Origin of the sequence: Mixta intestinalis (genome assembly GCF_009914055.1) — a bacterium.
GTDB classification, from domain to species: domain Bacteria; phylum Pseudomonadota; class Gammaproteobacteria; order Enterobacterales; family Enterobacteriaceae; genus Mixta; species Mixta intestinalis.
In genome coordinates this window covers 3,556,650-4,018,022 of record NZ_CP028271.1, presented here as the reverse complement: position 1 = coordinate 4,018,022, position 461,373 = coordinate 3,556,650, and the positions used below count along the sequence as shown (strand labels likewise).

General features: G+C 53.0%; 422 protein-coding genes, 3 tRNA genes, 3 rRNA genes, 11 pseudogenes, 1 CRISPR repeat array and 1 riboswitch (1 of these 441 cut by a window edge). Of the genes and pseudogenes, 220 read left to right on the top strand and 219 right to left on the bottom strand.

Annotation, left to right across the window (positions count from 1 at the left end; translation table 11 throughout):
* Positions 1-16 precede the first annotated feature (16 nt).
* From kdpD to C7M51_RS18560, 7 genes are all read right to left on the bottom strand, one after another.
* Complete coding sequence (kdpD, locus tag C7M51_RS18590; RefSeq protein ID WP_160623019.1) at positions 17-2,689, bottom strand: two-component system sensor histidine kinase KdpD; 2,673 nt, start codon at positions 2,687-2,689, stop codon at positions 17-19.
* A 49-nt stretch (positions 2,690-2,738) separates the two neighbouring features.
* Positions 2,739-3,317 carry a potassium-transporting ATPase subunit KdpC gene (gene kdpC, locus C7M51_RS18585; protein ID WP_160623707.1) on the bottom strand — a complete coding sequence of 193 codons (579 nt, stop codon included), beginning with the start codon at positions 3,315-3,317 and terminating at the stop codon, positions 2,739-2,741.
* Positions 3,318-3,327: 10 nt separating this feature from the next.
* Positions 3,328-5,376, bottom strand: a complete 2,049-nt coding sequence (kdpB, locus tag C7M51_RS18580; protein WP_160623018.1) for a potassium-transporting ATPase subunit KdpB — start codon at positions 5,374-5,376, stop codon at positions 3,328-3,330.
* A gap of 15 nt (positions 5,377-5,391) precedes the next feature.
* Positions 5,392-7,071 carry a potassium-transporting ATPase subunit KdpA gene (gene kdpA, locus C7M51_RS18575; RefSeq protein WP_160623017.1) on the bottom strand — a complete coding sequence of 560 codons (1,680 nt, stop codon included), beginning with the start codon at positions 7,069-7,071 and terminating at the stop codon, positions 5,392-5,394.
* Positions 7,071-7,160 carry a K(+)-transporting ATPase subunit F gene (gene kdpF / locus C7M51_RS18570; protein WP_160623016.1) on the bottom strand — a complete coding sequence of 30 codons (90 nt, stop codon included), beginning with the start codon at positions 7,158-7,160 and terminating at the stop codon, positions 7,071-7,073. The genes kdpA and kdpF overlap by 1 nt, the downstream gene beginning before the upstream one ends.
* Before the next feature lie 168 nt (positions 7,161-7,328).
* Positions 7,329-7,772, bottom strand: a complete 444-nt coding sequence (locus tag C7M51_RS18565; protein WP_160623015.1) for a type VI secretion system amidase immunity protein Tai4 — start codon at positions 7,770-7,772, stop codon at positions 7,329-7,331.
* Complete coding sequence (locus tag C7M51_RS18560) at positions 7,769-8,266, bottom strand: type VI secretion system amidase effector protein Tae4 (protein ID WP_208852108.1); 498 nt, start codon at positions 8,264-8,266, stop codon at positions 7,769-7,771. Before C7M51_RS18560 ends, C7M51_RS18565 begins: the two co-directional genes overlap by 4 nt.
* A gap of 251 nt (positions 8,267-8,517) precedes the next feature.
* Between C7M51_RS18560 and C7M51_RS18555 the strand changes: the two genes are divergently transcribed.
* The 3 genes from C7M51_RS18555 (at position 8,518) to C7M51_RS18545 (ending at position 10,677) form a co-directional block, all read left to right on the top strand.
* Entirely contained in the window at positions 8,518-8,715 is a 198-nt protein-coding gene (locus C7M51_RS18555) for a hypothetical protein (protein WP_160623014.1), read from the top strand.
* A gap of 1 nt (position 8,716) precedes the next feature.
* A complete protein-coding gene (locus tag C7M51_RS18550; RefSeq protein ID WP_160623013.1) occupies positions 8,717-9,478 on the top strand; it encodes a hypothetical protein in 762 nt (253 codons plus the stop codon).
* A gap of 71 nt (positions 9,479-9,549) precedes the next feature.
* Positions 9,550-10,677, top strand: a complete 1,128-nt coding sequence (locus C7M51_RS18545) for a GNAT family N-acetyltransferase (protein WP_160623012.1) — start codon at positions 9,550-9,552, stop codon at positions 10,675-10,677.
* On the opposite strand, the gene C7M51_RS18540 is transcribed toward C7M51_RS18545, so the two are convergent.
* Positions 10,674-12,506 carry an ABC transporter ATP-binding protein gene (locus C7M51_RS18540; protein ID WP_160623705.1) on the bottom strand — a complete coding sequence of 611 codons (1,833 nt, stop codon included), beginning with the start codon at positions 12,504-12,506 and terminating at the stop codon, positions 10,674-10,676. The genes C7M51_RS18545 and C7M51_RS18540 overlap by 4 nt on opposite strands.
* 225 nt (positions 12,507-12,731) lie before the next feature.
* Here C7M51_RS18540 and C7M51_RS18535 point away from each other — a divergent pair, with 225 nt between their 5' ends.
* Positions 12,732-13,346: an alpha/beta hydrolase gene (locus tag C7M51_RS18535; RefSeq protein WP_160623011.1), complete on the top strand. Its 615-nt coding sequence runs from the start codon at positions 12,732-12,734 to the stop codon at positions 13,344-13,346.
* Here the strand turns inward: C7M51_RS18535 and C7M51_RS18530 are convergent.
* Both C7M51_RS18530 and crcB read right to left on the bottom strand, forming a co-directional pair.
* Positions 13,341-14,159 carry a sugar phosphate isomerase/epimerase family protein gene (locus C7M51_RS18530; RefSeq protein ID WP_160623010.1) on the bottom strand — a complete coding sequence of 273 codons (819 nt, stop codon included), beginning with the start codon at positions 14,157-14,159 and terminating at the stop codon, positions 13,341-13,343. The genes C7M51_RS18535 and C7M51_RS18530 overlap by 6 nt on opposite strands.
* A gap of 57 nt (positions 14,160-14,216) precedes the next feature.
* On the bottom strand, positions 14,217-14,594 hold the full coding sequence (gene crcB, locus C7M51_RS18525; protein ID WP_160623704.1) for a fluoride efflux transporter CrcB: 378 nt from the start codon (positions 14,592-14,594) through the stop codon (positions 14,217-14,219).
* A gap of 91 nt (positions 14,595-14,685) precedes the next feature.
* Positions 14,686-14,757: riboswitch (Fluoride riboswitch) on the bottom strand.
* A 137-nt stretch (positions 14,758-14,894) separates the two neighbouring features.
* Between crcB and C7M51_RS18520 the strand changes: the two are divergent.
* Positions 14,895-15,059, top strand: a pseudogene (locus tag C7M51_RS18520) (nucleoside hydrolase); the annotation flags it as partial.
* Positions 15,060-15,184: 125 nt separating this feature from the next.
* Here C7M51_RS18520 and C7M51_RS18515 read toward each other — a convergent pair.
* Positions 15,185-16,540, bottom strand: a complete 1,356-nt coding sequence (locus C7M51_RS18515) for an SGNH/GDSL hydrolase family protein (protein ID WP_160623009.1) — start codon at positions 16,538-16,540, stop codon at positions 15,185-15,187.
* A gap of 832 nt (positions 16,541-17,372) precedes the next feature.
* Here C7M51_RS18515 and C7M51_RS18510 point away from each other — a divergent pair.
* Together C7M51_RS18510 and C7M51_RS18505 are read left to right on the top strand one after the other, a co-directional pair.
* Positions 17,373-17,537, top strand: coding sequence for a con-10 family general stress protein (locus C7M51_RS18510; protein WP_160623008.1), 165 nt, complete (start codon positions 17,373-17,375; stop codon positions 17,535-17,537).
* A gap of 293 nt (positions 17,538-17,830) precedes the next feature.
* Complete coding sequence (locus tag C7M51_RS18505) at positions 17,831-18,307, top strand: YciE/YciF ferroxidase family protein (RefSeq protein ID WP_160623007.1); 477 nt, start codon at positions 17,831-17,833, stop codon at positions 18,305-18,307.
* Between the two features lie 78 nt (positions 18,308-18,385).
* Here C7M51_RS18505 and C7M51_RS18500 read toward each other — a convergent pair whose 3' ends face one another.
* On the bottom strand, positions 18,386-19,777 hold the full coding sequence (locus C7M51_RS18500) for a hypothetical protein (protein WP_160623006.1): 1,392 nt from the start codon (positions 19,775-19,777) through the stop codon (positions 18,386-18,388).
* Complete coding sequence (locus C7M51_RS18495; RefSeq protein ID WP_160623005.1) at positions 19,770-20,693, bottom strand: alpha/beta fold hydrolase; 924 nt, start codon at positions 20,691-20,693, stop codon at positions 19,770-19,772. Before C7M51_RS18495 ends, C7M51_RS18500 begins: the two co-directional genes overlap by 8 nt.
* Before the next feature lie 801 nt (positions 20,694-21,494).
* Here C7M51_RS18495 and C7M51_RS18490 point away from each other — a divergent pair.
* From C7M51_RS18490 to C7M51_RS18410, 18 genes and pseudogenes are all read left to right on the top strand, one after another.
* Positions 21,495-21,737, top strand: a complete 243-nt coding sequence (locus C7M51_RS18490) for a DUF1158 family protein (RefSeq protein ID WP_160623004.1) — start codon at positions 21,495-21,497, stop codon at positions 21,735-21,737.
* Between the two features lie 177 nt (positions 21,738-21,914).
* Positions 21,915-22,310, top strand: a complete 396-nt coding sequence (locus C7M51_RS18485) for a YgiW/YdeI family stress tolerance OB fold protein (protein WP_160623003.1) — start codon at positions 21,915-21,917, stop codon at positions 22,308-22,310.
* Between the two features lie 48 nt (positions 22,311-22,358).
* Entirely contained in the window at positions 22,359-22,754 is a 396-nt protein-coding gene (locus C7M51_RS18480; protein ID WP_160623002.1) for a YgiW/YdeI family stress tolerance OB fold protein, read from the top strand.
* A gap of 357 nt (positions 22,755-23,111) precedes the next feature.
* The gene (gene mqo, locus C7M51_RS18475) at positions 23,112-24,728 is read left to right on the top strand and encodes a malate dehydrogenase (quinone) (RefSeq protein WP_160623001.1); all 1,617 of its coding nucleotides are present in this window, start codon (positions 23,112-23,114) and stop codon (positions 24,726-24,728) included.
* 204 nt (positions 24,729-24,932) lie between these two features.
* Complete coding sequence (locus C7M51_RS18470; RefSeq protein WP_160623000.1) at positions 24,933-27,332, top strand: phosphoketolase family protein; 2,400 nt, start codon at positions 24,933-24,935, stop codon at positions 27,330-27,332.
* Positions 27,333-27,696: 364 nt separating this feature from the next.
* Complete coding sequence (locus C7M51_RS18465; RefSeq protein WP_160622999.1) at positions 27,697-28,596, top strand: LysR family transcriptional regulator; 900 nt, start codon at positions 27,697-27,699, stop codon at positions 28,594-28,596.
* Positions 28,597-28,651: 55 nt separating this feature from the next.
* Positions 28,652-29,659, top strand: coding sequence for an inner membrane protein YhjD (yhjD, locus tag C7M51_RS18460; RefSeq protein WP_160622998.1), 1,008 nt, complete (start codon positions 28,652-28,654; stop codon positions 29,657-29,659).
* Between the two features lie 285 nt (positions 29,660-29,944).
* Positions 29,945-31,276: an MFS transporter gene (locus C7M51_RS18455; RefSeq protein ID WP_160622997.1), complete on the top strand. Its 1,332-nt coding sequence runs from the start codon at positions 29,945-29,947 to the stop codon at positions 31,274-31,276.
* A 267-nt stretch (positions 31,277-31,543) separates the two neighbouring features.
* Positions 31,544-33,838 carry a type VI secretion system Vgr family protein gene (locus tag C7M51_RS18450; protein ID WP_160622996.1) on the top strand — a complete coding sequence of 765 codons (2,295 nt, stop codon included), beginning with the start codon at positions 31,544-31,546 and terminating at the stop codon, positions 33,836-33,838.
* A gap of 33 nt (positions 33,839-33,871) precedes the next feature.
* On the top strand, positions 33,872-35,464 hold the full coding sequence (locus C7M51_RS18445) for a hypothetical protein (protein WP_160622995.1): 1,593 nt from the start codon (positions 33,872-33,874) through the stop codon (positions 35,462-35,464).
* A gap of 11 nt (positions 35,465-35,475) precedes the next feature.
* A complete protein-coding gene (locus tag C7M51_RS22615) occupies positions 35,476-35,604 on the top strand; it encodes a hypothetical protein (protein WP_280116103.1) in 129 nt (42 codons plus the stop codon).
* Between the two features lie 601 nt (positions 35,605-36,205).
* Complete coding sequence (locus C7M51_RS18440; protein WP_160622994.1) at positions 36,206-39,814, top strand: RHS repeat-associated core domain-containing protein; 3,609 nt, start codon at positions 36,206-36,208, stop codon at positions 39,812-39,814.
* Entirely contained in the window at positions 39,811-40,215 is a 405-nt protein-coding gene (locus C7M51_RS18435; RefSeq protein ID WP_160622993.1) for a hypothetical protein, read from the top strand. The genes C7M51_RS18440 and C7M51_RS18435 overlap by 4 nt, the downstream gene beginning before the upstream one ends.
* Before the next feature lie 366 nt (positions 40,216-40,581).
* Entirely contained in the window at positions 40,582-41,982 is a 1,401-nt protein-coding gene (locus C7M51_RS18430) for an RHS repeat-associated core domain-containing protein (RefSeq protein ID WP_160622992.1), read from the top strand.
* Positions 41,979-42,608, top strand: coding sequence for an imm11 family protein (locus C7M51_RS18425; protein WP_160622991.1), 630 nt, complete (start codon positions 41,979-41,981; stop codon positions 42,606-42,608). The genes C7M51_RS18430 and C7M51_RS18425 overlap by 4 nt, the downstream gene beginning before the upstream one ends.
* A gap of 160 nt (positions 42,609-42,768) precedes the next feature.
* Positions 42,769-42,900 (top strand): annotated as a pseudogene (locus C7M51_RS22810) (sugar-binding protein); the annotation flags it as partial.
* 68 nt (positions 42,901-42,968) lie between these two features.
* Positions 42,969-43,121 carry an RHS repeat-associated core domain-containing protein gene (locus C7M51_RS22805; RefSeq protein ID WP_160622990.1) on the top strand — a complete coding sequence of 51 codons (153 nt, stop codon included), beginning with the start codon at positions 42,969-42,971 and terminating at the stop codon, positions 43,119-43,121.
* Positions 43,122-43,268: 147 nt separating this feature from the next.
* Positions 43,269-43,565, top strand: a complete 297-nt coding sequence (locus C7M51_RS18410; RefSeq protein WP_160622989.1) for a DUF1963 domain-containing protein — start codon at positions 43,269-43,271, stop codon at positions 43,563-43,565.
* 104 nt (positions 43,566-43,669) lie between these two features.
* Here C7M51_RS18410 and C7M51_RS18405 read toward each other — a convergent pair whose 3' ends face one another.
* Positions 43,670-45,727, bottom strand: a complete 2,058-nt coding sequence (locus C7M51_RS18405) for an AsmA family protein (protein ID WP_160622988.1) — start codon at positions 45,725-45,727, stop codon at positions 43,670-43,672.
* A gap of 59 nt (positions 45,728-45,786) precedes the next feature.
* A complete protein-coding gene (pdeH, locus tag C7M51_RS18400; protein WP_160622987.1) occupies positions 45,787-46,560 on the bottom strand; it encodes a cyclic-guanylate-specific phosphodiesterase in 774 nt (257 codons plus the stop codon).
* 264 nt (positions 46,561-46,824) lie between these two features.
* Here pdeH and kdgK point away from each other — a divergent pair, with 264 nt between their 5' ends.
* The 3 genes from kdgK to C7M51_RS18385 all read left to right on the top strand — a co-directional run bounded on the left by kdgK (position 46,825) and on the right by C7M51_RS18385 (position 49,694).
* The gene (kdgK, locus tag C7M51_RS18395) at positions 46,825-47,760 is read left to right on the top strand and encodes a 2-dehydro-3-deoxygluconokinase (protein ID WP_160623703.1); all 936 of its coding nucleotides are present in this window, start codon (positions 46,825-46,827) and stop codon (positions 47,758-47,760) included.
* Between the two features lie 46 nt (positions 47,761-47,806).
* A complete protein-coding gene (locus C7M51_RS18390; RefSeq protein WP_160622986.1) occupies positions 47,807-48,451 on the top strand; it encodes a glutathione S-transferase family protein in 645 nt (214 codons plus the stop codon).
* Positions 48,452-48,803: 352 nt separating this feature from the next.
* The gene (locus C7M51_RS18385) at positions 48,804-49,694 is read left to right on the top strand and encodes an alpha/beta hydrolase (RefSeq protein WP_160622985.1); all 891 of its coding nucleotides are present in this window, start codon (positions 48,804-48,806) and stop codon (positions 49,692-49,694) included.
* A 37-nt stretch (positions 49,695-49,731) separates the two neighbouring features.
* Here C7M51_RS18385 and C7M51_RS18380 read toward each other — a convergent pair whose 3' ends face one another.
* From C7M51_RS18380 to bcsR, 9 genes and pseudogenes are all read right to left on the bottom strand, one after another.
* Positions 49,732-51,294 carry a M16 family metallopeptidase gene (locus C7M51_RS18380; RefSeq protein ID WP_160622984.1) on the bottom strand — a complete coding sequence of 521 codons (1,563 nt, stop codon included), beginning with the start codon at positions 51,292-51,294 and terminating at the stop codon, positions 49,732-49,734.
* Positions 51,295-51,787: 493 nt separating this feature from the next.
* The gene (locus tag C7M51_RS18375) at positions 51,788-53,074 is read right to left on the bottom strand and encodes a dicarboxylate/amino acid:cation symporter (protein ID WP_160622983.1); all 1,287 of its coding nucleotides are present in this window, start codon (positions 53,072-53,074) and stop codon (positions 51,788-51,790) included.
* Between the two features lie 334 nt (positions 53,075-53,408).
* Complete coding sequence (gene hmsP, locus C7M51_RS18370; protein WP_208852107.1) at positions 53,409-55,424, bottom strand: biofilm formation regulator HmsP; 2,016 nt, start codon at positions 55,422-55,424, stop codon at positions 53,409-53,411.
* Between the two features lie 113 nt (positions 55,425-55,537).
* Positions 55,538-59,032, bottom strand: a complete 3,495-nt coding sequence (bcsC, locus tag C7M51_RS18365) for a cellulose synthase complex outer membrane protein BcsC (RefSeq protein WP_160622981.1) — start codon at positions 59,030-59,032, stop codon at positions 55,538-55,540.
* A complete protein-coding gene (bcsZ, locus tag C7M51_RS18360) occupies positions 59,020-60,105 on the bottom strand; it encodes a cellulose synthase complex periplasmic endoglucanase BcsZ (protein WP_160623702.1) in 1,086 nt (361 codons plus the stop codon). The genes bcsC and bcsZ overlap by 13 nt, the downstream gene beginning before the upstream one ends.
* A 23-nt stretch (positions 60,106-60,128) precedes the next feature.
* Positions 60,129-62,390, bottom strand: a complete 2,262-nt coding sequence (bcsB, locus tag C7M51_RS18355) for a cellulose biosynthesis cyclic di-GMP-binding regulatory protein BcsB (RefSeq protein ID WP_425281023.1) — start codon at positions 62,388-62,390, stop codon at positions 60,129-60,131.
* A 64-nt stretch (positions 62,391-62,454) separates the two neighbouring features.
* Positions 62,455-65,062 (bottom strand): annotated as a pseudogene (gene bcsA / locus C7M51_RS18350) (UDP-forming cellulose synthase catalytic subunit).
* Positions 65,059-65,790 carry a cellulose biosynthesis protein BcsQ gene (gene bcsQ, locus C7M51_RS18345; protein ID WP_160622979.1) on the bottom strand — a complete coding sequence of 244 codons (732 nt, stop codon included), beginning with the start codon at positions 65,788-65,790 and terminating at the stop codon, positions 65,059-65,061. The pseudogene bcsA and the gene bcsQ overlap by 4 nt, the downstream one beginning before the upstream one ends.
* Positions 65,778-65,987, bottom strand: a complete 210-nt coding sequence (gene bcsR / locus C7M51_RS18340; protein ID WP_160622978.1) for a cellulose biosynthesis protein BcsR — start codon at positions 65,985-65,987, stop codon at positions 65,778-65,780. The genes bcsQ and bcsR overlap by 13 nt, the downstream gene beginning before the upstream one ends.
* A 172-nt stretch (positions 65,988-66,159) precedes the next feature.
* Here bcsR and bcsE point away from each other — a divergent pair, with 172 nt between their 5' ends.
* The 3 genes from bcsE to bcsG are packed head-to-tail and all read left to right on the top strand — an operon-like array spanning position 66,160 to position 69,562.
* Entirely contained in the window at positions 66,160-67,716 is a 1,557-nt protein-coding gene (gene bcsE, locus C7M51_RS18335; RefSeq protein ID WP_160622977.1) for a cellulose biosynthesis protein BcsE, read from the top strand.
* A gap of 5 nt (positions 67,717-67,721) precedes the next feature.
* Positions 67,722-67,901, top strand: coding sequence for a cellulose biosynthesis protein BcsF (locus C7M51_RS18330; protein ID WP_425280983.1), 180 nt, complete (start codon positions 67,722-67,724; stop codon positions 67,899-67,901).
* Positions 67,901-69,562 carry a cellulose biosynthesis protein BcsG gene (gene bcsG, locus C7M51_RS18325; RefSeq protein ID WP_160622975.1) on the top strand — a complete coding sequence of 554 codons (1,662 nt, stop codon included), beginning with the start codon at positions 67,901-67,903 and terminating at the stop codon, positions 69,560-69,562. Before C7M51_RS18330 ends, bcsG begins: the two co-directional genes overlap by 1 nt.
* A gap of 61 nt (positions 69,563-69,623) precedes the next feature.
* Here the strand turns inward: bcsG and C7M51_RS18320 are convergent, their stop codons facing one another.
* The 10 genes from C7M51_RS18320 to C7M51_RS18275 form a co-directional block, all read right to left on the bottom strand.
* Positions 69,624-70,589 carry a methyl-accepting chemotaxis protein gene (locus C7M51_RS18320; RefSeq protein ID WP_244323765.1) on the bottom strand — a complete coding sequence of 322 codons (966 nt, stop codon included), beginning with the start codon at positions 70,587-70,589 and terminating at the stop codon, positions 69,624-69,626.
* 402 nt (positions 70,590-70,991) lie between these two features.
* Complete coding sequence (gene dppF, locus C7M51_RS18315; RefSeq protein ID WP_160622973.1) at positions 70,992-71,993, bottom strand: dipeptide ABC transporter ATP-binding subunit DppF; 1,002 nt, start codon at positions 71,991-71,993, stop codon at positions 70,992-70,994.
* Entirely contained in the window at positions 71,983-72,969 is a 987-nt protein-coding gene (dppD, locus tag C7M51_RS18310) for a dipeptide ABC transporter ATP-binding protein (RefSeq protein WP_160622972.1), read from the bottom strand. The genes dppF and dppD overlap by 11 nt, the downstream gene beginning before the upstream one ends.
* Positions 72,970-72,981: 12 nt before the next feature.
* Positions 72,982-73,884: a dipeptide ABC transporter permease DppC gene (gene dppC / locus C7M51_RS18305; RefSeq protein ID WP_160622971.1), complete on the bottom strand. Its 903-nt coding sequence runs from the start codon at positions 73,882-73,884 to the stop codon at positions 72,982-72,984.
* Between the two features lie 11 nt (positions 73,885-73,895).
* The gene (dppB, locus tag C7M51_RS18300; RefSeq protein ID WP_160622970.1) at positions 73,896-74,915 is read right to left on the bottom strand and encodes a dipeptide ABC transporter permease DppB; all 1,020 of its coding nucleotides are present in this window, start codon (positions 74,913-74,915) and stop codon (positions 73,896-73,898) included.
* A 235-nt stretch (positions 74,916-75,150) separates the two neighbouring features.
* A complete protein-coding gene (gene dppA, locus C7M51_RS18295; protein ID WP_160622969.1) occupies positions 75,151-76,761 on the bottom strand; it encodes a dipeptide ABC transporter periplasmic-binding protein DppA in 1,611 nt (536 codons plus the stop codon).
* Positions 76,762-77,492: 731 nt separating this feature from the next.
* Positions 77,493-77,569: transfer RNA gene (locus C7M51_RS18290), tRNA-Pro, on the bottom strand.
* 108 nt (positions 77,570-77,677) lie between these two features.
* Positions 77,678-79,369, bottom strand: coding sequence for a kdo(2)-lipid A phosphoethanolamine 7''-transferase (gene eptB / locus C7M51_RS18285; protein ID WP_160622968.1), 1,692 nt, complete (start codon positions 79,367-79,369; stop codon positions 77,678-77,680).
* 280 nt (positions 79,370-79,649) lie between these two features.
* Complete coding sequence (locus C7M51_RS18280; protein ID WP_160622967.1) at positions 79,650-80,078, bottom strand: organic hydroperoxide resistance protein; 429 nt, start codon at positions 80,076-80,078, stop codon at positions 79,650-79,652.
* Positions 80,079-80,192: 114 nt separating this feature from the next.
* Positions 80,193-80,648 (bottom strand): MarR family winged helix-turn-helix transcriptional regulator, encoded by a 456-nt coding sequence (locus C7M51_RS18275; RefSeq protein WP_160622966.1) that lies wholly within the window; start codon positions 80,646-80,648, stop codon positions 80,193-80,195.
* Between the two features lie 63 nt (positions 80,649-80,711).
* Here C7M51_RS18275 and C7M51_RS18270 point away from each other — a divergent pair, with 63 nt between their 5' ends.
* Positions 80,712-81,299, top strand: coding sequence for an HD domain-containing protein (locus tag C7M51_RS18270; protein WP_160623701.1), 588 nt, complete (start codon positions 80,712-80,714; stop codon positions 81,297-81,299).
* A gap of 106 nt (positions 81,300-81,405) precedes the next feature.
* On the opposite strand, the gene C7M51_RS18265 is transcribed toward C7M51_RS18270, so the two are convergent.
* Positions 81,406-81,702 (bottom strand): HTH-type transcriptional regulator, encoded by a 297-nt coding sequence (locus C7M51_RS18265; protein WP_160622965.1) that lies wholly within the window; start codon positions 81,700-81,702, stop codon positions 81,406-81,408.
* A gap of 411 nt (positions 81,703-82,113) precedes the next feature.
* Between C7M51_RS18265 and C7M51_RS18260 the strand changes: the two genes are divergently transcribed.
* The 5 genes from C7M51_RS18260 (at position 82,114) to C7M51_RS18240 (ending at position 87,512) form a co-directional block, all read left to right on the top strand.
* The gene (locus C7M51_RS18260; protein ID WP_160622964.1) at positions 82,114-82,830 is read left to right on the top strand and encodes a DUF3053 domain-containing protein; all 717 of its coding nucleotides are present in this window, start codon (positions 82,114-82,116) and stop codon (positions 82,828-82,830) included.
* Positions 82,831-83,312: 482 nt separating this feature from the next.
* Positions 83,313-85,235, top strand: a complete 1,923-nt coding sequence (locus C7M51_RS18255; protein WP_160622963.1) for a PTS mannitol transporter subunit IICBA — start codon at positions 83,313-83,315, stop codon at positions 85,233-85,235.
* Between the two features lie 89 nt (positions 85,236-85,324).
* Entirely contained in the window at positions 85,325-86,473 is a 1,149-nt protein-coding gene (gene mtlD / locus C7M51_RS18250) for a mannitol-1-phosphate 5-dehydrogenase (protein WP_160622962.1), read from the top strand.
* 68 nt (positions 86,474-86,541) lie between these two features.
* Positions 86,542-87,087 carry a mannitol operon repressor MtlR gene (mtlR, locus tag C7M51_RS18245; RefSeq protein WP_425281022.1) on the top strand — a complete coding sequence of 182 codons (546 nt, stop codon included), beginning with the start codon at positions 86,542-86,544 and terminating at the stop codon, positions 87,085-87,087.
* A 62-nt stretch (positions 87,088-87,149) separates the two neighbouring features.
* Positions 87,150-87,512: a YibL family ribosome-associated protein gene (locus C7M51_RS18240; protein ID WP_160622961.1), complete on the top strand. Its 363-nt coding sequence runs from the start codon at positions 87,150-87,152 to the stop codon at positions 87,510-87,512.
* A 19-nt stretch (positions 87,513-87,531) separates the two neighbouring features.
* Here the strand turns inward: C7M51_RS18240 and C7M51_RS18235 are convergent, their stop codons facing one another.
* The 5 genes from C7M51_RS18235 to fdhD all read right to left on the bottom strand — a co-directional run bounded on the left by C7M51_RS18235 (position 87,532) and on the right by fdhD (position 92,152).
* The gene (locus tag C7M51_RS18235; protein ID WP_160622960.1) at positions 87,532-88,482 is read right to left on the bottom strand and encodes a VirK/YbjX family protein; all 951 of its coding nucleotides are present in this window, start codon (positions 88,480-88,482) and stop codon (positions 87,532-87,534) included.
* Positions 88,483-88,706: 224 nt separating this feature from the next.
* Positions 88,707-89,324: a superoxide dismutase [Mn] gene (gene sodA / locus C7M51_RS18230; RefSeq protein ID WP_160622959.1), complete on the bottom strand. Its 618-nt coding sequence runs from the start codon at positions 89,322-89,324 to the stop codon at positions 88,707-88,709.
* A 620-nt stretch (positions 89,325-89,944) separates the two neighbouring features.
* Complete coding sequence (locus tag C7M51_RS22325) at positions 89,945-90,229, bottom strand: hypothetical protein (RefSeq protein WP_208852106.1); 285 nt, start codon at positions 90,227-90,229, stop codon at positions 89,945-89,947.
* 441 nt (positions 90,230-90,670) lie between these two features.
* Positions 90,671-90,946 (bottom strand): hypothetical protein, encoded by a 276-nt coding sequence (locus tag C7M51_RS18220; RefSeq protein WP_160622958.1) that lies wholly within the window; start codon positions 90,944-90,946, stop codon positions 90,671-90,673.
* 369 nt (positions 90,947-91,315) lie between these two features.
* Positions 91,316-92,152: a formate dehydrogenase accessory sulfurtransferase FdhD gene (fdhD, locus tag C7M51_RS18215; protein WP_160622957.1), complete on the bottom strand. Its 837-nt coding sequence runs from the start codon at positions 92,150-92,152 to the stop codon at positions 91,316-91,318.
* Positions 92,153-92,538: 386 nt separating this feature from the next.
* On the opposite strand from fdhD, the gene fdnG reads away from it, so the two are divergent.
* From fdnG to selB, 7 genes are all read left to right on the top strand, one after another.
* Entirely contained in the window at positions 92,539-95,589 is a 3,051-nt protein-coding gene (gene fdnG, locus C7M51_RS18210; protein ID WP_160622956.1) for a formate dehydrogenase-N subunit alpha, read from the top strand.
* Positions 95,590-95,601: 12 nt separating this feature from the next.
* A complete protein-coding gene (fdxH, locus tag C7M51_RS18205) occupies positions 95,602-96,507 on the top strand; it encodes a formate dehydrogenase subunit beta (protein ID WP_160622955.1) in 906 nt (301 codons plus the stop codon).
* The gene (gene fdoI, locus C7M51_RS18200; RefSeq protein ID WP_160622954.1) at positions 96,504-97,154 is read left to right on the top strand and encodes a formate dehydrogenase cytochrome b556 subunit; all 651 of its coding nucleotides are present in this window, start codon (positions 96,504-96,506) and stop codon (positions 97,152-97,154) included. The genes fdxH and fdoI overlap by 4 nt, the downstream gene beginning before the upstream one ends.
* On the top strand, positions 97,154-98,083 hold the full coding sequence (gene fdhE / locus C7M51_RS18195) for a formate dehydrogenase accessory protein FdhE (RefSeq protein WP_160622953.1): 930 nt from the start codon (positions 97,154-97,156) through the stop codon (positions 98,081-98,083). The genes fdoI and fdhE overlap by 1 nt, the downstream gene beginning before the upstream one ends.
* A 63-nt stretch (positions 98,084-98,146) precedes the next feature.
* Entirely contained in the window at positions 98,147-98,758 is a 612-nt protein-coding gene (locus C7M51_RS18190; protein ID WP_160622952.1) for a glutathione S-transferase, read from the top strand.
* A 12-nt stretch (positions 98,759-98,770) separates the two neighbouring features.
* Positions 98,771-100,150 carry an L-seryl-tRNA(Sec) selenium transferase gene (selA, locus tag C7M51_RS18185; protein ID WP_160622951.1) on the top strand — a complete coding sequence of 460 codons (1,380 nt, stop codon included), beginning with the start codon at positions 98,771-98,773 and terminating at the stop codon, positions 100,148-100,150.
* Complete coding sequence (selB, locus tag C7M51_RS18180) at positions 100,147-102,012, top strand: selenocysteine-specific translation elongation factor (protein ID WP_160622950.1); 1,866 nt, start codon at positions 100,147-100,149, stop codon at positions 102,010-102,012. Before selA ends, selB begins: the two co-directional genes overlap by 4 nt.
* A 78-nt stretch (positions 102,013-102,090) precedes the next feature.
* Here the strand turns inward: selB and glyS are convergent, their stop codons facing one another.
* Together glyS and glyQ are read right to left on the bottom strand one after the other, a co-directional pair.
* Complete coding sequence (gene glyS / locus C7M51_RS18175) at positions 102,091-104,160, bottom strand: glycine--tRNA ligase subunit beta (protein WP_160622949.1); 2,070 nt, start codon at positions 104,158-104,160, stop codon at positions 102,091-102,093.
* 9 nt (positions 104,161-104,169) lie between these two features.
* A complete protein-coding gene (gene glyQ / locus C7M51_RS18170) occupies positions 104,170-105,081 on the bottom strand; it encodes a glycine--tRNA ligase subunit alpha (RefSeq protein WP_160622948.1) in 912 nt (303 codons plus the stop codon).
* A 225-nt stretch (positions 105,082-105,306) separates the two neighbouring features.
* Here glyQ and C7M51_RS18165 point away from each other — a divergent pair, with 225 nt between their 5' ends.
* Positions 105,307-106,305 (top strand): acyltransferase, encoded by a 999-nt coding sequence (locus tag C7M51_RS18165; protein ID WP_160622947.1) that lies wholly within the window; start codon positions 105,307-105,309, stop codon positions 106,303-106,305.
* 95 nt (positions 106,306-106,400) lie between these two features.
* Here C7M51_RS18165 and xylB read toward each other — a convergent pair whose 3' ends face one another.
* Together xylB and xylA are read right to left on the bottom strand one after the other, a co-directional pair.
* Positions 106,401-107,867: a xylulokinase gene (gene xylB / locus C7M51_RS18160; RefSeq protein ID WP_160622946.1), complete on the bottom strand. Its 1,467-nt coding sequence runs from the start codon at positions 107,865-107,867 to the stop codon at positions 106,401-106,403.
* An 18-nt stretch (positions 107,868-107,885) separates the two neighbouring features.
* Complete coding sequence (xylA, locus tag C7M51_RS18155) at positions 107,886-109,208, bottom strand: xylose isomerase (protein ID WP_160622945.1); 1,323 nt, start codon at positions 109,206-109,208, stop codon at positions 107,886-107,888.
* Positions 109,209-109,569: 361 nt separating this feature from the next.
* Here xylA and xylF point away from each other — a divergent pair, with 361 nt between their 5' ends.
* From xylF to C7M51_RS18125, 6 genes and pseudogenes are all read left to right on the top strand, one after another.
* Positions 109,570-110,562, top strand: coding sequence for a D-xylose ABC transporter substrate-binding protein (gene xylF / locus C7M51_RS18150; RefSeq protein WP_160623699.1), 993 nt, complete (start codon positions 109,570-109,572; stop codon positions 110,560-110,562).
* Positions 110,563-110,692: 130 nt separating this feature from the next.
* The gene (locus tag C7M51_RS18145) at positions 110,693-112,225 is read left to right on the top strand and encodes a xylose ABC transporter ATP-binding protein (RefSeq protein WP_160622944.1); all 1,533 of its coding nucleotides are present in this window, start codon (positions 110,693-110,695) and stop codon (positions 112,223-112,225) included.
* Entirely contained in the window at positions 112,218-113,393 is a 1,176-nt protein-coding gene (xylH, locus tag C7M51_RS18140; protein ID WP_160622943.1) for a xylose ABC transporter permease XylH, read from the top strand. The genes C7M51_RS18145 and xylH overlap by 8 nt, the downstream gene beginning before the upstream one ends.
* A 91-nt stretch (positions 113,394-113,484) precedes the next feature.
* Positions 113,485-114,660, top strand: coding sequence for a D-xylose utilization transcriptional activator XylR (xylR, locus tag C7M51_RS18135; protein WP_160622942.1), 1,176 nt, complete (start codon positions 113,485-113,487; stop codon positions 114,658-114,660).
* Positions 114,661-114,833: 173 nt separating this feature from the next.
* A tRNA-Sec gene (locus tag C7M51_RS18130) sits at positions 114,834-114,928 on the top strand.
* A gap of 163 nt (positions 114,929-115,091) precedes the next feature.
* Positions 115,092-115,289: pseudogene (locus C7M51_RS18125) on the top strand (Arm DNA-binding domain-containing protein); the annotation flags it as partial.
* Positions 115,290-115,312: 23 nt separating this feature from the next.
* On the opposite strand, the pseudogene C7M51_RS22280 reads toward C7M51_RS18125, so the two are convergent.
* Positions 115,313-115,588, bottom strand: a pseudogene (locus C7M51_RS22280) (hemolysin); the annotation flags it as partial.
* Between the two features lie 15 nt (positions 115,589-115,603).
* Between C7M51_RS22280 and C7M51_RS18120 the strand changes: the two are divergent.
* On the top strand, positions 115,604-115,810 hold the full coding sequence (locus C7M51_RS18120; protein WP_244323764.1) for a SymE family type I addiction module toxin: 207 nt from the start codon (positions 115,604-115,606) through the stop codon (positions 115,808-115,810).
* A 48-nt stretch (positions 115,811-115,858) separates the two neighbouring features.
* Here C7M51_RS18120 and C7M51_RS18115 read toward each other — a convergent pair whose 3' ends face one another.
* From C7M51_RS18115 to C7M51_RS18035, 18 genes are all read right to left on the bottom strand, one after another.
* Entirely contained in the window at positions 115,859-116,191 is a 333-nt protein-coding gene (locus C7M51_RS18115; protein WP_160623698.1) for a hypothetical protein, read from the bottom strand.
* The gene (locus C7M51_RS22880) at positions 116,191-118,887 is read right to left on the bottom strand and encodes a hemagglutinin repeat-containing protein (RefSeq protein WP_244323763.1); all 2,697 of its coding nucleotides are present in this window, start codon (positions 118,885-118,887) and stop codon (positions 116,191-116,193) included. Before C7M51_RS22880 ends, C7M51_RS18115 begins: the two co-directional genes overlap by 1 nt.
* The gene (locus C7M51_RS18110) at positions 118,830-124,721 is read right to left on the bottom strand and encodes a two-partner secretion domain-containing protein (RefSeq protein WP_167522375.1); all 5,892 of its coding nucleotides are present in this window, start codon (positions 124,719-124,721) and stop codon (positions 118,830-118,832) included. The genes C7M51_RS22880 and C7M51_RS18110 overlap by 58 nt, the downstream gene beginning before the upstream one ends.
* 90 nt (positions 124,722-124,811) lie before the next feature.
* Positions 124,812-125,372 carry an Ail/Lom family outer membrane beta-barrel protein gene (locus C7M51_RS18105; RefSeq protein WP_244323762.1) on the bottom strand — a complete coding sequence of 187 codons (561 nt, stop codon included), beginning with the start codon at positions 125,370-125,372 and terminating at the stop codon, positions 124,812-124,814.
* A gap of 97 nt (positions 125,373-125,469) precedes the next feature.
* Positions 125,470-125,997: a toxin-activating lysine-acyltransferase gene (locus tag C7M51_RS18100; protein WP_160622939.1), complete on the bottom strand. Its 528-nt coding sequence runs from the start codon at positions 125,995-125,997 to the stop codon at positions 125,470-125,472.
* Complete coding sequence (locus C7M51_RS18095) at positions 125,997-127,622, bottom strand: ShlB/FhaC/HecB family hemolysin secretion/activation protein (protein WP_244323850.1); 1,626 nt, start codon at positions 127,620-127,622, stop codon at positions 125,997-125,999. The genes C7M51_RS18100 and C7M51_RS18095 overlap by 1 nt, the downstream gene beginning before the upstream one ends.
* A 743-nt stretch (positions 127,623-128,365) precedes the next feature.
* Positions 128,366-129,682 carry a putrescine-ornithine antiporter gene (gene potE, locus C7M51_RS18090; protein WP_160622937.1) on the bottom strand — a complete coding sequence of 439 codons (1,317 nt, stop codon included), beginning with the start codon at positions 129,680-129,682 and terminating at the stop codon, positions 128,366-128,368.
* A complete protein-coding gene (speF, locus tag C7M51_RS18085; RefSeq protein ID WP_160622936.1) occupies positions 129,679-131,877 on the bottom strand; it encodes an ornithine decarboxylase SpeF in 2,199 nt (732 codons plus the stop codon). Before speF ends, potE begins: the two co-directional genes overlap by 4 nt.
* A gap of 257 nt (positions 131,878-132,134) precedes the next feature.
* Positions 132,135-132,239 carry a leader peptide SpeFL gene (gene speFL, locus C7M51_RS18080; protein ID WP_106875989.1) on the bottom strand — a complete coding sequence of 35 codons (105 nt, stop codon included), beginning with the start codon at positions 132,237-132,239 and terminating at the stop codon, positions 132,135-132,137.
* A 563-nt stretch (positions 132,240-132,802) separates the two neighbouring features.
* On the bottom strand, positions 132,803-133,396 hold the full coding sequence (locus tag C7M51_RS18075; RefSeq protein WP_160622935.1) for a hypothetical protein: 594 nt from the start codon (positions 133,394-133,396) through the stop codon (positions 132,803-132,805).
* 85 nt (positions 133,397-133,481) lie between these two features.
* Entirely contained in the window at positions 133,482-133,934 is a 453-nt protein-coding gene (locus C7M51_RS18070; RefSeq protein ID WP_160622934.1) for a hypothetical protein, read from the bottom strand.
* Positions 133,935-133,974: 40 nt separating this feature from the next.
* Positions 133,975-137,337: an AAA family ATPase gene (locus C7M51_RS18065; RefSeq protein ID WP_208852105.1), complete on the bottom strand. Its 3,363-nt coding sequence runs from the start codon at positions 137,335-137,337 to the stop codon at positions 133,975-133,977.
* A gap of 527 nt (positions 137,338-137,864) precedes the next feature.
* Complete coding sequence (locus C7M51_RS18060; protein WP_160622932.1) at positions 137,865-139,244, bottom strand: sugar porter family MFS transporter; 1,380 nt, start codon at positions 139,242-139,244, stop codon at positions 137,865-137,867.
* Positions 139,245-139,258: 14 nt separating this feature from the next.
* Positions 139,259-139,759, bottom strand: coding sequence for an RbsD/FucU domain-containing protein (locus C7M51_RS18055; RefSeq protein ID WP_244323761.1), 501 nt, complete (start codon positions 139,757-139,759; stop codon positions 139,259-139,261).
* A gap of 87 nt (positions 139,760-139,846) precedes the next feature.
* Positions 139,847-141,229 (bottom strand): sugar porter family MFS transporter, encoded by a 1,383-nt coding sequence (locus C7M51_RS18050; protein WP_244323760.1) that lies wholly within the window; start codon positions 141,227-141,229, stop codon positions 139,847-139,849.
* Positions 141,230-141,243: 14 nt separating this feature from the next.
* Entirely contained in the window at positions 141,244-142,209 is a 966-nt protein-coding gene (locus C7M51_RS22525; RefSeq protein ID WP_160622930.1) for a 1-phosphofructokinase family hexose kinase, read from the bottom strand.
* On the bottom strand, positions 142,206-143,549 hold the full coding sequence (locus C7M51_RS18040; RefSeq protein ID WP_160622929.1) for an FGGY-family carbohydrate kinase: 1,344 nt from the start codon (positions 143,547-143,549) through the stop codon (positions 142,206-142,208). The genes C7M51_RS22525 and C7M51_RS18040 overlap by 4 nt, the downstream gene beginning before the upstream one ends.
* Before the next feature lie 23 nt (positions 143,550-143,572).
* On the bottom strand, positions 143,573-144,970 hold the full coding sequence (locus C7M51_RS18035) for an FAD-binding oxidoreductase (protein WP_160622928.1): 1,398 nt from the start codon (positions 144,968-144,970) through the stop codon (positions 143,573-143,575).
* 167 nt (positions 144,971-145,137) lie between these two features.
* Between C7M51_RS18035 and C7M51_RS18030 the strand changes: the two genes are divergently transcribed.
* Together C7M51_RS18030 and C7M51_RS18025 are read left to right on the top strand one after the other, a co-directional pair.
* Positions 145,138-145,989 (top strand): class I fructose-bisphosphate aldolase, encoded by an 852-nt coding sequence (locus C7M51_RS18030; protein WP_160622927.1) that lies wholly within the window; start codon positions 145,138-145,140, stop codon positions 145,987-145,989.
* Between the two features lie 15 nt (positions 145,990-146,004).
* On the top strand, positions 146,005-146,967 hold the full coding sequence (locus tag C7M51_RS18025) for a YhfZ family protein (RefSeq protein WP_160622926.1): 963 nt from the start codon (positions 146,005-146,007) through the stop codon (positions 146,965-146,967).
* Here the strand turns inward: C7M51_RS18025 and C7M51_RS18020 are convergent.
* Complete coding sequence (locus C7M51_RS18020; RefSeq protein WP_160622925.1) at positions 146,964-148,160, bottom strand: ROK family transcriptional regulator; 1,197 nt, start codon at positions 148,158-148,160, stop codon at positions 146,964-146,966. The genes C7M51_RS18025 and C7M51_RS18020 overlap by 4 nt on opposite strands.
* A gap of 115 nt (positions 148,161-148,275) precedes the next feature.
* On the opposite strand from C7M51_RS18020, the gene C7M51_RS18015 reads away from it, so the two are divergent.
* The 6 genes from C7M51_RS18015 to C7M51_RS17990 all read left to right on the top strand — a co-directional run bounded on the left by C7M51_RS18015 (position 148,276) and on the right by C7M51_RS17990 (position 157,145).
* Positions 148,276-151,551, top strand: a complete 3,276-nt coding sequence (locus tag C7M51_RS18015; RefSeq protein ID WP_160622924.1) for a DUF5107 domain-containing protein — start codon at positions 148,276-148,278, stop codon at positions 151,549-151,551.
* A gap of 72 nt (positions 151,552-151,623) precedes the next feature.
* Complete coding sequence (locus C7M51_RS18010; protein WP_160622923.1) at positions 151,624-153,063, top strand: sugar porter family MFS transporter; 1,440 nt, start codon at positions 151,624-151,626, stop codon at positions 153,061-153,063.
* Positions 153,063-153,884 carry an aldose 1-epimerase gene (locus C7M51_RS18005; RefSeq protein WP_160622922.1) on the top strand — a complete coding sequence of 274 codons (822 nt, stop codon included), beginning with the start codon at positions 153,063-153,065 and terminating at the stop codon, positions 153,882-153,884. Before C7M51_RS18010 ends, C7M51_RS18005 begins: the two co-directional genes overlap by 1 nt.
* A gap of 289 nt (positions 153,885-154,173) precedes the next feature.
* The gene (locus C7M51_RS18000; RefSeq protein WP_160622921.1) at positions 154,174-155,331 is read left to right on the top strand and encodes a mandelate racemase/muconate lactonizing enzyme family protein; all 1,158 of its coding nucleotides are present in this window, start codon (positions 154,174-154,176) and stop codon (positions 155,329-155,331) included.
* Positions 155,324-156,613, top strand: coding sequence for an MFS transporter (locus C7M51_RS17995; RefSeq protein WP_160622920.1), 1,290 nt, complete (start codon positions 155,324-155,326; stop codon positions 156,611-156,613). The genes C7M51_RS18000 and C7M51_RS17995 overlap by 8 nt, the downstream gene beginning before the upstream one ends.
* A gap of 337 nt (positions 156,614-156,950) precedes the next feature.
* The gene (locus C7M51_RS17990) at positions 156,951-157,145 is read left to right on the top strand and encodes a hypothetical protein (RefSeq protein ID WP_160622919.1); all 195 of its coding nucleotides are present in this window, start codon (positions 156,951-156,953) and stop codon (positions 157,143-157,145) included.
* Between the two features lie 165 nt (positions 157,146-157,310).
* On the opposite strand, the gene C7M51_RS17985 is transcribed toward C7M51_RS17990, so the two are convergent.
* Positions 157,311-157,523, bottom strand: coding sequence for a hypothetical protein (locus C7M51_RS17985; RefSeq protein WP_160622918.1), 213 nt, complete (start codon positions 157,521-157,523; stop codon positions 157,311-157,313).
* Between the two features lie 462 nt (positions 157,524-157,985).
* Positions 157,986-159,112: direct repeats of the CRISPR family, unit length 29 nt; unit sequence CGGTTTATCCCCGCTCACGCGGGGAACAC.
* Between the two features lie 258 nt (positions 159,113-159,370).
* Between C7M51_RS17985 and C7M51_RS17980 the strand changes: the two genes are divergently transcribed.
* From C7M51_RS17980 to C7M51_RS17940, 9 genes are all read left to right on the top strand, one after another.
* On the top strand, positions 159,371-160,453 hold the full coding sequence (locus C7M51_RS17980) for a LacI family DNA-binding transcriptional regulator (protein WP_160622917.1): 1,083 nt from the start codon (positions 159,371-159,373) through the stop codon (positions 160,451-160,453).
* A 124-nt stretch (positions 160,454-160,577) separates the two neighbouring features.
* On the top strand, positions 160,578-163,676 hold the full coding sequence (locus C7M51_RS17975; protein WP_280116102.1) for a beta-galactosidase: 3,099 nt from the start codon (positions 160,578-160,580) through the stop codon (positions 163,674-163,676).
* Between the two features lie 68 nt (positions 163,677-163,744).
* Positions 163,745-165,007: an MFS transporter gene (locus tag C7M51_RS17970; protein WP_160622916.1), complete on the top strand. Its 1,263-nt coding sequence runs from the start codon at positions 163,745-163,747 to the stop codon at positions 165,005-165,007.
* A gap of 357 nt (positions 165,008-165,364) precedes the next feature.
* Entirely contained in the window at positions 165,365-166,540 is a 1,176-nt protein-coding gene (locus C7M51_RS17965; RefSeq protein WP_160622915.1) for an S-type pyocin domain-containing protein, read from the top strand.
* Between the two features lie 266 nt (positions 166,541-166,806).
* Positions 166,807-167,157 (top strand): DUF596 domain-containing protein, encoded by a 351-nt coding sequence (locus C7M51_RS17960; protein ID WP_160622914.1) that lies wholly within the window; start codon positions 166,807-166,809, stop codon positions 167,155-167,157.
* Positions 167,158-167,442: 285 nt separating this feature from the next.
* Positions 167,443-167,700 (top strand): bacteriocin immunity protein, encoded by a 258-nt coding sequence (locus tag C7M51_RS17955; RefSeq protein ID WP_160622913.1) that lies wholly within the window; start codon positions 167,443-167,445, stop codon positions 167,698-167,700.
* Positions 167,701-167,994: 294 nt separating this feature from the next.
* Positions 167,995-168,252 (top strand): bacteriocin immunity protein, encoded by a 258-nt coding sequence (locus C7M51_RS17950; RefSeq protein ID WP_160622912.1) that lies wholly within the window; start codon positions 167,995-167,997, stop codon positions 168,250-168,252.
* A gap of 290 nt (positions 168,253-168,542) precedes the next feature.
* The gene (locus tag C7M51_RS17945) at positions 168,543-168,800 is read left to right on the top strand and encodes a bacteriocin immunity protein (RefSeq protein ID WP_160622911.1); all 258 of its coding nucleotides are present in this window, start codon (positions 168,543-168,545) and stop codon (positions 168,798-168,800) included.
* Positions 168,801-168,893: 93 nt separating this feature from the next.
* Positions 168,894-169,133 (top strand): hypothetical protein, encoded by a 240-nt coding sequence (locus C7M51_RS17940; protein WP_160622910.1) that lies wholly within the window; start codon positions 168,894-168,896, stop codon positions 169,131-169,133.
* A 39-nt stretch (positions 169,134-169,172) separates the two neighbouring features.
* On the opposite strand, the gene fliR is transcribed toward C7M51_RS17940, so the two are convergent.
* The 13 genes from fliR to fliF form a co-directional block, all read right to left on the bottom strand.
* Complete coding sequence (fliR, locus tag C7M51_RS17935) at positions 169,173-169,952, bottom strand: flagellar biosynthetic protein FliR (RefSeq protein ID WP_160622909.1); 780 nt, start codon at positions 169,950-169,952, stop codon at positions 169,173-169,175.
* A 4-nt stretch (positions 169,953-169,956) separates the two neighbouring features.
* Positions 169,957-170,226, bottom strand: coding sequence for a flagellar biosynthesis protein FliQ (gene fliQ, locus C7M51_RS17930; protein ID WP_160622908.1), 270 nt, complete (start codon positions 170,224-170,226; stop codon positions 169,957-169,959).
* 15 nt (positions 170,227-170,241) lie between these two features.
* Positions 170,242-170,994, bottom strand: coding sequence for a flagellar type III secretion system pore protein FliP (gene fliP / locus C7M51_RS17925; RefSeq protein WP_160622907.1), 753 nt, complete (start codon positions 170,992-170,994; stop codon positions 170,242-170,244).
* Between the two features lie 5 nt (positions 170,995-170,999).
* On the bottom strand, positions 171,000-171,356 hold the full coding sequence (gene fliO, locus C7M51_RS17920; RefSeq protein WP_160622906.1) for a flagellar biosynthetic protein FliO: 357 nt from the start codon (positions 171,354-171,356) through the stop codon (positions 171,000-171,002).
* Positions 171,357-171,395: 39 nt separating this feature from the next.
* The gene (gene fliN, locus C7M51_RS17915; protein WP_160622905.1) at positions 171,396-171,797 is read right to left on the bottom strand and encodes a flagellar motor switch protein FliN; all 402 of its coding nucleotides are present in this window, start codon (positions 171,795-171,797) and stop codon (positions 171,396-171,398) included.
* Entirely contained in the window at positions 171,790-172,803 is a 1,014-nt protein-coding gene (gene fliM / locus C7M51_RS17910) for a flagellar motor switch protein FliM (RefSeq protein ID WP_160622904.1), read from the bottom strand. The genes fliN and fliM overlap by 8 nt, the downstream gene beginning before the upstream one ends.
* A gap of 5 nt (positions 172,804-172,808) precedes the next feature.
* Positions 172,809-173,315, bottom strand: a complete 507-nt coding sequence (gene fliL, locus C7M51_RS17905; RefSeq protein ID WP_160622903.1) for a flagellar basal body-associated protein FliL — start codon at positions 173,313-173,315, stop codon at positions 172,809-172,811.
* Positions 173,316-173,456: 141 nt separating this feature from the next.
* A complete protein-coding gene (locus C7M51_RS17900; RefSeq protein WP_160622902.1) occupies positions 173,457-174,566 on the bottom strand; it encodes a flagellar hook-length control protein FliK in 1,110 nt (369 codons plus the stop codon).
* A complete protein-coding gene (fliJ, locus tag C7M51_RS17895) occupies positions 174,563-175,012 on the bottom strand; it encodes a flagellar export protein FliJ (RefSeq protein ID WP_160622901.1) in 450 nt (149 codons plus the stop codon). The genes C7M51_RS17900 and fliJ overlap by 4 nt, the downstream gene beginning before the upstream one ends.
* A 13-nt stretch (positions 175,013-175,025) precedes the next feature.
* A complete protein-coding gene (gene fliI, locus C7M51_RS17890; RefSeq protein WP_160622900.1) occupies positions 175,026-176,396 on the bottom strand; it encodes a flagellar protein export ATPase FliI in 1,371 nt (456 codons plus the stop codon).
* Positions 176,393-177,094 (bottom strand): flagellar assembly protein FliH, encoded by a 702-nt coding sequence (locus tag C7M51_RS17885; protein ID WP_160622899.1) that lies wholly within the window; start codon positions 177,092-177,094, stop codon positions 176,393-176,395. The genes fliI and C7M51_RS17885 overlap by 4 nt, the downstream gene beginning before the upstream one ends.
* Positions 177,087-178,073 carry a flagellar motor switch protein FliG gene (fliG, locus tag C7M51_RS17880; protein ID WP_160622898.1) on the bottom strand — a complete coding sequence of 329 codons (987 nt, stop codon included), beginning with the start codon at positions 178,071-178,073 and terminating at the stop codon, positions 177,087-177,089. The genes C7M51_RS17885 and fliG overlap by 8 nt, the downstream gene beginning before the upstream one ends.
* Complete coding sequence (gene fliF / locus C7M51_RS17875; RefSeq protein WP_160622897.1) at positions 178,070-179,728, bottom strand: flagellar basal-body MS-ring/collar protein FliF; 1,659 nt, start codon at positions 179,726-179,728, stop codon at positions 178,070-178,072. Before fliF ends, fliG begins: the two co-directional genes overlap by 4 nt.
* A 291-nt stretch (positions 179,729-180,019) precedes the next feature.
* Here fliF and fliE point away from each other — a divergent pair, with 291 nt between their 5' ends.
* From fliE to C7M51_RS17835, 8 genes are all read left to right on the top strand, one after another.
* Positions 180,020-180,352 carry a flagellar hook-basal body complex protein FliE gene (gene fliE / locus C7M51_RS17870; protein ID WP_160622896.1) on the top strand — a complete coding sequence of 111 codons (333 nt, stop codon included), beginning with the start codon at positions 180,020-180,022 and terminating at the stop codon, positions 180,350-180,352.
* A 200-nt stretch (positions 180,353-180,552) separates the two neighbouring features.
* Positions 180,553-181,398 carry a CheR family methyltransferase gene (locus C7M51_RS17865; protein ID WP_244323759.1) on the top strand — a complete coding sequence of 282 codons (846 nt, stop codon included), beginning with the start codon at positions 180,553-180,555 and terminating at the stop codon, positions 181,396-181,398.
* Positions 181,398-182,447 carry a protein-glutamate methylesterase/protein-glutamine glutaminase gene (locus C7M51_RS17860; RefSeq protein WP_160622895.1) on the top strand — a complete coding sequence of 350 codons (1,050 nt, stop codon included), beginning with the start codon at positions 181,398-181,400 and terminating at the stop codon, positions 182,445-182,447. The genes C7M51_RS17865 and C7M51_RS17860 overlap by 1 nt, the downstream gene beginning before the upstream one ends.
* 58 nt (positions 182,448-182,505) lie before the next feature.
* Positions 182,506-182,895, top strand: a complete 390-nt coding sequence (cheY, locus tag C7M51_RS17855) for a chemotaxis response regulator CheY (protein WP_160622894.1) — start codon at positions 182,506-182,508, stop codon at positions 182,893-182,895.
* Positions 182,889-183,542, top strand: coding sequence for a protein phosphatase CheZ (gene cheZ / locus C7M51_RS17850; protein ID WP_160622893.1), 654 nt, complete (start codon positions 182,889-182,891; stop codon positions 183,540-183,542). Before cheY ends, cheZ begins: the two co-directional genes overlap by 7 nt.
* A gap of 24 nt (positions 183,543-183,566) precedes the next feature.
* Complete coding sequence (gene flhB, locus C7M51_RS17845) at positions 183,567-184,706, top strand: flagellar biosynthesis protein FlhB (protein ID WP_160622892.1); 1,140 nt, start codon at positions 183,567-183,569, stop codon at positions 184,704-184,706.
* 5 nt (positions 184,707-184,711) lie between these two features.
* Complete coding sequence (flhA, locus tag C7M51_RS17840; RefSeq protein WP_160622891.1) at positions 184,712-186,820, top strand: flagellar biosynthesis protein FlhA; 2,109 nt, start codon at positions 184,712-184,714, stop codon at positions 186,818-186,820.
* On the top strand, positions 186,817-187,227 hold the full coding sequence (locus C7M51_RS17835) for a flagellar protein FlhE (RefSeq protein WP_244323757.1): 411 nt from the start codon (positions 186,817-186,819) through the stop codon (positions 187,225-187,227). Before flhA ends, C7M51_RS17835 begins: the two co-directional genes overlap by 4 nt.
* A 68-nt stretch (positions 187,228-187,295) precedes the next feature.
* Here the strand turns inward: C7M51_RS17835 and C7M51_RS17830 are convergent, their stop codons facing one another.
* The 3 genes from C7M51_RS17830 to fliD are packed head-to-tail and all read right to left on the bottom strand — an operon-like array spanning position 187,296 to position 189,551.
* Positions 187,296-187,634 (bottom strand): flagellar protein FliT, encoded by a 339-nt coding sequence (locus tag C7M51_RS17830; RefSeq protein WP_244323756.1) that lies wholly within the window; start codon positions 187,632-187,634, stop codon positions 187,296-187,298.
* A 12-nt stretch (positions 187,635-187,646) separates the two neighbouring features.
* Positions 187,647-188,033 carry a flagellar export chaperone FliS gene (gene fliS / locus C7M51_RS17825; RefSeq protein WP_160622890.1) on the bottom strand — a complete coding sequence of 129 codons (387 nt, stop codon included), beginning with the start codon at positions 188,031-188,033 and terminating at the stop codon, positions 187,647-187,649.
* Positions 188,034-188,090: 57 nt separating this feature from the next.
* A complete protein-coding gene (gene fliD / locus C7M51_RS17820; protein WP_160622889.1) occupies positions 188,091-189,551 on the bottom strand; it encodes a flagellar filament capping protein FliD in 1,461 nt (486 codons plus the stop codon).
* 518 nt (positions 189,552-190,069) lie between these two features.
* On the opposite strand from fliD, the gene C7M51_RS17815 reads away from it, so the two are divergent.
* The gene (locus C7M51_RS17815; RefSeq protein ID WP_160622888.1) at positions 190,070-191,155 is read left to right on the top strand and encodes a FliC/FljB family flagellin; all 1,086 of its coding nucleotides are present in this window, start codon (positions 190,070-190,072) and stop codon (positions 191,153-191,155) included.
* A 221-nt stretch (positions 191,156-191,376) separates the two neighbouring features.
* Here the strand turns inward: C7M51_RS17815 and C7M51_RS17810 are convergent, their stop codons facing one another.
* The 19 genes from C7M51_RS17810 to flgB form a co-directional block, all read right to left on the bottom strand.
* Positions 191,377-191,880: a chemotaxis protein CheW gene (locus tag C7M51_RS17810; RefSeq protein WP_141177388.1), complete on the bottom strand. Its 504-nt coding sequence runs from the start codon at positions 191,878-191,880 to the stop codon at positions 191,377-191,379.
* An 11-nt stretch (positions 191,881-191,891) separates the two neighbouring features.
* A complete protein-coding gene (gene cheA / locus C7M51_RS17805) occupies positions 191,892-193,907 on the bottom strand; it encodes a chemotaxis protein CheA (RefSeq protein WP_160622887.1) in 2,016 nt (671 codons plus the stop codon).
* A 21-nt stretch (positions 193,908-193,928) separates the two neighbouring features.
* A complete protein-coding gene (gene motB, locus C7M51_RS17800; protein WP_160622886.1) occupies positions 193,929-194,861 on the bottom strand; it encodes a flagellar motor protein MotB in 933 nt (310 codons plus the stop codon).
* The gene (gene motA / locus C7M51_RS17795) at positions 194,858-195,748 is read right to left on the bottom strand and encodes a flagellar motor stator protein MotA (RefSeq protein ID WP_160622885.1); all 891 of its coding nucleotides are present in this window, start codon (positions 195,746-195,748) and stop codon (positions 194,858-194,860) included. The genes motB and motA overlap by 4 nt, the downstream gene beginning before the upstream one ends.
* 145 nt (positions 195,749-195,893) lie before the next feature.
* Positions 195,894-196,430 carry a flagellar transcriptional regulator FlhC gene (gene flhC, locus C7M51_RS17790; protein WP_160622884.1) on the bottom strand — a complete coding sequence of 179 codons (537 nt, stop codon included), beginning with the start codon at positions 196,428-196,430 and terminating at the stop codon, positions 195,894-195,896.
* 13 nt (positions 196,431-196,443) lie between these two features.
* Positions 196,444-196,791: a flagellar transcriptional regulator FlhD gene (gene flhD / locus C7M51_RS17785; RefSeq protein ID WP_141177393.1), complete on the bottom strand. Its 348-nt coding sequence runs from the start codon at positions 196,789-196,791 to the stop codon at positions 196,444-196,446.
* Between the two features lie 454 nt (positions 196,792-197,245).
* Positions 197,246-197,998, bottom strand: coding sequence for an RNA polymerase sigma factor FliA (locus C7M51_RS17780; RefSeq protein WP_160622883.1), 753 nt, complete (start codon positions 197,996-197,998; stop codon positions 197,246-197,248).
* Positions 197,999-198,165: 167 nt separating this feature from the next.
* A complete protein-coding gene (locus C7M51_RS17775; RefSeq protein ID WP_160622882.1) occupies positions 198,166-199,824 on the bottom strand; it encodes a methyl-accepting chemotaxis protein in 1,659 nt (552 codons plus the stop codon).
* A gap of 80 nt (positions 199,825-199,904) precedes the next feature.
* Complete coding sequence (gene flgL / locus C7M51_RS17770) at positions 199,905-200,828, bottom strand: flagellar hook-associated protein FlgL (protein WP_160622881.1); 924 nt, start codon at positions 200,826-200,828, stop codon at positions 199,905-199,907.
* A gap of 54 nt (positions 200,829-200,882) precedes the next feature.
* Positions 200,883-202,544: a flagellar hook-associated protein FlgK gene (gene flgK / locus C7M51_RS17765; RefSeq protein ID WP_160622880.1), complete on the bottom strand. Its 1,662-nt coding sequence runs from the start codon at positions 202,542-202,544 to the stop codon at positions 200,883-200,885.
* A gap of 103 nt (positions 202,545-202,647) precedes the next feature.
* Positions 202,648-203,571: a flagellar assembly peptidoglycan hydrolase FlgJ gene (gene flgJ, locus C7M51_RS17760; protein ID WP_244323755.1), complete on the bottom strand. Its 924-nt coding sequence runs from the start codon at positions 203,569-203,571 to the stop codon at positions 202,648-202,650.
* Positions 203,571-204,692, bottom strand: a complete 1,122-nt coding sequence (locus tag C7M51_RS17755) for a flagellar basal body P-ring protein FlgI (RefSeq protein WP_425280982.1) — start codon at positions 204,690-204,692, stop codon at positions 203,571-203,573. Before C7M51_RS17755 ends, flgJ begins: the two co-directional genes overlap by 1 nt.
* A 10-nt stretch (positions 204,693-204,702) precedes the next feature.
* Complete coding sequence (locus C7M51_RS17750; RefSeq protein ID WP_244323754.1) at positions 204,703-205,362, bottom strand: flagellar basal body L-ring protein FlgH; 660 nt, start codon at positions 205,360-205,362, stop codon at positions 204,703-204,705.
* Positions 205,363-205,525: 163 nt separating this feature from the next.
* Positions 205,526-206,308: a flagellar basal-body rod protein FlgG gene (flgG, locus tag C7M51_RS17745; RefSeq protein ID WP_160622878.1), complete on the bottom strand. Its 783-nt coding sequence runs from the start codon at positions 206,306-206,308 to the stop codon at positions 205,526-205,528.
* 23 nt (positions 206,309-206,331) lie between these two features.
* A complete protein-coding gene (locus C7M51_RS17740; RefSeq protein ID WP_160622877.1) occupies positions 206,332-207,081 on the bottom strand; it encodes a flagellar basal body rod protein FlgF in 750 nt (249 codons plus the stop codon).
* A 12-nt stretch (positions 207,082-207,093) separates the two neighbouring features.
* Positions 207,094-208,317 carry a flagellar hook protein FlgE gene (gene flgE / locus C7M51_RS17735; RefSeq protein WP_160622876.1) on the bottom strand — a complete coding sequence of 408 codons (1,224 nt, stop codon included), beginning with the start codon at positions 208,315-208,317 and terminating at the stop codon, positions 207,094-207,096.
* A gap of 43 nt (positions 208,318-208,360) precedes the next feature.
* Positions 208,361-209,032, bottom strand: a complete 672-nt coding sequence (locus tag C7M51_RS17730; RefSeq protein ID WP_160622875.1) for a flagellar hook assembly protein FlgD — start codon at positions 209,030-209,032, stop codon at positions 208,361-208,363.
* Positions 209,033-209,043: 11 nt separating this feature from the next.
* Complete coding sequence (gene flgC / locus C7M51_RS17725; protein ID WP_160622874.1) at positions 209,044-209,448, bottom strand: flagellar basal body rod protein FlgC; 405 nt, start codon at positions 209,446-209,448, stop codon at positions 209,044-209,046.
* 5 nt (positions 209,449-209,453) lie between these two features.
* A complete protein-coding gene (flgB, locus tag C7M51_RS17720) occupies positions 209,454-209,867 on the bottom strand; it encodes a flagellar basal body rod protein FlgB (RefSeq protein WP_160622873.1) in 414 nt (137 codons plus the stop codon).
* Positions 209,868-210,122: 255 nt separating this feature from the next.
* Here flgB and flgA point away from each other — a divergent pair, with 255 nt between their 5' ends.
* From flgA to lldD, 6 genes are all read left to right on the top strand, one after another.
* A complete protein-coding gene (gene flgA / locus C7M51_RS17715; RefSeq protein WP_160622872.1) occupies positions 210,123-210,812 on the top strand; it encodes a flagellar basal body P-ring formation chaperone FlgA in 690 nt (229 codons plus the stop codon).
* Between the two features lie 81 nt (positions 210,813-210,893).
* Positions 210,894-211,187 (top strand): flagellar biosynthesis anti-sigma factor FlgM, encoded by a 294-nt coding sequence (gene flgM, locus C7M51_RS17710; RefSeq protein WP_160622871.1) that lies wholly within the window; start codon positions 210,894-210,896, stop codon positions 211,185-211,187.
* 16 nt (positions 211,188-211,203) lie between these two features.
* Positions 211,204-211,650, top strand: a complete 447-nt coding sequence (locus C7M51_RS17705) for a flagella synthesis protein FlgN (protein ID WP_160622870.1) — start codon at positions 211,204-211,206, stop codon at positions 211,648-211,650.
* A gap of 330 nt (positions 211,651-211,980) precedes the next feature.
* The gene (lldP, locus tag C7M51_RS17700) at positions 211,981-213,633 is read left to right on the top strand and encodes an L-lactate permease (protein ID WP_160622869.1); all 1,653 of its coding nucleotides are present in this window, start codon (positions 211,981-211,983) and stop codon (positions 213,631-213,633) included.
* Complete coding sequence (gene lldR, locus C7M51_RS17695) at positions 213,633-214,394, top strand: transcriptional regulator LldR (protein ID WP_160623691.1); 762 nt, start codon at positions 213,633-213,635, stop codon at positions 214,392-214,394. Before lldP ends, lldR begins: the two co-directional genes overlap by 1 nt.
* Positions 214,395-214,407: 13 nt before the next feature.
* A complete protein-coding gene (gene lldD / locus C7M51_RS17690) occupies positions 214,408-215,592 on the top strand; it encodes an FMN-dependent L-lactate dehydrogenase LldD (protein WP_160622868.1) in 1,185 nt (394 codons plus the stop codon).
* Positions 215,593-215,662: 70 nt separating this feature from the next.
* Here lldD and dnaC read toward each other — a convergent pair whose 3' ends face one another.
* From dnaC to C7M51_RS17675, 3 genes are all read right to left on the bottom strand, one after another.
* Positions 215,663-216,403 carry a replicative helicase loader DnaC gene (gene dnaC, locus C7M51_RS17685; protein WP_160622867.1) on the bottom strand — a complete coding sequence of 247 codons (741 nt, stop codon included), beginning with the start codon at positions 216,401-216,403 and terminating at the stop codon, positions 215,663-215,665.
* Complete coding sequence (dnaT, locus tag C7M51_RS17680) at positions 216,403-216,951, bottom strand: primosomal protein DnaT (protein WP_160622866.1); 549 nt, start codon at positions 216,949-216,951, stop codon at positions 216,403-216,405. Before dnaT ends, dnaC begins: the two co-directional genes overlap by 1 nt.
* Positions 216,952-217,052: 101 nt before the next feature.
* A complete protein-coding gene (locus C7M51_RS17675; protein ID WP_160622865.1) occupies positions 217,053-217,703 on the bottom strand; it encodes a hypothetical protein in 651 nt (216 codons plus the stop codon).
* Between the two features lie 245 nt (positions 217,704-217,948).
* Here C7M51_RS17675 and C7M51_RS17670 point away from each other — a divergent pair, with 245 nt between their 5' ends.
* Positions 217,949-218,515, top strand: a complete 567-nt coding sequence (locus C7M51_RS17670) for a DNA-3-methyladenine glycosylase I (RefSeq protein WP_160622864.1) — start codon at positions 217,949-217,951, stop codon at positions 218,513-218,515.
* Positions 218,516-218,623: 108 nt separating this feature from the next.
* Entirely contained in the window at positions 218,624-219,286 is a 663-nt protein-coding gene (locus C7M51_RS17665) for an OmpA family lipoprotein (protein ID WP_160622863.1), read from the top strand.
* Between the two features lie 73 nt (positions 219,287-219,359).
* On the opposite strand, the gene C7M51_RS17660 is transcribed toward C7M51_RS17665, so the two are convergent.
* Positions 219,360-220,583 carry an MFS transporter gene (locus C7M51_RS17660; protein ID WP_160622862.1) on the bottom strand — a complete coding sequence of 408 codons (1,224 nt, stop codon included), beginning with the start codon at positions 220,581-220,583 and terminating at the stop codon, positions 219,360-219,362.
* A gap of 366 nt (positions 220,584-220,949) precedes the next feature.
* Between C7M51_RS17660 and C7M51_RS17655 the strand changes: the two genes are divergently transcribed.
* The 7 genes from C7M51_RS17655 (at position 220,950) to C7M51_RS17625 (ending at position 228,788) form a co-directional block, all read left to right on the top strand.
* Complete coding sequence (locus C7M51_RS17655) at positions 220,950-221,975, top strand: LacI family DNA-binding transcriptional regulator (protein ID WP_160622861.1); 1,026 nt, start codon at positions 220,950-220,952, stop codon at positions 221,973-221,975.
* A gap of 208 nt (positions 221,976-222,183) precedes the next feature.
* Entirely contained in the window at positions 222,184-222,924 is a 741-nt protein-coding gene (locus C7M51_RS17650) for a sugar phosphate isomerase/epimerase family protein (protein WP_160622860.1), read from the top strand.
* Positions 222,925-222,927: 3 nt separating this feature from the next.
* Entirely contained in the window at positions 222,928-223,887 is a 960-nt protein-coding gene (locus C7M51_RS17645) for a sugar kinase (RefSeq protein ID WP_160622859.1), read from the top strand.
* Positions 223,888-223,969: 82 nt separating this feature from the next.
* Positions 223,970-225,256 (top strand): MFS transporter, encoded by a 1,287-nt coding sequence (locus C7M51_RS17640; RefSeq protein WP_160622858.1) that lies wholly within the window; start codon positions 223,970-223,972, stop codon positions 225,254-225,256.
* A gap of 142 nt (positions 225,257-225,398) precedes the next feature.
* Positions 225,399-226,373, top strand: a complete 975-nt coding sequence (gene ghrB / locus C7M51_RS17635) for a glyoxylate/hydroxypyruvate reductase GhrB (RefSeq protein WP_160622857.1) — start codon at positions 225,399-225,401, stop codon at positions 226,371-226,373.
* Between the two features lie 140 nt (positions 226,374-226,513).
* The gene (locus tag C7M51_RS17630; protein WP_160622856.1) at positions 226,514-227,770 is read left to right on the top strand and encodes a valine--pyruvate transaminase; all 1,257 of its coding nucleotides are present in this window, start codon (positions 226,514-226,516) and stop codon (positions 227,768-227,770) included.
* Between the two features lie 115 nt (positions 227,771-227,885).
* Positions 227,886-228,788 carry an EamA family transporter gene (locus tag C7M51_RS17625; RefSeq protein ID WP_160622855.1) on the top strand — a complete coding sequence of 301 codons (903 nt, stop codon included), beginning with the start codon at positions 227,886-227,888 and terminating at the stop codon, positions 228,786-228,788.
* Positions 228,789-228,837: 49 nt separating this feature from the next.
* Here the strand turns inward: C7M51_RS17625 and ibpA are convergent, their stop codons facing one another.
* Positions 228,838-229,254 carry a small heat shock chaperone IbpA gene (gene ibpA, locus C7M51_RS17620; protein WP_160622854.1) on the bottom strand — a complete coding sequence of 139 codons (417 nt, stop codon included), beginning with the start codon at positions 229,252-229,254 and terminating at the stop codon, positions 228,838-228,840.
* 309 nt (positions 229,255-229,563) lie between these two features.
* Here ibpA and C7M51_RS17615 point away from each other — a divergent pair, with 309 nt between their 5' ends.
* Positions 229,564-229,920 carry a YceK/YidQ family lipoprotein gene (locus C7M51_RS17615; protein ID WP_160622853.1) on the top strand — a complete coding sequence of 119 codons (357 nt, stop codon included), beginning with the start codon at positions 229,564-229,566 and terminating at the stop codon, positions 229,918-229,920.
* On the opposite strand, the gene C7M51_RS17610 is transcribed toward C7M51_RS17615, so the two are convergent.
* The 13 genes and pseudogenes from C7M51_RS17610 to dnaA all read right to left on the bottom strand — a co-directional run bounded on the left by C7M51_RS17610 (position 229,917) and on the right by dnaA (position 244,799).
* Entirely contained in the window at positions 229,917-231,179 is a 1,263-nt protein-coding gene (locus tag C7M51_RS17610; protein ID WP_160622852.1) for a YidR family protein, read from the bottom strand. The two genes, C7M51_RS17615 and C7M51_RS17610, sit on opposite strands and share 4 nt — an antisense overlap.
* A gap of 141 nt (positions 231,180-231,320) precedes the next feature.
* Positions 231,321-231,899: pseudogene (locus tag C7M51_RS22650) on the bottom strand (hypothetical protein); the annotation flags it as partial.
* 142 nt (positions 231,900-232,041) lie between these two features.
* Positions 232,042-233,378: pseudogene (locus C7M51_RS17600) on the bottom strand (MFS transporter).
* A 63-nt stretch (positions 233,379-233,441) separates the two neighbouring features.
* Positions 233,442-234,590 carry a galactonate dehydratase gene (gene dgoD, locus C7M51_RS17595; protein WP_160622850.1) on the bottom strand — a complete coding sequence of 383 codons (1,149 nt, stop codon included), beginning with the start codon at positions 234,588-234,590 and terminating at the stop codon, positions 233,442-233,444.
* Positions 234,587-235,204: a 2-dehydro-3-deoxy-6-phosphogalactonate aldolase gene (locus tag C7M51_RS17590; protein ID WP_160622849.1), complete on the bottom strand. Its 618-nt coding sequence runs from the start codon at positions 235,202-235,204 to the stop codon at positions 234,587-234,589. Before C7M51_RS17590 ends, dgoD begins: the two co-directional genes overlap by 4 nt.
* Complete coding sequence (locus C7M51_RS17585) at positions 235,188-236,072, bottom strand: 2-dehydro-3-deoxygalactonokinase (RefSeq protein WP_160622848.1); 885 nt, start codon at positions 236,070-236,072, stop codon at positions 235,188-235,190. The genes C7M51_RS17590 and C7M51_RS17585 overlap by 17 nt, the downstream gene beginning before the upstream one ends.
* Positions 236,069-236,758, bottom strand: a complete 690-nt coding sequence (gene dgoR, locus C7M51_RS17580) for a D-galactonate utilization transcriptional regulator DgoR (RefSeq protein WP_160622847.1) — start codon at positions 236,756-236,758, stop codon at positions 236,069-236,071. Before dgoR ends, C7M51_RS17585 begins: the two co-directional genes overlap by 4 nt.
* Before the next feature lie 292 nt (positions 236,759-237,050).
* Positions 237,051-237,863 carry a sugar-phosphatase gene (gene yidA, locus C7M51_RS17575; RefSeq protein ID WP_160622846.1) on the bottom strand — a complete coding sequence of 271 codons (813 nt, stop codon included), beginning with the start codon at positions 237,861-237,863 and terminating at the stop codon, positions 237,051-237,053.
* Between the two features lie 189 nt (positions 237,864-238,052).
* The gene (locus C7M51_RS17570) at positions 238,053-238,451 is read right to left on the bottom strand and encodes a YidB family protein (protein WP_160622845.1); all 399 of its coding nucleotides are present in this window, start codon (positions 238,449-238,451) and stop codon (positions 238,053-238,055) included.
* 92 nt (positions 238,452-238,543) lie between these two features.
* The gene (gyrB, locus tag C7M51_RS17565) at positions 238,544-240,952 is read right to left on the bottom strand and encodes a DNA topoisomerase (ATP-hydrolyzing) subunit B (protein WP_160622844.1); all 2,409 of its coding nucleotides are present in this window, start codon (positions 240,950-240,952) and stop codon (positions 238,544-238,546) included.
* A 17-nt stretch (positions 240,953-240,969) separates the two neighbouring features.
* Positions 240,970-242,055 (bottom strand): DNA replication/repair protein RecF, encoded by a 1,086-nt coding sequence (gene recF, locus C7M51_RS17560; protein WP_160622843.1) that lies wholly within the window; start codon positions 242,053-242,055, stop codon positions 240,970-240,972.
* Positions 242,056-242,299: 244 nt separating this feature from the next.
* Positions 242,300-243,400, bottom strand: a complete 1,101-nt coding sequence (gene dnaN, locus C7M51_RS17555; protein WP_160622842.1) for a DNA polymerase III subunit beta — start codon at positions 243,398-243,400, stop codon at positions 242,300-242,302.
* 4 nt (positions 243,401-243,404) lie between these two features.
* A complete protein-coding gene (gene dnaA / locus C7M51_RS17550; RefSeq protein ID WP_160622841.1) occupies positions 243,405-244,799 on the bottom strand; it encodes a chromosomal replication initiator protein DnaA in 1,395 nt (464 codons plus the stop codon).
* A 596-nt stretch (positions 244,800-245,395) separates the two neighbouring features.
* On the opposite strand from dnaA, the gene rpmH reads away from it, so the two are divergent.
* From rpmH to mnmE, 5 genes are all read left to right on the top strand, one after another.
* On the top strand, positions 245,396-245,536 hold the full coding sequence (gene rpmH / locus C7M51_RS17545; RefSeq protein ID WP_000831330.1) for a 50S ribosomal protein L34: 141 nt from the start codon (positions 245,396-245,398) through the stop codon (positions 245,534-245,536).
* A 17-nt stretch (positions 245,537-245,553) separates the two neighbouring features.
* Positions 245,554-245,913 carry a ribonuclease P protein component gene (gene rnpA / locus C7M51_RS17540; RefSeq protein WP_160622840.1) on the top strand — a complete coding sequence of 120 codons (360 nt, stop codon included), beginning with the start codon at positions 245,554-245,556 and terminating at the stop codon, positions 245,911-245,913.
* A complete protein-coding gene (gene yidD, locus C7M51_RS17535; protein ID WP_141177434.1) occupies positions 245,877-246,134 on the top strand; it encodes a membrane protein insertion efficiency factor YidD in 258 nt (85 codons plus the stop codon). The genes rnpA and yidD overlap by 37 nt, the downstream gene beginning before the upstream one ends.
* 2 nt (positions 246,135-246,136) lie before the next feature.
* Positions 246,137-247,780 (top strand): membrane protein insertase YidC, encoded by a 1,644-nt coding sequence (gene yidC / locus C7M51_RS17530; RefSeq protein ID WP_160622839.1) that lies wholly within the window; start codon positions 246,137-246,139, stop codon positions 247,778-247,780.
* A gap of 200 nt (positions 247,781-247,980) precedes the next feature.
* Positions 247,981-249,345: a tRNA uridine-5-carboxymethylaminomethyl(34) synthesis GTPase MnmE gene (mnmE, locus tag C7M51_RS17525; RefSeq protein WP_160622838.1), complete on the top strand. Its 1,365-nt coding sequence runs from the start codon at positions 247,981-247,983 to the stop codon at positions 249,343-249,345.
* 81 nt (positions 249,346-249,426) lie between these two features.
* On the opposite strand, the pseudogene C7M51_RS22875 reads toward mnmE, so the two are convergent.
* From C7M51_RS22875 to C7M51_RS17470, 11 genes and pseudogenes are all read right to left on the bottom strand, one after another.
* Positions 249,427-250,830, bottom strand: a pseudogene (locus C7M51_RS22875) (autotransporter family protein); the annotation flags it as partial.
* Between the two features lie 1,893 nt (positions 250,831-252,723).
* Positions 252,724-253,779 carry a fimbrial protein gene (locus C7M51_RS17515; RefSeq protein ID WP_160622836.1) on the bottom strand — a complete coding sequence of 352 codons (1,056 nt, stop codon included), beginning with the start codon at positions 253,777-253,779 and terminating at the stop codon, positions 252,724-252,726.
* A gap of 62 nt (positions 253,780-253,841) precedes the next feature.
* Complete coding sequence (locus tag C7M51_RS17510; RefSeq protein WP_160622835.1) at positions 253,842-256,364, bottom strand: fimbria/pilus outer membrane usher protein; 2,523 nt, start codon at positions 256,362-256,364, stop codon at positions 253,842-253,844.
* 36 nt (positions 256,365-256,400) lie between these two features.
* On the bottom strand, positions 256,401-257,123 hold the full coding sequence (locus C7M51_RS17505; RefSeq protein WP_160622834.1) for a fimbria/pilus periplasmic chaperone: 723 nt from the start codon (positions 257,121-257,123) through the stop codon (positions 256,401-256,403).
* 72 nt (positions 257,124-257,195) lie between these two features.
* Entirely contained in the window at positions 257,196-257,735 is a 540-nt protein-coding gene (locus tag C7M51_RS17500) for a fimbrial protein (RefSeq protein ID WP_160622833.1), read from the bottom strand.
* Positions 257,736-257,874: 139 nt separating this feature from the next.
* Positions 257,875-258,156 (bottom strand): hypothetical protein, encoded by a 282-nt coding sequence (locus C7M51_RS17495; RefSeq protein ID WP_160622832.1) that lies wholly within the window; start codon positions 258,154-258,156, stop codon positions 257,875-257,877.
* An 83-nt stretch (positions 258,157-258,239) separates the two neighbouring features.
* Positions 258,240-258,557, bottom strand: coding sequence for a hypothetical protein (locus C7M51_RS17490; protein WP_160622831.1), 318 nt, complete (start codon positions 258,555-258,557; stop codon positions 258,240-258,242).
* A gap of 268 nt (positions 258,558-258,825) precedes the next feature.
* On the bottom strand, positions 258,826-260,982 hold the full coding sequence (locus C7M51_RS17485) for a peptidase domain-containing ABC transporter (protein WP_160622830.1): 2,157 nt from the start codon (positions 260,980-260,982) through the stop codon (positions 258,826-258,828).
* Between the two features lie 136 nt (positions 260,983-261,118).
* Positions 261,119-262,285: an HlyD family secretion protein gene (locus C7M51_RS17480; RefSeq protein ID WP_280116101.1), complete on the bottom strand. Its 1,167-nt coding sequence runs from the start codon at positions 262,283-262,285 to the stop codon at positions 261,119-261,121.
* Between the two features lie 4 nt (positions 262,286-262,289).
* Positions 262,290-263,657 carry a TolC family outer membrane protein gene (locus tag C7M51_RS17475; RefSeq protein ID WP_160622829.1) on the bottom strand — a complete coding sequence of 456 codons (1,368 nt, stop codon included), beginning with the start codon at positions 263,655-263,657 and terminating at the stop codon, positions 262,290-262,292.
* A gap of 32 nt (positions 263,658-263,689) precedes the next feature.
* Positions 263,690-264,331 carry a LuxR C-terminal-related transcriptional regulator gene (locus C7M51_RS17470; protein ID WP_141177446.1) on the bottom strand — a complete coding sequence of 214 codons (642 nt, stop codon included), beginning with the start codon at positions 264,329-264,331 and terminating at the stop codon, positions 263,690-263,692.
* A gap of 1,559 nt (positions 264,332-265,890) precedes the next feature.
* Here C7M51_RS17470 and C7M51_RS17465 point away from each other — a divergent pair.
* Entirely contained in the window at positions 265,891-266,646 is a 756-nt protein-coding gene (locus C7M51_RS17465) for a 4'-phosphopantetheinyl transferase family protein (RefSeq protein WP_160622828.1), read from the top strand.
* 2 nt (positions 266,647-266,648) lie between these two features.
* Here the strand turns inward: C7M51_RS17465 and C7M51_RS17460 are convergent, their stop codons facing one another.
* On the bottom strand, positions 266,649-267,962 hold the full coding sequence (locus tag C7M51_RS17460) for an NCS2 family permease (RefSeq protein ID WP_160622827.1): 1,314 nt from the start codon (positions 267,960-267,962) through the stop codon (positions 266,649-266,651).
* Positions 267,963-268,133: 171 nt separating this feature from the next.
* Here C7M51_RS17460 and yieH point away from each other — a divergent pair, with 171 nt between their 5' ends.
* A complete protein-coding gene (yieH, locus tag C7M51_RS17455) occupies positions 268,134-268,796 on the top strand; it encodes a 6-phosphogluconate phosphatase (RefSeq protein WP_160622826.1) in 663 nt (220 codons plus the stop codon).
* A 69-nt stretch (positions 268,797-268,865) separates the two neighbouring features.
* Here yieH and phoU read toward each other — a convergent pair whose 3' ends face one another.
* The 5 genes from phoU to pstS form a co-directional block, all read right to left on the bottom strand.
* Positions 268,866-269,600, bottom strand: coding sequence for a phosphate signaling complex protein PhoU (gene phoU, locus C7M51_RS17450; protein ID WP_160622825.1), 735 nt, complete (start codon positions 269,598-269,600; stop codon positions 268,866-268,868).
* A 15-nt stretch (positions 269,601-269,615) separates the two neighbouring features.
* On the bottom strand, positions 269,616-270,383 hold the full coding sequence (gene pstB / locus C7M51_RS17445) for a phosphate ABC transporter ATP-binding protein PstB (RefSeq protein ID WP_160622824.1): 768 nt from the start codon (positions 270,381-270,383) through the stop codon (positions 269,616-269,618).
* Between the two features lie 47 nt (positions 270,384-270,430).
* Positions 270,431-271,318, bottom strand: coding sequence for a phosphate ABC transporter permease PstA (gene pstA / locus C7M51_RS17440; RefSeq protein WP_160622823.1), 888 nt, complete (start codon positions 271,316-271,318; stop codon positions 270,431-270,433).
* Positions 271,315-272,277 carry a phosphate ABC transporter permease PstC gene (gene pstC, locus C7M51_RS17435; protein WP_160622822.1) on the bottom strand — a complete coding sequence of 321 codons (963 nt, stop codon included), beginning with the start codon at positions 272,275-272,277 and terminating at the stop codon, positions 271,315-271,317. Before pstC ends, pstA begins: the two co-directional genes overlap by 4 nt.
* An 89-nt stretch (positions 272,278-272,366) precedes the next feature.
* Positions 272,367-273,410 carry a phosphate ABC transporter substrate-binding protein PstS gene (gene pstS, locus C7M51_RS17430; RefSeq protein ID WP_160622821.1) on the bottom strand — a complete coding sequence of 348 codons (1,044 nt, stop codon included), beginning with the start codon at positions 273,408-273,410 and terminating at the stop codon, positions 272,367-272,369.
* A gap of 190 nt (positions 273,411-273,600) precedes the next feature.
* On the opposite strand from pstS, the gene C7M51_RS17425 reads away from it, so the two are divergent.
* Positions 273,601-274,023 carry a hypothetical protein gene (locus C7M51_RS17425; protein ID WP_160622820.1) on the top strand — a complete coding sequence of 141 codons (423 nt, stop codon included), beginning with the start codon at positions 273,601-273,603 and terminating at the stop codon, positions 274,021-274,023.
* A gap of 155 nt (positions 274,024-274,178) precedes the next feature.
* Here the strand turns inward: C7M51_RS17425 and glmS are convergent, their stop codons facing one another.
* The 17 genes from glmS to ravA all read right to left on the bottom strand — a co-directional run bounded on the left by glmS (position 274,179) and on the right by ravA (position 292,832).
* Entirely contained in the window at positions 274,179-276,008 is a 1,830-nt protein-coding gene (gene glmS / locus C7M51_RS17420; RefSeq protein WP_160622819.1) for a glutamine--fructose-6-phosphate transaminase (isomerizing), read from the bottom strand.
* 105 nt (positions 276,009-276,113) lie between these two features.
* A complete protein-coding gene (gene glmU, locus C7M51_RS17415) occupies positions 276,114-277,484 on the bottom strand; it encodes a bifunctional UDP-N-acetylglucosamine diphosphorylase/glucosamine-1-phosphate N-acetyltransferase GlmU (protein ID WP_160622818.1) in 1,371 nt (456 codons plus the stop codon).
* Between the two features lie 259 nt (positions 277,485-277,743).
* Positions 277,744-278,163 (bottom strand): F0F1 ATP synthase subunit epsilon, encoded by a 420-nt coding sequence (locus tag C7M51_RS17410; RefSeq protein ID WP_160622817.1) that lies wholly within the window; start codon positions 278,161-278,163, stop codon positions 277,744-277,746.
* Positions 278,164-278,290: 127 nt separating this feature from the next.
* On the bottom strand, positions 278,291-279,688 hold the full coding sequence (gene atpD / locus C7M51_RS17405) for a F0F1 ATP synthase subunit beta (RefSeq protein ID WP_160622816.1): 1,398 nt from the start codon (positions 279,686-279,688) through the stop codon (positions 278,291-278,293).
* 120 nt (positions 279,689-279,808) lie between these two features.
* The gene (atpG, locus tag C7M51_RS17400) at positions 279,809-280,675 is read right to left on the bottom strand and encodes a F0F1 ATP synthase subunit gamma (RefSeq protein WP_160622815.1); all 867 of its coding nucleotides are present in this window, start codon (positions 280,673-280,675) and stop codon (positions 279,809-279,811) included.
* A 52-nt stretch (positions 280,676-280,727) separates the two neighbouring features.
* Positions 280,728-282,269 carry a F0F1 ATP synthase subunit alpha gene (gene atpA / locus C7M51_RS17395; protein ID WP_160622814.1) on the bottom strand — a complete coding sequence of 514 codons (1,542 nt, stop codon included), beginning with the start codon at positions 282,267-282,269 and terminating at the stop codon, positions 280,728-280,730.
* A gap of 14 nt (positions 282,270-282,283) precedes the next feature.
* On the bottom strand, positions 282,284-282,817 hold the full coding sequence (atpH, locus tag C7M51_RS17390; protein WP_160622813.1) for a F0F1 ATP synthase subunit delta: 534 nt from the start codon (positions 282,815-282,817) through the stop codon (positions 282,284-282,286).
* Positions 282,818-282,831: 14 nt separating this feature from the next.
* Positions 282,832-283,302, bottom strand: a complete 471-nt coding sequence (gene atpF / locus C7M51_RS17385; RefSeq protein WP_103060313.1) for a F0F1 ATP synthase subunit B — start codon at positions 283,300-283,302, stop codon at positions 282,832-282,834.
* Between the two features lie 112 nt (positions 283,303-283,414).
* Entirely contained in the window at positions 283,415-283,657 is a 243-nt protein-coding gene (gene atpE / locus C7M51_RS17380) for a F0F1 ATP synthase subunit C (RefSeq protein WP_108900914.1), read from the bottom strand.
* Positions 283,658-283,706: 49 nt separating this feature from the next.
* Positions 283,707-284,525: a F0F1 ATP synthase subunit A gene (gene atpB, locus C7M51_RS17375; RefSeq protein WP_160622812.1), complete on the bottom strand. Its 819-nt coding sequence runs from the start codon at positions 284,523-284,525 to the stop codon at positions 283,707-283,709.
* A gap of 8 nt (positions 284,526-284,533) precedes the next feature.
* Positions 284,534-284,917, bottom strand: coding sequence for a F0F1 ATP synthase subunit I (gene atpI / locus C7M51_RS17370; RefSeq protein ID WP_160622811.1), 384 nt, complete (start codon positions 284,915-284,917; stop codon positions 284,534-284,536).
* 712 nt (positions 284,918-285,629) lie between these two features.
* Entirely contained in the window at positions 285,630-286,247 is a 618-nt protein-coding gene (rsmG, locus tag C7M51_RS17365; RefSeq protein WP_160622810.1) for a 16S rRNA (guanine(527)-N(7))-methyltransferase RsmG, read from the bottom strand.
* A gap of 121 nt (positions 286,248-286,368) precedes the next feature.
* A complete protein-coding gene (gene mnmG / locus C7M51_RS17360) occupies positions 286,369-288,258 on the bottom strand; it encodes a tRNA uridine-5-carboxymethylaminomethyl(34) synthesis enzyme MnmG (protein ID WP_160622809.1) in 1,890 nt (629 codons plus the stop codon).
* A 444-nt stretch (positions 288,259-288,702) separates the two neighbouring features.
* Positions 288,703-289,143, bottom strand: coding sequence for an FMN-binding protein MioC (gene mioC, locus C7M51_RS17355; RefSeq protein ID WP_160622808.1), 441 nt, complete (start codon positions 289,141-289,143; stop codon positions 288,703-288,705).
* Between the two features lie 156 nt (positions 289,144-289,299).
* Positions 289,300-289,761 carry a transcriptional regulator AsnC gene (gene asnC / locus C7M51_RS17350; RefSeq protein WP_160622807.1) on the bottom strand — a complete coding sequence of 154 codons (462 nt, stop codon included), beginning with the start codon at positions 289,759-289,761 and terminating at the stop codon, positions 289,300-289,302.
* A 120-nt stretch (positions 289,762-289,881) separates the two neighbouring features.
* Positions 289,882-291,339 (bottom strand): ATPase RavA stimulator ViaA, encoded by a 1,458-nt coding sequence (gene viaA, locus C7M51_RS17345; RefSeq protein ID WP_160622806.1) that lies wholly within the window; start codon positions 291,337-291,339, stop codon positions 289,882-289,884.
* Entirely contained in the window at positions 291,336-292,832 is a 1,497-nt protein-coding gene (gene ravA / locus C7M51_RS17340; RefSeq protein WP_160622805.1) for an ATPase RavA, read from the bottom strand. Before ravA ends, viaA begins: the two co-directional genes overlap by 4 nt.
* Before the next feature lie 267 nt (positions 292,833-293,099).
* Between ravA and kup the strand changes: the two genes are divergently transcribed.
* A complete protein-coding gene (gene kup, locus C7M51_RS17335; protein WP_160622804.1) occupies positions 293,100-294,968 on the top strand; it encodes a low affinity potassium transporter Kup in 1,869 nt (622 codons plus the stop codon).
* Between the two features lie 126 nt (positions 294,969-295,094).
* Complete coding sequence (locus C7M51_RS17330; protein WP_160623690.1) at positions 295,095-295,490, top strand: YgiW/YdeI family stress tolerance OB fold protein; 396 nt, start codon at positions 295,095-295,097, stop codon at positions 295,488-295,490.
* Here the strand turns inward: C7M51_RS17330 and C7M51_RS17325 are convergent.
* Positions 295,487-296,398 (bottom strand): LysR family transcriptional regulator, encoded by a 912-nt coding sequence (locus C7M51_RS17325; protein WP_160622803.1) that lies wholly within the window; start codon positions 296,396-296,398, stop codon positions 295,487-295,489. The genes C7M51_RS17330 and C7M51_RS17325 overlap by 4 nt on opposite strands.
* 104 nt (positions 296,399-296,502) lie before the next feature.
* Here C7M51_RS17325 and budA point away from each other — a divergent pair, with 104 nt between their 5' ends.
* The 9 genes from budA to rbsR all read left to right on the top strand — a co-directional run bounded on the left by budA (position 296,503) and on the right by rbsR (position 305,759).
* On the top strand, positions 296,503-297,285 hold the full coding sequence (budA, locus tag C7M51_RS17320) for an acetolactate decarboxylase (protein ID WP_160622802.1): 783 nt from the start codon (positions 296,503-296,505) through the stop codon (positions 297,283-297,285).
* A gap of 20 nt (positions 297,286-297,305) precedes the next feature.
* Positions 297,306-298,982, top strand: a complete 1,677-nt coding sequence (gene alsS, locus C7M51_RS17315) for an acetolactate synthase AlsS (protein ID WP_160622801.1) — start codon at positions 297,306-297,308, stop codon at positions 298,980-298,982.
* Positions 298,983-299,012: 30 nt separating this feature from the next.
* Positions 299,013-299,786 carry a (S)-acetoin forming diacetyl reductase gene (locus C7M51_RS17310; RefSeq protein ID WP_160622800.1) on the top strand — a complete coding sequence of 258 codons (774 nt, stop codon included), beginning with the start codon at positions 299,013-299,015 and terminating at the stop codon, positions 299,784-299,786.
* Between the two features lie 167 nt (positions 299,787-299,953).
* Positions 299,954-300,373 (top strand): D-ribose pyranase, encoded by a 420-nt coding sequence (rbsD, locus tag C7M51_RS17305; RefSeq protein ID WP_160622799.1) that lies wholly within the window; start codon positions 299,954-299,956, stop codon positions 300,371-300,373.
* Positions 300,374-300,380: 7 nt separating this feature from the next.
* A complete protein-coding gene (rbsA, locus tag C7M51_RS17300; protein ID WP_160622798.1) occupies positions 300,381-301,892 on the top strand; it encodes a ribose ABC transporter ATP-binding protein RbsA in 1,512 nt (503 codons plus the stop codon).
* A complete protein-coding gene (gene rbsC, locus C7M51_RS17295) occupies positions 301,889-302,860 on the top strand; it encodes a ribose ABC transporter permease (RefSeq protein WP_160622797.1) in 972 nt (323 codons plus the stop codon). Before rbsA ends, rbsC begins: the two co-directional genes overlap by 4 nt.
* Before the next feature lie 23 nt (positions 302,861-302,883).
* Entirely contained in the window at positions 302,884-303,765 is an 882-nt protein-coding gene (gene rbsB, locus C7M51_RS17290) for a ribose ABC transporter substrate-binding protein RbsB (RefSeq protein ID WP_425280981.1), read from the top strand.
* Between the two features lie 60 nt (positions 303,766-303,825).
* Positions 303,826-304,755: a ribokinase gene (rbsK, locus tag C7M51_RS17285; RefSeq protein ID WP_160622796.1), complete on the top strand. Its 930-nt coding sequence runs from the start codon at positions 303,826-303,828 to the stop codon at positions 304,753-304,755.
* A 5-nt stretch (positions 304,756-304,760) separates the two neighbouring features.
* Positions 304,761-305,759: a ribose operon transcriptional repressor RbsR gene (rbsR, locus tag C7M51_RS17280; protein ID WP_425280980.1), complete on the top strand. Its 999-nt coding sequence runs from the start codon at positions 304,761-304,763 to the stop codon at positions 305,757-305,759.
* Here the strand turns inward: rbsR and mdtD are convergent.
* On the bottom strand, positions 305,756-307,159 hold the full coding sequence (gene mdtD, locus C7M51_RS17275; RefSeq protein WP_160622795.1) for a multidrug transporter subunit MdtD: 1,404 nt from the start codon (positions 307,157-307,159) through the stop codon (positions 305,756-305,758). The two genes, rbsR and mdtD, sit on opposite strands and share 4 nt — an antisense overlap.
* A gap of 516 nt (positions 307,160-307,675) precedes the next feature.
* Between mdtD and C7M51_RS17270 the strand changes: the two genes are divergently transcribed.
* The 4 genes from C7M51_RS17270 to rrf all read left to right on the top strand — a co-directional run bounded on the left by C7M51_RS17270 (position 307,676) and on the right by rrf (position 312,703).
* Positions 307,676-309,215: ribosomal RNA gene (locus C7M51_RS17270) — 16S ribosomal RNA — on the top strand.
* A gap of 83 nt (positions 309,216-309,298) precedes the next feature.
* Positions 309,299-309,374 (top strand) — tRNA-Glu (locus tag C7M51_RS17265).
* Between the two features lie 195 nt (positions 309,375-309,569).
* Positions 309,570-312,473, top strand: a 23S ribosomal RNA gene (locus C7M51_RS17260).
* A gap of 114 nt (positions 312,474-312,587) precedes the next feature.
* A 5S ribosomal RNA gene (gene rrf / locus C7M51_RS17255) occupies positions 312,588-312,703 on the top strand.
* The 16S, 23S and 5S rRNA genes sit together here with 1 tRNA gene alongside, the layout of an rRNA operon.
* 168 nt (positions 312,704-312,871) lie before the next feature.
* Here the strand turns inward: rrf and mobB are convergent.
* Entirely contained in the window at positions 312,872-313,417 is a 546-nt protein-coding gene (gene mobB, locus C7M51_RS17250; RefSeq protein WP_160622794.1) for a molybdopterin-guanine dinucleotide biosynthesis protein MobB, read from the bottom strand.
* A complete protein-coding gene (mobA, locus tag C7M51_RS17245; protein WP_244323751.1) occupies positions 313,417-313,944 on the bottom strand; it encodes a molybdenum cofactor guanylyltransferase MobA in 528 nt (175 codons plus the stop codon). Before mobA ends, mobB begins: the two co-directional genes overlap by 1 nt.
* 134 nt (positions 313,945-314,078) lie before the next feature.
* Here mobA and C7M51_RS17240 point away from each other — a divergent pair, with 134 nt between their 5' ends.
* The 5 genes from C7M51_RS17240 to spfP all read left to right on the top strand — a co-directional run bounded on the left by C7M51_RS17240 (position 314,079) and on the right by spfP (position 319,579).
* Entirely contained in the window at positions 314,079-314,348 is a 270-nt protein-coding gene (locus C7M51_RS17240; RefSeq protein ID WP_141177600.1) for a YihD family protein, read from the top strand.
* Between the two features lie 74 nt (positions 314,349-314,422).
* The gene (locus C7M51_RS17235) at positions 314,423-315,409 is read left to right on the top strand and encodes a serine/threonine protein kinase (RefSeq protein ID WP_160622792.1); all 987 of its coding nucleotides are present in this window, start codon (positions 314,423-314,425) and stop codon (positions 315,407-315,409) included.
* Positions 315,410-315,435: 26 nt separating this feature from the next.
* Entirely contained in the window at positions 315,436-316,065 is a 630-nt protein-coding gene (gene dsbA, locus C7M51_RS17230; RefSeq protein WP_160622791.1) for a thiol:disulfide interchange protein DsbA, read from the top strand.
* A 430-nt stretch (positions 316,066-316,495) separates the two neighbouring features.
* The gene (polA, locus tag C7M51_RS17225) at positions 316,496-319,282 is read left to right on the top strand and encodes a DNA polymerase I (RefSeq protein WP_160622790.1); all 2,787 of its coding nucleotides are present in this window, start codon (positions 316,496-316,498) and stop codon (positions 319,280-319,282) included.
* A 249-nt stretch (positions 319,283-319,531) separates the two neighbouring features.
* A complete protein-coding gene (spfP, locus tag C7M51_RS22870) occupies positions 319,532-319,579 on the top strand; it encodes a small protein SpfP (RefSeq protein ID WP_071892919.1) in 48 nt (15 codons plus the stop codon).
* A gap of 95 nt (positions 319,580-319,674) precedes the next feature.
* On the opposite strand, the gene yihA is transcribed toward spfP, so the two are convergent.
* Positions 319,675-320,295, bottom strand: a complete 621-nt coding sequence (yihA, locus tag C7M51_RS17220; RefSeq protein WP_160622789.1) for a ribosome biogenesis GTP-binding protein YihA/YsxC — start codon at positions 320,293-320,295, stop codon at positions 319,675-319,677.
* Positions 320,296-320,849: 554 nt separating this feature from the next.
* Here yihA and yihI point away from each other — a divergent pair.
* Positions 320,850-321,362 carry a Der GTPase-activating protein YihI gene (gene yihI, locus C7M51_RS17215; protein WP_160622788.1) on the top strand — a complete coding sequence of 171 codons (513 nt, stop codon included), beginning with the start codon at positions 320,850-320,852 and terminating at the stop codon, positions 321,360-321,362.
* 245 nt (positions 321,363-321,607) lie between these two features.
* Positions 321,608-322,981, top strand: a complete 1,374-nt coding sequence (hemN, locus tag C7M51_RS17210) for an oxygen-independent coproporphyrinogen III oxidase (protein WP_160622787.1) — start codon at positions 321,608-321,610, stop codon at positions 322,979-322,981.
* A 39-nt stretch (positions 322,982-323,020) separates the two neighbouring features.
* On the opposite strand, the gene C7M51_RS17205 is transcribed toward hemN, so the two are convergent.
* The 4 genes from C7M51_RS17205 to glnA form a co-directional block, all read right to left on the bottom strand.
* On the bottom strand, positions 323,021-323,143 hold the full coding sequence (locus C7M51_RS17205) for a YshB family small membrane protein (protein WP_160622786.1): 123 nt from the start codon (positions 323,141-323,143) through the stop codon (positions 323,021-323,023).
* Between the two features lie 107 nt (positions 323,144-323,250).
* On the bottom strand, positions 323,251-324,660 hold the full coding sequence (glnG, locus tag C7M51_RS17200; RefSeq protein WP_160622785.1) for a nitrogen regulation protein NR(I): 1,410 nt from the start codon (positions 324,658-324,660) through the stop codon (positions 323,251-323,253).
* Between the two features lie 7 nt (positions 324,661-324,667).
* A complete protein-coding gene (gene glnL, locus C7M51_RS17195; protein WP_160622784.1) occupies positions 324,668-325,717 on the bottom strand; it encodes a nitrogen regulation protein NR(II) in 1,050 nt (349 codons plus the stop codon).
* A 138-nt stretch (positions 325,718-325,855) separates the two neighbouring features.
* The gene (gene glnA, locus C7M51_RS17190) at positions 325,856-327,265 is read right to left on the bottom strand and encodes a glutamate--ammonia ligase (protein ID WP_160622783.1); all 1,410 of its coding nucleotides are present in this window, start codon (positions 327,263-327,265) and stop codon (positions 325,856-325,858) included.
* 435 nt (positions 327,266-327,700) lie between these two features.
* On the opposite strand from glnA, the gene typA reads away from it, so the two are divergent.
* The 5 genes from typA to fabY all read left to right on the top strand — a co-directional run bounded on the left by typA (position 327,701) and on the right by fabY (position 332,602).
* Positions 327,701-329,524, top strand: coding sequence for a ribosome-dependent GTPase TypA (gene typA, locus C7M51_RS17185; RefSeq protein WP_160622782.1), 1,824 nt, complete (start codon positions 327,701-327,703; stop codon positions 329,522-329,524).
* 193 nt (positions 329,525-329,717) lie between these two features.
* Positions 329,718-330,317 carry a glucose-1-phosphatase gene (gene yihX / locus C7M51_RS17180; protein WP_160622781.1) on the top strand — a complete coding sequence of 200 codons (600 nt, stop codon included), beginning with the start codon at positions 329,718-329,720 and terminating at the stop codon, positions 330,315-330,317.
* Positions 330,317-331,180, top strand: a complete 864-nt coding sequence (locus C7M51_RS17175) for a virulence factor BrkB family protein (RefSeq protein ID WP_160622780.1) — start codon at positions 330,317-330,319, stop codon at positions 331,178-331,180. Before yihX ends, C7M51_RS17175 begins: the two co-directional genes overlap by 1 nt.
* Positions 331,177-331,614, top strand: coding sequence for a D-aminoacyl-tRNA deacylase (gene dtd / locus C7M51_RS17170; protein ID WP_160622779.1), 438 nt, complete (start codon positions 331,177-331,179; stop codon positions 331,612-331,614). Before C7M51_RS17175 ends, dtd begins: the two co-directional genes overlap by 4 nt.
* A gap of 58 nt (positions 331,615-331,672) precedes the next feature.
* Positions 331,673-332,602, top strand: a complete 930-nt coding sequence (fabY, locus tag C7M51_RS17165) for a fatty acid biosynthesis protein FabY (RefSeq protein WP_160622778.1) — start codon at positions 331,673-331,675, stop codon at positions 332,600-332,602.
* Here the strand turns inward: fabY and C7M51_RS17160 are convergent.
* The 7 genes from C7M51_RS17160 to gmk form a co-directional block, all read right to left on the bottom strand.
* Positions 332,593-334,275 (bottom strand): AsmA family protein, encoded by a 1,683-nt coding sequence (locus C7M51_RS17160; protein WP_160622777.1) that lies wholly within the window; start codon positions 334,273-334,275, stop codon positions 332,593-332,595. The two genes, fabY and C7M51_RS17160, sit on opposite strands and share 10 nt — an antisense overlap.
* A gap of 131 nt (positions 334,276-334,406) precedes the next feature.
* Complete coding sequence (locus C7M51_RS17155; protein WP_160622776.1) at positions 334,407-335,792, bottom strand: nucleobase:cation symporter-2 family protein; 1,386 nt, start codon at positions 335,790-335,792, stop codon at positions 334,407-334,409.
* Positions 335,793-335,923: 131 nt separating this feature from the next.
* Complete coding sequence (gene recG / locus C7M51_RS17150; RefSeq protein WP_160623687.1) at positions 335,924-338,005, bottom strand: ATP-dependent DNA helicase RecG; 2,082 nt, start codon at positions 338,003-338,005, stop codon at positions 335,924-335,926.
* Positions 338,002-338,697, bottom strand: a complete 696-nt coding sequence (gene trmH / locus C7M51_RS17145; protein ID WP_160622775.1) for a tRNA (guanosine(18)-2'-O)-methyltransferase TrmH — start codon at positions 338,695-338,697, stop codon at positions 338,002-338,004. Before trmH ends, recG begins: the two co-directional genes overlap by 4 nt.
* A gap of 3 nt (positions 338,698-338,700) precedes the next feature.
* Entirely contained in the window at positions 338,701-340,812 is a 2,112-nt protein-coding gene (gene spoT, locus C7M51_RS17140) for a bifunctional GTP diphosphokinase/guanosine-3',5'-bis pyrophosphate 3'-pyrophosphohydrolase (protein ID WP_160622774.1), read from the bottom strand.
* 19 nt (positions 340,813-340,831) lie between these two features.
* The gene (gene rpoZ, locus C7M51_RS17135) at positions 340,832-341,107 is read right to left on the bottom strand and encodes a DNA-directed RNA polymerase subunit omega (RefSeq protein ID WP_141177577.1); all 276 of its coding nucleotides are present in this window, start codon (positions 341,105-341,107) and stop codon (positions 340,832-340,834) included.
* A gap of 54 nt (positions 341,108-341,161) precedes the next feature.
* Positions 341,162-341,785, bottom strand: coding sequence for a guanylate kinase (gene gmk / locus C7M51_RS17130; protein WP_160622773.1), 624 nt, complete (start codon positions 341,783-341,785; stop codon positions 341,162-341,164).
* 251 nt (positions 341,786-342,036) lie between these two features.
* On the opposite strand from gmk, the gene ligB reads away from it, so the two are divergent.
* Positions 342,037-343,788: an NAD-dependent DNA ligase LigB gene (gene ligB, locus C7M51_RS17125; protein WP_160622772.1), complete on the top strand. Its 1,752-nt coding sequence runs from the start codon at positions 342,037-342,039 to the stop codon at positions 343,786-343,788.
* On the opposite strand, the gene C7M51_RS17120 is transcribed toward ligB, so the two are convergent.
* The 3 genes from C7M51_RS17120 to C7M51_RS17110 form a co-directional block, all read right to left on the bottom strand.
* Positions 343,763-344,380, bottom strand: a complete 618-nt coding sequence (locus C7M51_RS17120; RefSeq protein ID WP_160622771.1) for a trimeric intracellular cation channel family protein — start codon at positions 344,378-344,380, stop codon at positions 343,763-343,765. The genes ligB and C7M51_RS17120 overlap by 26 nt on opposite strands.
* A gap of 199 nt (positions 344,381-344,579) precedes the next feature.
* Positions 344,580-346,070 carry an MOP flippase family protein gene (locus tag C7M51_RS17115; RefSeq protein ID WP_160622770.1) on the bottom strand — a complete coding sequence of 497 codons (1,491 nt, stop codon included), beginning with the start codon at positions 346,068-346,070 and terminating at the stop codon, positions 344,580-344,582.
* A 55-nt stretch (positions 346,071-346,125) separates the two neighbouring features.
* Positions 346,126-346,401 carry a bacteriocin immunity protein gene (locus tag C7M51_RS17110; RefSeq protein ID WP_160622769.1) on the bottom strand — a complete coding sequence of 92 codons (276 nt, stop codon included), beginning with the start codon at positions 346,399-346,401 and terminating at the stop codon, positions 346,126-346,128.
* Positions 346,402-347,493: 1,092 nt separating this feature from the next.
* Here C7M51_RS17110 and C7M51_RS17105 point away from each other — a divergent pair.
* From C7M51_RS17105 to C7M51_RS17095, 3 genes are all read left to right on the top strand, one after another.
* Positions 347,494-348,381 (top strand): LysR family transcriptional regulator, encoded by an 888-nt coding sequence (locus tag C7M51_RS17105; protein WP_160622768.1) that lies wholly within the window; start codon positions 347,494-347,496, stop codon positions 348,379-348,381.
* Between the two features lie 78 nt (positions 348,382-348,459).
* Positions 348,460-348,882 (top strand): hypothetical protein, encoded by a 423-nt coding sequence (locus tag C7M51_RS17100; RefSeq protein ID WP_160622767.1) that lies wholly within the window; start codon positions 348,460-348,462, stop codon positions 348,880-348,882.
* Between the two features lie 56 nt (positions 348,883-348,938).
* Positions 348,939-349,790, top strand: a complete 852-nt coding sequence (locus C7M51_RS17095) for a bestrophin family protein (protein WP_244323750.1) — start codon at positions 348,939-348,941, stop codon at positions 349,788-349,790.
* Between the two features lie 230 nt (positions 349,791-350,020).
* Here the strand turns inward: C7M51_RS17095 and C7M51_RS17090 are convergent, their stop codons facing one another.
* A complete protein-coding gene (locus C7M51_RS17090) occupies positions 350,021-350,884 on the bottom strand; it encodes a YicC/YloC family endoribonuclease (protein ID WP_160622765.1) in 864 nt (287 codons plus the stop codon).
* Positions 350,885-351,520: 636 nt separating this feature from the next.
* Between C7M51_RS17090 and C7M51_RS17085 the strand changes: the two genes are divergently transcribed.
* From C7M51_RS17085 to pyrE, 6 genes are all read left to right on the top strand, one after another.
* On the top strand, positions 351,521-353,206 hold the full coding sequence (locus tag C7M51_RS17085) for a lysophospholipid acyltransferase family protein (RefSeq protein ID WP_160622764.1): 1,686 nt from the start codon (positions 351,521-351,523) through the stop codon (positions 353,204-353,206).
* A gap of 165 nt (positions 353,207-353,371) precedes the next feature.
* A complete protein-coding gene (locus C7M51_RS17080; RefSeq protein WP_244323749.1) occupies positions 353,372-354,289 on the top strand; it encodes an HlyD family secretion protein in 918 nt (305 codons plus the stop codon).
* The gene (locus C7M51_RS17075) at positions 354,282-355,205 is read left to right on the top strand and encodes an ABC transporter ATP-binding protein (protein ID WP_160622762.1); all 924 of its coding nucleotides are present in this window, start codon (positions 354,282-354,284) and stop codon (positions 355,203-355,205) included. Before C7M51_RS17080 ends, C7M51_RS17075 begins: the two co-directional genes overlap by 8 nt.
* Positions 355,195-356,325, top strand: coding sequence for an ABC transporter permease (locus tag C7M51_RS17070; protein ID WP_167522391.1), 1,131 nt, complete (start codon positions 355,195-355,197; stop codon positions 356,323-356,325). Before C7M51_RS17075 ends, C7M51_RS17070 begins: the two co-directional genes overlap by 11 nt.
* A gap of 110 nt (positions 356,326-356,435) precedes the next feature.
* A complete protein-coding gene (rph, locus tag C7M51_RS17065) occupies positions 356,436-357,152 on the top strand; it encodes a ribonuclease PH (RefSeq protein ID WP_160622760.1) in 717 nt (238 codons plus the stop codon).
* Between the two features lie 57 nt (positions 357,153-357,209).
* Entirely contained in the window at positions 357,210-357,851 is a 642-nt protein-coding gene (pyrE, locus tag C7M51_RS17060; protein WP_160622759.1) for an orotate phosphoribosyltransferase, read from the top strand.
* 38 nt (positions 357,852-357,889) lie between these two features.
* Here pyrE and slmA read toward each other — a convergent pair whose 3' ends face one another.
* From slmA to coaBC, 3 genes and pseudogenes are all read right to left on the bottom strand, one after another.
* Positions 357,890-358,486, bottom strand: coding sequence for a nucleoid occlusion factor SlmA (gene slmA / locus C7M51_RS17055; protein ID WP_160622758.1), 597 nt, complete (start codon positions 358,484-358,486; stop codon positions 357,890-357,892).
* 122 nt (positions 358,487-358,608) lie between these two features.
* Positions 358,609-359,067 (bottom strand): dUTP diphosphatase, encoded by a 459-nt coding sequence (dut, locus tag C7M51_RS17050; protein WP_167522374.1) that lies wholly within the window; start codon positions 359,065-359,067, stop codon positions 358,609-358,611.
* Positions 359,045-360,260: pseudogene (gene coaBC / locus C7M51_RS17045) on the bottom strand (bifunctional phosphopantothenoylcysteine decarboxylase/phosphopantothenate--cysteine ligase CoaBC). The gene dut and the pseudogene coaBC overlap by 23 nt, the downstream one beginning before the upstream one ends.
* Before the next feature lie 201 nt (positions 360,261-360,461).
* Here coaBC and radC point away from each other — a divergent pair.
* The 4 genes from radC (at position 360,462) to mutM (ending at position 362,658) form a co-directional block, all read left to right on the top strand.
* Positions 360,462-361,118, top strand: coding sequence for a RadC family protein (gene radC, locus C7M51_RS17040; RefSeq protein ID WP_160622757.1), 657 nt, complete (start codon positions 360,462-360,464; stop codon positions 361,116-361,118).
* 239 nt (positions 361,119-361,357) lie between these two features.
* Positions 361,358-361,594 carry a 50S ribosomal protein L28 gene (rpmB, locus tag C7M51_RS17035; protein WP_038629143.1) on the top strand — a complete coding sequence of 79 codons (237 nt, stop codon included), beginning with the start codon at positions 361,358-361,360 and terminating at the stop codon, positions 361,592-361,594.
* 11 nt (positions 361,595-361,605) lie between these two features.
* Entirely contained in the window at positions 361,606-361,773 is a 168-nt protein-coding gene (gene rpmG / locus C7M51_RS17030) for a 50S ribosomal protein L33 (protein WP_013094893.1), read from the top strand.
* Between the two features lie 75 nt (positions 361,774-361,848).
* A complete protein-coding gene (mutM, locus tag C7M51_RS17025) occupies positions 361,849-362,658 on the top strand; it encodes a bifunctional DNA-formamidopyrimidine glycosylase/DNA-(apurinic or apyrimidinic site) lyase (RefSeq protein ID WP_160622756.1) in 810 nt (269 codons plus the stop codon).
* A gap of 108 nt (positions 362,659-362,766) precedes the next feature.
* Here mutM and C7M51_RS17020 read toward each other — a convergent pair whose 3' ends face one another.
* From C7M51_RS17020 to C7M51_RS16980, 9 genes and pseudogenes are all read right to left on the bottom strand, one after another.
* Entirely contained in the window at positions 362,767-363,585 is an 819-nt protein-coding gene (locus tag C7M51_RS17020) for a class I SAM-dependent methyltransferase (protein WP_160622755.1), read from the bottom strand.
* Between the two features lie 221 nt (positions 363,586-363,806).
* Positions 363,807-364,286, bottom strand: a complete 480-nt coding sequence (coaD, locus tag C7M51_RS17015; RefSeq protein WP_160622754.1) for a pantetheine-phosphate adenylyltransferase — start codon at positions 364,284-364,286, stop codon at positions 363,807-363,809.
* Positions 364,283-365,062, bottom strand: a complete 780-nt coding sequence (locus C7M51_RS17010) for a glycosyltransferase family 2 protein (protein ID WP_160622753.1) — start codon at positions 365,060-365,062, stop codon at positions 364,283-364,285. Before C7M51_RS17010 ends, coaD begins: the two co-directional genes overlap by 4 nt.
* Positions 365,063-366,337: a lipid IV(A) 3-deoxy-D-manno-octulosonic acid transferase gene (waaA, locus tag C7M51_RS17005; RefSeq protein WP_160622752.1), complete on the bottom strand. Its 1,275-nt coding sequence runs from the start codon at positions 366,335-366,337 to the stop codon at positions 365,063-365,065.
* Between the two features lie 79 nt (positions 366,338-366,416).
* A pseudogene (locus C7M51_RS17000) lies at positions 366,417-367,563 on the bottom strand (glycosyltransferase family 4 protein).
* Positions 367,556-368,629, bottom strand: a complete 1,074-nt coding sequence (gene rfaQ / locus C7M51_RS16995; protein ID WP_160622751.1) for a putative lipopolysaccharide heptosyltransferase III — start codon at positions 368,627-368,629, stop codon at positions 367,556-367,558. Before rfaQ ends, C7M51_RS17000 begins: the two are co-directional and overlap by 8 nt.
* A gap of 95 nt (positions 368,630-368,724) precedes the next feature.
* Positions 368,725-369,675 (bottom strand): glycosyltransferase, encoded by a 951-nt coding sequence (locus C7M51_RS16990; RefSeq protein ID WP_244323849.1) that lies wholly within the window; start codon positions 369,673-369,675, stop codon positions 368,725-368,727.
* A gap of 53 nt (positions 369,676-369,728) precedes the next feature.
* On the bottom strand, positions 369,729-370,829 hold the full coding sequence (locus C7M51_RS16985) for a glycosyltransferase family 9 protein (RefSeq protein ID WP_160622749.1): 1,101 nt from the start codon (positions 370,827-370,829) through the stop codon (positions 369,729-369,731).
* A gap of 67 nt (positions 370,830-370,896) precedes the next feature.
* Positions 370,897-371,991 carry a glycosyltransferase gene (locus tag C7M51_RS16980; RefSeq protein WP_160622748.1) on the bottom strand — a complete coding sequence of 365 codons (1,095 nt, stop codon included), beginning with the start codon at positions 371,989-371,991 and terminating at the stop codon, positions 370,897-370,899.
* Between the two features lie 357 nt (positions 371,992-372,348).
* Here C7M51_RS16980 and C7M51_RS16975 point away from each other — a divergent pair, with 357 nt between their 5' ends.
* Both C7M51_RS16975 and C7M51_RS16970 read left to right on the top strand, forming a co-directional pair.
* Positions 372,349-373,317, top strand: coding sequence for a polysaccharide deacetylase family protein (locus tag C7M51_RS16975; protein ID WP_160622747.1), 969 nt, complete (start codon positions 372,349-372,351; stop codon positions 373,315-373,317).
* Positions 373,310-374,584 (top strand): O-antigen ligase family protein, encoded by a 1,275-nt coding sequence (locus C7M51_RS16970; protein ID WP_160622746.1) that lies wholly within the window; start codon positions 373,310-373,312, stop codon positions 374,582-374,584. Before C7M51_RS16975 ends, C7M51_RS16970 begins: the two co-directional genes overlap by 8 nt.
* A 19-nt stretch (positions 374,585-374,603) precedes the next feature.
* Here the strand turns inward: C7M51_RS16970 and C7M51_RS16965 are convergent, their stop codons facing one another.
* From C7M51_RS16965 to rfaD, 4 genes are read right to left on the bottom strand one after another with little or no spacing between them, the layout of a single operon-like run.
* A complete protein-coding gene (locus tag C7M51_RS16965) occupies positions 374,604-375,524 on the bottom strand; it encodes a glycosyltransferase family 2 protein (protein ID WP_160622745.1) in 921 nt (306 codons plus the stop codon).
* A complete protein-coding gene (gene rfaC / locus C7M51_RS16960) occupies positions 375,521-376,501 on the bottom strand; it encodes a lipopolysaccharide heptosyltransferase RfaC (protein WP_160622744.1) in 981 nt (326 codons plus the stop codon). The genes C7M51_RS16965 and rfaC overlap by 4 nt, the downstream gene beginning before the upstream one ends.
* A complete protein-coding gene (rfaF, locus tag C7M51_RS16955; protein ID WP_160622743.1) occupies positions 376,498-377,547 on the bottom strand; it encodes an ADP-heptose--LPS heptosyltransferase RfaF in 1,050 nt (349 codons plus the stop codon). The genes rfaC and rfaF overlap by 4 nt, the downstream gene beginning before the upstream one ends.
* Before the next feature lie 21 nt (positions 377,548-377,568).
* A complete protein-coding gene (rfaD, locus tag C7M51_RS16950) occupies positions 377,569-378,501 on the bottom strand; it encodes an ADP-glyceromanno-heptose 6-epimerase (protein WP_160622742.1) in 933 nt (310 codons plus the stop codon).
* Positions 378,502-378,727: 226 nt separating this feature from the next.
* Here rfaD and kbl point away from each other — a divergent pair, with 226 nt between their 5' ends.
* Both kbl and tdh read left to right on the top strand, forming a co-directional pair.
* A complete protein-coding gene (kbl, locus tag C7M51_RS16945; RefSeq protein ID WP_160622741.1) occupies positions 378,728-379,924 on the top strand; it encodes a glycine C-acetyltransferase in 1,197 nt (398 codons plus the stop codon).
* Between the two features lie 11 nt (positions 379,925-379,935).
* Positions 379,936-380,964 (top strand): L-threonine 3-dehydrogenase, encoded by a 1,029-nt coding sequence (tdh, locus tag C7M51_RS16940; RefSeq protein ID WP_160622740.1) that lies wholly within the window; start codon positions 379,936-379,938, stop codon positions 380,962-380,964.
* Between the two features lie 44 nt (positions 380,965-381,008).
* On the opposite strand, the gene C7M51_RS16935 is transcribed toward tdh, so the two are convergent.
* The 4 genes from C7M51_RS16935 to envC all read right to left on the bottom strand — a co-directional run bounded on the left by C7M51_RS16935 (position 381,009) and on the right by envC (position 385,408).
* A complete protein-coding gene (locus C7M51_RS16935) occupies positions 381,009-381,917 on the bottom strand; it encodes a hypothetical protein (protein WP_160622739.1) in 909 nt (302 codons plus the stop codon).
* On the bottom strand, positions 381,910-383,142 hold the full coding sequence (locus C7M51_RS16930) for a glycosyltransferase (protein ID WP_160622738.1): 1,233 nt from the start codon (positions 383,140-383,142) through the stop codon (positions 381,910-381,912). The genes C7M51_RS16935 and C7M51_RS16930 overlap by 8 nt, the downstream gene beginning before the upstream one ends.
* A gap of 85 nt (positions 383,143-383,227) precedes the next feature.
* Positions 383,228-384,145 carry a divergent polysaccharide deacetylase family protein gene (locus C7M51_RS16925; protein ID WP_160623685.1) on the bottom strand — a complete coding sequence of 306 codons (918 nt, stop codon included), beginning with the start codon at positions 384,143-384,145 and terminating at the stop codon, positions 383,228-383,230.
* Between the two features lie 3 nt (positions 384,146-384,148).
* Positions 384,149-385,408 (bottom strand): murein hydrolase activator EnvC, encoded by a 1,260-nt coding sequence (gene envC, locus C7M51_RS16920; protein WP_425280979.1) that lies wholly within the window; start codon positions 385,406-385,408, stop codon positions 384,149-384,151.
* Between the two features lie 381 nt (positions 385,409-385,789).
* Between envC and C7M51_RS16915 the strand changes: the two genes are divergently transcribed.
* The 5 genes from C7M51_RS16915 (at position 385,790) to cysE (ending at position 388,914) form a co-directional block, all read left to right on the top strand.
* The gene (locus tag C7M51_RS16915) at positions 385,790-386,221 is read left to right on the top strand and encodes a rhodanese-like domain-containing protein (protein ID WP_160622736.1); all 432 of its coding nucleotides are present in this window, start codon (positions 385,790-385,792) and stop codon (positions 386,219-386,221) included.
* Positions 386,222-386,238: 17 nt separating this feature from the next.
* Positions 386,239-386,490 carry a glutaredoxin 3 gene (gene grxC, locus C7M51_RS16910; protein WP_160622735.1) on the top strand — a complete coding sequence of 84 codons (252 nt, stop codon included), beginning with the start codon at positions 386,239-386,241 and terminating at the stop codon, positions 386,488-386,490.
* A 50-nt stretch (positions 386,491-386,540) separates the two neighbouring features.
* Positions 386,541-387,002, top strand: a complete 462-nt coding sequence (secB, locus tag C7M51_RS16905; protein ID WP_160622734.1) for a protein-export chaperone SecB — start codon at positions 386,541-386,543, stop codon at positions 387,000-387,002.
* Positions 387,002-388,021, top strand: a complete 1,020-nt coding sequence (gpsA, locus tag C7M51_RS16900) for an NAD(P)H-dependent glycerol-3-phosphate dehydrogenase (protein ID WP_160622733.1) — start codon at positions 387,002-387,004, stop codon at positions 388,019-388,021. Before secB ends, gpsA begins: the two co-directional genes overlap by 1 nt.
* 71 nt (positions 388,022-388,092) lie before the next feature.
* Positions 388,093-388,914 (top strand): serine O-acetyltransferase, encoded by an 822-nt coding sequence (cysE, locus tag C7M51_RS16895; protein WP_160622732.1) that lies wholly within the window; start codon positions 388,093-388,095, stop codon positions 388,912-388,914.
* A 20-nt stretch (positions 388,915-388,934) separates the two neighbouring features.
* On the opposite strand, the gene trmL is transcribed toward cysE, so the two are convergent.
* The 3 genes from trmL to cpxR are packed head-to-tail and all read right to left on the bottom strand — an operon-like array spanning position 388,935 to position 391,512.
* On the bottom strand, positions 388,935-389,408 hold the full coding sequence (gene trmL / locus C7M51_RS16890; protein WP_160622731.1) for a tRNA (uridine(34)/cytosine(34)/5-carboxymethylaminomethyluridine(34)-2'-O)-methyltransferase TrmL: 474 nt from the start codon (positions 389,406-389,408) through the stop codon (positions 388,935-388,937).
* 35 nt (positions 389,409-389,443) lie between these two features.
* The gene (cpxA, locus tag C7M51_RS16885) at positions 389,444-390,817 is read right to left on the bottom strand and encodes an envelope stress sensor histidine kinase CpxA (protein WP_160622730.1); all 1,374 of its coding nucleotides are present in this window, start codon (positions 390,815-390,817) and stop codon (positions 389,444-389,446) included.
* Complete coding sequence (gene cpxR, locus C7M51_RS16880; protein ID WP_160622729.1) at positions 390,814-391,512, bottom strand: envelope stress response regulator transcription factor CpxR; 699 nt, start codon at positions 391,510-391,512, stop codon at positions 390,814-390,816. The genes cpxA and cpxR overlap by 4 nt, the downstream gene beginning before the upstream one ends.
* Before the next feature lie 151 nt (positions 391,513-391,663).
* Between cpxR and cpxP the strand changes: the two genes are divergently transcribed.
* Entirely contained in the window at positions 391,664-392,179 is a 516-nt protein-coding gene (gene cpxP / locus C7M51_RS16875; protein ID WP_160622728.1) for a cell-envelope stress modulator CpxP, read from the top strand.
* Between the two features lie 172 nt (positions 392,180-392,351).
* Here cpxP and C7M51_RS16870 read toward each other — a convergent pair whose 3' ends face one another.
* Positions 392,352-393,332 carry a phage integrase gene (locus C7M51_RS16870; protein ID WP_160622727.1) on the bottom strand — a complete coding sequence of 327 codons (981 nt, stop codon included), beginning with the start codon at positions 393,330-393,332 and terminating at the stop codon, positions 392,352-392,354.
* A 66-nt stretch (positions 393,333-393,398) separates the two neighbouring features.
* Positions 393,399-393,692 carry a helix-turn-helix domain-containing protein gene (locus C7M51_RS16865; RefSeq protein WP_160622726.1) on the bottom strand — a complete coding sequence of 98 codons (294 nt, stop codon included), beginning with the start codon at positions 393,690-393,692 and terminating at the stop codon, positions 393,399-393,401.
* Positions 393,693-393,826: 134 nt separating this feature from the next.
* Between C7M51_RS16865 and C7M51_RS16860 the strand changes: the two genes are divergently transcribed.
* From C7M51_RS16860 to C7M51_RS16805, 13 genes are all read left to right on the top strand, one after another.
* Positions 393,827-394,108, top strand: coding sequence for a Cox family DNA-binding protein (locus tag C7M51_RS16860; RefSeq protein ID WP_160622725.1), 282 nt, complete (start codon positions 393,827-393,829; stop codon positions 394,106-394,108).
* Positions 394,109-394,120: 12 nt separating this feature from the next.
* Complete coding sequence (locus C7M51_RS16855; RefSeq protein ID WP_001514707.1) at positions 394,121-394,324, top strand: DUF4761 family protein; 204 nt, start codon at positions 394,121-394,123, stop codon at positions 394,322-394,324.
* Positions 394,314-394,487: a hypothetical protein gene (locus C7M51_RS22270; RefSeq protein WP_165322214.1), complete on the top strand. Its 174-nt coding sequence runs from the start codon at positions 394,314-394,316 to the stop codon at positions 394,485-394,487. The genes C7M51_RS16855 and C7M51_RS22270 overlap by 11 nt, the downstream gene beginning before the upstream one ends.
* A 12-nt stretch (positions 394,488-394,499) precedes the next feature.
* Positions 394,500-394,727 (top strand): phage filamentation protein Fil family protein, encoded by a 228-nt coding sequence (locus C7M51_RS16850; RefSeq protein WP_129345702.1) that lies wholly within the window; start codon positions 394,500-394,502, stop codon positions 394,725-394,727.
* 85 nt (positions 394,728-394,812) lie between these two features.
* Positions 394,813-395,244 (top strand): tellurite resistance TerB family protein, encoded by a 432-nt coding sequence (locus C7M51_RS16845; protein ID WP_160622724.1) that lies wholly within the window; start codon positions 394,813-394,815, stop codon positions 395,242-395,244.
* Entirely contained in the window at positions 395,244-395,426 is a 183-nt protein-coding gene (locus tag C7M51_RS16840) for a DUF3927 family protein (RefSeq protein ID WP_160622723.1), read from the top strand. Before C7M51_RS16845 ends, C7M51_RS16840 begins: the two co-directional genes overlap by 1 nt.
* Positions 395,427-395,511: 85 nt before the next feature.
* Complete coding sequence (locus C7M51_RS16835; protein WP_063922348.1) at positions 395,512-395,904, top strand: hypothetical protein; 393 nt, start codon at positions 395,512-395,514, stop codon at positions 395,902-395,904.
* 69 nt (positions 395,905-395,973) lie between these two features.
* Positions 395,974-396,546, top strand: coding sequence for a 3'-5' exonuclease (locus tag C7M51_RS16830; RefSeq protein WP_137273409.1), 573 nt, complete (start codon positions 395,974-395,976; stop codon positions 396,544-396,546).
* Entirely contained in the window at positions 396,543-397,433 is an 891-nt protein-coding gene (locus C7M51_RS16825; RefSeq protein WP_160622722.1) for a DNA adenine methylase, read from the top strand. Before C7M51_RS16830 ends, C7M51_RS16825 begins: the two co-directional genes overlap by 4 nt.
* Positions 397,434-397,435: 2 nt before the next feature.
* Entirely contained in the window at positions 397,436-398,269 is an 834-nt protein-coding gene (locus tag C7M51_RS16820; RefSeq protein ID WP_425280978.1) for a DNA cytosine methyltransferase, read from the top strand.
* A 528-nt stretch (positions 398,270-398,797) separates the two neighbouring features.
* A complete protein-coding gene (locus C7M51_RS16815; protein WP_244323747.1) occupies positions 398,798-401,122 on the top strand; it encodes a replication endonuclease in 2,325 nt (774 codons plus the stop codon).
* Positions 401,123-401,132: 10 nt separating this feature from the next.
* Positions 401,133-401,318 carry a hypothetical protein gene (locus C7M51_RS16810; RefSeq protein ID WP_078001919.1) on the top strand — a complete coding sequence of 62 codons (186 nt, stop codon included), beginning with the start codon at positions 401,133-401,135 and terminating at the stop codon, positions 401,316-401,318.
* Between the two features lie 187 nt (positions 401,319-401,505).
* The gene (locus C7M51_RS16805; RefSeq protein WP_160622721.1) at positions 401,506-402,204 is read left to right on the top strand and encodes a DNA adenine methylase; all 699 of its coding nucleotides are present in this window, start codon (positions 401,506-401,508) and stop codon (positions 402,202-402,204) included.
* A gap of 40 nt (positions 402,205-402,244) precedes the next feature.
* Here C7M51_RS16805 and C7M51_RS16800 read toward each other — a convergent pair whose 3' ends face one another.
* From C7M51_RS16800 to C7M51_RS16790, 3 genes are all read right to left on the bottom strand, one after another.
* On the bottom strand, positions 402,245-402,748 hold the full coding sequence (locus C7M51_RS16800; RefSeq protein ID WP_063857869.1) for a DUF4760 domain-containing protein: 504 nt from the start codon (positions 402,746-402,748) through the stop codon (positions 402,245-402,247).
* Between the two features lie 594 nt (positions 402,749-403,342).
* Positions 403,343-404,401 (bottom strand): phage portal protein, encoded by a 1,059-nt coding sequence (locus tag C7M51_RS16795; protein WP_160622720.1) that lies wholly within the window; start codon positions 404,399-404,401, stop codon positions 403,343-403,345.
* The gene (locus tag C7M51_RS16790) at positions 404,401-406,131 is read right to left on the bottom strand and encodes a terminase large subunit domain-containing protein (RefSeq protein ID WP_097755674.1); all 1,731 of its coding nucleotides are present in this window, start codon (positions 406,129-406,131) and stop codon (positions 404,401-404,403) included. The genes C7M51_RS16795 and C7M51_RS16790 overlap by 1 nt, the downstream gene beginning before the upstream one ends.
* A 159-nt stretch (positions 406,132-406,290) precedes the next feature.
* Here C7M51_RS16790 and C7M51_RS16785 point away from each other — a divergent pair, with 159 nt between their 5' ends.
* The 17 genes from C7M51_RS16785 (at position 406,291) to C7M51_RS16705 (ending at position 416,553) form a co-directional block, all read left to right on the top strand.
* Positions 406,291-407,127 (top strand): GPO family capsid scaffolding protein, encoded by an 837-nt coding sequence (locus C7M51_RS16785; protein WP_058687129.1) that lies wholly within the window; start codon positions 406,291-406,293, stop codon positions 407,125-407,127.
* A 23-nt stretch (positions 407,128-407,150) separates the two neighbouring features.
* Positions 407,151-408,200 carry a phage major capsid protein, P2 family gene (locus C7M51_RS16780; RefSeq protein ID WP_160622719.1) on the top strand — a complete coding sequence of 350 codons (1,050 nt, stop codon included), beginning with the start codon at positions 407,151-407,153 and terminating at the stop codon, positions 408,198-408,200.
* A gap of 45 nt (positions 408,201-408,245) precedes the next feature.
* Positions 408,246-409,103 carry a phage terminase small subunit gene (gene gpM / locus C7M51_RS16775; RefSeq protein ID WP_160622718.1) on the top strand — a complete coding sequence of 286 codons (858 nt, stop codon included), beginning with the start codon at positions 408,246-408,248 and terminating at the stop codon, positions 409,101-409,103.
* A gap of 98 nt (positions 409,104-409,201) precedes the next feature.
* Positions 409,202-409,726 carry a head completion/stabilization protein gene (locus C7M51_RS16770; protein ID WP_160622717.1) on the top strand — a complete coding sequence of 175 codons (525 nt, stop codon included), beginning with the start codon at positions 409,202-409,204 and terminating at the stop codon, positions 409,724-409,726.
* Positions 409,726-409,926, top strand: coding sequence for a tail protein X (locus C7M51_RS16765; protein WP_047364058.1), 201 nt, complete (start codon positions 409,726-409,728; stop codon positions 409,924-409,926). Before C7M51_RS16770 ends, C7M51_RS16765 begins: the two co-directional genes overlap by 1 nt.
* A complete protein-coding gene (locus C7M51_RS16760; RefSeq protein WP_045292875.1) occupies positions 409,917-410,219 on the top strand; it encodes a hypothetical protein in 303 nt (100 codons plus the stop codon). Before C7M51_RS16765 ends, C7M51_RS16760 begins: the two co-directional genes overlap by 10 nt.
* Positions 410,203-410,748, top strand: a complete 546-nt coding sequence (locus C7M51_RS16755) for a lysozyme (RefSeq protein ID WP_045292877.1) — start codon at positions 410,203-410,205, stop codon at positions 410,746-410,748. Before C7M51_RS16760 ends, C7M51_RS16755 begins: the two co-directional genes overlap by 17 nt.
* Positions 410,745-411,182, top strand: a complete 438-nt coding sequence (locus tag C7M51_RS16750) for a DUF2570 domain-containing protein (protein WP_160622716.1) — start codon at positions 410,745-410,747, stop codon at positions 411,180-411,182. The genes C7M51_RS16755 and C7M51_RS16750 overlap by 4 nt, the downstream gene beginning before the upstream one ends.
* Positions 411,079-411,291, top strand: coding sequence for an Rz1-like lysis system protein LysC (gene lysC, locus C7M51_RS16745; protein WP_072189927.1), 213 nt, complete (start codon positions 411,079-411,081; stop codon positions 411,289-411,291). The genes C7M51_RS16750 and lysC overlap by 104 nt, the downstream gene beginning before the upstream one ends.
* 101 nt (positions 411,292-411,392) lie before the next feature.
* Positions 411,393-411,863: a phage tail protein gene (locus C7M51_RS16740; RefSeq protein ID WP_160622715.1), complete on the top strand. Its 471-nt coding sequence runs from the start codon at positions 411,393-411,395 to the stop codon at positions 411,861-411,863.
* Positions 411,856-412,494 (top strand): phage virion morphogenesis protein, encoded by a 639-nt coding sequence (locus C7M51_RS16735; protein WP_160622714.1) that lies wholly within the window; start codon positions 411,856-411,858, stop codon positions 412,492-412,494. The genes C7M51_RS16740 and C7M51_RS16735 overlap by 8 nt, the downstream gene beginning before the upstream one ends.
* Positions 412,491-413,072 carry a phage baseplate assembly protein V gene (locus C7M51_RS16730; RefSeq protein ID WP_160622713.1) on the top strand — a complete coding sequence of 194 codons (582 nt, stop codon included), beginning with the start codon at positions 412,491-412,493 and terminating at the stop codon, positions 413,070-413,072. The genes C7M51_RS16735 and C7M51_RS16730 overlap by 4 nt, the downstream gene beginning before the upstream one ends.
* Positions 413,069-413,437, top strand: coding sequence for a GPW/gp25 family protein (locus C7M51_RS16725; protein WP_160622712.1), 369 nt, complete (start codon positions 413,069-413,071; stop codon positions 413,435-413,437). The genes C7M51_RS16730 and C7M51_RS16725 overlap by 4 nt, the downstream gene beginning before the upstream one ends.
* A complete protein-coding gene (locus tag C7M51_RS16720; RefSeq protein ID WP_160622711.1) occupies positions 413,424-414,320 on the top strand; it encodes a baseplate assembly protein in 897 nt (298 codons plus the stop codon). The genes C7M51_RS16725 and C7M51_RS16720 overlap by 14 nt, the downstream gene beginning before the upstream one ends.
* On the top strand, positions 414,313-414,927 hold the full coding sequence (locus C7M51_RS16715) for a phage tail protein I (RefSeq protein ID WP_160622710.1): 615 nt from the start codon (positions 414,313-414,315) through the stop codon (positions 414,925-414,927). Before C7M51_RS16720 ends, C7M51_RS16715 begins: the two co-directional genes overlap by 8 nt.
* A complete protein-coding gene (locus tag C7M51_RS16710; protein WP_160622709.1) occupies positions 414,917-415,957 on the top strand; it encodes a phage tail protein in 1,041 nt (346 codons plus the stop codon). The genes C7M51_RS16715 and C7M51_RS16710 overlap by 11 nt, the downstream gene beginning before the upstream one ends.
* Entirely contained in the window at positions 415,957-416,553 is a 597-nt protein-coding gene (locus C7M51_RS16705) for a tail fiber assembly protein (protein WP_160622708.1), read from the top strand. The genes C7M51_RS16710 and C7M51_RS16705 overlap by 1 nt, the downstream gene beginning before the upstream one ends.
* Before the next feature lie 154 nt (positions 416,554-416,707).
* On the opposite strand, the gene C7M51_RS16700 is transcribed toward C7M51_RS16705, so the two are convergent.
* The 6 genes and pseudogenes from C7M51_RS16700 to C7M51_RS16675 form a co-directional block, all read right to left on the bottom strand.
* Positions 416,708-417,196, bottom strand: coding sequence for a phage tail protein (locus tag C7M51_RS16700; protein WP_014072465.1), 489 nt, complete (start codon positions 417,194-417,196; stop codon positions 416,708-416,710).
* Positions 417,197-417,210: 14 nt separating this feature from the next.
* A pseudogene (locus C7M51_RS16695) lies at positions 417,211-420,178 on the bottom strand (phage tail tape measure protein).
* On the bottom strand, positions 420,165-420,320 hold the full coding sequence (locus C7M51_RS16690; protein WP_032424037.1) for a GpE family phage tail protein: 156 nt from the start codon (positions 420,318-420,320) through the stop codon (positions 420,165-420,167). The pseudogene C7M51_RS16695 and the gene C7M51_RS16690 overlap by 14 nt, the downstream one beginning before the upstream one ends.
* A gap of 5 nt (positions 420,321-420,325) precedes the next feature.
* Positions 420,326-420,643 (bottom strand): phage tail assembly protein, encoded by a 318-nt coding sequence (locus tag C7M51_RS16685; protein WP_160622707.1) that lies wholly within the window; start codon positions 420,641-420,643, stop codon positions 420,326-420,328.
* 48 nt (positions 420,644-420,691) lie between these two features.
* Positions 420,692-421,207 (bottom strand): phage major tail tube protein, encoded by a 516-nt coding sequence (locus C7M51_RS16680; protein WP_047364084.1) that lies wholly within the window; start codon positions 421,205-421,207, stop codon positions 420,692-420,694.
* Complete coding sequence (locus tag C7M51_RS16675) at positions 421,208-422,389, bottom strand: phage tail sheath subtilisin-like domain-containing protein (RefSeq protein WP_160622706.1); 1,182 nt, start codon at positions 422,387-422,389, stop codon at positions 421,208-421,210.
* Positions 422,390-422,542: 153 nt separating this feature from the next.
* Here C7M51_RS16675 and C7M51_RS16670 point away from each other — a divergent pair, with 153 nt between their 5' ends.
* Positions 422,543-423,679, top strand: a complete 1,137-nt coding sequence (locus tag C7M51_RS16670; RefSeq protein ID WP_160623683.1) for a phage late control D family protein — start codon at positions 422,543-422,545, stop codon at positions 423,677-423,679.
* Between the two features lie 39 nt (positions 423,680-423,718).
* On the top strand, positions 423,719-423,967 hold the full coding sequence (locus tag C7M51_RS16665; RefSeq protein WP_078002107.1) for an ogr/Delta-like zinc finger family protein: 249 nt from the start codon (positions 423,719-423,721) through the stop codon (positions 423,965-423,967).
* Positions 423,968-423,998: 31 nt separating this feature from the next.
* Here the strand turns inward: C7M51_RS16665 and C7M51_RS16660 are convergent, their stop codons facing one another.
* The 3 genes from C7M51_RS16660 to C7M51_RS16650 form a co-directional block, all read right to left on the bottom strand.
* Positions 423,999-424,691, bottom strand: a complete 693-nt coding sequence (locus C7M51_RS16660; RefSeq protein ID WP_160622705.1) for a hypothetical protein — start codon at positions 424,689-424,691, stop codon at positions 423,999-424,001.
* 325 nt (positions 424,692-425,016) lie between these two features.
* Positions 425,017-425,997, bottom strand: a complete 981-nt coding sequence (locus C7M51_RS16655; RefSeq protein ID WP_160251133.1) for a phage integrase — start codon at positions 425,995-425,997, stop codon at positions 425,017-425,019.
* Positions 425,998-426,109: 112 nt separating this feature from the next.
* Positions 426,110-426,403, bottom strand: coding sequence for a helix-turn-helix domain-containing protein (locus tag C7M51_RS16650; RefSeq protein ID WP_160251134.1), 294 nt, complete (start codon positions 426,401-426,403; stop codon positions 426,110-426,112).
* Positions 426,404-426,560: 157 nt separating this feature from the next.
* Here C7M51_RS16650 and C7M51_RS16645 point away from each other — a divergent pair, with 157 nt between their 5' ends.
* From C7M51_RS16645 to C7M51_RS16610, 8 genes are all read left to right on the top strand, one after another.
* Complete coding sequence (locus C7M51_RS16645; protein WP_160251135.1) at positions 426,561-426,833, top strand: Cox family DNA-binding protein; 273 nt, start codon at positions 426,561-426,563, stop codon at positions 426,831-426,833.
* A 10-nt stretch (positions 426,834-426,843) separates the two neighbouring features.
* Positions 426,844-427,065 carry a phage filamentation protein Fil family protein gene (locus tag C7M51_RS16640; RefSeq protein ID WP_160251136.1) on the top strand — a complete coding sequence of 74 codons (222 nt, stop codon included), beginning with the start codon at positions 426,844-426,846 and terminating at the stop codon, positions 427,063-427,065.
* Between the two features lie 15 nt (positions 427,066-427,080).
* Positions 427,081-427,479: a hypothetical protein gene (locus C7M51_RS16635; protein WP_160251137.1), complete on the top strand. Its 399-nt coding sequence runs from the start codon at positions 427,081-427,083 to the stop codon at positions 427,477-427,479.
* Between the two features lie 75 nt (positions 427,480-427,554).
* Complete coding sequence (locus C7M51_RS16630) at positions 427,555-427,785, top strand: DUF2732 family protein (protein ID WP_160251138.1); 231 nt, start codon at positions 427,555-427,557, stop codon at positions 427,783-427,785.
* Entirely contained in the window at positions 427,785-428,018 is a 234-nt protein-coding gene (locus C7M51_RS16625; RefSeq protein ID WP_160251139.1) for a TraR/DksA family transcriptional regulator, read from the top strand. The genes C7M51_RS16630 and C7M51_RS16625 overlap by 1 nt, the downstream gene beginning before the upstream one ends.
* Positions 428,015-428,341 (top strand): DUF3850 domain-containing protein, encoded by a 327-nt coding sequence (locus C7M51_RS16620; protein WP_160251140.1) that lies wholly within the window; start codon positions 428,015-428,017, stop codon positions 428,339-428,341. The genes C7M51_RS16625 and C7M51_RS16620 overlap by 4 nt, the downstream gene beginning before the upstream one ends.
* Positions 428,326-429,180 carry a DNA adenine methylase gene (locus C7M51_RS16615; protein WP_160251141.1) on the top strand — a complete coding sequence of 285 codons (855 nt, stop codon included), beginning with the start codon at positions 428,326-428,328 and terminating at the stop codon, positions 429,178-429,180. Before C7M51_RS16620 ends, C7M51_RS16615 begins: the two co-directional genes overlap by 16 nt.
* On the top strand, positions 429,177-431,597 hold the full coding sequence (locus C7M51_RS16610; RefSeq protein WP_244316895.1) for a replication endonuclease: 2,421 nt from the start codon (positions 429,177-429,179) through the stop codon (positions 431,595-431,597). The genes C7M51_RS16615 and C7M51_RS16610 overlap by 4 nt, the downstream gene beginning before the upstream one ends.
* A 109-nt stretch (positions 431,598-431,706) precedes the next feature.
* On the opposite strand, the gene C7M51_RS16605 is transcribed toward C7M51_RS16610, so the two are convergent.
* From C7M51_RS16605 to C7M51_RS16580, 6 genes are all read right to left on the bottom strand, one after another.
* On the bottom strand, positions 431,707-431,970 hold the full coding sequence (locus C7M51_RS16605) for a hypothetical protein (protein ID WP_160251142.1): 264 nt from the start codon (positions 431,968-431,970) through the stop codon (positions 431,707-431,709).
* Positions 431,951-432,460, bottom strand: coding sequence for a DUF2778 domain-containing protein (locus C7M51_RS16600; RefSeq protein ID WP_160251143.1), 510 nt, complete (start codon positions 432,458-432,460; stop codon positions 431,951-431,953). Before C7M51_RS16600 ends, C7M51_RS16605 begins: the two co-directional genes overlap by 20 nt.
* 63 nt (positions 432,461-432,523) lie before the next feature.
* Positions 432,524-433,006, bottom strand: a complete 483-nt coding sequence (locus C7M51_RS16595; RefSeq protein ID WP_160251144.1) for an Hcp family type VI secretion system effector — start codon at positions 433,004-433,006, stop codon at positions 432,524-432,526.
* A gap of 202 nt (positions 433,007-433,208) precedes the next feature.
* Entirely contained in the window at positions 433,209-433,475 is a 267-nt protein-coding gene (locus tag C7M51_RS16590) for an Ogr/Delta-like zinc finger protein (RefSeq protein ID WP_160251145.1), read from the bottom strand.
* 56 nt (positions 433,476-433,531) lie between these two features.
* On the bottom strand, positions 433,532-434,596 hold the full coding sequence (locus tag C7M51_RS16585) for a phage portal protein (RefSeq protein ID WP_425280977.1): 1,065 nt from the start codon (positions 434,594-434,596) through the stop codon (positions 433,532-433,534).
* The gene (locus C7M51_RS16580) at positions 434,593-436,407 is read right to left on the bottom strand and encodes a terminase large subunit domain-containing protein (RefSeq protein ID WP_160251146.1); all 1,815 of its coding nucleotides are present in this window, start codon (positions 436,405-436,407) and stop codon (positions 434,593-434,595) included. Before C7M51_RS16580 ends, C7M51_RS16585 begins: the two co-directional genes overlap by 4 nt.
* Positions 436,408-436,581: 174 nt before the next feature.
* On the opposite strand from C7M51_RS16580, the gene C7M51_RS16575 reads away from it, so the two are divergent.
* From C7M51_RS16575 to C7M51_RS16470, 22 genes are all read left to right on the top strand, one after another.
* A complete protein-coding gene (locus C7M51_RS16575) occupies positions 436,582-437,640 on the top strand; it encodes a GPO family capsid scaffolding protein (protein ID WP_160251147.1) in 1,059 nt (352 codons plus the stop codon).
* Positions 437,641-437,664: 24 nt separating this feature from the next.
* On the top strand, positions 437,665-438,693 hold the full coding sequence (locus tag C7M51_RS16570; protein ID WP_160251148.1) for a phage major capsid protein, P2 family: 1,029 nt from the start codon (positions 437,665-437,667) through the stop codon (positions 438,691-438,693).
* A gap of 3 nt (positions 438,694-438,696) precedes the next feature.
* The gene (gene gpM, locus C7M51_RS16565; protein ID WP_160251149.1) at positions 438,697-439,401 is read left to right on the top strand and encodes a phage terminase small subunit; all 705 of its coding nucleotides are present in this window, start codon (positions 438,697-438,699) and stop codon (positions 439,399-439,401) included.
* A gap of 103 nt (positions 439,402-439,504) precedes the next feature.
* Positions 439,505-439,978, top strand: a complete 474-nt coding sequence (locus tag C7M51_RS16560; protein WP_160251150.1) for a head completion/stabilization protein — start codon at positions 439,505-439,507, stop codon at positions 439,976-439,978.
* Entirely contained in the window at positions 439,975-440,451 is a 477-nt protein-coding gene (locus C7M51_RS16555; protein WP_160251151.1) for a phage tail protein, read from the top strand. The genes C7M51_RS16560 and C7M51_RS16555 overlap by 4 nt, the downstream gene beginning before the upstream one ends.
* Before the next feature lie 35 nt (positions 440,452-440,486).
* Complete coding sequence (locus tag C7M51_RS16550; protein ID WP_160251152.1) at positions 440,487-441,143, top strand: hypothetical protein; 657 nt, start codon at positions 440,487-440,489, stop codon at positions 441,141-441,143.
* A gap of 2 nt (positions 441,144-441,145) precedes the next feature.
* Entirely contained in the window at positions 441,146-442,288 is a 1,143-nt protein-coding gene (locus tag C7M51_RS16545) for a DUF2586 domain-containing protein (RefSeq protein WP_160251153.1), read from the top strand.
* Positions 442,289-442,290: 2 nt separating this feature from the next.
* Entirely contained in the window at positions 442,291-442,746 is a 456-nt protein-coding gene (locus C7M51_RS16540) for a phage protein (RefSeq protein ID WP_160251154.1), read from the top strand.
* 3 nt (positions 442,747-442,749) lie between these two features.
* Positions 442,750-443,052 carry a phage holin family protein gene (locus tag C7M51_RS16535; protein WP_160251155.1) on the top strand — a complete coding sequence of 101 codons (303 nt, stop codon included), beginning with the start codon at positions 442,750-442,752 and terminating at the stop codon, positions 443,050-443,052.
* Positions 443,049-443,390, top strand: a complete 342-nt coding sequence (locus C7M51_RS16530) for a M15 family metallopeptidase (protein ID WP_160251156.1) — start codon at positions 443,049-443,051, stop codon at positions 443,388-443,390. Before C7M51_RS16535 ends, C7M51_RS16530 begins: the two co-directional genes overlap by 4 nt.
* Entirely contained in the window at positions 443,390-443,770 is a 381-nt protein-coding gene (locus tag C7M51_RS16525) for a hypothetical protein (protein ID WP_160251157.1), read from the top strand. The genes C7M51_RS16530 and C7M51_RS16525 overlap by 1 nt, the downstream gene beginning before the upstream one ends.
* 105 nt (positions 443,771-443,875) lie before the next feature.
* Complete coding sequence (locus C7M51_RS16520; protein ID WP_160251158.1) at positions 443,876-444,145, top strand: putative phage tail assembly chaperone; 270 nt, start codon at positions 443,876-443,878, stop codon at positions 444,143-444,145.
* Positions 444,146-444,153: 8 nt separating this feature from the next.
* Entirely contained in the window at positions 444,154-444,333 is a 180-nt protein-coding gene (locus C7M51_RS16515) for a DUF6890 family protein (RefSeq protein ID WP_160251159.1), read from the top strand.
* Position 444,334: 1 nt separating this feature from the next.
* Complete coding sequence (locus C7M51_RS16510; RefSeq protein WP_160251160.1) at positions 444,335-446,320, top strand: phage tail tape measure protein; 1,986 nt, start codon at positions 444,335-444,337, stop codon at positions 446,318-446,320.
* Positions 446,317-446,652 (top strand): DUF2590 family protein, encoded by a 336-nt coding sequence (locus C7M51_RS16505; protein WP_160251161.1) that lies wholly within the window; start codon positions 446,317-446,319, stop codon positions 446,650-446,652. Before C7M51_RS16510 ends, C7M51_RS16505 begins: the two co-directional genes overlap by 4 nt.
* Complete coding sequence (locus tag C7M51_RS16500; RefSeq protein WP_160251162.1) at positions 446,645-447,829, top strand: baseplate J/gp47 family protein; 1,185 nt, start codon at positions 446,645-446,647, stop codon at positions 447,827-447,829. Before C7M51_RS16505 ends, C7M51_RS16500 begins: the two co-directional genes overlap by 8 nt.
* Entirely contained in the window at positions 447,822-448,406 is a 585-nt protein-coding gene (locus tag C7M51_RS16495; RefSeq protein WP_160251163.1) for a phage tail protein, read from the top strand. Before C7M51_RS16500 ends, C7M51_RS16495 begins: the two co-directional genes overlap by 8 nt.
* Before the next feature lie 9 nt (positions 448,407-448,415).
* Positions 448,416-450,173: a phage tail-collar fiber domain-containing protein gene (locus C7M51_RS16490; protein WP_160251164.1), complete on the top strand. Its 1,758-nt coding sequence runs from the start codon at positions 448,416-448,418 to the stop codon at positions 450,171-450,173.
* Positions 450,174-450,182: 9 nt separating this feature from the next.
* On the top strand, positions 450,183-450,710 hold the full coding sequence (locus tag C7M51_RS16485; protein ID WP_160251165.1) for a tail fiber assembly protein: 528 nt from the start codon (positions 450,183-450,185) through the stop codon (positions 450,708-450,710).
* Positions 450,710-451,432 carry a hypothetical protein gene (locus C7M51_RS16480; RefSeq protein WP_160251166.1) on the top strand — a complete coding sequence of 241 codons (723 nt, stop codon included), beginning with the start codon at positions 450,710-450,712 and terminating at the stop codon, positions 451,430-451,432. The genes C7M51_RS16485 and C7M51_RS16480 overlap by 1 nt, the downstream gene beginning before the upstream one ends.
* The gene (locus tag C7M51_RS16475; protein ID WP_160251167.1) at positions 451,404-451,937 is read left to right on the top strand and encodes a baseplate complex protein; all 534 of its coding nucleotides are present in this window, start codon (positions 451,404-451,406) and stop codon (positions 451,935-451,937) included. Before C7M51_RS16480 ends, C7M51_RS16475 begins: the two co-directional genes overlap by 29 nt.
* 7 nt (positions 451,938-451,944) lie before the next feature.
* A complete protein-coding gene (locus tag C7M51_RS16470) occupies positions 451,945-453,669 on the top strand; it encodes a type VI secretion system Vgr family protein (RefSeq protein ID WP_160251168.1) in 1,725 nt (574 codons plus the stop codon).
* A gap of 101 nt (positions 453,670-453,770) precedes the next feature.
* Here C7M51_RS16470 and C7M51_RS16465 read toward each other — a convergent pair whose 3' ends face one another.
* Entirely contained in the window at positions 453,771-454,136 is a 366-nt protein-coding gene (locus C7M51_RS16465) for a hypothetical protein (protein WP_160251169.1), read from the bottom strand.
* Between the two features lie 396 nt (positions 454,137-454,532).
* Between C7M51_RS16465 and fieF the strand changes: the two genes are divergently transcribed.
* The 4 genes from fieF to C7M51_RS16445 all read left to right on the top strand — a co-directional run bounded on the left by fieF (position 454,533) and on the right by C7M51_RS16445 (position 458,604).
* Positions 454,533-455,429 (top strand): CDF family cation-efflux transporter FieF, encoded by an 897-nt coding sequence (gene fieF, locus C7M51_RS16460; protein WP_160622704.1) that lies wholly within the window; start codon positions 454,533-454,535, stop codon positions 455,427-455,429.
* Between the two features lie 213 nt (positions 455,430-455,642).
* Entirely contained in the window at positions 455,643-456,605 is a 963-nt protein-coding gene (gene pfkA, locus C7M51_RS16455) for a 6-phosphofructokinase (protein ID WP_160622703.1), read from the top strand.
* Positions 456,606-456,745: 140 nt separating this feature from the next.
* Complete coding sequence (locus C7M51_RS16450; protein WP_160622702.1) at positions 456,746-457,735, top strand: sulfate ABC transporter substrate-binding protein; 990 nt, start codon at positions 456,746-456,748, stop codon at positions 457,733-457,735.
* 77 nt (positions 457,736-457,812) lie between these two features.
* On the top strand, positions 457,813-458,604 hold the full coding sequence (locus C7M51_RS16445) for a CDP-diacylglycerol diphosphatase (RefSeq protein ID WP_160622701.1): 792 nt from the start codon (positions 457,813-457,815) through the stop codon (positions 458,602-458,604).
* A 4-nt stretch (positions 458,605-458,608) separates the two neighbouring features.
* Here C7M51_RS16445 and tpiA read toward each other — a convergent pair whose 3' ends face one another.
* Together tpiA and C7M51_RS16435 are read right to left on the bottom strand one after the other, a co-directional pair.
* Positions 458,609-459,373 carry a triose-phosphate isomerase gene (gene tpiA / locus C7M51_RS16440; RefSeq protein ID WP_160623682.1) on the bottom strand — a complete coding sequence of 255 codons (765 nt, stop codon included), beginning with the start codon at positions 459,371-459,373 and terminating at the stop codon, positions 458,609-458,611.
* A 123-nt stretch (positions 459,374-459,496) separates the two neighbouring features.
* Positions 459,497-460,042 carry a DUF1454 family protein gene (locus C7M51_RS16435; RefSeq protein ID WP_244323848.1) on the bottom strand — a complete coding sequence of 182 codons (546 nt, stop codon included), beginning with the start codon at positions 460,040-460,042 and terminating at the stop codon, positions 459,497-459,499.
* A gap of 161 nt (positions 460,043-460,203) precedes the next feature.
* Here C7M51_RS16435 and C7M51_RS16430 point away from each other — a divergent pair, with 161 nt between their 5' ends.
* Positions 460,204-460,638 (top strand): DUF805 domain-containing protein, encoded by a 435-nt coding sequence (locus C7M51_RS16430; RefSeq protein ID WP_160622700.1) that lies wholly within the window; start codon positions 460,204-460,206, stop codon positions 460,636-460,638.
* Positions 460,639-460,644: 6 nt separating this feature from the next.
* On the opposite strand, the gene fpr is transcribed toward C7M51_RS16430, so the two are convergent.
* On the bottom strand, positions 460,645-461,373 hold the 3' portion of the coding sequence (gene fpr / locus C7M51_RS16425; RefSeq protein WP_160622699.1) for a ferredoxin--NADP(+) reductase. 18 nt of this gene lie beyond the right edge of the window; the window shows 729 of its 747 coding nt (coding positions 19-747); the start codon falls outside the window, past its right edge; the stop codon is at positions 460,645-460,647.

Here is a 461,373-nt window from a genome sequence, read left to right as displayed (position 1 = left end):
CCGATGCGTTAACAACTTATGCCACTTCCTCGCTCTCCGGTAACACAGGCGGTACAGCCTGCGGCAGCGTAATAATGAAGCTTACGCCACCTGACGGACGCGGACTCGCTTCAATCTGCCCACCGTGGGTTTCGATAATCGCTTTGCAGATCGCCAGCCCCAGCCCGACGCCCGGCACAGTAGATTCCTTATCGCCACGGGAAAACTTATCGAAAATTTTCTCCTCCTGCCCGGCTGGAATGCCAGGCCCGCTGTCCCATACCTCAATGTGCAGCTTGCCGTCATGCTCCTGTGCGCGAATACCGCGCGGCGTCTGTGCACCAGCGTATTTCACGCTGTTTTCCAGCAGATTGATAAAGACACGCTCCAGCAGCGTACTGTCGCCGTGTAGCCAGATCAGCCGCTCCGGAAGCGCCAGCTGCACGCTTTCACCCGGTAAAATCGCCGCCAGCTGCGTTAGTGCACTACCGATCAGCTCCTCCAGCAGCAGCCACTCCTGACGCAGGTTCAGCCCGCCGGACTGGATACGCGCCATATCCAGCATATTGCTCACCAGCCGGATAGTGCTGAGCGTCTGCTCGCGGATCTGCCCCGCCTGCGGCGCAAATTTTGAATTTTCTCCGGCGAGATCGAGCATCAGCATCTCCGCCTGGCCGAACAGCACCGTTAGCGGCGTGCGCAGATCGTGCGACAGAGCGGAGAGCAGCGCATTGCGTAACTGTTCGCGCTCCGCCGCCAGCCGTGAAGCCGCCTCGCTGCGCGCCAGCGCGATACGCTCAAGCGCGTTAGCCAGCAGCACGCAGTAGGTTTCCAGCAGCCGCTGCTGTTCCGGGATCATCAACTGGCGCAGGTTTTCCGGCTCCACCACCAGCAATCCCCAGGTTTTCTCATGAGTCTTCAGCGCCAGCATCTGCCAGGGCATCGCCGGTAGCGTATCCGTTCCGGCACCGGCTGGCTGCCCTTTACCAAAGCTCCAGCGGGCAATAGCACCATCGGGCGGCAGCGTCAGGTTGCTGTCGCCGGTAACATGCAGCTCACCGCGCTCATCGGGCAGCAACAGCGCGCTACGCGCCTGCAAGGTAGCGAAAAGGCTGCGCTGGCTGGTGGCAGCGATATCCTCATGGCGCAACGCGCTGCTAAGCGAGCGGGCCATTTCATAGAGATAACGCGCCCGCTGCTCGCGATAGCGCGCGACCCGCGCCTGATAGCGCACGCCCGCCGTCAGGTTGCCGACAATCACGCCAACCGCCAGCATGACGCCAAAAGTCACCAGATATTGCAAATCGGAAACCGCCACCGTTCCGGTGGGCGCAATGAAAAAGAGATCAAACGCGAGGATGTTCATCACCGTCGCCACTACCGACGGCCAGCGCCCGTAACGCAGCGCGATAATCACCACGCCGAGCAGGTAAATCATTACGCCGTTGGCGGGATCGAAACCGGGCAGCCAGTATAGTCCACCGAGAGTAATCAGCGCGCACAGCAACAGCGCCGCCGCCATGCCACGCAGCTGAGTTGCCCATTTTTCGCTGAAGCTGCGCGTATCGTGAAGCTGTCCGGGTATATCACGCGCCGCATCCTCCAGCGCCACCACCACCAGATCGAGATCCGGCCCCAGCAGACCGAGACGGGCGGCAAAGCTGTCGCGCCGCCAGCGCCGCGTCGGACGGCGGCCAATAACGATTTTGCCCAGATTATGCTGCCGTGCGTAGCGCAACACCGCCTGCGCCTCATCCGCCTCCGCCAGGGTAGCGGTTTCCGCACCCAGCTCCTGCGCCAGCCGCAGCGTACGTAAAATGGCGCGCCGTCGCGTCTCTGGCAGCCGGTAAAGCCGGGGCGTTTCCACATACACCGCGTGCCAGACGCTGCCGAGACGTGAAGCCAGTCGGGCAGCGGTGCGCACCAGCTTTTCGCTGCCGGTCTGGTCGCCGATGCAGAGCAGGATGGCATCGCGGGTATGCCAGACTTTCTCCCGGCCCTGTATGTCACGCCAGGCGCGCATCTGATCGTCTACCCGATCGGCGGTTCGCCGCAGCGCCAGCTCGCGCAGGGCAAACAGATTGCCCTTGCGGAAGAAGTTTTCAATCGCCCGCTCGGCGCGATCGCCCACGTAAACCTTGCCCTCTTTCAGCCGCTGGCGCAGATCGTCCGGCGGCAAATCCACCAGAACCACTTCATCGGCGCGGTCAAAAAAAGGATCGGGCACCGTCTCGCGTACCTGAATGCCGGTAATGCCACCCACCACATCGTTCAGGCTTTCCAGATGCTGAACGTTCACCGTGGTCATCACATCGATGCCCGCCTCCAGCAGCTCATCGATATCCTGCCAGCGCTTTGGATGGCGCGAGCCGGGCACATTGCTGTGTGCCAGTTCATCAATCAGGATCGCCGCCGGACGCCGCGCCAGCGCTGCATCCAGATCGAACTCTTCATAGCGTGAGCGCCCGCTTGCGCGACGCGGCAATATGCTTAGCCCTTCCAGCAGGCTCGCCGTCTCCTGGCGTCCGTGGGTTTCCACTACGCCAACCAGCACATCCAGCCCCTGCGCGCGCAGCCGCCGCGCCTCCTGGAGCATGGCGTAGGTTTTTCCGACGCCGGCACAGGCACCAAAGTAGATTTTCAGCTTGCCGCGATGGCTGCCGTGTTGCAGCAGCGCATCAGGATCGGGGCGGGCTATCTCATCGTTCATCGCGGTCCTTAAAGGTGAAGCGGTTTTTCCAGGCGGCGGCGACAGGCTGTCAGCGCGCTGCCGTCAGCGCATCCAGCGCCATATTCAGTTTCACCACATTCACCCCCGGCTCGCCAAGAAATTTCAGCAGCGGACGGTCACTATTTTCGTCAATCAGCCGCTGTACGGTTTCCAGCGGCAACCGACGCGCCGCCGCAACTCTGGGTGCCTGCCACTGCGCCGCCGTCGGAGAGATATGCGGATCGAGGCCGCTGCCGGAAGTGGTAACCAGATCGACCGGCACCTGGCGGCTGGCCTGCGGATTGGCGGCACGCAGCTGTGCGATGCGTTCGCTTACCGCCTGGTCCAGCGCCGGATTACTGGCGGCGAGGTTACTGCCCGACGAGGCCGCGCCGTTGTAAGGCGTTTCCGCCGTCGCGGAGGGACGCCCCCAAAAATAATCGGTACGGCTAAACGCCTGACCGATCAGCGCCGAGCCGCGCGCCGCCTCGTTTTCCCGCAGCAGCGAGCCGTTGGCCTGCGCCGGAAACAGCCACTGTGCCAGTTGGGTTGTCAGCAGCGGATAGAGGCCGCCGGTCAGCAGCGTCAGGATAATTAACAGGATGAAGGCAGGACGTAATGCGTACATCATTCTCTCCTCAGGCCCAGCCCAACAGGGTGAGCACAATATCAATCAGCTTGATGCCAGCGAAAGGCACCAACAGGCCGCCAACGCCGTACAGCCACAGGTTACGGCGCAGCAGCGCTGCCGCCGCAAGCGGACGATAGCTGACGCCCTTCAGCGCCAGTGGAATAAGAAACACAATCACCAGCGCGTTGAAGATTACCGCCGATAAAATCGCCGAGCTGGGCGAATGCAGATGCATCACGTTCAGTAAATTAAGCTGCGGGTACGTCACCGCAAAGGCAGCCGGAATGATGGCGAAATATTTCGCCACATCATTGGCGATGCTGAAGGTGGTCAGCGAGCCGCGCGTCATCAGCATCTGCTTGCCGATATGCACTACTTCCAGCAGCTTGGTCGGGTTGGAATCGAGATCGACCATATTGCCCGCCTCTTTTGCCGCCTGGGTGCCGGAGTTCATTGCCACCGCTACATCGGCCTGCGCCAGCGCCGGAGCATCGTTGGTGCCGTCACCGGTCATCGCCACCAGCCGCCCTTCCGCCTGATACTGACGGATCAGCGCCAGCTTGGCTTCCGGCGTTGCCTCGGAGAGAAAATCATCGACGCCCGCTTCGGCAGCAATCGCGGCGGCGGTCAGCGGGTTATCGCCGGTGATCATGACCGTTTTGATGCCCATTTTGCGCAGTTCGGCAAAGCGCTCGCGGATACCGCCCTTCACAATATCTTTCAGCGCCACCACACCCAGCACGCGCTCATTCTCTGCCACCACCAGCGGCGTACCGCCAGCGCGTGCCACCTCTTCTACCAGCGCATCCACCTCAGCGGGGAAAGCGCCGTGATTGGCGGCAATATGTTTACGTACCGCATCTACCGCCCCCTTGCGGATGCTGCGCTGCGGCACGTTAACACCGCTCATACGCGTTTGCGCTGAGAAAGGGATAAAGGTGGCGTCCATGCTTTGTAGATCGCGCTCGCGCAGGTTGTATTTTTGCTTCGCCAACACCACGATGCTACGCCCTTCCGGGGTTTCATCCGCCAGCGAAGCGAGCTGCGCCGCGTCTGCCAGCTGCTGTTCACTGACGCCCGGCGCGGGCATAAAGCGCGTCGCCTGGCGGTTGCCGAGGGTAATGGTGCCGGTTTTATCCAGCAGCAGTACATCCACGTCGCCCGCCGCTTCGACCGCCCGTCCGCTGGTGGCAATCACATTGGCCCCCAGCATCCGGCTCATGCCCGCCACGCCAATCGCAGAGAGCAGGCCGCCGATGGTGGTCGGGATCAGGCAGACCAGCAGCGCCACCAGCACGGTAACGCTTACCGCATGACCGCCCCAGGCGGAGAAGGGCCAGAGCGTGGCGGTCGCCAGCAGAAAGACAATGGTCAGCGAGATCAGCAGAATCGTCAGGGCAATTTCATTGGGCGTTTTGCGCCGCTTCGCCCCTTCCACCATCGCAATCATGCGGTCAAGGAAGGTTTCGCCCGGATTAACGCTGCACTGAATCACCAGCCAGTCGGAGAGGATGCGCGTGCCGCCGGTTACCGAGGCGAAATCACCGCCTGACTCGCGGATGACCGGCGCAGATTCACCGGTAATGGCGCTCTCATCTACCGACGCGCCGCCCTCCACCACTTCACCGTCGCAGGGGATAATATCGCCCGCCTCTGCCAGCACCCAGTCGCCTTTACGCAGCGTCTCTGCCGCCGTCTGCTGCCAGCCCGCATCGTAACGCGGCGCGCTAAGCTTTTTCGCGAAGCTGGTTTTCTTCACGCCTTTCAGGCTGCTGGCCTGCGCCTTGCTGCGCCCTTCCGCCAGCGCCTCGGCAAAATTGGCGAACAGTACGGTAAACCAGAGCCACAGCGCAATCGCACCGGTAAAGCCCGCGTCCCCCGCCGTCTGCCCGGTTACCATCGCCAGTGCCAGCAGCGTGGTTAATGCGCTGCCGAGATAAACCAGAAACATCACCGGATTGCGGAACTGTACGCGTGGATCCAGCTTTTTAAACGCATCGATGATGGCGGTACGCGTCAGCGCACCATCAAACAGCGCCTGTTGTTGACGACTCATAAGCTTGCCCGTCCGTTAACGCGAAATCAGTTGGAGATGTTCTGCCACCGGCCCCAGCGCCAGCGCAGGAATAAAGGTCAGCGCGCCGACCAGCAGCACGGTGCCGATCAGCAGGCAGATGAACAGCGCGCCGTGGGTAGGCAAGGTACCGCTGCTTACCGGCTGCGCCTTTTTCACCGCCAGCGAACCGGCAATCGCCATCACCGGAACGATGATGCCGAAGCGACCAACCAGCATGCAGAACGCCAGCAGCAGGTTCCAGAACGGCGTATTGGCGCTTAGTCCGGCAAACGCGCTACCGTTGTTGTTGGCCGCCGACGAGACGGCATACAGCACCTCGCTGAAACCGTGAGTGCCTGGGTTCGCCATCCCGGCGCGCCCCGCTTCGGTCATCATCGCCAGCGCGCTACCGAGCAGAACCAGCGTCGGCGTCACCAAAATTGCCAGCGCGGTCAGTTTCATTTCACGCACGTCGATTTTTTTACCGAGATATTCCGGCGTGCGTCCGATCATCAGCCCGGCGATAAATACCGCCAGTACCACGAACAGCAGCATTCCGTACAGGCCCGCACCGACGCCGCCGAACACCACTTCACCCAGCTGCATCAGCCACATCGGGATCATGCCGCCCAGCGCGGTAAAGGAGTCGTGCATGGCGTTTACCGCCCCGCAGGAGGCGGCGGTGGTGATCACCGCGAACAGGCTGGAGTTGAGAATGCCGAAGCGCGTCTCTTTACCTTCCATATTAATCGCGCTGTCGGCACCAAGCGTCAGGAAATGTGGGTTGCCGCGCAGCTCGGCCCACATCACAACCGCTACCGCCGCGATAAACATTATGCTCATCGCCCAGAGCAGCGCGTAGCCCTGGCGACGATCGCTGACCACTTCGCCGAAGGTGAAGCAGAGCGCGGCAGGGATCAGGAATATCGCCAGCATTTCAATAAAATTGCTGAGTGCGGTAGGGTTTTCAAACGGATGTGCCGAGTTGACGTTGAAGAAGCCGCCGCCGTTGGTGCCCAGCATTTTGATCGCTTCCTGTGAGGCTACCGGCCCTAACGATAGCGTCTGCTTCGCGCCTTCCAGCGTCTGTACGTCAACGCTGGCGCTCAACGTCTGCACCACGCCCTGACTGACCAGCAGCAACGCAATAATCAGGCTGATGGGCAGCAGAACGTAGAGAGTAATGCGCGTTATATCACGCCAGGCGTTACCGAGCGTGGCCAGCGATTTATTGGCGAAGCCGCGCATCAGCGCAAAGGCCACGGCGATGCCGGTCGCTGCCGACAGGAAGTTCTGTACTGCCAGCCCAGCCATCTGGCTCAGCGGACTGAGCGTGCTTTCACCGGCATAGGATTGCCAGTTGGTATTGGTAACGAAGCTGACGGCGGTATTCAGCGCCAGATGCCAGCTCAGATTCGGCAGCCGTAATGGATTAAGCGGCAGCGCCTGCTGCATCATCAGTATCGCCAGCAGCAGCAGTAGTCCCAGGCCGTTAAACAGCAGCAGCGCCAGCAGGTAGTGTTGCCAGCTCATGCTCTGTTTTTCCGCACCGCACAGCCGCCACAGCATCTTTTCCAGCCGGGGCAACAGCGGCCTGTCGTGCACGATCCCCGTCATCGCCCGTCCCAGCGGATGGGCCAGCACCAGCAATACGGCCATATAGCTGACCAACAGTAAAAATGCAGAGGTGACCATTAAAAGGCCTCCGCGTTGATCAGGGCATATATCAGATAGCCCAGCAGTAAAAACAGCAGCACGATACCCGCCGCAATTCCGATACTCACAGTCACCTCCAGGGCGCATTACAGTTAGCGCAGAGGATAAAAACTGGCGTATAAAATTGGCGTTAAATTAAGGCGGCGGGATGTAAAAAAAGTATAAAAATTGAAGGACTCCAGCCAGATGCCGGAATGAGAAACGGAAAAATTCACCTGCGATGAAGTTGCGGCAGGTTAGGGATTATCCTGCCGATAAGTGCGTTCAGGATTAATAACCAGCTGTCGGGCCTGTTTTTCCAGCGCCTCGCTGTGATACAGATCGAAGCACTTGAGCAGCTCAAAGCGAACGCCGCTGACTTCCGGCTCAACCAGCGGATTATGATAATCGCGTGCCAGATAGTTCTCTACCAGTCTGTTTATCGCGCCTGGCGCTTTTTCCATATCGTAATAAGTCCAGTCGCGCAGTGCGCTAACGCTACTACCCGCATCCTGTGTCGCACGCGGCTCATCACGGTAAGCACTAGCGACGCACTCTGCCAGCACCATATCTTTATAGTTTTGCTTATAGGTACGCATCGCTGCCTGCGGAGAAGTGATTCGAATTTTTTCCGTGCCTCTTGCCAGCAGGCTGACGGATAACATAAACAGGAGAAACAGGGAGGATAAAATAAACTTCATTGTAAACTCCAGAAGTTTGCTCTTTCAGTATGATATCTCGCCTCAGGCTCATTAAAATAACAACGATCATAACATCTCACGCCGTTAAATAATGTAGCATGTCCGTTAGCATCAGACCATCCGGTAACTTGAAACAGGATAACACCCTGTCTTCCAGACAGTTTCCCTGCGTCTGCTGGTGGATAACTCACTATTTCTGGTGCTCCCCATTTATATTTAAGGAACTGAATCAGGTCGTTGACGCGAAAGAAATATTGACGTTTATCACCGCCAGTAACCGTCTGCCCTCTTAGGGCGGGTATACGCATTCCAGAGTAATTAAGAATATAACTCATACGTACCGCACAGGTGTTAGTCCAGCGTTTTTTCGCATCGGGGTTATTAATATTTACTTTAACGTATCCGCCAATGGTTTCGGCCACTTTAGCCGCTGAATTACTGGGGTGATAAATACGTAACGCTGCTGACCAGGCAGCAGAAAAAGTAGGACGCATGATATTTTCCCCTTAATTAACATATTTAAAATAGCATAATATTTTTAATTATTTAATAAAGCGCTGCGTGATTAATAAAATAATAAATGTCAGTCATAATGAATTCTACATAATGGCCGGGGCATTTTAGCAACGCTCCACGACGTATCGCCTTTGTTCCTCTGCCGTTCCCGTTTTTTACCGCTTCGTTGCAGTTTCAGACACCAAAGCCGCTATCCCTTCCTACACTTGATGTTAAAGGAGGAAAAGTAATGCTTAAGCTGATTCGTTCATTATTTACCAGCCCGGAAAAACTGCTTCAGGTGATGTCTCAGGATGATGTACAGGACTCGATTGAAGACGGCGATCGCATCATAATCGATGAAAATGGCAGCGCGATGGTCAACATTCACAGCAAGGAGGTGCAGAAAGATTTTGCCCGCCACGTTGCAGCGTTAAAGAGGGCATAGTATGGGAACGGCGATATTTATGGTGCTGATGGTCTGTGGTTACTGGTACAGCAGCCGCGATCTCTCTACCCGCTTCAAATTTAAGCGCACCTTTGGCTGGGACGTCTATTTCCTGGTGGCGCTTTACGGCTGCATTTTCGTTATCCAGGGCGTGATTGCCACCGCAATAATCTGGCTGCTGCTGCTGGCGACCTCCGCTGCGATGAACGCGCTGCCGCAATATTTCGGTAGCGAATATCATTACTATCATATCGAGTTTATGAACTGGAGCTTTCTCGGCATCCAGGCCCCGGTAGTGATTATGCTCACCTTCGCCGTGCTGTTTTGCCTTTATCGCTCCAACTGGGCGGGTAGCGCGCGCCTTGACGGACGCGGTCGGCGTGAACTTTACAATATGCTGTCTCGCTCCAACGGCGTGGAACATCTGCTTTATCAGTGTATGGAGCAGGGCGAGCTGGCATGGATTACCCTGACCTCGCACCGTATCTATATCGGCATGATTCATACTTCTTCCTTTGACAGCGCCGATGCCAACAACGTGGTGCTGATCCCGATGCTGAGCGGCTACCGTGACAGTAAAACGCTCGATCTGATTGTCGAACATAACTACAGCGCCTGGTACGCCAGACATGACATCACCCTGACCTCAGAGCCGCAGTCGGCGCTGGCGTTCCGCAAGGTCATCCTGCTGGATCAGATTGAGAGCCTGTCGCTGTTCGATCCCGCCAGCGCGCTGGCGCTGAATATGCGCGAAGATAGCTAACAGGCAAACTATGCTAAGGTGATACTTCCCTTTCGGGTGGGCCGACGCCCGCCCTTTGCCGGAGTCTGTTGATGTCGCTCTCCTTTCTTGCCTCTCTTACCGCCGTCTCTCCCGCCGAGTGGGATGCGCTGCTGCCGGATAACAACCCGTTTTTACGCCACGCCTTTCTCAGCACGCTGGAAGAGAGCGGCAGCGTAAACGCACGCAGCGGCTGGCAACCGGCGCATCTGGTCTGGACGGAGCAGGGCCGACTGCGCGCCGCCCTGCCCGGCTACGGCAAAAGCCATTCGTGGGGAGAATACGTTTTCGATCATAGCTGGGCCGATGCCTGCCAGCGCGCCGGTATCCGCTATTACCCCAAGTGGCTCGGCGCGGTGCCGTTCAGCCCGGTGAGCGGGCCGCGCCTGCTGGGAGAAAACGCCGCGCTGACGACGCTGCTGGCGGAACTGCCTGAAGCGCTGGCCCGTTACGGCTTCTCCGGCGCGCATATCAATTTTACCGATGCCCGCAGCGATACGCTGCTGGCCGCCGGATCGGGCTGGCTGGAGCGCCTCGGCTGCCAGTATCACTGGCATAACCCCGGCTACCGCGATTTTCAGGATTTCCTGGATACGCTGATGTCACGCAAGCGCAAGCAGATCCGTAAAGAACGCGAGCAGGTCGCCGCCAGCGGCATCACTTTCCACTGGCAGAGCGGTGGCGAACTGAGCGAGACGCAGTGGGATTTCGTCTATGACTGCTACGCCAATACCTATGCGGTGCGCGGTCAACAGCCCTATCTGACGCGTGATTTTTTTAGCCTGCTGGCTGAACGGATGCCGGAGGCAATCCGCGTGGTGTTCGCTCTGCACGCCGCGCAGCCGGTGGCGATGGCCTTCAGCCTGCTCGACGATAACACTTTCTATGGACGCTACTGGGGCTGCCTGGCGGAGTTTGACCGGCTGCACTTTGAAACCTGCTTCTGGCAAGGCATTGATTACGCCATCACCCACGGGCTACGCCGTTTCGATGCGGGCGCGCAGGGCGAACATAAGCTGATGCGCGGGTTTGAGCCTGTTCTGACGCGCTCATGGCATCGGCTGCGCCACGAAGGATTGCAGCAGGCGGTGGCCGAATTTTTACCGCAGGAGCGGGAAGCGGTGCGCGCCTGGTCAGAAGAGGCGCGGCAGGCGTTACCCTACCGCCGCGACGCCTCTTAATCATCGCCGACAAAGTTGCCCGTCTGATGACGCCACAGGCGGGCATACAGACCATTTTGCGCCAGCAGCTGATGATGATTACCCATTTCGATAATCCTGCCATGCTGTAGCACCACCAGCCGATCCAGCCGGGCGATCGTTGAGAGGCGGTGAGCGATGGCGATCACCGTTTTCCCTTCCATCAGCATATCCAGGCTCTCCTGAATCGCCGCTTCTACCTCAGAATCGAGCGCCGACGTCGCCTCATCCATAATCAGAATCGGCGCATCTTTCAGCAACACGCGGGCAATGGCGATCCGCTGGCGCTGACCGCCGGAGAGCTTCACGCCGCGCTCGCCGAGATGCGCATCCAGCCCGGTACGTCCCTGATTATCAGAAAGCAGCGGGATAAACTCATCCGCCCGTGCCCGACGAATCGCCGTCCAGAGTTCCTCTTCGCTAGCGTCAGGCCGCCCGTAAAGTAAATTATCGCGAATCGAACGATGCAGCAGCGAGGTATCCTGCGTAATCATTCCGATCTGCGCCCGCAGGCTGGTTTGGGTAACCTGAGTGATATCCTGACCATCGATACTGATGCGCCCGTCGTTGAGGTCATACAGCCGCAGCAGCAGGTTCACCAGCGTCGATTTCCCGGCACCCGATGGCCCGATCAGGCCAATTTTTTCTCCCGGCTGAATAGTAAGGTTGAGGCTGTTAATCACATGACGTCCGCCGCCATAGTCAAAGCGTACGTTATCGAAACGGATCGCGCCCTGCCAGACACGCAGCGGCTTCGCCTCCGGCGCATCGGTCACGCTCAGCGGCTGAGAGATGGTGCTCAGCCCATCCTGCACCGTACCGATATTGTCGAAGATGCCGTTCACTACCCACATAATCCAGCCGGACATGTTCACAATACGGATCACCAGGCCGGTAACCAGCGCGATAGCGCCTACGGTAATCAGTGATTCGCTCCACAGCCAGAGCGCCAGCCCGCAGGTACAGCCGATCAGCAGGCCGTTAAGGGTGGAGAGAGTGATATCCATGCCGGTGAGCATCCGGCTGGCGTGCTGGGTTTTCTCCGTCTGCTCACCAATCGCTTCCTGTGCATAGCGCTGTTCCAGATCGGTATGGGCGAACAGCTTAAGGGTGGTGATATTGGTATAGCCATCAACGATACAGCCCATCAGCTTCGAGCGCGCTTCAGAGGAGACAACCGAACGCGCCTTGATGCGCGGCACAAAATAGCGCAGCACGCTGGCGTAGGCGATCATCCAGATAATCAGCGGCAGCATCAGCCGCCAGTCTGCCCCGGCGAACAGCACCAGCGAAGTGATAGCGTAAATCGAGACATGCCAGATAGCATCAACAATCTGCACCGCCGAATCACGCAGCGCGTTGCCGGTTTGCATAATGCGCTGCGCGATACGTCCGGAAAAATCGTTCTGGAAGAACTTCAGACTCTGGCGCAGCACGTAGCTGTGGTTTTGCCAGAGGATCAGGCTGCCGAGGCTTGGCCCGATGCTTTGATGGATTAACAGATCGTGCAGGCCGATAAACAGCGGACGCAGTACCAGCGCTACCGCCGCCATCCACAGCAGCGCTCCCCAGTGTTCCTGAAAAAACGTGGTGGGCGAGGAGGCGTTAACCATATCAATCAGCTGGCTCAGGTAGCGATAGAGCGCCACTTCAATCAACGCGGTGATCAGACCCACAGTCAGCAGCGCCGCAAAACTACGCCAGACCTGGCGCAAAAAATAGCGGTAAAACGCGCCAACCTTGTCGGGCGGCGCATCGCCTGGCGCATCCTGGAAGATATTGATATAACGTTCGAAACGGCGGAACAGCATAGTCACGCTCACTTTTTAAACGACAAGACTCTGAGCTTAGTGCATATTGCCACGGAGATTGAATGCCGCCGCTTAAAGCACACCGCGAGGAAATTCCTCCCCGCGCTGCGCCTGGCGCGGCTTTCCTTGTTTCTCCCAACCACTTACCAACGTAAGCGGCAGGCATTTTGCCGCGCTTACAGAGCGCAAATTATTTCCTGAAAAGCGCGTTTGACGGAGGCGAAGATGACAAAAAAACGGGTGATATTTCTGCATGGGGTCGGCAGCAACGGCGATGATTTAGCCGGGCTCGGACTACATTGGGCACCCCACTTGCCGGGCGTCACTTTTGCCGCCCCTGACGCTCCTTTTCGCTTCGATCATGGCCCCGGTTATCAGTGGTTCAGTCTCGACGGCGTTACGCCGCAAAACCGCGTCGACAGGTTAATCGCCGCCCGTTCCGCCTTCGACGACACGCTGCGCGGTCTGCTAAACGCGCATCAGATCGATCGGCCAGAAAAGGTACTGCTGGTCGGTTTTTCGCAGGGCGCAATGATGGCGCTGGACGCGCTGGCATCGGGGCGCTGGTCGCTGGCGGGCGTGGTGGCTTTTTCCGGTCGGCTGGCAACGCCCGAGCCGCTGATACCGCTACGCCATACGCCAGTGCTGCTGGCGCATGGCCGGGTTGATGCGGTGATCCCCTGGGAAGAGAGCGAATCTGCCGCGCTGCGGCTGAAGGCTGCGGGTTTGCCGGTGGAGACACTGTTTGAAAACGGCATCGGTCACACCATTTCCGGGGCGGGCGCGCAGCGAGCGGTCAGCTTTATTGCCCGCTGCTTCGATATTACCGACGCGTTATGACCAGCAGCGGCGTAGCGCGGCGAACGCCTGCTGGGCTGCACGCTGTGGCGGCTGCTGTTGAAGCCGATCGTTGAACACTTCAATGCCTACCGGACCGCGGTAGCCCTTGCGTTTCAGCGCATCAACAAACTCCGCCACCGGTAAATTACCGTCACCAGGCAGCAGCCGACGATGGCGCGCCGTCTCGATCAGCCGATCCATTTCTCCCGGCGTAACCGCCTCTACCGTATCGCACAGCTGCACCTCATAAATCTGTTCTGGCGGGATAGTATCCAGCACACGGGCATCATCGCCGCGCGCGGTAATATGGAACAGATCCACTACCAGCCCAACATTGGGTAGCGCCAGGCGTTCCAGTCGTTGCCAGGTCGCTTCCAGCCGGTTATCAATAGTGCTCCAGGCCATCGGCTCATACATAATACGTAGCTGATGACGCGCCGCTTCAGCGGAGAGCCAGCGTAAATCTTCATCGATCAGATCGGCCTGGCAATCAGCGCGGGTACAGGCGGGGGCCTGTACCGTATCGCAACCAATCGCCTGCGCCAGCTGGAAAAACTGCTGCGCCTGTCGGCGTTTTTCGTTGCGGATGTCCAGCGGAGCGCCAGCAAAATCGCTCAGCACCTGACAGTTGATAAAGCCCAGCCCCAGCTGCTGCGCCTGCTCGCGTACCGCCGCCGCGCCGCCCTCGGCGGACTCAATGTTGTTCTGCCAAATTTCTACCCGATCAAAACCAGCCTGCTTAGCTGCCTGTAGCTGCGCATGGGTTTCGCCGGAAAGCAGCACTAAATTAAGAAATGTAGGGTTGTTGCTCATCGATCCTCCTTGTTGAACGGGACTGCCGCCCTGTTTAACTGTAGAAGGTAATCGCCGTTAGCTGAGCAGCGTGACCAGCAGAAAACCGGCAAAGGTCATCAGCAGCGAACCGATAACGTGGATCAGCATATGCCCCATCGCCCAGAGATATTTCCCGCTCTGCATCAACGTCATCATCTCTACCGAGAAGGTGGAAAAGGTGGTCAGGCCGCCGCACAGCCCGGTGACGATCAGCAGCTTCCACTCCGGCGAAAGCTGTGGATGCTTCATAAACCAGGCGGTCGCCATACCGATTATCAGCCCGCCCGCCAGGTTAACCAGCAGCGTGCCGGGAGGAAGGTTAGGAAACAGCGCATTAAAGCGTAAAGAGATTAACCAGCGCAGCGTACAGCCTGCGGCGCCGCCAAACATCACGGCCAGCATCGATTTCAGCATCATCGTCACAATCCAAAGCAGATGATTATTTAACAGGGTACGCCGCGCGGTGGAAACGACAGACCTCCTGACGCGCGCCACACCTTCATGTGTCGTGTCAGGCGTCATCAGCCCCGAAAACCGGAGCGGTTGGGAAAGGTGGAACGCCATCACCTTAGGTGACGTAGTGTAGCGATGGCGGGCCTGGCAGACAATAGTCGGGAAGTAGAGAAATGCCTGCTAAAAAACCGTATTTCTTGCCGTCAGTTGTCGGATGGTTGATGCTGAATTCACAACAGTTACTCCGTGGAGGATAACGCGGTGCACGACATTATTCTGGATACCGATATCGGCGTCGATGACGCCTTTGCGCTGGCCTACGCCGCGAACACCCAGCGTCTGCTGGGCATTACCACCGTATTCGGCAACGTTGCGGTGGAGCAGGCGGTAAAAAACGCCCGCCTGTTTTGCCATAAAACGGAAATCGGCCCGCTGACCGATATATCGCCAGCGCTATCAACCAGGCGTCGGAAGTCGGAATATGCTGGCAAAAATATATTTAAACCGTCGGGCCGCTTTGGTCCGACGGTTTAAATGAAGTAAACAGCGAATTATTCTGCCGCTTGCGCTTGCAGCTTAGTCACCAGTTCATCGAACAGCATTTCGGACAGCTGAGAATAAGTGTAGGTTGTTGGATGCATTGGATCCCAGTAGATATATTTTCCAGCGCTATTTTTACAAGCCTCTCGTGGCGAGTAATAGTAGGCATAAACCGCTTTGTCACCTTTGATATCGAGGCAGGTTTCAGTGGTGTTGACGAAGCCCAGTTCAGCTGCATGAGTATGCAGATGCGAGAAGGCTTTATCCAGCGAAAGCGTAACAAAACGAGTATCAGAATAAGTGGCCTGTAATTCCTTAACTAACGCTTCCAGTTTTATATTAAACAGAGCGGATTTCTCTTTTAATGCTTGCTTATCAGCCGCACTCCAGTTTCGCACTGCGGGAATACCAGAGAAATCGGGCAGGTTCAGTATAGCAACTTGTCCGGCTCCCATTTGTGCCAGTCTTCCAAGATTGTTGCGATAAGCGTTGATAATATCATCCGGAACCTTATTACCGGTAATAAAATCGTTGCCGCCAAAAAGTACGATAAATAATGTTTTCTTTATATCATAACCATCAGCATGGGTTATATAGTTTTTAAAGTTATCCAGTTGTTCGGTAAAGCCGGGAAACAGAGGCTTGAAATTACTTTCTGCATTAGCGGTTGCCCAAACATAACCGGGAATATGTAACTTATCCTTTGTCCAGTACTCATGCCATAACAGACCATTGGAAAAACGCCCGTAAAACCAGGTCATGTTTTGAGGGATAACGCCACGGGTGGCATTATAGACATTGATGTTATCTGAAAGGCTATCACCGAATATTACCATTCTGTCCAGTTTAATTCCCGCCAGATCCGCTTCCGGTAGATTACTGCCCTGGCTCCAGAAATTATAATAGTATGAGAAAAAAGAGTCGCCGGCATAAGGTAAGGTAAAATCACTGTTAACTCCCGCCTGACGTAAGGTGAATTTACAGATTTCCTCCAGATGCTGAGCAGAAGCTTTAGTGTAGAACATATTGGTGGACATTTGGTTATCGCGCCAATAGCCATATACTATTGCATAGCTGTCAGGCTGAGGCGGGTATTTAGCCCACATCCATGACGAGCCTGGATTGGTAGGATCGTTATCAAGCCGGTAAGTACATTTTATATATGTGCTATTTTGAGTTGAACTTAACGTTCTGGAGGTAACTTTTTTATTTAATTCGCTGTCATCAAATGATGGTTCCGTTTTGGTGCTACCTATCATCTTATCTAATTTTACAACAGATATGGCGGAGTCAGATTGCTCTGCTGGAAGAGCATAACTGTTCATCGTAAACACGCTCAAAAATAGAGCAATTGTTATTCTTTGCATGAAAACTCCTTTTTATTTTTAGCAACAAGCGCACAGAACAATGGTGAAAATTAAATCCTCACAATTTTAATAGATATGTAAAATTTACCGACGTAAATTTAAAAAACCTCCGACATTGATATTAATTTAGTTGTTGAAAATAACAATTTACTTCTGCTAATAAATGCCTGCAATTCAGAAACGATGCAAAAAAATTTTTCGCTACACTCAACAAGTTAATTATCAAGCGATAAAACTGTCAGATAATCAAAATATCATTATACCTCACCGCTGAAATAGCCACGATTTCACGCTTTCATTGCAACATCAAAGCGTCTTTCCATCGTTTTTTTGGGATTGTTAACAATAGCGTCGGGAAGTTGATTATGCATCGGGGCCTTTCTGCCAAGCCGCTTAGTGACGTTTCGTAATTATCCAGGTCTGGTTATGCACATTAATAGTTGCTATCGGTATGATATCAATAACAAGGAAACCACAGGCCTGTTCTCCTGTTATGTAACATTTACTGCTATATATCAAAAGCAGCCGCACAGGACAGCATAATTGCCTTACAGGTGTGTTCCGCAACAAAAACATGCAATCTGGCCTCAACAGCTAACAAGCGAAACGCCTTGTCGCTACCAAAGCTCTTAGTAATAAAAAAATACATTTTATTTTTCTTGTTTTAACTTACGCACTTATATGTTTTTCTCTATCATAAACAAAATTTTTTCCGGACTGAAACTTGCTTCATTTTAAGGAAAAGCTAGATTTAAAAGCGTTGGATGCGCATATATTTATCTCCCCACTGATAAATATATGCATTCTGTTAACTCATACGAGGAGAAATAATATGACTCAGCATCGTGGTGGTTCAGGTAACTTTGCAGAAGATCGTCAGAAAGCGTCTGAAGCAGGTAAAAAAGGCGGCCAGCATAGCGGCGGCAATTTCAAAAATGACCGTGAAAAAGCCTCTGAAGCAGGCAAGAAAGGCGGTCAGAACAGCCGTCGTAGCTAATCTTATCGCGGGTAACCACCTGTAAAGATTAGTCTGACCCGCAGTGTGAATATCGCACTGCGGGAATCTTTATTTTTTTCCGTCGCTTTTTCCCCTTACTTAGTTTCAATCTTCATAGATAATTCTGTTGCCGGAAAATATGTATAACAACCGAAGCGATAAAAGCAGGATGAGTCTTAAAGCTGCTTTTGACACGTTGCATCTAATTATTTTTGTCTATACTTGAATTAACAGGGTGCCTTACCCTGACATATTTAATTAATAAATTAATCCCTTTGGTTATGGAGTCAATTATGAGTATTAAGACGCTGGAAGACCTGTTTATCCACGATCTCTCTGATGTTTACAGCGCTGAGAAACAAATCAGCCGTGCCCTGCCGAAAATGGCCCGCGCTGCTACCGATGAAAAACTTATCGAAGCGTTCAAAACTCATCTGGAAGAAACGCAGGGTCAAATCGAGCGCCTCGACCAGCTGGTTGAAGCTACACCTGAAGTTCGTATCAAACGTATGAAATGCCATGCGCTGGAAGGCCTGGTAGAAGAAGCGCAGGAAATTATTGATTCTGTTGAGAAAGGCGTAGTACGTGATGCGGGCCTGATCGGTGCAGCACAGAAAGTAGAACACTACGAAATTGCCGCTTACGGCACGCTGCGTGCGCTGGCTGTTAAGCTGGGCTATAAAGAAGCGGCACGTCTGCTGGAAGAAACGCTGCAAGAAGAGAAAGCAACCGATGAAAAACTGACCCTCATCGCTGAAAAAACGCAGTAATGGTTTTCAGGTCAGGTCACATGGCCTGACCTCCCTTCCCGCCTTGCCTTTATTACTTTCTCTCCCATCGCTCAGCGCTTAGTTGTGCTGTAAACACTCCACTTGAAACTTATCACCATAACGCTGTACGCCTGCCAGAAACGCCTCGGTAGTGAGCGCATCGGGCGGTGGCAGCAGTGGCGCACGCTGCTGTAGCTCACGATCGAAACGGGTTAGCGAAGCAAAGTCGCGAGGAAAACGTTCCGGATCGACACCGACAAAGTTGCCCTCATCGCTGGCGTAGTTCAGCAGTTGCCGCCAGCGCTCGATGGGTGCCATGCCGATGCTCTCGGTTCCGTGCGAAAAGAGCATCAGATCGATATTGCGGAACGGCGGCTGGCGATCGAGATAACGCTGGAGCGAACTGGCGGAAGGTTCAGTGCAGAACGAAAGCCAGAAAGGAATCGCGTACTGCTGCATGGTGGTCCAGGGATCCATTAGCAGGAAATTATCGACCACCAGCCGCGAAGCGATGACGCCCGCCGACATATACCAGTCGCGATAAATTTCTGCGGTGACAAAGCTCAGCGCCTCAGGGTTCTCATAGCGCAGTTCTACCAGCTTCCAGCCCTGGGTATTGGCCAGCTTTTTCAGTTCCGCCATCAGGTGCGCGTCAAACCCCCACTCCGCTTCGGGCACGATCACGTCGGGCGTTGGCGGCGTCCATTTTTCTTCTTCACGTCCGTAGCGCGCCAGGTGCTCCATAACCCGTGGCCCGCCCTGAAAATATTCCTGTTCGGTTGCGCCACCTGAAGCGCCGAACTGATAAAACGAGCGATCGCTGGTGCGGGTAGCAGGCCACTGCAATGTACAGTGGTTGATAACTAATGTGCCGCCCGGCGGCAGCGCACTTAATAAAAACTCGCTGTACTCCAGCGGCAGCTTGCGATGCTTAAGACGAAAATAGCCAATTTGCTCAAGCATCAGACGATCCTGATTCGGGTCCTGCATCTGATGCACGGCGATATGTGGCGACGTTGCTAACAGCGCATCGGTCGCGGGTTTGCCGTTTGTTATCCCTTCCTGTGCATCATCAGGATCGTTATGCAGCGAACGTACCGGGCAGAGGAAAGTTTGCGGTAGCCAGGGCACGCCCATCGCCGCCGCCAGATGCACCATCGCGCCGTTAGAAGAGCCGACGAACACCGCCGGATACTGCTGCTGCGGATACTGGGCGGCAATCCAGCGGGCAATACCTTCGATATCCAGCTGTTGTACCTGGCTCAGAGTGATGCCTTCCGTCATGCCGCCCACCGCGTAGCTCCATTCACGCATTCGATCGGGTAGCAGATTCAGCGCGGGCAGAACGCGATCCAGCGTCGGTGACTGACTGGGGCTGTTGAACGGGCGCTGATGCAGAGCGTTGCTTAACGCCGTAACCATTGCCGCCGCCGAATCATAGCGGGCGATACCGCGAGGAGGTTTACTCATGGTTTTCCTGCTCCTTCTGCACACGGGCAATAAAGGGACGAATCGCGCGGCTATAGCTCCACGGATAAACATAGTGCAGCATATGGGTGCCCTGCGGCAGCGTCATCATCTCCCCGCGCGGCAGCAGGGCAACGATCTCCTCTACCCAGCGCGCAGGCGAAACCACATCAAACGAGCCGCGTACCACCAGCGTTGGCGCTTTGATATAGGGCAGACGCTGTTCAATGCGATCGCGCATCATGGCACGCATGGTGGCAAAAGCGCGCCAGATGCCCGCTTTAGCGTAATCAACGCGGCTGAGCGCGGCGGAAGAACGATGTGCCTCACGACGTCCGTTACGCCATTCACGCCACAGCTGATGCGACAGCGAACGGCAGCGACGATCGACGGTCGGACCCTGTAATACCAGTCCGGCAACCGCCTCAGGATGCGCTACTGCCAGCGCCGCCAATACCTGACAGCCAAATGAGTTACCGACAAATATCGCCCGCGACAGCTGGTTTTGCTGCATCCACATCCAGAGCGCCTCCGCCAGCCGATCGACATCCAGTACCGGCTGCGAGGAAGGAAAAGCGCTACCGCCGAAGCCTGGCAGATCGGGCACCAGCACGCGATATTCCCAGCCGAGCGCCAGCGCTAAATCTTCCATTGCCCGCCCGGAGAGCACCAGGCCGTGTAACAGCACAACCGGTAAACCAGGGCGCGTTTCCGGTGTGGTGCGGGTAAACATGCGCCACGGGCCAATTTGCTGATAGTAACCCGCCAGGCCTGCCTGGTGGCTGTGAATGCCGACCGGCGGCGTCTGCTGCCATTTACGCCATTGCCTGACAAACAGAGCGGTTCCGGCTGCGGCGGCAGCCATACCGAGAAGAAGTGCGCGGTGATCTGGCCCGCGTCGCCGGGATATTCTCTTCATCAGCTGCCCTCAGAGTAACGATATCCGCTAAGTTTAGGTGCTAAATGACGCTTCGCCTTGTCTGCCAGGGCATCGGGGGAGCAGAGTGACAAAACTGTGCGGCGACTATCAACAATCGCTATTTAGGAGAAAAGGAGAGTGACAGCGCAGGCAGCCTGGCCCATCTGTTTTGGCAGCGTGTAGGACAAGTGGTTAACAACGGCACGCCAGCAGCCGCGCACATATACTTTGGACGATCGCTCGCATCTGAGATAAAAATCAGCGCTGGAAAGAAAAAAAGAGAAGGTAAAGAAGGCGAATAACAGAGAATTTGATAACCATCGGTCGTTCCCTGGCCGCGGTTATCGAGGGTTCGATGGCGGCAACGCCGTTAGTTCAGCGCGCCCGGCGGGACATGCTTAAAAGCTTCAACATAAGCATGAAACACATACTGGAAAAACTTTTTCATAACCTGTGACCTGCTAAAATTTTGTTGAAAATTACAACAAAAATTATAACGAGCAGGCGTTGGAGCGGCAATATTTTCTTGAAGCAGATCACAAAATTTCGCACTATTATGCAAATTTACTCTTAAATAAGAGTTAAACACAAATGCTTTTTGACGGCATTCACAACATAAGAAATCTGTTTAATTTATTGATTTTTAATCAATTAAAATAATCAGAATTTAGCCATAATGGCAATAACTCCTTAATCCAGTGGAAAAACTTCACCTTTATGTTCTTGCTGGCGTTAAGCGTTGAACCGGCATGCCAATTGCCGGAGAATAGCCCTCCGCTTTGTTACCATTTTTTAACCATTATGAAATCTACTTTTGAAAACTGGCTGGCACCGTTAAGCATTTTACTGCTGGGCTTTTTCTCCGCGTTGCTGCTGCCTGCACCCGCGCTCGGCCCGCAGCTTTCGGCTCGCCTGATGTCGCTGTTTCATTTCAGTGATTTGGGCCAGCTTTATACCATCGTCCTTTGCCTGTGGTTTTTGCTGCTGGGCAGCATTGAGTTCTTTATCATCCGCTTCCTCTGGCGGCGCTTCGCTCAGGTGTAACGCCTGCCTGAATCGTCTTTTGATGTTTTGCCTGGCTCGCTGTCGCCCACCCTGTCGATGCTGGATAAGCCGCGCCGTTTTACGTCGAATCCTCACAACTTAATGAGACTGTGCCAGGCTTATTAGCGGATAAGGCCTGTTTTACTGGCCCGAAAGGACAATCATTAAGGAGAAGCTATGGGTAAAAAATTCACTGTTGCCGCGCTGATCGCGCTGTTTGCTCTGCCCGTTTTCGCCGAAGACGCAGGCGGCTATAAGAGCGGTGAAACGCCGCCGCGTACCCAAGACAGCGGCTATAAAGGCACCGAAGACACTACTTCACCGCCGATTAGCCAGGTAAAAACCATGCGCGACGGTGCCTGGGTCACGCTGGAGGGCTATATCGTCAAGCAAAAAGGCGAGCAGAGTTATCAGCTGCGCGATCGCGCGAAAGATAATATCGACCTGGTGATCCCGAAAAAGGTGTTTGACGGCAAAACCTACGATGCCGAAGATCAGGTTCGCCTGAATGGACGCCTGCGCCACGATGGTAAACGCCGCTGGATCGATGTTGAACAGCTGGGCGTACCCTAAGTAAGCACCGGCTCTCCGTAAAACTAACGGAGAGCAGGGGAGGCGAAGATGAATAAAATCTTGACGCTGGCTCTGGCGGTCCTGCTGACCGCCCCTGTGCTGGCCGCTGACGGCGGTTTTAATCCGCACGGCACCGCACCGCCGCCTGAAGATCAAAAAGAGGGTTATCGCGCCGTTACCGATAACCAGCAGATCACCGCCGCTAAACAGCTTCCCCGGCTTTCCAGCGGCGATACGGTTACGTTACAGGGCAATATTATCCGTCAGAGCGGTAATAAGACCTGGCAGCTGCGCGATCGCTCAGGCACGGCGCAGCTACAGATCGATGATGATGTCTGGCAGGGCCAGGAGGTCAAACCAGACGATTTAATTTCGGTAAACGGCACCGTGCAACATCATGGCAACCGCGTGCTGGTGAAAGTCGAAAAACTGTATCTGCTTTAATTCCCCCACTTATTTACCGTTCCCTTAGATTTCAAAGTAAGGGAACGCTTACCTGCTATTCCTTATCTGAAGCGCCTGATATGTTCTTAACATCTTTAACAAAGGCCTTGTGAGCCACATCCCAATATACTGATTAAAACTTAATCACCTTTTAAATTTTAAACAATTTATTCAATTTTATTGCGAAAATGTTATATTTCCTTCGGTACATATAACGTGCAGTTAACCTGCATTTTTAGTATGGTTATACTGGGATGATTTCAGAAGTTTATGGAAAGAGGTTAACCCGCCTGAAAGAAGACGGTCTCTTTCACCTGCAATTACCGTTGATTCATCAACGGACGGAGATGTCGCCTCATGCGTAAATCAGCATTACCTTCAACGCTGTCTATGAATGCTTCGGGACTCAGCAAGAATGCAGCCGCAGAAGGGGAAAAGGACGTCGATGTACTGCTCATCGGCGGAGGGATCATGAGTGCTACTTTAGGCACTTATCTCCAGGAGCTGGAGCCGGACTGGACTATCGAGATGGTAGAGCGCCAGGGGAAAGTGGCGGAAGAAAGCTCAAACGGCTGGAACAATGCCGGTACTGGTCACTCCGCGCTGGCAGAAATGAACTATACGCCGGAAAAAAACGGCACCATCGATATCAGCAAAGCGATAGAGATCAACGAATCCTTCCAGATTTCCCGCCGGTTCTGGGCGTCTCTGGTGCAGAAAGGCATCCTGCGTAATCCGCGCAGCTTTATCAATACCACTCCGCATATGAGCTTCGTCTGGGGTGACGACAACATCAATTTCCTGCGCAGGCGCTATGAAGCGCTGCAAAAAAGCACCCTGTTCCGCGGCATGGAGTATTCAGAAGATCGCGCGCAGATTGCTAAATGGGTGCCTGCGATGATGGCCGGACGCGATCCGCAACAGCGGGTTGCCGCTACGCGTATCAATATCGGTACTGACGTAAACTTCGGTGAAATTACGCGTCAGCTGGTAGCGTCACTGAGTAAACACGCCAGCTTTACGCTGCGCACCGGTCACGAAGTGCGTGATGTTGAGCGCAACGCAAACGGTAGCTGGAAAGTCACGCTGGCCGATCTGACGAACAGTAGCAAGCTCAAAACGATTAACGTGAAATACCTGTTTATCGGCGCAGGCGGCGCGGCGCTGCCGCTACTGCAAAAAACCGGTATTCCGGAAGCAAAAAACTATGCCGGTTTCCCGGTTGGCGGCTCTTTCCTGGTAGCGGAAAACCCGGAAGTGGTAAAACGCCATCTGGCGAAAGTATATGGTAAAGCCTCGGTTGGCGCGCCGCCGATGTCAGTACCGCATCTGGATACGCGCGTGCTGGATGGCAAGCAGGTGCTGCTGTTTGGGCCATTTGCCACCTTCTCAACCAAATTCCTTAAGCAGGGTTCGCTGTGGGATATGTTTGGATCGATTACCCCCACCAACCTGTTGCCGATGATGTGCGTGGGTAAAGACAATTTCAATCTGGTGAAATACCTCGTCAGCCAGCTGATGCTCAGCGAAAACGATCGCTATACGGCGCTGAAGGCCTATTTCCCGGAAGCGAAAAAAGAGGACTGGCGTCTGGTGCAGGCGGGTCAGCGCGTACAGATTATTAAGAAAGATGCGAAAAAAGGTGGCGTATTGCAGCTGGGTACGGAAGTGATCGTCTCGCAGGACGGCACCGTCTCCGCGCTGCTGGGTGCTTCACCGGGCGCGTCCACCTCCGCGCCAATTATGCTGACGCTGCTGCAAAAAGTGTTTAAGGAAAAAGCGGCGACACCGGAATGGCAGGCGAAGCTGAAGGAGCTGATTCCTTCCCTTGGTCAGAAGCTGAACGGCAATATCAGCGCAACCGAGCGTGAACTGGCAGAAACCAGCCGGATTTTGCAGCTGGACTACAAACCGTCAACGCCGGCTGCCGCCAACGACGAGCCAGCGCATACCGCCGCCGTCATGGGCAAGTAACCCACTTCAAAATACCCCATCAGAGCGGCAGCAATGCCGCTTTTTTTATCGGCGCAAAGCATCATCCACCGATATTTTCAGGTAAAAATCCCTAAAATTGCCGGTTTTTTGGCTGATAAGGCATTCTTCTATTAGGTTTAAGGAGTAGTGAATTCCGTTGCGGGCTGGCCCCGTAGTTGTGATTGTTGTCACAGGAGGGAAAACATGACGCTCCCAACGTCAAAACCGAATGCCGCCGAAGAACTTACCCTGCTCGATCGCTACTGGCGTGCCGCCAATTATCTGTCGGTCGGGCAAATTTATCTGATGGATAACCCGCTGCTGCGCGAGCCGTTAAAAGCAGAACATATCAAGCCGCGTCTGCTGGGGCACTGGGGCACCACGCCGGGGCTCAATTTTATCTATGCGCACCTCAACCGTATTATCCGCCAGCGCGATCTGGATATGATCTATATCTGCGGCCCCGGACACGGCGGGCCGGGAATGGTGGCTAATACCTGGCTGGAAGGCAGCTACAGCGAAATCTATCCCGATATCAGCGAAGATGCGCAGGGAATGCAGCGGCTGTTTAAACAGTTCTCTTTTCCCGGCGGCATACCCAGCCACGCCGCGCCGGAAACCCCAGGCTCGATTAACGAAGGTGGCGAACTGGGCTATTCGCTGTCGCACGCTTTCGGCGCGGTATTTGACTATCCCGATCTGATCGCCGCCTGCGTTATCGGCGACGGCGAGGCGGAAACCGGCCCGCTCGCCTCCAGCTGGCACGGCACCAAATTTCTCAATGCGGCACGCGACGGCGCAGTGCTGCCAATCCTGCACCTCAACGGCTATAAAATCGCTAACCCGACGCTGTTGGGGCGCAGCAGCGATGAGGATTTACATCAGCTGTTTAGCGGCTACGGCTATGAGCCGCTGTTCGTTTGCGGCCACGAGCCGGAGAAAATGCATCAGCTGATGGCCGAGACGCTGGATAAGGCTTTCGATAAAATTCGCGACTATCAGCAGCGCGCGCGGCGCGGCGAAACGTCAGAAGCCATTCCGCGCTGGCCGATGATTATTCTGCGCAGCCCGAAAGGCTGGACCGGCCCACAAACGGTGGATGGCAAAAAGGTGGAAGATTTCTGGCGTGCGCATCAGGTGCCGGTCTCTTCCTGCCGTGAAAACGATGAGCATCGTCAGATTCTGGAAAACTGGATGCGCAGCTATCAGCCGGAAGATCTGTTTGACGAACAGGGGCGGCTGAAGCCGGAGCTGCGTGCGCTGGCACCGCAGGGCGATAAACGTATGGGTTCAACACCCTACGCTAACGGTGGACGGCTGCGGCGCGAACTGGAAACGCCCGATATCCGCGATTTTGCCGTTGATGTCACCACGCCGGGCGAAAAACAGGTACAGTCCACGGAAGTGCTGGGGCAGTATCTGAGCGCCATTTTCCAGCGTAATAAAGATAACTTTCGTCTGTTCGGCCCGGATGAAACGGCTTCTAACCGCCTCAGTAAGGTCTTTGACGTTACCAGCCGCACCTGGATGGAAGAGGTACGCGACTATGACGAACAGCTGGCACCCGATGGCAGAGTGATGGAAATCCTTAGTGAACATCAGTGTCAGGGCTGGCTGGAAGGCTATCTGCTTACCGGGCGTCACGGCCTGTTTAACTGCTACGAAGCCTTTATCCATATCATTGATTCGATGTTTAATCAGCACGCGAAATGGCTGAAAGTGACGCGCAAGCTGCCGTGGCGCGAACCGGTTTCCTCGCTGAACTACCTGCTCTCCTCACACGTCTGGCGTCAGGACCACAACGGCTACAGCCATCAGGACCCCGGCTTTATCGATCACGTCGCGAATAAGAAGTCAGATATTGTGCGTATCTATCTGCCGCCGGATGCCAATACGCTGCTGTGGGTGGGCGATCACTGCCTGAAAACCTGGGATCGGATTAACGTTATCGTCGCCGGTAAACAGCCGGAGCCGCAGTGGCTCACGATGGACCAGGCCATTCAACACTGTGAAGCGGGCATGGGCATCTGGACGTGGGCAGGTAACGAACAGCCGGGCCGACAGCCCGATGTGGTAATGGCCTGTGCGGGCGATGTGCCCACGATGGAAACGCTGGCAGCGGTCGACCTGCTGCGTGAATATCTGCCCGATCTGAGTGTGCGCGTAGTCAACGTGGTCGATCTGATGGCGCTGCAAACCAAAGATGAGCATCCACACGGCATGGAAGATGAGGCATTTGACCAGCTGTTTACCACCGACAAGCCCGTCGTGTTCGCCTTCCACGGCTACCCCAGCCTGATCCACCGGCTGACCTACCGGCGCAATAACTACCGCAACTTCCACGTGCGCGGTTTTATGGAAGAAGGCACCACCACCACACCGTTCGATATGACAGTGATGAACGAGCTGGATCGCTACCATCTGGCGCAGGAGGCGCTTCTGCGCGTGCCTGCGCTACAGGGTAAAGCAGACGCGATACTCGACGATCTTGCAGAGAGAATTGCTGAACATCATCGCTATGTACGTGAATATGGTGAAGATGTGCCAGAAGTGCGTAACTGGAAGTGGCCGTCGCAACAGGGCAGCAGCGACGTGCCGGAATAAACCTCAGGCGGCCTGCTCCGGGAGGCCGCCTGGTGCTTCAACAGGCTGGCGGTGACGTATACCGCAGCGCCAGCAGCGTTGCATAACGCTCCCCGGCTTGCCCTGACGCCAGTCTCTTTGTCTTTGCAATATTTTCCTCTGTCCATACCCGCTAAAACAACCAACAGCCCCGTTTTATGACCGATTCTGTACGCAATAACCCCCTAAAAGGGTGCTACCCCATCAATTAACGTGATTTTATTAACTTTTTTCCTATCACAGCCTTGCCTAAGAGTAAAAAATGAGCATATTGAATCGTTTCCTATGGCTAAAGCAGACAGATAACGCTTCATTGTTTCATTTACGACAACAAACGGGTTTTAAGATGGATAAAATTCATGCAATGAAGGTTTTCGTTACTGTCGCAGAAATGGAAAGCTTTACCCGTGCGGCAGAAAGTCTTGGTCAGCCAAAGGGCAGCGTCTCACGGCAAGTTCAGGCCCTGGAAGAGCGTATGGGCGCGCGTCTGCTGCACCGCACGACGCGGCGTGTTCAGCTGACTCAGGATGGGCTGATCTACTATGAACGCTGCCGCGACGTACTGGCCACGCTGGATGAGATGGATGCACTGTTTCAGAGTGAGCCAGCGACGCTCAGCGGGCGGCTACGGGTGGATATGCCGGTGGCGCTGGCAACCGATATTATTATTCCCCGTCTGCCCGACTTTTTGCAGCACTACCCCGGCCTGGAACTGGAGCTAAGCAGCAGCGATCGCCAGGTAGACGCCATCCGTGAAGGATTTGACTGTGTAGTGCGCATCGGGCAACTACAAGATCCCAGCCTGATGAGCCGTACGCTGGGCCAGCTGGCAATGATCAATTGTGCCAGCCCCGACTATCTGATGCGCTTCGGGATGCCGCTCAGGCTGGAGGATTTATCGCAGCATGCGATGGTGCATTACAGCCAACAGCTGGGCGCAGCGCCCGCAGGCTTTGAGTATTACGATGGACAGCGCAGCCACTTTATCCAGACCGGCGGCGCGCTGACCGTCAACTCGACGCCCGCTTATCGCCATGCCTGCCAGGCCGGGCTGGGTATTATTCAGGCACCGCATTACGGCGTGCAGCCGCTGCTGGAGAATCAGCAACTGGTGGAAGTTTTGCCCCATTTCCGTGCTCGTCCGATACCGCTGTTGTTGCTCTGGCCGCACCGCCGCAACCTGACGCAGCGTGTCAGAGTGTTTATGGAATGGCTGGCGCAGGTAATGAAAGAGTACGTCGCGTGACGGCGCGGCTATAATGAGAATTTGACGCAATAAAACAGAAGGATGAGTCCGGTTCATGACGGAAAAACATGCGCAGCCACCCGAACAGCGGCAGGAAGAAAATAAGCCGCTGATTAATATTAAAACCGGCAATCATACTGTCGATCGTTCTCTCACTCGCGTTTCACGCTTTGTCAGCTGGTTTCAGGCGATTCCGGCAGTGGCACATTTTATTCGCGCCGGAGAGCGCTTTACCGATCGCCTCGGCAGCCAGTTTGGTGCGGCGATTACCTATTTCTCTTTTCTGTCACTCATCCCCATTTTGATGGTGTCATTCGCTGCGGTGGGTTTCGTGCTGGCCTCACACCCGACGCTGCTGAACGAACTGATTGAGCGCATCGTCAACAGCATCAGCGATCCTACGCTGGCCAGCACGCTGAAAAATACGGTACATACCGCCGTTGAACAGCGCACCACGGTAGGTATTACCGGTTTGCTGGTAGCGCTCTATTCCGGCATTAGCTGGATGGGCAACCTGCGTGAAGCGATTCGCGCCCAGTCACGCGACGTCTGGGAACGCGGCGCGCAGGATAAAGAGAAGATCTATTTCAAATATACCCGCGACTTTATTTCCCTGACCGGGCTGGTGCTGGCGCTGATTATTACCCTGTCTCTGACCTCTATTGCCGGTGCGGCACAGGCGGCGATCGTGCGGGCGCTGGGGCTGGAGGATATAGAATGGCTGCGTCCGGCAATGACGTTAATCGCTCTGTCGATCTCTATTTTTGCCAACTACCTGCTGTTTTTATGGATCTTCTGGATTCTGCCGCGCCATCGCCCGCATAAGAAAGCGCTGCTGCGCGGCACGCTGCTGGCGGCGATCGGCTTTGAAGCGATCAAGTTCATTATGACCCTGACGCTGCCCAAGCTCGCCTCGTCGCCCTCCGGTGCCGCCTTCGGCTCCGTACTGGGGCTGATGGCCTTCTTCTACTTCTTTGCCCGCCTGACGCTGTTCTGCGCCGCCTGGATCGCGACCGCCGATTATGAAAACGATCCACCGCTTAACCTGCGGCGGAAAAAATAAGCTGAGCACCAGTGACGCGGCACAGCAGAGGAAAATGCCGCGTCCTGGGCAAAATTTGCGCAATAGCCAGCATGAATAACTAACCCCTCACTTTTATTTTCCCGTTTTGCAGTGGTTCCCGCCAGAAAACCGGCCGTTTCCCTTGCCATCCGCCAGTAAAGCTTTTTTGTTAAAAATTATCCTCTTTTCCGGCCTTCAGCCCAGCGTTGACGCGGCTTTTCACCATTGAACCTGCCGGAAGCTGTGCGTAAGATTCTTTGTTCGGTTTACAAATAAGAAACAATTATGCAAGCAACCATCGCAACAACAATCGACACTGAAACCGCCGCCGCGCCGGTTAATTCGCGCGGTAAAGTGGTCATCGCTTCGCTGGTCGGCACCGCGATCGAATTTTTCGATTTTTATATCTACGCCACCGCCGCCGTGATCGTCTTCCCGCATATTTTCTTTCCGCAGGGCGATGCGACCGTTGCCACGCTACAGTCGCTGGCAACCTTCGCCATCGCCTTTGTTGCCCGCCCTATCGGCTCCGCGCTTTTCGGGCATTTCGGCGATCGCGTTGGACGTAAAGCAACGCTGGTTGCGTCATTACTGACGATGGGTATTTCAACGGTGGTTATCGGCCTGCTGCCGGGCTATGACTCTATTGGCGTTTTTGCTCCGCTGCTGCTGGCGCTGGCGCGTTTCGGTCAGGGGCTGGGTCTCGGCGGTGAATGGGGCGGCGCGGCGCTGCTGGCAACGGAAAACGCTCCGGCGAAGAAACGCGCGCTGTATGGCTCGTTCCCACAGCTTGGCGCACCAATCGGCTTCTTCTTCGCTAACGGCACGTTTTTGCTGCTCTCCTGGCTGCTGACCGACGCGCAGTTTATGAGCTGGGGCTGGCGCGTACCTTTTATCCTCTCCGCCGTGCTGGTGATTATCGGCCTCTACGTGCGCGTTTCGCTGCATGAAAGCCCAGTCTTCGCTAAGGTACAGAAAGAGAAAAAGCAGGTACGCGTACCGATCGGCACCCTGCTGAGCAAGCATCTGGGCGCAACGATTCTCGGCACCTTTATTATGCTGGCGACCTACACGCTATTCTACATTATGACCGTCTACTCGATGAGCTATGGCACCGCGCCTGTCCCTGCCGGGCTGGGCTTCTCACGCAACAGCCTGCTGTGGATGTTGATGGTCGCGGTGATTGGCTTTGGCGCAATGGTGCCAGTGGCCGGTCTGCTGGCCGATCGTTTCGGACGCCGTAAGACGATGATTGTGATCACGCTGGGGATTATGCTGTTTGCGCTGCTGTTTCCGGCGCTGATGGCCTCCGGCAGCCAGACGATGATGATGCTGTTCCTGCTGATCGGCCTGAGCATTATGGGGCTGACCTTCGGCCCGATGGGTGCGCTGCTGCCGGAACTGTTTCCGACAGAGGTGCGCTATACCGGCGCGTCGTTCTCCTACAATCTGTCGTCGATCCTCGGCGCTTCGGTCGCGCCCTATATCGCGGCCTGGCTTAACGCACACTATGGGCTGTTCGCCGTGGGGCTTTATCTGGCCACGATGGCATTACTCACGCTGCTGGCACTGCTCGCCTGTAAAGAGACCCGCCATCAGACGCTGTATGAAGCCTGATGCGCTGACATAATTAGAGCGCCGCGAATAAAGTCGCTGGCACGGATGCCATCTGGCGCTTTATTACAGCCAAGTTGTTACACGCGCGACGGATAATATCCGCATCCAGGGGTGCCTCTATGGCACCTTTTTTCGCATCGGGAAAAATTTTGTGCGTTTTCCGTAAATCTATTGTTTAACATTGCTTAATTGACCCTTATTCCTTCCGGCGGTACTAATCGAAAAAATATACAGAAAATGCTGTGCGTTGCTCATGGATGATAAATTATGCTCAACCGAATTATCGCCCGTTCTCCGGCAGAAGAGTTACTGTTCTGGAAGTTATCCGGTCGCGAAGCGCTGTCTGAACCCTTTAGCCTCAACGTTACGTTACTTAGTCCTCATCCGCGCATCGACAGCGCTACGCTGCTGGGGCAGCCGCTTACTCTTCAAATCCCGCTGCAACACACCGCATCATTCCGCTGGCTGAACGGTAAAATTACCCGCGTCGTGGTGGGCTCGCAGGAGCTGGACGGCACCCGTTACACCTCTTACGCCCTGACGCTGGAATCAGATCTGTGGCCGATGAAACGCGATCGCAACCTGCGCATCTTCCAGGAAACCACCGTACCGCTTATTGTCAAAACCCTGCTGAGCGAGTATCAGGTTAACGTAGAAGATCGCTTAACCGGCAACTACCGCAACTGGGAATATTGCGTGCAGTACCAGGAAAGCAGCCTGGATTTTATCAGCCGCCTGATGGAGCTGGAGGGCATCAGCTATTTTTTCCGCCATGAAGATGGCAACCATACGCTGGTATTAACTGACAGCCCGGATGCGCATAAGCCCTTCCCCACTTACGAAGCGATCCCCTATTATCAGACCGCCACCGGCGGCGTGGCCGATGCGGAAGGCATCGCCCGATGGCAGCCGGAAATGCGCGTCACGCCGGGCCTCTACAGCGTTGACGATTATGATTTTCGTAAGCCGCATGCCTGGCTGTTGCAGGCCAGGCAGAACCCCACATCACCCAGGCCAGGTAATATCGACGTTTACGACTGGCCAGGACGTTATGTAGAGCACGGGCACGGCGAGTTTTATGCCCGCATCCGCCAGCAGCGCTGGGCGGTCGATCATATGCAGATTCACGCCACCGCCACGGCTATCGGTATCTGTCCCGGTTACACCTTTACGCTGATTAACGCGCCGGTGCCCAGTGATAACCGTGACTATCTGATTACCGCCGTTGACTACCAGTTTGAAGAGAACCCCTATGCCAGCGGCAGCGCGGGCACCTCAATACATCAGCTTGATTTCACCGTGCTGCCTGCGGATATGCCGTTTCGTCCCGAAGCGAAAACGCGCTGGCCGCGTACCTACGGCCCGCAAACGGCGAGAGTGGTGGGGCCAGCTGGGGAATCAATCTGGACCGATCGTTTTGGCCGGGTAAAGGTGAAATTCCACTGGGATCGCGAGGCTAAAGGGGATGACAGTAGCTCCTGCTGGATACGCGTTTCCAGCGCCTGGGCCGGTCAGGGCTACGGCGGCGTGCAGATCCCGCGCGTAGGCGATGAGGTAATCGTCGATTTTATTAACGGCGATCCGGATCGTCCGATCATCACCGGGCGCGTTTATAACGAAGCCAGTATGCCTCCCTGGTCATTGCCCGCAGCGGCAACGCAAATGGGATTTATGAGCCGCACCAAAGACGGTACCCCAGGTAACGCCAATATGCTGCGCTTTGAAGACAAAGCGGGAGCCGAGCAGGTATTCATTCAGGCCGAACGCAATATGGATACCAACGTTAAAAACGATGAATCCCATAGCGTCGGCAGCAACCGCACAAAAAACGTCGCGGGGAATGAAACCTCTACCATTGAGCAGGATCGCACCGAAACCGTTAACGGCAACGAAACCATTACCATCGCCGGTAACCGCAGCGAAAAGGTTGCCGGTAACGAAACGCTGGAAATTAGCGGTAACCGTAACGAGCAGGTCAGCGGCAAAGAGACTATCGCCATCAAACAAGACCGGAAAGCGACGGTGGAAGGCGATGAAACCATCACCGTACAAAAGAACCGCACGCGCAACGTGAAGATTGATGACCGGTTAAAGGTGGATGGTAAACGCGAAGTGACGGTGAAAGGTAACCAGGAGATTACGGTAAAAGGTAATCAGGAGACCACCGTAGTCATTAACAGGACGGCCAATGTTAAAGGCGAGGAAAAGCTGGACGTTACCGGCAAGCGCACCAAGATAGTTCACGGCGAGGAAGAGACTACCGTTGACCAGCGGGTAAAGGAAACCTTTAAAGCCAGGCATGAGCTGACGGTGCTTGGCCTGGAAAAAGTAGAACTAAAAGGCGGGCGCGATTTAACGGTTAACGGAGACGATATACGTACCATCAACGGTAAAATTGACGAAAAGGCTTCGAATGGAATTTTATTTGGTATAGGTGAAGGAAAAAGTGATTTTATTTCCATTACTACGGGTGAAATAACCATTAGGGCTGGCGGCGCAAAAATTATTATAAATAAAGAAGGTATAGCGCTGGAAGGTGCTGTAATAAAACTTAATGCGTAAGGAAAATATTTCTATGTCTCAGGAAAATTTTTTATGATCGCGTTAGAAAGAAATCCCGTCGAACAGCGAATGGCGATATTAAAACACCTGTGGCTGGAGCAGAGCGATTGTAATGCCCGTATTTTCCTCTGGGAAGTAGAGGACGACGCGAAATCGCTTATTTACGCTTTTACGGCACTGCAACAGCGAGAATCGGATTACGAACTTCCCGATCTGTTTATCACTTTTCGCGCGCCGTTTGATACGCTGTTTGGCTACAGCCGCGCGCTACGCCATGAGCTGCTGGAAAGCTATCAAAACAGCAGAGAAGCGCTGGCCCAGCAACAGCTGGCGACAGAGTGGTATACTCCGCCGCTGGCGGAATGCGACTCGGTTGATGGCTTTATGGCCGCGCTATCCTCCTTCGCACACTACTATCAGGCACAGTTTCGTTACCTTGTGGTTGTCCTCTCGCCCGATACCGTCAGCCTGCATAGCTCCTGGCAACAGTGGATTGAGCTGGCGCTCCAGAGCGCCTGGCCCGCCAACCTGCGCTTTATGCTGCTCCACAGCCACAGCAATCCATGCTGGCGACCGCTGGAAAAAGCCTGGCCGCACGATGTACAGAAGCTAACCCCCGATCTCCAGCAGCATACACTGATAAAAGAGATTGCCAGCCGGAGCACCGAGGATAACGAGACTTTTCTTTATCGCCGCTATATGTCCGACAGTATGGTACTGCTGCAACATGGCACCGCGCAGCAGGTAACCGATCGAGCGCAGCGTGCGCTGGAACTGGCACAACAAAAAGGGTGGCCTGAGCAACAGGTAGTTATGCACAGCATTATCGCGGGTGCATGGCTGAAAGCGCAGGATATTCCTAAAGCGGTACAGGCTTACCGGCTGGCAGCGGATCGGGCAGCGCGGATTGAACAGCCGGCGATTAAATATCAGCTGATTACGCAAAGTTTATTTGGCGAAGCGGGTGCCTGGTTTACCGCCAGACGCTATGAGCAGGCCGCTGAGGTTTACGCGCGCGCCGCCGTTGAAGCGCAACATATACCACATCCGCTATATGCAACCGAAGGTTACCGCATGGCGGGCTTTTGCTATCAGCGCAGCGGCCATACCACGCTGGCGACAAAGTTCTATACCGAAGCGGTACGGGCGGCGACGCAGCTCCCGCTGGCGGAGCGTAAGTTCTCCTCGCTGGGCATTACGCTGCATGCGCTGCTGACCATGCAGGATAAAGCCAGGGCTGAGGCGCTGGAGAAAAAAGCCCAAGTGTACTGCAACCAGCTGACGGACATACAGCGTAAGGCTGAAAAAGAGGCGCTGGCGCTGGGCAAATATCCGGCACCGGAAAAAACCGCCCAGCTACAGCAACGGATGGAGCAGGCGATGGAACAGGCGTTTCTGCACTGCTGCCAGCAGCGCGAAAAGCTGATACGTCAGGCCAGCATTCCGTTTCAGCGCATTATCTTTGCCGGACGTGAACTACTGACGCCGAACTGGAGCGGCAGTCCTGATATTGCTCATCCGCTGGATAAAGAGCCAGCTGAATGGGATGCGCCACTGTCATTTATGGTGCCGGAACCAAAATCAACGGAACAGCTGCTACAGGCAGAAGTGTCGACCAGCGGATGAAAGGAAGCCTTATGACAAAGAAGCGATGTCTGATTATCGGCGGTGCCATTGTCATCATGATGATTCTGGTGATCGGCATGGGTGAAGGATATGGCAACGAAGCCAGATCGTTTTTAAATGCGCTGAGAAAAATTATCTGAGCCACTATTCAGGGAAGAAAAGATGCCTCACTCAACCTGCTATACCGATCCGCAATTGGGCGTTGATATTCATTCTTATCAAAATTTCCCTTTTCCGTTACCTACACCTGTTATTTCCCAAGTTTACGACCCCTTTGAGTTGCTTTTCAAATCTACTACAGTAACCATTAATAACTTGAATCGTAGTGTAGCAGGGACTGTCGGTTTCTCTATACATATTCCTATAGGCGGTTTATGGCTTCCTCCCTTAGAAATGGCTTCAGGCCCAGAATATCTTGACGAAATTTTTATGGGTAGTAGCACTGTTATTGCTAACGGCGCACCAATGTCAAGTTTTAAAGTTCCTGTATTAAGCTGTAATTTGTTTGGTTTACCTCGCCCATTTCGTCCTGAAAATGCAATAAAGCCAACGTTCTTATCCCCTCATTTGCCTCTTATGATTAATCTGGCTCTTTATAACAATGTAAAAGTAGGCGGGGCTCTCACTATTAATCTGCAAGCCATCATTGCTAACGCAATAATAAAGGGAGCAGCTAATATTTTTATAAAAGGCGCTTCGAAAATAATAGATAAAGCGATTGATACCCCCTGGGCAAAGGAATTGCGCGAAAAAGTAATTAACTCTCAATGGCGCCAAAAACTGTCGGAAAAATTAGGTAAATACGCAATAAAAGCAAAGCAAGCCGGAAAGAAAATATATGATTTACTTTTCGGCGATCCGGTAGATGTTAGTGACGGCAGCGTAGTCATTGAACATCAGGACTTCCATTTACCAGGCCGGCTGCCGCTGGACTGGACGCGCTATTACCGCTCAGCACCTTTTCCCATTGCGTTGCTCGCCCCGTCATGTGGTGAAGGCTGGCAAACGCCGGCGGATATACAGCTTAGCTATGATGCGCAGCTGGATGCGCTTTTCTTTTGCGAGGCACTGACCATCACCGTATTTCCCGGCTTTCCTGCCGCGCCAGGTCGTGAATATGCCGTGATGGAGCTGGTGGACGGCGCGGTGGTCTGGCAAATTGAAGATGTAGACAGCAACCAGCTGGTGGTGGAAACCAAAGAAGGAAAACGTTATTACTTTCGCTATCCCGCCACACAGCCGCTGCCGCAAAAGCCGATGCTGCTGGAGGCGATAAGCGATCTGGTTGGTAACCGCTGGCAGTTTGTACGCCGCAATGGAGAACTACAGCAGCTGGTAGAGTGGGATGCCGCAGGCCAGCGGGGACGTACGCTACAGGCAGAGTGGCACGATCATCGCCTGACGGCGCTGACCTTCTGTGATGAAGACAGCCAGTCCAGCCTGCCCCTGACGCGCTATCATTATGACGATCGCGGCCAGCTGACCGCCGAAGAGGATGCAGCTGGCCTATGCCGCCGCTACGGCTGGCAGCAGGGAAAAATGATCAGCCATAGCCTGCGCAGCGGCCTGACCTTTCACTATCAGTATGATGAACAGGACAGGGTCTGCCATTCCTGGGGCGATGACGGATTGTATGATTACCACTTCATTTATAACGATCTGCTCAACGAAGTTGAAATTACCGACTCGCTGGGCAACCGTACACAAATCCAGTTTGATATGGATCGGCTGCCGATCTGTGAAATCGATCCCGAAGGAAACGCCACGCGCTATCGCTACGACGAAGTCGGGCGTCCCGTCAGCCAGGTCGACGCCGCACGCCGCGAAACCCGTTTTGAGTGGGACGATGCCGGTAACCTCTGTACCCTGACCCATCCCGATCGCAGCAAACGCCTTTACGTCTGGCTTGATAACCGCCTGATAAAAGAGACCGATGAGGAAGGTGCCGTCAGGCAGTACGACTGGAGCCGGGACGGCCAGCTCATCAGCCAGACCGATGAGCTGGGGCAAATCACCCTCTACCGCTATAACGACTTTGGCGATCTTATCTTCAGCATGGATCCCGCCGGTGGCGAAACGCAGCTGGAATACGATCGTTACGGCTTCTTACGCAGCCACACCGACGGCGAAGGCACACGCACCACGTTCCACCACGACAGCCGCGGCCTGCTGCGCCAGCGTACCGACGCCACGGGCCGCCACCGCCGCTGGGATTACGATGTCAAAGGACGACTGATCCGCTGGCAGGCGGAGGACGGCAGCGTGCAGACGCTGGGCTGGGACGCCTGCGATAATCCCAACCGCCACGTTGACGGGCTGAACGGCGAAACCCGGTTCAGCTACAGCGGCATGGGCGTGCTGACCAGCCGCACCACGCCGGACGGCAAAACGGTGCGCTGTGAATATGACAGCGAGGAGCAGCTGACGGCGGTGGTGAACGAACTGGGCCAGCGTTACCGGCTGCGGCGCGACGGGGCGGGCAGAATAATACAAACCGAAGATTATTACGGTCAGCAGACCCACTACCGCTACGATGAGGCGGGCAATCTGGTTGCACGCACCGACGCGCTGGGACAGCTCACCGAATACCGCCATGACCGCATGGGCAGGCTGACGGAGAAACGCTACCGGGACGGAGAACAGACGCTGGAGGAACGTTTTCGCTATGACCGCTGCGGGCGCGTGACGGCGCTGCTTAATCCCTGGCGCGAAGTCACACGTAAATATGATGCCGCAGGCCGTCTCACGGAGGAGCATCAGGACGGGCTGGGCATCTACTGGCGTTACGATGCCGCAGGCAACTGCATCAGCCGGCACAGCGACGCCGGTCACCGGACGGAGTGGCACTATAACCGCTGCGGGCAGCCCGTCGCCGTCACGCTGGACGGCGAAACCAGCCGTTTTGCCTATGACGCCTGCGGCAGGCTACAGGACGAGACGCTGGGCGAAACGCTGAGCTGCCGCTACCGCCACGACATGCGCGACCGGCTGGTTTCCCGGACGGTCAGCCGTCACGACAGCGGACTGTTCAGTACCGGCTACCGTTACGACCGCAACGGCAACCCCGAAGCGCGCAGCGACAGCCGCCTGGGACACGAATACTTCAGCTATGACCCGGTGGGACGGCTGCTGGCCCATACCTGCCCGGAAGGGCGCGTCACCCGGTTTATTCAGGACGCCGCCGGCAATCAGCTGCTGACGCAGATACGGGCGCAGGATGACTCCCCGCAGGGCTGGTGGCGCGAAGGCGAACTGCACGGCGTGCGCTACCTGTTTGACCGCGCGGGCAACCTGCGCCGCCAGAGCGACCGTCAGGGCAACCATCGCCAGCTGCGCTGGGACGGCAACCACCGCCTGCGCGGCACGCGCGACAGGCAGCACACCACCGAATATGGCTATGATGCCGCCGGGCGGCGGGTGTTCAAACGCAACGCGCAGGAAACCACCTGGTTCTGGTGGGACGGCGACGCCCTGCTCGGCGAGGTGACCCGCCCCAACAGCACGCCCGGCCTGCCGGACACCGCCGCCGCTGACCCTGACGACGCCGGCGCCGCCGCACGGCGCAAACAGGCGGCGCGCACACTCTGGCCCGCCATCCAGGAGTACGTTTACCGGCCCGGCAGCTTTATCCCCTTCGCCCTGCTGCCCGACCGTACGCAGCCGGACGCGCGCATCCACTATTATCACAACGACCTCAACGGCTGCCCGCTGCGCCTGACCGACAGCGACGGCAACATCACCTGGGAAGCGCAATACCATGCCTGGGGCGGAGTAAAACGCCTGACGCAGCAGGTGCACAACCCGCTGCGCTTTCAGGGGCAGTATTATGATAAAGAGACCGGTTTGCACTACAACCGCCACCGGTACTACAATCCACACAGCGGCAGCTTTATCAGCCAGGACCCGATAGGGCTGTTGGGGGGCATTAATTTTTATGCGTATGCGCCGAATCCGTTAAATTTGATCGATCCGCTGGGACTTGATACCTGTTCTGTTAATACGTTAAGAAATGCAAGAAAGAATAACTATGCCATTTCACCTTCTCAGCGACAAGAAATTATTGACTCTATAGATAACATCAAGCTTAAAGGTATTTTCTCTGAACTATATCGTCCCGGAGCAAATATTCCTGATGGAGGAACTGCGGCATCTATACTGTATACGAAAACCACAGGGCAATTAGTCGGTGGTTCTGATCATATAGCTAAGGGAACAAGCTATCTGGAAGCACTTAAAAGACTTACCAGTGGCACAGGGAAATATAAAGGAGAGGTGCTCAGTGGTTCTGATAGAAGTTTGGCCAGCTATTTGATGAGCGATCTAAAAGAAGCTCTAGGGTTTATTCCATGACAATAGATACTGCTGTTCATAAATTAAAGGCATGTTTTCCTATGTTTGATAGAACATATGATGGTGAAGATGATGTCTATCTGACATATGGTGCTTTTGGATCATTTATTTTAGATTTAATCAACATATACATGTCTGATGTTAAGTCTTCTCAAAATTATTTTTATTCTAATCTGAAACAAATTTATAAAAATAGAGATTATGTTGAGCGTGAAATATATAAAATATTTTCATTTATTGATGAGATATTTTTGGGGGATGATAAATCCATGAGAGATGTGTTAAATACATGTATTTTTGAAGCATTGATGGGAAATGATTATAGTTATAATTTATCTCGTAAATATTTTAGCAAAGAAACATACAATCACTACTTAGAAGTAACTAAAAGAGTTATTTAACACTGTAGCCGTAAAAATAGCCAGGAAAGATATACCACGACCTTCCCGGCTATTTTTACTTACCAGTAGGTTACGATTCTAAACCTTCATTCCCCGGAGCGCCATTTTAGTAGCGTTCTGGATCTCCCGGTTAGCCTGCTTAATCTCCCGCAACTGCTGGCGCAGGCGCTCCCGCTGTGCTTCAGCGCGTTCACTTCATCGCTGTCCAGAACCAGCACAATACAGCCGTCCGATATTTTAACGGTGAGATGTGCGCGCGTCTCACGACTTTGGCGATCTTATCTTCAGCATGGATCCCGCCGGAGGCGAAATGACGCCTGCGGCAGGCTACAGGACGAGACGCTGGGCTGCCGCTACCGCCATGACGTGCGAGACCGGCTGGTTTCCCGGACGGTCAGCCGTCACGACAGCGGACTGTTCAGTACCGGCTACCGTTACGACCGCAACGGCAACCCCGAAGCGCGCAGCGACAGCCGCCTGGGACACGAATACTTCAGCTATGACCCGGTGGGACGGCTGCTGGCCCATACCTGCCCGGAAGGGCGCGTCACCCGGTTTATTCAGGACGCCGCCGGCAATCAGCTGCTGACGCAGATACGGGCGCAGGATGACTCCCCGCAGGGCTGGTGGCGCGAAGGCGAACTGCACGGCGTGCGCTACCTGTTTGACCGCGCGGGCAACCTGCGCCGCCAGAGCGACCGTCAGGGCAACCATCGCCAGCTGCGCTGGGACGGCAACCACCGCCTGCGCGGCACGCGCGACAGGCAGCACACCACCGAATATGGCTATGATGCCGCCGGGCGGCGGGTGTTCAAACGCAACGCGCAGGAAACCACCTGGTTCTGGTGGGACGGCGACGCCCTGCTCGGCGAGGTGACCCGCCCCAACAGCACGCCCGGCCTGCCGGACACCGCCGCCGCTGACCCTGACGACGCCGGCGCCGCCGCACGGCGCAAACAGGCGGCGCGCACACTCTGGCCCGCCATCCAGGAGTACGTTTACCGGCCCGGCAGCTTTATCCCCTTCGCCCTGCTGCCCGACCGTACGCAGCCGGACGCGCGCATCCACTATTATCACAACGACCTCAACGGCTGCCCGCTGCGCCTGACCGACAGCGACGGCAATATCACCTGGGAAGCGCAATACCATGCCTGGGGCGGGGTAAAACGCCTGACGCAGCAGGTACACAACCCGCTGCGCTTTCAGGGGCAGTATTATGATAAAGAGACCGGTTTGCACTACAACCGCTACCGGTACTACAATCCACACAGCGGCAGCTTTATCAGCCAGGACCCGATAGGGCTGTTGGATGGGTTGAACCTCTACAGTTATGTACCTAATCCGCTGGGATGGATTGATCCACTGGGGCTTGATAGTTGTGCTTTAGGAAAAAATATGGGAGCCAGAAAAGGTGATGGAATGGCTAATCATCATCTTATTCCTGAAGAACTAATAAAAGATAGAAATTTTAAAGGACTATTTGACCGACTTAAGAAATTTGGGTGGGATGGCGATGGTGCATCTAATGGTATGTTCTTGCCTGGCTCAAAAGCTCTCTCTGATAAAATAGGTTTGCCAGGGCATTGGTCTAATCATAATCAATATACAGGAGCAATAAGAAATAAATTAACTCAACTTGCAAGTCAAGCAAATAGATTAAGTGATACTCAATTAGCATTAGGTATAAAAAACATACAAAACTGGGCTAAAGAAGGGCTTGAGAACGGAGTGTTTAGGGTTGATTCTAATACCGGGAGGTTAATATGAATAAAATCAATAGTGATTTTTATATTATTCAATATGCTCCTAATGACGAAGGTATTCCTCATTTTATGGATAAAGAATGGATACCAGAGTTACCTGATTATGATATTTATGTAAGGCCACCTTGTGCAAAAAACTTTGAAAAAAAATATACTTTAAAAATCAAATCATACCAACTCGATGGAGACTATTTTATTAATGATAATTTGGTATCCTATGATTTTTTAGAGTTATGTGAAGATCTTAATGTAAATTTTATTCATATTCCAACAGATATAAAACTATTTAGAAACAAAACACCAGCTAAAAAATATTATACTTTCTTCGTTTTGGACTATTTATCTATTTTGGATAAGAACAAATCAATCTTCACTATATCTGAAGATATAGATAGTGGCAAACTTAATACTCCTGAAGATAGAGGATTAGATAAAACATATTATGATAAAATAGATAGATTCTGTATTGTAGATGATGTGTTTAGTCACTTGTTTTTTTGTCAAGATATATCTCAGTTCGTATGCTCTGGTGTGTTTAAAGAGAAATTTGAATCTCTTAGATTAAAAGGTATTACGTTTAAGCCAATAGATAATGAATATAAATACGATGCTTGGGAAGGATGGTTGTAATGGATATATCTTACAGTATTGCTGGGAATTTTTATTATTTCCGGTTTTTTATTTATTAGCCTACTAAACAAGTACGTCCTTAACCATCTGCTGACCCTGACGACGCCAGCGCCGCCGCACGGCGCAAACAGGCGGCGCGCGCTCTCCTCTCTGGCCCGCCATACAAGAGTACGTTTACCGGCCCGGCAGCTTTATCCCCTTCGCCCTGCTGCCCGACCGCACGCAGCCCGATACGCGCATCCACTATTATCACAACGACCTCAACGGCTGCCCGCTGCGCCTGACCGACGGAGACGGCAATATCACCTGGGAAGCGCACTACTATCCCTGGGGCGCAATAAAACTGCCTGACGCAGCAGCGTGCATAACCCGCCGCGCTTTCAGAAGCAGTATTATGATAAAGGGGCCGGTTTACACTACAACCGCCACCGGTACTACAATCCACAGATCGGCAGCTTTATCAGCCAGGACTCAACAGATTGCCCGACAGAGTCCGTCTGTATCCAGTTATGACAAATTTCGCTTGAACAAACTGCCCCGTTGCCATTAATAATAGTTTTGTAGTAGCCGTGCGACAGAAGCTAGCTTTTTGCTTTTACAGAAATAAATGGATAACTCAGGATTTAGTTAGGCAGATATATCTACACAGGAAGTAAATTAATGAAAAAAATTCCACCTTTCCAGCTTATACCTCATCCTCTGACTAAAAAGGCTGAAGCCTTACCTAAATTTAAAAAGGCACCTGAACCTATCGGCTCTCGTCATAAATTAGGTGGCAGCCCCGATTTTATTCAGGGCGGCGTCTGGCCTGACTGTCCAGAGTGTGGTGAACAAATGAGTTTTTATGCACAGTTAGATTCAATCAATGATAACTACTGTATTGCAGATTGCGGCATGATTTATGTATTCGTCTGTTTCGATTGCATTGAAGTTAAGTCATTTATCGAATTTTATTAATCATGCTTCAAACAGCAGACATGTAAAAATAACGTCTCCCAATATTATCACGACTGCCACAGCCGCCTGCGTTACAGGCGGCTGTATTTCCTGCTATTTCGCTATTACTTTTTCATCTGTTGCAGCACGTTAATGCACTGATTATCCTCATTATCGCTGGGTGAGATTAGCGCCAACAACGCGGCGGCTGGCGTCACTACCGCACCCAGCGCTACGGCAGCTGCGCCGCGAGCCAGTAGCGGCCCGGTTTTCACCCCGGCGTCCGGATTTTTAAAAGTGCCGCGCACGTAAAGCGGCGATCGCAGAGTGATAATACGTATCCCCTTGCTCTCCGGATTAATATTAAGATCCATTCGCTCATTGGCGAAGTTAACGTTGCCGGAAAGGTTGATCACCGCATTGGTGGTATCAAACACAAACAGCCGCGAGGTCGCCAGCCCGTTGCGCAAGTCCAGATTCGCCGCCGCACAGTTGATACGCACCTCATCATCACCGAACAGTTTGCCAACCACGTAGTTGCCGACGTTCAGGCCAACAATCTCCATCAGGCTACGGCTGATAACGCCATCGTTCATCAACAGTTTCACTTCACCGTTGCTGGTCGCCAGCAGATCCGCCACCGAGTTACCGTTGCCGTTCAGCGAAGCATCGCCGTTGAGCTGCCCCAGGCTGTTCTGCATCGCCTCGACGCCGGGGAAAAGCTGGCGCAGATGCAGCTTACGCGCATGAAGATCGGCGCGGCCACGCATCGGTGTGCGGCTTCCTTCCAGACGGACGGTGGCGTTGAGATTGCCGCCCGCCACGCCAAAACGCAGCGGATCGAGCAACAGATCGCCGTTTTTCAGCTCCAGATGGGTGTAGAGATCGCTTAACGGCAGCGAATCGCTGTGTTCGATACGCTTACCGCTAAACTTCACATCGGCATCCATTACGTCCCAGCTTTTGGTATCAAAGCGATCGTGCGGCAGCACGCGATCGGCGGGCTGCGTAGAGGTATCGCCGCGCTGCGCTTTTGCCTTCGCGGTTTTCTCGCTGCCTTTACCGGTATTCACACCAATCAGCGGGCCAAGATCCGCCATACGCAGCTGGCGCGACTCAACCTCTCCGCTCAGCTTCGGACGCGGTTTGCCCTGCGTATAGGTCAGCGAACCGTGGATATCGCTGTCACCGATATGACCATTAAAATTTTGATAGTGGAAAACGGCACCGTCCTTGTCGCGGAATTTGACCCGCAGATGACCATCCGTTTCATACGGCGGCGTATCGGGCAGCAGTACGCCGGTCAGCTCATACAAATTAGCCAGCGTATCGCCGGAAAAACGCACGCGCAGATCCAGGCCGCCCAGGTTCATTGGATCCTGTAAGCTGCCGGTAATATTAACGCGCGTGGTGCCGTTGCGTACTTCGGCCTGCACCGGGAACGGCGTGGTTTTACTGCGTAGCGACAGCATACCGCCCAGCTTGCCGCTGCCCTGTAGCTGCTGATCGTTGTAGGTGCCGCTGGCGCGCCAGCCAAACACAAAGTCCGCCGCGCCCTTCTGCTTATCATCGCCGCCAGCAACCTGTCCGTAAGGCACCGGTTTGCCCAGCGGATCGACATCCATTTTGACATTAGCCTTATTCACCGCATCGCGGTAGGTAATATGACCGCGATCGAACAGAATATTATCCAGCCGAAACGACCAGGCGGACGGCGTCTGTTTCTGCTCCTCTTCCTCGCCGCTGTTAGCAAGGTTAAAGGTCCAGTTGTTCTTTTTATCCGCCGTCTGGATCAGACGAGCATCAGGCCGCTGTAGCTTAATCCAGGGTATGAAGATCTCTTTATGCAACAGCGCCAGCGGCGAAATAGTGGCATCGGCGCGTTGCAGATGCACCATGGTTACGTCGGGGATATCCGGCGGGTTACCCAGCATGATATCTTCAGCGTGAATCTGCGGCCAGGGTACCCAACGACGCCAGCCTGGTTCATCACGATTGCGCACCCAGTTAACGCCCAGGTCGCCGCGAATGGCGAAGGGACGGTTTAATTCTGTCGATACTTTTTGGTTAATGGTGGGTTTCAGGCGATTCCAGTCGAAGGTAGCGATGACAATAATAATCACTACAATCAACAAACATAAAATCCCGATAATCCAGCTGGCAATTTTTCCTGCGCGTGACATCTCCGTCTCCTTACCTGCAATCTGTCTGGTAAAGATAGTAGAGAGCAGCGGAAACGGCATCAGGGAAGCAGAAGCGGCAGATCGCTGAGCTGATGAAAAGGCGCGGGGCGTGAGAAAAAATAACCCTGCGCGGCAAAGGCGGTTGACTGGCGAACCTGCTCCCACTCTTCGGCGGTTTCAACACCTTCAACAATCACGCCCTTGCAGTAGCGGTTGATCAGCGCCAGCAGCATGGTGAACAGGCTGCGTCCTTCTTCACTGCCGCGTAGCAGGACAAACAGCTCGCGTGCCAACTTGATATAATCGTAATTTAGCTCGGTCAGCGCGGAAAAATTTGCCATTCCCGAACCAAAATCATCCAGCCATAGCGCGCCCAGCTCCGGCATCTGCGCCACAATTTCTTCCTGCGGTAAAACATGATGCTCAACCAGTTCGAAACGAACCCACGGCAGGCGGGCGATTAACGCCCGCAGCGGCGCATGATGCTGTACCGCGAGCAGCGTCGGGCCATCGATATTAACAGAAGCAACGCGATCGGAACCGAGGAAAAAATGTTCCCGGCTACCCAGCAGCTCCAGCTGTTCATAGATAATCGCTAAGCGTTGCCCGATGCTCAGCGCGGCAAAATAACGCTCCGGTGAAATCCGCTGCTCCGGCGCGGAGGGATGCGATACGGCGGTCAGCAACTCAATTGCCATCAGACGCCCCGTCACCTGGTAAATCGGTTGAAAGGTGTAAGAGCGCTGGCATGTCAGCCAGTAATGCTGCGGTTCCTGATGTTGTTGCGAGGCAATTGAAGAAGGAAACCGATAGCTGATTTTCTTCATCCTCATGATTTTTTTCCCGGTTAGCAGGCTATGTCCTCAGCCGAGGGCAGCACGTGGCGCAGCTTCACTGGCTTACGCCACGTTGAGGCCGCCCACTTTATCAGGCATAACAACTTCCAATCGTAACAATAACGTTGTGATTTACGGTTTGATCGCCGCTTATATCAGCAGGTTAGCCACTTAAGTTAAATTAAAACACCGTTTTAAAATATTGACTCACCGCGGTCCCCGATAGAGACTAGGACAAATTTTCATGACGGGGTAACCATGATGGCAGCGAAAAAAATAGCGGTAATCGGCGAGTGCATGATTGAACTTTCACAACAGGGCGATGCGTTGAAGCGTGGCTTCGGCGGCGATACCCTGAACACAGCCGTTTATATTGCGCGTCAGGCAGATGCAGCGCAGCTGACGGTGGAATATGTCACCGCGCTCGGTAACGACAGCTTCAGCGGTGAGATGTTGGCCGCCTGGCAACAGGAAGGGGTAAATACACACCTGGTGCAGCGCATGGAAAATCGCCTGCCCGGCCTGTATGTAATTGAAACGGATGCGCATGGCGAACGTACTTTCAGCTACTGGCGCAACGAGGCCGCCGCACGTTTCTGGCTGCAAAGTCCCCAGGCGGAGGAGATTTGCCAGCAGCTGTTGCAGTTTGACTATTTCTATCTCAGCGGCATTAGCCTGGCGATCCTGCCCGCAGAAGATCGACAAAAACTGATGACGCTGCTGGCCGCCTGCCGTCGCAACGGCGGTAAAGTTATCTTTGATAACAACTATCGCCCGCGCCTGTGGCCGAGCCGTGAAGCCGCGCAGCAGGCTTATCAGGCGATGCTCGACTGCACCGATATCGCTTTCCTGACGCTGGATGATGAAATCGCCCTGTGGGGCGAAGCGTCAGAGGAGCAGGTTATCGCCCGCACCCGCGCCGCTGGCGTGAGTGAAATTGTGATTAAACGCGGTGCAGATGCCTGCCTGGTTGCGCTGGAAGATGCGCCGCTGTTGGAAGTCCCGGCAATACGGCTGGAAAAAGAGAAGATTATTGATACGACCGCCGCGGGTGACTCCTTCAGCGCCGGTTATCTGGCGGTACGTCTGTGTGGCGGCAGCGCTCAGCAGGCAGCCGAGCGCGGACACCTGACCGCCAGCACGGTAATTCAACATCGCGGCGCAATAATTCCGTTGAGCGCTATGCCGCAATCCTGACGGCGCGTATGCTGTTACTTTCCGCCATCGCACAGGAGAGTAAGAGATGCTTAAGGTTTGGGGGCGTAAAACCTCGTCGAATGTACAGGCAGTGATGTGGTGCATCGGTGAACTGGCGCTACCGTATCAGCGCGTTGATATCGGGCACAAGTATGGCGGCAATCATACGCCGGAATTTCTGGCGATGAATCCGAACGGGCTGGTGCCGGTACTGCGCGATAGCGAAAGCCAGCCGCTGTTTGAGTCTGCGGCGATAGTTCGTTACCTGGCCAGCCGCTACGGCAACGAAGAATTTTGGCCCCATGAACCGCTGGCGCGCGCGGAGGTAGATATCTGGGCGGAATGGGCAAAATCCAGCGTCTACGTGGCCTTTATCCGTCCCATCTTCTGGCCAATGGTGATGCAAAAAGAAGAGCGTGATATTCAGGCGGTGAAGCTGGCGATAGATAATCTGGCGAAATTGCTGAAGATTGCCGACGATCGGCTGGCACAGCACGATTATCTGGCAGGCGACAGCCTGACGGTAGCGGATATTATGTTCGGCACGCTGCTTTATCGCTACTACACGCTGGATATTACCCGTCCGATATTGCCTGCGCTGGAAAACTATTATCAGCGCTTAACACAGCGTCCGGCTTATCAGGAACACGTTATGATCTCCTGGGATGAACTCCGCAGCGGACTACACTAAGTTAGTAAACATTCACATCATCTCTACAGGGCGGACGCTTTAGGGCGTACCGCCTTATTAATCTTACTGTTTCTCTTATTTATCTTATTAACCATAAAATGTTCTGGTTTTCCCACTGTTGCTGGTACTAAGCCTGACTGTTTCTTACGATAAAAATCAACAACAATGCTGATGTTTATCTCCTAATTCAAATCGCTTTTTTTGCCGCCAGGCTAAATCTGAAATGCTTTTTTGCCACCAGGAAACGCTGGACGCGCAGCGCCATCACCGCCAATGATAAATAAAGGCCGCCTGGTTTTTATCCTTTTGCGGCGGCGCTGGCCTTTAACCATCACGTTTATCAGGACAGGTTATGAAAGCAGATATTTTCAATCTATGGCCGCACGGCGATGCGCCTGGCGCCAGCCAGTCTTCCGCCAGGCCGCAAATTATCGACTTAGCAAAAGAGTTCGAACCTTATAACCGCGCGGCCTCAGGCGTTCGCTGCCCTGAACTCGCCGTCTGGTATCCGGAAGAATCGAACGGCACCACGCTGCTGGTAGCACCGGGCGGCAGCTTTACGCGCATTATGATCGATAAAGAAGGGAGTTCGCTGGCAACCTTTTTTACCGCCATGGGCTACACCTTAGCGGTGATGACCTACCGCCTGCCCGCTGACGGCCATCATGAGGGGGCCGATGCGCCGCTGGCAGATGCCCAGCGTGCGGTGCGCCTGTTGCGCGAGCGCGCTGCTCGCGGACTTAACGGTAAACGCGTTGTAATGCTTGGCTTTTCCGCTGGCGGTTACGTAGCGGCCAGCCTCGGCACACGTTTTACGGAAAAGCTTTATCCACCGCAGGATGATATCGACAACCTGTCACCGCGCCCCGATGCGCTGGTGCTGGTCTATCCGGTGATCACCATGCGCGACGGTATGGCGCACGCAACATCACGCCAGCGGTTACTGGGCGACTGGCCAGATAATAAGACCGTTGAGGCTTATTCACTGGAAACGCGCGTCAGCCCACAAACGCCGCCAGTGCTGTTGATTCATGCGGTAGACGATGAAAGCGTGCCGGTAACCCACAGCATGGCCTTCTTCAGCGCGCTGCGTGAGCAGAAAGTACCGGTAGAGCTGCACTTCTATGAACGTGGCGGTCACGGCTTCGGCATGCGCAACCTGGCTGACTCCCCGCTGGCGAGCTGGCCGATGTTGGTAACCGAATGGCTGCGAGCGCAGAAAACCGCTATCCCCGCAGGTTAATTATGCTGACAGCCACAGCAATGCAGTAAGTGTGCGCTTACATCGGTAAGAAAAGCACCGGACAGGAGCGGGTCAGAGCGATAATGTTTTCTCTGACCCGCCCCATTTCAGGACTGCGGCGCAGGAATATCAGAAACCTCGGTTTGCCCTCTTCCGGCGTAGCCACTACCGGCGCAGGCAGCGGTGCCATAATTTTTTGCCAGCTGTCATGCAGTGCCTGGATATTTGCTTCCGGCTCGCCCTGCGGCTGCATTAATACCATAGTCAGCTCCTGTGAAAGCTGCTGACGCAGTTCCTGATTCAGCGCCGTTAGCGTCAGGCTATTGAGGAAATCCTGCCGGAATTTTTGATACTGCTCCGGCGCGATATCCACTACCGCATTCTGCTGCGAACGCAGACGCTGGCTCATCAGCACATCGGTATCGGTGCGTGCATAGGTGGCGAACAGTTTGTTCAGCTCGGTGGTTTTCTGCGCCATCAGCGCATCAAATTCCATCTGTGGCAGGCCGTTATCACGCACGTTTGCCAGCTCACGCGCAATCAACAGCATATTCTTTTCCAGCGTTTCCGCGCTCGAATCCACGCTGATCGCGCACTGCGCGCGCTGATAGAGCACGCGACAGTCGAAGCCTACCTGAACGCCCTGCGCCTTGCTGTCGGACAGCGCGCGCTGCACATGCCAGAACAGCGCTTCACGCGCCAGGTCACTCTGCCAGTAACGGATCAGATGTTGTGATTCACGGATCGGTTGCCAGGGCGTATCCCATATCAGCGACAGGCGATCCTGCTTCAGCGCCGGATTGACCAGCACCACCGGCTGCGTGGACAACGGCGTCAGAGTGGGAACGGGCGCAGGGGTTTCACGCCGTCCTTCCAGCGGTGAAAATGCTTTATTAATCTGTTCGCTGAGCGCGCGGCTGTCGATATTGCCCACGACAAACAGCGTCATCGCATCCGGCGTATACCATTGCTTATAGAAACTGTCGAGCTGCTTAACATCTACCGGTGCCTTCGGCGCTTCAGCTGGATCGTGCCCCAGCAGCGTTGAGCCTTTTAGACGATAGCGCCACCAGACATCGTGAGGATTAGGTGGCCAGCTGGCCCCTGGATCGTAAGAGTTCAGCGCGGTGTTAACGACCTGCTCATTAATGGTCATTTTGCCCGCCGTGGCGGCGAGCCAGGCCAGCGCATCCTTTAACAGATCGGGGCGGTTATTCGGCAGGCTAAGGTTGTATTGCGTAAATTCATAGGAGGTGATGGCGGGCGGCAACGGGCGGCCTGGGTCCATCGCCTGCTGCCAGAGCGCACGCTGCTGCGCCGGATCCAGCTCGGTGTTATGCACCATTGCCAGGCGAGGAAGCAGGTGGCTAAAGCCGGTCTGTTGGGCGTTTTCCATCAGCGAACCGGTATTCACCATCAGGCGGATTTCCACGCGATCGCTGGGACGCTGTGGCGTACTGAGCACCTGCCACTTAAAGCCGTTATCTAATTTTCCCTGCTGCCAGGCGGGATCGGGTTGGAGTGTTTCAGCCTGCAACGTGCCGCTAACGGCCGCCAGCAGCAGCCCACCAACTAAAAGTCGAATTCTGGTGCCCTGCATGTGAACCCCTAAATTACCCACTTAGTCTTATTGATGACGCGCGATAGTCAGGCGTTATCGTCCTGATGATAACGCACGGCGGGCGTACCGCAGTTAGACCACGCAAAAACAAGGTTGTCACCCAACGAAGTGAAATATCATATAAAAAGAAATTTAACCGTGTTTTTGCCTGCGCACGTGGCAGCTTGTGACCTTACACAGTCTTTGTGGGCTTTATTATGCAAATGCCTGGAGGAAGGGCAAGCAACGGCAAGCGCAGATAACGTTTTTTTGCAAAGTTTTATAATTTTAACGAATTTTCCCATCAGAAACTGGTTATAACACGTGCAAATCGACAAAAAGGAGAGCCGGGATATTTTTATCAGCTTCAGGCTCGCCCGAAATCTGACAATAAAGAAAGGAATTTTGGTCAGAAGGCATAACGTGAAAAAGCGTCGTCTGTTTTCAGACGACGCCTCGTTAAAGGGCAAAATCTACTGCGGCCATCATGCTATCAGCGAGTGGTCTCCGATAGCTTTTTCGCTTTTTTGGCTGGAGAGAGCGTATCGTTCAGCTGCTGTTCATCCAGCTGACCAACCCGCTTCGCAACAACAATCGTCGCTACGCCATTACCTACAAGGTTAGTCAGTGCTCGCGCTTCCGACATAAAACGGTCAATGCCAAGAATCAGTGCCAGCCCGGCTACCGGCAGATGGCCTACCGCCGATAGCGAGGCTGCCAGCACGATAAAACCGCTGCCGGTAACGCCCGCCGCACCTTTTGAGGAGAGCAACAGCACTACCAGTAGCGTTATCTGATGCACAATATCCATATGGCTGTTGGTGGCCTGCGCGATAAATACCGCCGCCATCGTCAGGTAGATAGAGGTGCCGTCAAGGTTGAAGGAATAGCCGGTCGGAATCACCAGGCCTACCACCGATTTTTTACAACCCAGCTTTTCCATCTTATCCAGCATACGCGGCAGCGCAGACTCAGAAGACGAAGTGCCAAGCACAATCAACAGCTCTTCTTTGATGTAGGCGATAAATTTAAAGATATTGAAGCCGGTAACGCGGGCAATCGTGCCCAATACCACCACCACAAACAGAATACAGGTGATATAGAAGCAGATAATTAGCTGGCCCAACTGCACCAGCGAACCGACACCATATTTACCGATAGTAAAAGCCATCGCGCCAAAAGCGCCGATGGGAGCAAGGCGCATAATCATATTGATGATACCGAAAATGACCTTTGCGAAATTTTCAATGACGTTGAAAATTAACGTGCCTTTATCGCCCAGACGATGCAGCGCGAAGCCAAACAGTATGGCAAACAGCAGTACCTGCAAGATATTGCCGCTGGCAAAAGCGCCGATGACACTACCGGGGATAATATCCATCAGAAAAGCCACTACCCCCTGCTGCTCCGCCTGCTGGGCATACACGGCCACGGCTTTGGCATCCAGCGTATTAGGGTCGACGTTCATTCCCGCGCCTGGCTGAAGAACGTTAACGACGATCAGCCCGATAATGAGGGCAATAGTACTGACAACCTCAAAATAGAGCAGCGCGACCGCACCGGTGCGCCCTACCGCCTTCATGCTTTCCATACCGGCGATACCGGTCACCACCGTACAGAAAATTACCGGGGCGATAATCATTTTAATCAGCTTTACAAAGGCATCGCCCAGCGGCTTCATCTGAGCGCCCAGTTCCGGATAAAAGTGACCAAGCAGAATGCCGATAGCGATTGCAGTAATCACTTGAAAATAAAGACTTTTGAACAACGAGGTTTTCATAGAATCGTATCCGTTGACGGCGTAGGGTCCAGCGATAGCTATTATCATCAACAAAAGGTTGCACAAAAATAACACTGCATTAACAAGATTGATATAATCCATTTCTGTTTCTGCGGGGCATAAGCACAATTTATGAACTGAAACGCTTCAGTGCCTTTAACCATAACTAAAACTCAAGATAAGACGCTGACTGCAAAGATTTTCATTATCAAAACAGGGGGAAATACGGGAAAGTTAACGCTACAGAAGCGCGATAACGCGCTGCTGAAATCATCAGATGGTAGGGCAGAAAAAGGCGTACAGATCGTCAGATCTGACGCCATACATAGGGTTTTCAGAGGTCAGATGAGCAGGGAATGGTTGCCAGCCACTTCTCGAAATCGGCCAGGGAAAGCGGGCCATCGAACAGGTAGCCCTGGCCGATAGTAATACCGCGCGCCAGCAGCCAGTCGCGTTGCGCTTCGGTTTCCACGCCTTCGGCAATCACGCCCAGATCAGTAATTTCCGCAATTGCCGCCACGATCCTGACCATGGAGTCATCATCGGGCAGCATTGAAACAAAGCTGCGATCCATCTTTAGCTTGCTGATCGGCAGCGATCGGAACTGATGCAGGTAGCTGAGGTTGGCGTAGCCGGTGCCGAAATCATCCAGTGCCACCGCCACGCCCGCTTCCTGTAGCGCGCCAAGCAGGCTTTTTGCCTGAGCGGCATCGCCAATCTGCGCGGTTTCCGTCAGCTCCAGTACCAGACTGCCGGGACGAATTCGATGACGCTCCAGCAACTCCTGTAAATGCCAGACGGTGCCCGACTCGCGCAGCTGTAAAGCGGAGATATTAACGTTCAGCGGTAACAGGATGCCGCGCTTCTGCCAGCCCGCCAGCACGCGGCACGCCTCTTCCAGCGCCCAGCGCCCCAGCGCGCTAATCACGCCGATCTCTTCCGCGTTGGCGATCAGCTCCTCCGGCAGGCTGTAGCTGCCATCGGGTTGACGCATACGCAACAGCGCTTCCGCACCAACCAGCTCGCCGCTGGCCATATTAATTTGTGGCTGGAGAAATAGCGCAAACTGCTCCTGTTCCAGCCCCTGCAGAATATCGTGCTCCTGCGTCAGGCGGCGCTGCGCCCGCTCGGTAAGCTGCGGATCGAAGAACAGAATCTGGTTTTTTCCCTGATGCCGTGCCGACATCATGGCAGAAACCGCCCGCCCCAGCAGCTCCGGCGCGCTCAACTCCATGGCATCACGTTGGGCGATGCCAATGCTGAGCGTCGGGCGCAACTGCACCTGTTGCAGGCTGACCGGCTGATTCAGGCGATTCATCAGATTACGTGCCAGCCGATAGGCGCGGAACGGATTGTTGGCTTTCTTCACCAGCAGCGCGAAATCGCTGACGCCCAGCTGACCGACCACGGTACGTTCTTCAATCACTGCGCGTATTTTTTCCAGCAGCGTCAGGGTCAGCGTATCGCGCTGCTCCTCCGTCAGCACGCCGTTCGCCTCTAATAGTGTTTCAATACGTACCACGATCACGCTGAACGGCCCGCTGTGAGCGGCGGCTTTCAGATGCTGTTCCAGCAGCGCCAGAAACAATGTGCGGTTGGGCAGATCGGTCAGGGCGTAATGAGTCGTCAGGCGGCTCATCTCATCATGCACCGATTCCAGCACCTGCTGGTTACGGTTATAACTGCGGATCAGCATGCCGATCTCATCGTCATGATGCAGCTTCGGCAGCGGCAGCTTATGGGTCAGGATATCCTGCGGCGGCAGATCCTGTAACGTACCGGCGATATCACGCAGCGGATGGATCACCAGACGGTTGATGCACCAGCTGATGGCGACGGAAAGGATCAGTGCCAACAGCAAATAGGTTGTCAGCATAGTGGAGATGGTGCTGAGGATAAACTGATAGACGCGCCAGGAGTCCGCCTGCAATACCAGATAGGCCAGCGGCTTGGGCGAGGCGGCGCTCTGCACTGAATAGAGCGGCACGGTAATCTGTACCGGTAGCTCAAACAGCCGGGCAATCAGCCGCGGCACCGGCCTTTCGTTATCAAAATCGGTATGCAACGCCTGGAAAGCATTCGGCAGGACCACGTCAGCGCGCGTCAGGATCCCGGCGGGTTTTAAAGCATTGAGGATGCGTTCGGCCTCAGGAATATCGGCGCGTAGTACCGCCTCGGAGAGCGGCTGGCGTACCGTATGCGCAATATTCTCCATCTGCTGGGCGTAGTCCGTTCTGCGCTGCTGCACAAAGTGGAAGAGCTGGATGACGATAAAAATACAGATGGTCACCACCGCAACGCCAGAAACCGTTGCCATCTGCTTGATCGTAAGTGACCGACTAACGCGCAAAGCTATTCTCCAGACCCCGGAAAGCGGGCAATAACGATAAAAGCAACCAGGAGTATATCTCATGGTTGCTGATTTTTAAGTAAAGATAGTGTCGGTGGTAAACCGATTGATCGTTATTTGAAGTCGGCGTAAGGCACCAGCGGCTGCGGCGGCAGGTTAAGATCGCCTTCCCAGCCTGCCAGCGAGTAGCGGGCATAAATCAGACCATGGCTGGGGGTATAATCCTTCGCCTGCTGAATATCGACCGCCGCACCCAGTGTCCAGTGAGCGGTGAGACGGCGTTCCACTGCGGCGCGAAGCGTATAGCCAAAGCCGCTGCCAGAGCTGTCTGCGGAAGAATCGCTCGGACCAGTTTGGTAGCCAGGCCAGACCGGGTAACGCTGCTGCGCGCGCGTTTTGGAACGCGACCAGGAAACAGATCCACCAACGTCGAAAGACCAGTTTTCCGTGCGCTGCCGATAGTTCAGCGGCACCGCCAGCGAGAAATATTGCTGCGGGCTGTAATAGCCGCCCTGCCCAAAAGCGTAGTCGCTGAGATCTTTCTGGTAATGCCACAGCATGCTGTTTACGCCGATGGTGGCACGCCGATTATCTTCATTGATCCACTTATAATAATAGCCCGCCATCAGACGCTCGCGACTATTATCCGCGACGTTTTTGCCGGTGATCTGATGGGCGCTGAGATCGGCCCAGACGCCGTGTGCGCCGCCGCGATCGTAGCTCAGCCCAACCGAGCCGCCAGTTGCTACCACGCCGCCCCAGCTGCGTTCGCCCTGCGGGCTGGGATCGCGCGCGCCAGCATAGGCCAACAGCGAGCTGGAGATCGGACGCCGGGAGGCGGTAAACGTCAGGCCAATATCTTTTACATCGGTGTTCCAGCTAAGCCCGCCCACCCAGTTAACCACCTCAAAGCCCATCGGTGATGTACCGAAATCCGCCGACCAGCGCTCGTTCTGCCAGCCAATGCCAGGCGCAATCCCTTCCTGGCGCTGCTTCACATCGCGGTCACAGCCGGTGCCATTGTCGGCGCAGGTGCCGAACACCTCGCTATACCTGCCGTTCACGGTGGAGAAAGTGCCTGCCGAAACCTCAACGCGATCGACGCGTACAAAACTTTTGCCGGAGGCGAGCGGCGTCTCCAGCTGAAGCATAGTGGTGTGTGCCGTCAGATCGGAGATGCCACCGGTGCCCTTATTGCGCGAATAATCCTGCTCCAGCATCAGTGTGGTTTCCTGTCGCTGATACAGATCGGCGGCGTCGCTGCGGATACCACGCTTCAGCCAGTCATCATCGGGCTGATTGCGCATCAGACGGGTAAAAAGCAGGTTATTTTTCGGCAGCGCAGGCGTAATGCCGCTGGATACCATTGCCTGACGATAGTCCATCAGCGCCAGAGCGGGCTGCTGTTGTGCCTCCAGCCGGGCGGCGTCACGAAATACCAGCGCGCTGGTCTGCGAGGGCGATTCCTGCTGTGCGCGCGGCTTCAGCTGTTGATAAAGCTGGCGCGCATGGGCCGTTTCATCAACGCTCTGCCAGGCAAGCGCCTGCCGACGCCCGACGTTCAGACTCGCCTCGCCGCTGCCCGTGGGTAATGCGTTAAGCGCATTACGTGCTTCCGCCTTGCGGTTCAGCGCCACCAACGCTTCAATCTGCCCCAGCGCCGCATCCTGATTCTGCCGATCCTGTACCAGCAGGCGTTGATAGCCTTCCAGGGCCTGCTGCGGATATCCCTCCGCCAGCGCCCAGTCGGCCAGCGTCAAATCGCGACGCGGCGAGGCGGGTAGCTGATTCAGCAGCGCCGTCGCCGCACTGGTGTTACCAGCCTGACGCAACGCATCGGCCTGCGCATAGACTTTATCCTGCTGTAAACGATCGGCCAGTTCGCGCATATTCTGATTCCAGCGCGCCTGCGGCAGGCGGTTTAGCTGACGCAGCGCTTCATCGGCGCGGTCGCTGCCGGAGAGCCAGAGACTGTAAGCGTACACCTGCGCCGGATCGTCCGGCAGACGGCGCGCCATCGCAGCCATCAGCGCATCAGCCTGCTGCGGCTCGCCGGCGTTACGTAGCGCACCGGCTAACCGGTAATTAAGCCAGACATCATCCGGGGCATCCTGCTGCGCCTGGCGATATTTTTCCACCGCCTGCGCCCATTTTCCCTGCTGCGCCAGCACATCCGCTTCGGCGTGCAGAACATCACCACGCAGGCTGCTGAGCGTGCTGCCCAGCGCCCGCTGTTGTTCACCGTTCAGGCCATTGATAAAAGCGAGCGCCTTCTGCGGCGACTGCTGTTGATACAGCCCCACCAGCCGCCTGACCGCTGTGCTATTGGTGCGATCCAGCTGCCACGCCCGACGGAACAGCTGCTCCGCTCCGGCCCGATCTTTGCGCGCCTGCGCCACGTCGCCCAAGCCGATCAGCGCATAGCTGTCGCTGTTGTCCAGCGCACGCGCCTGCTGGTAGTGCTGCTCAGCACCAGTAACATCGCCTTTCGCCAGCGCTTTATCGCCGCTCTCGATCGCCAGCCAGTAACGGTTGGTCTGTAACAGACTTTGCCATTTGCCGACGCTGGTGCTCTGCTGTCCTGCCTGAATCGCCTGCTCCAGATAGCGCACCGCCCCGGCGCGGTTATTCGCTCGTGCCTGCGCCTGGCCCATTGCGCCCAGCAGATCGGCATCGCCTGGATTCAGCTTCAGCGCCGCCTGTAAAGCCGGGATCGCCGTCGCGCCATCGCCGTTATCCACCAGCGCCAGACCGCGCAACCGCGTCTGATAAGCGGGATCGGCCAGCATTTTCTGCTGACGCGCCAGCTCCTGCTCGCCGTTGCTGCGCGCATCGCCGCTGGTAAAGGTATCGAGATAGTCCCGCAGCTGCGCCACGCTTTGCGGCGTCACCGGCTGCGCCTGAATATTGCTCAACCACAGCTCGGCGGCACGATCGCGCCCGGCGGGATTATCCGCCAGCGTTTTCAACTCATCCGTCGCCAGGGAAGGGTTATCGTTCTGATACTGTAGCCGCGCCAGCTGCATCCTGACGCCGACGTTGCCGGGATAACGCCGATCCAGCGCCTGCAAATTAGCCAGCGCCGCCGGACGCTGCCCGTCGATACGCGCTACCAGGCTCCAGTATTCCAGCGCAATATCCACGCTGGGAAAATTACCGTTAAACAGCTTATCCCATGCGGCGCGCGCTTCCGGCACATGCCCGGAGGTCGCCAGCAGGCGCGCCTGCTGTAGCTGCTGACGCCCTTCTGGGCTAACCAACAGCAGCGCAGCCTGCGCTTCCCGCGTCGCCGGTGCATCGGGCGCGGTCTGTTTCAGCCGCGCCATAAACTGCTGTGCTTTTGCCTGGTCGCCCTGATGCAGCGCCAGGCGCAACTGTGCGGCAATCACCTCCGGGTTATCGGGGGCAATCTTCTCCAGCCGGTAGATCGCCTGAGTGACCAGATCATATTTATTGGTCGCCTCACCAACGCGCACCTGTTCCAGCAGCCAGGCCACCGGCGCTACCTCACGCGGCGCAGCCGTCTCTTCCGCCGCCAAAGCGGTACTGCCCAGACTCATCAGGCCCGGCAGCAACAGGCTCAGGCAGCGTAATCTCAGTTTTTGCATGGTTGCTCCCAGAGCGGCAGCAGATCGCCCTGCGCACTGAAACGAAAACGTTTCTCCTGCCAGCCGGTGCCAAACAGGGCCAGCACGCTACTGTAATAGGCATCGTTGCCGGGAGGCTGTTGCTGTACGCGCTGCTGTTGCGCCGTCAGAGCGAAAGAACCTTGCAGGAAAGGTAACAGCGCGGCGGAAAAGCCAACATTGCCCTGATTGGTCGTCGCGCCGGTCAGCACATTTACCCGCTCTGGCGGATTGCCCTGCTCTTCCGTCAGGCGCGCCATCGGCGCAAAGTGGTTCAACAGCGTGGCCTTACGCGGATCGTCATCGCTAAGCATGCCAGCCCATAAATAAACGCGGATCGCGTCATAGCTGCCCAGCGGCCCCTTCGACTTATCGGGACGCCAGCCGCTACCGCGCTGCCAGCGATACCAGTCGGGTGCCAGGCCTTTCGGCGCGCTCTGCTGTAGCAGTCGCAATGCGTTGCGATTAATCTCCGCCCACGGCCCCGGCAGATGGGCAACGCCCGCCAGCAGCTGTAAAGGCAGGTAGCTGGGGTTAATCATCCAGCTGTCATCATCAATAAAGCCATATTTGCCCGGCATCAGCATCAGGCCGAAGCCCTTGAGATCGGCGACTTCCTCTTTTGCCACCCGGCTCAGCAATAATGTTCCTGTGACCTGATAGCTTCGGCTGTGCCACAGACGGCTCGCCTGTAGCAGCGTCCAGCCGATCCAGAGATCGGCATCGGAGGCGGGATTGTTATCCAGCACCTGCCATTTCTGGCTGGCGCTCTCCTGCCCCCAAAGCCAGGCGGGCAGGCGCTGCGTCAGATCGCCCGCCGCCAGATTGTTCTCCGTCCAGTTCAACAGCAGATCGAACATCTGGCGGTCGTTCGCCGCCAGCGCGAAAAACAGCGCATAGCTCTGTCCTTCGGAAGTAGTGATATTTTTGCCGTCGCTGGGATCGATTACTCGCCCCTCTTCGCTAATGTAGTCGCGTTTGAACTGTTCCCAGTCGGGCCAGTTAGCGCAATCGGCGCTGGCGCTTACCGCCGTGACCAGCAGCATCAGCGCCATTGCCAACCGTAACGTCAGGCGTTTCAATCATCATCTCCAAGACGACGACGGGCAACCAGACGCATCAGACGCCAGACCATCATCGCAACAATGACCACAACGATCACTGCGAACAGCGCCAGCAGAGCCGGATGTGTCGCCAGCGCATGCCACAGCCGCTCCCACCACGGCAGATGACCAACAAAATAGGTTTCCCCCACACGCAGGCTGTTAACGCCCGATTCACGAATAACAGCGGCGGAGCCATAGATGGCGGCGCGCTTGCCGCTATCGAGCAGCGCATTGTTGAGCAGCTGATAGGCTCGAGGACTATCCGCCAGCAGCGCTACCACGCTGCGCTGATTGTGAAACGGCGACTGAAAGCCGATGATTGCCGCCATCGGGCCGTCAGAGACAATGGTGGTCTGGCTGGCGGCGGTGCGATCGCCTGCGGGCGCAGTCATGTTATCCAGCGGTGGCTGGCGTACCGGCATTTTTACCCAGCTTTTTGCTGCATCTACCAGCAGGTTAATACGGCTATCTTCACGTAGATCGGGAGGAATTGCGCCGATCATCAGTAAATCGGCATCGGTTGATTTGGCTTTTGACCAGTCGTCGGTAATCTGCACGTTAAGCGCCGGAAAACCGGTCTGCGCGCCGATATTGCCCAACGCATTCAGCAGTGCGCTAACCTGATCGGCTCGCGGCTGCGCGTTGACCAGCACCAGGGTTTGTGACAAATCGGCGAGGCGACTGAAGGGGAAACCCGCGTTCGCGAAGGCGCGTAGTGACGGCATCTCGATATAGTGGCGGTAGCCGGAAAAATCGATGGTGGAGTTACCGTCCACGACAACGTGGTTGGTCACCGGCGTCACCGTTTCACAGCGCGTTTCGTTGCCGCCGCCGATAACGGTCGCCGCGTAGTCAAAATCGAAGCGCAGCTGATTTACCACACCCAGGCGCAGCGCCGGAATCGTCAGCGACGTGCTGTTATCCTGCAATCCCTGAATCAGCGGAATATGCAGCAGCTGCTTGCCGCTGGCGCTTTTTACCAGTAGCGGATAGTCCTGCATAAACTGGTTGTTAAGATGGATCGCCAGCCGCGAGCCATCGTTTTGCCGCGGCGAGGTATAACGATAGGCGATATCCATATTGATACCGCGCGCGCGCACCAGGAAGAGATCCGGCGGCAGATTCAGCGTCAGGCTAATCGGCCAGGGCTGAATGCCATCACCCTGAAGCTGGTTCTCATACTGTTGCAGCTCGGAGAATTTGGTGGCGCGATCGGTGCGCACCCAGTTAGGCGCATCATAAGGCTGGCGCGGTGCCAGCTCTTTTACCGCCTCCACGGTAGAAGACTGCCCGCGCAGCAGCAGCTCGCCCTGCGCGATGCCTTTCGCCGCCGTTAGCAGATCTTCATCATTGCGCCCCAGCACCAGTAACATCTTCTGATAAGGATTATCGGGCTGGCTGATAAGCTCCACGGTGGGCCTGTCCACCGGCGGATAATCCTTCAGAAAATCGGGCCGCTGCGCATTGGTGGCGAATACCACCGCATGCTGCTGTTGCGGCAGCTGATTATAGAGCGCCGGGAATGACTGGCCGCGCCACTGCGCCTGTACGCCGAACCAGGAAGCCAGCAGCGCTGCGGCATGCTGCTGCACCTGCCCCGGCGCGGCAGCAAACACCATCGGCAGCTGTAGCGGACGGTTATCGCGGCTGTCGAAAAACGGCTCCGGGAAATCAGAGAGATCGTTTTTCAGCGGCAGCTTCTGCAAAGTGAGATCGAGGCGGCTCTCTTTACCGATATCTACCCAAATAGCGCTGTTCGCCGGGTTTTCACAGATATTGGTGTAGTGGCCCACCAGCTCAAAGCGCACGCGGTTAAAATCGCCGATAAAGCGCGGATCGAGGTTTAACGTCGCCTGGCTCTCTTTCCCCAGCTGTTCCGGCGTAATGGTTACCAGCCCTACCAGCTCATCATTCAGGTAGACCTTAAAATGTGACAGCGTCGGCAGCAGCGCGGGCGAAGGACGATAGCTGAGATGCAGTACCGCCTGAGTAACCAGCTCATCGCTACGCACGCCAAATTCAATCTGTCCGTCCGGGCGCGTGCCCTGTAGCTTAAAGCTACCCGGCGCAGGGGCAACGTTGCTGAACAGCAGCGCGTTATTGCGTACCGGCGCTGCCGGATCGACGGGCGCGGCGGCGAGCACGGGCGAAACGGCAGTCTGCGGCGCATCTATCGGCTGCGCCATATCGTTCGGCGTCGGATGGGATTCAGGAGCGCCGTAAGCCAGCGGCATCAGGCCCATCAGCACAGCGGTAAACCAGCTTATTTTTCTCGTCATTGTCGCATCATCAGTTGAGTCATTGTTTTACACCGGCAACGCCTGCCGGTGCGCTTCCCACGCCTTTGGGAAAAAATGACGCCAGCCAGGAGAGGAAGGCGGTCATCATGCGAAACAGGCGGCGCAAGCGGGCTGGCCCATACTCCGCCAGCCGGATATAGCCTTTAAAGCCCAGAATCATAATGTCGGTCAGGCTCTGCACCGGTTTATCTTCCGGGAAGCCGTCCTGCCACAGCGCCCAGGTATCGGCACGTGCGAAGGTGCACTGAATAAAATCGATATGCTGTTCCGTTGTGAGGTGGCTCAGGCGGATACCGGCCCGACGCCCAAAAACGCGCTGCACCGTGGCGGGAAAGCTAAATTCCTGCTGACCGCGTCGCAGCAACAGGTGGATCTCTTCGCCGTCGCGGAGCGCATCCGGCTCACGCAGCTCAACGCCGACGCCACCGTCCGAATAGTCGCGCAGCGTACAGGGCAGCATATGACCATCCTTACGGGCGATAGCGGCGGGCATCGCCATCTCCACGCGATGCGCCTCGCGGATCTGACGCGCCTCCACCGATACCGCCACTGCGCCACCGAGGATAATCATGTTGTAGAACACCCACAGCAGGCTCACCAGCACCGTTAATACTTCATTTTGCGGGCCATAAAAGACGCGCCAGCCCGCCATGATCACACCCGCCAGGTTAAGCAGCACCAGAATCATATAGGGTTTGGTGATCACCCAGTCGAGATGCTGTTCCTCTACCAGGCCGCCCTTCGCCGTGACGTTAAACTTGCCCTTGTGCGGGTTAAACAGCGCCACCGTAGTAGGCCGTGCGATATACCAGGCCAGCACCGTTTCATAGACCTCGCTCCAGAAAGAGTGGCGATAACGCCCCTGGATACGCGAGTTGGTCAGGCTGGTATGCAGCATATGCGGCAGCACGTAAATGGCGATCGCCAGCGCCGGTGCGAAGATGATATAGGCGTGAAACAGCAGGAAAGCGAGCGGTGCCAGCAGGAAAATCAGACGCGGAATGCCGGAGAGAAAGTGCAGCATGGCGTTGGCATAGCAGAGCCGCTGCACCAGTTTCAGGCCGCGCCCCAGCAGCGGATTATCGAGACGGAAAATCTGCACCATGCCGCGCGCCCAGCGGATACGCTGCCCGATATGCGCCGACAGGCTCTCCGTCGCCAACCCCGCCGCCTGCGGAATGCGAATATAGGCCGAGGTGTGACCACGCCGGTGCAGGCGCAGCGAGGTGTGCGCATCTTCCGTTACCGTCTCGACCGCGATACCGCCAATTTCATCCAGCGCGCTACGGCGCAGCACCGCACAGGAGCCGCAGAAAAAGGTGGCGTCCCAGGTATCGTTGCCGTCCTGCACCAGGCCATAAAACAGCGTGCCCTCGTTCGGCGTGCGGCGGAAACGACCGAGGTTGCGCTCAAAGGGATCGGGCGAGAAGAAGTGATGCGGCGTTTGCAGCATCGCCAGCTTGTTATCCTTAATAAACCAGCCCAGCGTCATTTGCAGGAAAGAGCGCGTCGGCACATGGTCACAGTCGAAAATGGTGACAAATTCGCTTTTGCACTCGGTGCGCAGCGCATTGTTGATATTGCCCGCCTTCGCATGTTCATGGGTCGGGCGCGCCACATACCTGACCCCGACGCTGGCGGCGAACTCGCGAAACGCCTGACGGTTGCCGTCGTCGAGGATGTAGATCGTTACCTTATCTTTCGGCCAGTCGATGCCCAGCGCGGCGTAGATCGTTGGTTTTTACCACGCTCATCGGCTCGTTATAGGTCGGCACCAGCAGATCGACGCTGGGCCAGAGGCGCGTATCTTCCGGCAGCGAGACCGGCTGGCGGTGCAGCGGCCACAGCGTCTGAAAATAGCCCAGCACCAGCACCACCCAGGCATAGGTTTCCGCCACGATCAGCAGCAGGCCGAAGGTCAGACTTACCGGATCGTCCCAGTTGAGCGTCGAAGTATAGCGCCACCACAAATAGCGACAGGAAACCGTGAGCGACAGGACGATCAGCATCATGGTCGCCAGCCGTCCCGGCACGCGCCTTACCACCATCGCCAGTGCCCAAAGCATCAGCACAAAGATAAACTGCGTGAAGAGATCGAACGGCTGTGAAATACAGAGCAGCGCCAGCGCAGCAGCAATCAGGCTGCCGCAAATAAACAGCAGTTTACGCAGCCCTGGCGACAGGCGATTAAGCTTCTCCTCCAGCCGCTCGCCCCGGTGAATATGCTGCGGCAGGCGATCGAGCCAGAGATACGCCTGCTGGCGCCAGCCAAACAAACGATGAAAGGCGTTGAACCTTTTGCGCTGGCTGCGGGTGCTGCCATCCTGCGGCAGAAACAGCAGCAGCCAGATACTCTGCGAGAGAAAGCGCAGGATATCGAGCGGTCGCGGGCGTTCCGGCGAAATATGCGGCCAGAGCGTGCGGCGCTGGGCGATAATGCGCTGCCAGCCTGGGGCTTCAAAGCGCAACAGCGACCAGCCCAGCACCAGCCAGAAACAGTGAATGCCCGCCGCCAGCGCGGAGCTCCCCGCCAGACGGTAGCCGTCGTAACGCGTACTTAGCGTCTGCCAGGCCGGTGCGGCAATCAACCAGCGTAACGGATTCATGTCCCCTCCCCGCCGGTATGCATAATCAGCCAGTTCGCCAGAGTCACAATCTCTTCACTGGCGAGCGCATGCGGACGATACTCGCCCAGTGGCTGCTTGTTCAGCAGCGCTTCAGAAAGCGCCTCATCACGATGGATCAGCAGCGGAATCAGATTGCGCAACGTGCCAATCCACAGCTGATGCAGATCCTGCTGAACCTTGCTGTTGGCGTTAAACAGATTGAGCAGATAAAGCGGCGGCACGGCAGCGGCGGACTGGTGCAGCCGCGTATGGCAGTTGCCATCGGCCACCAGCAGCTGAATCAGACGATCGACCTGCGCGTACACCGGCTGTAGCCAGGGATGTTCATCGCCGGGAAGATCGAGCAATACCCAGCGGTACTGACTTTTCAGCGTCGTCAGATGATGCAGCCACGGCGTAACGAAGGGTGCGGGATCGGAATAAAAGCGCCTGCGTTCTTCAGCGTTAAGCTGACCAAAGGGAATAAAATCGGGGCCGCCCGGATAGCGCAACGCCACCTGTGTTTGCGCCTCGCCATCCAGCGCCGCTCGCACCCAGCCGCGCGCCTCGCGCTGCGGCGTATTGAAATGCAGTCGCAGCTGGTTTGCGGGTGACCAGTCCATCGCGATCGCCGTTTCGCCCAGCTGCTGCAATGCCCAGGCCAGCGCCGCCGTAATCGAGGTCGCTCCCGTGCCACCACGTATACCCTGTAGAGCTAAAACCGGCATAGGCTTTCCTTTTCCTGCTGCGCAGCGGAAAGCTCATGCAGTAACGGCCAGCGAGCCAGAATCGCCGTCAGCCTTTCCTCACGTGCAATATCGACATAGCGAAATGCAGAAAACGAAAATGCCTCACCGAGGGTACTGATATCATCCGGCATTCCGGTATTATCGGGCATTGCAGAAATTTCTTGCGGTTGCTTCATTTATCTTGCCATCAAAGAGGACGCTGAATAGCGTTAATTTTTTCAGACCTGCGGTAAAAGCACAGGCGATACGTATGGCCTGTTTTTTATTATATTCAGTAAAATTATCCAGGCGAAATAAATCGCTGTCTATAATAAAATAGCTTCGGTTGAACCAATTTGCGAAACTTCTATGGCAATCTCTTTTACGCTCGGTATTGAGCAGGTTCAGAATGAATTAATCGATATGCAGCCGCCCGGCTGCTATTGGCTTACCGTTAACCGGCCTGAGGATGCGCGCAGGCTGGCACGTCAGGTTATGTCTGCACAAAAGGCGGTAACGCTGATTAGCGCGGGAGAAAAACCGCAGTCGTTACTGGAACCGGTTCTTTCTCCTGGGCCAGATCGTATTCCATGCTATTCGCTGGCAGAAAAACGCCGGGCGTTATTGGATTTGCCGGAAGATTTAGCGCGAATCCTTTCAGCAAAGCCACGGCTGATTTTATTTTTTAATGATTTTTCTTTCATTGAAAAACTATCACCTGCGGAATTAATTGCCTGGTTAAAAAAGATTAATCACATACTTTCCGTATGTAATTGCTGCCTGTTAATTATTACATCCGGTTCAGGTGTAAATAATTTACGACTGTCATTACTTAATACTTTTCGCCAGCTAAATGGGCTGGCGCATCTGGAATATCAACAGGACAGCTGGAATTATCGCGTGAACTGGTGGTGCCATGACAGCCGTCTGATGGCGGATCGCGCATTACGTCTGTCATATCAGCCATCCGGCGGCTTTGCAGCGATTCATGAAAAAACGCAGAACACACCGTTGACGCTCAACGATGAAGCGATCTGTATTGCGGAAAAACAGGTGCTGGAAGGCGCGCCGCCGCTCTCCAGTTACTGGCAGCTGTTTGACAGCAACGCGCTGACCGCTTCACGGGCACAGCAGGCCGATTCCGCCACGGTGATTTTCTCGCTGAGCCATAACGAGCAAATTCGTGAACTGGCGCAAGAGATACACAGCCTGCGGCTGTCACGCGGCGCGGGGTTAAAAATCGTAATACGTGAAATGCAAACCAGCCTGCGCTACAGCGATGAGCGCCTGCTGCTGGCCTGCGGCGTTAACACCATCGTGCCGTTTGGCGCACCGATGTCGCGCTTTTTAACCACGCTGGAGAGTTTACAGGGCCAGCGCTATAACCGTCACGTGCCCGCTAATCTGGATGCGCTGCTGCAATCGCTTCAGCCTCTACAGCTGCGCGGTTTTCTGCCGCTGGATAAATTTTGCCAGGCGGTAACGCAGCTGGTGGATAACACGCTGCTGCCGGAGAACGGCAAGGGGCTGCTGGTGGCGTTGCGTCCGGTCCCGGAGCTGAGGCCGGAGCAGGCGCTGACGCTCTGCAAACCGCGGCGTTACGGCGATCTGGTAACGCTGCTGGGCGATCGCCTCTATCTGTTTCTCTCTTCATGCCGCTATAGCGATCTCGATACCGCGCTGAAGTTTATTTTCCGCCTGCCGCACGATGAGCTGTTTTCCAACCGGCTGGTGTGGTTTGAGGATCTGCAAATTCTTTCCGAAGTCCGGCAGATGAAGGCGCTGGTGCCGGGGGCCTGGAAAGATATGCCGCCAAAACTCAACGTCGCCGTTGCCGAAAGCGCGCCGCCGCCGGTTCCGACGCTACGCCAGACGCCACAGCCGGTTACGCTCAGCATTCAATTAACCGAGACACCACGCGAATGACATTAATGGATGGAGTGCAGATCCTGATTCTGCTGCTGCTGATCGCGCTGCTGGCGAAACCGTTCTATACCCGCTGGCTGCCCGCACGCTGGCGTGGCCTGACACAACGGCTACTGCCGCCACGCTCGTTAAAATATGAAGGCACCTGGCAACGCCAGACTACCAAAACGGATAAAGATAAATAATGAATGATGGTAAAAAGACGCCGCCTTCAGGGACGGCTTTCTGGCGCAGCTGGCACGGGCTGGGTGGCTGGAACTTCTATTTCCTGATCAAATTTGCCCTGCTGTGGTTCGGCTACCTTAACTTTCATGCGCTGGCGAACCTGGTTTTTCTCGCCTGGCTGCTGTTACCGTTGCCGTCAATGCGCCTGCATCGCCTGCGCAACTGGATCTCGCTGCCGATCGCTATTGGCCTGTTCTGGCACGATACCTGGCTGCCTGGCCCGCAGAGCATACTGAGCCAGGGCGGTCAGGTTGCCGGTTTCTCCGGGGCTTACCTGCTCGATCTCTTTAACCGTTTTATTAACTGGCAGATGGTGGGTGCCGCCTTCGTGATGCTGGTGCTTTATCTGTTTATCTCGCAGTGGGTGCGCATCACCGTGCTGGTTTCGCTGATGCTGATCTGGATAAATATGATTAATATCGCCGGACCGTCAATCTCCCTGCTGCCGACGCGGGCCGCCACGCCGGAAGTGGTACTCAACAGTAAAACGTCAGCCGATAACGCCGCAGCAGATAAAAACGCGCTCGATGAATCCGCGCCGCCTACCAGCGCCAACCTGACCGCTTATCTGAACCGCTTTTACGAGACGGAGAAGCAGCGCGTCACCCATTTTCCCGCGTCGTTATCGCCTGATTCCCAGCCGTTCGATATTTTGATTATCAATATCTGCTCGCTTGCCTGGTCAGATATCGATGCGGCGCAGCTGCGCGAGCATCCGTTGTGGAAGCATTTTGATATTCTGCTTAACAACTATAACTCCGCCACTAGCTACAGCGGCCCGGCGGGGATACGCCTGTTGCGCGCCAGCTGCGGTCAGACCTCGCACAGCGATCTCTATAAGCCGACGCAGCAGCAGTGCTATCTGTTTGATAATCTGGCGCAGCTGGGCTTTAAAGAACAGCTGATGATGGACCATACCGGCGTGTTCGGTAACTACCTGAAAGAGCTGCGTGAAGATGGCGATTTGCAGGCGCCGCTGATGTCGCAAGAGGGGATCGCACCGGAGCTGACCTCGTTTGACGGCTCGCCGGTGTTCAACGATGCGCAGCTGATGCAGCGCTGGCTGGACGATCGCACCAAAAGCAGCGATGCCCGTACCGCCACCTTCTATAACCTGATCCCGCTGCATGACGGCACGCGAGAGCCTGGCAGCACCGGCACCGCCCCCTGGAAGCCGCGCGCGCAGGTGCTGTTCGATCAGCTTGACGCTTTCCTGACTAACCTGGAAAAATCGGGCCGTCGGGTTATGGTGCTGGTAGTGCCGGAGCATGGCGCGGCGGTCGTGGGTGATAAAATGCAGATGTCCGGGCTGCGCGATATTCCCAGCCCCAGCATTACCCATGTGCCGGTGGGCATTCGCTTTGTCGGTATGAAAGCGCCGCATCAGGGTCAGCCGCTGAGCATCGAGACACCAACCAGCCTGCTGGCGGTGTCTGAACTGCTGGCACGCGTGGTAGATGGCCAGGTGTTTAACGCGCCAAACGTTAACATGTCGGTGCTGACGGAAAACCTGCCGCAAACGCCGGTAGTGTCAGAAAATGATAATGCGGTGGTAGTGATGTATCAGGGCAAACCCTGGATTCGTCTGAACGGTGGCGACTGGGTACCTTATCCGCAGTAGAACGTGCAACAAACAGTAAAGCCCGCGCCTGCGGGCTTTTTTACGCCTTCACCGCCTGCATTCAGGCAATCTGTTCCGGCGTAATACATTCAATTAGCCGATCGAGAATAATGATCACCCGATCGCTGGCCTGCTCCATATGCGCCAGCGCGTCAGAAAGCGCTTTGGTATCGCCTTTCGCAAAAGCCGCCAGCGCCGCTCGCCCGCTGTTGTGAACGCTGGCGTGCGGTTGCTCAAGCTGGCGAAAATGGGTGTTATCGCTGAACAACGCTCGCCCTTCACCGCCGTAATACCACTTACCGAGACGGCATTCCTGATGGCTGTTGACGCTGGAGCGCATATCCTGATTGAACAACAGGGTATATACCTGTTGCTTCCAGATGATGTGATCGAGCTTAACGGTATTAAGAAACTGCTGACGGGAGATAAACTGGATAATGGCCTGCATACGCGTGGAGCGGGTAATGACCTCTTCCAGCGCCTCACAGGCCAGCGTCACGTCTCTTTTGATGGTAGCCAGCGCGCTCATGACGCCCGCCGCGTTTTCACAGACCTGACTGGCCAGATGATGAATATTGCCGGTTAAGATTTCTATTTTACCCGACTGATGTTTTACCTCTTCCGCCAGCGTTTTTACCTCACGCGAAAGCACCGAAAAACCGCGCCCCTGACTCCCTACTCTGGCAGCTTCAATTGCGGAATTAATCGCCAGCAGGTTAGTTTGATTCGCCAGCCGATCGATATCATTGACGCAGTCGTTTATTTCACCCACCGCCAGCTGTAAATCCTGGCTGACCGCATTTTCATTGTTCGCCCGTTCTTCAAACTGGCTAACCTGATTCATTAGCGCCTGAATAGCATTTTGCGCATAAAGGTTTTTTTCATTCAGCGCTTCAATTATCTCCTGCTCTTTTTTCAGCTGTTCACTGGAATTAAGCAGAGAATTTCGAATGATTTCTATACTGCCCATGCCGGAAAGTAAATTCTGACATATAATCCGCTCATAAATCGTATCTTTTTGAACCACAACGCTTTCCTGCGGTATGATTACGGGCTCTGGTCGTTTTTTCTTTCCGAAATGAAATAAACTAAAAGTATTGTCCATTTTACATTCGCTTATTTACTATAGCATTTTTACATTTAGCTACCACGCCAAGCCTGAGACGAATTAATCGCCGTTTTCCTGAAAAAGCTCGCGCTTCGCCACCCAACGTGCCTTAATTCTTTAAATAGCGAGAATATATTTATTCGCTTATAGCGAAAAGCATTAAAGCGCCGAGCTTCTTTCTTTAAGTGTTTTCTGGCAATAGACAATTTTATTAATCGGGGTTATTGACGCTGGTAATAAGCCATTTACGGGAAGTCGTGCGGAAAAAGTAATAACAGAACGTCATCGCACCGTGAAATTAATGCGATGACGTTTGATTTTTTAACCAGCCTGCTGCTGTTCGTCCTGATCGACGGCAAAACAGGCGATCTGCTGATCGCCATAATATTTAAGCTGCGGCTGTAGCTGAACGCAGGTGCCGAAACGACGGCGGCAGCGGGCGTTAAAGGCGCAGCCAGGCGGCGGGCTAAGCGGGCTCGGCAGCTCACCGGTCAACTTGATGCGCTCGCGCCGGTCGTCCGGGTTGAGGCGCGGCGTGGCGGAAAGCAGCGCCTGGGTGTAAGGATGGCGCGGATTGCTAAAGATCGCCTCTTTGCTGCCTTTCTCCACGCAGCGCCCCAGATACATAACCATCACCTCATCGGCAATATGCTCCACCACCGACAGATCGTGCGAGATAAAGACGTAGGAGAGCCCCATCTCCTGCTGCAAATCCATCATCAGGTTCAATACCTGCGCACGCACCGAAACATCAAGCGCCGACACCGGCTCATCGGCAATCAGCACGTCAGGATCGAGCATCAGACCACGTGCGATGGCGATGCGCTGGCGCTGTCCGCCGGAGAACATATGCGGATAGCGATCGTAATGTTCGGTTTTCAGCCCGACTTTCGCCATCATCTCCAGGGTTTTTCCCCGCCGCTCCGCTTTGCTGAGCGAGGTATTAATCAGCAGCGGCTCTTCCAGGATCTGGCTGACCTTTTTGCGCGGGTTCAGTGAGCCATAAGGGTTCTGGAACACAATCTGGATTTTCTGACGGCGCAGTTTTTGCGCCTGCGGATCGTGCTGAAGCAGATCCTGGCCGTGCCAGAACAGCTGTCCTTCGGTCGGCGTTTCGATCATCGTCAGCAGGCGGCCCAGCGTCGATTTACCGCAGCCCGATTCGCCGACTACCGCCAGCGTTTTACCGCGCTCCAGGTTAAACGAAACGCCATCCAGCGCCTTCACCAGTCGCGGCTGTCCGAATATCCCCTTTTTCACCGGATAGTGCTTTTTCAGGTCAATCGCCTGTAGCAGATACTGTTGTTGTGTTTCAGGATGCATAAGTTGGCCTCCCGGCATCATCCAGCGGATAGTGGCACTTGGACTGACGCCCCGGAATATCACGAAGTTCAGGTTCTTCCACACGGCAACGGTCGGTGGCGTAAGGGCAGCGCGGGTTAAGCAGGCAGCCAGCAGGACGGTCATATTTGCCCGGCACCACGCCCGGCAGCGAGGCCAGCCGCGCTTTATCCGCCGCAAATTCCGGCAGGGCGCGCAGCAGCGCCTGAGTATAGGGATGGCGCGGCGCTTTGAAGATATCACCCGCCTTACCGGTTTCCACCACCTGCCCGGCATACATCACGATGATGTGCTGCGCGGCCTCGGCCACCAGCGCCAGATCGTGCGTAATCAGGATCAGCGCCATGTTCTCCTGTTTTTGCAGCTCCAGCAGCAGCTCAATAATCTGCGCCTGAATCGTCACGTCGAGCGCGGTAGTCGGTTCATCAGCAATCAGCAGGCGCGGGCGGCAGGCTATCGCCATCGCGATCATCACGCGCTGGCTCATCCCGCCGGAGAGCTGGTGCGGATAGACATCCAGCCGCGATTCCGGATCGGGAATCCCGACCTGATTCAGCAGATCGATAGCGCGCTGGCGTCGGGTACGGCGGTTGCCGCCCTGATGCACCTTAATCGCTTCCATAATCTGATAGCCAACGGTGTAGCAAGGATTAAGGCTGGTCATCGGGTCCTGGAAAATCATCGCCACTTCCGAGCCAACCAGCTGGCGACGCTCTTTTTCGGAGATGCGCTTCAGGTCGCGCTGGTTAAATTCCAGCTTATCCGCCATGACGCGGCCTGGATAATCAATCAGCCCCATGATTGCCAGCGAGCTGACCGATTTGCCGGAGCCGGACTCGCCGACGATGCCGACAACCTGCCCCTGCTCTACCTGATAGCTGATGCGGTCAACCGCGCGGAACGGTGCTTTTTCATCGCCGAAATGCACCGACAGTTTTTCTATATTTAATAACGCCATCTCGGTGCCTCTTTACTGCTTGAGTTTCGGGTCGAGCGCATCACGCAAACCATCGCCCATCAGGTTAAACGCCAGTACCGTCAACAGGATCACTACGCCTGGGAAGGTGACCACCCACCAGGCGCTTTGCGCATATTGCAGCACGTCGGAGAGCATGGTGCCCCACTCCGGCGTCGGCGGCTGCGCGCCCATACCGAGAAAGCCCAGCGCGGCCATATCCAGGATTGCGTTGGAGAAACCAAGCGACGCCTGCACAATCAGCGGCGCGAGACAGTTAGGCAGAATATTGACAAACATCTGACGCAGCGCGCCTGCACCCGCCACGCTGGAAGCGGTGACGTAATCGCGGTTAACCTCCACCAGCACCGCCGCACGTGTCAGACGGATGTAGTGCGGCAATGCCACGAAGGTCAAGGCCAGCGAGGCGTTGACGATCGATGGTCCAAAAATCGCTACCAGCACCAGCGCCAGCAGCAGGCTCGGCAGCGCCAGCATAATATCGACCAGGCGCATAATGGTGGCATCCAGCGCACCGCCAACGTAGCCCGCCAGCAGCCCTAAAATCACGCCGAGAATCAGCGACAGTAACACCACCATGCAGCCCACCAGCAGCGACAGCCGCGCGCCATACATCAGGCGCGACAGCACATCGCGGCCCACGTCATCGGTGCCAAGGATATATTGCCAGCTACCGCCCTCCTGCCAGACCGGCGGGCGCAGCAAGGCATCGCGGAACTGTTCCGCCGGACCGTGCGGTGCCAGCAGGCTGGCGAAGATCGCGATCAGCACCATGATGATGATATAAACCAGCCCGGTTACCGCGCCCTTGTTGCGTTTAAAGTAGTGCCAGAATTCCTGTAACGGGGTCATCGGCTTGGGTGCAGCATTTACGCTGCCAGAATCAACCACAGACATGTCGCGGCCCCCTATTTTTTATGTCGAATGCGCGGATTCACCACGCCGTAGAGCAGATCAACCAGCAGGTTAACCAGGATGATGAGCGTCGCCACCATCAGCACGCCGCCCTGCACCACCGGATAATCGCGCCGCTGTAAAGCTTCAATCAGCCAGCGCCCCAGTCCAGGCCACGAGAAGATGGTTTCGGTGAGGATCGCCCCGGCCAGCAGCGTACCGATTTGCAGGCCGATCACGGTGACCACCGGCAGCATGGCGTTGCGCAGCGCGTGAACCACTATAACGCGCATCCGCGTCAGCCCTTTGGCGCGCGCGGTGCGGATATAATCCTCACCCAGCACTTCCAGCATCGAAGAGCGCGTCATACGCACAATCACCGCCAGCGGAATGGTGCCCAGCACAATCGCAGGCAGGATCATATGCATTACCGCATCCTTAAAATCGCCCGCTTCGCCCCAGATTAAGGTATCGATCAGCACAAAGCCGGTCAGCGGTTGCGTATCATCAAGGAAGACCGCGTCACCCAGACGCCCGGAAACCGGCGTCAGGTTAAGCTGTACCGAAACCAGCATGATCAGCATGATGCCCCACCAGAAGATGGGCATGGAGTAGCCAGTCAGCGAGATGCCTACCGCGGTATGGTCGAAAATCGAGCCGCGTTTTACCGCCGCCAGCACGCCAACCGGGATGCCGACGATCATCGCAAACAGCATGGCGCAGATGCCCAGTTCCAGCGTGGCTTTAAAACGCGGGACAAACTCATCCCATACCGGCGTGCGGCTTTTCAGCGAGATGCCGAGATCGCCATGCAGAACGCCATTAATGTAGGTGAAGTACTGTTTCCACATCGGCTGATCCAGACCAAGCTGGGCCATCAGCTGCGCGTGGCGTTCCGGGGAGATCCCGCGTTCGCCCGCCATGATCAGCACCGGATCGCCTGGGATCAGATGCACAAAGGCAAAGGTTAAAAGGGTAATACCGATAAACGTTGGGATAACCAAGCCCAAACGTCGGAATATGAACTGCAGCATAATCCGGTTTCTCTGTTTTTATCCCGCCACACTGGGCGAGTTTTGCTCACATGCCTGCGTTAGCGTGAAGCTAACCGCGACGCGGTGTATTGCGCCTTAGCCATTTTTTCGTCCGGGAAAGGGGATGAAGCCACTTCAGCCCACAGCTATCGCCGTCGGGCCACCGCTGCCCATAATGAATATGGACAGCGGCGGCTCAGGGTTATATCAGGCCAGGCGAAGCTGGCCTCGTTGATTATTCAGCGATATCGACGTTAGCGAAGAAATGACCGCCCAACGGATCCACCACGTAGTTAGAGACTTTCTTACTGACCGGCTCATATACCGTGGAGTGGGCGATAATCAGCGCGGGTGCCTGATCATGCATCACTACCTGAGCCTGCTTGTAAAGTTCGATACGTTTCTGGTGGTCTTCGGTGGCGCGTGCTGGCTGGATCAGATTCTCAAACGATTTATCGCACCAGCGCGAGTAGTTGGAGCCATCTTTCGCCGCAGCGCAGCTGAACAGCGTGCCGAAGAAGTTATCCGGATCCCCGTTGTCGCCGGTCCAGCCCATCATCACCGTCTGATGCTCGCCATCTTTGGCGCGCTTGAGATATTCGCCCCACTCGTAAGTGACGATTTTTGCCTTCACGCCGATTTTCGCCCAGTCAGCCTGAATCATCTCCGCCATGCGGCGGGCGTTCGGGTTGTAAGGACGCTGTACCGGCATCGCCCAGAGATCGATGGAGAACCCATCGGCCATACCTGCCTCTTTCAGCAGCGCTTTGGCTTTTTCAGGATCGTAAGCGTAATCCTGCACCGCATCGTTATAGCCCCACATGGTCGGCGGAATCAGGTTTTTCGCCTGCTGGCCCGCGCCCTGATAGACGGCGTCGATAATCGCCTTTTTGTTCACCGCCATGGTCAGCGCCTGGCGTACTTTGACGTTATCCAGCGGTTTTTTCTCGACGTTGTAGGAGAGATAGCCGACGTTCAGCCCAGGCTGCTCCATCAAATTGATGTTTTTATCCTGCTTCATGCGGGCGATATCCGCCGGGTTCGGATAGGGCATAACCTGGCATTCGCCTTTTTGCAGCTTGGCGTAACGCACTGACGCATCAGGCGTAATAGAGAAGACCAGCCGATCGATTTTCGGTCTGGTGCCCCAGTAATCGGCGTTAGCTTTATAAAGGATGCGTGAATCTTTTTGATATTGCAGCAGCTGGAACGGGCCGGTACCCACCGGGTTGAGGTCAACTTTTTCCGGCGTACCCGCTTTCAGCATCTTGTCAGCATATTCTGCGGACAGGATAGAGGCGAAATCCATCCCCAAATCGGCAAGGAACGGCGCTTCCGGGCGCGTCAGAGTAAAACGCACGGTGTAATCGTCCACTTTCTCGACTTTCGCCAGCAGGTTTGGCATGTCCATGCCTTCGAAGTATTCGTAATTACCGCCGGAAACGCCGTGGTATTTGTTGTTTTTATCGAGCTGGCGCTCAAAAGTGAATACCACGTCATCGGCATTAAAGTCGCGGGTAGGTTTGAAATCTTTGGTGGTGTGCCACTTCACCCCTTTACGCAGATGGAAAGTATAGGTTTTGCCATCTTCACTGACGTCCCACTTCTCAGCCAGCGCCGGATGCAGCTCGGTGGTGCCGATAGTGAACTCCACCAGACGGTTATAAATCTGGCGCGAACTGGCGTCATAAGTGGTGCCCGAGGTAAACAGCTGCGGGTTAAAACCTTCCGGCGATCCTTCTGAACAGTAAACCAGAGTTTTAGCCTGAACGCTGGCGGCCACGGTCATTGCAATCAGGCTCAGGCCAACCTTTAGCACCCCTGATTTAACCAAGGAAATACTCATGCTTATGCTCCAATGTGATGTGTGTTTGCGCGTATGCCCGACCTGTGTTTTTTTTGTGCGGCCGGTGCGAATGCCCGAAGGCGTCTGGAGTGAAGTGGTGGCATTGATGGCTCTGACAGCGCGAAATCTATCAGAAGAATCCGCTTCCCTTACCCCGGTGAAACATCAATTTGTCAACAGATCGCAAAGACGTCAATACAGATGTCAGGTATTTACACAGAGTGTGAGAAACAGCAAGCAAACATAAAAAAAACCTTCCACTAACAAATCCAGATGAAAAATTCATTGTTTTACGGATTAACCGCATAAAGATCGGGTGAAAAGCGCACAGCACAGTGCGTTCAGCGGCAAAAAAACCTTTAAATTTTATCGTTGGATGCTGAATAACTGAACGATTGAACGTCCGTTTCGGCGGGAAAACAGCAAAAAATGCTGCCGCTTTGTACTTTACCCTGGCGCAACCGGGCCAATGGACGGCAATAGGGATGTGCTACGAAATAAGAAGAGAATGCAGGCAAAATGCGGTCTGTGCTGTAGCAACTGTGAATAATAACGGTTAACCGTCTTTAACACGGCGAGCACGCTAAAAGCAGAGGTTATGACCGCACAAAAAGCGATAACGTTTGGCTATGTCAGAGCAAAGAGGAATACCAGGGAAAAGGTGAAGTGAGGAGAAATAGCCAGTGCAGAAAAGCAAAAACCCCAGTCATTACTGACTGGGGCCTGGGATTTGGTCGGCGAGAGAGGATTTGAACCTCCGACCCACACGTCCCGAACGTGTTGCGCTACCAGGCTGCGCTACTCGCCGATGGGGGCGCATCTTACTCAGGTCGCTGCCGGGCGTCAATGACTTTTTCACGCCATACGCATTAACCGGACGAAAAGCATTCACGCCGACGGCGCGCCGGAACTGGCGTTAGCTTTTTCCCATCGCGCTGGCATCGGGTGCCTGACACCAGTTATTCGCCGCCTTGATGCCGCCATTTGGCGAACTGTAGCCAAGACAACCGAGGATGGTATCGAACAGTTCAACATGGCGATGGGTTTTCCCTACGCGCTGCTGTGCCTGTAAACGCTCAAACGCCTGACGGTTATTATTATCCGCCAGCCAGCCATCGGAAGCCCAGACGATCATCGGCACACGGAACTGTTCCGGCGGTGCCATATCACGCGGCGTGCCGTGCAGGTGCATGTTATCGCTGATCGATTCCCCGTGATCCGCCGCATAGAACACTATCGCCTTTTTATCACGTAGCCGATCGTAGACGCTGTCCAGCACGCTGTCGGTGTAAAGCACGGAGTTATCGAAGGCGTTAATCAACTGCGCTTTGCTGCACTTCTCATCTACGCCCATACATTCCGGGGTATAGCGTGCATAGCTGCGTGGATAGCGCTGGGAATAAAGATAGTGCGAACCTTTGGTATGCAGCACCACCAGATGTTTACCGTTCGGATGGCGATCGAGCGATGCCTGGAGTTCCGGGATCAGCAGCATATCATCAACCGGCTTGCCATGATTGCGCTGCTCAGAGCCAATCTGCTCACGGAAGGCAAAGTTATCCGCATGGCTGTTGTCGTAAAACCAGACTTCGCTCTGCATGGCAAACAGCTCAGAGCTAAAGCCAAGCGATTTCAATACGGAGAAGATGTTCTCTTCCTTCAGCGTACGTCCTGGGTTATCCATAGTGCCGCCTTCGCGCACAAACATGCAGCGCAGCGAAAGCTTGGTGGCGGTATCGCAGGATTCGCCGCGGAACGCGACAAGGTTCTTTTCATGAGACAACTTCGGCGTCGTGTCACGCTGGTAGCCCAGCAGCCCCATATGATCCCAGCGGGTGGTTTCGCCAATCACGAACACCACATAGGTATCGTCAATGCCCGGCGGCGCTACGTAGGTAAACTGTTTCGCCGGATCGAGCAGCTCCTCACCGTCTACCGCCTCATCAATACGCGTCCAGGTAAACAGCCCCAGCGCCGACAGCCAGTTAGAGGGCAGATAAGAGTGCGCCACGACGCCGCCGTAGCTCGGCAGATCGATATTAGTGATTTCTTCATTGGCTTTTTGCAGCTTATCGAAATAGCGAATCGGCAGCCAAACTAGCGCCACCGCCAACAGCATAATACCCATCGGTTTCAGACGCTGGCCCGGTGTTTTTAGCTGCTCAATCAGCGTCAGACGCAGGCGATTACGCCAGATCATCAACAGCGGCAAGGCGCTGAGCAGCACCATCCACAGCGCGAACTGGTAGCCCACCACTTCTTTAGAGAGATCAATATCGGTGGTCATCACCGAAGCGACGATGCCGTAGCCAATCACCACGTTGAAAAACGCCATATAGTAGGCGGCGGCGACCGAAATCAGTACCAGCAGCGTGGCAAGGATGCGGTATACCAGCCTGCCACCCAGCGATAGCAAACGCATCAGAAAGAAGGTGAGCAGAACAATCGCCATCACTTCCGCCGCCGCAGAGAGCCAGTTGGTGAAAGTGGATTTACTGAGAAAAGGATCGAACCGACGGTAAAAAATAGGTAAGTTCAGCAAGATGCCGATATAGAGCGACAGCAAAAGAGAAAGCTTTTGCTGGGTAAGCGATTTAATGTAATTCATTCAACCTTCTTTGATTCCCGGCGCAACAAGTGTTTCACAAACGATAATCAGACCGCTTGGCTGCGCCAGAGTTCTTGCAGGGAAACGCAATATTCTCACGGCATGGTGAACCAGAGGATTCTGAACGGAAAAAGGAGCCTTTTCCGGTGAAGCGCGACCAGTTAATCACAACCAACCGCCGGGATCAGCGAAATTTCGCCATCGTGACGAGAAAATGCACAATTTGTCAGGTGATGAAAAAGACGCGGCGGACGCCTGGCATACACGTCCGCCTGAAGAATTAGCTGATGATGTTCAGGGTGACGTCAATATTGTTGCGGGTGGCGTTAGAGTAAGGGCAAACAATATGCGCAGCCTCTACCAGCTTCTGCGCCTCTGCCCGATCCATGCCCGGCAGATTGATGTTCAGCGTGGCTTCAATACCGAAACCGGTCGGTAGCGGACCGATACCCACTTCACCTTCAATGAAAGCTTCTTTTGGCATCGCAATTTTATCGCGCGCGGCAACGAACTTCATCGCCCCAAGGAAGCAGGCAGAATAACCAGCGGCAAACAGCTGTTCCGGGTTGGTCGCTTCACCACCTGCCCCGCCCATCTCTTTCGGTACGCCGAGTTTTACGTCCAGCACGCCGTCAGAAGAGGTGGCGCGGCCATCACGTCCACCCGTAACTTTAGCTTTTGCACGATAGATAACTTTTTCCAGTGACATGGTAAACCCCTTCCTGTTGTGTGTTCACGATTAAATCGCGGGCTATTTAATAAACCCGCCATTATGAATTCCGTTGTGTTAAGCCGCCTTTACCAGCGGCTGGCCTGTAAAACGTTAGCGGATAAGATTGTCGCGCAGCCGATCCAACTGTGCTTTCAGCGCCTGTAACGCATCCAGATCGCAGTCAACGGCGCAAAGTACCGATTCAGGAATGCTTAACGCTTTTTCCCGCAAGCTACGCCCCTCTGCGGTTAATGTCACCACCACCTGCCGCTCATCCAGACGTGAACGCTGGCGTGATACCAGACCTGCCGCCTCCAGGCGCTTCAGCAGCGGCGTCAGCGTGGCGGAATCGAGAAACAGCCGTTCGCCAATATCGGAAACCGTAACGTCGTCGCGCTCCCATAGCACCAGCATGACCAGATATTGTGGATAGGTGAGATCGAGCTGCGTTAACAACTGACGATAGAGCTTGTGCATCGCCAGGTTCGCCGAATAAAGGGCAAAGCAGAGCTGATTATCCAGCAGCAGCGGCGCACTTAAGGTTTTTTTATCATCTTGCGGTTTCATGCGTGACAATATAGGTAGCGCACTACATAATTGCAAGCAATATATTGTCAACGCGAAGGAGCCATCATGCAGTCACTGGAAGAACAGGCAAGACGCTACGCCACTGAGGTGCATGCCGCCGCCGGACAGCGCCGCAAATATACCGACGAGCCCTATATTGTCCATCCGGCGGCTGTCGTGGAGCTGGTACGCAGCGTGACCGACAACGAGGCAATGCTCGCCGCCGCCTGGCTGCATGATACCGTCGAGGACACCGGCACCACGCTGGACGATATCACGCACCAGTTTGGCGCAGACGTCGCGGCGCTGGTCGCGATGCTTACCGATGACAAGCAGCCGCAGGCAAAAAATCGTGCGGCGCGTAAGGTGGCACATTTTCGTCATACCGCGGAGGCTTCACCGCAGGCGCAAACCATCAAGCTGGCGGATATTATCGATAATACCCGCGCTATCGTGCAGTACGATCCTCACTTCGCCCGTATCTACCTGGTAGAAAAGCAGGTGCAGATCGCCCTGTTGCAGCGCGGGGATAGCACACTCTGGCAGCAGGCGCAGGCCACTATCGCCCAGGGTATCGCGCAGCTACGCCAGCGCCCTTATAACGTGCCGGAGGCCTGGTTTCAGCGTCAGGCGACAAAGTATGCGCTGTGAAGGGCGGCCTTAAAGAAGGGATAAAGCAGGCATTGCTTCGCTCTGGGGGTGACTATGACCAGTAAAAAACCCGCCAGATGGCGGGTTTCTTTCGCTGGCAATACAATCAGTCAAGCAGCTGGCGGCCCAGGTAAGGATTTGAATGCAGTAGCTGCATAAGCTTTTGTGCGCTGCCTGATGGGCGGGTGCGTCTCGCTTCCCAGCTTTTCACCGAAGAGACGCTCACGCCCATCACGCGGGCAAATTCATCAATTTTCATACCGGTCATTTCGCGCAGGCGCTGTGGTTCGGGTAGTGAAACCGTTTTTTCTTGGCGCGCAGTTAACGTACCACCAACATTCCGTGTTAATACAATTTGCTCAAGACTGCTGAGTAACTCAACCATGGGATCTTTTACTTCCATAGCAAACTCCTAAAACTCACTATGAACAACGTGAAAGAGAACAGAGACAAGAACCTGAGACTCAGGCTCAGAATGCCGGTTTGTTGCAAAGGTAAGCAGGTCAGGACAGTGCAACATAAATCGGAATTTAAGTATTAGACGATCGCAGGCGTTTTGCCGCCCAATTTGAGACTATTTTTCGATCTTGCTTCCGCCTTTACTTTTCTTCATTTAGCCTGGCTTTTTCTGGCCCGATTCCTGCTTCGAACCTGCCTCTCGCTCCCTGCCGCGTCACGCGTTCAGTTAATTCTCATTAATTGAACGATAGTGATATTCAGCCTAATCGCATTGATCTATGCTTTAGGCACCTCAGGGCGGCAGCTACGCCGCTTAATCAAATAGATAGTTCGTTAATTTACAGGAGTAAACGCTATGGCGACCGGAGTTTCTCGCGTCTGGATGCGTCTGTGGCTACCTTTAGCCGCACTGCTGATTGTTATGCAGCTTACCGGCTGTGGCGATAAAGAAGGTGAACAGCGCAAGGCCTTTAGTGACTTTTTACAGAATACCGTGATGCGTAGCGGCGAACATCTGCCTGCGCTCAGTGAAGATCAGAAACAACGCTTCGGCAATTACACCAACGATTACGCCATTATTTATAACTTTTCCCAGCAGGTGAATAAGGCGGTCGATCAGGGTCTGCGTCCGGTAGTGGATGAGCTTTCTGCGATTCGCGTACCCCAGGATTATCTGACCCATCGCGATACGCTGCGCCAAACCAGCGGCACGCTGAACGTGCTAGCACAGCAGATCCAGAACGCGAAAAATCAGGCGGACAGCAGCAAAGCGGCCCTGAAACAGCCCGATGACTTAAAAGCGGTTTACGATCGTATTTATGCCAAAGTGGTTACGCAGCCTGCCGCTTCGTTGATGCCGCTGATGCCAGCGCTACAGTCGCTGAGTCAGGATGTGGTGCAGGCGGGCGATTTCCTGCAGCAGCAGGGCGCGCGCGTGAGCTTTAACGATAATGGCGTACAGTTCCCCACGTCACAGCAGGCGAGCCAGTATAATACGCTGATGAGCAACGTCGCAGCGAAAGCACAGGCGCTGACGCAGGCACAAAGTGCTGTACAAGGCGGTTTCCAGTAACAATTGAGGCGTCGGGCGCTAATACCGACGCCCTCTCTGTCCTTTTTGCTCTAATCTACCGTCCCGTTCTGCCTAAACTCTATATCCCTGTACATTTTACGCCGTTCTTTTTCCATGCCAGGATAAAGTGTGATCCGACGTATTTTTGAACAAAAGTTTATTGTGATAAAAATCACATTTTTGACATAAACCCATCAGATAAAAATGTGATCTTTATCACGATTAAAAACCACTTTTTGCTGCCGAACTTAGCCAAAAGGTTTTCTTTCCGTGCTTTTCTGTGATCATAGTCACTAAAAACACCCATTCTCTCTACCTCTTATTGTGATCTTAATCACTCTGGCGGGTTCACTACGCAGCTTGCTAAACGCGTGCTAGAGTCCGCCTGCATACAGTAATCCAACGGCCCCTCGCCGTAACGTCTTAACAAAAATCACGCGCTCTCTTATTTCCCGGCGCGTAACAATAAGAGGTGTGTTTTTATGTCCTCATCAGTCAAGGTCAAAGTACAAAGCTTTGGTCGCTTTCTGAGTAACATGGTGATGCCCAATATCGGCGCGTTCATCGCCTGGGGTATCATCACCGCGCTGTTTATTCCAACCGGCTGGTTGCCTAACGAAACGCTGGCGAAACTGGTTGGGCCGATGATTTCCTATCTGCTGCCGCTGCTGATTGGTTATACCGGCGGTCGTCTGGTTGGCGGCGATCGCGGCGGCGTAGTCGGCGCGATCACCACAATGGGCGTGATCGTAGGCGCGGATATGCCGATGTTCCTCGGCTCAATGATTGCAGGCCCGCTGGGCGGCTGGGCAATCCGTTCCTTTGACCGGGTAATCGACGGCAAAATCAAAAGCGGCTTTGAGATGCTGGTTAACAACTTCTCAGCCGGTATTATCGGTATGCTGCTCGCCATTGTGGCGTTTCTCGCTATCGGCCCGCTGGTAGAAGGTCTCTCCCATATTCTCGCTACCGGCGTAAATATTATGGTGCAGCACAACCTGCTGCCGCTGACCTCTATCTTTGTTGAACCGGCGAAAATCCTGTTCCTGAATAACGCCATCAACCACGGCATCTTCTCGCCGCTCGGTATTCAGCAGGCCAGCGAAGCCGGTAAATCCCTCTTCTTCCTGATTGAAGCTAACCCTGGTCCGGGTATGGGCGTGCTGGTTGCCTATATGTTCTTTGGCCGCGGCAACGCAAAACAGTCAGCGGGTGGCGCGGCGATTATTCATTTCCTCGGCGGCATCCATGAAATCTACTTCCCGTATGTGTTGATGGCTCCGCGTCTGCTGATCGCGGTTATCCTGGGCGGCATGACCGGCGTCTTTACCCTGACGCTGCTGAACGGCGGCCTGGTTTCTCCGGCGTCTCCGGGCTCCATCCTGGCGGTGCTGGCAATGACGCCAAAAGGCGCTTACTTCGCGAATATCGCCGCTATCGTCGCTGCTTTTGTAGTCTCCTTCGTGGTTTCCGCAGTACTGCTGAAAACCAGCAAGGCGAAAGACGAAGACGATATCGAAGCGGCAACGCGCCGTATGCAGGATATGAAAGCGCAGTCTAAAGGCCAGCCGGGTTCCGCTGTGGCAAACACCGCTGCAAACGGCGATTTGAGCCACGTGCGTAAAATTATCGTCGCCTGCGATGCAGGTATGGGTTCCAGCGCCATGGGCGCAGGCGTGCTGCGTAAGAAAGTACAGGATGCCGGGCTGAGCCAGATTTCGGTTACCAATACCGCAATCAATGCGCTGCCGGGCGATGTTGACCTGGTTATTACCCACCGCGACCTGACCGAACGCGCAATGCGTCAGGCTCCGCACGCGCAGCATATCTCACTGAATAACTTCCTTGATAGCGGCCTGTACAGCGACCTGACCGCGCGTCTGGTAGAAGCGCAGCGCAGCGCCGAACATCGCGAAAAAGTTAACGCCACGCTGAGCGACAGCTATGACAGCGGCGAAAATAACCTGTTCAAACTGGGCGAAAGCAATATTTTCCTCGGTCAGCACGCTGCCAATAAAGAAGAGGCGATTCGCTTCGCCGGTGCGCAGCTGGTGAAAGGTGGCTACGTCGAACCGGAATATGTGGATGCGATGCTGGCGCGTGAAAAACTGACGCCAACCTATCTTGGCGAATCCATTGCGGTGCCGCACGGTACGGTAGAAGCAAAAGATCGCGTGCTGAAAACTGGCGTAGTGTTCTGCCAATATCCGCAGGGCGTACGCTTTGGTGAAGAAGAGGATGATATCGCGCGTCTGGTGATCGGCATCGCCGCCCGTAATAACGAGCATATCCAGGTGATTACCAGCCTGACTAATGCGCTGGATGATGACAGCGTGATTGAACGCCTGGCGAATACCACCAGCGTACAGGAAGTGTTAGATCTGCTGACCGGCAAACCGGCCTAAGCTGACCATACGTTGAGGGGCCGCTCTGCCCGGCCCCTTATCCGGGCAAGGCAGACTTGCCCCTCTCTTTTTTAAAGGTTATGACAACGATGAAAGCATTACATTTCGGCGCGGGTAATATCGGTCGTGGTTTTATCGGCAAGCTGCTGGCGGATGCCGGTATTGAACTGGTTTTTGCAGACGTCAATCAGGCGGTGCTGGATGCGTTGAACGCCCGTCATCAGTATCCGGTACACGTGGTTGGCGAGCAGGCACAGGTAGAAACCGTAACCGGCGTCAGCGCAGTTAACAGTACCAGTGATGAGATAGTTACGTTGATTGCTGAGGTTGATATCGTTACCACAGCGGTTGGCCCACAGATTCTGGCGCGCATCGCTGACGGCATCGCACGCGGTCTGGCCAGGCGCAGTGATAACGCTAATACCCGTCCGCTGAACATTATTGCCTGTGAAAATATGGTGCGCGGCACCAGCCAGCTGAAACAGCACGTACTGGCCGCGCTGCCGGAAAGCTACCACGCATGGGTAGAAGAACATGTCGGCTTTGTCGATTCCGCCGTTGACCGTATCGTGCCGCCGAGCGCTGCGGGCAGCAACGATCCGCTGGAAGTCACCGTGGAAACCTTCAGTGAATGGATCGTCGATAAAACGCAGTTCAAAGGCGCGCTGCCGACGATTCCCGGCATGGAACTGACCGATAATCTGATGGCGTTCGTTGAGCGTAAGCTGTTTACCCTGAATACCGGCCATGCCATTACCGCTTATCTTGGCCAGCTGGCAGGCCACCAGACCATTCGTGACGCCATTCTCGATCCGGCGGTACGTGCGGTAGTGAAAGGCGCAATGCAGGAGAGCGGTGCGGTGCTGATCAAACGCTACGGCTTTGATGCGGAAAAACATGCTGCCTATATAGAAAAAATCCTCGGACGCTTCGAAAACCCTTACCTGAAGGATGACGTTGAACGCGTAGGTCGTCAGCCGCTGCGTAAACTGAGCGCAGGCGATCGCTTAATCAAGCCAACGCTGGGCACGCTGGAGTATCAGCTGCCGCACGATAACCTGGTGAAAGGAATTGCCGCCGCGATGCACTATCGTAGCGAACAGGACCCACAGGCGCAGGAACTGGCGGCGCTGCTGGAAAAATCAGGCCCGCAGGCGGCACTGGCGCAGGTTTCTGGTCTGGATATTAACAGCGAAGTGGTTGCCGCAGTGGTTAAGGCCTATGACGCAATGCCATAATGCGCACGCTCCCGATGACGCTTAACGGTGAGCAACAAGGGCACAGCCTGGCTGTGCCCCCGCGCAGAATGATAAATGTACAGGCAACAATGGAAGAGAAGCAGGCTTTTGAGAATCAGGTGCTGGAGCGCCTGAATGCCGGACACTCGGTAAGAGGCTTCCTGATTGCCGCCGTAGAGCTATTGGCCGAGGCGGTCAATCTGCTGGTGATTCAGGTGTTTCGCAAGGATGATTATGCGGTGAAATATGCCGTCGAGCCGCTGCTGCTGGGCGATGGCCCACTGGGTGAGCTTTCGGTACGGCTGAAGCTGATTTATGGTCTGGGCGTGATTAGTCGTCAGGAATATGAAGACTGCGAATTGCTGATGGCGCTGCGTGAAGAGCTGAACCATGACGGCAACGAATACCGCTTCAGCGACGATGAGATATTAGGTCCGTTCGGTGAGCTGCATTGCGTCAGCGCCTGGCCGCCCCGCCCCGATTTCTCAGACGATGATGCGCAGCTACGCGCAATGCAGCAGCAGCGTTATCAGCAGGTGCTACGTTCCACGATGGTGCTTTCCCTGACGGAATTGATTTCCCGCATCAGCCTGAAGCAGGCCTTCAAAAAGTAAGCCCCGCGCCTGCCCGCTTTTCGTGTATCATATCGGTTAATCATTAGTACAGGTAACAACGCATGAAAGAGCAGGAAAAAGCCGAAATCAAGCGCCTCAGCGATCAGCTGGATGCGCTTAATCGTAAAGAACCAGCGTTGCTGGAATCGGGCGATGCGGAAAAGCTTGGCGCGCTGCTGAAAGAGAAAGAAACGCTTACTACCGAGATTGAACGCTTACGCAATGTTCGCGTGCAGAAGCTCAGCAAAGAAGCGCAGAAGCTGGAAAAGCTGCCGTTTAATCGCGTCATCACCAAAAAAGAACAGGCAAATATGGGCGCGCTGAAGAAAAGCGTGCGCGGCCTGATCGTGGTACACCCGATGACCGCGCTGGGTAAAGAGATGGATCTAAAAGAAATGACCGGCTTTGCGCCAAAACCCTTCTGATTTGCTGGCCGGGTGAGGATTACGCCCGGCCTGCGTTCTCTGTCACTACTTCCGACAGCTGCCGTTGCAGCGCATCCATAAATTCATAGCGGCGGCGATATTCGGCGCGTTTCTTACTGGCAATCTCCTCCAGCGGCTTACGCGGCATCGCCAGCGGTAGCTGATAAAGGCCGTTTGCCAACGCCTGCCCGTTTAACGATAGCCAGAATTCGCTGTAGCTGGCGTGGAACACCTCTTTCTTACTGTGACGATAGCGCAGGCTACGAAACACGTGCGTGTCATCGCCCACCGCCTGAATCCATGTCACCTGGCAGGATGCAGCAAGGTAAAACAGCGTTTCCATCAGCAGGCGTTTTGGAAAAATGCCGTGGCCCGCTTTGGTCGCCTCGCGAATAACTGTGGCGTCCACCGTTTTACGCGGCCCCTGCAATCCGCCAATTAACAGCCCCAGCTGCCCTGCCTGCTGAAGAAAAGAGAAAGAGAGTGAGGCGATAACCGTACCGTTATACGTTAAAACCAGCGAGACTTCGCCTTCACGATCGAAGCGCCCGGTACTACAGGTAATATCGAAACGTTCCTCATTTTTACCCTGCAAATATGCCACTGGCTGATTGACCGGCGATAAAAATAGCTGACGGAGCGGCTGTGGCAGCTGCTGCACGGTGCCGTAATGATCCAGCAACGCCTGTGCACGTTGCTTAACGCTAAAGTTGGCGCACAGATAAGGGCGGTGGATTTTAGCAGGCAGCAATCCCTGGATATGAAGCGCCTGCCGCATGGCAGGTAGCTGCGACATCTGCTCCATATAGGAGAAGGTAGTGATTGGCCAGGCCAGAGAGCGTAACAAAAACTTGGTACGAAAACGCCGACACGCCCAAATTTTATTTGGCTTAAATGTGCCGCGAGCTAACTGGAAAAAGAGCGATCCGGTAGAGATTGCTGGTGCTGAGCTGTCAGTAATAGTAGACATTATTATTAATTAATATTAAGAGAACATGAGCCAATAATAGAACGAGGAATATCAACAGAAAGTTAATATTCTGCTAATAAATCCGCATTAAGAAATTGTTCAATTTTGCAAGCCACAGTTCACAATTATATTAAACGGCAGCTCAATGAATAGACATTTTAAAATAAAAAAACCGGCAGGATGAAAATCCTGCCGGTCGATTAATCATGCTTTAACTGGCGATATTATTTGGCGTTAGCAAAACGTGCAGCCGCTTCATCCCAGTTAACCACGTTCCAGAACGCTTTGATGTAGTCAGGACGTTTGTTCTGGTACTTCAGATAGTAAGCGTGTTCCCATACGTCCAGGCCAAGAATAGGGTAGCCAGACGCGCCAGAGATCGCTTCGCCCATCAGCGGGCTGTCCTGGTTAGCAGTAGAAACAACGGCGAGCTTGTCGCCCTTCTTCACCAGCCATGCCCAGCCGGAGCCGAAACGGGTCGCAGCCGCTTTTTCAAACTCTTCTTTAAATTTCTCAACGCTGCCGAAATCTTTCTCGATAGCAGCTTTCAGTTCACCCTGCAGGGTGGTGCCAGTTTTCAGGCCCTTCCAGAACAGGCTGTGGTTGTAGTGGCCACCTGCGTTATTGCGCAGTACCGTTTTTTTCTCTGCGGGCACCTGATCCAGTTTGGTGATCAGCTCGTCTACCGGCAGGTTAGCGAATTCGGTGCCTTCCAGCGCCGCGTTGGCGTTGTTGACATAGGTCTGGTGGTGTTTAGTGTGATGGATCTCCATCGTCTGCTTGTCGAAATGCGGTTCCAGTGCGTCGTATGCGTAAGGCAGGGATGGCAGTGAATAACTCATGTTCATCATCTCCATTTATTGTAGGGCGGCACTTTTCTGTTGTAAGCACCGCGTAAGCAGTTGGATCATTATAGTTAAATTAGTGATCGAAAAAAGGGGTATCATCACCCTTCTGGTTATAAGGTTATACCAAATACGGTGTCTTCATGCGTTATTTGCAAAAGATGAACAACAAAAAGCGCAACCGCCGTAAAATCATCGTAACTGATTGATAAATAAAAATCGATTCGCCTTTCTTTTATGTTTTTTTAAGCGGTAGCGGTTATCCAAAAAATCGCAGTAGTACAGGCATAGCCGGGCCTTGTGTCTGCGCGCTCCAGCGGCCTGTTATCAGCCCTGACGTTCAGCTAATCGGCGCAATTAACAGCAATTTCTCCCGCTGTTAGCGCCTTTTGCCATGAAGGTGCGGTGCACTTTATGAAGGCGATTTTTATTGCTCAGGCCCAGCGGAAATTCCCCGTTTTTTAACGATGTAAAACGCACGGATCGACAAACCGTCTTGCGCCGCTTTTGTCGATAAATGCTAAAAATCCCGCGCTTTGCTTTAACCGGTTCATCAGGCACGAAAAAATAGCCCCATATCACCGGGGCTATCTACGCTTACGCTTATAGTAAAAGAATTAGCCTAACGGCGGCTCCGGATCAGGCGTAGGACAAGGGCACGGAGATGGGTTCGGCAGGTTATTAACGATATTGATGATAACGTTGGAAACCACGTTAATAATGCTCACCGCCGCATTAACGCTAACGTTGACAATGTTAAAAACCATATTAAAGATAGAATCCAGTGAAACGGAAATATTACAACCGCCACCATAGCCGCCGCCGTAATAGCCACCACCATAACCGCCGCCGTAGCAGCCTCCAGTCACCGCGCTCACTTCAACCGCATTTAATTCCTTCATAAGAACTCCTTTTAATTAATCCCAGTACTATTCATATTTATACTATTTACTTGCTTTTTTATGAGCACCGCACTAACAAAAAAGTAAATAAGCGACAGGGTGCTCAAATCGCTTATTTACAAATAAAACTTTTATTAGAACAACTATTATGATGACTGCCGCTATAAATGAATCTAAAAAAATTGCCATTTTTTAATTAACTATTTTAATTTTTTAGGTTGGCGCATCATCGCTTTACCAGCAGTAGAAGAATTTCCATCGAAAGCGAATATCACTGCGAAGCAACTTTGTAACCAGGTGAACAATAAGCTTTAAAATAAAAGCTATGTTCAGGTATTGCCGTTTTACGCTTATCGCTAATTAAAGAACATAGTTAATTTACTAAAAAAAATAGCTCCTTTATATCGGAGCTATTGGTATTAACAGAGTGACTAAAAAACCTTAGCCAATCGGGGTCGGTTCCGGATTCGGTTCCGGATCAGGGTTGTTGCAATCTATAATCTTAACGATGATAGCTGCGCCACCCAGGATGATACCCAGACACCAGTGCAGCGGGCAATACGGTACTAACGCAATAGATGCGATAGCAGCGCCAGCCAGGATCGCAGAAGTATCTCCATCACCCATTGCGTTACCAATTGATGCGCCGATAAACGGCGCGGAGAAATAAAATCCACCAGAAACTGATTTAATTTCAGTTGCGGTAAGCTCTTTCATATTAATTCCTTTTATTTAAAAGTCTTGAATGTAATGACTTATGCGCCACCCCGAAACAAATCCATGCTGGGGTATTGCACCAGGCAATAATAAACTAAAAAAAACAGCTGAGGCAACCTGTAAATATCTTAAAAGAATATATAGCTATTTTATAATCATTAACTACCTATTTAATTACAATCATCAATTTATTTCTTAAATATAATTAATTTTTTTCTCGCTTCAACCGGAAATAGTTTTATTACTATTTTTTGGCCGTAAAATGGCGTGATTAATCAATATTAATTCTGACAGGGCCTGGATTTAAAAAATGAAGCAGAGGGAGAAAATTAATTTCCTCCCTATCGTTCTGGCAATATAATAAATGCCTTAACGCAAAGTATTAATTAACCGCTGTGGATGCGTATAAACGGTGGCACGCCCTGGTTTACTGAAGCCCACCAGCGTCAGATTACTGCGTTCTGCTACCTCAACCGCCAGCCGCGTTGCCGCAGAAACGGCAAACAGTATCTGTACGCCGCACATGGCCGATTTCTGCACCATCTCATAGCTGGCGCGGCTGGATACCAGCGCCGCGCCGCGCGCCCACCCTTTACGGCTGCGGTAACCGAGTAGTTTATCCAACGCAACGTGACGACCTACATCTTCGCAGCCGCCGGTCAGCTGTCCTGCTTCGCTAATCCATGCCGCCGCATGGGTACAACCGGTAAGCTGCCCCACCGGCTGATAGTCTTTCAGCTGCCGCAGCGCATTATCCAGCAGATTCAAATCAAAAGTCTGACTGAACGGCAGAGGCTCAATCGGCTTGCCGATATCATTAAGCTGTTCAACGCCGCAAACGCCACAGCCGGTACGCCCGGCCATCGCCCGACGATGCTCTTTCAGTGCCATAAAGCGGCGGCTGGAAAGTTCGATCTGCACTTCAATGCCGTTACAGCCCGGAACCACATCAATACCGTAAATCTCTTCCGGCGCGACGATAATCCCTTCCGACAGCGAAAACCCCAGCGCAAACGCCTTCAAATCTTTGGGGGTGCTCATCATGACGACATGGGATATGCCATTGTAGACCAGCGCTACCGGCACCTCGTCGGCCAGCCAGTCGCTACGGGATTCAGTCAGCGCGTCTCGCTGCCAAACCAGCGCTTTACTCGCGCCGGTGAAACTGCTCACAGCTTCGTAGTTTTGTTGATCTTCAGAGTTCAATTTACGTCTACCTGGTTATAACAGCCACACAAATTCGATGGTAATCTTAATCCGCTTATTCATTCAGCGTTTGCCTGGCAATTCTGAACCTTCAACCTGTGCTTCGCAAAGAAATCGCGGTACAAAAAATGCGAAACGCTCTCTGGCGGGACAGGGTTTGCTTTGCAAGTTGAAAGCGCCAATTACATTAATATAAATAAACGGTAAAAAGATACACCTTAACTATTTAATGGCTCAAATTATTAAATTTCCTGAATGTACCCCTTAAGTATTAATTACTTAATATTTATAACAAAACAATTACTTTTTGATTACGGTCAAAAAAATAACCCCTGAGACTGTTATTTTTCATGGTTCTGGCAATGCTTTGAGCAAAAATAAATATTATGCATATTAATAGACGCAGTTTTTTCAAAATCTGTGCGGGCGGCATGGCTGGTACAACCTTGAGTTTATTAGGTTTTGCTCCCACGGCTGCTCTTGCGAACATCAGAAAATATAAACTTTTACGGGCTAAAGAAACCCGTAATAATTGCACCTATTGTTCAGTAGGCTGTGGCATGTTGATTTATAGCCGTGGCGATGGTGCAAAAAATGCTGTCTCCTCTATTTATCATATTGAAGGCGATCCCGATCATCCGGTTAGTCGTGGCTCACTTTGCCCTAAAGGCGCGGGCGTGCTGGATTACATCCACAGCGAGCAGCGGCTGAAATATCCTGAATATCGTGCTCCTGGTTCAAATGAATGGAAGCGAATTAGCTGGGAAGAGGCATTTGATCGCATTGCCCGCTTAATGAAAGAAGACCGTGACGCCAACTTCCAGCAGAAAAATGCGCAAGGCGTAACGGTAAACCGCTGGCCCACCACCGGTATGCTTTGTTCTTCGGCCGCCAGTAATGAAACCGGCCTGCTCGATCATAAATTCGCCCGCGCTTTAGGTATCGTCGCCCTGGAAAACCAGGCTCGACTCTGTCACGGTCCAACGGTTTCCGCGTTAGCGCCCAGTTTCGGACGCGGCGCAATGACCAATAACTGGAACGATATTAAAAACGCTGACGTCGTAATGATTATGGGCGGTAATCCGGCAGAGGCACATCCCGTTGGATTCAAATGGGTTATCGAAGCGAAAACCCACAATAAAGCTAAAGTAATTGTGGTCGATCCGCGATTCAACCGCTCGGCGGCCGTTGCCGATATTTACGCTCCGCTGCGTGCCGGTAGCGACGTCGCCTTTTTAATGGGCCTGACCAACTACCTGTTACAGCACGACCGTATCCAGCACGAATATGTCAAACATTACACTAACGCGTCGCTGATCGTCAGCAAAGGTTTCAGCTTCGAAGAGGGGCTGTTCAGCGGCTACGATGAAGCAACGCAGAAATATGATAAATCCAGCTGGCACTACGAGCTGGATGAAAACGGCGAGGCAAAACGTGACACAACGCTGACGCACCCGCGCTGTGTATTTAACCTGCTGAAAAAACACGCCAGCCGCTATACGCCGGAAATGGTCAGTCGTCTGTGCGGCACCGCAAAAGATGATTTCCTGACCATCTGCGAAACGATAGCCAGCACCAGCGTTCCTAATCGCACCGCCACCTTCCTGTATGCGCTTGGCTGGACGCACCATACCAACGGCGCGCAAATTATCCGTACTGCGGCAATCGTCCAGCTGCTGCTGGGTAACATCGGTATGCCTGGCGGCGGCATCAATGCCCTGCGCGGCCACTCAAATGTTCAGGGCTATACCGATCTCGGCCTGCTGGCGCAGAGCCTGCCGGGTTACCTGCCGTTGCCTTCAGAAAAACAGACCTCGCTTACCAGCTATCTGCAACAGGCAACGCCGACTTCGCCGCTGCCTGGTCAGGTCAATTACTGGCAGAACACCGATAAATTCTTTGTCAGCCTGATGAAGAGCTTCTACGGTGATAACGCAACGGCGGAAAACCAGTGGGGCTACGACTGGCTGCCGAAATGGGATAAGAGCTACGACTGTCTGGCGCTGGCTGACATGATGGAGCAGGGGCAGTTTAACGGCTTCATTATTCAGGGCTTTAACCCACTGGCGGCTTTCCCAAACAAAAATAAAGCGTTCCGGGCTTTCTCCCGCCTGAAATATATGGTGGTTATCGATCCGCTGAGCACCGAGACCGCCAGCTTCTGGCAGCATCATGGCGAATTTAACGATGTCGATCCGGCGCAGATTCAAACGGAAGTCTTCCGCCTGCCCTCTTCCTGCTTCGCTGAGGAAAACGGTTCGGTAGCTAACTCTTCGCGATGGTTGCAATGGCACTGGGCGGCGGCGGAACCGCCGGGAGAAGCGCTGCATGACGGCAAGATTCTCGGCAACATCTTCCTGCGCCTGCGCGAACGTTATCGTCAGGAAGGCGGCACCGCGCCAGAACCGTTGATGGCGATGAGCTGGAACTATACCGATCCGAGTAATCCGGAACCGGAAGAGGTCGCGCGTGAAAGCAACGGCTGGGCGCTGACCGATGTCTACGACGATAACGGCAAGCTGCTGTTGAAGAAAGGGCAGCAAATCAGTTCCTTCTCCGAGCTGCGTAATGATGGCTCCACCGCCAGCGGCTGCTGGATATACGCCGGTAGCTGGACGCAGGAAGGCAACCAGATGGCGCGTCGCGATAACGCCGATCCCTCAGGCCTCGGTGCCATTTCCGGCTGGGCCTGGGCGTGGCCGGCTAACCGCCGCATTCTTTATAACCGTGCATCTGCCGATCCACAGGGCAAAGCCTGGGACCCGCAACGTAAATTAATTGAGTGGGATGGCAAGCGTTGGCAGGGCTATGACGTACCGGACTACCCGTTAACCGCCGCGCCGGAAAAACAGATCGGCCCCTTTATTATGCTGCCTGACGGCATGGGCCATCTGTTCGCACTGGATAAACTGGCCGACGGTCCTTTCCCGGAACACTATGAGCCGATGGAAAGTCCGACTGCCACTAACCCCCTGCATCCTGAACAGGTGCACAGCCCGGTAGTGCGTATTTTCCCGCACGATGTCGAGACGCTGGGCAAGGCCGATGCCTTCCCGTATGTCGCCACGACGTACTCCATCACGGAGCTGTTCCGTCACTGGACCAAACATGCCCTGTTGAACGCCATTGCTCAGCCGGAACAGTTTGTTGAAATCAGCACCGAGCTGGCGGCAGATAAAGGCATTAATGCGGGTGATAGCGTCAAGGTAAGCTCGCAGCGCGGCTATATCAAAGCCAAAGCGGTGGTCACCAAACGCTTACGCCGCCTGACTATCGATGGCAAACAGGTCGATACCATCGGCGTTCCCTGCCACTGGGGCTTCGAAGGCGCAACGCAAAAAGGCTTTTTAGCCAACACGCTGTCGCCGTCTGTCGGAGACGCTAACTCACAAACTCCTGAATATAAAGCATTCTTAGTGAACGTGGAAAAGGTGTAACGGAGAACGATTATGGCTTATCAGTCGCAAGACATTATTCGTCGCTCCGCGACAAACGGCTTAACGCCGCCGCCGCAGGCGCGTGACCATCAGCAAGAAGTTGCCAAGCTGATTGACGTGACCACCTGTATCGGCTGTAAAGCCTGTCAGGTTGCCTGTTCAGAATGGAACGACATCCGTGATGAGGTGGGATATAACGTTGGGGTATATGACAACCCTACCGATTTGTCCGCGAAGTCCTGGACGGTCATGCGCTTCTCTGAAGTGGAAGAGAACGGCAGGCTGGAGTGGCTCATCCGCAAGGATGGCTGCATGCACTGTGCCGATCCGGGCTGCCTGAAGGCGTGTCCGGCAGAAGGCGCAATTATTCAGTACGCCAACGGCATTGTCGATTTTCAGTCAGAGCACTGCATCGGCTGCGGCTACTGTATCGCGGGCTGTCCGTTCAACATTCCGCGTATGAATCAGGAAGACAACCGCGTCTATAAATGTACGCTGTGCGTGGATCGCGTCAGCGTCGGTCAGGAACCCGCCTGCGTGAAAACCTGTCCGACCGGCGCTATTCATTTCGGCAGCAAAGCGGATATGCATCAGCTGGCCGCAGAACGTGTGGAAGAGCTGAAAACGCGCGGCTACGAGAACGCTGGCCTCTACGATCCGTCTGGCGTCGGCGGGACGCATGTTATGTACGTGCTGCATCACGCCAACAAACCGCAGCTTTATCACGGCCTGCCGGACAATCCGTCCATCAGCCCAACGGTCACTTTCTGGAAAGGCATCTGGAAACCGCTGGCGGCAATCGGCTTCGCGGCAACCTTCGCTGCTTCGGTCTTCCACTATGTGGGCATCGGACCGAACCGCGTTAGCGAGCACGAGCATGAGGATGAAGAGCAGGAAAAAGAGGAGCATAAATCATGAAGAAGCGCGACCTGATCACGCGCTACAGCGCGCTGGAACGCATCAATCACTGGGTTGTGGCGTTTTGCTTCGCCTTCGCCGCCCTCAGCGGCCTGGGGTTCTTTTTCCCGTCGTTTAACTGGCTGATGAACGTGCTGGGTACGCCGCAGCTGGCGCGTATCCTGCACCCGTTTGTTGGTGTGGCGATGTTTTTCGCTTTCCTGATAATGTTTTTCCGCTACTGGAAACACAATCTGCTGGAGTGGGAAGATGTGCGCTGGGCGCGCAATATCCACAAAATTATCAGGAATGAAGAGTTCGGCGACACGGGCCGCTACAATTTGGGACAGAAGTGTGTATTCTGGGCTGCTATCATCAGCTTATTGCTGCTGCTGGCGAGTGGCATTGTTATCTGGCGTCCTTATTTCGCCAGTGCCTTTCCCATTCCGCTGATTCGGCTGGCATTACTGGTGCATTCCGTCGCGGCGATTGGCCTGATCCTGGTGATTATGGTGCATATCTACGCGGCGCTATGGATAAAAGGTACTATTACCGCCATGGTAGAGGGTTGGGTCACACCGCTCTGGGCGAAGGCGCACCATCCGCGCTGGTATCGCGCTGTTCGTGAACAGCAGAGCCAATCGACACAACAGGATAAACATCCCTGATGACTATTCGCATCATCCCGCAAGAACAGCTGGAGAAAAGCGACAAAACAACGGCGGATATGATTCCGCCGTTACTTTTCCCACGGCTGAAAAATCTGTACAGCCGCCGCGCCGCGCGTTTGCGTCAGCTGGCGGCAAAAAATCCGCTGGGCGACTACCTGCGTTTCGTCGCCTTTATTACGGAAGCACAGGAAATTATCCTCTACGATCATCCGCTGAACATGGATCTCCATGCGCGTCTGACCGAGGCCGCCGCCAGCGGTAAGCCGCCACTGGATATCCACACGCTGCCGCGAGATGCGCACTGGCAGCGTCTGCTGCATTCGCTGATTGCCGAGCTGAAGCCGGAAATGAGCGGTCAGGCGCTGGCGGTGCTGGAAAATCTGGAAAAAACCTCTGCGCCGGAGCTGGAAGAGCTGGCCTCCGCGCTGCTGGCACACGATTTCGCGAAAGTTAGCAGTGATAAAGCGCCCTTTATCTGGGCGGCCCTGTCAGTTTACTGGGCGCAAATGGCGGCGCTGATTCCCGGCAAGGCACGCGCTGAATATGGCGACCAGCGCCAGTTTTGTCCGGTTTGTAATAGCGTGCCGGTGAGCAGCGTGATACATATGGGAACCGAAAGCGGCGGCCTGCGCTATCTGCACTGCAATCTGTGCGAAAGCGAATGGCACGTGGTGCGCGCAAAATGTTCCAACTGCGAACAGACACGCGATCTACACTATTGGTCACTGGACAGTGAACAGTCTGCTGTTAAGGCGGAGAGCTGCGGCGACTGCGGCACCTACCTCAAAATGCTCTGGCAGGAGAAAGATCCCGCCGTCGATCCGGTGGCTGACGATCTGGCTTCGCTGATGCTGGATGCGCGTATGGAACAGGAAGGTTTCGCTCGCAGCAGCCTGAATCCGTTCCTGTTTCCTGGCAACGAGTGATTGCTGGCGATCGGGTCGATTCCCGGCCCGACGCCTGCTCCAACCATCAGCGGGAGAGGCGTAATGAAACTTATCGGTAACTATACCAGTCCCTATGTGCGTAAGATTTCCGTAATCTTGCTGGAAAAAGGCATTACGTTTGAGTTCAGTAATGAATCTCCCTGGTCTGAAGAGAGCCACGTTCCGCAATACAATCCTTTAGGCAAAGTCCCCGCGCTGGTCGATGATAACGGCATCAGTTGGTATGACTCGTCGATTATCGCTGCCTGGCTGGAAACCCTGCCGCACACGCCAAAGCTGCTGCCTGATGATGCACTGGCTGCGGTTAATATTCGTCAGCTGGAGGCGCTGGCCGACGGCATCTGTGACGCGGCGCTGTTTATCGTACGCGAGCAGATGCGCCCAACAGAACAGCAATCGCCGGAAGAGATGCTGCGTCAGCGGCATAAGATCGAGCGCGGTCTCGATGCGCTGGAACGCGCAGCAGCCAGCGGTACCTGGCTCAACGGCGACAGCCTAAATCTTGCCGGTATCGCGGCGGCCTGCGCTATCGGTTATCTTAATTTTCGGCGCGTGACACCTAACTGGTGCGTTAATCGCCCTGCGCTGGTTAAGCTGGTAGAGAAACATTTTCAGCGCGAGAGCTTTGCCCGTACGGTGCCGCCAGCCGCCTGAGACAAGGATGCTATGAGCACACTTTACAATCAGCTTCCGGCTATCGATCGCCTGTTACGCGAGCCTGCGCTACAGGCGCTTAGCGCGCAATATGGCGCGTCTTTTCTGACCCAAATCCTGCGCGCCATGCAACAACAGGCGCGCGACACCATCCGACAACAGCAACAGCTTCCTCACTGGCATAGCAACTGGGCGCAGGAGGCTGCGTCACGGCTGGCACAGCGCAGCCGCAGCGCGCTGCGTCCGGTGTTTAACCTGACCGGCACCGTGCTGCATACCAATCTGGGCCGGGCACGGCTGGCTGAGCAGGCAATAGAAGCGGTCAGCCAGACTGCGCGCCATGCGGTCACGCTGGAATATGCGCTGGATGAGGCGGAACGCGGTCATCGCGATCGGGCGCTGGCGGATCTGCTGTGCGAGCTCACCGGCGCGGAAGATGCCTGCATCGTCAACAACAATGCGGCGGCGGTGCTGTTGATGCTGTCTGCGCTGGCACCCGGCAAAGAGGTGATCGTTTCGCGCGGCGAGCTGGTGGAGATCGGCGGCGCATTTCGTATGCCTGACGTAATGCGTCAGGCGGGCTGCCTGCTGCATGAAGTTGGTGCCACTAACCGCACTCACCTGAAAGATTACCGCAGCGCGGTAAATGAACAGACCGCACTGCTGATGAAAGTCCATACCAGTAACTACCAAATCCAGGGCTTTACCAAAGCGGTTGACGAGGCTGAGCTGGTCACGCTGGGCGATGAGCTGGGCCTGCCGGTTATTACCGATCTCGGTAGCGGTTCGCTCATCGATCTCAGCCGCTATGGGCTACCCGCCGAGCCGATGCCACAGCAACTGATCGCCAGCGGCGTCAGCCTGGTGAGTTTTTCCGGCGATAAACTGCTGGGCGGGCCGCAGGCGGGCATTATCGTCGGCAAAAAAGATCTGATTGCCCGGCTACAACAGCATCCGTTAAAACGCGCGCTGCGGGTGGATAAGCTGACGCTGGCGGCGCTGGAGGCCACGCTGCGCCTGTACCGCCAGCCGGAGCAACTGCATGAAAGTCTGCCAACGCTGCGCCTGCTGACGCGTACCCAGGAATCCCTGCAACAGCAGGCGGAACGGCTACTGCCACCGCTACAGGCGCGATGGGGTGATGTTTACCATCTGGCGATAGCGCCCTGTTTTTCTCAGATTGGCAGCGGTTCGTTGCCGGTAGATCGGCTGCCAGGCTATGCCATTACCTTTGCACCTAAAGACGGGCGCGGCAGCAGCCTGGAAGCGCTGGCGCAGCGCTGGCGTAAGCTCTCTATTCCGGTCATTGGGCGTTTACAGGAGGGCCGACTGTGGCTCGACCTGCGCTGTCTTGAAGATGAATCACTGTTTTTACGGACGCTAACCTCATGATTATCGCCACCGCAGGCCATGTCGATCATGGCAAAACCGCCCTGCTACAGGCGTTAACCGGCATCGATGCCGATCGTCTGCCGGAGGAGAAAAAGCGCGGTATGACGATCGATCTGGGTTACGCCTACTGGCCGCAGCCGGACGGTCGCGTCCTGGGCTTTATCGACGTGCCCGGTCATGAAAAATTTCTCGCCAATATGTTGAGCGGTATTGGCGGCATCGGTCATGCACTGCTGGTTGTCGCCTGCGATGATGGCGTTATGCCGCAGACCCGCGAGCACCTGACGCTGCTGAAGCTGGCCGGACAGCCGCCGCTTACCGTCGCGCTGACCAAAAGCGACCGCGTGACAACGGCGCGTATCAACGAGGTTGCCCATCAGGTCGCCGCCTTAACGCAGCAGCTGGGCTGGGCGCAGTGCGCCCGGTTTCCCACCAGCGTACTGACCGGCGACGGGCTGAACGCGCTGCGTCAACATCTCAGCACCCTGCCTGCTACCCAGACGGCGCAGGCACGTCCGTTTCGTCTGGCGATCGATCGCGCTTTTACTATTAAGGGCGCGGGGCTGGTTGTCACCGGCACGGCACTGGCGGGTCAGGTGCGTATCGGCGATCGGCTATGGCTGACCGGCGTTAACCAGCCGGTGCGGGTACGCAGCCTGCACGCACAGAATCAGCCTACGGAACAGGCATACGGCGGCCGGCGCATCGCTTTGAATATCAGCGGCGAAGTGGAAAAAGATCAAATCAGCCGCGGCGACTGGCTGCTCGAAACCGAGCGTCCGGAAGGCAGCCATCGTTTGATTGTGGCGCTTGAGGCGCTACAGCCGCTGGAGCAATGGCAACCGGTACATATCTATCATGCAGCCAGCCATATAACCGGGCGCGTTTCGCTGCTGGAAGGCAATCTGGCGGAACTGGTATTGGATGCCCCGCTCTGGCTGGCGGATAACGATCGGCTCATTTTACGCGATATCAGCGCCCGACAAACGCTGGCGGCGGCACGCGTGGTACTGCTGGACAGCAAACGACGCGGCAAGCGTCAGCCACGCTATTTAAGCTGGCTGCATCAGCTGGCTAACGCCAGCGATGACAGTGAAGCGATACGCTGCTATCTGCAACAACAGCCCTGCCTGCCTGCTACGCTCGGCTGGGTACGCCAGCTGCAACCGCAGGCGCTGCAACAGCTAATGGCTACGTTACAGCCGGTAGAAGCTGGCGGCTGGCTACTTGGTACCGACATGGCGCAGCGATGGCAGGAGATGCTGCTGGTCGCGCTGGCGCATTTTCATCAGCAGCACAGCGATCAGCCAGGTGTCGGGCGCGATCGGCTACGCCGGATGGCGTTACCGGATGTTGCGCAGGAAATTGCCTGCGCCCTTATTGAAACGCTGATTGCACGCGGCGCGCTGGTAAATCACCAGGGCTGGCTGCATTTGCCTGCGTTTAAACCAACGTTTAATGCAGAGGAAGCGGAACTCTGGCAGCGCGTGGCACCGCTGTTTGCCGACGATCCGCTCTGGGTGCGCGATATCGCCCAACAGTTGGGCGAGGAAGAAGAAACCATTCGCCGGCTGCTGTTGACCGCCGCGCAGCTTGGACACGTTACGGCGATCGTGCGCGATCGCTACTATCGCAGCGACAGGATGCGGATCTTTGCCGATCTGGTTCGCCAACAGGCCGCCGCTAACGGGGCTGCCAGCGCCGCCGATTTTCGTAACCAGCTTGGTACCGGTCGTAAAATCGCGATTCAGCTACTGGAATTCTTTGACCGCAGCGGCTTTACCCGCCGACGCGGTAACGAACATATTCTGCGCGATGAGGCGCTGTTTAACGGCCCGCAGGCAGAGCAGGAGAAATCGTGACGAAAAAACGGCACCGAACCATCTGGATAGTTCGGTGCCGTCGAGACTGTATGGCAGACGTCATGCCCGCCTCAGAAATTATTGCAGTAACGAAATATCCGCTACCTGCAGGAACAGATCGCGCAGTTTTGCCAGCAGCGTCAGGCGGTTAATACGCACTTCCCGATCATCGGCATTTACCATTACCTTATCGAAGAAGTTATCTACCGTTTCACGCAGCTGCGCCAGTTCAATCAGCGCATCCTGATAGCGCCCTTCGGCAAACCACGGCTGTAATTTACTTTCCAGCGCGGTAACGAAGGTAGCCAGCTTGATCTCTTCATTCTCTTTCAGCAACGCTGCCTGCACGCGATCGTTCAGCGGCTCGGTCGCTTTTGCCAGAATGTTAGAAACACGTTTGTTGGCGGCGGCCAGCGCAGCAGCTTCATCCAGCGTACGGAAGTGCGAAACCGCCTTCATGCGCGCATCAAAATCTGCCGGACGGGTCGGACGACGCGCCAGTACCGCCTGAATGGTGTCAACGCTGTGGCCTTCTTCCTGATACCAGGCGCGGAAACGCCCCAGCATAAAGTCGATAACCTCATCCACCACTTTCTCGTTGGTCAGCTTGCTGCCGTAGAGACGTACCGCTTCTTCAGTCAGGGTTTGCAGATCGAGAGGCAGCTGCTTCTCAACGATGATACGCAGCACGCCCAGCGCGGCACGACGCAGCGCGAACGGGTCTTTATCCCCTTTCGGATGCTGACCGATACCGAAGATGCCCGCCAGGGTATCCATTTTATCGGCAATTGCCAGCGCGCAGGCAACCGGGCTGGACGGCAGATCGTCACCGGCAAAGCGCGGCTGATACTGCTCATTCAGCGCTACCGCCACCTCTTCCGCTTCACCGTCATGGCGGGCGTAGTGCATCCCCATTACGCCCTGGGTGTCGGTAAACTCAAACACCATATTGGTCATCAGGTCGCATTTAGAGAGCAGGCCCGCACGGGTTGCCATGTTCACATCTGCGCCGATTTGAGCGGCAATCCAGCCCGCCAGCGCCTGGATGCGATCGGTTTTATCACGCAGCGTGCCCAGCTGCTGCTGGAACAGCACGGTTTCCAGACGCGGCAGGTTATCTTCCAGACGTTTTTTGCGGTCGGTATTGAAGAAGAATTCGGCATCGGCGAGACGCGGGCGAACGACCTTTTCATTGCCGGCAATAATCTGCTGCGGATCGCGGGATTCAATATTGGCAACAAAGATAAAGTGCGGCAGCAGCTGACCATCATTGCCGTAAACCGGAAAATATTTCTGGTCACCTTTCATGGTGTAAACCAGCGCTTCGGCAGGCACCGCGAGGAATTTTTCCTCAAAGGTGGCCGTCAGTACCACCGGCCACTCCACCAGCGAGGCGACTTCTTCCAGCAGGCTGTCGCTGAGATCGGCATTGCCGCCAATCTGACGCGCCGCCGCTTCAGCATCGGCCTTGATTTTGGCTTTACGCGCTTCGTAATCCGCCATCACGTTACCGCGCGTTTCCAGAATTTCTGGATACTGGTCGGCGTGATCGATAGTGAATTCCGGCTCGCCCATAAAGCGATGACCACGCAGGGTACGCCCCGATTCAATGCCCAGAATAGTCGCTGGGATCAGCTCATCGCCCAGCAGCAGCGTCACGGTATGTACCGGACGCACAAACTGCACGTCGCTGTTACCCCAACGCATCAGTTTCGGTACTGGCAGCTTGCTAAGGGCCGTCGCGATCATGCCTGGCAACAGCTTCTGCGCGCTTTCACCCTGCACCTGAGCACGGTACATCAGCCATTCGCCCTTGTCGGTTTTCAGACGTTCCGCCTGATCGACAGTAATTCCGCAGCCGCGCGCCCAGCCTTCAGCGGCTTTGGTCGGCGCGCCACTGGCGTCAAAGGCAGCGGCAATCGCCGGACCGCGTTTCTCAATTTCACGATCCGGCTGCGCCGCGCTCAGACTGGCGACTTTCAGCGCCAGGCGACGTGGTGCGGCGTACCACTTGACCTCGCCATGCGCAAGGCCGGCGTTGTCCAGTTCAGCGGTAACCTGAGCAGCGAAAGATTCCGCCAGGTTACGTAATGCTTTTGGCGGCAGCTCTTCGGTGCCGATTTCCACCAGAAAAGTTTTATCAGTCATGGCTGCCTCTTATTTGTTGTTATTGCACATCGGGAAGCCCAGCGCCTCGCGAGAGGCGTAGTAAGCTTCCGCCACGGCTTTGGTCAGGGTGCGAATACGCAGGATATAGCGCTGGCGCTCGGTTACGGAGATCGCCTTGCGTGCGTCCAGCAGGTTAAAGCTGTGCGCCGCTTTCAGAATGCGCTCGTAAGCTGGCAGCGGCAGCGGTTTTTCCAGTGCCAGCAGCTTCTGCGCTTCTTTTTCATACTGCTCAAAGCAGGTGAAAAGGAAATCAACGTCGGCATATTCGAAGTTATAGGTAGACTGCTCAACTTCGTTCTGGTGAAAAACGTCACCATAGGTCGTTTTACCCAGCGGACCATCGCTCCAGACCAAATCGTACACGCTGTCAACGCCCTGGATATACATCGCCAGGCGCTCCAGGCCGTAAGTGATCTCGCCAGTAACCGGTTTGCATTCCAGGCCGCCTACCTGCTGGAAGTAGGTAAACTGCGTGACTTCCATACCGTTCAGCCAGACTTCCCAGCCGAGCCCCCAGGCACCCAGCGTCGGGTTTTCCCAGTTATCTTCCACAAAGCGGATATCGTGTACGCCAGGATCGATACCCAGCTCTTTCAGCGAACCAAGGTAAAGCTCCTGAATATTATCCGGCGACGGCTTAATAATGGTCTGAAACTGGTAATAGTGCTGTAAGCGGTTCGGGTTTTCCCCGTAGCGTCCGTCGGTAGGACGACGTGAAGGCTGCACGTAAGCAGCGGCGATTGGCTCCGGGCCAAGCGCCCGCAGGCAGGTCATCGGGTGAGAAGTGCCAGCGCCTACTTCCATGTCCAGCGGTTGAACGATGGTGCAGCCCTGACGCGCCCAGTAATCCTGCAAGGTCAGGATCAGGCCCTGAAAGGTCTTAGTATCAAACTTTTGCATGTTGAATTCGCACGCGATACGGGTGGATTAAAAAGTGTGGGTCAGTATACCCTTTGACCGGCGGTTATGCAGCCCGAGATCGCGCTCCAACGCGCGCTTTGTTTTGCCAGGGTTGAAGTCACCTGGCCTGAAGCCAATAAATTCATTTGCTGGCAACCTGAGGTTGTTGAAGCGCAACCGCCTGGCTACCCTCATAAACGTAAGTGCCAGCGATATGAGGAAAAAATGTCTGCGCAAAAAATTGGCTGGATAGATAATTTACGCGCCGTTGCCTGCCTGATGGTGATTATGATTCATACCACCACCTGGTATATCACCAACAGCGATCGGATCGCGGAATCGGCCTGGGATATGGCAAACCTGCTTAACTCCACTTCACGCGTCTGTGTACCGCTGTTTTTTATGATCTCCGGCTACCTGTTTTTTGGCGAACGCAGTGCGCAACCGCGTCATTTTCTGCGTATCGTGCTCTGCCTCCTGTTTTACAGCGGCGTAGCGCTGCTTTACATCACCTGGCTGACGCCGATCAGCCAGAAACTGTCGCTGCTTTATTTGCTACAAAAACCGGTGTTTTATCACCTGTGGTTTTTCTTCGCTATCATCACGGTTTATCTGTTTTCACCGCTGATTCAGGTTAAGTCAGCAACGGCGCGCTACGTGGCTATTCTGGTACTGGTCGTTGCGGTGCTGGCTAATCCCAATACTGTCGATCAGTCGGCGGGGCGATTTCACTGGCTGCCGATTAACCTGATGATTAGCGGCGAAAGTATCTATTACCTGCTCTACGCTCTGCTGGGCCGTGCTATCGGCACTATGCAGACCGACAAGCGTGGCATCAGCTGGCTGGCGGCGCTGTTGTTTATTGCCTGCGTAGCGGGGATTTCGCTTGGCACCAAACAGGAGCTGCATATTAACGGTGCCTTTTCCGATCTGTGGTATCTCTACTGCGGACCGCTGGTGTTTATTGGCGCGCTAAGCCTGTTCGTCTGGTTTAAAAACTGCCTGAACCAGCGCCCTCTGCCAGGACTGGCGCTGATTTCACGCAACTCGCTACCAATTTACGGTTTTCACGCGCTGTTTATCCACTTTATGCGCACCCACCATCTCGATCACACCCAGTGGCCGCTGCTGGATATCGCGCTGATTTTTAGCCTGACTTTAGCGGGTAGCCTGCTACTGGCGCTGGGCCTGCGCCGCCTCGATCGGCATCGACTGGTCAGTTAAATGGCTACCGTGCAATCAATGACTCCGTCGAACTGGCATTGTTCGCTTTATCAACCGCCTCGTCAGCATAGCTAATTAATTCATCTGACGAGGCGTTACAGCGATGAGGTATTCATTAGCGGTGCCAGCTGTTGATAAAGCCTGGCGAACAGCTCGCGCCGCGGCTGATAGCGGCGGTGACGTTGCAGATCCGGCTGATGCCGCTGTTCCAGTGGTAAACCCGGCAATAGCGTTTCAGGAGGCGTATCCGGGTACAGCGCCAGCCGTGCCAGCCGCGCCGCGCCCAGCGCCGGACCAACGTCGCCGCCGCGACAGTAATCCAACGTCTGTCCGCTGATATCCGCCAGCATCTGCCGCCAGAAAGGGCTGCGTGCGCCGCCACCGATCAGCATTACACTGGTGGGCTTGATGCCGCAGGCGTGTACCGCATCTATCCCTTGCGCCAACGCATAACCAACCCCTTCCAGCACCGCTAATGCCAACTCAGGCCGACTATGCTGATAAGTCAGGCCAAAGAAGGTGCCCTTCGCCTGCGGGTTATTGTACGGTGTACGCTCGCCAGAAAGATAAGGAAGAAAGAACAGTGGTGGAACATCAGGCCGCGCCTGTTCCGCCTCCGCCAGCAGCATCGGCACATCGGCGCAGCCGGTCAGCGCTGCCGCCCAGTCCAGGCAGGCTGCGGCGCTAAGCATTACCGACATCAGATGCCAGCGATGCGGCAACGCATGGCAGAAGCTGTGCACCGCGCTTTCTGGATTAGCCAGGAAGCCATCACTTACGACGAAATAGACGCCGGACGTTCCAAGCGACAACATTGCCTGCCCGGCGTTAATCATTCCTGTGCCCACCGCACCCGCAGCATTATCGCCGCCACCAGCAATGACCGGCACGCTCGTCATGCCCCAGCGCTGCGCCAGCTCCGGCAGCAGATAGCCCGTAATCTGATTGCCCTCAAACAGCTGCGGCATTTGCGCCTGCGTCAGACCACAGGCGCTGAGCAGTGGATCGCTCCAGCGACGATTAGCAACATCAAGCCACATAGTGCCTGCGGCATCAGACATGTCGCTGGCAAAGGTGCCGGTCATGCGCCAGCGTAGGTAATCTTTCGGCAGCAACACCTTCGCGATGCGTGAGAAAATCTCTGGCTCATGCTGCCTGACCCACAGCAGCTTCGGCGCGGTGAATCCCGGCATCATCAGGTTGCCGGTAATCTGCCGCGACTGCGGCACCCTTTCTTCCAGCTGGCGACACTGCTCCAGGCTACGACCATCGTTCCATAATATAGCCGGACGCAGCGGCTGATGCTGCGCATCCAGCAGCGTGGCACCATGCATTTGTCCGCTCAGCCCAATGGCCCTGACATGATGCAGATCGTGCTGCTGACGCAGCGCCTGTAACGCCCTGTCTGCGGCCTGCCACCAGTCAGACGCGTTCTGCTCACTCCACAGCGGCTGTGGACGGGAGACCGCAAGCTTTTCTGTCTGGCTGGCGATAATCTCGCCCGCCGCGTTCAGCAACACCACCTTGACGCCAGAGGTCCCTAAATCAATGCCGATAACCATGTTCCGGCTCCCATTGTTTTATACGCGATATAGCCAGCCGTTAACCAGGTTCTCCAGCTGTTCCTGACGCCCGCTCTGATGCTGGGGATTAAATTGCTGCGCAGCAGCATGGGAAGCCAGCGCCGCCAGCGACACCTCCCCTTGCAAAATTTGCTGCCCCAGCTCGCCGTTCCAGCCGCTGTAACGCTGCGCAACACGCCGATCCAGCTCGCCCGCTTCAATCATGCGTACCGCCAGCTTCAGCGCCAGCGCCATGGTATCCATCGCACCGATGTGCCCGTAAAAGAGATCGTATTTATCGGTGCTCTGGCGTCGTACTTTGGCATCAAAATTGAGCCCGCCGGTGGTAAACCCGCCCGCCTTAATGATTTCATACATAACCAACGCGTTCTCTTCTACGCTGTTTGGGAACTGATCGGTATCCCAGCCCAGCTGCGGATCGCCACGGTTAGCGTCCACCGAGCCAAAAATGCCCAGCGCAATCGCCATCGCAATTTCATGATGAAAGCTGTGACCAGCCAGCGTAGCGTGGTTCGCCTCAACGTTAACTTTCACCTCTTTTTCAAGGCCATACTGATGCAGGAAACCGTAAACCGTAGCAACATCATAATCATACTGATGTTTAGTCGGCTCCTGCGGCTTAGGCTCAATCAGCAACGTGCCCTGGAAGCCGGTTTTATGCTTATGCTCCACCACCATCTGCATAAAGCGCCCCAGCTGCGCGCGTTCCTGACGCAGATCGGTATTTAACAACGTTTCATAACCTTCACGCCCGCCCCACAGGACGTAGTTTTCGCCGCCGAGCTGATGCGTGGCCTGCATGGCGCTGCAAACCTGGCTCGCCGCCCAGGCAAAGACTTCCGGATCGGGGTTGGTTGCTGCCCCGGCGCCGTAGCGCGGATGGGTAAAGCAGTTGGCGGTGCCCCACAGCAGTTTTACGCCAGTCTGCTGCTGTTTTTCATGCAACACTTCAGTCATCAGTGCCAGATTATGCTGATAGCTTTGCAGCGATCCCCCTTCCGGCGCGACATCCACATCGTGGAAACAGTAAAAAGGCACGTTCAGCTTGTAGAAGAATTCAAAAGCAACATCTGCTTTACGCTTCGCCATCTCCAGCGCATCGCCCGCTTTTTGCCATGGCCGGTCAAACGCGCTGACACCAAACATATCCACGCCGGTCCAGCAGAAGGTGTGCCAGTAACAGGCGGCAAAGCGCAGATGATCCGCCATACGTTTGCCCAGCAGGATTTCATCAGGATTATAGTGGCGAAACGCCAGCGGATCGCTGCTGTCTGGCCCCTGATAGCTAATGCGTTCAATCTGATCAAAATAAGCCTGCATCGTTTTACTCCTTAACAAGTGACCGGAAATGGTCAGCGAAGATAGCGTTATTCTGATCGTCACCTCAGCAATACTCAATTACGTTATTTCACACCGCAATTAAGATAATTAATATCTGTGCGATACCTCGCAAATTAACCTAATCAATCATCCAATTCTCGTTATGACACGCAAAAAACATGACAGAAAAATTCGCGACTCATAAAAAAATAGACCGCCATCATAAAATCAGAAATAAACCAAAAAACGTAACCCCTGGATAAAAATCTGTAATTGATAAACCTGGCTATCAGGTTAAGAATTCATCAGCCCATTCAGGATCGCCTTAATAAAAATGACCTCAACCTACAGGGTAATGATGATGAAAATGAAACCTACGTTACTGGCTCTCTTCGCTGCGCTGGCCCTGTTTAGCCAAACCGGGCAGGCAAAAGAGGTAAAAATCGGCATGGCGATTGATGACCTGCGCCTTGAACGCTGGCAAAAAGATCGCGATATTTTCGTGAAAAAAGCCGAAGCACTGGGTGCCAGCGTGTTTGTTCAGTCTGCCAACGGTAATGAAGAAACGCAGATGTCGCAGATTGAAAATATGATCAATCGCGGCGTAGACGTACTGGTTATTATTCCCTACAACGGCCAGGTATTAAGCAACGTGATTGCCGAGGCGAAGCAGGAAGGCATTAAAGTACTGGCCTACGATCGCATGATAAATAATGCTGATATCGATTTTTATATCTCTTTTGATAATGAAAAAGTCGGTGAGCTTCAGGCTGAAAGTATGGTGAAGCAGGTGCCGAAGGGAAATTATTTTTTGATGGGTGGTTCACCGGTGGATAATAATGCCCGGTTATTCCGCGCTGGCCAGATGAAGGTGCTTAAACCGTTAATCGATCAGGGAAAAATTAAGGTAGTGGGCGATCAGTGGGTGGATGCCTGGTTACCGGAAAACGCACTGAAAATAATGGAAAACGCCCTGACCGCTAATAATAACCATATTGATGCGGTCGTCGCCTCGAATGATGCCACCGCTGGCGGCGCGATTCAGGCACTTTCTGCTCAGGGGTTAGCCGGCAAGGTCGCCATCTCCGGTCAGGATGCCGATCTGGCGGCGATCAAACGTATCGAAAACGGCACGCAAACTATGACGGTCTATAAGCCGATCAGCAAGCTGGCGGATGCAGCAGCCAGAATCGCCGTTGAACTCGGCGAGGGCAAGCAGCCGAAATCTAACACCACACTCAATAACGGTAAAAAAGAGGTGCCAGCCTGGCTGTTGACGCCGATTCCGGTTGATAAGAGCAATATTGACAGCACCGTGGTTGCCGATGGCTTTCATAAAAAAAGCGATCTCTGAATTTCAGTTTTCTTAAGCGCCGGGCCGCAAACGAGATTTTCACTGCCCGCTGAGCGAGGCTCTGATTGTCAGGGCTGCGGCGTTTGCTTCCCGTTGCTCTTTTTCGGCCAGTGAACAGATGGAGTAAGTCATGACGACGCTACTGGAAATGAAAAATATTACCAAGCGCTTCGGCAACGTAAAGGCGGTCGATAATATTTCACTGCGCCTGGAAGCGGGTGAAATCTTATCGCTGTGCGGTGAAAACGGCTCCGGTAAATCGACGCTGATGAAGGTGTTGTGCGGCCTTTATCCCAGCGGCGATTATGAAGGTGAAATCCTGTTCGCTGGCGAACCACTACGCGCGGCGACCATCCGCGATACGGAGCGCAAAGGCATCGTAATTATCCATCAGGAGCTGGCACTGGTGCGGCAGCTAACGGTGCTGGAAAATATCTTTCTTGGCAGCGAGATTACCCGTGGCGGCGTAGTGGATGACGAAACGATGGCGCTGCGCTGTCAGCGTCTGCTCAAACAGGTCAAGCTGGACATTTCTCCCTGGACACGCGTCGGCGAACTGGGGATCGGCCAGCAGCAGCTGGTGGAAATTGCCAGGGCATTGAATAAACAGGTGCGGCTGTTGATTCTGGATGAACCTACCTCCTCCCTTACCGAACAGGAAACCGGCGTGCTGCTGGACATCGTCAACGATCTGCGCGATCACGGCATCGCCTGCGTATATATCTCCCACAAATTGAACGAGGTTAAAGCAATCTCCGATACCATTTGCGTGATTCGCGACGGTCAGCATATCGCTACCTGCCCAGCTGCGGGCCTGAGCGAAGATGACATCATCAACATGATGGTCGGACGTGAGTTGACCGCGCTCTATCCACGCGAGCCGCACGTACAGGGTGAGGAGATACTGAGCGTGACGAATCTGACCGCCTGGCATCCGGTAAACCGCCATCTGCGCCGGGTAAATAACGTCTCTTTCACGCTGCGGCGCGGCGAGATTCTCGGCATTGCAGGACTGGTAGGCGCAGGACGTACCGAAACCGTGCAGTGTCTTACCGGTCTGTGGCCGGGACGCTGGGAAGGTGATGTCGTGATACAGGGCCACCGGGTTGAACCGCGCCGCTGGAGCTGTCAGCAGGCGATTCGCCACGGTATCGCCATGGTGCCGGAAGATCGCAAAAAGGACGGTATCGTTCCGCTGCTGGGCGTGGGGAAAAATATTACCCTGGCAGCGCTCAGCCAGTTTAGCGGCCCGCTCTCAACGCTGGATGACGCACGTGAACAGATCGCCATTAACGGTGCCATTCAACAGCTGCGAATTAAAACCGCATCGCCGGAGTTAGCGGTAGGCCGTCTCAGCGGCGGTAATCAGCAAAAGGCGGTCATTGCTAAATGTCTGCTGCTTAACCCACAGGTGCTGATTCTGGACGAACCGACGCGTGGCATCGATATCGGTGCCCGCGTAGAAATCTACAAGTTGATTCATCAACTGGTGCAACAGGGTATCGCCATTATCGTGATCTCTTCTGAGCTACCGGAAGTATTAGGGCTAAGCGATCGCGTGTTAGTGATGCACGAAGGCCAAATCAAAGCTGATCTGCCGAACCATAACCTGACGCAGGAACAGGTTATGGAAGCGGCGCTGCGGAGTGAACATTATGCTTAAAACCAATACCGCAATGCTACCCGCCAGCGGAGGCGGTGCGCCGGGCAAGCTACGCCTGCTTAACCTACAGGTGCTGGTTATGCTGGCCGCCATCGTATTGATTGTGCTGTTTTTTACCTGGATGACCGAGGGTGCTTACCTCAGCGCACGCAACGTCTCCAACCTGCTACGTCAGACGGCCATCACCGGCATTCTGGCAGTGGGAATGGTTTTCGTAATTATCGCCGCCGAGATCGATCTCTCAGTAGGATCAATGATGGGGCTACTGGGTGGCGCGGCGGCTATTTTTGACGTCTGGCTGGGCTGGCCGCTGCCGTTGACTATTGTGGTTACGCTGGCACTTGGTCTGCTACTGGGAGCTTGGAATGGTTGGTGGGTAGCCTACCGTAAAGTGCCCTCTTTTATTGTCACGCTGGCGGGGATGCTTGCCTTTCGCGGCGTGCTGGTAGGCATCACCAACGGCACCACCGTTGCCCCTACCAGTCCGGCAATGTCGCAGATTGGGCAAAGCTATCTTTCAGATGGAATTGGCTTCGGCTTTGGTGTGATCGGCCTTGGCCTGTTTATCGCCTGGCAGTGGCGGTTGCGGATGCGCCGTCAGGAAATGGATCTGCCACAGCCAACCGGACGCAGTGCGGTGACGCGTCAGGCTATTACCGCACTACTGGTGCTGGGCGCTATCTGGCTGTTGAACGACTATCGCGGCGTGCCGACGCCGGTACTGATTCTGGTACTGCTGCTGCTGGCGGGCATGTTTATGGCAACGCGTACTGCTTTTGGCCGCCGTATCTACGCCATTGGCGGTAATTTAGATGCAGCCCGGCTTTCCGGTATTAATGTGGCGCGAACCAAGCTGGCGGTCTTTGCTATTAATGGCCTGCTGGTTGCTATTGCCGGATTGATACTCAGCTCTCGTCTCGGCGCAGGTTCGCCCTCCGCCGGAAACATCGCTGAGCTGGACGCTATTGCCGCCTGCGTTATCGGCGGCACCAGTCTCGCCGGCGGTATAGGCTCGGTTGCGGGCGCGGTGATGGGCGCTTTTATTATGGCTTCGCTGGATAACGGCATGAGCATGATGGACGTGCCTACGTTCTGGCAGTACATCGTTAAAGGTGCCATTCTGCTACTGGCGGTCTGGATGGATTCCGCTACCCGGCGGCGGGTGTAATCGTCGAAGCAGATCACAAGGCTCACCAATTTTTTTCTGCTGTCAGTTTAGCTGTGGTAATCAGAATGCAGAATAAAAAACGGGAGTGATCATGTTTGAAAAACGTTTCCGTATCAGCCTGCTGTTTAACGCCAATAAAGTCTACGATCGTCAGGTAGTAGAAGGTGTTGGCGAATACTTACAAGCATCGCAAACCGACTGGGATATTTTTATTGAGGAAGATTTTCGCTGCCGTATTGAAAATATTCGTGAATGTTTGGGTGACGGTGTGATCGCCGATTACGATGATACGGCGATCGAGGCGCTGTTACGCAACGTGGAAGTCCCCATCGTGGGCGTTGGCGGTTCTTACCATCGCCCTGAAGATTATCCGCCAGTTCACTATATTGCTACCGATAACGCCGCGCTGGTAGAGAGCGCCTTTCTGCACCTTAAAGGAAAGGGAATCAATCGTTTCGCTTTTTACGGCCTGCCCGCCTCCAGCGGCAAGCGTTGGGCGCAGGAGCGAGAATATGCCTTTCGTCAGCAGGTAGCAAAAGAGCGTTACCAGGGCGTTATTTATCAGGGAATGGAAACGGCGCCTGCCCACTGGCAACATGCACAAAATCGACTCGCTGACTGGCTACAAACGTTGCCACCGCAGACTGGGATTATTGCAGTAACTGATGCCCGCGCCCGCCACCTGTTACAGGTATGCGAGCATTTAAAAATCCCGGTGCCGGAAAAGCTGTGCGTGATCGGCATTGATAATGAAGAACTGACACGCTATCTGTCGCGCGTTGCGCTGTCATCAGTCGCGCAGGGCACTCACCAGATGGGTTATCAGGCGGCCAAGCTGCTGCATCGTCTGTTGGAGCGGCAACCGCTGCCGCTACAACGTATTTTGATACCACCGGTTAAAGTAGTGGCCCGCCGTTCTACCGACTACCGTTCACTACACGATCCGGCGGTGATTCAGGCAATGCACTATATTCGCGGCAACGCATGCAAAGGTATTAAGGTTGAGCAGGTACTGGACGCTGTTGGCATGTCGCGCTCTAATCTGGAAAAACGCTTTAAAGATGAAACCGGGGAAACTATTCATACCATTATTCATAGTGAAAAGCTGGAGCGGGCACGCACCCTATTAATTTCCTCTTCGCTGCCAATCAACGAGATTTCGCAGATGTGTGGTTATCCATCGTTACAGTATTTCTATTCGGTATTTAAGAAAAGCTACGCCACAACACCTAAAGAGTATCGCCAACAGAGCAGCGAGATATTCTAGTCAGGTATTATTATCAGCATTTATAAGCAATAAACGGGATAACAGCATAGACATAAAAGGAACAAGGATGACTGCATAAACGCAAAATTAACCAGTCATTAAGCTGCTTACGACCCGTTGAGAAGAGCTGTATCCTGGCGGCTCCGGTGTTATACTCGCAGCCATCATCTGATGGAAGATCGTCGTCTCCGGTGAGGCGGCCGGACTTCAAATCCGGTTGGGGCCGCCAGCGGTCCTGGGCAGGTTCGACTCCTGTGATCTTCCGCCAGTTTGCTTCTACTGAAAACCACTGTAATCAGTAAATCCCTTATACTACCTGCCCTGGCAATCAGTTATGTTCTCCTGAGGTCAACTTATGTCTACCAGGACCAAGTACATTATGGGGGCACAATGGGGGGCATGATTTATAGCCCCATTTTGAGATGCCCCCAATGAAGCTAACAGTCAGACAAATCGACACAGCCAAGCCCAAAGAGAAGCCGTACAAGCTACCTGATGGTGGAGGCCTCTACCTTGAGGTAGCGACCAGCGGTTCATGTTACTGGCGTTCGAAGTACCGTTACGCAGGTAAAGAAAAACGCCTGGCCTTTGGTGTATATCCAGAGGTCTCCTTGGCTGAAGCGCGTGATAGCTCACCGACTTTTTTACCCGGATACAGCTGGCCGCTGATATCTTCAGCCGTCGCCATCCTGTCCGGATGGGCTTTCTCCCACTCCGCTTTCGCCGCCGCCCTCTCCGCCTCTGTCGCTGACGCCAGCCTTTCGTTTGCTTCCTTCGTCGCCGCGATGTTCTCCTGCGTTCGCGCGATATCTGCCGCCTGGCTGCCGATTTCACCGATGAGCTGCGCTTCCTTCAGCCGCTGCTGCTCTTTCTCCCTGTCGAAGATTTGCTCCAGCGCCTGATTCGCGTTCTCCGTATCACGGCTCAGTCCGATACATGGAGTATGGTTGCGCAACATCATAAGCCAGAGGCGCCCACAACCCGGTATTGCACCGTGGGCCATATCCGGGATCAGCGCAAGTTTGAGGCATCGCCCTCCATTACCCTTAAAGGCCGCTGGATGGCGGCGCTGGGGTTTGAGACCGGCCAGAAGATCGAGGTGATCACCGGGCCGGGCCAGCTGATCATCCGGCTGGCCGGGGAAAAGTAGCTGACGGGTTTAAAGTAAAATCCCGCCGGTAAAGGGCGGGATTTCTCACTAATTATATTTAAAATCAATATTAATTTTTAAGGTTTCCACATTCACCGTTACTTCACAACCATGCCAGAATGGCTTCTCTTGAGACTTAAAGTTATCTATAAAATAATTCCTTAACTCAACAAGTAAATCAAATAAATCACCGTTCGCTTGTGCCCCAGCCGAAAACCAATCTGTAGCACCGGAGTCGGTATTTATATAGTCAAATTCACATCTACAATGATCATTCTCAGGAGATAGTTCTGCTCTCATGATAACTTTGGACGCATTTTCAGGTGCAACGGATAACAGTATTGAACCGATGTCATTATAAATTTCTTGATCTGTCCGCATCATTTACCTCCTGGCGCATTTTTAAATGTTTCAGCTATTGGCCTTCCGCCGTTTATAGAGTATTCAACATAAAATTTGTCCGGCCTTACGTTGTTACCAGTATAAGATGGTTGAATGTTAACCTTAACTTCTTTACCTTCACTCAATGCCTTCGCCCAAGTGTTTTCCATCTGTTTCCACGCACCTTTATTCAGGTTTCCATCCATCGGTAGCAGGTTCAATTTTTCACCAGGACCGTTAAAGATACTGGCGATTAAATGTCCCCCTTCATCTCCAGGATTACCACATTTACCGGCCTTACATTGTTGATAACCATTGCGATCTTTTACATTAGCTTTAAGAGTTGCTTCAACCTGGGTTGGTCTGGCCAGGTTGTCAGTATGATAACTCTTATCACCATCAACCTTATAAACCGTATTCGGTTCTGGCTTATTCAGTGCTTTGTTCCAGGCCCCTTTCTTGCCTGAGTCCACAATAACAATGTTTTTACCGGCTTCCGGTTTACCGCCTTTGCTCATTCCACCAGTAACCGCACCTAACGCCGCCGCCGCCAATATATCAGCCTGCTGACCGTCTATCCCGTATCGGGTTTTAAGCTCATTCGCAAACCTGGTACTGGATACAACGCCTTCCGCCTCAAGCTGCTGCGCCAGTAATGAAGACATATCATTCTTCATTTTTGATGGCACATCATCACCCAGCACACGATCTATCGCTTCACGTACCAGCATTCCGTTAGCAGGAATATCGCCGTATTTTTCCTTACAGGCAGCCGGACTGGTGGCGCAGACCGCGATCATTTCCTGCTGCTGCTTCAGGCTCAGCTCTTCCATTTCTTTCACGACTTTTCCGCAGTCGCCACGGACTTCACAGCCTTTCGCCTTCGCCGCAAAATCGTCAATCTGTTCAGCGTGCAGGAAGTTATTCTCAACCGCATTCTTCCCGGTCTGCGCCCCGGCCACCGCGCTGGCCGTATTTCCTCCTGCCAGCCCGCCTGCCAGCCCCGCCGCCAGCGTACCCAGCGCGCTTATCGTCTGCTTCTCCGCTTCCGTCAGCTCACCGGCTTTCTTTCCCGGATACAGCTGCTTCATCACCAGCTGTCCCATCACTTCGCCGCTCACCGCGCCCGCTGCGCCCGCCGCCGCGTCGTTACCCGCCGCCCAGGACGTGACCGCTCCCACCACCGCGTGCGCCATCGCACGGCTCGCCTCGTCCGGCGCAAGCCTGTGTATCTGCTCCGCCAGATACGGCCCCGCCGCGCCGCTTACCGCCTGCGCCAGGTTGCCGCCCGCCAGTCCCTGCATCGCCGCCGTTACCGCCTGTATCGCCTGCTGCACCCTGCCGCCCGTGCCCTGCCCGTTTTCCCTGTACGCCTGGTCATAGTAGTCCTGATACAGCTGGCCGCTGATATCTTCAGCCGTCGCCGTCCTGTCCGGATGGGCTTTCTCCCACTCCGCTTTCGCCGCCACCCTCTCCGCCTCTGTCGCTGACGCCAGCCTTTCGTTTGCTTCCTTCGTCGCCGCGATGTTCTCCTGCGTTCGCGCGATATCTGCCGCCTGGCTGCCGATTTCACCGATGAGCTGCGCTTCCTTCAGCCGCTGCTGCTCTTTCTCCCTGTCGAAGATTTGCTCCAGCGCCTGATTGGCGTTCTCCGTATCACGGCTCAGTCCGGCAGTATCCTGCCGCTGCTGCCCTGCGTCACGGACGGTGATGCTGCCCGCGCTGATGGCCGACTGCGTCACCGAACCGGCGCTGTCGCCGCCCTTCACCCCGCTCAGCAGGCTGTTCGCCATGTTCCCCACAAACTGTTCCCCGAGGCCGCCGCCGCCGCTGCTCAGCCCCGCACTCTGCTGCTCCGCCTCATACTCCGCCCGGTTACGGATGGCGCTCCACCCCAGCGTGCCCGTGCTGAGGCTGTTTTTGTCTGCTTCCGCCGCTGACGCTATCACCGCCCCGTCCAGCTGCGTGTGGCGGCCCGCGCTAATCTCAAAACCGCCCTTACCGGCGGCTATCCCCGTCTGCTCACGCACCGACGCATATTCTGAATTCATCTTCTCCCGGCTCATGCTGATGCCACCCGAGCCGCTGCCGCCCAGGACCGCCACGCTGCCGCCGGCGCTCACGCTCTGCTGTTTACTCTCGTAGCTTTCCCTGTCCTGTTCGCTGCGCAGCAGCAGGTCGCGGCCCGCGTTCACCTTCACCGACCCGCCGCTGACCTGCGCTCCCGTCAGCTGCGTGTCCCGCCCGCTGGCGAGCGTCACGTTATTTCCCGCCGTGAGCCGGCTTTCGCTGTGCGTGAGCCCGCTGCCGCTTTCATGACCCCGCCCCTGGCTGACGCCCGCCGATACCTGAAGCCCCCAGCCGCCCGTGCCCACGCCGATCCCCACGCCCGCCGTACTGCCGTGGCTCTCGTTTCTGCCCGTCAGCGCCGAGGTGTTCTCCCCTGACTTCAGGATGAGGTCCCGGCTGGCGTCCAGCTGCGCGTTGTTGCCCGCCCGGAGCTGGCTTCCCTCAATGCTGATGTCCCCCTCCGTCGAACGGATGGTCAGATCGCGCCCCGCCAACACGCCGCTGCCCCGTGAGGCGCTGCTGCTCTGCCGCTGCTCTGACACCGACTTCTGGCTGCCGTAGGAGAGCGTCACCCCGACGGTATTGTTATTTTGCGGAGCGGCTCCCTGCGCACCGTCCAGCGCCACCGCCTGTGCCGCGCCACCCCCGTCAGCGCGGCCCTGACGCCCTGCAGCGCCGCCAACCGATCATTACCTTCACGCTTCGCTTCCCGGACGGTGCTCACCGCGGTGTTGAGCGCGCTGCCTGCCGTACCCGACAGCGCCAGCGTCAGCCCGGAGGTTTTCTGCTCCACCGTATGCGTCTGCGTGCTGCTGTCCCGCGTGGTTTCAATAACCACGTTTTTCCCCGTCAGCAGCATATCCTGCCCGGCGACCAGCTCTGAACCCTGTACCTTCAGGTCGCCGCCCGCCCGGATGCTGAGGCTGCCCTGCACGCTGCCCACCGTGCTGCCCCGGTGCGTCGTCGCCGCAAGCGTGTCGGTGACCTTCACGTCCTGCGTGCCATAGCTGAACCCGATGCCGCCGGTGCCGGACAGGCCGGATTTTTTCTGCTGCGTCAGGTGCAGCTCCTGATGACTCTCTTCCGCCCCGGTTATCGTCACCGCCCGTCCGCCGCGCAGGGCAACGTCCTGCGTTCCCGCCACGTCACTGCCCCTGAGCAATAAATCGCGTCCGGCGTCTATCGTCACGCTGTTGCCGCCGAGCTGGCTGGCCTGCGCGGTGTCGCGGCTCCACGCGTCGCGGGTGGTGACGGTGGTTTTTGAAAACAGGCCGCTGTTGCCCGTTTCTTTATGTCGTTCATCCAGCTCGCTGTGGTTTTCGCCGCTGACGATGCGGATATCGCGGCCTGCCGAAAGGGCAAGCGCATTGTTCGCGTTGAGGCTGGCAGCACGAGCGTTAATATCCTGGCCCGCCGCCAGCGATACGCTGCCGTTACCGGCGATATCAACGCCTCTCTCTGTGCGCTGCGCCTGGTGCAGCGTATTGTCGCTATTCCATGCCACATCGTCCCGACCGGCGGTGGTGACCGTGTTCAGATTCACATCCCGCCGGGCAGCTATCAGCGTCTGGCTGTTATTTCCTTCGTTTACCACCTGCGCCGCCGTCAGGTTCACATCACGCCCGGCGTTAAGCAGCAGCGTACCACCTTCGTTAACCACCGACACGCTCGCTACCTTATCCAGCGTGGTCCGGCTGAACCGGCTGGATACATTTTCACTCTCGGCGCGGCGGGTGGTGGTAGTGATAGTAATATCCCGCCCGGCGTTAGCCACCAGCGAATCCAGCCCCTGTAGGCTACCGCCGATACTGATGAGATCGTTACGTGCCGTCAGGTTGACCCCCGTTCCCTGAATGCTGCCAGCGTTATTTAAAATATTCTCGGCGGTAATCACCGTGGCCTGATGACCACCCAGCACGCCACTGTTGGCAAGATCGCCGGTCAGATTCATAACCAGGTTACCGCCGGAAATCAGCGCCCCGCTGGCGTTCAGATCGCCTGCTTTAACCGGGGCATAGACTTGCGGTACCAGCACCGTCTGCTGACGACCGTCCGGTAGCGTCACGGTACTGCTCACCAGCCACACCAGCGGCTTCGTCAGCTTCGCCATCTGCTCCGCGCTCAGCGCCACGCCGGGCCGCAGGTTATACTGTTTTGAAAAAGCCACGCCGTTATCCATCAGCGCCTTGTACTCTTCTTCGTCGTTACTGAATCCTTCCAGATAGCGCCTGCCCGTCAGGGCAATAATCTGTTCACGCACCAGCCGTTGCTCATAGTAGCCATCTCCCAGCCGCTTCATCGTTTGGTCAATACCGAGCTGCTCCTGCATATAATCACTGGCAAGCCACTGCCGGTTGCTGGTAAAGCGCGCGTCCGTTTCAATCAGATAGCTGCTGTTATCATCTGTTTTCACATTAAACAGGCTATTGTCCGGCAGCCGGGTATCCGGCGTGACGGTGCGGATTACCGTTCCTTCATCGCCGTTTTCCGCCACTACGTCAAACTGCGTGCCGGGCCGTGGCAGCTCCGGCGATTTATCGCTGCCGTTAACCTGTGTATCCACACCTCCGCCACCGCCAGCGCTGATATCGGCAGTAAGGTTGCCCTGCGCGTCGATCGTTTTATTACTGCCGTTAAACTGGCTGTTATCATCCATCCGTCCGGGATTGAGCGAGATGGTCTGTATCGTGGCGGGCGGCGTGTAGTCAGAGGTATCAATCCCCGGCGAATCACCGCCCTTATGACGCTTACGGTAATAATGTTTCAGCGTTCCCTCATCGGTGATGATCCGCTGACCTTCCGCCTGACGGTTTTCTACGCTGGCAGCGTTAACGGCCAGCGTACCGCCTGCCACGATTTCACTGTTTTCGTTATAAACCCTGTTGCCGTTAATGGTCAGATTACCGCCCGCCAGCAGCTTTGCCGGATCGCTCTCTTTGACCTGCGTCTCCTGGATGGTTTCGGTATAGCGATACTCGTTAAATTTATCCCCGCTGCCGGAGTCATGACAGGTCACACCTTTGATGCAAATGATCCATGTCTCATCTTTATCAAGGGAGATGTTGTAATCAGCCGTGTCGTAGATGACGCCTTTCCACTGGTACAGCAGCTTATCGATAACCGATACCGTTACCAGCTCCGTGGCAAAGCGATCGTTGACGTTATTCAGTCGGTCGACATTCAGCTGCATATCACCAGCAGATTCAATGGTGGCGCTGTGGTTGTTTATTTCGCCAACCTGTCCGGCAACGCTGCCGTCACTGGTTAACCTTCCGCCTGTCGCCAGCGTACCGTCACTGTATATCAGCGCATGCGTATAGTTATTAATAGTGCGCGCGCCAATATTGACCTGAGCGCGCCCGGCCAGCACAGGCGCAACACCATCGGCGGCCATATTGTTGAAGGTAGTGACATTGACACCAACGCTATCACCGTAGATGCGCCCCGTGCCGGTATTATTGAGCGTGTTAGCCTCGAGCCACGTCAGGCCACCGTCAATCAGCCCGGTGTTGGACAGCGTACCAGAGAGGATAAGCCGGTTAGTCCCGGCATTGATTTCGCCGTTCTGCAAATTAGAGAGATGGTTACCGCTCAGGGAGAGCGTGTTCCCCGCCAGAACCTGCCCACGGTTAACCACATCGCCCCTGACGTCCAGCGTCAGATCCCGGTTAGCAATCAGGCTGCCCTGATTGTTGAACGCCTGGCGGCTGGCGATTGCCATATTCCCTGATGACAACAGCCGCCCGTCGCCGGTCAGGCTGTCCGCATTTAACGTCAGCTGTGAACCGGCGCTGGCGATCCCTTCAGTGTTAGTGAGCCGCAGCCCGCTGCCTTTCATCAGCAGCGCCTGGCTGGCGGATATCACGCCCCGCACGTTGTTAAGTAGCCCGTTAGCGATGATGGTCAGGCTATGGTTTGCCAGCAGGCTGCCGTTCTGGTTATGCAAGCTGTCGCTGGTAACGGTCAGCGTTTGCCCTTCAATACCCTGGTTTTCCCTCTGTGTGCCGCTGTTATCGATCTTCTGAGCTGTTACCGTCGCAACAGCGCCACTGCGGATCAGGCCTTCATGGTTGTTCAGCAGCCCGCTCAGGTTCAGCCGCAGATCGCCTGCGCTCTGGATCTGCCCCTGCTGATTTTGCAGCGACTGAACGGTCACGCTGGCGGCGCGTTCGGACACAATGCGCCCACCATTACGGTTATCCAGCGTGTGGGCAACAAGCGTGCCGTTGCCCTTTGCCCCGACGGTTCCCCCCTGATTATCCAGCCCGGCACTGTCTAGCGTTAGCGCCGCCAGGCTATAAAGCGTGCCACCCCGGTTATTCAACGCATGGCCCTGTGTATCAAGCGCAATACCGCTCGCCTGAATCAGCCCCTGCTGATTGTTTAAATCCCCAACGGTTGAGAGATTAAGCGCCTGCTGGCTGACGATCTGCCCGCTCTGGTTGTTCAGCAACGTATTAAGCAGCGTCAGGCTCTTACCCGCCAGCAACAGGCCAGCACTATTATCCAGCGATGAAGTCACCAGCGTGAGTTCACCACCGCTGCTGATACCACCGGTATTCACCGTGCCGGTGTTGATGATATTTTTAACGGTAAGTGACATATCGCCGCCGCTGGCCAGCGCCCCCTGGTGATTATTCAGGCTGGCCGCGTTTAACGCTAACCCTTGCACGGCGATAAGCTGACCTTCTGCGTTGTTAAAGGCCGCAGAATGTGAAGTAATATGCCCTGCGCTCTGTATCGTGCCCTTACCATTATCAAGTTCCTGGGCGGCAGATAGGTACAAATCACCTTTTCCGGCGTGGGTAATTTCCCCGGCGCGGTTATCAAGCGTGAACGCGCTCAGCGTCATATTCTTGCCGTTACTGCGAATATGGCCGCCGTAGTTGTCCAGCTTGCCTGTCGGCGTCAGGCTGAGATCGTCTTCCCCAAGCTGGGCGAGCGTACCTGACCGGTTGCTTAGCTGTTGAGAAGAGAGCGTGAGTTTATTCGCCGTCAGTGAGCCGCCGTCGTTGTTCAGGGTAGTGGTCGTTCTGGCCACCAGCGTTTTCTCTGCATCAACGGTAGCATCGCGGGTAGAGAGCGCACCATTTTGCGCGTCAAGCGATATGGATGTTGCCGCCGTCTGGCTGGCGCTAATATCAACGCCCTGTCCTTTTGCCTGAATAAGCCCGCCGGCCAGATTTTGCCCGTGGGCGCTGAGCTGTCCTGACGCCGTCAGGGTGAGATCGCCTGGCTGCGTCAGCTTACCGGCGCTGTCCACGCCCGCCGCCAGCAGGCTGTTGCGGGTGCTGTTGAGAGAACTGGCTTTTGCCACCAGTGAGCCGCCGCTCACCAGTGAACCGCTGTTACTGAGAGTGCCGTCGCTGCTCAGCGTTAGCTGCTGCTGGCTGTGCATGCCGCCGCTGTTGCTGATATCGGCATGGCTGATAATCTGGGCGTTGCCCGTGCTGCTGATGTGTCCGTTGTTTTCAATCCGTCCGTCGGCGGTCAGCACCACGTTTCCCGCCGTAGCACCAATCTCACCGGCGTTATGTACGCCGACGCCTTTTTCCGTTCCCGTCAGGCGGATTTTTCCGGCATACATCCCGCCAAGCGCCGAAACATCCAGCGCCACGTCTGGCTTTTTACTGCCGTCATCCGCAAGCGCCGTAATCAACTGATGCGCTGCATCTACCTGATTACGCCCGGTGGTAATCTTCAGATCGCGGGCGCGAATGCCCGCATTAACCTTCACGCTGCGGGCAATAATATCGGTATAGTCCTGAGCGGAACTGTCGAGCCCCTTTCCGGTAAGAGTGATGTTACCGTCGTTCACCCGATAGCCGGTAAGATTGCCATCGCTGAGCTGTGGCGTACCGGTCGTTAGCGTCGCCCGGTTGGCATTAATAAAACCACAGCCATCACATTGAATACCTGAAGGATTAGCAATGACCACCTGGGCCTTTTGCCCCGCGACTTCAATATAGCCATTAAGCTGGCTCGGGTTACGGGAGTTAACCTCATTGAGGATGATCTTCGCTTCCCCTTTCGCCAGGTTCGGGTTCGCCGCCACCATCCCGGCAAGGTTTGTCTGCACGTTGCGGTGGCTGTTGTTGAGAATCACTCCACGCCGATCGACATCAAACTGGCTGTAGGTATTGCGCGATACTCCGGCAGCGCTCGGGGTCTGGATATTGATCTGAGTAATACCGCTGGCGCTGTTGATGATTTGCGGCTGCTGTTTGCCCGGTGCGTTTTTGTCTGCAACAACGCCAGCCAGCGCTGGCGCACACCATGCAAACGTCAAAAGCAGGCCAAAGGCCAGCGTTGTGAGCCGTGCGGTCAGGGTCACTTTTGCTTTTCTATCACTCCCGGATGCAGGAGAAACGCCCGCGCGATGAGAACGGGTAATTTCCGCAACCACCATCAGCATTCCACGGGCTTTGTTAAAAATAATCCGATAAAAAAGTTTATTCATTGTCGTTTACTCACTGATATCCCTGTGACGTAATACAGGCAAAAGCTCATCCTGAAATAACGCATAGCCTGAGGCGCGCAACGCTAAAAATCAGAAGCGCCAGCCAATGCCAACGTTGAAGCCATTGAGAGATTTTTTGCTGCCATAAAAGTCGACGCTTGCGCCTTCATAGCCGAGGTTAATTGACAGGTTATTTATCGGATTGATTGCCACGCCCGCCGCATAGGCGAAGCTGGCGGTGTGCCTGGAAGTATGGATATTTAAATGACCGTCAGGCTCGTCTGCCCCTACGCTGTTACGCCATTGATAGCTGCCGTTTATTTTGCTGTAGGCAACACCAAGCAGGCCGTAGAGACTGAGATAGTCATTGAGGCGGTAAGCCGGTCCCGCCAGTAACGAGTAATATTTAGCATCAGCGCTGATTTTATAGGCATCTCCCCATGCATCATGGTACGCCACGCTTTTATCGCCTTTCATATAGCTGAAAGAGCCGATAATACTCAGCGGAGAATCCCATTCGTAGCGGTACTGCAGGTTAATCCCCTGGTATTGCACGTTAATGCCGTTAAGTCCCGCGATATCATTGAGCCTGGCGTAAGCATATCCCATGCTGACCGTCTGTTGCTGAGCCGTCACGACGGGACTCAACACAACGCTTCCTGTAATAACCAGAGCGGTAACTATCATCTTAATTTTCATTATTTTTCCCTTTTTTAGTTAAGAGCCGCGATACGCGGCCCGGCAATAATTAACATTCCTGGACGACCGCACTTAAAGGATGCGCTGTCTGCCAGGCGCGTATTTGTGGCAGTGAAACCCGCCGCCCACGGAAATGCTTCACCCGTTTTCCCCGCTCTGCCCCCCGATGCCAGAGCGAACGAAAGCAGCTGTCCGGAAAGAGTTCGCTCAGCACCAGGCTAACCATCTGCCGGGTATGCCCAAAGGGGGCGATCCAGTCGGTCACCCACATCCGATCGCCGCAGCGCCAGCTATTCTCCGGAACCAGCAGCGGCAGTCGGGTGAGATAACGTTGCTCGGCGTCTTCATCAAGCCAGGCCCAGCTCATAAAGAACACCGGCTTCCCCTCCTGAAACGCCAGCACATACTGTTGTTCCTTGATCGCGGGAAGCAGCAGTGCAGGTAACGCTTCCAGCAGGGCTTCTTTATGCCACGCAGAATGCATCCACAGCCAGACGCTGGCCCCCAGGACTTCCGCTTCGTTCACGCTACCGCCCAGCACTAACGGGCACTGTACGGTAAATCCGTTCCACTCCATCAGTAACTCCAGCTGAGACTGAACCCAACCGTGGTTGGGTCGGTTTTAAAACCATCCGGTTTTGATAATGGAATCCCGGCAAACAGGTCGTAACTGGCCCGCAGATAGCGGCCCCGCCAACCCATAACGCCACCGGCCAGATGTTTCCCCGCCAGCTTTTCACTGCCGGAGCCGCCCACCTCGCCATAGTCCGTCCCCAGGTAAATTTCCTGCGCCGGGAGCGGTGTCACCCATGCGATATCATTGCGCACGTACCAGCCGTGGCTGGCAGTAAGCGTTCTTTCTCCATCAAAACCGCGTACCGTCCAGCGGTTACCCACGGACATCATGTCCGGCGAGGTTAGCGGGGTGTTGCTCATCTGGCGCTGGTAAAGAGTGCTGAAGCGAAAGTGTTGTCCGGCGATGGAGAAAGGCAGATTAAGCTGCGTATTAAAACGAAGGATTTTGCTGAGCGCCGTGCCATAGCGGCCATACTCTTCTGGCGCGGGCTGCGCACCAAACCAGCGCGTCCCCCGCTGATAGCTGATGCCTGCATCCAGGATGGCGTTACCAATATAGTGTCGATGCTGTAGCCCCAGCTTCCAGGATGCAGTCTGGCGGCGCTGAACATCAATCTCAGTATCGTTAATAAAGTTACGCTGTTCGCGGGCCATTACATCAGCGGCTAGCGTGGTTTTCTGGCTACCACTGCGATGCAATACCCGGCTGAGCTGGAAGCTGATGTTTTTACTTTTACCGCTGTAGCGATAATCACCGTTACTGCCAGCCACCGTCTGCACATAATCGTATTCGCTGGCCGTAACGCCCGCCAGCCAGTAGCCAAACGGCACCGAATAATGCGCGGTCAGCCCTTTCGACGATTTTCCACCGCCGTTGCCATCAAGATTGTGAGAGCCGGAGAGATAAAATAAATCGCTTAGTGAGAGAGGATTATCCAGCGACAACGTCAGGTTGCCCTGATATTCGCCGGTTGATTCCGAACCGGAATCATCCAGAGAGGCATCCACACGCCACATGCGGGACTGCTGGCGCTTAATGACGATATCGCTTTCACCGGGCTTATCGCCGGGAACAATATCCATGCTGGCGTTAACCGTGGGCAGACGCTGAAGATTTTCCAGCCCCTGCTCAACATCCCGAAGATCGAGAATATTGCCCCGATGAGCAGGAAAAGAGGTGTACAACGTGGCCCAGGTATTACTGTCCGGCGTCAGTCGAACGTCCCGGGTGTAACCGGCCATCACGATTAGGCGCAGAGTACCTGACTTTAAATCCTGCGCCGGTGCCAGTACGCGCGTAGTGACGTAGCCATGTCCCACCAGCTTATTTTGCAGGCGGCTCATCAACAGGTTAATGCCTTTGGCTCCCAGGCAATGACCAACGGCCTGGTTAGCCTGCCGCTGCAAGGGTAGCCAGTGGGGCAGAGCCTGTGTGCCGCTCAGCACAACCTGTGAAACTGCGAAACAGGGCGTTTCTGTCGGAAATCCCTGTTCAGGGAGTGGCTGCTGCACCGAAGAGAGATTCACATCTGGCGCAACAGGGGTAATTTGTTGTTCAAGTGCCTGCTGACGCTGCTGCTGATTAAGGAACTGTTGTGCCGACTGCACGCGTTCGGAGGCTGCCATAGTTGAAAAAGAAAGCGCTAAAACTGGCGCAAAGAAAACCCAAAACTTGCTGTTCACTAAAGATTTCATCCTGAATCTGTTTTAATTATTTACCGGAGCAGGCGATGAGGCTTACGGTAAGCAACGCTAATTTTTACCAAACAAATTTCCAATATCGGCATCGACACATCACAGCAATAATTAATTACCATAAACACTGCAAATACACACTCAAATTTTATTTCTTAGTTTATTTACTAATAAAATCCCTCTTTCACAAGGCGTGTAACGCCGTTAGTGAACAACCTAAACGCTCACGAAAATTAGCGCTCCTGCCGTTCCCGGAAATCGCTGACAGCAGACGCTATCGGATTAACAGATCACACACCGTTGTATAGCGGGCAGCCATAGTAAAAATAGCTGAGCATCGCGAAGCTCTAATTAATATTTCATCCACCTCATAACTTAATATTTAATTGCTGCCCCACTTTACATTGAATATTTCATTTACTTCAGTATCAGATAAGCAGCAATTAACACAGCACGTTTCAGCCTCTGGAATGACAGATCTTAACGGTGAAAGATTGATACGCTGGCTTCTCAGATAAAGAAACAAGCATCACTGCTTTGATAAGCAAACAGATAAAACAGCATCGAAGCGATGTGGCGGAGATATTTCAGAAGCGCTGAAACCAAAAGGCAGGAAACGGTGTGGATAAAAGTAAAAAGCCGGCGGTACGGGGCATCGTACCGCCGGAAAACGCTTAGCTGACTTTATTTTTCAGCTCAAAGCGTGGGGAAACAAAGCCGTACAGCGTCCATCCCAGGAAAGTCACGATGGCACCGTAGAGCATGGCTTCTTCACCGGAAGAGTAAAGGGCATAGAAGCTATACATGGCACCGATAAATGCGATGACATTCGCCGGGCGCGCTTTTGCCGAATTAATATTCGCCATTTTCTGAATAATCACCAGCGCCGCCATGGAGAGGATGTAAGGAATAATATTCGTTACAACCGCCAGGTTCACCAGTACGTTAAACTGATTATTCAGCGATGGGCTAATGGTCATCAGCGACAGACCAGTTTGCAGAATAACAATCGTCAGCATCCCTTTTACCGGCGCACCGGCAGAAGACAGGCGTGAGAAGATTTTCGGGAAATATCCTTCATCTGCGGATGATTTAAATACCTGTGCGATGGTGAACTGCCAGCCCAGCAGCGAACCACAGCAGGACATAATCATCAGAGCCATGATGACTTTACCCACAACAGGCGTAAACATGTGGGCAAAGGCCAGACCAAACGGTGCCGTAGAGTTTGCCAGATCCATATTCGGCACGATACCGGCAATCACATTGGTAGAGACGATGTAGATTATCGCCGCACCCAGAGTACCGCCCAGTACCGCGATAGGCACGTTGCGCTCAGGATTTTCTACCACATCGGTGTTGGCACAGGCGGATTCCAGCCCCAGGAAAGCCCACAGCGTCATGGCGATGGAGGATCCCACCGCGCTAAAGAACGGCGCATGATGCGGGTTCCAGGATTCGGCATACATCGTCGGGCTAAACCAGAACCAGCCGATAACGCACAGGCCAACCACCGGAATGATGACGCCCCATACGGTAACGCTACTGATTTGCCCGGTGATGCGCGCACCACCGAAGTTAGCAACGGTACATATCCACAGCACACAGATGGTCGCCAGACCAATCTGAACTGGCGACAGATGGGCACCGAATAACTCGGTGCCGTAACCTACGGCTGAAATAGCGATAGCGACGTTAGCGATCAGCAGCGATACGCCATAGGTATAGTTGGCCATAAAGTTGCCTGACTTACCAAAAGCGTACTCGGCGTAACCGCCCATCCCACCGGATTTGCGGCTGAACATCCCGCATTTTGCGAATGCCCAGGCCAGCGCCATAGAGCCCACCGCTGTCACCAACCAGGAGATGATGGAGATTGTCCCCACCTCTGCAAGCTTGGTAGGTAACATGATGATGCCGGAGCCCATCATGTTGACCATAGTCAGGATGGTGAGCTGAACAACGCCCATCTTGTTGTTCGACTTGCTCATATGTTTTCCTCTTTCAGCAGAGCGCCTGATTGTTCACCAGACGCGATCACATAGCACCACACCTGTTTGCGACCGTCGTGTTCCTGGATGTAAACCCCCTGCAGTTCCGGTGCAAAGCCCGGCAGCAGGTTGATACCTTCTTCAAGCGCGGTGAAGTAATGCAGAACCGCGCCGCCCCAGACTTCACCCGGAACAACACACAGCACTCCCGGCGGGTAAGGAAGCGCACCTTCAGCGGCAATACGGCCTTCCGCTTCCGGCAGCGGCACCAGATCCACTTCACCACGCAGGTAGGCATAGTTCGCTTCCTGCGGATTCATACGAACATCCGGGAAGTGCGCTCTGCGGAACATCTCTTTCTGCAACTGTTTCACATTGTGGCGGGCATAGAGATCGTGCATTTCCTGGCACAGCTGGCGCAGGGTATAACCGGCATAACGTTCTTCATGCTGACGATAGATAGAAGGCAGAACATCTTTCAGCGGCGCATCGTTTTCAAGCAGGGTTTCGAACTGCGCTAACAGGGCAACCAGCTGCTGCAACTTAGCCATATCTTCCGCTGGTGTTAGCAGGAACAGAATCGAGTTGAGATCGCATTTTTCCGGGACGACGCCGTTTTCACGCAGGTAGTTAGCGAGAATGGTCGCCGGTACGCCGAACGCTTCATACTCACCGGTTGCGGTGTTGATGCCCGGCGTGGTGAGCAGCAATTTGCAAGGATCGACAAAGTACTGATGTTCAGCATAGCCTTCAAACGCATGCCAGCGTTCGCCTGGGCCAAATGCGAAGAAGCGCAGGTCAACGGCGATTTGCGCGGTTTCATAAGACTGCCACGGTTTACCATCCACCATGTGCGGTACAAACGGACGGATATGTTTGCAGCTTTCAAGGATCAGCTTACGCGCCTTGATACCGTTCATTACGCAATCCATCCACATATTGCGTCCGCTTTCGCCTTCATGCATTTTGGCGTTGATGTCCAGCGCAGCAAACAGCGGGTAGAACGGACTGGTGGAAGCGTGCATCATAAAGGCGTTGTTGAGGCGTTTATGCGGAACATAGCGCTTCTGACCTTTGATGTGGCTGTCTTTTTTATGGATTTGCGACGTCTGAGAGAAACCAGCCTGCTGTTTATGCACGGACTGGGTCACCAGGATACCCGGATCGTTTTCATTCAGCTCCAGCAGCAGCGGAGAACAGTCAGCCATCATCGGAATAAACTGTTCATAACCGACCCACGCGGAGTCAAACAGGATGTAGTCGCACAGGTGACCGATTTTATCGACAACCTGACGGGCGTTATAAATAGTACCGTCATAGGTGCCTAACTGAATAACTGCCAGACGGAACGGACGTGCGTCTTTTGCCCGGCGCGGTGCAGCTTCAGCAATAAGTTCACGCAGGTAGCTTTCTTCGAAGCAGTGGGCATCGATACCACCGATGAAGCCGTACGGGTTACGCGCGGTTTCCAGATAAATCGGCGTAGCCCCAGCCTGTAGCAGCGCACCGTGGTGGTTAGATTTATGGTTGTTACGATCGAACAGCACCAGATCGCCTGGGGTCAGCAGAGCGTTCAGCACCACTTTATTTGATGAGGATGTACCGTTAAGTACGAAGTAGGTTTTATCCGCATTAAATACTTTTGCCGCATGCTGTTGCGCTATGCACGGCGCGCCTTCATGTATCAGCAGATCACCCATAGCAACGTCGGCGTTGCACAGGTCTGAACGGAACAGCGTTTCGCCAAAGTATTCAACGAACTGATTACCTGCGGGATGACGACGGAAGAACTCACCACCCTGATGTCCGGGGCAGTCAAATGCGCTGTTGCCCTGCTTAACATAATCTACCAGCGCGCTGAAAAACGGCGGGCGCAGCTGAGTTTCATATTTATGTGCAGCGGCTTCCAGTTGACGACCGTAGAATTCATTGCGCGTTTCATCGTGCTCAAACACGCCCTGAATCAGCGGCATATATTCAGACGGTACAATCTCGTCTTTATTAATAGCGATAAAGACCGGGATGTTGTAACCGGTGGCACTAATCTCGTCGAGCTTACCGTTTTCAACGTCTTTCATTGTCAATACAACGGCGGCAACATCTACAAAATTAGTCTCACCGGTATTCACAATACTGCGCTGCGTGGAAAAACAGTTCGGACATGTATTACTAACGGCAATCTTTAAATCAGTCATTTTCATCTCTTTATTTTCAGATAATAGCAGGCCCTCAATTTCTTAAATAAGAAATTGATTACTCCGGAATGAAAGCAATAGTTTGCCGCTGATAAATAAATATCAGTAATTTGCTTTCAGGAAATAGAAAACCCTAACAGTCCGGAAACTGCTAAATTAAGGTTTCATTGGGAGTGAGCGCGGTTAGTTACAAGCAGAGACCTGTAATAACTAAGATTCAGGAAGACCTGTATGCTGAAGCGCCCATAGTCGAAAGACTACCGGGCATTAAAGAAATGAAAGTCGAAGCTATTGCGGTGGGCAAACATCATTATATGAGTTGTCCGCCTGATATGTGGCATCAGTCGGTTATTGTTTTCCATCATACGTACCTTCAAAGGGTTAACTGAAAGTAGCGTTATTCTAACGCCGACAAGGGCCAAAACTGTGACGGAGATCACTATTATGCATGCAATATGAAATTAATAACCACGATGAAAGCATGTATTAGCATATTGTTTTAATATAATCGATCATGTTGGTTTTTTGTATTACTGTTGCACCACATAGAGCAATGTGCGCGATAAGTTAAATACTAAATAAATAAAAGTTAAACATAGGTTAATCTCAATTTTCAATACAAGAAACGTCGTAACGTTATTTATCGCTTTGGCACTTTATTCCAACACAAATTGCCCGTTTTTCCCCCACGGGGAATATAACCATAAAATAAAAATGGTTATTTTTTTGCTCAGGAACAGGTGAAATAGTGGAATCTGCTGACTATAACAATAGCTCCTGATGCTACGTTATTATATTAGAAAGTTCCGAACTCGATAAAAAGCAAGCGAATATAGAATAAAGACTAAAAAAGGTCAAAGGGATACGGAACAATAATGCACTTCGTTATATATCCCTTTTTAAAAAGTGGTTATTCTTCTGGTGGTTAAGGGATTAGCGTAATGGTATAGGCATTACTGCCCGCGACAGGTGCGCGATTGTAATAGGTCGCATGATGCTGCTTATACTGAAACATTGCCGCATACGTAATACCGCCGCCGCCATCTTTAATTCCTTTGATCTGTAGCGTAACCGGCACGCCTGGCGTTACGTTGAGATGAAAGGCCTGTGGCGAATGCTTTATCATAAAGGCATCGCCAAAGGCATTACCGTTATAAAAGACTTGTATATAGTCACCGTCAACCGCTGCGTAATCCCACACCAGAAGTTCAATGGTCCGCTTTTCCTGTCCATCGCTGGCATCACTCTCACTACGAAACGTTACGTTATAATCTCCAACCGGAAGCTGCGTACTGTCGTTTTCCAGCAGGCGCACGCCTGCGCCAAGCTTATCAGACATGCCGGTATTTAGCGCATCGACGGCCTCCTGGCCAGTTGCCACGCGGGGAAGAGGGTCTGACAGGTAATTAGCAACGACTATAACAGCAAGGGCGATAAACCCTAACGCTCTTAGCGGATTCTTTTTCTTCGTAGCCTTTTCCTCTGTCTGCTCTTCAGTACGGGTATTTTTACTCTGCAACCACCATTCCTGAGGCTTTTGTTGCGTGTCCTTATGCTGCGCTTCTGATGGCGCTGACTTGTTTTTCTTAAAAAAATTCATTTGATTAACTCAATGGCTTTAGCGGTCTGAAATAAAAATAAGCGCACATTGCCAGGCGCGAAATAATGATCTGTACGATGGCAAGAACGATAAAAATGATCTGTCGGCCTCCATTGATCACTTCGAACCCCTTAAACAGTAACCCGGCACCTGCGGCGAAAATAAGCACGTTTAGCGAACCGATAATCACCAAGGGCAGCAGCCATGGGAGAAACCAGTAGAGACTTCGCAGGCGGGAAAAGAAGAATGACGGTAGTAATGTAATGAAAAAAGTCTGAACCGTGGCGGAAGGAACCCCCACACTTGACGCCGGAATCCAACCGCTGCTGATGGTAGTAAAAATATCCATCATAAATCCCAGCGGGGTAATAACCAGAAACAGCGTTAGTGGCCCGAGAAAAAACATCAAATAGAGCCTGGCGATGATGCCTGGTGCAGGGCGCTCTTGATAATGCATTGGCTACCTTATTTATAAAAATTGTTTTACAGGGAGAAAGCTAGCGCACGCTAATATCGCTGGCTTCAATCGTAATCAGCTCTTCCCGCGTCAGATCCGGATCGGTGCTTAACCGTAGCGCCTGCTGATTCAATGATTTTTCAAAAACGTTACGTACGTAGCGCCCGTTGCCGAACGCCGTTTCGCTGACCGCCTGCGTAAACAGCGCGCGCATCTTCTGCCGCGCCGCCTCTTCCAGCACGTAGCCACGTTTCTGATAAAGCTGGTCGGCAATGCGCATCAACTCGTCCACGCGGTAATCATCGAACTGGATAATATTAGGGAAACGCGATTTAAGGCCGGGGTTCATTTCCAGGAACTCATCCATGTTTTGACTGTAACCGGCCAGGATCACTACCAGCCGATCGCGATTATCATCCATCAGCTTAACCAGCGTATCGATCGCCTCGCGGCCAAAATCATTGGCACCGCCCTGAGCCAGGGCATAGGCTTCATCGATAAACAGCACGCCATCCATCGCCTCCCTGACTTTCTCCGTGGTTTTTATCGCCGTCTGACCTACATAACCCGCTACCAGACCCGCCCGGTCCGTTTCAACCAGGTTATTCGTCTGAATAACATTAATATGCGCAAGCACGTCGGCGATAATACGCGCCATCATCGTTTTACCGGTGCCGGGGTTGCCTTTGAAAATCATGTGCAAAGTCTGACTGGCATCTACAGGCAGCCCCATTTTGCGCCGCTCGCTCAGTACCCGCAGTCGGGCATAGAGGCTACGGATATAGGTTTTAACCTCGCTCAGCCCGATAATATCGTTAAGCACCGCCTCCAGATCGTAGGTTTTCCCGCCCGGGCGCGCTTCGCCAATATCCTCCGGGAGAATGGTGGTTAGCTCGGCAGCCGCCACTTCAGTGGTCGCAATACGCGCTGACTGTTTGCGTAAAATGTTCTCCAGCATATTACGTACCATACGCCCGTTGCCGGAATGCGCTGAGGCGGTTCGGCTCGCCGCCGCTACTGATTCATGCAGCCTGGCCTGCGCCTGCCCGGTAAGCCGGAAGCCTTTATTGGTCACCTGTAACAGCGCGATTTTATACAGCTCCTCTACCGTATAGTCCGGGAAATGAATAACCAGCGGAAAACGTGATTCCAGCCCGGAATTATTCTTCATGAAGTCAGCCATTTCTTTTTTATACCCGGCCAGGATGACGACAAGCTCACCGCGATAATCCTCAATAAGCTTAACCAGCGTATCGATAGCTTCTTTATCATTAGGGCTGTTGGCAGAGAGCGAATAGGCTTCATCGATAAACAGCACGCCACCCAGCGCACTTTTGATCATGGCTTCAGTCTTCTCTGCCGTTTTACCGTAATACTCGGAGACCAGACCACTACGGTCGGTTTCAATGAGCTGGCCCTGCTTTAGCAGCCCCATATTTTTAAACATGGCAGCCATCACGCGGGCAATCGTCGTTTTTCCGGTGCCGGGATTACCGGTAAAGATAATGTTGAGTGATTGTCGGATATCAACCACCACATCCGCCTTACGCCGTTTCTCATCGGCCAGCAGCATGGTGTGCTGAGCGCGAATCGCTTCTTTAACGTTCTCCAGGCCGACTATCGACGCCAGCGCGCTTTCTAAATCAAAATCCTGATGACGGTCAAACCTGAAATCTTCCGCCATCAACAGCCCCATATCGGCCTTCGGATCGCGCGCCAGGCGCCTGGACTGCTCAACGATGGCGCTTTCGATAATATTCCTGACCAGACGTCCGTTGCCGCTGTCGTTGCGCCCTTTAATCTGGCTTTTTTCAAACTGCCGGATAAGCGACTCGTTGCAGGCTTCGTCAATCACATAGCCTTTGGATCGCGCCGTGATACCGGCAATTTTTAACATCTCATCGGCACTGTAGTCATCGAAATGGATTAGGTTCGGGAAGCGTGATTTCAGACCGCTGTTGGCCTGCAGGAAGGTTTGCATCTCATCGCTATAGCCAGCCAGAATAACCACCAGATTATCGCGATGGTCTTCTATTCCTTTTACCAGCGCATCGACAGCTTCAATACCAAAAACATCATGGCGATCGCGACACAGCGCGTAGGCTTCATCGATAAACAGTACGCCGCCCAACGCGGACTGGATAACCTCATTCGTTAGTCGGGCCGTATGTCCGACATACTTCCCTACCAGGTCGGCTCGGGTAACTTCCTTCAGCTGGCCTCCCGTCAGAACGCCAATGGCTTTCAAATACCTGGCAACGATACGCGCCATCATGGTTTTACCGGTGCCGGGGTTGCCGGTGAAAATCATATGCATCGAAACAGGGGAGAATTTATAGCCCGCTTTCTCTCTCCGCTTCTGTACTCTGGCATTATTCTCCAGCCCCAGTACATACTCTTTCACGCTTTGTAGCCCAATTACCGATTCCAGCTCCTGCTGAACCGCCAGTAAATTGTCATTTTGTCGATTGGGAAGCAGCGTATTCAGGTAAACAGGATTCGCCGCAGGAGACTCTGGTTTTAACACCAGCGCATCGTCAATAACCTCAAAATAGAGTTTGCCGCCGCTGGAAGCGTTATCCTGCAAACGATACTCGACCAGCGCTTTATAGATGACCTCGTGCAGGTAATGCTGAATGGCCATCAGCCCCTGCTTCTTGTTGTATCTGGCGGTACAGTACTGCACAACCGCATCATCATAATAGAGCGTAAAGTGCAGGTTTTTCTGACTACGCTGCTCCAGGCCGCTGAGAAAGCGCAACGTCAGCTGCTTAATTTCGTCTGGCGTATAGTCATCCACATGAATGATATCGTTCACCGCCTGCATAAACGAAGCGCCAAACCTCTCGGACACGTCGCTTTCGCGTACGCTGCTGATAAATACCAGGTACTTACCGCTTGCTGTCAGAAGGCTGGTTGCGTCTCCGGCGGGCATATATTGATATTGTCCGCTGGTAACCAGCTGTGCCACAGGCCACAAATAGCTGTCTGCACACCGCTCGAAATTTTCGAAGACAATGACTTCAGCCCGGTCGCGCAGCGAATTGCCTAATTCCTGAATAAAGTTCTGTTCATCACCGGCGCTGGCATAACGCGCCAGATCTAAACGGTTTACGCGATCCTCCTGGATCAGCGCCCGCTCTGCCAGCTGCTTAACGATCTGGACGATCAGCGTATGTCTGCCGGAACTTTCGCCGCCCAACAGAAAAAGAGTATTCGCTGGCATCAGCCTGTCACGTCCCGCCACAAACGGGCGCTTAAAAGCGCGCAGCAGATTGGCCTGGCACTGTAATTGCCCGACAATATGCTGCGTGAGATCTTTCCCGATAGCGCTAAATTTGCGGTTCAGCTCATCATTTTTGATTTTTTTAGAAGCCCGTGACCAGGCGGAGGCAGTCTTCACGCGATCGACGCTGCCAGATTTTTTTGTCCGCTGAGCGGCGGCAGCCGTTTGCGCTGAGGCTCTGGTCTGCTGATACCGTAACGGTGAATCAGACTGTACCGGCTGTGCTTTGGCCGTAAGGCCGTGTTTTCTGTAAATCGAAAAAATTTGCCATTCAGGGAATAAAAATTTTAGCAGTTCTTTAAACGTCACCGCGTGATCCGCCTTTTGGGAAAGGTTTCGCCATAAAACAGGCAATATTTTAACGCAGAATTTTACCCACGTGACGGATTAATAGCCAGACAGAAAGTTACCTTCGATAACGTTATAAAGTGAGGAAGAACAAGCGTGAGGTTTATCTCTACTGCGGTTGATAAAATGGGTACAGGTATATTGTTGGTTGTTATTTTTTTGATGTAAAAATGATAATAAGAAACGATAATTTTATTTAACTCTCGCTTATTACGCTGTCGCGTAAATATACCGTTAATTAATGCGCTGATATAACCGGCCTGTGGCCTGGCTGACCGGTTTTATCGATAAGCTTCTCAGGCTTTACTCATTTCCGCGCTGATTTGCTCCAGTGATTTATCCTTAGTTTCCGTCACAAAGAAAACATTCAGCAGGAACCACAGCAGGCAGCAGAACCCATACATAAAGAACGGGAAGCTACCGTTAAACAGCCGGTTAAGCAGTTCGCTGTTGGTAAGCATCGGGAAAGTTTGCGAAACGATAAAGCTACCGGTCCAGATCAGCAGCGTGGCCCAGGACATCAGCTTGTCACGTATCAGGTTCGGCGCCAGCTCCGGAATAATGATCCACAGGATAGGGCCAACGGTGCCGCCGAAGAACAGAATATAGATAATCATGATCGCCAGCATAAACAGACTGGAAATCCCCATCCAGATTAATATACCCAGCAGCGTAATGGATAAGAAGCAGACAAAAGAGCCAACGATCAGCAGCTTACGCCGTCCATATTTTTCCACACGATAAACGGCCCAGACCGCTGCGGCAAAGAAAGCGACACCGATAACGATCTGTTGATAGTACGCGGTTTTTTCGCTGGCGATACCGATGTTTTCAAACAGCACATTGCCGTAATAGAGCACGGCGTTAATGCCGCACAGGTTTGCCAGCAGCGCCATCGTCAGGATAATAATCGACACCCGGCGATATTTTTTCGACAGAATGCTTTCGCTTTTATCAGAAGGGTTCTTATTCTGGAAAGAGCGTTTGATCTCGGCGATAGCCGCCCCGCTATCGTACTCCTGTCCGTTAACATATTTAATAATCGTACTGGCTTCTTCTTCGCGGTTTTTGTTAATCAACCAGCGGGGGGATTCCGGTAAAAAGAAAGCGAGAATCATAAACAGGCAGCCGGGTAACGCCATCGCTCCCAGCATAAAACGCCAGGAGTATTGGGTAGCCCATTCAGGATCGGTCGTCCAGCTGGCAACCAGCGCGTTAACCATATACACCGCCAGTATGCCGAAGGCGATCATCATCTGATAAAAGCCCAGCGTTTTCCCGCGAATCTTCTGCGCTGAGATTTCACCAATGTAGACCGGCGCAGTAGCAGAACCCAGCCCCACGCCGATCCCACCAATAATTCTGAAAATAATGAACAGCGTAAAGTTGTAGGGAAAGGCGGTGAAAATGCCGGATAAAAAGACCAGCAGCCCGGTGATGATCAACGCTTTTTTCCTGCCTAACGCATTGGTAATAAATTGCCCGCTGAACGCGCCGATCATAAAGCCGAGCACCACTGAAGAAACCGCCCATCCGGTTCCCATTGCATCGAGAGAGAAATATCTGCTCAGATGCGATATCGCGCCCGCAATAACGGCGGAGTCGAACCCGTACAACAAACCGGCTAATGACGCAATAAGGGACAACCTATAGCTCATACGATATGTTGTTTTCATATGTTTACCCGTAATTATTTTTTAATTCTGGGAACGGCGTTATTTTTAATGCGTGCCGATCTCTCTTTATATTCAGGGATCATTTTCATTGAATCATCAAACCAGGCATCCGGATCGGTACTGGCAACCAGTCCGAAATTACCCCACGGCATTAATGAGCCGGAACGGATAACAACCCTTGCCGACGTGTAAATATCCGCCACTAACTTTTTATGGGGAATTAAAGTAAAGTCTGCGCCCGAACCGGTAAATATTTCCGTTACGTCGCGGAAAAGTTTAGGGTTACTTTCCGGCACTTCATCAGCGAAGATGACATCTTCGATAAATATTTCCTGACGTAACACACGTAATATTTCAAGTAAATCAACCGTACCCGCGCAGAAAGCCAGATCGATTCGATTGGCCTCAGCCGGAATAGGCGCGCCCGCATCGGTAACCAGAATAATATCGCCGTGGCCTAAGCTGGCCAGCGCTGAGGCGATCTGTGGGTGTAGGATTTTCCCAGGTCTCATCATGTTCTCCGGTATTATTTTCAATTAGTAAATGGCGTGAGATTTAAGGTATTGAGTCGTTTTCCATCCTTTGATTTAAAATTTAATTTATTATTTTCCGTGCATTTCCAGCTCAATTTCTTCCAGCGTTTTACCTTTTGTTTCGGGAACCATTGCCAGGACAAATAATAATGCGATAACGGAAATCCCTGCGAAAATAAAGAAGGTGTTGGCCGCACTGATATTTTCCACCAGCACCGGAAAAAAGCGGGAAACAAAAAAGTTGCCGCCCCATAAGGCGAAAGTGGCAATGGATACGGCAACGCCGCGCACATGAATGGGGAAAATTTCCGCAATAATGACCCAGGCAACCGTGCCATACGAAACCGCAAACACCGCAACGTAGGCCAGAATACAGATCAGCAGCCAGGTAGTATGCGTTTCGCTGGCGCGGAACAGCATACCGGTGCAACCAAGCGCGATAGCCATGCCCACCGAGCCAAAAATCAGCAGCGTGCGCCGCCCAACTTTATCGATAATCCACATCGAAACCAGCGTTGATGCCACCAGCGTCAGGCCAATCAATACGGTAAAGGACATCGCACCGCTGACATTTACGCCTGCGGTTTTAAAGATTTCCGGCGCGTAATAGAAAATGGCGTTGATACCGGTAATCTGCTGGAAAAGCGCCACGCAGAAGCCGATTGCCAGCGCCTTACGTAACCGGGGAGCGAACAGATCCCTCAGGCGCGCCGAGTGCTCATTAAGCAACGCAGCTTTAATCGCCTTAAGCTGTTCTCTGGCGGCTTCTTCGTCCGGGTTAATCTTGCGCAGAATATCCAGCCCCTGCTCATCGCGTCCCTTCCGTACCAGCCAGCGCGGGCTTTCCGGCACCCAGGCCAGCAGCAGCAGGAAAACAATTGCCGGAACGATACCGGTGGCGAAAATCACCCGCCAGCCGTGCTCTATATTCCACGCTTCGCTGGCCTGGCTGGCAATAATTGCCGCGATGGCGAACACCGCCAGGTTACCGATGCAGTTAAAGAGCTGGTTAAGCGAAACCAGCCGTCCACGAATATGCGCCGGAGAAACTTCAGCGATATACAGCGGCGCAACCGTAGTTTCCAGACCAATACCGATGCCAACCAGGATACGAAACCACACCAGCATTTCCGGCGAGGAAGCCAACGCTTCACCCAGCACGCCAAAGATGAAAATCAGCGCCGTCAGCAGCAGAACTTTCTTCCTCCCTGCCGCATCAGAAAGCGGGCCAGCCATGGCCACGCCGATAATACAGCCGACAATAATGGATGAGGTTACCCATCCGATACCATCAGCATCCAGCGCGAACTTGTCCTGTAAAAAACCAACGGAACCGGAAATACTGCCGTTATCAAAACCAAACAGGAACCCGCCTACGGCGGTAACCAGCGAGATTAACAGGACGTTGCGCATCCAGGTGGTTTGTGCTGAAACATGTGCATGACTGACCATAAAACTCTCCGTTATCAGGCGGGTGAGCGTGGTGATGTCGATATCGCGCGAATGACGCAGGCCTGCTGTAGCGCCGACAGGCTGACGTTGGACGCCAGTCCAGCGGTGGGGCTGGCAGCATTGGCTGCGCCGCAGGCCGCCGCCAGCGTCAGATGCGCGGTCCATCCCTTCTGAGGTTGAGCCAGCAGGCTGGCGATCAGCCCGGCGCAATAGGCATCGCCGGAGCCTACCGCACTCACGGTAGCCACGGTGGGCGAGGTAATTTCAAAATCGCCATCCGGCGTCAGCGCCAGCGTTGGCCGCTGTCCATCGGTGATGATGACGCAGCGAACGCCCCGCGCCAGCCAGCTTTCCGGCAGGTTTTCCCCGGCTGCTTCTTTTACCTGGCGCAGCTCATCGCGGTTGATTTTGATGATATCGGGCAGCATGGCGGCGGACTGTAACAGCGCCGGGCCGTGCGTATCGAGCAGCGACAGCACGCTATGCTTGCGCGCCAGCGTTATCCAGCGTCCGTATTCATCCGGCGTCAGGTTCTTCGCCAGTGAACCAGTGCAGATTACCGCGCTGGCGTGCGGCATTTCCTTTGCCAACATGGCATGTAGCTGCTGATGTTCTTCAGGCTGAATTGCCGGGCCAGCGGCGTTGTAGACGCTGGCCTTTTCCGGTGCCTGTTTCTCCGTCACCACTTCGCAAATGCGCGTGCTGTCGGAGATAACGCACCAGCGCCCCTCCAGCTGCTCCTGCTCCAGCAGCTCACGGCAGAGGCGGCCCGTGGCACCACCAAGAAAACCGAGCAGCAGCGGTTCAGGCGCGCCGGGCAACTGCGGCTGTAGCTGACGCAGCACGCGCGCCACGTTAACCCCCTTGCCGCCCGCCAGGGTTTTATCATCCAGCAGGCGATGCACTTCGCCCGGACGTTGCTCCTCCACCAGCAGCAGACGTTCGATAGCGGTATTCAGTGAGGCGATAATGACATTCACAGCCGATCCTCCCGGTGATGAGCAATAAGCCAGCTTTCGCGGGCAATCATGGCCGCGCCGGTGGCAACCGGCTCAGCCAGTTCGCTAACGTAAAGCGGCATCTTCCAGCGGCGCTTACGATGCTCCAGCATCTCCGGACGCTGGAACAGAGAGCCCATCAACACCGCATCCTGCGGACGAATCGCGCCGGTTTCGCACATGTGGGTCAGCAGCATAAAAGCGCGATCGGCAATATGATTCAGCGTCGCCTGTACAATATCCGCAGGCCGTACGCCCGCATTCAGATGGTGCAGCGAGAACAGCCCCTGCGCTTCGTCTTCATTGACGGAAACGGCAAGGCCGGGCGCGCCCTGTCCTTCCAGCAGATCGCTAAACAATCGGTCGTAATCGCTCTGATAGAGCAGCTCCGCCAGCGTTTGAATGATCTTGCCGGAAGGGGTAGCGCATCCCATGACGAACTCTCCCGCCTGCCAGGTGCGTTCGATATCCACGCCAAGCTGCCAGGCTACAGGCGTATCAGGGAAGTGAGGCGTTAGCACCATCAGGTATTCTGAGGTGCCGATGGAATCAAAAACGTGGGTCGGCTGATAGTTTTGCACCGCCCAGGCCCCCACAATCTGATCGTGTCCGCCGACAAAAACGCAGGCGTGCGGGCTGAGCGCCACGCCCGGCAGCGCCTGCGGGCGAATCTCTCCGCAGCACTCGCCAGTGTCCGCCATCGCTGAAAACAGTTCAGGGCGCAGGTCCAGCCGTTCCAGCGTTGGCTCATGTAGCTGCATGGTTTGTAAATCGACGCACTGTGAATGCGTAATTTGCGAGGTGGGCGCACGCCATTCCCCGGTGAGACGCCACATAACGTAGCTGCCGAAATCCACCCAGCGATCGATTTGCTGCCAGATATCGGCGTGATGCTGACGGATCCAGCTTAACCGTTCGGGGCTTTGATTAGGGCGCGAGCGCATGCCGGAAACCCGATAATGCGCCTGGCTATCGAGCCAGCAATGCGTATCGCTCTCCAGCGCGGCGGTGGGATAGTTTTCCCACCACGCCAGCGAAGGGTAAACCATCTCACCCTGGCGGTTAACGGCAACGGACTCCTCCTGTCCAAAAGTGCCGATGGACACCGCCGCCAGCGGGCCGCAGGCGCGGGCCTCACTGTTGGCGTAATCAATAATCAGCGCTGACAGAAGCTGCCATACCGCCTGCACATCGTGAAAGGTGAGCCCGTTATGCTGCGTAACGGGCGTGCGGCACTTTTTCACCGGCAATAGCGCACCTTCCTCGCTAATGCCGATAACTTTTATATGCGTGGTGCCAATATCAATGCCGAGAAACCACATCGTGATTACCCTCAATTATCAAGTTACAGCCCCAGCTTGCCTGGGTTCAGAACGCCGTTCGGATCGAGCGCATGTTTCAGGCGGCGCAGCAGTAAATGCGCGGAACCGAGCGATTCGCGGGCATAGGGTGAACGCACCAGGCCGCCGCCATGATGATGCGAAAGCTCGGCATTGTGCTCCAGACAGACGCGCATTGTCTCGCGCCAGATAGTACGTAGCTTCTCCACCGCTTCGGCGTCGGTTTTTTCCTGGCCCAGCAGGATCATGTACATTGAGGTGCCCTGCGGATAGACATGCGAAAAGTGCGACAGCACTTCGCCCGCCAGCGGCGTCAGCATTTTATTCAGGTCGTGATAAAGACCCGCAATACCGTCCCAGGTGTGCGCAATTTCAATGGTTTCCGCAAAGCCGCCGGTGGTATCCAGCAGGTTTTCCACGGTGGAGAAATCAAAGCGACGATCCATCCACTTCAGCACCCCTTCCGGGCCAACAGATTTACCGCCGTGACGCTCAACGATAGCCATAAACGCGTCCATCTCAGCACGCGCCACCGCTTCAACGCCCTGGGTGCCCAGGAACATTACCGGTTTGTCCTGCGCCGGATTCTGCATGGCATGACGCGCTTCGGCGGTATCGTAAAGACGCAGCAGGAACGGACGCAGCCCGGCCATCGCCTGTTCACGCATGATTTTCAGGCCCGCATCAACGGAAGGCAGCTCCAGCGAATCAAACAGGCGCGTCTGCGGCAGCGGGAAGATTTTTAGCTGTACTGAGGTGACGATACCCAGCGTGCCTTCAGCGCCGATAAACAGCTGGCGCAGATCCGGCCCCATCGCCGCGCGCGGTGAGGCTTTCAGACGGATTTTTTCACCGGTAGCGAGAATAACGGTATAGGCGGTGATCAGATCCTCAATGCCGCCGTAGTAGGAAGAGAACTGGCCGGTCGCCAGCGTGGAAAGCCAGCCGCCGACGGTAGACTGATATAAAGACTGCGGTGAATGGCCGAGCGTCCATCCCATCGCCTGAAGCTCATCTTCCAGCTTGCCGCCGTTGTAACCGGCAGAGACTTCTACCGTCAGGTTGGTGGTGTTTACGTCGCGCTCATTTTTCATATCGGTTAAATCAAGCACGATGCCGCCACGCGTCGGCAGCGGCTGCCCGGTCACAGAGGAGGCCAGCGCACGCGGGGTAACCGGCGTATCATGGGCCGTCGCCAGCGCCAGAACCTGCTGAATTTGCTCATCATTGATGACCTTAACCACAACATCCGCCTGATAATCGTGGCATCCTAAGCGCCGCAGTTTGGTAGAAAGCGGCCAGGTATCATGACTTGACGCCCGAAGTGTATCGCTGTCGGTTAATACCTGAGATTCAGGTAAGACGTTTTTTAATGCGGAAACAAGGTGGGAAATGTCAGACATACAAACTCCTGCATTCACAATTTAGAAAAAGATTCTGGCGCCTCTGAAGGGTTGAAACGCACAGGGCATATTTCATTGACATCGGATTGACGGCTAATATACGATCAATTTGCAGAAAGCTGCAAATTGCGTTTTGCCAACATCTCAACTTTGTGAAGGGGATCAAAATGGATTCAAGAACCGGAAAGGCTGTTCGTTTAGGTCGTATCCTGCGCCCGGAAACCGGACGCGCAGTGGTGGTCGCCGCCTCCCACGGCGTCATGGCCGGGCCGCCGTCAGGGCTGAAAACACGCAACGAAATTGAAACTGTCTTTTCCCAGCTGCGCAGAGCTGACGGCGTGATGGTATCGCCGGGGATGATTCCGCTGGTGGAAAACACCTTCATCGGTCGCGATCGTCCGGGCTTCGTGCTGCATCTTGACTGGAAAAACCATGCACGTTCCATCTATACGCCGGGTAAAGATGGACGTAGCGAAGGGGTACTGGCCCAGCTGGCTGAGATTGGCGATGTGGCGGCCTGCGGTATTGATGCAGTGATGACTTACATGTATCTGGGACAGAAAGATACGGCGCTGGAGCAGGCGGAAATCGTGCGCAACACCCATATCGTGCGCGAATGTGAACGTCACGGCATCGCGGTAATTATCGAACCGCGCTCCGCGCTGGAAGGTATCGATCCTGACGCGCTCAGCGCCAAAGTGATGAGCATGTATTGCCGCATCGCGGCGGATATCGGGGCCGACCTGGTGAAAGCGCTGTGGCCCGGCTCCGTGGAGGATTTTGCCGCTGTAACAAGCACCTGTTATACTCCGGTACTGCTTGCAGGTGGTGCCGGTGGCGAAGATCCGCACTCCACATTGCAGCTGGCGGCGGACGCTATGCAGGCAGGCGCCAGCGGAGTGATGTTTGGACGACGTATCTTCCGCGCACAGCATCCCGCCGGGGTTCTTCGTGCACTTAACGCTGTCGTGCATGAAAAACAGAGCGTTGAGCAGGCACTGCGGTTTCTGGAACAGTAAGAGTCGACGGAAACAATGACGGTTATTGCACAAGATGCAAAGCAGCTTTCTCCGGTAGCGTTTATTGCGCGGACTATCCTTTCGCTGGGATTGTCCGGTCGTCTGCCGACCACCTCCTGGTTTCAGGATGTTCTGGAGATAGGCTCCGGCACGGTGCAAAAAGCGCTACAGGAACTGAAAAAATCGGGCGCGGTCAGCCTGGTTTCTCGCGGTCATCAGGGGACCTTCGTGGTCTCCTGGAATTTTCCTCTGTTGTGGGACGCCGCACGTATGCCGCCGGTGCATATGCTGCTGCCGCCACGCGGCTCGCGTGAGGCTACGCAGGTCGCTTCGGCATTTGTGCAGCAATGCAGCCAGTGGAGCGTAGTAACGACTGTCGGTTACCTGCGCGGCGCGCGTTCACGTCTGGCCGCCTTCCAGCAGGGCGAAGCGGATATCATGCTTATCTCTTCCGGCTCCGCGCAAAAACTGATGTCGGACGCTGCCGAGCAGGGTTTCGAACTGTTTGAGGTAGGCAACGGCAGCTATTACCGCCCGGACAGTCTGGTGGTGGTGGAGAAAACCAACGCCGCGCCCGCAAAACGCCTGCGCGTAGGCATCGATTTTCACTCCAGCGACCATCAGCGCTTAACCAGAGCGCAGTTCCCCGAGCAAACCTGTGATTATATCGAAGTCGATTTTACGCTGCTGCCGCGCTCCGTTTTCCTCGGTGAGATTGATACCGGTGTCTGGCATCAGGAACCTTCACTGATCCCGCTGGAAAAAGTGGGCTTAACCATCAAACCACTGGATAATCCCCAGGCGTTATCGCTGGCGGAAACGCTGTCCAGCGCGGTGTTAGTGGTGCGGGCAGCTTCGCCTGTTGCCCAACTGCTGCGTCAGATCGATTTCACCACCCTTAAAGCCCAGGCGATGCAGCCGCTGAACGATGCCGATCCCTGGTTTGACAGCGTCCCGGATATCCTGCGCTTTCGCTAATTTTCGCCTTCCAGCGCCGCTTCAGCATAGAGATAGCCAATCCCCATTACCTGCTGTGACCGGGTTAACTGTCCGAAGTTAATTTGCGTCGCGTTGCGGTTAACGCCATCGCTGTGATCGAACGGATTAAAGCCGATACGCTGCTTAATAGCCTCCAGCCAGCGGCTGCCGAAGCCGCAGCTGCGACCATAAAGCCAAATCTGGTTAATGTTCAGAATATTCAGGAAGCTATCCAGGCTAAAACCGATGGCGTTGGCGGCATCTTCTACCCAGCGGATAACCTGTTCATCACCACGATGCCACGCCTCGATAAGCTGCGCGGAAGTGATGCTGTCAGGATCTTGCCCGCTCTGGGGCTGTGATTTCAACCAGATACGCGCCTGCTTTTTCAGGGCGCTGAGCGAGGCAACGGTTTCCAGACAGCCGTAACGCCCACAGTCACAGGGCAGCCCATCCGGGTTGATAATGGTATGCCCAATCTGACCGCTACCGTTCAGGCTACCGCGATAGATCTGACCGTTAATCACAAACGACGATCCCACGCCATAATCGACGTTGATCACGCAGAAATCCTTGCGGTTAAAAGGATTTTGCCACTTCTCCGCCAGCGCCAGCATCACGCAGTCGTTATCCACTTTGACCTTAATGCCGAGCTTCTCTTCCAGCAGATATTTAATCTCTACCGGCTCCCGCCACGGTGCCTGCGGCATGGTTTGCGACACGCCGGTGCCGGGATCTACCTGTCCATGCACGCCCAGCGCCAGATGGAGAGTTTTACGCGGCCAGCGTTGTCGCTGCCGATGCCAGACAGCTTCTATCGCCGCCAGCAACGCTTTTGGCGTCGGTGCCTCAATGGGCTGGCGCTCAAAATCGCCCAGCGCGGAAAGCTGCGCATCGCAGAGCTGGCTTTCGATGCTGCGCGGCGTCACGTTCATGCAGAGGATATAGTCGCCCTGAGGCGGGATCTGATAGCTGCCGCTGTTCATACCCCGGCTGCTGAGATTTTCACTGGAATGGCTCAACTTTCCCTCTTCCACCAGCTCCTGGAGGATTTTGCTGACCGCCGGAATCGACAATCCGGTGTGCTGGGAAAACTGCGACTTGCTTAAGCGCTTGTAGCGCCATACCAGCCGAAGCAACGCCTGTCGATTTAGCTGACGCACCCGCTGATTATTCAGACCTCTCTCAAGCATTTCACTAAATCCTGTTAACTGTATTGCGTGAGCATCCAGCGATTAAAGCAAAAAGTTACGCTCCATACTGCCACAACACCAAGATTAACTGTTTTTTGTTTACAGGGGAGTGGCTATGTACGGCGCGGTTAAAATCTGGCAGGAAACAATTTCTCTTCCAACCTGGACGACCGGAGCGGAAGATCCCAACCCGATGTTTCTTGAGCATCGTGTTTACCAGGGCTCCTCTGGTGCCGTCTATCCCTATGGCGTTATTGATACGCTGACCGGCAAGCGGGAGATGCGCGACTATCAGGCCGTCTGGCTGGAAAATGATTTTATTCGGGTGATGCTGCTGCCGGAACTGGGCGGGCGTATCCAGCGCGCCTATGACAAAGTGATGCAGCGCGATTTCGTCTATTACAACGAGGTGGTGAAACCGGCGCTGGTGGGGCTGGTGGGGCCGTGGATCTCCGGCGGCATTGAATTTAACTGGCCGCAGCATCATCGCCCCACCACCTTTATGCCGGTGGACGTCACCTTTCAACAGCATGAAAACGGGGCACAAACGGTCTGGCTGGGCGAAACCGAGCCGATGCGCGGCTTGCAGGTGATGGCAGGCTTTACGCTCTACCCGGAGCGGGCGCTGATAGAGATCACCGGCAAAGTGTTTAACGGCAACGTCACGCCGCGCCACTTCCTCTGGTGGGCAAATCCAGCGGTCAAAGGGGGCGACGATCATCAAAGCGTCTTCCCGCCGGACGTGACCGCCGTCTTCGACCACGGCAAACGCGATGTCTCCGCCTTCCCCGTGGCGCACGGCACCTATTACAAGGTGGATTACTCGGCGGGCGTCGATATCTCGCGCTATAAAAATATCCCGGTGCCGACTTCCTATATGGCGGATAAATCAGATTACGATTTTGTCGGCGCTTACCATCACGGTGAACAGGGCGGCCTGCTGCATATTGCCGATCACCATATCTCGCCGGGCAAAAAACAGTGGACGTGGGGCAACTGCGATTTCGGCCTCGCCTGGGATCGCAATCTGACCGACAACAATGGGCCTTATATCGAGCTGATGACCGGCGTGTACACCGATAACCAGCCAGATTTTACCTGGATTGCGCCGTTTGAAGAGAAAGTGTTCGTGCAGCACTTCCTGCCTTACAGCAAGCTGGGAACATTGCAAAACGCCAATACCCAGGCAGCGCTGAAGCTGGAGCGCAGCGGCGAACAGCTGGAACTGGGCATTTACGCTATCGCGCCGCTGGAAGGCGCGAGCCTGCGCCTCAGCGATGGCAACACCACGCTCTGGCAAACGCCGCTATCGTTAAAACCGGCGGAAGTCTGGCAGCAGCGCCTCGACGATCGCTGGCCGCAGCGCCTGACGCTGTCGCTGGTAGACCGCCAGGGCGTGACGCTGCTGAGCTACTGCGAACATATCGCCGAAGCGCTGCCGTTGCCGCAGGCCGCCACCGCACCGGCACAGCCGCAGCATATCAACAACTGCGACGAACTCTATTTTATCGGCCAGCACCTTGAGCAGTATCACCACGCCAGCCGCTCCGCGTTCGATTACTACCAGCGGGCGCTGGATATCGATCCGCTGGATTATCGCTGCAACGTGGCGCTCGGCATGCTTGAGTTTAACCGCGGCGACTGGGAAAAAGCGCGCAACCTGGCGGATAACGCGCTGAAACGTGCGCATCGCTTTAATAAAAATCCGCAAAACGGCGATGCCAGCCATCTGCGCGGCGCGGCAAAAGAGCGTCTTGGTGATTATACCGGCGCTTATGATGACTATTATAAAGCCAGCTGGAGCGGCAACTGCCGTGACGCTGCGTTTTATGCACTGGCACGGCTGGCGCTACGCAAAGGCGATGCTGCCCAGGCGCTGAATTTCGCCGAACAGTGTTTGCAGTTCAACGCCGCTAACTACCTCGCTATGGGTCTGAAGGCGCTGGCGATGCAGCAAAACGGCGAGCCGGAGCAGGCGCTAAGCTGGATAGCGCAACAGCTGGAAAGCTGGCCGCTCAATTACGCGCTGCACTATGCCCGCTGGGCGATCACGCGCAGCGAACAGGACAGAAACGAGTTGTTGCGCGTTACCGGTCAGCGCGGCACCAACGCCAGTATGCTTGCCGGATGGCTGCTGAGCTTCGGCGCAGAAGAGGCGGCCCGTGATCTCCTTCAGCAACTGGAGGTGAAAGAAGCGATGCCGTTACTCTGGCTGGCGGCGCTGGCCCGCGATGCGCAGGAACAGCAGCGCTACCTCGCCCTCGCCCGTGACTATTTTACTGCCCGCGTGCGTTTCCCCAATACGCTTGATGAAGTGGCGATGCTGCAACGTCTGCCGCAGGATGGCTTCGCCCGTTATCTGCTTGGCTGTTTCTGGTACAGCAAACGTCGCTACGCGGAAGCGGTAACCTGCTGGGCATTCACCGCCAGCCAGATGCCTGATTTCGCTGGCGTACAGCGCGTGCTCGGCATCCACGCCTGGAATAAACAGCACGACGCGCAGCGCGCCGAAAGCTACCTGCAACGCGCCGTTGAGCTGGAGCCGGACAATGCCCGCTTCCTGTTCGAGCTCGATTATCTGCGTAAATTGAATGCCCGTTCGGTCAGTGAACGCCTCTCGCTGCTTGCCGCCCGCCGTGAAATCGTACTTAAGCGTGACGATCTGACCGCCGAATTGTTGAGCCTGTGGCATATCGCCGGAGAAAACAGCGCCGCAGCACAGGTGCTGGCGACACGTAAATTCCATCCCTGGGAAGGGGGTGAAGGTAAAGTCACCGGTCAGTATCTGATCAACCAGCAGCGCCGGGCGCTGGCGCATATCGCTAACGGTGAACTGGCGCAGGCAGAAGCACTGTTAACCCAGGCGCTGCACTACCCGGAAAACCTTGGCGAAGGACGGCTGCCGGGGCAAAGCGACAACGATATCTGGTATCTGCTGGGCTGGTGTGCGCAGCAACAGCAACGTGGTGCGCGAGCGCAGGCGTGCTGGCAACAGGCGCTACAGGGCGGATCGTCACTGGAGGCGGGACGTTATTACAACGATCAGCCGGTTGATTATCTCTTCTACCAGGCGATGTCGCAGGCCGCGACCGGCGATACCGCCTCGGCGCAGCAGCAGTTCCAGCGTTTCATCAAGTGGGCGCAGAACCACCGCGACGATGTTATCGAACCCGATTTCTTTGCGGTTTCTCTGCCTGACCTGATTGCGCTGGACGGCGACGCCCGCAGCATCCAACGCCAGCACTGCCTGTTCGTTGAGGCGCTGGGCCACCTCGGTCTTGGTGATATCGCCGCCTTTACCCGGCTGACCGATGAGCTGCTGGCGCTTAACCCGGCGCATGACAAAGCGCACCTGCTGCGTCTGGCGCAACAAACACGCGTCTTTGCCTGAAGATCCTCAAAAAAGCGGGCGTTACAGAATGCCCGCACCGCTTACCCGACAAAAGTATAATGAGGAATAACCATGGAACGTATGCAAACGCAGTTACGCATGGGATATGTCTGGACTATCTGCCTGGTTGCCGCCTGCGGCGGGCTGCTGTTCGGCTATGACTGGGTAGTTATCGGCGGGGCCAAGCCCTTCTATGAAGCTTACTTCTCTATTACCGATCCCGGCCAGTCCGGCTGGGCGATGAGTTCTGCGCTGGTTGGCTGCGTCTTTGGTGCGATCGTTTCCGGCTGGTGCGCCGACCGCTTTGGCCGCAAACTACCGCTGATTCTCTCAGCGATTCTGTTCAGCCTTTCTGCCTGGGGCACCGCCGTTGCCACCAGCTTCGATCTGTTTGTGATTTATCGCATCGTTGGCGGCGTCGGTATCGGTCTCGCCTCCGCGTTGAGTCCGATGTATATCGCGGAAGTCAGCCCGGCAGAAAAACGCGGCAAGTTCGTCGCTATTAATCAGCTGACCATCGTAATTGGCGTACTCGCCGCCCAGCTAATTAACCTGCTGATTGCCGAGCCGGTAGCCAGCAACGCCGCAATGCAGGAGATCGCCCAAAGCTGGAACGGACAAACCGGCTGGCGCTGGATGTTTGGCGCAGAGCTGGTGCCTGCCCTCGCCTTTTTAGTGCTGATGTTTCTCGTGCCGGAATCGCCGCGCTGGCTGGCACGCATGGGGAAAAACGAACGCGCCCACCAGATGCTGCAACGTATCGGTAATCAGCGCTATGCCGATGAAACACTGCATGATATCCAGCTGACGCTGAATAAAGATACGCATAAAGTTGCCTGGTCAGCGCTGTGGGAACCGAAAGTCAGGCCGGTGATTATCATGGGCATGGTGCTGGCGGTGTTCCAGCAGTGGTGCGGAATTAACGTGATTTTTAACTACGCGCAGGAGATTTTTGCCTCCGCCGGGTTTGATATCAACAGCACGCTGAAATCTATCGTCGCCACCGGCCTGATCAATCTGGTATTTACCATCGCGGCGCTGCCGCTGGTGGACAAAATTGGACGCCGTAAGTTAATGCTGTTTGGCGCAACGGGCCTGACCATCATTTATGCACTGATCGGCGCGGCCTATGGCATGGGCTTTATGGGCCTGCCGGTACTGCTGCTGGTGCTGGCGGCGATCGCAATTTACGCCCTGACGCTGGCACCGGTTACCTGGGTGCTGCTCTCTGAAATCTTCCCGAACCGGGTGCGCGGGCTGGCGATGTCGCTGGGAACGCTGGCGCTGTGGATCGCCTGCTTCCTGCTGACCTATACCTTCCCGCTGCTGAACGCCTGGCTGGGGGCCGCAGGCAGCTTCCTGCTCTACGGCGTCATCTGCGCCGCTGGCTTTATCTATATTCGCCAGTATGTACCGGAAACTAAAGGCGTCAGCCTGGAAGCACTGGAGCAGCGTATCGCAGCGCAGTATGGCGCGGCAGCCCAGACGCGTGCCGCTAAGCGAGCCAGTTAATGGACGCGCTAACGCTCAACAATGGCGTTTTGCGCCTGGCCGTCGCCCCGCAGGGGGCGTCGGTTCTCCACCTCGAATCGCTTAAGCACAACCGTCCGATTCTGTATGGCGCGCAGCAGGCGCTGTTTCCGATGCTGCCGCTGGCTAACCGCGTGGCGGGTAACGCTTTCACACTGCACGGCGAGAAGATTGCGCTACCATCCAGCCCGGTGGATGAGCGCTTTTTTCTGCACGGCGACGGCTGGCTGCAACGCTGGACGGTGGAACAGCAGAGCGGAGAGGCGATTACGCTAAGCTGCGCTTCCCGCTACGACTGTGGATTTGATTATGCCGCCCGGCTGCATTACCGGCTGGTGGATAATGCCCTGCACGCTGAGCTGGCATTAACGCATCATGGACGAAAGATGATGGTTTACGGGCTGGGTTTCCATCCCTTCTTTCAGCTTCAACCCGATAGTCGGGTGCAGTTTTCCGCCTCTGGCTACTGGCCGGAAGGCGAACATCATTTGCCACTGGCATGGCAGGATACCTTGCCGTCAGCGGTTGATTTCACCACGCCGGTTAAGCCAGCCGATACCTGGCTGAACGTTGGTTATTCCGGCTGGAGCGGCTGCGCCCTGATTGAAGATGCGCAAATGCAGGTGAAATTGACCAGCGAAGCGCCCTGGCTAATGGTATTTCGTCAGCCCGGCAAGCCGTTTATTTGTCTGGAGCCGCAAACCCATCCGGTTAATGCGCATAATCTAACCGGCATGCCGGGGTTAAGGGCTTTACAGCAGGGCGAAGCGACCACGCTGAAGATGGTAATCCAGGTTAACTGAGGCAAAGTAAACAGTATTAAAAGCTTATTTCGATAGTCCCCAAACTTCGCCGCCAGGCAAAACCTTACCAACAATATGACTAATTGCCTGATATTAGCGGTTCTGTGATCGACCGCGCGCCGCTATGTTAACGCGACTAAAACTTCGTCAATTACCCGCTTTAAACCTGTGCTAATGCACGATGTTGCGTCTGTTGCGGTTTCCTATACTCGCTCATAGTTTAAGCACCTTACCTTTCTACCGGCTTTTCTAATAATTACGTGCCGGGTAACACCTTACAGGGAACCGCATGAAAATAACCGCTATCGAAATTGTACGTATCGCCGTGCCATTTAGCGCACACCGGCGTCCACCATCGCAGCAGGAAATCACTTTTAATGCCGCCTCGCCATCACTCAGCCGTATGGAATCGCTGTTGGTAAAAGTAGAAACCGACAGCGGGCTGTGTGGCTGGGGAGAAGCATTTGGGCATCTGGCCAATCCGGTCAGCGAGCAGGCGATTTGCACGCTGGTTGCTCCCTTCTTCCTGAATCGTCCACTACCACAAAGCCAGCAGGCGATCGCGGCGCTGATGCAGGAAGCGGAAAAGGCGCTGCACGGCTTTGGACGCACCGGACCGGTACGCTACGCGCTTTCCGCGCTGGATATTGCGCTTTGGGATCTGCTGGGTCATTTACAACAGCAACCGTTGTGGCAGCTGCTGGGGGCAAAACGTCAGCGCATCGAGCGGTACGCCAGCCTTGTCAGCTACGACAACGATCCGGAAGAGGTGGCAATGCAGGTGCTGCGCGCCCATCGTCAGGGCTATACCACTCTTAAGCTGCACGAAACCGAAGCGAATGCCATCCGTGCCGCGCGTCAGGCGTTGCCCGACGATGTACAGCTGATGGTCGATGTTAACTGTCCGTGGACGCGTGAACAGGCCGAGGAACAGGCGCAGCTGTTGCGCCCGCTACAGCTCGGCTGGCTGGAAGAACCCATCTGGCCACCGGATGATTATCAGGGGCTGGCGCGGCTACGACGCAGCGGCGTACCGCTGGCGGCAGGCGAAAACGTCGATGGTGATATGGGCTTTCATAATCTGCTGGCAAGCGGCGCGGTGGACGTGTTGCAACCGAGCGTGGCAAAGGTCGGCGGTATCAGCGCGGCGCTACGCGTGTTCGCCCTGGCACAGCAGTATCAGGCGCGCGTCGTACCACACTGCTTCTACTACGGTGCCGGTATGCTGGCCACGGCGCATCTGGTCGCCGCCCTGCCCGACAGCGTGAAGATGGAAGTGCCTTATATCGAGTTCGAAGCCGAACTTTACCCGACACTGCCTCAGAGCGTGAGCTTTACGCTGTCAGACGAACCGGGCCTGGGCTATCAGCCCGCTCCTGATGTGCTACAGCGTTACTGTCTGTCTGACCTGCGTATCGATGCTCAAGGAGTCCAGCGCCATGTTTAAAAATTACCGTGTGGTTGTTGCCCTGCTGCTGTTCTGCGCAGGTATGTTGAACTATCTCGATCGCGCCGCGCTGTCGGTTATGGCGCCGCTGGTCAAAAAAGATTTAGATATTAACGATGCGCAGATGGGCATTCTGTTCAGCTGCTTCTTTATCGGATACTGCGCTTTCTGCTTTATCGGCGGCTGGGCTGCCGATCGCTTCGGCCCGCGCCGCGTCTACGCCTGGGCCGCTGGCATCTGGTCGCTGTTCTGCGGCGCTACCGCGCTGGTTACCGGCTTTATGCACCTGCTGGTGGTGCGTATGCTGTTCGGTATCGGTGAAGGGCCGATGGGCACTACCACCAATAAATCAATCTCTAACTGGTTTCCCAAACAGGAAGTGGGACGCGCAGTCGGCTTTACCAATGCCGGGCAGCCGCTGGGAGCCGCCATCGCCGCGCCAATCGTCGGCCTGGTAGGGCTACAGTTCGGCTGGCGCATCGCCTTTGTGGTCATCGCCGCGCTCGGCTTTGTCTGGGTAGCCTGCTGGCTGCTGCTGTTCCGCGACAGGCCGGAAGATCATCCCCGTGTCAGCGCAGAAGAGCGCAAGCTCATTACCAGCCAGCGTCCCGCCAGCCTGGCAACGGAGGTAGCGCCGCAGCAAGACAGCCATAGCCTGTGGCGCTATGTTTTCTCGCTGCCGGTCATTGGCGTTGCCAGCGCCTTCTTCTGCTTTAACTATATCCAGTATTTCTTTCTCTCCTGGCTGCCCAGCTACCTGACCGACTATCAGCATCTGGATATTAAAAGCATGAGCATTATCGGCATTCTACCGTGGCTGGGCGCAACGGCGGGCTTTCTCGGCGGCGGCATGATTTCAGATATGCTGTATCGCCGCACGCAGAACTTTTTGCTGTCGCGCAAGCTGGTGATCTTCGTTGGGCTGGCGGTGGCCGCGGTTTGTGTGCTGTTGACAGCATGGAGCCAAAGCGTGACGATGGCGGTAACGCTGATTACCCTCGCCAGCGTGTTTGCCTATATGACGCCGCAGGCCTGCTGGTCGCTGTTGCAGGATATCGTTCCTGCCGGACGTATCGGCACCGCTGGCGGCTTTGTGCATCTGCTGGCAAACCTGGCGGGTATTTTGTCACCGGGCATCACCGGCTTTTTAATTCAGTACGGCGGCGGTTATCACTCAGCCTTCGTGCTGGCGAGCATCCTGGCGCTGGCGGGCATGCTGCTGTTGGCGCTGCTGGTAAGGCAAAAAGGGGTGAATGACCTGCGCGCGCTGGCCGTACAGTAATCCTGAAGCTGCCAGAGGGATAACAGAGGCGGCAGATTATTCAACCGGCGGAGGTGTTGCGCTTTCGCCGGTTTAAGGAAGAAAACATGTACCGTTACAAAATTTACGTACTCAAACAACGGCCTGGCGGTAGCGAGCGAATGCAGGGAAGCGAAACCACTACCTGGTACCCCGACGTCGCCAGGGCCGCGTTTTGGGCAGCGTATCATGACTCCCGGTTTCAAAGCCGGGAGTTTTTATTGTTGCTAACGTCGAACCACAAACAAATAGCAGCCTACCGTTTCACCAGCCAGCCTGGCGAGCGGGACTACGTAGCCCCCGACAAGGAGTTGAATTTGTGACTACCGAAGCACAACGGCGCGCCGCCGCTAACTATCGCGCCAGAAACGCAAACCGCGCCCGTCTGCCAGGCGTGTTTTTAACCCCTGAAGAGGCTGAATTACTCGACGAGTTAGCCGAAATATACGGCACCAAACGGGATGCAATAATCGAGGGCTTAAAAATGTTGGCGAAAGCACATAAAATGCGCTGATATATGTTACGTCGCTGCCCGCACCGGTGAGAACCCGACATTAATCGTAAAAACCTGGAGCAGTCAGATAGTGAGAGACTCATAGCCAGCATCAACGTATTTATTCTGAAAAACGCGAACTGGATATTTATAAATTAGCTACTGGTAAAGGCGAACCTTATTATTTTACTGTTTAGGTTTAAAAATCAGCAGTGCAATTCTCATCAGCAGTTCTACCGTACCGAATACAGACGTCAGGATTACACAATACCACGCGATACTTTCCGGTAGTATGCTCAACCCGCCTTGAGGTGTCACACCGGCAGAACTCAGGCATACCCAGCCGAACAGAATGCCTGGAATCAATATAATTTCACGCAATCGTTTTTTATTTACCATGAGCACTGAACATCCTGTTATTATCGCCGCCATTACCACCACTGGCGCGGGGGAGTACACATCCATCTGACTATAACTGGTTTACCTTCGTGTGAAAGGAGAAACCATTATATAAACCCCCGAATAATCGGGAACTTTACAGTACAATTTGGCTTACTAACCCGCTTTTTGTAATTATACAGTACCCTTCAGCCTTATTATACTGCTCCAGGAATCGGTGTCCGGATACTGAAACGCGATAACGTGGTCTCGATGGATTCTTATCATACACAGTATCAACCAGCCCGTTATTAATACGATATTAGCAACATTGCCAAATCCTGGGATGCCTCGTGTAGCGAGTGTACGATCAAGCATTTTTTAACCAGGTTATTAGTTCGGCTTGTTGGCTTCCCGGCAAGCTATTGTACAAACCTAACAGCTCAGCCTTATCACAACTCAAAAAGCCGCCCATATTTGAAACGGTTTATCCCTGCTCGCGCGGGGAACACTTCCTGAACGAGCGAAAAAATAGTAGGGGTTTCGGTTTATCCCCGCTCACGCGGGGAACACTGGAAACTGGTGCCGGTTGAGCCGACTGAGAGCGGTTTATCCCCGCTCGCGCGGGGAACACGAGGGCATGTTAGAGGACAAATTCGACGCGACCGGTTTATCCCCGCTCGCGCGGGGAACACCTCGCCTACGGTGCCGAGCAGGCGATAACGGCCGGTTTATCCCCGCTCGCGCGGGGAACACCTCACGTGCCGCGCTGTACACACCTATCGACACGGTTTATCCCCGCTCACACGGGGAACACGCCCTCAGATTGCGCAGCGTCCTCACTAATATCGGTTTATCCCCGCTCACGCGGGGAACACTATGGAAAAACATTACTGTTATTACCGTTTTCCGGTTTATCCCCGCTCACGCGGGGAACACTCCACAGAAACAGCGAAAGGGCGCCTGAGAGCCGGTTTATCCCCGCTCACGCGGGGAACACAATGCTCAGGAGATATATAATGAAAAATTACCCGGTTTATCCCCGCTCACGCGGGGAACACCAGTGGCTCTACTGGTGGTTCCACAATTTTGTCGGTTTATCCCCGCTCACGCGGAGAACACGCGCAGAGTCCCCCTTTTCCCAACGTAATTGGCGGTTTATCCCCGCTCACGCGGGGAACACTTTGGTGCCACGTCAGGTGTTAACAGTGCCCTCGGTTTATCCCCGCTCACGCGGGGAACACATGCTCACAATCACGTCCAGGCTATCCAGAACCGGTTTATCCCCGCTCACGCGGGGAACACCGGGCACAGTCCAGGTCCTGCTGGTTACCCCACGGTTTATCCCCGCTCACGCGGGGAACACACTCACCCGATTCCACAGCAGACGATCGCATTCGGTTTATCCCCGCTCACGCGGGGAACACACTCACCCGATTCCACAGCAGACGATCGCATTCGGTTTATCCCCGCTCACGCGGGGAACACCCCGATGGCGTTCCACGGGAAAACAGCCAGTGCGGTTTATCCCCGCTCACGCGGGGAACACGGCTCCAGAGCGCTAAAAACAATTTGATTATCCGGTTTATCCCCGCTCACGCGGGGAACACTCTAAAATTATATCCTTGATTCTAAAGAAAAAATCAACAGAGAATAAATCTACCGCTTATTTCCCATTTTTTCATTTATTTATCTGGTTGAAATAAAAATACTTTTTTAAACCAGCCGATAAATCTTACCGTTCTACCAACTGACCTATGTCTATTTTCATCCCTCTCAACTATCCCTTTTTTACTTTATCTGCTCTCCGACATACTATTTCGCCACCTCAATAGCGCAGCCCTACACGCAACCATAAGGAAGCCGGGATGAAAACGAAGTCGATAACCCTCTATGACGTGGCACAGCATGCTGGCGTCTCTTACCAGACCGTATCACGCGTTATTAATCAGGCTGACAACGTTGCAGAAAAAACCCGGTTAAAAGTAGAAGCGGCGATGGCAGCGCTGAATTACGTCCCCAATCGCGTCGCGCAGCAGCTGGCTGGAAAAATGGGACATACCATCGGCCTTGCAACCGCCGATCTCTCGCTCCACGCTCCCTCACAAATCGCTGCCGCTATCAAATCTCGCGCCGGGCAGATGCGCTTTAACGTAGTGATTTCCATGACAGAACAAAGCGGGCTGGATGCTGCCAGAGCCGCCATTAATAACCTGCTGGCGCAGCGCGTGGATGGACTGGTAGTCAACATTCCGCTACAGGATGACGAAGCGCAAAGCCTGGCGGCGCTCTGTCAGGATGTGCCGGTGCTGTTTCTTGATGTCTCACCGCAGCTGGCTGCAAACAGCGTCATTTTCGATCCGGCGCAAGGCGCGCAGCTGGGCGTCACACACCTGTTAAGCCTCGGTCATCGCGATATCGCTCTGCTGGCGGGGCCGCAAAGTTCCGTTTCCGCACGCCTGCGCTTTGAAGGCTGGCAGACGGCGCTGATGCAGCAACAGCTTCAGGCCTCGGCGATAATGGAAGGCGACTGGAGCGCGCTGTCCGGTTATCAGCAGGTTACCCGCTTATTGAATGAAGGCGTGCTGCCTGGCGCTATTCTGGTTGCCAACGACCAAATGGCCCTGGGCGCGCTGCGGGCGCTTTCCGAAGCAGGCTTGCAGGTGCCGGGTGAGGTTTCGGTTATCGGCTATGACGATACCGCCGACAGCGCCTGCTTTATTCCACCGCTCACCACCATCAAGCAGGATTTTCGCGCACTGGGTAACAACAGCGTGGAACGCCTGATTGCAATGATCCGCCAGCCGGAAGCGCCGATCCGCTCCGATCTGCTACCGGTCAGCCTGGTGATACGCAAAACAACGGCCCCGCCGCACCAGGGTACCCTCTCTCCGCAGGCCTTATCAGAAGCACTGATGCGGCTGGCAAGGCAGGCGGCGCGTCTGAAATAGCTGCGCAGCGGCGGCGTTATTTGTGAATCTCGTCACCGATTTCGGTGACGCGCCTTTACAATCGAGCCGGGTAAAATCATATTTCCCTTAAATTGTGAGCGTATCGCAAAATAAGGAACCGGATATGATGGTAAAAGCAGGCTCACCCGCTGCTTCACTCAGCGCCATTCTGGCACGTCGCGACTGGGAAAACCCGGCGGTCACTCAACTCAATCAGCTTTCGGCGCACCCGCCGTTTTGCAGCTGGCGCACACCGGAAGCCGCACGGGACGACCGTCCTTCCACCAGCCTGCACAGCCTCAACGGACGCTGGGCATTCAGCTATTTCACGCAGCCGGAGGCCGTACCGGAAATCTGGCTACAGGAAGATCTGCCTGATGCAGATGACATTAACGTGCCGTCAAACTGGCAAATGCTGGGTTATGATGCGCCCATTTACACCAACGTAAATTATCCCATTCCGGTTAATCCGCCCTTTGTTCCGGTAGAGAATCCAACAGGATGTTATTCGCTCACATTTAACGTAGATGAAACGTGGCTGGCAGACGGTCAGACGCGCATTATCTTCGATGGCGTAAATTCCGCTTTTCATCTGTGGTGTAACGGTCACTGGATCGGTTACGCGCAGGACAGCCGACTGCCTTCCGAATTTGACCTTAGCGCGGTGCTTAAGCCAGGTGCTAATCGCCTGGCGGTGATGGTGCTGCGCTGGAGCGACGGCAGCTACCTGGAAGATCAGGATATGTGGCGCATGAGCGGTATTTTCCGCGACGTCTCGCTGCTGCATAAACCGCAAACCGCGATTAGCGATATGCAGGTAGAAACACATCTGAATGAAAGCTTCAGCCATGCCGAGCTTGAGGCACGCGTTACCGTTAACGGCGATAGCCTGGAGAAGATGCGGGTAACGATCCAGCTTTGGTCCGGCGCGGAAAAGCTGAGCGAACGCCAACAGCCGCTCGGCAGCGATATTATTGATGAGCGTGGTGCCTGGAACGATCGTACCACGCTACGCCTGCCGGTTAACGCGCCGCAGCTGTGGAGCGCAGAAACGCCAACGCTTTATCGTCTGGTGGTATTACTGCACGATGACAGCGGCAGGCTGCTGGAAGCAGAAGCATGCGATGTCGGTTTCCGTAAAGTAGAAATTTCTCAGGGGCTGCTTAAGCTGAACGGTAAACCGCTGTTGATCCGTGGCACCAATCGTCATGAACATCATCCGCAAAACGGTCAGGTGATGGATGAAGAAACCATGCTGCGCGATATCTTTCTGATGAAGCAGCATAATTTTAATGCGGTGCGCTGCTCCCACTATCCCAACCATCCGCTCTGGTATCGGCTGTGTGACCGCTACGGTCTGTATGTGGTGGACGAAGCGAATATCGAAACGCACGGCATGGTGCCGATGAGCCGCCTGTCTAACGATCCTGGCTGGCTGCCCGCGATGAGCGAACGCGTAACGCGCATGGTGCAGCGCGACCGTAACCATCCCTCAATTATTATCTGGTCGCTGGGCAATGAATCGGGCCACGGCGTTAATCATGATGCGCTCTACCGCTGGATTAAATCCAACGATCCAACGCGTCCGGTGCAGTACGAAGGCGGCGGTGCCAACAGTGCAGCAACGGATATTGTCTGCCCGATGTACGCCCGCGTCGATCAGGATCAGCCGTTCCCGCAGGTGCCAAAATGGTCAATTAAAAAATGGATTGGCCTGCCGGACGAGCATCGCCCGCTGATTTTGTGCGAATACGCACATGCGATGGGCAACAGCTTTGGCGGCTTTCATAAATACTGGCAGGCGTTCCGTCAGTATCCACGCTTACAGGGCGGCTTTGTCTGGGACTGGGTCGATCAGTCGCTTACCCGCTACGATGAAAACGGCAAGCCTTATTCCGCCTACGGCGGCGACTTTGGCGATACGCCCAACGATCGTCAGTTCTGCATGAATGGTCTGGTCTTCGCCGATCGCACGCCGCATCCGGCACTTTATGAAGCCCAGCAGGCACAACAGTTCTTCCAGTTCACGCTGAAAAAAGAAACGCCGGTAACGCTGGAGATTACCAGCGAATATCTGTTCCGCCGCAGCGACAACGAGCAACTGATCTGGACGCTGGCGCAGGAAGGCCGCACGTTGGCCAGCGGCACGGTCAGGCTGGATATTGCGCCAGAAGGTTCGCAACAGATTGTGCTGGATAAACTGCCGACAATCACAGAAAGCGGCCAGGTCTGGTTAACGGTGCAGGTAGAGCAGATTGCCGCTACCGCCTGGTCAGAGGCAGGTCATATTTGCGCCTGGCAACAGTGGCGTCTGGCGGCACCGTTAACGCTGCCTGCCACACCATCCGCTAAGGGCGAAGCGCCACGGCTCACCGCCAGCGACAGTGATTTTACCATTGAGCTTGGCACCCAGCGCTGGCAGTTCAGCCGTGAAAACGGCCTGCTGATGCAGTGGTGGAAAGCCGGGCAACCCGCGCTGCTTCAGCCTTTACAGGATCAGTTTACCCGTGCGCCACTGGATAACGATATCGGTATCAGCGAAGTAGCGCGTATCGATCCCAACGCCTGGGTGGAGCGCTGGAAGGCGGCGGGTTTTTATCAGATGGAACCGCAGCTGGAGCTGTGCGAAGCGGAGCAGCTTAGCGTTGAAGTACAGCTGCGCACCGTACACAGCTGGCGCTGGCAGGACAAGGTACTGTTTATCAGCCGAAAAACCTGGCGCATTGATAGTGCGGGCGAGCTGCATATCAGCGTGGATGTAGATATCGCGGCAGGCATTCCAGCCCCGGCGCGCATCGGCCTGAGCTGTCAGCTGGCGGAGGTCCATCCGCAGGTAAGCTGGCTTGGCCTTGGTCCGCATGAAAATTATCCCGATCGCAAACAATCTGCCCGCTATGACCGCTGGCAATTACCGCTGGAAGCACTTTATACGCCTTATGTATTCCCCAGTGAAAACGGTCTGCGCTGTGATAGTGAGTGGTTACAGTATGGCGACAGCGAATGGCGCGGACGCTTTCACTTTAATCTGAGCCGCTACAGCCAGCGGCAGCTGCATGAGGTTACGCATCGACACCTGTTACAGGAAGAGCCTGGAAGCTGGCTGAATCTGGACGGATTCCATATGGGCGTCGGCGGCGACGATTCCTGGAGTCCCAGCGTCTCGGAGGAATATCTGTTACAGGACCATCACTATCATTATGCCGTAAGCTGGGTGCGCCGCTAATGCGCATCTGACGTTAGCCGGAGCGGGTCTGCCCAGTCCGCTCCGGGATGAAAGTAAGGAAAAATAATATGTATTACCTGAGAAATACTAACTTCTGGATGTTCGGGCTGTTCTTCTTTTTCTATTTCTTCATCATGGGAGCCTATTTTCCCTTTTTTCCCATCTGGTTACACGACATTAATCACCTGAGCAAAAGCGATACCGGCATTGTGTTCGCCAGCATTTCGCTCTTTTCACTGCTTTTTCAGCCGGTATTTGGCCTGCTATCCGATAAGCTCGGCCTGAAAAAACATCTTCTGTGGATTATCACCGGTATGCTGGTGATGTTTGCGCCCTTCTTTATTTATGTGCTTGGCCCGCTACTACAGGCCAATATCCTGCTGGGCGCTATCGTCGGCGGTATCTATCTGGGCTTTATCTATAACGGTGGCGCGCCGGCCATTGAAGCCTATGTGGAAAAAGTCAGCCGTCGCAGCCAGTTTGAATTTGGCCGTGCGCGCATGTTCGGCTGCGTCGGCTGGGCGCTGTGCGCCTCGATTGTCGGCATTATGTTTACCATCAATAACCAGTTCGTCTTCTGGCTCGGCTCCGGCTGTGCGGTGATTCTGGCTATTCTGCTGTTTATCGCTAAGCCACAGGCACAGCCTTCAGCGCAGGTGGCTGATACGCTGGGCGCCAACCATTCGCCTTTTAGCCTGCGTCTGGCGCTGGAGCTGTTTAAAGATCGCAAACTCTGGTTCCTTTCGCTGTATGTGGTCGGCGTTTCCTGCACCTACGACGTTTTCGATCAACAGTTTGCCAACTTCTTTACCTCGTTCTTTGCCACCGGCGAACAGGGAACCCGCGTTTTCGGCTATGTCACTACTATGGGCGAGCTGTTGAACGCCACGATCATGTTCTTCGCGCCGTTAATCGTAAACCGTATCGGCGGCAAGAACGCGCTGTTGCTGGCAGGCACAATTATGTCTGTACGCATTATCGGGTCTTCTTTCGCTACGTCAGCGCTGGAAGTGGTGGTGCTGAAAACGCTGCATATGTTTGAAGTGCCGTTTCTGATTGTCGGCTGCTTTAAATACATTACCAGCCAGTTTGAAGTGCGCTTCTCCGCCACCATTTACCTGGTCTGTTTCTGTTTTTTCAAACAGCTGTCGATGATCTTTATGTCGCTTTTCGCGGGCTATATGTACGACAGCATGGGCTTCCACGGCGCTTATCTGGTGTTAGGACTTATCGCCTTCTCTTTTACGCTGATTTCACTATTTACGCTTAGTGGAGAGGGACCGCTCAGCCTGATGCGTGCGCACAGTAAGAATAAAGCGAAACCAGCCTGAAACAAATTTATCGTGGCCAGCGGCTGCGATAATTACCTCAACGAATAATTAGCGCCGCAGTAGTTTAAGCTGCGGCTTTTTTATCTTTCCCGCCTTTATTTCTACGTAATAACCAACGCTTCAGAATGATGCTCGCATTCCCTAAATCCCTGTTTTCCGCCCGCGTTTGAAATTATTACTTATTAAACAAACCATTAATTACTCGCCCATCAAATAACCAAAAAGACATAATTCATTTCTATAAATACAAAGCCATGACATTGACATGGTTAATAAAGAAGCATAGCTTTAGCAATACTGTACATATATACAGTATTTTGCTTTTTTTATTAATTTCACGTCAAAGAGGCATTTATTATGAGTGATGAAGATAATCGCACTCCAATCGATCCGGCAGCGGAAAATAGCCATACCGCGCCCGCCGGAGAGGGAAGCAATAATGCAACCAGCTTTGCAGCAAAAGCGGTTTCACCAATAGATTTGGGGGGTGAGCTTTACAAATATCTGGGTGAAGGACTCTTTCAGTTTGCTTCACAGAAAAAGCCCTGTTTTCTGCTGTATCTTAATCCTCTCTCCTGGGTATGGAGTATGGAACGCAGCAACGGCGACGGCGTCGCCGCCTGCTTCGCCACTACGGCAGAAAAGCAGGCAGCAATTACCGAGCTGACCGGTTTTGCCCCGCCACCGAAATATACCCCGGATATGCTCAATAAGGCGGCAGCTGTAATGGCCGGTGCAGGCGCGCTGGCGATGACAAATGTTGCCGGACGGCTACAGCTGGCAATAGGAGGAGCTGGCGCAGTCACGCTCGCCAGCGATGCGGCGCTCATGATGTCCCGTGCCGTTATGCTGCTCAGTCGGGCGGTGGCGTTACACCCCGTCGGCGCCGCCATTACCGTGTTGACGATAGCGTACTATGCTAATGGCGGCAGGCTTAAATTGCCCCGTGTGCCAATGGCGCTTTCCGTACCGCTGAGCAAGATACAGGGAAGCTTCCAGAATCTGTATCCGGATGCCAAAACGGCAAATCTGCCCATACGCGGCAGATTAACAGCAGATGATGAATATATCTCGCTGGAGCTGGAGAGCAGCGAGCTTTCATACGAGATCCCGGTCCTGCATCCGGAACGCAACCCGGAAACCGGGCTGGATGAAATTACGGTGCCGGCCACCGCAAACACACCGGAATATACCATCCAGATAACCCCGGTGGCACCATCCAGTACCGGCAACCAGGAGCCGGTACCGGTACTGCCAAACCATACCGGCTCCGATATTGAAGTGGTGGAAGGCCCGATGGTCATCACCACGCCAGCGGCGGACAGCGACGGATGGCAGGATTTCATCTACTGGCGGCCCGATGCCAAAGGCACCGGCCTGGAGCCGGTGTATGTGATGACGGTCAGTATCATTGAAGCCAAACGGCAACAACGTCTGGATGAAGTTGCCGAAGTATTTGATAAAAATAAACCAACTCAAACTTTAACTATTGAGGGAGAAACACTTAAACAAGAGCCAGAAAGCAATCGGTAAGGGACAACTAAAATCTTTGACAGCACTCAACTAACAGAACAGGTTTTTGAGTATGCTCAAGAACTGGCAGGTAGTAAAAAATTAACCGAAGTTAACCCAGGGATTTTCAATGCAAAATTAGAGGATGATACAATAATAAACTTAAGAAACCGTTCATCATCCAATAAGGAGGTAAGATGGGCCATCGATATAAAACGTAATAAACGACTCTCTGATGTATCAAGCAAATATGGATACAAAGTAGAACTTAAATTTAGGTGAGAAAAATGCTAACAAATGAAGAGTATAAAGAAATAACAGGTGCCGCTGAATTACAAGCTTTAGATAGCTTATGGGCTTACAGTATACCCGATAATAGATCGCCAGAAAATTTTTCTTTTAGTGAAAGGAAAGAAGTATTTTTCTATTTATTAGAAAAACTACTTCAGGAAGGACGTATTAGACTAGCTAAAAATGGTGTTTTTTTAGAAGGGAAACTTAAAGAGCAGGTAGAAATGTTACGAAGTAGGTTTCCAAAAAATGAAATTGAAATGAATGATGGTGCCTGGTTTTTTTATGATCGCTGCCCTGGCGGGGCGGTCTGGTTTCTTCCCGGACGCCCCCCAGAATGGACATAAAAAATCACATGAGCCTGCCATCAAACGCCATCATTATAGTGGCATTTACTAATTAAATTTGATTCACTACTATTTCTGCATTTCCTGTTTATTAATTAATGAATGTAAAAATAAAATGCGTATTAAAAATAGCAAATAACCAGTTATGGTACAGCCCGCAACGAAAGGTCTGAAGCATACAAAACTTTAAGATTTATCACATACAAAAATCATTTATACTGTTGATGATTTGAGGATAACAATACTTATGTAGTATATTAAAATCCATAATGGAGGTTATGATAAATGAAAAAGAAAAGTATTACGGATTATACTGAACAGGAATTCTTAGAGTTCGTCTGGAAAATTTGGGATAGTGAACAATTAACCGAACAAGAAGAAAATAAATTAGTGGATGAATTTCGCCGGCTAACAGAACATCCTGATGGTTCTAACCTTATATTTTATCCCAGAGATGATCGTGAAGACTCGCCAGAAGGCATCGTCCAGGAATTAAAAGAGTGGCGCGCTAAGAACGGCAAGCCGGGATTTAAGAACAGTTAACCTACAGCACCATAACGCCATACGTTTATATGGCATTATTTATTAGGCTAATACAGACAATAATATATGATAAGGAACCTAATATTAGTCACACCAATAAAAAAGATAACTTTAAGGTAAATCTTACTATACTTGGATCTTTTTCGGCATTAAATTCAATTCAAATAAAAAAGTAAGGAAAAAAGATAAGCGTTAACACCTTAATAAAGAATAACAGGATATTTTTTGTTATCGTTAATATTAGAATAATCACACTCAAAATGCATCCTACATTCATAAATGAGGCTAGTTAAAATGAGCAAAAAAACAATTCCGGATTATACTGAAGCAGAATTCCTTGGGCTTGTCAGGAAAATTTGGCGAGTAGAGGGAAAAACCGAAGCCGATTATGCTAAATTAATCCTTGAATTCAGGAGATTAGCGGAACATCCTGAAGGCTACAATCTTATTTTTTATCCAAAAAAAGATCGCGAGGACTCCCCAGAAGGTGTCGTTAAAGAAGTAAAAGAGTGGCGAGCCAGGAACGGTAAGCCTGGATTTAAGGACAGTTAATCTACAGCTCCATAACACCATGCTTTTGCATGGCGTTATTTAGTAAGCTCATACAGACAATAATATATGATAAGGAACCTAACATTAGTTACACTAATAAACAATATATCTTTAAGTTAACTTTTATTATACCTGGATCTTTATCAGCATTGGATTCATTTCAAATAAAAAAGCAAAAAAAATAAGCTTTAACATCTGGATAAATAATAACAGGGTATCTTTTGTTATCGTTAATATTAAAATAATCACACTAAAACTGCATCTTATATTCATAAATGAGAGTAGATAGAATGAGCAAGAAAACCATTACTGATTATACTGAACAGGAATTCTTAGAGTTCGTCTGGAAAATTTGGGATAGTGAAGAATTAACTGAAAAAGAAGAGAATGCATTAATTTTTGAATTTGAGCGATTAACGGAACATCCTGATGGATCGGATCTTATTTGTTATCCCAGAGATGACCGTGAAGACTCGCCAGAAGGTATCGTCCAGGAAGTAAAAGAGTGGCGAGCCAATAACGGTAAGCCTGGATTCAAAGACAGCTAACTGGCTTTTTCTACAGCACCGAATTTTCATAAGTTATTAATAAATAACATCCCAGCTTAGAGAACGTCTGCAAATTCAATCAGAGATAAAATAATGAAAAATAAATTACTGACTGATAAAGAGTATGAAGAGATAACAGGCGCTGCTGAAATGCAAGATCTGAACGGCCTTTGGGCTTACAGCATACCCACTAATAAAATACCTGAGAATTTTTCTTTCAATGAAAGAAAGGAAACATTTTTCTATCTGTTAGAAAAACTGCTCCAGGAAGGGCGCATTAAATTAGAAAAGCTTTGGCCATTAAAGATTAATTCGGCAAACCACAGATGCTAACAACAGCACATTGGCCTGGCGAGACTGGGCCAGCGGTTATCAGGGCGTAAACAGCAGCATGATCTGCGAAAGCCGACTAAAAAAGCGCTCCATCAGATAGCTAAAGTAGGGCGAAAGGTGATTGACTGACAGCAGCAGCGCCAGCATACCTGCGGTTAAGGTTAGCGGAAAACCAACCACGAAGATCGATAGCTGCGGCGTCAGGCGGTTAAGCAGCCCCAGCGTCAGGTTAATTGCCAGCAGCAGCGTAATGACCGGCAGCCCCAGCCCCACGCCGCACTGAAAAATTAGCCCCGCTGTCTGAGCAAGTGCGAAAAAAGCATCACGGCTAAGCGGCGCCGTGCTGATGGGGATCAGCTGAAAACTCTCCGCCAAAACATTCAGCATCAGCAAATGGCCGTTGAACAGCAGAAACAGCAGAATGGAAAGCAGATTAAGTACGCGAGCTATTACCGGCATATTTTCGCCGCCGGAGGGATCGAAAAAGGTAGCGAAGGAAAGTCCCATTTGCAGGCCGATAATCTCACCGGCGTAGCGCACGGCAACGAAAATCATCTGTATCGTCAGCCCCATTGCTGCGCCAATCAGCATCTGCTGGCAGCCAACCCACAACCCCATAATGGAGAATAACGGTACGGTATTATCCGGCAGATTGTGACCAATAAGGAAAGTAATCAGCGCCGCCAGCCCAACCTTGACCCGCACGCCCATGGCCTTATCGTTAAATACCGGCGCGGTGCTGAACAGCGCCAGAATACGCATCAGCGGCCAAAAGTAGTGGCTCACCAGCAGCGGCAGCGCGTCCAGCGAGTAACTCATCGTTTCAACCAATCATTTGCGGCAGATTAGTATAAAGCGCGCGCATATAATCCAGCATGGTTGCCAGCATCGTAGGGCCAAGCGCGACGACAACTGCCACAATCACCAGAATTTTAGGGATGAAGCTTAGCGTCATCTCATTAATCTGGGTAGAGGCCTGCAAAATACTGACGATGAGCCCGGTAACCAGCGCAGCGAGCAGCAGCGGTGCAGCGATAATCAGCCCCACCTTGATCGCCTGGAACCCCATAGCCATTACGCTATCCGGCGTCATATATCCTCCTGCCTGTTAATAAAAGGTCTGTGCCAGCGAGCCCATGATCAGCTGCCAGCCATCTACCAGCACGAACAGCACCAGCTTAAACGGCAGCGAAATGGTGGCGGGCGGCACCATCATCATCCCCAGCGCCATCAGTACGCTGGCAACGACCAGGTCGATAATCAAAAAGGGAATGAAGACGGCAAAGCCGATTTGAAAGCCAGTTTTAAGTTCGCTGGTAACGAAAGCGGGTAACAGGATGCGCAACGGCACTTCATCGGGCGTAGCGAAATTGTCCAGCTTCGCCATACGGGTATAAAGCGCTAAATCCGCTTCGCGCGTGTGGCTCAGCATAAACTCGCGCATTGGCTTTGCTGCACGCGGCAGCGCTTCCTCCAGCGAAATCTTATCCTGCGACAGCGGCAGCCACGCATCGTCATAGACCTGGTTAAATACCGGCGACATCACAAAAAAGGTCAAAAACAGCGCCAGCCCCAATAGTACCTGGTTTGGCGGTGTGGAAGGCGTTCCCAGCGCGTTACGCAATAATCCCAGCACGATAATCACGCGGGTAAAACCGGTCATCATCAGCAGGATAGCGGGTAAAAAGGTCAGGGAGGTGAGCAGAACCAGCGTCTGAATCGGCAAAGACCAACCTTCCCCACCGCTGGTACTACGCGTCAACAAAATATCGCCGTTAGCAGCCCAGGCGGCGTGCGTCGGCAGCAGCAGCAACGGCAACAGCAGCGCAATAAAACGGTGCCGCCATAGCGCACTCAACATCAGTTTCACTCCTCAGGTTCCGCCTTATCGCGTTTTAACAGACGCTTCAGGGTCCGCTGAAAATTTGGCGTCTCGTTCAGCTCCTGTGGCACAGGGGCCGACAGGCGGCCCAAACGCGTAATAGCGCCCGGCGTCACGCCCAGCAGTAGCCGCTCGCCGTCTACCTCAACGACCACCAGCCGCTCCCGCTGTCCCAGCGAGTAGCTGGCTTTTATCGCTATCATATTGCCATCTGCGCGCAGGCGAGACGCCAGCCCACTGCGCCGCGCCAGCCAGGCGCAGGCAAAGATCAGCAAAATAACCAACGCCATTGCGCCGCCAATTTGCGTTACCAGAGAGGCAGGCGTGGAAGTATCTGTCATGGCGGATCGGCCTGTTTCCGTTAGCGCTGTTGCGCGGCATCAGCGGCTTAAGCGCTGCATACGTTCAGAAGGAGTAATAATATCGGTAATACGAATACCGAATTTATCGGATACCACAACCACTTCGCCCTGGGCGATTAAGTAACCGTTGATCAGGATATCGAGTGGTTCACCGGCCAGACCATCCAGCGTGACCACTGAGCCCTGGCTGAGACGCAGTAGTTCTTTAATGGTCATTTTGGTGCGTCCCAGCTCAACGGTCATCTTTACTGGAATATCCAGGATAAGCTTGAGATCTTCGCTGAACGCAGCCACCGGCGCATCTTTCGGCATCATCGGCGCAGCAGGCTGGCTTTCTGCCGTCATCTGTTCCGCCAATGCTTCGCCCCAGAGGCTATCCACTGATTCGTCAGCACCAGACGGTAGTTTGGCGTCACTCATGGGGACTCTGCTCCTTATTTAATGACGGTAAAGTCGGATTTAGTAATTGCTCAACCTTGAGGGCATACTGACCATTAACGCTGCCATATTTCCCCGTCAGCACCGGATAACCATCCACGCAGGCTTCAACATATTCCGGCTTATCCAGCGGAATAACATCACCGGTTTGCAGCTCCAGAATTTTTGACAGCCGCGTCTGCACCTCGGTGAAATTGGCAATCAGTTCCACTTCGGTATCTTTTACCTGCGTTGCCAGTACCGTGCGCCACTGATCGTCCTCCTGGCGGGAGTTTTCCAGCGGCGGGTTAGTTAGTAACTCGCGTAATGGTTCGATAATGCTGAAGGGAATGCAGATATCGAATTCGCCGCTTTGCGAACCGATTTCCACATAAAACGGCGTTGTCACCACGATATCGTTTGGCGACGAGGTAATGTTGGTGAATTTCACCTGTATCTCGGCACGCACGTATTCAGTTTTCAGGGTAAAAATGGAGCTCCAGGCGTAGTCATACGCCTCCAGCGCCATCGACAGCATACGTTTAATAATGCGCTGTTCCGTTGGCGTAAATTCGCGCCCTTCTACTTTGGTAGGAAAGCGTCCATCGCCGCCGAACAGGTTATCCACCGCCATAAATACCAGGCTGGGCGAGAAGACGAACAGCGCCGTCCCGCGTAGCGGGTTCATATGCACCAGATTCAGGTTGGTAGGTACCGGCAGATTACGGGCAAATTCGTGGTAGGGCTGAATCTTGATATTTCCGGCGGTAATATCCGGGCTACGACGCAGCAGATTAAACAACCCGATGCGGAACTGGCGCGCAAAGCGTTCGTTGATAATCTCAAGGGAATGCAGGCGCTCACGCACCACGCGGCGCTGAGTATTCGGATCGTACGGCTTAATCGACTCATCACCGCTGAGACTTTCCACGACATGCTCAGCGTCGCTGTTACTACCACCATTCAGCAGGCGATCAATTTCCGCCTGCGATAAGATGCTGTCAGACATAAAGATTACCGTAAAATAAAGGCGTTAAATAAAACATCTGTGACCTGCACGCCCTGTTTGGCATCAAGCGGTTTCTCCAGTGCCTGTTTAATATCCTGGACGAGCTGCGCCTTACCTTCCTGATGCGATAACTCTTCCGCGCTGCGCCCGGTAAATAAAATCAGCAGGCGGCTGCGTACTTCGGGTAAAAACTTTTCGATCAGCGCTTTATCTTCATCTTTACTGACGCGCAGCGTCAGTCCGATATAAAGTACACGATCGTATTCTTCTTCGTTGGGTTTTAAACTAACGGTAAAAGTATCTAACGGTACATAAACCGGCATCACCGGCTCAACGGGTTCTGTAGCTTCAGGCGCGCTACCGGACGACAGTAAGCGCGTCTGCATATTTTTCATTTCATAAAGCGAATATGCCGCGATACCGCAGGCAAAAATAGCGATTAACAAAATGATAAAAATAAATAGCGTGCGTAATTTACCCTTCCCTGGCACCTTCTTTTTTTTATTTGACATCTAATTAACAATTCCTGTTGTAAACCACCTGGTGTTCAATTAATAAGGTTTAATTGAATAGCGAATTCTATTACACGCGGGCCTGGTGACAATTCGCCAAAAAGCAGAAATTACTGATGGCGTTATTATCGTTTAAGGTGTTCAGGCAAAAATACTGATGCCGGAGGCCTGACTATGTATTAGTCGCGTTGATGTTTCCTCTTCCGCTTCTGCGGTCATTGCAGTTTCCCGATCCCGCTGCGACTGTGACGATTGACCGAAACCCGATTCCGGCGATCCCCACGCTGGCGCTTCACTACCTACGCTGCCCTGATCGAGCTGAATGCCTGATTCAGCCAGTGAAGCACGCAGATGCGGCATGGCAGCTTCCAGCGCGGCACGCACCTGATGATGCTCGGTCATGAAATGCAGCTGCGCCTGGTCATGGCTCAGACGAAGATTGATCTGTAACGGCCCCAGCTCTTCCGGATGCAGGCGCAGCTCGGCATGGTGTACGCCGTTGCGGGTAAAGCTGCTGAGCTGATGGCCCAGCGCCTGCTGCCAGGCGGGCGACCCCACTTTTTCTTCCAGCGTTGCATGTACCGTTGACGGCGTCACAGGCGTGGCGGGGCTGGATGGCTGTGAGATCGTGGAAGTCGATGTGGTAAACGGCATGGTGACCGGACGATGTTCTGCGGTCGGCGCGTTATCAAGGGTAACAGGCTCACGTATGTCGGTTGCTACCTGCTCTTGCTCAGGCTGGTCCGGTACAATAAAAGCGCCAGCCGACTGCTGCTGAACCACGTTTTGCGTTGCGGCCTGCGTCTGCGGCGTCACGGTTGGCTCCGTCGCGACGGCAGACTGCGGGCTGGCGATCATGCGCAGCATATCTGTTACGGCGCTTTTATGCGGTTCGGTGGCAAGATCGGCCGTTTCCGGTGCGGTAGTAACCTGCGCCGTTGTTAACGGCAGCGCGGGCGCGATCGCGGTTTCAATCAGCGTTGCTGGCGTCATTACAGGCGGTGCGATCAGCCACTGCTCATCATTGGCCTCATCCGGCTTGTTTTCATCCGCCACGTCAAGCTCAACTGGGACTTCCCCTTCAGGCAGGGCTTCGCCAGTCGGTAACTGCCCACCTACCGCAAGCGGTAGCAGCGCCAGCTGCATTCCCAGAGCAGAAGCGAAATCACCGTTTTCTCCGGCTTCTGTCGGCGCGTTGCCGGTATTATCGTAAGATGCGCCCGTCAATGCGGCGACCACATTTACCATCATAAGCCTGCGCTCCTTAAGCTTGCGCGCTGCGCGAATTCATCCATCATCTTTTGCTCCTGACGGCTCTCTTTGAGTTGCAAAACCGCATCGGCACGGCTGATTAAGGTTTCAAACGCATTCAGCCGCTGTTTATCTTTTTTCCAGCTATCGAGCGCCCGATCGACTGATTTCTGACAATCCTCAACGTGGCTGGCATGCTGTTTAGCAACCCGGCTGAGCGAAGAGATAAAGAACTGATGGCTCAGCAGATTAACTACCGGCATCCCGGTATCGGACATCGCAGTCTGTAGCTGGCGGCTGTATTCCTGCTCATAGCGAGTCAACTGCTCAAGCTGGGCCGCAGCATTCGCATGGAGCTGACGCATTTTGCCCAACTCTTGCGTGGTGTCGTTCAGGGTCTGTTCCGCCAGATTGCGCAGAACATGCATCGGAGAACTTTTTGCCATTCGCTATAGTCCATTATTGGTCAGGTAAGTCAGGAAACAGCGTGAAAAGCGCAGCACATGAGGCTTCGTAATCACTACAGTCATAAATTCCCTGTTGCAGAAGGCTTTCCATTTGTGGATAAAGCGCGATGGCCTTATCCAGCAAGGGATCGCTGCCGGCGGCATAAGCGCCGACGCTAACTAAATCGCGGTTGCGCTGCCATGCGGAAAGCAGCTGTTTAAAGCGCTGCACTTTTTTATAGTGCGCAGGCGCAATCAGCTCCGTCATGGCACGGCTGATAGAGGCTTCAATATCAATTGCAGGATAGTGCCCCGCCTCCGCCAGCCGTCGTGACAGCACCACGTGTCCATCAAGAATCGCTCGCGCTGAATCAGCAATGGGATCCTGCTGATCGTCGCCTTCGGTCAGTACGGTATAGAAGGCGGTAATCGAGCCGCCGCCCTGAATGCCGTTACCGGCGCGTTCCACCAACGCCGGTAGCCTGGCGAAGACGGATGGCGGATAGCCTTTGGTCGCGGGCGGTTCGCCAATCGCCAGCGCGATTTCACGCTGCGCCATCGCATAACGGGTCAGCGAATCCATAATCAGCAGCACGTTCAGCCCCTGGTCACGGAAATCTTCTGCGATACGGGTAGCGTAGTCGGCACCCTGCATACGCAGAATCGGTGAAACGTCAGCGGGCGCGGCAATCACCACCGCGCGGCTTAATCCCTCTTTGCCGAGGATATTTTCAATAAAGTCTTTAACTTCGCGGCCACGTTCACCAATCAGGCCGACAACGATCACATCCGCCTTGGTATAACGCGCCATCATGCCCAGCAGCACTGATTTGCCGACGCCGGAACCCGCAAACAGGCCCATACGCTGACCGCGTCCCACCGTCAGCAGGCTGTTAATAGCGCGTACGCCAACATCCAGCACTGATTTAATCGGATCGCGCAGCAACGGGTTAAACGGCGTGGAAAACAGCGCGCCACGCTGATGGGTAGCCGGTGCAGGCAGGCCATCCAGCGGACGAGCTCGTGCATCAAGCACGCGCCCCAGCAACTCCCGGCCAAGCGGCAGCAGTTTGCCTTTCGCGCTGCCCGGTTCCGGGGCACAAACGCGCGCGCCGGGCAGGATGCCTTCCATATTTTCCAGCGGCATCAGGTAAAGGACCTGGCCGTTAAAGCCCACCACTTCACTTTCCACGCAGTCACCGCCGTGGGCGCTGTCGCGCTCAACCCGACACAGCGTGCCGATAGGCAATGCCAGCCCAACCGCTTCCATCACCAGACCGGTTGCCCGGGTTAAGCGACCATAGCGGCGCGAGCCAGCGATCTGGGCGATGCGCTGCTCTTTCTCATCGATCGCCTGTAGCCACTGCTCAAGCCGCTGGCTCATGCCACATAATCCTCACGACAGATCTGGCATAGCGACTGCCAGCTACCGTTTACGGTCGCGTCCAGCTCACCCTCGGCGGAGGTGATACGGCAGCCGCCGGGCAGCATCGTCTCGTCGGCGTGCAGCTCCCAGCCCTGCTGTGACAGCACCTCGTTTAGCTGTGCCTGTATCAGCGGAAACTCTTCCGCACTGACCCATAGCTGAGCGGGTGCCTGAAACATCGGCTCTTCCTGCATCAGCGACTGAATTTTTTCCAGCAGCAGGCTGCTGTCGCACGCCAGGCTTTTACCGACCGCGGCACGGGCCGCCATCAGCGCCAGCTGAACCAGGCGTGAGGGGATCACTTTTTCCAGATTGTTCAACGAAGTCTGGAATGATGTCAGCAGCGTGGCAAACTGCGCGGTCAGCTTTTCCTGCTGCGCGCGAGCCTCTGCCAGGCCCTGTTCCAGACCCGCTTGCAGCCCTTGCTGATAGCCTTCTTCGTAGCCCTGCTTACGGCCCTCTTCCAGCCCTTGCGCCTGGCCCTGCGCCAGACCGCGCTGCTCCGCCTGCTGGCGTAGCCGTTGTAATTCCGCCTGTTGCTGCTCTGCTGTCGGCTCGCCTTCTGTCAGCAGAAAGGCGTCAGGAAGATCGTCCTGCGCACAGAGATCTTCCGGCTGCCAGCTCCGCCATGCGGACGCTGACTGTGAATCAGACATAAACATCCTCGCTGCCACCGATATTGATCTCGCCGCTCTCGGCTAAGCGACGCACAATCTGCAGGATGGTTTTCTGTTCCGCTTCCACCTGCGACATACGTACCGGACCGCGCACGTTGAGATCCTCGCGCATGATATCCGCCTGACGTTTCGACATATTGCGGAAGAACTTGTCGCGCAGCGGCTGTTCGGCACCTTTCAGCGCGACAATCAGCGTTTCGTTATCCACATCTTGCAGGATGCGCTGAATGCTGCGGTCTTCGATATCGAGCAGATTTTCGAACAGGAACATTTCGTCGATGATTTTCTGCGCCAGTTCCTGGTCGAACTCGCGCACCGCTTCGATTGCCGCTTCTTCCTGCTGCGATTTCATCAGGTTGAGAATCTCGGCGGCAGGACGCACACCGCCCATTTTGCTGCGCTTGAGGTTCTGACCATGCAGCAGGTTGTTCAGCACTTCCGTCAGTTCCTGCAACGCCGCAGGCTGTACGCCGCCGAAGGTAGCGATACGCAGCATAATGTCGTTACGCTCGCGCTCGTCGAAACGGGTTAATACGTCAGCCGCCTGAGCACGTTTCAGATGCACCAGGATGGTGGCGATAATCTGCGGATGCTCTTCATGGATCAGTTCAAATACCGCCTGTGGCTCCATAAAGTTCAGGGTTTCGATGCCGTTGCTGTTGCCCTGGGTATCCAGCAGATCTTCCAACAGGCTGGAAGCACGCTCTTCACCCAGAGCCTGCACCAGTACGTTGCGCAGGTAATCGTTGGTATTGATGCTCAGAGCGGCAAATTCGCTGGCGTCACGCTGGAACTCTTTCAGCGCCTCGCTCAGCTGCTCATGAGTAAAGCCGCTCATGCTGACCATAGTGCTACTGATCATCGTCACTTCATGGGTGCTCAGATGACGAAAGACTTCAGCGGCCCGCTCTTCGCCCAGCGTGAGCATGATCACCGCGCTTTTTTCATATGCGTTCATGAAGGCTGCTCCTTATTCATCCACTGACGGATAACGAGGGCAATAACCTGCGGATCCTGCTCAGCCGTGCTGCGCAGCTGCTGGATATTGACCTCGGTTTCGATACGCTGCTGCGCTTTCGCCTGCTCGCGCATCTCCGCTTTACGCATCTGTGCTTTGAATTCAGCTTCACGCGCCTCTTTCTCCAGCTCCAGCCGCTGCAATGCCAGCTGCTGATGTCTGATCCAGAACGGTTGCAGCATCTTACGCCAGAGGAACAGCGCAACCAGCGCAACCAGCAGGTAGCGGCCCGCCGTCATCAGCAGCGAAATAAATTCAGGACGCTGCCAGAACGGAATTTCCGGTTCGGCTGGCGCATCATTAAATTGTGCGTTAACCACGTTCAGCGTATCGCCGCGTGCGCTGGAGAAGCCCATCGCCTCTTTCACCAGCGACTGAATTTTCGCCATTTGCTCTTCGTTGAGCGCAACCGGCTTGCCTTCATCATCCAGCTGATAGTTAACCACCACGGCGACAGAGAGACGCTCAATGGTTCCCGCGCTACGTTTGGTATGGGTAAGCGTGCGGTTCAGCTCATAGTTGGTGGTTTCGTCGTTTTGACGGTTATAGGGAACGGTGGTCACCGTGCCGTTCGTGCCCGCCTGTGCGTTGGTTGCCGGAGCCTGCGTAATCGGCGCGGAAGTCGGTGTCGGAGGCTGATTGCTTAGTGCACCCGGCACGCCGCCCGGCCCGGATTTATTACCCTGTTCGCTGCTGCTGGCGTGACGACTACGGATCGCCATGGTCTCCGGCGTACCGTTTGGCTGGTACTGTTCTGCCGTCTGTTCATGGGTAGTAAAATCGACCTGCGCCGTAACCTGGGTTTTAACATTGGCTGCGCCTACCACCGGTGCCAGAATGGCCTGAATACGACGCCGGTAATCCGCCTCAATATCGTTGATATATTTGCGCTGGGTAGTTTGTATCGCCTGGTCGCCACGCTGAGTCAGCAGGTTGCCATTTTGATCGACCAGCGTTACATGATCGGCGTTCAGGCCAGGCACGGCACTGGAAATCAGCCAGCTAATGGCATTAACCTGGCCCGCGTCCAGCGAACGGCCCGCGTTCAGATTAAGCGTGACGGAAGCTGAAGGGGATTTCTGCTCGCGCACGAACAGCGTCTGTTTCGGCATGGCCAGATGCACGCGTGCCTGACGCACCGGCCCCAGCTTTTCAATAGTACGCGCCAGCTCGCCTTCAAGGGCGCGCTGGTAATTGATTTGTTCATTAAACTGGCTGAGACCGAACTTTTCCTGATCGAGCAGCTCAAAACCTACCTGTCCCCCTCTGGGCAGGCCCTGCTGAGCCAGCTTTAAACGCGCCTCATAGACGCGATCGGCTGGCACCATGATCGCGCCGCCGTGCTCCTGGAAACGGTAAGGCACATTCATCTGTGCCAGCTGCGCGACAATCGCGCCGCCGTCTTCATCGCTGATATTGCTGTAAAGGGTGCGGTAATCTGGTGACTTGGCCCAGAAGAATAACGCAATAACAATTGAAATGGCGGCCGCAGCCAAAATAACGAATAAGAACCGTGGATTCGCGCGAATGCGTTCCAAAGCAGACATCAAATTAGAAGAAGCGTTAATTTTATTACTCTTATTGTTGGCATCCATGCGGTCATCCTGCCTGAAAATAGATGATGCAATCATGCACCGTGAGCCGTTAATCAGCACGCCAACTCCAGTAAAATAGGCGCGTTGCCTTTTACCGGCACTGCGCCTTCTAAACATTATCCGCCATTTAGGAAAAATATTAATCCTGAATAAAGGAGTGCTTCTGTTGGCTATTTGAATTATTTGCCATAACTCAAATCATGGTATCCTCGCCATTAATTAAACGTTAATAAAAGGAAAACTTCTGGTATGGCAAGTACGTCATCCGGGGTTATTTCATAAGGGAATGTCATGTCGATTCAATCCACGAATGTCCTGGATCAAATTCAGTTTCAGGCGCGTAAAATTGCAGAAACGGGCAATCAACTCTCACTGCGTGATACGCAAAAAAGCGACAAATCCGTCTCCTTTTCCGACCTTTTAATTAACAGTCTTAACAATATTAACCAATTACAAAGCAGCGCCAGAAGCCAGGCTGAAAGTTATTTCACCGGTGCCCCAGGGGTTGGACTTAATGACGTTATGGTCGCGATGCAAAAATCCTCCGTTGCATTAAATCTGGGCATCCAGGTACGTAATAAATTAGTGAGCGCGTATCAGGAAATTATGAGTATGTCCGTCTGACAGTTAATCGCTGGCGTCGCTGTTATTTTGCCGGAGATAACCTTTATTCCCTGATGTGACGTTAGCCTGCCCATATTGCTATGTGCCGTCGTGCGCCTGTTCTGTCTTAGGTTGAAATCGGCCTGGCTGAATCAGTGTCTTAGCTCAGAAGCTGGCGCTTCGACGTAAATCGGCGAAACGCAACAAGTGAAACCCATAATTTGAACAGTACAAACGTTAATACGCCGCCGGGATTTGTTCTGACAGAAGCGGAGTTGCAAAAGATCAGCACGCTGATTTACCACCGGGCGGGTATCGTGCTGAATCAACAAAAACATGACATGGTTTATAACCGCCTGGCGCGTCGTCTACGCCAGTTGGGGCTACGCAGCTTTACCGCTTATTTGAATTTGCTGGAATCCGATCCTGCCAGCGACGAATGGCAAAACTTTATTAACGCGTTGACCACAAATTTAACGTCGTTTTTTCGGGAAGCCTATCACTTCCCGGTGCTGGCGGATCACGCCCGCAGCCGTGCCAGACAGAATAATTACACCGTCTGGTGTACTGCCGCCTCGACCGGCGAGGAAGCCTGCTCGATTGCCATAACGCTGAACGAGGCGCTGGGACAGAGCATGGTCGGACCGCGCGTGCTGGCAACCGATATTGATACCGAAGTGCTGGCAAAAGCCGCCAGAGGGATTTACCGGCACAGTGATATTCAGGCGTTAACGCCGGAACAAAAGCGCGCCTGGTTTTTACGTGGCACCGGCACGCAGCGGGAACAGGTCAAAGTGAAACCGGAGCTATTGTCGTCGATTCAGTATCAACAGCTGAATCTGCTGTCGCCTGAGTGGCGCGTTCCGGCACCCTTTGACGCTATTTTTTGCCGCAACGTCATGATTTATTTCGATCAAAATACGCAGCATCAGCTCCTGCGGCGCTTTGCGAAAATGCTGAAGCCGGGTGGCCTGTTATTTGTCGGCCACTCCGAAAATTTTAGCAACATGAACGGGCCATTTCGCCTGCGAGGTCAGTCAGTTTACTGCCTGACCCAGGAGAGATAATGAATAAAATCAGGGTACTTTGCGTTGATGATTCTGCGTTGATCCGCAGCATCATGAGCAATATTGTCAACCAGCAGCCGGATATGGAAATGGTGGCGACGGCACCCGATCCGCTGATCGCCCGCGATCTGATCAAGCGCTATTCACCCGATGTCCTGACGCTGGACGTTGAAATGCCACGCATGGACGGCCTCGATTTTCTTGAACGCCTGATGCGCCTGCGCCCGATGCCGGTGATTATGGTTTCTTCCCTGACGCAGAAAGGCTCAGAAATTACCCTTAACGCGCTGGAGCTGGGAGCTATAGATTTCGTTACCAAGCCGGAGATGGGCCTGCGCGACGGAATGCTGCAATACAGCGAGCTGATCGCGGACAAAATTCGCATGGCTGCACGGGTTCGCCACTTTCCACAACATTCAACGACCGCGCCGGTTGCACGTATAGCAAGTGCTCCGCTGGTCGGCAGTGAAAAAATTATCGCTATCGGTGCCTCAACCGGCGGAACGGAGGCGCTGCGACAGGTCTTAACCGCCATGCCGCTGAACTGTCCGGGCATCGTGATTACCCAGCATATGCCCGCTGGCTTTACCCGTTCTTTCGCCGATCGCCTGAATAAGATCTGCCGCATTAACGTGAAAGAGGCGGAAGACGGCGATCGTGTACTGCCGGGCCATGCCTATATCGCACCGGGCGGACGCCATCTTGAGCTGGCGCGCAGCGGTGCCAACTATCATGCACAGCTACAGGATTTACCGCCGGTTAACCGACACTGCCCGTCGGTCGATCTGCTGTTCCACTCGGTTGCTAAATCCGCTGGCAGTAATGCAGTAGGCGCGATTTTGACCGGCATGGGCCATGACGGTGCTGAAGGATTGCTGGCCATGCGCAAAGCGGGCGCCCGTACCCTAGCGCAAAGCGAAAAAACCTGCGTGGTATACGGTATGCCGCGCGAAGCCGTCGCGCTCGACGGCGTGGATGAAATTGTCGATCTCGATCAGATGTGTCAGCGCATTCTGAATAACGTTGTCGGACAGGCGCGCCGTATATAGCGCTTTTTATTCATGACCTAATCCGGTTATTTCACTTTCATTACGGACGAATAATAAGATGGCAGACAAAAACTTACGTTTTCTGGTAGTAGATGATTTCGCAACGATGCGTCGTATCGTCCGCAACCTTTTAAAAGATCTCGGCTACAACAACGTTGAAGAAGCAGAAGACGGCAGCGATGCACTGGCTAAGCTCAAGGCCGCGCCGGTAGATTTTGTTATCAGCGACTGGAATATGCCGAATATGGATGGTCTGCAACTGCTGAATGAAATCCGTAAAGATGCCAACTTCAGCGCCATTCCGGTGCTGATGGTGACAGCAGAAGCGAAGAAAGAAAATATCATCGCGGCGGCGCAGGCTGGCGCCAGCGGTTATGTCGTTAAGCCTTTCACCGCCGCCACACTGGAAGAGAAGCTGAATAAGATATTCGAAAAACTAGGATGGTAAAACGCATGGAAGCAGATGCAAATACTTCATCAGCCGATAACCTGAAGGTTATTTTTTCCCAGATTGGTCAACTGGCGCGCCAGCTGCGCGTCAGCCTGAATAATCTGAGCCTCGATCGCGCCATTATGGATGTGGCGGAAGCTATTCCGGACGCGCGCGATCGCCTGAGCTACGTTGTTGATAAAACCTCGCAGGCCGCCGACCGTGTGCTGACCTGCGTCGAAGTGGCTCGTCCCTTGCAGGATGAGCTTAATACCACCTCAAAAGGCCTGGCGGAACGCTGGGACGCCTGGTTTGACGATCCGGTTGAACTGCCCATCGCCCGCGAGCTGGTTAACGATACGCGCCAGTTCCTGAAGCAGACGCCGGAGTTGACCCAGCAAACCAACCAGCAGCTGATGGAAATCATGATGGCACAGGATTTCCAGGATCTGACCGGTCAGGTGATCAAGAAGATGATGGATCTGATCGCCGAGATCGAAAGCGGCCTGATTCAGGTACTGGTAGACAATATGCCAGAAAAACCGGTAACGGAAATCAGCGAGACCGAAAGCCTGAAAAACGGACCGCAGCTGGATCACACCAAAGCGGGTGTGGTCGCCTCTCAGGATCAGGTTGATGATCTGCTGGAGAGCCTCGGCTTTTAATCAAAGCCTCAGGAATCAGCGTCAATGTCTGAAGAAAGTGATGTAGAAAAAACCGAAGACCCCACGCCCTACCGGCGTGAGAAGGCGCGCAAAGAGGGGCAAATCCCCCGTTCCAAAGAGCTGACCTCAGTGATGATGCTGCTGGTCGGCTGGTCGCTGATGCTGGCCGGTGGACACGATCTGGTTATGCATCTTACCAATCTGCTGCATGATGGCCTCACCTTCGATGCGCTGCTGGCGCGGGATACCGCGCTGCTGTTCTGGCAGCTGCGTCATCTGAGCAATGCGGCGCTACAGGCGCTACTGCTGCTGCTGCCCGGCCTGTTTCTGACCGCACTGACCACGCCAATGCTCCTCGGCGGCCTGCACCTCGGCGGTAAATCACTCAAGCTGGATCTGAAACGCCTGTCGCCGCTCTCCGGCCTGAAGCGCATGTTTTCAGCCCAGGTTGTTTCCGAACTGCTGAAAGGGATCCTGAAAGTTACCCTGGTAGGCTGCGTCTGTGGCCTTTACCTCTATCTGCACCGACAGAATTTTATTCACCTGATAGAGCAGCCGCTGTATGAGGCACTCAATAACTTTGCCCGCCTGATTATGGGCTGTCTGCTGATGGTGATTCTGGCGCTGATCCCGATGGTGGGATATGACGTGTTCTGGCAGCTGTTCAGCAACCTGAAAAAGCTGCGTATGAGCCGCCAGGAAATCCGCGATGAACATAAAGAACATGAGGGCGATCCGCACGTTAAGGGGCGCATTAAACAGCTACAGCGCGCCGCCGCTACCCGCCGCATGATGGCGGAGCTGCCGAACGCCGATGTGATTATCAATAACCCTACGCACTATTCCGTCGCCCTGCGTTATCAGGAAGGCTCAATGGCCGCGCCGATACTGCTGGCGAAGGGCGCGGGCGAAACCGCCCTGCGTATCCGCGCTGTGGCCGAGGAGCACCGCATCCCCATGCTGGAAGCGCCGCCGCTGGCGCGTGCGCTCTATCGCCACTGCGAGCTGAACGCACCGATTCCCGCCGCGCTGTATGGCGCGGTGGCTGAAGTACTCGCCTGGGTCTACAGCCTGCGCCGCTGGCGTCACGCAGGTGGCCTGCGCCCGAAAAAACCCGTTAATCTTTCAGTGCCTGCCGCGCTGGATTTCACACCTAAGAGTTAAGAGTCATGTCAAATTTCGCCAGCAAGCTTCGTCTGCCGCCTTTGAAAGATACGCAGTGGCAAATCATGGCCGGACCGGTACTGATCATGCTGATTCTGGCCATGATGGTGCTGCCGCTGCCGGCATTTTTACTGGATCTGCTGTTCACCTTTAATATCGTCCTGTCGCTGATGATACTGATGGTGGCGATGTTTACCCAGAAGACGCTGGAGTTCTCTGCTTTTCCTACCGTTCTGCTGTTTTCGACGCTACTGCGCCTGGCGCTGAACATCGCCTCGACGCGTATTATTCTGCTGGAAGGCCATACCGGTGCCAGCGCGGCGGGCCAGGTGGTTGAAGCTTTCGGTCATTTTCTGGTGGGCGGCAACTTCGCTATCGGTATCGTGGTGTTCGCCATCCTGATCATCATTAACTTTATGGTTATCACCAAAGGTGCCGGACGTATCGCCGAAGTGGGCGCACGCTTCGTGCTGGACGGGATGCCGGGCAAACAGATGGCAATCGATGCCGATCTCAATGCCGGGCTGATCGGCGAAGAGGAAGCCAAGAAACGGCGCGCCGAAGTAACGCAGGAGTCCGATTTCTACGGCTCGATGGACGGTGCCAGTAAGTTCGTACGCGGTGACGCCATCGCGGGCCTGCTGATTATGGCAATCAACATTATCGGCGGCCTGATGATCGGCATGATGCAGCACGACATGTCGTTTGCCCAGGCGGGCGAGGCCTACACGCTGCTGACCATCGGCGATGGCCTGGTAGCACAAATCCCGGCGCTGATTATCTCCACCGCCGCCGGTGTGATCGTTACCCGCGTCTCGAACGAGCAGGATATCGGCGAGCAGATGGTCACCCAGCTGCTGAATAACCCGCGCGTTATGCTGCTCTCCGCCGGGGTAATCGGCCTGCTCGGTATCATTCCGGGCATGCCGAACCTGGTGTTCCTGCTGTTCACCGCCGCCCTGCTCGGTGCCGCCTGGTGGCTGCGCGGGCGTGAACTTCCCACTCCTGCGGCGGCTGCGGCGCAGGCGGGCAGTACCAGCCGTGAAGCGGCAAAAGCTAAAGCGGAGGCGGCGCAGGCGGCCGAAGCCTCCTGGTCTGACGTACAGCTGGAAGATGTGCTGGGGCTGGAAGTGGGCTATCGCCTGATCCCGCTGGTGGATTCGGCGCAGGATGGTCAGCTGCTGGCGCGTATTCGTGGCATCCGTAAAAAATTCGCACAGGATATGGGCTTCCTGCCGCCGCCGGTGCATATTCGCGATAACCTCGATCTGGCGCCCGGCGACTACCGCATCCTGCTTAAAGGTGTCGAAATCGGTCGGGGTGAAATTCAGCCGGAGCGCTGGATGGCGATCGATCCTGGCTGCGCCGAGGGAAGCCTCAATGGGCAGCCCTGTCAGGAACCCGCCTTTGGCCTGCCTGCGGTCTGGATTGATGAAGTATTACGCGACCAGGCGGCAATTCAGGGTTATACGGTGGTCGATCCCAGCTCGGTTGTGGCAACGCACCTCAACCATCTGATCGGCCTGCATACCGACGAGCTGTTCAGCCGTCAGGAGACACAACAGCTACTGGATCAGATTGCTAAAGAGATGCCGAAGCTGGTGGAGGATTTTATTCCTTCCGTTATCTCGCTCACCCTGTTCCATAAGGTGCTACAAAACCTGCTGGCGGAGCGCGTCTCTATCCGCGACATGCGCACTATTGTCGATACGCTGGCGGAGTTCGCACCGGGGCAAAATGATGCCGATGAGCTGACGGCGCAGGTACGTATTCGCCTGGGACGTGCCATTACGCAACAGTGGTTCCAGAACCGCCCTGAGATTCAGGTTATCGGCCTTGATATGGAGCTGGAGCGGCTGCTGATCCAGGCCATTCAGAATGGGAGCGCCATCGAGCCGGGTATTGCGGAGAACCTGATTGCGCAAACGGAACGCGCCATTCAGCAGCAGGAGGCGCTTGATGCGCCGCCGGTGCTGCTGGTTAACCAGCCGCTGCGTCTGATGCTGTCACGCTTCCTGCGCCGCGTCTTCCCGCAGCTGGCGGTGCTCTCCAACCTGGAGCTGAACCATAGCCGCACGGTGCGTATGACCCACGTGATTGGAGGCCAGCGGTGAAGCTGAATCTGATTGCCGCCGCGCTGCTAACGATCGCGCCACTTTCGGCACTGGCGGTGCACGGCTCCTGGAGCGGCAGCGCCGCTGGACCACGGCTTAGCATCGGCAAGCAGAGTTACCCAGGGCCAGCCATCAGCCCGGCCTCGCCGCTGCCGAAAAATGCCAGCCTGAACAACATTGCCTGGCGCATTAGTCTGCTTTCCCCGGCACCACACGGCCTGCAAATTAAGCTATGTAGCGTCAGCGCCTGTATTGAGCTGGATCGGCTTACCGGACAGCGGGCCGCGCCGCTGCCTTTTTTACCCGGTGAAACGCTGCGCTTTATCTACGCGGTAGAGGCTTACGGACAACTGAGGCCTCCCGTTCAGGTTACGCGTAGTCAGGTGACAATCAATTATCAGTGGTGAAAACTGACCGGGAAACCGGCGTCAACGAACGGGACAGAAGAGATAACTGACAGAACGGTCCATCGCCGTTACTGAAACGGCGATATAATCTGCGAGGTATAGGCCTGGCTGCATTTTTTACCGTTATGCAGCGAAGAGATGCCTTTTTTCAGTACGTCCAGCCGCGCTTCCAGCGCCCGACTTATTTCCGCTTCGTTATTTTGCAGCGAGGTCAGCAGCGTGCCGAGCTGCGCTTTTTCATCGGCGGAGAGCGTTTCCGGCACCTGCTCCAGCACCGCGCCTAAATTCACAATGTAATCCTGCGCCAGGGTGACGAAATCATCCCACTGGCCCTGTCTGGCCATGACCAGCATGGCCTGGTTCATCTCATAAAGCGTGTTGTAATCTTTATTTAGCGGTTTGCTCATAACTTGCCCGTATTAGCGAGGTTCAATTTCTTTCCATGTCTCGGCGATGTTCATTAAGATTTCATCAACGTGCGCCAGCGGCGCGGGATCGTTATTGAGATTCGCCTGCAACAGCGTGCGCGACATGTAGCTATAGAGCGCTTCCAGATCGCTGGCGATCTGCTGCCCTTTTTCATGATCCAGCGCGGAACGCAGGCCGTTATCGATGATGTTAATGGCTTTAGAAATCATTTCGCCGCGGCGGGCGATATTGCCGTTTTCAAAATAGAGCTGCGCCCGCACGATAGCGCTGTGCGCGCCTTCGAAAAGCATGGTAATCAGCTGATGCGGCGTCGCACCTGCCAGGCGGCTTTGAAGATCGACCTGGGCATAGGCGCGAATTCCCTGTTTGGCGTACATTATCGTCTCCGTAAAAGAATAAGCAGGCAGAGAACCTGCTTACGCAAACTCCATTGGTTAACCGATGGTGGATAAGACAGCGGTTAGCTGATTGCTCAGGTTATTAAGCTGCGACATGGTGGAGTCCAGATTCTGGAACTGCACGCGGTAGCGCTCGACCTGCGCATCGATCAGCTTCTGCGTTTTATCAATCTGCTCTTTAACCAGCTTAACCTGTTCATCAAGGCTGTCGGTCATACCCTTGATGAGACCATCTTTCTTGTTTTCCGTATCACCCACATACTTGGTAACGGTCTCGCTCAGTACACTAGCCAGGCCTTCGCTATCGCCGCGTCCCTTGAAAATGCGCCCGACTTCTTCCGGGTTATCTTCAATCGCCTTATCCAGCTTTTTCTCATCCAGCGTCATCTGTCCGGTGGCGGCGTCGATTTTAATACCGAGCGAAGCCAGTGAATCATAATCCGCGCCGCTATCACCATATACGCCATTTATTGCCGAGCGCAGTTCACCCACCAGGCTACGTAACGTGCCATCGCCCATCAGCGCGCCGTTTTCTGAACTGGTCGTCGCAACCTGATCATCTGTTAAACCAGAAGTATCTTTAGGCACATATTTACTGGCGGCTGAGGTCTGCGTCAGCAACGCGTTATATTGCTTGACAAAATCCTGCAGGGTAGACTTGATCGCCGTGTTATCCACATTGAGCGTCAGCTGTTCCGAGGCACCGTTTTCAGACACGCTTTTCAGGTTTAAGGTTACGCCCGTGATGATATCGGAGATGCTGTTGCTGGAGCGGGTGTATTTAATGCCGTCTACCGTCAGCTCGGCATCCTGCGCCTGCGCGATGGAGATCATCTTATCGCCGCTGGTAGTGTCATTCTCATCGGACTTGCCGCCTTTTGAGGTATTGAGGATATTCGCCAGCTTGTCATCACCCTCTACGTTCACTGACATTTCACCGTCGGTGCCGGTGGTACGAGAACTTAATACCAGTACATATTCTGAACCGGTGCGCTGCACCGAGGCACGCACGTCGCCATCCTCTTTATTAATTTTTTTGGCGATCTGCTCAAGCGAGGTTTCGTCATCTTTCAGGGTTACCTTGACCTCTTTGCCATTTTTCTGGGTGATGGTCAGGGTGCGGCTGCCGCCAGCCTGTTCACCCAGCTGTGTTTCATTGCTGGTCTGGCCCGCGGTTTTTAGCTTATGGCCTGTCGCCAGCTGCGAAACGGTAACGCTGTGGGAATCGGCGTCCGCGTCTGAGGTTGCCGTCGCCTGAAAAGCTTTGTTGTCGCTAACGGTAAGGGTATTAAAGGCTTCCCCGCTGAGCTTTTTGATAGTGGTTTGCAGGCTGGAAAGCGCGCTGGAAATTTTTCCCCAGGCGGAAATTTTGTTTTCGTAGCTGCTTTTTAAGTTGGTGTAGGGGTTGAGACGAGTCTGCTCTGCCGTTTTCATCTGCGCCAGCATCGTCGCCGTATCCAGTCCAGAACCGATGCCGAGGGAAGATAGGGTTGCCATATTATTCTCCTTTGAGGATTTATTCTTGCCTGGTCTCTTTTAGCTATCGGTATAAACCGCGTGAAGATAAATCTTTTTCGCGCCAGCTATTGATTGAATATGCCCCTTTAGCGATATTTTTACAGCATTTTCTTATTTTAGTTAACAGTATATTATTTTTTAGTGAATATACTGTTTATCATTAAGGATGATTTTACTGACCCACTTAATAAATAAAGCACCTTCGCCAGGGTAAACGGAATTATGTCACTTTTTTACAAACATCTAACCGCTTATTAAAAGCCGTTGCCGCAGGCTTTTATCCGCTTTGATCATTACAACTGCGTTTACCAAAAATGTTTCCTGCTACGCTGCATTTATTTCTTCGCCTGGATTTTGCGCAACAAAGAAAATTCCTGCAAATATTTTTTTAGAGAATTTTCGTAGTGCCGATATTTTTAATATGCGCTTGTCAACGCATCATCAAATTGCATGGAAACTGCAATCAAAGACAACAAACCTATATATGAGGGAAAAACATGTCACAGGTGATTAATACCAATGCCCTGAGCCTGATGGCCCAGAATAACCTGAACAAATCGCAGAACTCTCTGGGTTCAGCTATTCAGCGTCTTTCTTCCGGTCTGCGTATTAACAGTGCAAAAGATGACGCCGCTGGCCAGGCGATCAGTAACCGTTTTACCGCCAGCATCACCGGCCTGACTCAGGCATCCCGTAACGCTAACGATGGTATTTCTATCGCCCAGACCACTGAAGGCGCGCTGAACGAAATCAACGACAACCTGCAGAACATCCGTCGTCTGACCGTACAGGCTTCCAACGGCACCAACTCTGAGTCTGACCGTGTTTCTATCCAGGACGAAATCAACGAACGTCTGGCAGAAATCAACCGTATTTCTGAACAGACCGAATTTAACGGCGTTAAAGTTCTGAGCAAGGATCAGACGCTGAGCATCCAGGTTGGCGCTAACGATAGCGAAACTATCGATCTGAGCCTGAAGCAGGTTAACGCTGAAAAGCTGGGTATGGATTCCTTTAACGTCGGCGACTACTCCGATCGTATTGATTACGGTAAAGAACTTGCCGTAGATATGGAAGTTACCCAGGGCGGTAACACCGGTAAACTTACGAAAGAGAACATCGATGACATCAAAGACGCGGTGTTTGAGACTGGCGGCTCAGGCAAAATCACACTTTCTGACGATGGCGTTATGCGCGCAGTCGGTACCAAAGCAGACGGTACTGAAGTCAGTACAGAAATTACTATAGCTGTAGATGCAACATCTAAGGCGGTTACCCTTTCTAAAGGCAACGATTTTGTCGATCCGACCAGAGTAATGCTGAAAACCGTCGATAACGCGCTGAAAGACGTTGACGCCATGCGTTCTAACCTGGGTGCGGCACAGAACCGTTTCGCTTCTGTTATCAGCAACCTGGACAGCACCGTAAACAACCTGTCTGAATCTCGTTCACGTATTCTGGATGCGGACTTCGCTTCTGAAGTTTCCAACATGAGCCGTGCTAACATCCTGCAGAGCGCAGGTACCACCGTACTGGCTCAGGCCAACCAGGTACCGCAGAACGTACTGTCTCTGCTGCGCTAAGGTTTATAACAGGGCTGACGCTCCCTGCTTTACCCTTTCGCTCCCTGCCGGCAACGGCGGGGAGTTTTTTTATGGGGCGCTCTCCGGCGGTTATAGCGCAAAGAGAGAAAGCGGCTAATGGCAGGCAGTACGGTGGACGCTATAAACCGATAAGAAAGAGAGCGGGAAACATAGACAGGCGGCAAAAAAAAGCCGCGCGGGGCGCGGCTCTGAAGACGTGATTACAGCGTTTCGTTAACGCTTTTTTCAACCAGCTCCATCTCTTCGCTGGTCAACAGTTTTTCGATATCCACCAGGATAATCATTCGTTCTTCTACCGAACCCAGCCCCAGCAGATAATCGGTGGAAAGCGTCACGGAAAAGTCAGGCGCGGGCTTAATCTGTTCCGCACTCAGCGACTGCACGTCAGAGACGCCGTCCACCACAATACCCACCACCCGCTGCGCCAGGCTCAGGACGATCACTACCGCCTTGTCGCTGTTTTTCTCAACGTTCAGGCCAAACTTAATGCGTAAATCGACGATCGGCACAATCACGCCGCGCAGGTTGGTCACGCCGGTAATAAAATCGGGCGTATTGGCGATGCGGGTAACCCGTTCGCAGCCGCGAATTTCCTGCACCTTTAATATTTCGATGCCGTACTCTTCTGCTCCCAGCGTAAACACCAGGTATTCATTGCCGTGATTATCAGTGGCCATTTTTGTTCCGGATGTGGAAGAGGTCATTTAGCTTATCCTTAAACAGTGAACGCCTGTCCGTTTTTAGCCGCGACACGCTTTGTTTTACACAGTTTCGCCAGCGCCGCGACGTCCAGAATCAACGCCACGCTGCCGTCGCCCAGAATAGTTGCGGCAGAGATGCCGGGCACCTTGCGATAGTTAAGTTCCAGATTTTTCACCACAACCTGATGCTGACCAATCAGCTGGTCAACCGTCAGGGCGTAGCGCGCGCCGGCGCTTTGTAAAATCACCGCTACGCTGTCATTGATATCGGCAGTTTCTTCACCGTTACCAAAGACATATTGCAGGGTAATCAACGGAATATACTCGCCGCGCACCTGAAGCATCAGCTCGCCGCCCGCCATGCGGTAAAGGGATTTTTCCGTCAGTTTTAATGATTCCATTACCGCACCCAGCGGCAATACATAGGTTTCATCGCCCACGCGAACCGACATGCCATCGAGAATCGCCAGGGTCAGCGGCAGGATAATGCGAATCGTCGAACCTTTGTTCTGCCAGGAGGCGATCTCAACGTGCCCGCCCATTTCCTGGATATTACGTCGCACCACGTCCATGCCGACGCCGCGTCCGGAGACGTCGGTCACTTTTTCCGCAGTGGAGAAGCCAGGCGCGAAAATCAGCATCCAGACATCTTCATCGCTCATGTTTTCATTGACGTTGAGGCCCTGCGCCTGGGCGCGCGCGAGGATTTTCTCCCGGTTCAAACCGGCACCGTCATCGCTGACCTCAATCACAATATTGCCGCCCTGATGTTCGGCTGACAGCGTAAGGTTACCAATGGCAGATTTGCCCTTCGCTATACGCTCATCGGCACACTCAATGCCGTGATCCAGGCTGTTACGCACCAGGTGCGTCAGCGGATCGATAATGCGCTCAATCAGGCTCTTATCCAGCTCCGCCGAGCCGCCAACCAGCGTCAGCTCGACCTGTTTGTTCAGCTTATTGGCCAGATCGTGCACCAGGCGCGGGAAGCGGCTGAAAACATACTCCATCGGCATCATGCGAATCGACATTACCGATTCCTGCAAATCGCGCGCATTGCGCTCCAGCTGAGCGATACTGTTCACCAGCGTGTCATGGGCCGATGGCTCCAGCCCAACGGCGAGCTGCGAAAGCATGGACTGCGTAATAATCAGCTCGCCAACCAGGTTGATAATTTGATCGACTTTCTCTACCGCGACACGAATGCTGTTGGATTCCGCTGCCGGTGCGCGCGTTGCCGGCCTGCCCGCAGCAGGCGCACGGCTTTTTACCGGCGCAGCGGCGACAGCCGGTTGCGCAATACTATCTACTGCGGACTCTTCCGGCTGAGCCTCGCCTGGCGCAGCGCCGGTGGTAATAGCAATCTGTTCCGGTTCGAGAATAAAGCAGAGTACCGCCTCGATATCATCAGCGCTGGCGGTCGTTTGCAGCGTTACCTGTAGCCGATCGCCTTCCTGTTGCTGGCTGAGCACCGTGCCGAGGTTGGCCAGCTCTTCAGTCAGCAGACGCGCCTCCTGCTCTTTTACCTTCAGCAGGGTGATATTCAGGCAGCCGCCATCCGCCGCCGCCGCAACAGCAGCAGGCTCAGAGGCCGTTTCAGGCGCAGATGCAGCCGGTGCGGGCGTGGACGCCGCGTCTCCCTGTTTGCTTTGCAGAGCGATCTGCCGCAGGGCTTCGCAAATATATTGAAAACTTTGCTCATCAGGTTCCTGAGAAGATTTATAGGCATCAAGCTGATCTTGCATAATATCTTTACTCTCCAGAAACAGATTAATGATGTCGCTGGTCAGTCCTAATGCACCACAGCGAGCGTCATCCAGCAGGTTCTCCATTAAATGCGTTGTTTCCTGCAATATTTTAAAGCCAAAGGTCCCTGCACCGCCTTTAATTGAATGCGCCGCGCGAAATATGGCGTTCATCATCTCTTTATCGGGAGATGTCGCATCCAGCTGCAGCAGATACTTTTCCATATCGGCCAGCAGCTCATCGGCCTCATCAAAAAAAGTTTGATAAAAATCGCTTACATCCATATTTTTTAACCTTACCCTGATTTAATTCGCAAGCGCGGCGGCAGCCTCAACGGGTTGAGGCGTCATTTTTAATTCAGATTTGATCGCTTCGAGCGATTCATTTTCAGCGACGTTTTGGATTAAGTTATCATCCCTGATAATGGCTTTTGCTTTATTCTGGGTGAGCACCAGAATACTAATGCGGCGGTTAATTGGACTATCCGGCGCGGTATTATCCAGCACCATGGAATCGGCTGTCCCAATCACCCGCAGGAATTTATCTGGTGAAAGGCCCGCGCTAATTAATGCCCGACGTGAAGCATTAGCGCGATCGGCGGAAAGCTCCCAGTTGCTGTATCCCACGTTGCCGTTGGCATAGCGCAGCGAATCCGTATGGCCGGTCAGACTGATGCGATTCGGCAGCTGATTCAGCAGCGGCACCAGCGTATCGAAAATAATCTTCAGATGTCCTTCCAGTTCTTTACTGCCCAGCTTAAACATCGGGCGATCCTGACTGTCGATAATCTGTATCAGCAGACCATTTTCCGTTAACTGAAGCCGCAGGTTTGACTGGAAGTTACTTAAACGCGGATCGCTTTTAATCATGCTCTGGAGGCGATTGCGCGTTTTCTTCAGGCGCTTGAGGTCTTTATCATTCTCCGCATCACGCGGGCGAGATTTTTTCACCTCGCCTTCTTTCTTTTCCATATCCTCGCCGCCGCCTGGAATCATGCTGTCGCTCATGCTGACCTGGCTACCCTGCGTCAGCGCCACGCGTAGCGGCATTTGGAAATATTCGGCAATTTTGTGACGCTGCTGCGGCGTACTGTTCGCAATCAGCCACATCACCAGAAAGAAAGCCATCATCGCCGTCATAAAGTCAGCGTAAGCGATTTTCCACGAGCCGCCGTGGTGGCCGTGCCCGCCTTTTTTACGCTTGCGAACGATAATGACAGGATGTTTTTCTTTACTCATGGCGCGCCGCCTTCGGAGGCGTTAGTGGCGGCAGATTTCACCTGTCGGACATGCTCTTCCAGTTCCAGGAAGGTAGGACGCTCGGTGGAGTAAAGGATTTTACGCCCAAATTCAATCGCGATCTGCGGTGCGTAGCCGTTCATGCTGGAGAGTAGCGTCACTTTAATGCACTGAAACATTTTGATTTTTTCACTGCTTTTCTGACGCAGCAGCGCGGCCAGCGGCAGAATAAAGCCATAGGCCAGCAGAATACCGAGGAAGGTGCCTACCATAGCATGCGCGATCAATTCGCCCAGTTCGGCGGCGGGACGATCGGCTGCCGCCAGCGCATTTACAACGCCCATTACCGCCGCAACGATACCAAAGGCGGGGAAGGCGTCACCTACGGCGTTCAGGCTGCTGGCAGGAACATCCAGCTCGTGCTCGCAGGTTTCAATCTCTTCATCCATAAGCGCTTCAACTTCATGCGTACTCATATTGCCGCTGATCATCAGGCGCAGATAATCCACGACGAAGTTCATTAGCAGCGTATCGCCAAGCAGGCGTGGATAGGCAGAAAATATCGGGCTGTTTTGCGGCTCTTCGATATCGTTTTCCAGCGACATCATGCCGTTCTGTCTGGCTTTAGCAAGCAACAGAAACATCAGCGCCATTAAATCCATATAAAGCGCTTTGTTATATTGCGACCCTTTAAACAGGATCGGAAAAGCCTTCATCGTTGCGGATATAGCTTTGCCGTTATTGCCGACAATAAAGGCGCCCACACCTGCCCCGCCGATAATCAGAAGTTCAGTTGGCTGGTAGAGCGCCCCAAGCTGTCCGCCAGAAATAACAAACCCACCAAAGACGGTGGCAAAAACAACCACATAACCTAAAATAACCAGCACGCTAACTCCTTAGTACCGAAACGCCTGTTTAATTCTTTTACTGCGGATAAAGCGCGTTGCAGGCGCTGACGTATCGTATGCCGCAGATACGCCATTAACGATTCAGTCCTTCTTGTCATCAACGCTAAAGCCCGTTAGAGAGTGATCAACCCGCAATGTCATAGCTTTCGCACTTCTTCGCCGCGCGTGACGGCGGGCTGCATAAACTACAGGTAAATGGATCTTTGGCATGTTCATGGGTGACAATAAAGCCACCGTGACAGGCCACACATGAGGTGCGCTCAATCATGCCGCAATCAATAAAGCGCAGCAGCGTCCAGGCGCGGGTTAATCCCAGCACCGGTTTTTCATCAGGTTTAACCGGACACTGCTCAAGGTAAAGACGATAGGCTTTAATTAAGGCTTCTATCGGACGGCAGTTTTCGGTTTTTTTAATAAAAAGATAGATGTTATAGAACATCGATGAATGGATATTCTGTTCCCATGACATAAACCATTCGGCGGAAAAAGGCAGCATACCTTTTGGCGGCGGGCAGCCACGAAGTTCTTTATAAAGTCTTAATAGTCTTCTGCGGCTTAAGCTAATCTCACTTTCCAGCACCTGCATTCTGGCACCGAAGGAAATAAGTTCCATCGCCATCTGAACTTCTTTAATTTCATCCAGGATACTTTTTTCAGTCATAATTCTTTTTCCATCAACAGGTTGGATGGTTTTGCTCAGAGAGTGAGTTGAGCAGTTCGGTGGACAATATAATGCCGGTATGTATTTGCTGCAGAGCGTCAATACGTGACGCTTTCGTCAGACAATCAATTACCGCTTTATCATCTACACGCAGACGACAGATCAGCTGACTGGTTGACGCCATCTTGATGAGTTGGGGCAAAGAAAGTTCGCTAAGCGTATCGAGAATGCTGGTATCCAGCCCCAGACGAAATCCTGCCGCAAACTTATCTTCACGAATAAGTCTTTGCGCCAGAAGGAGATAGGTAAGATTAAGATTATGGATACTTTGTAACTGGTCGTTTGAATCTGGCTTGTTCATATACGCTATTCCACATTGAGTTCATGTTAAACAATCCTGCTTGTTATGATTTGGTAACAAGCAATAGATAAGATCCAAACAATATGGAATGTCTATGTTATCCTCAGACGTAAATGACGGTAATTACTCGCATTTACGCGCTGGGTAAGTCAGGCAAGGTGACACTAATAATAGTAAGGCGTTGATATGAGATGTTAATTGCCTTCCTTAACATCCGGAGGACTATTTCCTGATGCTGGCATATTCAAGACATTTCCTATTTGGCACTCGATTATCATATAGCCAACCAACACATTTCAAGGTTTTTTTAATCTACATTTAATTATCTTATTAGCTTTCAGGTTATCAAAGTTACAATGCCTAATTTGGGTAAGATAAAAAAACGTAGTTATCATTAACCAGCGAATTAAATTCGCAGAAAACAGTGCCCGCTGGTTAACAACTTAATTACTACTTAGCGAAATTTCTTACTACTCTTAACAATTTCCTCATTTGGCTGTAATCGAGAACGTAATCTTTTTACTGCCTGACTGTGTAGCTGGCTTACTCGTGTTTCCGTTATTCCCAGAATCTCACCAATTTCCTTCATATTCAGCTCTTGCTGATAATAGAGATTCAGTAACGTCTGTTCTCTTTCTGGTAGCTTTTTGATTTCATCGCTGATTTTACTGACCAGCCTTATTTTAGTCGTTTCGTTTAGCGGATTGAGTTTTTCATGCTGCGTATCAGGCTGCTCAAAGCGATCCGCCAGTTCTTCCTGCAACTCATCCAGTGAACAAATCTGACTGGTATTGGTATCCGTCAGCATTTGTCGATACTCTTCCAGCGAAACATTCATCGCCGCCGCAACGTCGGCCTCTTTTGCCGCCTTTCCCGTTGACTGCTCAATACGATGAATAACCGCAGCTATTTCTCTGGCGTTGCTACGAATACGCCGAGGCACCCAGTCACGTTCACGCAGTTCATCAATCAATGCCCAGCGAATACGCTGCGTAATATAGGTGCTAAAAACGATCCCTTTTTTCGGATCGTAATGATCGATTGCATTGAGAAGGGCGATGGCGCCAGCCTGTACCAAATCATCAAGCTCTACGCTACCGGGCAAACGTACCTGGAGTCTTAACGCTTCATGCCGAACCAAAAAAGCATATTTTTTCCATAGCGCGTTTTTGTCTACCATACCCTCTGGGGTATATAATCCATTCACAATGACATCGTCCATCCTGTCATGGGTAATATACCGATTATCTTTCATCGTCCAGAGTAAACATAGCCCGATAAAGCCTTACGAATTTGCGTAATTCGCTTAATTAACGCCTTTTTCATGACTTTACCGGGTTGCTTAGCTAATCAAATCGTTGGAAAGACAGTGGATTAAAAACTTTCCCATTCATCCTCGATTTTAATTTGATCCAGCTCAGTCTTTTTTCGCTTTTTCTCACTCTTAACCGGTGATTTTAATAATGGCCTGTTTAATACCCTTGTCTTATTTTCACTTCCCTTCAGACGAATATGCGCCACCATTTTTCCCAATGAGTCAGCATGAGCTTCCATATTTAACGCCGCCGCTGCCGCCTGCTCCACCATTGTGGCATTTTGCTGCGTTACCAGATCCAGCTCATTTACCGCCTGGGCGATTTGGTTAATACCGGAACTCTGTTCATCAGAGGCAGAGGCTATTTCCGACATAATGTCTGTGACTTGGGTAACAGACTGAATAATATTTTGCATTGCCGTTCCCGCCTGCTCAACTTCCTGCGAGCCGGTATGCATATCCGTAACGCAGGTATTAATCAGCATGCGTATTTCTTTTGCCGCATCGGCGCTGCGCTTCGCCAGATTACGTACTTCACCAGCAACAACGGCAAAGCCGCGTCCCTGTTCACCCGCTCGCGCGGCTTCAACTGCGGCATTCAGCGCCAGAATATTGGTCTGGTTGGCAATGCTGTCAATCACGCTGTTGATATCGGCAATCTGACGCGAGCTAACAATAATCTTACGCATGATTGCATCCAGGCCGTCCATGACCTCACCGCCATTTTTGGCGCTGCCGCTGGCGCTTTCGGCCAGCTGGCGGGCGGTGTGCGCGTTGTCCGCATTCTGGCGAACGGTAATTTTCAATTCTTCCATACTGGCCGCCGTCTGCTGTAGCGCGGAAGCCTGCTCTTCGGTACGGGAAGAGAGATCGTTATTGCCGCTGATAATTTCCTGCGCGGCGCTATTGATCTGATCAACACCGCTGCGAATCCCGGAAACGGTTTGCGTTACCCACTGACGAAGGTTTTCCAGCTCGATAAACATCTTGCCGATTTCATTATTTGCGCCAACGGTAATTTCTTCATCCAGCCTGCCGCTTGCCATCACCTGGAAGGTTTCCACCGTTTTTTCCAGACGCTGGAACAGCTCACGCCGTAACCAAAGACGAATCAGGATAATCAAACCAATCGCGACAATACCCGCAGCAATTGCCAGTACGTTGTACTGGTAGTGATGCTCATGCGCTTCCTGATCGAACTGCGCTATCAGCATGCCAAACTGCGTGCGGTAATGTTCCAGCCCGCTATCAAACTCTGCCCGCGCCGCTGAAATATTTTCTATATCCTCCAGCGCCTGGTGGGTATAGCTGATTTGCGTTAAACGTTTCGCGGCAAGCGTCAGCAGCTTATCCGCGCGTTGCTTTAAAACAAGGCTGTCCCTTTCGGTTGTTGTTCCCTGTTCCGCCGCAATAAAACGGCTTAATTCCGTCTGTGCCTGCGCAATCGACGATTTGGATTGCGTAGTTAGCTGTGGATCGAGCGGTTTACCTTCGCTTGCCGTTAAGGTTAATGAATAAAGCGTTTCCAGCGCATCGTTAATATGATCGACCGATGTATTAAGCAGGCTGAACCTTTCACCCAACGCGACAAATTGCTTAAAATGTTGATCGGATTGCGAGACGCTGTAATAGCCGTAACCCAGAACGCCGAACAGTAAAAAAATAAAAGCAAAAAAAGCGGCATTAATGCCGGTGGCAATTTTTATATTTTTGAGCATAGATTATCCTTAACCTTACTGCCTGACTTGTTATTGTGTTGTAAAGAGTAGACTGTCCTTCCTTAACAGCCCTTCACGCCTTAGCGTAGCATGTTAAAGAGCGACAATTGCTGCATGGACTGAAACACCATAAAAGAAGATTGCAAAGCGAATTCAGATAATTTTGACTGAGTAACCATGGTGCTAAAAGCATCAGTACCGTTGCCCAGTGTTTCTTCCAGACGCGTCTGAAGATCAATTTTGTTAGTTTCGGAACTGAGTCCCAGCATTTCCAGCTGTTGCAGGTTCGTCCCTATTGACGCCTGCACCTTACCTAAATTATCGATATTCTTCTTGATAGCGATATTGGACTTATCCAGCGTCTGCTGAAGTTTTTCACGTCCGGCATCATCGTCGATCGGTTCACGCAGCGCGGTAATGGCATTATCCAGCGCGGTAAAAAGATCGTGTTCTGAGCCGGAAAGGAAAACGTCATCGCCGGTAAAAGTCACCTGCATGTCGGTGCTGTCTGCCACCCGCTGCGTCATCGGCGTTGTGCCGCCGACGTAAGTACCATCCTGCTCGAAAGGTGCTTTACCGGTGTTATAACCGGCAAAGATATAGCGCCCGTTACTGTTGCGGCTGTTAGCCAGATCCATCAGGTTATTACGAATACCTTCCAGCTCCTGAGCCAGCGCCGCGCGGTCTTCCGCCGTATAGGTGCCGTTGCCGCCGGAAACGATCTTCTCTGACAGATTTTTAGTTAACAGATTGCTGACGGAGTTCAGGACGTTATCCTGCTGACCCAGCATATCTTCGGCATACTGACGCGCGGTGTCATATTGCTCCAGCTTCGCCAGAGAATTCTGATAAATAATTGCCTGAGAAGAGGCTGCCGGATCGTCTGAAGGTTTCAGTATCATCTGTAAAGAAGATAAACGCGTATAGTCATCGTGATAGCGATTCATCGCTGATGATAATTTATCGATTTGGCTCTGATACTGATAAAGTGAGCTAATTCGCATATTTTTTCCTTTTCGCGCTCTTATTGACAGCCTTTTTCTTTTGCAGGCAATGAATTAACGGATACTTAACAGCGAATCAAAAATAGTGGTCGCCGTTTGCAGGACCTGTGCATTAGCCTGATAAAACTGAGAATACATTTGCAGCTTCATATACTCTTCCATCGGATCAACACCCGATACGCCCTGTTTTTCTTCCAGATAGCGATCATAAACATCGGACGCGACCGTACAGTCTCCTTTCAGCGAGCTGGTACTGGAACCAACGGAGCTGACCAGGCTGGCATAGGCTTCGGTTATTGTGGCTTTGCCGATGAGCGCCTCATCTTTAATCGCGATCAGATTTTTAATATTTTCGTTGTTGCTTTCTTCATCAACGTTATCAGAGCTGGAAGCGGCAATCTGATCGCCACTTTTGATCGCGACTTCGATATTTTCAGCGGCCCCGCTGGTCGGGTTAAAAGTAAAGCTGTCACCCGGTTGCGGCGTGCCCTGCGGTTCGATAACGATACCGTCAAAGCTTAATTTCCCGTTATCGATGGTTGGTTTAATTTCTTTTCCGCTACTGTCGGTAATTAACCAATCATCCTGGCCCGGCCCCTGGTAAACCACTTTGTAATCCTGCGCTTTCACCTGGGCAATCGCTTTATTACCATCTTTATCTTCGATAAAGCGGATATCCAGCGTGGCATCGCCGCTGTTATTGCGGTTTACCAGCGCTACCGGATCGGCGATGTTAAAAATATCGCCGCCTTTTTCACCGTCGATATCCCAGCCCGCGCGGTTAACCTCATTGAAACGGTTGCCCATTTGCAGAGCGAGCTGGTTAAGCTGGTTGCGGGCGCTAACTAAATCTTCATTGCGGAACTTAAACAGGCCGCCCAGCGTACCGGTGCTGAGTTTGTCTTCATCCAGCTTGACGCTGTTACCAGACGCATCGATATAAGAGACTTCCAGCTTTGCCGGATTCGCATCGGAAGTTGATGTTTCCAGCTGGCTGTAACGATCGCCATTGACCAGCGACAGGCCGTTTGACAGCGCCACGCTGACTTCGCCGGTCGAGAGGTTTTCATCAACTTTGATACCCACCAGACCACTGAGCTGGTCCAGCAATCGATCGCGCTGATCCAACAGATCGGCAGGCTGACCGCCGGTCTGGGAATGGATTTTATAAATTGCGGCATTAACCGTCGCCAGTTCCTGAGCGCAGGAATTAATCTGATCGACAGTTTGGTTAATCTGGGTATTGGTGCTTTTTTCCAGCCCGTTCAGGGTACGGGCGGCCGTCTGGAACTGATAGGCAGTAGATTTAAACTGCGACATCGCTTCCTGGCGCGCAGCCATGCTGACAGGATCGCTGCTGATTTTTTCCAGTGCGCTGAAAATACCGTTGAGCGAAGTAGAGATATTATTGCTCTTGTCGCCCAGCATATTATCGATCTGTTTTAGCTGTTCATAGCGGCTGGCTAACGCGCAGAATTCGGTGCCAGAGGTGCGCAGCTGATTATTAATGAATCCATCGTAGGCGCGCTGTACGCCGTTAACCTGTACGCCATAGCCAAAAAAGCCGTTACCGGTCGTTTTACCACCCGCTTCGCCCAGCACGATATTTTGTCGGCTGTATCCTTCGATATAGGCATTATTGAGGTTATTGCCTACTACGTTTAACGCGTATTGAGCCGAGCTCAAACCGCTTTGCGCCAGATACATGAGATTCATAGATCACCCGCGTTCCATTAATGCGAAAATTCGTAAAAAATAGAGTTCAGAAACAGCCTTATATATATATCGGCGTATCAGAAATTTGCTAAACCCCATTTTGTCAAAATATTGAATTCAGATCGTTTTTATAAACTTTGGCAGCCTGTTTAATATTTGTTTTTATTTGTTGCATAATATCGATCAATTTTTTGGCATAATTTGGATCGGTAGCATAGCCGCCTTTTTGCAATGCGTGAGCCGCCTGCTCCGGCGTTTTCGCCTGCATCACCGGCTGGTAGCGATTATGGCGTACCAGCAGCGAACTATAGTCATGCAGCGCCTCGGCGTAAGAGCTGTAAACCCGGAAGGCCGCCTTAACTTTCTGCGCCTTGCCGTTGATATATTCAGTTGTGGTGATTTCCGTGGTAGCGCCTTTCCAGTCCGGCGTCGCTTTGATACCGAACAGGTTGTAGCTCGGCTGGCCATTCTGCTGACGAATTTCCCGGTTGCCCCAGCCGGACTCCAGCGCCGCCTGCGCCAGGATCAGCTGATGCGGAATACCCGTGCGCCGCGAAACATCCATCGCGGGCGACAGCAGGCGTGAGACAAAACTGCCGCCTCCGGTGGTTAACGAGGCGGCGGGCGTGACGGCGGGTAGCGGCGTGGTTTGCTGGCTCAGCGTGCGTTTTGGCAACGCCTGACGCAGCGACAGCGCCACCGGCGTACCGCCGGACGTTTTTGCCGCCTCGCCGCCCATCTGCTCGACCAGCTTATCGGCCAGACCCAGTTGGCCCTGTGCCGCTAAATCCTGCGAGAGCTGCTGATCGTACATGGCGGTAAACATTTCGGTCTGCTGTGAATTAAACAGGCCGTCTTTAAAGCTGGCATCCCGCATGCTTTTCATCATCATCTGTACGAACAGGCCTTCCATCTGCTGTGCCGCAGCGCGTAAGCCGCGCTGCGCATCCTGTTTCGCTACCTGTTTCAGCTTATCGAGCGCGCGGGCGTCAAACGCCGCGCTCTGCGTCATCAACGAACTTTTCATCAGTTCATCTCCAGTTTCGCATTCAGGCAGCCTGCGCTTTTCATTGATTGCAGTATCGACATCAGATCGTTTGGCGTAGCGCCCAGGCTGTTCAGCGCCCGGATAACGGCGTTCAGATCGGCGCTGGTGTTCACCCGTTGTAGCGAGCCGCCCTGTTCACGCAGCGAAATTTGCGTATCGGGCACCACTACCGTCTGCCCGCCTGCCAGTGGCGTATCCGGCTGGCTGACCTGGTTGGTCTGAGAGATTTCCACCGACAGGTCGCCCTGTGCCACGGCGCAGGCATCCAGCGTGACGTGGCGGTTGATAACCACCGAGCCGGTACGGGAGTTAACAATTACGCGAGCCTCAATCGGCCCGGCTTTAATCGGAATATCCTGGATACCCGCAAGGAAGCGCACTTTTTCCGCGCTGCTGATCGGTGCAAACAGTTTAATAACGCGGGCGTTTTCCGCCATGGCGACACCACCACCGTAGCGGCGGTTGATTTCATCGCTGATGCGTTGGGCAAGGCCAAAGTCTTCCCGGTTAAGCTGAAGACGCAGCACATTTTCCGTACCGAACTGGGTTGCCACTTCGCGTTCAACGGTTGCGCCGCCGCTGATGCGAGCGCCGTTAAGCTGATTAACCTGTACCCGGCTGCCGCCGCTTTGCGCTCCGGCACCGGAAACCAGCAGGTTGCCCTGCGCCAGCGCGTAAATTTGATTGTCCACCCCTTTCAGCGGCGTCATCAGCAACGTACCGCCGCGCAGGCTTTTGGCGTTACCCATTGACGAAACCACCACGTCGATTTTTTCCCCTGGACGGGCAAACGGCGGTAAGTCAGCGGTAACCATCACTGCGGCAACATTCTTTAGCTGCATATTGGTGCCGGGCGGAACGGTAATGCCCAGCTGCGACAGCATATTGTTCAGGCTTTGGGTGGTAAACGGCGTCTGCATCGTCTGGTCACCGGTGCCATCCAGCCCGACAACCAGACCGTAGCCCAGCAGCGAGTTGCTGCGCACGCCCTGTAATGTGGTGAGATCACGAATACGTTCCGCATAGCCTGACGGAATTAACAGCAGGCTCAGACAGAGACAGAGCGCATTCAGAAAAGCGCGATGCGATAGCATTTTCATAAGCCGCCCGTCATAAAGGTGAAAGATTGAGGAACAAACGCTGAAGCCAGCCCATCTGCTGCGCCTCGTTGATATAGCCGGTTCCTGAGTACTCAATACGGGCGTCAGCCACCTGGGTGGAAATGACCGTATTGTTGCCGCTGATGGTGCGCGGGTTGACGACGCCGGAAAAACGGATGTATTCGGTGCCCTGATTAATGGCGATCTGTTTTTCACCCACTACCGCCAGGTTGCCGTTCACCAGCACCTCCCGAACGGTTACGGTAATGGTGCCGCTAAAGGCGTTTTTAGCCGCCGCGCCGCCTTTGCCGGAGAAATCGTTATCGCCTTCGATAGAGGTATTTGCCCGATCGCCACCGAATAGCCCGCTCATAAAGCGCGGCATGGCGCTGAAGCCCAGCCCCACCGAGCCGCCTTTAGAGGCATTAGCCGAAGAGCTTTTGCTGGCGCTGACGTTTTCCTGTAGCAGAATGGTGAGCGTATCGCCGACGTTGCGCGGTCGCCGATCTTCAAACAGCGGCTGATAGCCGTAGTTCATCGCCTGGCCTGTCTGAAATATCGAACCGTTCACCATCGACGGCGCAGACGGCATCGGGCTGGCGCTGGTAACACCGTTCACTAACGGCTTATGAATATAAGTACCGCAGCCTGACAGCAGTGTACCCAGCATCAGCAACGCCGACAGGCGAACCGGAGAGAACAAGGCGCGGTGGAGAGAGGCTTGACGCGCGGCGGGTCGTGCGGATACAGGCGGATTTATCATGATATTCACTACGGTAAATACGGTTAAAAGCGGGCGCGGCCAGCAGACCGCCGCCCTGCTCCCGCTACGATCAGATTTGTGCCAGACGCTGAAGCATCTGATCGGAGGTGGAGACCGCTTTGCTGTTGATTTCATAGGCGCGCTGCGTCTGAATCATATTGACCAGTTCTTCCGCAACGTTCACGTTGGAAGTTTCCACGTAGCCCTGCTTCAGCGAGCCGCCGCCGTTCAGACCCGGCGTGGTTTCATTCGGCGCACCGGAAGACTGTGTTTCGCGATAGAGGTTTTCACCAATACTTTCCAGACCAGAATCATTGATAAAGGTCGCCAGCGTTAGCTGCCCTACCTGCTGCGGTGCGGTCTGCCCCGCCTGGGTAACGCTGACCAGGCCATCGCTGCCAATGGTCAGGGTGTCGGCATCCTGCGGCAGGGTAATTGCAGGCTGGATCGGGTAGCCGTTAGCGGTTACCAGCTGGCCGTTCTGATCGATCTGAAACGCACCGTCGCGGGTATAAGCGGTAGTGCCATCCGGCAGCAGGACCTGGAAAAAGCCCTGCCCGCTGATCGCGACATCTTTAGAGTTACTGGTTTGCGTCATGCCGCCCTGGCTATGAATACGCTCGGTGGCTACCGGACGAACGCCGGTGCCCACCTGCAAGCCAGAAGGGATTGTCGTCTGTTCTGAAGATTGCGCGCCCGGCTGACGCAGCGTTTGGTAGAGCAGATCTTCGAATACCGCGCGCTGGCGCTTAAATCCGTTGGTGCTGACGTTCGCCAGGTTATTGGTAATGACGTCCATATTGGTCTGCTGTGCTTCCAGACCAGTTTTGGCAATCCATAAGGCTCGCATCATGGCAGGCTTCTCCTTGCCGGTTATTAACTCATGCTAAGCAGTTGATTAGCATTTTTTTCGTTTTCATTGACGGCGGCGATCACTTTCATCTGCATATCGAAGCCGCGCGCCGTGGAGATCATCTCCACCATCGCTTTTACCGGACTGACGTTGCTGCTTTCCAGCGCGCCGGGCATCAGACGCAGCTCAGGATCGGCAGGCAATACCGGATTTTCCTGCTGGGCAGGATCGACATGGAACAGGCCGTCATCGCCATTGCGCAGCAGATAAGGCTGCGCGGTGACGGTTTTCAGCCGTCCTACCAGCGCCAGCGCGGTAGGCTCATCGCCTGCGCCTAACGCCGTAACGGAACCATCCGGCGCGATAGTCACCTGCGCCTGCGGCGGGATGGCAATCGGGCCACCATCGCCTATCAGCGGGTAGCCTTTGACGCGCAGCTGCCCTTCGCTATCGACTTCAATATTGCCGTCACGCGTATAGGCTTCACCGCCGTCAGGCAGCTGTACCGCCAGCCAGCCGTTTTGCGGCATCGCCACGTCCAGGCTGCGTCCGGTCTGGTTAACCGCTCCCATGGTGTAATCGTTGTAGGGCGTGGATTCCGTCACCAGCACGCGCGTGGCATCGGTAGGGCCATTAACCGGCACCGCGCGATAAGCCGTAAGCTGCGCGCGGAAACCGTTAGTGGAGACATTCGCCAGATTGTTCGCCGTGACAGCCTGCCGATTAAGTGCGGCATTCGCCGCACCCATGGCAGTGTAAATTGCGCGATCCATAGCTTTCCGCCGTTAGCCGAGGTTCACCAGCGTCTGCAACAGTTCAGACTGGGTTTTGATCGTCTGCGAGTTGGACTGGTAGTTACGCTGGAAAACGATCATGTTCACCATTTCCTGGCTCAGATCGACGTTAGACGCTTCGACCTTACCGCCATACAGATTACCCAGGTTGCCGGTACCGGCTACACCGATCGCTGGCTGCCCGGAAGCAGGGGTTTCTGTCCAGCAGTTGTTACCGCTGGAAGCAAGCCCGCCGGCGTTAGTAAAGTTCGCCAGCACCACCTGGCCCAGCAGCTGCTGTTCGCCGTTGCTGTAAGAGGCCATAATCTGACCGTTATCACCGAGGGTATAGCCGTTCAGCGTACCCGGCGGATAGCCCGTGGTGCTCGGGTTATCCATCGCGGTAGCGGTCGCCTGCTGAGTCATACCCGCCATATTAAGCTGGAAATTAAGCGCTTCCGCACCGTTATAGGCGGAGCTGACGACGCCAACCTTCGCGGGATTGGTGGTGAGCTCACCGGAGCTGTTAAAGCTGATTGTGGCTTCCTGGTACTGCACTTCGTCCGCAGCGTTAGTGACCGGCGCGGTAGTATCGTTGGTGTAGACTTTCCACTCGTTGTCGCCGGTTTTCACGAAGTAAGCTTTAATCGTGTGGCGATTGCCGAGACTGTCGTAAGCGGTAACTTCTGATACCGAGTTGTAGCTGTTGCTGTCATTTGGATCGAAAGGCAGGTTAGGATCGATGGCCTTAGCGCCGGAATCCAGGTTACCTTTCATGGTGCCCTCGTCAGAAGCACGCGCCGGCATCTGGCCGGTTGGAATCTGAATCGGGCCTACCGCAGCGCCAGGTTGAATGGCGGGCGGTGTACCGGACGCCTGATAGCCGGTAAGCTGTAACCCCATGTCGTTGACGATATAGCCGTTTTCATTAGTTTTAAATTGGCCGTTACGGCTGTAGTAGACCTGGCCACCTTCACCCACCAGACGGAAAAAACCGTTGCCCTGGATACCCATATCCAGGCTGCTGCTGCCCTGGCTCAGCACGCCGTCGTTGAAGTTCTGTTTAACCCCAGCAACCTGCACACCCATACCAATCTGGGAGCCGGCAAAAACGTCGGCAAAAGAGATAGAACCAGATTTAAACCCAACGGTTTGGGAGTTGGCAATGTTATTGCCGACAACGTCCAGCGCCTGCGACGCTGCGTTAAGCCCACTAAGACCTTGTGAAAAACTCATTCGTAACCTTCCTGGCTGCTAACAATCAATGCTGAAACAGACATTACTTAACTAGATAGATATTACCCAGGCCTGCGGTACCATCGACACCGAGCTGCAGAATGGCCTGGTTCTGAATAAGGGCAACGCCTTCAACCTTGGCTTGCTTAAGCGAAAGAATGACCGGAGAACCCTGAGCATTCGTTGCGCTATAGGTAACTTTGTAACTTTCGCCATTATCGAAGCCTGGCTTCGCTGGCTGAAAACCGGTCAAATCGTCGAGGCTGTATTGATGTACGCCCGCCTTCACATCTTTTAACTCGGCGGTATAGCTGTTACCGGCGCTATCGGTCAGCACCACTTTGACGCTGTCAGCATCGCTGCCCAGCGCAAAAGCAAATTCGCCGTCTTCAGTTGTAATGTTGGTATCCCCTTCGATCAGGACAGTACGTCCAATCCACTGGGTAGTATTTAACTGCAACATATCTGATATCACGCCGCCTACCGCACCCACCGTACTATTCAGCTGCTGAACGCCTGCGGCAGTATTAAACTGCGCCATCAGCGAGGTCAGCTGGTTGTTATCCATGGGATTGGTCGGATCCTGGTTCTGCATCTGCGCTACCAGCAGATTCATAAAGTTATTGGTGATATCTTCAATCGAGGAACCATTGGTGCTGGTAGCAGTGGCGTTATTGGTGGCAGCGTAATTAGTGGTAACTGGCGAAACGGCCATTTCAACTCTCCTTATTGACCGAGCGTCAGTGTTTTCATCATCATCGCCTTGGCGGTGTTCATCACTTCCACATTGGCCTGATAGCTACGTGAAGCAGAAATGGTATTGACCATCTCGCCTACTACGTTGACGTTTGGCATACGTATATAGCCTTTGGCATCCGCCAGCGGATTACCCGGTTCATAGACCAGGCGATCCGGCTCATTGCTTTCCACAATTTCGCTGACCCGCACGCCGCCAATTTCCTGGCCGGCTGCCCGATCAACCTGGAAAACAACCTGACGCGCACGATAAGGCGTACCATCCGGCCCGGCAACGCTGTCAGCATTTGCCATATTGCTGGCGCTGACGTTCAGCCTTTTTGACTGTGCCGTCAACGCCGATCCTGATATTTCAAAGATGCTGAATAAAGACATGATAATTAGCCCTGACCAATAACGCTCATCATCCCTTTAATCTGGGAACCGAGTATGGTTAAACTGGTTTGATATTTAATGTTATTGTCAGCGAAATTAACCCGCTCACGATCCATATCAACGGTATTGCCGTCAGCGCTTGGCTGATCGGGAATCCGATATAATAATTCGGTCTGGTTAAACACCGTCGCCTTCGCCGGAATATGTCCGGAGGAGGTCAGGCTCAGCGTCAACGGCTCAGTACGTTGGCGTTCCTGAGCCACGGCCTGTTTAAGCTGCTGAGAAAAATCGATATCCCTGGCTAAATAACCCGGCGTATCGGCATTTGCGATATTCGAGGCTAAAATATCCTGCCGGCGGGTGAGTAAACTCAACGCTTCCTGCTGAAAAAATAGTGCCTTATCGAGTTTATCAATCATGACAAGACTGGCCTTTTACACGGAGATTAACGCAGAGGACTATATAGGCGATCGTAAATAATCTATACCTTGAAAATAAGACAAATATTATAGCTTTTAAACGACTAATTAGGAAAAAGAGCGCTATCCATTTAAATGGCGACATTCATACCACTATTTAAACCATTTATTTATGTCAGGTTAGCGCTACACTACGGAAGACTTAGGCGAATAAATCATCTTATTCTCAATTATACTCACCGGGCCGGAATTAGCATGAAAACCAGATGTTATTACTGGCGGAAAATATTATTACCTTTATTTTTCATCTCTTTTACTTTACCGGCACAAGATAATAATGATTCGCTGACAGTAAAAATTAATCAGCTATTGAACGGCAGCAGCGATCGAAGCCAGCAACATATTACGCGCCGTGCGGTGCTGTTAACCGCCCCGGAGAAGCTGACAGCGCTATGCAACGAGCCGCAGCTTTCCCTGAGCGGTGGTCAGCGTCTGACCGGCAACAGAACGGTAGTGGCGCAGTGCGGTGATAAAAAAACCTTTATCCAGGTACGGATTGAGGCGGAAGGCAGCTGGTGGGCCGCCGCACGCGACCTGAAAGCGGGCAGCGTACTGAGCCAGCAGGATCTGGTCAGGCGTAGCGGTTCGCTGGCCAGCCTGCCAGCAGGCGTGCTGACGCAGCCGGAACCGCTTACCGGCGCGGTATTAACCCGTGCGTTACGCGCCGGGCAGCCGCTAACCGAAAGCCAGCTGCGTAAAAGCTGGCGTATTAAGCGCGGCGATGAGGTTGACGTTATCGCCTACGGAGCGGGTTTTCATATCGTCGCCAAAGGCAAAGCGCTGGATAACGCGGCGGTTAACGGAACGATACGGATACGGATGAAATCGGGTCAGCTGGTAAACGGCAGCGTCAGTCAGGACGGCAGCGTGCGGATAAATTTATAGTAATATCTTTAGTTACCCGGAAAAATACCGATATTGATAATAACGCAAGATATTAATCACACAGGTTTCGGAGTATACATTATGAGTATTAACCATCCGCTGAAAACGCAACCTGTTACGCCAGCCCAGATTCACCAGGAAATAAAACTGACCCAACGGCATCTGGCGAACAACGCACAAAAAACCACCAGCACGCCGCAACAAAACAGCGAGGTAAAACTCAGCGCGCTCACGCAGCATATTAAAGATGATACCTCACAGGATATTAATATGGAGCGCGTACAACAGATTAAACAGGCTATTCGTAACGGCGAACTGCAAATGGACAGTGACAAAATCGCCGATGCGCTGCTGCAACATATCCTTAGCGAGTAATAACACCGAAACGAACATGGAAAATCTGGTAACCACCTTAGAAAAATTGCAGGAAGCACTTCACGAACTGGAAACGGTGCTGGCGGAAGAAGTTAAGCAGCTAAGCGGCGCGCGCGTCGATCCGATTGCGCTCCAGCATCTTTCTGATGCGAAAAGCCGCCTGCTGTCAACGGTAGCCTTTCACGACGAGCAGAGAAAGAAGGAAGAAGATCGTCTGCAACTGTTTGCGCCTTATACCGCTCAGGCGGCACTGGCGACACGCTGGGAACAGATGACGAAGGTGATTAAAAAATCCAGCGAGATGAATTATCAAACCAGCCAGCTGCTGGAAATGCATATGCAGAAAGCGCAGAAATTTGCACGTGCGATGGAAAAAACAGCGGTAGCAGCACCGAAGCTCTATAACGCGGGCGGTCAGTCTGAAAATAAAGGCGCGTCACGTTCTTACAATATTATTATATAAAAGTAGTGATCCTCTCTTGTGCGATTTGCCAGCTTTTCTTTGCGGAAAAGCTTTTTTTTTGCCACATCGAAATGACTCGCTAATTCGTCTTAACTAACGCAGCGGCGTTTATCTCTCTGACTTTTCCTGAATTGGTCCTACCAAAATCACCGCTTTGTGATGTCTCTTGCAGCCTTAATTGAACGCATTACGTAAACATTGCAATTCCCCCCTCTTCGGATAAACAATTATTTAACATTTTTGCGCATTTTGGTCAGACCAGATTACGGTTGATCAACGCGCTTTTTACGCCGCGCCGCTGGCAGGCCAACGCTCAGGAGAAGAAGGTTCATGCAAAACTGGCAGCAATTGTACGATCCGCTGAATAATATCTGGCTGTCGAGCCTGATTGCAGCGCTACCCATTATCTTCTTCTTTTTTGCGCTGACGCGGCTACGAATGAAAGGTTATCTGGCCGGCACCATCACGGTGCTTATCGCTCTTGCCGTGGCGCTGCTGTTTTACCATATGCCAATCGATAAAGCGCTCGCCTCTGCGGTTTACGGATTCTTTTACGGGCTTTGGCCTATCGCCTGGATTATTGTCGCCGCCGTGTTTGTCTATAAAATCACCGTAAAAACCGGCCAGTTCGACATTATCCGCAATTCCATTCTTTCCATCACCGAAGATCAGCGCCTGCAAATGCTGATCGTCGGCTTCGCCTTCGGATCGTTTCTGGAAGGTGCCGCTGGTTTCGGTGCGCCGGTAGCGATTACCGCCGCGCTGCTGGTCGGACTGGGATTCAAGCCGGTTTACGCCGCCGGGCTGTGCCTGATCGTTAATACCGCGCCGGTGGCCTTTGGCGCGATGGGCATTCCGATTATTGTCGCCGGGCAGGTTACCGGGCTTGATGCGATGGCAATTAGCCAGATGGCGGGACGTCAGCTACCTTTCCTTACCATGATCGTATTGTTCTGGGTGATGGCGATTATGGATGGCTGGCGCGGCGTGAAAGAAACCTGGCCTGCGGTGCTGGTGTCGGGCGGCTCTTTCGCCATCGCGCAATATCTGACATCAAACTTCCTCGGCCCGGAACTGCCGGACGTCATTTCCGCACTGGTTTCTCTGCTCTGCCTGACGCTGTTCCTGCGCGTCTGGAAGCCGAAGCGTATTTTCCGCTTCGACAACGATAAGGATATCGCTGCCGGAACGCAGAGCGTAACCCGCTACAGCGCCGCCCAGATTACCCGCGCCTGGATGCCATTCCTGTTTTTAACCATCACCGTAACGCTCTGGAGCATACCGCCATTTAAAGCGCTGTTCGCGTCCGGCGGCGCGTTCTATGACTGGGTGCTGAGCTTCAACGTGCCCTTCCTGCATCAGCAAGTCATTAAGATGCCGCCGGTGGTTGCTGCCGCCACGCCTTATGCCGCGATCTACAAGCTCGACTGGCTTTCTGCTACCGGCACCGCCATTTTTATCGCGGCGCTGCTGTCGATAGTCTGGCTGCGGATGCGCCCTGCTCAGGCGATCGGAGCCTTTGGTGAAACCCTGCGCGAGCTGGCGCTGCCAATCTACTCCATCGGCGCGGTTCTGGCCTTCGCCTTTATTTCCAACTACTCCGGCCTTTCCGCAACGCTGGCGCTGGCGCTGGCCCATACCGGCAACGCCTTTACTTTCTTTTCGCCATTCCTCGGCTGGCTGGGTGTCTTCCTGACCGGTTCCGATACCTCATCTAATGCGCTGTTCGCCGCGTTGCAGGCCACCACCGCGCAGCAGATTGGCGTACCGGAAGTACTGCTGGTTGCCGCCAACACCACCGGCGGCGTGACCGGCAAGATGATATCGCCACAGTCGATCGCTATAGCCTGCGCCGCAGTAGGCCTGGTGGGTAAAGAGGCCGATCTGTTCCGCTTCACCGTTAAGCACAGCCTGATCTTTACCTGCATCGTTGGCGTAATTACCTCGCTACAGGCGTGGGTCTTTCCGTGGATGATTCCGTAATGGGCGAGGAGCGGCGGTTAGCGGATATTCTGGCGGAGCGGCTGCGCCACTTTATTACCGAGCAGCGGCTACGCCCCGGCGAGCGGCTGCCCGCAGAACGTCAGCTGGCCCAACAGCTGGCGGTTTCCCGCTCTTCGCTACGAGAGGCACTGCAAAAGCTGATTAGCGAAGGTGTGCTGATCAGCCGACGCGGCGGCGGTAATTTTATCGCTGAGCAGAGCGCAGGCTGGTCGGAAGCCAGCCTGGTGATGCCACTCAGCACGCTGCTGGCCGATGACCCCGGCTATCGTTATGACGTGCTGGAGGCGCGTATCACTATCGAATCCAGCACCGCCTGGCATGCAGCGCGGCGGGCCACCGCTGAGGATAAGGCTCACATTACGCGCTGCTATCAGGCGACGCTGCAAATCAGCGATCGCGATGATCCGGATCTCGCCGCCCACGCCGACGTACGTTTCCATTTAGCCATTGCCGAAGCGGCACATAACCTGGTGTTGCTACAGGCGATGCGCGGCCTGTTCGATCTGTTGCAGTCGTCGGTGATGCAGAGCCGCCAGCGCATGTATACCGCGCCGGAGATTTTCCGCCAGCTGGCGATACAGCATCAGGCGATATGTCAGGCCATCGTCGAGGGTGACGCCGAGCGCGCGCGCAGCGCCACTATCCACCATCTTGAATTTGTCGACGCCACCATGCGCAGACTGCATGAGGAAGAGGCGCGACGGGCGCGCAGTATGCGCATCCCTGACAGCAAAATATAAGTGAGGAAAAACCGTGATTATTTCATCCGCAAAAGATTACCGTGCCGCAGCAAAAGCGAAAGTGCCGCCGTTTCTGTTTCACTATGCCGATGGCGGTGCCTATGATGAATATACTCTCAGGCGCAACAGCGAAGACCTGGCGCAGATCGCGCTGCGCCAGCGTATTTTGCGCAATATGTCTTCGCTGAGTCTGGAGACGAAATTATTTAACGAGACGCTGGCAATGCCGGTGGCGCTGGCACCGGTAGGACTGTGCGGCATGTACGCGCGGCGTGGCGAAGTCCAGGCAGCCAGAGCCGCTGATAAAAAAGGTATTCCCTTTACCCTCTCCACGGTATCGCTCTGCCCGATTGAAGAAGTCGCTCCGGCGATGAAGCGTCCGATGTGGTTCCAGCTCTACGTGCTGCGCGATCGTGGATTTATGCGTAACGTGCTGGAACGGGCGCAGGCGGCGGGCTGCTCAACGCTGGTGTTTACCGTTGATATGCCGGTGCCTGGCGCACGCTATCGCGACGCGCACTCTGGCATGAGCGGGCCGAACGCGGCGATGCGGCGCTATATTCAGTCGACGCTCTATCCACAGTGGGCCTGGGATGTCGGCATCAATGGGCGCCCGCACGATCTTGGCAATATCTCCGCCTATCGTGGCGAACCGACCAAACTGGAAGATTATATCGGCTGGCTGGGTAACAACTTCGACCCGTCCATTTCCTGGCAAGATCTGGAGTGGATTCGTGACTTCTGGAAAGGCCCGATGGTGATTAAAGGGATTCTCGACCCGGAAGATGCGCGCGATGCGGTGCGCTTTGGTGCAGACGGCATTGTGGTCTCTAACCATGGCGGACGCCAGCTGGACGGCGTACTCTCCTCGGCACGAGCGCTACCGGCAATTGCCGACGCGGTAAAAGGCGATCTGGCTATTCTGGCAGACGGCGGCGTTCGCAGCGGGCTGGACGTGGTAAGGATGATTGCGCTGGGCGCGGATACCGTGCTGTTAGGCCGTGCATTTCTTTATGCGCTGGCGGCGGCAGGCGAGGCGGGCGTAACCAACCTGCTGAATCTGTTTGAGAAAGAGATGCGGGTAGCGATGACGCTGACCGGCGCACGATCGATCGCTGAAATTACCCGCGATTCGCTGGTGCAGGCGGTCTCTCCCATGCGCCCCGATGCGCTGGCTGATGCGGTGGCAAACGGTTAAAGACCACCAGCGCGCCTGTTATCAGGCGCGTAACGCTTTCACGGGCAGCAGAATAACCGTTGTTTAGCGCTTAATATTCGTTACCGATAACGCGACCACGGTAGCTGTCCCAGTTAAACGTAACCCACAGGCTCTGGCCCAGGCGCATGCGGTCCATCACACGCTCGCCCAGCAGCTTCACCATATCAGCATGATTAAGGTTGGTCAGCATGCCGGTAGGCCGCTTGGAGGAAGAACGGCGATCGACGATCTGGTTGATAATCACTTTTTCATAGCGTGATTCGGTCTGCATGCCGATTTCATCAATCACCAGCAGATCGACGGTGCTGAAATCGTGTAGCAGATGCTCTTCTGTGCGATCGCTGCCGCCGCTGAAGGTGCCTTTAATAATCGACATCAGATCGGCCACCGTGACGATCAGGACGCTTTTGCCATTCAGAATCAACTGGTTGCCAATCGCAGCCGCCAGATGATTTTTTCCGGTGCCGGGACGCCCGGAGAAGACAAAGCTGGCGATGCTGTGATCGAAATCGTCAGCGTAACGACGCGCCTGTTCCAGCGCCTTGCGCTGACCTTCGTTCTCTACCCGATAATTATCAAACGAGCAGTTCATATGCAGCTCGCGAATGCCTGAGCGCCCAAGAATACGCTGCATCTTCATTGCGCGGTTTTCGCGGGCGATCGCTTCAGATCGCAGCCGTCCCTGCTCCTGATTCCACGCCAGCAGCTCCTCGCCGCTGTGGAATTTCGGCTGAATATGAGCGGGCATCAGCCGGTGCAGTCGGTTAAATAACTCAGCGGGCGTTTTCATTATTCACCTCGAAAACCATCGGGAATCGTATGATCGGGTTCAGGCAGCTGATTAACGTCGCGCGTTGCGCGGTTACCGCTTACCGCCCGGCTCTGCTGCACGCTACGCGCCAGCTTTTGCTGCCACTGTACGTGGTGAAAAGGTCGTCCATCAGCCTGCCACCAGGTGATAAAAGAGGCCAGCTCGGCAGGCGTCACCGGCTCGCTCAGCGCAATGCCCCAGATTGCCGCCTGGCGCTGAAAATCTGCATCCGGACGCCAGCCAGCGTACATCATAAATTTACCTGCCGGTATCTGCAGCGCAGCCGAATAAGCGGAAGATTCATCATAGAGCTGTTCATCCAGCGTCACGTCACTGCGCGGCAGCCGGGCCGCCGCCTCCAGCTCCAGCAGCTGCGCCAGACGTTCGGGCGAGACCGCATAGAATACCGGCGCATTATTATCAAAGACGGCAACCGCACCCGCTTCCGCAGAAGAGAGCGCGGCGACCGGATCCTGACGAAACGCCTCAAGGCCGATGACGGTGGAGGTTAAGATCTTGACAGACATGGTAAATCCCGGATTACATTGCAGGCGAAACCTAACGGGCCGCCGTAGCGACCGCGACAGCCTCTAGTCTATCAAGTTTAGCGCCGGGAATCGCCTGTTGCTTAGCGCTGTACTCGCCCGGCAACGTTATATATGTCTTTTTTCTGGCGAAGCAGATCCCAGAGATAACGCACGCTGGCAATCAGGCAGAAGCTGTAACCCAGCAGTTCCGTGCTCTCCTCCGCCATATTTTTCACCGTGCGGTTATAGCCATCGAGCATTAACGTTTCCCACAGCTCGTGCATACCGAACAGACGTGAAAAAACCAGCACCGTCAGCAGGCCAGCCGCCATCATGTTCCAGCTGGGATGATGCAGGAAGTGAACCAGCCCGGAGAGCGAAACGGCGGGATGCAGAAATGCCTGCCACAGGCAGACCAGGGTAACCGCCAGCGCAAACCAGACCCATGAGCCGTGGGAAATCTCATCGAAGAGGAAATCCATCTCGCGGATCAGCATACAGGTGAAAAAGCCGCCGATCAGAATCAGGCTGTGGCGTAGCGTCTCGCCCTGCCTGAAAGCAGTAAAGAAAAATGCCAGCGCAATCACGCCAAGAAACGCTTCCTGGAAAACCTCGGTGAAAGAGGTTTCATGCAGCGCATCCTGCATCCAGTTTACGTCAATGAAAACCAGCCCCATCATTAAAGCAACAAAAAGCGCGCAGCCTAAAAAAAGAACAAATTTTAAAGCGATAGTTTTTATATCGTCGGACATGTAATTTCCCTGAAAATGATTAGCGCGCTGATTATAAGTATGAGCAATCAACAGATTTCTCATTTTATGCCTTCAAGGGCGAGGAAATTCGCAGGCTTCTGTACGGGTGAGCAATAACCATAGCATAAGAAGGGTTAATGATTACTTTTTATCGGCCTGTAAACCACCGCCAACGGCTGCGTTTACCTTCAGACAAACATGATAGGATGGAGCGCTTATCACATCGCCAGAAAAGGAGAGCTGCTATGCAACGCTGTGGATGGGTCACCGCCGATCCGCTTTATCAGGAATATCACGATAACGAATGGGGCACGCCGCAAATGCGCAGCGAGGCGCTGTTTGAAATGCTTTGTCTTGAAGGACAGCAGGCAGGCCTGTCGTGGATTACCGTTCTGAAAAAGCGTGAAAACTATCGCGCCGCCTTTCATTATTTTGCGCCACAGGCCATCGCGCAAATGAGCGCAGAGGATATCCACCAGCTTACGCAGAACAGCGGGCTGATCCGTCATCGCGGCAAGCTGGAAGCGATTGTCGCTAACGCACGTGCTTATCTGGCGATGCAGGAAAACGGTGAAGATTTTTCACAGTTTGTCTGGTCGTTTGTCGATCATCAGCCACAAATCAACCATTTTGACGATTATCGCGAGGCCCCTGCGCAAACCCCCGCCTCCGTCGCGCTGTCAAAGGCGTTGAAAAAGCGCGGCTTTAAGTTCGTTGGCCCAACCACCTGCTACGCGTTTATGCAGGCATGCGGGCTGGTTAACGATCATATCGTCGGCTGTTTTTGTCATCCTTCGCAGGCCGTTTCGTAGAGGGTTACAAATCTGAGGAAATTCCTGGATATTTTTTACTTCTGTACGCGGCATAATTGCCGCTTGCAGCGAGTACGCCTGTAAGAAAGTTCTCCAAAGGAAATAAAGATGAAAAAAAGCATTATCGCCCTGTCATTATTACTGAGCGGCACCATTGCCCTCTCTGGCTGTACCACTAATCCCTACACCGGCGAATCGCAGGCGGGCAAATCAGGTATCGGCGCAAGCGTTGGCGCACTGGTTGGTGCTGGCGTTGGCGTGTTATCCTCATCCAAGAAAGATCGCGGCAAAGGCGCACTGATTGGTGCAGCCTCCGGCGCGGCGCTGGGTGGCGGCCTGGGTTATTACATGGATGTGCAGGAAGCGAAGCTGCGTGACAAAATGCGCGGTACCGGCGTTAGCGTAACGCGCAACGGTGACAACATCATTCTGAACATGCCGAACAACGTGACGTTCGACAGCAGCAGCAGCACGCTGAAACCTGCTGGCGCGCAGACCCTGACCGGCGTTGCGATGGTGCTGAAAGAGTATCCGAAAACAGCGGTTAACATCATTGGTTATACCGACAGCACCGGCACACGAGCGCTGAATATGCGCCTGTCTCAGCAGCGTGCCGATAGCGTTGCCAGCGCGCTGATTCTACAGGGCGTTGCCAGCAACCGTGTACGTACCGGCGGTATGGGCCCGGATAACCCGATTGCCAGCAACAGCACGGAAGAAGGTAAAGCGCAGAACCGCCGCGTTGAAATTACCCTCAGCCCGCTCTCTTAATCCTTCCTTTCAGGGGCAGCATGCTGCCCCTTTCTTCGGTTTTTTGCCGCGTTAGTCCTGCTCAATGAGTATATCAGTGGCTTTTCTTTACTCTGGTTTCCGGCATCAGCAACGTTGCCAGACCCAACAGCGGCAGCCAGGCACAGGCCTCATAAACGGACGTAATACCGTAAATATCGGCCAGCTTGCCCAGACCGGCAGCAGCAATACCGCCCACGCCAAACATGGTACCGAACATAATGCCGGAAACCATTCCGGTACGGCCCGGCACCACTTCCTGCGCGTAAACCACCAGCGCAGCGAACGCTGAAGAGAGGATAATACCGATAAGGATAGTCAGGGCCACCGTCCAGAACAGGTTGACGTGCGGCAGCATCAACGCAAAGGGAATCACGCCCAGGAAAGAGATCCAGATAACGGATTTACGGCCAATGCGGTCGCCGATGGGGCCACCGGCAAAGGTGCCTACGGCAACCGATACCAGGAAAGCAAACAGGCAGAACTGTGCCTGCTCAACCGGCAAATTGAAGCGTTGTACCAGATAGAAGGTGTAGTAGTTACTGATAGAAGCGATATAGCTGAACTTGGCGAACAACAGTACGCCTACCACGCTCAACGCCAGTATCACGTGCCCGCGGGAAAGAACCGGTCCGGCTAACGTCTGGCTCTGCATACGCGCGTGACCATGTGAAACCGACCATTTACTGACCTTCGACAGGACAAAAATAGCCACCAGCGCAATCAGCATCAGCCACGCCAGTGAAGTCTGCCCATGTGGGATAATCAACAGCGCCGCCAGCAAGGGACCGAATGCTGTTCCGGCGTTGCCGCCCACCTGGAAACAGGACTGCGCGGTGCCAAAGCGCCCACCGGAAGCCATACGCGCCACGCGTGACGCTTCGGGGTGAAAGGTGGACGATCCAACGCCAATCAGTGCCGAAGAAAGCAGCAGCATATTATAGGAACCGGCAATCGACATCAGGCCAATACCCGCCAGCGTAACCGCCATACCTGCCGGTAGCAGAAATGGCATCGGGCGCTTATCGGTAAACAGGCCAACCCAGGGCTGAAGCAGCGAAGCAGTAATTTGATAGACCAGCGCAATCAGCCCGATTTGCGTATAGCTGAGGGCATAGCTCGCCTTTAATAAGGGATAAATAGCTGGCAATGTTGCCTGAATCATATCGTTACAGGCGTGGGAAACGGCTACCGCGCCAACGATAGACATCAGGAAGCCGTTGGCATCCGTATGATTGTGAGTCGGCGCTGCCTTGCTGGTTTTTAAATCATATGACATGGGGTTTTTACCGTCAGAACGTGACGTCTCTCAGTTATCTAATTGTTAGTCAGGTCACGAAGGGTACAGATCGGGAGCCGCAGGCGACGGCACCTGGGAAGGTCGCTGCCCTGGACTCCATTAACTGAACCAATTACCCGGTACTCAGAGGCGAATTACCGGGAAGGGCAATCAGACCTGCGCAGCAGTATAACGCGCTTCCAGCTGGTCTAAAAAGTAAACCGTTTTTCAAAAAGCTGACAATCTTTAAACGCGCCCGGAAAAAATACGCATTCCGCTGCTGCCGATCCTCCTGTCCCGCTATGCTAACGACAAAACCCCGGCTGTGTTAGTCTCTTATTGGTAACCGCGGAGTAAAGGACAGAGATGAAGCATAAGGCCGCACGCGCCACCATTAGCGATGTTGCTAAAGCAGCAAAAACCGGAAAAACCAGCGTTTCCCGCTACCTTAACGGCGAGCATCAGGCGCTATCGCCCGATTTAAAGCAGCGTATTGAGCAGGCGATTTCTGCGCTCAACTATCGTCCCAACCAGATGGCCCGAGGCCTGAAGCGAGGCCGCACGCGCCTGATCGGGCTGATTATCGCTGATATCACCAATCCCTACTCTGTAGATGTGCTGTGTGGCATTGAAGCCGCCTGCCGTGCGGGTGGTTTTACGCTGTTGGTGTGTAATACCAATAATGAGATCGATCAGGAGCAGCACTATCTGCAACTGCTCAGCAGTTATCAGGTTGAAGGACTGGTCGTGAATGCTGTCGGCATGCGCGAGGAAGCGCTGAATCTGTTACAGCAGTCGCTACTGCCGATGGTATTGATCGACCGAAAAATTCCCGATTTTTCCTGTGACGTAGTTGGTCTCGACAACAGGCAGGCGGCGACCGACGCTACCGAACATCTGGTGAATAACGGTTATCGCGCCCTGCTGTTTCTCAGCGAACCGATCGGCATGGTGAATACCCGCCTTGAGCGTTTACAGGCGTTCCGCCAGAGCTGCGCCCGCTATCCGGAGGTGGTCAGTGAAAATGCGGAGGTAGCGCTTAGCGACAGCGGCGCGCTGGAGCGCATCATCCATGATTTTTATCAGCGTCACGGCGGCCGCCATGCCGCGTTGATTGTCGCCAACGGTGCGCTGACGCTTCAGGTGGCGCGCGCGATGCGGCGTCTCGGCCTGGAATGGGGCCGAAAAATGGGCCTGGTAGGATTCGATGAACTGGAATGGGCTGAGCTGGCCGGTGACGGCATTACCACGCTGAAGCAGCCTACCTGGCAGATTGGTTATGCGGCGCTGGAGCGTGTGATCCAGCGTATCGAAGGCGAAGCAACGCCGGTACAGGAGCAAACCTTTCATGGCGAGCTGGTGATACGCGGCTCCTCGCGCCCGCTCGCCTGAAATATAAACCCGCCGGGCTGGTTACTGACGGTATAAGCTCTGCTATGACTGCGCCTGCTTTACCCTGCTAAATCAGACAATGCCTGGCATAAAATCCTCACATCGTGAGCGCGATCATAATTTTGTACTTCTGTCCTTTGCTTTGGAACCGGTTCCATTTAATTTTCACCGCGAGAGGGCTTTCCTGTAAATGCCCCCGGAGGAAAAAATGAAACCTGAAATTATTGTGGTGACCTCTGCTTATGGTCATCAGCAAGTTGTCGATCTTGGCGGACAACGCGCTCTGCTGCCGATCGTTGCTGACGCAGGCGCTGATGGCGTGGAAATTCGCCGTGAGCTACTGACTGAACCTGAACTACAACAGCTTCCCCATCTGGCACAGGCGATTGCCGAACACCAGCTTTACGCTTTCTACTCCGTTCCTGACGCACTGTTCAACGAAAATGGTCAGCTCAATGCGCAGCTGGGCCACTATTTCCAGGAAGCGGAACAGCTGCGTGCGCGCCTGCTGAAACTGTCGCTGGGCCACTATCGTCCCGGCGCAGACATCAGCGAGCTGCTGGCCCATTTGCAGAACAGCGCGATACGTCTGGTAGTGGAAAACGACCAGACCGACTGCGGCAAACTGGAAGCGATGGCCGCGTTCTTTGAACAGAGTGGCTTTACCGGCGGCATGACGTTCGATACCGGCAACTGGCTCTGGACCGGCGACGACGCCACCACCGCTGCGCATCGCCTTGCTCGCTACGTCAGCTATATTCATGTGAAAGCGGCTGTTCCGCACCATGATAGTTTTCGCGCCATCGCGCTCGACGACGCAGACGATAGCTGGCACACATTATTAGGACTGCTGCCCGGCAATATGCCGCGTGGTATTGAGTTTCCGCTGGAAGGCGACGATCTGGTTGCCGTAACGCGCCACTACGTTGACCTGCTGCGTGAGGAGTAATTTATGAGCACTTATACCCATCAAAACGGAACTTTAGATGTTGTGACCATCGGTGAAGCGATGGCGCTGTTTGTCGCTTGCGAAACCGGCGATCTGGCTGCGGTTGAAAACTTTACCAAACGTATCGCTGGTGCCGAGCTAAACGTCGCTATCGGCCTGGCCCGCCTCGGTCTGAAAGTGGGCTGGGTAAGCCGCGTCGGCGATGACGCCTTTGGACGCTTTACCCGCCAGCAGCTGGCAAAAGAGGGCGTCGATCATCAGCGCGTAACTAGCGATAGTCGCTTCCCGACCGGTTTCCAGCTGAAATCAAAAGTAGAAGATGGCTCCGATCCGGCGGTGGAATATTTCCGCCGTGGCTCTGCTGCCAGCCACCTTTCCGTTGCTGATTTTGATCGCGACTATTTTGGCTCTGCACGCCACCTGCACCTGAGCGGCGTTGCCGCTGCGCTTTCCCCGACGTCACTGGAGCTGCTGAACCATACGGCGCAGGAAATGCGTGCGATGGGTAAAACCATCTCCTTCGATCCTAACCTGCGTCCGGTGCTGTGGCCGAGCGAGCAGGAAATGGTGAAACAGCTCAATAATCTTGCGTTCCAGGCGGACTGGGTGCTGCCGGGCGAAAAAGAGGGGCTGATCCTCACCGGTCATCGCCAGCCAGAAGCCATCGCTGACTTCTATCTTGATAAAGGCGTGAAAACGGTCATCATTAAAACCGGCAGCGAAGGTGCCTGGTATAAATCTGCCAACGGCGAAAAAGGCCAGGTGGCGGCGATTCGGGTCGAAAACGTGGTGGATACCGTTGGCGCGGGCGACGGCTTCGCCGTGGGCGTGATCAGCGCGCTGCTGGAAGGCAAAACGCTTCCGCAGGCTATCCGTCGCGGCAATAAGATTGGTTCACTGGCGATTCAGGTGATCGGCGACAGCGAAGGTCTGCCGACGCGAGATGGCCTGGGCGAAGAGTGAGCATCAACCCTGATGTAATGTAAAACGCTGCATATCGATGACGTTGTCATCAGAAGATGCGCCCTCAACAGAGGAATAGCTCATGAATAAGCAGACAATCGCGCCAAAACGTTGGTGGTATATCATCCCCATCATCTTTATTACCTACAGTTTGGCGTACCTCGACCGTGCGAACTTCAGCTTCGCTTCGGCTGCGGGGATTAATGAGGATTTAGGCATTACCAAAGGGATGTCATCCCTGCTGGGCGCCCTGTTTTTTCTCGGCTATTTTTTCTTTCAGATTCCAGGTGCGGTTTATGCAGAACGCCGCAGCGTTAAAAAACTGGTGTTCTGGTGCCTGGTACTGTGGGGCGTATGCGCATCGCTGACCGGCGTGGTGAGTAATATCCCCATGCTGGCGGCGATCCGCTTTATTCTCGGCGTGGTGGAAGCTGCGGTGATGCCGGCCATGCTGATCTATATCAGCAACTGGTTTACCAAATCGGAACGTTCACGCGCCAATACTTTCCTGATTTTGGGCAATCCGGTTACCGTACTGTGGATGTCTATTGTCTCCGGCTATTTGATCAACGCTTTTGGCTGGCGCGAGATGTTTATTTTTGAAGGCATTCCGGCAGTTATCTGGGCGGTGCTGTGGTGGTTTCTGGTGCAGGATAAACCCTCCCAGGCGCGCTGGCTGAGCGATACGGAGAAAGCCGCCTTAGAGGAGCAGCTACGTAAAGAGCAGGAAGGCATTAAGGCGGTACGTAACTACCGCGAGGCCTTTAAATCACGCAACGTGATTATCCTTTGCGTACAGTATTTCGCCTGGAGCATCGGCGTTTACGGTTTTGTGCTCTGGCTGCCTTCCATTCTGCGTAACGGCACGCAGATGGGCATGGTGGAAGCGGGCTGGCTCTCTGCGGTGCCCTATCTGGCGGCAACCGTGGCGATGCTGGTGGTTTCATGGTGCTCTGACCGCATGCAAAACCGCAAGCTGTTTGTCTGGCCGCTGCTGTTAATCGGCGCGCTGGCGTTCCTCGGTTCCTGGCTGGTAGGTTCCAGCAATTTCTGGCTCTCTTACGGCCTGCTGGTGATTGCCGGTGCGGCGATGTATGCACCTTACGGCCCTTTCTTCGCCATTATTCCTGAGATGTTGCCGCGTAACGTTGCGGGCGGCGCGATGGCGTTGATCAATAGCATGGGTGCTCTCGGTTCTTTTGTTGGCTCGTGGATTGTCGGCTATCTTAACGGAGCGACCGGCAGCCCTTCCGCTTCCTATATTTTTATGGGTGCGGCGCTGCTGATTTCCGTCTGGCTGACGCTGATTGTGAAACCGGCGGAGAACAAGCAGCCCCCTTCGCCAGACCGCGCGGCGAAACACGCCTGATTAGCTGCGCGCTGGTGGTGGGCTTGTTCTGAAATAGCTAACGGCGCAGCATCAGCCTGCGCTGTTATATTTGTCACCAGTCTGAGCGACATCGTCGCATTGCCCATATTCTGTGTTACCGCTCAAGCGGATGGAGCCTGAGATGAAGCCTGAAGTATTGCTATATAAATCCCTACCCGACGATTTACGCACCCGTCTCGATGAACATTTTACCGTCACCGTCATCAGCGATCTGACGATGGAAAACGCAGAAAAACAGGCGGATATATTTGCCCGTGCGAAAGGGATTATCGGTTCCAGCAGTAAGGTGGATGCCGCACTGCTGGATAAAATGCCAAAGCTGCGCGCTGCCTCAACGATCTCCGTTGGCTATGATAATTTTGACGTCGACGCCCTGAATCAGCGCGGCGTGGTGCTAATGCATACGCCAACCGTACTGACCGAAACCGTCGCTGATACCATGATGGCGCTGGTACTCTCCAGCGCACGGCGCGTGGTAGAAGTCGCTGAGCGGGTTAAGGCGGGCGAATGGCGTAGCAGCATCGGCCCTGACTGGTTTGGCATCGACGTGCATCATAAAAAGATGGGCATTCTCGGTATGGGACGCATCGGCCTGGCGCTGGCCCAACGTGCGCATCACGGCTTCGGTATGCCGATTCTGTATAACGCGCGCAAACATCATGAAGAAGCGGAATCACGCTTTAACGCTCAGTATTGCGATCTCGATACGCTGCTGCGCGAATCTGATTTCCTCTGCATCAGCCTGCCGCTGACCGGGCAAACGCACCATATGATCGGGCGCGAGCAGCTGGCGAAAATGAAGCCGAGCGCCATTTTAATCAACGCGGGCCGCGGCCCGGTGGTGGATGAAGCGGCGCTGATTGAGGCGTTGCAAAACCACACTATCTACGCCGCCGGGCTGGATGTGTTTGAGCAGGAACCGCTGCCGGTAACGTCACCGCTGCTAAAGCTGCCTAATGTCGTTGCGCTACCGCATATTGGCTCTGCCACACATGAAACCCGCTACGGCATGGCACGTGACGCCGTTGATAATCTGATTGCCGCGCTGTCAGGCAAGGTAGAAAAAAACTGTGTGAATCCGCAGGTGCTGCGTTAAACACGCAGCGTTGATCGATCCTCATCAAGCATAACGATCGCCTGTCAACGGCGATCGTTCCTCATCCTCGCCCGGTTTGCATCCCTGCATCGCTGGCGGTAAGGTGTAACTTACCTGCCAATTACATTTAATTTACAGCTATGAGCTTTTCTCTGTTCGGTGAAAAATTTACTCGCCATACCGGCATTGCCCGTTTAATGGAAGATATGGGCGAAGGGCTGCGTAATCCCAATACGGTTATGTTGGGCGGCGGCAATCCAGCGCAAATCCCCGCCATGAATGACTATTTTCACCAGCTGCTGTTCCAGATGCAGCAGGAAGGAAAGCTGACCGAGGCGCTGTGTAACTATGATGGCCCACGTGGTAAGGCGATATTTCTGGATGCGCTGGCTACGCTACTTCGCAAAGAATTGGGCTGGCCGATCACCGCAAAAAATCTCGCGCTGACCAACGGCAGCCAGAGCGCTTTTTTCTATCTGTTTAATCTCTACGCCGGACGCCGCGCCGACGGCACTATGAAGCACGTGCTCTTTCCACTGGCACCGGAATATCTGGGTTACGCCGATGCAGGACTGGATGAAGACCTGTTCGTCTCTGCTCGCCCCAATATTGAACGGCTGCCGGAAGGTCAGTTTAAGTATCACGTGGATTTTGATCGCCTGCCGGTTACGCAAGAGACCGGCCTGATTTGTGTATCGCGTCCCACTAACCCCACCGGCAACGTGATTACCGATGAGGAACTGCTGCGTCTGGATCGACTGGCCCAGCAGCACCATATTCCGCTGTTGATCGATAACGCCTACGGCCTGCCGTTCCCCGGCATTATTTTCAGCGAGGCGCGCCCGCTGTGGAATCCCAATATTATTCTCTGCATGAGCTTGTCCAAGCTCGGCCTGCCCGGTTCGCGCTGCGGCATTATCCTCGCCGATGAAAAAGTCATCAACGCCATCAGCAATATGAACGGTATTATCAGCCTGGCTCCCGGCAGCATCGGCCCGGCTATTGCGATGGGGATGATTCAGCGCGGCGATCTGCTACGGCTGTCAGAAACCGTGATCAAACCCTTTTATCGTCAGCGCGTACAGGAAGCGATCACCATTATTCGCCGTTATCTGCCGGAAGAGCGTTGCCTGATACATAAACCGGAAGGCGCAATTTTCCTCTGGCTATGGTTTCAGGATTTGCCGATTACAACCGAAGCGCTCTATCAACGTCTGAAGCAGCGCGGCGTGCTGATGGTGCCGGGACATTTCTTTTTCCCCGGCCTGGCGCAGGAATGGCCGCACACTCACCAGTGTATGCGCATGAACTATGTGCCGGATAATGAGAAGATCGAACAGGGCGTGAAAATTTTAGCTGAAGAGATCGAACGCGCTCACTCCGACAACCTTGCCTAACGGCCTGTCTCGATCGCGCTACCGGTTAAAATTGCATCCGATCTGGCGCTATTAAACCGTCAATGTTGAGAGTATGTTAATTAAAACTTCTCTATTCTGACTGGCGGGAGACAGGATGACCATAAAAGATCTGTTGCTGGCGCTCTGCGTGGTGGTTGCGTGGGGCGTTAACTTTGTAGTGATTAAGGTTGGATTGCACGGTATGCCGCCATTCCTGCTGGCCGCGCTGCGTTTTTCACTGGTCGCACTGCCCGCAATATTTTTTGTGCCGCCGCCACGCATTCCGCTGCGCTGGCTGGTGCTTTATGGCCTGACCATCAGCTTCGGTCAGTTCGGCTTTCTGTTTTTAGCCATCAATCTGGGAATGCCCGCCGGGCTGGCCTCGCTGGTGTTGCAGGCACAGGCGTTTTTTACCCTGCTGCTTGGCGCTCTGCTGCTGGCTGAATCGCTGAAATGGCACCATATGGCAGGCATTGCTATCGCAGCAGGCGGCATGTTTCTGCTGGCAACCTCAGGCCACGGTAGCGCCGCCAGTATAACAATGACCACGATGCTGCTAACGCTGGCCGCCGCGCTCTGCTGGGGCATGGGCAACATTACCAATAAGGTTATTATGCGTCGTGGCAACGTGCCAATTATGTCGCTGGTTGTCTGGAGTGCGCTGGTGCCCATCGCACCCTTCTTCCTCTGCTCCTGGCTGTTTGAAGGCCGCGAGGCGATAGTACATAGCCTGACGCAGATTACGTTGTCGACAGTGTTGGTCGTGGTTTATCTGGCATTTATCGCCACGATTGTAGGCTATGCCATCTGGGGTACGCTGCTGGGACGCTATGAAACCTGGCGCGTGGCACCGCTCTCTCTGCTGGTACCGGTAGTAGGCATTCTCAGCGCAGCGCTGCTGCTGGGCGAACGGCTTAGCTTACAGCAAGTCGTCGGGGCGGCAGTCATTGTGCTGGGGCTGTTGATGAATATGTTCGGCGGGCGATTAACGTCGTGGCGTATGGCGCGCCAGGAGTAACCGGGCGCGGATACAACAACGCCGCGTTTCCGCGGCGTTATCAGTGAGATTAGCTGAGGATTTCGATACGGCGAGGTTTCATCTCTTCCGGAACGATGCGTTCCAGATCGATGTACAGCAGGCCGTTTTCCAGACGAGCATCGCGCACGACGACATGATCGGCCAGCTGGAATTTACGTTCAAAATTACGCTCGGCAATGCCCTGATACAGGTATTTCCGCTCAATCTGCTCTTCCGCATGGGCACCACGCACAATCAGCATATTGTCGTGTGAGGTGATATCCAGCTCATTTTGCGCGAAACCGGCAACGGCAATGGTGATGCGATAATGGTTTTCAGCCACCAGCTCAACGTTATACGGAGGGTAGCCGCCATTGCTCTGGTTCTGGTTGGATTCCAGCAGATTAAACAGACGATCAAAACCAATAGCGGAACGATACAGCGGAGAAAGGTCAAAGTTACGCATAATACAAAGCTCCTGAATTTCAGCGAGTAGGTTAAACGCAGCCTTCCGTTATGGACAGGCCGTCCGGTCACGCTGGCAAACCCATGCGGCGAGTGCCGCGCTGACCGTGTTAGTAAAATGGGGTCTACTGATATTCTTTCAAGATCGATTTCGCGATTTTTTTTTAAGCAAAGCACAGAGAATGTCATACACTCAGGGGAAGATATCGTCATGCATCTGGCGCGAGTCACCACAGAGTGATCGGGAGCTTCCCCGCCGCAGACGAAATAACTCAGCCTGGCCTGGGCCATGACTGAAGGGATGAAGAAAATGAATGTCATACAGAAATACCGTTTGGCGGGACTGCTGGCCTGTAGCGCATTATTTACTACCTCTGGATGTTCCAGCATGATGTCCCACACCGGTGCCAGCCAGGGCTATTACCCCGGCACGCGCGCCAGCGCCGATATGCTGACCGATGAAAACAGCAGCTGGGCGATCAAGCCGCTGGCGTTAATCGATCTACCTTTCTCTGCCGTACTGGATACCGTCCTGCTGCCCTGGGACTATCTGCGCGCCGATGACTGTCAGTCCATCGATTCGCCGCGTGCGCGCGTTGCTGAGGCGGAGAAGCTGGCAAATACCCAGGAAAGCCTCTCTCAGGCTGCGCCGCTGGCAGCGAACTAACTCACCTCTACCGTAAAGATCTGCTGCCAGCCGTCAACGACGTTCATCCAGGCAATTTGACGTCCATCGGGTGAAAAGACGACCGCATCGCCAATCGGCGGCGTTGCGCTTCGCTGCGTTAGCCGCCGCATCTCACCGCTTTGACTGTCGCACAGCATTACGCTGTTATCGCAGACGATCGCCAGGCTTCCGCCTTCAGGGTGCCAGCTAAACGCCGACTGCATATCCTGCGTGCCATGAGTAATCTGGCGTGGTTCGCTGCCGCACGGCGAAATGCTCCACAGCTGCACCACACCCGCATCGTCACGCATTAAAAAGGCAATTTCGCTACCGTCCGGGCTGCTGCGCAACCAGTGACGCGGCGTGGTGACCAGACCCGGATAGCGACGCTGATGCGTGAAAGTCAGACGCCGCTGCTGCACACCATGCGGCGGTGCCGGAAGCTGAGTCGCCGTTCCTTCCAGCGGTGCCACGCCCGGCTGGGCATAATCGTTCAGGCTTTCCGGCAAATCGACGATATAAACTTCCGGCACCGTCGCGCCGTTCTCTGCCCGCGTATCGCCAATAAAGGCCAGCGCCCAGCGCTGACGGCTGCCATCCGGACGCAAATAGCCGCCATTGCCTATCCAGCCCTCTTCGTAAGCGCGATTGATTTCATCGCTACCCGCCTGCGGCGATGAGGTAGTGCGGCTGACCAGCACGCAAAAGTGGCTACCGTCATACTCACGCGGATGCTGTTTAACCGGACAGACCGCATGCAGCGGTACGGCAACGCCAACGTTACGCAGATCTTCCAGACGGTTCCACTCATGCATAACATGATCGTTATAGGTGAAGCTGAGACGGCTACCATCGGGGCTGAAGACATGAACATGCGATCCGCCGCGCAGCGCGCCGGGCGTAAAAGGCGGTGTGATATCGCAGGCGTCGAGGTTTTCCGCAACGCCGTTTTGAATGATAACGCCGCGCCGATGATGAAAATCGTAGCGCCAGCTGGCATCCGGGTGCTCAGGGCCATGTATGCAGACGTAGCGCGGTGGCAGATCGGGGCTAACGGTCACCACGCCAACATGCGCGCCGTCACGTGCCTGATAAAGGATTTCAGTGGCTCCGCTTTCTACATTGACGCGCTCGATGGTCAGGCCGGTAAAAGAGGCACCAGAGGGACGTACATCATAAGCCAGCCACTGGCTATCGGCGGTCCAGACGTTGATGTTGGTCAGCTGATGGTGACGCGGTGCAAAGGTAAGCTGTTTCATTGATAAAAACCCCGAAGCGATGACTCGCCTCAGGGTAAAAGATTCGGCGGCAAAAACCTATCAGGGAACTGGCGTAATCAGCGTTTTACCAGTGAACCAGGCGTTCACATTCTCCAGCACCAGCCGCAATATCTTCCGGTACCCGTAGTAATAACTGTCAGGCATGTCTTTGATTTTCGCCAGCACTGGTAGCAAACCCAGACCGACAAAATTTGCTACGGTATTGATAAAGGCGAGCGGGGCCTCTGCAGTGTCTCCTGCCAATTCTTCGGCTGTGACCGCCACTTTTGATAATCAACGGCAGGAATAGCGTAATACCGATGGAGTCGGACGCTTGCAGAAACCAAACCAGACTCAGCAGCAGTACGGTTTTATTTTTTAATGCGCTGTCTCTGCTGTGGTTTTTTTCCAGGCTCTACGCCTGTGTTAACACGCTCAAGCTGAGTCTTCAGCCAGATTGATGCGCACAATCCATACCCGTGCGACTACTTTAGTCACGATTACATTGCTGGAAATTTCAAAAACGATGTAAGAGGTATAGAACATCCTTATGCCGAAACCATACATTCTGGCGCTCAGGCCGGGCTCAACCTTCATCTGTAACGCCGCAATAGTAATATCAGTTTTATCAAGGCTAGCAACAAAATAGCAGATGATGATAAAGGGAATAATTTTTGCGTTTAGCTGTCGTAAAGTTGTAGTGTACAGCTCAGTATGCATAACAGAACCCTCTCAACCGCGTTTCATTAATGATCGAACCACGGTAGTGATTTATCACGATGAAACGGTTACCGCCCGATTTTGCCGGGCGATACGCGCCAGCTGCATTCCGTCGCTTGTTAACCCTTTTCTGCGTAAGGCCCTAGCCCACGCGTTTTACCTCTCCCACCAGCAGGATATAAGAGAGCGCGCCGATCAACGCCACCGCGGAGATATAGACCAGCGCCGGGCCGAAGCCATAATCCTGTGCCAGGTAGCCAATCACCAGCGGTACGGTAATGCCGCCCAGCCCACCAATAAAGTTGAACATGCCGCCGGTCAGGCCAATCAGACGCATCGGTGCCAGTGAAGAAACCAGCGACCAGGTGATAGACGCGAAGCCGTTGCCGAAAAAGGCAACCGCCATCAGCGTCATAATCCAGACCGGATCGTTAGTGTAGTTAGCGCCCATAATGCAGGTAGAGATCAACAGGCCGCAGATAATGGGCGTTTTACGTGCCACGCCGAGGGAATAACCTTTACGCACCAGGCAATCCGCTACCCAACCCGAGAGCAGTACGCCAAAGAATGCTGCGAGAAAAGGAACGGTGGTCATAAAACCCGCCTTCAGCGCGGTGATGCCCTTCTCCTGCGTCAGATAATTCGGAAACCAGGTCAGGAAAAACCAGAGTGTAGAGGTAACAGCAAACTGGCCAAGATAGACACCAATCAATTTGTGATGGAAAACCAGCCTCCAGTCAGCACGAGTTAACGGCTGTCGCGCACTTTTTGCCGCAGGCGCATCGCCATCCACCAGACCACCACCGTCGCGAATGTAATCCAGCTCTGCTTTGCTGAGGCCTTTGGTCAGGCGCGGTGGCTGATAGATCTTAAACCAGACCATTGACCAGAGGATACCGATGCCACCGGTGATAATAAAGACCCAGTGCCAGCTCAACACCTCCTGAATCCAGATTAACAGCGGAGTAAGGAATGCCAGGCCGACAAACTGCCCGGATGTGTAGAAGCCTACCGCCGAGGCGCGCTCCTGTTCCGGGAACCAACTAGTAACCATCCGGTTGTCAGTGGGAAAAGCTGGCGCTTCGAAAATACCGGTTATCGCACGTAAACCTATCAGCGACATCAGCCCGGTAGCGAAACCCTGTAAGAGCGTAGCGACCGACCAACCGAAAATGGCGATAAAATAGGTCAGGCGTGAGCCGACGCGATCGAGGAACCAGCCGCCGGGAATCTGGCAAATCGTATAAAGCCAGGCGAAGGCGGAAAAAATATAGCCCATTTGCGCCTTGCTGATACCAAACTCTTGCTGAATATGGGCTGATGCCACTGCCAGATTAGCCCGGTCAACATAGCAAATGACAACGGTAATGAAAATCATCCCCAGCGTCAGATAGCGACGTCGCCCGGTTTTTACCGTAGTTACAGGAATATCCATAATTATCTGTCTCCAGATTTTGGCATGGCGAGATTCCTCACCATGCTCTGTAAGTTACAGAGGGTGATGTGATATTTTTTATTTAAAGCTAAAGGACTAAATAGCTATTACCATTCAGCGACGGAGCCATCCTCATGTCGCCATAATGGATTGCGCCAGTCAGCACTATTTTTGCTACGGGCAATAACCTGCTCTTCGTCAATGTCCACACCCAGGCCTGGCTTCATCAATGGCAGGAAATATCCGCCTTCCATTTTGAAATCTTCTTTGTTTTTTACAAAGTCGAATAGCTCGGCACCTTTGTTGTAATGAATGCCCATACTCTGCTCCTGGAACACAGCGTTACGCGCCACAAAATCTACATGCAGACAGGCCGCCAGCGCGATCGGCCCCAACGGGCAATGCGGTGCCAGGCCAACATCGTAAGCTTCCGCCATAGCAGCAATTTTATAGCACTCGGTAATGCCACCAGCATGGGAGAGATCCGGTTGCAGAATTGCCAGACCGCCTGCATTAAGCACGCGCTTAAATTCAAAGCGTGAAAACATACGTTCGCCTGCGGCAATAGGAATAGAGGTTTGCTCCGCCAGTTTTGGATAATATTCAGCCTGTTCCGCCAGTACCGGTTCTTCAATAAATAACGGACGATAGGATTCCAGTTCTTTAATTAAAATTTTTGCCATCGGCACGCTAACACGACCGTGGAAATCCAGCCCGAATTCAATATCCATTCCGAATACTTCACGGATCTGCGCCACGGTATTTACCGCTGCATCAACCTTGCGCGCATTGTCAATTATGCCCAGTTCTTCACAGCCGTTTAATTTAAACGTATCGAAGCCAATATTTCGCAGAGTATTAATGCCATTAATCACTTCTGCTGGTCGATCGCCGCCAACCCAGCTATAGGCTTTAATTTTATCGCGCACCAGGCCACCCATTAATTGCCAGACCGGCGCGTTTAACACTTTGCCTTTAATATCCCACAATGCCTGATCAATACCAGCGATAGCGCTCATCAGAATCGGGCCGCCGCGATAAAAGCCGCCGCGATACATTACCTGCCAGAGATCGTTAATACGCGCCGGGTCCTGTCCGATCAGATATTCACCCAGCTCATGCACCGCCGCTTCTACCGTGCGGGCACGACCTTCAATCACCGGCTCGCCCCAGCCAACAATACCTTCATCCGTTTCAATCTTCAGAAACATCCAGCGGGGGGGCAAACGGTAAGTGGTTAATTTGGTAATTTTCATTGCACTGCCTCTCGATACGCTTTAACGAATGCTTCCGCCTGTTCAACGGTACGGCTTAGCGGCTGCCCGGCACGATAAAGGTCGCCACCCAATCCTGCACCGATACAGCCAGCCTGTAGCCACTGTGCCAGGTTTTGTGGCGTCACACCGCCAACGGCAAATACCGGGATTTCCGGCGGCAGTACCGCCTTTAATGCCTTGATATAATCGGTGCCGAAGGCAGAGGAAGGAAAAATCTTCAGCGCCTGTGCGCCCGCATCAATGGCGTTGAATGCCTCGGTAGCCGTAGCACAACCGGGGCAGACGCTCATGCCGTAGCCTACCGCACGTCGGATTACCTCCGGCTGGATATTTGGCGTAACGATAAGCCTGCATCCCATCTGCGCCAACTCATCTACCAGCTCCGGCTTCAGTACTGTGCCTGCGCCGATCAACGCCTTATCGCCAAACGCCTTAACCATGGCGGGAATACTGGTGCGCCATTCTGGCGAATTTAGCGGGATTTCCACTGCTTCGAACCCCGCTTCAATGACTGCCGCAACGTGATCGTGTGCCTCTGCTGGCGTGATGCCACGCAGGATAGCGATAAGTGGAAGTTTATTTTGCCACTGCATGAGCGATACTCCTTATGCCTGCCTGAAATGCGATATCGCCTTCCAGTACCTGCGCCCTGATACCGAGCGCGTTAAGCGCCTGACGATAACGTTCCGCAAGCGCCGATCCAGCGACGATAGTAATAGGTTGTCTTGTTTCTGGCTGCCATTCGCGAACCATGCTGGCAACCTCGTTGCCAATCAGCAACCCGGAGAGAAATTCACTAACCTGTTCGCGCGCCATGGTGCCCAGCACATGCGCAGCGCGCACTTCAAACAGACGAGCCAACGGCGCAGCGGTTTCCAGCCCCTGCGTCAGCCCAGCGTGAAAAGCTTCGGTACTCGGCAGCTGTTCGGGTAATCCGGCACCCACCAGCGAATGAGTTAATAATAAATGGTGCAGCTCTCCGGTCATTACGGTGCGAAATTCATTTACCTGCTCACTATCGGCCTGTACCCATTTGCAGTGGGTTCCGGGCATGATGTAGAGTGGCGCAGGCTTTAATTCACGGGCACCAAGCAGTTGAGTCTCTTCACCGCGCATAACGTTGTGATTGTTATCACGCAGTACGCAAAGGCCGGGAACAATAAAGACGCCTTCTGCTACCGTAGTGATCTGGCTACCGAACTCGCTGAAGCGGGCAGGACAGGGTAAGTAAGGTGTAACTTTCCAGCCAGCATTGCTACCGACCATCCCTGCCATGACGACCGGCGTGGTTTCATCACGCCAGCCTGCGCTCACTTCTGTTAACACCGCCTCGGGAGATTTGCCGTTGAGACGGGTAATACCCATCTCAGATTTTCTACTCTCCTGACAGGCGCCATGATGGAAAAGCCAGGCGCGCAGGTTAGTCGATCCCCAGTCGATAGCGATGTAGCGTAATGTCATGTGATTTCCTTCAGTCTTCGGGTGGAACTGGCGATCATGGTTAATGCCGCCTGTTCCGCCGCCTGGCTGTCCTGATGCCGTATCGCATCAAACAGCGCCTTATGCTCCTGTAGGGTTTTGGGCATATTCGCTTCATCTCCCATCCAGGTTCGTTCAAATACCGCACGTTGTAACGAGCTAATAGCGATGCTTAGCTGCTGTAGCAGCGGATTATGCACCGAAGCCAGAACCGCTTCGTGATAACGAATATCTGCCTCGTTGAAGGCCTCACGATTCTGGTTGTTGGCGATCATCTCATTTAGTGCCAGCTCAATTTGCGCCAGATCGCTGGAGGTAGCGCGTTCCGCCGCCCAACGGGCGATAGCCGGTTCTACCAGATTTCGCACTTCGCTCATGGCGGCAATCAGCCGCGGATCGTCGTCATGCTCCAGCACCCACTGTAATACTTCGGTATCGAGGTAATTCCACTGGTTACGCGGTGCAACAAAAGCGCCGCGATAACGTTTTGTCTCGATCAACCGCTTCGCCGTCAGCGAACGGAACACTTCGCGGATGATATTGCGCGAGGTGGCAAATTCTTCGCACAGCTCAGCTTCAGCAGGCAACGCTGCACCCGGTACATACTTACCGCCGACAATCTGTCGGCCCAGCGTAACGATGATGCGATCGGTTTTTGTGAGGGTCATGGTGAGTCCTTATCTAACGGGTAATGCCCTCTACTTTACCGTGATTGCCCCTTTTAGCGTCTTTTTTGCAGTACAAACGTGACTTGTACAGCCGTATCGATGCACCTAATGTAGTACAATAAATATATTTAGTACTACAATCATGATCACAAAAAATACAATTAAAGGGATTTATTGGGAAAAGAGGAGGTATATCAGGAAAGATGAGCAAGAAAGAAAGGGGCAAGGCATACGAAAGATAAAGCGAAGGATAACGGAGCGAGCCGTTCTTCCTCCGCCAGTACAAGTGGGATTAACGCAGTACGAACTTTTTAATAGCGTAAGCGACGCCATCTTCCAGATTGGTTTTAGTGACGTAGTCAGCGACTTTTTTCACGGAATCAATAGCGTTCCCCATAGCCACACCGACGCCAGCGTATTCCAGCATGGCAATATCATTTTCCTGATCGCCGATGGTCATGACCTCTTCCGGCTTGATATTCAGCGAATCGGCAAGCGCTTTAACGCCAGTGCCTTTGGTGACACGCTTATCGAGGATTTCCAGGAAGTAAGGGGCGCTTTTTAACACGGTATATTTCTCACGCACTTCCGCCGGGATACGAGCGATAGCCTTATCCAGAATCTCCGGCTCATCGATCATCATTACCTTCAGGAAGGTGGTGTCCGGGTCCATTTTCTCCGCCTCACAGAAAACCAGCGGAATGGTGGCGACAAAGGACTCATGCACCGTATAGCGGCTGATATCCCGATTGGCGGTGTAAAGCGTATTGCGATCCAGCGCGTGAAAGTGAGAACCCACTTCACGAGAGAGCTGTTCCAGATAGCGATAATCATCATAGCTTAAGGCGGTTTGTGCCACCGTGCTGCCGTCACTCGCTTTTTGTACCAGCGCACCGTTATAGGTGATGCAGTAATCGTGCGGCTGATTCATATCCAGCTCTTTCAGATAGCGTTCCACGCCAGCGTAAGGACGTCCAGTGGTAAGAACAACGTTAACGCCGCGTTCACGCGCGCTGGCGATAGCCTGCTTAACCGCAGGTGAGATAGTGTGATCCGGCAGCAGCAGCGTGCCATCCATATCGATAGCAATAAGTTTTATGGACATAGCCTTCTTCAAAGTGATGGGGTCAGTTTTTATCCTGGCACGATCCTGCGTAAAAAACAGTATGCATGGTGCGGCGGAGCGGAACCCGAAGATTTTAACGTGCAGGACAAAGCGGCATGACAGGGTAAAAAACGACATTGAATCGTCATATTCACCGTTTCGCCATGATGAAACGGTGAATATGAGGCGTTAGCTGAACAGTTTACCTTTAAGCAGTTTCATCCCCGCCGTCAGTAAATCGTTATCAGCTTCAGCATGAACTTCACCTTTCGGTGAGAGCGTATCAATAATAGTCGGCAGATATTGCGCCACCATAGAAGAAGCAGCCTGAGTATCAATACCCAGTTTGGCACCAAGCTGAGACAGCGCCGGGCTGCCCAGCACCGCCAGTACCTGCTCCGAACTGAGCAACTGGTTAGCCTGTGAACTGCTCAGCCAGGACATGACGATTTCACCCAGCCCGCCCTGACGAAATTTCTCCAGCAACGCCTGTACGCCGCCCTGCTGGTTAACCCAGCTTAAAATAGCCTGATATTTAGCCGCGTCGCCGTTTAACAACATACCGGCAACCTGATCGAAAAGTCCCATTTAATGCTCCTTAGTCGCGTTTAAAACGTCCTGTAACAGCCAATGGCTGGATAAAAAAATGCCGCGCATCAGTGCGCGGCAGAGTGGTTTGATTAAATATCGATATTCGCTGCTTTCAGCGCATTTTCCTCGATAAAGGCACGACGCGGCTCAACCGCATCGCCCATCAGCGTGGTAAACAGCTGATCGGCGGCAATGGCATCTTTGATGGTAACGCGTAGCATACGACGGCTGTCCGGGTCCATCGTGGTTTCCCACAGCTGATCCGGGTTCATTTCGCCCAGGCCTTTATAGCGCTGTACCGACAGGCCACGGCGAGACTCTTTCACCAGCCATTCCAGCGCCTGCTCGAAGCTGGCAACCGGCTGACGGCGTTCGCCACGTTCGATATAAGCATCTTCTTCCAACAGGCCGCGTAATTTCTCGCCCAGCGTGCAAATTTTGCGGTACTCCGGCCCCTGAATAAATTCGCTGTCCAGCGGATAATCGGTGTCCACGCCGTGTGTGCGTACGCGTAGTACCGGTTCGAAGATATTCAGCTCACGGTTTTCACGTACATGAGCCACATAGGTGCTGCCATGAATTTCGCGTTCATTCAGCAACGTAACCAGCGTCTCAATCCAGTGTTTCACATCCTGCTGATTTTCCAGACTTTGCAGCGTCGGGTGATAAATCAGCGCGTTAAGCAGCGCCAGCGGGAAACGACGCTCCATACGTTTGATCATGCGCTGCGTGCTGTTGAACTCAGAAACCAGGCTTTCCAGCGGCTCTCCGCCCAACGCAGGCGCGCTGGCATTGGTATGCAGCGTTGCGCCGTCCAGCGCGATGGCGATTTGGTACTGATCCATCGCTTCATCATCTTTGATGTACTGTTCCTGCTTGCCTTTTTTCACCTTATACAGCGGCGGCTGAGCGATATAAACATGGCCGCGCTCAATGATTTCCGGCATCTGACGGTAGAAGAAAGTCAGCAACAGGGTACGGATGTGCGAACCATCGACGTCCGCATCGGTCATGATAATGATACTGTGATAGCGCAGTTTGTCCGGGTTATATTCATCACGTCCAATGCCGCAGCCCAGCGCGGTAATCAGCGTGGCAACTTCCTGCGAGGCGAGCATCTTGTCGAAGCGCGCTTTCTCTACGTTAAGAATTTTACCTTTCAGCGGCAGAATCGCCTGGTTTTTACGGTTACGTCCCTGCTTGGCGGAGCCGCCAGCAGAGTCACCTTCCACCAGGTAGATTTCTGACAACGCCGGATCGCGTTCCTGACAGTCGGCCAGCTTGCCCGGCAGACCCGCCAAATCCAGCGCGCCTTTACGACGGGTCATTTCACGGGCGCGACGGGCCGCTTCACGCGCACGCGCCGCATCGATGATTTTACCGACCACGATTTTCGCATCGGATGGATTTTCCAGCAGGTATTCCGCCAGCAGTTCGTTCATCTGCGACTCAACCGCAGATTTCACCTCAGAAGAGACCAGTTTATCTTTGGTCTGTGAGGAGAATTTTGGATCCGGTACCTTCACGGAAACCACGGCAATCAGGCCTTCACGTGCATCGTCACCGGTGGCGCTGACCTTCGCTTTTTTGCTGTAGCCCTCTTTATCCATATAGGCGTTCAGGGTACGCGTCATCGCTGCACGGAAACCCGCAAGGTGCGTACCGCCGTCGCGCTGCGGAATGTTGTTGGTAAAGCAGTAGATGTTTTCCTGGAAACCGTCATTCCACTGCAATGCCACTTCCACACCGATACCATCTTTCTCGGTAGAGAAGTAGAAGACGTTCGGATGAATCGGGTTTTTATTTTTATTCAGATATTCAACAAACGCCTTGATACCACCTTCGTAATGATAGTGATCGCTTTTATCTGTACGTTTATCCTGTAGGCGAATGGAAACGCCAGAGTTGAGGAACGACAGTTCGCGCAGGCGCTTGGCCAGGATGTCATATTCGAAATCGGTAACGTTGGTGAAAGTCTGATGGCTTGGCCAGAAACGCACGCGGGTACCGGTAAGATCGGTTTCTCCGGTAACCGCCAGCGGTGCCTGCGGCACGCCGTGCACGTAAGTTTGCTGATGCACTTTTCCTTCACGACGAATGGTCAGCTCCAGCTTTTCAGACAGGGCGTTAACAACGGAAACGCCCACGCCGTGCAGACCACCGGAGACTTTATAGGAGTTGTCATCAAACTTACCGCCTGCGTGCAGTACGGTCATGATCACTTCCGCCGCCGAAACGCCCTCTTCCGGGTGGATACCGGTAGGAATGCCACGCCCATCATCCTGCACCGATACGGAGTTATCTGCATGAATGGTAACGACAATCTCTTTACAGTGGCCTGCGAGCGCTTCGTCGATGGCGTTGTCCACGACCTCGAATACCATGTGATGCAGACCGGTGCCGTCATCTGTATCGCCGATATACATACCAGGGCGTTTGCGTACCGCATCAAGCCCTTTCAGGACTTTGATACTTGAGGAGTCATAAGAATTCGACATCAACGTTTCTCGCTCATTTAATCTTCAGGTTGAACCGCTATTTTACCCTGTTCTACGCGGAACATCTTGCCCTTTTCGTCAGCCATATCAGCAACGTGTTCAGCGCCGATAGCGCTAACGAAAACCTGGGCACGGGTGGCCTTCAGCCGGTCCGCCAGCAGGCGGCGTCGGCTTTCATCCAGCTCCGAGGCAAAATCATCGATCAGGTAGAGGCAACGACGTCCGCTTTGCCGGGTGAGGAACTCACCCTGCGCCAGACGCAGCGCACACATCAGTAACTTCAGCTGTCCGCGCGACAGTAAATCTTCTACCGGCGTCCCCTCGGCGCGAATACGAAAATCCGCTTTGTGGGGCCCGCTGGCGGTATAGGTTAGCGCCCGGTCACGTTCGAACTGGCGCGCCAGCAGTTCGCCATAGTCACTCTCTTTATCCCAGCCGCGCTGGAAGGAGAAATCCAGTTCACATTCCGGCAGGAACTGGGCGCAGGTCGCGGTAATATCTTTCGCAATGGCGGCGCTGTACTCGGCGCGCCACTGGCTAATCTGCGCGGCCAGCGGTGCCAGTTCACGATCCCAGGGCTCGATCTGCTGATAGCGCGTGACCTGACGCAACGCGGCGTTGCGCTGCTTCAGCAGGCGCTTCAGATTGCTCCACGCCAAAAAAAAGCCGGGCGTATTATGAAAGCAGCCCCAGTCAATATAGGCGCGCCGATACTTGGGCCCGCCGTTCAATAGCGTAAAGCCTTCGGGCGTAATCAGCTGCATCGGCAGCAGCTGCGCCAGCTCGGCGACTTTGTGTCCATCGCTACCGTCAATGCGTACTTTGCTGTCACCGGCGCGGTTTTTCGTCAGGCCAACGTTGGTTTCCCGTTCAGCACCGTCGATACGCCCGTGCAGGATAAACGCCTCTTGTTCATGGCGAATCACGCGCCCTGCCTGTAGGCTACGGAAAGCGCGCCCGTGGCCGAGGGTGTAAATCGCTTCCAGCACGCTGGTTTTGCCGCTGCCGTTAGCGCCGATCAGAAAATTAAAGCCCGGCGCCAGCGCCAGATCGGCTTGTTCGATATTACGAAAATCTTGTATCAGCAGGCGGGTTAAAGCCATGAAATAATCCAAAGCGATGGCGTGACAGTAAACACCGTGGTTCTGAGGCGGGCTTTTCTCAGGTCGGGTAATACTCCAAACATGAGTAAACGCTTACTTGTCATAACAATATGGGGCTAAACGAGCGATTTACAAGGGCTAATCATACCGTATCTGACATCAATATGGGCAGAAAAACACCAGCCTGCCGGTTCCTGGAACGGCAGGTAGCCCGACGCGCTCGCCAGGCTACCGGGTATCACTATCAGAGACGCATTGGCATCACGACATAAGCCGCGCTCTGACTCGCCTCATCTTCAATCTGCACGCTGGAAACGGAGTCGGTCAGCAACAAACGTACATTTTCGCACTTCAGGGCGTTGAGCACGTCCAGCACATAGCTAACGTTAAAGCCAATCTCCAGATCGCTACCGCTATAGGTGACATCCAGAATCTCCTCGGCTTCTTCCTGTTCCGGGTTGTTGGCGGTAATCCTGAGCTGGTTTTGGCTGATATAAAGGCGTACGCCGCGAAATTTTTCATTCGACAGAATAGCGGCGCGGGCAAACGCCTGCTTCAGCAGATCGCAACCCGCCTCCAGCGTTTTGTCCGGATTTTTCGGCAGTACGCGACGGTAGTCGGGGAAACGACCGTCTACCAGCTTAGAGGTAAAGATATAATCGCCAACGTGGGCGCGAATATTGCTGCCGCCGATCTGGATTTGCAGCGGCGTCTCGCCGCCGTCCAGCAGACGAACCAGTTCCGAAACGCCTTTACGCGGCACGATCACCGAGTGGCTCGGCAATGACTGACCAACCGGCATAGAGCAGACCGCCAGACGATGACCATCGGTAGCAACGGTGCGCAGCTCTTCCCCTTCGGTTTCAAACAACATACCGTTAAGGTAATAACGCACATCCTGATGCGCCATTGAGAACTGCGTAGCCTCAATCAGACGCTTCAACGTCGCCTGAGGCAGAGTAAACTCTACTTCGCTCTGCCAGTCATCAAGGTTGGGAAAATCGCTGGCGGGCAAGGTGGACAGCGAGAAACGGCTACGCCCGGAGCGCACCAGCATTCTGTCGCCTTCCAGCACGACGCTAATTTCCGCCCCTTCCGGCAGGCCGCGACAGATATCTAAAAACTTACGTGCCGGGACGGTAGTGGCGCCAGGCTCATGCGGCTGCGTCAGCGTAACGCGCGCCACCATTTCCATTTCTAAATCCGTCCCGGTCAGCAACAGGCTGCCATCGTTGACCTTCAATAACAGGTTGCCCAAAATCGGCAGCGTTGGACGACCGCCTAACGGACCGCTCACCTGCTGTAGCGGTTTAAGTAATTGCTCGCGTTCTACAATAAATTTCATAGCGTCAGGAAGATAATGTTCTGATTAAATTTGAAAAATCTTCTTTAATGTCGTGACTTTCCTCACGCAGCTGCTCGATTTTACGGCAGGCATGCAGCACGGTGGTATGGTCACGACCCCCGAAAGCATCACCGATCTCCGGCAGGCTGTGGTTGGTCAGCTCTTTCGCCATCGCCATCGCCATCTGACGCGGACGCGCTACCGAGCGTGAGCGGCGTTTAGAGAGCAGATCGGCCACCTTGATTTTGTAATATTCCGCGACTGTCTTCTGAATATTATCGATGGTCACCAGCTTTTCCTGCAGCGCCAGCAGATCGCGCAACGCCTCGCGCACGAAATCAATAGTAATGGCGCGGCCGGTAAAGTTAGCGTTGGCAATAACACGGTTCAGCGCCCCTTCCAGTTCACGCACGTTAGAACGCAGGCGCTTGGCAATAAAGAAGGCTACTTCACCGGGCAGGCGAATATCATTCTCATCCGCCTTTTTCATCAGGATCGCCACACGTGTTTCCAGCTCTGGCGGTTCGATAGCCACCGTTAGCCCCCAACCAAAGCGGGATTTCAGGCGATCCTCCACGCCGTTAATTTCTTTTGGATAGCGGTCGGAGGTTAAAATAATTTGCTGGTTGCCTTCCAGCAGCGCGTTGAAGGTATGGAAAAACTCCTCCTGCGAGCGCTCTTTATTGGCAAAGAACTGAATATCATCGATAAGCAGCGCATCTACCGAACGGTAGTAACGCTTGAACTCTTCGATGGCGTTATTCTGCAACGCTTTCACCATATCCTGCACAAAACGCTCCGAGTGCATATAAACCACTTTCGCGTTGGGCTTGCGGGCGATAATGCCGTTGCCTACGGCGTGCAGGAGGTGCGTTTTACCCAGGCCCGTACCGCCATAAAGGAACAACGGGTTATAAGCACCGCCAGGATTATCTGCCACCTGACGCGCCGCCGCGCGCGCCAGCTGGTTAGATTTACCTTCAACGAAGTTATCAAAATTATGTTTAGCGTTTACGTTTGAGCGCCATGAACGCTCCGCTGGTGCGGGCACGCTATCCCAGCTGGGGCGCGCCGCAGGCTGTACCGGTGGAATACTGGCCGCTACCGGAGCCACAACGCTGGTGACAGCAGGCTGCGGAATCGTCTGTGCCATCGGTTTACTGCCCACTTCAAAGCGCAGCTGTGGCGCATCCGCACCGCAAAAGTCATTAAGCAGCCCATTGATATTATTGAGATATTTATCTCTTACCCAGTCGAGTACGAACCGATTCGGGGCATATAAGGCCAGCGTATTGTCGTTCAGTTCAGCCTGTAACGGACGTATCCACATGCTGAATTCAGTGGCAGGTAGCTCATCCTGCAAACGGGCAAGACACTGTTGCCAAAGCGAAAGTGACACGGCGGACTCCACTCGAACAAAATCGATAAGAAAATAGGCGCTGAAACAGATCAATCATCATTGTTGACGTATGTCAGTGACAGACATACGAACCGCTATCCACGGTTGCTCCGATCGCGATCGCAGAGAGGATCGTTAGCGGAAGGGCGGATCATAGCGCAAAGCGAGACAGAGATCTTCACTTTCTACACAGTTTTGATCCATTTTATCCACAGGCATCGGGCGAAGCTAAGTTTACGTCAGACTGGTTAAAAGGGATTCAGGATCCGCCATCTTGATACAAATATTCGGCATCCGTCACGTTATTACCGCAACGGTAATGAAAACGATCGCCATAAGATCCTGGGCGATCCTTGCGCTTTGGCACGGACGCCGTATAATTCCCGTCCCGGCGTGATGCGCCTTGTCGATTTCGACAGGATTTGCAGGTCGATTCGGGCAGCCAGGCGCGCGCAACAAGCGAAGTAAATTGACTCCGGACTGTACAATTATTACAATCCCGCCTCTTTATTAAAGATACACTGAGGCGTCGGTCGTTTTACGGAACCGGGTACGCGTCACCACGTGAAATTTTTCAAGTTTAGGTAGAAATCGCCATGAAACGCACTTTTCAACCGTCCGTACTGAAGCGCAACCGTTCTCACGGCTTCCGTGCTCGTATGGCTACTAAAAATGGTCGTCAGGTTCTGGCACGTCGTCGTGCTAAAGGCCGCGCTCGTCTGACCGTTTCTAAGTAATAAAAGCTAACCCGTAAGTGGTTAAGCTCGCATTTCCCAGGGAGTTACGTTTGCTAACTCCCACTCATTTCACTTTCGTCTTCCAGCAGCCACAACGGGCTGGCACGCCGCAAATTACTATTCTCGGCCGCCTTAATTCGCTGGGGCATCCCCGTATCGGTCTTACCGTCGCGAAAAAAAATGTTAAGCGTGCGCATGAGCGTAACCGGATCAAGCGATTGACCCGTGAGAGCTTTCGCCTGCGCCAGCACGAACTCCCCGCAATGGATTTTGTGGTCGTGGCAAAGAAAGGGGTAGCCGACCTCGATAACCGTTCGCTAATGGAAGCGTTGGAGAAATTATGGCGTCGTCACTGTCGCCTGGCGCGCGGCTCCTGATTGCGCTGATCCGCGTTTACCAACGCGTCATTAGCCCGCTTCTGGGACCCCACTGCCGTTTTAACCCGACCTGCTCGCATTATGGCGTTGTGGCCTTGCGCAGGTTCGGGATGATAAAAGGCAGTTGGTTGACGTTGAAACGCGTATTAAAATGCCACCCTTTAAACCCGGGTGGTGACGATCCGGTGCCGCCAAAAACCGACGATAACAGAGAACATTAACGATGGATTCGCAACGCAATCTTTTTCTCATCGCTTTTCTGTTCGTGTCTTTCATGATCTGGCAAGCCTGGCAGACGGACCACGCTCCGCAGCCGCAGCAAACCCAGACCACGCAAAACACGACAGTAGCCGGTGATGCCGCTAACCAGGGTGTACCTGCCAGCGGTCAGGGCAAAACGATCGCCGTTAAGACCGATGTCCTGTCTTTAAACATCAATACCCGCGGTGGTGATGTAGAACAGGCGCAGCTGCTGACTTACCCGGATAAGCTGGGCTCCACTCAGCCTTTCCAGCTGCTGGAAACGACCCCCGGCTTTTTATATCAGGCGCAGAGCGGCCTGACGGGCAGAAACGGACCGGATAATCCGAATAACGGCGCTCGTCCGCTGTATACCACGACACAGGATAGCTTTGAGCTGGCCGACGGTCAGAATGAATTGCGTATTCCGATGACCTTCACCGCAGAAAATGGCGCCGTCTATACCAAGACCTTTGTGCTGAAGCGCGGCGAATATGCCATCAACGTCGAGTATCAGATTAACAACACCACTCAGCAGCCGCTGGAAGTGTCAATGTTTGGCCAGCTGAAGCAGACTATCGATCTGCCGAAGCACCGTGAGACCGGCAGTAATAATTTTGCTCTGCATACTTTCCGTGGTGCGGCCTACTCCACCAGCGATGATAAATATCAGAAGTATAAGTTTGATAAGATCGCGGATAACGAAAACCTGAGCACCACTACCGCTAACGGCTGGGTAGCTATGTTGCAACAATATTTTGCTACCGCATGGGTGCCGCGTACCGCTGGTAATAACACGCTTTACACCAGTAATCTGGGTAACGGCATTGCCGCTGTTGGCTATAAATCCGCACCGGTAGCCGTTGCTGCTGGCACGCAGCAGACGCTGGCTGCCACGTTGTGGGTGGGGCCGGAAGTCCAGGATAAGATGGCTGCCGTCGCGCCGCACCTCGATTTGACCGTTGACTACGGCTGGCTGTGGTTTATCTCTCAGCCGCTGTTCAAGCTGCTGAAGTTCCTGCACAGCTTTATCGGTAACTGGGGCTTCTCCATTATCGTTATCACCTTTATCGTTCGTGGCATCATGTACCCGCTGACCAAAGCGCAGTACACCTCCATGGCGAAGATGCGTATGCTGCAGCCGAAAATTCAGGCTATGCGTGAGCGCCTGGGTGACGACAAGCAGCGGATGAGTCAGGAAATGATGGCGCTGTATAAATCAGAGAAGGTGAATCCGCTAGGCGGCTGCCTGCCTCTGGTTATTCAGATGCCGATCTTCCTTGCGCTCTACTACATGCTGATGGGCTCAGTAGAATTGCGACATGCGCCGTTTGCGCTGTGGATCCACGATCTCTCTGCACAGGACCCCTACTACATCCTGCCGATCCTGATGGGCGTAACGATGTTCTTCATTCAGAAGATGTCGCCGACTACCGTGACCGATCCGATGCAGCAGAAGATCATGACCTTTATGCCGGTTATCTTCACCGTGTTCTTCCTGTGGTTCCCGTCAGGTCTGGTGCTGTACTACATCGTCAGCAACCTGGTAACTATCCTCCAGCAGCAGCTGATCTATCGCGGGCTGGAAAAACGCGGTCTGCACAGCCGCGACAAGAAGAAAGCATAACGGCCTGAGTTAATTCAGTTTCAGGCAGAACCTAACAGGGGCGGATTTTACCGCCCCTGTTTATTTGTTGTCGTCCGGACATCATAATTAATGCTGCGGATATGCAACGAGTAAACAAACTCAAGGCGCGGGGAGCGCTGGCACGTTTACCTGAGGCAGACAGCTGCCCTTGTTTTTATTACCGTATTGAGAGAGTTTCCATGAGCCACAGCGATACGATTGTCGCCCAGGCCACACCGCCAGGGCGCGGCGGCGTGGGTATTCTGCGAATTTCTGGCAGCCAGGCGGCAGATGTCGCCCGGCAGCTGTTGGGCAAGCTGCCAAAACCGCGTTATGCCGACTACCTGCCTTTTAAAGCCGCCGACGGCAGTACGCTCGATCAGGGTATCGCGCTGTGGTTTCCAGGGCCGAACTCGTTTACCGGCGAAGATGTGCTGGAGCTACAGGGACACGGTGGCCCGGTTATTCTCGATCTGCTGTTGAAGCGCATTGCCGCGCTGCCTGGCGTACGCATCGCCAGACCCGGTGAGTTTTCAGAACGCGCCTTTCTTAATGATAAGCTGGATTTAGCGCAGGCTGAGGCGATAGCCGACCTGATTGACGCCAGTTCAGAGCAGGCGGCACGCTCGGCATTAAATTCGCTACAGGGCGCATTTTCTGTTCGCGTGAATCAGCTTGTGGAAGCACTTACTCACTTGCGCATCTATGTGGAAGCGGCAATCGACTTTCCGGATGAAGAGATCGATTTCCTGTCCGATGGTAAAATCGAAGCGCAGCTGAATAACGTAATGCAGGATTTAGATGCCGTTCGCGCTGAAGCGCGCCAGGGTAGTCTGCTGCGTGAAGGGATGAAGGTAGTGATTGCTGGCCGTCCCAACGCCGGTAAATCAAGCCTGCTTAACGCGCTGGCCGGACGCGAAGCCGCTATTGTTACGGACATCGCAGGCACCACGCGCGATGTGCTGCGTGAGCATATCCATATTGATGGAATGCCGCTGCATATTATCGATACGGCGGGTCTGCGTGAGGCCAGCGATGAAGTTGAGCGTATCGGCATCGAGCGAGCCTGGCAGGAGATCGAGCAGGCGGATCGGGTATTGTTTATGGTTGACGGTACGACTACCGATGCTACCGAGCCTGGCGCTATCTGGCCCGATTTTATTGCCCGACTACCGGCTTCACTGCCGATTACCGTGGTGCGTAACAAAGCGGACATTACTGGCGAACGCCTGGGTTTAACGGAAGTAAATGGTCACTCACTCATCCGTCTGTCGGCACGTACTGGCGAAGGCGTAGAACAGTTACGTGAACACCTGAAGCAAAGCATGGGCTTCAATGACAACATGGAAGGCGGTTTTCTGGCGCGCCGGCGTCATTTACAAGCTCTTGAGTTAGCGAACACTCACTTGCAACAGGGCAAAGCGCAGCTGCTCGGCGCATGGGCAGGAGAACTGTTAGCTGAGGAGTTACGACTGGCACAGCAGGCGCTGAGCGAAATTACCGGTGAATTTACTTCTGACGATCTGCTGGGCCGCATCTTTTCCAGCTTCTGTATCGGTAAATAAGTTTCGTCATACCGGGCAGTAACTCAAACCACATAAAAAAATAAAGGCGCCGGATTGGCGCCTTTTCTTTAAGAGACTTTATCAGAAGGTGTACTTCGCACCTAACATCACACTGGCATCCTGGTAATGATCGCGACCTTTCTGCACCGCGATGCTTCCGTTCAGCTGGAAGTTATTGCTTATCTTCCCTTCAATACCGGTTTTCAGCTCAACGCGGTTGCTACCGCTATCCTGCTGTACTTTTACGTAGTTAAGGTTAACGTCGTAAGGATCGCTGTTATGCAGCCAGTTTACCTCTACGTAAGGTTTGAGGTTACTCTCACCCGCCAGTTTTGATTCTTCTACCCAGCTGCGAACGCCAACACGAGATAACCAGTTGCGGTTTTCATTCGTTACCACCTGCGTACCGTTTTGCTCAACCATTTTGACAGTCTTCAGGCCGTTAAAAATGATCTGCGCATGTGGCTGAATGTAGAAACCGTAGGTACGTTGGTTATTGCCCTGACGTTCCAGAGCTTTCCAGGCATAACCCCCTTCCAGAGATGCACTAACGCCCTCCGTACGATACTTCTCGGTCCACAGACCTTCACCTGACACGCTGCTGTCAAACCAGTTATATTGCAGCCAGCTATCCAGCCAGAAGCCCGTATCGCTAGACTGATTAGCAAACCAGCTGGCATAGGCACCTACGCTATAACCAGAGATTGAACTCTCCGTTTTATAATTGGTTACCGTTGAGCGAATGTTGGTTGACTGACGACCGTAACCCAGCATCGGTCCGATATGCAGTAAGCCTTCACCAACTGTTGCCTGTAACAGATCGCCGCCCAGCTGGACTACATAGCGATTGCTTTTTGCATCCAGAGAATTTCCCATATAGGTGCGGTTATGACCAGCAACCTGACGTAGCCATAAACTGGACTGCGATTCATCGTTCACGTCAGACAGGCTACGATTGCCAAGTCGATCGAACAGGCTGAGATTAAATAACGTAGCGGCGGCAGCGCTGTTAGCGATATAACCACCGGCCTCAGGACGTACAACAGCACGCGACGGTTTAACCGGCTTATCCGTATTATTTCCGTTATCATCCGGCTGATTGTTATTCGGGTCATCCGGCATACGCCAGTTCATCAGATACCAGTTGCCCGCATTACTGCCGTCCCCACGCCCCAGCTCATATTCATAAGCACCGGCAACGATACGACCTTTTTGCACAAATTCACCGTCTGAAGTACCGTTAACCTGTATCAGCTCAATCCCATCAACCGTTTGAGCTCCGGTACCGCCAGCGTTATTAACTACAACATTAGTGGTACCCGAAGTATTACCCTCAACAATCAGCTTATTGGTTGCGGAGTCGTCGCCGTTCAGAGCGGTATTAAATATCAGCGTACCATTATTACTCTCATAATCGCCTTTAACGGTCAGTACATCATCAACTACGCCACTGTTAAACGCCACGGTGCCTGCATTGATAAGGTTCTGTACCATTGAGGTACCGGTCATTTGCCACTGGCTGCTGTCATCAACTTCTATATCAGCGTTTTCTACCGCACCAGTCAGCGTTGAGCTTTCAAAAAGCTTAACTGAAGCGTAGCTATCGGCATCAGCATAAATATCACCCTTTAGAGTGGTATTACCCCGGGCTTCCAGGTTGACCTCTGAAAACTTAGTAGTATCTTTAGGATTAACGATAGCGTTTAATAGCTTACCGCCTTTACCTTCCAGAACTGAACCATTGGTTGCTACCATTTTCAGGGTGCTGCCGGTTACCTTAATCGTTTCCTGGCTAGTACTAATAAGTTTGGTATTATCAAAGCTCACATCATTTAATGCTTGTGCATCGGATCCCAGCGCCCACATACCTACTGCATCACCTGCGCTGGTAAAGGTGCTATCTTTAGCTACCATTTTTCCCAGAGAGGTGTAGATAGCTGCTGCACTATCCCCATTGGTAGTCACCGTGCTGTTATTAATTTTTAGTACGGAAGAAGGATTGACCGCAACACCATGAGCACTTACGCCGCGTGTAGTAATAGAACTGTCTTTTAGCGTTAAGTAGCCACCTAATGTACTAAAGGCACCCACACCCGTTTTACCGGTAGTTTCAATAATCAGGCCAGTGCCAGAGGACGTTTTGGTAGTATAAAAACCATAGCTGGCTTCGCCGTCAGTAAACATTTTCACTGAGGTTGCATCAGCACTACCATATTGCGCGTTCAACGCATGAGATTTATTACCAGACGTTTTCAGTGTTGCATTATCGATCGTTAAACTACTATCAGCACTGGACAGCCAAATCGCATTAGCATTTGCTCCGGTAGAAGTATAGCTACCGCCATTAATATCAACATGTGCATTGGCATAGATATCCAGCACATTTCTGCTATCTTTAGAGTTAGACGCATGAACATTATTCAGCGTTAACGTTGCTTCACGTACAGAGATAGCCTGACCTTTTTCAACGCTAATATTACTGTTACTAATGCTGGACTCTTTAATTTCATCCTTTCCACTGATAACAATACCATTAACTTCACCGGTATTTTTTACGGTCAAATTGTCTACCAGCAGCGAACCTGCCTTCTGCTCAATAGCGGCGACCATATAACTATTATTAAAATTTATTGAACTATTTCTTATTTCGACCGACGCATCTTTACTGGCAACAACGATGCCGTGGGCGCCATCACTATTAACATTAATAGTTAAACCATCTGCCGTTAATTGTGAACTATCTGATACATTAATTGCTTCTGTTGCATTGCCATCTATAGTAATTTCACTATCTTTAACATCAATTACTGAATTACCCGTAGCTTTTATACCGTAACCAGTCGCGGCGTTAGTTGACACCGTACTGTTTTTCATATCAAGCTGCCCTGAGTTAACGTCAACAACAGCAACGGTAGATGTGTTTGGATCCACTGATGAGTCATTTACTAGCGTCGCCCCATCAATCGTCAATTTGCCATTATTCTCAACCTTAGCTGCGCCTGATTTAGCGCTGTTAGCGTGGAATTCGTAATCACCATTGACAATTAGTTCACTTCCTGTGCCTGAAACATAAAGCGGATAATCTCCTTGCTCGGTGCTGGTATAGCCCGAGGTGACATCCATAATGCCGCCACTCTCTTCTTTCCAGGGCGACGCACCGTTTACCGAAAAGGGTAACAGAGAAATGAGTAGACAGGTTTTACCCATCCCAATTCCAGCAATCGGTAAAAAGCCCAGATATTTCTTACTATTCATAAACAATCCTTCGCATTGATAACGTTCCATTAAAAAATAAGCAGATTGTCACAACCTGTAGGCCAGGCAGAGTTTATTAAGGCAGCATAAGTGCTATGCGCTGTTAAGCGCACATAAACTTTATTATTTGTAGTCGACGGTATACGTGATTGTGCCGGAGTACATACCCGGGTTCAAATTCCCACTCGTCCTGTAATAAGAAGCTCTTAATGGCACTGTAATTGTATCACTCTGCCCTATAATATTATTAGCAAAATTACCAATTTCAAACCACTCATTTTTTGCCGAAGAAACATAATTACCGGAACTGTTTTTATGAAAAATCTGAAAACCTATACCTTCAGCTATCGCACCTGACTGATCCAAAAACTGATAGACGCCTTGTTGCTCCAATCCCGTTACCGTCTGTCCACTAAATGCCATCTTAACGGCCAGGGTGCTCCAGAGATTACCATTACAGTTAAGAGAGACATTAAAATCAGTAGAGTAGCCGGTTACAGGGCCTACATTTTTGAGATTAACCATATTAATTAATGGTAAAGTTTGCTGAATATTAGGCGAAGTAACGTTACAGGTATAATCTGTAAAAGAGAGCTTTTTTACATTAGTGGCACGGAAGCGCAGATTTCCAGTACCACTGTCACCTAACGAGAATAGCCAAACATCGTTGCTCAACGGCGAAATGGATACGTTTTCTCCTGTTTTCACCAGTTCGACATGGACTGGAATATTTACTTTAGTATAATCGTCTTTATTGTTTAAACCGGTAACGATAAAAGCTTCCGTTGTAAGGCCGGTATCATAGCTTTTTCGCTCCGTTCCACGTTCACCATTGATCGTAACGTAAAACGTCAGTCCACTTTTGCTTCCTAATGGGTTTTTGATAGCGTTTCTGCTGGCATAAATTTTTTGTGGACCGCTAGCAATCCCAGACAGTTTTTTTGCACAGCGCGCATCCACATTGACAGTAGCCTCATAGATGGTGGTACCTACCGGCACAGATTTAGGCAGCTGAGTCGGCAGGTTATTAAAATCAAAAACGTTAACAGCAATAACAGAATTAGAAATGTTTTCACACTCAACGGTGGAGGCATAGCTGTTGTTGTAGATAAAAGGCGCCGTGAATAGTAACAACAGGCTTCCAGCCTTAACACCCGTTTTTTTTATTATTGGTATCATAATTTTCTCCCTGATTCCTCAGTTTTATTGAGCCGATCTTTCCATAATCTTTATCGGAACGGTTATTGACAGACCGTGTCCAGCCGCTGAAATTTCATTTGTCTTAGCTTGTTATTATCCGGTAGGGTGACATCAAATGCACAGACATGTTGGCTTTCTGCACCCCAGCGGACCTGTAAATGGCTAATTTTTTCATCTAAACGGACATAAATCTGTCCGCCCTGAGCCACTACGCCTACCTCTTGTCCTTCTTTAGTTTGTACGCTGGCACCAAAAGGTAATTCTTCACCATCAGGAAGCTGTGCATGGATTAACACCACCCGTCCCCGTTTAGTCGGATAATTAATCTTAACTATTGCACCCGCTCGCGGCACGGTCTGTTTAACGGTGGTTTCCAGCTCAACGTCCAGGGGCATCCCTTCAGGATTAATACCAACCTTATTGATGCGATAGGGCAACAGATAAGGAACCAGTGCATAACCATCATCGTTGATAACAACGTTACTATAACCTTCAATCGATGCGCCGCTGGCCCCTTTTGCCTCAACAATTCCCATCGTTTCTCCGGTATAGGCGCTGGTTAGCCAGGTGTCAGGCAACACAACTACGCTGCCGCTCATACCTGCCGTGTAAGAACGAAACCCCTGGCCTTGCGTATAGCCACTTCTTAACTGGGTCTGCTTAAAACGGTAAGAACCAGACAGGTTTTGCGTGGTGTTACCTTTATTTTCACGCGTGAACCCTAAGCTATAACCAAACTGCTCGTGCATGCCTAAGTTGCCACTTACCCCAAGCTGGCTGGAGATGCCATTCGCATCCCGCACAGAATAGCTATTCACATGCGGTGTAGAGCTTCCTGTACCTAATGGCATGGATAAAGAAAGCATATATTGCCTTTCTGTACGCCCGTTGGTTTTCGCCCTGTTAACACTGATACCGTAATTAAGAGAGTGAAAGTTATTGCTGTATCCCAGCTGATACTGCACATCATTGCCCGTCCTGTCCCAGTAACGTTCCATATAACCACTGGCATAAAAGTTACCGCTTTCATTGCCCAACGGCTGATTTAACGTCAAAGAGATTCGTTGCTGCGGTTGACCGTTTAACTGTACCTTAGCGTTTCGATCCTGAATGTACTTTTCGCTAAGGCTAACGGCATTAGCCAGAGATAAATAACCGGAAGAGGAAAACCGATAAGCAGATAACGAAATAGAGCTGTTCGTAGCCGTAATAAGTTTGGTATAGCCAGCACGTATACTCAGGCCACGCTGACTACTGACTCCGGCATCAAATCTGGCGCCGGTAATATCCAGCGCGAAAGCACCTATAGTGGTACTTACCGCGCCACCAATTAATCCGGCGTAATAGTTTTTAGTGCCTGTCAGACCGCTGTAGCCTGTCAGCCAGTTATTTATCCCATATTGAATCGTCGCCTGGTAGACCTCAGGTGAGTAGTTAACACCTTGATTACGCAGTTCTCCCAACAACATACTGTAACGATAGCTGCCCGGGCGCAGCATTTCAGAAATCGCCGTATAGGGTACGGAAAATGAGGTTTCCTGTCCGTCAGACTCCGTTACCGTCACGTTTAAATCGCCACCATAACCTGAGGGATAAATATCATTTAGCATAAACTCCCCTGGCGGTACGGTTGTTTCATAAATCAGAGACTGGTTTTGTCGAACGGTAACTCGAGCGTTCGTTTGAGCAATACCGCGTACAATCGGCGCATAACCGCGTTGGGAATCCGGCAGCATTTGTTCAGCCGTCGCCAGTTGCACGCCTCGAAAAGAAAAGGAATCAAACAGGTTACCAGGGCTAACGGTATCGCCAAGCAGTAATCGCGACTTTAACGAAGTGATATCACGCTGCAGGTTATTGCTATATACCGTGTAGTTACCCTGGGTATCAGTACTGTTCCACGCCCAGTTCCCTGAGTGTTGGAAAAGCCAGCCGTTAAGGTTAATACCACCATTTAATTTACTGTAAAACGACTCTGATACTGCCTTTCCCGCTTCCTGCCTGAAATAATTGTTATCATAGCTGACATACAAGGCATTAGTACCATTTTCCCATAAAACCGGATCGACATAGCCCCGGGCAAGGTTATGCAGATGTGCCTGAGGAATATGAATATTTAGCCGCATGTCGGAAAAAAGAAATTTTGCACTGGAAGCGTTATCCAGCGTTTCTAAAGGTATACACTCCTTCCCCTGCAGCAGCATCTCCTGAGATTCAGGTGGAAGAAGTGACGTCTTAAACCCAGTCAGGGCAATAAGTGATGAAGAGAAACAGACAACAGATTTATTATCTTTATCCTTAACTTTGATCGTTTCCCTGCTTAAATAGCTATCATTCAGATAGATATCAGCATCATAAGTCCCAGGCGGGATGCTATACTCCCCGTTAAATTTCGCCACGTCAATATAACCACCCGCCATGGAATTAAGAAATATAGGATCAAAGTCTACCTCCTGCGCAACGGTTATAGCAGGCAGGCCATAAAGAGCAGCAATAACGCACCCTAATAAAGATGCGTTATTTTTAAATTTCATGCCTGTTTTTATATGATGTAATAGCGACATGAAAAATTCCCTTTTTATCAAAGCGGTTTATTCTTTCTAAAGTCCTTTTTCAAGGGTTTTTGACGCACCAAAATCGTTGATATAGATATAGCTTATTTTATTTGGACGTAGCGTAGCATCAGATAAAACAAAGGTTTCTTTACTAAATGGAGCAATCATACGTCCATTTTCCTTTACCGATTTTCCATTAGCGCTGGCAGTGATAGTTGAGAGCGATACATGAAACGGCATGGTATTTTCTGCTTCAATCAAAGTTTTTCCATTATCTTTAACCAGACGCCAGTTAAGTTTTTCCGCAGCTTCGCTAGCGGATAACTGTTGAATGGCTTGCGGACGATAGAAAAACTTAATCCGTGAACGAATAGCCATCTGCAGTGCATTGCCTTTGGTTTCAGTTGCCTTTGGTGGAATTTCCAGTACATTTAACCAAAAGACAGATTCCCGATCTGCCGGCAAGGTCATATCCTGCCCGGTGTAGCTAATACGCAGGGTTTGCCCCTGGTAAGGTTCTATACGTGCAACAGGCGGCAACAGGACAAAAGGAACTTTTATTTTATTTACATTTTCATCTTTTTGTCCGCCATCGATCCATGACTGTACCAGAGTGGGATAGTTATTTTTACTTTCAACACGTACGTTAATTTCATTCTTCCCCTCAGGATAAATTACCCGAGTACTATTAATCACCACGCCAGAAAAAGCCACGTTAGCATTTAACAGCAGGGTAGTAAAAATTAAGAGTAATTTTTTTGTTTTCATGATGAATTTATCCCTGAAGTGAACATAAAGAAGAAAATGCAAGGGGTTGCCCCCCTGCATATAAGGTAAATATTAATGATATTCGATAGAATAGGTTACTGAGGTAGTTAAAGCACCAGCGGTAGCAGCGCCTGTTGCATAATAACGAACGCCATATTTCATTTCTGCTTTACCATCAACAATAGTTTCTTTTATAGCGCGAGCAGTTGTAGCATCACCAACTTTAATCACTTGTTGATTTTTGTTTAACAGCTGAACTTGTACATTCTTGGCAGCGGTAGCTGACGGAGCAACGTTAACAAGATGACCGGTAGCCATATCCACTGTGCTGCCCGGCTCAAAGAAAGCGTTTACCTGGTTGGTTGCTGAACCACAGTCCTTCAGAGAAATAGTGAAGGTTTCATAGCCCGCAGTAGCTGTTGCAGAAGCCAGAGAAGAGGCATCCAGTGGGTTCAGGTTAATCGTTGCATCTTTACCTGCACCGATAGAAGCGACACAGGTAGTGCTGTTGATTGTACCATTAATGGTAATGGTACCGACTGATGCGCTAGCTGGCAGAACTACAGAAGAGAAAGCTACAGCTACAATTGTCCCTAATAATGTTTTTTTCATTTTAAACTCCATTTAATATATTACATTTTAATTAAAGTGAGCAGCCTGATTAAGGTTTATTTAGCTGCCCACCCTTTAGCGCCTGATAAAGCATCAGAGAACAGGTAATATTTACCAGACGGCAATTTTTTTAAAATAATTATTTTGAAGAACCGATAACAGCACCGCCGATAGCCAGCGCTCCTGCCGATCCAACTGCGGTAACTACAGCTACCGCGGCTGCCGCTACGGCAAATATTCCTACAAAAACCTTACCAAAGAAATCACCTTTACCAAAGCCAGTAGATTCCGCTTCATGAGTAAAATTACTTTCTCTGTCATTATTCGGACGCTGTGGACGGAAAAAATCAAGAATATCAGAGGCAGAAAGACTAAATCCGCCTGAAACCTGTTTCAATTCTAAGTCGTTAATATTGCGCATAGTCTTTATCCATATTAATGTTATTATTAAATGATGCGTTAAATTAAAAACGCGCCCTTACTAATTTTATATTTTAATTAAATTTATGCAGGCAGCGGCGCAGCAAAGTCAAAAATCTCATTTGCTACGTTATTAAAATTCTCCAGCGCAACATCATAGCCGTTAACAAGTCCATACAGGCCGCCGAAAACGGTACCACCGATCAGCCCCAGTATTGCTCCAACACCTGAACCGATGATACCGACACCGATAAGACCACCACCTGCTTCTCCGCCGATGGTTGCGAATTTAGCAACACCAGCAATGATACCAGCAGAGGCACCCAGAACCATGGCACCGATGGAGTCAAAGAAACCGCTACCGGATACATTTTGAATTTCGTACACACTTAGTTCACGCATTTTGTTTTCCTTAATTTTTTGATTTTTTGATTTTCTGTTTTTTTTTAATCAGCCACCTTCCGTAGCAGATGGGCTTATATTAATTAGCATTGAAAATTCGTACAATAGTAATTATTCCAATATTGACCATAAGCATGGTTTTATTAAAAATAGTAATTATTCAATATTGATTTGATTTTATTTGTATCAAAAAAAAGCCGCCCTGAAAAAAGGCGGCGTTTGCGGTATATCAAAAACTTAATAATGTAGGTAAAGAGTAATTGCGCGGTTAATTAAGGGTTGTTGACGTCAGCATCGCCTCCAGCTGTTCATGTGACACCTCAATTGCCTGCCCCTGATTCAATAATATAATCCTGTCAGCGCTGCGTATCGTCTCTGGGCGGTGCGCGATGATAATACGTGTTACCGGCATCTTGCCTATAGCTTCGTTAATGCTTCGTTCACGCTCGACGTCAAGATGACTGGAAGCTTCATCAAGAATCAGTAAGTCAGGCTTACGGTATAACGCCCTTGCCAGTAGCACTCGCTGTATCTGCCCTCCCGACAGCGAAGAGCCCATGTCCCCTACCAGGCTATGATAACCCATCGGCATTGCGGTAATGTCATCATGAATTTGCGCAATCTTTGCAGCATATTCGATTCTTTCCATGCTGGGTTCAGCATCGAAAAAGGAAATGTTATCGGATATTGAGCCAGCAAAAAGAATGTCATCCTGCATAACACAGCCAATACGATCGCGATAGTTACGCATACCCAGCTTTTTAATATCGATGCCATCAATTTCAATGACGCCCGATTCGGTTTTCAGTAATCCCATCATCAGCTTAGCCAGCGTAGTTTTACCCTGTCCTGAAGGACCGATAATAGCTACCGATTCACCGGCGGCGATAGAGATATTGCAGTGGTTAATAACGTAAGGTTCGGTTTCTGCATAGCGGAAGCAGAGATCTTTAATGGTTACCGAAGGTGCCTTATTCTCTCTGTCAGGCATGGACGGCAGCAGTGTTTCCATATCCGCTTCCCGATCGGTCAAAACGATATCAGCCAGACGTTCCCCATGCAGACGCAGCATGGTGAAATCAATTACCGCATCAACCAGTCCTGAAGCACGGCTAATAAACTGATCGGAGAAGCTGATAAAGGCAACCAGCATACCACTGGTGAAATTGCCTTCTAATACCTGCAGCGCCGCCATCCAGATCAGGACAATACGTCCCACCCCTGAAATCGTGCCCTGAATAGAACTGAACGCAATGGATAAACGCTGGATCGCTACGCCTTTATTGGTGCTTTCCACCACTGCATTAGCATAGGCCGCAACACGAATTTCCTGTTTATTGTTTAATTTTACTGCCTGAACACCGCGGATTGACTCTAACAGCTGTGACTGCGCACGCGCCGAGGCGGTAATTTGATCTTCATTTGCCTGACGGAAAGGACGGAATGATATCCAGCGAATAACCACATAGGCGGCCAGTAAGGCCAGTACCAGCCAGGCAAGCTTGACGTTATATATAAACAGCATGCCCAGCGTGACAATGGCCATCACGCCGTCAAGGATTGAACTGATAAAACGCCCTGTCAACGTGCTCTGTATGGTACTGATAGATCCAAAGCGTGACAGCACATCACCCACATGTCGCGATTCAAAATAGGACATCGGCAGCCCCAGTAAGTGTGAACAGACGTTAGCCGTCCATTGCACGCTGAGCAAACTGGAAAACCATGTCGTTACCCAGGATCGCAACGCGGATATAGAGATATTTAGCAGCGTAACGATAATGAAGCCGCTTCCTAACAGGGTTAGCAGGTCATAATCTGCGGAGACCAGCACCTGGTCCATAACCCACTGCATATAAAATGGGCTTAAGATGCCGAAAAGCTCCAGCGCGATGGAGAGAATCATAACCTGAGCAAACGCTGAACGAATGCCGGTTACGTTACCAATCAATTTCAGCATCGAAATTGTTTGTTTTTCCTGCACCTGCGTAAAAGTAGCCGTCGGCAACAGTTCCAGCGCCACGCCGGTAAAGCAGCGTGAAACTTCTTCCATTGGCACATCGCGCTTGCCCCTGGCAGGATCGTGAATCGTTATTTTGTCTTTCGAAACGCTTTTCAAAACAACAAAGTGATTCATTTCCCAGTGCAGAATGCAGGGGCGACGTAACTTATGCAGCTCGTCCAGCTCCAGGCGTAAAGCCCTACCCGCCATACCCAGCTGATGAGCAATAAGCATGACATCTGCCAGCGTGGCTCCTTTCAGCGAAGTAGGAAAGCGTTTTCGTAAGGTCACCATATCGATACCGTGACCAAAATAGTTGGCAATCATACCAACACAGGTCAGGCCACACTCGGTAGCCTGCGTTTGCTGCATGACCGGTAATTTACGGCGCCAGCCAAAATTTAGTGCTTCTAAAAACTTCATTACAATCACAACTCCCTGTTGTTAGCTAATGGCTGGGGTAAATTAATTGCCAGAGCGACGGCCAAGTGCATACAGTGGTTCCAGAACCCATTCATAAAGGCGACGGTTATCAATCAGGAAGTCAGCTTCCAGCGCGCTACCCGGACGCAAGTTTTTCGGTGCGCCCATAGACATTGATATCTTGCTTATCCAGCTCAACGACTACGCGATAATGCTGTTCCTGAATATTGTTATTGCCGGTAAGCGTGGCGACTTCCTGCGGAGAAAGCGCGACGCGTGATACTTCGCTGACCTTGCCATATTGCTGACCGAATTTTTGGAAAGGAAAAGCCTGATAGCGCAAAACCACTTTTTGTCCCGGACGGATAAACCCGATAGCGCGGCTGCTGACCATAATACGTGCCTGTAATTTGCCATCGTCAGGTAATACCGAAAATAGCGTCTGACCGGCACTCACCATCTGGCCGGTTTTAGCCATAATGGATCCCACCAGACCATCAGCTGGCGCGCGCAGCACAATAGAACGACGTGATTCATTTTCCGCTAACGACTGCTCCAGCTCAGAGAGGCGGCGTTCAATCTCATTTTCTTTATTACGCTTATTCATCGGCATTTCACGTAACTGCTGGCGCGTTTGCACTAGCTGCTGCTGAACATCCAGGCGCTGACGGGCGATATCCTGCAAACGGGTATTGGCATCAATAACTGCCGCTTCCTGCTGCTCAACCTGGCTATTTGAGGCGTAACCCTCTTGGCGCATCAGAATAAGTTTATCCAACTGGCTCTGAGCAAGCTTCGCCTGGCGGGTGCGCTGCCGTTGTTGCACTTCAAGCTGTTGCAGCTGAGAACTCAACAAACGCTCACGTTCTTCAAAGCCTTTTGTTTCTTCGATGAAAAGCTTTTCCTGGTTTTCCAGATCGGCTTTCAGACGCTCGCGTTGCACTTCGAGCTGCTGCGCGACTTTTTCACGCGTCTGTCCGATGGCGGTAAACACCTCTGAAGAGACAGTGGCCATAGGCTGATCTTTGGTCACCAGCTGACCTTCCTGTACCGAAATATCCACTACGGTTCCCGCCGTCATTGAGGCGACATTCATAATGCCTTTCGCCGGCATCAGTTGCCCGACCGCCGTTTCACGTTTGGTGTAGCTACCGAAAATAAAAAATGCGGCAATAACAAGGGTAATAAACCCAACCAGAGAAATAACCAGCCAACGGTAAGGGGGACAATATAAAGCCACGGTACCGATCATCGTGGTTTTGTTCGCCTCTAAAGCCTCCTGGCGAAATAAAGATTCACTCATTATATTAACGTCCTTGTTTGGTAGATTGCTGACTATTACTAACCGGGCATTGGAAATAATTTAACGTTGAGTAATCCAGTTCACCCAACTCCATCGATAGCTTCAGACCCGCATTTAAGTAGTCATATTGTATTTTGGCTAATTCCTGTAAAGTCTTATAATAACTCTGCTCAGCATTAAGCACGTCGATAATGGTTCTTAACCCGACTTTACGCCCATAGATAGTTGAATTGACTTTATCCTTCGCCGAGGCCAATGCTTTCTTTTCAGCCAGGTACTGGCTTTTACCATTTTTCAGTTTCAGCCAGGCACTTTGCGATTCCTGACGCGCTTTACGGCGTGCATCTTCCAGTAAATCTTTCCCCTGCTCCCGGCGACGGACAGCTTCGATAGACTGGGAGATTTGCGCTCCGCCAGCAAACAGTGGAACGGCTACATTAATGCCAACATTACTGTTACGCGTTTTTGAGGTGGTGCCAAATACCTGATCCCAATCATTCGCATTTTCGGCACGGCTCCAGTTAGTACCGTAAGCAGCCTGTAAGGTAACGACCGGCAAGTGAGCGCCATGCGCCCCTATCAAATCGGCTTTCGCCTGATCCAGCTGGAAAAGCGCAGCGCGGACCTTGAGATTATTTTGCGCTGCTTTTGCCAGCAGAGCCTTGTGATCCTGAGGAACCGGCGAGCGCGTAACGCAGGACATATCTATCGGCTGGACCTCATCGGCATTGCGCCCGGTAATCCTGTTGAAAACCATATTGGCGTCTTCAAGATCGTTTCTGGCCGCAATTTCATCCGCTACCGCTTTATCATAGTTAGCCTGCGCTTCATCCCGCTCCAGTCGAGTCCCTTCTCCTACTTTTAACGCAATCTGCGTTTGGCTCAGCTGCTTAGCAAAAGCCTCTTTAGCATTAATGGCACTGAGCAGGATTTCTCTCTGGAAAATAACGCGAAAATAGGCTTCTGCTACGTTAGCGATCAACTGTTGTTCCGCCTGCATAAGCGTCACGTCCGCGTAGTTTGCTATAGCATCACCACGTTTCCATGTTGCGAATTTCGACATATCAAACAGCGGTTGAGAAAGGCTAACGCTAAAGCTATGGCGAGTTACGCCAGCTGCATAGGTAGCTTTAGGCTGATCCTGTTTGGTGTGAGTACCATTCAGACTGATAACCGGCAGCAAGCCTGCAAGGCCTTGCCACCTTTTCTGACTTTCTGCTTTTTGTGCATTGCGCGCCGCGCTAATTTCACTGTCGTAAAGGCTGGCTGACAGCACAGCCTCCTGTAATGTCAGGCTATAACTGCACGCAGGCGCCATAGCCAGCGCCGCACAAAGAGACGCCATGATGACGTGAACCTTCCTGGTGTTCATTACCAAGTCCTTTTGTGATAAGAAAGCGAGGATCAAATAATATTGTTCATGCAAGCGTACTGGATAAGCTCGCTATTAGTATTCACGTTTAGTTTTTTCATCGCGTTATACTTCTGTGTCGCCACAGTGCTTACCGCACGATTTTGTTTTTTAGCAATATTTGACAGCGAAAGACCCATTGAATAGAGGCGAATGATTTCCCACTCTTTGGCCGTTAAGCGGCTTGTCTTTTCAACGTCGTTTTCGAGAATAGAGGAAATGAACTTGGAGAGGTAAGCACTATTGCGCTTTTTACTAAAGATTTCACACAGTGCTTTTTTCATTTCGCTTACAGGATCATATTTACTAACAATAGCGTCAGCACCATAGCTTATTGCTTTTTTCAGAATCGATAAATTGTCATATTCTACATATAGTATTACCTTGGCTTCTGGTGCTGCTCGCTGGATGGCTCTGATTTTTGAAACACCATAAATTTGCGTTTCATCATTTCCATAAGAAAGATCTGTGATTATCGCATCTATCTTCTCTTTACAAGAGGAGCGAACGATGCCCGCTTCACTCAATGAAAAGTCAGAAATGATATTACAACCTAATTCATCCTTGACGTAGTTACAAAGGAAATACTGAATGGCAGGATACTTATCTGATATAGCTAAGTTAATTTTCAACATATTGAGATATCCTTCTCTGATGCTAACCCGGTGACAGCTGGTTCCCTATAGTTAGCTCGACACGCAGCTTAATTGCTTATGCTACGCAGGCGAGCTAATTTCTTTTCACTCAATAATTTCTGAACAATTCTAATGTGTCCTTAGCCTATTAACAAGCCATACCTACATTAAACAATGGAATCAAAAATAGCAAAGCTTCGATAAAATGATTTAATGCTAATTGCTATCATTGTTCTCAAGATTGATTGAGATTGCATGGCAAGTAATTGATTTTAAGTTAATTAATGCAATAAGACTTAATATGAGATCTAATGAAAGTAGTAAATATACTTATCTTTTTAAAAGATAAATTCACCTTTAAATCTCAAGTTAACTAATTAATGTCTCATTTTTACCTAAAAAATCTTAATTTATGAGACAAGTCTCGACTAAGTTTGAAGACCATTCTCAACGGTCCTGATGGGAAAGTTTGAGATGAATGAGAGGTTTTCTAAGACTTATCTTTTACTGTTAATATCTTTTTATTATAGCGATAAATAGCGTTACGTTAATCAACCAGGCCATCCGTGCGGCAAGAAATTTCATAAAAGCTAAAAAAGCGCACACTACTGGTTTATTATGTAACTAGCTTCCCTGGTGACTATTGATATAATGCTTTATTGGTACTGTAATAAAATTTAGCAACTATTTAATTGAAGCGGCATTAGGCCACTAATAGTGCTACCTTCCGGGAAAGTATCCTTTGATTTAAGCTTTTTTTCCTTTTCCTTTTTGTTGATTAACTTGCTGGAACAGATTCTCAACCATTTGTAAGCCAGCGGACAGAGCGGGAAACCTCAAGCTAAACGTTCGCTTTATCCTTGTAAATTCGGGTGAGAGGCCATTTTTCTCCTCGCTTCGGACATGCTCTCTTCTTCTCTAACAACGCTACTCATTTCGTATACAGAAAGATATTACTTACAAATAATAATCAACCTCCAAATATTAAATATCCCGTTGTTTTATAATGTTTTCAGCACATGATCCTCTTGAAAAAAGCGACTGCCCGTACCGGGTAGCTGGCTGAAAGTAGATTTTTTTACCATGCTAAAAATGAGATATGAAAATTTTAACCAGCAACATGCGGGTAAACGCAAACAGAAAGGGGCAAACACGTGAGGAAGCTTAAAGACGACACCCTGGCCTGACGGATATTGACAAACCTGAAGCTGAGTGAACAAGAGCGTTAAGCACTTAATCGACTCATTAATTCAGTACAAAGACAAAACATTGCCAACACAAATCAACCTTAATTAACTCACTAACAATAATTACAGGTTTAATTATTGTTAGTATAGCAATATTTTATAGATACGGATTATATACTTACAAGCAGCTTTTGCAGAAATTAAACGATACATGAACTGTTTCACTGATAGAACCAACGTATGTTTACACCAACAGCCAGGCTTCAACTTAATCCTAAAAGTAGAAAACTATTCTTAAATCGAGGTGCAAATATCTCAGAAAATTCTTACAATAAGATGGATGATTATCGGACCATTTTCACGGAGCGACAGATGGCAAGTCATTTTGTACGCTGGACGCTTGCTCAGTATCGGGCAGATGTACAACGTATCCCAGCGGATATAGTGGAGAGCGCCCGCTTCCTTGGCGAGAAACGGCGCAGTCGTTATCTGGCAGCGCGTATGCTGTTGGCTGAGCTGATGCTGCGCGTCTATGGTATGTCACAGTTGCCCGCTCTGACCACAACCAACAGTGGTCGTCCCTGCTTTATCGATCCCGATCTTCCTGATTTCAGCATTGCTTATGCCGGTAATGTTATTGGTGTACTGCTGGCTGAAGAGAACAGCCGCGCCGGACTCGATATGGAAATGGTGCGGGCACATAGCCGCCAGACGGTAGAACATCATATGCAGCACCTGTCTTCCGGCGAGCGTGCGTGGATTAACGCTCAGCAAGATCCCTTAGAAGCTATCACACAAATATGGACGCTGCGCCAGAGCGTACTGAAATTGACTGGAGAGAACAGCGATTGCAGCACGTCATTACGCCTGCATCCCGCCTCTGGTCGGCTGCGCTCCCAGGTGCTTGCTGATGTGCAGGCCGTATGTGATGTCGAACCTTTACTGATTTGGTCATGTGCATTGTCGCCCGCCACCAGCCGGCTACGGTTGTGGGAGATCGACAACTACCATAACTGGACTGCGCTACGTGATATTGAGATGAATAAGGCGAATATGGGGCCGCATACGCTGCGGCTCACCAGTATGCCACCGGAAAGGCAGTTGCAGCATCATGCTGCAACTCCTTAAAATTAGTGAGCGTCGATAAACGCGATTTTGAGTACAAACAGTAAGGCAACTACCACTACGCAGGGGCTGATTTCGCGCCAGCGTCCCGTTCCGGCTTTCATTATGCAATAGGCGATAAAGCCCAGCGCAATGCCTTCTGTAATTGAGAAGCTAAACGGCATCATGGCAGCGGTAACGAAAGCGGGCACCGCCTCAGTCAAATCATCCCACTTAACCCGCGCCAGGCTGGAAGTCATTAGTACGCCAACATAAATCAAAGCGCCAGCAGCGGCATAGCCAGGCACCATTGACGCCAGCGGCGAGAGAAACATCACCAGCAGAAACAAAATGCCGGTTACCACTGCCATCAGGCCGGTACGTCCACCAACAGATACGCCAGAAGAACTTTCGATATAAGCGGTAACGGAAGAGGTGCCGATCGCTGCGCCAGCAACGGAGCTCACGCTATCTACCAGCAGCGCCTGCTTCATGCGCGGGAATTTCCCTTCTTTATCCGCCAGTCCGGCCTTATCGGTCACACCAATCAACGTGCCGGAAGAGTCAAACAGGTTAACCAGCATAAATGAGAAGATGATACCAGCCATGCTGATATTAAACGCACCGCTTACATCAACCTGGCCAATTACGGATCCGATTGACGGAGGTGCGGAAAAGATACCGCTGTACTTCACATCGCCCAGCAGCAATCCGGCCAGCGTGGTAACTATGATGGAAATCAGGACGGCTGCATGAACATTCCGTGACGCCAGTACGGCGATAATAAAGAAGCCCAGCGCACCAAGCAAAACGCTGTGCGAAGTTAAGTCCCCCACGGAAACCAGCGTAGCTTCATTACCAACGATGATACCGGCATTTTTCAGGCCCATCAGCGCAATAAACAAGCCGATCCCGGCGGTAATGCCGGTACGCAGGCTAAGCGGAATATTAGCAATCATCCAGTAGCGCACACGGAACAGCGTCAGTAGCAGCAGCCCTGTCGCTCCCCAGAAAATTGCGCCCATACCTACCTGCCATGAATACCCCATCGCCCCTACGACGACAAAGGCGAAGAATGCGTTTAGCCCCATTGCTGGTGCCAGCGCCACCGGCAGGTTAGCTACCACGCCCATTAAAATACTGCCCAAAGCGGCAATCAAACAGGTGGTGACAAATACCGCCTGGGTATCCATGCCCGCAGCGCCAAGAATTTGTGGGTTAACAAAGACGATATATACCATCGTCAGAAAAGTTGTAAATCCGGCAATTACTTCGGTTCGCACCGTAGTGCCGTGCTCCTGAAGCCGGAACAGGCGTTGCAATAAGCCTTGTTTTGTCATTTGTTGCATCCGAACGGGTGAAAAGGACGCTGCGTATGCTAGCGATTTTGACCGAACTGTACACTATTTTTCGCAAACGGTTGCGGTTTGCGAGAAAATCCCTTTGATGGCTCGCATTCCGCACTCAGTCGGTTAAAGTGAGCCTGACCGCACCATTAAGGATGAAGCAACATGAGTATTGAATGTCTGTTTTTTGACTGCGACGGTACGCTGGTGGATAGCGAACGTCTTTGCACCCAGGCCTATGTAGACACCTTTGCACGTTATGGCGCCACGCTTTCCCTACAGGAAATGTTTGAAAAATATAAAGGCGTAAAGCTTTACGACATTATTGCTGACGTAGCATGTCAGCATCCTCTTAACGCACCGGTAGAGGAGATCGAACGGGAATATCGTCAACAGGTGGCGCGCCTGTTCGATGCCCATTTGCAACCTATTGCAGGCGCAAACGCTCTACTTGAGCAGATCTGTGTGCCAATGTGCGTAGTCTCTAACGGCACGATACCGAAAATGCAGCATTCGCTCGGTCTGACCGGTATGCTTTCCTTTTTTGATGGCCGGTTGTACAGCGGCTACGATATCGGTCACTGGAAACCCGATCCACAGCTGATGTTCCATGCAGCGCAGCAGATGCAGGTGCCGATTGAGCGCTGCCTGCTCGTTGATGACTCTGAAGCTGGCGCACAGGCGGGCGTGGCCGCAGGTATTCCGGTATTTTATTACTGCGCCGATGCCCATAACCGGCCAATCGATCATCCGCTGGTAACGCCATTTAACGATCTGGCCCAGCTCCCGACACTCTGGCGCGAACGCGGCTGGTCACTTACTCGCTAAAGCATCCTTTACTACGCCTGAAAACTCAGCCGCGCCACTAAACGACGCGGCTGATCAGGACACAGGAGATCAGGCGGGACTGCTGCCGTTTTCATCGCCTGCCAATAACTTATCCAGTCTGTCGCCACCGACGTGACGGAAATCCTGACCTTTCACGAAATAGAAAATAATTTCGCAGATATTCTGGCAACGATCGCCGATACGCTCGATGGCGCGCGCGCAGAATAATGCGGTCAACACGCTGGGAATAGTGCGCGGATCTTCCATCATGTAAGTCATCAGCTGACGCACAATGCCTTCATATTCCTGATCGACTTTTTTGTCTTCACGATAAATTTCGATCGCTGCGCTGAGATCCATACGTGCAAAAGCATCCAGCACATCATGCAGCATTTGAATCGTATGGTGGCCCAGCGATTCCAGGCTCACCAACAGCGACTGATGCTGCTGGCTGAACTTCTCTAGTGCCGTGCGGCTGATTTTCTCCGCCACGTCACCAATACGCTCCAGCTCAGAGATAGTTTTGATAATCGCCATCACCAGACGCAGATCGCTGGCGGTGGGCTGCCGCTTGGCAATAATGCGCACACAGGCCTCATCAATCTCCACCTCCATCATATTGACCTTCTGGTCACCGTCGATCACTCGCTTCGCCAGCTCGCCATCCTGATTATGCATGGCGGTAATGGCATCGGTAAGCTGCTGCTCCACCAGCCCGCCCATAATCATCACCTGGGTGCGGATGTGCTCAAGCTCAGCGTTGAACTGGCCGGAGATATGTTTATTCAGGTTAAGGTTATCCATCGGTTTCTCCAGTCATCAACCATAGCGGCCGGTAATATAATCTTCGGTCTGTTTCTGATGCGGCTTGGTAAACAGCGTATCGGTATCGCTGAATTCAATCAGCTCGCCGAGATACATAAAGGCGGTGTGGTCGGAGCAGCGCGCCGCCTGCTGCATATTGTGTGTAACGATCACCACGGTGTAATCCTGTTTCAGTTCGGTGATCAGCTCTTCAATACGCCCGGTGGAGATCGGGTCCAGCGCCGAACAGGGCTCATCCAACAGCAATACTTCGGGACGGATAGCGATACCGCGCGCGATACAGAGTCGCTGTTGCTGGCCGCCGGAGAGACTGTAACCGCTCTGATGCAGCTTGTCTTTGGTTTCATTCCACAGCGCCGCCTTGCTCAGCGCCCACTGTACGCGCTGATCCATATCGGCGCGCGACAGCTTTTCAAACAGGCGTACGCCAAAGGCGATATTGTCATAAATCGACATCGGGAAGGGCGTCGGCTTCTGAAACACCATACCGACGCGGGCGCGCAGCAGCGCAATATCCTGCGTTTCGGTAAGAATATTTTCGCCATCCAGCCGGATTTCCCCTTCGGCACGCTGTTCAGGATAGAGTGAATACATCCTATTAAAGGTGCGCAGCAGGGTAGACTTGCCGCAGCCCGATGGCCCGATAAAAGCGGTCACCTGGTTACGGGCAATCTCCAGATTGATATTTTTCAGCGCATGGAATTTCCCGTACCAGAAGTTCAGATCGCGCACCTTAATTTTACCGGATGTCTGAGTAACCATAATCTTCTCTTTCTCTATATACCGCGCCGCCACCGCTGCGCGATGAATTAGTTTTTCGATTTGGCGAAAATCACACGCGCCAGAATATTCAGCAACAGAACACAGAGCGTGATTAGCAGGACGCCAGCCCAGGCCAGGCTTTGCCACTCGGCAAAAGGACTCATGGCGAACTTAAATATGGTGACCGGAAGGTTTGCCAGCGGCTGCATCATGTCGGTGCTCCAGAACTGGTTCGACAGTGAAGTAAACAGCAGCGGTGCTGTTTCGCCGGCAATACGTGCTACCGCCAGTAGTACGCCGGTAATAATGCCGGAAACTGACGCTTTCAGCGTGATGGCGGAAATCATCTTCCACTTCGGCGTGCCGAGCGCATAGGCTGCTTCGCGCAGGCTATCCGGCACCAGCTTCAGCATATTTTCCGTGGTACGGATAACAATCGGTACCTGGAGCAGCGCCAGCGCAATCACGCCAGCCCAGCCGGAGAAGTGCTGCATTTGCGCCACCACCAGGGTATAGACAAACAGCCCTACCACAATTGACGGTGCCGACAACAAAATATCGTTAATAAAGCGAATGACCTCAGCCAGCCAGGATTTACGGCCATATTCCGCCAGATAGATACCCGCCAGAATGCCCAACGGCGTACCGAACAGCGTTGCCCACAGGATCAGCAGGCCGCTGCCAGCAATGGCGTTAGCCAGACCACCACCGGCAGTATTGGGCGGCGGCGTCATCTCAGTAAATAACGCCAGCGAAAATCCATCAACGCCGCGGGTAATAGTGGTAAACAGAATCCACACCAGCCAGAACAGGCCGAAAGCCATGGTCAACATAGAAAGCGTCAGGGCGATTTTATTGCGCAGGCTACGACGCGCCTGCATTTTGCGCCGTGATGCCTGTAGTTCGGTACGGGCATGAATATCGAGCGTGGTCATGAGCGCGCTCCTTCACTTTTCGCCAGTCTAAGAATCATTAGCTTAGAAATTGCCAGCACGATAAAGGTGATCACAAACAGGATCAGCCCCAGCTCCATCAGCGCGGCAACATGCACGCCAGATTCCGCTTCGGCAAACTCATTTGCCAGCGCGGAGGTAATACTGTTGCCCGGCATATAGAGCGATACGCTGTCAAGCTGGTAGGTATTGCCGATAATAAAGGTGACCGCCATTGTCTCGCCCAACGCACGGCCCAGCCCCAACATGACGCCGCCGATAACGCCGTTTTTAGTAAAGGGCAGCACGATACGCCAGATCACTTCCCAGGTAGTACAGCCAATCCCATAAGCGGACTCTTTCATCATCACCGGCGTCTGCTCAAAGACATCGCGCATTACCGAGGCGATGTAGGGAATTATCATGATGGCCAGAATCACGCCTGCGGCGAGGATGCCGATACCGAACGCCGGGCCTTCAAACAGCGCGCCCACCAATGGAATAGTGGAAAGCACGTTGCCGACCGGCGTCTGAAAATATTCGGCGAACAACGGAGCAAAAACAAACAGCCCCCACATGCCGTAAACAATACTGGGAATCGCCGCCAGCAGTTCGATCGCCACCCCAAGCGGACGTCGCAGCCAGCCGGGTGCCAGCTCGGTTAAAAACAGTGCGATACCGAAGCTGACCGGCACGGCAATCAGCAGCGCAATCAGCGAGGTCACTACGGTGCCGTAAATCGGCACCAGCGCACCAAAGTTTTCATTGGGCGCATCCCACTCTTTATTCCACAGAAACGAGAAACCAAATTTCTCAATGCTGGGCCAGGAGGAGAAGAGCAGGGAGATAATGATGCCGCCAAGCAACAAAAGCACAATCAGCGCCGCCAGTTTTACCAGCACGCCGAAAAGGATGTCGCCTTGTTTTCCTGGGGCCTTAAAAGACGGCCTGGATTCAGCCATAAATGTCTCGACAGAAGAAATCCACAGGGCGGCAATCAGCTGCCCGGATACTACGGGCCGACATTCAGTCGACCCATACCGTTAAGCCATTACTGATAGAGCGCTTTACCGGAGCTATCTTTAATCTGCGCTTTCCAGTCAGAGCGAATCTGCTCTACCACTAAGTCGGGCAGCGTCGCGTAATCCAGGCTGGTGGCCGTTTTGTCACCCTCTTTATAAGCCCAGTCAAAGAACTTAATTACCTCTGCGCCTTTCGCTGCATTGGTCTGGTTCTTGTACATCAGAATGAAGGTGGTGGTAGTAATCGGCCAGGCATCTTTGCCTTTCTGATTGGTCAGATCCTGAGCGTAAGACTTGCTCCAGTCAGCGCCTTTAGCCGCATTACTGAAGGTTTCTTCCGTTGGAGATACCGGCTGTCCATCAGCATCAATCAGTTTGGTATAGGCCAGTTTGTTCTGTTTCGCGTAGGCGTATTCCACATAGCCGATAGAGCCAGGCAGACGCTGAACAAAGGCGGCGATGCCGTCGTTGCCTTTACCGCCGAGGCCGGTCGGCCAGTTAACCGTGTTGCCTTTGCCGACTTTTTCGCTCCACTCCTGGTTAACCTTGGAGAGGTAGCTGGTAAAGACGAATGAAGTACCGGAACCATCAGCGCGACGCACTACGGCGATATTTGTTTCCGGCAGCTTGATACCGGGGTTCAGCTTAGCGATCGCCGGATCGTTCCATTTTTTAATTTTACCGAGATAGATATCGCCTACTGTCTGACCGTCCAGCGTTAACTGGCCGGATTGTATACCTGGCAGGTTAACTGCCAGTACCACGCCGCCAATTACGGTGGGGAACTGGAACAGGCCATTTTTCTGTAGGTCTTCATCTTTCATTGGTGCATCAGACGCACCGAAATCCACTGTTTTTGCGATAATCTGCTTCACGCCGCCGGAAGAGCCAATGCCCTGGTAGTTGATTTTACTGCCGGTTGCTTGCTGATAATCTGCTGCCCACCTGGCATAAACCGGAGCCGGGAACGTACCGCCTGCACCCGTCAGATCGGTGGCTGCAAAGGCAGATACCGCGCTCAGGGAGAGGGTGGCGGCAACAAATTTGGCTACGGTGCTACGCATCAGTGTCATATTCCCTCCGGGGGAGTAAAATTCAGGCTGTACGCCGTTTTAGTAAGAATCAGTGATTGCTGCAAGGAGGGAAAATAGGACAGTTTAATGACAGTGAGATGTACTAAATATGACAGTTTTGTGACAGGCGGAAAGCGTGCAGAGGAATCCATAATCCGCTTTTTCCTTTGTGCAAGGCGGCGCTAACTCTGTGTTTAATGTTAACAAAAATAATTCTTCAAAAAATAAAGGAGGTGCTTATACTAGTGTCGATCCATGTAGGGCAGGAATTATTGAAGGAATGATTGCTGGTCAATGTACAAAGGACAGCTTTAATAATGGCTGTGGCGGTAAATCTGATTCAAATTATGGCAGTCAATGTACCTGGCAATCATCAGAAAAACGAACCCAAAAACAGGCTGTCACAATGAAAACTATTATTCATTTTTCATTATACCTGGCGCTTTTTATTATTGGCTTTGCATTACTTAACAACGCTAACGTACTTGATTTAAATACTCATTCAAGAAGTGAGTTAATTTCTAAATTCATTGTTATGATTATCGTGCTCATCGCTACAACGCGCTGGGGGATAAAAGCTTATACGTTATTAACAGGTCAAAATAAAAATTAAAAAAGAGGAAATAATTTTCCTCTTTTTATAAAAGTCTATCGTTCCAGAGATGGCGGCAGCTATTTTTACTATTTCTGTCGTTGCGCATTTAGCACTAACAATTCGGCTATGCCTGTTAAAGCACATAGCCGAAACGTAACAGCTGGTGCCCCGCTTTATTCTACCGTCACGGATTTAGCCAGGTTACGCGGCTGATCGACATCGGTCCCTTTAATCAACGCCACATGATAAGACAGCAGCTGGAGCGGCACGGTGTAGAAAATAGGTGCAATCACCTCTTCGACATGCGGCAGCGGGATAATCTTCATCCCTTCGCTATCGCTAAAGCCTGCATCCTGATCGGCAAATACATATAGCAGACCACCGCGCGCGCGCACTTCCTCAATATTCGACTTCAGCTTCTCCAGCAGATCGTTATTTGGCGCAACGACGATCACCGGCATATCGGCATCAATTAACGCCAGCGGACCATGTTTTAACTCGCCTGCCGCATACGCTTCCGCGTGAATATAAGAGATCTCTTTCAGCTTCAGCGCGCCTTCCATCGCGATCGGATATTGATCGCCTCGGCCAAGGAACAGCGCATGATGCTTATCGGAGAAGCCTTCCGCCAGCGACTCAATTAATTTATCCTGCGCCAACATTTGCTCAATGCGGCTCGGCAGCGCCTGCAAGGCATGAACGATATCATGCTCAATCTGCGCATCTGCGCCTTTAAGCCGCCCCAGCTTCGCCACCAACATCAGCAGCACCGCCAGCTGGGTGGTAAAGGCTTTGGTTGAAGCAACGCCAATCTCCACTCCGGCTTTGGTCATCAGTGCCAGATCGGATTCACGCACCAGCGAAGAGCCCGCCACGTTACAAATAGCCAGCGAGCCGAGATAACCCAGCTCTTTCGACAAACGCAGCGCCGCCAGGGTATCGGCGGTTTCACCCGACTGGGACAGAGTAATCAGCAGGCTATTTTTACGTACCGCTGATTTGCGGTAGCGGAATTCAGAAGCGATTTCTACATCGCACGGCAGGTTCGCCAGCGCCTCAAACCAGTAGCGCGCAACCATGCCGGAATTATAGGAGGTGCCGCAGGCGATAATCTGCACATGCTCCACCTGCGCCAGCAGCGTTTCCGCCTGCGGGCCAAGCTCGCTGAGATCGACTTCACCATGGCTGAAACGCCCGGTTAAGGTATTTTTCAGCGCGTTCGGCTGCTCGTAGATCTCTTTTTGCATGTAATGGCGGTACATGCCTTTATCGCCCGCATCATACTGAGCACTCGACTCAATTTCAGCACGCTTCACCTGTTTGCCATCGCGATCGATAATGGTAACTTCACGACGCGTGACTTCAGCGATGTCGCCTTCTTCCAGATAGATAAAGCGGCGTGTTACCGGCAACAGTGCCAGCTGATCGGAGGCGATAAAGTTTTCCCCGACGCCGCAGCCAATTACCAGCGGACTACCGGAACGGGCGGCCACCAGCAGCGATGGATCGCGGCTGTCCATGATCACCATGCCATAGGCACCGCGCAGCTGAGGGATAACGCGCAGTATTACTTCCCGCAGCGTGCCGCCCTGTTTCTGCTCCCAGTGCACCAGATGCGCCACCACTTCCGTATCGGTTTCAGATGCGAAGCGATAGCCGCGCTCAATCATCATTTCACGCAGCGGTTCGTGGTTCTCGATAATGCCGTTATGCACAACAACGATATGCTCAGACACATGCGGGTGCGCGTTGGCTTCAGAGGGCTCGCCGTGCGTTGCCCAGCGGGTATGGGCGATACCGGTACCGCCGATCAGCGGATGCTGTTCCGCCGCTTCAGACAGCTTCTGTACTTTGCCTACCCGACGCAGGCGCGTAACGTGCCCTTGTTGATCCACCACCGCCAGCCCGGCGGAATCATAACCTCGATATTCAAGACGACGCAGGCCTTCTAACAGAATTTCAGCAATATCACGTTGCGCAACGGCGCCAACAATTCCACACATAGTTTATTTCCTGACTAATGGCGCTTATGCGCCAGCGTTGTCATCTGACCTGATATTCCGGCTTTGCCGGGTCCCCGAGCCTTGTAGAGAGTGGGGATTATGGTTTTATTTTTTTTTCATCGGGCGTTGCCAGCCCGATTTTTGAAGCTGTTCTTTACGGTTATAAACCAGGTCGTTTGCGGTAATATCTTTCATTACCGTGGTTCCGGCGGCGATGGTTGCACCGCTGGCTACCGAAACCGGTGCGACCAGTTGGGTATCGGAACCGACAAAAACATTGTCTCCGATAATCGTTTTAAACTTATTAGCGCCATCATAGTTGCAGGTAATGGTGCCTGCACCGATGTTTACATCGTCGCCAATCTCGGCATCGCCCAGGTAACTGAGGTGACCAGCTTTTGAGCCTTTGCCCAACGTCGCTTTCTTCATTTCAACAAAGTTGCCGACGTGTGCCGCTTCTCCCAGCTGGCTGCCGGGACGCAGACGGGCAAAAGGCCCTACGGTACAGGCCGGTGCCAGTTCAGCATCTTCAATTACGCTGTAGGGGCTGATTTCACAGCCGTCACCGATAACGCTGTTCTTAATGACGCAGCCCGCGCCAATTTTGACGTTGTGACCCAGCGTAACCTTACCTTCCAGAATCACATTGACATCAATCTCTACATCCTGACCGTGATGTAACTCGCCGCGCAGATCGAAGCGTGCCGGATCGCGCAACATCACACCCGCCAACAGCAGCTTTTCCGCCTGCTCAGCCTGATAGATACGCTCCAGCGTCGCCAGCTGCAAACGATTGTTAACGCCTTCCGTTTCGCTAATACGCGACGGCTGTACGGTTTCAATACGGCGGCCTTCCGCCCATGCCAGCGCAATGATATCGGTGATGTAATACTCACCCTGCGCATTATTGTTATTCAGCTGACCCAACCAGCGCTTCAGATCGCCGCCGTTGGCTACCAGGATACCGGTATTGATCTCCTGAATTGCCAGCTGTTGCGGTGAAGCATCTTTTTGCTCAACGATGCCGATAACCTGACCGTTTTCTCGCACGATGCGCCCGTAGCCGGTGGGGTTATCCAGCGTTACCGTTAACAGGCCGATGCCGCCTTCTGGTTTCGCCGCACGCAGCCGCGCCAGCGTATCAACCGTAATTAGCGGCACATCGCCATAGAGCATCAGGATATCTTCGTCATCGGCAAAGAAGGGCGCGGCCTGCTGCATAGCATGCCCGGTTCCTAACTGCTCCGCCTGCAATACCCAGTTTAGTGCCTCATCGCCCAGCATCGCCTTAAGGCGATCGCCGCCGTGACCGTAAACAAGGTTGATCATACGTGCACCAAGGCCTTTTGCGGCATCGATTACGTGTTGCACCATCGGCTTTCCAGCCAGCACATGCAGAACCTTAGGAAGGCTGGAATACATGCGGGTACCTTTGCCAGCGGCAAGGATCACCACGCTCATTGCGCTGTTCGACATAGCTATCCTGATTGAATTTTTTCAGATGAAAGTTAAACGGTTTCGCCCTGAGATTACTACATTTTTCTCATGTCAAAATTAACGGGCTTATACGCTATCGCAGCGAAAAAGGATGCACCGGAATCAAGGCTAATTACAATGAAAAATGGCTAATTTCAGCCGCTTAATTTTAGACGAGTAGCAAGACTGGAAGAAAAGGGTAGGGCAATAAAAAATGCCAGCCCATAAGAGCTGGCATCGAGGATGCTGTTAAGCCTGATTACATCGCTTTCTTAGTCAGCTCGATAACGCGCAGTTTGGCAATGGCTTTTGCCAGCTCTGCTGAAGCCTGTGCATAGTCCACATCGCCATGGGCCTTGTTCATATGCTCTTCAGCTTTGCGTTTCGCTTCCAGCGCACGCGCTTCATCAAGATCGGTACCGCGAATCGCTGTATCAGCCAGTACGGTAACCGAGCCCGCCTGAACTTCCAACACGCCGCCGGAAAGATAGATGAACTCTTCTTCGCCGTGCTGTTTAACGATATGCACCATACCAGGCTTAATGGCGGTCAGCAGCGGCGTATGGCCAGGGTAGATCCCTAACTCACCTTCGCTACCTGACACCTGAATCTTCTGCACCAGGCCGCTGAACATTTGCTTTTCAGCGCTGACCACATCCAGGTGATAAGTCATAGCCATAGTTAACCTCCCGGAAAACCGCCCCCTGCATTCAGGCCGTTTGGAATCTGCGGCTGGCCCGATGTATCAAAATCTGACACATCGGGATTAACTCGCTTACCGTGGCCTGATGACTCAGGGAAAGTAATTACAGTTTTTTCGCTTTTTCCACGGCTTCGTCGATGGAACCAACCATGTAGAAGGCCTGTTCTGGCAGGTGGTCAAATTCACCGTCCATAATACCTTTGAAGCCACGGATGGTGTCTTTCAGCGATACGTATTTACCCGGAGAACCGGTGAACACTTCTGCCACGAAGAACGGCTGAGACAGGAAGCGCTGAATTTTACGCGCACGAGCCACCAGCAGTTTGTCGTCTTCAGACAGCTCGTCCATACCAAGGATGGCGATAATGTCTTTCAGTTCCTGGTAACGCTGCAGAATAGACTGCACGCCACGCGCGGTATCGTAATGTTCCTGACCAACAACCAGCGGATCCAGCTGACGGCTGGTGGAATCCAGCGGGTCAACGGCCGGGTAGATACCCAGAGAAGCAATCTGACGGCTCAGGGTAACGGTAGAATCAAGGTGGGCGAAGGTGGTCGCTGGAGACGGGTCAGTCAAGTCATCCGCAGGAACGTAAACGGCCTGTACGGAGGTGATAGAACCAGTCTTGGTGGAGGTAATACGCTCCTGCAGCACACCCATCTCTTCCGCCAGCGTTGGCTGATAGCCTACTGCGGAAGGCATACGACCCAGCAGCGCTGATACTTCTGTACCCGCCAGGGTATAACGATAGATGTTATCGACGAACAGCAGTACGTCACGGCCTTCATCACGGAATTTTTCCGCCATAGTCAGGCCAGTCAATGCTACGCGCAGACGGTTGCCCGGCGGCTCGTTCATCTGACCATACACCAGGGAAACTTTATCCAGTACGTTGGATTCTGTCATTTCGTGGTAGAAGTCGTTACCTTCACGGGTACGTTCGCCCACGCCTGCGAATACAGAATAACCGGAGTGCTCGATCGCGATGTTACGGATCAGCTCCATCATGTTTACGGTTTTACCTACGCCCGCACCGCCGAACAAACCAACTTTACCGCCCTTAGCGAACGGACAAATCAGGTCGATAACCTTGATGCCGGTTTCCAGCAGCTCAGTAGAGCTGGAGAGCTCTTCGTAAGTAGGCGCTGCACGGTGAATAGACCAGTGCACCACGTCGCTGCCGTCTTCTTCTTTCAGCTCGCCTTTCATATCGATCGGCTCGCCCAGCACGTTCATGATACGGCCCAGGGTAGCTTTACCTACCGGAACCTGAATCGGCTGCTTAAGGTCGGTAACTTCGAGGCCGCGTTTCAGGCCGTCGGAAGTACCCATAGCGATAGTACGTACTACGCCGCCGCCCAGCTGCTGCTGCACTTCCAGCACCAGACGCGCATCACCATTTTTAACCTCAAGGGCGTTGTACACCTGTGGTACAGCGTCCTGAGGGAACTCGACGTCAACTACGGCGCCGATGATCTGGACAATCTTTCCAGTTGCCATCTTGAATCCTCTACCTAATTCGTTTCTACCCATTGTCGTTGTCCCTACGGCGAAGTCAGCGCCTGATGCGCAACTCGCTGTGGCGGCGGAAGGGCCGCGACAACGACGGGGTATACCTGGTTAAACCGCGGAGGCCCCCGAGACGATCTCGGTAAGTTCCTGGGTGATGCTGGCCTGACGAGCCTTGTTGTACACCAACTGCAGCTCTTTGATCAGGTTGCCGCCGTTATCGGTCGCCGCTTTCATCGCCACCATACGCGCGGCCTGTTCGCTGGCCAGGTTTTCTACAACACCCTGATAAACCTGTGATTCGACATAACGACGCAGCAGGGTATCCAGCAGCGATTTCGGATCCGGTTCGTACAGATAATCCCAGGTTTTACGCTTCAACTCTTCTTCCTCTTCCGCTGGCGGTAACGGCAGCAGTTGAGTAATGGTTGGCGTCTGGGACATGGTGTTGTTAAATTTGTTGCTGACCACATACAGCTTGTCGAGACGACCTTCGTCATAGGCCTGTAGCATAACTTTTACCGGGCCAATCAGCTCAGACAGGGATGGGTTATCGCCCATACCGGTCACCTGCGCCACGACATTGCCGCCAACAGAACCGAAGAAAGCCAGCCCCTTGGAACCGATAATCGCCAGATCGCTCTGGACGCCTTTATCAGACCAGGTTTTCATCTCTGCCAGCAATTTTTTGAACAGGTTAATGTTCAAACCACCACAAAGCCCGCGGTCGGTAGAAACGACCAAATAGCCGACGCGCTTAACGTCGCGCTCTTCCAGGTAAGGGTGCTTGTATTCCAGATTACCCAACGCAATGTGACCAATCACTTTGCGCATGGTTTCTGCATACGGACGGCTGGCCGCCATGCGTTCCTGCGTTTTACGCATTTTGGAGGCGGCGACCATTTCCATCGCTTTAGTGATCTTCTGCGTATTTTTTACGCTTCCGATCTTGTTACGTATCTCTTTTGCGCCGGCCATTAGCTTCTCCTCAAAGCCTTGCGGCCTGCCTTTTCAGACAAGCCGCCAGACATTACCAGGACTGGGTTGCTTTAAACGTTTCGAGGATGCCTTTCAGCTTCTCTTCGATTTCGTTGTTGTAGTTACCAGTTTGGTTGATTTCCTGCATCAGCTCGGCATGTTCGCGATCGGCATACGCCAGCAGCGCAGCTTCAAAGCTACCGATTTTCGCCAGTTCGACGTCGTTCAGGTAACCACGTTCAGCAGCAAACAGCACCAGACCCTGCTGGGCAACGGACATCGGAGCATACTGTTTCTGTTTCAGCAGCTCGGTCACTTTCTGACCATGGCTCAGCTGTTTACGGGTTGCATCATCCAGATCGGAAGCGAACTGAGAGAACGCCGCCAGTTCACGATACTGTGCCAGCGCGGTACGAATACCACCGGACAGTTTCTTGACGATCTTGGTCTGTGCAGCACCACCAACACGGGATACGGAGATACCCGGGTTAACAGCCGGACGAATACCGGAGTTGAACAGGTTTGATTCCAGGAAGATCTGACCATCGGTAATGGAGATTACGTTGGTCGGAACGAACGCGGAAACGTCACCCGCCTGCGTTTCGATGATCGGCAGGGCGGTCAGCGAGCCGGTTTTACCTTTCACTTCACCTTTGGTAAAGGCTTCAACATATTCAGCGTTGACACGAGAAGCACGTTCCAGCAGACGGGAGTGGAGGTAGAACACGTCGCCAGGGAACGCTTCACGTCCAGGTGGACGACGAAGCAGCAGAGAAATCTGACGATAAGCAACGGCCTGCTTGGACAGGTCATCATAAACAATCAGTGCATCTTCGCCGCGATCACGGAAGTATTCACCCATGGCGCAACCTGCATAAGGTGCCAGGTATTGCAGCGCAGCAGATTCAGAAGCGGACGCAACCACCACGATGGTGTTAGCCAGCGCGCCGTGCTCTTCCAGTTTACGCACCACGTTAGCAATGGTGGACGCTTTCTGGCCGATAGCGACGTAGACGCACTTAATGCCGGAATCACGCTGGTTGATGATGGCATCGATTGCCAGCGCGGTTTTACCGGTCTGACGGTCACCGATGATCAGCTCACGCTGGCCACGGCCGATTGGAATCATCGCATCGACAGATTTGTAGCCAGTCTGAACCGGCTGGTCAACGGATTGACGCTCGATAACGCCCGGCGCGATAACTTCGACCGGAGAGAAACCGTCATGCTCAACCGGACCTTTACCGTCGATAGCTTCACCCAGGGTGTTAACCACGCGGCCCAGCAGGCCACGGCCAACCGGTACTTCCAGAATACGGCCAGTACATTTAACCTTCATGCCTTCGGCGAGGTCAGAGTAAGGACCCATGACTACCGCACCTACGGAGTCGCGCTCCAGGTTGAGAGCGATAGCGTAACGGTTGCCCGGCAGCGCGATCATTTCACCCTGCATAACATCGGCCAGGCCGTGTACGCGAATGATGCCGTCGCTGACGGAAACGATAGTACCTTCATTGTGAGCTTCGCTCACGACATTGAACTGAGCAATGCGCTGCTTGATCAGTTCGCTGATTTCGGTGGAATTCAGTTGCATATGCTCCAGTCCCCTTAAGACTGCAAGACGTCTGCCAGACGCTCAAGACGGCCACGAATACTGCCATCAATGACCATATCACCCGCTCGGATGATAACGCCTGCCATTACAGACTTATCGATTTTGCAATTCAGCTTAACTTTGCGTGACAGACGCTTTTCCATTGCGACGCTGATTTTGGTCAGCTGCTCGTCGCTCAGCGCACTGGCAGAGATGACTTCAACTTCAGCGGTCGCCTCCCAGGCGTCACGCAGTTGAATGTACTGCTCCAGTACGGCTGGCAGCGCGGACAGACGTCCATTTTCCGCCATAACCTTGATAAGGTTCTGACCTGCTTCGTCGAGTTGGTCACCACAGACTGCGATGAACGAGGCGGCTAACGTTTCCGGTGCCATCGCACCGGAAATCAATTCGGCCATCTGTTCGTTGCGAGCGACTTCTGCAGCGAACGCCAGCATTTGCTGCCAACGGTCGATGCTTTGATGCTCAACGGCAAAGTCAAAAGCTGCTTTGGCGTAGGGGCGAGCTACAGTGATTAGTTCAGACATCAGCCCCTCCCTCCTTACAGTTCAGCGACCAGTTTATCTACGATGTCGCTGTTAGCAGCTTCATCCACGGAACGTTCGATGATTTTCTCGGCGCCGGCCACGGCCAGCATCGCGACTTGCTTACGCAACTCTTCACGTGCACGTTTACGCTCAGCGTCAATTTCCGCCTGCGCCTGTGCCACGATCTTGTTACGTTCCTGCTCAGCTTCAGCTTTCACTTCGTCCAGGATCTGAGCGCGGCGTTTGTTCGCCTGCTCGATAATAACCTGAGCTTCTTCTTTCGCTTTTTTCAGCTGGTCGGTCGCAGTTGCCTGTGCAAGATCCAAATCTTTTTTGGCGCGTTCTGCAGAAGCAAGGCCTTCAGCGACTTCTTTCTGGCGCTTTTCGATGGCAGCCATAATCGGCGGCCATACGTACTTCATGCAGAACAGGACAAACAGGACGAACGCGATGGCCTGGCCGAGGATTGTTGCGTTAAGGTTCACAGCACAATGCCTCTCGTTAAGTTAACTTACTCTGCCGTTATCATAGACAACCTGCAGAATCTGCTCATCGTCTGACGGTTAACGCCAGGCCGATGAACTCGTGTTTGGCCGCTTAACCCGCGACGGCAAACATCACGTACAGACCCAGACCTACAGCGATCATCGGGATAGCATCCACCAGACCCATAACAATAAAGAACTGCGTACGCAGCAGAGGAATCAGATCCGGCTGACGCGCAGCGCCTTCCAGGAATTTACCTCCGAGGATGCCGATACCGATCGCAGCACCGATTGCCGCCAGGCCCATCATCACAGCGGCAGCCATGTACAGCAGATCCATATTCAGGTTTTCCATGACAGTCTCCAGTTTGTTTCAGTTAAAACGCAGTAGTGTTATTAAAAAATCAATGCTCTTCGGATGCCATCGACAGATAGACAATCGTCAAGACCATGAAAATGAAAGCCTGTAGCGAAATGATCAGGATGTGGAAAATGGCCCATGGCACACTCAGAACCCACTGTGACCACCACGGCAACAGACCCGCAATCAGGATAAAGATCAGTTCACCCGCATACATGTTGCCGAACAGTCGCAGACCGAGAGAAACCGGTTTGGCCAGCAGGCTTACCCCTTCAAGGATTAAGTTGATGGGAATGAAAAGCGGATGGTTAAAGGGTTGCAGGGTCAGCTCCTTAGCAAAACCACCAACACCTTTCATTTTGATGCTGTAGAACAGGATCAAAATAAAGACGCCCAGTGCCATGGAGAGCGTGACGTTAACGTCAGCGGACGGTACCACGCGTAACGCTGGCAGACCGAACACATGCTCGCCGATATATGGCAGGAAATCGATTGGCAGCAGATCCATAAAGTTCATCAGGAAAACCCAGACGAAAATGGTCAGCGCCAGCGGGGCGATAAGTTTGCTTTTACCGTGGTACATATCGCGGACATTGCCGTCAACGAAACCCACCACCATCTCAATAGCTGCCTGCAATTTCCCCGGCACGCCGCTGGTAACGCTGTTGGCTACCTTACGGAACAGCACCAGGAAAATCAGACCCAGCACCACGGAGAAAAACATGGAATCAATATTTAATACCCAGAACGTCGCCGGAGCGTCGTGCGGATTCACCAGCTCGAAAGTACGCAGGTCCAACTGAAGGTTACTCAGGTGGTGACCTATGTAATCTTGCGGAGTAGAGATTTCTCCTGCAGCCATGATGCCTCTTACCCTTTGTTGTTAATTACAGCCGGTGCAACAATCTGAACCACCAGCACCGATAACCAGGTCAGCCCGACCGGCATAAACACCGCATCAAGCACACCCAGCGCCAGAATGAGCAAAAAAATGGTGACAAACACTTTCAGCGCTTCGCCGAGCGCAAAACTCCAGGCAATACGCCCTTTAGCCGGTGCTTGTGCGCCCAGGCGCCAGGCCAAAATCACAAACAACACGTTTGGCAGCCAGGCTGCCAGCCCACCAGCGATAGCAGATGCGCCCCACGTAATATCTTTAAAGGCAAAAAAGATCGCGCCGATAACGAACAGAGTCGCCAGCTGCCACAGCAGCACCGTTCGGGCTAATTTCACACTGTAAAGAGACACTGACATGACGCTGAAACTCTCCTGCCCCGTTCGGGGTATGTCGCGTGTCGTATAAAACTGCCTTTGCTCTTTTGAGTCAAGCAGCAAAAAACGAGCAAATTATACGGGCCGCACCTGCGATTTCAATCGATAAGTAGCGAAAAGGTGAACAATTATTTAAATTTCTTTCCACAGCCCTATTTTTTAAAAATCTGAAGTGCAAATTACGCCGTACCGAGTACAACATTTCCGTCAAATTTACGCTCATAAAGCGTGCGATAGATCACAATTCATTAATATGATGATGATATAGTGTTCAGGATTTGTCTTAGCTAATTGAGCGAAAGGCCGGGTAAAAACGTTTGAACTCATGATGTTAAACAAGGAAATTGTCTTTTTTCCTGCAAATGACGATAAAAAGGGCAGTTTGACATCCTGTTGAAAACTTATATAGCCAAAATATCGCGTCTTACGGCGCGTGATTAGGCCGCACTATTTCTCTGCGTTACGCATTATTGTCGAATTCTTTTTTTGTTAAGTAAAATCAGTGATAATATTTTGTGAATATAAAGTTAAATACTACCAGAAGTTTCAGATAATTTCCGCGCCTGATTTTGCCTCTATTGCAACAATAATTATTCGGCTAAGACATGAAAAAAGAGGGTTTAAACGGTCACTTTTCCACCAATTAAACCGTCAAAATTATCGCTTTGCCACCGTCACGCTGGTGGCAAAACAATCAACATTTCTGAATAGTCACCAGATGACGTTCCCCTTCCAGCTCAGGAACCTTTAACGCCACAATATCGGTTACGTGAAACTGTAACGGTAGCGCAGCGATCTCATCGTCAGGGCGTTGTCCTTTCAGAGCATAAAAACGGCCCTGCACCGCCGGTAAATGATGGCACCAGTTCACCATGTCGCTCAATGAAGCAAAAGCACGACTGATAACGCCATCAAAAGGCGGCTCCGCATTAAAGGCTTCAACACGGCTCTGTACTGGCTCAACGTTAGTCAGACCCAGAGCAAACTGCACCTGTCGTAAGAAGCGTACGCGCTTGCCCAGGCTGTCCAGCAGAGTGAAATGCGCCTGTGGACGCACTATCGCCAGAGGAATTCCCGGCAGGCCCGGCCCCGTACCGACATCGATAAAGCGCTCCCCTTCCAGCCACGGATTGACCACGATACTGTCGAGGATGTGACGCACCAGCATCTCCTGCGGATCGCGTACCGACGTCAGGTTGTAGGCTTTATTCCATTTATGCAGCAGCTCAACGTAACCCACCAGCTGCTGTTTTTGCTGATCGGACAGAGAAATATTGGCTGCGCTGAGCAGCTGAGTGAGTTTATTTATCACAACGTCTTCCAGTCACTAAAGGCGGTTAGTACCGATGCGCAAAACATGAAATACAGGTCAGCTGCCAGCCGGACAGCACAAGCTGACCGGCGACAGAGTCAGGGCGGATATCGCCCTGTGATTATGCGCTTTTACGCAGCAATCCCTGTTTCTTCAGGTAAATCAGCAGAATAGAAATTGCGGCTGGCGTGATGCCGGAAATACGTGATGCCTGACCAATAGATCCCGGTTTGTGATCGTTCAGCTTGGCGATCACTTCGTTCGACAGTCCGCTAACGTTGCGGTAATCCAGATCGATCGGCAACAGGGTATTCTCATTGCGCAGCTGGCGTTCAATCTCTTCCTGCTGACGCGCAATGTACCCTTCATATTTCACCTGAATCTCAACCTGTTCCGCCGCCTGCTCATCGGCCAGCGCCGGGCCAAAACCGTTGAGCGTCACCAGACGTGCATAGGTCATTTCCGGACGACGCAGCAGATCTTCGCCGCTTGCCTCTTTGGTCAGTGGCGTATTCAGCGCGGCGTTGACCGTCTCAATATCATCTGACTTCGGATGCACGTGAATATCACGCAGGCGCTGACGCTCACGTTCGATATTTTCCAGCTTCTGGTTGAAGCGCGCCCAGCGGGCATCATCGACCAGGCCCAGCTCACGGGCGGTTTCTGTCAGACGCAGGTCGGCGTTATCTTCACGCAGCATCAGGCGATATTCAGCGCGTGAGGTAAACATACGGTACGGCTCTTTAGTGCCGAGCGTACAAAGATCGTCCACCAGCACACCAAGGTAAGCCTGATCGCGACGCGGTGCCCAGGTTTCTTTGTCGGCAGAGAGACGTCCGGCATTCAGACCAGCCAGCATGCCCTGCGCCGCCGCCTCTTCATAGCCAGTAGTGCCGTTGATTTGTCCGGCAAAGAACAGGCCCTGAATAAATTTACTTTCCAGCGTCGGTTTCAGGTCACGCGGATCGAAGAAATCATACTCGATAGCATAACCGGGACGAACGATTTTGGCGTTTTCCATCCCTTTCATCGAGCGCACAATCTGCATCTGCACATCAAACGGCAGGCTGGTGGAGATGCCGTTCGGATAAATTTCGTTGCTGGTTAATCCTTCCGGCTCAAGGAAGATTTGGTGAGCGTTGCGATCGGCAAAGCGCATCACTTTATCTTCGATCGACGGACAGTAGCGCGGGCCAATCCCTTCGATCACACCAGCATACATCGGGCTGCGATCGAGATTATTACGGATCACCTCATGAGTCTGCTCATTGGTGTAGGTGATGTAGCAGGGCATTTGCTGCGGATGCTGCGATACATCGCCCATAAACGAGAACACCGGCATCGGGTTGTCGCCATGCTGAGGCGCAAGCACGCTGAAGTCGATGGTGCGAGCGTCGATACGCGGCGGCGTACCGGTTTTCAGTCGGCTAACGCGCAACGGCAGTTCGCGCAAACGACGAGCCAGCGGAATGGAAGGCGGATCGCCCGCACGCCCACCGCTGTAATTATCAAGACCGATATGAATTTTACCATCAAGGAAAGTGCCAACCGTCAGCACAACGGCGCGTGCACGAAACTTCAGCCCCATCTGGGTAACGGCACCAACGACACGATCGTTTTCCACAATCAGATCGTCTACCGCCTGCTGAAAGATCATCAGGTTCGGCTGGTTCTCCAGCGCAGTGCGTACCGCCTGACGGTAAAGCACCCGGTCAGCCTGAGCGCGAGTGGCGCGTACGGCAGGCCCTTTGCTTGCGTTTAGTATCCTAAACTGGATGCCGGCACGATCGATCGCGCTGGCCATCAGGCCGCCCATCGCATCCACTTCTTTCACCAGATGTCCCTTTCCGATGCCGCCGATCGCCGGATTGCAGGACATTTGTCCAAGCGTATCGATGTTATGGGTTAACAGCAGCGTTTGTTGACCCATCCGCGCTGCGGCCATTGCGGCTTCTGTGCCTGCATGACCACCGCCAATGACGATGACGTCAAAAGGATCGGGATAAAACATGGGAAGTACCTCGTTAGTGTTCGATCAGGGATCGTTGCCCTGGGGCGTGGATTCTACTCAAATTCATGGCATGACGAAAGCGCCGGGATCGTCGGGTAATTAAAAGAAAGATCTTATTCTTTAAAGGATCTCTTTGTTAGATCTCTTATTAGGATCGCCTGTTTCTGTGGATAAGCTGATTTTTGCATGGATTATCAGGCGGTTGATCAGGATCGTTTACTGTGAATGATCGGTGATCCTGATCCGTATAAGCTGGGATCGAAATGGCGAGTTATACACAGAGCAAAAAAGCATCACGGGTTATACTTGGGATAACTACCGGTTATCAGACCGTATTTAGCATGGTTATCCACAAGTTTGCACAGGATCCAGATATAAAAAAGAGAAGAATCTGCTGGGGATCAACCGAAAAAAGCGTGGTGATCCCAGCCGCGATCGGACGATCTAGAGCAAAGGTCGCCAGTTTTCCAGCCAGGCCTCAGCCGGATCTTCCGGGATCTCATGTTCCAGTACGTTAATTTCCAGTCTTTCACCGATGCGCTGTGCACCGAGCGCGATAAGCAAACGGTCAATATGTTTGATCGCGCCGCAAAAGAGATCGTATTCGCGGTTGCCAATGCCGATAGCGCCGAAACGCAAACCGGAGAGATCGGGGCGCAGCTGTTCCAGCTCATCATAAAGCGGCTGAAGGTTATCAGGCAGTTCACCTGCACCATGTGTAGAGCTGACCACCAGCCATACGCCCTGTAAAGGCAGCTCTTCCAGAGACGGCCCGTGCAGCGTCTCGGTTGTCAGGCCTGCTTCTTCCAGCTTATCCGCCAGATGCTCTGCTACATATTCTGCACTACCCAGAGTGCTGCCGCTGATAAGGGTGATATCTGCCATTGTGCGATCCTGCAACGTGCTGTTATCAAGAGCGGGCATTGTACGCTGTGATCAGGCTGGGATCTACCTGTGGAAAACAAGATGATGAATGACGGGAGACCAGGTGGATCCGCTTTTAGCAAGCGGCACCACGAGGAGGATAACTTTATGCACAGATCATGGCTTGATGGTGCGCATGATCGGGTTTTGCAGCGAGATCAGCGTTTCCGTTGACTGAATTTCGTCAATGGTCTGGATCTTGTTAATCAGCACCTGCTGAAGCGCATCGATGGAGCGGCACATCACCTTAATGAAAATGCTGTAGTGTCCGGTGGTATACCAGGCCTCAACCACCTCATCCAGTTCTTCCAGTCTGGCGAGAGCTGCCGGATAGTCACGCGCGCTCTTTAAAATAATGCCGATAAAGCAACAAACGTCATAGCCCAGTCGCCGGGGATCGATTTCCACGCGCGTGCCCTTAATGATGCCAGCCTGACGCATTTTCTCCACGCGGACATGAATGGTGCCGGGGCTGACGTTAAATTGCTTGGCCAGTTCAGCGTAGGCGGTACGGGCATTATCCAGCAGCGCATTAAGGATCCCGCGATCCAGATTATCGAGTTGTAGCGTTTCTGCCACGTTTCGCTCCACTTTTGGCTAACGGAAGGGGATGGCTGACCGGAGCATCATGCTCCGTCAGCATAAAGGCATCCTACCTTTGCCGGAAAAGATTGCAAAGGCAAAGCTGCAGAGGCTGGTTCAACGTTTCCAGCGGCGCAGCAGGCGCTGCCGCAGGCTGGTATCAAAACGCCAGATATGATCGAAAATACGCAGAATGCCTGGCTTGCCGTGCGCTGACATGGCGACAGCATGGAAGCGCTGTTGCTGATGTTGTTGCTGGTGGTGAACCGATTTAATAAGCGGTTCCGGCAATCGCTGGGCGATAAAGTCAGAGACGATCACCGCATCCGCCTCGCGCCACGCTTCGCGCTGTAGCCGTTGCAGTACCGTATCCAGGCAGGCGGCAAGATCGGTGCCGCCGCGGAATCGCTGGTTGAGGAAGCGAATCGCCTGCGCGATACCATCTTCTGCCGTCAGCTCATAGCCAATCACCTGATGGGCAAACAGCATGACATAACAGCGGCGCTTGTCGGCCAGCGCGATTTTCAGCAGCGCCAGACAAAATGCTTTCGCGCAGCGTTCGTTAAAGCCGCCCATTGAGCCTGAAGTATCAACGCAGATAATAAACGGACCTTTGGGGTAAGGCTGCTGCTGTTGATGGCTGACCGGTCGCTGTATCACCTTTTCATGCCAGCTTTCTCCCTGTAGACGATAGGTCAGCAGCCGCTTCTCCACCAGTCGCCGGTAGAACTCCAGTTCCAGCTCGCTGATGCCAAGCGTTGCCAGCTCGGTAGGCAGCAGGCGCAACACATCTTCACTTTGATGCAGGCCGTTAACCTCTTCCGGGACGTTATCGGGCTGATGTACCGGCTGACGAAAGGTTTCCGGCGGTGCCTCCTGCGCCGGGGCTGATTTAGCATCCCGGCTGCGGCCCAGCTGCTGCGCCAGCTTCATCAGCTCCGGCTGTCCGGCAAGAAATTCACCATATTCCACCAGCTGCTGATAGTCATCGTGCTGTAGCGGCGCGGCGCTCAGATCCCACAGGCGTCCTGCCGAAGTTTCATCGTTTTCCGACAGCAAGGGTGCCAGCTGCCCGCTCAGCGCCATACGCTGTTGCAGCTCGGCCAGCAATTTTTCCCGCTGTTGCTCCAGCAGATGTTCATTTAACGTCATGGTTTGCAGCGTCAGGCTAAGCCGCCAGCGCTGCAGGAACAGCGTATGCTGCGCCGGACTAAGCTGGTTCTCGCTGTGTGCCGTTAACGTCTGGGCCTGCTCGCTAAAGGGAGAGGCAAGGCGTTCCAGCTCGGCCAGTAAAGAGGGAAGCGTCCGGGTAAATGCGCTCAGGCTCAGCGTTTGATGATGCTGAAACAGGCGAAACTCCTGCTTCAGCGCTTCCGGCACCGGCGTGGCTTTCAGGTCTTCTCCTGCTTCCGCCTTCCAGTAAGGCAGATCGCGCAGCAGAGACTTCTTCATGCCGGGAAATTTTTCGAAAAACAGCACCAGCTGCGGCGATGCCAGCAGTGTGATAGCCAGATCTTCAACCAGCTGACTCTGGCTTATCGACAGTAAGGTGCTTATGGTATCCAGCGAAATCATTGTCTGGCTTTTTTCAGCTGCTCAGCCACATCCTGTAGGCTGTTTTCAATACGCGCCAGCCAGTCATCGCTGATAAACAGGCAACGCTGATGCTGGTTGAACAGTGTCCGTTGCGCTCGCAGCTGGATTTCCAGCGCGTCCAGCGCATCGCTAATTTCAGCCGGCAGAGCTTCATTGCTAAGTTCAGCCGGCAGCGCTAGGCGGGAGGATTGCAGGCTGATATCACGCAGCGTCAGACAGTCACTGCTGTCTATTTGTATATCCAGTGTCTGGGCAAAACCGATGCCGTTCAGTTTGCCGCGCACTTCGCCGCCTTTCTGTAGCCACTGCTGCAACGCGTCACGCATTATCACCACATGAGTTACCTGGATATCGTGCAGCGTCAGCGGCTGTTGCAGCATCAGCGTCAGCGAATCGTCGCGCAGCGAGGCTGGCAGCTCATAGTGTGCTTTGCGGCTAAACATGCCGCCATGCTTTTCCAGCTTAACTGCCCGATCGAGACTTTGCTGTTGAGAAAGCGCCAGACGACGCGCTTTAATCCGCTGTAGCGCGATCAGCATCGGTTGCTGCTGCCACGCCTGCTGGGTGATCAGGCTATCGATTTCCCGATCCAGTAATGTCATGGAAGGCAGATCGTGCCAGAGGCAATCTTTCAGCAGAATCAGATCTACCGGGGCGATCGCCTGTCGGCCACTGAAAAAAGCGCTGGCCTGTAACAGATGGAGGGCCTTTTTCCAGCGGCGATCGGAAATATAAGGTGCTTCTGGCAGTACCTCCAGCCGCTGACGCAGCTGATAAATCAGTTCAAACACCGACTCCGGCAGGGCAACCTGGCTGATGCTGGCCTGCCATTGCTGATACTCTTCATCTGTAATACAGAGCGTGCTCTCTACCGGATTAGCATTGTCATCCTGCTGGTGGAGAAGCATATTGCGGAAGTTATGCTTTTCATGGACGTTGTCCAGCCACAGGCGAATTAGCATCCGGTCATACAGTGCCTCCAGGCCGCTGTCCGTTTCGGGAAGCTCGTTAGAGGCGGCTACCAGCAGACGCATTGGGATGCTTTCTTCCGTGTCGCCGTTGCGAAAGCGGCGTTCGTTGATGGCGGTAAGGAGGGTATTCAGAATGGCCGGGCCCGCTTTCCAGATCTCATCCAGGAAGACGATCTCTGCATCGGGAAGGTAGCCTTTGGTGAGTCGTTGATAGCGCCCTTCATCTTTTAGCGCCTGAATGGAAAGAGGACCAAAAACTTCCTCCGGCGTGGAAAAACGCGTCATCAGATACTCAAAGGCCCGCGCATGCTGGAAGGCATACTTCAGTCGACGGGCTATCAGGCTTTTGGCGATGCCCGGCGGCCCCAGCAGAAAAACGCTTTCTCCACTGAGCGCGGCGAGCAGACAGAGGCGTATCGCATGATGTCGCTCATACAGGCCTTTTTCTAACGCATTGCTGAGACGTGAAATTCTTTCCGCCAGTAAATGTGGTTGAGCCATAATCAGTCAATTATCCTGTTACTACTGCACACGCATTAACCCGATCGGCGGGCGCAAACACTACGGGCTATCATGCTTGAAAGCTTTGATAGCCGTCAGCTTTTTTATCATGAAAGGGTGAAGCAGCGCTTTTATTGCCAATGATTATCAAAGCTTCCCGCTGCTTCGGGGGTGGGCTTTTATATAAATTTAGGCATACTGTGCGCTTTTTGATGGCCTGAGCCGTGCGCGCGTATGCGTCGCTGCGCTCCAACAAAAGATGACATTATGAGTTCTGACAAGAAGCAGCCGCTTGGCGCTGTCACGCTGGCAGCAATTGGTGTGGTTTACGGGGATATCGGCACCAGCCCGCTTTATACCTTACGCGAATGTCTGTCCGGACAGTTTGGTTTTGGCGTAGAGCGTGACGCCGTGTTTGGCTTCTTATCATTAATATTCTGGCTGCTGATCCTGGTGGTGTCGCTGAAATATATCAGCTACGTGATGCGCGCCGATAACGCCGGCGAGGGCGGTATCCTGACGCTGATGTCACTGGCCGGACGCAATACCGGCGGCAAAGCCACCGCCATCCTGGTGATTATGGGTCTGATCGGAGGCAGTTTCTTTTATGGCGAAGTGGTGATTACGCCTGCTATCTCGGTGATGTCGGCGATAGAAGGCCTGGAAATCGCCGCGCCGTCGCTCGATCCCTATATCGTGCCGCTATCGATTACGGTGCTGACGTTGCTGTTTGTGATTCAAAAGCACGGCACCGGCATGGTGGGTAAGCTGTTCGCGCCGGTGATGCTGCTGTGGTTTACCGTGCTGGCCGTACTGGGTGCCCGTAGTATTTTCCATAACCCGGAAGTCTTGCAGGCGCTGAATCCCGCCTGGGCAATACATTTCTTCCTGGAATATAAGCAGATCTCCTTCTTCGCGCTCGGTTCGGTGGTGCTGGCAATTACCGGCGTGGAGGCGCTCTATGCGGATATGGGCCACTTCGGTAAAACGCCGATTCGTCTGGCCTGGTTTAGCGTAGTTGTCCCTTCGCTGGTGCTGAACTACTTTGGCCAGGGGGCGCTGCTGCTGAAACATCCTGAGGCGATTAAGAATCCCTTCTTTTTACTGGCACCGGACTGGGCGCTGATTCCGATGCTGATCCTTGCTACCCTGGCGACGGTTATCGCCTCGCAAGCGGTGATTTCCGGCGTTTTCTCCCTTACCCGTCAGGCGGTACGCCTGGGCTATCTGCCGCCGATGCGTATTATTCATACCTCAGAAGAAGAGTCGGGCCAGATCTATATTCCAGTAATTAACTGGCTGCTTTACTACGCGGTGTTGATTGTCATCATCAGTTTCGAACACTCCAGCAATCTGGCGGCGGCTTACGGGATTGCCGTAACCGGCACCATGATTCTGACCTCCATTCTGGTATGTACCGTTGCGATAAAGAACTGGCACTGGAACCGGCTGCTGGTGGGCGTTATTCTGGTGGCGCTGCTCTGCATCGATATTCCGCTCTTCTCAGCTAACCTGATGAAGATTTTCACCGGTGGCTGGCTGCCAATCTGCCTCGGCCTGACGATGTTCCTGATCATGACCACCTGGAAAAGCGAGCGTTTTCGCCTGCTGCGCCGGATGCATGAGCACGGCAATTCGCTGGATGCAATGATCACCTCTCTGGAGAAATCGCCGCCGGTTCGCGTGCCGGGCACTGCGGTTTATATGTCACGTGCGCTGAACGTCATTCCCTTTGCGCTGCTGCATAACCTGAAGCATAACAAGGTGCTGCATGAAAGGGTGGTGCTGCTGACGCTGCGCACCGAAGATGCGCCATACGTCCATAATGTCCGTCGCGTTACCATTGAACAGCTATCACCGACGTTCTGGCGCGTGGTTGCCAGCTACGGCTGGCGAGAGACGCCGAATATGGAAGAAATTTTCCATCGCTGCGGGCTGGAAGGGCTGAACTGTCGGATGATGGAAACCTCATTCTTTATGTCGCATGAATCGCTGATTATCGGTAAACGCCCGTGGTATTTGCATCTGCGTGGCAAGCTGTTCCTTGCGCTACAGCGTAATGCTCTGCGCGCGCCCGATCAGTTTGAAATCCCGCCTAACCGGGTTATCGAGCTGGGGACTCAGGTGGAAATTTAAGCCACAAAGCGTGAGCCAGCGTTAAAGGCTGGCGATAAAAAAGTGCCGTTAACACGATCCAGACGAGAACTCTGTGCTGTACTTAGAGCTGTTGATTGAGATTATTTGCCAGAAGAGGGAAATATGATGAAAAAGCATGCTACAGCAATGGCGATTCTTGCGCTGTTTACCCTACCGTCCCTGGCGGCGCAGAGCGGGGGTTTCGTCGATCCGAACGCGCCGCAGACCGAAGCGCAACAGAGCGGGTTTAAAGAACCGCACAATGTTGTAACGGTAAAAGAAGCGAAAGCGATGAAGGATGACAGCTGGGTAACGGTACGCGGTCATATTGAGAAGCGTCTCAGCGACGATAACTACCTGTTCCGTGATAAAACCGGCACGCTGTCGGTAGAGATTGATGATGCAGCCTGGAAAGGTCAGAGCGTTGCCCCTGGCGATAATGTCGAACTTCAGGGAGAGCTGGATAAAGCCTTTAACGATGCGCAGCTGGAAGTCAAACAGGTGCGTAAACTTAAAGGCTAATCCTCAGCTTCTGTACCTTTCTCGTTCAGCTGTTGCGCCAGCGTTTCCAGCAGATGCTGTATCGTGGGTGAACGGTCCCAGCGTCGCCACGCCAGCGCGATATCGGTGGTCAGCGACGCTTCGGCGCAGGGATGAAAACGGATGCCCGGCATCGTTACGCAACAGAGCGATTCGGGCACCAGCGCAAAGCCAAATCCAGCGGCAACCATACCGATAGCTGACGAAATTTGCGGTGCCTGGGCGTTGGTCCGCGGCTGAAATCCCGCCCGTATGCAGGCGCTGATGATTGACTCATACAGGCTTGGCGCCACTTCCCGCGGAAAGATCACCATCGGCGTGTCGCTCAACTGTGACAGACGAATCTCTTGCTGCGCGTTTAGTGGATGCGAGACGGGTAAGACAATGCGCATCGCTTCGCTGGCGATCAGCTTCAGATGAAAAGATTTGCTGGTTTCACAGGGCAGACGCACAAAGGCAGCATCCAGCAATCCCTCCTGTAAATCCTGCATCAGCGTCGCCATGCTCGCCTCACGCGGCAGCAGCGTAACCCCCGGAAACTGCTGTTGAAAGCGATGCAGCAGATCAAAAATATCCTGATGAAAGGCGACCGAGCTGGCAAAACCCAGCGAAAGTTTTCCGGTTACGCCACGTGCAATGCCTTTCGCCTTCTCCAGCGCATGTCCCGTTAAATCGAGAATCTGGCAGGCATCCTGATAAAACGCCTCTCCGGTTTCGGTCAGCTCAACGCCGCGCGACAGCCGCTTCAGCAGCGGCGTACCTATCTCACGCTCCAGACGCAATATTTGCTGACTTAGCGGCGGCTGAGAGATACCGAGCATTTCTGCCGCACGCGTGAAGTTACGCGTTTGCGCCACGGCGACAAAATAACGCAGATAGCGTAGTTCCATATCTAAAACGTCTCAAAGTGAAGAGCTTTCTATATTGGATCCTCGCACTGAATCGAGTCAACATATAGTTAATCAGTATTAACCATTTAAACAGAGGGTGTTTTATGACTCATTCTGTAACTGATTGTTTATGCGAGAAGGAACTGGCTGAAACTGTTACTGCTATGCGTAAAGACCAGCCAGAAAGCGTAATCTATCAGACCTCATTAATGAGCGCCCTGCTGAGCGGTGTTTATGAAGGTTCTACCACGATCGCTGACCTGCTGAAAAAAGGCGATTTTGGCCTGGGAACCTTTAATCATCTCGACGGAGAGATGATTGCTTTCAATAGCAAAGTCTACCAGCTACGCGCCGACGGTAGTGCTAACGCGGCACGCCCGGAACAGCGTACACCGTTTGCGGTGATGACCTTTTTCCAGCCGCAGTACCAGCATCGTTTCGATGGCCCCGCCAGTCGCGATGAAGTTCATGCCGTTATCGACAGCCTGATCGCTTCGGATAACCAATTTTGCGCGTTGCGTATCGATGGGCGTTTCCATCAGGTAGAGACGCGCACCGTACCGTGCCAGCATCGCCCTTATAAGCCGATGATGGAAGCGGTAGAACAACAGCCCACTTTCCACTTTGACCAGCGTGATGGCGTGCTGATCGGTTTCCGCACCCCGCAGTACATGCAGGGCATCAACGTAGCGGGCTATCACGAACATTTTATAACTGACAATCGTCAGGGCGGCGGGCACGTACTCAACTATAGCCTGACATCCGGCGTACTCACTTTCGGTGCCATCAGCAAACTGGTGGTCGATTTGCCTGAACATCGCGATTTTTTACAGGCAAATCTTAATCCAGCCGATCTCGACAGCGCTATCCGCGCCGTAGAAAGCTAAACCTCGCCACAGGAGAAACCATGAAAAGCGATATACAAAAAGAATGGGCGCACGGTGCCGATTTAATTGTTGCCCAGCTTGAGGCGCAGGGCGTTAAACAGGTGTTTGGCATTCCGGGCGCTAAAGTAGACAAAGTTTACGATTCGCTGGTGGATTCTTCCATTCAGACCATCCCGGTTCGCCATGAGGCAAACGCGGCGTTTATGGCGGCAGCCGTAGGGCGACTGACCGGTAAAGCGGGCGTGGCGCTGGTAACTTCCGGCCCAGGCTGTTCCAACCTGATTACCGGTATGGCGACCGCCACCTCAGAGGGCGATCCTGTCGTTGCGCTGGGTGGGGCGGTAAAACGCGCTGACAGCGCCAAGCTGGTTCACCAGAGCATGGATACCGTTGGCATGTTCCGCCCGGTCACCAAATATTCTGTCGAAGTAGGCGCGCCGGATGCGCTGGGCGAAATCATTGCCAACGCTTTCCGCTATGCGGAGATGGGACGTCCTGGTGGATCGTTTGTCAGTCTGCCGCAGGATATTGTGGACGGCCCGGTATGCGGTAATGTGCTGTCGCCTTCCGGCGATCTGCTGCTCGGATCCGCGCCTGATAGCGCTATTCATTCCGTGGCCGATAAAATCGCTAAAGCCAAAAATCCGGTGATTCTGCTGGGCCTGATGGCCAGCCAGCCGCATAACGCGAAGGCGTTGCATCGTCTGCTGGAGCGCAGCCATATTCCGGTTACCAGCACCTATCAGGCGGCGGGCGCGGTTTCACAAACGCATATTACCCGCTTCGCAGGCCGTGTCGGTCTGTTTAATAACCAGGCGGGCGATCGCCTGCTGCGTCAGGCCGATCTGATTATCACCATTGGCTACAGCCCGGTGGAATATGAACCGGCTAAATGGAACAGTGGCTCTGCTGAACTGGTGCATATCGATGTGCTGCCTGCGGAAACCGACAACTGTTATCAGCCGGACGCCGAGCTGATCGGGGATATCGCCTCCACGCTGGATAAGCTTGCCGAGCGCATTGATTCACCGCTGCACCTCAGTCCTGAGTCTGCGGAAATTCTTAAAGATCGTCACCATCAGCGTGAGCTGCTGGCGATGCGCGGCCACCAGCTGAACCAGTTTGCGCTGCATCCGCTGCGTATTGTGCGGGCAATGCAGGACATCATTAATAGTGATGTCACGCTCACCGTTGATATGGGAAGTTTCCATATCTGGATTGCACGCTATCTTTATAGTTTCCGGGCTCGTCAGATCATGATCTCAAATGGTCAGCAAACCATGGGCGTGGCGCTGCCGTGGGCTATCGGTGCCTGGCTGGTGGATCCGAGCCGCAAAGTGGTATCGGTATCAGGCGATGGCGGCTTTATGCAGTCCAGCATGGAGCTGGAAACGGCGGTACGTCTGGGGGCAAATGTGCTGCACATTATCTGGGTCGACAACGCTTACAACATGGTTGCGATCCAGGAAGAACAGAAGTATCAGCGCCTTTCCGGCGTGAACTTCGGACCAATCGATTTCAAAGCCTACGCTGAAGCCTTTGGTGCCGCTGGTTTTGCGGTAGAAAGTGCCGACCAGCTGGAGCCAATTCTGCGTCAGGCGATGGATGTTCAGGGGCCTGCGGTGGTTGCGGTGCCGGTGGATTACGCCGACAACCCGAAACTGATGGGGCAGTTGCATCTGAGCCAGATTTTGTAAAGATTTTTTATCACTCAACCAGGAGCAGTTATGAACAGCAAAGTTGCATTAGTGACCGGTTCCGGTCAGGGCATCGGGAAAGCTATCGCGCTGCGGTTGGCGAAAGATGGGTTTGCGGTCTCCGTGGTCGATTACAACATTGAAACGGCTCGTCAGGTTGCCGAAGAGATTAACCGTCAGGGCGGTAAAGCGATTGCGATTCAGACCGACGTCTCTGACCGCGATCAGGTTTTTGCAGCGGTAGATCAAACGCAGCAGCAGCTGGGCGGCTTTGATGTTATCGTCAATAACGCTGGCGTGGCACCGACCACGCTGATTGAAGATATTACGCCGGAAATTGTCGATAAAGTTTACAACATTAACGTAAAAGGCGTGATCTGGGGCATCCAGGCCGCAGTAAAAGTTTTCAAAGCGCTGGGCCACGGCGGCAAAATTATCAACGCCTCTTCTCAGGCTGGTCATGTGGGTAACCCTGAACTGGCGGTGTATAGCTCCAGTAAATTTGCGGTGCGCGGTCTGACGCAAACGGCAGCACGCGATCTGGCTCCGTTGGGTATTACCGTTAATGCCTACTGCCCTGGGATTGTTAAAACGCCAATGTGGGAAGAGATTGACCGCCAGATCTCTACCGCGGCGGGCCAGCCTTTAGGCTACGGTACCGCTGAGTTTGCCAAACGCATTACGCTGGGCCGTCTCTCTGAGCCGGAAGATGTGGCTAACTGTGTCGCCTTCCTTGCCGGTCCTGACTCCGACTATATGACCGGTCAGGCGCTGCTTATCGATGGTGGCATGGTCTTCCGTTAATATTTTTCCTGCGGGCCTGCAAGGGCCCGTTTTTCTTCTGATGCGTTTTCTCCCCTCCGTCAGCGAAACGTTTCGATAGCGATCACAAATTCGTTAGCTGCCTGTTGTCTTGTTACCCGAATTTTCTGAAACTCCCGCCAGCGAAACGTTTCGCTCAGGAGCGTATAATGAAAAAAGGTACTCTACTTAACGCCGAAGTTTCCTCGGTCATTTCCCGCCTTGGTCATACCGACAGCCTGACTATTGGCGATGCCGGTTTGCCGATTCCACCAGGACCGCAACGTATCGATCTGGCCGTTACGCACGGCATTCCCAGCTTTTTGCAGGTTGCAAAGGCCGTCACGCATGAAATGCAGGTAGAGAGCGTGATCATTGCCGATGAAATTCGCACGCATAATGCCAGCCTTCATCAGGAGCTGCTTGTCCTGCTGGAATCGCTACAGCAGCAGCAGGGCAATGCTATCCGTATCGACTATGTGCCGCACGAGCAATTTAAAACTTTAACGCAACGGAGCCAGGCGGTGGTGCGCAGCGGGGAATGTACGCCCTATGCGAATATCATCCTGACCGCTGGCGTGACCTTCTGAGGCTGCCATGCAACCGTTACTGCAACTGACCGGTATTGAAAAATCCTTCCCCGGCGTTAAGGCGCTTAACGGCGCTTCGCTCTCTGTCTATCCGGGGCGCGTAATGGCGCTGGTGGGCGAAAACGGCGCGGGTAAATCCACCATGATGAAAGTGCTGACCGGCATCTACAGCCGCGACGCCGGTTCGTTGAAATGGCTGGGAGAAGAGACTCATTTCAGCGGGCCGAAAGCTTCGCAGGAGGCGGGCATCGGCATTATTCATCAGGAGCTAAACCTGATACCGCAGCTCTCTATTGCGGAGAACATCTTCCTGGGCCGCGAGTTTGTTAACCGTTTTGGCCGTATCGACTGGAAAAAAATGTATGCCGAAGCGGATGCGCTGCTGAAACGGCTGAACCTCCGCTTTACCAGCCATCGGCTGGTGGGCGATCTCTCAATCGGCGATCAGCAGATGGTGGAAATCGCCAAGGTGCTCAGTTTTGAGTCGAAAGTAATTGTGATGGATGAGCCTACCGATGCGCTTACCGATACCGAAACGCTCTCTCTGTTCCGCGTGATTAACGAGCTCAAGGCGCAGGGATGCGGCATTGTTTATATCTCTCATCGCATGAAAGAGATTTTTGAAATCTGTGATGACGTGACGGTATTTCGTGACGGTCAGTTTATCGCCGAGCGCAGCGTCGATACGCTCACCGAGGCTTCGCTTATCGAGATGATGGTAGGGCGTAAACTGGAAGATCAATATCCACGGCTGGATAAGGCACCGGGCGAAGTTTGCCTGAAGGTAGAGCACCTTAGCGGATCGGGTATCAACGATGTCAGTTTTACCCTGCGTAAAGGTGAGATTCTCGGTGTGGCGGGCTTGATGGGTGCCGGGCGTACTGAACTGATGAAGGTGCTGTACGGTGCGTTGCCGCATAGCGCAGGGCGGATTGTGCTGAACGGAAGCGAGGTGAATATCCGCTCGCCGCAGGATGGTCTGGTAAACGGCATCGTTTATATCTCTGAAGACCGTAAGCGTGATGGCCTGGTGCTGGGGATGTCGGTAAAAGAGAACATGTCGCTTACCGCGCTGCACTATTTTAGCCGTCGCGGGGGAGGGCTGAAGCACAGCGCCGAACAGCTGGCGGTAAGCGATTTTATTCGCCTGTTTAACGTTAAAACGCCCGGCATGGATCAGACTATTGGCCTGCTCTCCGGCGGTAATCAGCAGAAAGTAGCTATTGCGCGTGGGCTGATGACGCGCCCGAACGTGCTGATTCTCGATGAGCCGACGCGCGGCGTGGATGTCGGTGCGAAGAAAGAGATTTACCAGCTGATCAACCAGTTTAAAGAAGAAGGGCTGAGCATCATTCTCGTTTCGTCCGAAATGCCGGAAGTGCTGGGAATGAGCGATCGCATTCTGGTTATGCATGAAGGCCGCCTGAGCGGCGAGTTTTCCATTGAACAGGCCACGCAGGAGGTTCTGATGGCCGCCGCCGTAGGTAAGCAAAGCACCGAGGAGTTAGCACATTTATGAGTACGCAAACTATACCGGCCCGTCGCCGCTGGTTCAGCAAAGCCTGGCTGATGGAGCAGAAATCGCTGATTGCTCTGATTGTGCTGATTGCGGTTGTCGCCAGCCAGAGCCCACACTTTTTTACCGTCAACAATCTGTTCAATATTCTGCAACAGACTTCGGTCAACGCCATTATGGCGGTAGGGATGACGCTGGTTATCCTGACTTCTGGTATCGATCTCTCGGTGGGTTCGCTGCTGGCGCTGACCGGCGCGGTGGCGGCCTCGATCGTTGGTGTTGAGGTTAATGCGCTGGTGGCCGTAGCCGCCGCTCTGGTGCTGGGGGCGTTTATCGGCGCGATTACCGGCACCATTGTGGCAAAAGGTAAGGTGCAGGCGTTTATCGCGACGCTGGTCATGATGCTGTTGCTGCGCGGCGTCACCATGGTTTATACCAACGGCAGTCCGGTAAATACCGGATTCAGCGATAATGCCGATCTCTTCGGCTGGTTCGGTATTGGACGTCCGCTGGGTATCCCGACACCGGTCTGGTTGATGGCTGTTGTGTTCCTCGCCGCCTGGTACATGCTGCACCATACCCGCCTGGGCCGTTATATCTACGCGCTGGGTGGCAACGAAGCGGCAACGCGTCTCTCAGGGATCAACGTTAATCGCGTTAAAATTATCGTTTATGCGCTGAGCGGCATGCTGGCGGCGCTGGCGGGCACTATCGAAGTGGCGCGTCTTTCTTCAGCGCAGCCAACGGCAGGTACTGGCTATGAGCTGGATGCTATCGCGGCGGTAGTGCTGGGTGGCACCAGCCTGGCGGGCGGTAAAGGCCGCATTATGGGAACGTTGATCGGCGCGCTGATCCTCGGTTTCCTGAACAACGGCCTCAACCTGTTAGGCGTCTCTTCCTACTATCAGATGATCGTCAAAGCGGTGGTGATTTTGCTGGCGGTTCTGGTGGACAACAAAAGCAGTAAATAGCGCTTATCTCTAAGGATACCAAGATGAAAATGAACAAACTGACTGCACTGGCGGTATTGCTCGGCGCCACCCTCAGCACCAATGCGCTGGCAAAAGATACCATTGCGCTGGTGGTTTCTACATTGAACAATCCCTTCTTCGTGTCGCTGAAAGATGGCGCGCAGAAAGAGGCGGATAAACTGGGTTACAACCTGGTAGTGCTGGATTCGCAGAATAACCCGGCAAAAGAGCTGGCGAACGTGCAGGATCTTACCGTACGCGGCGCTAAACTGCTGCTGATCAACCCTACCGATTCCGATGCGGTAGGCAATGCGGTGAAAATGGCGAACCAGGCGAACATTCCGGTTATTACCCTCGACCGTGTCGCATCTCAGGGCAAAGTAATCAGCCACGTCGCTTCTGATAACCGTTTCGGCGGCAAAATGGCCGGTGACTTTATCGCGAAAAAAGTAGGTGAGAACGCAAAGATCATTGAATTGCAGGGTATCGCCGGAACTTCCGCAGCGCGTGAGCGTGGCGAAGGCTTCCAGCAGGCTGCTACAGCACATAAATTCCAGGTGCTGGCCAGCCAGCCGGCTGACTTTGATCGCACCAAAGGGCTGAACGTCATGCAAAACCTGCTGACGGCGCATCCGGAAGTGCAGGCCGTGTTCGCGCAGAATGATGAAATGGCATTAGGTGCGTTACGAGCATTGCAAACTGCCGGTAAATCTGATGTGGTGGTCGTGGGCTTCGACGGCACCGCAGACGGGGTTAAGGCCGTTGAAGGCGGCAAACTGGCCGCGACCGTAGCGCAGATGCCGGAAAAGATTGGTCAGGTAGGCGTACAGACCGCTGATAAAGCGTTAAAAGGCGAGAAAGTACAGGCTATCAATCCGGTCGATCTGAAACTGGTCACCAAATAACAAAGAAAAGCATGGCACCGCGCCACCGTCAGGTGGCGCACTTTTCTGGATGAACCCCGAATGACGCAATCCGCTAAACTCGCTGTACTTGGCAGTATTAATGCCGATCATATTTTAAACCTCTCCCAGTTTCCCCGTCCCGGCGAAACGGTGATCGGGAAGCAGTATCAGGTCGCCTTTGGCGGAAAAGGTGCGAACCAGGCGGTAGCCGCTGGACGTAGCGGGGCGAATATCGCTTTTATCGCCTGTACCGGCGCGGATGATATCGGCGAGCGTATCCGTCAGCAGCTGGCGGCGGATCGCATTGATACCGCGCCGGTTTCCGTCATCGAAGGGGAAACGACCGGCGTAGCGCTGATCTTCGTTAATGGCGAAGGTGAAAACAGTATCGGTATTCATGCCGGTGCGAATGCCGCGTTAACGCCTGAAGTCGTTATGCAGCATCAACAGGTTATTGCTGATGCCTCCGCGCTGTTAATGCAGCTGGAATCACCGCTGGAAAGCGTGCTGGCGGCGGCGAAAATCGCCCGGCAGCATCAGACACGTGTGATACTCAACCCGGCTCCTGCCGCTTCGTTGTCAGATGAATTGCTGGCGCTGGTGGATATGATCACGCCCAACGAAACGGAAGCAGAAATGCTGACCGGTATCGCCGTTAAAAGCGATGAAGACGCCGCACGTGCCGCTGCCGTGCTGCATGAAAAAGGTATCGGGCAGGTACTGATTACGTTGGGAAGCCGCGGCGTGTGGCTGAGTGAAAATGGCAACGGCAGCCGTATACCAGGTTTTCGCGTACAGGCGGTAGATACTATCGCGGCTGGAGATACCTTTAACGGCGCGCTGATTACCGCGTTGCTGGAGCAGCAGCCAATGCCTGACGCGGTACGCTTTGCCCATGCGGCGGCAGCAATTGCCGTAACGCGCCCGGGTGCGCAACCGTCGGTGCCCTGGCGGGAAGAGATTGACCGCTTTTTACAGCAGCAGGGGTAAGCTGATTGGCTACGATGAAAGATGTCGCCCGCATGGCGGGCGTCTCCACCTCCACTGTTTCGCACGTTATCAACAACAACCGTTTTGTCAGCGAGGCGATCCGGGAAAAAATTGAGGCGGCGATCCGTGAGCTCAACTACGCGCCATCGGCGCTGGCGCGCAGCCTGAAGATCAATCAAACCCACACCATTGGAATGTTGCTCACCGCCAGCAGTAACCCGTTTTACGCTGAAGTGGTGCGCGGCGTGGAAAACAGTTGCTACGAGCGCGGTTACAGCCTGGTGTTGTGCAATACCGAAGGTGATGAAGAGCGGATGAATCGTAGCCTGGAAACGCTGCTGCAAAAGCGCGTCGATGGCCTGCTAATCATGTGTACTGAAAGCCATCTGCCATCAGTTGATATTCTGACGCGCTATCCCGGCATTCCTTCCGTTATGATGGACTGGGCACCTTTTGAAGGCGACAGCGATATTATTCAGGACAACTCGTTATTGGGTGGCGAGCTGGCAGCCAACTACCTTATCGCTCGTGGCTATCAGCGTATTGCCTGCATTGCCGGGCCGCTGGATAAAACGCCTGCCTGCCTGCGGCTGGAGGGCTTTAAAAAAGCGATAACTGCTGCCGGTCTGCCTTTACCGGCGGAATATATCGTCAACGGCGATTTTGAATTTCAGGGCGGGTTTAACGGCATGAACGCACTGCTGGCCTGCAAAATCCGTCCACAGGCGGTATTTACCAGCAATGATGCAATGGCGGTCGGTGCCTATCATGCACTTTATCAGGCGGGGCTGCGTATCCCGGAAGATATGGCCATTATGGGCTACGACAATATTGAACTGGCGCGCTATATGACGCCGCCGCTAACCACTATTCATCAACCTAAAGATGAGCTGGGTGAACTGGCGATCGATACGTTGATTCATCGAATGAAAGCGCCCGGCGCCAGCCAGCAGAAACTGGTACTGACGCCTGAGCTTATTGAGCGACACTCGGTGGTGCGTTAAGCCTTCTTGCGACGCTTCTCTCGATCGCTGATTAAATGGCGACCGTCGCCTGGCTTCAGCAGCATAAAGACTGACGCTGACAGGATGGTTACCAGACCCATCGTCAGGAATGTTGAATGGAACTGCTCGACGGTGGTGCCACCGACGTTTTCATAAAAACGCAGCACGGCAGCGCTGACGGCCACGCCGAAGCCGATCGCCAGCTGCTGTGTTACTGCCAGCATACTGTTGCCGCTGCTGGCGTTCTCATCGGTTAAATCGGCCAGCGTAATAGTGTTCATGGCGGTAAACTGCGTCGACATCACCATCCCCAGTAAAAACAGCGGCAACAGCAGCACGGCAATATGCATTCCCGGCGACTGGAAGGCGAAGCTGGCGATAAACAGGCCGATGGTTATCGTAACGGCGACCAGGGTGGTGCGATATCCCAACCTGCGCAGTACGCTGGTTACCGTCGATTTCGCCAGCATCGAGCCAATCGCCGTCGGCGCCATCATGCAGCCAGCGATAATCGCCGAATAGCCAAATCCTACCTGCAACATTAGCGGCATCAGAAAAGGTACGCAGCCGGTGCCAAGCCGCGAAGCGACATTGCCCAAAATGCCGATTGAGAAAGTGCGGGTTTTAAACATCGGCAGGCCAATCAGCGGCGAGGGGTGGCGGCGCGCATGCATAATATAGAACAGTAACAGCAGAATACCGCTCAGCAGCACGGCAATAGCGATAGCGCTGGTAACTATTTTTTCGCCAAACAGTTCAAGACCGCATGACAGCAGCACCAGGCCAAACCCAAACAGAATGAAGCCCAGCGTGTCAAAACGGCGGCGCGGCGTCGTGAAATCAGGCATATATTTGCGCGCATAGGCGATACCTAGAATACCGATAGGGATATTGATTAAGAATATCCAGTGCCAGGTGGCCCAGGTCACAAGGATGCCGCCGAGCAGAGGCCCAACGACCGGGCCAACCAACCCTGGCAGCGTGACAAAGTTCAGCACCGGCAGTAGCTCGCTACGCGGATAGGCGCGTAATAATGCCAGACGAGCAACCGGCATCATCATGGCACCGCCGACGCCCTGAATGATTCGGGAGATGACGAGCATCGTTAGCGAGTTGGAAAGGGCACAGGCTAAAGAGCCGAGGGTAAAAAGAGAAACGGCGATGATAAAGATTTTACGCGTGCCGTAGCGATCCGCTAACCAGCCACTAACGGGAATCAGCATGGCAACCGTCAGGGTATAACTGATAACCGCAGATTGCATTGCCAGTGGAGAGCGTTGCAGGCTATCGGCTATCGCCGGGAGAGCGGTATTTAATATCGTCGCATCGAGCGCCTGCATAAAAAAGGCCATCGCAGCAATCCAGGGGAGTCCGGCCATACTGCGTGCGGATTTGATCATTAAGCTTCCTTCTTCTTGATTACAGCCAAAAAGAAAAATCGGCAGAGAAATAGAGGATAGCATCAGGCAAAGCGCGGCACTTTGCTAAAAACACATCATAAAAAAGGACGGTTTGCTTAATAAAACAGCGGAAAAATGATGATTCATGCAGTTTTGTCCAAAAAAGAAACACTCAATCGTTTTTTTGCGATTAGTACTTGTCAGCCGAAAAGAACTCCCTATAATGCGCCTCCACTGACACGGCACAACGGCTTCTGAGTCGGCCTGGTCAGGCGGTTCAGCGGTTCTGAATCGCCGGAGAAAAACTTCCCGAAAAAGGGGTTGACTCTGAAAGAGGAAAGCGTAATATACGCCACCTCGCAACACGGCGAAGCGCCCTGTTGCACTGCTCTTTAACAATTTATCAGACAATCTGTGTGGGCACTCACGGAACGGATATCGCAAACTAATTGCAGTATCAAAGTCTCTGAGTGAACACGTAATTCATTACGACGTTTTTCTCTGAGCATCAGACTTTAATTGAAGAGTTTGATCATGGCTCAGATTGAACGCTGGCGGCAGGCCTAACACATGCAAGTCGAACGGTAGCGGGAAGAAGCTTGCTTCTTTGCCGACGAGTGGCGGACGGGTGAGTAATGTCTGGGAAACTGCCCGATGGAGGGGGATAACCACTGGAAACGGTGGCTAATACCGCATAACGTCTTCGGACCAAAGTGGGGGACCTTCGGGCCTCACGCCATCGGATGTGCCCAGATGGGATTAGCTTGTTGGTGGGGTAACGGCTCACCAAGGCGACGATCCCTAGCTGGTCTGAGAGGATGACCAGCCACACTGGAACTGAGACACGGTCCAGACTCCTACGGGAGGCAGCAGTGGGGAATATTGCACAATGGGCGCAAGCCTGATGCAGCCATGCCGCGTGTATGAAGAAGGCCTTCGGGTTGTAAAGTACTTTCAGCGGGGAGGAAGGGGTGAGCCTTAATACGGTTCGTCATTGACGTTACCCGCAGAAGAAGCACCGGCTAACTCCGTGCCAGCAGCCGCGGTAATACGGAGGGTGCAAGCGTTAATCGGAATTACTGGGCGTAAAGCGCACGCAGGCGGTCTGTCAAGTCGGATGTGAAATCCCCGGGCTCAACCCGGGAACTGCATCCGAAACTGGCAGGCTTGAGTCTCGTAGAGGGGGTAGAATTCCAGGTGTAGCGGTGAAATGCGTAGAGATCTGGAGGAATACCGGTGGCGAAGGCGGCCCCTGGACGAAGACTGACGCTCAGGTGCGAAAGCGTGGGGAGCAAACAGGATTAGATACCCTGGTAGTCCACGCCGTAAACGATGTCGACTTGGAGGCTGTGAGCTTGACTCGTGGCTTCCGGAGCTAACGCGTTAAGTCGACCGCCTGGGGAGTACGGCCGCAAGGTTAAAACTCAAATGAATTGACGGGGCCCGCACAAGCGGTGGAGCATGTGGTTTAATTCGATGCAACGCGAAGAACCTTACCTGGTCTTGACATCCACGGAAGACTGCAGAGATGCGGTTGTGCCTTCGGGAGCCGTGAGACAGGTGCTGCATGGCTGTCGTCAGCTCGTGTTGTGAAATGTTGGGTTAAGTCCCGCAACGAGCGCAACCCTTATCCTTTGTTGCCAGCGCGTGATGGCGGGAACTCAAAGGAGACTGCCGGTGATAAACCGGAGGAAGGTGGGGATGACGTCAAGTCATCATGGCCCTTACGACCAGGGCTACACACGTGCTACAATGGCGCATACAAAGAGAAGCGACCTCGCGAGAGCAAGCGGACCTCACAAAGTGCGTCGTAGTCCGGATCGGAGTCTGCAACTCGACTCCGTGAAGTCGGAATCGCTAGTAATCGTGGATCAGAATGCCACGGTGAATACGTTCCCGGGCCTTGTACACACCGCCCGTCACACCATGGGAGTGGGTTGCAAAAGAAGTAGGTAGCTTAACCTTCGGGAGGGCGCTTACCACTTTGTGATTCATGACTGGGGTGAAGTCGTAACAAGGTAACCGTAGGGGAACCTGCGGTTGGATCACCTCCTTACCAGCGGATACCATTCGGTGAAGTGCTCACACAGATTGTCTGATAGAAAGCATGAGCAAGGCGTCTTGCGAAGCAGACTCAGTGTCCCCTTCGTCTAGAGGCCCAGGACACCGCCCTTTCACGGCGGTAACAGGGGTTCGAATCCCCTAGGGGACGCCACTTGCTGGTACGTAAGTGAAAGTTACCTGCCCCCATATCTTAAAACTGACTTTAGCGAGTCGGCTTTAAGATATTGCTCTTTAACAATCCGGAACAAGCTGAAAATTTGAAAGAGCGGCTTTTTTACAGAAGCCGTTCAGAGTCTCTCAATTTCTCGCGCCGGTAAGTGTCTCACGAGACGCTTGCGGGTTGTGAGGTTAAGCGACGAAGCGTACACGGTGGATGCCCTGGCAGTCAGAGGCGATGAAGGGCGTGCTAATCTGCGATAAGCGCCGGCAAGGTGATATGAACCGCAATAACCGGCGATACCCGAATGGGGAAACCCAGTGCAATCCGTTGCACTATCATGTCATGAATACATAGTGGCATGAGGCGAACCGGGGGAACTGAAACATCTAAGTACCCGAGGAAAAGAAATCAACCGAGATTCCCTGAGTAGCGGCGAGCGAACGGGGAAGAGCCCAGAACCTGAATCAGCGCGTGTGTTAGTGGAAGCGTCTGGAAAGGCGCACGGTACAGGGTGACAGTCCCGTACACAAAAGCGCATGCGCTGTGAGTTCGACGAGTAGGGCGGGACACGTGGTATCCTGTCTGAACATGGGGGGACCATCCTCCAAGGCTAAATACTCCTGACTGACCGATAGTGAACCAGTACCGTGAGGGAAAGGCGAAAAGAACCCCGGCGAGGGGAGTGAAACAGAACCTGAAACCGTGTACGTACAAGCAGTGGGAGCCTACTTGTTAGGTGACTGCGTACCTTTTGTATAATGGGTCAGCGACTTATATTCTGTAGCAAGGTTAACCGCATAGGGGAGCCGAAGGGAAACCGAGTCTTAACCGGGCGCTAAGTTGCAGGGTATAGACCCGAAACCCGGTGATCTAGCCATGGGCAGGTTGAAGGTTGGGTAACACTAACTGGAGGACCGAACCGACTAATGTTGAAAAATTAGCGGATGACCTGTGGCTGGGGGTGAAAGGCCAATCAAACCGGGAGATAGCTGGTTCTCCCCGAAAGCTATTTAGGTAGCGCCTCGTGAATTCATCTCCGGGGTAGAGCACTGTTTCGGCTAGGGGGCCATCCCGGCTTACCAACCCGATGCAAACTGCGAATACCGGAGAATGTTATCACGGGAGACACACGGCGGGTGCTAACGTCCGTCGTGAAGAGGGAAACAACCCAGACCGCCAGCTAAGGTCCCAAAGTCATGGTTAAGTGGGAAACGATGTGGGAAGGCCCAGACAGCCAGGATGTTGGCTTAGAAGCAGCCATCATTTAAAGAAAGCGTAATAGCTCACTGGTCGAGTCGGCCTGCGCGGAAGATGTAACGGGGCTAAACCATGCACCGAAGCTGCGGCAGCGACACGTAAGTGTTGTTGGGTAGGGGAGCGTTCTGTAAGCCTGCGAAGGTGTGCTGTGAGGCATGCTGGAGGTATCAGAAGTGCGAATGCTGACATAAGTAACGATAAAGCGGGTGAAAAGCCCGCTCGCCGGAAGACCAAGGGTTCCTGTCCAACGTTAATCGGGGCAGGGTGAGTCGACCCCTAAGGCGAGGCCGAAAGGCGTAGTCGATGGGAAACGGGTTAATATTCCCGTACTCGGCGTTACTGCGAAGGGGGGACGGAGAAGGCTATGTTGGCCGGGCGACGGTTGTCCCGGTTTAAGCGTGTAGGCTGAGCATCCAGGCAAATCCGGATGCTTAAGGCTGAGGCGTGATGACGAGGCGCTACGGCGCTGAAGCAACAAATGCCCTGCTTCCAGGAAAAGCCTCTAAGCTCCAGGTAACGCGGAATCGTACCCCAAACCGACACAGGTGGTCAGGTAGAGAATACCAAGGCGCTTGAGAGAACTCGGGTGAAGGAACTAGGCAAAATGGTGCCGTAACTTCGGGAGAAGGCACGCTGGCGCGTAGGTGAGGGGACTTGCTCCCGGAGCCGAGGCCAGTCGAAGATACCAGCTGGCTGCAACTGTTTATTAAAAACACAGCACTGTGCAAACACGAAAGTGGACGTATACGGTGTGACGCCTGCCCGGTGCCGGAAGGTTAATTGATGGGGTCAGCGGCAACGCGAAGCTCTTGATCGAAGCCCCGGTAAACGGCGGCCGTAACTATAACGGTCCTAAGGTAGCGAAATTCCTTGTCGGGTAAGTTCCGACCTGCACGAATGGCGTAATGATGGCCAGGCTGTCTCCACCCGAGACTCAGTGAAATTGAACTCGCTGTGAAGATGCAGTGTACCCGCGGCAAGACGGAAAGACCCCGTGAACCTTTACTACAGCTTGACACTGAACACCGGTCCTTGATGTGCAGGATAGGTGGGAGGCTTTGAAGCGCGGACGCCAGTCCGCGTGGAGCCGCCCTTGAAATACCACCCTTTAATGGCTGGTGTTCTAACGTAGGCCCGTAATCCGGGCTGCGGACAGTGTCTGGTGGGTAGTTTGACTGGGGCGGTCTCCTCCCAAAGCGTAACGGAGGAGTACGAAGGTCAGCTAATCACGGTCGGACATCGTGAGGTTAGTGCAATGGCATAAGCTGGCTTGACTGCGAGAGTGACGGCTCGGGCAGGTGCGAAAGCAGGTCATAGTGATCCGGTGGTTCTGAATGGAAGGGCCATCGCTCAACGGATAAAAGGTACTCCGGGGATAACAGGCTGATACCGCCCAAGAGTTCATATCGACGGCGGTGTTTGGCACCTCGATGTCGGCTCATCACATCCTGGGGCTGAAGTAGGTCCCAAGGGTATGGCTGTTCGCCATTTAAAGTGGTACGCGAGCTGGGTTTAGAACGTCGTGAGACAGTTCGGTCCCTATCTGCCGTGGGCGCTGGAAGACTGAGAGGGGTTGCTCCTAGTACGAGAGGACCGGAGTGAACGCACCGCTGGTGTACGGGTTGTCATGCCAATGGCACTGCCCGGTAGCTACGTGCGGAAGAGATAAGTGCTGAAAGCATCTAAGCACGAAACTTGCCTCGAGATGAGTCTTCCCTGAGGCCTTTGAGCCTCCTGAAGGGACGTTGAAGACGACGACGTTGATAGGCCGGGTGTGTAAGCGCAGCGATGCGTTGAGCTGACCGGTACTAATGACCCGTGAGGCTTAACCTTACAACGCCGGAAGCGTTTTGGGGAAAGAGAGAGACGCGAGAATTTTCAGTTTGTTCACCGGATTAAAGCATCAAGCGGGAGCGGGTAAAAGCGCGTTCCGGCGACAAGAATTTGCCTGGCGGCGAGAGCGCGGTGGTCCCACCTGACCCCATGCCGAACTCAGAAGTGAAACGCCGCAGCGCCGATGGTAGTGTGGGGCTTCCCCATGCGAGAGTAGGGAACTGCCAGGCATCAAACAAACGACGGAGCCCCGGCGAAAGCCGGGGCTTTTTCGTCTCTGCAATATCCAGGTTTTCCTTTCCTTTTTCCTGCCGGGAAAATTTTCACCCTGTTTTTTATGATCAACAGACCCTTGCGGATAAGCGTCTTCCCCCATCGCCAGACGCTATCTCAACAACTCAAATATCTATACTGCTGCCGTTAATATGGTTAAGCCATTGAATAATAAAAGCAGCGATCTGCTGCGGATTATTCAAATCCAGTAGTGGAACAGTTAGCGTTATATCCAGCGATTCATCACTGGCGACCGCAATTACCCTCTCATCCAGCAGTGTTTCCCAGTCCGCGTCGGTATGGTGCTGACCAGATTGTCTACGCCACAGCAGAATACGTGGGATCGGCTCATCCTTAAAACCCTCAACCAACACAATATCCAGCGTACGCGCATCCATTTGACTTACCAGCCAGCTAAAATCAGGATCCTGTTCATCCGGCGTTTCCATCATTAATGCCCAGCGCTGTTTACTGGCGACCAATACCTGATCGGCACCCGCTTTACGTAATTCGTAGCTGTCTTTGCCCGGCGTATCGACATCCATATTATGATGCGTATGTTTAATCAATCCAGGGCGAACACCGCGCTGTTTAAGCAAGGGAATCAATTTCTTAAGCAGCGTTGTTTTTCCGGTTCCGCTCCAGGCTGCAATAGCCAGTATCGGTAGCATTACGCTTTCTCCTCATAATGGCGAAGATCGTCGGGAGTATTTATGTTAACGAATGCCTGCTCTTCGTCATCGAACTCCACTGCATGACCGCCAGCCTGAAGTAAAAAATGCATGACGCGCCGTTCGCCGCTGTCCAGATAATCAATCAGCTGAGGAACAAGGCTACGATGTACCAAAGACAGCGCCGGATGATCGCGGTGATGCGATCGTACCCATACCGCAGGAGCCTGCTCTTTTTGCTGCCAGAGCCGTGTAACATAATCTTCAGGAATAAAAGGCGTATCACAGGCAGAAAAGGCAATCCATGCGCTTTCAATTTGCTGAAAAGCGCTGAGCATTCCGGCTAACGGACCAGGGTAATCGGGTAACGTATCGCTAATCACTCGTAGCCGATTCCGTTGATATACTTCCAGATGCCGGTTTGCGCTGATGCTTACCTCATGAACCTGGGGTGCCAGCCGCTGCCAGACATGCAGCCATAACGGTTTACCCCACAGCGTTAATTGCGCCTTATCTTGTCCTCCCATGCGGCTGCTCCGCCCGCCTGCCAGAATTACGCCAGCTACTGTCGTTCGCCAATCGCTCACGTTTAAAACCTCTCTTTTATTATGGTGATAACCCTGCTAACGTAAGTGCCCGATAAATCGTTATGGATAACAATATGAAATACCATCGACTGAATGAGCTGCTGGAGCTGCTACAGCCAGCCTGGCAAACCGAGCCGGACCTTAACCTGCTGCAATTTTTGCAAAAACTGGCGGAAGAGTCAGGCTTTGACGGCCCGCTGCATACGCTAACTGATGATATCCTGATCTATCATCTGAAAATGCGTGGTGCCGATAAGCAAGAAGCGATTCCTGGCCTAAAAAAAGATTATGAAGATGATTTTAAAACGGCGCTGCTTCGTGCGCGTGGCATAATTAAAGATTAATCTTTCCGGCCTTCTGTCGGGCCGGCCAATCGGTGTTATTCTTACCCGCTTCTGGCACTAAGCAGAGATGCACGATGGAAAACACCGCCTTTCATTTTCACACCCTTAATCCTGATACCATAATCGATGCGCTCTGGGATACCGGTCTGCGTGTCGATTCAGGCCTGACCGCGCTTAACAGCTATGAAAATCGCGTTTACCAGTTCTCCGATGAGGAGAAGCGGCGCTACGTAGTTAAGTTCTATCGTCCACAGCGCTGGAATCGCGAGCAGATTGAAGAAGAACATCAGTTTGCGCTGGAATTACAGCAGGATGACGTACCGCTGGCCGCGCCGTTAATGCTTAACGGCAGTACGCTACATCAGCACGATGGCTTTTGGTTTGCGGTATTTCCCAGCCTGGGCGGGCGACAATATGAAACAGATAACGAAGATCAACTGGAAGCCGTAGGGCGCTTTATCGCCCGCATTCATCAATGCGGCGAGCGCAAACCTTTTCACGTCCGTCCCACCATTGGTCTGCAAGAATACCTTAATGAGCCCGCCCTGATTTTGCAGCAAAGCAGTCTGGTACCAAAGGCGTTAAAAGAAACATTAAGTAATACTATTGCTCAGCTAAGCAAAACTTTACAAGATTGCTGGCATACTGACTGGACGCCGCTGCGTCTGCATGGTGATTGTCACCCAGGTAATATTCTGTGGCGCGACGGTCCGCTCTTCGTTGATTTAGACGATGCGCGCAGCGGGCCTGCGGTACAGGATCTGTGGATGCTTATTAATGGCGATCGGCAACAGCAGCGTATCCAGTGGGATATTTTGCTTGAAGCGTATGGGGAATTCAGGGAGTTTGATATTAATGAATTGTCACTGATTGAGCCTTTACGCGCTATGCGCATGGTTTATTATCTGGCGTGGATTGTTCGACGCTGGCAGGATCCTGCTTTTCCGCGCAGTTTTCCGTGGATGACGGAAGAGGATTTCTGGCGCAGGCAAATTGCCTCTTTTAAAGAGCAAAATAACTTGTTACAGCAGCCGCCACTGCGGTTAATGCCTGAATACTGATATTTGTTTAAGGAGATGGACTTAAAATGAAAAAATTATGGCTTGCGCTGGTTGGTCTTGTTCTGGCGTTTAGTGCCTCAGCCGCACAGTTTACCGATGGAAAGCAGTACGTCACGCTGGATAAGCCAGTTGCGGGTGAACCGCAGGTGATGGAGTTCTTTTCGTTTTTCTGCCCCCACTGTTATCAGTTTGAAGAAGTTTTTCACGTTGGCGATGCCGTAAAGAAAAATTTGCCGCAGGATGTGAAAATGACTAAATATCACGTTGATTTCCTGGGTGCTGAAATGGGGCCGGTCCTGACGCATGCCTGGGCAGTCGCTATGGCTCTGGGTGTTGAAGATAAAGTCTCTCCGCCGATTTTCGAAGGTATTCAGAAAACCCAAACCATTAACGATCCAGCCAGCCTCAAAACCGTCTTCGTTAAGGCTGCAGGCATTACGCCAGAAGAATATGATGCCGCCTGGAACAGCTTTGCGGTAAAAGCGCTGGTAGCCCAGCAGCAGAAAGCGGCAGCGGATGTGGATCTGCGTGGCGTACCGGCAATGTTTGTGAATGGCAAATACATGGTTAACAATGGCGGCCTCGATACAGACTCAGTGGATAGCTTCGTTCAGCAATATGCCAACGTGGTAAAATTCCTCGTCAACAAAAAGTAAAAACGATCTAAAAAAGACGCCGGTGACCCCGGCGTTTTTTTATTCATGCAGTATACTTTCCCCTGAGCCTGATGAAAAAATGACCGCTTGCTCGGATCGAGAGTGAATTTAAACCTGAAGATCCGGGTACTTTCAGGATCGTCCATATTTATATCCACATTTGATCTGAATTAATTTTCACGATGGCGCGATCTTTTCGATGATCCAAACCAATGATTTTTAATGATTAATTTTACCGCTTTTTTGTATATCTGCGTAAATAACAATACGTTAGTATTTTTGCACACAAAGTTATCCACAGGTAATGCAGCCGACCGCTGCGCTTTTTTCCAGAGCTAACGCTAAACTTCCGTCCAGGTTATTTCATTTTTGTCCGTGTCATGTGGCATCCTTATGCTATATCAACGATCATCCTGGAACGTGAAAACTTATGGCTCAAATTGCAGAAAACCCTTTGATTCTGGTAGATGGATCCTCCTACCTTTATCGCGCTTATCACGCCTTTCCGCCGCTGACCAACAGCGCTGGTGAGCCGACCGGAGCGATGTACGGCGTTCTCAACATGCTGCGCAGCTTATTGTTGCAGTATAAGCCCAGCCATGTTGCCGTAGTGTTTGATGCAAAAGGCAAAACGTTCCGTGACGAACTGTTTGAACATTACAAATCCCATCGCCCGCCCATGCCTGACGACCTGCGTGCACAAATTGAGCCGCTGCATAATATGGTGCGTGCAATGGGGCTGCCGCTGCTGGCGGTTTCCGGCGTAGAGGCGGATGACGTCATCGGTACGCTGGCATTGCAGGCGGAAAAGCAGGGGCGCGCGGTGCTAATCAGCACTGGTGATAAAGATATGGCGCAGCTGGTGACGCCCAATATCACGCTAATTAATACCATGAATAACGCCATCCTCGGCCCGGAAGAGGTAAAGGATAAATATGGTATCCCGCCTGAACTGATTATTGATTTCCTCGCGCTGATGGGCGATTCCTCTGACAATATTCCGGGTGTACCTGGCGTTGGCGAAAAAACGGCCCAAGCGCTATTACAGGGATTAGGCGGTATCCAGACGCTGTATGAAAATCTGGATAAAGTGGCCGATTTAAGCTTCCGTGGCGCGAAAACCATGGCGGCTAAGCTGGAGCAAAATAAAGAAGTGGCGCTGCTTTCTTACCAGCTTGCCACGATTAAAACGGATGTCGAGCTGGAAGTAGGCTGTGAACAGCTGACGGTAAACGATCCTGACATAGAAACGCTGCTTGGCCTGTTCCGTCATTATGAATTTCGCCGTTGGATTAGCGATCTGGAAGAAGGCAAATGGCTACAGGGGCGGAAAAGCGGAGCCAGCGTGCAGAAAACATTGGCTGATGTGGCAGAAACGCAGCCGGAAAGCACCAGCGTACTTTCTTCAGATGGCTACGTTACCATCCTTGATGAAGAGACGTTCGACAGCTGGCTGAAGAAGCTACAGGAAAGCGCGCTGTTTGCCTTCGATCTGGAGACCGATTCGCTCGATACGCTTACCGCCAATATTATCGGCCTCTCTTTTGCTATCGCTCCCGGCGAGGCTGCCTATTTGCCGGTAGCGCATGATTATCTTGATGCGCCCGATCAATTAGATCGCAACGCGGTGCTGGCACGTCTTAAACCGCTGCTTGAGGACGAGCGGCTGCTGAAGGTAGGGCAGAACCTCAAATTCGATCGTAGCGTGCTGAAAAATTATGATATCGAACTGGGCGGCATTAAGTTCGATACTATGCTTGAATCCTACATGCTGAACAGCGTGGTTGGTAAGCATGATATGGACAGCCTGGCGGCGCGTTGGCTGAACCATAAAACGGTGACCTTCACTGAAATCGCAGGCAAGGGTAAAAACCAGCTCACTTTTAACCAGATCGCGCTGGAGCAGGCGGCACATTATGCAGCGGAAGATGCGGACGTCACGCTACAGCTGCACCTGAAAATGTGGCCGGAGCTGGAAAAAGAAGCCGGGCCGAAGAAAGTGTTTGAAGAAATCGAGATGCCGCTGCTGACGGTCATCTCGCGCATAGAACGCAACGGCGTATTAATCGATCAAAATATTCTGGCCAGGCATTCTCAGGAGTTGACTATACGCCTGAAAGAGCTGGAAGAAAAAGCGCATGAACTGGCAGGCGAGCCGTTTAACCTCTCCTCGCCTAAGCAGCTGCAAACTATTCTGTTTGAAAAGCAGGGCATCAAACCTACGAAAAAAACGCCGGGTGGCGCGCCTTCTACCAGTGAAGAGGTGTTGGCGGAGCTGGCGCTGGATTACCCACTGCCTAAGGTTATCCTTGAACATCGCGGGCTATCGAAACTGAAATCTACCTATACCGATAAGCTGCCGCAGATGATTAACCCGCGCACCGGGCGCGTGCATACTTCGTATCAGCAGGCGGTAACCGCAACCGGGCGTCTTTCTTCTACCGATCCTAACCTGCAAAACATACCGGTGCGTAATGATGAAGGACGGCGTATTCGCCAGGCTTTTATTGCATCGAAAGGTTGCCGTATTGTTGCGGCTGACTACTCACAGATTGAACTGCGCATCATGGCCCACCTCTCGCAGGATGATGGTCTGCTGGCCGCCTTCGCGGAAGGTCAGGATATCCACCGCGCTACGGCCGCAGAAGTTTTCGGCGTCAGCGTTGATAAGGTAACCAGTGAACAGCGCCGTAGTGCGAAAGCCATTAACTTTGGGCTGATTTACGGTATGAGTGCTTTCGGCCTGTCACGCCAGCTGAATATTGGGGCGGGCGAGGCGAAAGTCTATATGGATCGCTATTTCGAGCGTTATCCCGGCGTGCTGACCTATATGGAAAATACCCGTAAGCAGGCATCAGAGCAGGGTTATGTCTCTACGCTGGACGGACGTCGGTTGTGGCTGCCCGATATCAAATCCGCCAACGCAATTCGCCGTAAGGCGGCGGAACGCGCGGCGATTAACGCACCGATGCAGGGAACGGCGGCAGATATCATCAAGCGTGCAATGATTGATGTTGATGCCTGGCTGCGGCAGCCGGATGCCCCGCAGGTCACAATGATTATGCAGGTTCACGATGAACTGGTATTTGAAGTACGTGAAGAGGATATCGAGACGGCCAGCGCCAAAATCCGCCAGCTAATGGAAAACAGTATGAAGCTGGATGTGCCGCTGCGAGTCGATATCGGCGTAGGCGACAACTGGGATCAGGCGCACTAACCGTTGTTTAAGCCTGTTATTGTGGCAGGCTGATTCACCTTTGCCGATACTGATGCCTTTTTATTCAATGCGTTAAAAAGATAAAGGTCTCGCGGCTAACCACTTTTTTAGTAATTAAGCTACAGACATGAACCGGTTATGTGACGTCTGTTAAGAAAAAACTGCTGATTTATGAAAATTAACTACAAAAAATTCTTTGTGCGTCAGAAAAAATCAGGTAAAGTTTAAGACGTAGGGTACAGAGGTAAGATGTTCTATCTTTCAGACCTTTTACTTCACGTAATCGGATTTGGCTGAATATTAGCCGCCCCAGTCATTCTGTGACTGGGGCGTTTTTTATGGTGCTGCTTGCGACAAGGAATGCGCACCCGGCTGCGCATTCCTATCCTGTTTTACTCAGCCGCTTCGCCATTTAACGGGCTGAACCAGCTATCCAGCTTTTGCCGCAGTTTATCGACACCCATTTTCTTCAGCGAAGAGAAAATCTCAACCTGCACATCGCCCATAAAGGCTAATGAGGCTTCCCGTACCATGCTTAGCTGGCTTTTACGTGCGCCGGAAGCAAGTTTATCCGCCTTGGTCAGCAATACCAGGACTGGTATCTGACTTTGTACCGCCCATTCAATCATCTGCTGATCGAGATCTTTCATGGGATGACGAATATCCATAAGTACCACCAGCCCTTTCAGACATTCGCGTTTTTGCAGATATTCGCCCAGCGCACGTTGCCATTTGCGCTTCATCTCTTCCGGTACTTCAGCGTAACCATAGCCAGGAAGATCCACGAGCCGTGCGCCTTCAGCAACCTGAAACAGGTTGATCAGCTGTGTACGTCCTGGTGTTTTACTGGTACGCGCCAGGTTTTTCTGATTCGTCAACGTATTGAGGGCACTGGACTTACCCGCATTTGAACGTCCTGCAAAAGCCACTTCGATACCGTTATCAGCCGGAAGATGACGAATATCCGGGGCGCTGGTAACAAAGTGGGTAACGTGATAATTCAAGCCAGACAAAATAGCGGCTCCTGAAGCGTTCATTGAATTTGATGGCGTGATTATACCCTTAAAGCGACTAAAGCGCTTGCTGGCCAGCTTTATGAAAAAATTTGTAAGATATCTGCCATAGTTATTGCCAGCTATCGACGTTAGTTATTAATCCTTTTTTATTAAATCCTTTATTATTCATGAAGTTAATTTTTTTATTTAAAAAACACCGCTGATAAATGCTGTACGGACCTTGTGACTTTTCCTGTTTCGTCTAAAGTAATTCTCAGAGTTTGGAAAGCTTGCTTCAGGATGAAGCGCTCAAGGATCTCAGGGAAAAGCGGAGCGGGAGTCAGGATCGGGTGCGAAGGAATGTGCCGTCAGGGATAGGGAATTGCTCAGGGTGAGAGCAAACGGCAAAGGGAAAAACCGGGACGTTGATTGCAAAACGGACTTTAAGGAAGGTTGTCCTTCTACGGAAGGTACGAAAAAAGGCGACAGGGTGACCTGTCGCCTTTTTTCTTTGCGCGCTTTCTGCTAGATTCCGCCGCAATTCTATACTAAAGAAAAAAACCGGATAAAAGATGATGAAACCTGCACGTAAGCCGCAGACCAGCGCGGCACCGAAAGTAAAACGTAAGGCGCGTGAAGAGCAAAATCAGGAAGCGCGCGATCGTAAACGCGACAAAAAGCGTCGCGGTCATGCGGCAGGGAGCCGGGCTAATCCTGTGACACAGCAAAACAACAAAGGAAACGCTGCACAGGCAAAAGATCCGCGTATCGGCAGTAAAAAGCCGGTGCCGTTGCTGAAAGAGGGAACCGTTGTTGCCACGCCGGTAAAAAAAGCACCTGTTCAGCAAAAGCCCCTGATGAGTCCGGAAGATGAACTGGCGATGCTGGAAAATGATGAGCGCCTTGATACGCTGCTGGATCGCCTGGAAAACAATGACATGCTGTCGGCAGAAGAACAGGCCTGGCTGGATCAAACGCTTGATCGTATCGACGTGTTGATGGAACAGCTCGGCATCGAGATGGATGATGAGGCGGATGAAGATGCCGATGAGGATATGTATCGTCTGTTAAAAGGCGAGCGTTAAGATTTTCTTATAAAATGACGGGCTGAAGGATTCCTCGACGGTCCGTTATTCAGGTATTACATCATGTTTTGGCCTGGATCAATTATCGCATTTTTATTAGCGTGTTATCTGTTTTGGCTGTTTGTTAGACTACGTCGCCTGACGCAGCTGAAATCCCGGCTGCGCCGAGCTACCGCTAACCGGCAGCGCCAGGCCTCCTTGTTACTGACGCGGCCCGTAAAGCGTCGTAACTGGAAGGAGTAAACATGGCATTGCCGTTAACCGAGTGGGATCAGGCCCTGATCGAAAAATATAACTACGCCGGGCCACGCTATACCTCTTATCCCACTGCGCTGGAGTTCACTGAGGGCTGGAGCGAGGCGGCATTTCAACAGGCTGCCCGGCGCTATCCCGAACGCCCACTTTCTCTTTATATCCATATTCCGTTTTGTCATCGTCTCTGCTATTTCTGTGGTTGTAACAAACAGGTTACCCGACAGATGCACAAGGGCGATCGCTATCTTGACGTGCTGGAACAGGAAATCCGCCAGCGTGCCGCCTTATTCAGTGAACGTAAGGTCATGCAAATGCACTGGGGCGGCGGAACGCCAACCTGGCTGAGTAAAGCACAAATCAGCCGCCTGATGACCATACTGCGCGAATGCTTCTCTTTCAGTGATGAGGCGGAGATCTCTATTGAAGTTGATCCGCGTGAATTAGAGCTGGACGTACTCGATCATCTGCGTTCGCTGGGCTTTAACCGTCTGAGTATGGGCGTGCAGGACTTTAATAAAGTGGTGCAGGAACGGGTTAACCGTGTTCAGGATGAGGCCTTTATCTTCGCGCTGATTGCACGAGCGCGTGAGCTGGGTTTTACCTCCAGCAATATCGATTTGATATATGGCCTGCCTATGCAGACGCCACAAAGCTTCGCCTATACGTTGGAAAAGGTTGCGATGCTGCAACCCGATCGCCTGAGCGTGTTTAACTATGCGCACCTGCCGACGCTGTTTGCCGCTCAGCGGAAAATTAAAGATGATGAACTGCCGAGCGCGGCGCAGAAGCTGGATATTTTACAACAAACTATCGCGACGCTAACCGCGCAGGGCTATCAGTATATCGGGATGGATCACTTTGCGCGCCCTGATGATGAGCTGGCTATTGCACAGCGAGAGGGCAAACTGCATCGCAATTTCCAGGGTTACACTACGCATGGCGACAGCGATCTGTTGGGTATGGGCGTATCCGCCATCAGCATGCTGGGCGACTGTTACGCCCAGAATCAAAAAGATCTGAAAGCGTACTATGCCAGCGTGGAGCAACAGGGGAATGCCTTATGGCGCGGGTTATCGCTGAGCGCGGATGATTGCCTGCGACGTGATGTGATTAAGTCACTTATCTGCAATTTTGCGCTTTCTTTCCATGAGGCAGAAGCGGCAGGCGGTGTGAAATTTACGGACTATTTTGCTGAAGATTTAGCGCTTCTTGCGCCGCTGGCGGAAGACGGGCTGGTGGAGATAAGCAGCGATAGCTTGACGGTAACGCCTAAAGGGCGTTTGCTGATTCGTAACATCTGTATGTGCTTTGATGTTTACATGCGGCAGCGAGCCCGACAGCAGCAATTCTCACGCGTGATTTAAGCTGCGTAACAAAAAGGCCGGTATGTTCCGGCCTTTCTGTTAACTGAAGAAATTAAGCATCACGGCGCATAACACAGCCGCCAGCGCGGTTTGTGGTGAATGACCGAAAGCGGCACCGGTTTCAGCGCTTTGCGAGACCAAATGCATCAGTGATTCAAGCATAATAAACCTCCGGATAACCGCTCAAAATAATACTGAACGGCACCGAAGTGTAAAGCGTAATGCTACTAAAATTGTGCAATAAACAACCTTTTTTGATCTTTTCTGGCTTATTCCATACCCAATTCTTTCAGTTTACGCGTAAGCGTATTACGTCCCCAGCCCAGCAGGCGTGCCGCCTCCTGTTTATGCCCCTGCGTATGGCGCAGTGCGGTAGTGAGCAGAGTACGCTCCAGCTCCGGTTGTGCTTCCGACAACAGATCCTGATGACCGGAACGCAGCGCCCGATCGGCCCATTGCGCAAGCAACGTTGCCCAGCTATCCGGCAGTGATTGTACCGTCGGATCGCTACTGGTGCTTTCAAATAGCTCTGGCGGCAGATCCTGAATCAGCACCTCCTGACCGGCGGCCATTACCGTCAACCAGCGACAGGTGTTTTCCAGCTGGCGCACGTTACCCGACCAGTGCAGACGAGTCAGTGCCGCTTCAGCTTCGGGATGCAGAATTTTGGCCTCAACGCCCAGCTCGCGGGCGGCAACCTGCAGGAAATAGCGCGCCAGGCGCGGTATATCCTCACGACGTTCGCGCAGCGGTGGCAGATGCACACGAATCACATTCAGGCGGTGAAACAGGTCTTCGCGAAACTTGCCTTCCTGTACGCGCCTTTCCAGGTTCTGATGGGTTGCAGCGATAATGCGTACATCCACTTTTACCGGCGCATAGCCGCCAACACGGTAAAACTGCCCGTCAGCCAGTACGCGTAGCAGACGCGTCTGTACGTCGAGCGGCATATCGCCAATTTCATCCAAAAACAGCGTGCCGCCGTCCGCCTGTTCAAAGCGCCCCTGACGAATCTGGTTCGCGCCGGTAAAGGCGCCTTTCTCATGACCGAACAGCTCAGATTCGATGAGATCTTTGGGAATAGCTGCCATATTCAGCGCGATAAACGGTGCCTTGGCGCGTGGACTGTGGCGATGCAGCGCATGTGCTACCAGTTCCTTACCGGTGCCGGACTCACCGTTAATCAATACGCTGATTGAAGATCGCGAAAGGCGGCCAATGATACGAAATACATCCTGCATCGCTGGTGCTTCGCCGATAATATCAGTAGTGGGGCCATTAACCGGCCTGTCTCGCGGCTGCTGCTGCTCCTGATAGTGGCTGATAGCGCGTTCTACCAGCGCAACCGCTTCATCAATATCAAAAGGTTTGGGCAAGTAATCAAAAGCGCCCTGCTGGTAGGCGCTGACGGCGGCGTCCAGATCGGAATGTGCCGTCATAATGATGACCGGCAACATCGGGTGGCGCTGTTTAATCTGTTTCAGTAGTGCAAGGCCATCCATGCCGGGCATACGTATATCTGACAGTAAAACGTCTGGGGTTTTGCTGGCGAGCGCTTCCAGCACGGCATGGCCGCTTTCAAATGTCGTGCAGCTTAAACCAGCTCCGGTCAGTGCGCGTTCAAGCACCCAGCGGATGGAGCTATCGTCATCGACGATCCAAACTATCCCTCGTTGCATAGAAACCTCACTGGCGAATAGGCAGGTAAATGGAAAATTCGGTATGACCGGGCCAACTGCTGAATTCTATTTTTCCTGAATGCTGATCGAGCAGGCTGCGGGCAATAGAGAGGCCCAGCCCGGTGCCACCTTCGCGTCCGCTGACCATAGGGTAGAACAGCGTATCCTGTAGCTGAGTAGGAATGCCCGGCCCGTCATCCACAACATCAATACGCGCTACCAGGCGGTAGCGTACGCCATGCAGCGTGAGCTGGAAGGCGGTACGGGTGCGTATCATAATGGTGCCGCCTGCTTCGCCCAGCGCCTGTAATGCATTACGCACCACGTTCAGTAAAACCTGCTCTATCTGATCGGGATCGTGCGGTAGCTCCGGCAGGCTGGGATCGTAGTCGCGTACTAGCGAAACATTATGCGGTAGCTCCATATTGACCAGGCTCACAACCCGCTCTGCCACCTGATGAATGCTCTGCGTTACATGCATTCCCGGCTGTTGCGGGCCTAACAGACGATCGACCAGGTTACGCAGGCGATCGGCCTGTTCGATAATTACTTTGGTATATTCCGTCAGGGATGGATCGGGCAGGGCTTTTGCCAGCAGCTGAGCCGCACCACGCAGGCCGCCGAGCGGATTTTTAATCTCATGCGCCAGTCCCCGTACCAGATCGCGGGCAGCGACCTGCTGCGCATGTTGAATCTGCTCCTGACTAAGGCGTCGTTGGTTATCCATCGGTGCCATTTCCAGCAGGATCAGGCCGTCAGGCAGACGTTGGGCGGTCAGCGACATAATATGGGCTCGTCCATCCACCACCAGCGTTACTTCGCTGTCGGTAAAGCCCTGGCCTGCGGCCAGACTTTCCTGCATGACGCTAATATTGAGGGAAAAATAGCCCGTCAGCTCCGGCAGCGGCGTACCGAAAAGCTTGCGCGAACTTTGCGCCAGCAGCTGTTGCGCCGCCGGATTGGCGTAGTGAATAACCAGGTCATTATCAACCAGCAGTATGCAGTTAATTAGAGAGTTGAGAATCTGCCCAGCATCGGGCAGCAGGCCAGTTGCCATACAGCGTTCTCCTGCACCGTTTTAGTGCATTATAGTTTCAGGTTTGATAACGCGATATTCCGGCCAGTGGAGAAGCGGAGAAAAAAGCCCATCCGAAGATGGGCTGAAAGTTTCCACGGCAACAAAAACTCAAATCAATTAGACGCTGTAATAGAGCTCGAACTCAACCGGATGCGGCGTCATACGTACACGTTCCATTTCAGACTTACGTAGCTCGATATAGGCATCGATAGCATCGTCAGTAAAGACGCCGCCACGGGTCAGGAATTCACGATCTTCGTTCAGCGCATCGAGCGCTTCTTCCAGAGAGGCCGCTACTTTTGGAATTTCTGCCTCTTCTTCCGGCGGCAGGTCATACAGGTTTTTGTCCATCGCATCGCCAGGATGGATTTTGTTGATAACGCCGTCGAGGCCAGCCATCAGCAGTGCAGCAAAAGCCAGGTACGGGTTAGCAGCCGGATCCGGGAAACGAGCTTCAATACGACGCGCTTTCGGGCTGGCAACTACCGGGATACGGATAGAAGCTGAGCGGTTACGTGCAGAGTAAGCCAGCATGACCGGTGCTTCATAACCCGGAACCAGACGTTTATAAGAGTTGGTGGTCGGGTTAGCCAGAGCGTTGATCGCCTTCGCATGTTTAATCACACCGCCGATATAGAACAGCGCCATTTCAGAAAGGCCGCCGTATTTGTCGCCAGCGAACAGGTTAGTGCCGCCTTTAGACAGAGACATATGGCAGTGCATACCAGAGCCGTTATCGCCAAACATCGGTTTCGGCATAAAGGTGGCAGTTTTGCCCCAGGCGTGCGCGACGTTGTGTACGACATATTTGTAAATCTGGATTTCGTCTGCTTTCTTCACCATGGTGTTGAAGCGGGTAGCCACTTCGTTCTGACCAGCGGTAGCGACTTCGTGGTGATGTGCTTCTACCACCAGACCCATCTGCTCCATCGTCAGACACATAGCGGAGCGGATATCCTGTGCGGAATCTACCGGCGGAACCGGGAAGTAACCACCCTTCAGGCCCGGACGGTGGCCTTTGTTGCCGCCTTCATATTCTTTGCCGGTGTTCCATGCTGCTTCAATATCATCGATAGCGACGTGTGAACCGGAAGTGCTGCTGCCAAAACGAATATCATCAAACAGGAAGAATTCCGGTTCCGGGCCGAACAGCACGGTATCAGCGATGCCGGAAGAGCGCAGGAAATCTTCCGCGCGTTTAGCGATGGAGCGCGGGTCGCGGTCATAGCCCTGCATGGTGCCCGGCTCAAGAATGTCACAACGGATGATCAGCGTGGAATCTTCGTAGAATGGATCCAACACTGCGGTAGTTGGGTCTGGCATCAGCACCATGTCTGATTCGTTGATGCCTTTCCAGCCACCGATAGAGGAGCCGTCAAACATTTTGCCTTCTTCGAAGAAGTCTGCGTTGACCTGGTGGGCAGGAATGGTTACGTGCTGTTCTTTGCCTTTGGTGTCGGTGAAGCGCAGATCAACAAACTTAACCTCGTGTTCATTCATCATCGAAAGAACGTGTTCAGCGGACATACTCAACTCTCCTGATCATTGTCATTGTCGTCGTGGTGAGAGAACTTCATCCTGCCAGACGCGTAAAGTCGGGCGTACAGCCGGCAACAAAGTACTCGGACAAGCTATCAACCGTTGTGGAAACTGTCGTTTTTGCTTAAGTGAAATAAAGCGAATTCTGTGCCAACTTTTTTATTTGGCCTAAAAAGCGCTATGATGCACGCTCTCGACAAAAGAGAGATGCACCATGATGGATGTCGCGCACCATTGTAGTGCATATGAGCTGATTTTGAGCACCATTATGGTGCAGCTGGTCAATCAGGTGCATTTTTTGCACTGAAAGTGGTGTTTAAGGCAAGCCCTACAGCATTCTTTCTTTGATATTTGTGATCCTGTTCAGTCCTTCGATTAATCCGTGTACAATAGCGCGCTATTTCTAATGCCTGAGGCAAAGCTGTGATCGAAAATTTGCGTAACATCGCCATTATTGCGCACGTTGACCATGGGAAAACCACCCTGGTTGACAAACTGCTGCAACAGTCCGGTACTTTTGATGCCCGTACTGAAGCAACTGAGCGTGTAATGGACTCCAACGATTTGGAGAAAGAGCGTGGGATTACCATCCTCGCGAAAAATACCGCCATCAAATGGAACGACTATCGTATCAACATCGTTGATACTCCCGGACACGCCGACTTCGGTGGTGAAGTTGAGCGCGTAATGTCCATGGTTGATTCAGTGCTGCTGGTTGTCGATGCGATGGACGGCCCTATGCCGCAGACGCGTTTCGTGACCAAAAAAGCTTTTGCTCATGGTCTGAAACCGATCGTGGTTATCAACAAAATCGACCGTCCTGGCGCGCGCCCTGACTGGGTTGTTGACCAGGTATTTGATCTGTTCGTTAACCTCGACGCGACTGACGAGCAGCTCGATTTCCCGATTATTTATGCTTCTGCGTTGCAGGGCATCGCTGGCGTTGACCATACCGATATGGCCGCTGACATGACCCCGCTTTACCAGGCGATTGTTGACCACGTTCCGGCGCCGAGCGTCGATCTGGATGGCCCGCTGCAGATGCAAATCTCTCAGCTGGACTACAACAACTACCTGGGCGTTATCGGTATTGGCCGCATCAAACGCGGTAAAGTGAAGCCGAACCAGCAGGTAACGGTTATCGATAGCGAAGGTAAAACGCGTAACGCGAAAGTTGGCAAGGTGCTGGGTCACCTGGGCCTGGAGCGTATCGATACTGATCTGGCTGAAGCGGGCGACATCATCGCGATTACCGGTCTGGGCGAGCTGAATATCTCCGATACCATCTGCGATCCGCAAAACGTTGAAGCGCTGCCTGCGCTGAGCGTCGATGAGCCGACCGTTACCATGTTCTTCAACGTTAATACCTCGCCGTTCTGCGGTAAAGAAGGTAAATACGTGACGTCACGCCAGATCCTTGAGCGTCTGAAGAAAGAGCTGGTACACAACGTTGCGCTGCGCGTAGAAGAAACCGAAGATGCGGATGCTTTCCGTGTTTCCGGGCGCGGTGAGCTGCACCTCTCTGTCCTGATCGAAAACATGCGTCGTGAAGGCTTTGAGCTGGCGGTATCCCGTCCGAAAGTTATCTTCCGTGAAGTGGATGGCCGTAAGCAGGAACCGTTCGAAAACGTGACGCTGGATATCGAAGAACAGCATCAGGGTGCGGTGATGCAGGCGATGGGCGAACGTAAAGGCGACCTGAAAAACATGGACCCGGATGGTAAGGGCCGTGTGCGTCTGGATTACGTGATCCCAAGCCGTGGTCTGATCGGCTTCCGTAACGAATTTATGACCATGACCTCCGGTACCGGTCTGCTTTACTCCACCTTCAGCCACTATGACGATGTACGTCCGGGTGAAGTTGGTCAGCGCCAGAACGGCGTACTGATCTCTAACGGTCAGGGCAAGGCGGTTGCCTTTGCGCTCTTCGGCTTGCAGGATCGCGGTAAACTGTTCCTGGGTCACGGTGCGGAAGTGTATGAAGGCCAGATTATCGGTATCCACAGCCGCTCTAACGACCTGACCGTAAACTGCCTGACGGGTAAGAAGCTGACTAACATGCGTGCTTCTGGTACGGATGAAGCAACGACGCTGGTTCCGCCGATCAAGATGACGCTGGAGCAGGCGATCGAGTTTATCGATGATGATGAACTGGTTGAAGTGACGCCGACCTCGGTACGTATCCGTAAACGTTACCTGACGGAAAACGATCGTAAGCGCGCAGCGCGCGGCAGCAAAGACGTATAACCGTCACGCCAGCCTGTAAGCTAACGCTGTAACATGGCCCCTTACGGGGCCATTTTTTTATCCGGGCATCAAAACTAGCCTCTCTCCCTGCCTGAATTGCCGTTCTGATTTCTTCATCCCTGACGTTGTACCCTGTTCAGCCCGCCGTTTTATCGTTACAGTGAGCTATCCAACGGGACAAAAGGAGATGACCATGCTGTATATCTTTGATTTAGGTAATGTCGTTGTAGATATCGATTTCAGCCGGGTGCTGGGCGTCTGGAGCGATCTGAGCCGTGTCCCGTTAGCGCTGCTGAAAAGCCGCTTTCAGATGGGTGAAAACTTTGAACGGCATGAGCGTGGCGAAATCAGCGATGAAGAGTTTGCAGCAAATTTATGCGCGGAACTGGATATCGCGCTGAGCTACGAGCAGTTTGTTTCCGGCTGGCAGGCCATTTTTGTTGGTTTGCGTCCCGAGGTTATTACACTGATGCAGCAGCTTCGCAGCCGTGGTGAACGTGTGGTTATCCTTTCTAATACCAACCGTCTGCACTGCGAATACTGGCCTTCCCAATATCCTGAAGTGCAGCAGGCGGCGGATAAACTTTATCTCTCCCAGGATCTGGGAATGCGTAAGCCGGAAGCCCGTATTTATCAGCATGTACTGGAAGCGGAAGGCGTTAGCGCTGATGAAGCGGTTTTCTTCGACGATCATCCACAAAATATTGAGGCGGCTCGCCAGCTTGGTATTACTGCCGTCCATGTTACCGATGCGCGCGTTATTCCGGACTGGTTCGCAGCCAACGTTAAATAATGAAGCTTTTGTCTCTGAAGCGGCGTCTGCGTGCGACGGGCGCCTGGCTCAAGCTACTGTGGCAGCGTATTGAGCATGACAGTATGACCACCGAGGCGGGTAATCTCGCCTTTGTTTCGCTGCTGGCACTGGTACCGCTGGTGGCGGTAGTTTTCTCTCTTTTTGCCGCGTTTCCGGTCTTCGCGGATATCAGCGTTCAGCTAAAGCACTTTATTTTCAACAACTTTGTCCCGGCGGCAGGCAATGTGGTACAGGAATATCTCGATCAGTTTGTCGCTAACGTTAATAAAATGACGGTGGTGGGCGCGGTAGGATTGATTGTGACGGCACTGCTGTTGATGCATTCCATCGACAGTGCGTTAAACGCTATCTGGCGCAGCCAGAAAAAGCGCCCCCTGGTCTTTTCCTTTGCCGTTTACTGGATGATTTTAACGCTTGGGCCGTTGCTGGCAGGCGCGAGTCTGGCGATCAGCACTTGGCTGCTTTCGCTGAAATGGGTAGCCGTCAGCGGTATGACCGGATTGGTTGATCAGACGCTGCGCATTTTTCCATTACTGCTCTCCTGGCTGGCTTTCTGGCTGCTGTACAGCCTGGTGCCTACCACGCGCGTGCCGCCTCGCGACGCCCTGATTGGGGCGCTGGTGGCTGGCATACTGTTTGAGCTGGGTAAAAAAGCGTTTTCCCTGTATGTCACCATGTTTCCATCGTATCAGCTGATTTACGGCGTGCTGGCAGTGATCCCGATTCTGTTTCTGTGGGTTTACTGGACATGGTGTATCGTACTGTTAGGAGCGGAAATAACCGTCACGCTGGGGGAGTATCGCCAGCGACAACAGGAAGAAAAAACTCACGAGGAAGCATGATTGCATTGATACAGCGCGTTCTTAGCGCCAGCGTTACGGTATCGGGTGAAACAGTAGGCAGCATCGGGCCGGGTCTACTGGTATTGCTGGGTGTAGAAAAGGAAGATAACGAGCAGAAAGCGCAGCGTCTCTGCGAGCGGGTTTTAGGCTATCGTATTTTTAGCGACGAAAACGGCAAGATGAACCTGAATGTGCAGCAGGCTGGCGGCAGCGTGCTGGTTGTTTCACAATTTACCCTCGCTGCGGATACGCAAAAAGGCATGCGGCCCAGCTTTTCGCGCGGAGCTGAGCCGCAGGAGGCGGAGCGCCTTTATCACTATTTCAGCGATTGCTGTCGTCAGCAGGGTGTGACGGTTGAAAATGGGCGTTTTGCCGCAGATATGCAGGTGGCACTGGTTAACGATGGTCCGGTCACCTTTTGGTTACAGGTTTAACGTCGATTGTTATTGATGGCACGATCGCCACCGGAAAGCCGAACGAGAGAGTCCTTTTATGTATCATCTACGAGTGCCGGAAACAGCCGAAGAACTGGAAATGTACTATCAGTTCCGCTGGGAAATGTTGCGTAAGCCGCTGCGTCAGCCGCAGGGCTCGGAACGGGATGCCTGGGATGCCCTGGCGCATCATCAGATGGTGGTGGATGAGCAGGGCAAACCGGTCGCGGCGGGGCGGCTCTATATTAATGCCGATAACGAAGCGTCGATACGCTTTCTGGCAGTGCATCCAACCGTGCAGGGCAAAGGGCTGGGAACGCTGGTGGCGATGACGCTTGAATCGGTTGCGCGCCAGGAGGGGGTAAAGCGTGTTGTCTGTAGCGCCCGTGAAGATGCGGTAGAGTTTTTTGCCAAGCTGGGTTATCTCAATCAGGGGGAGATCACCGCGCCGCTGACTACGCCGGTACGTCATTTTTTAATGATTAAGCCGGTGATCACGCTGGACGATATTCTCCATCGCGCTGACTGGTGCGGTCAGCTACAGCAGGCCTGGTATGAACATATTCCGCTCAGCGAGAAAATGGGCGTGCGTATTTCACAATATACCGGCCAAAAATTTATGACGACCATGCCGGAAACCGGCAACCAAAATCCTCATCATACTTTGTTTGCAGGCAGCCTGTTTTCGCTGGCAACGCTTACCGGCTGGGGGCTAATCTGGCTGCTGCTGCGTGAACGTCATCTGGGCGGCACCATTATTCTGGCGGATGCGCATATTCGTTACAGCCAGCCTATCAGCGGCAAGCCCAGCGCGACGGCAGATCTTGGTTCGTTAAGTGGCGATCTCGATCGCCTGGCGCGCGGGCGTAAAGCCCGTGTTCAGCTGGAGGTGGAACTGTTCGGCAATGACGAATGTGGCGCGGTATTTAATGGCGTTTATATTGTACTGCCCGCCGATCCAGACGGGCCACTGGAGCCTCAGGGTTGAGTGCTGACCACGCCCTGCGTCATGTTTTGTTGCAGGGATTGCCCTGCGGCATTAAGTAACAATGTGCCGCTGGCGCTGTTTTTCAGCGGCGTATCGGCAGCCAGACGCGCCTCCAGCTTTAGCTGTAGCGTTGCTGGCCCGGCAAGCGGTGAAGCGGGCCAGCCCCAGTTTTTTAATACGTCCGCCGGTACTGCACGCCCGTTTAGCGTCAGTGACAGATGGCGTGCAGGGGCCTGCTCAAGCGTTGCCAGACCTTCCAGCATTCCTTCTCCGATAAAACCGCTCATCTCCGTTACGTTAATTTTTTCAGCGCTGGCGTTCAGCGCCAGTGAAGGATGACGCACGTCGGTGCGATTAAAGGTTGCTTCCGCAGCGTTCAGATTGAGATGACCTTCCCATATTCCCCACTGATGCTGACGGGCCAGCAGCAAATTGGTTCCCGTTGCGTCCAGCGCCGTTATCTGGAATGGCCAGGCGGGATTCACATCGATAAGCAGATCGCGGTTGCCGCTCAGTTTTTTCACCAGCACGCTATCGAGCCAGTTCGGCAGCGTCGCCATCCAGCGATCGCGCCAGTTTTCCGGTAGCGTATATTCCAGCCCCGCCAGCGCCAGTTCGTCCAGCGTCAGCCGTTTGCTCTGGCGTTGCCAGTTTCCCTGCGCACGAATCAGCCCGTTAACCCAGCGAGAACTGAAACGAGCATCGCTGACGCCCTGCGGCGAAAAACGCAGGTTAAGAATGGGATCGTTGAGCGTCAGCTGTCCGTTGATAAAGCTGTCGGCGCTCAGCGCCAGCGCCCCGTCCTCGCTTTGCCAGCTTCCCTGATGCAGCGTCAGGTTTTTAATTAACAGATTGAGATCGGTCACCGCCCAGTCTGGCCCCTGCAATCGGGCATTGGTTAAATCAAGCCGGGCAATGTTAACGGAGGGAAGGGTACGCAGCGGCTGTAGAAAGGCAGCTAATGTTTTATCGGTTTGCAGGCGAATGTCATTTAGCCGTAGCGCCGCTACGTGCCAGTTACCCTGGCTGTCCCGCCGTGCGCTACCGGTTACCGCACCACGAGCGATATCGGCACCAAAGGTGTTCACCATTAGCTGGTTGTCGTTGATACGCCCCTGAATCAGCGCATTGGTAGCCGTCAAACCGTTGAGCGTGGCGCTGTCTGCACTGATCTGAAAACTGGCATTGTTACCGGCGATTTTCCCTGGCTGGGGTTGCCACGGAATAATGCCGCCGTTGAGCTTTTTAGCGTTAATCTTCAGGCGTGGACTATTCACTGCCATATCATGTAGCTGTAGCCGATCGGCCTGTAGCGGCCATGCCAGGTTACCAGGCATATTAGCAACATCCAGTATGCCATCGCGTAGCTCAATACTGGCGAAGCGTAGGGGTTCATTAAGCAGGTTTAATGACAGGCCGAGGCTAACGGTTTTCGCCACCATAACGGCAGGGCGACCATCGTGTCCAAAGCTGACGTTATGTAAAACAAGCAGGGTGGGATCGGAAAAGTTATGTTCGATTTTAGCGACGGACAGATGATACGCCGTATCATCACTGATGCGTCTGCTCGCCCATTCTGCTCCCCAGTGGCTTTGCAGCAGAAAGTAAATGACCACCACTATCAGTAGCAGCAGTACAAGCAGCGAAAGAATTAACTTTCCGACAAATTTCATTGCATCCATCCGTATGAATTTCCGGTATCGCCAGTTATGCCTGAATTACCGACATAGCTCAACTGCCTGGTTGTAAAGCTGGAAATAAATAGTTGGATGAGCGGGGCGAACCGTTGTCCGCCCCGGATAGATTATTTCTCTTGTGGGAAAATCAGGTTCAGCACAATAGCTGTAATCCCACCAGCGGCAATACCGGAGGAGAGCAGCGTTTTCAGCCAGTCCGGTGCAAACTGTAGGATCAGCGGCTGCTGTGAAACGCCCAGCCCAACGGCCAGCGACAGTGCAATAATCATAATCGCACGGCGGTTTAACGGCTCGCGGGATACAATGCGCACGCCGGAGGCGGCGATAGTACCGAACATGACAATGGTTGCGCCGCCTAACACCGGTTCTGGAATATGCTGCACGAATCCGCTTACTGCTGGAAATAAACCGAGAACGATCAGCATTAATGCAACAACGAAGCCGACATAACGGCTGGCAACGCCGGTTAGCTGAATAACGCCATTATTCTGTCCAAAGCAGGAGTTTGGAAAGGTGTTGAACAGCGCAGAAACAAAAGAGTTAAAACCGTTCGCTAAAACGCCGCCTTTCAGGCGTTTCATATAGAGCGGGCCACTGACCGGCTGCTCGGAGACATCTGAAGTTGCGGTAATATCGCCAATGGTTTCCAGCGAGGTGACCATAAACACCAGCATCAGTGGAATCAGCAGATTCCAGTCAAAACCAAGTCCGTAATAGAGAGGCATCGGTACTGCGATAATGGCACTGTTGGGCGCAGCAATATTTTCCGGCAGCATATCCAGTACCCAGGCCAGCAGATAACCTACTGCCATGGCGATAACCAGCGAAGCCACGCGTAAATAAGGGTTACGCTGGCGATTAAGCAGAATAATTACTGCCAGCACCACGCCCGCCAGCAGCAGGTTTTTCGGCGCGCCAAAGGTATGATCGTTCATTGCGGCAAAGCCGCCGCCGATAGAGGTTAATCCCACCTGAATGAGCGACAGGCCGATAATCATTACCACGATACCGGAAACCAGCGGTGTGATAATACGGCGCGCCAGATGCAGCACGCGTGAGAGTATCATCTCGGTACAGGATGCTACCATCAGCGTACCAAACAGCGCCGCCATCATTGTCGGTACATCCGCACCGCCGTTTTTCAGCGCCAGGCCGCCCATAATCAACGGCGTAACGAAGTTAAAACTGGTGCCCTGAATGGAAAGCAGTCCCGATCCAACCGGCCCCCAGGTCTTGATTTGCAGTATTGACGCTACGCCGGAAGCAAACAGCGACATGCTGATAATATGCTGTGTATCCTGAGCTGGTAGACCAAGCGCCTGACAGATAAGCAGCGCAGGCGTGATTACCGCCACGAACATGGCCAGCAGATGCTGACCGGCGGCGAAAAGCGTTTGCGGCAGCGGCGGGCGGTCTTCCAGGCGATAAATGAGTTCGCTCTTTGGCGTCGTAGCGGTAGCAGACGGGGCGATTTCGTTAGGGCTGACGGACATAATGAAGGATCCCTGAGAAACAAAGTGGCGATTGTAATTCACTGCCTGGCAAAAGCAATCGTTTGCCAGGCTGCATAACGCCTTTAACGCGTTTTATTTATTCTGGATCAGAAAAGCTTGAGCGCCCGGTTTCAGGCGTTGGTATAGCGATCGGTTTCAGGCAGCCAGCGCTCAATCAGCGCCTGAGCCTGTTCCGGGTAATGCTGATGGATATGGCGGGCTATGCGCTGTACCTCTGGTATCAACGCCTGGTCGCGTAGCAGATCGGCCACTTTAAATTCAGCGTTACCGGTCTGGCGTGTCCCAAGCAGCTCGCCGGGGCCGCGTATTTCCAGATCGCACTGGGCGATAACAAAACCGTCGTTGCTGTCACGCAGCACCTGCAAACGCTTTTGTGCCGTTTTGCTCAGAGGAGATTTATAGAGCAGCACGCAGTGGGAGGCGACGGCACCGCGTCCCACGCGCCCACGCAGCTGATGGAGCTGAGCCAGGCCAAGCCGCTCCGGGTTTTCGATAATCATCAGGCTGGCATTGGGGACATCCACGCCAACTTCAATCACCGTGGTAGCAACCAGTAGCTGTAGCTGTCCCTGTTTGAAGGCCTGCATGACGTCCTGCTTTTCCTGCGGCTTCATACGCCCATGCACCAGGCCAACCTGTAAATCGGGCAGCGCCAGCTTTAGTTCTTCCCAGGTTGCTTCCGCCGCCTGCGCTTCCAGCAGATCGGATTCCTCAATCAGGGTGCATACCCAATATGCCTGACGGCCTTCGCTCTGGCAGGCGCGCTTTACACGCTCAATAATCTCTGCCCGCCGCGTATCAGGAATGGCCACGGTGGTCACCGGCGTGCGTCCTGGCGGCAGTTCGTCGATGGTAGAGGTATCCAGGTCGGCGTAGGCGGTCATTGCCAACGTGCGCGGAATGGGCGTGGCGGTCATAATCAACTGATGCGGATGAAAGCCCTGCTCCTCGCCTTTTTCCCACAATGCCAGCCGCTGATGAACGCCGAAACGGTGTTGCTCATCAATAATGACCAGCGCCAGCCCGTTAAATTGCACCTGCTCCTGAAAAATAGCGTGCGTGCCAACTACCATCGATACCTGACCGCTGGCAATGGCTTCCTGCTGCGCCAGGCGTGCCTTACCTTTTTGTTTACCAGCCAGCCAGCCCACCTCCAGGCCTAACGGCTCAAACCACTGGCGGAAATTGTTAGCGTGCTGTTCGGCCAGTAATTCGGTAGGTGCCATCAGGGCGACCTGTTTACCGTGAGCAATTACATGTAGTGCTGCCAGGGCTGCTACCAGTGTTTTACCTGAGCCAACATCTCCCTGCACCAACCGCATCATTGGGTAGTCATGCGCTAAATCTTGCTCAATCTCTTTAACGACGCGTTGCTGGGCGTGGGTCGGTTTAAACGGCAGCGCCGCCAGCAGTTTGTCGCGCAGCTGGTGGCGCGGCGGCATGGGTAACGCGTGATAACGTTGCGCGCCTGCCCGTACCGCCAGCATGCTTAAATTATGTGCCAGTAACTCTTCCAGGATTAACCGACGTTGAGCAGGATGTCGGCCATTCTCCAGATCGGTCAACTGCATATCTGGCGGGGGGCGATGTAACGTGCGTAACGCATCAGGCAGAGTGAGCAGGCCGCCGCTCAGCTCGGCAGGCAGCAATTCAGCAATCGGGCAGCTATCCAATAGCTTAAGTGCCTGATCCGTCAGATTACGCAACGTAGCCTGGCGAATGCCTTCTGTGGTGGGATAAACCGGCGTCAACGTTTCCTGTAGTGCGGTAACGCCATGCTCGCCCTGAATGCGATATTCTGGATGAATAATTTCAGCGCCGCGCTGACCACGTTTGATCTCGCCCCAGGCGGTAACGCGTGTGCCGGGCGAAAGCCCGTTTTTCATACCGGCGTTAAAATTAAAGAAGCGCAGCGTGATAACGCCGGTACCGTCACTGATTTGGCTAACCAACATGCGGCGACGGCCAAAGGTAACGTCAGTATGCAGCACCTCACCTTCAACGGTAGCCCAGATTCCCGGCAGCAGATCGTTGATAGGGTAAAGCCGGGTGCGATCTTCATAGCGCAACGGCAGATGTAACAGTAAATCCTGCACGGTATGCAGCCCGATCTTTGCCAGCTTGCCAGCCTGGCTTGCGCCTACGCCGGAAAGGGTGCTTAACGGGACGGCATCCAGCAGGCGGCCTTTCATCGCGCTACCGTCGCTTGCATTGCGGCCCACCATGCGTCATCGGCAACCACTTCACCGTTTTCATCAATTTCGGGGCGAGGGAGGCCTTTTTGTTTAGCAACGCGAGCCAGCACCGGATAACCGCCTTCAAACAGTAAACGCTGCTGCTCCAGGTGCGGCAGCGTGCTGCTATCCCGCTGATACATCCCTGCATTCTGCCGCTGACGCTGTGCTTCATATAAGATCAGCGCGGAGGCGACGGAAACATTAAGCGACTGCACCATGCCAACCATCGGAATAATAATATCGCGATCGGCCAGCGCCAGCGCTTCCTGAGTAATGCCGGTTTTTTCCTGGCCCATCAGGATGCAGGTAGGGCGCGTGTAGTCGATTTCTCGGAAATCAACAGCGGTAGCTGAAAGATGGGTTGCCAGCACCTGCATATCCTGCTGCTTCAGGTGGGCGACAGCATCAGCGATAGTGCGGTGTGTTTTTACCTGTACCCAGCTGTTACTGCCAGCGGCAGAAGAGGCGGCGGTACGCATACGGCTTGAGGGCCAGACGGCGTGGACTTCATGCACGCCGACCGCATCCGCCGTGCGGATAATGGCGGAAACGTTGTGGGGCTTGTGAACCTGCTCCATACATACGGTTAAATCATGCTGGCGTGCTGCCAGCATTTCACGTATACGAGCAAAACGTTGAGCATTCATGCGCTAATTTCGGTTACGGTGAACTTTAATCACGTCCGGCATGACGCGGATTTTGCGCATAATATTCGCCAGATGAACGCGATCGCGTGCCGTCAGGCGGATAAAGGTGCTGTAAACGCGCCCGTCACGCTCTTCCGTGTTGAGGCTTTGAATATTGGAACCGGCAGTATTAATTGCCGCCGTCAGGTTTGCCAAAGCGCCCTGGTGGTTGAACATTTCCACCTTAATCTCTGCGACAAATTCCTGATCGGTCACTTTATCCCATTCGACCGCCATAAATTTCTCTGGCTCTTTCTGATAGCCACGAATATTACGACATGACTCATGATGCACTACCAAACCCTTACCAGGGCTGACGTGCGCCACGATCGGGTCACCGGGAATCGGACGACAGCATTTTGCAAAGGTAATCAAGACGCCATCAGCGCCTTTAATCGGCAGCTTACTGCGCGACATGGTACTGTTGGGCTGAGCCCCCGGCGTATCCTGTAGCAGGTTTTTCGCTACCACCACGCTCATGGCGTTACCGAGACCGATTTCTGCCAGCAGATCGTCCAGTGATGATAACTTCATCCGCTCCAGCTCTTGCTCAATATTGGCAGCTGGAATCTCAGCCAGTTTGCGACTGCCGCCCAGTGCATGGTTCAACAGGCGTCGTCCCAGGCTAACAGAATCTTCACGCTTAAGGTTTTTTAGCAGCTGGCGAATTTTGGCGCGGGCTTTAGAGCTCACAACAAAGTTGAGCCAGGCGGCATTTGGCCGGGCACCCGGTGCCGTAATAATTTCTACGGTCTGACCGCTGGCTAACGGCTGTGAAAGCGGGTAGGGCTGTCGATCGACACGCGCACCGACGCAGGCGTGACCGATATCAGTGTGAACCGCGTAAGCGAAATCTACCGGCGTCGCGCCAGCAGGTAATTCCACAATGCGTCCTTCCGGAGTGAAAACATAAATTTCATCCGGAAAGAGATCGGACTTAACGCTTTCGATAAATTCAAAAGAGCTGCCGGCACTTTGCTGTAGCTCCAACAGACTCTGTAACCAACGTTGCGCACGGATCTGTGCCGTCGTGCCACTTTCGCCCTGTTCTTTATAAGCCCAGTGCGCCGCGACACCCATCTCTGCCATTTGATCCATATCTTCAGTACGGATCTGCACCTCAACCGGCACGCCATGCGGCCCGATCATTGAGGTATGCAGCGACTGGTAGCCGTTCGCTTTCGGAATGGCGATATAGTCTTTAACCCGACCGGGACGTGGTTTATACAGGCTGTGCATCTGACCCAGTACGCGATAACAGGTATCCACATCACGAACGATTACGCGGAACGCGTAAATATCCATAATAGAATGGAAACGCTGCTCTTTGAGATGCATTTTGCAATAGATGGAATAAAGATGTTTCTCGCGCCCAAAAACGCGACAGCGAATGCCCGCCTCTTGCAAACGCCCTTCGATTTCCGCAAGGATTTTCTGGATCATCTCCTTACGGTTACCGCGTGCAGCCTTCACGACCTCTTTAATGACGCGGTAGCGGTTAGGATAGAGCGCTTCAAAGCCCAGCTCTTCCAGTTCGGTTTTCAGATGATGAATACCTAAGCGGTGTGCCAGCGGGCTATAGATTTCCAGCGTCTCGCGCGCAATGCGCCGCCGTTTATCGGGACGTAGCGAACCAAGCGTACGCATGTTGTGCGTACGGTCGGCAAGCTTGATCAAAATGACGCGGATATCCTGCACCATCGCCATGATCATTTTGCGGAAGTTTTCCGCCTGCGCCTCTTTCTTATCGCGGAACTTCAGCTTATCCAGCTTGGATACGCCTTCAACCAGTTCGGCAACGCTTTTACCAAACAGCTGTTCCATATCCTGGTAGGTAGCAGGCGTGTCTTCTATCACGTCATGCAGCAGCGCGGCCATGAGAGTTTCATAGTCGAGCTTCATTTCCGCCAGAATACAGGCGACGGCAACGGGATGCGTGATATAAGGCTCGCCGCTGGAGCGTGTTTGCCCCTCGTGGGCATCACGTGCGACAAGATAAGCTTGCTTGAGGCGCTTGATCTGCTCCTCAGGCAAGTATTTTTCAATCAGCTGATTGAGGCTTTCAAAAAGATACAAGGGCGAGCCTTCCGGCTAATTAACGACGGCCTTCAGCGATAGCGGTTACAGCCTGTAGTTCGGCGGCTTCCTGCTCCTGCTGTTCCTGGCGCTCACGCACATCGAGAATCTGATTAGTGATCAGGCCTTCTTCGATTTCACGCAGGGCGATAACGGTCGGTTTATCGTTCTCTTCCGGTACCAGCGGATCTTTACCGCTCACCTGCATCTGACGTGCGCGACGTGCAGCGACCAGAACCAGGTCAAAACGGTTACCAATTTTCTCTACTGCGTCCTGAACGGTTACGCGTGCCATAAATGTGCTACTCCACAGGTGAAGAAATGACTGGGCATAATACTGAAAGTGGCTTCAGTCTGCCAATAGTTTGCTGATTAAAGCATCATGCCGGGATTTTTGACGGCCCATACGCAGACGCTCGGCGCGAATGATGGTTTTCAGATCGGACAGCGCCAGGTCAAAATCATCATTCACAATTAAATAATCGTATTCGGCGTAGTGGCTCATTTCCGCAACGGCCTGAGCCATGCGGCGAGCGATCACCTCTTCGCTATCCTGTCCGCGCCCGCGCAGGCGACGATCCAGTTCCTCTTTTGAGGGCGGCAGAACGAAAATGCTGCGTGCGCTGGGCATTTTCTGGCGAATCTGTTGTGCGCCCTGCCAGTCGATATCCAAAAAAACATCGACGCCAGTGGACAGAACCTGTTCAATTGCCGCGCGTGAGGTGCCGTAATAATTACCGAACACCTCAGCATGCTCAAGAAAAGCATCTTGCGCAATCATCGTCTCAAACTCTTGTTTGGAAACGAAATAATAATGTTCACCGTGCTGTTCCCCGGGCCGTATTCCGCGAGTCGTATGTGAAATAGAGACCTGCGTATCGTATAACGGCTGCGTTTTCAGCATAGCCTGAATCAGACTGGATTTACCCGCGCCGCTGGGAGCGGAAATAATATAAAGCGTGCCTTGAGCCATGATAATTCTTGAAGTGTGTAAAAGGGCGGAGTCTGTTTCCTGCACAGTATACACGGCTTACCGCCAGCATGCAGCGTTTGCGCCGTTACGCTGACTTTTTTCTGCTTTTTCTGGAACAGGCCCGCATAAAGTTTAGCGTTTTGCTCTCGTTACATAAAAAACCGTCGAGACAAATTCCATTTCCTTTTGTTGCTGCTCGCCGTTACGTGTTGCGTGCGTTGTACTGGAGCGGTTGATAACAAGGAGGAATCATGACTGGAAAGTACCTCCTGTGGCTGCTGTGGTTATTCACCGGTGCAGCGCAGGCGCTCTGTCCTCGTTGGACGCCAGCTCGGGCCATGGACGAAATCGCTCATTTGCAACAGCAACTGCGTGGTTGGGACAATGCTTATTATCGTGACGGTGAAACGCCGATCGATGATGCGCTCTACGACAGTCTGCAAAGACGTCTGCAACAGTGGCAGCACTGCTTTCAGACTCACGCCGAACCGGATCAATCTGTTTGGGTAACCGATGGTATGACTGAGCATCCTGTCGCGCATACGGGCGTAAAAAAACTACCGGATAAACTGGCGGTAGCGTACTGGATGCGGGGAAAAGAGCCGGTATGGTTACAGCCGAAAATTGATGGAGTGGCAGTCACGCTGGTTTATCGCCATGGAAAACTGGCTGCATTGATTAGCCGTGGCGATGGGCTGAAAGGCCAAAGCTGGCTGGATAAAGCCCCTTATATTTCTACTCTTCCGCCAGAGATCCCGGATAAACGTCCTCAACTGGTATTGCAGGGCGAACTGTTCTTAACCATGACCGATCATCAGCAAGCGATACATGGTGGCAAAAATGCCCGCGCTCAGGTTGCCGGGGCACTGATGAAGCAGGAACCATCGCCGTTGCTGGCGCAATTGGGCGTCTTCATCTGGGCATGGCCTGATGGACCAGAAACGATGGCTATGCGACAAACGGCTCTTGAACAGCTGGGATTTGGCTTATCCAGGGCCTGGACACAACGGGTAACCAGTGAGGAGGATGTTGCTCGTTGGCGAGATCGCTGGTTCCGCATGCCTCTGCCTTTTGTAACCGATGGCGTAGTAATGCACGTTGATAAACGAGCATCCGGTAAGCAGTGGATGCCCGGTGACGGGGAATATGCCGCCGCCTGGAAATATAACCCGCCGGTCGTCAGTAGCGAGGTTCGTTCGGTGGAGTTTCCGATAGGGCGTACCGGTAAAATTGCTGCGGTATTAAATGTCATGCCTGTACAGCTGGATGATAAAACCGTACGCCGTGTAAGCCTGGGTTCTCTGGCTCGCTGGCAGGCCCTCGATATCGTTCCTGGCGATCAGGTCGCAATTAGCCTTGCTGGGCAAGGTATTCCACGATTTGAAAATATAGTCTGGCGGGTTATTCAGCGTGAGCGGCCTGTCGTACCGGATCCGCAGAAATACCATAATTTAAGCTGCTTCTATAACAGTGCGGTATGTCGTCAGCAGTTTCTTTCCCGGCTAAGCTGGCTAAGCCAGCGGCAGGTGCTCGATTTACCGGGCATTCAGCGCAGTACCTGGCAACGTTTGTTGCAGCTGCCAGGCTTTACGCATATTTTTTCCTGGATGACGCTGGAGGCGGAACAGCTCTCCACTCTGCCAGGGATCAGCCCTTCGCGGGCACAGCAAATTATTCACCACTTTAACATGACTCAGCATCAGCCCCTGCGGCGTTGGATAAAAGCATTGGGTGCGCCTTTGCCGGAAGTGGCGTTAATGGCTTTGCCCGATAAAAGCTGGTCACAGCTGCTGGCGCGCGACGCTCACTCATGGCAGCAGCTGCCTGGCGTCGGACTAAAGCTGGCGCGGAAAATAGAATACTGGTTAAAGGATGATCGGGTCCGCGAGCTAATTATGCTGATACAGCAATGGCAGGCTGGTGCCGCGAAAACGGCTACCCAGACGACCTTATCCTCATCCGCCGAGTTATCCGTGTTTAATGTTCCGGGTGCGAATAATTAAAAACGGGCAGTCCCAGACGGAAACGTAGCGCCAGCAGGCGGGCCAGGAAACCAAACAGCAGCGTAGTAATGACTACCGTTTCATGGTTTAAGGGAGTTTGCTGCAACAGTATGTAGAGCCAGCCAGCGGCAAAAGCGATACCGGCGTACAGCTCCTTCTGAAACACCAGAGGGATACGGTTACAGAACATATCTCGCAGAACGCCACCAAATACGCCGGTAATCACGGCGCTAATCGCGGCGATAATAGCGGCATGTCCCATATCCAGCGCAACCTGGGCACCAATAATGGAGAACACCACCAGGCCTAGCGCATCCAGTATCAGGAACACTTTACGTAGATGAGTCATTAATGGCGCAACTACCGTGGTCAACACGGCGGCTACGGCGACGATGATGATGTATTCAGGATGTTTTACCCAGCCGAGTGGATAGTGCCCAAGTAACATATCGCGTACCGATCCACCGCCAATAGCCGTTACCGATGCGATAATAATGACACCAAACAGATCCATTTTACGACGTCCGGCAGCAAGCGCGCCGGTCATCGCTTCAGCAGTAATGCCGATGATATAAAGTACGGTCAGTAACATAGCCAGCTCCAGAGAAACGGTGGCAAGCCTACAGCGCTTCTCTGATTGTAGACGAGTGAAAATTTCTAAGGCAGCGCTTTTCGGATTAGAGATATTTATGCGAAAGAGATAGTGAGATTACATAAAAAAAGCGTGCCGCAGTGGCACGCTTAAGGAGACCCGAAGCATTGGGCCTTTCCACCCATAAGTAGCTTTATTATTATACTGATGGATTTTCGTTCTTTAACGTAACTTTAGATCGTGCTTTGCGCTGAACGATTTCTTTTAATTCAAGCAGTAATGGATGACGACTACTTAATATCATCAATCCCCAAACCAGCGCACCGGCGGCAATCTGAACGGTTAATGTCACCGAAGCAGGTAATATATTTTCAAAAGCATAGTTGAGCGCGTAGCTGACCCAAAGCGTTGGTAGCGCTATGCGTAGCGGCATCCACTGACTGGCAAAATAAGCTTTACCGCTGGCTCCCACAATAGGACGAACCAATACAAAGTAATTCATAAATACTGTCAGAATTTGTAGGGCAGTAAAGCCAATCGTTGCGCCCATTAAACCGCCCCATGCTGCACCTAACCAAATGAACGGTACGGAAAGTAGCAGACGAAACGCGTTAAGTTTAGAGCTAATATCAACCGCGCCCTTTGCCATTACCAGCGCCCCGACGGGATTGTTAATAGCGCGCATCATACCGGCAATACACAAAACCTGTAGTACAGGAACAACAAACATCCAGCGCTCACCGAAGACTACCAGCACCAGATTCTCTGCAACCCCAACCATGCCCAGCAGTGCGACAAAGTTCAACAGGCTCATAATGGATAACATTTTATAAAAATTATGGCGTAACCGGGGGCGATCGTCCTGCATCTGAGCAAAAGCCGGGAACAATACGCGAGTCAGGATAGGGTTAATCTTGGTCGGAGGCATAACGGCCAGATTATAAGCAAGATTGTAACCACCAATCGCTATTGCCCCCAGCAGACGGGTAAGCAGCATAGTTGGCATATTCATGGATAACTGGTTAATCAGGCTGTCTGCCGTCAAATAGCTGCCGTAGCGTAAATTACTGTTAACGCTTTTCAGTTGAAAGACAAACTTTGGCCGGTAAATGCTCCTGCCGTAGTAACAAAATAACAGCATCCTGACGGAAACCATGGTGAGATAGCCCCAGATAGCGCACAAGGCTGAGGGGGAAATAAGGGCTGATGCAAGCGTGACCGCAAAACCCGCCAGCGCAGCCAGTACTTCGGTATGACCGATTTGGGTAAAGGCAAGCTCCTTTTGCAATAATGCCCGGAATTGTTGCCCCTGAGGAATGATAATAAAGGCAGTAGAAAGCGCCTGGATTAATTCACTCAGTTGCGGTTGATGGAAAAGGGCACTGATATAATCACTGCTGCCATAGACAACAGCAAAAACTATCGCGCCGATAATGATATTCAGCCAGTATAGCGTAGAGAGCTCGGTCTCTGTCATATCTTTACGCTGAATAATAGAGTTGGACAAACCAAAATCGGAAAGCGTATCAACCAGTGAAAGAATAACCAATGATATGGTTAGCAGTCCAAACTCTTTAGGATCGATAATTCTGGCAAGTAATGCCAGCTGTAATAGACCCAGGCCAATGGTCATCACTGACGATATTGCGGACCATTTTGCGCCGTTTATCGCCTTCTGTTTTAAGGTCATAGTATGCTCATAAAGGTAAAACATCAGGTGAAAGGCAAAGACCTACGCTAAGCTATTAAATAGCAAGAGGATAATATTCCTCTCTGAAGCCAGGCAGGCCATTCTGCAATCGCCAGTTTTTAACAAGGTCTACCATGCTTTTAGGCGTGGTAATATTAAATTCCTGAGGGTAGCAAATGAGGTCGGTACCAGCGGGATGACCACTTAACAGTACAAATTCCATTGCTGCATTCAATAAGCTTTCAGTTGTTTCGAAATCGGCAGTTAATATTTTTTGAGCAAGCTCTGTAAATTCCTGCTCGGTAAAATCTTGTAGTGATATGCGTTCCATAGAAATTTTCCTGGAATGTCTAATTAAACGTTGCTGTGTGCGTGAAGATTTATAACTTTTTTTATGTGTTAAAACACCATCAGGAATATCTGAATTTAATTATGAGAAAATTTTTGGCCTTAAAAACCTGAATGGTTTCTGAAGAAAATCTGCAAATTCATTCAATATATTGATGCTGTTTTGTCGGGTGGTAAAAGAAGTTGTTTTTTTAACATGTTGTTATTAAATGTTTTTCAAAGGTTTGTGAGTAAGGGCATCATCAAGCCTTTCTTATCATAACTTTTTTTTAAACTAAACGTCTCACGGCTTCTGCTAACCAGTTGATATAAAATTTTTCAGGGATCACTTGCAGTTATTCTAATCAGTATCAGCGAGTGGATGCAGCCCGTTGCCTGATCACCTTTTGTATGGAACCTCGAAACCGCGCAGCGCTATGTCAGTTAACGCTTGAGATTAATCGAAGCCGCTGTGACTGGCGATTGCGTTTTTCACTCTAAAAGGGAACGTCTTAAGGGCAGATCTTACTTGCCACTTCACTTTCGAGACCTGTACCGCTGCGTTACAAAAGTCATACGCCTGTAGGTGTTTTATGACCAGGCCCGTTCTGGCAGGTAACTGTTAGGTAAACCTTTAGCAAAATGATGCTTTGAACAGCCTTGTCAGGGCCATCCCCTGAACGGCTATGGCCAGGCAGATGGCACCTGCTAAAAACAAATGATGAAACTTCAACAGCTGCTTACCCAGAAAAACGTCAAAAATCATGTTAGTTAGTAAAAATAGAAATAGTATGAAATAAATGATTTTGGTTTTACGAACCATGATGGGATTTCCGCAATAATTCATTGTAAAAAGCAAGGGTATATGGCTTCGCTATCGACACATCAAAACACCTTATGAAGGCATTGAAAAATTAATTTATCGCGATGCGGGATATTTCTGGGCGATCTATATTACCCTTTATTCTAACCAGTTTTTTTTAAGTTCATACATTAAATTATTGAACAATCTTATTCGATATAGTAAACAATTGAACATGTACAATATTAGTGACGAGGCGTACACTCTTCATCCTTCAGGGGGTAAGGTCAGGTTATGCTCAAACATATTCAGGATATGGCGCTTTTCGCGCTGCTGGTAAAAAATGGTTCATTTACCAGAACCGCCTCGGAATTGGGCATGACGAAATCAAGAATAAGCCAGCGAATCAGTTGCCTGGAAGAAGCGCTGGGTTTTCGTTTACTCAATCGTACAACGCGCAAAATAACCCTTACAACTGAGGGGGAATATTATCTGTCATCGTGCCGCGAAATTCTCAATGCAAGTGCACGCGGTGATGAAACCATGCAAAAGCTGCATAAATCTCCGGGCGGTAATATAAAGATAATTTCTCCACCAGGGTTTATGTCCAGCATTCTGCCAACGGTACATCATGACTTCCTGAAAGATCACCCAAACGTTGAGCTTCAGTTGGCAACTGCTGATTCGTTCTATGGCACGGTAAGCGATGAATTTGATATCGCTTACCGTATAGGTAGCCCTTCGGATGATGCGTATATAGGCCGTTTTCTCGGTATGTTCCGCCGTTTTATTATCTGTACGCCAGAATATCGGCAACAGCATAAAATTACCCATCCAGAGGCCTTGCTCAAGAGTAATCTCATTACACACCGGACCTGGAGAAGCATTACCCTGTCCAGAGAAGATGAGCATTATAAGCTGGCTATGTCTTTACGACATACCAGCGATAATCTGTCCTATATCCTGCAGTTAGCTCTGCGGGGAGCCGGTATGGCTATCTTGCCTGAGTATCTGGTGAAGCCTTACATAGAAACCGGTCAACTTCAGGTAATATTAACTGACTGGACAGTTCAGCAAATTGAATTATGGATGATTTATCAGAGCAAAATAAATAATCCCGTTGCTCTTCGCGATTATATTAATTTCGTTGTTAAGTATAATATTTTAGATGTAGAAGCATGAAGTGATTTTTATTGAAGTGGTTCAGGTTATTTTTAATGAATTGCTTTTTTTAGCAATCTCTATGATATGTGTTGGAAAATGAATACGAAAACTGTGTTAGCCGAAAAAGCGGAAATCATTAATAGCGAAAAGAAAAAGATGGATCGGCTATGGAATGCCTATGTTATGGAGCTAATTAAAGGAATAACGTCAACAGAAAGCTTATATCATCATCACGTAGTTCCTTATCAAAAAGGCCAGCTACTGGTAGAAGTTTTTGGTAATGTCTATGTAAAAATTATCCGTTACGGAACCTTTGGTTCGATAAAAGTACAATACCAGGTTGAATCTGAAGAGTTAGGGCCGATCGAGATACCGCCTACAAACATTTATCGTCAGGGTGTTGTGGATGATGGAATATTATTATCAGATAAAGATCAGATTTTTGAACATTATCTGCAAAAACTGCAAGTTATCTATAATCATATCCTTCAGTACTTCACTAAAGGTGAAGAGGAATGATAGTCAGGCCTGAGCAAAACTGGTTAAGAAAACTTTTTTCGTGGCATGGCTCGATTATGCGAAAAATTGCATTACAAATGTGCTTTTTTATCGTGCTAAATATCGTCTATTTGTTTTTTTTACCGTTGTTGCATATGCATGGGATCGTAGCGAAAGAAAGTTCAGTCTATTTTATTGGCGTTTCTATTTCGATCTCAGTTTTCCTTGGTTTCCGTAATAACACTGCGTGGCTTCGCTACTGGGAAGCCAGAAAACTATGGGGCGATCTGCTTATTGCCAGCCGTTCACTGATACGTGAGGTTATCAATACCACACCGGCTCATGAGGAAGATATAAAAGTGGTAGTCGAACTGATTATCTCCTGGTGCTTAACGTTAAAATCCCGGCTACGGCATGAAGCCATTCCGGCGATAACTGACAGCGTTTTTTTATCTCGTCACTCTCAGGAATATCAACATATTACGACCCCCTGTAATGCATTACTGCAAGATATTGGATTATGGCTTTACCAAAATCGGCCCAACGAGTTTGTGTATAGGAACATCAATAACTATCTTAATGAATTCAGTAGGATACAGGGCGGTTGTGAACGTATCAGCAATACGCCAATACCCTTTGCTTACTCTTTACTGTTACATCGGACAGTCGGTGTGTTTTGTGCCATTTATCCCTTGTTGCTGATTAACAATTTTGGGGTGCTTACGTTGCTTTTCTCCGTGTTCACTACTTACGCGTTGCTGGCACTTGATGCTATCGCTACGGAATTAGAAGATCCTTTTGGCAGCGAAGATAACGACCTGCCTTTGAATGCCATTTGTAATGCGATAGAGATTGATTTGCGTGAGATGGTTAGAGACAGTCGTCTGCCTGAAAAAATGATGCCAGATAAATATTATCGTCTGCTCTAAAAGGCGAATGCTGCTACATCTCCATCATTTAATGCTTCCAGTGTCGATCAAACAAGTGATGGATTACAAAAGCAGCAGGTATGTATGGCGTCTTTCCACTGACTTTTTCAGCGATACAGATTCTGTAATGCCAGGATTCCTTAAAAGAATTTTTACAATGGTGACTAAAAAGCCCCGACAGGAGGGGCTTTGTTGAGGATTTTTGTAGAGAGGGGCAGATGGTTGAAGAGTTACTCGATATTTTGGATCTGCTCGCGCATCTGTTCAATTAACACCTTCAGTTCAATTGCTGAGGCGGTGACATCAGCGTTAATCGATTTTGAGGCCAGCGTATTCGATTCACGATTGAATTCCTGCATCATAAAGTCAAGACGGCGACCAACAGCTTCTTTTTTCTTCAGGATGTTATAGGTTTCTTTTACATGCGCCTCAAGACGATCAAGCTCTTCCGCCACATCGATGCGCTGTGCCATCATCACCAGTTCCTGCTCAACACGATTGTTATCCAGCTGAAGTTCGGCTTCCTCAAGCTTTGTGACCAGACGCTCGCGTTGCCATTTGAGAACGTCCGGCATCCAGGCTCGTACTTTTTTCACCTCAGCGCTGACGCCTTCCAGACGTTGCTCGATTAATGCTTTTAACGCCGCCCCTTCGCTTTCACGCGCAGTGATAAAATCATCAATCGCCAGTTCCAGCGTCTCCAGCAACGCAACGTTAATGACGTCAAGATCCTGTTCCTGTGCGGACATCACGCCCGGCCAGCGCAGAATATCGACTGGATTAATCTCACCACCTGCGTTTTGTTGATTTACCCATTGTGCCGCTTCTAACAGTTGTTTCGCCAGCGTCTGATTTAATATCAAAGCGCTTTGTGTACTCGGATCGGCGTCAAAACGCAGGTTACATTCAATTTTCCCTCGCGTTAGCCGATTACGCAGACGTTCACGAATTACCGGCTCCAGGCTGCGAAACTGCTCCGGCAGTCGGATATAAGTTTCAAGATAGCGTTGGTTCACGGAACGCAGCTCCCAGGCTGCGCTGCCCCATTCGCCTTTGGTTTCACGCCGGGCGTAGGCGGTCATGCTGCGGATCATTTTGCGTACCCGTATTCAGTAAAGTTTAAAGGATTATAGCGATGCCGCTTCCCCCTTAACAGGTAAAAAAGAGAATTCTAAAGAATGAAGCAGGATAGAGGCGAGTCTAAACAGACGTGACGGTAAAGGTACAGGAAAGGTAAAGCAGACGTAATAAAATACGCAAGCAGATAAAATGATAGCAACATATAAGCCGTAACAGAAAATAAGAATGGAGTCTCAAAAATTAAAATAATGCCTATAGTTTGACAACAGACAAGGATTAAGGCCTCCAGGATTACTTAACCTTCAGAAAAAAATCTGGTGTTGTAGTTTTCCATTAAATTATTTTATTTAAACGGTTATTGATATGCATTAGCATTTTAATTAAATTACATTTAATTGACTTTTAAATGATTATCAATTGAATAATAATAACAAGTAATTTGTTGTTTATTTTACTAAATTTAATAAATTTATGATTTAAAAATATTTTTAATGATATTATTTTTCCTTGAGCCTTTTTATCATATAATAAATAAGTTATGGCTAATAATTTCTTAGTTTCAACTAAGGTTGAAAGTTTACTATTAAGTAAGCTGAGGGAAAACATGATAAATGAGTAAATAAAATAAATATTAAGGAGAAGGAAATACAATGGATGTAATTGATGAGATTATAAAGGAGTTTTTTCCAGAGAAAAAGGTTACTCCCCTACAAAAGAAATGTATCCGCTGGGCTGTAGGATTAGATGCGCTTTTCTCTCGCGTAAAGGCGGCTGAAAACAAAGATGGTATAGACTGGTTAGAAGCTGTAGTAGAAAAGTTACGGATTAATTTGGCTGTTGATAATGTTTATAACATTCCCAGTGAAGGTCCTGTCGTTATTATAGCAAATCATCCTACCGTTATTGATGGAATGGGCGTGATTGTCGCCGCTGCTAAAGTGAGGCGCGATATCAAAATCGTAGCCAACCAGGTGCTGACCCATATGTTGCCAAAAACAAAAAGCTTAACGATTGGCATCAGAAATATGCAGGGAAAAATGGGCACCAGTCAATATCGGGAAATGAATGCGCACCTTAAAAAAGGTGGTGTGCTCGTTATTTTCCCTTCAGGTAGGCTTGCCAGCTTGAAAAAAACAGGGCTGCAGGAAGCTCCATGGAATCCTGGCTTTATCCATCTCGCCACAAAGAACAATGCTGCTTTAGTACCTGTAAATATCCAGGGCTTAAATACCTGGCGTTACTACATTACCGCCAGGTTTTGGCGTCCGCTTTCTAACCTGATGGTTATCAGAGAATGCTTACGCCATAGCGGTAAGACACTGAAAATTAATTTTCTTCAGCAGGTTAACTTAGCAAAACTGGACGTTGATAAAGAACGAATGGGCGAAGTCGCAGCTTCATTCATGGAGCACATAAAAAGAGCAGGTCAAAACCAGCCGGGAATATTGCCTGTAATTACGCCAGTTGCTCCCCCTCTGGACAAAAAGTTATTAAGTGCAGCGCTGGAGAGCTGCACCGAGCTAAAAAAGCTTAATGATGGCAAAATTGTTCTGCTGTATCGCCATCAGGGTACGGAATATTCACCTGTATTAAGAGAGTTGGGACGTCTACGTGAGATCTGTTTTCGGGAGATAGGTGCCGGAACGGGACAGGATTATGATAACGACATCTATGATAAAGATTATCAGCATATCATGGTATGGGATCCTGAAAGGCTTGAAATCGCCGGGGCTTACCGTTTTGTTATGGCAGGTGAACAGATTGCAAAGAGAGGATTGCAAGGTCTCTATAGTAATGAGCTTTTTAATTACAAACAGGAATTTTCGGCAATTGCCAGCAAAAGTATTGAGATTGGCCGAGGTTTTATACAAAAGCAGTATCAGAAAACTAACGTCCTTGATGAACTTTGGAAAGGAATATTTAATGTTGCGCTTAAACACAGCGAATATAAATACCTCATTGGGGTGCTAACGATTCCACAAAATTACTCGGATTATGCAAAAAAATTAATGATTGGTTTTTACCAAACTTATCTTTCAGCGGATCAAGATGCCTGCTCTCCTGTGGAAAAATATGATTTGGTCGATGAAGATATTAATCGTTTATTTAGCGGTGACCATTTTGATGAAGACTGGAAAAAGCTTAATATTGAATTGCGAGAGCTGGGCTGCGATCTCCCCTGGCCCTATAAGCAAGCGGCTAAGTGGTATAGTGCAGGAGGCTCAAAAATATTATGTTTTGTCGAGGATAAGCATTTTAATTCCATCGCTGGGTTAAATCTGTGTGAAATAGATAAGCTCAAGAAAAGCTATGGTAAGCGTTATCTACCTAAATAATAGCCTGAGATGTGGTTAGTTTTTTTGACATCTCATCAAGTCTTATTAAGGGCTTTTCAGCCTTTAATAAGCAACTGAGATGACCTTGCCCTACTTTGATTGCTTTCTGGAATTTTTAAGATGCTGACTAAAAAGATTATTATATTTTTTTGCACGTTAACTTTCTTGGCAGGCTGTAAAGACTCAGAACCGCTTGCCTTAGCCGGCTATACCTATGGTGAGTTTACCTATCTGTCGTTCCCCTTTACGGAAGAAGTAGAAGCGCTATTTGTTACCAAAGGAGAGACGGTCAGTAAAGGGCAGAAGCTTATGCAGCTGGTTAATTTCACTGCGGAAAATGCCCTGCGTATAGCGGAAGAGAATGTGCTGGCTGAGCAGGCGTTGTTGCATAACTTAGAAACGGGTGAACGCCAGGCCGCGTTGAATATGATTCATGCGCAGCTTGAAAGAGCAAAATCAGCCGCCAGTCTGGCGAAGAGGCAGCTGGAAAGGCAACAGCGTCTTTATAAAGAAGAAATGGTGTCCGTTGCTGAATGGGAAAAGGCAAAAGAAGATTATGTACAGAAAAATGCGCAGGTGAAGGAGCTGCTGCATCAGCTGGAAGTCAAAGAGTTACCAGCCCGTCAGGCTGAGATTAATAATCAAAAATCACGTGTTGAGTCGGCCACGCTGCAGCGTGATAAAGCCCGCTGGGATCTCCAGCAAAGAACGCTGTTTGCTCCACAGGATGCGCTGGTTTATGACATTCTTTATCAGCCCGGTGAGCGTCCAGCCGCTGACCGCCCTGTTATCAGCCTCCTTTCCCCGGATCGTATTAAAATCCGCTTCTACGTGCCTGAAAAGCGGCTGGGCGAAGTCCATACGGGAACCCGGATAAAAGTTTATTGTGACGGGTGTAGCAGGCCGCTGTCAGCTCGTATCAATTATATCAGCCCTCAGGCTGAGTTCTCTCCGCCCGTTATTTACAGTACTAAGCGTCGTGAAAAACTGTTGTTTATGGCTGAAGCCGTTCCCGTAAAAGAGGATCTCCCCTTTATCAAAACAGGACAGCCCGTAGATATCGAGGTTGTTTCTGATGAGTGATATCTGTATTGAGGTTAGCAAACTTAATAAGCATTTTGGCAGTAACCATGCGGTAAAAGATTTCTCACTGACGGTGAGAAAAGGCGAGATATATGGCTTTTTGGGGCCAAACGGCAGCGGGAAAACTACCTCAATACGCATGATGTGCGGGTTGATTACGCCTGATTCAGGGAACGGGCACTGCCTCGGTATGGATATTTTTACCCAGCGGGCTCAGATAAAACGTCATATAGGCTATATGACGCAGCATTTCTCTATGTGGGGTAACTTATCCATTCGGGAAAATCTGTTGTTTATCACGCGTATTTATAATCTGGATAAGGGCAAAGCGCGCGTTGATCAGACGCTGGATGAACTGGGGCTTACATCGCGCCAGCATCAGCTGGCAAAATTTCTTTCAGGAGGATGGAAGCAGCGCATGGCGCTTGCCGCCTGTACGCTGCATCAGCCTTCTTTGCTTTTTCTGGATGAACCGACCGCCGGTGTCGATCCCAAAGCGCGCCGTGAATTCTGGCAAATCCTTCATCAGCTTTCCGATCGAGGCATCTCAATACTGGTCAGTACGCACTATATGGATGAGGCTGAGCGATGCCATAAGGTAGCTTATCTCTCTTATGGCAATCTGTTAGCGAACGGTAGCGTCCGATCGATTATTCAGGAGCAGAATCTGACTACGGTGAAAATAAGCGGTAAGAAGCTGACGGAACTGGAAAATGAGCTGCTTAAAATGCCGGGCATTGAACAAACGGTGATTTTTGGTAACAGCCTTTTTGTTACGGCAGAGGATGAAGCAGTATTAAATCCAATTTTATCACAGGCTGTTACTTCTGATTATGACGTTTGTAAAGTAGAAACGACGCTGGAAGATGCCTTTACCTGGCTAATGAAAAACAATGCTAAAAAAAATGAGAATTAATTTTTCTTTTTTACGCTGGATTGGCGTAGTGATTAAGGAAATTCACGAGCTGCGTCGTGACAAAATCAGCATGGCTATGGTTGTGATTACGCCATTACTCCAGCTGACTATCCTTGGCTATGCCGTTAATATGGATGCACGCAATATCCCTACCGCGTTGTTAAATTATGACACAGAGCAAATGAGCCAGGTGTTTGTCTCTGCGGCACAAAACACAGGCTATTTTTCGATGATTCCTTTTCAATCGGAAAAACAGGCGCGCTCTGCATTTGTGCGTGGCGATATCATCTTCATTATCACTATCCCGCAGGGTTTCAGCCGGGATATGCTGCGTGGAGAGAAGCCGCAGATACTGGTTCAGGGAGATGCTATCGATCCATTAACGATAGGAAATGCGTTAAGCGCTATTACACAGGCGGCAAAAACGATGTTTCAACAGGACCTGCCTCCTTCCATGCGCAGTGAACTGAAAGAAGATGATTTTGAGTTAGTGATTCATCGTATGTTTAACCCGGAAGGGATTACCCAATACAACACGATACCTGGCATCATCGGTTCGATACTTAGCACGACGCTTGTATTGATGACCGCGCTGGCGATTACCAGGGAGCGTGAAAGTGGCGCTATTGAAAATTTACTTATTTCTCCCTTGACCAGCCTGGAAGTGATCACCGGTAAAATCGTTCCTTATGTCCTTATCGGTATTTTTCAGTCGTTACTGATCTTGCTCTGCGCCGTGTACTTATTCGGCATTCCTTTGTTAGGTAATGTTTTTCTTCTTTTTCTGGTGCTGTTTGTTTACGTTTTTCTTTGTTTATCGATCGGCATCACTATTTCAAGTCTGGCGCAAAACCAGCTTCAGGCTTTGCAGATGTCCTCTTTCTACTTTATCCCTTCCGTTATGCTTTCCGGTTTTATCAGCCCTTTTATTAGTATGCCGGTATGGGCGCAGTGGATAGGGTCTTGTCTGCCATTAACCTACTTTATACGGTTAATTAAGGGGATCATGCTAAAAGGTTATGGCTTTATCGATCTGTTGTCTGACCTGCTGCCGCTGGGATTGCTTGCGCTTATTATTGTAGGGATTGCGCTAAAATCTTTCCGTAAAACACTGGACTGACAGCCACCTGAATATTTTTTTCCGCCGGATACCGGGGCAAGGGGCGGTAGGCAGAACAGCGCTAAATCCGTATAATGCGCAGCCACTATTTAGCAAGCCGGAGAAAAACCATGCGTCCAGCAGGCCGTCTCACACAGCAGGTGCGTCCCGTTACCCTGACTCGTCATTACACCAAACATGCAGAAGGTTCTGTACTGGTTGAGTTCGGCGACACTAAAGTACTTTGTACTGCCACGGTGGAAGAAGGCGTTCCACGTTTCCTGAAAGGCCAGGGCCAGGGCTGGATTACGGCAGAATATGGCATGCTGCCGCGCTCAACCCATAGCCGTAACGCACGTGAAGCGGCAAAAGGCAAACAGGGCGGGCGAACCCTTGAAATTCAGCGGTTGATTGCCCGCTCGCTGCGTGCGGCGGTCGATTTGAAGGCGTTGGGTGAATTTACCATTACGCTCGACTGTGACGTATTACAGGCTGACGGTGGCACCCGTACCGCCTCTATTACCGGTGCCTGCGTTGCGCTGGCGGATGCGCTCAATGCGTTAGTTGCCAACGGCAAGCTGGCGAAAAATCCTATGAAAGGGATGGTAGCGGCAATTTCTGTCGGCATCGTTAACGGCGAAGCGGTCTGCGATCTGGAGTATGTGGAAGATTCCGCAGCCGAAACCGATATGAACGTAGTCATGATGGAAGATGGGCGCATGATTGAAGTGCAGGGCACCGCTGAAGGCGAACCCTTCAGCCATGAGGAACTGTTAACGCTGCTGGCACTAGCGCGGGGCGGCATCGAAACCCTGATTCAGGCGCAGAAGGCGGCGCTGAACAGCTAATCATTTCAGGCGACCAGCGAGTCGCCTTTTTTACGGCTATTTTTTGAGGAGAGCAAAATGAAAGCCTGGCAGCGGGAATTTATTGAGTTTGCTTTAAATAAACAGGTGCTGAAATTTGGCGAGTTTACGTTGAAATCAGGCCGTAAAAGCCCCTATTTCTTTAATGCGGGCCTGTTTAATACCGGACGGGATTTAGCACTGCTGGGGCGCTTTTACGCTCAGGCGCTGGTCGATTCCGGTGTCGATTTTGATTTACTGTTTGGCCCCGCTTACAAAGGTATTCCTATCGCCACAACGACCGCCGTGGCGCTTGCCGATCACCATCAGCGTGATGTGCCTTACTGCTTCAACCGTAAGGAAGCGAAAGATCACGGTGAAGGCGGCACGTTGGTTGGTAGCCCGTTACAGGGACGCGTTATGCTGGTTGATGATGTGATTACCGCTGGTACAGCCATACGCGAGTCAATGGAAATTATCGCCGCTCACGGCGCTCGTCTGGCTGGCGTACTGATTTCGCTCGATCGTCAGGAACGGGGACGCGGCGAGATTTCAGCGATTCAGGAAGTGGAACGCGACTACCAGTGCCACGTGACCGCCATTATTACTCTTGGCGATCTGATTGAGTACCTGGAAGAAAAACCGGAAATGGCCGATCATCTGGCGGCAGTGCGTGCCTATCGTCAAACTTACGGTATCTGAACTGAAAGTGATGCCGGGCCTGTTGCCCGGCACATTGTTTATACCAGCTGTGCCGCCAGCAGCGGCCAACGCGCTTCAAAATCCTGCGTGGGGAGATAGCGGAACTCAGAGCGAACAAAACGTGACAGAAGCCCTTCACAGAAGGCTAACAGCTGACTCGCCAGCAGTGTCTCATCCGTCGCAAAACCTTCACCTTCTCGCATTTTCCGCTCGCGCAATACCTGCCGCAGCTGTGCTTCAATACGCTCGAAAAGCTGATTAATGCGCCCCTGTAAACGATCCTGCTCAAACATCAGCGCATGACCAGTAAGGATGCGTGTTAGTCCGGGGTTACGTTCGCCAAAACCAAGAATCAGCTGCACAATCAGACGCAGACGCATTATGGTTTCTTTCTCATCTTTCAGGATGGTATTGATGCGCGTAATTAAACTGTCTTCAATAAACTCGATCAGGCTGTCAAACATCCGCGTTTTGCTGGGAAAGTGACGATACAGTGCTGCTTCGGAAACACCGACCGTTGCGGCCAGCTTTGCTGTTGTAATACGTTGGCTACCGTCGCTGGATTCCAGCATTTGCGCCAGAGCCTGCAGGATTTCATCGCGACGATTCCTTTTCGCGCACTTTTTTTCTGCCATGACGTTATAAACCCCTGAGATTTACCATAAACGGGCATAGGCCCACGCAGCATCCGTGAGAAGGGTTCTCACGGTGCTGAAAATTTAATAATTCGGTTTACGGAGGGTAAGTAGTTGTGCGTTTAATTCCGACCTGAATGACCGAAGCCGCCTTCACCGCGTGCGCTGGCATCAAAATCTTCTACCAGGTTAAATTCCGCCTGTACGACCGGAACGAACACCAGCTGGGCAAGACGCTCGCCTGGCTGAATCGTGAAGCTCTCCTGACCACGGTTCCAGACAGAAACCATCAGCTGGCCCTGATAATCTGAATCAATCAGGCCGACCAGGTTACCCAGCACGATACCGTGCTTATGACCAAGGCCGGAGCGTGGCAGAATCACAGCCGCCAGGGCGGGATCGGCGATATGAATCGCCAACCCGGTTGGCACCAGCGTAGTGGCGCCCGGTGCCAGTTCCTGCGGAGCATCAAGACAGGCGCGCAGGTCTAATCCTGCGGAACCAGAGGTAGCATAGGCAGGCAGAGGAAATTCTTTGCCTACGCGCGCATCAAGAATCTTAACGTCGATTTTTTTCATCATAACGGCTGACAATCTCGTCTAATAACTGCTGGCCAAGGAGCGTTTTATCCATGAGCGGCAAAACTTTTTCTCCCTCCTGCCAGAAAAGGTGAAGAGCATTGGTATCGCTGTTGAAACCTTGCCCGGATTTAGAAACATCGTTGGCGCAGATAAGATCCAGATTCTTCCGCACACGTTTTTGTTGGGCGTATTCTTCCACATTACGGGTTTCAGCGGCAAACCCTACAACGTAGGGCCGCTGCTCGAGCATGGCACCGACACCGGCGACAATATCGGGGTTTTTTACCATTTTCAGCGTGATTTCATCACCCTGTTTTTTAATTTTTTCCGCCGAGATGTCCGCTGCGCGATAGTCTGCCACGGCTGCGCTGCCAATGAAAATCTGTTGCTGTGTAATTTGCGCCATAACCGCTTTTTGCATTTCCAGCGCGCTGGTGACATCAATGCGCTTCACGCCAGCGGGTGTTGCGAGCGTGACTGGCCCGGCGACCAGCGTGACATTTGCGCCTCTGGCAGCGGCGGCGGCGGCGATGGCGAAGCCCATCTTGCCGGAACTGTGGTTAGTGACGTAGCGAACCGGATCCAGCGCCTCACGCGTAGGACCAGCGGTAATCATAATATTAAGATGTTGTAGATCGTTAGCCGGCGTTGACCAGGCGACGGCGTGATCGACAATTTCCAGTGGGTCAAGCATTCGCCCTGGCCCCAACATCCCCGCATGCCTGGCTGCCGCTATCCGGCCCCCAAATCATTACGCCACGTCCGGCAAGGCGCTGTAGGTTTTCCTGCGTTGGCAGGGCGCGATACATTTGCTGATTCATGGCGGGCACAACGGCAATTGGCGCTGCGGTAGCCAGACAGGTCGTCGTTACCAGATCGTTCGCCATGCCTGCCGTTACGCGTGCAATTAAATCAGCCGTAGCGGGAGCAAGGATAACTAAATCGGCCCATTTCCCCAGCTCGATATGCCCCATTGCCGCTTCTGCCGCCGGGTCGAGCAGATCGTCATAAACCGGGTAGCCAGAAACCGCCTGCAGCGTTAGTGGCGTAATGAAGGCCTTAGCCGCCTGTGTCATTACAACGCGAACTTCTGCGCCGCGGTCGCGTAAACGGCGTACCAGCTCCGGCGTTTTATACGCGGCAATGCCGCCGCTGACGCCGACCACGATATGTTTTCCGGTTAAGCCCATCATTTTCATGTCTACCTTTATCAAACCTGCCGAGATGCCTGGCGGCAACACAATGGCGCTATTTTACCATACTCTCACCGCCGCGCCCTTTAGCATCCCGCCACCTTTGCGAGCCATGCCGAAAAGAAAAGCCTGCCCGCTGGCGCGTTTTTAACGCCAGGTGCAAAGTAACTGCCTGATAAATGTCTGCGCCAGCGAGGGAGAATGCGCGTGTTGAAGCCAAGGGAAAAACTGGAGCAAAGAGGCGCTTCGGCGTTAAGTGATGCTGAGTTACTGGCCATTTTTTTACGAACCGGCACCAGCGGTAAGCCAGTTATGATACTGGCGAATGAGCTACTAATGGCTTTTGGCTCGCTGTATCTGCTGATGAGTGCAGAAAAAAGCGCTTTTAGCGCGATAAAAGGAGTCGGGGATGCCAAGCTGGCGCAGCTGCATGCGGTGGCAGAGCTGGCGCGACGCTTTTTTGATGCGCAGCTGATGCGCGAAAATGCGCTGGAAAGCCCGCAGGTTACGCAACGCTATCTGCAAAGCGTGCTGGCCCATCAGGAACGGGAAATTTTCATGGCTATTTTTCTTGATAACCAGCACCGCGTTTTACAGGCGCAGCAGCTGTTTTCAGGGACTATCGCCAGCGTGGAGGTACATCCTCGGGAAATTGTCCGGGCGGCGCTGAAGCTTAATGCCGCCGCGATGATTCTGGCGCATAATCATCCTTCCGGCTGTGCTGAGCCCAGTGCTGCCGATCGCGATATTACCCGGCAGATTAAACAGGCCTGTCAGCTGATGGATATTCGCGTATTAGATCATCTGGTTATCGGAAAAGGCGAATATGTTTCTTTTGCCGAAAGAGGCTGGCTTTAATGAGTAAAATTGCCTCATTCCTGCGCTATTGCGGCGATCCAGAGGGATCTTTATCTGTTCGGGACTTGAGCACCGACGCGACAAGGCGTATACTACGCCACCTTTGAGAATCTCGGGTTTGGCGTTTCGGCCTGCTCAGCGGGTTCGCATCGAACTCGCCTGGATGGGCTACCAGCCTGACGAGGCGGCCAAGACCTAATTTTTAAAGCTCGAGCTGATTTGATTTTTGGAGAATTGACATGTCACGAGTCTGCCAAGTAACTGGCAAGCGTCCGGTGACCGGTAACAACCGTTCCCACGCAATGAACGCGACGAAACGCCGTTTCCTGCCGAACCTGCACTCTCACCGTTTCTGGGTTGAGAGCGAGAAGCGTTTCGTTACCCTGCGCGTATCTGCTAAAGGTATGCGTGTAATTGACAAAAAGGGCATTGATACGGTTCTGGCCGATCTGCGTGCCCGTGGTGAGAAGTACTAAGGAACTGAATCATGGCTAAAGGTATTCGTGAGAAGATCAAGCTGGTTTCCTCTGCTGGTACAGGTCACTTCTATACCACCACGAAGAACAAACGTACTAAGCCGGAAAAACTGGAACTGAAAAAGTTCGATCCGGTTGTACGTCAGCATGTGATGTACAAAGAAGCCAAAATTAAATAATTGTGGCTTCCACAGAAAACCCGGCTTCGGCCGGGTTTTTTGTTTTTATGAGACCGTAAAACGTGAGGAGCTGCCATGCCTGAGTTACCAGAGGTAGAAACCAGCCGTCGCGGTATTGAACCGCACCTGGTTGGAGAGACAATTCTGCATGCTGTGGTACGTAATTCGCGGCTGCGCTGGCCTGTCTCACAGGAAATTCATGCCCTGAGCGATCAACCAGTATTGAGCGTGCAGCGTCGTGCGAAATACCTGCTGCTGGAGCTGCCGAAGGGATGGATTATTATCCATCTTGGCATGTCGGGCAGCCTGCGCATTCTGCCGGAAGAGATCCCGGCGGCAAAACACGATCATGTTGATCTGGTGATGAGCAATGGCAAGGTGCTGCGCTACACCGATCCGCGTCGTTTCGGTGCCTGGCTCTGGAGTAATGATCTACAGGGCAGCAACGTGCTGGCGCACCTTGGCCCGGAACCGCTTAGTGAAGCTTTCAGTGCCGACTACCTGTTTGAGAAATCGCGCGGTAAGCGCACCGCCGTCAAGCCCTGGCTGATGGATAATAAGCTGGTGGTCGGTGTGGGGAATATCTACGCCAGCGAATCGCTGTTTGCCGCCGGGATCTTGCCCGATCGTCCGGCCATGTCCCTGACTAAAGAAGAAGCGGCGCTGCTGGTGAAAACTATCAAGGCGGTATTGCTGCGATCTATCGAGCAGGGCGGTACGACGCTGCGCGACTTCCTGCAAAGCGACGGTAAGCCCGGCTACTTTGCCCAGGAGCTACAGGTGTATGGGCGCGCGGGTGAACCCTGCCGCGTGTGTGGAACACCCATTGAGAGCGCCAAACATGGTCAGCGCAGCACCTTCTTCTGTCGTTGTTGCCAGCACTAAAACGGCGTTCTGTGCGGTAAAGAGCAGAAACAGGCGTAACTGAATAGGGTACGAACCAGGGCGCAGAGGTTAGCCGTTGCATCTGAGCGGCGGCGTGAAATATCAGGGTTATGTGCCCGCAGTGGAAGAGGTATCCCACCAGACCAGCGCCCAGTCGCGCGGTGGAAGCAGGGTAGAGAGCCTGCCCAGGCGGCGTTGCTCCTGCCAGAGTTCATACAGACGTTGCCGATCCTCAGAGCTGAGCGTGCCGCCTGACCAGCTTACGCTTTCAGCAAAGCGCTCAAAATCATCCGGATCGGGCGGCAGGCGAGCGTCGCGAATAAAATCAACGCAGGCGTGTATGCCCATCTGATAAAGAAGATTAACGGCATAAATGTAGGTGGGATGAGTTGTAACCTCGCGGCCCAGCGCGCGCTGAATAAGCGGCGAGATAAAGTATGGCGTGACGAGATGCGTGGTGTAGACCCGCAGCCGCGCTTTTTGGTTAAGCTTAGTCAGCGCCTGTCTGAGATCGGCAACCAGTGTCGATCGCGAGGCCACGGCAATATCGCATATCGGTAAATCATCCCAGCTCTCTTCCCAGGCGCGTCGTATCAGCGTGAGGTTATCAATACCGGCCTGTTGCGCCCGTTGTCTGGCTACCTGTAGCATGCCCTGACTGTAATCAACGCCATAAACGTGTATCAATTTATCCGCCAGCGGCAGGCAGACAGAGCCGGGGCCACAGCCCATATCCAGTAGCGTGCCAGCGTCTTGCAGGTCGATCTTTTCCAGCAGCTGTTTCAGGTAGGCATTATCGGGATTGTCACAGCTCAGGGCGAATTTTTCAGCACGCTTATCCCAATGTTCAGGGGCTTTTTCCGTACGCTGGTTAAGTTTCCACTGCTGGCGATAGAGATCAGCAAAATCGATATTATTAATCAGCACATTCCCTCCTCAGATAATGCGATAACGATGAGTTTGATGCCTTACCATATGTACTATCGTGCTTTCATCATGTTAAGAAGCCATTGATTATTATTTATTAACTAAAATCGAAATATAGTAATTTATATAGCGATAAACGGAGAGCACTTTTGTCGGGAAATAATAAAGCAGTAGGGAAAAGGGAATAACGGCGCGGTTTCGGCGCGCCGACAGAATGCTAACTATGCCAGCTTTGCCAGCAACGCCTGGTAAACCGGCTCCGGCAGAAAAGCTTTTACCTCGCCGCCGTGGCGCGCCACTTCCTTTACCAGCGTGGAGGAGACAAAAGAATAGGCTTCAGCAGGCATTAAAAATACGCTTTCCAGCGAAGGCAGCAGGTGGCGATTCATATGGGCCAGCTGCAATTCATATTCAAAATCAGACACCGCCCGCAGGCCGCGTACCAGCACATTTGCCTGCCGTTCGCGGGCAAAGTTCGCCATCAGATCGCTAAAGCCGGTTACTTCTACGTTAGCCAGGTGTGCCGTTGCCTGCTGCGCCAGCGTAACGCGTTCTTCGAGGCTGAACATGGGTTTTTTTGATGGGCTGGCGGCAATAGCCAGAATGACGTGATCGAACATCGTTGCGGCGCGGCTTAAAATGTCCAGATGCCCGTTCGTCAGGGGATCAAAAGTACCGGGATAGATAGCTTTAGTGCTCATGATTTATCTCCGTTCGCTGACTGACCCAGCGCCCACAGCGCCGCGTACTTATTGAAAGTATATTGCGCATTTACCACAGCTAATATCCAGCCCTGCGATCCATCAAGAAAACCGGCGCGCAGCAGCAGGGTTTTACAAAAAGCGCCCAGCGTATGGCTAAAAATAGAAAAAACGCCGCAGCGCTTACCCTGCTGATGCCGCTGCTGCGCCCAGGCTTCGGCATAGGCCAGCTGTTTACGCTGAAAAGCCGGGAAGTCACGACAGGTAAGGTGTTGTAGATGACCTGAGAGAGGAATCACCTGTGCCTTTCCGGTCTCCAGCGATTCATGAACCTGATGATCGTTGTAGCGGTAAGTTCGGGGATAGAGGCGAACTACGCGGTCGGGATACCAGCCGCTGTGACGCATAAAACGGCCCAGAAACAGGTTTAATCGCCCCAGGCTGTAGACATTGTTCGGCTGCGGCGCGCAGTTAAGCACCTGTTCAATAGCGGTACGCAGCTCAGGCGTTACGCGTTCATCCGCATCGATCATCAAAATCATCTCGCCGCTGGCGTAAGATTGCGCCAGCTGACGCTGTTTGCCATAGCCCGGCCACTCCTGTGACTGAAAAACCTTTGCGCCGTGCTGCTGTGCGATAGCGAGCGTATCGTCGCTGCTGCCGGAATCGAGCACAATAAGCTCATCTGCCCAGCTAACCGAGGCGAGACATGCTGGCAGCAGCTCAGCTTCGTTTTTAACGATCATCACGACAGACAGGCGTTGGCGGGTGGTCATTTAATGGTTCCGTGGCGGCAGATAAGGTTCGAGCAACTGAAGCAGACGCTGTAATGCGCCCTGGTTTTGATGCAGTACCTCAACCGCATGGCGTCCGTGATAGCGCCGATAGTCATCATCAACCAGCAGGTTGCCAATTTCATGTACCAGCGAGGCGGTATCCGTTACGGTGATCAAGCCATCTGCCTGCTTCAGCTTGCTGCAAATATCTTTAAAATTGAAGGTGTGAGGCCCCATCAGCACGGGAATCGCATGGGCGGCTGGCTCCAGCGGATTATGGCCGCCACGCTCTACCAGGCTACCGCCGACAAAAGCGAGATCGGCAATGCCATACAGCAGCATCAGTTCGCCCATGGTATCGCCAATCACAACCTGAGTACCGCTGGAGGGAATTTCACCGCTGCTGCGTAAGGTATAGCTGAAGCCGCTTTTTTGCGTCATTTCGCGCGCGCTTTCGAAGCGTTCCGGATGGCGCGGTACCAGAATCAGCAACAGATCGGGAAAGTGCGATAGCAGACGACGATGCGCCTCCAGCATCATGCTTTCTTCCCCTTCATGGGTGCTGGTGGCGATCCAGACCGGACGACGAGGCGCCCATTGACGACGTAGCGTTACTGCACGCGCCGCCAGCTCTGGCGTCACGGAAATATCAAATTTCAGGCTGCCGGTGATAGCCAGTTGAGAACGTTTCAGACCCAGTTCAATAAAACGCGCACCATCTTCTTCATTCTGCGCAGCAATCAGCGTAATGCGTTGCAGCAGGCGACGCATAAATTTACCCAGCTTTTTATAACCTGCAGCCGAGCGTGCCGACAGACGCGCATTAGCAATAACCAGCGGTATTTGGCGATCGTGCAGAGCCTTAATCAGATTCGGCCACAGCTCGGTTTCCATAATAATTACCAGCCGGGGATCGACGGTATTAAGAAAACGATGAACGGCACCAGGCAGGTCATAGGGCAGATAGACATGATGGACATCTTTACCGAAAGCTGACTGCGCGCGTTCCGATCCGGTTGGCGTCATCGTAGTAACGGTAATCGGCAACGTCGGGTATCGATGACGTAGCGCTCGCACCAGCGGCACCGCCGCCAGCGTCTCCCCTACGGAAACCGAATGCAGCAAGATGCCGCCAGGACTGACTTTGCCTGCGCAGAAACCGTAGCGTTCCGCCCAGCGTTTACGATAGGCAGGCGCTTTACGACCGCGCAGCCAAAGGCGCAGCCAAATCAGAGGCTGTATAAGGTAAAGCAGGGTGGTGTAAATCGTCGTCATACCGATCTTTACGACACTTATGCGTCAAACCTGGGCAAAATATGCGGAATGTGCATGTTAGCAGATAACGCGCCTGCGCTCATCTATCTTCCGCCGTGGTCGCCAGTAGCTGCTGATAAAGCGAATTTAACTCAGCGCCCAGCCGCTGTGGTGTATAAGGCAAAATTCTGGCGCGTGCCGCGTCTCCCATCGTTGAATTCTCTACTTTAGCGGGAATCGCCATTGCTGCCTGGTGCAATGCATTGATATCTAATGCATCACAGACAAAACCCTGCTCGCCCTGTACGATAAATTCCGCACCGCCGCAGCCGGTACTGGTAATAACCGGCAGGCCACAGGCCATCGCCTCCAGAATGACATTCGGAAAAGGGTCATAAAGCGTGGGCAGAATCAGACCATCAGCCGCATGGTAAAAAGGCTGCACGTCCTGTTGGACACCAACAAAACGTAGCCTATCCAGGCAGTTAAGCTGATTAGCCAGCTGCTGATAGCGTGACTGGTGCTTATCTTGTCCGACAACGATCAGATAGCGATCGCTATTGGCTATTGCCTCGATCGCCGCTTTTAATCCCTTACGTTCGAAGCCTGAGCCAACGTAGATCAGCGCGACGGCCTGCTGAGGGATAGAAAGCTGCTGGCGTGTTGCGTGACGGGTAGCCTCAGTCGCAGGCTGAAAACGTTCTGCATCGATAGCGTTATAGATTACTGTGATGCGATCGTCAGGCAGGTTAAAGCAGCGGATGATGTCCTGCTTCACCATCTCCGAGTTGCAGATTACCTTTTTCAACGCCGAAGAGTGAAACATCTCCTCTTCTGCACGCAATACATAGCGATGATAGGGGCTGAGTGTGGCGCTCAGGCGTTGCAGCGGTGAGACGATGCGAGCCCGCTGCTCCAGCCAAACACGATGCACGCCGTCTCCGGCGCGAAAAATATCGCAGCCAGCGATCCGTTCGTGGCTCTGTACGATATCAAAGTGTTCACGCAGCCAGCAGGCACGGGCTGCGGCGGCAAAACCGCGCTCGCGTGATATCGCGTCCCCATTTAGGCGGGTTGCAAATATGCAGGTGCCAGTCTGGATTTGGCGTGCCTTGCCAGCTGCGCGTGATGATGTTCAGATCGAGCTGTTCATGGTTCAGGGCTTCCAGCGCGCGTGAAATAAAACGCTCGGCACCGCCATCAGGGCGATATTTTTGGCGGACGATTGCCAGACGAATGTTACGCATCCAGAAAACTCCTTGCGGCTGCAACTACATCATCAACCGGAATTGCGCTCAGATAGCGTTGCTCGGTTTGCGTATTGATGGAGTCTGGCGAGGGCAGCGGGCCGTAATCACCAGCCCAGATGACCCGATTGTTTTCGCCCCAGGGACGCCAGTGCTGAAGCTTGGTCGGGCCAAACAGCGCTACGCAAGGGGTCTGTAGCGCGGCCGCCATATGCATCGGTGCGGAATCGACGCCGATAAACAGTCGCGCATGATCGATCAATGCTGCCAGCTGTGTCAGGCTAAGCTGACCGGCAATGGTGGTGATATGTGGGTTATGGCAGAGCGAGAGGATATGCTCGATCATCGCCATTTCTTTCGCATCTGGCGCGGCCGTTAAGACAATATTCAGGCCTGGCTGATTTAGTCGGTCGATCAGTGCTGCCACTTTCTCATCGTCCCAACATTTGAATACCCAGCGTGACGTCGGCTGAATCACCACATAGGGGCCATCAACGCCCTGCTGGAGCAGTAGCTGCTCGGCTGCCAGCCAGTCTTCTTTGTCATAATGCATGGAGACGGGAATATGCTTTACCGGGATATCAAGTGGGGAAAGCGCCAGTAGATTTTGTTCGACGGTATGCAGCTGATTAAAGCTTGCCGTGGGCACCAGCCAATTGTGGCAGACGCGCCAGAAACAGGTATCGCGCTTGCTGTAGGCGAAACCAATACGTTCCGGCGCGCCAGAAATTAACGTAATCAACGCGCTACGCCACTGATCGGCCAGGTTGATAACCAGATCGTAGCGGCTGTTTCGGACGGCATTGACCAGCGCCAGTTCATGTTTCAGCTGTTGCCAGACACCCAGTTTTTTCCATTTACGGTCAATCAGATGCAGATGGCGTATGGCGGGATGCGCCTGTAACATCGGACGTGTTTCCTGATAGAGCAGTACATCAATCGAGGCGTCGGGATAACGCTGATGCAGCGCATTAATGACCGGCGTCGTTAGCAGCATATCGCCATGATGACGTAGTTTAATCACCAGAATATTACGCGGTGTAAAGGATGCAGGGATAGTTGCCATACAAAACCTGTCTCAGGATCAAGTGAGCCGATTCTAGGGGAAAGCTGGCGGGGGGAAAAGCACCGCACATGCTTCTTTCCCCAGGTCTTGCCCGTTTAACGTTGGCGCCAGCGATAAAGTCGGCAGAGCCAGAGCAGTAGCTGATACCACTGCTTCAGACCACGCGCATTGCGTAACATTCGGCGGTGAGTTTGGGTGGCAAAGATATCAGCAATAATAGCCTGACGCGCAGCGGCCTCCGGCTCACGACGCGCTGAGTGGCAAACGCTCAGAGCTTCATGGGTAATCTGATAGTGAAACTCTGGATAGATTTTTACCTTCCCACGATAGCGTTGGTTTATCTCCTCCAGCATGCGTGCAATTTTCAGATAATGGCGCTGGTACTCTACGTTGCGCTGACCGGTGCGTTTGCGGTTACTGATTGACTGGTCATGTACGTGATAGCGATATAAAGCAATGTCGGTATAACGTACCCGGCGCGCATTAAGCATAAATTCTGTTGTCCAGGGAATATCCTGATGATGCAGTCCCGGCTCAAACAGCAGATTACAGGATTTGATCAACGATAAACGATAGATGCCCATCCAGACCACGTGTAAATAGCGATGGGTTGCCAGCGCCTTGCTTAACCATGCCGCGCCATCCAGCACGCCGGTTGAGGTAAGCCGATCGTGGGGAATCAGCGTTCTGACGCGCTGGCTGCCGGTATAAAAACACTCTGCGTTGCACTGGGCGGCGTCCAGCTCATCCTGCTCGGCCATCTCTACCAGCGTCTGATAGAGCGTCGGCGATAGCGTATCGTCAGCATCCGGGAACGTCACATATTTACCCCGCGCGACAGCCAGACCAGCGTTACGCGCCAGAGAAACGCCGCCATTCTGTTGATCGATTACGCTGATATGCTCATAGCGTGCAGCATACGCCGCTGCCCGTTCGCCGCTGCCGTCTGTTGAGCCATCATTAACGATGATAACTTCGAGGCGGGTAAAGGTTTGCGCCAGCAGTGACGCCATGAAATTGTCGAACAGATCGCCAGCGTTATACATTGGGACGATAACGCTCAGTAAAGGAGAAGCGGTGTCAGAATGTTGAGTCATGTTTAATGGAATTTGGTTTGGCGCAGCCGGTGCGGCTGGCGTGTGGCAATAAAGTCATGGATATCGTCGAGCCTGTGCCGATCAAGCGCGTAAAGCTGTTCTGCCGGGTAAGGAAAGCGGTACTGCGCGGCGAAAACAAACGAGGAAGGTGCGATATTATCGGGGCCAATCAACAGGACATCGCCTAAAGGACGCTGTTCTTCTACGCAGCAGGGACCGTAGATCAAAATCACCGGCACACCAACGGCATCAGCGATGTAAACATTACCCGAATCTGAGGCAACGTAAAAGTCCATCATGCTGATGGCATGCGGCAGCCCCTCCAGCGGAATATCACCGATCAGGCTAATAATATTATCACGCTCTCCCACCTCCTGATAAAGCGCCTGTAGCCGCTCGGTTTCAGAAGGCGAGCCGAATACATAAAACAGACAGGGCAGGTCGGCCAGCCGATCAAAAAAATGTTTCCAGATAACAGGGGGAATGGTTTTTGCCTGATTACCTGCGGAGATGCTCAGGCCAATTTTAATACCGTCCTGACGCTGCAACGCCGTGGGGATAGTAGCAAGCGGACGGAGCGGACGGGTGGCATGTTTTGGATAGCTATCCTTAGTAAGCTGTGGATTACCCAGCTTCAGGTAGTTTTCTAGCGTAAGCGTATTTTTTTCATGTTTTACGGTGCCGCTGGCCGTCCAGTAGAACACTGCCTGATACCATTTGCGACGGTAACTCGACAGGAAACGCTTATTTCTGGCATTACAACAGGCAGCATAAAAAAGGTTGATATTGTTGGGATGCAACAGATAAACATTGTCATAACGATTCATCAGCAGCAGCGCCAGACGAATCTTAGCGAACAGGCTGCTTTTGTAATCTTCGATATACCAAATTTTTTGCAGCGTATCGTCGTTTTGTGCGAGGGGAGCGACGGTACGGCTAAGCAGTGCATCGCTGCGCTGCAGGTAGGCCAATAGCGGTGTAATATTAATGAAGTCACCAATCTTGGCGGTCTGAATGACCAGATTACGCCCGGTTTTTTTATGGAAAAGCTTTCTTATCCATTTGATCGGCAGTAGTAAAATAAAAATAAAAATATAATTCACACCGTTTCCTCAGCGGTACTGGCAACGAGGCAAAACATAACAATCCCCTGTTAAAAAATATATTCCATTAGTGTTTTTCATGCTCAATCAGTGTGAGGTAACGCTGACAAATGACCTCAAGAGAATAGGCTGAAAGATCAAGCTGCTGAAGTTCAGGCGGTCGATGATAGATATCTCGCATTCTTTCCGCCAGCGATTCACTGGTCATTTCTGCCAGGCCTCGCGCCAGCTCGCCTTGCAAAATAGTTTCCGGGCCGCCTGGACAACGGGTACTGACCACCGGCGTCTGGCAAAGGAGTGCCTCAACCAATACATTGCCAAACCCTTCGCTATCTGAACTGACAATCAGCATACGTGCATGTTTTATCCATGCATAGGGATTATGGGTGAAACCTTTGAAAATGACACGTTCGGCAATATTTAATCGCTCGGCCAGCTGTTTTAGTGTCGCGATACGCGCTGGATTGCCCTGACCAATCAATACCAGCGGTGCCTGTAATCCACTCTGAGCGTAAGCTTCTAATAATCGATCGTGACGTTTGGTTGGATGAAAACGCCCAACGTGCAGCAGATAATCCTGACCGGAGAGTTCGCACGGTTCTCTGGACTGTTGAACAATCAGCTGGACATCGAACGGATTAAATATTACCGCTTCCCGTGCGGGCTGGATGCCGTAATGCTGCTTTAGATCGTCAATAACGAATGGCGATACGCCAATAATGTTGCGATGCTGGTAGACGCGACGAGTTTTGTAAATTTTAAGCCAGCGGGAAAAACCTTTGCGTCGAGCCAGATAAGAGGCAGAAAAAACGCCGTGCAGGCAGTACCAGGTTTTGGCTGCGTCGAGATGGCGACAGCGGCTGACAATACGATCTGTTTTATGCAGATGAGAGATCACCAGATCAAAAGCGCCGTTACGTTGCTCAGCATCGATAATCGCCCGGTCTAACAAATGAGCTCGCCGGTGCAATTCGGTAAGCTTACGCCATGGCTTATCGCAACTATCCTGAATCACTTGATAATCCAGCCCTGTCGGTAGGGGATAATCACATACGCTGCGCAACGAAAACAGCGAAACGTGATGTCCTAGCGACAGGAGGCCCTTAGCCAGCGTAAGCACGACTTTTTCTGCGCCCCCGCCAGGTAAGCCATCAATGATCATCAAAATACGCCTGGACAATTTTCCAATCCTTCTGTGTGTAACAACAACAACTACGCACTGATAAAAGTGTAAAAGCAATCTTGTCGTTAGTTAAGTTATTCGTTTTTTAACGTCGATAAGCAAATGTAAGTGGGAATATGTTCCTGTAAGCTTACTGGCATAGCGCTACATTGTCGGTGAAGATTACTCCATCGTATCCGCTAAACAAACCCAGAGATGCGTTCATAAAGGCTTAATTAATACACATTTAATTAGTTGTTAACTGCACAGGATAAAATCCTGAGGATGAAATAATTTTGCCCTTAAGAAACGGGCTGCGTAACATGGCGGCTTAACCTGTGGAGCGTTAGACGCAAGATGAATAAACCAGCTTTTCTCATCACAATTGATACCGAAGGCGACAATCTCTGGCGCAATCATCGAACCATTACAACGCGGAATACGCTTTTTTTACCGCGTTTTCAGGCGCTCTGTGAAAAATATGGTTTTAAGCCAACGTGGCTGACTAACTATGAAATGGCTGGCGATCCCGCCTACGTAGAGTTTGCACGTGATGCCATTACACGCGGTCAGGCAGAGGTTGGTATGCATCTGCATGCCTGGAACAGCCCACCAGAAGTAGCGTTAACGGATGATGACTGGCGCTGGCAGCCTTATCTTATTGAGTACCCGGATAACGTGCTGCGCGCTAAGGTCAAATTTATGACCGATCTGCTGGAGGAGAAATTCCAGACGAAAATGGTAAGTCATCGTGCTGGTCGATGGGCGTTTGATGAGCGTTATGCCGCTGTGCTGCGTGAGCTTGGCTATCAGGTGGACTGTTCGGTGACGCCGCGCGTAAGCTGGCGTAATTCACCGGGTGTACCGCAGGGACAGGGCGGTACGGATTATACTCATTTTCCCCATCACGCTTATTTTCTCGATCCGGACGATATCTCACGCAGCGGCGCATCAACCCTGCTGGAGGTACCGATGAGCACTCAATATAAGCACTCCGCCCTGGTGAACCGCCTGAAGCAGGGTTACCATCGACTGCGCGGCAAAACACGTGGCCCTTCGGTTAACTGGCTGCGTCCATCAGGCGGCAATCTGGTCGCGATGCAACAGGTTGTGGAGGCAAGTCTGGCGGAGGGAAATGATTATGTGGAGTTTATGCTGCACTCGTCAGAATTTATGCCGGATGGCAGCCCAACCTTTAAAAACGAAGCGGATATTGAACGGCTGTATGAGGATTTAGAAGGGCTATTTAGTTGGCTACAGGCGCGTACGCGCGGCATGACGCTGGCGGAATATTATCAATATTTTAGGTGTGGTAAGAATGATTAAGGGACAACCTTTTACAGGCTGGATAAAGATTTCAAAAATGAAATTAAACTGGCGAGAACTGTTATATTTTTTTGCGTTGTCAACCGTTATGCTTTCCGTTATATGCACCTTTATTGATGAAAAATCAGCAAAGGTAGCTTTTTACTGGGCATTTTATTTTTCAATCCCAGGAATTATCGTAAGCTGGCGACAAATTAACCGCAGCCATATTTGGTTGGTAGGAGCGCTGGTTTTACTCGGTGCCAGTAAAGTGATCTGGTTCTACTGGCACTATTTGGGGCAGCCAGAGTTAAATCCTTTTAATGACTATCTTAATGCCGGGAAACGTTTATTGATAGCTGCCGTTATAGGTTACTATCTGTTTAAAGAGTATGCACATTTTCCTTTACTCAGTCAGCGTATTGTAGAGTGGGGATTGTTTATTGCTTTTATTAGCGCGACGGGTTATGGCTTCTATCAATTTTTAAGTGGTTCTCAGCGAGTGGAATTTAGTCTGGATCGCGCTACGGTTTCAGCTTATGGCTATGCGATGTTATCAGCGATTACTATTTTTATAGTAGCGGCAAAAAAAAGTAAAAAACACCAGATTTTATGGTGCCTGGCTTTATTTATTATCTCATGGTTTATTATTATTCAGACCGGTACACGTAATATGATGGCAGCGTTTCCGGTTGTTATATTTTTTATTGGCTTGCTCCAGTTTAAGTATTTAGGCTGGAGAGCTGCTGTGGGAAGCTTTATCGCTATACTTTTGCTTGGCGCAGCATGCTACCAGCCGATGATTAAACCCAGACTGGACAAAACGATTACTGAAATTGATCGCTATAGTCAGGATCAGGGAAACAAAATGGGATCGTTAACCAGCCGGTTTGCTATGTGGAATATAGGTATAGCCTGTTTCAGAGCATATCCGCTGGGAATGAATATGGAACAAAGGGAAACGTGGTTTAAGCGCTATGTTAAAGAACATCATCGTGATGCCAGCGCGCTGCCCTATGTCTCCGTGCACTTGCATAATGAATTAATCGATAGCGCGACCCTGCAAGGTATACTTGGTGCTTTGACGATACTTTTGTTTTACATGATAATTTTGATTAACGCGCTGCGTAGAAAAAACGCTTTGCTACTTTCTGTGATAGCCATAGTAATAATAAGTGGCCTGACGGACGTTGTTTTTATCAGCCGCGAGTTGACGGTTTGTACTTCGCTTCTGCTTATCCTGAGCGTTATATGGAAAGACCTAATTACTATACAGCAGAAGCGATAGCTATCGTATCAATGGGCGGCTACTTCAGCCGCCTTACTTTTAACATCTTACGCTTATAACTCCACCTTATTTTATTACTAAAGAGAAAAGAAAATAAGTTTTGCTGATTAATTCTTCTTATTACTTTTTCCCACTCACCGGTCGACTTTAATATTTCCTTATATCGGTTAGCAATATCTATCCAGTGGCAAGTGATAAGCGAGTTAAAATGAGACGGAAGGACTTCATCCATATGCCCGGTAGCCGTTAGCAAACAGGAAATTTTGTCAGGATGGACAGTTGTTGACAGGCTGGAAGCATGTTTATTGTAAAGATAAAATCCATCTTTAGAATATAAAGTTTTCCGACTTTTAGTTAACAGTAAAGGAAAAAGCCAGGCATCCTCATAGCAAATAAAAGGAGGAAAAGGATAATCCAGCAATAAGCTGCGAAGAAAGTACTGGCCGATAAAATGAGCCTGAATATCTCGATGTACCAAAAATCGAGCGATCGCCTCATCATGGCTCAGCATTTCGGGAAGGCAATTATGCCATACAACGGTGCGGCTTGCTTTACTGCCCCTGTCTTCAATCAGTCTGCTTAAAAAAATATCAGGCGTTGTCTCTTCTAATATCGACAAGTGTGTACAAATGGCACCAGAAAGTAACTTATCATCACCGTCAACCATAAGTATATAGTCGCCGTGAGCCTGTTCGACAGCATAATTGCGAACTTTACCAATATTACGTAGCTGGGTTTGTTGATGACGAATTTGAGGATAGACCGCGGCAAAGCTTTCAATAATGCTTTGTGTATTATCTTCTGAAGCATCATTAATAATAAGAATCTCACAACGCGGCAGAGCGTCGCCTGCTGAGGCGACAATGCTGTTAAGTGTTCCTTGCAGCCATTTTTCACAGTTATGAGCAGTAACAATAATACTCAGGCGGGGGGAGTTCATAAAATTTCCGCATGTAATAAAGGCTGTAGCGCCTGCTGCACCATATCAGCACTTATCGTGGCCATATTGCCGTTCTCAGGGGCGCGAAGCGCTTGCTGATTCAAGCCATAACCACCGATCAGCCCCGGGTCTGTTGGGCCATATAGGGTAATGTTTGGGCGATCGAGCGCGGCGGTAAGATGGCTCAGCCCGGTATCTACCGAGACGACAGCTTTTGCACCCGCCAGCGTGCGTGCAACCTGCTCCAGCGTTAGCTTAGGCAAGACTTCTACATGATTAAAGCCTGCCGCCAGGCGCTGAGCCCTTTGGTGTTCGTGCTCGGCTCCCCAGGGAAGTTTAATCTGCAATCCGCTCGGTGCCAGTAGTTCAATCAACCTGCGCCAGTGATCTTCCGGCCAGTGTTTATTTTCACGCGTGGTAGCGTGTAAAAAAACCAGATAGCGATTAGCGTCGGCTGGCGGGTTCGCCAGAAAATGGGAAGCGATGGCGTAGTCGCCCGGCGTCTGCGGTTTTTCATAACCGAGGCTTTTAGCAAACAGCTCGCGGGTACGCTCTACCGCATGCTGTTGTTTACTGATTTCATGACGCTTGTCATACCACCAGCTGGCGAATGGCTCGCGCGCGCTGCGGCTGTCCTGCCCGTGCTTAATGCCTTTTGCCAGACGCGTTACCAGCGCCGCGCTTTTTATCAGCCCCTGTGCATCAATGACCACATCATATTCATGTGACTGCAATGCCTGCCTGAAACGTACACGCTCTTCTCGCTGCTGGTTGCCAAACCAGTGCTTACGCCAGCGACGTATAGCAACGGGTAAGACGCGATCGACGGCCGGATGCCAGGAAGGAATTTGCGCGAAATTTTCCTCCACAACCCAGTCAAAACGCACCGTGGGTATTGCCTGCATCGCGTCGGTGAGTGCAGGTAACGTATGAAGCACGTCCCCCATTGAGGAGGTTTTTACAATCAGCACCTTCATGCGTGCTCCTGCTGGCTCAGTAAAGTTTGCAGCTCTTCCATAACACGTTCGGGCTGGATATCGATCAGGCTTTGATGGTAGCCCTGCTCCGCATCACCTTTGCGTACTTTGTGATAGCCGGTAATCAGGCGGATCACGCGTGCCTGCTGTGACAGCGGCGGAGTAAAATCTGGGCTGCTGGGGCCGTACAGTGCTACCAGCGGGCGGTTAAGCGCGGCGGCGACATGCATCAAACCTGAATCATTCGTGACCACTGCTGCACAATGCGCCAGTAAGATCACTGCCTGCTCCAGCTGCGTTTTGCCTGCCAGATTACGGCAGTGGGAACGATCGGCTTCGCTCAGCGTCTGGCGAATCTGCTCGCCAGTTTCATTATCTTTTGCGGAGCCGAACAGCACTATCTGATAGCCAGCGCTAATCAGCTGCTGCGCCAGCGTAGCGTAGTGATAGTGCGGCCAGCGCTTAGCCGGGCCAAATTCTGCCCCCGGACAGAAACCAATAATGGGACGCTCGGATAAGAGCGCAAACTGCGCGGCGGTATCCAGCATCTCATACTGCTCAACGCGCAGGCGCGGCCACAGTAGGGGCTGCGGTAAATCACGCGCGCTGTTAATGCGGGTTTTGTCATAGGCCAGCGCAACGTAACGCTCCACCATCAGAGGAAACGCCGGTTTGTCCAGCTTGCGCAGGTCGTTTAACAGGCCGTAACGCATCTCGCCACGCCAGCCGGTGCGCCGTGGAATACCGGCGAAGAAGGGCACCAGCGCTGATTTAAACGAGCCGGGCAGCACAAAAGCACGCTGATAATGCTTATCGCGCAGCGCCTTGCCTAAACGATAGCGCTCGCCCAGCGCCAGTGCGCCATGGCCCAGCGGCATCGCCAGCGCATCGTTAACTTCCGGCATACGCGACAGCAACGGACGGCACCACGCCGGTGCCATCACATCGATTACGGCATCAGGATGTTCGGCCTTTAGCGTGCGATAGAGACTTTGCGACATCATCATATCGCCGACCCATGAGGGGCCGATTACCAGTATTTTCATGCCGGTGCGCCTTCCTTGTGATTATGCGTCGCGGTTGAGCCAGGCCATATAGTCAGCCACGCCTTCAGCTACGGTTTTGAACGGTTTATCGTAGCCCGCCGCACGCAGCTTGGTGAGATCCGCTTTGGTGAAGGCCTGATAGCGTCCTTTCAGTTTTTCCGGGAAAGGAATGTATTCGATAGCACCTTTCTGATGGAAGGCGAGCGCGGCGTCCGCTACCGCCTGGAAAGATTCGGCACGCCCGGTACCGCAGTTGAAAATACCGGAAACACCGTTTTTCCAGAACCACAGGTTCACTGCTGCCACATCGCTAACGTGAATAAAATCACGTTTGAAGCCGTCGCTGCCTTCAAACAGCTTGGGATTTTCACCGTTATTGAGCTGGGTATTGAGATGGAAAGCAACGCTTGCCATGCTGCCTTTGTGACCTTCGCGCGGCCCGTAAACGTTGAAATAGCGGAAGCCGCAAACCTGGGAATTCGCTTCCGGTAGGATCTGGCGCACGTAGTGGTCAAACAGCATTTTAGAGTAGCCGTAAACATTCAGCGGCTGCTCATAGCGACGCTCTTCAATAAAATTATCGTTACGCCCGCCGTACGTTGCAGCGGAGGAAGCGTAGAGGAACGGAATTTCGCGTTCCAGGCAGAAATGCAGCAGTTCTTTTGAGTACTGATAGTTGTTATCCATCATGTACTTGCCGTCCCACTCGGTAGTGGCGGAGCAGGCACCTTCATGGAATACCGCATCGATATCGCCCAGATCGTCACCGGCCATAATACTGGCGATGAAATCCTCTTTATCCATGTAATCGATGATGTCGAGATCGACCAGATTGACGAACTTGGTGCCGTCTTTCAGGTTATCCACCACCAGGATATCGGTAATGCCTTCATCATTCAGCGCTTTAACAATATTGCTGCCGATCATACCGGCGCCGCCAGTCACAATAATCATGTGTTTAACCTTAACAGTGAGGCGGAGCGAAGGGCTCCACGCCTAAATAAGCATTATCATAACATTTCATTGGCGTGCAGGCAGCCAGAGGTGTCCGTTACGGAATGTAACTTCTGGTCAGCCGTGATATCTGCTGCAAAATTCACATTCTGTTGTGCAGATTATCGTGTGAAAGGCGGGTGTTCAGTATGATGTGCCGACAGTAAGCCGGTAACGGAGAATAAAAATGCCTGCAGATTTTTATCGTCAAATTAATGAACAGCTTGCGGTGACGCAACAGGAAGGGCTGTTTAAACAGGAACGAATTATTACCTCGGCCCAGCAGGCCGATATCCGCATCGGCGAAGGACAGGAAGTGGTTAACTTCTGCGCCAATAACTATCTGGGGCTGGCGAACCATCCGGCGCTGGTGCTGGCGGCAAAGGAAGGCATGGACAGCCACGGTTTTGGCATGGCGTCGGTGCGCTTTATCTGCGGCACGCAGGATATCCATAAACAGCTGGAGCAGCAGCTGGCCGAGTTTCTTGGAATGGAAGATGCCATTCTTTACTCTTCCTGTTTCGATGCCAACGGAGGCCTGTTTGAAACGCTGTTGGGGCCGGAAGATGCGGTGATCTCCGATGCATTGAATCATGCCTCGATTATCGATGGCGTACGTCTGTGTAAGGCGCAGCGCTATCGCTACGCCAATAACGATATGAAAGAGCTGCGCGAGCGGCTGGAAGAGGCGCGCCGTGCCGGTGCCCGCCATATTCTTATTGCTACCGACGGCGTTTTCTCTATGGATGGCGTTATCGCCAACCTGCGTGGCATTTGCGATCTGGCCGATGAGTTTGATGCGCTGGTGATGGTGGATGATTCCCACGCGGTGGGCTTTGTTGGCGACAACGGACGCGGTACCCATGAGTACTGCGGGGTTATGGGGCGCGTCGATATTATTACCGGTACGCTGGGCAAGGCGCTGGGCGGCGCTTCCGGCGGCTATACCGCAGCGAAAAAAGAGGTGGTGGAATGGCTGCGGCAGCGCTCCCGCCCCTATCTGTTCTCTAACTCGCTGGCCCCGGCGATTGTCAACGCATCGCTGCGCGTGCTGACAATGTTGAGCGAGGGTGACGGGTTACGCCAGCGGCTATGGGAAAACGCACGCTATTTCCGCGAGGCGATGACCAACGCGGGCTTTACCCTGGCGGGTGCCGATCACGCCATTATTCCGGTGATGCTGGGCGAGGCAAAAGTAGCGCAGGAGTTTGCCCGCCTGTTGCAGGATGAAGGTATTTACGTAACCGGCTTCTTCTATCCGGTGGTGCCCAAAGGGCAGGCGCGTATCCGTACGCAGATTTCAGCGGGCCATACGCATCAGCAACTTGAGCGTGCGGTAGAAGCGTTCACGCGCATCGGCAAACAGCTGGGCGTTATCGCCTGAGGAGAACGGTTATGAAAGCACTGGCAAAACTCAAGGCGGCAGAAGGGATTTGGATGGTGACCGATGCGCCCATTCCGGAACCTGGCCATAACGATCTGCTGATTAAAATTCGCAAAACCGCTATCTGCGGCACCGATATTCATATCTATAACTGGGATGAATGGTCACAAAAAACGATTCCGGTGCCGATGATCGTTGGGCATGAATATGTTGGTGAAGTTGTGGCGATTGGTCAGGAAGTGAAAGGATTTTCCATTGGCGATCGCGTTTCTGGTGAAGGCCATATTACCTGCGGGCACTGCCGCAACTGTCGCGCCGGACGTACCCATCTTTGCCGTAACACCGTAGGCGTTGGCGTCAATCGTCAGGGCTGCTTCGCTGAGTATCTGGTAATCCCGGCATTTAACGCGTTCAAAATTCCCGACAATATTCCCGATGAGCTGGCGGCCATTTTCGATCCCTTCGGCAATGCGGTACATACCGCGCTCTCGTTCGATCTGGTGGGTGAAGATGTCCTGATTACCGGTGCCGGGCCGATCGGTATTATGGCGGCAGCGGTGTGTAAGCATGTTGGCGCACGTCATGTCGTTATTACCGATGTCAATGCCTGGCGTCTGGAGCTGGCGCGGAAAATGGGCGTTACGCGTGCGGTTGATGTCAGCAAGGAATCGCTGTCGCAGGTGATGAATGAGCTGGGCATGACGGAGGGCTTCGATGTGGGGCTGGAGATGTCTGGCGTGCCGTCCGCATTCCGTTCAATGCTGGAGGCGATGAATCACGGCGGGCGTATCGCGCTGCTGGGAATACCGCCGTCGGATATGGCGATTGACTGGAATCAGGTTATTTTCAAGGGGTTGTTTATCAAAGGAATATATGGACGGGAAATGTTTGAAACCTGGTACAAGATGGCTGCATTAATTCAGTCGGGGCTGGATCTGACGCCGATGATTACCCATCGCTACCATATTGATGAGTTCCAGCAAGGCTTTGATGAGATGCGTTCCGGGCGTTCCGGCAAGGTCGTGCTGAGCTGGGATTAATCCCTGTAGCGGTAGCCCGCTGTTCATAGCGGGCTACCGGATAATTACTGCTTTTTCTCCGCGTCGGTCAGATAGCGCACTTTGCGCGTGTAATCCTGGCCTTTAAACAGCAGCGGCGTGTCGGGGGATTGCAGGTATTTCTGCCACTCGGACAGCGGGAAACCGCCGTGCGCGCCGATCACTTCTTTGGGAATAACCGCTTCATGACCGCCGATCCGCTTGGAAACCGGCCAGTTCATCCACTCACCGAGGTTGATGGTTTTGAGATCCAGCAGATCCAGCAGGGCGGCCAGCGGTAGCTGATCGGTTGGCGGTTGTGAATCATCCATTAATTCCCAGGTATCCTGAAACAGCGTCAGCCAGAGCGGGCAGATACGCTTCCATGTCTGGCGCGTCGCGGCCAGAAATGCGCCGTTCACATGATCGATCAGGTAAGGACGCACCGTACCGGAATAGTAGGCGGGACGGTTTTCCGCCGGGGCGTTATCCAGCTTGGCAATCATTTTCCCCTGACGGAAGCTGGAGTAAATGTGGTCATTGTTCATCCGGATATCCGGCATTTTTAACAGGTTGAGATCGGAATCGATCATCAAAATCCCTTCGGTACGAGCCTGCAACGGTGCCTGAAGTTTAATCAGGCGGCTGCGGTAAATCTGCTTGTAGCGATAGCTTTCTTCCCGTTCCGCGACCTGCAATGTCACCACGCGCGCTTTTTCCGGCAGATGACAAAACCGTTCGGCGGGCTGATCGCTGACGATAACAATCTCTTCGACACGATCGGTATAACGTGCGGCAAACTGCGCGCTTAGCTCGGCCTCTTCGATAAAATCGGTGCCGGTACAGGGAATAACTACCGAAGTTACCGGCACGTCGCCCTGCGACTCTGGCCTGGTATAGGGAATATTATGGCGCGACTGAATATAACGGTATCGTGGATTAAGGAAGTTAAGCATGCGGTTCAGTTTTCCTGGTTACGCTGTGCAGCAGGGCTTCAACCCCTGCGACATAATGCTCAATAGCATAGTGTTCTTTGACATTGGCGTTAGCCTGGGCAATCAACCGCTGGCGCAGCTGGTGATTCTGACTGAGCGCCTGCATATGGGTGCAGAGCTGTGCCGTATCGCCATAGTTAAACAATAGCCCGGTGCGCCCATCATCGACCAGTTCGGTGGTACCGACCACCTTTGAGCCGATCACTGCCGTATTGACCAGCATTGCTTCCAGCACCACGCGCGGCAGGCCCTCACTGCGTGAGGCAAGGACGAAGACATCCATCGCCGCCAGATAATCGAGCGCATTATTGCGAAAGCCGGTGAAAATCACGCGATCGGCAATACCTTCACGCGCTGCCAGCCGTTGCAGGTCCTCCAGCTGCGGGCCAGCGCCAACGATCACCATATGCCAGTTGACCTGCGGACAGGCGCGACGAAAGGCGCTCAGTGCCTGGAGAGTATGATGCGTGGCCTTACGCGGGATCAGCGAGCCGATACTGCCAAACAAAAAGCTGTCTGACGGCAGATTGAGGCGAGCACGTACCGTACTGCGATCGGGCAGCGGCTGGTGGATATCAATGGCGTTAGAAACGGTAAAACAGCGTGCCGCATCCACGCCGTGGGCGCGTAGCGTCTGGTTAACGCCGTGGGAGACGGCGATAACCACATCAGCGCGCTGATTAATCATTTTGACCAGCCGTTTATCCAGCTGCGGCTCAATACGGCAGTGCTGTACCAGGCCAACCGGCAGATCCTGCACGGCCAGATAGCCTTCGACATTGGTACTGGGCTGGTTATTCATATAAAGCGTATCATAGCCGCCCTGTTGCAAAAGCTCACGCAGTCTGCGCGCGTTTGGTTCAACGCGCCAGTGGCGATCGACCTTATCAACAACGCGCTTTTTCAACGCACGGCTGAAAAACAGCAGCGAACGCAGCAGCTCTTTTTGCAATTTGGCAGAGCGCGGCTGCGTGGGCTGCGGAATAAAGATGACCGGAATGCCAAGTTTGTTCAGCACCGATTGAATAGTTTCACCTTCACCACGCTGGTAGTTGTAATAAAAACAGCAGGTAACATCAAAACGAGCGCGATCGATTCGCTTAAGCAGCTCCAGCATACTATTGGTGCCACCGCCCCATTCTCTACCGTTATCCAGCAACAGGATCTTTTGTCGAGGTTGCGTCATCGCGCGATATCCTTACGCCCACGAAGGTGGAGTGATCAGGGCAACATTATAGAGATTAACTGTCGCCCTGACGATGCTGAACCGTTCAGAACAGATTGCTTATTTTTTGTACCAGTGGGCTCTGTTGGATGCTCTCAGCCACTACGGCGATCGCGCGCGTTGCCGGAACCGGTGCCAGCGGCTGCGTTACACGACACACGCCGATACCGCGGAACGGATTATGCGGTTTTGGTTGCGGCTTTGACGCTGGCTGTGCCGGTATTGGCGCAGGCCGATCGATTTGCGGCTCGTTCAGTAACTGGCTGGGACGTACCAGCGTGACGTTAGCTGGTAGGGCAGGTAGCATCTGTTGCAATACGCGTACGGTAGTGGGATGCGGATGACCGATGGCGATAGCAGAGCCGTTACGCTGTGCCAGCTGCACCGCACGGTTAAACTGCTTACGAATCTCCGCCTCGTTCTGGTTATCATCAAGAAATACGCGGCGCTTAATTACTTTTACCCGCGTACCTGCGGCGGCGCGCGTTGCCTGACTGTTACCGATGGTCACGCTGTCGAGAAAGTAGAGATTGTAGTGATCCAGTACCTGCATCACCTTCAGCATACCCGGCAGGCTGGAGGTCATTTTACTGCCCATATGGTTGTTCATACCAACGGCCCCGGGCACGTTATTCACCGCATTACGGATGATGCGCGCAATTTCTTCGGCGCTCATCTCTGGTTGCAGGGTGTCACGCTCCAGCGGCTGTTTGCTGAGCGGTGCCATAGGAAGATGGATCAACACTTCGTGACCGCGCTGGTGGGCTTTAGTCGCCATCTCATGTGCGTGGGGAGCATTTGGCAGCACCGCAACCGATATCGCGTTCGGCATTTGTAATACCTGATTTTCCTGCTGCGGGCGATAGCCGAAATCGTCGATAACGATAGCGAGTTTTGCGGCATGTACCGAGGCAGCCAGCAGAAGGCCGCTCAGCAGCACCGCGATTTTTTTTACTGAAAACAACACTTATTTTCCTAACCACGGGAGTGGGTTGACCGCCTGTCCCTGGCGACGAATTTCAAAATAGAGCGACGGTGTACCGCGCCCGCCGCTGGTACCGACCAGCGCAATAGGTTGTCCGGCTCTGACCTGATCGCCGGTGCGAACCAGCGCGCTCTGATTATAGCCATACAGACTCATGTCACCTTTACCGTGTTCAACCACGACTACCAGACCATATCCCTGTAGCCAGTCGGCCATCAGGACGCGTCCGTCGGCTATGGCCTTCACTTCTGCACCTTCCGGGGCGTTAATAACCAGCCCTTTCCAGCGCAGCTCGCCCTGTAGCGTTTCGCCAAAACGATGCTCAATCCGCCCACGTACCGGCCAGAATGCCTGCCCACCCGGACGACCCAGGCCGCCGGTTCGTGACATCAGAGAGCGTTCGCTTTCGGTAGGTTTATAAGTAGAGCCTTTGGCTTTCGCCTGCGCCTGGCGCTTGCGCACCTGCTCGGCTTCTCGTGCTTCGCGTTCGGCACGGGCTTTTGCTTCGCGTTCGGCGCGTGCAATCTTATCCTGCAAGCGGCTTTCGTTCTGACGCATCTCTACCAGATCGGCCTGATCTTTCTCCAGCGCGTTTTCCAGAGATGTCAGCGTTTTTTTCCGTGCCGTGCGCGCCTGCTCCAGCCGTTTCTGCTGGGTTTGCTGCTCTGTTAACAGGGATTTTTGCTGATTTTGTTTATTCAGCAGGTCGGCTTTTTGCGCTGCCAGATCGTGCCGCGTTTGCTGTAGCTCACCGATGGTTTTCTGGCGTGCCTCGTTGAGGTAGCCGAAATAGGACAGGATGCGTTCGTTGCGCTGGCTCTCTTCGCCGCTCAGCAACAGTTGCAGTCCGCTGTGCTTGCCCTGGCGAAACGCGGCATCCAACTGCTGGGCCAGCAGGCTTTCCTGCTGTTTCTGTCGCTTTTGCAGCTGGGTGATAGAACGGTTTAGCGTGGCGATCTCTTTATTCAGGCGGCTCAGTAACTGCTCTGTCTGCCGCAGTTTACGGCTCGCCTCGGCAATGATTTTCTCCTGGCTTTGCAGCTGATCCAGCAGCTTGCTGCGCTGAATTTTCTGTAGGCGGACGCTTTTCTCTTTTTCCGCAATACTCTGCTGAATAGACTTAAGCTGGGATTTATTATCTTCCGCTGCGTGCGTATACAGCGGCAACAGCAACGCGCCAGCGCATAACAGGCTGACGGAAAGCGCAGAGAGGCTGCTGCGTAATGGCGCGTAACTGTCCATAAAATTACCTGAAGTCCATGAATATGAAATTGATGCTTTTTCCCTCATAAGAACCGATTATTCCACGATGAATAGCGGCTTGCCAGTTAACAACGACGCTTTTCCGTTTCTGTTCATGTCAAAAGGCGCTGTAATAACACAATGGTTATACCGGGAGTGGGTTGAATTCTGTCCTGAAAGGACATTAGCGGATAATTGCGGCCTCTGCCGTGCCTTTTTCGGCTTTCGTTCCCGTCTTGTTTGCGCTGCGGCAATTTTTTTCCTTTTTCTGCGGCAGAAAACGAAACTCTGACCGCTTCACGTCTGTACATGCGAGGTGGCGCAGGTATACTCAGAAACCTTATTTTCGCTTATTAACCCTGTCGGGAGTTGTTACCCCTCATGCAAGAATTTATGCAATTCGCAAGCAATCACCCCATTCTGTGTCTGGCATGGGTCGTGTTGCTGGTTTTGGTAATCATGACCACATTTAAGGGCATGTTTTCCAAAGTTAAAGCCATCAGCCGTGGAGAAGCCACCCGTCTGATTAACAAGGAAGATGCGGTTGTTGTGGATATCCGCTCCCGCGACGATTTCCGTAAAGGTCATATTTCTGGCGCCCATAATATTCTGGCGGCAGATATTAAAAAGGGCACCTTTGGCGAGCTGGAAAAGCATAAGGCACAGCCCATAATTGTAGTTTGCGCGACGGGTAATTCTGCGTTTGAATCGGCAGCTCAGCTGAACGCGGCTGGTTTCGAGCATGTCAGCGTGCTGAAAGATGGCGTCGCCGGATGGAGCAGCGAAAATCTGCCGCTGGTGCGTGGTAAATAACCGTAAAGGTACTGAATATGGCTAACGTAGAGATTTATACCAAAGCAACCTGTCCTTATTGCCATCGGGCAAAAGCGCTGCTGGCGCAGAAGGGTGTTGCTTTCCAGGAAATTCCTATTGATGGCGATGCGAACAAGCGCGAAGAGATGATTAAGCGCAGCGGACGCACCACCGTGCCGCAGATTTTTATTGATGCGCAGCACATTGGCGGCTGCGACGATCTTTACGCGCTGGATAGTCGTGAAGGGCTCGATCCTCTGCTGAAATAACGGCAACTGGCGTAACGATGGATTTTTTTAACTAACAGGACCAAATAATAATGTCAGAACAGAACACCAGCGAGATGTCATTCCAGATCCAGCGTATCTATACCAAAGATATTTCTTTTGAAGCGCCTAACGCGCCGCAGGTTTTCCAGAAAGAGTGGGAGCCGGAAGTTAAACTGGATCTGGATACCGCTTCCAGCCCGCTGGCGGATGGGGTTTACGAAGTGGTACTGCGTGTAACCGTAACGGCGTCCGTGGGTACAGAAACGGCTTTCCTGTGTGAAGTACAGCAGGCGGGTATCTTTACCATTGCCGGTATCGAAGGCACCCAGATGGCCCACTGTCTTGGTGCTTACTGCCCGAATATTCTGTTCCCGTATGCCCGTGAGTGCATCACCAGCCTGGTTTCGCGCGGCACCTTCCCGCAACTTAACCTTGCGCCGGTTAACTTCGATGCGCTGTTTATGAACTATCTGCAGCAGCAAGAAGGCGGCGAACCTCGTCAGGATGCCTGATGAATAAGCGTAACGCTTCAGTTACCGTGCTGGGTGCCGGATCTTACGGCACCGCATTGGCGATTACCCTGGCTCGCAACGGCCATTCCGTGCTGTTGTGGGGCCATAATCCGCAGCATCTGGCGCAGCTGGAAGCCGATCGCTGCAATAGCGCTTTCCTGCCCGATGTTTCCTTTCCCGATACCCTCTCAACCGAGCCAGACCTGGCGGAAGCCGTTGCTGCCAGCCGCGATCTGCTGATCGTAGTGCCAAGCCATGTTTTTGGCGACGTGCTGACCCAGGTTAAGCCGCATTTGCGTCCCGATTCGCGCATCGTCTGGGCAACCAAAGGTCTGGAGCGAGAAACCGGACGTTTGTTGCAGGATGTGGCGCGTGAAATTGTCGGTGACGCGCTGCCGCTGGCGGTCATTTCCGGGCCCACTTTCGCCAAAGAGCTGGCGGCGGGTCTGCCGACTGCTATTGCACTGGCCGCTACCGATCCACAGTTTGCTGACGATTTACAGCTGTTGCTGCACTGTGGCAAAAGCTTTCGCGTCTATAACAACCCGGACTTTATCGGTGTACAGCTGGGTGGAGCGGTAAAAAACGTGATTGCCATCGGTGCCGGTATTTCTGACGGTATCGGCTTCGGCGCTAACGCACGTACCGCGCTGATTACCCGTGGCCTGGCGGAGATGAGCCGTCTTGGGGCCGCGCTGGGTGCCGATCCCACTACCTTTATGGGGATGGCGGGGCTGGGCGATCTGGTGCTGACCTGTACCGATAATCAGTCACGTAACCGTCGTTTCGGCATGATGCTGGGGCAGGGCGTTGATGTAGAAAGTGCGCAAACTCAGATTGGACAGGTGGTGGAAGGCTATCGCAATACCAAAGAGGTAAAAGCGCTGGCGGCCCGCTACGGTGTGGAAATGCCGATAACCGAGCAAATTTATCAGGTATTGTATTGCGAAAAATCGGCGCGCGAGGCAGCATTAACGCTGCTGGGGCGTACCCGTAAGGATGAAAACAGCAGTCGCTGAGGCGGTGCCCGGCTGTCATACCTGTGGCGTTCCGGGTTAACCGGACGCTATTTTTTTATCGGGAGAGAGCAATGTCGGATGAAGAGTTAAGTCTGGTCTGGAATAACATCAAAGCGGAAGGGCGCGCCCTTGCAGATTGTGAACCAATGCTGGCCAGTTTTTTCCATGCGACGCTGCTCAAGCATGAAAACCTGGGGGGCGCGCTGAGCTATATGCTGGCTAATAAGCTGGCTAATGCGATCATGCCTGCTATCGCCATCCGTGAGATTGTGGAAGAGGCCTATCGTCAGGACCCCTCTATGATTGCTGCCGCCGCCCGTGATATTCAGGCTGTATTGTTGCGCGACCCGGCCATCGATAAATATTCCACGCCGCTGCTCTATCTGAAAGGTTTTCACGCGCTCCAGGCTTACCGCATTGGTCACTGGCTATGGATGCAGGGGCGACGCGCGCTGGCTGTGTATCTGCAAAATGAAATCTCTGTCTCGTTCGCTGTTGATATCCATCCGGCGGCCCGTATCGGCAATGGCATCATGCTTGACCATGCCACCGGCATCGTAATTGGCGAGACGGCGGTAGTAGAAAATGACGTTTCTATTTTGCAGTCGGTCACGTTGGGCGGTACCGGCAAAACCAGCGGCGATCGCCATCCGAAGATTCGCGAAGGCGTAATGATTGGCGCTGGCGCGAAAATTCTCGGCAATATCGAAGTTGGACGCGGTGCAAAAATTGGCGCGGGTTCAGTGGTGCTACAACCGGTGCCGCCGCATACTACCGCCGCTGGCGTCCCGGCGCGTATCGTGGGTAAGCCTGCCAGCGATAAACCTTCGATGGATATGGATCAGCACTTCAATGGCATGGTGCCGGGCTTCGAGTTCGGTGATGGCATCTAATCAGTATCACGCTATCGGCGTCAGCTTTTCAGCAGGGCGCCGACATACTCCAGCTGACGCCACGCTTCATATACCACAACGGAAACGGCATTAGAGAGGTTCATGCTGCGGCTTTGTGCCAGCATCGGAATGCGGATCTTCTGTTGCGGCGGCAGCGCATCGAGAATTGACGCCGGTAATCCACGGCTTTCCGGGCCAAACAGCAAATAGTCGCCAACCTGATAGCTTACCGCGCTGTGAGCAGGTGTTCCTTTGGTAGTGAGCGCAAACAGGCGCTCCGGCTGCTCGCTGGCGCAGAAGGCATCAAAATTAGCATGGCGCTTAATAGCGGTAAATTCATGATAATCAAGCCCGGCGCGGCGTAGACGTTTATCATCCCAGGCAAAACCCAGTGGCTCGATCAGATGCAGCTGGAAGCCGGTATTGGCGCACAGACGGATGATATTGCCGGTATTCGGCGGAATCTCAGGTTCAAATAAGACGATGTTTAGCATAAGGCCCCCGATAACGAGGGCCGAAGCATAACAAATTAACGCGCAGAGTACAGCGGTAGCCAGATCGTCAGACGCAGGCCGCCAAGCGGACTGTCATCGGCTTTTACCCAGCCCCGATGCTGCTGTATCGCTGTTTCCACGATGGCAAGACCAAGGCCTGTGCCGCCGGATTCGCGGTCGCGTGCTTCATCGGTGCGATAGAAGGGACGGAATATCTGTTCACGATCTTCCGGACTAACGCCGGGACCATCATCATCCACATGCACCGTCAGGCCCTGCTTATCCACTGAGAAACTGACGCAGATATGCGAATGTGAGTAGCGCAGTGCGTTGCGAACAATATTTTCCAGCGCGCTTTCCAGCGCATGAGGGTTGCCATACAGCGGCCAGGGGCCAGGTGGATAGGGCACTTCCAGCTTTTTACCCATCTGTTCTGCTTCGAAAACGGCATCCTCCAGTACGCCATTCCAGAGATGGTTCGCTTTCATCGCTTCACTGATCAGTGCATTTTTATGCTGGGTGCGCGACAGGACCAGCAGATCATTAATCATGCCGTCGAGACGCTGCGCTTCCAGTTCAATACGTCCTAACTCCTTACCCTCGCCGTAGCGACGGCGCATTAGCGCCGTTGCCAGCTGCAGACGCGTCAGCGGCGTGCGGAGCTCGTGTGAGATGTCGGATAGCAGACGCTGCTGTGCCGACATCATCCGTTCCAGCGCGCTCACCATCTGGTTGAAGCTGGAACCGGCGGCAAGAAACTCCTGCGGGCCTGCTTCCAGTTCGGGATGCTGGCGCAAATTACCGCTCGCCACCTCATCCGCCGCATGTTTTAACTTACGGGCTGGCTTCGCCAGGCTCCATGCCAGCCAGAGCAGCAACGGCGAACTGATCAGCATAGTAACAATCAACAATAGCAGCGGGCGATCAAACAGCAGGTTAATAAAATCGAGCTGTGAACTGCTGGCTGGGCGCATCAGATAGAGCTGATAATTATCCTCACCGTCGCGTACCGCAAATGGTCCCACCAGTTCGACACGACCATATTTCTTCTTCTGCGGATGGTCGGCATTGTCAGATTGCCCGATAAAGTTACGGATAATCTGCATTTCATTATGCTGCGCGCCGATCACTCGACCTTCGCTGGTAACCAGCAGCAGACGTTGGCCCGGTGGCGCCCACTTATCAATAGCGCGGAATAGCCTGCGCCACCACATCAGATCGTTGGGCGGATCTTGCATCAGCTCTGCCTCAACGTGCTGCTCGATCATGGTGCCCTGACGCTGCTCGCTTTCCATCAGTGAGGTAAGCTGACGTGAGTCGAGCTTGGGAAGCAGCAATACCAGCATCAAAACCAGCGCCAGAGTTAACCAGAAAATGGCAAAGATGCGGGTGGTCAAACTGCTTATCATGATGCGGAAACCATCAGATATCCGCGCCCGCGCAGCGTTTTAAACCAGGGGTGACCGTCGCGACGTTCCGGCAGCTTGCGGCGCAGATTAGAGATGTGCATATCGATAGCGCGATCGAACGGGGTCAGGCGTTTGCCCAACACTTCCTGACTTAAATGTTCGCGTGATACTACCTGGCCCAGGTGCTGCGCCAGCAGATAAAGCAGGGTGAATTCGGTGCCGGTCAAATCCAGCGTGACGTTATCAAAACTGGCTTCCTGACGTCCTGGGTTCAGGCGCAGGCAGTCCACCTCCAGCGTAGGAGAGCTGTTGTCATGCAGTTGTTGCTGCTCGCTCCAGCTGGAACGACGCAAAATTGCCCGGATACGCGCCACGAGTTCGCGATCGTTAAAAGGCTTCGGCAGATAATCATCAGCGCCCAGTTCCAGGCCCAGCACACGGTCCAGCTCGCTGCCGCGTGCGGTTAACATAATAACCGGCGTTTGATATTGCTGACGTAGCTCCTTCAGCGTATCGATACCGTTCTTTTTCGGCATCATAACATCGAGTAATAGCAGGTCGATGGTGTCATCAAGCAGGTTCAGTGCCTGCTCGCCATCGGCGGCAACGACGATATCAAACCCTTCCATTTCAAGCAGTTCTTTCAGCAGCGAAGTCAATTCGCGGTCATCATCTACCAACAGGATTTTATTCATTTTCTTAAGCCCTCCGCAGGCAAAATAGCGTGATCGCACACCCCATTCCATCGCTTTACGTAGTTTTACACCCCCTGACGCTAGTTTGCAGCCATCCCTGTAGTCTGAACCTCGTTGAATCAAATGACGTAGACGAAAGTGGGAGTGAACGATGCGCAAAGTGACCGCCGCCGTTTTAGCTTCAGCCTCGGTGGTTTTAAGTTACTCCAGCGCATGGGCGGCAGATGTTACAACGGTCAGCGTAATGCAACAGCCAGGCGAAGCGATGTTTGGCAGCATAGCGCAAAATCTGCAAAGCCATATGTTCGATGGCATCAAGCTTTCGGAGCAGCAGCGTCAGCAGATGCGAGATCTGATGCAGCAAACGCAATATGCGCGTCCGCTCGTAAACGTTAATGACATTGAAAACCTGCATAATTTAATCATTGCAGATGAATTTAATGAAGCAGCCGTCAGGGCGCAGGCAGAAAAGTTAGCACAGGAACAGGTTATGCGGCAGGTCGAAATGTCCCGCATCCGCAACCAGATGTATCACCTGCTAACGCCGCAGCAGCAGGCTGTTTTACAAACACGGCATGAGCAACGTATGAACGAGTTGCGCAGGCTGACGAATCAGCAGCGGGTTCCCTTGCTGCATGAAGCGAGTAGTACCGGCAGTAACCAGTAACATAGTATCCCTGTTTTCCTTGCCATAGACACCATCCCTGTCTTCCCCCTCATGATGAGGGGGTTTTTTTTATCAGGTACTTAGAAAAAATCCCTTTTAAATCAAGCTACCGTGTAACCGCCAGAAGCGGCTACAACGGGTTATAGTGTTTGTCGGCGTAGTCAACGTGTAGTCAAATTGCCAACCCTCCACCAAGCGGGTTTAACGTTACCGCGTGCTTTAGGTAATCAGGGGCAAGATGAGCATAAACCATCGTTTGTTGTATGCTCGCATGACCCAGAATCTGCTGTAACGCGATAATGTTGCCGCCGTTCATCATGAACCAGCTCGCGAACGTGTGCCGAAGCACATGCGTAGCCTGCCCGCGTGGCAAGTCTGGTTTAACCTGCCTGAGCTGTTCGCAGAAGTTTTCATAATCAACTTTGAACAATGGCCCGGTGTCACTGGTCTTGATCTCTTCCTCCAGCTCTGCCGATATTGGAACCGTTCGCTTTTTCCCATTTTTGGTTTTAAGGAACGTCACGCGCCCATGGTTAACCTGCTCACCTCGCAGGGCACTGCCTTCGCCCCAACGTGCGCCAGTGCTAAGGCATACCAACGCTACGCGCCGATCGTCACCGGATAAGGTTTCCAGCAGTTTGCTGATCTCTGACTTCGTGAGATAGGTCATTGCTGGCGGTGTTTCTTTCAGTGGTTCCAGCCCCTTGCAGGGGTTTTCCTTCCTGAATTCTTCCAGTTTGATCAGTGCGCTGAACATGCCAGAAAGTCGGTATATATCACGATTTATCGTTGCCGCGCTGATCCCATCATCCAGGCGCTGGCTGCGGTGCTGCGCTATTGTGCGTTTGCTCAAACGGTTAACGGCTGGATCTCCCAGCGCCCTGATCGTTTTGTTCAGGTGCCGTTTCTCTATTTCGCCATTTTCCAGCGTCTGCCCGTACAGCAACCACCAAGCCTCTAATAACTCGCTTAAAGTGCGGCGATCTACGCTTGCCCCCAGCCATTCTTTTTTGTCGGCGTTTACCAATACATAACGCTCAAAAAGTACAGCTTCTTGTTTCTTATCGAACCGCCTGCGGATGCGTTTTCCATTACGCCCACGCGGGTAAACGTCTACTTCGTATTGACCACCTTCGAGCTTCTTAATCGACATAGCGAAGCCCTCCAGTGCAATTGTCATTTTGCGCTGATTGTTCTAGCGCAAAGAAAAACCAGATTTTTAGCCAGCCTTCGGCCTTGATTGGCGTGATGTTGTTCTCCCTTGCCCATCAGGGGAGAGAGTCGGGGCTATTTGCCCGGCCTGTGGTGCGGTAGTTCCAGTCATTAGCCAAAGTGTGTATTTCTGAAATCGGGGGTGTTCAGTGATCTTGCTAAGAACATTCCAGCCGGGGTCTTGATACCCGGCCTCTATCTTTTTGAGGGTGCTTAATGGGATCCCTGAGATATCAGATAGCTGTGACTGATTCAGCCCTTCGGCGCTACGAATTAGCTTTAGTTTCTCTTCAAAGGTCATTGACATGGTTCCGTTTTCGAACTAGATTCACAACCAAGAAGTTCGTATGTGGAACTTCCTGAGCCAAATGAACAGCCGCCAGAAGCGGCTACAGCCAGCTAGAGGCGGCTGAACATTGAAGAGGATTATTACACATGAAAGACAAATACCCAGAGGGCTACATCGAATTGCGCCACCCGGTAGATGCAGTGCCTACCCCAAAATTTGCTGAAATGATTGGTAAAACCGCCAACGCAGTGGGTGACATGGTTCGTGATGGCAAGCTGCCAGTAGTTCAGAAGAAGAACCCAGAGGCATTGACAGGTCGTTCAGAGAACTGGATCTACATTCCAGAATTCAACCGCGCGATGCGCGACGCCTATTTCAACCGCCCGAAAGAGCAACGTGATGCCTGGCTGCTATGGATTGGTTTGTAAGGAGTCGATGATATGACGGGCCAGTTAATACAATTAAGTCGCCATAGTTATATTTATCGTGGCTTCACAATTCATAAATGCCCGCGCAATGCCATTACGATGAAAACGGCATATAGCGTTTTAAATAATGGGAACTATTTAGGGCGTGATTTTGCTTTAGCCGAAGCAATGAAAACCATTGATAAGTTAAAGAGCGGTGAAAGTTATGAAAGCTGAAATGATTATCGGCCTTTCTATTTTTGCTGTGCTGGTTTTGTATTTAATTCAATTCCTGATCCGGCAGCGAAGCGAAAAAGTAAAACAGCAGAGAGCTAAAGCGTTTGCTGAATTTAAAGCTCGCCGCGCAGAAGTAGAGCGCAAGGCCCGTAGACAACTGTAGCAGGTATACTATATGAACGATAACGCCCCATCACTTGCCAGCCTGTTAAAGCACGGTTGCCAGGTCACGCATTACCGCAATACACGCGGCTGGATTGAATGCCCGGACGGGCGTTTCTTTAAGCCGGAACCGAATAAGGTGCGTTTTATTAAAGGTATGAGTAAGCCTTTTGTTTATACGAAGAAGATAAACAAAGGTTTATTTAGTGCCTTAGTAGGGTTATTTAGAAAGCTGCTTTAGTAATTAAGTAACAGATAAAACTTTTTCTACCTGTCGTCACTTATTAAGTGATGGCGCATTCACTCACCCAAAAAAGGGGTTAATTATGTTTGGCATGTTCAAGAAAAAAACCGCTGCTGTAAAAGTTGAATTAAAGAAAGTTGAAAACCGCGATCTGATGGAGGCCATTGTCGGTGGCTGTCTGCTGGTTGCTGCTGCTGATGGTGAAATTGAAAAAGAGGAAACCGCAAAGCTCGATCAGCTGCTGCGCTCTAATCCCCGCCTGAGTCATTACGGCAACGAAATCACCTCGCTGATCACCCGCTTCACTGAACAGCTTGAGGCAGGTTTTCGCATTGGTCGCATGAATATCCTGCGTGAAATCGAAGATATCAAAAACGACCCGAAAGAGGCGGAGGAGGTCTTCGTCAACATGCTGACCATTGCCGAAGCTGACGGCGAGATCGAGCCGGAAGAGCAGAAGGTGCTGGAAGAGGTTGGGCGTCTTCTGGGTCTGCGCGTTGAGGATTACATCTGATGAGCCAGATGCTGAGCATGTTGCGGCCTGCGTTGGTTCTGCTGCTGGCTTTCATGGTGGTAGCTGTGGACTTCACCAGTTATCTGCTCTCAGCAGTTGGCGATCTGTTCTTCGTGGGGGCGCTCGTTGTTCTGGTATGGCCTGCGATTAAGCCAGCCAAAGAGCGGCAGGGCGACGAGTAAGAGAGGCACCGGGAAACCGGTGCTTATCCGGGGCGTTACTTCCGAGTAGCGCGCCTGATAAGCGGTAGTGATGGGGGATAGGATTATGAGTATCGGACAAGAAAAACCAGTATCCGGGCGTCAGATGTTCCTTGAGCAGCGCGCCCGCTTGCAGTCGAGCATTTCAGTTTCCCGCACCAATGACACGGCGAGCCGTTTCAACCGCCTGGGCGAGACTCAGAAAAAGGCGATCATCCTGCTGGCAAACGAAGCCGCCCAGCGGTTTAAAGATCTGCCGTCGCTGACTCACTCCCATCTCACCATGCCTTTCGAACAGTTCAGCTCTCAGGACAAAGTGAGCCTGATGTTGGGCATTAAACGCCTTGCCGAGCTGGCTGCGGCGTTGCCGTGGGAGTTCCCCGATCATGCTGCGCCGCGTCTTGAAATGCAGGCGTTACGCGAATCACCACCACCCGCGCCGGATGGCGCAGTCAATTAACCACTGAATGATTAACCAGTAGTCAGGCGCATCACCGCGCCGGGCTTCCTGCACCCAGGAGAAAGCAAGATGAAGCACGTAATGATTGATATTGAAGCCATGGATAACAAGCCGACTGCGGCGATTGCGTCTATTGCTGCGGCAATCTTTGACCCTATGTCAGGTGAAGTTTTCGCCTCAATGTACCGGCGCATTGCTATTGAAAGTAGTGAAGCATTCGGCGGAACGCTGGGCGCTGAAACAATTAAATGGTGGTTTAAGCAGTCGGGAGAAGTACGAGCGGAGGTAACGAAAGAAGGGGCTGACTCCCTCCCTGTAGCTCTCAGTGAATTAAATATGTTTATCCTGAGAAATTGTGATCAGGCGAGCGCGAAAGTTTGGGCGCGCGGTACTGATTACGATATGCCGATCATCTACAACGCCCTGCGCGGTGTAGATTTAAGCCCGGTCTGGAATTTCTGGAATGTCCGCGACGTTCGAACGGTTGAAGAGGTAGCTCTAACTGTCTGCGGATATTCTTCAAAACGCATTGTTGACTGTGCAAAGCACAATGCTGCCGCCGATGTGTTGAATCAGATCGCCCAGCTCTCAGACAATCTAAAAAGCCTCGCAGCAAAAGACGCTACGGGGGCGGCATTATGATCCGTTCCCTCCTCAAATGGCCAGGTGGCAAAAGCCGCGTGATGCCTGAATTACTCCCGCATTTACCAAAGGCTGGTTGCCTCGTTGAGCCTTTTGTTGGCGGCGCTTCCGTTTTCCTCAATACCGATTATCGCCGCTACATCCTTGCGGATATCAACCCAGATCTGATCCGCCTTTATCGTGAGGTCAAAAGCAATCCTGAGCTGGTGATTGATCTTGCGCGCCCGCTCTTTGCGACCGGCAATTCCAAAGAGGAATATTTACAGAATCGCCGCATTTTCAACGGTACAAAAGGTTTGCTTGATGTGGCCCGCGCGGCCCTGTTTCTCTACCTCAACCGCCACGGCTACAACGGCGTGGTGCGTTACAACCAGAGCGGCGGTTATAACGTGCCGTTTGGTCAGCACAAAAGCGCGCCTTACTTCCCGGAGGCGGAGATCCGCCAGTTTGCTGAGAAGGCCAACGACACCAAAGCTATTTTTCTGTGCAGCTCGTTTCAAAACACCCTCAAAGTGATGGTTGGAACGGATGAAGCCATCTACTGCGATCCGCCGTACCTGCCTGCCAGCGAAACCGCCAATTTCACCCAATACCACACCGAGCCATTCACCGAGAAGAACCACCGCCAGTTAGCGGCGGAGTTGCTGGAAGTGAACCGCAAATATGGCGCGCCGGTTGTCATTTCCAATAGCGACACCGAAACCACCCGCGAGATTTACCACCGCTTCCGCCTGCATGAAATCGATGTGCAACGCTCCGTTAGCACTGACGCCAGCAACCGCCAGAAGGCCAAAGAGGTGATCGGCACTTTGGGCATCGTTGAAGGATGCCCGGCAGGTGGTTGCGGGAACTGTGAGAGCTGCGGGCAGTGTGCTGAGGGGGCGTGATTGTGACGGCTTATTACAACGAGATCGATCCCTTCGCTGCGCAGTGGCTGCGCAACCTGATCGACGCGGGACATATTGCCCCCGGCGTCGTTGACACTCGTTCTATTGAGGAAGTAACCGCAAATGACCTTAAAGGATTCACACAATGCCACTTCTTTGCCGGTATCGGCGTCTGGTCTTACGCCTTGCGCCGGGCAGGATGGCCCGATGATCGACCAGTTTGGACAGGCTCATGCCCATGCCAGCCTTTCAGTGTCTGTGGATCAAAAAAAGGAAAAAGCGATAAACGCCACCTTTTCCCCGCATGGTTTCGTCTTATTTCGGAGTGCCAGCCTAACGCTATCTTTGGCGAACAGGTTGCGAGCAAAGACGGCCTTGATTGGCTCGACGATGTACAAGCTAAGCTGGAAAACGCGGCTTACGCCTTTGCAGGTTTCGATCTCTGCGCTGCGGGCTTCGGTGCCCCGCACATCAGACAGCGCCTCTTCTGGGTGGCCGACGCCGACAGCCAATTCATGGAAACACCCGTCGAATGCGGGGAGGAAGGGCGGATTGAATTTGCAAACGGCAGTTGTATTAGCCGGGTGGCCGACACCAACAGCGACGGACGGGAAGGGCGGTTATCTGGGTGGCAGGATTCGCAACGGGAAACTGTCAACGGATCGGTTGGATGTGACAGCACAATTAGCGGGCTGGCCTACACCGACAACGATAGGCAACAATCAGGTTGCAGGGATGGGGGGCGGCGGCAAACCACCCATCGAGGGGCACAACTCTGGGCGGTGCGGCACGGATGGCCTCACCAATGCGGTTGGTGGATTCTGGGCAGGTTCTGACTGGGTTTTCTGCCGGGATGGAAAGTGGAGGCCAGTTAAACCCGGACTTAAGCCGCTGGTTGATGGGGTTGCCGGAAGAGTGGGCCAGTTGCGCGCCTACGGTAATGCCATCGTTGCGCCGGTCGCGGAAGCGTTCATAGCTGCATATCTGGATAGTGCTCGATGACCACCGCAGCAAGTGGGCGCTGCTCACCTTCATATCCCCCTGCGTTTCCGGGTAGCGCGCCAGACGCCGCCCGGAAATCATCATGCTTTGTGATTCGGCGTGTACTGAATAAAAAAAAGGTTGGGCAGTCGTGGCTAATCGGCGTTGAGCTGGTCGGAAAAGCAGGCGCTGCACCAACTTATTTGGTGCGTTATTCAGAATGCGAAGCCAATGCAGTAAGGGCTGGGGATAAAGTCACTTTAGACTACCAAAGCGCGGTTGATTGCTGCGATTGGAGCAAGCCCCATCCCGCTATTTGTGTTGATAAAACTCCCGTTGTTGATCTAGTCGAGCTGGGTCAAGAACAGGAGTTTTTGGCGTGGGTGAAAGTCACCCTTGCGCCGCTACCTCGCTTTATTCGCCTGCGTCTGGCTTCCCGCATTGATAGCATTCACACCATGAAGGGCAGGCACATAGCCCGTTTGGCGCTGCGCGATATCATCCGCAGGGATCTGCCACCTATCAACATGGTGAATGAGCAATACGCTATTGCGATGACCGATGAGGCTAAATCTCAGGCTGATACAGCATTCAAAGGGTTAAACCCGCTTTACCACACGTTTAACACTCTGCATGGATTGGTTGAGCGCTTTAACCACCTGCCGGACTTCACGCCGGAAGATGTTGAGCTGCTGGCGCAGGATATCGCTATCTATATGCGGTCTGTGCTGAGTGAAGTTCACGAAACGGTAGAGACTCAGAGTGATAGGAAATATGCCGGATACCTTTACACCGAAGCGGCTATCCTCGCGCGGCTTTTCTTCCTGACGCCTCCGAGCTGGGCAAAGTATTGCCGGGGTGCGCTGTTTATTGATGAGGCAACTACTGGCATTAGCAAAATGCTGGATGATCGCTACTGGCACCGTAACCTGAAAAAGTACGCCGCGCGCTGGCGTGAGCACCTGCATATTGCCTTTGGTGATGTAAAGCGAGGTGCTGCGCCGTATTGCAGTAAGCACCACGTTGATGAGTGGGATGCCAGACGCAAGCGCAGCCGCGCGATCATGGCCCGTCTTGAGCTGGAAGACCAGGACACCAAAGAGCGTATTTCGCTTATTGAGCAGATCGATAAGAGCATATCTAACCCGGCATTGCGCCGCGTTGAACTTATGACCCGTATCGGCGGCTTTGAGAAAGTTGCCACCGAAAGCGGCTACGCGGGCCAATTTTTTACTCTGACAGCACCATCCAAATACCACGCATATACCGTATTCGGTCATCGTAATGCCAAATGGAATGGTGCCAGCCCAAGAACCACGCAGCGTTATCTTAATCGGGTATGGCAACAGATCCGCGCTGAGCTGGCCCGCCGTGAAATTCCGGTCTTTGGTTTGCGGGTGGCTGAGTCTCACCACGATGGTACGCCGCACTGGCACGGCCTGCTGTTCTCCCTGCCGGAACATTCCGCCGAACTGCTGGAAGTGATGGAAGACTATGCCACCCGCGAGGATGCGGAAGAGTTACAGGGTAAGCACGGCAATCAGCCTCGTTTTGATATGAAGCCGATCGATCAGGAAATCGGCAGCGCCACCGGTTACGTGGTGAAGTACATCAGTAAGAATATTGACGGCTACGCGCTCGACGGTGAAACCGACGACGAGAGCGGCAGGCCGCTGAAAGAAACATCAAAACACGCTACCGCCTGGGCATCGTGCTGGGGCATCCGTCAGTTTCAGTTTTTGGGCGGTGCGCCGGTATCTGTCTGGCGTGAGCTGCGCCGGTTCCGCAATCAGGAGCAGGCCGACAAGATAAACCCGCTGTTTGCTGAGCTGCACCGCGCAGCGGATGCTGGCGACTGGCAGCAATATACCCAATTGCAGGGCGGGGCGTTGGTTGCCCGGCGTAAGTTACCGCTTCGCATCTGGTATCAACAGAAAGACCAACCAAACGACCACGGCGAGTATCAGAACCTTATCAAAGGGCTGGTGATGCCCCACACCTTCCTGCCACCGATTGAAACCCGTCTGCATTCCTACCGCATCGTGCGTAAGAAACCGGAGATTCTGGACGACTCCGGGCAGGCCGTTGACTTTGATTTTGACCTTCGGGGCGCGTCCGCGCCCTCTAGGACTCGTGTCAATAACTGTACTGAGGTCAAAAAACGAACAAATTCACCGCCCGGATCACCGTCATTAATGACAGTGCCAGCTGAGCGGGAAGGGCCGGAACAGTTTGAGATCGGTAAGTTGACCCAGGAACAGCGAAAACAGGTACGTGAAAGCCTTCATAACCACAAACCGAGGCGGCAGAAATCGCCTGCTGATGAGTTTGAGGAGCTGGCGCGCAGCATTACCAGCGGCGACTGTTCCGAATATGACACCCAGCGGGCGGAAAGTTACCTCAAAGCAGCCCATGCGATCAGGCAGCAAGAGCAAGTTTTATCACCGGCAATTGCTGGTCTGGCTGGGCTGGTTCAGTCATGGGCGCAGGTTAAGAAGGTACAGATCAGTAAACCGCAGGCCATTCAACTGGCGCGCGGTAATGAAGTGACGGTACTCGATACCGTGTATCGCGCGCATCCGGTTACAGGTGAGTTGATTATCGCCGGTACCGATCAGCCGTGGCGTAAATCCATATCCAAACACAAGGTTGGTGAGCTGGTTGACCGATGGAAAGCAGCGGTTAAGTCAGAAGATAACGAGGGGTAAGAGAGGAAAAATGAAAACGATTCTGGATGTTATCGGCTTTTTGCTGGCGGTTTCGGCCTATGACTGGATGCGGACAAACGTACCAGCAAAGCGCCGGGCGGCATGGATTGCGGCAGCGGTGACTTTATTCGCCTGGATCTGTGTTCGGGCCGTTGGTGAGGCGCTATTTGAGGTGCTGATCCAATGGGTTTGGTGACAATCGTTATGACCTGCGCAACTTGTTGCGCGGGGAGTGGCGATTCTGCGGGCGCGGGCGGCAAAGAGTCCGCTAGCGCCACTAAGTGGCGCTCATTGGGTACCGCACTGTCAGATTTGGCAATGTTGGCCATACACATCGAGCACAGTCATTTTTAGCAGTGCAGCTGCAACGTGAGGTTTTACGGATGAGTTATTTAGGGAGTAAAGGCGGTAGCGGTGTTTATCAGAAAATCATTGCTGAAATGCCCCCGCATGATACCTACATTGAAACACACTTGGGCAGCGGTGCGGTGATGTATTTCAAGCCGCTTGCAGCCAGGACGATTGGAATTGATGTGGATGAAAATGCTTTCAAATTAACGCGGGATCGCTGGTCAAAGATGGGGAAAACGCCGCCTCGGTGGAATCTATATCACGGTGATGCGGTAGGCTTTCTGGAAAGAGAAGACTTTACTCAACATGGCCGCGTGCTGGTTTATTCCGATCCTCCCTATCTGCCTGAAACGCGCACCAGTCGCGCCCGCTACCGTCATGAATATACCGTTGCCGATCATGAGCGTCTTTTGGCCTGCCTTATGAGCCTACCGGAAAATGTCAGCGTTATCCTGTCTGGCTACCCGTCGCAGCTTTATGACGAAACGTTAGCGGGGTGGCGCAGCAAAGAATTTCAGGCCATGACGCGCGGCGGGGTGCGAACAGAAAAAATCTGGATGAATTACCCAGAGGGACGCGCGTATTCCCACGCGTTTGCCGGAAAAGATTACAACGACAGGCACCGGATAAAGCGCAAGGTTGAGCGCTGGCGCGCGAAATATGCAGCTCTTCCACCTGCTGAACGGCTGGCGATCATGGTGGCGCTTAACGAGGTCGATGCAGGGCAGTAAAAAAAAGCCGCCTGGCTGGCGGCTTCTTCAATGACGATGGTTATTTATTTTTCTTAAGCGGTTTAGCTTTCCACCGCTTCACCAGCCATTCGAACTCTTGATAGGTGGTCTCTGATTTGATGTGTTCCCTGATGGCTTTGATCAGGGGTTCGGCAATATCGTAGGTTTCTATCACGGTGGTGTATGACGTCCGCTTGATCATCTGCTCGTTATAAATACCTTCGCGGATACTTACGGCAACCCTTTCGTAAAAGTTCAGGATGTACTGAAACTTGCGGCGTTCGATCATTTCCTCTTCGGTGATCTTGTTGCCGTCGCATGGAAAGACGTAAGAGCGGAAAGATTTTCCTGAACGATGCACTTGCTTAAGGACATGTAGCGACTCTATGTACTGCGTATCCTGGCGGCTTTCGAAAAGAAAATTAGCGGTTTGCGTTTTCTTCGCGGTACGGACGTTGTAGACGATCGTCCAGATGGCAACGATAACGCCGAGTAGCACAATAGCGTTACTTATGATTTGCAGGGTGTTGGCGTCTAATGTCATGTTTTTCATCCATAAAAAAGGCGGGGTAAATTTCCCCGCCTCGTAGAGGTTAGTGCGGCTTAGAAGCCGTCAAACTCGTCAAATGCTCTTTTCATATTAACCCCCTTAGGTGTACCGAGGTGACTACGCTTTGTAGTCATGCGTAGCTGAAAATTACCTCAAAGGTAATCTGGAGTCAAATATATGGGCATTTTTTGGCTGCACAATAGTGCACAAATTTGCACAATTTTTTTGATGCTATTTATGCCCCTTCCGCCCTGTGGTGGTGCGGTCTGGCTCAGGATCGGCAAATGCACAAAAAACGAAGCAAATGTCGCGCGCAGGTGACGGGGGAACAGCCCACGCGACAGGGGGTAGGGAGGGGGGTGCCTTTAATTGCCATTATTCGGCCTTTTCCGCCTTCTCAGCGCGTTTTCTCGCTTCCGGGTTTGTGCGGGGTAAATTGCAGATTGCGCCTGTCAGAATGGCGCTCATGCGCTTTGAGTGAGGGGCGTTAAAGGTTGTGCTGAGTGGTGCTAAGGTGGTGGCCGGTCATACGAGGATTGAAAATTACTGAAGGAGAATCGCCGCAGGATGTGCGGCGGGTAGGTCGGGTTATTCGTCTTTGAGCAGAGCGTAAGGATTAAAGCGGATCACTTCTTGGCCGAGCCAGTCATTGACGCCTTTCATGGCTTCCATCACAGGCAACATTTCGTTGATGAAGAATACGCGCGCGGATTTCTCAACATCACCGAGTGAGCCGTTGCCTTCCGGCATTGCGCCCATCAGCTGCGGAGGGGTGCGGTGAGCATCGCGCAAATCGTTGCGCGTTGCTGATTTGATGTTAAGAAACTCATCCTTTGCCGATATCTGGCTGAACGGCAACAGTTGCACGCCGTCCTTGCCGCCACCCGGTGCGTGGATCAGCACGTTTTTGAAGGAGCCTTTCCCTCTGGCATGTGACAGCGTCTTTTGCACCACTTTTATGCTTTCCTGATCCACCTTCTCCGAACCGACATAGAGAATACATCCGGCGTGAGAGCCGTTGTCATAGTAGAGTTTGCGGAACTTATCGGCAGAATGTGACAGACTGGCGGACAACAGCGCGCCTATATATTCGGGCATACCGTAGATTTCCTGATGAATATCCGGGTTCATGATGTGGCAGACCTCGCCCGCCCTGAACTCGTATTCATCTTTCCACTGCCGGATAAACCAGTAGGTATCAAGGTCGCTCCCGCGTCGCGTGTTCAGGGCCGGAACATGCTGGAGTTTGAGCGGAGCGCCCAGGCGATTAGACCGACGCTCAAGATAGGCATTGCCGAAGACAAACCAGTCCAGCGCAAACGCAGAGAAGGCCTGCCGCGAGAGTAACGGATGAGGGATATAGCACCCGGTCAGCACATTGCGTTTGAAGTAAAGCGCCGACTGATGCAGCGGGGACTGTGCGAACGCACGGGTTAACCCCTTCCAGTCTATTGGCGTCTCGTAGTACCGGCCGTTATCGACGCAGCACATGCTGTCCAGCAGATCATAGCCGTCTGTTACTGAATATGGCCCGTCAAAAGTGAAGGCGCTGAGTGCCGGATCGCTTCTAAGTGCGTCGGAAATATCAGGCTGTCCGACACTGCCACTGCTGGCGGTGTGGTTGTTTTTGTATGTGCGCTTCTTCATCAGAACTCCATAGCAAACCCGCCGCTGCCACTCTCCTGGCCCAGCGGTTCGTTAATAATGGCGAGCATATTCGCCCAGGCTAAATCCCCGTGGCTGACGCCGCGCGAGCGGTCAGTGTCATAGGTGATGAATCCGCCAGGCGTCTTTACCTTGCGAACAGAGTTAAAGGCGTTGATCAGGGCGCGCTCGCTGCGATCATATTCCCAGCGACCGGCGCGGATCAGCTGTAGCATTTTCAGCACCAGGGCGCGCTTTGACGTCATTGACATGGTGTAGGGCATTGCCATCGGGAAGAACTTCTTCACTATCTGGTAAACGGCCTCACCGTTACCGCCCGTTACGTCGATACCGACATGCTGGACGTTGTATTTGAAGGTGAAATTTTCGATAACTTTCGCTTGCTCTTCAAATTCAAGACCGCGCACCTGTTCCGTTTCTACCGTGCGGAATTTACCGCCCGGCACCAGTGGTGGAACCACAACGCAAATCGCGCCGCTATCACCGTTGCCGCTGCTGCCGTTGGCGTCATAACCGATCCAGACCGGACGATTACCCATCGGCCTGGACGCAAAAGGCTTCCAGTCCGGCCATTCGTCATAACCATCTGCCCCGCACCCAATCAGGGCGTTAAGGTTGAAGGCGGACTCGCCATCGCGAACGAACTCGCACATGTACAGGTTGCGGAATTCATCCTCGCTGTTTTCATCCTGAATTTCTTCAAGGTCGGTATACTCCCAGCCGTGGTCTATCACATCCTTCAGGGTGACGATCTGACGCCAGGTTTTATCCGGGCACAGCAGTCCGCTGTTCAGCGTTTTCCAGCCCACATCAAACGCTTTGCGCTGTGCCTTCGGGCGTTTCTCATTCCAGCGATCGCCCGTCCAGAACGGGTAAGCCTCATGGGTCTCACCTGACGGCGTGGAAAAGTAAGTACGCGTCAGCCCCTTCAGCGTTGCCATCGCCCCTGCAACCTTTCGCAAGTTGGTGAAGTTGCTGACCCAAAAGAATTCGTCAAACTTCAGGTTGCCTGTATATGACTGCGCTGTCGCCGCAGACGTGCCGAGGAAATGCAGCTCTGCGCCGTTGCTCAGTACGATTTTGTCGCCGCCCTTAAGCTCAACGTCCACCTCTTCCGCCATCTTCTGAATGAATCCCCTGAACTGGTGCGCCTGACGGCGGGATGCAGACAGAAATATCTGGTTGCGCTGGTACGGGTATTTCACATCATCGCGCAGCGCATCAAGCAACGCCTCGCGGGCAAAGTACCAGGTTGCGCCAATCTGGCGGGACTTCAGTATCATGCGGTTTCGGTGGTGGCGTTGTTCATACCAGCCGCGTTGATGCCACGAAAGAGAATCAAGTATTTTCTCCCGCAGCGCGACGATCTGTTCTTCGGTGAAGTGGTTTTTCAGCTTGCGCTTGCGGGGCTTTTTGCCCGTGCCAGCCCCTGCCGGTTGTCCGTCAGATAGCTTTTTCAGTTGCCGGGTCAGCAGATCAATCTCCTTGAAGTCTCCCCCGGTCTTGTCTTTCTTGTCCGTAAGCTGGATGAGGCGTGCATCCATAGATTGGCTGACGCGCTGGACGGGCGGTGTTTCATCCCATTCATCGCGTTTCTTCCAGGCGTAAATTGTGTTCTGATTGATCCCCATCAGGCGCGCGATCTCCGCTGGCGGGTAGCCCTGCCAGTAAAGTTGTTTTGCCCTCTGACGTACAAAAGCGTCCTGTATCATCTGCCCTCCACCGTTTATGGAGTGAAGATTACCCCGCGCGCGATCCCGCTATCGCCCCCTTTATGGTCTGGCCTTCCTCAGACAACAAAACCTCGTTGAGACAGCAAGTTACGCTCTGCCATCATGGCCGTACAGAAACCACTCAACAGGATTATCGACATGGCTAGCGCAGCTAAACCAGCCCGTAAGAAATTCCGCGTTGCCGTCTCCGGTGCCACCGTTGACGGGCGCGAAATTCGCCCTGAGCACCTTCGTGATGCGGCAGCAAACTACAGCCCGGACGTGTACGGCGCACGCGTCAACGTGGAGCACTATCTTTCGCCTTTCCCCGGCAGCGATTTCGGCGCGATGGGGGATGTGACAGCACTGAGTGCGGAAGATATCAGCGAAGGCCCGCTCGCCGGACGCACCGCGCTTTACGCTGAGATTGAACCTTCCGAGCGCATGAAGAAGCTGACGGAAGAAGGTAAGAAAATTTACTCCAGCATTGAGCTGCACCCTCAGTTTGCGCTTAACGGCAAGGCGTATGTCATGGGGCTGGCGATGACCGATACCCCGGCTAGCCTCGGCACCGAACGCCTGAAGTTTGCCGCGCAGCAACGTCAGCAGGTTATGTCCTTCAACAATCAGCAGGGTGAAGCCCCGCTGTTCACCGATGCCATTGAGGCTGAAATTATCGAACTGGCAGAGCAGCGCAGCGATGAAGGTAAGCAGTGGTTCGGGCGCGTCATGGGGATTATCGGCAAAGGCCGCAAATCTGACGGTGAACAGTTCAGCCAGGTGCGTGATGCCGTGGAGAACGTCGCTCAGTCCCATGCCGATCTGCTGGACAGCTTCAACGACCTGAGCCGCGCCCGCGAGCAGGACAGCCAGGCCATCCAGAAGCTGACTTCCGATCTTGCCGCGCTGACCAGCAAGCTGGGAAGCACTGACGCCAATTTCAGCCAGCGGGAACCCGCCAGCGGTGGCGCTAACGCGCAACTGGCTGATTACTGATATTCACAAAGAGAGCAGAGAACATGGATAACAATACCCGCCAGCTGTTTGATCAGTACATCGCCCGGCAGGCCCAGCTCAACGGCGTATCAACCGCCGCTGTCGCTGCAAAATTTGCCGTAGATCCGACGCGTCAGCAGCGTCTTGAACAGGCCGCACAGCAGGATGATTCTTTCCTGAGCAAAATTAATGTGTTTGGCGTAAACCAGCAGATCGGCCAGAAAGTTCTGATCGGCAGCAAAGGCCCGATGGCAGGTGTAAACAACAGTGTTACCAATCGTCGCAACCCTGGCTCAAATCATTCAATGGAGCCGCTCGACTACATGTGCCGCAAGGTCAACTATGACTACGGCATCAGCTATGAACAGCTTGATGCGTGGGCGCACATGCCGGAGTTCCAGCCGCTGATCAGCAAGGCAATGGCCCGTCAGATGTCGCTCGATCGCATCATGATTGGTTTTAACGGCGTGAAGTACAGCGATCCGTCTGACCGCGCCGCTAACCCGCTGTTGCAGGACTGTGGCATTGGCTGGCTGGAAAAAATCCGTAAGGAAGCGCCGCACCGCGTTATTTCTAATGTGACGATCACCTCGCGCGATGAAGATAACAAGGTTGTCGCGAAAGGCACCTACGGCAACATTGGCGCTGCGGTGTACGACGCCAAAAACGCCCTGATGGATGAATGGCACAAGCGTAACCCGGATAACGTGGTGATTCTGGCGGGCGACCTGCTGACGACCAGCAATTTCTCGGCTATCAACGCGTTAAGCCAGACCAACCCGAATACCGAAATGCTGGCCGGTCAGTTGATTGTCGCGCAGGAGCGCGTAGGCAATATGCCGACCTTTATCGCGCCTTACTTCCCGGTAAATGGCGTGCTGATCACGCCGTTCAAAAACCTGTCGGTGTACTACCAGCGTGGCGGTCTGCGCCGGACGATTAAAGAAGAGCCGGAATATAACCGTGTCGCAACGTATCAGTCGTCAAACGATGACTTCGTCATTGAAGACTACGGCAATGTTGCGTTCATTGACGGCATTCAGTTCGCCCAGGCCGAACCGGCAGGCGAGTGACAGAAGCGGCGGGGCATTGCCCCGCCATGACGGGGAGAAGTGACGATGTTAACACCGGCACAACGACATTTTCAGAAGGTCATGGCAGAACGCCGGGGCCAAGCGGATGAAGAATCCGATATCCAGCGTACCGCGCATGAGCAAATTCTGCATCGCCTGCGTATGGACTTGTCCCGCCTCAGCGGCGTGCAGTCCGAAGAAACCAAAGCCGAAATGAAAAAATCCATGCTGCCTGAATATGAGGGATGGATTGAAGGCACGCTCGACGGTGACAACGGGCGGCAGGATGAAGTCATCACCAGGCTGATGGTCTGGGCGATTGACTGTCGTGACTATGCGCTTGCGTTGAGGCTGGGGCGCTATGTGGTGCGCCACGGACTGACGCTGCCGGATAACTTCAACCGCACGGCAGCAACATTCCTTACCGAAGAAGTGAGCAAACCACTGTTGACGCTCGCGGCCGCTGATGCCGACGCCGATTTATCGTCTGGTGTCGCCGTGCTTGACGAAGTGGCGGAAATTGTCGCCGACAGTGATATGCCGGATGTAGTGCGCGCCAAGTTGTGCAAGGCCCGTGCGCTTGCCCGCCGTGGTGCGACTGATATCACGACCAAAGCTGAAGCGCTGGCGCTGTTCCGTGAGGCGCTGACGCGAAACCCCAGCGCCGGGGTGAAAAAAGAGATCGCCACGCTTGCACGTGAGGTTAAGAAGTTGTCTGCGGATGGCGGCACGGGTGAAGGCGACGCGGCCAGCACCGACAAAACTGACGGTACTGCAGGGTTTGTTCCTGAAAAGACCAACACCGCCAGCGCAGCAGGTAAAGCGACGGCGCGTAAAACCACGACTAAGACGGCAACAGGCAAAGCGACAAAGTGCAAGCCTGCCAGCCAGAAAAAGAATTAACGACTTCGGCCCCGTCCGACAGGCGGCGCGGGTGGATATCTGCCCGTATACGGTCTTTTAACCACCCGCCCACCGCCTGATTTATGGGAGATAAGCGCATGAGCAGCCTTGTGGCAAATAAGCGCGTTTTGCCTGCCGACAGCGATACGCCCGACGTTGATGATGGTGATGCCACCGTCAGCGCCGGGGACTTCTGGCCGGTGATTAAACTGGCCGATCTCCGTCTGGCCGCGCGTATCACTGGCGGTATCACTACGTCCAGGCTGATGCACGTCACCACGGAAGCGGTAGCCCATGTCACCGCGCAGTTACTTGACTGGCGTGCCGGTCAGGTCAAAGCAGGTTTTCACACGCTGGAAGATGTGCCTTCAGTCCTGCCGTCAGGTGATACGGAAAAGCTGGTTATCAACGGTGAAAACGTGAAGGTGTACCGCTTCCGCCGCGCAGTCTATTCGATTGCCAGGGCGCTGGTACTTGAAGGCTATCGCGACGTTGATACCACGGCGAAAGGCGACAAAGATGCCGCTGCACTTGACCTGCAACGGGATGATCTCTGGCGGGATGCCCGCTGGAGTATCGCGGACATTCGCGACACCCCTCGCCTCTATGCGGAGCTTTGCTGATGAAAGTGAAGGCATTGCAGGGGGATACGGTAGATTTGCTTTGCTGGCGTCACTACGGCACCACGCAGGGCGTGACCGAAAAAGTGTTATCTGCCAATCCCGGACTGAGCCAGCAGGTTTTTCTTGATGCCGGTCAGGAGATTGAACTGCCAGAAATCGCGCGTAAAGCGACACAGGAGATGGTGCAGCTATGGGGTTAAGTTTCTTTCAGCGCCTGAATGACTGGCTGACATTCACTATGTCAGCAATGGTCACCAGTATCGGCGTAATGACGCTGAGCGAAAAGATTGCGCTGGCCGGTCTTCTCGTCGGGATGGTTTTTGGTGCCCGTGGATGGCTCTATCGCGCCCGCATCGAACGGGGACAAAAGCGTCGCAACGAACTGATTAACCAGATTCTGGAACAGGCAGAACACAGGCAAATGAGTGAGTCAGAGCGCCGGGCGCTTGACCTTTTGCAACAGAATGAGCCGGAAGATGAAACAGCTTATTAAAAAATGCTCCATTGCGGCCATTGTTGCGCTGGGTATTACGCTGAGTCCGGGCGCGTTGCGCACCACGCCGGAAGGCCAACAAAAGATTGCTGGCTGGGAAGACTGCCGGAACACGCCCTACTACTGTACGGCTGGCGTGCTGACGGTCGGGATTGGTTCGACGGGCCGCGTTGAAAAGCGGGAGTACAGCGACAGCGAGATCGCCGGTCGCTGGATTAACGATATGCGGCACGCTGAAAACTGTATCAACCAGAATTTTGAAGGCGGGTATATGCCACAGTCCGCCTTTGAGGCCATGACCGATGCCGGTCTTAATGTAGGGTGTACTGGCCTGATGTGGTTCACGGACAGCCAGAAGAGAAAACAGCGCACGACCATCTGGAAGAAGGCGCAGGCACATGAGTGGCAGGCGATGTGTAACCGTCTGACGGATTTTGTAAACAGCGGCGGCAAGCGTAGCCAGGGGCTGGTTAACCGGAGAACGGATTTTAAGGCATGGTGCCTGCGTGACGTGGAGGCTGAAAAGTGAAGATTACAGCCATTTTATGTGCGCTACTAGCGCTGGCCTCTGGTGGCCTGCTCTGGCAGACACATCAGCGCGGTAAAGACTCCGTGCGCAATGAAGCACTTTCCCGCGAGGTGAAGAGTAATGGTGAGGTGCTGGATGAGCTGCGGGCGCTGACTGCTGACGCCCGCGAAGTCCTTGCACAGTTGCGGGCAACCGAACAGCAAAGAAACGCCCTGGGAGAACAGCGACGTGAATACATGCGCGATGCCATCAAAGACGATACGTGTGCCAGTACTGTTGTGCCTGCTTCTGTCAGTAACAGCCTGCAACACCGTACCGCCGCAGCCGCAAATGAAAATCGTGCACGAGCCGGTACCGGAAAGCCTGACGGCAGCAACGCCAGCGCCGGAACTGACCGCCCCGGTAACGTGGGGCGCAATAGCTATCTGGAGTGATCGCCTGCGCGATGCGCTGGATACCTGCAACGCCGATAAGGCGGCGATAGCCGATCTCGATCTGCGCCGCCTGAAAAGACTGACTGACCACGCGAGGGCCACACCATGACCTTATTCGACTACCTGAGCGCTCACCCTTACTGGACGCTTATTTATCTGCTGATCATTGCGGGCGCGATTGAACGTTTCGGGCGTTAAGAAGGTATCACCATGCTGAAAGCTGACTCACTGCGCGAGACCCTGACCCGCGCTAACAAATGGTGCAGGGCCAATCCTGAAGCCTTCTCCGTTTTTGTGGAAGAAGGGAATATCGAGACGACCGGCGAAACGCCGTCGTTTATGTACCGCTATACCCTGGTGCTGTTTGTAATGAACTTTGCCGGTGATATTGATGATTTCACGCTGCCGTTAATGGCATGGCTCTGGCACAACCAGCCTGATCTGCTGCTGAACCCGGAGAAGAACCGGAACGTTAAATTTACGACCCTTATCAACAACGACGATACCGCCGACATTCTTTTTGAAATGCCGCTGCACGAGCGCGTAAAGGTCACTCTGGACGCAAAAGGCATCCCCAGGGCGGAGCATTTACCGGAACCTAAACCGCGTATCCCGTCAGCGGACGGCGACTGGAGCACCATCTTTGAAGATGTGACGTGGGAGGCAGACGCGCATGAGTAACGATCTCTTCCGTGAGCTGGATCAGGTATTCAGCGACATACTGGCGGGCACCTCGCAGGCCGGACGTGTTCGCACCGCCCGCACTGTTGGTCAGGCACTGCGAAAGAGCCAGCAACAGCGCATTAAAGCCCAGCAAAACCCGGAAGGTTCGCCATATCCTGCCCGCCGTCGCCGGGTGCTGCGTTCTCAACAGGGCATTGTGTTTGTCTGGCAGGGGGAGATCCGCCGCCTCAAAAACTGGCACGGTGGCCGGGGAAAATACGGGCGCACCATTACTGGCTTTGACGAAGAGCGCAACGATATTCGCACGTTTTACCGCAGCGATATTGAGCGTTACATCGAGATCAATACGCGCTCAGTGCGCCGCAGCACTGCGAAGAAGGTGCCGATGTTTCAGCGGTTGCGCAGTTATCGCTTTCTCAAAATGCGCGCTGATGCAAGCGGCACATCCGTGGGTTATGAAGGCGTGGCGGCACGCATTGCGCGTGTGCACCAATACGGCCAGCGCGATCAGGTTGGGCCGGGTGCCTTTGCTAAATATCCTGTGCGTGAGTTGCTGGGCTTTACCGCTGGCGATGAGCAGATGATTACGGAACAGGTGATTAACAGCCTGGGGAGTGCCGCACGATGAGCGCTGAACTGATCCGCCTGCTGGAAAATATCCTCCGCGTCGGCGTCGTTATTGCCGTTGATGAAGAAAGCTGGCGCGTACGTGTGCAAAGCGGCGAGCTTCAGACAGACTGGCTGCGTTGGAACACCACGCGCGCCGGGGCATTCAGTATCTGGGTGCCGCCTTCCGTGGGTGAGCAGGTCTGGCTGGGCTGTATCGGTGGCAACCCTGAAACGGCGGTCATTATCGGCAGTCTCTACAGCAGTGACAACCCTGCGCCGGGCAGCAGCCTGAAAGAGATTGTGCTGACAGCGCCAGACGGAGCCTCTTTCCGCTATGACGCAGAAGCCAGCGCGCTGGAAGCGCAGGGCATGAAGACAGCACATATCAAAGCCTCTGCCAGCGTCACGCTTGAAACACCGATTGTAGAATGCACCGACCATCTGAAAGCGCGGACGTTCGAACTGTCGGAGGGCGGCACGATGAAGGGCAATATTACCCATTCTGGCGGATCGCTTTCGTCTAACGGGGTGACGGTTCATTCGCACGTGCATGGTGGTGTGCAGGGTGGCAGCAGCAACACCGGGGGGCCGAAATGACAGTCCGTTATACCGGCATGAACCCGGACGCCACGGGCCAGCTTACCGATACCGATCAGCTGTGGAATTCAGTACGCGACATACTGACCACGCCGCTGGCAAGCCGGGTGATGCGGCGTGATTACGGCAGCATGATCCCCGATCTGCTGGATGAACCGCAAAACGAAGTGACGCGCCTGCAATGTATGAGTGCGGCGGTGATCGCCCTGACGATGTGGGAGCCGCGTATTGCCCTGAACGGCATCAATATCAGTTATTCAAAGGATGGCGCTGTCAGCGCTGAACTGGTCGGCATTATTACCGAAACCATGCAGACGGCAGGCACTGCGCTGACGCTCAGGAGTGGCAGCAATGGCAACAGTTGATTTATCGCAGCTACCGCAGCCGCAAATTATCGAAGTTCTGGACTTTGAAGTCATTCTCAGCGAGGTCAAAGCCGTCATGCTGGCGGCATTCCCGCAGGAACAGCAGGCTTCTGTTGCCGCCGCGCTGGAGCTGGAATCCGAACCGCTGAACGTGATCGCCCAGGTAGTTGCTTACCGTGAAATGATGCTCAGGCAGCGGATTAATGACGGTGCGGCGGCGTGCATGTTGAGCCATGCCGTATCGTCCGATCTTGATAATCTCGCGGGCAACCTGAACACCGAACGCCTGATCATCACCCCAGAGACGGCAACTACTGACGCGGTAACGGAAAGTGATACCGCACTGCGTTTGCGGGCGCAGGCTGCGTTTGAAGGGCTAAGCGTGGCGGGGCCAACTGGCGCATATGAATATTTTGCCAAAAGTGCCAGCGGAAAAGTGGCGGACGCCAAAGCGATCAGTCCGTCGCCTGCCGTGGTGGTGGTCTCTGTGCTGTCCACCGAAGGCGACGGCACTGCCAGTGTGGAACTGCTGGCGACGGTGGATAAAGCGCTGTCTGCTGACGATAAGCGCCCAGTTGCCGATCGTCTGACCGTTCAGGCTGCGGAGATAGTGAATTATCAGATCAATGCGCTGCTGTATTTCTACCCCGGCCCTGAGTCTGAACCTATCCATAGCGCTGCGCAGGACGCGCTTCAGTCCTGGCTGAATCAACAGGGCAAGATTGGCCGTGATGTTGCCCGCTCAGCCATTATGGCGGCGCTGCATGTTCAGGGCGTGCAGAGGGTGGAACTGCTGGAGCCTGCCAGCGATATTGTGATCGCCGATACGCAGGCGGCGCGGTGTGAGTCCTTCACGATCGAGACCGGGGGCACAGATGAATAACAACATGCTGCCGCCTTCGGCCAGCGGTTTTATGCGCAGTACGGAGAAGGTGACGGAACGGCTTACCGATATTCCTGTTGATCTGCGCAAGCTGTGGAACCCGGACGAATGCCCCGCTGATCTTCTGCCTTATCTCGCCTGGGCGCTGTCTGTTGACCGCTGGGATAAGAATTGGTCAGAACAGACCAAAAGGCAGGTGATTAAAGCCTCCTGGCTGGTTCACCGTCAGAAGGGCACTATTTCTGCTTTGCGCCGCGTCGTTGAACCGTTCGGCTTTCTGCTGCGCGTGATCGAGTGGTGGCAGAGCGGTGAAGAGCCGGGAACATTCAAACTTGAAATCGGTATTCAGGAACAGGGGATTACGGAGGAAACCTATCTTGAGCTTGAGCGCCTTATTGACGACGCCAAGCCGAGAAGTCGCCACCTGACTGGCCTGTCCCTTTCGCTTCAGTCGCAGGGCTATATCCAGGCCGGGGCGGGATGTTATATCGGCGATACGCTGACCGTATATCCCTATTTTCCTGAAACCATATCCGTGGGCGGTGGCGACTACACCGGCGCGGCAGTCCATTTAATTGATACCGTGGAGATCGCAAGTGGCGACTAAATATTTTGCCCTGTTAACCAACATCGGGGCGGCAAAACTGGCAAACGCCACGGCATTGGGTGCGCAGGTTGAGATCACCCAGATGGCCGTGGGTGATGGCAATGGTGCGCTGCCGACACCGAACCCGGCACAGACCGCGCTGACGCATGAGCTGCGCCGCGCACAACTGAACATGCTGACTATTGACCCGGTAAACACCAACCAGATTATTGCTGAACAGGTCATACCGGAAGACGTAGGCGGGTGGTGGATCCGTGAGATCGGCCTGTTTGATAAAGACGGCGATATGATTGCGGTTGCCAACTGCGCAGAGACCTATAAACCGCAGTTGCAGGAAGGCAGCGGGCGCGTGCAGGTGATTCGCGTGATCCTGATTGTCAGCAGTACCGAAGCGGTAACGCTGAAAATAGATCCGTCCGTGGTACTGGCAACCCGTAAATATGTTGATGATGCTGTTATTGAAGTTAAGGCATACGTGGATAAGCAACTGGCTGCGCATGTTGCCGCGGCTGATCCTCATACGCAATATTTGCTTGAGTCGGATATTGATAAATATATCCCTGTCGGGTTCCCGCTTCCGTGGCCTGCGGCGACACCACCAACGGGATGGCTAAAATGCAACGGCTCAGTATTTGATAAAGCAAAATATCCCAAACTGGCGGCGGTTTATTCTTCCGGTGCTTTGCCTGATCTCCGTGGTGAGTTTTTGCGTGGCTGGGATGATGGGCGCGGGGTTGATGCTGGACGTGAAATGCTTTCAGCACAAGGCGATGCAATCAGGAACATTACAGGTGGTTTTGGGCAGCAACGTGTTAACAGCGAAATTAACGCAATTATTGATGTTCAAAGCGTGAGTGGAGCATTTTACGGAGATAAGGGTGTTAGAAATAATATCAGCACTGCGTTGAGCTGGGATAATTCCCGCATAATCAGGCAGGATGTTTTATTTTCGGCGGCTAACGTTGTTCCTACCGCATCAGAAAACCGACCACGAAACATCGCATTTAATTACATCGTGAGGGCCGCATAATGGCAAAAGCAAAGCTAAACAGTGAGTTAGTTGCCTCTGTGGCTGGTGATATCACCGTGTTTAACTTCGACAGTGAAACACGCGAATATCTTTCTGCATCTGTTGAGTATTTGGCTGTTGGTGTTGGCATTCCAGCCAACTCATGCACCGATGAGCCGGGCGAAAGTAAAGAAGGTTTTGCCATTTGCCGGACAGCAGATTTTACCGCGTGGGAATATGTCCCAGATCACCGTGGTGAAACGGTATACAGCACTGAAACAGGTGAGGCGGTGATTATTTCTGCGCCAGGTGATTACCCGGAGGGCACTACCACGCTGGCACCGTCTACGCCCTACGATACGTGGAACGGTAGCGAGTGGGTGACGGATACCGAAGCACAGCGCGCGGCGAACGTTGAAGCGGCAGAGCAACAGAAAGCTGCGTTACTTGCAGAGGCACAAACGACGATCAGCCTGTGGCAGACGGAATTACAGTTAGGCATTATCAGCGATGAAGACAAAGCCAGTCTGATAGCCTGGATGAAATACATCAAAGCTGTGCAGGCGGTGGATACTTCGAAAGCGCCGGATATCAGTTGGCCGGATAAGCCGGAATAAGTTTTCATTCCGGCAGGCACTGCCGACTCTAACCGTGCTGGCCATGTGTATCGAGTACAGTCATTTTTAACGGTGCTGCAGCACTGTCAGCTATGGCGGTGTGTTCCGGAAGATGAAGCGGGCAAATGCCCGCTTTAGTTTTATGTGGATGCCGTCAGAACAGGCCAGACAGCGTACTACTGGCAGAGTTGTAGGCAGACGTGGCTTTATCCTTCAGCCCTGAAAGCAGATCGCCAACGGACGATGCTTGCAGGCGTTCGCGAAGGTCTTCATCGCAGCGCTGGAAGCTGATTGAAAACTCTATTTTTTTCGCCTTTCCGTAGCGGTCAAATTCCGTATGCGTGGCCTGTAGTCCGGTCAGCACATACATCCCGTAAATCTGCCCCGCGCCGCTGATTAAAGGCCACGGACGCCCGGTGTATGCCTGCGTTGCCAGCACGGTAAGAGATACGTCTCCGCCCGTAATTTCCGGGTAAAGCACCCCGTCAAGGTTGATCTGCGTCTCACCCGCGCCGATGTACTGCCATTTTGCTGATCGGTTGATGCGATCATTCTTCACATGACGCCAGTTCAGTGAGTGCCGCAGTTGCTGGTAAGGCAGTGTCTTCAGTTCAAAAACGAACATTCCGTATATCATCATCATAATGTTGCCTCCCCTTAATCTCTGTCTTTGAAGCTGCCGCGATTGAGCCGCGCAAGGCGGGCCATTTCGGCATTCACTGCGTCGGCGGCAATCCTGCCAATTTCGCGCGCGTCCTGCCGGTCAACGCCGTGAAGATGTACATGGATTTCCCCTGTAAAGCCGCCAGCGGCAACCGGTATATTGCTGGCGCTGCGGCTGACTGGCGGAAGTTCCGCCTGTTTAACGGGAAGCGATGCCGCTACCACTGCGGGACGTGCGCTTAACCCGTTGTTCCTGACCGTGCTGGCCAGCTGCGATTCCTTCCATTCCCCACGAACGGCCAGCGCACGCGGCAGGTTTTTAAACACGATATCGCCGGGGCCGATCTTCTTCGTGTTGTCGGCTGTCGCTTTGGTGTTGCTGTCGATATTCTGCAATCGGCGCATAGTGCCGTTATCGCCGGTCAGCGGTGATGTGGGTTGTGGTGTGCCAGGCGGAACGTTTTTCACCTCAGCTTTTTTCGGTGCAACCTTAGCAATATCACCCTGAAGAAAAGCTATTTTGTCCTGAAGAACGGCCATACGCTGCGCGTCTTCGATCTTCTTCCTGGCTTTTTCGGCTTCATCAGGCAGAACGCCGAGTTTTTTGAGTATCCATGCCAGCGTATCCAGCAGCATTTTCGCAGGCGTAAGAACAAGCTGGAGCGCACCACCCAGAACGTTACCGAACACCTCACCGGCGCTGGCGCATTTATCCAGCGTTTCCTTGCTGGACTCCATTGGGGAAAGCAGAGATTTGAACCAGTTAAAGACCTGACTGATACCGTTGCTCATTGCATCAAAGATGGGGCTGAACTGCGCGAAGGTCTCGCGTAATGGTGCGAGTCTTTCCATGATGCCGGTGAATACACCTGCAAAAAATGCTTTAAGAGGCTCCCAATACCGCCAGATAAGCACTCCGGCAGCAATAAACGCCGCTACTAACAGGCCAATCGGACTAAACAGCAGTGACAGCGCTGTACCCAGCATAGACACCGCAGTAGTGATCATGCTCCATATGGCCGGTAAACCTGTCAGACGGAGGGCGAGCATTCCGAGGTTTTTAGTCAGTGCTCCCAGTGCGGCACCAGGGGCAAGAAATACCCCCATAAGTGCGCCACGCATAGCGGGGATGATGGTTGAAACTCCCCGCATTTTCCCTGCTAACGAGCCGAGAACTGGCCCCCATCCGCGCACGCTTGCCATTGCCGGGCCAGAAGCTGTGCCGAGTGTTCGCAGAGCGGCAACCGTTCCGGCTATGCCCCTGCCTCCTGTCAGCAGGGTAAAACCTAACTGAAGTTTAGCCAGTGGCCCCATCAGCAGGCCGATCGCCAGCGATGTGCCGCCAATGGCGGCGGTCAGTGCCAGAACGCTACCACCGACAACCAGCAGGGATTGGGCGAGCTTTGGATTTTCCTTCGCCCACTGCGTCATGTTCCCCACAACGTCACTCAGTCCCTGAGTCAGGGCGCGAAGCTGATTATCGACGAGATCGTTAATCTGGATACGGAAGCCTTCCCAGGCGCTGTCCAGATTTTTGAGATCGCCGTCAAGGTTATCCGCCATTATTTTGGCGGCTTTCTGTGCCTCACCTTTGGCGTTTTTCAGTTCACCCAGCAGCTTCTGAAGTTCGCCGCTCCCGGCCGACATAACCAGAGCCTGGAATGACTTTGACGCCTCTTCACCGGCAATATCTTTGAAAAATGAGAGCTTATCGGTATCCCCGTACTTGCTGATCTTTTTATAGAGATCGGTTAGAACCACTTCAGCAGGGCGCATTTTCCCCGTTGCGTCAGCGACTTCTACGCCCAATTCTTTAAGCGCGGTTTTTGCCCTGCCGGTTGGCGCGGCAAGGCGTGAAAATTGTGGCCTGCAAACCTGTACCGGCGATACTCCCGCGCAGGCCTACGTTCGCCATTACGCCGATCATGGCTGTTGTCTGTTCAACGCTGACGCCAAGATTAGAAAGACCTGTCCCGGCGTACTTCATCGCCTCACCGATATTTTGCAGATCGGTGTTGGTGCGGGTAAACGCCCCCGTTAGTACGTCACTGACGCGATCCATTTCTTTAGGGTCGAGGCGGAACTGAGACAGAATATTTGAGCTGATATCGGCGCTTTCGCCTAAATCCATACCACCGGCCAGCGCCATATTGAGCACGCCGGGCAGTGCGGCCTGAATGGCCTGCGGAGTGAAACCGGCCATAGCGAGAAACGCCTGCCCGCTGGCGGCGTCAGTCGTGGTGAACTGTGTTTCAGCGCCCAGCTTTTTGGCCTGCTCACGAAGTGCTGAAAAGTCAACGGAGCTTTTGTCTATGCGGGTCAGCGCCTGCACGCGGGACATTTCACGGTCAAACCCAACGGCGGGGGATAAAAAGCGTCCCGCTGCATAACCGGCAGCAGTGGCCCCGGCAACGGCCATCGTGCCACCGCCGCGAAGTTTGCCCGCTGTTTGCTGCATCTGGTCATAGCGCGCCCGTGCCTGCGTGACAGCGGCAAGCTGTCGCCGTTCACGCTCCAGCGTCTGGTTGTACTGTTCGGTTCGACGTATGGCGCTCTGAATGGTGCGATCGCTGCCGACCAGCGAAACGCCGTGGCTGCGCAGCGCCTGTGAGGCAGCACGCAGCTTAACCATTTCCTGCGTGCGTGCAGAGTTAAGGCGCTCCAGCTTTGCGGCCAGTGCTGCCATATGTGCTTTTTGCTTGTCTGTAAGCTGTGTACCTTCCCGCTGCGCCTGATTCAGCCCTTCAAGCGTCCGGCTGGCGTCGTCAATTTTGCGGGAGGTCTTTTGCACGCTGTCGCGCAGGCGGTTGAACGTGCGGGACTGGCTGTCCAGATCTTTAATGCTGGATTGCGTTTTTTTGAGGGATTCAGACAAACCGCCCGCACTCTGGCGGGCGGCATTGACCGGGCGGGTAAGTTTATCGATCGCGCTGAACGCGACGCGGATATTAAGGCTTTTCACTGTCACTGGCTCCACTTCGGACAGCCGCCCGCTCACGCCAGGCTATGACTTCGCCCAGTTCCATCGTGAAGACTTCAGAGGGCGGCCAGTTGAAAACAACCGCGATATCAGCGACCAGATCGTCGATCAGGTCGAACCGCAGGAGTGTTACTGATTCTCCGTCTCCGCCTCGCTCGATGCTCCAGACCCCGCAGGCGTCAAAAAAGGGACGAGCGCTTCTGACAGGCTGACAAAATCGCGGGTATCCATTTCGTTGATTTCGGTCTGCTTGAGGCGTGGTGACGTGACGCGAGTCAGCAGTATCGCCACCGAATCCACATCCATATTCATCACGTTAACCAGCTTCAGCCCGCGCAGGGAGCCAGCCTGTTTGATCTCATCCGTGATCGTTACCTGAGTAATTTTCTCATCGCCGCGAACAACGGGTTTTGCCAAAGTAATGGCGTTATCGTTTTTTTTGCTCATTGTTGAATACTCCGGGCGGCACGGGTGTGCCGCCACTTATCAGGTTAATCAGTTACCCATTCCCAGCGCAGACGTAATGCGGTCAGGGTAGATATTCTTGCCGTCTTTCTTGTAGATGAAGTTCAGCAGATCAAACTCAAACAACGGCTTATCGTCGATGGTGAGCCTGTAATAGGTGTTCTTCATCGTGTAGCTGACGGAGGTGTCTTCTCCCTGCTTGCTTTCACCGCCGTCCATTTCGGTGATGCGGCCGCGCAGTTCGACCTCAACCAGCAGGCTTTCACCATCGGTGTAATACTCACCGGCGAAGCGGAAGCGGGTCTCGTCGATATCGCCGCAGTAGTTCAGCAGAAGCGACTGAACCAGACCGCCAACCACCATCGTGGTATCCAGCGCGCCACTGTCCAGACCGAGATCCACAGCTGCGGATCCAATCATCCCGCCGCCCTGAAAATCTTCCGTCTTGCGTGTCAGCTTTGGCAGCGTCACGGAAGAGACTTTGCCGATGCAATTGCTGCCGTTCACAAAGCAGGTGAACAGGCGCAGTTTGTGAGGGACCGCCATTTATGCACCTCCCAGCGAAGAGAACGCCGATTCAAAGTATTCATCAGTGAAGGTCTGGTACATCGTCAGATCCTCCATCGGCGGAACCGGCGTATATTTATAGCGAATGCGCACCTGACCCTGACGGAGACCGGTTGTCGGGTTATCCAGGATATCAAACCAGCATTCAGCGCCGATTAGCCGCCCCTGCGTCACCAATGAGCTGAGTTTCCCGCTGATACCGCTGACCACGTCCTTGACGTTGGCCGGGGTAAGCGGCTCGTCAATGGCCTCAAACTGCGCTTCCGCAATGCTGTCAGCCAGAATCTGGGCGGTACGGGTATAAACCTCAAAGATGTAATCTTTGGTATCCGTGACGCGGTTTCCCCAGAACCGGAAACCGTTACGCTTGATGAGCGTCGTGATCTCCTTGTTGTTCAGTTCGTTCGCGTCGCTGTCTTCAGCCTGAAGCGACCAGAAAACATCCTGAGAAATACCCAGCACGTTGCTGACTGACACGTTGGAAAGCGATTTATGCCAGCCCTGATTGTTGTCAATCAGCGCACGCAGGCCGCAGGCATACGCCGGGGCAGGGAAGGTTTCGTTCTCTCCGGTCAGCGGGTTGTATGCGATAAAATCAGGCCAGATAAGCATTAGCTCACGATAGGCGAAGGTTGCGCGGTAGGCGGTAGCTTCAGCCATCGTCTTACAGCCGTAACAACTGGCATAGACAAACGCGCGCAGGTTTTGCGCAATGACGCACAACGCGGAGGTCACTTCTTCCGTGTCGTATCCCGGCACAGCCAGAATGCGCGGACGATAGCCGACCTTCTGTTCAGCCGTCAGAAATGCGTACATGCCGGTATAGCTGCCATCTTCTGCCGTGCCGCCCATGATAAGCTGTGCCTGCGTTTTACCGCCTTCCTCTTCCGTAGCCGTTGCCACGCGCACCACAATCACCTTTGGGCTGGTCTGGTCAGCGATGGCTTTAAGTGTTTTGTACAGGGAGCCGGTTTTACCCGCCTTACCCAGCACGTTGTTAACCCGTGTCACTAACACGGGAGTATTCAGGGGAAAGGCTTCCGCGTCGGCATCATCCGCCACGGCGACAACCCCAATGACATTCGATTCAATGTCATTGATAGCCGCCACAAGGTCGGTATTCTCCCGGATGCGGGCACCATGAAAGCGATCTTCCGCCATAGTTTCCACCATTACGTTATTGAGTTCGCAGTGATAATCCCCCATGTTCGACCGTCACTCACGCTATTGCGGGTCTGGCCGGACGGTGACAACAAAAACCGATTTGGTCTCTCCCGCGCGCGTGGGATCCTTCGCCGGAAGAAGGGGGAAAGCATGGCACTTACAGACCTGACCAAATCACTTAATGACGCCGTCAGCAGTTATAACGATTCACTTACCGAGGCGGTAAAAAGTCCGGGATTCAGCATTACGATGGGCGGCAAGGTGCTGACGCAGCTTGATGATCGGATCATGTCGTTGTCACTGACGGACAACAGAGGCTTTGATGCTGATCAGCTATCTATTTCCATTGATGACAGTGACGGTAAGGTTGCACTGCCGCCGCGCGGGGCCGAGCTTGCCGTATCATTTGGCTGGCTGGGTGAACCGTTGATTTACAAGGGACTGTACACGGTTGACGAGGTATCCCATGAAGGCCCGGCAGATACCATTGGCGTTACTGCCCGCAGCGCTGATTTTCGTGAAGAGTTCAACGTAAAGCGCGAAGTCTCATGGCATGACGTGACCGTAGAGCGTGTTGTGTCGGCAATAGCGCACCGCTACGGACTGAAGGCGCAGATCAGTGAAATGCTCATGGATATTGAGATTGATCACGCCGACCAGACGCAGGAAAGCGATATGTCTTTCCTTACCCGCATGGCGGACATGCTGGGTGCAATTGCCACCGTCAAGAACGGCAGTCTGCTGTTTATCCTGCCGGGTGGTGGTGTGACCGCTGACGGGAAGGCGCTACCCTCTGCCAGTATTGACCGCACAAGTGGCGACCGGCACCGCTTTCGTATTGCCGATCGGGATGCGTATACCGGTGTCAGGGCTTACTGGCTGGATCTCAATTTCGGCAAAAAGAAAAAGGTCAGTGTTAAGCGCCGCAAGCCTGCAAAGCCCAAAAAAGAGAAGAGCAGCAGCCGTGAGGGCGATTACATGGAGGGTGCAGACGGTAACGTCTATGTGCTGCGCAAAACTTACCAGAATGAAGAGGCGGCGAAACGTGCGGCGGCGGCAAAGTGGCAACAGCTTCAGCGTGGTGCAGCAGAGTTTTCGATCACCCTGGCGCGTGGCCGCGCTGAGCTTTATCCCGAAATGCACGTCACGGTTAGCGGTTTTAAGGATGAAATAGACAATCAGGACTGGATCATTGCGCGTGCTGAGCACGTCATAGACGACAGCGGTTTTACCACCCGGCTGGAGCTGGAAGCAAAAATACCTGACTGGATCGCGGAAACTGAATAAAATGAAATGGAGTTCAACTCCCACAGGGGAGCCATCATTATGTTCAGATGTCCATTTTGCGGCGCTATGGCCCGCACCCGTACCAGCCGTAAAATAACCGATATGACAATCCGTCAATATCACCAGTGTCAGAATCTTGAATGTAGCCGGTCATTCACCACGCTTAACAGCGTGGAAAGGGAAGTAACAAAACGCGCAGGTGTTGCACCGCTACCGCCTGACTTCATCCCTCGTGATGCCTTCCCGGCGTCCCACTATGGAAGGGATCAGTTGAATCTTGCGTTATAAAAGAACCCCGCGAAAATCGCGGGGTTTTGTTTCATCGTAAGTATTCGACAATATGACCAGTCTTCAGATCGATTTTAGCGGATAACTGATTTTTCACCGTTGCGCCATAACTATTGGCACCTTGATAAGTGGTTGTGGCAATGGCGTAAGGTGCTGCACCATCCAGGATAAACCGATACTTAGTTTCCAAATGTTTGAATGAAGACGGATCATTCATGTCGTCTTTTATTGCAGCAATAAGCGGTTGGTATGAGCTATCAAACAATCTGACATTACTTCTGAAAACGTCAAAATCTACCATCTTGGCTAAAGAAGACGGATCCTTCTGATAATCTTGCTTACACCAATCGAGTGCCTCGGAAGCCTTGATATCATCATTTTTCGTATATGAGTGCTGGCTAATACATTTGTAAAAATCGGTTGATGCGCTTAGAGGTAAGCCAGATTGAGATAAATAGCTTTCAATAATTTTAGAGCGCTCACCTTTATCTAAGCCACGCCATTGCTTTAGTGAGGTGTTTTTATAGTTAGACGATGTATCATTTGGTGCTTCTGGTATATAAGAACACGCCTTCGGAATAATCCCTAAAACCACTATGAGAACAGCCAGGGCAGCTAAAGGGTGCCACCATCGATCCCCTGGTTTTTTAACATCACAATACGGGCATTTTTTTTCTTTGCGAGCGACTTCGCTCCCGCACTTCCTGCATGTAGTCATTGTCATCTATGACGCTCCTTTAGTTTGTGCAAATTCACACCAGTAAAAAAGTCGTCACCATCAAATCAAGGAAAGCCCTGCATTGCAAATACAGGGCTTTTTGTCGAAGTGTAGTCAAAATGTAGACGAAGATTGAAATAAATCCTTTTATTCCATTGTGTTACTGACTGGATTCCTTCACCATCCCTGTCTTCCCCGCCATGATGGCGGGGTTTTTTTTATCAGGGACTTACCTCACAAACTTCTTAAAAACAGACGCTTACAAAAAGCTGTAACGTTCTGGGGCGGGCTTAAAATTTTTTGAGTGTGGACACAATGTGGACACTCAGGATCATAGTGACACCCCTCCACCCAGCGGATTTAGCGCGACTGCATTTTGCAGATAATCAGGAGATAGATGAGCATACATCATGGTCTGCTGAATATTCGCGTGCCCCAAGATTTGCTGCAATGCAATGATATTCCCGCCCTGCATCATAAAGTGGCTCGCAAACGTGTGGCGTAAGACGTGGGTAGCCTGTTGAGCTGGCATATCCGGTTTGACGCTACGCAGCACCGCACAAAATTTGTCATAATCCACTTTAAACAGCTGGCCGCTGGCCTCCCGCTTAACTTTCTTCTCAAGTTCATCACTGATGGGTACCGTTCTCTTTTTCCCGTTTTTTGTTTTCAGGAAAGTGACGCGGCCCCTAACTATTTGTGATGGCTTTAGCGTCGCAACTTCTGTCCATCGCCCGCCTGTGCTGATTGCAACCAGCGCTACCAACAGCGCATCACCCGTCAGAGCGTTCAACAATTTTGCGATCTCCGCTTTTTCGAGAAACGTCATTTCCGGGTTTTTTTCCGCCAGCGGCGACAGCCCATGAATGGGGTTTTCCCCTGACATTTCTTCCAGCGCGATCAGACGCGTGAACATACCCGATAGCCGGTAAATTTCCCGATTGATTGTTGCTGCGCTGATGCCGTCGCGCAGACGCTGAGATCGATAATCCATCAGGGATCGCTTGGTCAATCTGCTGACAGGCGGATTACCCAGGCCATCAACAGTCTTGATCAGATGCCTACGCTCTTTGACGCCGTGTTCATGGTTCTGGCCGTGATACTTCCACCAAACGTCCAACAACTCATTTAGGGTGCGCCGGTCTGCCCGTTGGCCCGCCCACTCTTTAGTGTTGGCGTTCGCCAGTGTGTAACGTTCAAAGGCTACTGCTTCAGCCTTCCTTTCAAACTTCCGGCGAATGCGACGTCCTTCGCGCCCGCGTGGTCTGATGTCCACTTCATAACGTCCATCATCGAGTCGTTTAATGGTCATAAAACCCTCCGATGGATGCGTGTTTTCTTTGTAATTAACCCTTTGTGAGTATGTGTTGAAAGTTTAGACACCAATAACGCCAGCTTATGCTTAACGTAACATTGGTGAATATTTAGCCAGTTTTGCGGCCGGAGTGCTGCGAGGTTGTTTCTTCTTGCCCAGAGTGTGCGAGGGCCGGACTAACCTGTCCGGCTTCTGGTGCCGTTTCGTCAGTCATTAGCCATAGGGTGTATTTCTTAAAACGCGGTTGTGAGGTGATTAACAACATATTCGTTAGGCTTGGTTCAGAGTGCCCCCCTTCATAGTTTTTAAGTGTGCTCAGTGGTATCCCGGTGATTTCACAGAAATTAATCTGCGTAATCTTCTCCGCTGCGCGTATAGCTTTCACTTTCTCGCCCATTTTCATTTGACATGGTTCCAAAACTAAAACTAAAATCGCCTCAATGGTTTTACTTTTAAAACCATTGAGGGTGTGGCCAGCCCTCTCAGGAATGCTCCTGAGCGAGTTTAAAAAGGCTGGATCGACAAGGTTAGCATGTAACTACGTGAGAATGGAGAAGGTTATGCAAGCGAATGATTACGTTATCCAGTATCCGCTGGACGCAATTCACCCTGATAAGTTTGCGGAATTGCTGGGCAAGCCGAAGACCGCTGTCGAAGCGATGCTTAAAGCCAATAAATTGCCGGTTATTGAGTTGCGCGATCCGACAAAACCAGCGGCCAGAGCTGGTGACAAGCTGGTTTTTATTCCTGAGTTCAATCGTGGAGTGCGCGAGGCGTTTTATAACCGCCCGGCAGAACAGCGCGACGCATGGTTGTTGTGGATGGGTCTGTAAGGAGAAGACCATGTCTATGATGCAATGCCCATCATTCGCCAGTCTGCTGAACCACGGCCAGCAGGTAACACACCGGGCGCACATCCGTGGCTGGATTGAAACACCGGACGGCCGTTTCTTTCAGCCAAAAGCGGCAGAGGTGAAATTTATCAAAGGTTGCCGCTTGCCGTTTATGTCTCGCCCACGCAACAAACGTCGCTGGTTTGCCCGCCTAATGGGCATTTTCGCTTAATCGCTGGAGGTGATTATGTTTTCAGAACAAAGCAAACAGCAACTAGGGCAAACGGGGCGTAGCCAGTTCCTTGCGCAGCGCGCGCGGCTGCAAGCCAGCCTGAAGGCATCGCGCGTTAACGATACAGCAACCCGTTTTAACAGCCTGAATGAAACGCGCAAAAAGGTGATCTTCATTCTTGCGAACGAAGCTGCCAGTCGCGTGGCTGGTTTACCACAGCTAACCCGGCGACATCTGAATTTAACCTATGACGATCTTAGTAACGCGGAAAAAACTTGCGTAATGATGGGTATTAAGCGTCTTTCAGAGGTCGCTGCATCAATACCGTGGGAATTTGAAGATTATGTCGCGCCCTGTGCTGAGTTGCAGGCAGCTCGTGACAAACCGCCAGAGCCAGAAACGGCACCTAACTAACAAATAACTGCTCACCAAAAAGAAACAGGCGTAAACCCGCCAGGCTTCCCATTGCTCAAATTTAAGAGAACAACTATGCGAAATATTAAAACCTGTGCCAACAAAATCAAACCAGATGGCTTGCCCCAGCTATTTCAAGAGGCCCGCTTGGATGAGCGGAAAAGCTGTGCCTTTGCCGTTTCAATCCGAATGGAGGCGCTGGCGATCCACATTCAGCAAAAGGAAATGACCGCAATAGAGGCCGCAGAATTGCTACGCCGTGAAGCGGCGCGTTATGAAGCTGAATCACGGGGAGACTGGCATTAATGGCTGATTTAATGGATCTCGTACAACAGCGTGTCACTGATGAACTTCAGCGCAATATCCTTACTGCCCGCAGCAAAAAGCCCGGTATTGGTGCTTCCCGTGTGCTCTGTGTTGACTGTGATGCTCCAATTCCGCCAGCTCGCCGCCGCGCCATTCCTGGCGTGCAGTGCTGCATCACGTGCCAGGAAATCGCAGAGCTGAAAGGCAAGCATTACAACGGAGGTACTGTATGACCTTGCGCATTCATCAGTTAAAGATTGCCCCTGTTTATTTCAATGCTGTTGTTACAGGAGAAAAAAAGGCCGAACTTAGGAGAAATGACCGGGGCTATAAAGTCGGTGATGTTCTTTCTTTATGTGAATGGAACCACGACGGCAAGTACACCGGTAAAGTGTGTGCGGCAATTATTACCCATATGTTGCCTGTAAATGACATTCTTCCTATGCCCGGCAACTGGATTCCCGGTCATTGGGTAATGTTATCAATTCGCCCGTTAACCCCCGCTGAAACACTGGTATATGTTCTTACAGGGGGTGCTGAATGGCTACCATTCTAAAATGGGCGGGTAATAAAACCGCCATCATGCCGGAACTGATTAAGCATCTTCCTGCTGGTCTGCGACTGGTTGAGCCTTTCGCGGGTTCCTGCGCTGTGATGATGGCAACAGACTACCCTCATTATCTTGTCGCTGATATTAATCCGGATTTGATTAATCTTTATCTGATGATTCAGAAAGACCATGAAGCAGTCATTCAGATGGCGAAGGATTTATTTAAATATTTTAATACAGATATTCGTTATTACCGTGTACGTCAGCAATTCAATTACTCCATTTCTGATGAGGTAGAGAAGGCAGCATATTTTCTATATCTAAACCGCCATTGTTATCGTGGTTTGTGTCGCTATAACCTGAGTGGAATTTTCAATGTTCCTTACGGTAATTATAAAAATCCGTATTTTCCTGAAAGTGAAATACGCGTTTTTGCAGAAAAGGCTCAGCGCGCAACATTTATCTGTGCCAGCTATGAAGAAACGCTGGCGCAGCTAAAGGCTGGTGATATTGTTTATTGTGATCCGCCATACGATGGCACATTTAGCGGTTACCACACTGCCGGTTTTACAGAAGACGATCAGTATCATCTGGCGTCTATTCTTGAACGCTGTGCATTAGAAGGCTATCCGGTTGTCGCTTCTAACAGCGACACTTTTCTGACTCGTTCCCTGTATCGCAGTTTCACCCATAACCGCATCAATGCAAAACGCAGCATCGGTGTTGCTGCGGGTGACGGGAAAAGCGCAGGCGAACTGATTGCTGTACTGAAACCGAAAGTTTGGGCTGGCGTTGATCCAGCTGGCGGCTCTGATTGTTCAGTCGTTTATGAGGTGCGCCCGTGAGCCATCATGAGGTTAAAAACTACGGCGGCTCAGATGAGGCCGCCGCAGCCTTTCCATGGAACGCACCAAAAAAAGCGATTAACCCCTATCTGGACCCGGTGGAAGTTGCGCCAGAGTCTGCGCTTTCAAACCTGATTGCTCTTTACGCTGCGGATAACGAGCAGGAACAGCTGCGCCGCGAGGCCTTGAGTAATGAGGTCTGGGAACGCTATTTCTTCAATGAATCCCGCGATCCTGTCCAGCATGAAATGGAGCAGGACCGCCAGATTAGCCGTGCCAAAATGGCCCGCGAGCAGCAGCGTTTTAATCCTGATTTGGTCATTCTGGCTGACGTTAACGTCATGCCGCCCCACATCAGCAAGCCTTTGCTGGAACGGATTAAATATTTCCATGGCCTGGGCCGTCCGAAAGCTTATTCCCGCTATTTGCGCGAAACAATCAGGCCGTGCCTTGAACGCCTGGAGCGCGTGCGTGACAGTCAGGTGTCTGCCTCTTTCCGGTTCATGGCGAGCCATGACGGACTGGAAGGGCTACTGGTGCTGCCTGAAATGAATCAGGATCAGGTTAAGCGCCTTTCCACACTGGTTGCGGCACATATGAGCATGTGTCTTGATGCGGCCTGCGGCGATCTGTTTGTCAGCGACGATGTTAAACCAGAAGAAATCCGTCAGGCATGGGAAAGGGTTGCCGCAGAGGCCATGCGCCTTGAGGTCATCCCGCCTGCCTTTGAGCAGTTACGCCGCAAAAAGCACCGCCGCAAGCCGGTGCCTTATGAACTGATCCCCCCGTCGCTGGCGCGTATGCTGTGCGCGGACTGGTGGTATCGTAAATTGTGGCAAATGCGCTGCGAGTGGCGGGAAGAACAGCTGCGCGCCGTCTGCCTGGTCAACAAGAAAGCGTCCCCGTATGTCAGCTACGAAGCCGTGCTCCACAAACGCGAGCAGCGCCGTAAATCGCTGGAGTTTTTCCGCTCGCATGAGCTGGTCAATGAAGACGGCGACACGCTGGATATGGAAGAGGTGGTGAACGCCAGCAACAGCAACCCGGCACACCGCCGTAATGAGATGATGGCCTGCGTTAAAGGGCTGGAGCTGATCGCAGAAATGCGCGGCGACTGCGCTGTGTTCTATACCATCACCTGCCCGTCACGCTTCCACGCAACCCTCAATAACGGCAGACCCAATCCGAAGTGGTCCAGCGCCACCGTCCGGCAGAGCAGTGATTACCTGGTTAATACGTTCGCCGCTTTTCGCAAGGCAATGCACAAGGCCGGGCTGCGCTGGTATGGCGTCCGCGTAGCAGAGCCGCACCATGACGGCACCGTGCACTGGCATCTTCTGTGCTTCATGCACAAGAAAGACCGCCGCTCCATCACCGCGCTGCTGCGTAAGTTTGCTATCCGTGAAGACCGCGAAGAGCTGGGCACCAATACGGGGCCACGCTTCAAGTCCGAGCTCATCAACCCGCGCAAGGGCACACCGACCAGCTACATCGCCAAATACATCAGCAAGAATATCGACGGACGCGGGCTGGCTAAAGAAATCAGCAGAGAAACCGGCAGATCACTGCGCGACAGCGCCGAGCATGTCAGCGCCTGGGCGTCACTGCATCGTGTCCAGCAGTTCCGTTTCTTTGGTATTCCGGGGCGACAGGCATACCGTGAGCTGCGCCTGCTGGCTGGTCAGGCGGCGAGAGTGCAGGGCGAACGCAAAGCGGGTGCGCCCGTACTGGATAACCCGCGTCTGGATGCGGTACTGGCGGCGGCTGATGCGGGCTGTTTTGCCACATACATCATGAAGCAGGGCGGTGTATTGGTTCCCCGCAAATATCACCTTGTCCGCACGGCATATGAGCTTAACGACGAGCCGAGCGCCTACGGCGATCACGGTATCCGCATCTATGGCATCTGGTCCCCGATTGCAGAAGGCAAGATTTGCACGCACGCGGTGAAGTGGAAAAAGGTTCGTAAGGCCGTTGACGTTCAGGAGGCGACAGCCGACCAGGGCGCTTGCGCCCCTTGGACTCGTGACAATAACTGTCCCCTTGAACAAAAAAATGTCGGTAAAGGTATGGGCGCACTTCCCAATGATGTAATGAACCTGAGCCAGATTTCTTATCGAGAACGCCGGGCTTTGGTTAAGTCTGCATGGAAGGAAACCAGAGTCGTGCAGCCAGTTAATAAGGCAGTTTATGCAAGTGAAAATGACGTTCTGACCTTATCGATTACAGATTTTGCACTATCTTTAGGTTGGCATTCTGAGCTGACAAAGTTATGGGCTCGTCGCCTGGCTGCCGGAGGGGAGCTAATGATAAGGGGACGATGCTATTACGTACGAAACGATGGTCGGATCTACAGTAAGAAAAGAACAGAAGCAATAACATCAGATAAATTATTGCGGCGTTTGATGCAATCTTAAAATTAATGGGTTGATGGCAACCGGCGTCAACTGTGTAACTTGTTACATAGGTGGCGTCGGTTATGCGGGGGCGGGTGGCAAAGAGCCCGCGGATAATTACATTACTTATTTATTTTTTAATTAACTTAATTAACTTGATGACTATAAAATAAATAAACATGGTAATAATTATTACAATTATAAAAAAAATATAAAAATAGATATCATCTATTGCTTCTGCGCCAATTTCACCAGGTCCATAAATAAGCTGCCCAAATTTCAAAACGAAATCGTAATTAAGCCAGCTGTATGGCTCACCCAAGGTACGGCCTACAATAAAGATGAGTAATAAAAAGAAAATAACTTTTCCTGTTCTACGAGCAAGTTTCGTCATAACTGATCACCTCGATTGTGCCATATGCCTGTAAGTTTGTGCCGGGTATAATAACACGTGAAGTTCTCAGGAGTGCGTTTCTTAACATATTGTAATCTGAACGGCTGGCAAGAGTGATACAGCCTTCTGAGACATGCCCCGGATGAAGCCGAAAACTCCCTCTTGCAACTCCCTTAAAAAAAGTGTAATCATCAATTTTCCCATCATCGCGATATAGGGCAAACCATTCTGAGTGGTCAACATGGTACGCAAATGTACTTTTTATTTTGTCTATACCCCATGCCCTCACGCTGTTAACCCAGCTACCTGAAGGCCTGTCGACTATATAATATTTTCCGGGAGGCAATGGACCCCGGTTGATAATTGTCCCGCATCCACCTTTGTTACGGTAAAGATCTTTGCCTGAGAACGCCATAAATGTTCCTAATCCTGGGAAGCTCAGAGGTGAATAATCAGCATTGTTCAGAATCATCTTTCCGTGTAATGCCATATATATGCGCCTTGTAATATATTACACACTCAACCTAAACCATGTTATGAACAGGATTATTTTTTATATTTCTCGATTTTCTTTGATATTCCAGCCAGCAGACACCTCAGGGCCTTTTCCTCCGTTGGCTGTTTGTTCATAGTATTGCTGTCTTACTTTTGCTGCCTGGAAGCTATAGTGTGTGTTCAACCTCTCGTTGCTATCTATACCACGGAAATGGACAGCAGTAATAAGCACTTCCTCAAGGGTGATACGGCAATATTCTATCTGCTGCTCTCCAGCTTTACAGACGGAAACTTCAACTTTATCCAGGTGCTTTCCGTTTGCGCAGGCACGAAGTAACGCTGAAGTAGATTTATCGATCATCGCCTCAATGCTTAGGTCACTGAATGTGACCTTACCGGCACCACCACCACTACCTACTGACATATTACCGGGGTGTAAGGCTCCCCAGCTAAACGATGTAATATCAGTCCAGCCTTTGTGGTTTATATCCTGAGATTCTCCTGTAATGCCGCTGGCGCGCAAAAACATATCAACAGCCATGTTGCTTTATTCCTCTACAAAATGATTTCCATTGAAATAAATATATTGATAAATTAATCTTAAAACACTTCATAACTTAACAAAATATATAAGAAAAATGGTTCATAGTAATGCATTTATAATGAACGCTATTTTTTCGCAAGGGAAATAAGATGGTGTTTAACATATGCCGATAAATAAAACCCGCATTCTGCGGGCTTTTTTATGCATTCTGACTGTTAAGGAGATCCAGCGCAAACTGTTTTTCATCAGGTTTCAGCCGGTCAATCAGAAACTTAACCAGCTTGTTGCCGGTCAGCCCGCTGGGGCTGAGTGTATGAGAAAATGAGGCGTTAAAAACAAATGTGTGGCCGCACTCAACTTCAGTGCAGGCGCAGTATAAATCCGCCAGTTTTTTATCTTTCCAGTCAGATTTACGAATAATGGCCGGTTCGCCGCATTCAGGACATTTTATTTTAAAAACTCGCATATTCACCACTCCGCACGCCATTGCTAACAATGAGGATGATTTTAGCGTAACTGCGTTCATTTTTCGCCCTTTTCGATGGTAATTACTGGATTTTCAACGTCGAAATAAAGGTGAAGGCGTGGCGGGATTTCCGGATCGTTGTTCACGCCGTTCATAAATTTGCGCTGGAGTGGGATAACTTCATCTTTGCGATAGGTAGTACGGGCTGTGTCGGGGTTACCCATTACCGCGCCGTTGGTCGGAATGATGCCCGCTAGGCCCGCGGGGAATCTGTGGGCCGTAAAAATATCTTGGGCAGTAATGCTTTTAATATTGGTGAACTCATCTTTTGCGCTGACTTCGCCTACTGGAATAATTTTTACCCCGTCCGGGTCCCCTTTGGGGATATTGATAAACATATTACGGAAGTTGCCCAGACCTTTTGACTGCGCGATCTTGTCTTTGATTTCGTTTTCCATTTCCAGCGTGAGGTTGGGATCGCTGGTATACAGAATAAAGCCCATATGCGCCCCGTTGTTATAGTAGCGACGGCGAAAAATGGTCGCTTCGCTGTTCAGCAATACCGAATGAATCCCGCCGATGTAATCAGGCAACCCGTAAACCTGCTGGCGCGGGTCGTACATTTTATAAAAAACGATATCTTCCGGGGCATAAACCAGGGCGGGTCCTTCCTGAAGAACGGCAAACGAGCCATCTTTCCGGCAGCGCAGGTAAAGCGACGGTAGCGGCAGCAGATCGATCACCTCGCCGAAGACGTTACGAATTTTCAGGATGGCGACGTCACCAAACAGCAGGTAGTCAAACACCATCTGTTCGACCTGGTTAGGGGTCAGGCCGCCGCTGATGTAGCCACCTGCGACCATGTTTCGCCGCGCGTACAGCACGCCGCCGTGCTGGCCGTTCAGGTTTGGCAACTGCGCAAGCGCCAGCCGGTCAATCGGCAGTCGCCAGTGATCCGCTTCGTTGTCATACCAAATATTGTGATAATCGGTGCCGGTCGTAAGGATGGGTTCTGGTTCGCCAAAAGTGATCACGCTGCCGCGCCCTGGCGTGAACGTTTCAACGTTGCTGCCGGTCATTGCTCTGTTTTTTTTCGCTTTATGCTGTTTCTTTGTCGTCATGCTGCATTCCCAAAAGCCCAGGTCGATGGGCGGTCAAATTCGTGATCGATAGGTTCGTTTATTACGGCGTGCGAGATAGCGAAGAAAACATCCGCGTGGCCGGTCGCGTCGGAACGTTCAGCAACGAACGTTAATGCGTTGCCGCTGTTAGTTGTTGTGCGCCGGATAGCCATAAAAGACGCGGGAATTTCGACGCGCTCTTTGTTGGTTTCGTCTATGGCGTCTTTGGCCCATTCAATGCGCTTACGTTCCACAACGTCGATCATCTTCATAACCAGGCGGTTTTTACTTTCGACGCTGTAAAGAATGGCGTTCGCTTCGCGTGGGGCAAACTTGCTGACCAGGTCATACACCCCTTTCCCGATGCCGGTTGTGTCGATACCGATATAGGTAATGTTGAAACGGCGCATAAGCTGCCGGATCTGGTCTGCCTGCCAGCTAAAGTTAAAGCCTTGCCACTGCCAGCAGGCCAGCACGCGGAAGCGTTCCCCATCGTGGATAGGAGGAGCGATTATCACAAAGGTGGAGTTGTCGCCGGAGCGCGACGGGTCGAAGCCTGCCCAGACTTCACGATTGCCGAAGGGGCGAGCGGCGGTCGGGTCATAATCGCCCCAGGTGGCGCGATCCACTTCACAGGCGACGAGCGCCGAGAATTTGAAGACTGCGTCTTTGCTGTCAACGAACTGGCACATATAAAGCATGGCGAACGCGGTCGGGTTGTACTTATTGCGCAGGCGTTCAATATCGACGAGCGCACCCAAACCGCCTTTGATCGCGTCTTCCATCGTGATGATGTAACGCCATATGCCATCCGGGCAGATAACCCCCTGGCGCATTGCGGCTTCTTTCGGAAACTCGACACCTTTACGCTTCGGATCGTCGCCACGCCATTCATCACCGGTCCATACGGGGTAGGCTTGGTGCGTTTTGGCACTGGGGGTTGAAAAGTAGGTCGTCCTGAATTTGTTGTGTGTCGCCATTGCGCTGGCGACTTCATGCAGGCGCGTGAATTTGGGTATCCAGAAAACTTCATCGCCGTACAGATGGCCGTTGAAGCCCTGGGCGGTACTGGCATTCGTGGACAAAAAGCGCAGGATTGCCCCATTGCTCAGACGAATATTTTTGCCGGTCAGCGTGATGCCGAAATGGTTCTGCGCAATCTGGACAATGTATTCGCGGAAGATTTCAGACTGTGCGCGGGATGCGGAGAAAAAGACCTGGTTGTCACCGCTGATCACAGCGTCTTCAAAAGCTTCCCATGCAAAATAGTAGGTCATGCCGACCTGACGGCTTTTCAGGATAAAGCGCCAGTCTTCGCCTTTATGCTCGCGGCAATGTAGCTGGTATTCGAAAAGATGTTCCCGCGCCCAAGTATCGAGCATTTCAGGCGTCAGCCCGGAAATGTCGTTTTTCTTATACCTGCGTTTTCCTTCGCATGGTTCGCCGCCACTGCCACCGCCCAGGCTGAAATTATCGCCGTCATAAGCAACTTTTTTGGCCTGAATTTCGGCCAGCTTTTCGGCGTGCTTGTTGCGCTGCGCCATCAGTTTGACGTGATGTGCTATCAGATCGCGGAGTTCTTCCAGTTCCAGCGCCGTTTTTTTCTCACGGCGTGACAGCTGATCGATACGGCGTGCGATAACATTTTCTACGGATTCGACCGGCAGCAGTGATGCCCACTCGCCGGTGTCAGCCCAGTGGTAAATGGTGCGCGGTGGAATATTTAATTCCTGCGCAATATCTTTCGGCGTCCAGCTTTTAATATAAAGCGTGCGGGCCGCTTCTTTTAATTCATCAGAATATTTAGCCATGAGGCTATTATGACGGGATGATCTGAAAGAAATGATAATTAAATTTCTTTTGCGGGTGGCTAATCTGTTATAACCGAATGCATAAGAAATAAAGCGGTCGCGCTATTTTGTTTAATTGGCAATACTGACCATCACAAACGGAATATATTTTTAATTTCATCAACGAAGGTCATTATGCCGCAATCTCATTACCGCACCGATTGGTTATGTATTGCCACATCTGGACAGGCTGTTGACGGGCGTATTATTGAACCGCAGTGGCTGATTGATGCGGCAGAAACTTACAGCCGTAAAACTTACACCGCCATGATTTGGCCGCATCATCCACAGTACGATATTAGCGAACGTGAGTTTACCTGTAATCTGGGAGAGGTTGACGCGCTAAAAGTGGAAACGGATGGAGATGTCACGAAGTTATATGCTCAGCTAATTCCGAACCAGTTTTTAATTGATGCAAACCGAATGGGGCAGAAACTTTTTACGTCTGCTGAATTTGTCACTGATTTTGCGGGTAGCGGTCGGGAATATCTTTTCGGTCTGGCCGTTACCGATATTCCGGCCAGTCTTGGAACAGAAAAGCTTAAATTTATTTTGGCTGGCGAAGAAAAAGATGCAGAGCGTGGAAGTCTGGAAACGTTCAGTCTGGGGAAATTAAAGGTCAATAAGGAAGATAAAAAAGAGTCCTCCTTCTGGTCGCGCTTATTTTCAGCCAGGAAAGATTTTACACAAACCCCGCAACCTAACACTGATAAGCCCGTCGAGGGAGAGGAAGAAAAGATGGATGAATTAAAAGCGCTGCTGCAACAGCTGCTGGAGCTGGTTAAAAACGGCAAATCCGCCGCCGAAGGTGAAGCGCCAGAAGTGGACTCGCCGGAACAGGCCGCGGAGGAAGTAGCGGAGATTGCGGAAGAAATTGCTGATGCTGCTGAGCAGGTTGCAGAGCTGGCGCAGGATGTAGCAGAGAACCCGGATGATGAAGTCAAAGCGGAAGAATTCAGCGCGGCAAAAGCCAGCCTGGTAAAAGCGATGAAGGCGTTCAATGTTGCCCCGTCAAAGCGCCAGCGCCGCCGCCGTGAGTTTTCAGCCCGCCGCCCGTCTGAAAGCAATCAAATGTCAGAGCTGACTGCGCAACTGACTACTGTACTGACGAAGCTGTCCGCGACGGAAAGTAACACCACACGCCGCCCTGCAAACGCGCCAGCAGGCAGTAAAGCGCCGCGTGAACTGGTTTAACGCGCTCTTTTAAAGGAATCGAACATGCTTAATACGCAACAGTTATCACCGCAGGCAGAAGGGCTGCTGCATAAGTTTACCGCCGCACTGGCGAAATCTTATGGTGTGCGTGATACCTCTAAATTTTTCGCCATCACACCGCCGAAGGAAACCCTGCTGCGTCAGGCGCTTCTGGAGTCCTCCGAATTTTTACGTCTGGTTAACGTTAAAGACGTTCAGCAGACCATCGGCCAGGTTATCAGCACCGGCAAGCCGGGGATTTACACCGGGCGTAAAAAAGGCGGTCGCTTTACCCGTCCGCTGGGGGTTGATGGCAATACCTATGCCCTGGCCGAAACGGACTCAGGCTCGTTTCTGGACTACAACACGCTGACAAACTGGGCGAACTCCGGCTCTGAGGATGAATTCTTTCAGCTGATTCAGGCATTCAGTAATGAACAGTTTGCGCTGGATATGCTGCGTGTCGCGTTCAACGGTATCAGCGTAGCGGAAAATACAGACCCGGAAGCTAACCCGAACGGCGAAGACGTTAACACCGGCTGGCACCAGATCGTTAAAACCCGAAGCCCTGAGCAGATCATTACTGACGAGGTGACATTAGGTGGTGCAAATGCAGATTTCGTTTCGCTGGATGCTGCCGTTACCGACCTGCTGCATACCTGCATTCTTGAGCAATACCGCAACGATCCAAATATGTGCATCCTGGTATCTGGCGACCTTATCGGAAAAGACGCCACAACCATGATGAACATGGTGGACCGCCCGACTGAAAAAGTCGCTGCGCAACTGATTAACCGCCAGATCGCGGGTAAACAGGTTTATACCCCGCCGTTTATGCCGGAAGGTCGCCTCATCATTACCACGTTGAGCAATCTTCACATTTACACCCAGGCAGGAACCCGCAAGCGTAAAGCCGACTGGAGCGACGACCGTAAGCAGTTTGAAAACAGCTATTTACGCATGGAAGGCTACGCCGTCGAGCATGACGAGCTTTATGCAGCGTTCGACAAAATCACTCTTGCCGGTGACACGCCACCGGATGGGGGCGAATAAATCATGGCTATGTCTCCGTGTCAGCGCCACCGCACACGTATGAAAGCCGTTAAGGCACTGGATAACCGCGAAGCCCTGGCTACGTCGCCGGTCAGCTTCCACCTTCAAAAGCTGGAGCTGGAAAAAGATGTCGAACGTCTCCGCAGCCTGCCGCGCACCGAAGACCGCATCGAATTCAAGCGTGATGTGTTGTTGCCGCGCTGGATGCCGACCGCTGAGTCCTATCTTACCGGTGATGCCCGCTTCGCAAATCCGGTCCTGGTTTACTGCGTGATCTGGTTGTTCGACACGGGGGAAATGGGTAAGGCGCTGGACTGGGCGGACGTGGCTATCACAGAGACCCAGTCTATGCCGGAAAACTTCAAAAGCACCATGCCCGCATTCGTGGCTGACACGGTGCTGGAGTGGGCAATGAGCCAGGCGGAAGCCGGTCACAGCATTGAACCCTATTTCAGCCGGACGTTTGAAAACATCCGCGAAAAATGGCGTTTGCACGAAGACATTAACGCGAAGTGGTTTAAGTTCGCGGGGCTTTATCTGCTGCGCGACGAGAAGGGGCAGCCGCGCGCCACTGCCGTGGATGATGTGGCAACGCTGGAACAGGCCGACGCGCTGTTAGCCCAGGCGCATGTGTTCAACAAAAATGCCGGTGTTAAAACCATGCGCGACAAGATTCGTGCCCGGATTAACAGCCTGACCCAGCAATAACGACTCCCGCAAGCCGGGACGGGCGCGGGGGAGGCATCAACCATACGGTTGTTGGCCGTGGAGCCCGTTAGCCCGTTTCTACTGCAAAACGAGGTGTAAAACGATGAGTGGTCCCAGCTTCAGCATCAGCGGCAAGCCGTTAACGGTCACGCCGACGGCCATTACTAACGGTGTGGCGTTCTGGCCTGATCTGGATCTGGCCGAATTTCAGGTAACGCGCACACTGCCCGCTGATTTACCGCCCGATACCGCAGGTGTTGCCCTGCTGGCCTCCATTGCAGAGGTAAACACAACGCTGGCTGATGTGGTGGCGTACTGGAACGGGAAAGGCTGCGAGCGTGCAACGGACGTACCGGGCGCGAAGCTGGGAGGCGAAAACCAGTTAACTGCCCAGTACAAAAAAGCGGTCTATGCCCGCGCCAAAGCCGACCTTTTGGGTGAATTCGCTACCATCGGACGGCGTGAGTCGCATCCTGGACAGGAAAGTCAGGACACCCGCGCCAGCCTGCTGGCCGAGGCGGCCAACGTGATGCGCAATATGCTGCAACAGCCACGCGTGGGGGTGCATCTGATATGAGTCAGCTGGAAAGCCTGACGGCATTCATTACGGCGAATCTGCCACGTGATGCGATGCAGATGTTTTCGAGTTCGATGGACGATTGCGAACTGCTGCGCAGCGCCAGAGCGCTGGGAAACAACCAGCGCCGGATCGGTGTGCTGAAGTACAGCGCCCATTTATCGTGGGATAACTTCCCGTTTCGCAAGTATTCGCCGGGGTTGATCTATGCGCTGGTACTGGCTTGGGTGGATGAACATGCAAACGAGCTGCGCGACGAACTGAAGTTACCCGATCCCACCGTGGACCCGGAGTTTGACGACGAAGGCTCCTGCATTCTGGAAGTGGTTGTTCCACTGGCCGACCCGTTAATCATCAAACCCAACGATGGCGGGTCCATTCCGTTTCGCGGGCAGACGTGGGAAATAGTCAACCCGGAAATATGGACGGCTGAGGAAGCGGAATTTATTGCCCGGCATGGTGATGCGTCGTGATCCGGGGGGAGCTGAACCAGAAGCAGCTGAAGCAGATGCGCGAGGCGCTCGCGCGGGCTGATTTACCGCCTAAAAAGCGCCAGCGCCTGTTGTGGCGTATTGCAAAGCTGGGGATCGTCGTGGCGGCAAAGCGCCATCAACGCCAGCAGGCAGCACCGGACGGCACCCCCTGGGCACCGCGCAAGCGTGGCAAGGGCAAAATGCTGAAAGGCTTGCCTAAATTGCTGGCGGTGCGGGAAATGCCGGAAATCCAGGGCGTAAGACTTTATCTCAAAGGCGGAAATTACCGTAACGGTACGAAACCTGTCGCTGCAGGTCTGGTTGGCGCTGTTCAGCAGGATGGCGCACGCATACAGATGAAAGCGAGCAATGCACCGCGCAAGCCGCAGGCGAACAGGGCTGCTTTGCCGCGGCAGGCAAAAAAGCTGCGTGCGCTGGGATACAAAATCCGCCAGGGCAAACGGTGGGTAAAACCGTCCAGCAAAAAAATTATGGAAACCATGAGCATGGCTCAGGCGGGCGTGGTGATCCGAAAACTGAAAGGCACACCGTCAAAGCGCACATGGACCATTGATATTCCGGGGCGTGTTTTTCTGGGTGTGAGTAACGAGGAATTTAACCAAATTATTGCGCGGCAAATGCAGGCTATCGGCTTCGGCTGGGACGTCAACGCGCAGCGTATCAGGGGGTAAGCATGACCTGGCCGAACGTAAACGTCAGTCAGAAAAACCGCTATAACGGCACAACAAACGAGGTTGAGCGCGTCGTTCTGTTTGTGGGGTATGGCAACACCAACACCGGGAAAACCCAGGCGCTTAATACTGGCAGCGATCTGGATCAGGCGCTGGGTGAAGACGACAGCCTGTTAAAGCGCATTGTGTCAGCTGCGGCAAATAACGCAGGGCAAAACTGGTTTGCGTACGTTCACGTGATGGCGGAGCCGGATACCGAAGCCGACGACTATACGCCGGATGCGGACTGGATGAGCGCAGTTAAGTTGTCGCAAAGCGTGGCATCGGTTGAAGGCGTTGTTCTGGCATTCGATACAGAGGGACCGTCAACCATCAATCGCGCCACTGAAATGCGAAACACATTGCAGGCGAATTTTGGCCGCTTTGTGTGGTTTGCGCTGGCGGTTGGCGGACCAGCTGACGGCGAAGCATGGGCTGATTATGTGACCCGTGTAACCGGGATTCAGGGCGGGATTGCGTCGCCGGGCGTTCAGCTGGTTCCGCGCCTCTGGGGGAACGAACCCGGCGTCCTGGCTGGCCGCTTATGTAACCGGTCCGTGACCATTGCCGACAGCCCGGCCCGCGTTGCAACCGGTGCCGTTACTGCGCTGGGCAGTGACACCCTGCCAACAGACGGCACAGAGAAGGCGATTGATCTGGCGGTTCTTCAGACCTTGGAGGCGAGCCGCTTTAGCGTGCCGATGTGGTATCACGATTTTGACGGGATTTACTGGTCGGACGGCAGGACGCTGGATGCGGAAGGCGGTGATTATCAGACAATCGAAAACGTTCGCATTGTCGATAAGGCGTCGCGTCGGGTGCGCCTGCGTGCCATTCCCAAAATCGCCGATCGCTCGCTGAACAGCACGCCGGGCAGCATCGCCGCCCATGTTACGTATTTCGGTAAACCACTGCGTGAAATGGCGATTTCGAGCCAGATTAACGGGGTGGAGTTTCCCGGCGAGGTCAAGCCGCCGCGGGACGGTGACATTACGATCACCTGGACAAGTAACGTTGCGGTGCAGATTTACATTGTGGTTCGACCGTATGAAAGCGCGAAGGAAATCGGCGTCAGCATTGAACTGGATACTTCTCTGGAGAGCTAAATATGACAGAACGGATTAGCGGCGGATCGTTCGATGTGAACTATGACAGCGTGATGATTCATGTTGAAAACGCAACCGTCACCATCACGGATAACAGCGCTGTCGCGCAAACCCGCGGTGTACCTAACGGGTACACGAAGGGATCGGTCTCCGCAGATGTGGAAATCGAGGTGGATGCCCAGAATTTCAAAAAATTTACTGCTGTTGCCCGCGCGGCCGGGTCGTGGCGTGCCATACCGGCGAAGGACTTTTTGTTCTATGCCAATGCCGGTGACGATGAGGAAAAGATCGAGGTGTTTGGCTGCGTCCCGACACTGTCCGACCTGGTGAACATCAACCCCAGCGAAGCGAGCAAAACCACGAAAAAAATTAAATTCATGGTAACCAGCCCCGATTTTGTCGCTATTGATGGCGTGCCGTATCTGTCCGCACGCGACACGCGAGACATTAAAGGATAAGCCATGCCGAACGGAGAAACCTCATTGCTGGCAAAACTGCTGCTGATTGGCGCTGTAATTGGCTTGGGTCAACTGATGGTCAGTAATGAGCGCATTACCGCGCGCCTGTTGGTCGGCCGCGTGATTTTGGGATCGGCGGTTGCCCCGCTGGCCGCTATTCCGCTTCTGAAATTCCCGGATATGCCTGAGCTGGTTGTTATCGGGCTGGCGTGCGGGCTGGGTATCCTGGGTAGTGCGTTTATCGAGGAAGGGCTGCGGCGCGTCGTGGATATTTATCTTCAAAAAAAGGGAAAGCAAACGCCATGAAACTGAGTGAGAAACAACAGCTTTTCACCGTGCTGATCGCGGACCTGATTCACTGGGCGCAGGACAAAGGCTATCGCCTGACGTTTGGCGAAGCGTACCGCACGCCGCAGCAGGCCGCGCTGAATGCGAAAAACGGCACCGGCATCAGCAACAGCCTGCATACGCAGCGCCTTGCCATCGATTTCAACCTGTTTATTAACGGCGAATACCAGACCGACAGCGAAGCTTACCGCCCGCTGGGCGAATACTGGGAATCCATCGGCGGCAGCTGGGGCGGGCGGTTTAAAAGCAACCCGGACGGCAACCACTTCAGCCTTGAGCATGACGGGGTGCGCTGATGCGTAACTTGCTGGGCCTTGTGCTGATGTTATCTGCTGCGATGTCAGCAGGCTGGCAGGCGCACGACTGGCATAACGCAAAGCTGGAGCTGGTCGCCAGTAAAGCAGCAGACGAAACGCGCCAGATTGTCGTGGAGGTAACGCGGCAGTCCGGCGCAGCGCTGGAAGAAAAACTCGCGGAGTTAAAAGCCAATGAGATCCATACCGAACGGGTTATCCACACCGAAACTATTAAACCGGTTTTTAACAATGTGTGTGCTTCTGATGATTACGTCCGGCTGTTCAACGAAGTGGCGACCAGTACCGAGCGAACCTTATCAGGAAAATCAGCTAACACTTTGCCCGGTAAACCTGCCGAGACTGGCGGGGCCAACCGGTAACGACTTTGACGCGGCACTAAACGCCTATCGGCAAATGTATGCCGACTGCGCCGCCAGACATAACGCACTGGTGGGCATCATTCGACAACGTAAGGAACTAATCAGATGAGTAAAAACAACAAAATTGCCATGACTGTCGCAGGTGTGGATCTGACGTTTGAACCGAATAAAACCGCGTTCAATAACCTGATTAACGAAATGACCCTGACCAACAAAGTGGCACCGATGGCGACCTATCTGGGGCGAATCGTTGCCGCTGAATCAAAAGAGGCATTAAACCAGCTGCTTGATCAGTATCCCGGCTGTGAAATGCAGATTGTTGAAAAAGTTAATGAAATTTACTCGCCGAAGCTTGAGATCGAAGTAAAAAACTGACGGCGCGGGTGGCGGCCATTCGCAGGAATGCACTGGAGCAATATCTTGCATTGCGCCGCTACTATCTCCCGCACGAAGCCGACGACGAAGAAAGCCTCGCCCGCGCCTTGTGGCTGGATGAGTATTTCGCCCAGACCAAAGCTAATAAAACGGCGGAAGGGATAGCAATAGCCTTAGCTGGAAAATGATATGAGCCACCTGGATTTTACATTAAGCCTGATCGACAAGCTAACGCGGCCCCTTAAAACGGCCCAGTCGTCGCTGTCAGGCTTTGCCGAAAAATCGCAGGCCTCCTTTGCCAGGATTGGCATCGGGGCGGCGGCGATCTGGGGGGTGGTGCAGTCAGTCCAGGGAGTGGTGGGCCCGGCCTATGAAATGAGCGCGGCCCTGGCTGAAGTAGGCTCAAAAGGTGTGGCCGGGAGTGCGCTGGATAAGTTGTCCAGCGCTGCGCTGCGGTTCAGCATCCGTTACGGGAAAGGCGCTGTCGATGTGGTTAAGTCCAGCTACGCGATGAAGGGCGCAATGGCTGGGCTGGCTGATATGGATTTACCCCGCGTCACTATCGCAGCCAACACCCTGGCGGCTGGCGTGAAAGCCAGCGGCGAAGAAGCAGGCGAGTATATTGGCGCGATGGCATCACGGTTTAACGCTGAACTGTCCAGCCTGGGGCATGTGCGTTTTGCTGAGGAGCTGGCCGGGAAAACGGCGTACATGGTGCAAAACTTCGGCGTGAAAATGCAGACCATGCAGGAACTGATCGAGGGCACCAAAAACGCCGGCGCTGACTTCGGCGTCAGCATGGATGAGCAGTTTGCCGTGTTGGGTACGCTGTCGCGCACGCTGGGCAGTGAAGCCAGTGGCGTTTATGAGCAGTTTTTGCGAAGTGCGCCTGCGGCCGCCGAAAAGCTGGGGATGAGTTTTGTAGATGCCACCGGCAAATTGTTGCCAATGGGTGACATTCTGCAAAAGCTACAAGACAAATACGGCGCGAGCATTGAAGGGAACGTCAAAGCCCAGCAGGCGCTGGACGCCGCTTTCGGCGGTGGCGCTGACGTCCTTAAGAAGCTGTACGGCCAACAAAATATTTTAAATCGCAGCATCACAGAGCTGGGGCGCAATGATGGCATGAAGCGAGCCCAGGAAATGGCTGAAAAGATGGCGCTGCCGTGGGAACGCATTAAGGCGGCATTTTTTGCAATGCGGGTCGCTATCGGCAACACGCTGCTTCCCATCCTGTCGCCGCTGATGAACCGCGTTGCGGATGTGGGGGCCAAATTTACCCGCTGGCTGGAGATGTTCCCGAATATTGCCCGCTGGCTGGGTTATGTTTCCCTGGGCGTGCTGTCGCTGGGCCTGGCGGGCGCAGCGACCAATATCATTATGGGACTCTTTGGTTTCACGATGGTGGGTCTGGCCGGGATCACAAAAGTACTGAGCGGTGCGTGGAAGGCGCTTGCCTGGACATTCAATATGTTGCGTCCATCCCTTCTGACAACGCGCCTGGGGCTGGCCGGTCTCTGGATACAGTCAAAACTGATGGCGTTCTGGACAGGTGTTTGCCGCGTTGCGCTGGTTACATGGAATGCAGTGTTAAAGGCCGGTGCCATTGCCATGCGCGTTTATGGTGTGGCGACCATGTTTGCCGGTGTGGCAATGCAGCTGCTGACCAGCCCCATCACGTTAATCATTGCCGGTCTGGCGCTGCTGGCGCTGGGTGTCTGGTATGTGGTTACGCACTGGGAAGAACTGAAAGCGGCGATCATGGAGACGTCAGCGTTTGCCTGGGTAATGGATGTTGCCGGGCAAGTCGGTGAGGCGTTCAGCGACGTATGGCAGTCAATAACGGAAGGGTGGGATTCCGTAGTGAAGTCCTTCACGTCTGCATACGACTGGATCATCGAAAAGCTGAATAAAATTCCTGGGGTCAATATTGAACTGAACAGCACGCCGGTTAACGGTGTTGCGCCTCCGGATCTGCCCCAGGGCAGTAAATCATTATTGACCGGTAATAATGTCGGGTCGTCTGTGCCGCGCGATGGATTGTTGGGGCAGGCGAAAAATGACGGAAAAACGGTAGTAGATAATCGGAAAACGTGGGGAGACATCTATATCACTGCCCCTAACGGAATGACCCCGGCCAAGCTGGCCGAATGGCAGGAGATGCAGGCAGGATGAACACCGAGCCGCTTTATATCGACCTGTTGATTGCAGATGGCGATTTTACGCTGGACAGCGGCAACGAGCCGCGCCGGTGCGATAACCGGGACAGCATCGCGCAGGACATCATTCACAGCATTCTGGAAAGCGGCATCACAGCCCGCCTGATTGGGGAACGTAGCCCCACAATGCGCGGCGATGTGATTACCCAGCTGACACTGCTGGTTGAAAGCGATGAGCGCTTAATCCCAGGAACAATTTTTATCACTGAGGAAAGCATTTCGCGCCTGTACGTTACCGCGGAGACATACGATTTCGGCAGCATTACTACCGAGGTGAATTATGACTGAAAAACCCAGCGTCGATTTTGAAACGGTGTTACGGGCCAGCGGGATGCCAACAACAGAGGCGGAAGTGATCGCGGCGTTCAAAACCACCGTACAGGCTGAGGGCTTTGTTACCAATACCTCCAGGATGTCGCCATTCTGGCGACTCATTTCAAAGATAGTCGCAACGCCGGTCATGTGGCTGAAGGATGCGTTAGTCAACGATGTTCTGCGCAATATGTTTGTTGCGACCGCCACCGGACCCATGCTGCGGTTGCTTGCCTGGGCGGTAAATATTGAGGCCAAACCGGCAAGCGCTGCGGCGGGTGTGCTGCGGTTTTACAAAACGAATCCCGCTGATGAAGTGATCGTCAGTGCCGGAACGCTGGTTCAGACGGAGCGGATTAACGGCGTAATTTATGGGCTGAGCGTAACGGAAGACACCACCCTGGCCGCGGGTGCTGAAAGTGGGCTGGTTCCGGTTACCGCCACAGGCACCGGCAGCGGCTATAACCTCGCGCCGGGGTATTATAGGATACTGCCCGTTGCGGTTGCCGGGATTTCTAGCGTGGTGAATGACGAAGACTGGTTGACAACGCCGGGCGCTGATGAGGAAAGCGATGATGAACTACGCGACCGCACGCGGAACCAGTTTAACCTGGTGGGGAGCTATCACACTGACGCCATCTATCGCAGCATGATTGCCAGCGTTGTGGGGCTGAGCGTGGATCGCATTTTCTTTTTGCATGATGCCCCGCGTGGGCCGGGCACCGCCAACGCTTATCTTTTGCTGGATAGTGGCGAAGCCTCCCAGCCTTTTATCGATGCGGTGAATGACTTCATAAACAGCCAGGGACATCACGGGCACGGCGATGATCTGCAATGTTTCGCCATGCCGGAAACCAGCCATACACTGGCCGTGACCGTTTATGTTGCCAGCATGGAGAACATGACCGCTGACGAACTCAGCGAACTACAGAGCGGCGTCTCAAATCTGATCCGCTGCGCCTTTCGTGAAAATGCCCGATATGACGTAAAAAAAACCTGGCCGTATGCGCGTTTCTCATTCTCGAATCTGGGGCGTGAGATCCACCGGGAATTTCCGGTCATCGACTCCCTGAGCTTCTCACTGACTGACATTGTCAGCGAACTGTCTGTCCCGCGCCTTGCCGGTTTAACGGTGGATATCGCCAATGACTGAGTTTTCCCGACTGCTGGCTAGCCTGAAATTGCCGTCATGGATGGATAAAGGCGAGCCTGCAAAGCTCCTGCGTGCCTGCGTAACGTTCTGGACGAAGGTGTATGAGTGGCTCACATGGCCGTTACGGCAGTTTGATCCGCTGTCATGTGCTGAGCCGCTGTTAAACCTGATTGCATGGGAGCGTGACATTACCCGTTTTGATGGCGAACCGCTGAGCCTGTACCGCAAGCGCGTGGCGTATGCATTCATCAATGCGCAACAGGCCGGTGAAATTGCGGGATTTATCGCCATTTTTGAGCGCCTGGGCATTGGCTATGTCGAGTTACTGGAGCGGCAGGACGGGCTGGACTGGGACGTTATTACCGTTCGCGTTACTGACAGCCAGGTTGCAGAAAACAGCGATCTCCTGCTGGAAATCATCCGCAAATATGGCCGCACCTGCCGCCGCTATCAGTTTGAGGTAATGACGGTCAGCGGGCTGGCGCTGCGCGCGGGCTGGGACCAGGGGGAATATGTCTGCTACCCGGCACGGCTGGCGGACACGGACACGAGCGCGATTTTCGGCGCAAAAATGTAGGAGCAGGAAATGAGTCAGACAGTCATTACAACAGCTTTTGAGCGGTGGAAAGCGGCGCAGGCCGTCAGCGGCGAGGCGGTCACGCTGGACGAATTTGTTTTCGCCAACGTGCCGGACCTCGATACCGACGCACCGATTGACCGTAACGAAGTCCTGCCGGATGCTGTGCAGATTGTGCATCGCCAGGCGGTCAGCCGTACGGGCGTGGTGAATGAAAATGCCGTGGTTTATTCGGTGGTGCTGGGTGCCGAAACTGGCGATTTCGCCTTCAATTGGATAGGTCTGGTTAACAGGAACAGCGGCACGCTGGCGATGATTGTTCACGCCCCGCTGCAGCAGAAAATCAAAACCACGGCGGGCCAGCAGGGCAACGTGCTGACGCGCTCGTTTCTGATGGAGTTCAACGGCGCGCAGACCGAAACGGCCATCGATACGCCTGCGGAGACGTGGCAGATTGATTTTACTGCCCGCATGGCGGGCATGGATGAGCGCCAGCGCCTGGAAAACATCGATATTTACGGCGCCGGGGCATTTTTTGGCAATGGCTGGCTGGTCGGCAAAACCGGCTCGCAGTATTTCGTCACCAGTGGTTCCGGTTACGTGGCAGGCCTGCGCGCCGAGCTGGCGGAAAATCAGAATATTACGGTGACAACCAGGCCGGTTAAAGTCTGGCTGGACGTCAGCTGGCGCGGCACGCTGACCAGCGCCTGGGCTGTAGAGCCGAAAATTACGGTGGCTGCCAGCCTGTCAGACTATGAAATCGACGGTATACCGCACTATGTGTTTGCGCTGGCGAGCATTGACGCCGACGGGAATATCACCGATCTGCGTCCGCGGGGGACGCTGAGTGAGCAGCAGGCGCGTAATGTTTATTTACGACAGGACCGTAATCTGGGCGATCTGCCTGACGTTGAACGTGCCCGCGAAAACCTGCAGCTGGGAAAACTGGCATTACTGGATAATATCGGATTTGCTGATGTGGGCGCTGTACCGGCACGCGGCAGTCTCAACGATATGAATTTGAATGATATTACCGGGTCAAAATACGGGTTCTGGTATCAGTCAACGATTGTAAACGCCACGCCAGAATTAAATTATCCTGTAGCCTCAGCTGGCGCCCTGTTAGTTTTTCAAAATGGTGCGAACGGGCCGGACGGCTGTACGCAGGAATTCAGACCGTATATGAGCAATGTCGTTTACCGCCGATATTATAACAAAACCGCCAGTACGGATTTCGCATGGTCGTCGTGGGGGTATGATATCAGTAACGTGGGTGGGACAATAAACGGGGCCGTTGGTATTATTAAAAATGGAGCGCCTTTACTTATCAGGAGTGAGACGCAAAATCAGGCGGTGTATATTTTGGGGCAAGATTACGATAAAAGTAATTTGTATTATATAGGCCGCGGCGGAGCAACATTTGACGTTAGTTTTGTAAGCTATAAGGGTGGAAATCATATATTATTAGCTGCTGACGGTGCTGTTAAAATATATCCGTCTAATGGGCGTGATGTTTTGTCGTCAACGCGTTTTGTCCCGACAGATTATTCTAATTTCGACTCGTTGTATCAGTCAAAAAAAACAGCCGTTACAGCCGTCAGGCTGGGCGCTGCAAAAGACGTATCTAATGGCAATGGCAACCTGACCGATCAGAGCGGCTATGTTCTGACGATGGGCGGCGATTTTGGAGCCAATGATGGCAGTTATCGAATGCGCCCGTTGCAGTATTTAATTAATGGCACATGGCATAATGCGGTATCAGCATAAGGGTATAGAATGAATTTTTTTAAAAACTTTTCGCTTTATATTCCCGGTGATAAATCAGAATTAACGGAAATTGGGATTCGGTTTTATCGGGATGAAAACGGTAATGACTGGTATGATATTCAGTCGCAATTTTCTGTTGATACGTTAAAAATCGCCTGTGATGCCAGTGGATTAATTATTTCAGCATCATTTGATGCGTCGGCGCTGGCGCCTGTTGGACTATCAGTTGCTGAAATCAAAAAAGATGCCATTCCTGATGATTTTTTTAACAGCGGACGCTGGGTATTCGACGGCAAAAAAATAACTGCGTATGAATATACAACCGAGGAATTAAAGCAGCAGGCAGAGAGTAAAAAACGTCAGTTGCTGGATGACGCCACTGAGACTATCGCACCGCTTCAGGATGCCGCGGATCTTGATATGGCGACTGATGAGGAAATCGCACTGCTGACCGCTTGGAAAAAATATCGCGTACTGCTGAACCGCGTTGATACCAGCGTCGCGCCCGATATCGCCTGGCCGGAGGTGCCTCAGTAATGTGGCAGGACTCAGTGATTAAAATTGCCGATGATATGGCGGATGTGGAGTGTTCAGTTATTCCGGCACATCCGTGGATTTATGGACTTGGACAGTCTATGGAGTCTGGCGGCTACCTGAGCCCGGCCAATGCGCTGGCTTGGCTGGCTAAAAAGCTGTCCGCCAGCGGCGGGCAGGGCGATGTGATCGTAATGATGATTGCTGAAACTACCCATAGTGTCTTTATGCAGGCGTTAAACGGTTTGGCCGCGGTTTTCCCTGTGCCGGTATTTACCCAGGTCAGCCGTATGGCGGCCGCGGCGGCAGAACTCAGCACAGTCAAAATGCAGTTGCCAGCGAAAGTTACCACACTACCGGCCGCCGCGCCCTTATCTGTTGCAACCAACCGATTAGCCATTAATGCGCAGCGTGTTGCCGCTGCCCAGCTGGCTGCTGCGGCGAGCATGTCTGTTGCTGGGCTGCAAACACAGATTGCTGGATTTATTCAGTTGCGGGCGAATTTGCTGGCCTCGCTAAACCAGTCGCTTGATGAATTGAAAACCGCCAGCGCGAACGCCTGGACGTTCAGGTTTACGGGAAGCTATCGGATTGCTGCTGCTGAGATGATTAACGACATCCCCCGGCTTACGGCGGTGCATACTGCTGCGGTGATGTTCGTTGGAGATTGCCTTGCTGATTTAGGAAAAATGATCCATGAGCCAGACAGCATTGCTCGCACTTGATGGCGAAGGAATCGCCATGCAAAACATGATGGTCTCGCCATCCATGCAGTTTCAGGAAAAGGACCAGTCAGGGCAGACATCAAGCACTGACAATTCAGAGCAGGGGATTAAGGCAAAAGAGTTGCGGGTTTCCGGCCTTATCACCTTTGAAGATGAAACCATTCTGCAACGCCTTTTTCAGCTTGCATCAGCTACAGCCGCCAGTGGCGCGTTAAAAACCTATCGCGTTGCCAATGCAACGGCGGCGGCGATCAATTTCCGCGAAGCCACATTTACAGGGCAAATTGATGCCGTTCCACAGGAAGACCGTCTCGCGTGGCAGGTAAGTTTTACCCTGCGTGAAAAAAACAGCGTGCCGGAAAAACGGCAGGCACGGAAAAGTAATGCCACAACCAGCACAAAACAGACGGCAGCGGCAGGTGCTGCCGTCGCTGATGAACCACCAGAAAAAATGAGCTGGTTTGAACAAAAAGTTTTGAAACCCATCAATGACGCGCTGGGGTGAATGAGCAATGAAGCCGATCAAGCGACTTTTTTTGTCCGGCGACCAGTCACATCTGGTTGACTGCAATATCATGCTGGAGCTGAACGCCTGCGGCCGGGGATTCATTACCGCCAGCACTGAAACGGATTACACCGGTAAAATGGTGCGTTTGGACGTCGGTTATGATGGTCTGGTTTTGCGCTGGTTTACCGGGTACGTTGAGCGATCGCAGCCTGCCGACAACGGTACATGCCGTTTATTCGTGCGCGAGCTGGTCGGCGTGTTTGATAAATTATGGCCGTGTAGTTTTCAGCACCCTACGCTGCGCCAGATTACTGACTGGATCACCGAGCAAAGCGGGCTGACCGTTTCGCCTCCTGCTGGCGCGGCGTATGCCGATACACCTGTCCCGCACTTTACCCATAGTGGCACCGGCTATCAGCTTTTAGCCAGTCTGGGCCGCGTATTTTCGATCGCAGATTACGTCTGGTATCAATTGCCGGATGGTGCGGTTTTCGTGGGTGCCGCAGAGCATAGTCTTTTCGCCGGGAAACCGGTGGAAATCCCGCACGAATTTAGCCAGGCATCTGCGGCCGGTAATTCAATGGTTGTGCCGATGATCCAAAGTCTGCGACCCGGTGTAGAGGTTAACGGCCAGCGTCTGAGCCAGGTCCAGTTAAACAACGACGATATGACGATCACATGGTTACCGCGCAATAAGGCAACCAGCAAACCATTGCAGAAATCCCCCATTCAGCGCCAGATTGAAAGCGCCTACCCGGAGCTGGCGTCGGGTCTTCATCTGCCCAAAATTGCAAGAGTTGAGGCACCCAGTGAAGACGTTTCAGGCGGAAACATCGCTGATCCGTTTCGCCCACGCTATGCGGTCGATCTGCAATTGCTGGATGAAAACGGCAACCCTGCCGTTAACACGCCGGTTTATCCCGCCGTGCCGTTGCCGGTGCCAATGGCCGGGAACGAATCCGGCATGTTTCAGTTTCCCCCGCCCGGTACACTGGTTGAGGTGGGATTCGTAGAAGGCCGCCCCGATAAGCCGTTTGTGCGCCAGATTATGCCGCAGGGGCAAAGCCTGCCAGCTGTAAAGCCAGGAGAACAGCTGCAACAGCAGCGCGATGGCGTATCGCAACGCGTGACGGTGGCTGGAGACTGGGAACGTCAGACAGACCAGTCTATCCGCGAAAATTCAATGACTCGCGAGATCACCGCCGACAATGAAACGCGAAAGCTGGTTGTGCGTGAAACCATCGTCCAGGCGACGGATAAAACCACAGTGCTGGGAACAACCACGCTACTGGCCGGTGCGGTGGTGCATATCAGCGAAGGTGATTACAGCGTAGGCACGTCCAGCAATCTGACGATTTCATGCGGTCAGAACAACGCTGTAAGCGTTGGTGGGGATGTGAAACGGGAAGTAGGCGGCAAGCTGAATGATAAAATCCAGAGTGATGCAACGGTCAGCATCGGCGGATCTCTTACTGAGAAAATCACCGGTATTCGAAAAAGCGTTGCTGCTGCGCAGGAGCTGATCGGGGCATCCGTTAAGCTGGGCAGCGAGGAAATTAACGTCCTTACGTTGCTGACTGACACACTGGACGTGGTCCACGAACTAGCGCAGATATGCGCGACGCACACGCACCCAAGCGTTAGCACCAGTGGACAGGCATCACAGTTTACTGGGACAGCCACAAAGGCGAGCAATTTAAAAGCGAAATACAGCCCTCTGATTGCCTGACGGAAAGCAGGCAAAATCACTGCGTCACCAGACGCCACAAAATGCCCCACATCAAGCGCAGAAACCCCAGGCCGATAACGTTCGGCCTTTTTTGCGTTCGTTCAATCACGCCCCGCAGACGAAGCGACAGAGCGCAGACGAAAGCGTATCCGAGACGGAAACGGCGCTACACCGCACCCGCCTGCGCTATTTGGATCTAAAAATTTTTGCAAAAGAATTTTTGCGCAAATCAGGCCGTCAGCCCGCGCCGCTGCTGGGCTTGTGTCGTCAGCAGGTGTTTGCACAATGCGCAAGCTTTTGCAGCGGATTGCAAAAAACTCCAAATCGCCATCATCCAACTTGCTGTTTAAGTTGATGTTTTTGAAAGGATCATTTCTAATTCTGTGACGATCAAAACGGCATGTTAAAGGGTGAGGATATTCTTGCGCAGAATGCTTTAAGCCTTCTGCGGTGCGGGTTTGCAGCATGTTTCCCCGGTTTTAGGTTTTGCAAATCGCTGCGCATTTGAATGATGAAAGGATCCGTATTGCGGTGCAAAACTCCCCCGCAAAATTGCGGGGGAATCCGGCGCGGCGCGATGGCCGCAGCTTTTGATGTGTGGACGATATGTGGACATCGTAAGAAGAAAATCCTTTTTCTTCATTAAGATACAGTAAAAATTAAATCACCATCCCTGTCTTCCCCCGCATGATGCGGGGGTTTTTTTTATTCTTTTTTCGATTTCCCTCATATTTCGATTTCCCTCATCGGCATTCCCTGGTAAACCATACGCCACGTCGCTTTGTTGACGATACGCTACGACCGACCTGTCCATTTTTGCCATACTGTTCTTATATTTGGCTTTTCTGTTTCATGGGGTATGCATGATAGCTTCCTACGCACGGCTGGTTAACCGTGCTGCGCTGGCGGCGACGGTGCTGGCGTCGGTGCTGCTGCTGATTAAGATTTTTGCCTGGTGGTATACCGGCTCGGTAAGCCTGCTGGCTGCGTTGGTGGATTCGCTGGTGGATATCGCCGCTTCGCTAACTAACCTGTTCGTGGTGCGCTATTCATTACAGCCTGCGGATGCCAAGCATACTTTTGGGCACGGCAAGGCGGAGTCGCTGGCGGCGCTGGCGCAAAGTATGTTTATTTCCGGCTCCGCGCTGTTTCTGTTCCTTACCGGTCTGCAACATCTGGCGCGTCCTGAAACGTTGCATGCGCCGCTGGTTGGCATGGTAGTAACGTTAGCCGCGCTGGTTTCTACACTGCTGTTGGTGGCTTTTCAGCGCTGGGTTGTGCGCAAAACGCACAGCCAGGCGATTCGCGCCGATATGCTGCACTATCAATCTGATGTGCTAATGAACGGGGCGATTTTGCTGGCGCTGGCGTTGAGCTGGTACGGCTTCTCCCGTGCTGATGCGATCTTTGCGTTAGGTATCGGCGTATGGATTCTGTTTAGCGCGCTGCGAATGGGCTACGATGCCGTACAGTCGCTGCTCGATCGTGCTCTGCCAGATGAAGAACGACAGCGTATTGTTACTATCGTTACCACCTGGCCTGGCGTACATGGCGCGCATGATTTACGTACCCGCCAGTCAGGGCCGACCCGCTTTATTCAGGTACATCTGGAAATCGATGATAACCTGCCTCTGTTTCAGGCGCATCGTATTGCCGAACAGGTTGAACAAGCGCTGTTGACGGAGTTTCCCGGTTCTGACGTGATTATTCATCAGGATCCCTGTTCAGTGGCAAGAACCGAGCCACAGGGTTTTTTATAACCAGAAATGTGAAATAATATCGATCTATCTTTAGTTCACGGCAACGGGCCCGTTTGCGTAAAGATTACCAGAAATTGTCTGACCTGAATCAATTCAGCAGCAGAGGTTTGATATACTATTTGCCATTATGAGTCGGTAAGATTGGGCACTAAGCGGGCGTCGAACTCTCCCGGCGTAACGAATTCACATCAAGTATTGAGTCCAGAGGTAGCCATGATCAAGAAAATCGGTGTACTGACAAGCGGCGGCGACGCCCCAGGGATGAACGCAGCAATTCGCGGTGTAGTGCGCTCAGCCCTGAGCGAAGGTCTGGAAGTATGTGGCATTTATGATGGCTATCTCGGCTTGTATGAAGACCGCATGATCGATCTGGACCGCTATAGCGTTTCTGACATGATTAACCGCGGCGGTACTTTCCTGGGTTCCGCGCGTTTTCCTGAGTTCCGTAACGAAGAAACGCGCAAAGTTGCTATCGAGAACATGAAAAAGCGCAATATTGATGCGCTGGTTGTTATTGGTGGTGACGGCTCTTATATGGGCGCGAAACGCCTGACCGAGATGGGCTTCCCCTGCATCGGTCTGCCGGGCACTATCGATAACGACGTTGCCGGTACCGATTACACTATTGGTTACTTTACCGCGCTGGAAACCGTGGTTGAGGCAATTGACCGCCTGCGTGACACCTCTTCTTCACATCAGCGCATCTCCATCGTGGAAGTGATGGGCCGTTACTGTGGCGATCTGACGCTGGCGGCGGCGATTGCTGGCGGTTGTGAATTCATCGTACTGCCAGAAATTCCTTATACTCGCGAAGAGCTGGTGGCAGAGATTAAGGCCGGTATCGCGAAAGGTAAAAAACACGCCATCGTTGCGATCACCGAGCATATCTGTGATATCGATGAGCTGGCTAAATATATCGAGTCAGAAACCAAACGCGAAACCCGTGCGACGGTGCTGGGCCACATCCAGCGTGGTGGTGCGCCGGTAGCCTATGACCGTATTCTGGCTTCCCGTATGGGTGCTTATGCGATTGAGCTGCTGCTACAGGGCTACGGCGGTCGCTGTGTCGGTATCCAGAATGAAAAAATGGTGCATCACGACATCATCGATGCCATTGAAAACATGAAACGTCCGTTTAAGGGCGACTGGCTGGAAACGGCGAAAAAACTTTATTAATGATGTCAGGGCGCTGCATGGTCAGCGCCTTTTTTTCCTTTGCTATATTCCATAAAGTAATAATTCCTGTTTTTTAATTCTTTAATACGCCGTGCGCTTTATGTCACGCTTTCGTTAATAAATTTTCGGGAGAGCGTGAAATGAATAAGTGGAGTGTGGGCCTGGCGGTTTTACTGGCGTCAACCAGCGTACTGGCAAAAGATATCCAGCTGCTGAACGTTTCTTACGATCCGACGCGTGAGCTGTACGAGCAATATAATAAGGCGTTTAGCGCTCACTATAAGCAGGAAACAGGCGATAACGTGGTCATTCGCCAGTCGCATGGCGGCTCCGGCAAGCAGGCGACCTCGGTCATTAACGGTATCCGCGCAGATGTGGTCACGCTGGCGCTGGCTTCTGATATTGATGCTATTGCCGCTCGCGGTCGTATTGATAAAGCCTGGGTTAAGCGCCTGCCCCACAACTCCGCACCTTACACCTCTACCATTGTTTTCCTGGTACGCAAAGGCAACCCGAAGCAGATTCACGACTGGCCCGATTTGCTGAAGCCGGGCGTTTCGGTTATTACGCCGAACCCGAAAACCTCCGGCGGCGCACGCTGGAACTATCTGGCTGCCTGGGGTTATGCGCTCGATCAAAACAACGGCGATCAGGCGAAGGCGCAGGAATTCGTCAAAGCGCTGTTTAAAAACGTTGAGGTACAGGATTCTGGCGCACGCGGCGCTACCAACACCTTCGTTGAGCGCGGCATTGGCGATGTGCTGATCGCGTGGGAAAACGAAGCTTACCTGGCGGTGAATAAGCTGGGTAAAGATCAGTTTGAGATTGTGACACCAAGCGAATCTATCCTGGCGGAGCCGACGGTTTCCGTCGTCGATCGCGTGGTAGATGAGCGTGATACGCGTAAAGTTGCGAATGATTACCTGAACTACCTTTATTCGCCGGAAGGGCAGGCGATAGCTGCGCAAAACTACTATCGTCCTCGTGATGCTGAGGTTGCGAAAAAATATGCCAGCACCTTTACGCCGCTGAAGCTGTTCACCATTGACGATAAGTTTGGTGGCTGGACCGCCGCGCAAAAAACACACTTCGCTGATGGCGGCACCTACGATAAGATTATGCAGCGTTAAGCAAGCGGCTCCGTAGGCGTTACCGTGGCGGTTCTCGCTGGCCGAGATCGCCACTGGTTAAATACGGAGAAGCCGCCATGCCTGTACCAGCCCGCGCGCTTAAATTGGTTGCGGTTGTTATTCTGTTAATTCTACTCACGCTCACTTTTGCGCTCTGGCGCTTTCACCATAACGGCAACGCGCTGTGGCAGATCATCAGCCAGCAGTGCGTTTCTGGACAGTTACAGAAGAACAATCCTTCTCCCTGTGAGCGCGTGGACGTTGCGCAGGGCTTCGTTACGCTGAAAGACCGTAATGGCCCGCTACAATATCTGCTAATGCCGATAGCGCGCATCAGCGGCATCGAAAGCCCGGCACTGCTCGATAATACGACGCCTGATTTTTTAACGCTGGCGTGGCAGCAGCGTAGCCTGTTGTCGATACGCTATGGCGCACCACTGCCTGACAGCGCGATTTCTCTGTCCGTTAATTCGGAATTTGGCCGCACGCAAAACCAGCTGCATATTCATATCTCCTGTTTACGAGCTGATATTCGTCAGCAATTAAATCAGCTGGCTCCACGGTTGAATGAACGCTGGCAGCATTATCCATTAGGCGATCGTGACTGGCTGATTCGTGCTCTGACGGCTGCGGAGCTGAAGCAGCAAAGCGGGTTTATGCATCTGGCGTATGAGGTGCCGCAGGCGCAGCGGGAAATGGGAAAATATGGTCTGGCGCTGACGACGCTGCCGGATGGCAGGCTGGCGTTAATGGCGATTAAGCGTGACTGGTTAAGGCTGAACAGGGCATCGGCGGAGGCGCTACAGGATCACCAGTGCGCGATTCTGCAACCGATAACAGAGCAACGGGCGGCGCAGGGCCGCCCGTAGATCATCAGGCTTTTGCCGCAGCAGCTGCCTTCACGATAACGGCGAAGGCGTCAGCCTTCAGTGAAGCACCGCCAACCAGCGCGCCGTCGATGTCCGGCTGGGCAAACAGCTCAGCGGCATTTTTATCGTTAACGGAACCGCCATACTGGATAATGACCTGTTCAGCCACTTTCGCATCTTTTTTAGCGATATGGTCACGGATAAACTTATGTACCGCCTGTGCCTGAGCAGGCGTTGCAGATTTGCCGGTGCCGATGGCCCAGACAGGTTCGTAAGCGATAACCACGCCGTTAAAGGCTTCTGCGCCCTGTGTTTCCAGTACGGCATCGATCTGACGTGCGCAAACTTCTTCCGTTTTACCCGCTTCGTTTTCCGCTTCGGTTTCACCGATGCAGAGAACCGGCGTCAGGCCCGCGGCTTTCAGCACGGCGAATTTTTTCGCGATAAATTCGTCGCTTTCTTTATGGTAGGTACGGCGTTCTGAGTGGCCGATAATGATGTAACGCGCGCCGATATCTTTCAGCATGTCGGCAGAAACTTCGCCGGTAAACGCGCCGGACAGGTTCACGTCAACGTTCTGAGCGCCCAGTGCGATCTGGCTATCGCCCAGCGCCTGCTGTGCCTGATCCAGATACATCACCGGCGGGGCGATGGCGACGCCACAGCCCTGAACGGCGCTTAGCTCTTTACGCAGGCCGTCGATCAGCTCGCTGACCATTTTTTTGCTGCCGTTCAGCTTCCAGTTACCCATAACTAACGGATGTCGCATCATATCCTCCACGTGTAACGCAATACCAGGAAAGTACACTGCCGTAAGACAGCGATGTCTGCCAGACAGTATAGAGATCTTGAACCTGAATGGCTTTGTTTTTCGTCATTTTTGCCGCGACGTTTAAGGTGCCGATAGCGAAAGCTTAATCGGTTCAACGGCGAAAGTTAGCCCCTTTTCACCGTTATCTGCCACCACAAAGCGTAGCGCGCCCTCTGTCTGTGCATAATAGCGGGCACCTTTGCCTTTGCTCAACAATTCATCTAACCGTTTGCTGCACTCTTCCAGCGAACGACCAGGCGAAAAGAAGCGCATCAGCACCGTCATATAGGCACGCGCTTGATTCTTCGCCGCCTGCTCTTCCGGGCCGGGAATCGGCAGCCAGGTAATCTGTAACGTTTTTATTTTCCCGGTGCCTGGCTCCAGTGCGGTAGAGGCGTAGAGCGTTTCGCTGATCTTGCTGGCGGCACGGGTTAAATTACTTTTATCAAGACGGCTGTCGATAGCGCGGTATTCGCTGAGCGGTAGTGATGGATTCGCCGCGTTGTACTTTTCCCGAAACTGAGCAATAGTCATGTCGAACGTCGGCGCGCCCGGCAGAAGATAGGGCGCGGTAGGGAGCGATTCATGACGTGCCGCAGCCTCATCGGCTCGCGCTACGGTGCCCATGAATAACGCGGTCAGTATCAGGATGGGCGTCAGCAACATGCCTGGCGCTTTCTTCATTTTTTCTGCCCTGTCCAGTAAACTCAGCCCAGATTAGAACGGTTTTTACCTGCCAAAGTCAAAAGCTGCGGCGGCCATTTTATAGTTTTCCTCGGGACGAAAATATGACGCTACAGCAATGGTGTTTTTCCTGGCGCGGTCGCCTGGGGCGACGAGACTTCTGGATTTGGCAGATAGTCTGGCTGTTAACCATGACGGCGTTATTCGTCTTTGCCGGAAATGGCCTGCTCGATACACAAACGGCAGCCTTCTGCGTCGTGTGCCTGCTGTGGCCTGCCAGTGCCGTGTTGGTCAAGCGTTTGCACGATCGTAACCATCGCGGTTACTGGGCGCTGCTGCTGATCGTTGCCTGGATACTTTTGGCAGGAAACTGGAGCGTACTGGGTTCCGGCTGGCAGTGGGCGCTGGGGCGTTTCGCCCCGTCACTGATTCTGGTCATCATGCTAATTGAACTGGGCGTGATGAAAGGATCGCCAGGCGAGAACCGTTTTGGTCAGGTGGCGCAGCACGTAGACTTCTTCCACAAACGCCGCGCCTGAGGTTGGTTACCAGTAGTGCTCACTGGTGATATGACCTGGCTTACGACGCAGATGTTTTTGCATCCCCCGCGTATCTTTCAGCAGTTGCTGGGTATCGCGCACCATCTGCGGGTTGCCGCACAGCATAATATGGCTGCTCTGTGCGTCCATCGGCAGGCCAACGGCGCGTTCCAGGCTGCCGTTTTCAATCAGCGCCGGGACGCGTCCGGTTAGCGAACCCGGCGCTTCTTCACGGCTGACCACCGTCTGAATGCGGAGCTGGCCCTGATAACGTTCCACCAGTTGCTGCATCATCGGCAGATAGCTTAAATCAGCGGCGTAGCGAGCCGCATGAACCAGCACAATATGGCGGAAACGTGTCAGGCCTTCACCCTGCTGTAAAATGGAGAGATAAGGGCCAATCGCCGTACCGGTCGCCAGCATCCACAGCGTCTCGCATTCCGGCACCTCGTTCAGTACGAAAAATCCGGCGGCCTCTTTCGTTACCATGATTTGATCGCCCGGCTGAAGCGCATGCAGTCTGGGGCTGAGCTTACCTTCCGGCACGTTGACTAGATAAAATTCTAAATCGGGATTATCAGGCGCGCTGACATAGGAGTAAGCGCGCTGGACGCGTTCACCATCAATTTCCAGCGCCAGCTTAGCGAACTGACCGGCAGTAAAAGGGGCAACGGGCGCATTCACTTTGATACTGAACAGATTTTCCGTCCAGTTTGTGACGTCAACCACTTTGCC

Bases quoted from the DNA above. Each gene is read 5' to 3' on its own strand.
- C7M51_RS16705 (WP_160622708.1), top strand. From the start codon at position 415,957: ATGGCAAAAGCAAAGCTAAACAGTGAGTTAGTTGCCTCTGTGGCTGGT.
- C7M51_RS18455 (WP_160622997.1), top strand. From the start codon at position 29,945: ATGCAAGCAACCATCGCAACAACAATCGACACTGAAACCGCCGCCGCG.
- flhB (WP_160622892.1), top strand. From the start codon at position 183,567: ATGTCTGAAGAAAGTGATGTAGAAAAAACCGAAGACCCCACGCCCTAC.
- C7M51_RS16975 (WP_160622747.1), top strand. From the start codon at position 372,349: ATGAATAAACCAGCTTTTCTCATCACAATTGATACCGAAGGCGACAAT.
- C7M51_RS18550 (WP_160623013.1), top strand. From the start codon at position 8,717: ATGGGAACGGCGATATTTATGGTGCTGATGGTCTGTGGTTACTGGTAC.
- C7M51_RS17410 (WP_160622817.1), bottom strand. From the start codon at position 278,163: ATGGCTATGACTTATCACCTGGATGTGGTCAGCGCTGAAAAGCAAATG.
- C7M51_RS17650 (WP_160622860.1), top strand. From the start codon at position 222,184: ATGAAACCTGAAATTATTGTGGTGACCTCTGCTTATGGTCATCAGCAA.
- atpG (WP_160622815.1), bottom strand. From the start codon at position 280,675: ATGGCCGGCGCAAAAGAGATACGTAACAAGATCGGAAGCGTAAAAAAT.
- speF (WP_160622936.1), bottom strand. From the start codon at position 131,877: ATGACTGATTTAAAGATTGCCGTTAGTAATACATGTCCGAACTGTTTT.
- C7M51_RS17970 (WP_160622916.1), top strand. From the start codon at position 163,745: ATGTATTACCTGAGAAATACTAACTTCTGGATGTTCGGGCTGTTCTTC.
- pdeH (WP_160622987.1), bottom strand. From the start codon at position 46,560: ATGAGGATGAAGAAAATCAGCTATCGGTTTCCTTCTTCAATTGCCTCG.
- C7M51_RS16620 (WP_160251140.1), top strand. From the start codon at position 428,015: ATGACCTTGCGCATTCATCAGTTAAAGATTGCCCCTGTTTATTTCAAT.
- fabY (WP_160622778.1), top strand. From the start codon at position 331,673: ATGTATCATCTACGAGTGCCGGAAACAGCCGAAGAACTGGAAATGTAC.
- pstB (WP_160622824.1), bottom strand. From the start codon at position 270,383: ATGGTTACTCAGACATCCGGTAAAATTAAGGTGCGCGATCTGAACTTC.
- C7M51_RS17730 (WP_160622875.1), bottom strand. From the start codon at position 209,032: ATGGCCGTTTCGCCAGTTACCACTAATTACGCTGCCACCAATAACGCC.
- C7M51_RS16470 (WP_160251168.1), top strand. From the start codon at position 451,945: ATGAAGCCGATCAAGCGACTTTTTTTGTCCGGCGACCAGTCACATCTG.
- C7M51_RS16685 (WP_160622707.1), bottom strand. From the start codon at position 420,643: ATGAGCAAAAAAAACGATAACGCCATTACTTTGGCAAAACCCGTTGTT.
- fliJ (WP_160622901.1), bottom strand. From the start codon at position 175,012: ATGGCAAAAAGTTCTCCGATGCATGTTCTGCGCAATCTGGCGGAACAG.
- C7M51_RS17570 (WP_160622845.1), bottom strand. From the start codon at position 238,451: ATGGGACTTTTCGATCAGGTTGCCGGTATGTTGTTAAACGGCGACGCG.
- fliP (WP_160622907.1), bottom strand. From the start codon at position 170,994: ATGTTGAGTGCGCTATGGCGGCACCGTTTTATTGCGCTGCTGTTGCCG.
- rph (WP_160622760.1), top strand. From the start codon at position 356,436: ATGCGTCCAGCAGGCCGTCTCACACAGCAGGTGCGTCCCGTTACCCTG.
- yidC (WP_160622839.1), top strand. From the start codon at position 246,137: ATGGATTCGCAACGCAATCTTTTTCTCATCGCTTTTCTGTTCGTGTCT.
- C7M51_RS16520 (WP_160251158.1), top strand. From the start codon at position 443,876: ATGAGTAAAAACAACAAAATTGCCATGACTGTCGCAGGTGTGGATCTG.
- fliM (WP_160622904.1), bottom strand. From the start codon at position 172,803: ATGTCTGACAGCATCTTATCGCAGGCGGAAATTGATCGCCTGCTGAAT.
- fliL (WP_160622903.1), bottom strand. From the start codon at position 173,315: ATGTCAAATAAAAAAAAGAAGGTGCCAGGGAAGGGTAAATTACGCACG.
- C7M51_RS18050 (WP_244323760.1), bottom strand. From the start codon at position 141,229: ATGGTCAGTCATGCACATGTTTCAGCACAAACCACCTGGATGCGCAAC.
- C7M51_RS16625 (WP_160251139.1), top strand. From the start codon at position 427,785: ATGGCTGATTTAATGGATCTCGTACAACAGCGTGTCACTGATGAACTT.
- dgoR (WP_160622847.1), bottom strand. From the start codon at position 236,758: ATGACCCTCACAAAAACCGATCGCATCATCGTTACGCTGGGCCGACAG.
- rfaC (WP_160622744.1), bottom strand. From the start codon at position 376,501: ATGAAGGTGCTGATTGTAAAAACCTCCTCAATGGGGGACGTGCTTCAT.
- C7M51_RS17160 (WP_160622777.1), bottom strand. From the start codon at position 334,275: ATGAAATTTGTCGGAAAGTTAATTCTTTCGCTGCTTGTACTGCTGCTA.
- C7M51_RS16570 (WP_160251148.1), top strand. From the start codon at position 437,665: ATGCTTAATACGCAACAGTTATCACCGCAGGCAGAAGGGCTGCTGCAT.
- flhC (WP_160622884.1), bottom strand. From the start codon at position 196,430: ATGACTGAAAAAAGTATCCTGGATGAAATTAAAGAAGTTCAGATGGCG.
- cheA (WP_160622887.1), bottom strand. From the start codon at position 193,907: ATGGATGTAAGCGATTTTTATCAAACTTTTTTTGATGAGGCCGATGAG.
- C7M51_RS17475 (WP_160622829.1), bottom strand. From the start codon at position 263,657: ATGAACACCAGGAAGGTTCACGTCATCATGGCGTCTCTTTGTGCGGCG.
- yidA (WP_160622846.1), bottom strand. From the start codon at position 237,863: ATGTCCATAAAACTTATTGCTATCGATATGGATGGCACGCTGCTGCTG.
- yihI (WP_160622788.1), top strand. From the start codon at position 320,850: ATGATGAAACCTGCACGTAAGCCGCAGACCAGCGCGGCACCGAAAGTA.
- C7M51_RS18025 (WP_160622926.1), top strand. From the start codon at position 146,005: ATGACGGTTATTGCACAAGATGCAAAGCAGCTTTCTCCGGTAGCGTTT.
- C7M51_RS18480 (WP_160623002.1), top strand. From the start codon at position 22,359: ATGAATAAAATCTTGACGCTGGCTCTGGCGGTCCTGCTGACCGCCCCT.
- C7M51_RS16535 (WP_160251155.1), top strand. From the start codon at position 442,750: ATGCCGAACGGAGAAACCTCATTGCTGGCAAAACTGCTGCTGATTGGC.
- C7M51_RS16480 (WP_160251166.1), top strand. From the start codon at position 450,710: ATGTGGCAGGACTCAGTGATTAAAATTGCCGATGATATGGCGGATGTG.
- C7M51_RS16810 (WP_078001919.1), top strand. From the start codon at position 401,133: ATGAAAACGATTCTGGATGTTATCGGCTTTTTGCTGGCGGTTTCGGCC.
- glmU (WP_160622818.1), bottom strand. From the start codon at position 277,484: ATGTCGAACAGCGCAATGAGCGTGGTGATCCTTGCCGCTGGCAAAGGT.
- C7M51_RS18495 (WP_160623005.1), bottom strand. From the start codon at position 20,693: ATGAAGAGAATATCCCGGCGACGCGGGCCAGATCACCGCGCACTTCTT.
- ghrB (WP_160622857.1), top strand. From the start codon at position 225,399: ATGAAGCCTGAAGTATTGCTATATAAATCCCTACCCGACGATTTACGC.
- C7M51_RS17510 (WP_160622835.1), bottom strand. From the start codon at position 256,364: ATGTCGCTATTACATCATATAAAAACAGGCATGAAATTTAAAAATAAC.
- trmL (WP_160622731.1), bottom strand. From the start codon at position 389,408: ATGCTAAACATCGTCTTATTTGAACCTGAGATTCCGCCGAATACCGGC.
- mioC (WP_160622808.1), bottom strand. From the start codon at position 289,143: ATGGCAGATATCACCCTTATCAGCGGCAGCACTCTGGGTAGTGCAGAA.
- C7M51_RS16490 (WP_160251164.1), top strand. From the start codon at position 448,416: ATGAGTCAGACAGTCATTACAACAGCTTTTGAGCGGTGGAAAGCGGCG.
- C7M51_RS17115 (WP_160622770.1), bottom strand. From the start codon at position 346,070: ATGACCTTAAAACAGAAGGCGATAAACGGCGCAAAATGGTCCGCAATA.
- atpE (WP_108900914.1), bottom strand. From the start codon at position 283,657: ATGGAAAACCTGAATATGGATCTGCTGTACATGGCTGCCGCTGTGATG.
- C7M51_RS18410 (WP_160622989.1), top strand. From the start codon at position 43,269: ATGAAAAAAATTCCACCTTTCCAGCTTATACCTCATCCTCTGACTAAA.
- fliD (WP_160622889.1), bottom strand. From the start codon at position 189,551: ATGGCAACCCTATCTTCCCTCGGCATCGGTTCTGGACTGGATACGGCG.
- envC (WP_425280979.1), bottom strand. From the start codon at position 385,408: ATGGACAGTTACGCGCCATTACGCAGCAGCCTCTCTGCGCTTTCCGTC.
- viaA (WP_160622806.1), bottom strand. From the start codon at position 291,339: ATGATTTCGCTGGATACCATAAGCACCTTACTGTCGATAAGCCAGAGT.
- C7M51_RS17615 (WP_160622853.1), top strand. From the start codon at position 229,564: ATGAATGTCATACAGAAATACCGTTTGGCGGGACTGCTGGCCTGTAGC.
- fliE (WP_160622896.1), top strand. From the start codon at position 180,020: ATGTCGATTCAATCCACGAATGTCCTGGATCAAATTCAGTTTCAGGCG.
- C7M51_RS17240 (WP_141177600.1), top strand. From the start codon at position 314,079: ATGAAATACCATCGACTGAATGAGCTGCTGGAGCTGCTACAGCCAGCC.
- C7M51_RS18260 (WP_160622964.1), top strand. From the start codon at position 82,114: ATGGCGACCGGAGTTTCTCGCGTCTGGATGCGTCTGTGGCTACCTTTA.
- C7M51_RS16615 (WP_160251141.1), top strand. From the start codon at position 428,326: ATGGCTACCATTCTAAAATGGGCGGGTAATAAAACCGCCATCATGCCG.
- mobB (WP_160622794.1), bottom strand. From the start codon at position 313,417: ATGCTACCGATACTGGCTATTGCAGCCTGGAGCGGAACCGGAAAAACA.
- dppB (WP_160622970.1), bottom strand. From the start codon at position 74,915: ATGCTGCAGTTCATATTCCGACGTTTGGGCTTGGTTATCCCAACGTTT.
- C7M51_RS16725 (WP_160622712.1), top strand. From the start codon at position 413,069: ATGACAGTCCGTTATACCGGCATGAACCCGGACGCCACGGGCCAGCTT.
- C7M51_RS16575 (WP_160251147.1), top strand. From the start codon at position 436,582: ATGCCGCAATCTCATTACCGCACCGATTGGTTATGTATTGCCACATCT.
- C7M51_RS17470 (WP_141177446.1), bottom strand. From the start codon at position 264,331: ATGTTGAAAATTAACTTAGCTATATCAGATAAGTATCCTGCCATTCAG.
- C7M51_RS16795 (WP_160622720.1), bottom strand. From the start codon at position 404,401: ATGAAGAAGCGCACATACAAAAACAACCACACCGCCAGCAGTGGCAGT.
- C7M51_RS18010 (WP_160622923.1), top strand. From the start codon at position 151,624: ATGGAACGTATGCAAACGCAGTTACGCATGGGATATGTCTGGACTATC.
- C7M51_RS16845 (WP_160622724.1), top strand. From the start codon at position 394,813: ATGTTTGGCATGTTCAAGAAAAAAACCGCTGCTGTAAAAGTTGAATTA.
- C7M51_RS16670 (WP_160623683.1), top strand. From the start codon at position 422,543: ATGGCACTTACAGACCTGACCAAATCACTTAATGACGCCGTCAGCAGT.
- C7M51_RS17755 (WP_425280982.1), bottom strand. From the start codon at position 204,692: ATGAAAATGCTATCGCATCGCGCTTTTCTGAATGCGCTCTGTCTCTGT.
- rbsD (WP_160622799.1), top strand. From the start codon at position 299,954: ATGAAAAAAGGTACTCTACTTAACGCCGAAGTTTCCTCGGTCATTTCC.
- fdxH (WP_160622955.1), top strand. From the start codon at position 95,602: ATGGCTTATCAGTCGCAAGACATTATTCGTCGCTCCGCGACAAACGGC.
- C7M51_RS18555 (WP_160623014.1), top strand. From the start codon at position 8,518: ATGCTTAAGCTGATTCGTTCATTATTTACCAGCCCGGAAAAACTGCTT.
- C7M51_RS18275 (WP_160622966.1), bottom strand. From the start codon at position 80,648: ATGAAACCGCAAGATGATAAAAAAACCTTAAGTGCGCCGCTGCTGCTG.
- flgK (WP_160622880.1), bottom strand. From the start codon at position 202,544: ATGAATCTCATGTATCTGGCGCAAAGCGGTTTGAGCTCGGCTCAATAC.
- xylR (WP_160622942.1), top strand. From the start codon at position 113,485: ATGTTTGAAAAACGTTTCCGTATCAGCCTGCTGTTTAACGCCAATAAA.
- C7M51_RS18565 (WP_160623015.1), bottom strand. From the start codon at position 7,772: ATGAAGTTTATTTTATCCTCCCTGTTTCTCCTGTTTATGTTATCCGTC.
- kdpB (WP_160623018.1), bottom strand. From the start codon at position 5,376: ATGAGTCGTCAACAACAGGCGCTGTTTGATGGTGCGCTGACGCGTACC.
- C7M51_RS17975 (WP_280116102.1), top strand. From the start codon at position 160,578: ATGATGGTAAAAGCAGGCTCACCCGCTGCTTCACTCAGCGCCATTCTG.
- glyQ (WP_160622948.1), bottom strand. From the start codon at position 105,081: ATGCAAAAGTTTGATACTAAGACCTTTCAGGGCCTGATCCTGACCTTG.
- C7M51_RS18390 (WP_160622986.1), top strand. From the start codon at position 47,807: ATGCTTAAGGTTTGGGGGCGTAAAACCTCGTCGAATGTACAGGCAGTG.
- glyS (WP_160622949.1), bottom strand. From the start codon at position 104,160: ATGACTGATAAAACTTTTCTGGTGGAAATCGGCACCGAAGAGCTGCCG.
- lysC (WP_072189927.1), top strand. From the start codon at position 411,079: ATGAAAATCGTGCACGAGCCGGTACCGGAAAGCCTGACGGCAGCAACG.
- gpM (WP_160251149.1), top strand. From the start codon at position 438,697: ATGGCTATGTCTCCGTGTCAGCGCCACCGCACACGTATGAAAGCCGTT.
- C7M51_RS16555 (WP_160251151.1), top strand. From the start codon at position 439,975: ATGAGTCAGCTGGAAAGCCTGACGGCATTCATTACGGCGAATCTGCCA.
- ligB (WP_160622772.1), top strand. From the start codon at position 342,037: ATGACTGGAAAGTACCTCCTGTGGCTGCTGTGGTTATTCACCGGTGCA.
- C7M51_RS17860 (WP_160622895.1), top strand. From the start codon at position 181,398: ATGAATAAAATCAGGGTACTTTGCGTTGATGATTCTGCGTTGATCCGC.
- mtlD (WP_160622962.1), top strand. From the start codon at position 85,325: ATGAAAGCATTACATTTCGGCGCGGGTAATATCGGTCGTGGTTTTATC.
- speFL (WP_106875989.1), bottom strand. From the start codon at position 132,239: ATGGAAAACAATAACCGACTGATGCCACATATCAGGCGGACAACTCAT.
- C7M51_RS17460 (WP_160622827.1), bottom strand. From the start codon at position 267,962: ATGACAAAACAAGGCTTATTGCAACGCCTGTTCCGGCTTCAGGAGCAC.
- rbsA (WP_160622798.1), top strand. From the start codon at position 300,381: ATGCAACCGTTACTGCAACTGACCGGTATTGAAAAATCCTTCCCCGGC.
- pstC (WP_160622822.1), bottom strand. From the start codon at position 272,277: ATGGCTGAATCCAGGCCGTCTTTTAAGGCCCCAGGAAAACAAGGCGAC.
- C7M51_RS16585 (WP_425280977.1), bottom strand. From the start codon at position 434,596: ATGACGACAAAGAAACAGCATAAAGCGAAAAAAAACAGAGCAATGACC.
- C7M51_RS18500 (WP_160623006.1), bottom strand. From the start codon at position 19,777: ATGAGTAAACCTCCTCGCGGTATCGCCCGCTATGATTCGGCGGCGGCA.
- cpxA (WP_160622730.1), bottom strand. From the start codon at position 390,817: ATGATAAGCAGTTTGACCACCCGCATCTTTGCCATTTTCTGGTTAACT.
- C7M51_RS17660 (WP_160622862.1), bottom strand. From the start codon at position 220,583: ATGTCATATGATTTAAAAACCAGCAAGGCAGCGCCGACTCACAATCAT.
- C7M51_RS18100 (WP_160622939.1), bottom strand. From the start codon at position 125,997: ATGGAGTGGAACGGATTTACCGTACAGTGCCCGTTAGTGCTGGGCGGT.
- C7M51_RS17670 (WP_160622864.1), top strand. From the start codon at position 217,949: ATGCAACGCTGTGGATGGGTCACCGCCGATCCGCTTTATCAGGAATAT.
- kdgK (WP_160623703.1), top strand. From the start codon at position 46,825: ATGGCAGCGAAAAAAATAGCGGTAATCGGCGAGTGCATGATTGAACTT.
- bcsR (WP_160622978.1), bottom strand. From the start codon at position 65,987: ATGAAGCAACCGCAAGAAATTTCTGCAATGCCCGATAATACCGGAATG.
- C7M51_RS16680 (WP_047364084.1), bottom strand. From the start codon at position 421,207: ATGGCGGTCCCTCACAAACTGCGCCTGTTCACCTGCTTTGTGAACGGC.
- C7M51_RS16800 (WP_063857869.1), bottom strand. From the start codon at position 402,748: ATGACATTAGACGCCAACACCCTGCAAATCATAAGTAACGCTATTGTG.
- C7M51_RS17310 (WP_160622800.1), top strand. From the start codon at position 299,013: ATGAACAGCAAAGTTGCATTAGTGACCGGTTCCGGTCAGGGCATCGGG.
- C7M51_RS17610 (WP_160622852.1), bottom strand. From the start codon at position 231,179: ATGAAACAGCTTACCTTTGCACCGCGTCACCATCAGCTGACCAACATC.
- C7M51_RS18020 (WP_160622925.1), bottom strand. From the start codon at position 148,160: ATGCTTGAGAGAGGTCTGAATAATCAGCGGGTGCGTCAGCTAAATCGA.
- pstA (WP_160622823.1), bottom strand. From the start codon at position 271,318: ATGACCACGCTCGATATTCATGCCCGTACCGAACTACAGGCATCACGG.
- C7M51_RS17205 (WP_160622786.1), bottom strand. From the start codon at position 323,143: ATGCTTGAATCACTGATGCATTTGGTCTCGCAAAGCGCTGAAACCGGT.
- C7M51_RS18035 (WP_160622928.1), bottom strand. From the start codon at position 144,970: ATGTCTGACATTTCCCACCTTGTTTCCGCATTAAAAAACGTCTTACCT.
- C7M51_RS16915 (WP_160622736.1), top strand. From the start codon at position 385,790: ATGCAAGAATTTATGCAATTCGCAAGCAATCACCCCATTCTGTGTCTG.
- C7M51_RS18530 (WP_160623010.1), bottom strand. From the start codon at position 14,159: ATGAGCAACAACCCTACATTTCTTAATTTAGTGCTGCTTTCCGGCGAA.
- C7M51_RS17945 (WP_160622911.1), top strand. From the start codon at position 168,543: ATGAGCAAGAAAACCATTACTGATTATACTGAACAGGAATTCTTAGAG.
- rfaQ (WP_160622751.1), bottom strand. From the start codon at position 368,629: ATGGCAACTATCCCTGCATCCTTTACACCGCGTAATATTCTGGTGATT.
- C7M51_RS17500 (WP_160622833.1), bottom strand. From the start codon at position 257,735: ATGAAAAAAACATTATTAGGGACAATTGTAGCTGTAGCTTTCTCTTCT.
- C7M51_RS17465 (WP_160622828.1), top strand. From the start codon at position 265,891: ATGGCAAGTCATTTTGTACGCTGGACGCTTGCTCAGTATCGGGCAGAT.
- bcsE (WP_160622977.1), top strand. From the start codon at position 66,160: ATGGCAATCTCTTTTACGCTCGGTATTGAGCAGGTTCAGAATGAATTA.
- dppC (WP_160622971.1), bottom strand. From the start codon at position 73,884: ATGTCTGTGGTTGATTCTGGCAGCGTAAATGCTGCACCCAAGCCGATG.
- dsbA (WP_160622791.1), top strand. From the start codon at position 315,436: ATGAAAAAATTATGGCTTGCGCTGGTTGGTCTTGTTCTGGCGTTTAGT.
- C7M51_RS16840 (WP_160622723.1), top strand. From the start codon at position 395,244: ATGAGCCAGATGCTGAGCATGTTGCGGCCTGCGTTGGTTCTGCTGCTG.
- C7M51_RS16595 (WP_160251144.1), bottom strand. From the start codon at position 433,006: ATGGCTGTTGATATGTTTTTGCGCGCCAGCGGCATTACAGGAGAATCT.
- pfkA (WP_160622703.1), top strand. From the start codon at position 455,643: ATGATCAAGAAAATCGGTGTACTGACAAGCGGCGGCGACGCCCCAGGG.
- C7M51_RS16660 (WP_160622705.1), bottom strand. From the start codon at position 424,691: ATGACAATGACTACATGCAGGAAGTGCGGGAGCGAAGTCGCTCGCAAA.
- glnL (WP_160622784.1), bottom strand. From the start codon at position 325,717: ATGGCAACTGGCCTGCTGCCCGATGCTGGGCAGATTCTCAACTCTCTA.
- C7M51_RS18040 (WP_160622929.1), bottom strand. From the start codon at position 143,549: ATGTGGTTTCTCGGCATTGATATTGGCACCACGCATATAAAAGTTATC.
- bcsG (WP_160622975.1), top strand. From the start codon at position 67,901: ATGAATGATGGTAAAAAGACGCCGCCTTCAGGGACGGCTTTCTGGCGC.
- C7M51_RS16485 (WP_160251165.1), top strand. From the start codon at position 450,183: ATGAATTTTTTTAAAAACTTTTCGCTTTATATTCCCGGTGATAAATCA.
- lldP (WP_160622869.1), top strand. From the start codon at position 211,981: ATGCAAAACTGGCAGCAATTGTACGATCCGCTGAATAATATCTGGCTG.
- dppA (WP_160622969.1), bottom strand. From the start codon at position 76,761: ATGAGTATTTCCTTGGTTAAATCAGGGGTGCTAAAGGTTGGCCTGAGC.
- kdpA (WP_160623017.1), bottom strand. From the start codon at position 7,071: ATGGTCACCTCTGCATTTTTACTGTTGGTCAGCTATATGGCCGTATTG.
- atpA (WP_160622814.1), bottom strand. From the start codon at position 282,269: ATGCAACTGAATTCCACCGAAATCAGCGAACTGATCAAGCAGCGCATT.
- C7M51_RS17175 (WP_160622780.1), top strand. From the start codon at position 330,317: ATGAAGCTTTTGTCTCTGAAGCGGCGTCTGCGTGCGACGGGCGCCTGG.
- glmS (WP_160622819.1), bottom strand. From the start codon at position 276,008: ATGTGTGGAATTGTTGGCGCCGTTGCGCAACGTGATATTGCTGAAATT.
- C7M51_RS18505 (WP_160623007.1), top strand. From the start codon at position 17,831: ATGAGTATTAAGACGCTGGAAGACCTGTTTATCCACGATCTCTCTGAT.
- flgA (WP_160622872.1), top strand. From the start codon at position 210,123: ATGAAAACCAGATGTTATTACTGGCGGAAAATATTATTACCTTTATTT.
- mtlR (WP_425281022.1), top strand. From the start codon at position 86,542: ATGATAAATGTACAGGCAACAATGGAAGAGAAGCAGGCTTTTGAGAAT.
- C7M51_RS18220 (WP_160622958.1), bottom strand. From the start codon at position 90,946: ATGAAAGAGCTTACCGCAACTGAAATTAAATCAGTTTCTGGTGGATTT.
- grxC (WP_160622735.1), top strand. From the start codon at position 386,239: ATGGCTAACGTAGAGATTTATACCAAAGCAACCTGTCCTTATTGCCAT.
- C7M51_RS18000 (WP_160622921.1), top strand. From the start codon at position 154,174: ATGAAAATAACCGCTATCGAAATTGTACGTATCGCCGTGCCATTTAGC.
- C7M51_RS16650 (WP_160251134.1), bottom strand. From the start codon at position 426,403: ATGAAAATGGGCGAGAAAGTGAAAGCTATACGCGCAGCGGAGAAGATT.
- C7M51_RS17900 (WP_160622902.1), bottom strand. From the start codon at position 174,566: ATGATGGTAAATGTGGTCGCCGCATTGACGGGCGCATCTTACGATAAT.
- C7M51_RS16935 (WP_160622739.1), bottom strand. From the start codon at position 381,917: ATGCTTAACTTCCTTAATCCACGATACCGTTATATTCAGTCGCGCCAT.
- kbl (WP_160622741.1), top strand. From the start codon at position 378,728: ATGCCTGCAGATTTTTATCGTCAAATTAATGAACAGCTTGCGGTGACG.
- C7M51_RS17515 (WP_160622836.1), bottom strand. From the start codon at position 253,779: ATGATACCAATAATAAAAAAAACGGGTGTTAAGGCTGGAAGCCTGTTG.
- gpM (WP_160622718.1), top strand. From the start codon at position 408,246: ATGTTAACACCGGCACAACGACATTTTCAGAAGGTCATGGCAGAACGC.
- motB (WP_160622886.1), bottom strand. From the start codon at position 194,861: ATGAGTAAAGAAAAACATCCTGTCATTATCGTTCGCAAGCGTAAAAAA.
- C7M51_RS17095 (WP_244323750.1), top strand. From the start codon at position 348,939: ATGCGAAAAATTGCATTACAAATGTGCTTTTTTATCGTGCTAAATATC.
- C7M51_RS18005 (WP_160622922.1), top strand. From the start codon at position 153,063: ATGGACGCGCTAACGCTCAACAATGGCGTTTTGCGCCTGGCCGTCGCC.
- C7M51_RS18255 (WP_160622963.1), top strand. From the start codon at position 83,313: ATGTCCTCATCAGTCAAGGTCAAAGTACAAAGCTTTGGTCGCTTTCTG.
- C7M51_RS16930 (WP_160622738.1), bottom strand. From the start codon at position 383,142: ATGACGCAACCTCGACAAAAGATCCTGTTGCTGGATAACGGTAGAGAA.
- C7M51_RS16435 (WP_244323848.1), bottom strand. From the start codon at position 460,042: ATGGGCACCGTAGCGCGAGCCGATGAGGCTGCGGCACGTCATGAATCG.
- C7M51_RS18465 (WP_160622999.1), top strand. From the start codon at position 27,697: ATGGATAAAATTCATGCAATGAAGGTTTTCGTTACTGTCGCAGAAATG.
- C7M51_RS18055 (WP_244323761.1), bottom strand. From the start codon at position 139,759: ATGATGAGACCTGGGAAAATCCTACACCCACAGATCGCCTCAGCGCTG.
- C7M51_RS18145 (WP_160622944.1), top strand. From the start codon at position 110,693: ATGACGACGCTACTGGAAATGAAAAATATTACCAAGCGCTTCGGCAAC.
- fdnG (WP_160622956.1), top strand. From the start codon at position 92,539: ATGCATATTAATAGACGCAGTTTTTTCAAAATCTGTGCGGGCGGCATG.
- C7M51_RS16965 (WP_160622745.1), bottom strand. From the start codon at position 375,524: ATGAACTCCCCCCGCCTGAGTATTATTGTTACTGCTCATAACTGTGAA.
- mdtD (WP_160622795.1), bottom strand. From the start codon at position 307,159: ATGATCAAATCCGCACGCAGTATGGCCGGACTCCCCTGGATTGCTGCG.
- C7M51_RS16760 (WP_045292875.1), top strand. From the start codon at position 409,917: ATGGGGTTAAGTTTCTTTCAGCGCCTGAATGACTGGCTGACATTCACT.
- secB (WP_160622734.1), top strand. From the start codon at position 386,541: ATGTCAGAACAGAACACCAGCGAGATGTCATTCCAGATCCAGCGTATC.
- rpmH (WP_000831330.1), top strand. From the start codon at position 245,396: ATGAAACGCACTTTTCAACCGTCCGTACTGAAGCGCAACCGTTCTCAC.
- C7M51_RS16990 (WP_244323849.1), bottom strand. From the start codon at position 369,675: ATGTATAACGCTGGCGATCTGTTCGACAATTTCATGGCGTCACTGCTG.
- C7M51_RS18535 (WP_160623011.1), top strand. From the start codon at position 12,732: ATGACAAAAAAACGGGTGATATTTCTGCATGGGGTCGGCAGCAACGGC.
- C7M51_RS16525 (WP_160251157.1), top strand. From the start codon at position 443,390: ATGCGTAACTTGCTGGGCCTTGTGCTGATGTTATCTGCTGCGATGTCA.
- rpmB (WP_038629143.1), top strand. From the start codon at position 361,358: ATGTCACGAGTCTGCCAAGTAACTGGCAAGCGTCCGGTGACCGGTAAC.
- C7M51_RS16770 (WP_160622717.1), top strand. From the start codon at position 409,202: ATGAGCAGCCTTGTGGCAAATAAGCGCGTTTTGCCTGCCGACAGCGAT.
- C7M51_RS18190 (WP_160622952.1), top strand. From the start codon at position 98,147: ATGAAACTTATCGGTAACTATACCAGTCCCTATGTGCGTAAGATTTCC.
- C7M51_RS18110 (WP_167522375.1), bottom strand. From the start codon at position 124,721: ATGAATAAACTTTTTTATCGGATTATTTTTAACAAAGCCCGTGGAATG.
- phoU (WP_160622825.1), bottom strand. From the start codon at position 269,600: ATGGATAACCTTAACCTGAATAAACATATCTCCGGCCAGTTCAACGCT.
- mnmE (WP_160622838.1), top strand. From the start codon at position 247,981: ATGAGCCACAGCGATACGATTGTCGCCCAGGCCACACCGCCAGGGCGC.
- C7M51_RS18470 (WP_160623000.1), top strand. From the start codon at position 24,933: ATGACGCTCCCAACGTCAAAACCGAATGCCGCCGAAGAACTTACCCTG.
- C7M51_RS17750 (WP_244323754.1), bottom strand. From the start codon at position 205,362: ATGCTGGGTACACTGCTGTCAGGCTGCGGTACTTATATTCATAAGCCG.
- xylA (WP_160622945.1), bottom strand. From the start codon at position 109,208: ATGCAGGCTTATTTTGATCAGATTGAACGCATTAGCTATCAGGGGCCA.
- C7M51_RS16700 (WP_014072465.1), bottom strand. From the start codon at position 417,196: ATGATGATGATATACGGAATGTTCGTTTTTGAACTGAAGACACTGCCT.
- C7M51_RS17010 (WP_160622753.1), bottom strand. From the start codon at position 365,062: ATGACCACCCGCCAACGCCTGTCTGTCGTGATGATCGTTAAAAACGAA.
- rpoZ (WP_141177577.1), bottom strand. From the start codon at position 341,107: ATGGCACGCGTAACCGTTCAGGACGCAGTAGAGAAAATTGGTAACCGT.
- flhA (WP_160622891.1), top strand. From the start codon at position 184,712: ATGTCAAATTTCGCCAGCAAGCTTCGTCTGCCGCCTTTGAAAGATACG.
- C7M51_RS17585 (WP_160622848.1), bottom strand. From the start codon at position 236,072: ATGACATTACGCTACATCGCTATCGACTGGGGATCGACTAACCTGCGC.
- C7M51_RS17940 (WP_160622910.1), top strand. From the start codon at position 168,894: ATGAAAAATAAATTACTGACTGATAAAGAGTATGAAGAGATAACAGGC.
- kup (WP_160622804.1), top strand. From the start codon at position 293,100: ATGAGTTCTGACAAGAAGCAGCCGCTTGGCGCTGTCACGCTGGCAGCA.
- crcB (WP_160623704.1), bottom strand. From the start codon at position 14,594: ATGCTGAAATCGATGCTGGCCGTGATGTTTGGCGGCGCCGCAGGCTGT.
- C7M51_RS16605 (WP_160251142.1), bottom strand. From the start codon at position 431,970: ATGACGAAACTTGCTCGTAGAACAGGAAAAGTTATTTTCTTTTTATTA.
- C7M51_RS18385 (WP_160622985.1), top strand. From the start codon at position 48,804: ATGAAAGCAGATATTTTCAATCTATGGCCGCACGGCGATGCGCCTGGC.
- C7M51_RS17830 (WP_244323756.1), bottom strand. From the start codon at position 187,634: ATGAGCAAACCGCTAAATAAAGATTACAACACGCTTTATGAGATGAAC.
- bcsC (WP_160622981.1), bottom strand. From the start codon at position 59,032: ATGCAAAAACTGAGATTACGCTGCCTGAGCCTGTTGCTGCCGGGCCTG.
- C7M51_RS16835 (WP_063922348.1), top strand. From the start codon at position 395,512: ATGAGTATCGGACAAGAAAAACCAGTATCCGGGCGTCAGATGTTCCTT.
- C7M51_RS17705 (WP_160622870.1), top strand. From the start codon at position 211,204: ATGGAAAATCTGGTAACCACCTTAGAAAAATTGCAGGAAGCACTTCAC.
- yihX (WP_160622781.1), top strand. From the start codon at position 329,718: ATGCTGTATATCTTTGATTTAGGTAATGTCGTTGTAGATATCGATTTC.
- kdpD (WP_160623019.1), bottom strand. From the start codon at position 2,689: ATGAACGATGAGATAGCCCGCCCCGATCCTGATGCGCTGCTGCAACAC.
- rfaF (WP_160622743.1), bottom strand. From the start codon at position 377,547: ATGAAAATACTGGTAATCGGCCCCTCATGGGTCGGCGATATGATGATG.
- C7M51_RS16475 (WP_160251167.1), top strand. From the start codon at position 451,404: ATGAGCCAGACAGCATTGCTCGCACTTGATGGCGAAGGAATCGCCATG.
- hemN (WP_160622787.1), top strand. From the start codon at position 321,608: ATGGCATTGCCGTTAACCGAGTGGGATCAGGCCCTGATCGAAAAATAT.
- C7M51_RS16465 (WP_160251169.1), bottom strand. From the start codon at position 454,136: ATGCTGCAAACCCGCACCGCAGAAGGCTTAAAGCATTCTGCGCAAGAA.
- C7M51_RS16855 (WP_001514707.1), top strand. From the start codon at position 394,121: ATGACGGGCCAGTTAATACAATTAAGTCGCCATAGTTATATTTATCGT.
- C7M51_RS16780 (WP_160622719.1), top strand. From the start codon at position 407,151: ATGGATAACAATACCCGCCAGCTGTTTGATCAGTACATCGCCCGGCAG.
- C7M51_RS17630 (WP_160622856.1), top strand. From the start codon at position 226,514: ATGAGCTTTTCTCTGTTCGGTGAAAAATTTACTCGCCATACCGGCATT.
- recF (WP_160622843.1), bottom strand. From the start codon at position 242,055: ATGGCTTTAACCCGCCTGCTGATACAAGATTTTCGTAATATCGAACAA.
- C7M51_RS18485 (WP_160623003.1), top strand. From the start codon at position 21,915: ATGGGTAAAAAATTCACTGTTGCCGCGCTGATCGCGCTGTTTGCTCTG.
- flgL (WP_160622881.1), bottom strand. From the start codon at position 200,828: ATGCGAATTAGCTCACTTTATCAGTATCAGAGCCAAATCGATAAATTA.
- C7M51_RS18265 (WP_160622965.1), bottom strand. From the start codon at position 81,702: ATGGAAGTAAAAGATCCCATGGTTGAGTTACTCAGCAGTCTTGAGCAA.
- C7M51_RS16720 (WP_160622711.1), top strand. From the start codon at position 413,424: ATGGCAACAGTTGATTTATCGCAGCTACCGCAGCCGCAAATTATCGAA.
- C7M51_RS18540 (WP_160623705.1), bottom strand. From the start codon at position 12,506: ATGCTGTTCCGCCGTTTCGAACGTTATATCAATATCTTCCAGGATGCG.
- ibpA (WP_160622854.1), bottom strand. From the start codon at position 229,254: ATGCGTAACTTTGACCTTTCTCCGCTGTATCGTTCCGCTATTGGTTTT.
- C7M51_RS17235 (WP_160622792.1), top strand. From the start codon at position 314,423: ATGGAAAACACCGCCTTTCATTTTCACACCCTTAATCCTGATACCATA.
- C7M51_RS18545 (WP_160623012.1), top strand. From the start codon at position 9,550: ATGTCGCTCTCCTTTCTTGCCTCTCTTACCGCCGTCTCTCCCGCCGAG.
- C7M51_RS18450 (WP_160622996.1), top strand. From the start codon at position 31,544: ATGCTCAACCGAATTATCGCCCGTTCTCCGGCAGAAGAGTTACTGTTC.
- C7M51_RS17505 (WP_160622834.1), bottom strand. From the start codon at position 257,123: ATGAAAACAAAAAAATTACTCTTAATTTTTACTACCCTGCTGTTAAAT.
- eptB (WP_160622968.1), bottom strand. From the start codon at position 79,369: ATGAATTACATTAAATCGCTTACCCAGCAAAAGCTTTCTCTTTTGCTG.
- dnaT (WP_160622866.1), bottom strand. From the start codon at position 216,951: ATGTCTGTCAAGATCTTAACCTCCACCGTCATCGGCCTTGAGGCGTTT.
- C7M51_RS16540 (WP_160251154.1), top strand. From the start codon at position 442,291: ATGACAGAACGGATTAGCGGCGGATCGTTCGATGTGAACTATGACAGC.
- C7M51_RS16785 (WP_058687129.1), top strand. From the start codon at position 406,291: ATGGCTAGCGCAGCTAAACCAGCCCGTAAGAAATTCCGCGTTGCCGTC.
- C7M51_RS16735 (WP_160622714.1), top strand. From the start codon at position 411,856: ATGAGTAACGATCTCTTCCGTGAGCTGGATCAGGTATTCAGCGACATA.
- C7M51_RS17100 (WP_160622767.1), top strand. From the start codon at position 348,460: ATGAATACGAAAACTGTGTTAGCCGAAAAAGCGGAAATCATTAATAGC.
- C7M51_RS16865 (WP_160622726.1), bottom strand. From the start codon at position 393,692: ATGACCTTTGAAGAGAAACTAAAGCTAATTCGTAGCGCCGAAGGGCTG.
- C7M51_RS17070 (WP_167522391.1), top strand. From the start codon at position 355,195: ATGAGAATTAATTTTTCTTTTTTACGCTGGATTGGCGTAGTGATTAAG.
- C7M51_RS17110 (WP_160622769.1), bottom strand. From the start codon at position 346,401: ATGGAACGCATATCACTACAAGATTTTACCGAGCAGGAATTTACAGAG.
- C7M51_RS17090 (WP_160622765.1), bottom strand. From the start codon at position 350,884: ATGATCCGCAGCATGACCGCCTACGCCCGGCGTGAAACCAAAGGCGAA.
- C7M51_RS16860 (WP_160622725.1), top strand. From the start codon at position 393,827: ATGAAAGACAAATACCCAGAGGGCTACATCGAATTGCGCCACCCGGTA.
- C7M51_RS16560 (WP_160251150.1), top strand. From the start codon at position 439,505: ATGAGTGGTCCCAGCTTCAGCATCAGCGGCAAGCCGTTAACGGTCACG.
- fliN (WP_160622905.1), bottom strand. From the start codon at position 171,797: ATGAGTGACGCCAAACTACCGTCTGGTGCTGACGAATCAGTGGATAGC.
- C7M51_RS17775 (WP_160622882.1), bottom strand. From the start codon at position 199,824: ATGCTCAAAAATATAAAAATTGCCACCGGCATTAATGCCGCTTTTTTT.
- dut (WP_167522374.1), bottom strand. From the start codon at position 359,067: ATGATGAAAAAAATCGACGTTAAGATTCTTGATGCGCGCGTAGGCAAA.
- C7M51_RS17330 (WP_160623690.1), top strand. From the start codon at position 295,095: ATGAAAAAGCATGCTACAGCAATGGCGATTCTTGCGCTGTTTACCCTA.
- C7M51_RS16980 (WP_160622748.1), bottom strand. From the start codon at position 371,991: ATGATCATTGATGGCTTACCTGGCGGGGGCGCAGAAAAAGTCGTGCTT.
- C7M51_RS18060 (WP_160622932.1), bottom strand. From the start codon at position 139,244: ATGAAAACAACATATCGTATGAGCTATAGGTTGTCCCTTATTGCGTCA.
- C7M51_RS17480 (WP_280116101.1), bottom strand. From the start codon at position 262,285: ATGAGTGAATCTTTATTTCGCCAGGAGGCTTTAGAGGCGAACAAAACC.
- C7M51_RS16590 (WP_160251145.1), bottom strand. From the start codon at position 433,475: ATGCGAGTTTTTAAAATAAAATGTCCTGAATGCGGCGAACCGGCCATT.
- C7M51_RS16830 (WP_137273409.1), top strand. From the start codon at position 395,974: ATGAAGCACGTAATGATTGATATTGAAGCCATGGATAACAAGCCGACT.
- C7M51_RS16550 (WP_160251152.1), top strand. From the start codon at position 440,487: ATGCGCGAGGCGCTCGCGCGGGCTGATTTACCGCCTAAAAAGCGCCAG.
- C7M51_RS18165 (WP_160622947.1), top strand. From the start codon at position 105,307: ATGTCTGCGCAAAAAATTGGCTGGATAGATAATTTACGCGCCGTTGCC.
- C7M51_RS17655 (WP_160622861.1), top strand. From the start codon at position 220,950: ATGAAGCATAAGGCCGCACGCGCCACCATTAGCGATGTTGCTAAAGCA.
- fliF (WP_160622897.1), bottom strand. From the start codon at position 179,728: ATGGATGCCAACAATAAGAGTAATAAAATTAACGCTTCTTCTAATTTG.
- C7M51_RS18095 (WP_244323850.1), bottom strand. From the start codon at position 127,622: ATGGCAGCCTCCGAACGCGTGCAGTCGGCACAACAGTTCCTTAATCAG.
- rfaD (WP_160622742.1), bottom strand. From the start codon at position 378,501: ATGATTATTGTGACTGGCGGCGCCGGTATGATCGGCAGCAATATTGTT.
- C7M51_RS18070 (WP_160622934.1), bottom strand. From the start codon at position 133,934: ATGCATTATCAAGAGCGCCCTGCACCAGGCATCATCGCCAGGCTCTAT.
- C7M51_RS16730 (WP_160622713.1), top strand. From the start codon at position 412,491: ATGAGCGCTGAACTGATCCGCCTGCTGGAAAATATCCTCCGCGTCGGC.
- mnmG (WP_160622809.1), bottom strand. From the start codon at position 288,258: ATGTTTTATCCCGATCCTTTTGACGTCATCGTCATTGGCGGTGGTCAT.
- selA (WP_160622951.1), top strand. From the start codon at position 98,771: ATGAGCACACTTTACAATCAGCTTCCGGCTATCGATCGCCTGTTACGC.
- fdoI (WP_160622954.1), top strand. From the start codon at position 96,504: ATGAAGAAGCGCGACCTGATCACGCGCTACAGCGCGCTGGAACGCATC.
- C7M51_RS16530 (WP_160251156.1), top strand. From the start codon at position 443,049: ATGAAACTGAGTGAGAAACAACAGCTTTTCACCGTGCTGATCGCGGAC.
- atpB (WP_160622812.1), bottom strand. From the start codon at position 284,525: ATGGCTGCAGGAGAAATCTCTACTCCGCAAGATTACATAGGTCACCAC.
- C7M51_RS16430 (WP_160622700.1), top strand. From the start codon at position 460,204: ATGACGCTACAGCAATGGTGTTTTTCCTGGCGCGGTCGCCTGGGGCGA.
- C7M51_RS16970 (WP_160622746.1), top strand. From the start codon at position 373,310: ATGATTAAGGGACAACCTTTTACAGGCTGGATAAAGATTTCAAAAATG.
- C7M51_RS17815 (WP_160622888.1), top strand. From the start codon at position 190,070: ATGTCACAGGTGATTAATACCAATGCCCTGAGCCTGATGGCCCAGAAT.
- bcsB (WP_425281023.1), bottom strand. From the start codon at position 62,390: ATGCCGCTGGCTTACGGCGCTCCTGAATCCCATCCGACGCCGAACGAT.
- gyrB (WP_160622844.1), bottom strand. From the start codon at position 240,952: ATGTCGAATTCTTATGACTCCTCAAGTATCAAAGTCCTGAAAGGGCTT.
- C7M51_RS16740 (WP_160622715.1), top strand. From the start codon at position 411,393: ATGCTGAAAGCTGACTCACTGCGCGAGACCCTGACCCGCGCTAACAAA.
- flgB (WP_160622873.1), bottom strand. From the start codon at position 209,867: ATGATTGATAAACTCGATAAGGCACTATTTTTTCAGCAGGAAGCGTTG.
- C7M51_RS16635 (WP_160251137.1), top strand. From the start codon at position 427,081: ATGTTTTCAGAACAAAGCAAACAGCAACTAGGGCAAACGGGGCGTAGC.
- C7M51_RS17625 (WP_160622855.1), top strand. From the start codon at position 227,886: ATGACCATAAAAGATCTGTTGCTGGCGCTCTGCGTGGTGGTTGCGTGG.
- C7M51_RS17965 (WP_160622915.1), top strand. From the start codon at position 165,365: ATGAGTGATGAAGATAATCGCACTCCAATCGATCCGGCAGCGGAAAAT.
- C7M51_RS16510 (WP_160251160.1), top strand. From the start codon at position 444,335: ATGAGCCACCTGGATTTTACATTAAGCCTGATCGACAAGCTAACGCGG.
- C7M51_RS16665 (WP_078002107.1), top strand. From the start codon at position 423,719: ATGTTCAGATGTCCATTTTGCGGCGCTATGGCCCGCACCCGTACCAGC.
- C7M51_RS16790 (WP_097755674.1), bottom strand. From the start codon at position 406,131: ATGATACAGGACGCTTTTGTACGTCAGAGGGCAAAACAACTTTACTGG.
- fliR (WP_160622909.1), bottom strand. From the start codon at position 169,952: ATGAGTTACTCGCTGGACGCGCTGCCGCTGCTGGTGAGCCACTACTTT.
- C7M51_RS16675 (WP_160622706.1), bottom strand. From the start codon at position 422,389: ATGGCGGAAGATCGCTTTCATGGTGCCCGCATCCGGGAGAATACCGAC.
- C7M51_RS18330 (WP_425280983.1), top strand. From the start codon at position 67,722: ATGGATGGAGTGCAGATCCTGATTCTGCTGCTGCTGATCGCGCTGCTG.
- ravA (WP_160622805.1), bottom strand. From the start codon at position 292,832: ATGGCTCAACCACATTTACTGGCGGAAAGAATTTCACGTCTCAGCAAT.
- recG (WP_160623687.1), bottom strand. From the start codon at position 338,005: ATGAAAGGCCGCCTGCTGGATGCCGTCCCGTTAAGCACCCTTTCCGGC.
- gmk (WP_160622773.1), bottom strand. From the start codon at position 341,785: ATGGCTCAAGGCACGCTTTATATTATTTCCGCTCCCAGCGGCGCGGGT.
- C7M51_RS18280 (WP_160622967.1), bottom strand. From the start codon at position 80,078: ATGTCACTGGAAAAAGTTATCTATCGTGCAAAAGCTAAAGTTACGGGT.
- C7M51_RS17885 (WP_160622899.1), bottom strand. From the start codon at position 177,094: ATGTCTGATTCACAGTCAGCGTCCGCATGGCGGAGCTGGCAGCCGGAA.
- tdh (WP_160622740.1), top strand. From the start codon at position 379,936: ATGAAAGCACTGGCAAAACTCAAGGCGGCAGAAGGGATTTGGATGGTG.
- yieH (WP_160622826.1), top strand. From the start codon at position 268,134: ATGAGTATTGAATGTCTGTTTTTTGACTGCGACGGTACGCTGGTGGAT.
- C7M51_RS17985 (WP_160622918.1), bottom strand. From the start codon at position 157,523: ATGGTAAATAAAAAACGATTGCGTGAAATTATATTGATTCCAGGCATT.
- tpiA (WP_160623682.1), bottom strand. From the start codon at position 459,373: ATGCGACATCCGTTAGTTATGGGTAACTGGAAGCTGAACGGCAGCAAA.
- C7M51_RS22270 (WP_165322214.1), top strand. From the start codon at position 394,314: ATGAAAGCTGAAATGATTATCGGCCTTTCTATTTTTGCTGTGCTGGTT.
- flgG (WP_160622878.1), bottom strand. From the start codon at position 206,308: ATGATGCGAGCCTTATGGATTGCCAAAACTGGTCTGGAAGCACAGCAG.
- C7M51_RS18240 (WP_160622961.1), top strand. From the start codon at position 87,150: ATGAAAGAGCAGGAAAAAGCCGAAATCAAGCGCCTCAGCGATCAGCTG.
- C7M51_RS16600 (WP_160251143.1), bottom strand. From the start codon at position 432,460: ATGGCATTACACGGAAAGATGATTCTGAACAATGCTGATTATTCACCT.
- fliQ (WP_160622908.1), bottom strand. From the start codon at position 170,226: ATGACGCCGGATAGCGTAATGGCTATGGGGTTCCAGGCGATCAAGGTG.
- alsS (WP_160622801.1), top strand. From the start codon at position 297,306: ATGAAAAGCGATATACAAAAAGAATGGGCGCACGGTGCCGATTTAATT.
- C7M51_RS17810 (WP_141177388.1), bottom strand. From the start codon at position 191,880: ATGACCTCTTCCACATCCGGAACAAAAATGGCCACTGATAATCACGGC.
- C7M51_RS16495 (WP_160251163.1), top strand. From the start codon at position 447,822: ATGACTGAGTTTTCCCGACTGCTGGCTAGCCTGAAATTGCCGTCATGG.
- C7M51_RS17665 (WP_160622863.1), top strand. From the start codon at position 218,624: ATGAAAAAAAGCATTATCGCCCTGTCATTATTACTGAGCGGCACCATT.
- potE (WP_160622937.1), bottom strand. From the start codon at position 129,682: ATGAGCAAGTCGAACAACAAGATGGGCGTTGTTCAGCTCACCATCCTG.
- C7M51_RS18235 (WP_160622960.1), bottom strand. From the start codon at position 88,482: ATGTCTACTATTACTGACAGCTCAGCACCAGCAATCTCTACCGGATCG.
- C7M51_RS17325 (WP_160622803.1), bottom strand. From the start codon at position 296,398: ATGGAACTACGCTATCTGCGTTATTTTGTCGCCGTGGCGCAAACGCGT.
- trmH (WP_160622775.1), bottom strand. From the start codon at position 338,697: ATGAATGCTCAACGTTTTGCTCGTATACGTGAAATGCTGGCAGCACGC.
- dnaN (WP_160622842.1), bottom strand. From the start codon at position 243,400: ATGAAATTTATTGTAGAACGCGAGCAATTACTTAAACCGCTACAGCAG.
- yidD (WP_141177434.1), top strand. From the start codon at position 245,877: ATGGCGTCGTCACTGTCGCCTGGCGCGCGGCTCCTGATTGCGCTGATC.
- C7M51_RS16545 (WP_160251153.1), top strand. From the start codon at position 441,146: ATGACCTGGCCGAACGTAAACGTCAGTCAGAAAAACCGCTATAACGGC.
- fieF (WP_160622704.1), top strand. From the start codon at position 454,533: ATGATAGCTTCCTACGCACGGCTGGTTAACCGTGCTGCGCTGGCGGCG.
- C7M51_RS18375 (WP_160622983.1), bottom strand. From the start codon at position 53,074: ATGAAAACCTCGTTGTTCAAAAGTCTTTATTTTCAAGTGATTACTGCA.
- dppD (WP_160622972.1), bottom strand. From the start codon at position 72,969: ATGGCGTTATTAAATATAGAAAAACTGTCGGTGCATTTCGGCGATGAA.
- waaA (WP_160622752.1), bottom strand. From the start codon at position 366,337: ATGACGACGATTTACACCACCCTGCTTTACCTTATACAGCCTCTGATT.
- C7M51_RS22325 (WP_208852106.1), bottom strand. From the start codon at position 90,229: ATGAAGGAATTAAATGCGGTTGAAGTGAGCGCGGTGACTGGAGGCTGC.
- cheZ (WP_160622893.1), top strand. From the start codon at position 182,889: ATGGTAAAACGCATGGAAGCAGATGCAAATACTTCATCAGCCGATAAC.
- fliG (WP_160622898.1), bottom strand. From the start codon at position 178,073: ATGAACGCATATGAAAAAAGCGCGGTGATCATGCTCACGCTGGGCGAA.
- C7M51_RS16445 (WP_160622701.1), top strand. From the start codon at position 457,813: ATGCCTGTACCAGCCCGCGCGCTTAAATTGGTTGCGGTTGTTATTCTG.
- C7M51_RS16500 (WP_160251162.1), top strand. From the start codon at position 446,645: ATGACTGAAAAACCCAGCGTCGATTTTGAAACGGTGTTACGGGCCAGC.
- C7M51_RS17120 (WP_160622771.1), bottom strand. From the start codon at position 344,380: ATGTTACTGACCGTACTTTATATCATCGGCATTACTGCTGAAGCGATG.
- C7M51_RS17490 (WP_160622831.1), bottom strand. From the start codon at position 258,557: ATGCGTGAACTAAGTGTGTACGAAATTCAAAATGTATCCGGTAGCGGT.
- dnaC (WP_160622867.1), bottom strand. From the start codon at position 216,403: ATGAAAACGCCCGCTGAGTTATTTAACCGACTGCACCGGCTGATGCCC.
- C7M51_RS17960 (WP_160622914.1), top strand. From the start codon at position 166,807: ATGCTAACAAATGAAGAGTATAAAGAAATAACAGGTGCCGCTGAATTA.
- C7M51_RS16655 (WP_160251133.1), bottom strand. From the start codon at position 425,997: ATGACCATTAAACGACTCGATGATGGACGTTATGAAGTGGACATCAGA.
- cheY (WP_160622894.1), top strand. From the start codon at position 182,506: ATGGCAGACAAAAACTTACGTTTTCTGGTAGTAGATGATTTCGCAACG.
- fdhE (WP_160622953.1), top strand. From the start codon at position 97,154: ATGACTATTCGCATCATCCCGCAAGAACAGCTGGAGAAAAGCGACAAA.
- C7M51_RS17075 (WP_160622762.1), top strand. From the start codon at position 354,282: ATGAGTGATATCTGTATTGAGGTTAGCAAACTTAATAAGCATTTTGGC.
- gpsA (WP_160622733.1), top strand. From the start codon at position 387,002: ATGAATAAGCGTAACGCTTCAGTTACCGTGCTGGGTGCCGGATCTTAC.
- cysE (WP_160622732.1), top strand. From the start codon at position 388,093: ATGTCGGATGAAGAGTTAAGTCTGGTCTGGAATAACATCAAAGCGGAA.
- C7M51_RS22615 (WP_280116103.1), top strand. From the start codon at position 35,476: ATGACAAAGAAGCGATGTCTGATTATCGGCGGTGCCATTGTCATCATG.
- C7M51_RS16715 (WP_160622710.1), top strand. From the start codon at position 414,313: ATGAATAACAACATGCTGCCGCCTTCGGCCAGCGGTTTTATGCGCAGT.
- fliS (WP_160622890.1), bottom strand. From the start codon at position 188,033: ATGTACGCCAAACAGGGAATTCGCGCCTATGCCCAGGTCGATCTTCAA.
- flhD (WP_141177393.1), bottom strand. From the start codon at position 196,791: ATGAACAAGCCAGATTCAAACGACCAGTTACAAAGTATCCATAATCTT.
- C7M51_RS17640 (WP_160622858.1), top strand. From the start codon at position 223,970: ATGAATAAGCAGACAATCGCGCCAAAACGTTGGTGGTATATCATCCCC.
- pyrE (WP_160622759.1), top strand. From the start codon at position 357,210: ATGAAAGCCTGGCAGCGGGAATTTATTGAGTTTGCTTTAAATAAACAG.
- fliI (WP_160622900.1), bottom strand. From the start codon at position 176,396: ATGAGCCAGCGGCTTGAGCAGTGGCTACAGGCGATCGATGAGAAAGAG.
- rbsK (WP_160622796.1), top strand. From the start codon at position 303,826: ATGACGCAATCCGCTAAACTCGCTGTACTTGGCAGTATTAATGCCGAT.
- C7M51_RS16765 (WP_047364058.1), top strand. From the start codon at position 409,726: ATGAAAGTGAAGGCATTGCAGGGGGATACGGTAGATTTGCTTTGCTGG.
- radC (WP_160622757.1), top strand. From the start codon at position 360,462: ATGCGCGTGTTGAAGCCAAGGGAAAAACTGGAGCAAAGAGGCGCTTCG.
- C7M51_RS17980 (WP_160622917.1), top strand. From the start codon at position 159,371: ATGAAAACGAAGTCGATAACCCTCTATGACGTGGCACAGCATGCTGGC.
- sodA (WP_160622959.1), bottom strand. From the start codon at position 89,324: ATGAGTTATTCACTGCCATCCCTGCCTTACGCATACGACGCACTGGAA.
- bcsQ (WP_160622979.1), bottom strand. From the start codon at position 65,790: ATGCCGGTTTTAGCTCTACAGGGTATACGTGGTGGCACGGGAGCGACC.
- C7M51_RS16850 (WP_129345702.1), top strand. From the start codon at position 394,500: ATGAACGATAACGCCCCATCACTTGCCAGCCTGTTAAAGCACGGTTGC.
- C7M51_RS17995 (WP_160622920.1), top strand. From the start codon at position 155,324: ATGTTTAAAAATTACCGTGTGGTTGTTGCCCTGCTGCTGTTCTGCGCA.
- C7M51_RS16450 (WP_160622702.1), top strand. From the start codon at position 456,746: ATGAATAAGTGGAGTGTGGGCCTGGCGGTTTTACTGGCGTCAACCAGC.
- atpH (WP_160622813.1), bottom strand. From the start codon at position 282,817: ATGTCTGAACTAATCACTGTAGCTCGCCCCTACGCCAAAGCAGCTTTT.
- C7M51_RS18560 (WP_208852108.1), bottom strand. From the start codon at position 8,266: ATGCGTCCTACTTTTTCTGCTGCCTGGTCAGCAGCGTTACGTATTTAT.
- C7M51_RS17485 (WP_160622830.1), bottom strand. From the start codon at position 260,982: ATGAAGTTTTTAGAAGCACTAAATTTTGGCTGGCGCCGTAAATTACCG.
- flgM (WP_160622871.1), top strand. From the start codon at position 210,894: ATGAGTATTAACCATCCGCTGAAAACGCAACCTGTTACGCCAGCCCAG.
- kdpC (WP_160623707.1), bottom strand. From the start codon at position 3,317: ATGTACGCATTACGTCCTGCCTTCATCCTGTTAATTATCCTGACGCTG.
- glnG (WP_160622785.1), bottom strand. From the start codon at position 324,660: ATGCAACGAGGGATAGTTTGGATCGTCGATGACGATAGCTCCATCCGC.
- xylH (WP_160622943.1), top strand. From the start codon at position 112,218: ATGCTTAAAACCAATACCGCAATGCTACCCGCCAGCGGAGGCGGTGCG.
- xylB (WP_160622946.1), bottom strand. From the start codon at position 107,867: ATGGTTATCGGCATTGATTTAGGGACCTCTGGCGTCAAGGTGGTGTTG.
- C7M51_RS17590 (WP_160622849.1), bottom strand. From the start codon at position 235,204: ATGCAGTGGCAAAATAAACTTCCACTTATCGCTATCCTGCGTGGCATC.
- C7M51_RS18405 (WP_160622988.1), bottom strand. From the start codon at position 45,727: ATGTCACGCGCAGGAAAAATTGCCAGCTGGATTATCGGGATTTTATGT.
- atpI (WP_160622811.1), bottom strand. From the start codon at position 284,917: ATGTCAGTGTCTCTTTACAGTGTGAAATTAGCCCGAACGGTGCTGCTG.
- C7M51_RS18120 (WP_244323764.1), top strand. From the start codon at position 115,604: ATGGTTGCGCAACATCATAAGCCAGAGGCGCCCACAACCCGGTATTGC.
- polA (WP_160622790.1), top strand. From the start codon at position 316,496: ATGGCTCAAATTGCAGAAAACCCTTTGATTCTGGTAGATGGATCCTCC.
- flgE (WP_160622876.1), bottom strand. From the start codon at position 208,317: ATGAGTTTTTCACAAGGTCTTAGTGGGCTTAACGCAGCGTCGCAGGCG.
- mobA (WP_244323751.1), bottom strand. From the start codon at position 313,944: ATGGGAGGACAAGATAAGGCGCAATTAACGCTGTGGGGTAAACCGTTA.
- selB (WP_160622950.1), top strand. From the start codon at position 100,147: ATGATTATCGCCACCGCAGGCCATGTCGATCATGGCAAAACCGCCCTG.
- C7M51_RS17950 (WP_160622912.1), top strand. From the start codon at position 167,995: ATGAGCAAAAAAACAATTCCGGATTATACTGAAGCAGAATTCCTTGGG.
- rbsC (WP_160622797.1), top strand. From the start codon at position 301,889: ATGAGTACGCAAACTATACCGGCCCGTCGCCGCTGGTTCAGCAAAGCC.
- dgoD (WP_160622850.1), bottom strand. From the start codon at position 234,590: ATGAAAATTACCAAATTAACCACTTACCGTTTGCCCCCCCGCTGGATG.
- C7M51_RS17105 (WP_160622768.1), top strand. From the start codon at position 347,494: ATGCTCAAACATATTCAGGATATGGCGCTTTTCGCGCTGCTGGTAAAA.
- C7M51_RS16825 (WP_160622722.1), top strand. From the start codon at position 396,543: ATGATCCGTTCCCTCCTCAAATGGCCAGGTGGCAAAAGCCGCGTGATG.
- C7M51_RS16645 (WP_160251135.1), top strand. From the start codon at position 426,561: ATGCAAGCGAATGATTACGTTATCCAGTATCCGCTGGACGCAATTCAC.
- C7M51_RS17740 (WP_160622877.1), bottom strand. From the start codon at position 207,081: ATGGATCGCGCAATTTACACTGCCATGGGTGCGGCGAATGCCGCACTT.
- mutM (WP_160622756.1), top strand. From the start codon at position 361,849: ATGCCTGAGTTACCAGAGGTAGAAACCAGCCGTCGCGGTATTGAACCG.
- fliO (WP_160622906.1), bottom strand. From the start codon at position 171,356: ATGACAGATACTTCCACGCCTGCCTCTCTGGTAACGCAAATTGGCGGC.
- cpxR (WP_160622729.1), bottom strand. From the start codon at position 391,512: ATGAATAAAATCCTGTTGGTAGATGATGACCGCGAATTGACTTCGCTG.
- bcsZ (WP_160623702.1), bottom strand. From the start codon at position 60,105: ATGGCGCTGATGCTGCTGGTCACGGCGGTAAGCGCCAGCGCCGATTGC.
- C7M51_RS16805 (WP_160622721.1), top strand. From the start codon at position 401,506: ATGAGTTATTTAGGGAGTAAAGGCGGTAGCGGTGTTTATCAGAAAATC.
- C7M51_RS16640 (WP_160251136.1), top strand. From the start codon at position 426,844: ATGTCTATGATGCAATGCCCATCATTCGCCAGTCTGCTGAACCACGGC.
- C7M51_RS17085 (WP_160622764.1), top strand. From the start codon at position 351,521: ATGGATGTAATTGATGAGATTATAAAGGAGTTTTTTCCAGAGAAAAAG.
- yhjD (WP_160622998.1), top strand. From the start codon at position 28,652: ATGACGGAAAAACATGCGCAGCCACCCGAACAGCGGCAGGAAGAAAAT.
- pstS (WP_160622821.1), bottom strand. From the start codon at position 273,410: ATGACACTGATGCGTAGCACCGTAGCCAAATTTGTTGCCGCCACCCTC.
- glnA (WP_160622783.1), bottom strand. From the start codon at position 327,265: ATGTCCGCTGAACACGTTCTTTCGATGATGAATGAACACGAGGTTAAG.
- C7M51_RS18510 (WP_160623008.1), top strand. From the start codon at position 17,373: ATGACTCAGCATCGTGGTGGTTCAGGTAACTTTGCAGAAGATCGTCAG.
- C7M51_RS16630 (WP_160251138.1), top strand. From the start codon at position 427,555: ATGCGAAATATTAAAACCTGTGCCAACAAAATCAAACCAGATGGCTTG.
- C7M51_RS18015 (WP_160622924.1), top strand. From the start codon at position 148,276: ATGTACGGCGCGGTTAAAATCTGGCAGGAAACAATTTCTCTTCCAACC.
- budA (WP_160622802.1), top strand. From the start codon at position 296,503: ATGACTCATTCTGTAACTGATTGTTTATGCGAGAAGGAACTGGCTGAA.
- slmA (WP_160622758.1), bottom strand. From the start codon at position 358,486: ATGGCAGAAAAAAAGTGCGCGAAAAGGAATCGTCGCGATGAAATCCTG.
- rbsB (WP_425280981.1), top strand. From the start codon at position 302,884: ATGAAAATGAACAAACTGACTGCACTGGCGGTATTGCTCGGCGCCACC.
- C7M51_RS17155 (WP_160622776.1), bottom strand. From the start codon at position 335,792: ATGTCCGTCAGCCCTAACGAAATCGCCCCGTCTGCTACCGCTACGACG.
- C7M51_RS18425 (WP_160622991.1), top strand. From the start codon at position 41,979: ATGAATAAAATCAATAGTGATTTTTATATTATTCAATATGCTCCTAAT.
- flgC (WP_160622874.1), bottom strand. From the start codon at position 209,448: ATGTCTTTATTCAGCATCTTTGAAATATCAGGATCGGCGTTGACGGCA.
- C7M51_RS16505 (WP_160251161.1), top strand. From the start codon at position 446,317: ATGAACACCGAGCCGCTTTATATCGACCTGTTGATTGCAGATGGCGAT.
- C7M51_RS17645 (WP_160622859.1), top strand. From the start codon at position 222,928: ATGAGCACTTATACCCATCAAAACGGAACTTTAGATGTTGTGACCATC.
- coaD (WP_160622754.1), bottom strand. From the start codon at position 364,286: ATGAGCACTAAAGCTATCTATCCCGGTACTTTTGATCCCCTGACGAAC.
- C7M51_RS18445 (WP_160622995.1), top strand. From the start codon at position 33,872: ATGATCGCGTTAGAAAGAAATCCCGTCGAACAGCGAATGGCGATATTA.
- C7M51_RS18115 (WP_160623698.1), bottom strand. From the start codon at position 116,191: ATGCGGACAGATCAAGAAATTTATAATGACATCGGTTCAATACTGTTA.
- C7M51_RS18515 (WP_160623009.1), bottom strand. From the start codon at position 16,540: ATGCAAAGAATAACAATTGCTCTATTTTTGAGCGTGTTTACGATGAAC.
- mqo (WP_160623001.1), top strand. From the start codon at position 23,112: ATGCGTAAATCAGCATTACCTTCAACGCTGTCTATGAATGCTTCGGGA.
- flgJ (WP_244323755.1), bottom strand. From the start codon at position 203,571: ATGAAAAGTTCGTTGATGACGCAGAGCGCGGCGTTTGACGCCCGCGCG.
- rpmG (WP_013094893.1), top strand. From the start codon at position 361,606: ATGGCTAAAGGTATTCGTGAGAAGATCAAGCTGGTTTCCTCTGCTGGT.
- C7M51_RS16755 (WP_045292877.1), top strand. From the start codon at position 410,203: ATGAAACAGCTTATTAAAAAATGCTCCATTGCGGCCATTGTTGCGCTG.
- atpD (WP_160622816.1), bottom strand. From the start codon at position 279,688: ATGGCAACTGGAAAGATTGTCCAGATCATCGGCGCCGTAGTTGACGTC.
- C7M51_RS18435 (WP_160622993.1), top strand. From the start codon at position 39,811: ATGACAATAGATACTGCTGTTCATAAATTAAAGGCATGTTTTCCTATG.
- dppF (WP_160622973.1), bottom strand. From the start codon at position 71,993: ATGCATCCTGAAACACAACAACAGTATCTGCTACAGGCGATTGACCTG.
- dtd (WP_160622779.1), top strand. From the start codon at position 331,177: ATGATTGCATTGATACAGCGCGTTCTTAGCGCCAGCGTTACGGTATCG.
- C7M51_RS17955 (WP_160622913.1), top strand. From the start codon at position 167,443: ATGAAAAAGAAAAGTATTACGGATTATACTGAACAGGAATTCTTAGAG.
- cpxP (WP_160622728.1), top strand. From the start codon at position 391,664: ATGCGCAAAGTGACCGCCGCCGTTTTAGCTTCAGCCTCGGTGGTTTTA.
- C7M51_RS16870 (WP_160622727.1), bottom strand. From the start codon at position 393,332: ATGTCGATTAAGAAGCTCGAAGGTGGTCAATACGAAGTAGACGTTTAC.
- C7M51_RS18490 (WP_160623004.1), top strand. From the start codon at position 21,495: ATGAAATCTACTTTTGAAAACTGGCTGGCACCGTTAAGCATTTTACTG.
- xylF (WP_160623699.1), top strand. From the start codon at position 109,570: ATGAAAATGAAACCTACGTTACTGGCTCTCTTCGCTGCGCTGGCCCTG.
- lldR (WP_160623691.1), top strand. From the start codon at position 213,633: ATGGGCGAGGAGCGGCGGTTAGCGGATATTCTGGCGGAGCGGCTGCGC.
- C7M51_RS18380 (WP_160622984.1), bottom strand. From the start codon at position 51,294: ATGCAGGGCACCAGAATTCGACTTTTAGTTGGTGGGCTGCTGCTGGCG.
- C7M51_RS16580 (WP_160251146.1), bottom strand. From the start codon at position 436,407: ATGGCTAAATATTCTGATGAATTAAAAGAAGCGGCCCGCACGCTTTAT.
- C7M51_RS17495 (WP_160622832.1), bottom strand. From the start codon at position 258,156: ATGCGCAATATTAACGACTTAGAATTGAAACAGGTTTCAGGCGGATTT.
- C7M51_RS18030 (WP_160622927.1), top strand. From the start codon at position 145,138: ATGGATTCAAGAACCGGAAAGGCTGTTCGTTTAGGTCGTATCCTGCGC.
- C7M51_RS17675 (WP_160622865.1), bottom strand. From the start codon at position 217,703: ATGTCCGACGATATAAAAACTATCGCTTTAAAATTTGTTCTTTTTTTA.